Here is a 458,546-nt window from a genome sequence, read left to right as displayed (position 1 = left end):
GCTGCTGCAGATGCGGCAGTACCCGTTGATGGCGGGCGGCCGCTTGGCAGGCGTAGCCCAGCAGGTAGCTGATTTCGGTACGCCGTGCGTTGGCCACGTCCTGGTACATAGAGGAATAGTTGGCCGCAGTGGCCTGGATCACCCGTTGCACTTCACTGTGCAAATCCTGCGCGGCCGCAGGCTGGCCGCAGCATTCCAGTAATTCGCTCAATTCAGCGCACAGGGTGGCGACTTCACATTGATGGGCCTGCAGGCCGCCGTTGCGGCACTGGTAGAGCACGGTCAACGGGTTGATCGCGCAATTGAGCGCCAGCTTGCGCCACAGCCGCGTGAGGATATCGGTGCTCCATTGATGGGGGATGGCGGCGGCCCGCAAGTCATCCAGCCACAGCGGCGCGGTAGGGTGAGCCGCATCCCCCAGCCAGGTGTAGCCATGGCCGGCAAACACCACGCGCCATTCGCCCTCGCGAAACGCGCCTTCGGTGCTGGAGGCAAAGATGCAACGCGCCTGTGGCAACTGGGCGGCCACCGCATCCTGGCTGCCGAGGCCGTTTTGCAGCAGGATCAGTTCCGCGTCCGGCGCCAGGCGATGCTGTAACTGTGCGACGGCACTTTGGGCATCGTAGGCTTTGCACGCCACTAACAGGCGCTGGATCGGCTCCGGGCTGTCGGATGTTTCGCCTATCACCGGGTAGGTGTGCGCAATACCTTGCTCAACCAGGGTCAGGCCGTTGCCCGACGCATAGCTGGCCAGGCGCGCCTGATCGCGCAGGATCAGCCGCACCGGCACGCCCGCGCGCGCCAGCCGCGTGGCCCAGAGGGTGCCCAGGCTACCGGCGCCGAGAATATGCCAGGTGGTCGACATCAGTGTGTGCTCCGTAAGGTCGCCAGCGGTGAACGCGGCGAAAGAACCGCTATAATGCCCCGGCATTTTAGCTCGGGCGCGCTCCATCTCTACTGAGCCCGCCCCTTATATTGGAGAAATGACATGCCTTCGTTCGACGTGGTATCCGAACTGGACAAACACGAAGTCACCAACGCCGTCGAGAACGCCGTCAAGGAACTGGACCGTCGCTATGACTTGAAAGGCAAGGGCAGCTTCGAATTCAAGGAAAAGGAACTGACCGTCAACCTGACCGCTGAAGCCGATTTCCAGCTGGAAGCGATGATCGAGATCCTCAAGCTGGCCCTGGTCAAGCGCAAGATCGACGTGCAGTGCCTTGAAGTCAAGGACGCCTACGCTTCCGGCAAACTGATGAAGCAGGAAGCCGTGCTCAAGGAAGGCATCGACAAGGAACTGGCGAAGAAGATCGTCGCGCACATCAAGGATGCCAAGCTGAAAGTCCAGGCGGCCATCCAGGGTGAACAGGTGCGTGTTACCGGCAAGAAGCGTGATGACCTGCAAGAGGCCATCGCGGCCCTGCGCGCCAAGACCTTCGACATGCCGCTGCAGTTCAACAACTTCCGCGACTGATGGCACCTCGCGGAACCTGTGGCCGTTTTCGACGTCCCACGCCGCAGCAACAATGCCTACAATTGAGCCCTACGGGGCTCATTTGCGTTTTCAGGCAGTCAATGAAGCCGCATTTCCGCACAACAGGAGAAGATAGATGGATTTGAACGCTGAAGTGGATCACTTGATCAAGACCTCGCAGTCCTGGATCCCGATGATCATGGAATACGGCAGCCGGGTACTGCTGGCCGTTATCACCCTGGCCATCGGTTGGTGGCTGATCAACGTCTTTACCCACCGAGTAGGGCGCTTGCTGGCCCTGCGTAACGCCGACCTGGCGCTGCAGCACTTCATCACCAGCCTTGCGAACATTGCGCTGAAAGTCATGTTGATCGTCAGCGTGGCCTCGATGATCGGCGTGGCAACCACCTCGTTCGTCGCCGCCATCGGTGCCGCTACTCTGGCGATCGGCCTGGCCTTGCAAGGCAGCCTGGCCAATTTCGCCGGCGGCGTGCTGATCCTGTTGTTCCGTCCGTTTCGCATCGGTGACTGGATCGAAGCCCAGGGCACCTCGGGTACCGTCGACAGTATCCAGATTTTCCACACGGTGCTGCGTACCGGCGACAACAAGACGGTGATCGTACCGAACGGCATCCTGTCCAACGGCATCATCACCAATACCAACCGCCAGCCGACCCGCAAGGTGGTGTTTGATGTGGGCGTGGATTACGAGGCGGACCTGCAGAAAGCCCGTGAAGTATTGCTGGAACTGGCCAAGGACCCGCGCGTGCTGGCCGACCCGGCGCCCGTCGCAGTGGTATCGACCCTGGGCGACAGCTCCATCACCGTGTCCCTGCGTTGCTGGACCAATACAGCGGATTATTGGGATGTGGTGTTCATGCTCAATGAACTGGCGCGCGACCGTTTGAAAGGGGCGGGGATTGATATTCCGTTCCCGCAGCGGGTTATTCGCGTGATGCAGGAAGCTCCGGCGAAGGCATGAAACAGTGTCGCGTTTAAGTTGGCCGAAAGGTCAGGTTAAATGCGACAGTTGTATATAGTTACTTAGCTTACTAGTTATATTGCTTTTGAAATGTAACTGAAATAAAAAAAGCCGCTCCCTTGCAAACAGGGGAGCGGCTTTTTATTCAAGGTCGAAACCTTAACTCATCGTTGTAATTACTCGCGTGATTACAAGATGTTCAGCGGGTAGTTCGCGATCAGACGCAGTTCGTCGATCGAAGGCGAACCGTAGTAAACGCCATCACCGGAACGATAAGTCGCTTGACGCAGACGCAGGCTGAGGTTTTTAGCCGGGCCGCTCTGAACCACGTACTTGGCTTCGATGTCGCGTTCCCACTCTTTACCGTTGCTGGTGGTGCCCGTGTTGGCGCCGCTACCGGTCACGTAACGCGTCATGAAGCTCAGACCAGGAACGCCGAAGGTCGCCATGTTGATGTCGTAACGCGCCTGGTACGACTTCTCGCCTTCGGCGTTGAAGTCGGAACGGGCGATGGAGTTGGCCAGGAATACAGTGCCGCCGCCATCTACGCCGTAGCCGTAGTCGCCGTCACCGGTAACCTTTTGGGCAGCCAGGGTGAAGGTGTGAGCGCCGACGGTGTACGCGCCCTGCAAGCTGAATGCGCGGTTGTCGAGCTTGGTCACGCCATCTTTCTCAGCGCGCTGCAGGCCGGCGCCTTCGCTCTTGGTGTCGTAGATGTTGAAGTCCAGCGCGAAGGACTGGTCATCGCTCAGGGCGTGGGTCCAGTTCAGGTTGCTGTAGTACTTGCGGAAGTAGTCTTCGGTTTTCGCGTAGTACAGGCTGCCGGTGACTTCCGGGGTGAAGGCATAGACGCCGCCGACGAAGTCGGTCTTCGTCAGGCCCAGGCTGTCGTGGTAGGTCTGGTTCTGCGCGACGCTGGAAGTGAAGTGGCCGCCTTCGAGCTTCAGGCCCTTGATCTCGTTGCTGGTGATCGAGATACCTTGTGGCAGTTCTGGGAGCAAACGGCTGTCATCGGAGGCGAATACAGGCGCTGTGGTGTATTGGTCACCGACTTTCAGCACGGTATTGGAAATGCGGAACTTAACCGCGCCGCCGCCTTTTGAGTACTCGTCTTGCGAACGACCGTCGGAACCGGTAGGGAACAGACCGGTGCCGGCACGGCCCTTGCCGCTGTCGAGCTTGAGGCCCATCAGGCCGATCACGTCAACGCCGACACCGATGGTGCCTTGGGTGAAGCCCGACTCGTACAAGGCGTTGAAGCCCAGGCCGCTTTCTTCCGCACGGCTCTTGGAGCCCGGGCCCGACGGGTTGTTGCGGAAGTCGCGGCTGAAGTACAAAGCGCGAGTGTTGATGCTGAAAGTGCTGTCTTCAACAAAGCCCTTGGAATCGTCTTGGGCGGACGCCATTGCGAACTGCGAGGTGCCTGCTGAAACAGCCAGGGCGATCATGCTCCACTTCATCACGCGCATCGTGATTTGCTCCTTTGGTTTTAGAAGAGTACTGCCGTCCCACCTGTATTTTTATCTGGGCGGCTCTTTCTTTATGTGTGTCGGCGCAAAGTTATCTCACACCGGCGCTGTTGACGATACTTGCCAAACTATCCTTTCAGCTTCTTTACGAGGCTGTCGTAAATTGCTAGCTCCGTGTCGCAAATCACAGCCCGACGGTAACCAGGCTGACAACTTCAATGTTCTTTTCAAACGCCTTCAAAGTTCGAAATCGTCCCTGGCACACATTGAAACGCTATTGTTTCTTATCGCGAAACCCTGGCATCCATCCAGGTGTCGTTGCCGACGATAGCGAGGTGAATGCAACAAGCGTGCACAAAGCGCCAGCCGAATGTCATTTTTTCGTGAAAAACGTTACGGCAGTGTAAAAACCGCATAAACACGGGCCTCTCGGGCAGTTTGGTTCAGGCTCGACATTCAGGTGTTACCGTCGTGCGGTGGTGCGCAAAACCTGCGCTTGAGCAAAACGTTACCGATTGACCCTCAAAAGTGGGTAGCGGCCGACTCCCTTTGAAGCACAAGTGGGTCATTTTGGTGCATCCCTTCGAAGCCCGAGTTAGCGTGGTTCACACATCCGACTGCCTCTAAAGGGTGCATCCATGGAATGGGTTTGCCTCAGGCTGCTCGCGCATTCGCCGTGAAGCCTCGCGCATTCGGCGGTATGCTGGGCGCCTGTAATTGACCTGCCGAACGGAGTGCCCACGTGTTCGCTTTAGATCAACGCCTGCAACAAGACACATTGGCCATTGGGGACTTCCCGCTCTGTCGCCTGCTGCTGTCCAATGATTCGAATTATCCCTGGTTCATCTTGGTACCGCGCATTGACGGTATCAGCGAAGTGTTTCAACTGGATGTCGCCGAGCAACAGACGTTGTGGCAGGAAACGACCGCCCTCGCACAGCTGCTGAACGAAGGCCTGGCCGCCGATAAGATGAACATCGGCGCGCTGGGTAACGTGGTCAGCCAGTTGCATGTGCATGTCATCGTGCGCAAGCGCGATGACGTGGCATGGCCGGCGCCGGTGTGGGGCAAGCATCCGGCCCGTCCATACAGCGCAGAGCAGGTGGCGGCGATTCGCAGCCGATTGCGTGAATTACTGCCTGCCGACTTCATTTTTACCCAGGACTGAACCATGGACCTGCAAGATCGCGTCACCGACCTGGAAAGCCGCCTGGCGTTCCAGGACGACACCATCGAAACCCTCAATGACATTCTGGTCGCCCAGCAGCAAGCGGTGGAGCGCCTGCAATTGCAGATGATCGCCTTGCTCAAGCGTCAGGAAGAGATGGGCGGCCAGTTCGAAACCTCGGAAGAAGAAGCCCCGCCGCCGCACTATTAAATGAGCGTGCAATAAAAAACCGCGATCCAGCCTACGCCGGATCGCGGTTTTTTTTGCAGCGCAGGCTGGAATCAGCGACGCGGCAGGGCAGCGATGACATCTTCAGCTTGCAGGCCTTTGTCGCGGTTCATCACCGAGAACTCCACGCGCTGGCCTTCGACCAGGACGCGGTGGCCTTCACCGCGGATAGCTCGGAAGTGGACGAAGATATCGTCACCCGAGTCGCGCGAAATAAAGCCGAAGCCTTTGGAGGTGTTGAACCACTTGACGGTCCCGGTATCCCGGTTGGTCATGTCGTAGTTTTGCGACGCGGCCGCTGGGGACGAACGGTAGAAGCTGATGGCCAGGTGAAGAACGATGGCGACCACAGCGATTACCAGGCTGAGCAGGATGGCCGGGTGGCCGCCCACTTCAGGCATGGGTGCCAGCAGGGTAAGGGTTTGAACGACGACGGTCAGTACCAGCAGCGCGCTGACCAGGTTTTGCAGTTGATGACGCGTGCCTTTGTTCCAGTAGGGAATTACCGGTGCCAGGGTCAGGTTGAGAAGGCCGAACAAGGCCAGATATAGAGCGTCGTGTTGTTGCAGGTAGGGCAGGCTTTCAGGCTGCAGGCTCGGGATAAAGGACAGCAGCAAAGCTGCAACGCCCGTTAGCAGGTGGACGATTTTCAACATTTTGATTAACTCACGTTAAGACGGATCACAAGGAAGAGCTGACTGGCACGGTTCGCTTCTGAACAATGGGAGGCGTTGGGCACGTGCGCGGGTAGCAGCCTATGTGACGTGCCGCAGAAATGAACGGCAGCCACACGCCGCCTATTTAACAGCAAAGGCTGTGCCTACTCAAATCAAGCATTTCGGGGTGTTGCAATCGAGGTGGCATTTTTGCGTCGAAGGCTTGTCCTAGACAGGTGCAGGTAATTTGAGCGGCCTTTCGAGCGTTTTTCTTACAGGATGACCGGCTCTTCGGCCGCTGCCCTCGCAAGCGGTGCAGGGCAATTTGCCGCACATTGCCTGGGTGCATCGGGCTGCACGCGGCCATCACTCTTGCTAGAGTGATCCTGCACCTGATCAATGAATGCTCGTCAATTGAAGGGGAAAAACATGGCAATCGATATTGGTATCAGTGAAGAAGATCGTAAATCCATCGTCGACGGACTTTCACGGCTGCTGTCCGATACCTATGTGCTGTACCTGAAGACCCACAACTTCCACTGGAACGTCACGGGCCCCATGTTTCGTACGCTGCACTTGATGTTCGAAGAGCAGTACAACGAGCTGGCGCTGGCGGTGGATTCCATCGCCGAGCGTATCCGTGCCCTCGGCTTCCCGGCACCGGGTGCCTATTCGATCTACGCCCGCCTGTCTTCGATCAAGGAAGAAGAGGGTGTGCCGAGCGCCGAAGAGATGATCAAGCAACTGGTAGCGGGCCAGGAGGCTGTCACCCGTACCGCGCGTGGCATTTTCCCGTTGCTCGACAAGGTCAGCGATGAGCCGACAGCGGACCTGTTGACCCAACGGATGCAAGTTCACGAAAAAACCGCGTGGATGCTGCGTTCGCTGCTCGAAAACCAATAACCGTCGAACCCGCGCGGCGTCTTCGGGACGCCGCTCACTGGTTTCTCTGCGCTTGCTGGCGTTGTCCTACGACGCCCAGCGCCCGCGTCTTCTGGCTGCTCGTCGCTTCCTGCGGTTTTATAGGCTGACCGTCCAATGGGAGAAACCCATGGACTGCTGTTTTGGCAAGGGAGTGTCAGGTGTATGTCATGTGGTAAGGGCGTGGAAACCGGTGGTTTTCACAAGATAAAGGTCGATCCCTTCGCGAAAGGGTTCGACATGGGGCTCGCCAAGCCATTATCGCGGTCGGTGCGGCTCAACGGGTTTTCCACCTGCCTGCGGCTGGAGCAGATCTATTGGAATATCCTCACGGAAATGGCCAGGATCAATACCTGCTCGGTCAGTGCGTTGTTGTCCTATGTCGATCGGGAAGTGCATTTGCGCTATGGCGGTGTGAAGAACTTCAGCGGGCTGGTGCGGGTGGTGTGTGTCGTTCACCTGTTGAAAGACCGCCTTAGCGCCTCTGGCCCCTTCTGATGGAGGCTGCAGGGCGCGGCCCTTCCTTCCGGCGGGCCGCGCCTCGGGCAGAAAGCCGGCTGCGCTGCCTCGATTTACCAGATATAATCCCGCGCTTTGCTGCGCATGCCGGGCTTTATGCACATCGGCAGGGCGTAGCGCAGTAACGATCTGATCGCCGAGACAACTCCATGCCCATGTACGACTATCAATGTGCTTCCTGTGGTCATCAGTTGGAAGCCATTCAGAAGATCAGCGCCGCGCCGCTGGTCGATTGCCCAGCCTGCCAGGCACCTGAGTTGAAAAAGATGTTGTCCATGCCGGGCTTCCGCCTGAGCGGCAGCGGCTGGTACGAGACCGATTTCAAGACCGGCGCCAAGAAGAACCTGGCGGGCGGCGACAAAGCAGACTGAGTTGAACTCTACGCGCAGGCTCCTGCATTATCCGTCCCCTGCTTTAATGTACGGTGACGAGGCACGCCTGCCACCGAATTTCGAATTACGAGAAGTGAAACCACGACCATGATGCGCAGCCACTATTGCGGCCAACTGAACGAGACCCTGGAAGGTCAGGAAATCACCCTTTGCGGATGGGTTCACCGTCGCCGCGACCACGGCGGGGTGATCTTCCTCGATATCCGTGATCGTGATGGTCTGGCCCAGGTAGTGTTCGACCCGGATCGCGCCGAGAGCTTCGCCGCCGCCGACCGCGTGCGCAGCGAATACGTCGTGAAGATCACCGGCAAGGTGCGCCTGCGCCCGGCCGGTGCCGTGAACAAGAACATGGCGTCCGGCGGCATTGAAGTGCTGGGCTATGAGCTGGAAGTGCTGAACGAGTCGGAAACCCCGCCGTTCCCACTGAACGAATATTCCGACGTTGGCGAGGAAACTCGCCTGCGCTATCGCTTCCTGGACCTGCGTCGTCCGGAAATGGCCGAGAAGCTGCGTCTGCGTTCGCGCATGACCACCAGCATCCGCCGCTTCCTCGACGAGAACGGCTTCCTCGACGTGGAAACGCCGATTCTCACCCGCGCCACGCCGGAAGGCGCACGCGACTACCTGGTACCGAGCCGTACCCACCCGGGTAGCTTCTTCGCCTTGCCGCAATCGCCGCAGCTGTTCAAGCAGCTGCTGATGGTGGCCGGCTTCGACCGTTACTACCAGATCGCCAAGTGCTTCCGCGACGAAGACCTGCGCGCCGACCGCCAGCCGGAATTCACCCAGATCGACATCGAGACCAGCTTCCTCGATGAAAAAGAGATCATGGGTCTCACCGAACAAATGATCCGCAACCTGTTCAAGGAAGTGCTGGACCTGGAGTTCGGCGAATTCCCGCACATGACCTTCGAAGAGGCCATGCGTCGCTACGGTTCCGACAAGCCAGACCTGCGTAACCCGCTGGAACTGGTCGACGTGGCCGACCAGCTCAAGGACGTCGACTTCAAGGTGTTCAGCGGCCCGGCCAACGACCCGAAATGCCGCATCGCCGCCCTGCGCGTGCCTGGCGGCGCGAGCATGCCGCGCAAGCAGATCGACGACTACACCAAGTTCGTCGGCATCTACGGTGCCAAGGGCCTGGCGTACATCAAGGTCAACGAGCGCGCCAATGGCGTTGACGGCCTGCAGTCGCCGATCGTGAAGAACATCCCCGAAGCCAACCTGAACACGATCCTTGATCGCGTTGGTGCGGTCGATGGCGATATCGTGTTCTTCGGTGCCGACAAGGCCAAGATCGTCAGCGAAGCCCTGGGCGCACTGCGTATCAAGCTGGGTCACGACCTGAACCTGCTGACCTGCGAGTGGGCGCCGATGTGGGTGGTCGACTTCCCGATGTTCGAAGAGAACGACGACGGCAGCTTCAGCGCCTTGCACCACCCGTTCACCGCGCCGAAGTGCTCCCCGGCCGAGCTGGAAGCCAACCCGGCCGGCGCGTTGTCCCGTGCCTACGACATGGTGCTCAACGGCACTGAGTTGGGTGGCGGTTCGATCCGTATTCACCGCAAAGAGATGCAGCAAGCGGTGTTCCGTCTGCTGGGCATCAACGAAGCGGAACAGGAAGAGAAGTTCGGCTTCCTGCTCGACGCGCTCAAGTACGGTGCGCCGCCGCACGGTGGCCTGGCCTTCGGCCTGGACCGTCTGGTGATGCTGATGACCGGCGCCCAGTCGATCCGTGAAGTGATTGCGTTCCCGAAAACCCAGAGTGCTGCGGACGTCATGACCCAGGCGCCGGGCGTCGTGGATGCCAAGGCGCTGCGCGAATTGCACATCCGTCTGCGCGAGACGCCGAAGGCTGAGTAAGGCTGCTGCGTGAAAGCGCACTGAGGTTTACGCAGTCTTAAAGGCGCATCTTCGGATGCGCCTTTGCGTTACAAAGGCCGCACTTAAAAAGAGAAGTCCGCCCGGAGCGGGATAGATAAGGTTTCTATAGAATTTCGGAGTTGTGTTATGGCTGGCCATTCCAAGTGGGCGAACATCAAGCACCGCAAAGAGCGTCAGGATGCCAAGAAAGGCAAGATATTCACCAAGTGGATCCGCGAGCTGACCGTCGCCGCCCGCCAGGGTGGCGGTGACCCGGGCTCCAACCCGCGCCTGCGCCTGGCGCTGGACAAGGCGCTCGGCGCCAACATGAGCCGTGACATCATCGACCGCGCCGTGGCCCGTGGCGCCGGCGCCGCCGACACCGACGACATGGTCGAGCTGACCTACGAAGGCTATGGGCCAGGCGGCGTGGCGGTGATGGTCGAATGCATGACCGATAACCGTAACCGTACTGCAGCTGCGGTGCGTCATGCGTTCAGCAAGTGCGGCGGCAACCTGGGTACCGACGGTTCGGTGGCCTACCTGTTCGAGCGCAAGGGGCAGATTACCTTTGCGGCCGGTACGGATGAAGATGCGCTGATGGAAGCCGCGATGGAGGCGGATGCCGACGACGTGGTCACAAACGAAGATGGCTCCATCGACGTGTTCACCTCGTTCGCCAGCTTCTACGCGGTGCGCAACGCCCTGGAGGCCGCGGGTTTCAAAGGTACCGACGCGGAAATCGTGATGTTGCCGACCACCAGTGCGGAACTGGACCTGGACGGTGCGCAGAAGGTGTTGAAGCTGCTGGATATGCTTGAAGACCTGGATGATGTGCAAAACGTGTATTCGAATGCCGACATTCCGGAATCCGTGGCCGAACAGCTAAGCTGAAGAACTACATAGATCCAAATGTGGGAGGGGGCTTGCCCCCGATAGCGGTGGGTCAGCCAAAAATATTCTGACTGATCCACTGCCATCGGGGGTATACACAGCTTTGGCACGGCCCTGAACCTGTGGCGGCTCAGGAGCCGAAGCCTCTCTAACTGATGCCCCGCGACCAAAATGTGGGAGGGGGCTTGCCCCCGATGGCGGCCTGACAGCCGACCAGGATGTGGATCAGAGCGAGTACATATCCGTTGCTGCGGTAACGGCGGCTGGTGGTTCCGCTCTTACAGCGGGTCACTTTTGGAAGGACCCAAAAGTAACCAAAAGGTCCTCGCCCCACCACTCGGCACCTCGCTTAGGCTCGGTGTGCCCGAACGCAGGTTTGAATTCGTGGGCCGCCGCCATGCGCCATCCATGGCGCAGGGCGGCTAACCCGGCGTCCTGCCGGGTTACCCACGGATTCAAACCTGCGTTCGGCCAGCGTGGTTAACGGGGCGACTGAGATCAAGATCAAAAGCAAGAGCGGCTCGCTTCGCATCGTGGTTACCGTTGGCTGCTACAAAGTTGTGTAGATATCCATGGCCATCGGGGGCAAGCCCCCTCCCACATTTGAACTTCGGCGTATCACAAAATGTGTTTATTTAACCTGCAGGCGTTATGACTTTAATCCTAGGTATCGACCCCGGTTCGCGCATTACCGGTTTTGGCGTGGTGCAACACACGCCGCGTGGCTGCGTTTATGTGGCCTCGGGCTGTATTCGCACCGGCGCGGGAGAACTGGCCGAGCGCCTGCAGATCGTCTATCGCGGCGTGCGTGAAGTCATCCAGACCTACGGCCCGGTGACCATGGGCATCGAAAAAGTCTTCATGGCCAAGAATGCTGACTCGGCGTTGAAGCTCGGCCAGGCCCGTGGTGCGGCCATTGTGGCGGGGGCCGAGGAGGGCATGGAAATCGCCGAATACACCGCGACCCAGGTCAAGCAGGCGGTCGTCGGTACGGGTGGGGCGAATAAGGAGCAGGTGCAAATGATGGTCATGCACATGCTCAAACTCACCTCTAAACCACAAATCGACGCCTCCGACGCCCTGGCCATTGCCATTTGCCACGCCCACACCCGCTCCAGCCTGCTGCCTCATGGCCTGGGCGCGGCACGCAGTCGTGGCGGACGCCTGCGTCTCTGATAGCATCAGCGCAATCGTTATTTCCGGTCAGGCCTGTTCTGACCCCCAAGCTTTAAGGATCTGAACCGTGATTGGACGCTTGCGCGGCACCCTGGCTGAGAAACAGCCGCCGCACCTGATTCTGGATGTGAATGGATTGGGGTATGAGCTTGAAGTGCCCATGACCACCTTGTACCGCTTGCCGTCGGTCGGCGAGCCGATAACTTTGCACACGCATTTAGTCGTGCGAGAGGACGCGCAACTGCTCTATGGTTTCATTGGCAAGCGCGACCGTGACTTCTTTCGCGAGCTGATTCGCCTCAACGGCGTAGGGCCCAAGCTGGCCCTGGCGTTGATGTCGAGCCTGGAAGTGGATGAGCTGGTGCGTGCCGTTTCGGCCCAGGACACCTCGGCGCTGACCAAGGTGCCCGGTGTCGGCAAGAAAACCGCCGAGCGCCTGCTGGTGGAACTCAAGGACCGCTTCAAGGCCTGGGAAGTGGTGCCGAGCATGTTCGCCCTGGTGCCCAATCAACCGGATATGCCGGCGACTCAGGTTGCCAGTGCCGAAAGCGATGCTGTGAGTGCGTTGATCTCCCTGGGCTACAAGCCGCAGGAGGCCAGCAAAGCGGTGTCGGCCATTAAAGACAAGAACCTGAGCAGCGAAGACATGATCCGCCGAGCCCTGAAGGGAATGATTTAAGTGATTGAAGCTGATCGTCTGATCGCGGCCACCGGCCCGCGCGACCGTGAAGAAGTCCAGGACCGCGCCATCCGCCCCTTGAGCCTGGCCGACTACATCGGCCAGCCCACCGTGCGCGAGCAGATGGAACTGTTCATCCAGGCCGCGCGCGGGCGCAGCGAGTCGCTGGATCACACACTGATCTTCGGCCCGCCGGGCCTGGGTAAAACCACCCTGGCCAATATCATCGCCCAGGAAATGGGCGTGTCGATCAAGTCCACGTCCGGCCCGGTGCTGGAGCGCCCCGGCGACCTGGCCGCGCTGCTGACCAATCTCGAGCCTCACGACGTGCTGTTTATCGACGAGATCCACCGGCTGTCGCCCATCGTCGAGGAAGTGCTGTACCCGGCGATGGAGGACTTCCAGCTCGACATCATGATCGGCGAAGGCCCGGCGGCCCGTTCGATCAAACTCGACCTGCCACCGTTCACCCTGGTCGGCGCGACCACCCGTGCCGGCATGCTGACCAACCCGCTGCGAGACCGTTTCGGTATCGTTCAACGTCTTGAGTTCTATAGCACCGCCGACCTTGCGACTATCGTCAGCCGTTCGGCGAGTATCCTCGGCTTGCCGCTGGACCCTGAAGGCGCATTCGAAATCGCCCGACGCGCGCGGGGTACGCCACGGATCGCCAACCGTTTGCTGCGCCGCGTACGCGATTTTGCCGAGGTACGGGCCAAGGGGCATATCACCAAGGCGGTCGCGGACCTGGCGTTGAACCTGCTGGATGTGGATGAGCATGGCTTCGATCATCAGGATCGACGCCTGCTGCTGACCATGATCGAGAAATTCGACGGTGGCCCGGTGGGCGTGGACAGCCTGGCCGCCGCCATCAGTGAAGAGCGGCATACCATCGAGGATGTGCTGGAGCCCTACCTGATCCAGCAGGGCTACATCATGCGCACGCCACGGGGCAGGGTGGTAACGCGCCACGCCTATCTGCACTTCGGGCTAAACATTCCGTCACGATTGGGAGAGATGCCCGTGGTAGACGAATTTCTCGATGCAGTGGACGATTAAAAAATTGCAGGAGCGAGCTTGCTCGCGAAAAACCTCGGCGATGACGCAGTGTGTCTGGTTGTACGCGGCGCGCTCAGGGGCTTTGCAAGCAAGCTCGCTCCTGCAGGGTATTTGTCATGTGGGGTGATTTATCTGAAGTTTGTGCTGTCCCAGTGTCTGGCGTCGTCATTCAGGCAATGGAAATGTGTTCAGGTATTGAAAAAACAGTTGTCCAGCCGGATTGGCAACCTGAGGAGTAAGCACTAGAGTATGCGCGCGCAAAACGGGGATCAGTCGTTCGCACATCGCTGTCGCGTTTATTACGAGGACACTGATGCCGGCGGCATCGTTTATTACGTCAATTACCTGAAATTCATGGAGCGGGCTCGAACCGAGCGGCTACGGGAGCTGGGCTTTGCCCAATCCTTGCTGGCAGGGGAGGACCTGTTATTCGTCGTGCATTCCAGCGAGGCGCGTTACCACGCACCGGCGCGACTGGACGATGAACTGCTGGTCAGCGCTGAAGTCATCGAATTGAACCGTGCCAGCCTGCGCTTCAAACAGCAGGTCAGGCGGGCTACGGATGCAACGCTGCTCTGTGAGGGGCAGTTCCTGGTGGCGTGTGTACGCACCAACAGTTTGAAACCTCGGGCCATTCCCGAAACTCTACGTGCGGCCTTTGCCGCCGTGAGCGGCGCGGGTAAACAATCAAAGCAGGAGATTTAGCGTGGAACCTACCGTCGTCGACCATTCCTCCATGTGGAGCCTGGTCAGCAATGCCAGTGTCGTGGTGCAACTGGTCATGCTGACCCTGGTAGCCGCATCGGTTACCTCATGGGTCATGATTTTTCAGCGCAGCAACCTGCTGCGTGCCGGTCGACGTGCCCTGGAGAGCTTCGAAGAGCGCTTCTGGTCGGGTATCGACCTGTCCAAACTATATCGCCAGGCTGGCAGCAATCCGGACCCGGATTCGGGCGTCGAGCAAATCTTCCGCGCCGGCTTCAAGGAGTTCTCGCGCCTGCGCCAGCAACCGGGCGTTGACCCGGAAGCGGTGATGGAAGGTGTGGCCCGGGCCATGCGCGTCGCCATCTCCCGCGAAGAAGAGAAACTGGAGCAGAGCCTGCCGTTCCTGGCGACTGTGGGGTCCGTCAGCCCGTACATCGGCCTGTTCGGTACCGTATGGGGCATCATGAACTCCTTCCGTGGTCTGGCCCAGGCCCAGCAAGCGACCCTGGCCACCGTGGCCCCGGGCATCGCCGAAGCCCTGATCGCCACCGCGATCGGCCTGTTCGCCGCTATCCCCGCAGTAATCGCCTACAACCGTTTTGCCGCCACCAGCGAAACGTTGATCAGCCGTTACTACACCTTCGCCGATGAATTCCAGGCGATCCTGCACCGTAAAGTGCACACCAGCGAAGAATAAGCAGGTAATTCCCAATGGCTTTAATCGCTCGAGCTCGCAAAAAGCGCAAGCCGGTCGCCGAGATGAACGTAGTGCCCTACATCGACGTGATGCTGGTGCTGCTGGTGATCTTCATGGTGACCGCGCCGATGCTCAACCAGGGCGTGAAGGTTGATCTGCCCAAGGTTTCCAGTGAAGCCCTGCCGCAAGACAACAACACTCAGGTCCTGACCATTTCGATCAAGGCTGACAAGACCTACTACTGGAACCTTGGCAGCGAAGTCGACACGCAGAAGCAGCAGGACAAGGCCCTGACCTTGCCGGCGATGACTGACGCAGTGACCAAGATCATTCGCTCCGGCAACGAAGGCGGCAAGCACACCCAGGTGTTCATTCGCGGTGACAAGTCGGTCGACTATGGCTCCGTCATGGGCGCCATGGGCGGGCTGCAGAAGGCCGGCGTCGGTAACGTTGGCTTGATTACCGAGGCGCCCTGATGCAGCAACAGCGAGAGCCGTCCGCCTCGGAAAGCTACTTCTGGCCTGGCGTGTGGGCAATTGCCCTGCACATCCTGGTGTTCGGCATGCTGTTCGTCAGCTTTGCCATGACCCCGGACCTGCCGCCAGCCAAGCCGATCGTGCAGGCGACCCTGTATCAGCTGAAATCGAAAAGTCAGGCCACCACCCAGACCAATCAGAAGATTGCGGGTGAGGCCCAGAAGTCGGCTGCGCGCCAGACCGAAGTCGAGCAGATGGAACAGAAGAAGGTCGAGCAGGAAGCGGTGAAGGCTGCTGCGGAACAAAAGAAAGAAGAGGCGGCTCAAAAGGCCGAGGAATCGAAAAAGGCTGACGAAGCCAAGAAAGCTGACGAGGCGAAAAAGGCTGATGAAGCCAAGAAGTCCGAGAAAGCTGCCGAAGCCAAAAAGGCCGAAGAGAAACAATTGGCTGATATAGCCAAGAAGAAATCCGAAGAAGAAGCCAAGAAAGCTGCCGAGGAAGAGGCCAAGAAAAAGGCCGCTGAAGAAGCCAAGAAAAAGATCGTCGAAGACGCGAAGAAGAAAGCCGCCGAAGACGCCAAGAAAAAAGCTGAAGCAGACGAGGCGAAAAAGAAAGTCGCCGACGAAGCGAAGAAGAAAGCTGCCGCCGACGCCTCCAAGAAAAAGGCCCAGGAAGCAGCCCGTAAATCCGCCGAAGAGAAAAAGGCCCAGGCCCTGGCAGATTTGCTTTCCGACACGCCGCAGCGTCAGCAAGCCTTGGCCGATGAGCGTGGCGATGAAGTCGCGGGCAGTTTCGACGACCTGATCCGGGCCCGGGCAGCGGAAGGCTGGACACGTCCACCTTCGGCACGTAAAGGCATGACAGTAGTGCTGCAGATCGGCATGTTGCCGGACGGCACGGTGACTTCGGTCAGCGTGGCCAAGTCCAGTGGTGACGGTTCGTTCGACAGTTCGGCGGTTGCCGCAGTCAAGAATATTGGCCGGTTGACCGAGATGCAGGGAATGAAACCAAGCGACTTCGCTCCCTATCGTTCATTCAAGATGACATTCACACCTGAGGATCTAGCCTTGTGAGAAACCTTCTTCGAGGAATGCTTGTCGTTATTTGCTGCATGGCAGGGATAGCGGCGGCGGATGAAAAGAACATCCTGGTTACCAGCGGCAGCGACCGGGCCACCCCGATCGCGGTAGTGCCGTTCGGCTGGCAGGGCGGCAGCGTGCTGCCGGACGACATGGCCCAGATCGTCAGCGACGACCTGCGCAACTCCGGCTACTACGCACCGATTCCGAAAGGCAACATGATCAGCCAGCCGACCCAGGCCAGCGAAGTCATCTTCCGCGACTGGAAGGCCGTGGGCGCGCAGTACCTGATGGTCGGCAGCATCACACCGGCCGGCGGTCGCCTGCAGATCCAGTACACGTTGTTCAACGTGGCCACCGAACAGCAGGTCCTGACCGGCAACGTTTCGGGCACCGCCGAGCAACTGCGTGACATGGCCCACTACATTTCGGACCAGTCGTTTGAAAAGCTCACCGGTATCAAGGGTGCGTTCTCGACACGCATGCTGTACGTCACCGCCGAGCGTTTCTCCGTAGACAACACGCGTTACACCCTGCAGCGCTCCGACTATGACGGCGCACGCGCCGTGACCCTGCTGCAATCGCGCGAGCCAATCCTGTCGCCGCGTTTTGCGCCGGACGGCAAGCGTATTGCCTATGTGTCGTTCGAACAGAAGCGTCCGCGTATCTTCGTCCAGCATATCGACACTGGGCGTCGTGAGCAGATCACCAACTTCGAAGGCCTCAATGGTGCGCCAGCCTGGTCGCCGGATGGTTCGCGCCTGGCATTCGTGCTGTCCAAGGACGGTAACCCGGACATCTACGTGATGAACATGGCTTCGCGCCAGCTCACTCGCGTGACCAGCGGCCCTGGCATCAATACCGAACCGTTCTGGGGTAAGGATGGCTCGACCATCTACTTCACCTCCGACCGTGGCGGCAAGCCTCAAATCTATAAAGCCAGCGTGGGTGGTGGTGGCGCGGAACGTGTAACCTTTATCGGTAACTACAACGCCAACCCTAAGCTTTCGGCCGATGAAAAGACGTTGGTAATGATTCACCGTCAGGATGGTTTCACTAATTTCCGGGTTGCGGCCCAGGATTTGCAGCGCGGAACCGTAAAAATCCTTACAGATACCAACCTTGATGAGTCAGCCACTGTTGCGCCCAACGGCACCATGGTAATCTACGCCACCCGCCAGCAGGGCCGGGGAGTCTTGATGCTCGTGTCCATTAATGGACGCGTAAGGCTCCCGCTTCCTACCGCACAAGGCGAAGTCAGAGAACCATCCTGGTCCCCTTACCTGAACTGACGCGGCGCTACAAAAAGAAGTACTTAACACACTGGGGTTCATTAGGAGTTTCACGATGGAAATGCTGAAGTTTGGTAAGTTTGCTGCTCTGGCTCTGGCTCTGTCCGTAGCCGTTGGTTGCTCCTCTAAAGGCGGCGACAATGCCGGTGAAGGCGCAGCTGTTGATCCAAACGCTGGTTACGGCGCTAACACTGGTGCAGTCGACGGCTCCCTGAGCGAAGAAGCTGCTCTGCGCGCGATCACCACTTTCTACTTCGAATACGACAGTTCGGACCTGAAGCCAGAAGCCATGCGCGCTCTGGACGTTCACGCCAAGGACCTGAAAGCTAACGGCGCTCGCGTTGTTCTGGAAGGTAACACTGACGCCCGTGGTACTCGTGAGTACAACATGGCACTGGGCGAGCGTCGTGCGAAAGCCGTTCAGCGCTACCTGGTACTGCAAGGTGTTGCTCCAGGCCAACTGGAACTGGTTTCCTACGGTAAAGAGCGTCCAGTTGCAACTGGCAACGACGAACAGTCGTGGGCTCAGAACCGTCGCGTCGAACTGCGTAAGTAATTCGTCATGCGAACGTGCCGTCGTGCTCTAACTGTATTGGCTTTCAGCCTCACACCGCTTGCGGTGTGGGCTGCGGTTCCTGTAACGGATAGCAACTCTGGCTATAACAATAGTGGCAGCAGTTATCCGCCAGCGGGTTATGGCACGAACGGCGCCTATGCTGGGGGGGCGGCTACGGCCGCGCCTTCGGCACAGGGCGAACTGTTCAACCAGCTGCAACGCATGCAGGATCAATTGGCCCAGCAACAAGGCGCCATCGAAGTTCTGCAGAATCAAGTGAACCAGCTGAAGCAAGAAGGCCTGGAACGTTACCAGGATCTTGATCGACGTATTGGAGCCGGTGTTGCACCTGCCGCTACTCCTGATAATTCTTCTGCCGGTGGCACGCCCAGTGCTGCCGCCGGTGGCGCAGCAGCGGGGGCCGCGGCAGCCAGCCAGGCCCCGGCCGCCAGCAGTGAACCGGGTGATCCGGCGAAGGAAAAACTGTATTACGATGCAGCCTTCGACCTGATCAAGGCCAAGGACTTCGATAAGGCCAGCCAGGCGTTTACCGCATTTCTGCGCAAGTACCCCAACAGCCAATACGCGGGCAATGCCCAGTACTGGTTGGGTGAGGTCAACCTGGCAAAGGGTGATTTGCAGGGGGCAGGCCAGGCGTTTGCCAAGGTCAGCCAGCTGTACCCCAAGCACGCCAAGGTACCGGACTCGCTGTACAAACTCGCTGACGTGGAACGCCGTCTTGGCCATGCCGACAAGGTCAAAGGCATTCTGCAGCAGGTCGTCGCCCAGTATCCGGGGACTTCCGCTGCGCAGTTGGCTCAACGGGATCTGCAGCGCTTGTAAGCAATGCAGCCCGTTTAGAAGAAACCCGCGCCTGGCGCGGGTTTTTTCGTTAGAATCCACGCCCTTTTATGACACACGCTTCCTGGGGTCGACGCGTTGGCGCGATCCCTTGAAGTGCCTGACGGAGGCGGACAGCCTGTTTAGCTGTTACGCCCGTGGCGACTATGCAAGACACATTACGTATTACCGAAGTTTTTTACTCATTACAGGGTGAAACGCGCACTGCAGGGCTGCCTACCGTATTCGTACGGCTCACCGGCTGCCCCTTGCGTTGCCAATACTGTGACAGCGCTTATGCCTTCAGCGGCGGCACTGTGCGCACCCTGGACGACATCCTGGAGCAGGTTGCCGGCTACCGACCGCGCTACGTCTGTGTAACAGGCGGCGAGCCATTGGCGCAACCCAATGCCATCCCCTTGCTCAAGCAGCTATGTGACGCCGGATACGAGGTTTCGCTGGAAACCAGCGGCGCCTTGGACATCGCCGCGGTAGACCCGCGTGTGAGCCGAGTGGTCGACCTCAAGACCCCCGACTCCAAGGAAGCTCACCGCAACCGCTACGAGAACATCGACTTGCTGACGGCCAACGATCAGGTCAAGTTCGTCATCTGTTCTCGAGACGATTATGACTGGGCGACGTCCAAGCTGATCCAGTATGGCCTCGAGCGTCGTGCAGGCGAGGTGCTGTTCTCCCCAAGCCATCACGACCTGAACGCCCGTGAGCTGGCGGATTGGGTGGTCGCGGACAACCTGCCGGTGCGCCTGCAATTGCAGTTGCACAAATACCTGTGGAACGACGAGCCGGGGCGTTGATACGCCTGATCAAGCGGTGATGCGCGGCGTTCAACCGGCCGAATTATGGCCCCTGCGTATAATTTTGAATTATTTTCAAATAAGGTGTTGAATAATCCTTAGAAATCAGTATTATACGCGCCACCACACAGCGGGTCGTTAGCTCAGTTGGTAGAGCAGTTGGCTTTTAACCAATTGGTCGTAGGTTCGAATCCCACACGACCCACCATTTTTGGCGGTTTAGAAAATCCGGAAGGCCCACGCAAGTGAGGATTTCCGGGTTTTTTTTTGCCTGAAATTTGCTGAACAGACGCTCTATGCGCTACGAACATCAGTCGCGACATCTTTAGCGAGCGGCTCGATCGCCATTACCTATTCTCCTTAAGTAGCTTTTTTGCCATTTTCCGCGCCCCGTCGCGCTCAATTTAGATCATCGTCTAAACCCTGCTCTTAAAGGGTTTATTGCCCTATAAATTCGTATATTGAAAGAAATCACCACTATTTTTTCAATTTCTGATTTTTTATGTAATTTCTTTCACGTTGTCGCGCCAAATACGCAATTCATGTCAAGCTCTCTATGTTTAGTATTGGATCCAATGTCGAATGCGTACAGCAAGGCTGTCTGCGCTACCGACGATCAGTTCTAAAAAGGAGAAGCGACATGATGCTCAAGGACCCTTCCAGCAAATACCGCCATTTCACTACCGTGGACCTCCCGGACCGCCAATGGCCAAGTGTCGTGCAGGCTGCAGCGCCAACCTGGTGCAGTGTCGACATGCGTGACGGCAACCAGGCATTGATCGAACCCATGAATGCCGAGCGCAAGCGCCGTTTCTTCGAGCTGCTGGTCAAGGTGGGGTTCAAGGAGATCGAGGTAGGCTTTCCTGCCGCTTCCCAGACCGATTTCGATTACGTGCGTGAATTGATCGACAGTGGCGCGATTCCCGACGATGTGACTATCCAAGTGATGACGCAGGCGCGCAGCCATTTGATCGAGCGCACGTTTGAAGCCTTGAAAGGCGCTCCGCGCGCGATCGTGCATGTGTACAACGCCACCGCGCCGGTGTTCCGGGAGGTGGTGTTCGGCGTGGACCGGGCCGGTTGCATCGACATTGCCACCCAGGCAACGCGTGAGATCAAGCGCCACATGGACAACAATCCAGATACGCAGTGGACGTTCCAGTATTCCCCTGAAACCTTCTGCTTCACCGAACTGGACTTTGCGTTGGAGGTCTGCGAAGCGGTGACCGATGCTTTCGGCCCGACCCCGTCGAACAAAATGATCCTGAATCTGCCCACCACGGTGGAGGTCTCCACGGCCAATGTCTTCGCCGATCAGATCGAGTGGTTCTGCCGCCATTTCAGCCGGCGCGACAGCGTAGTCATCAGTGTCCACCCGCATAATGATCGCGGTACCGGGGTCGCTACCGCCGAACAGGCTTGCCTGGCCGGAGCCGAGCGGGTCGAGGGCACGTTGTTCGGCAACGGTGAGCGAACCGGCAATGTGGATATCCTGACGCTGGCAATGAACCTCTACACCAGCGGCATCGACCCGCAACTGGATTTCTCGGACATCATCCACGTGCAGCGTGAAGTCGAGTTCTGCAACCAACTGCCCACGCACCCGCGCCATCCCTACGCCGGGGAGCTGGTGTTCACGGCGTTTTCGGGCTCGCACCAGGATGCGATCAAAAAAGGCTTCGCGGCCCGCCAGGCCAATCCCGATGGGCTGTGGGAAGTGCCCTACTTGCCGATCGATCCCGCCGACATGGGGCGCAGCTATGAAGCGGTGATTCGCGTCAACAGCCAGTCGGGCAAAGGTGGCGTGGCGTATCTGCTGGAACAACATGGCATCGTGATGCCGCGGCGCCTGCAGATGGAATTCAGCAGCCTGGTGCAGCAGGAAGCCGATGCCTCCGGTCAGGAAGTCAGTGGCGAGATGATCCTGGCCTGCTTTACCCGGCACTACCTTGACCAAGGCAAGCCTTACACCTTGTTGCAGCCAAAACTGGTCAGCGAGGGCAACGTGACTTATCTGGAAGGCACGCTGATCGGCGGCGCGAGCCCCCTTGAACTGAGCGGTGAAGGTAACGGCCCGCTGGCGGCGCTGGTCGACGCATTCGCGCAACGTGGCATCCACTTCGACATCGCCGATTACCACGAACATGCCACCCGTGACGGTGCCCAGGCTGAAGCACTGGCTTATGTGGAGATCCGCGTGAACAACCAGTTGCTGTTCGGTGCCGCCCGCGATGGCAGCATCTTGCTGGCGTCCCTCAAGGCGGTGACGAGTGCCGTCAATCGCGCATCGCGTCTGGGCCTGCTCAGCGTGGCGAGTGCTGCGGTGCCTTCCTGAGATGAATGCCCATACCGCATTGGCGGCGCTTACCGGTAACTATGGTCACGGCGATATCGTTGCCTCGCATCGACACGACGAAGGCCAGTTGGTCTACGCCATCAACGGCGTCATGCTGGTATCGGTCGTCGGCACCACTTGGGTGGTGCCTTCCGGGCACGCGCTGTGGGTCCCCTCCGGGCAGGAGCACCAGATCCGCATGACGGGCGAGGTGCGCATGCGCACGTTGCTGATCAGCCCCGGCGCCCACCGCGCCTTGACGGAGGAGTGCCACGTCATCCGTGTGTCGCCACTGCTGCGTGAGTTGATCATCGCCGCCGCCGAAACACCTGACAGCGAGCCGGCGGTGGTGCGTCACAGGCAGATTGTCGACCTGATCTTCTCTGAACTCGACAGGGCACAGAAAGTATTGGCGCATGTGCCGATTCCAGACGAGCCGCGGCTCAAGTCGCTGTGTGCCGACTTTATCGACAACCCGTCCCAGGAATCGAAACTGGAGAGCTGGGCGGTGCAACTCAATATGAGTTCGCGCACCCTGGCTCGGCTGTTCCAGAAAGAGTTGGGCATGAGTTATGGCGAGTGGCGCAAGCGCACGCGACTGCTGCTGAGCATGCAGCGCCTGGCCTGCGGCGTGTCCATTCTGGAAGTGGCGCTTGAGCATGGCTACCAAAGCCCCAGCGCTTTCACGGCAATGTTCAAACGCACTATGGGCTACACACCCAGCAACTGCCGTTTGGTCTGATCGACCCCGCGCTACCCCCACCCACTGGACATGGCCCGCTTCTGCGCAGGGCCATGCGTGCGTGCGCCTGGACGGCGGGCGCTCTGGATCCGGCTGCGCAGCCAAGTTGTCCCAATCGAAACGATGGTTGTCTGGAACTCGGGAGATGCGCAGCACGGTGCTCTCTTAACCTGCGTCTCTACTCAGCACTCTGGATTTCTGCGATGGGTTCGCCTTCATTTTCCACGCGGCACTGCCGTCTTTCGCTGCTGGGCGTGGCTGTCGTCTGGTTGGCAGGATGTTCTTCCTGGGTCACCCATGTGCCGGCGCAACCGCACCCTTCGCGCATCGATGCCTTGAGCCGCCTGCCGCAGGGTGTGTCGGCCCAGGCCTTGCCCGACCGTTGGTGGCAGTTGTACAACGACCCCAAGCTCGACGCGCTGGTGCAGCAAGCGCTGGAACACAACCGCGACCTGGCGGCGGCGCAGGCCCATGTGCAGTCGATGCTGGCCGGCATCATGCAGGCCGACGCCGAGCGTTGGCCGTCCACTCAGGCGTCACTGGGCGCCGTCTACGGCAAGACTGCCGACGATCAGACCCTGGCCAAGGCCACCGACAGCCACGCACCGTCGCAGTGGGCCTTCAACCCTGGTTTCGAATTGGCTTACCAAGTGGATGTGTGGGGCCAGGTCCAGCGCAGCATCGAACGGGCGCAGGTTCAGGCGGCGGCGGCTCAGGATGCCGAAGACTTGCTGCGCATCACCGTCGCCGCGCAAACCACCCGCGCCTACGTGAATGCCTGCGCCCTGGGCGCGCGCGCCAAAGTGCAGCGCCATTCACTGGAAGTGGTCGGGCGCAGCCTGGCGCTGACCGATCGCCAGCGTCAGGCCGGCGTGGTGACAGACCTTGAATACAGCCGCATGCAGGCCCTGCAGGGCGAAACCCTGGCCCTGTTGCCGATGCTGGAGGCGCGCCGCGAGTCGGCGTTGTATGAACTGGCGATGCTGACCGGCGTGGCTGACCTGGAGCAGGATTCAGGCGCGGCGACGTGCGAAGTGGTACCGCAACTCAGTGCCGCGCTGCCGGTGGGCGATGGCTGGCAATTACTGGCGCGCCGCCCTGATATCCGTCAGGCCGAGCGAGCATTGCGAGCCGCCACCTTGCAAGTGGATATCGTCCAGGCCGACCTGTATCCGAAGGTGACTTTTGGCGCCTCCGTGTCTTCCTCGGCCAGCAAACCCCATGAACTGGGGGACAGCAGCGCGGTGATGTTTGGCATCGGTCCGCTGATTACCTGGCAGTTCCCCAACTGGCGTGCCAACCGTGCGCGGGTCAACCAGGCGCGCGCGCTCGAGCAGGTGGAAGTCGCGCAATTCGAAAACAGCGTGCTCAGGGCCCTCAAGGACGTACGCCAGGCCCTGGCGCTGTACGACGGCGAGCGCCAGCGCCATGCCGCCTTGAGTCAGGCACTGGATAGCAGTCGGCATGCCTACAAGCTGGCGCAGTTCAACTACAACGCCGGCTCCATCGACTTTCTCGATGTGCTCGACAGCGAGCGTGAGCTGATCCGCCTGCAAGCCACGCGCGCCGATGCCGATGGCCAATTGCTGCAGCGCCAGATCAGCCTGTTTCGCGCCCTGGGGGGCGGTTGGCAATCCGCTTCCGCCCAGGCTCCGGCCGCTGCACTCACCCACGCTTCCGCCCATTTTTCCGGTACCCAGCCATGAATATCGCTGTTGATGAAAAAACCGCTGTGCAGGATGAGCAGGAGCATGTGCTCGAGCAGCTCATGCACGCCCGCAAGCAACGCCGCAAACGCAACCTGATCCTGCTCGGTGCTGCTGCGTTGTTGATCGCAGCAGTGGCGTTCGGCGTGTATTGGATGACCGTCGGGCGTTACCTGGAACAGACTGACGACGCCTACGTGCGTGCCGACTGGATTCCCATCAGCCCAAGGGTGTCCGGGTACGTAGCCCAGGTGTTGGTGGAGGATGACCAGCCCGTCAAGGCCGGGGATGTGCTGGTGCGCATCGAGGACCGTGACTACCAGGCGCGTTTGGCCCAAGCCCGTGCGGAGTTGGCGCAAGCACAAGCCTCGATTGCCGCCGAGCAGGCCAACCTGCACGTTACCGACAGCCTGATCGCACAGCAAAAGGCCGGCGTCGCCCAGGCCGAGGCGCATACCCGCAGCGTGGGGGCGGAGTTGCGCCGCGCCAGTCTGGATCAACATCGCTATGAAGGCCTGGTCCGCGAGCATGCCGCCAGCGCCCAGCGCCTGGAGAGCGCCGCGGCCAGTTACACCCAGGCCAGCGCCGCGGTGGACATTGCCCGGGCGATGCAGCGCCAACAGGAAACCCGGCTGAATGTCGCCACTACCCGCCGCCAATTGGCCGATGCCTCGCTGCAGCAACAGATAGCCCGGCGCGACCAGGCCGAGGCCCAGTTGAAACTGGCGACCCATGCGCTCGAAGACACCTTGATCCGCTCGCCGATCGACGGGGTAGTGGGGCAGCGCAAGGTGCGCACCCGCCAATATGTCGCGCCGGGCCTGCCGCTGCTGGCCGTGGTGCCCTTGCAGCAGGCCTACGTGGTGGCCAACTACAAGGAAACCCAATTGCGTGACATGCGCGCCGGGCAAACGGTGGATATCAGCGTCGACAGCTATTCAGGGCGCAAGCTCCAGGGCCATGTGGTGAGTTTTTCGCCCGGTTCGGGTGCGGTATTTGCGCTGCTGCCGTCGGACAACGCCACCGGCAACTTCACCAAGATCGTGCAGCGTTTTCCGGTGAAGATTGTGATCGATCAGCACGATGACGGCGGCCCCATCCTGCCGGGCATGTCGGTGATCACGACGGTGGATACCCGTCCTATTGCCCAGGGCGCCGCGCATGACTGAGATTGGCGAGAAAACCGTCTCCTTTCGCGCCTGGGTGGCCGTGATCGGCGGGCTGTTCGGCTGTTTCATGGCCGGCATGAACGTGCACGTGACCAGCGCCGCGCTGCCGGAAATCGAAGGCTCGCTGGGGGCGACCTTTGAAGAAGGCTCGTGGATTTCCACGGCGTATCTGGTTGCGGAAATCGTCATGATCCCGCTGACCGCCTGGCTGGTGCAGGTGTTCTCCCTGCGCCGGGTGATGCTGGTGGGCTCGTTTGTATTTCTAGTGGCTTCCATTGCCTGCTCCTGGGCACCCAACCTGGAAGTGATGATCATCATTCGGGTGATCCAGGGCGCCGCCGGCGCGGTGCTGATCCCGTTGTCATTCCAACTGATCATCACGGAACTGCCGCCCAGCAAGATCGCCATGGGCATGGCCCTGTTCGCCCTGTCCAACAGCGTGGCCCAGGCCGCCGGTCCGTCCATCGGCGGCTGGCTGACCGATGCGTATTCCTGGCGCTGGATTTTCTACCTGCAACTGGCCCCCGGCATTCTCCTGCTGCTGGCGGTGGCGTGGTCCATTGATGCCAAACCCATGCAGTTGAGCCTGCTCAAGCGCGGCGACTGGGGCGGCATCCTGGCCATGATTGTCGGCCTCGGCGGGTTGCAGATCGTGCTTGAAGAAGGCGGGCGCAAGGACTGGTTCGGCTCCGATTTCATCGTATGGATGTCGCTCACCGCCGGCGTCGCCCTGGTGTATTTCGTGCTGTCACAGCTCTACGGCAGCCGCTCATTCATCAACCTGCGCCTGCTCAAGAGCTACAACTTCGGCGTGGCGAGCGCAGCGATGTTCATTTTTGGCGGGGCCACGTTCGGCCTGGTCTTTCTGGTGCCCAATTACCTGTCCCAACTGCAGGGCTACAACGCCCGGGAAATCGGGATCAGCCTGATTGCCTACGGCATGGTGCAACTGGTACTGGCGCCGTTCATGCCGCGCCTGATGAAGTGGCTCAACCCGAAACTGATGGTTGCCAGCGGCTTTTTCATCATGGCCCTGGGCTGCTATCTCGGCGCGCATCTGGACATGGACAGCGCCGCCAACGTGATCATCCCGTCCACTGTGGTACGGGGCATCGGGCAACCGTTGATCATGGTGGCGCTTTCGGTGCTGGCCGTGTCCGGGTTGGCCAAGGATGAAGCCGGTTCTGCCTCTGCCCTGTTTTCCATGCTGCGCAACCTGGGCGGCGCCGTGGGCACTGCCGGGTTGACGCAGATTGTCGCCATGCGCGAGCGCTTTCATTCAGAGCGAGTCGGCGAGTCGATCACCTTGTTTTCCCCGTCATTCCAGGAGCGCCTGCGCGCCGGCATGGCAGACAGCGAAGCCTTCGTCTTCAACCAACTGCTGCCCGCCCAGCAGCAAGTCCTCGAGGGCTTGATGCGCACCGTGCGCCGCGAGGCCTACCTGATGGCCTACAGCGATGCGTTCTACGTGTCCTGTATCGCCTTGATCCTGTGTGGTGTGGCGGCATTGGCATTACGTCAGCAAGCGAAGAATTGAATGCACATAGCCGGCAAATGATGCGCGGCGCTTCTCAACAAACAAGAGGGAACTTGAATGGAAAAAAGGCGACAGGCCTGTTGACGGTTTAGTGGATTGCTAACTTAGCAATGACATGCAGTTTGCTAATGCTCGCGAAAAGCGAGTAGGTAAACTATCGCCCGACAAAGTTGATATTTAAAACTTTGCTCGGGCTTCTGTTGTTGTGTGTTTTGTGGTTTGGAAATATTTAGTATTATTTTTCCAGAAAACACTTGCCGATCATTATGAACTTCCTCTAAGTTTCGTCTTGCTTCGGCGGGTGACCGCTCGGTCTGCCGAAGATTCACCGTGTAACTTAATTAACATATATACCGTGCTGGCCGGTAATGGCGAGATAAGCCTGCTCATGCCTGAAAAAAGGCAGGTCGGTATATGTCGCGTGGCCTGAACGCAACTAAGCCTGATAAGGAAAGCACCATGGAAGATAAAAAGTCGCTATTGAACGCAAAGAAAACGGAACTGGGCAATCATCGGATTTTTGCTGAAATCAATTCATTGCCTGTCCTGCGCGCCTTTATGGAAACCCATGTCTTTGCCGTGTGGGATTTCATGTCCCTGGCCAAGCGCCTGCAACAGGATCTGACGTGTACTCGCCTGCCTTGGCTCCCACCACTGGACCCGGCGGCAGCTCACCTGATCAACGAAATCATCCTCGGCGAAGAGTCCGACCAGAACCTGCAGGGCGGTCACTACAGCCACTTCGAACTCTACCTGCATGCCATGCGTGAAGTTGGCGCCAGCACCGACAAGATCGAATTCTTCGTCAAGCTGATGCGTGAAGGCGTCGATCTGCAGACCGCGTTGGACCGTTGTGGAGCAGGCCTGGCGGCTTCCGCGTTTGTGACCGATACCATCGAAACCGCAATCAATGCGTCGACGCACAGTGTCGCCGCCGCTTTCCTGCATGGTCGCGAGAGCGTGATTCCCGAGATGTTCCAGCGCATTCTCGATGACTGGGACATCACTACCGACGATGCCCCGACGTTCCGCTACTACCTGCAACGCCATATTGAAGTCGACTCCGAAGATCACGGCCCGGCGGCGGAAAGCCTGCTCGCGCGCCTGGTCAACGGTGATGCGCAACGCCAGGAAGAAGTGTATGAGTCGGCCATCGCTGCCGTGCAAAGTCGTCTGGCCTTGTGGGACAACTTGCGTGTCGCCATGCGTGAAAATGTCAGTGAGTGCGTGGCATGAACGTAGCAGTTATCGAAGCTGACCAGGCCAAATGGGTCGAGGTGACGTCCGAGCGCGGTATTACCCTGACGGTATTCAAGGACACCTTGGACCCTATCAATAAAACCGGTATTCGCACGCGATTGGTGCGTTTTCATCCGGGCGGTGGCACCCGTGAGATTTATACGCACGATTATCACGAAGAAGTGTATTTGATTGAAGGCGACCAGACAGAGTCAGCCAGTAAAGATCGCCCCGAGAAAACCTATCGCGATGGCGGTTACTTCTTCAGGGCGGCGCACACCGAACACGGGCCGTTCCATTCCGAAGACGGCTGTTTGTTGTTTGAAGTGCACTACTACTGATCATCATGAACAAAGGGAACGCTTCATGAGAGCTGAAGAATATCAATCATTTTCCGAGGCGTGGGAGGAGCGGGCGACGATTCGCACGCGACCGAGGCGTCGTTTGGAAGATGATGAAAAGTTAATATTCCCGATCAGTCGCCAACCGCTGGTAATGGGGGCAACGTTTATTCGCGAGTGTGCTCACTTGCAGCACTTCGTGCTCGTTCAAAGCTTGTACAAGTTCATTAACGATGTAGTGATTTTCGAAACGGAAATTGTCGACAGAACGGCCAGAAGCATTGCGAAAGATAACTTCGCCATCCGCTTTCCGTTTGCGTGTCGGTATGACGCGATGACGGTGGTAGTCGATGAGGACTACCACGCATTGGTGGCGATGGACTACATGCAACAAACCATCGAACTGACCGGGATCGAGCCCATTACCTTGCCTGCGGAAATCGAACTCAGCCGGTCGATTCCCAAAGCCCTGGCAATGGCGCCCGAGCACCTCAAGGCAGCGGTTGAGCTGATCTGCGTTGCGGTTGCCGAAAATACCCTGACCAATGATGTCGCGGCATTTGCCCGGGACGATTCGGTCAAGGCATCGGTCAAGGGGCTGATGGCAGACCATCTGGCGGACGAGGGGCGGCACTCCGGCTTCTGGGCCAAGTTGACGCGCATTTACTGGAGCACAGCGAGCGAGGAGGACAAGCGCGCGCTGGCCGCGATCATGCCGGTGTTCCTCGCTGAGTACCTGACCAACGACATCCAGCAGGGGTTCGATTTCGCCTTGATCGAGCAGTTGCCGGTGAGCCCTACGGTCAAGGCGGCGTTGCGTGAGGAGGTCGAAGGCATGAGTTTTCCGATCACCCCGACGCATCCGCTGGTGGGCAACATCGTCCGATTCTTCAAACACAGCGCCATGCTCGACGCTCCCTGCATGCAGGAAGCGCTCGCCGATTATCTGCGCTAGAGGAGAACTGCCATGAGACACCTTGATATCGTTCTGTGCGGGCGCAGCCATGCGCTCGCCCGCCTTACGCAAGAGCTGGAGCAGATGGGCCATACGACGCATCTGCTGCCCACTGATAATGCTAATGAGCACTGCCGGTTACCGTCGCCGGACTTGCTGATCGATGATGCCAGCACGACAGGGGTCCCTCACTATCCGGCGTGTCACCGTCTATCGTTACGGATGCAGTCTGACGATGCCGGCGATGTGTCCGCGCCGTTGCACCTCGAATGCCTGTGGCGTGCGGGGGAGGGCGATTGGATGACGCTGGGGCGCCGTGAAGTCGGCGCCGATACGGCCGGCAACGGTGCTGACCAGGCGCACGAAGCCATCGTGCAAATGGTGGAAATGGCCAGCGTGCACATTGGCCGCTACTCGCGCAGTGCCGACTACCTCGAGGCGCCGCGCGAACCAGTGAAGGCGCTCGACCGCTTGCTGAGCCTGACCCGGCTTGATCAATTGGCCTGGCAGCATCGCCACAATGCCACTGCCGCCATCGGGGTGCTGCAGGAAGCCCGGCAACCCTTCGTACAGCGCCTGGCCGACAGTCTGCTGGCCAATGCCGAGCGCACTGCCTTGAAAGTCGATGGGCAAGGCATGTCGTATGCGCAACTGCACGCCTACAGCGTGGCCATCCAGGAGCGCCTGCAGCCTTTGCTTCAATCCCAGGCCGGGGAGTTGACCGTGATCGGCATCTCCTTACCCAAAGGAACGGCGCTGTATGCCGCGATTCTCGCAGTGATTGGCTGTGGGGCCGTGTACCTGCCGCTGGACCCGAACCATCCCGAAGAGCGCCGCGGGGCGATCCTCAAGCATGCCAAAGCCAGCTTGCTGATCCAGGACACCGACGCTGGCAACCCGCTCCCGGGCCTGGCGATCCTGGACATCAGCCACCTGGATTTCTTCCACCATGGCGCCAAAGGTTACAGCCGCGTGGCCCTGGCTCCGCATCAAAGCCTGCTGCGAGTGCCGCTGGCAGGGGCGGCGCCTTGTGTGGCGATCTACACCTCAGGCACCACCGGGCAACCCAAGGGCGTATTACTGACGGTCGACAACCTGAGCCACTTTTGCGCATGGTATGCCCGTTATGTGGAACTGGATCGCCACAGCCGCGCCTTGCAGTTTTCCACGATCAATTTCGATGCCTCGTTGCTGGACATCTTCCCGACGCTGATCCAGGGCGCGGAGTTGATCGTACCCACCGAGGATCAGCGCCGTGATCCTGTAGCGCTGGCCGAATTGATTCAGCAGGAGCACGTGACGCATGCCTTCCTGCCACCGGCCTTGCTCAGCATCCTTGCGCTCGAATCGCTGTACGGCGTGCAGCATCTGGTGACGGGCGGCGATGTGTGCGAGCCCCATGTCATCGAGCAACTGGCGGGGCAGTGCCAATTGCATAACATCTACGGGCCCACCGAGACGACCGTGCTTGCCACATGCCGCACTTTCCTGCCCGGCGACAACAATCGCAACCTTGGCGTGCCGATCGCCAATACCGCGATTTACCTGCTCGATGAGCAGGGCCAGCCGGTAGGGCAAAGTGGCAGCGGCGAGATCCACATCGCCGGGCCAGGGGTGGGCCTGGGTTATCTGGACGCCGTGCAAATGACTGCCGAGCGTTACCGCCTGCACGAATTGCCCGATGGTCAGCTGTTGCGTTTGTACCGCACCGGCGACCTGGCGCGCTGGACGTCAGACGGCATCCAGATCATCGGGCGCCTGGATAACCAGGTGAAGATTCGCGGTTTTCGTGTCGAGCCGGAAGAAATCGAACACTTGCTGCAATCGAGCCAGTTGTTTCGCCAATTGGCGGTGGTGATCGATCAGCAGCGGCGCATCCTGGCGTTTTTCTCCCAGCCCCACGGCGGTGACGGACACGCGGCCAGCGAACAGTTGCAGGCTTACGCACTCAAGCACTTGCCCGATTACATGCGCCCCAGCGCCTACTGCCTGCTGGACCGCCTGCCGGCCACGGCCAACGGCAAAGTCGACCGCAAGGCCTTGAAGAATCTTCCCGTCAATTACAAAACCCAGGGGCCACGCCAAGCGCCGCAGAACCTTACCCAGGAAACGTTGCTCGGGTTGTGGGCCACACTGCTCGACATGCCCGGTGCCGACATCTCGGTGGATGACAGCTTCTTCAACCTCGGCGGCCACTCGATCCTGTTGTCGCAAATGCTCATGGGCATTCGCGAGACGTTCGGCAAGGGCGTTTCGATCAACCGTTTTATCGAACAGCCGACCCTGATCAACCTCGCCAAGCTCATCGACCAGGACGTGGAGGCCACGGCCACGGTCAGCCCTCAGGCCTTGCGTGACGCGATGCTGCGACCTGAGCTGGACGTGTTGCCGATCAGCCGCCTGGGCAACCTGCACAAGGTCATCGTCACCGGCTCCAATGGGTTTCTGGGGGTGCACATCGTCGAAGCGCTGCTGGAGCTGGGCAGCACCGAAGTGGCGTGCCTGGTGCGCGAATCAGCAGGAATGAGCGCCCAGCAGCGTTTCGAGCAGGCCTTGATTCAGAACCGTCTGGAGCACCTGGACTTGAGCCGCGTAAGGGTGCTGGCGGCGGATATCAGCCAGCCTCGACTGGGGCTGTCGCAGGCTGATTATGAGTGGCTGGACCGTGAATACGGCGTGTTGATCTATAACGCGGCCAACGTCAACCATGTGCTCGACTATGAGTCGCTGGTCAAGGACAACGTCACCCCCGTGCTGGAATGCCTGCAGCTGTGTGAAGGGCGCAGCAAGAAGGTGTTCAATTTCATTTCCACCTTGTCGGCTTCCAGCACGGTGGATGCGCAGGGGCGCGTGTTGGAAGAACCGCCGGCGTTCACGCCGCCGATCTACATTCGCAATGGCTACAACCTTTCCAAGTGGGTGGCTGAGCGCATCTTGTGGAACGCCAGTGAGTCGGGGGTGTGGGTCAACCTCTATCGTCCGGGCAACATTGCCTTCAATACGCGGACCGGTGTGTGCCAGCCCCATCAGAACCGGTTGATGCTGATGCTCAAAGGCTCATTGCAGCTTAAGGAAGTGCCTGAGCTGGCGCTGAACTTCGACCTGATGCCAGTGGACTTTCTCGCTCGGTTCATTGCGTTTCATGCCAGCCGGCACAACCGCTCCAAGGCGGTCTTCAACTTGCACAACCCGTTGCCCCTGAGCTGGGCGCACTACCTGGAGGCGTTTCGCGCCGCTGGTCACGATTTCCAGATGGTCCCGGTGACACAATGGCAGCAGCGCCTGTCGGCGATCGACAGTGACAACGCGTTATTCGGTGTAGTCGGCTTTTACCTCAATGGGTTTGAGGAAGACATCGGCGATATCTCGATGATCGAATACCGCAATGCGCTCTCAGGCATCCGTAGCATGGGTGAAGACTACCCGGCCAAGAACAGTGCGCTGCTGCAAAAAGGCTGCGACTACCTCAAGCAAATCGATTTCATCTAAAGCAAAAACAAGGAGCTGTCTCATGCAACATTTTGAACCCGATACCCTGGTGCGCAACCCCGTGGGCAACCCTGTGGTCGCCAGCGTCAGCGTCAATGGCGACGCGCGCAGCGTGTGGAATATCGTCGGTGACTTTTCCGGTTTCGCAAAATTCATTCCGGCGCTGTCCCACATTGAAATGACCGGGGAGGGCGTGCGCTCGGTACGCAAGAAGCTGTTCAAGGACGGCAACGTGGTGATCGAGCAACTCAACAGTCATGACGACGACGGCATGACCATGACCTGGTCGCTGATTTACACCTCACTGAATATCGGCAACCTGTGGGCCGTCATGGAAGTGGTGCCCCAAGGCCCGAATCAAAGCCTGGCGACCTGGACCATCCTCGGTGAGCCCTACACCGGTGGCCCGGAGGACGTGCCGGCGTTCGAAGCGTTCCTGCAAGGGTTCGCCGATGATGCGATGAGCAATGTCCAGAAGCTGTTTGCCTGACCACTTGCACCACCCCGCGAATACCTGTGTATTCGCGGGGCACCAATCCCGCCGTCATCCCCCCCGCAAAATGCCCCGTGCAAGGCCAGATTAGGCTTTTGAATCCATTCGATATTCTGTAGCCTTGCGCAGCTTCAGCTTTACCCGTGCTTGATGACTACACACTTCGTCCGGCGGCGCCCGAAGGGCTCCTGAGCCGGTGGTACACTCGACTTTCGCGCTACTGCGCCTGCAGGTCTTGCGAACATGACGCACATTTCCGAACGCCTACTGGTTCAAGCCCACCTCGACGCCAAGCAGCCCAAGGCCCTCAGCGCCGATGAAGAGGCGAGCCTGCGGGCCGCCATCGCCGCCGAGCTTAAAGCGCAGGACGCGGTGCTGGTCGCCCACTTCTACTGTGACCCGGTGATTCAGGCCTTGGCCGAACAAACCGGTGGCTGCGTTTCCGACTCCCTGGAAATGGCGCGCTTCGGCGCTGCTCACCCGGCCAAGACCGTGCTGGTGGCGGGGGTGCGGTTCATGGGCGAAACCGCGAAAATTCTGACCCCTGAAAAACGTATCCTGATGCCGACCCTGGAAGCCACCTGCTCCCTGGACCTTGGGTGCCCGGTGGAGGAGTTTTCCGCCTTCTGCGATCAACACCCCGAGCGCACGGTGGTGGTCTACGCCAACACCTCGGCGGCGGTCAAAGCCCGCGCCGATTGGGTGGTGACCTCCAGTTGCGCGCTGGAGATCGTCGAAAGCCTGATGGATAACGGCGAGACGATTATCTGGGGCCCGGACAAACACCTGGGCACCTACATCCAGCGCCAGACCGGTGCCGACATGCTGCTGTGGGACGGTGCGTGCATCGTCCACGAAGAGTTCAAGTCCAAGCAGCTGGAAGACATGAAGGCGCTGTACCCGGATGCCGCGATCCTGGTGCACCCGGAGTCGCCGACAGCGGTTATCGAATTGGCGGACGCCGTCGGTTCCACCAGCCAGCTGATTGCCGCGGCACAACGGTTGCCGAACAAGACGTTCATCGTCGCCACTGACCGCGGCATCTTCTACAAGATGCAGCAGCTGTGCCCGGACAAGGTCTTCATCGAAGCGCCTACCGCCGGTAACGGCGCCGCATGCCGCAGTTGCGCGCACTGCCCGTGGATGGCGATGAATACCCTGGAACGCACGCTGCAATGTCTGCGCGAGGGCAGTAACGAGATATTCGTCGAGCCGTCAGTGATTCCCCATGCCGTGAGGCCGCTCAAGCGCATGCTCGATTTCACCCAGGCTGCGCGCCTGAGGCTGGCCGGTAACGCCTGATCTGAGACTGGCTCGGTCAAAAATGTGGGAGGGGGCTTGCCCCCGATGGCGGTATATCAGTGACATATAAAGTCCTGACACACTGCTATCGGGAGCAAGCCCCCTCCCACATTTGATTTGCACCAGGCAGGGAGTTATTTCTTCTGCTTCGGGATACGCACCAGCTGCGTGTCCGAATAGATGTCATGCCAGCTGCGCTTGTGCTTATCGAATAGCGACCAGATAAATCCCAGCCCTACGCACAGCCACGAGGCGATCGACACCACAAAGCGCAACAGCGCCTGCCACAGACTGATGCGCGAGCCATCGGCGTTCTGCACGCGCACGCCCCACACCTGCATGCCCAGGGTCTGCCCCGAATGGGTCCAGAATTTGGCGAAGAAACCGAACAATACAAACAACAGAAGGGTCGATAGCAGCGGGTCACCGTCCAGGGCGCCGGATTCGGTAAGGGTGCGCATCTTCGTTTCGCCGACGAAGGCGATCCATACCAGCTTGTAGATAAACGCGGTGACGATCAGCAGCGCGGTGCATAAAAGAAAATCATAGAACATCGCTGCCAGGCGACGGCCCAGGCCAACTGCGGGGAACTCGCCTTGGGGGCTCAACAGGGCTTTGGGCATGGCAGGGCTCTCTGGGAAAACTGCAGTTTACGCAATGGCGCCCATAAAAAAGCCCCTGATGTCATATCAGGGGCTTTTTGTCGCAGGAAGGATCAGCCTTCTGCTTGTACTTCGTCAGCTTGCATGCCTTTCTGGCCTTGCACGGCCTTGAAGGTGACCTTCTGGCCTTCTTTCAGGCTCTTGAAGCCGTTGCCCTGAATAGCGCGGAAATGCACGAACAGATCCGGACCGCTTTCTGGGGTGATAAAACCAAACCCTTTTTCGTCGTTAAACCACTTGACGATACCGCTCTGACGATCAGACATTTTCTTCTTTCCTTTGACGCTAAAAATTAATGACAGCCCCTTTCACATGAAAGAGTACTGGGCTGGGTTGCAGGAAAGTAAGAGACGTCGAACGGGTTGTAGCACTACTACTTCAGCTACTGCCCAGGTCCAGGTTCCAAGCGACCCATGCAAACACAGTGGAGAAACTCTACGCCAACTAATATGAAAAAAACAAGCCCTGCCAAACAGCCCGGGATTGCTCGGGCTGATGACAGTTTTGTTGAAGTTGCACAGCTGTCTTATTCGATAGATTCGATCACTTGTTATAGGGAAAAACCCCTAGCAATTACTATCACGCGTGCACTGTTATATGGCGCTTGCGTTACAGTTTAGTGCACGGCATGCAAGCGCGTTACTTATTGAAACAAACATTCAGCCGCGGAAGTAACGCTGCGGCACGAATGGCATTTTACTTACACGCAATGGCACCTTTTTCCCACGCACCAACGCAGAGACTTCGGTATCCAGTGTGACAAATGCACTGTCCAGGTACCCCATCGCCAGCGGGCTGCCCAAGCTTGGGCCAAAGCCTCCGCTGCACACGCTGCCGATCACCGTGCCCTGTTCATCAACGATTTGTGCACCTTCACGCACCGGGGTGCGCTCCTGGGGCAGCAAGCCTACGCGTTTGCGGCCTACGCCCGTTTGCTGCTGGGTGAAGATCCGGTCTGCGCCCGGGAAGCCGCCGGCACGCGCGCCATCGGCACGGCGGGCCTTGGAGATGGCCCACAACAGGCTGGCTTCAATCGGGGTGGTGTCGGTGTTCATGTCATGGCCGTACAGGCACAAGCCCGCTTCCAGGCGCAGGGAGTCACGAGCGCCCAGGCCGATCGCCTGTACTTCGGCCTCGGCCAGCAGGCTGCGGGCCAGGCTTTCGGCGTTTTCAGCCGGTACGGAGATTTCAAAACCGTCTTCCCCGGTGTAGCCCGAACGGCTGACGTAGCAGTCCACGCCCAGCAGCCGCAGGGAGGCGAACTGCATGAATGTCATCTTGGTGACTTGCGGTGCCAGGCGCGCCAGCACCTTCACCGCCGCCGGGCCTTGCAGGGCCAGCAGCGCGCGTTCTTCGAACAGCGGTTCGATGCTGCACTGGTCGCCGATGTGCGCGCGCAGGTGTGCCAGGTCCTGATCCTTGCAGGCGGCGTTGACCACCAGGAACAGTTCGTCGTTGCCCAGGTTGGCCACCATCAGGTCGTCGAGAATGCCGCCCTGGTCATTGGTGAACATCGCGTAGCGCTGCATGCCCACCGGCAGGTCGATGATGTCGACCGGTACCAGGGTTTCCAGGGCCTTGGCGGCGTTGGCGCCGGTCAGGCGGATCTGGCCCATGTGCGACACATCGAACAACCCGGCCTGTTCACGGGTGTGCAAGTGTTCCTTCATTACGCCCAACGGGTATTGCACCGGCATGTCGTAGCCGGCGAAGGGCACCATGCGCGCGCCCAGCTCGATGTGCAGGGCGTGCAACGGGGTTTTCAACAAGGTTTCGGTGGACATGTTCAGCTCCTGAAAAACGTGCCGGCGCGGTCAGGCGTCAGCACTCGATAATGTTAACCGCCAAACCGCCACGGGCGGTTTCCTTGTATTTACTCTTCATGTCGGCGCCGGTCTGGCGCATGGTGCGGATCACTTTGTCGAGGGACACAAAGTGTTGCCCATCGCCGCGCAAGGCCATGCGCACGGCGTTGATCGCCTTGACCGAGCCCATGGCATTGCGCTCGATGCAGGGCACCTGCACCAGCCCGCCAATCGGGTCGCAGGTCAGGCCGAGGTTGTGTTCCATGCCGATCTCGGCGGCGTTTTCCACCTGTGACACGCTGCCGCCCAGCACTTCGCAGAGTGCGCCGGCGGCCATGGAACAGGCCACGCCGACCTCGCCCTGGCAACCGACTTCGGCGCCGGAGATCGAGGCGCTTTCGGTAGTCAGCATCACCTGGCTGATGGACAGCCCGTAGGTGGCGCAATGGTCGAGCAAGTCCTTGGCATGTTTGAAAGGGAAGGTCAGTGGGGTGGCATCCTCGACAATTCGGTCGGCGCCGGCCGCGTCTTCATCCACCACGAAACCGCCGCCGACCGAGTAGTACTCGCGGCTGCGCACCTGGATGCCGGCGGCATCGAAGGCGCGAAAAATCATGCCGTTGGGATGGTAGGCGAGGGGTTTGCGAATCATCGCCAGGTGGGCCTTCTCGTTGAACGCAATGCTGTGTTCGCCGAGCAGGTTGAGGCGCCCGTCACCACGCATCTGCGCCAGGCGTGCGGCCACGGTTTCGGTATTCACGGTGTCCGGGTGCTCGCCTTCCAGGCCGAGCAGCACGGCTTTGTCGCTGCCGTGGCCTTTGCCGGTGGCGCCGAGCGAGCCATAGAGTTCCACCTTGATGCTGTGGGTGGCGCTCAGCAGGTTGTCACGCTTGAGCCCTTCGACGAAACGAGCGGCGGCGCGCATCGGGCCGACGGTGTGGGAACTGGAAGGGCCGATGCCAATCTTGAACAGGTCGAACACGCTTAAAGACATGAGTTGTTCTCCGGTTTCTTATTATGTATCGGGTGTACTCGGTCAGTGTGGGAGGGGGCTTGCTCCCGATGGCGGTTGTACATTCAACCTATCTGTTGACTGACACTCCGTCATCGGGAGCAAGCCCCCTCCCACCTTTTAAGCGAGTACACCCCCGAAGTTACGCGTAGCTTTCAATCGATGGACATGCGCAAACGAGGTTGCGATCGCCGAACACGTTGTCGACCCGGCCCACCGGCGGCCAGTACTTGCCTTCGATCAGCGACGCAACCGGGTACACCGCCTGCTCGCGGCTGTACGGGTGGCTCCACTCGCCCACCAGTTCCGCCGCAGTGTGCGGAGCGTTCTTGAGTGGGTTGTCGTCCTTGTCCAGCGTGCCGTTTTCCACCGCGCGGATTTCTTCGCGGATGGCAATCATGGCATCGCAGAAGCGGTCCAGTTCTTCCTTGGATTCACTTTCGGTCGGCTCGATCATCAAGGTGCCGGCCACCGGGAACGACATGGTCGGCGCATGGAAGCCGAAGTCGATCAGGCGCTTGGCCACGTCATCCACGCTGATGCCGCTGCTGTCTTTCAATGGGCGCAGGTCGAGGATGCATTCATGCGCCACCAGGCCATTGCTGCCGGTGTACAGCACGGGATAGTGCTCTTCCAGGCGACGGGAAATGTAGTTGGCATTCAGGATCGCCAACTGCGAGGCGCGCTTGAGGCCGGCGCCGCCCATCATGCTGATGTACATCCAGGTGATCGGCAGGATGCTTGCGCTGCCGAAAGGCGCTGCGCACACGGCGCCTTCCTTGCGTTCCATGGCCGCGTGACCGGGCAGGAACGGCGTGAGGTGCGACTTGACGCCAATCGGGCCAACGCCCGGGCCGCCACCGCCGTGGGGGATGCAGAAGGTTTTGTGCAGGTTCAGGTGGGACACATCGCCGCCGAACTTGCCCGGCGCGCAGAGGCCGACCATCGCGTTCATGTTGGCGCCGTCGATATACACCTGGCCGCCGTTGTCGTGAATGATCGCGCAGATGTCGCGGATGCCTTCTTCGAACACGCCGTGGGTGGACGGGTAGGTGATCATCAGCGCGGCGAGGTGCTCGCGGTGTTCGATGGCCTTGGCGCGCAGGTCCTCGATGTCCACGTTGCCACGCGCGTCGCAGGCGGTGACCACCACGCGCATGCCAGCCATGTTGGCGGTCGCCGGGTTGGTGCCGTGGGCCGACGAGGGGATCAGGCAGATGTCGCGACGCGCTTCGCCACGGCTCTGGTGATAGGCGCGGATGGCCAGCAGGCCGGCGTATTCACCCTGGGAGCCGGCGTTCGGCTGCAGGGAAATCGCGTCGTAGCCGGTGGCCGCGCAGAGCATGGCTTCCAGGTCCGAGGTCAGTTGCAGGTAGCCGGCGCTTTGTTCGGTCGGGGCGAACGGGTGCAGGGCGCCGAATTCGGCCCAGGTCACCGGGATCATTTCGCTGGCGGCGTTGAGCTTCATGGTGCACGAGCCCAGCGGGATCATGGTGCGGTCCAGCGCCAGGTCCTTGTCGGCCAGCTTGCGCAGGTAGCGCATCAGCTCGGTTTCCGAATGGTAGCGGTTGAACACCGGGTGGCTGAGGATCGGCGACTGGCGCAGCAAGGCGCTCGGCAGGGTGCTTTCGGTGGCGGCGAAGGTGGGCAGCGCCTTGCCGTCGGCGAAGATCGCCCACAAGGCTTGGATATCCGCCTGGGTCGTGGTTTCGTCGACCGACAGGCCGACACGCTCGGTGTCCACCACGCGCAGGTTGATGCGCTGGGCACGGGCCTTGTCGTGCAGGGCGGCGGTGTTGGCGCCGGTATTGAGGGTGAGCGTGTCGAAGAAGTGTTGCTGCTCGACCTTCAAGCCCAGGGCGGTCAGGCCCTTGGCCAGGATCGCGGTCAGCTGGTGAATGCGCTGGGCGATCTGGGTCAGGCCCTTGGGGCCGTGGTACACGGCGTACATGCTGGCGATGTTGGCCAGCAGCACTTGGGCGGTGCAGATGTTGCTGGTGGCTTTCTCGCGACGGATGTGTTGTTCGCGGGTCTGCATGGCCAGGCGCAGGGCCGGCTTGCCGAAGCGGTCTACCGAGACACCGACCAGACGGCCCGGCATGTCGCGCTTGAACGCGTCCTTGGTGGAGAAGTACGCCGCATGCGGGCCGCCAAAGCCCAGCGGCACACCGAAGCGTTGCGCGCTGCCGATGGCCACATCGGCGCCGAACTCGCCCGGCGGGGTCAGCAGGGTCAGGGCCAGCAAGTCGGCGGCCACGGCGACCAGCGCATTGGCGGCGTGGAAACGCTCGGTCAGTTCGCGGTAATCAAACACGTCACCATTGCTGGCCGGGTATTGCAGCAGGGCACCGAAGAACGGGCTGACGTCGCTCAGTTCGCGCTCATCGCCCACTACTACGTCGATGCCCAACGGCTCGGCACGGGTGCGCAGCACGTCGAGGGTTTGCGGGTGGCTGTGGATCGAGGCGAAGAAGGCGTTGCTGCCCTTGTTCTTGCTCAGGCGCTTGCAGAAGGTCATGGCTTCGGCGGCGGCGGTGGCTTCGTCGAGCAGGGAAGCGTTGGCGATCGGCAGGCCGGTGAGGTCGCTGATCAGGGTCTGGAAATTCAACAGCGCTTCCAGGCGGCCCTGGGAAATCTCTGGCTGGTACGGGGTGTAGGCGGTGTACCAGGCCGGGTTTTCCAGCAGGTTGCGCAGGATCGGCGACGGCGTATGGCAGTTGTAGTAGCCCTGGCCGATGTAGGTCTTGAACAGTTGGTTCTGGCTGGCGATGGCTTTGATTTTGGCCAGGGCCTCGGCTTCGCTCAGGCCGTCTTCCAGGCCGAGCACGCTGGTGCCCTTGATGCTTTCCGGGATCACGCTGGCGCTCAGGGCTTCCAGGGAATCGAAGCCCAGGCTCGCGAGCATCTGCTGCTCATCTTCCTGGCGCGGGCCGATGTGACGGGCGATGAATTCGTTGGCGGTGCTCAAGTTGATCGTCATGGCGCGCTCCTCAGGCTTCGGCGTTGGCTTTGATCAGGCGGTCGTACGCATCCTGATCCAGCAGTTTAGCGACCGCTGCGGCATCGGCCGGTTTAAAACGGAAGAACCAACCTTCGCCCATCGGGTCTTCGTTGACCAGTTCCGGGCTGCCATCGAGTTTGTCGTTCACTTCGAGGACTTCACCGTCCAAGGGCATGTACACACCGCTGGCGGCTTTTACCGACTCCACGGTGGAGGCTTCAGCGCCCTTGGCGTAGGCCTGCAACTCCGGCAGTTGCACGAAAACCACATCACCCAGCGCGTTCTGCGCGAAAGCGGTGATACCCACGGTGACGCTGCCATCGGCTTCGGCGCGCAGCCATTCGTGATCTTCAGTGAAACGCAACTCGCTCATGGAAACTCCTCAGGGCCAGATTCGTCTGGTGGGTGGGATTGGAATAATGAGGAGTTGCTTAGCAATATTGCGGCCAATGTCATTAAGTCATTACAAAACAGGCATTTAGTGAAATTGGTTCTGAGCTTATGCGCTGAGGCTGTAGCGATTTCGCTACAGTCGAGGCTGCGAAAAAAAGCCTTTGCGGATCAAAGCCTTGCATGGCGCCTAAAAAACAGGGTTGTATCGATATCGTTCCACTGTAGCGCTTTCAGTACACTGGATGTCGTTCCCAGACCAAAATCTGAAATGCATTCCAAATGTGGGAGGGGGCTTGCTCCCGATGGCGGAGTGTCAGTTGATAGATCTGGTAGCTGACACACCGCTATCGGGAGCAAGCCCCCTCCCACAGGGGTTTTGTATTCCAACTTGAATCAGGGTTTGTTGGGGATGCCGTACTTGCGCAATCGGTGTGCGATAGCCGTGTGCGAGGTTTGCAAACGGTTGGCCAGTTGGCGCGTCGAGGGATAACTGGTGTAGAGCGTTTCCAGCAGGCCGCGCTCGAAGTCTTCCACCGCCTGTTCCAGGCTGTCGACTTCGCCATCGCTCTGGCGAGCGACGGAGGTGCCGGCAATGTCCAGGTCGCCGATATCCACCAGGCTGCTTTCGCAGATGGCGGCGGCACGGAAGATCACGTTCTGCAATTGGCGCACGTTGCCTGGCCAGCGGTTGCCCAACAGCGCCGGGTAGGTCCCCGGCGCCAGGCGGCACACCGGGCGCTGGATCTGTGCGCACGCTTGCTGCATGAAATAGCGGGCTAGCAGCAGGATGTCCTGGCCGCGCTCGCGCAACGGCGGCACTTCAACGTTGAGTACGTTGAGGCGGTAGAACAGGTCTTCGCGAAAGGTGCCTTCGCTGACCATCTTTTCCAGGTCGCGGTGGGTGGCGCTGAGGATGCGCACATTGACCTTCACTTCGCGGTCGCCGCCCACCCGGCGAAAGCTGCCGTCATTCAAAAAGCGCAGCAACTTGGCCTGCAGGTACGGCGACATTTCGCCGATCTCGTCGAGAAATACCGTGCCTTGGTTGGCCAGCTCCATCAGCCCCGGCTTGCCCCCGCGTTGAGCGCCGGTAAAAGCACCGGGGGCGTAACCGAACAATTCACTTTCGGCGAGATTTTCCGGCAGCGCGGCACAGTTCAAGGCCAGAAAGGGTGCACTGTGACGCGCGCTGATCGCATGACAGGCGCGTGCCACCAACTCTTTGCCGGTGCCCGTTTCACCCTGGATCAACAGCGGCGCATCCAGTGCGGCCACCCGTTGCGCACGCGCCTTGAGGGTGCGGATCGCCGGTGATTCGCCTAACAGCGCATCAAAACCTTCGGCATGGTCGTGGTGCAGCGCCGAGAGTTGTTCACCGATGCGGTTCGGCTGGTAAAGCGTGAGCAGGGCGCCGGCATCGGTGATCGGCGTAGCGTCCAGCAACAGGGTCTGGCCGTTCACGCTGATCTCGCGCAATGGCAGGCGAAAGCCATGCTCCAGCAAGGTGTCGAGCAGCCCGGGGTCGTTGAACAGCTCGGCGATGCTTTCCCCGGCCGGTTCGCGCCCGTAAAGCGCGATCAGCGCCGGGTTGGCCAGCAGAATCTTGCCCGCGCTGTCCAGGGCCAGCACCGGGTCGGTCATGGCCGCCAACAGCGCGTCGAGTTGCAGGTGGCGGCGTTGGCCGGGGAGGATGTCGACCACGGTCACCGCCTGCACGCCCTGCACGCTGAACAACGCATCGCGCAGTTCCTCGAGCACCTCGGCGCTCAAGGTCGGCGCGTCGATATAGACGTTGGGCGGCACCATCTCCACCGCATCCAGGTTGAGATTGCGCCCACCGAGCAAGGCCAGGACTTCCTGGGTGATGCCGACGCGGTCGATGAAGCTGACGTGGATACGCATGGGGCGGATCTTGATTCTGGAGTGCGGAGGGGGGCCAGTATGCCTTGGAGCTGGAGTAGATCAAAATGTGGGAGGGGGCTTGCCCCCGATAGCGGTGTGTCAGCCAAAAATTTATCAACTGATCCACCGCTATCGGGAGCAAGCCCCCTCCCACATTTTTGAACAGTGTTGTGTCAGTGCGACCTGACTATGCCAGGTGTTCAGGCTTTATCGGGTCGCCCGATTTCACATCCAGCTGGTGCCGCACATCTTCGAACATCAAGTCGTACTGCTTGTGCATCGAGCCATTCAACACGGCCACTTTCGGCATGCCGTATTTCTGCGCGATATTCATCGCATGCCGCGCAAAGTCGAAGGCCTGGTCCTTGGGCAGGAAAAACTCCTCCTTGAGGTCCTTGCCCTGCACCGAACCGTGCAGTTTGAACAGCATGCCCTTGCCTTCCTTGGGGTCCTGGCTGACTTCATAGTCGATGCACAGGTTGTAGCTGTAGTCGTCTTTGTTCAGCGCGTGACGTTCGACGTGCAAGTGTCCCGGTTCAAAGGTAGCCATAGGCAAATCTCCTCTACTTCACAGATAGCTGATGCCAGGGGTTGCCGTGCTGATGCGGGTGCCGGCGCTGCCCTGGACGATGGCTTCGATGTCCGAGAGTGAACCGATCACCGCGGTTTTGCCAGTCTGGCGGGCGAACTCGCAGGCCGCTTGCACCTTGGGGCCCATGGAACCGGCGGCGAAGCCGAGTTGTTCCATGGCGTCGGGGTGAGCCTGGCCGATGGCCTTCTGGGTGGGCTTGCCGAAGTCAATGAACGCCGCGTTGACGTCGGTGGCAATCACCAGCAAATCGGCGTCCAGTTGCGCGGCCAGCAGCGATGAGCAGAGGTCTTTGTCGATCACCGCTTCAATGCCTTTGAGCTTGCCGTCTTCGCCATACATCGTGGGAATACCACCGCCGCCGGCGCAGATCACAATGGCTTTCTTCTCCAGCAGCCATTTGATCGGGCGGATTTCGAAGATGCGTTTCGGGCGCGGACTGGCGACCACGCGGCGGTATTTGTCGCCGTCGGGGGCGATGGCCCAGCCTTTTTCGGCGGCAAGTTTTTCCGCTTCGGCCTTGGCGTACACCGGGCCGATTGGCTTGGTCGGGTTCTGGAACGCGGGGTCGTTGGCGTCGACTTCCACTTGCGTGAGCAGGGTGGCGAAGGGCACTTCGAAGTCCAGCAGATTGCCCAGTTCCTGTTCGATGATGTAGCCGATCATGCCTTCGGTCTCGGCCCCGAGTACGTCCAGCGGGTACGGCGAAACGCTGGTGTAGGCCGCGGCCTGCAACGACAGCAGGCCGACCTGCGGGCCGTTGCCGTGGGCGATCACCAGCTCGTTGCCGGGGTGGATCTTGGCGATCTGTTCGGTGGCGATGCGGATATTGGCGCGTTGGTTGTCTGCGGTCATGGGTTCACCACGGCGCAGAAGGGCGTTGCCGCCCAGGGCTACGACGATGCGCATAATGCAAATCCTTCTAGATGTGTGAACACCGGCCCAATGTGGGAGGGGGCTTGCTCCCGATGGCAGTGTGTCAGTCAACTGATCTGTAACTGAGCCACCGCTATCGGGAGCAAGCCCCCTCCCACATTGACTGTGTTCCAGCCTTAAAAAGTTAGATATCCGCCAACGCCGACACCAGGATCGCCTTGATGGTATGCATGCGGTTCTCCGCCTGCTCGAAGGCAATGTTGGCCGGCGATTCAAAGACTTCCTCGGTGACTTCCACGCCACCGGCCAGGTGCGGGTAGCGCGCGGCGATGTCTTTGCCGACCTTGGTTTCGCTATTGTGGAACGCCGGCAGGCAGTGCATGAACTTCACGCGCGGGTTGCCCGAGGCTTTCATCATCTTGCTGTTGACCTGGTACGGCAGCAGTTGCTCGATGCGCTCGTCCCACGCTTCTACCGGTTCGCCCATGGACACCCAGATATCGGTGTGGATGAAGTCCACGCCCTTGACCGCCTCGGCTGGGTCTTCGGTGATGGTGATGCGTGCGCCGCTTTCTTCGGCAAAAGCCTGGCACTGCTTGATGAAATCGTCGTGGGGCCACAGGGCTTTCGGCGCGCCGATGCGCACGTCCATGCCGAGCTTGGCGCCGATCATCAGCAGCGAGTTGCCCATGTTGTAGCGCGCATCGCCCAGGTAGGCGTAGCTGATGTCATGCAGCGGCTTGTCGCTGTGTTCGCGCATGGTCAGGGTGTCGGCGATCATTTGCGTGGGGTGAAATTCGGCGGTGAGGCCGTTGAACACCGGCACGCCGGCGAACTTGGCCAGCTCTTCGACGATTTCCTGCTCAAAGCCCCGGTACTCGATGGCGTCGAACATGCGCCCAAGCACGCGGGCGGTGTCTTTCATGCTTTCCTTGTGGCCGATCTGCGACGACACCGGGTCGATGTAGGTGACGTGCGCGCCCTGGTCGTGGGCCGCCACTTCGAACGCGCAGCGGGTGCGGGTCGAGGTCTTTTCGAAGATCAGCGCAATGTTCTTGCCTTTGAGGTGCGGACGCTCGGTGCCGGTGTATTTGGCGCGCTTGAGGTCGCGGGACAGGTCCAGCAGATAGTGCAGCTCGCGGGTGGTGTGGTGCATCAGCGACAGCAGGCTGCGGTTGCGCATATTGAAAGCCATGATGGAGTCTCCTTAATAGTCGATAGGGTCGCGGATGATCGGGCAGGTCATGCAGTGGCCGCCGCCACGGCCCCGGCCGAGTTCACCGGCGCTGATGGTGATGACTTCCACCCCGGCCTTGCGCAGCAGGGTGTTGGTGTAGGTGTTGCGGTCGTAGCCGATCACCACGCCCGGCTCCACGGCCACCACGTTGTTGCCGTCATCCCATTGCTCGCGCTCGGCGGCGAAGCTGTTGCCGCCGGTCTCGACCACGCGCAGCGCCTTGAGGTTGAGCGCTGCGGCGACGGTGTCGAGGAAGTTGGTGGTCTCCCGTTGGATATTGATACCGTGGGGTTTGCTGTCGTCAGGGCGCAGGGTGAAGGGCACGATCTGGTTGACCACTTCAGGGAAGATGGTGACCAAGTCGCGGTCGCAGAAACTGAACACCGTGTCCAGGTGCATCGCCGCGCGGGACTTGGGCAGGCCGGCTACGATCACGCGTTCCACGGCGTTGTTCTTGAACAGGTTGCGCGCCAGCTGGCCGATGGCCTGGTGCGACGAACGCTCGCCCATGCCGATCAAGACCACGCCGTTGCCAATCGGCATCACGTCGCCACCTTCCAGCGTGGCGGCGCCATGGTCCTGGTCGGGGTCGCCGTACCAGATCTGGAATTCAGCGTTGGTGAATTCGGGGTGGAATTTGTAGATGGCGCTGGTCAGCAGGGTTTCCTGGCGTCGCGCCGGCCAGTACATCGGGTTGAGCGTCACGCCGCCGTAGATCCAGCAGGTGGTGTCGCGGGTGAACTGGGTATTGGGCAACGGCGGCAGGATGAAACTGGCGTGGCCGAGAAAGTCGCGGAACATCTCGATGGTCCGGCCGCCGAAGCTGCTCGGCAAGTCATCGGCCGACACGCCGCCGATCAGGAACTCGGTGATCTTGCGCGGCTCCAGGCTGCGCAGCCAGGAACCGACTTCGTCAACCAGGCCCAGGCCGACGGTATTGGCGGTGATCTTGCGCTGCAGAATCCAGTCCAGCGCTTCGGGGATAGCGACGATGTCGGTCAGCAGGTTGTGCATTTCCAGCACATCAATGTCCCGCTCGCGCATCTTGGTCACGAAGTCGAAATGGTCGCGCTTGGCCTGGGCGACCCACAGCACGTCATCGAACAGCAGTTCGTCGCAGTTGTTGGGGGTCAGCCGCTGGTGGGCCAAGCCTGGGGAGCACACCATGACTTTGCGCAGTTTGCCGGCTTCGGAATGAACGCCGTACTTCACTTTTTCCGTGGTCATTTCAGATCCTCCAGTGGACATGCAATTACAGCGTCAGGAAGCCGTCGTAGAGGCCATAGGCAGCCACCAGGGCGCCAACGATCACTGCGGCGAAAATCAGCTTCTCGACGTTGGTGAATATCGGTTTGCCCAGTTCACGCTTGGCCTTGGCGAACAGGATCGCGCCGGGGGCGTAGAGCAGGGCGGAGAGCAGCAGGTATTTGGTGCCGCCGGCGTAGAGCAGCCAGATCGCGTAGATCAGGGCGACGGCGCCGATGAACAGGTCTTTCTTGCGCTCTTTGAGGGCGTTTTCGTAAGTCTCGCCACGCACCGCCAGCAACAGCGCATACGCCGCCGACCATAGGTACGGCACCAGAATCATCGAGGTGGCGAGGTAGATCAGCGACAGGTAGGTGCTGGCGGAAAACAGCGTGATCACCAGGAACACTTGCACCATTGCGTTGGTCAGCCACAGGGCGTTGACCGGCACGTGGTTGGCGTTTTCCTTGCGCAGGAAGGCCGGCATGGTGTGGTCCTTGGCGGCGGCGAACATGATCTCCGCGCACAGCAACACCCACGACAGCAGTGCCCCCAGCAGCGAAATGATCAAGCCGACACTGATCAGCACCGCGCCCCAGTGGCCCACCACATGCTCCAGCACCGCGGCCATCGACGGGTTCTGCAGCTTGGCCAGTTCCGGCTGGGTCATGATCCCCAGGGACAGCACGTTCACCAGCATCAAAAACAGCAGCACGGTAATAAAGCCAATCACCGTGGCCTTGCCCACATCCGAGCGTTTCTCCGCCCGGGACGAGAAGATGCTCGCGCCTTCGATACCGATGAACACCCACACGGTGACCAGCATCATGTTGCGCACCTGGTTCATCACGCTGCCCAGGTCCGGGTTTTTCACGCCCCAGATGTCAGCGGTGAAGATGTCCAGCTTGAACGCGAACAGCGCGATCAATACGAACAGCACCAGTGGCACCACTTTGGCGACGGTGGTCACTAGGTTGATGAACGCCGCTTCCTTGATCCCGCGCAGCACCAGAAAATGCACGGCCCACAGCAACACCGAGGCGCCAATCACTGCGGCCGGGGTGTTGCCCTCGCCAAAGACCGGGAAAAAATAGCCGAGGGTGCTGAACAGCAGCACGAAATAACCGACGTTGCCCAGCCAGGCACTGATCCAGTATCCCCAGGCCGACGAGAAACCCATGTAGTCACCGAAACCGGCCTTGGCGTAGGCGTAGACACCGCCGTCGAGGTCCGGCTTGCGGTTGGCGAGGGTCTGGAACACGAACGCGAGGGTCAGCATGCCGACAGCGGTAATCACCCAGCCAATCAACACCGCGCCCACGTCGGCACTGGCGGCCATGTTTTGTGGCAGGGAGAAGATGCCACCGCCAATCATTGAGCCTACGACCAGCGCAACCAACGCGCCAAGCCTAAGTTTTCCGGGTGAATCAGACATTGTGTGACTCCAATGCAGGAGAGAGAGATCACAGAATAATTCCGTGGGCTAATCAAACAGCTGACTTAGATCACATCATCTGCACATTTCATTATGAATTAATGACTTGAGGGTGAAGGTTCGCAGGCGATGAGAAGCCCGAGGAGGCGCTTTGCAGAGCGCTTCCTCCCTCCTGATTAATCATTTGGTGGTGCATGGATGTATGACGCTAGTTGGTATTTACCAATGTGCAAACTTTTTGAATAAGGTTTGACGAATGGTTTATGCTGCACTTATTTAAATTCTAAATACGCCTAAACTTCCTGTTATTACATGCCCTTATGTTATGAAGGCTATGTTCATTAAACTGAATTAGTTGAGTGCGCAGCTGTCAGCTGAAAAATTTAATTCGAGGAATCGTCATGTCCCACCCCGCACAGAAACTTCGGCTCAGTGCCCTGATCGCCCTGGTGGTGGGTTCGATGATTGGCGGTGGGATTTTTTCCCTGCCCCAGAACATGGCTGCACGCGCTGGCGCGGGCGCGGTGCTGATCGGCTGGGGAATCACGGCGGTCGGCATGCTGACCCTGGCCTTCGTGTTCCAGACCCTGGCCAACCGCAAGCCCGAGCTGGACTCCGGCGTGTATGCCTACGCCAAGGCCGGGTTTGGCGACTACATGGGGTTCTCCTCCGCCTGGGGTTACTGGATCAGTGCGTGGATGGGCAACGTCGGTTACTTCGTGCTGCTGTTCAGCACTCTCGGCTACTTTTTTCCGGCGTTCGGCGAGGGCAATACGCCGCTGGCCATTGGTTGTGCGTCGCTGTTGCTGTGGGCTGTGCATTTTCTGGTGATGCGCGGGATCAAGGAAGCGGCGTTCATCAACTTGGTGACCACCGTGGCGAAGATCGTGCCGCTGCTGATGTTTATCGTGATTGCCGCCGTGGCGTTCAAGGCGGATATCTTCAGCCGCGATATCTGGGGCCTGGGCAACCCGCAAATGGGCAGTGTGGCGGACCAGGTGCGCCACATGATGCTGGTCACGGTGTTTGTATTTATCGGCATCGAGGGTGCCAGCGTTTACTCGGCGCGGGCCGAGAAGCGTGCGGACGTGGGCCGGGCCACCGTGATCGGTTTTCTCGGCGTGCTCGCGCTGCTGGTGCTGGTGAATGTGCTGTCCCTGGGGATCATGAGCCAGCCGGAACTGGCGCAATTGCAAAACCCGTCCCTGGCCGGGGTAATGGAACATATCGTCGGGCGCTGGGGCGCGATATTGATCAGCCTCGGCCTGGCGGTGTCGCTGCTGGGGGCGCTGTTGTCCTGGGCCTTGCTGTGTGCGGAAATCCTTTACGCGACCGCCCAGGACAAAACCATGCCGGCATTCCTGAAGAAGGAAAACGCCAACCAGGTGCCGGCCAACGCCCTGTGGCTGACCAACCTGATGATCCAGGCGTTCCTAGTGATCACGCTGTTTTCCGCCAGCACCTACACCACGCTGATTTACCTGGCGTCATCGATGATTCTGGTGCCCTACCTGTGGTCGGCGGCCTATGCGGTGCTGTTGAGTGGGCGTGGCGAAACCTACGAAGGCGCCCCGCGTCGGCGCCTGAAGGACTTGCTGGTGGGCCTGATTGCCCTGGTTTACGCCGTATGGCTGCTGTATGCGGGCGGCCTGAAATACCTGCTGCTGTCGGCGCTGTTATACGCACCTGGGGTGATCCTGTTCGCCCAGGCCAAGCGCGAACAGGGCCAGCCGTTGTTCACCGTTGTGGAAAAAGGCATTTTCGGCTGCGTGGTTGCAGGGGCCGGCCTGGCGGCCTATGGGCTGTATAGCGGGGTGTTGTCGTTGTGAGGGCAGTCTGTGCGGGCCTTATCGGGGGCAAGCCCCCTCCCACACTTTGAATTGTGAATACCGTCAAATGTGGGAGGGGGCTTGCCCCCGATGGCGCTCTTCCAGTCACCACTGAGGCCGATGCGCCCCCAGCTCTCCGGCGGGCAAATCCCACTGCAGTGGCGCGCCGCTGATACTCAGCGGCGCCAACAAGCGATGCGCCTGGCCCCAGGCAGTCTGCTCAACCACCAGGCCTTGATCACGCGTATCTTCGGCCCGCAGCGGCGGTTGCTCCGGCACTTGCCCTGCCTCTACCAGCAATTTCGCCGTGCGTGCCAACGACAGGCGTGCCGACCCACCCCGGCCGCAGGCCAGGCGCTCGGTCAAGGCCCGGATCGCACTGGCGGCCATCAGGTACCCGGTGGCGTGATCCAGCGCCTGCACCGGCAACGGCAGCGGTTTATCCGCCTGCTTCCAGGCCATGCCCGCATCGGCAATGCCGCTGCTCATCTGCACCAGGCTGTCGAAGCCGCGACGGTTACGCCACGGGCCACTCCAGCCATAGGCGTTGAGGCTGACGTCGATAAGGCCCGGCGCGATGTGTTGCAGGGCGTCGACCGAATAGCCCAACTGCTCTAACGCATCGGCGCGGTAACCGTGGAACACCATATCGGCGTCCTTGAGCAACGCTTCGAATACCTGCCGGCCTTCGGGGCTTTTCAGATCCAGCCGCGCGCAGCGCTTGCCCAGGGTCATTTCCGGCACCACGCCGGGCTCGTCCCAGGTGGGTGAGTCGATGCGCAGTACATCGGCACCCAAACCCGCGAGAAAACGACTGGCGACGGGGCCGGCCAATACGCGGGTCAAATCCAGCACCTTGATACCGGCCAGTGGGCGGGCCGCTGTGCCGAGCCAAGGTGTGTCACGGGTGGTTTCGCAGGCCTGACGCTGTACCAGCCGCTCGGCATTCACCGCTAAGCCTTGAGGGTGGCTCTGCCAGGCGTGCCACGAACGCATCTGCGCCGCGCAACCGCCCGCGTCGACAATCGCCTGTTCCAGTTCAGCGGCGTTCCATTTGGCGACGTGACGCGCCATTTGCGCACGCTCAGTGACCCTGCCCAGCACCCGTTCGGCCGCCGCGCGGTGATGGGGCGCATTGGTGTGCAAGCGAATCCAGCCGTCGGCGCTGGCGTAGTCACCGGCTATCGGGTCCCACAGCGGGGGCACCTGCCAACCCAGCGGGCGAATCGATGAGGCAAACCAGAATGAGGCGAGGCGACGGTCCACGCTGACGCTGGGCAAGCGCGCGGTCTGCTGCCGGATAAGCTCGGCGACAGCCTGGCCGGCGGCGCCGATGCTGGCAGCGGCCAGGTCAGTTACGGCGAAGGCCGAGGGCAGGGCGCCGGGTTCGCTCAGGGGCAGCGGGGTGTGCGGTAGATCGAGTGCCGCTTGGATGGGTGTCAGCAGGTCAGTCATCTAAGGCCCTCCGTGAGAGAAGGGCCACTATAGAAGATCGTCAGGCCGGTGTGACAACCCCCGGCACCAACGGCAACTCGATACTGGCGACAAAGCCGCCGTCGGCATGATTGGACAGGATCAGGTTGCCGCCATGGCGTTCGGCGGCGCGACGGGCGATCGCCAGGCCCAGGCCGTGACCTTGCGCTGTCTGGCCGGGAGCGCGGTAGAACGGCTCACCCAGTTGGCTCAGGTGCTCGGCTTCAACGCCGGGGCCATGGTCGCGCACGCTGATCAAAATACGCTCGCCGCGCTGCTGTGCCTGCAGCTCGATGGGTCGGCCGGCCGGGTTGAAACGCTGGGCATTGCGCAGCAGGTTATCCACGGCGCGTTCGATCATGGTCGGCCAGCCTTTGAGGCGCAGGTCGGGTTCAGTGGTCAGTTGCACGGCTTGCTCGGGCGCGCTGAGCTGGGCGTCCTTTTGCAGCGTCTGGAGCAACAGGTTGAGGTCGACCTCTTCGGCGCTGGCGTTGTCGGCATCCACCCGGGCCAGTACCAGGATCTCACTGATCAGGGCTTCCAGACGGTCGCATTCGCGGGTCAGGCGCGGCCACAGTTTTTCCCGTTCTTCGGGGCTGGCGCGCTCGGCCAGGGCCAGGGCGATACGCAAGCGGGCCAGGGGCGAACGCAGTTCGTGGGAAACGTCGCGCAGCAGTTGGCGCTGGCTGGCGATCAGGCTTTGCAGGCGTGCGCCCATGCGGTTGAAATCGGTGGCCAGCACGCCGAATTCATCGCGGCGGTTGGCCAATTGCGCCAGGCTGTTCTGCTGGTACGTGGCTTGGCCCAGGTCATGCACCGCGCCGCGCAGTCGGCTCAGCGGGCGGGTGATGGACAATGTCACCAACAGGCTGAACAGGGTCAGCACCACCAGGGCAATGGCCAGGGCGCTGAACGGCCACAGCAGGCTGCTGCGGTGCCAGGCATCGAGTTCCGGGTGCGGAATGCGGTAAATCAGCAGGTAAGTGTCGCCGGTTTTTTCGCTGGTGTACTCGGCGGTCAGGCGCCGCCAGGGCAGGTGGCCGTCCTGGCTGTCATTCTGTCGGGCTTCGAAGGCCGCGGCGCGACGCGGGAAGGTGCCGCGTACCACCGGCTCGCCGCCTTCGTTCAGCACTTGCACGTCAATGTGATACTGGCGCTTGCGTTGCTGCAGCAACTCCTGGGCGGCGTCTTCGCCCTGGGCTTCGTAGAGTTGCGTCCACTCTTGCGCCAGGTTGTTGAGACCGGGGTGACGGCTGAGAATCCAGGCGTCCTGGTTCAGCATATGCCCAAGCAGGATCGACAATCCGGCAACCAGGGCGATGGCCAGCCAGAAACTCGCCAGGATGCGCCAGAACAATGAACGCACGGGAAACCCTCAAATAGGAAAAGCCCAGTGGCGGGGCCACTGGGCTGGGAGCATTAACGCGAGGGCATTATTGCGCTTTTTGCGGTTGTTGCGCTTTCCAGGCCTGGAATTCTTTCCATTCGGCACGACGCTGCTCTTGCTGCTTGACGATCTCGTCGAACTTCTTCTGCTGGTCGGGTTTGAGCACGGCGCGGATGTCGGCCTGGGTTTTCTGCTTGCCGGCGGCGATCTCGTCCTGCATGGCTTTCTGGTCAGCGGCTGGCAGTTTGGCCAAGTACTTTTGGGTCAGGTCTTTGCGAGCGTGCCATTGGTCACCCATCAGCTTGCGGATCTGCTCGCGTTGTTCCTTGCTCAAATCCAACTGGCTGAACGGGCCACCTTTACCACGCGGGCCATGTTCACCGTGGCCTGGGCCACCCATCATATGGCCTTCCGGGCCGCCCATCGGGCCTGGACCTTCGGGCATGGCGGCCATGGCGACGGTAGGCAGTGCGGCGGCGAACATCAAAGCGATAAGGGTCTTGCGCATGGGGATTCTCCTGTCTCTATTCCGGTGAGTCCGGATGTGAGTAGATTACCCAGGACAAGGTCAGCGGCCGTCAGGGGAGGGTAAAGGTTTGGTAAGGGTGAGGCGGCGGCCCCGATCGTTCCCACGCTCTGCGTGGGAATGCATCCCGTGACGCTCCGCGTCACCCAAGCGCAAGGCGGGACGCAGAGCGTCCGGGCGGCGTTCCCACGCGGAGCATGGGAACGATTATTCAAGGGGCGTAGTAGTAACCACGGCTGCGCAGCGCCACGATCCGCGGACGGCCGTCCGGGTGTGGGCCGATTTTCTTGCGCAGGTTGCTGACGTGCATGTCCAGGCTGCGATCGTACAGGGTCAACTTGCGGCCCAGGGCGATTTGCGCCAGCTCCTGTTTATCCAGCGGTTCGCCGGGCTGGCGCAGCAAGGCTTCGAGCAGGCGGCTTTCGGAGACGGTCAGGGTAAATTCCTGTGCGTCGATGCTGACCACGCCGCGCACCGGGCTGAAGCACAAGTCGCCCAGTTCGAGTTGGGTCGACACGGCTGCCGGATGACTGCGGCGCAGCACGGCACGCAAGCGAGCGGTGAGTTCGCGCGGATCGCAGGGTTTGGCCAGGTAATCGTCGGCGCCCAGCTCCAGGCCGAGGATGCGGTCCAGGGGTTCGCCCCGGGCCGAGAGCATCAGCACCGGCAACTCCGGGTGGTCGTTGCGCAGTTGCTTGAGCAACTCCAGGCCGCTGCCGTCGGGCAGCATCACGTCGAGCACCACCGCCGCCGGGGCGGTTTCGGCCAGGGCCTTGCGGGCACTGGAGCCGTCATGGCAGGCGCGCACCTGGAAACCTTCCTGGCTCAGCCAACTGGTCAGCAGCTCACAGAGCTCCTGGTCATCATCTATCAGTAACAGCTCGCTCATGACTCACTCAATTTAGCCATTGTCGACGACGACGGTGCCCACCGCTGGCAAAGATGCCGCACAGCAAGGCGATCAGGGCGACGCCCGCGCCGGTGACAAACCATTGCTGCTGCTCGGTCAGCCATCGGGTCAAGGCACCGCCTTGTGTCTCTTTGAGTTGCTGGGCCAGGCGTTGGTTCTCCTGGCGCAAACGACTCAGTTGCGCGCTTTCACGGGTAGCCTGCGTGCTTTGCAGTTGCTTGCTCAGCGCTTCGCGTAGCCCTTCGCTTTCTTTCAAGCGTTGCTGCAATTCGGTGATCTGGCTGCCGGCACTCAAGGACAGAGGCGTGGAACTGCCGCTGCTCGAGGACTCTTCAGCGTGGGCCGTCGCCCCGATCGTAAACACTGCCAACAGACACAACTGACGTAAGCGCATCGGAACTCCTGATTCCACACGGATATTCAGAACGTTGTCGGCAGGTTACCGGGAATGATGAGCCAGCGGGTTGGCGCCGAACCGTTTGGGTTCGGCGCCACCGGGGTCACGGCAGGACTTGCTTGAACGGCTTGATCACGACATCAGCGTAGACGCCCGCCGCCACATAAGGATCAGCCTTGGCCCACGCCTGGGCATCGGCCAGGGAAGCGAACTCGGCAACGATCAGGCTGCCAGTGAAACCCGCTTCGCCCGGCTCGTTGCTGTCGGTGGCCGGGTGCGGGCCGGCCAGTACGATGCGGCCTTCGGTTTGCAGCTGCTTGAGGCGCTCGACGTGGGCCGGGCGCACGCTCAGGCGTTTTTCCAGCGAGTTGGCAACATCGGTGGCAATGATGGCGTAGAGCATGTCAGTCCTCGGTTTTCGGCGTGGTGGCGGCAGTGTCATGCAGGTGGCGCGACAGGTAGATACCTTGGCCGACCAGGAACAGCAGGGTCATGGCCAGGCTGCCGAACACCTTGAAGTCGACCCAGTATTCCTGAAAGGTAAAGGCCACGAACAGGTTGGCGGCACCGCAAAAGATGAAAAACACGATCCAGGCCACGTTCAGGCGCACCCAGATCGGGTCCGGCAGGGTCAGCGCGTGGCCCATGATCCGCTTGATCAGCAGGCGATCACCAATGAAGTGGCTGCCGATGAACACCAGGGCGAACAGCCAGTTGACCACCGGGGCTTTCCATTTGAGGAAGGTTTCGCTGTGGAAGGCCAGGGTCAGGCCGCCAAACACCAGGCAGGCGATGAGGGTCAGCCATTGGCTTTTTTCCAGCTTGCGCTGGGAGATGAAGATGGCGCCGTACACCACGATGGAGCTGATGATCAGCACGGCGGTGGCGCTGTAGATGCCGCCGAACGAGAGTTCGTGACCGGCGATGTCGATGACCCTGGGGTCGAGTTTGGTAACGATGAAAAACAGCAACAGCGGGATGAAGTCGATGAATTGTTTCACAGTAAGAGCCAGAAGCTGGATGTGGCGGCATAATAACAAACATCCTTGGTTGCGATAGCGCCAGCTGACTTGAGGTTACACACCCCCGTGAATGTTGATTTGCACTGCCACAGCACGGCCTCCGACGGCGCCCTGGCGCCTGCGGTACTGGTTGCGCGTGCGTTTGAAAAAGGCGTGCGAGTCCTCGCGTTGACCGACCACGACACCCTCGAAGGCCTCGATGAGGCCCGCGCGGCGGCCCAGGCCTTGGGCATGCAGCTGGTCAACGGCGTGGAATTGTCCTGCACCTGGGGCGGCGCCACCATTCATGTGCTCGGCTACGGTTTCGAGCAAAACGCCCCGGCCCTGGTGGCGGCCATCGCCCGATTGCACGATGGCCGCTGGCTGCGGTCCGAAGAAATAAGCCGCAAGCTCAGCCTCAAAGGCATGCCTGGCGCCCTCGACGGCGCTCGGGCTATCCAGCAGGCGTTGGGCGACAGCGGTAATGCACCGGCCCGTCCGCACTTCGCCGACTGGATGGTGCAAGCAGGTTTCGTCAAGGACCGCGCCGAAGCCTTCCGTAAATGGTTGGGCGCGGGCAAGTTGGGCGATGTGAAGCAACATTGGCCGACCCTGGAGGACACCGTGCAGACCCTGCGGGCCGCCGGGGCCTGGGTCAGCCTGGCGCATCCCTGGCATTACGATTTCACCCGCAGCAAGCGCCGCAAGCTGATCAGTGACTATATTGGAGCGGGCGGCCACGCGATCGAAGTGGTCAACGGGCATCAACCCGCCGAGCAGGTCGGCAGCCTGGCGATCCTTGCCCGCGAATTTGGTCTGCTGGTCAGTGCCGGCAGTGATTTTCATGGCCCAGGCGGCTGGTCCGAGATCGGCGAGTATCGCCAGGTTCCGCAAGACCTGCCGCTGTTGTGGGGGCGATTCAAGCATGACCCCATTATTGCCACCGTCTGAACAGGTAGAGCTCGTGAGTCAATTCTTCCAGATTCATCCGGAAAACCCCCAGGCGCGCCTGATCAAACAGGCCGTGGAAATCATTCGCGCCGGCGGCGTGGTGATCTATCCAACTGATTCGTCCTACGCCATCGGTTGCCAGATCGGCGACAAGGGTGCGGTCGAGCGCGTAAGACGTCTGCGCCAACTGGATGACAAGCACAACTTTGCGCTGATCTGCAGCGACTTGTCCCAGCTCGGGCTGTTCGCCAAGGTCGACACCGGCACCTTCCGCTTGCTCAAGGCCCATACGCCAGGGCCGTACACCTTCATTCTCAACGCCACCCGCGAAGTGCCGCGCCTGTTGCTGCACCCGAAAAAACGCACCATCGGCCTGCGTGTGCCGGAACACCCGATCGCCCTGGCACTGCTGGCCGAGCTGGGCGAGCCTTTGATGAGCGTGTCGCTGATTTTGCCCGGCGAAACCGAGCCGCTGTATGACCCTTACGAAATGCGCCGGCTGTTGGAGAAACATGTCGACTTGATCATCGACGGTGGCTACGGCGGCAACAAAGCCTCCACCGTGATCAACCTGGCCGATGGCGAGCCGCAAGTAGTGCGTGTAGGGTGCGGCGACCCGACGCCGTTCATGGTCGAGGCCTGAATGTCGGTCGTGGAAACCGTCGATTCCCAGGCGGGGGCCCAGCAGGAACTGCCCTTCGCGATGGTCTATGGCCAGGCGGTCCTGGAAATGCCCCTGGACCTGTACATCCCGCCGGACGCCCTGGAAGTCTTCCTTGAAGCCTTCGAAGGCCCGCTGGACCTGCTGCTGTACCTGATCCGCAAACAGAACATCAACATCCTCGATATTCCCGTGGCGGAAATCACCCGGCAGTACATGGGCTATGTCGAATTGATGCAGTCGGTGCGCCTGGAGCTGGCCGCCGAATACCTGGTGATGGCCGCCATGCTCGCCGAGATCAAGTCGCGCATGCTGCTGCCGCGCGCGGAGACGGTCGAGGCCGAAGAAGATGACCCGCGCGCCGAACTGATCCGCCGCCTGCAGGAATACGAGCGCTTCAAGGCGGCCGCCGAAGGTATCGACGGTTTGAGCCGCGTAGGCCGCGATGTGGTGGTGCCCAAGCTGGATGCCCCGGAAGCCCGCGCGCGCAAACTGTTGCCCGACGTGAGCCTGGAAGAATTGCTGATGTCCATGGCCGAGGTGCTGCGCCGTGGCGATATGTTCGAAAGCCACCAGGTCAGCCGCGAAGCCCTGTCCACCCGCGAGCGCATGAGCGATGTGCTGGAGCGTCTCAAGGGCGGCGGGTTTGTGCCGTTTGTCGAGCTGTTCACCGCAGAGGAAGGGCGCCTGGGCGTGGTGGTGACCTTCATGGCGATCCTGGAGCTGGTCAAGGAGTCCTTGGTCGAGCTGGTCCAGAATGAGCCGTTTGCGGCTATCCATGTGCGGGCGCGAGCCGAATAACGAGCTGAATCGATGAATCTGACTGAACCCCGCGAACTGGCACCCTTGCTGGAAGCCTTTCTCCTGGCCTCGGGCAAGCCGCAATCTTTGGAGCGCCTGTTCGAACTCTTTGAAGAGGCCGAACGTCCCGAACCGCCGGTGTTCAAGAAGGCGTTGGAGATCCTGCGCAAATCTTGTGACGGTCGCGCCTTTGAATTGCGTGAAGTGGCGTCGGGTTATCGGCTGCAGATCCGCGAGAAATTTTCCCCTTGGGTGGGGCGCTTGTGGGAAGAACGCCCGCAGCGTTATTCACGGGCGATGCTGGAGACCATGGCGTTGATCGCCTATCGCCAGCCGATCACTCGGGGCGAGATCGAAGATGTGCGGGGCGTGGCGGTCAACAGCCATATCGTCAAGACGTTGCTGGAGCGCGAGTGGATCCGCATCGTCGGCTACCGTGACGTGCCGGGCAAACCGGCGATGTTCGCCACCACCAAGGTGTTCCTCGACCACTTCAACCTGAAGAACCTCGACGACCTGCCACCGCTGGCCGAACTGCGCGAGATGGAAGCCGAACCGGTGCTCGACTTCGACGACGCGCCGGTGCCGGCCAGCTTGCAGGAACTGGCCGACGCCAGCGCCGAGCCGGAAGAGCCGAAAGACGAAACCAGTTTCCATACATTGCTGTTGGAACTGGACGACATGGAGCAGGGCATCAAGACCGATTTTGATGATGTGCTGCGCGATGGCGCCGTCGAGCCTGAAACCCAGGTGAACGTTGAGCCCGAGCCTGACGTCGAAGAAGACATCCTCGGTGTTGCCGATGCCCGGGAAAAACTGCTGGCCGCCGTCGCCGCCCTCGAACAGCCGCCGTTGAGCGACGAGGAAGATGAAGCCCGGGCGCTGGCCGAAGCCATCGAAAACGAACGCCGCCAGTTGGAAGACTGACGGGGATCAAATGTGGGAGGGGGCTTGCCCCCGATAGCCATAGGTATCTACACAACTTTTGGCGTGGCCTGAACCTGTGACGGCTCGGGAGCCGAAGCCTCTCTAACTGATGCTCCGCGACCTAAATGTGGGAGGGGGCTTGCTCCCGATGGCGGCCTGACAGCCGACTAGGATGTTGGATCAAGGCGAGTACATATCCGTTGCTGCGGTAACGGCGGCTTAGGGTTCCGCCCTTACGGCGTCTCACTTTTGAAAAGCGCAAAAGTAAGCAAAACGCTCTTGCCCCACCACTCGGCACCTCGCCTAGGCTCGGTGTGCCCGTAATCCGACATTGATTTGGGGGGCCGCCGCCACGCGCCATCCATGGCGCGGGGCGGCTAAACCGGCATCCCTGCCGGTTTACCCCCCAAATCACTGTCGAATTCCGGCCAGCGTGGTTTAACGGGGCGCCTAAGATCAAAAGCAAGATCAAGAGCGGCTCGCTTCGCATCGTGGTTACTTAGGCTGCTACAGAGTTGTGTAGATACCTATGCCCCGATAGCGGTGTGTCAGCCAGCCTATGCATCAACTGACCCACTGCCATCGGGGGCAAGCCCCCTCCCACATTGGATTTGCATCGCTTGGGAGAAAGCATGAGCTCAACCAAAGACCCCTGCATCAGCATCTGCAAGTTCAGCGATGACATCTGCGTCGGCTGTGGCCGCAGCAAGCGCGAAATCCGTGCCTGGAAGAAACTCGACAAAGTCGACAAGCGCACGGTGCTGGCCGAAGCCGAGCTGCGCCTGCTGGCCCTGGGGGCCACCGGCCGGCGGAAAAGCAAATGATTGTGCCAGGATCGGCTAGTCTCTGATGCGCAACGCGCGGCATGCGCGTATGATTCGCGACCCTTTGCCGAGCTATTCGGCCAAAGCCCCGCTTTCAACACTCTTCAGGCCACGCCTGAATCGACCCACCGGGAGGTGCTTAAGATGAACGACAAAGACCAGAACGACAGCCAGGAAATCGGCCCAGCAGGCGAAAAACTGCAAAAGGTGCTGGCGCGTATCGGCGTGGGCTCGCGCCGCGACGTCGAAGCCTGGATCACCCAGAAGCGCATCAAGGTCAACGGCGTCGAGGCTACCCTTGGCCAGCGCGTCGACCTGCACGATGCAATCACCATCGATGGCAAAGTCATCAAGCGTGAAGAGGCGGCCGAATCGGTACGCCGCGTGATCATGTACAACAAGCCCGATGGCGAGATCTGCACCCGTGACGACCCGGAAGGCCGTCCGACCGTGTTCGACAAGATGCCCAAGCCCAAAGAGGGCCGCTGGATCAACATCGGTCGCCTCGACATCAACACCACGGGCTTGCTGATGTTCACCACCGACGGTGAGTTGGCCAACCGCCTGATGCACCCGTCCTACGAGATGGACCGTGAATACGCCGTGCGTGTACGCGGTGAAGTCGATGACGAGATGATCGAACGCCTCAAGGCCGGCGTAGTGCTGGAAGACGGCCCGGCCAAGTTCACCGACATCAAGCAGGCGCCAGGTGGCGAAGGGTTCAACCACTGGTACCACTGCGTGGTGATGGAAGGCCGTAACCGCGAAGTGCGCCGGCTGTGGGAATCCCAGGGTCTGGTGGTCAGCCGCCTCAAGCGCGTGCGTTTCGGCCCAGTGTTCCTGAACTCCGACCTGCCGATGGGCCGCTGGCGCGAAATGAGCCAGTACGAAGTCGACATTCTCAGTGCCGAAGTTGGCCTGACGCCAGTGGCCATGCCGCAGATGAACGCCAAGAGCAAAGACAAGCTTGAGCGTATGCAGCGTAAGTCGTCGCGCCCGGTGGCCCGTACCGAACGCGTTGCGCGCACCGTGCGCCCGGCGTTGAACGCTCCGGCCACTGGTGGTCGCATCTCGCGTGAGCCGCAGATCGAAGGTGAGCGTCGTCCAACCGCGCCATCGCGTCAGGAAGGTGACCGCGCGCCACGTACGCCGCGCCCAGCCCCAACCGGTGGTCGCAGCAACCGTGGTGAAGCGGAGCGCCCCGCTGACAACGCCAGCACCAAGCGTCCAGCCAAGCCAGCGGCTAACAAGCGCCCTGGGCCGAAACTGGTAGCGGACGAGCCGTCGGGCAAGCGCCGTGGCGCGCCGGCCGGTTCCGGTCAGCGTCCTGGTTTTGGTCGCAAGAAGCCGCAGTGATGTTTTAAGCGCTGCACAAAAAACGCCAACCTTCGGGTTGGCGTTTTTTTTGATTTAAATTTGAAATACAGTCAACTGTGGGAGGGGGCTTGCTCCCGATAGCGGTGTATCAGCTTGCATAAGTATCGGCTGAACCACCGCAATCGGGAGCAAGCCCCTCCCACATTTGGGTCTCCAGTGTTTTCGAGACCGGTGTTCAGAACGCAAACGTCCCATCAAACACCGGCTTGTCATCCAGCGCCAACACCCCGCTGGCAAAGATCAAGTCCAGGTGATGGCTGCCTTTCTGCCCGCCACCCAACCCCAGGTGCAAGCCGCAATGGCGCTCTTCAAAGCCTGCGTTGCGCGCATACAAATCCTTCACGCCTTCATTGGTGCCAATCCCCAACTCCTCCACACGGCGGTTGGACGGGTTGGCATTCAGGTACTTGTTGAAGTCATCCGCCAGCCCCGGCACGTCGCTGGCCACGCTGCAGATGGTGGAGTTCTCGATCCACAGTTCCAGGGGTGACTCCAGCACGCCGTATTTGCGCGCAAAGGGGATGGTGCTGAGAAACGTGCCGACAAACCGCACTTGCCCGTTGATGGCTTCGCTGTGGGTAGCGATCTCGCCAGGGGCCAGGTCGTGGTTGCCGACGCCGTTGATATTGGTCCACTTTTTGATGCTGCTCATCGGTGCTTCAAGGCGTGAGCCGTGCTTGTCGGTGAAGCTCAGCACGCTGGCCTCGGACATGCGCCGGATCAACGTGGCGTTGAGGTCGGCGATACGCTGCGGTTCGACGCTGAAGGTATCGTAGAAGTAGTCGCCGTAGTCCTTGAACAGCAGCGACTTTTTCCAATGTTCGGCCATGACGCCGTGCAACGCTCGGATGAAGTCCGGGCCTTCGGCACGCGGGTTGGGCAGGGTCGAGGAATCGTAGAGAAACAGGTACAGGTCGCAGGCTTCGATGGCCTGGGCCAGGGTTTCGCTGGCGCTCAGGTCCAGGCGCTGCACCTGGAAATTGAAACGGGCGGCGCTGCCTTGGGTGATTGCCTGGGCGATGGCGTCGTAGCGTTCGGTATGGCCCAGCAGCACGGTAGGGCGGTTCACGCCCTGAAGGGCCGGGTGGTGAGCGAGGTAGTAGAGAAAATGTTCGACAGCGCGGGCCTTGTCCATGACGAGTGTCCTTCTGTGCCTTGGGTAAGGGGGCAGGTGCCGTGCACGGCACCTGCCGGATGCCTGCCGGGTATTAGAAAGGCCACATCGCGGTGCCAAATGGCACAACGGCATCAGCTTGCATCATTTCAACGGCGGCCTCATGGGTCGGCGCTTCAAACCAATCGTCAAGTTGCAGTTCAGTTTCCAGGTCTTTTTCCAGTGCTTGCATGGTGTATCTCCTAGAGGACGTTGTTTGAGAACGGCTTGCCAGCGGCTCGCAGGCAAGTGAAGAGAACCTAGGAGAGAGTGTTTCAAAATGCAAAATATTTATTGACACGGTTTCATTTGGATTTTTTCTTCGGTTTTTTTGACGCTATTTTTTATTCAGGTAAAACAGCGGATTGGCTGAACCGATTCTTCAGACGAGTCTGACTGACAATTTTCCGTAAACCGTCATTTGAGCCTGACCGTAAAGCCAATTTTCCGCTGCGTAACGTTAAGTTTACGTGGTCGGCCTTCGCGCTTTGGGTGCAAATCCCCTGTAAGGAATACCTGACAGATTGTCGGGTGCACGTTCGTGGTGCGTGCCGAAGCTGTCGAGCGGTGTACAATGCGCCGCGTTTTACTGTGACCCCCTCTTGCGTATCCACGCAAAGGCCAAGACCCAGGGTGTATCCGCCCTGATCACTCCGTCCGGCCACGAGCCAGACGGGTTCGATTTCGTCACAGATAAAAACAAACAGGTGACGCATGACCGCTAGAAAGACGCTGTACTCCTGGTGCCTGCGCTGGGGTTTGAGCGGCGCTGCTTGAGTCGGTAATTCAAGGCAGCAACCTGCATTCAACCTCTTCAAACCTTGCGTGAGACCTTTTTCATGAGTGGACCCCATTCCTCTTCAGGCGAGCTGAAACGCGGCCTGAAAAATCGGCATATCCAGTTGATCGCCCTCGGTGGCGCCATCGGCACCGGCCTGTTCCTCGGCTCGGCCGGGGTACTCAAGTCTGCCGGCCCATCGATGATCCTGGGCTATGCCATCTGCGGCTTTATCGCCTTCATGATCATGCGCCAGCTCGGCGAAATGATCGTCGAAGAGCCGGTCGCCGGTTCCTTCAGCCATTTTGCCCACAAGTATTGGGGCGGTTTCGCCGGTTTCCTGTCGGGCTGGAACTGCTGGATCCTGTACATCCTGGTGGGGATGTCGGAGCTGACCGCAGTCGGCAAATACGTGCACTACTGGTGGCCGGAGATTCCGACCTGGGTCTCGGCGGCGGCGTTCTTCGTGCTGATCAACCTGATCAACCTGGCCAACGTCAAAGTCTTCGGTGAAGCCGAGTTCTGGTTCGCGATCATCAAGGTAGTGGCCATCGTCGGCATGATTGCCCTGGGCAGCTACCTGCTGGTCAGTGGCAGCGGTGGTCCGCAAGCTTCGGTGAGCAACCTGTGGGACCACGGCGGCTTCTTCCCCCATGGCGTGGGCGGGTTGGTGATGGCCATGGCGATCATCATGTTTTCCTTCGGTGGCCTGGAAATGCTCGGGTTTACCGCCGCCGAAGCGGACCAGCCACGCACCGTGATCCCCAAGGCGATCAATCAGGTGATCTACCGCATCCTGATTTTCTACATCGGCGCGTTGGTGGTGCTGTTGTCGCTGACGCCGTGGGACAGCCTGCTGGCCACCCTTAATGCGTCGGGCGATGCCTACAGCGGCAGCCCTTTCGTGCAAGTGTTCTCAATGCTGGGCAGCAACACCGCCGCGCATATTCTCAACTTCGTGGTATTGACGGCGGCGCTGTCGGTTTACAACAGCGGCACCTACTGCAACAGCCGCATGCTGTTGGGCATGGCCGAGCAGGGTGACGCGCCGAAAGCGCTGGCCAAGATCGACAAGCGTGGGGTGCCGGTGCGTTCGATCCTGGCGTCGGCGGCCGTTACGCTGGTAGCGGTGTTGATGAACTACTTCATCCCGCAACACGCGCTGGAGTTGCTGATGTCGCTGGTAGTGGCCACGTTGGTGATCAACTGGGCGATGATCAGCTTCTCCCACATCAAATTCCGTCAGCACATGGACCGCACTGGCCAGGTGCCGCTGTTCAAGGCGCTGTGGTACCCATATGGCAACTGCGTCTGCCTGGCGTTCGTGGTGTTTATCCTGGTGATCATGCTGATGATTCCGGGTATCCAGGTGTCGGTGTATGCGATCCCGGTGTGGGTGGCGTTTATGGCTCTGTGCTATTGGTTGAAAAACAAGCGTAAGGCGCACGCTGCCCACGCTGCCTTGGCTACGCCGCAGACGGTACTGGAGTAGGCCCATTGCCTTGAATAAAGAACCCGGCTTATCGCCGGGTTTTTTGGTGTCCGGTAAACCGGATGAATTAACGCTTGTTACAGACAAAGGCAAACAGTTGCATAAAGAATTATTGGCGCCGAGCAACGATCCCAGCAATGTCCTGCTGGCGGGCCAGTGCCAGACGCGCATCTGGCACCCCCTTGCCTGAGTCTTGCGTTCGATCGTGATGGGGCAGGGGCGTGCTTAGCGTCTTCCTTGGAGTCCAAACATTCCTGCGGGAACGATTACTCAGATAGCACTCACTCAGCGTTGAGATTCATCTGTTCGCGACGGGGAGTTCACCATGTTCGATATGTCACGTTTTACCCCACAGGTCATAAACCCAACCGTGTCTTTGCCGCTGGCCCACCAGAGCCATACCCTCACCGAAAACGCTCAGGTGGAAGCCAATTTAGGGCGGTTCGCGAGTGAGAGCACAGCCGCTCACAAAACGATTGATAGGTTACTGGCCAGCCTCATCAGGCTATTTACTTTGGTTGAGGGCAGTGAGCTGAAGGCCACTGCCAAAATGTTCAGCAGCTACTCCTCTGACGTCCCAAACTTTGGAGTGATCGGCCAGTTGGCGGCGGGTGGTTTCAACCGTATCCTCGATGAGGCACGTCAGGGTAGCCCTCGCATGCACTGTGCGGATGAAGAACCGCTGACATTGCGAGAAAAGGCTACCGCGTTTTTTAACCTGAGCAATTCAGCGTATTTCAGGGAAACCTTGGAGCGCATCCACGGCTCAAGTGAACTGAAAAGTCAGGTTGCCGATATTATCGATGTGCCTTATCTGGAGTCCAAGGCGTTCGGACCGGCTCGTGGTAGTACCCAGGAGCATCCGCTACCCGAACAGCTGATGCTTTATACCTTCAGCAATGAAAACACTGAGGATGCGTCACGCAATCCGCACCTTTATGAATCCATCAAGGAAGTAAACGGTCGCACGGTCGTGAGTAACCCGGCAAAAGCCGGTGGCAGCTTGACCAAAGTGCAGAACGACTTCCGTGAAGCGGCGCCGCTGGCGAATAAAGTCTGGGCGACAGCCGCCGACCTTAAAGCCGACAACCGCCTGAGCTCGCGTGAACTTGATTTTGCCCGTCTGAACCCGCGCAACCGCGTAGACCGAGATGACGGGCAATTTGGTTACCAGGGGCCAGTTAAAAGCCAGGCGACCCTGCCGTTGGCGCACCTTGTCGTTCCTCGGGGCAACGGCTTCGCGGTCTGGCGGGTCAAGCAAGACAGCGGCTTTGCCAAAGACGCGGCTTTGCAGGACAAACCGATCGTGGCGGGGCCCTCCGGAACCACCGACCGTTTCATGACCGCCGCTCGCTTGCTGGGCAATGGGCTGCTCAATGGACTGGGGCTCAACCAGCCGAAGGCCGGCGAGTCCAGTGAACAGACCGAGGTGAGAGCGCAACGGGAAATGAAGGAGTTGGTGCGGTGGATGGCCACCGGGTATCTGGTGGATGACAACCATCACTCCATGATTGAGGTCAATCTTGGGGCAGCGAACCACGGTTTACCGGTGCAATGGGGTCCGTCGCTGTATCGCGAGCCTTTCAGCGCCCCGATCCAGACCCCTCAGTTCAGTATTTCCAGCTCGCAGGTCATCAGCGGCCTCAGCAGGCGGCCGCAAGTGAACGTTCACTATGAAAGATATCGCCATGATTTGCAGGGTAGTCAGCGAGCTAAGGTAACGCCGGATGGACGGGTGATTTGAGTTCAGCGATGCGCAGACTGATAGTTGCTTTAGAGGCTGATCGCCTGACAAACGCTGTTTACAACGAGGGGCGGGTATTGATCGAGTATGCTGGTCGATCTGAACCAAGGACCTGTTCCAATGCTGGTAATTTCCAACAACGTGCACCTGCCCGACGCCGAAATCGAGCTGACCGCCATTCGCGCCCAGGGCGCCGGGGGGCAGAACGTCAACAAGGTTTCCAGCGCGGTGCACCTGCGTTTTGATATTCCCGCATCGTCGCTGCCGGAATTCTACAAGGAGCGGCTGTTGGCATTACGCGACAGCCGTATCACCAGTGATGGCGTGCTGGTGCTCAAGGCCCAGCAATATCGCACCCAGGAACAGAATCGCGCCGATGCGCTGGAGCGCCTGGTGGAGTTGATCCTCAGCGCAACCAAAGTCGAGAAGAAACGCCGCCCGACCAAGCCGACCCTGGGCTCGAAAAAGCGTCGCCTCGAATCCAAGACCAAGCGCGGCAGCATCAAGGCCGGGCGCGGCAAGGTCGACTTCTAGGCCTCGCGTGCTTCGCGGGCCTTGGGCGCCTGGCGGTACAGGTACACACTCAGCAGCAAGCCACCCAGGGCGGCGAGGGCGGCGAACAGGAAGATCGATGCAAAGCCGAAGCCTGCCGCCACAGCCCCGGCCAATGGCCCGGTGATACCCAGCGATAAGTCGATGAACAACGAATAAGCCCCCACCGCCGAACCGCGACTTGAGGCGGGCACCAGGTTGACCGCTTCCACCCCCAGCGCCGGAAATACCAGGGAAAAGCCAAACCCGCTCAACGCCGCGCCCGCCAGGGCCAGGTTGGCGTCCGGCGCCAGCCACAGCAACAACAGCCCAAGGATCTCCACCGACAGGCAGGCAATCGCCACGCGAAACCCGCCGATACGGTTGATCAGGTTGCCGAACAGCAGGCGCGCACCGATAAAGCTGGCGCCAAACAAGCTCAAGGCCCACACCGCGTTATCCCAATGCTGGGTGGTGTAATACAAGGTGATAAAGGTCGCGATGGTGCCAAAGCCGATGGAGCCCAACGCCAGCGCGCAGCCGTGCGGTAACACCCGCCCTAGCACGTTCATGAACGGCAGACGCACGCCGGTTACGATGGGCGCGGCGACCTTGTTCCAGGCCAGCAACAGGCCGATTGCCGCCAGCAGGAGGATGCTGACGCCCATGCTCCACAGTCCGAAATTTCTTACCAGTAATACGCCCAACGGCGCACCGACCGCCAAGGCGCCATAACTGGCGATGCCATTCCAGGAGATGACCTTGGCGGTGTTCGCCGCACCGACCCGGCCGATGCCCCACCCGATGGCGCCCGAGCCCACCAGGCTTTCAGCACTGCCCAACACCAGGCGACCGATCAGCAGGCTGGCGAGGCTCAAGGCCGGCAGGCTTGAACACCACGCCGCGAGCAGCATGAACACACCGCTCAAGCCACACCCCGCCAGGCCGATCAACACCGCGCGCTTGCTGCCCAGGTTGTCGATGATTTTGCCCGCGTACGGGCGGCTCAGCAGGGTGGCCAGGTACTGCACGCTGATCACCAGGCCGGCAATCACCGCGCCATAGCCCAGTTCGCTATGCACATAGCCCGGCAAAACGGCCAGGGGGATGCCGATATTCAGGTAACCGATAAAGGTGAACAGCACGATGGAAACGACTTGCAGCGTGACCGCCATGGGGCGCTGGGTATCTGGCATGGGAGAGGTCCACTGTCGCAGCAGGTAAAGATAGGCTGCTAATGATACCGGTGGTTTGGCTCGCGTAGGGCGTTAAAGCGCAAAAACCTCAGATCGGGAAGACCTCAGGTTTGCGCAGGGGCCAGCAGTTGGGTGGTGACCAGGGCGGCCAAGGCGTTTTCCTGGGTACCGAAGCGCTTGAGCAACGTGGCTTGTTTGTCCGCGCTGAGGCGGTTCCACACCTCGACCATTTGCAAGGCGGCGTCGAGGACGGCGGTGTCCGGGGAATCGGGAAGGGTGTCGGTCATGGCGGGTATCCCAGGGTTCAGGCAGTGTGGAAAACGCTTGAAGTGGCGCTTTCCACACGGTCTGGTACGGCGTCAGTCCTGGCGTTTGCTGTCGACTGGTTTGGCTTGTTTGGCCTCAGGCTGCTTTGGGCTGGCCTGCTGCGGTGTTGGCTGCTCTGTTGGGTGCAGGCTTGGGAAGGGGAGATTAGGTATCTCGTGCATCGTCGTCGCTCCTCGCAAGGTCTGTTTTAAATCGCGGGTGATTGCGCGCTCTCAAAAAGCCTTGGCAGGATACAGCACTGTAAATGACAAATAGACTTTTATATCCACGAAAACTAGAACGGCACCTTGCCCAGAATCATGTCGCGGTACATCACAAAATCACCCAGCAGGCTGTAAAACGGGTGCTGAAAGGTCGCCGGGCGGTTTTTTTCAAAGAAGAAGTGGCCGATCCAGGCAAAGCTGTAGCCGGCAATCGGCACGGCCAGCAGCAGGCCCAGCGAGCCTCGACCCACGGCATACGCCAGAATGCCGATCACGAGGGTGGTGCCGATAAAGTGCAGGCGTCGGCAGGTGCTGTTGCCATGCTCTGCCAGGTAATACGGGTAAAACTCGGCGAAGCTGTTGAATCGCTTGAGATTTTCCACTGTGGCCGGCCCTTTGATTGTTATGCCGCCCAACAGATGTTCGGCGGGGAGCTTATTGGAGTCTAGAGTGATCGATGGTTACAGCCAGTGACAATAGATGCCACTTTAGTATCCTTGCCTTCCTGGCCTGCCATTCAGGCCCGCTTTATTCAAGAAGACGCCATGAGCGAACGAACAACTTCTGCAAGCTGGGCGATGGGGATAGTCAAGGCCTTGGAAATGGACGGCCTGGATTGCCGGGCCCTGTTCCAACAACTGGGGCTGGACTACGCCGCCCTCAGTGATCCCGACGCACGGTTTGCGCAAGACGCCATGACCCGTTTGTGGCAGCGCGCGGTGGAGGTGTCGGGCAACCCGGCAATTGGCCTGAACATGGGGAAAGTGGTGCGCCCGGCATCGTTTCATGTGGCCGGTTATGCCTTGATGTCCAGCAACACCCTGGCCGAAGGCTTCGGACGCCTGGTGCGTTACCAGCGCATCATCGCCGAAAGCGCCGACTTGAGCTTCCGCTTGTTACCCGAGGGGTATGCGCTGATTCTGACAGTGCACGGCGACCATCTGCCGCCCACCCGGCAAAGCGCCGAAGCCTCGCTGGCCAGCGCGTTGGCGCTGTGCGGCTGGCTCACCGGGCGCACCCTGCAACCGCGTAAAGTACTGTTGCAAGGCGCTCAGCCGGTCGACCTGGCGCCCTATAAACAGGTGTTCCATGCGCCGCTGGAATTCAATGCGCCCTATGACGCGCTGATTTTCGAACAGGCTGACATGGATGCCCCGCTGCCCACGGCCAACGAGGCCATGGCGCTGCTGCATGATCGTTTTGCCGGAGAATACCTGGCGCGCTTTTCCGAAAGCCGCGTGACCCACAAGGCACGGCAAGTGCTGTGCCGCCTGCTGCCCCAGGGCGAACCCAAGCGCGAAGTGGTGGCGCAGACGTTGCACCTGTCCCAGCGTACCTTGCAGCGGCGTTTGCAGGAGGAGGGCACCAGCTTCCAGACGCTGCTCGATGACACCCGCCGCGAGCTGGCCGAGCAATACCTGGCGCAGCCGAGCATGACCTTGCTGGAAATTGCCTACCTGTTGGGGTTCGCCGACCCGAGCAACTTCTTTCGCGCGTTTCGCCGCTGGTTCGACGCCACGCCCGGCGAATACCGGGCGCGGTTGCTGCAAGCGTCGAGCGTCAGTGACGCCAGAACGCCGGAATACAAAGCACAAACACCGTAATAATTTCCAGCCGCCCCAGCAGCATGCCCAGCGACAGAATCCACTTGGCCGCATCCGGCAGGCTGGCGAAGTTGCCGGCCGGGCCGATGGTTTCACCCAGGCCGGGGCCGACGCCGGATACGGTGCTGGCCGCGCCGGTCAACGCGGTCATCCAGTCCAGCCCCAGCAGTGACAGGGCCAGCGCGATGGCGCAGATGGTGATGGCGAAGAAAAACGAAAAGGTCAGGATCGAGCGTACGATTTCTTCGTCGAGACGATGGCCGTTGTACTTCTGTTTGATCACCGCGCGTGGGTGAATCAGCTGGTTAAGGTTGGCCTTGAGCAGGATATAGGCAACCTGGAAGCGGAAGATCTTGATCCCGCCGGCGGTAGAGCCCGAACAGCCGCCGATAAAGCCCAGGTAAAAGAACAGCATCAGTGAGAAATTGCCCCAGAGGCTGTAGTCCCCCAGCGCGAAACCGGTGGTGGTCACCACCGAGGTGACGTTCAACGCCACATGGCGCAGGGCGTCCAGCCAGTGCAGGTTGGTGGTCCACCAATACCAGGTGCCAAGCACCAGCCAGGTCACCAGCAGCAGGCCGAGCAAACCCTGCACCTGCTGGTCTTTGATCAGCGCCTGGCGGTTGCCGCGCAATGTCGCCACATACAGGGTGAACGGCAAGCTGCCGAGGATCATCACCACTACCGCCACCCAGTGCACCGCCGGTTGCTTCCAGTGCGCCAGGGATTCATCGGAGGTGGAAAACCCACCGGTGGAAATCGCCGACATGGCGTGGTTGATCGCATCGAACAACCCCATCCCGGCCCACCAGAACGCCAGGCTGCCAAGGATGGTGATGCCCACATACGCCGCAACGATCAGCCGCGCCACCATATGGGAGCGCGGCATGACCTTTTCCGAACGGTCCGAAGATTCGGTCTGGAACAGGCGCATGCCGCCGATGCGCAGCAGGGGCAGGATCGCCACCGCCATGCCGATAAAGCCGATGCCGCCGAGCCAGTGCAACAGCGAGCGCCACATCAGGATGCCCGGCGACATGCTGTCCAGTCCACTCAACACCGTGGACCCGGTGGCCGTGATGCCGGACATGCTTTCAAAAAACGAGTCGGTGTAGCTGATGTGCTGGGTCAGCAAAAACGGCAGCGCCGCGAACACGCACACCACCACCCAGCTTGTCACCGTCAGCAGGTACATGTCCCGCGGGCGCAGGTGCACATGCTCGGGGCGACCGGGAATGACCAGGGCCAGGCCGGCGATAAAGGTGATCATGCTGGCCCACAGGAAAGACGGCAGGTCGCCGGTGCGTTCGAAGATCACCAGGGTGGCCATGGGCACGACCATGGCGATCGCAAGCGTGATCAGGAAGATGCCGATGATGAAACCGATGATGCGCAGGGTCGGCAACGCCATGAAGTTCGCTCTGAAGATTGGGCAGAGGCGCCATTCTACCTGCGGTGCCGGTCTTGTAAACCGAGGGTTTGGAAGCGACATAGAGCAAATTGTGGGAGGGGGCTTGCTCCCGATGGCGGCGGGTCAGCAAATACATTTGTCACTGACACACCGCTATCGGGAGCAAGCCCCCTCCCACATAGGTTTTGTGGTGAAGATGGCGCAAAAAAGGCGACCCAAAGGTCGCCTCATTCAACTGCGCCTCGATCAGAACTCGTGATCAGCGCTGTCCGGGTTCAGGTCGCTGATGCCCAGTTTGCCCGCAGCGGCTTCGATTGAACCGGTCTGCTTGACCAGCGCAGCGATTGCGTCACGCACGATCTGGTTACCCGCATCGTTACCGGCTGCGATCAACTGGTCGTAGTGCTCGCCCTTGGCGGCGTGGTCAACCATCACTTGGATCTTCGCTTCGGTCGCCGCCAGGTCAGCCTTGAGGGCTGCATCGGCCGCCGGGTCGGCTTTCGCGACCAGGGACGACAGGCTCGGGCCGGTCAGCTTGTTGCCGTCGACGCGGGTGTACTCGCCCAGGTAGACGTTGCGGATGCCCTTGGCGTCATAGAAGTGCGAGTTATGCGTGTTGTCGCTGAAGCAGTCCTGCTCGTCTTCCGGCGAGTTGGCCTCCAGGGACACCTTCATGCGTTCGCCAGCCAGCTCGCCGAGGGACAGGCTGCCCATGCCGAACAACATTTTGCGCAGGCCGTCGGTAGCCGGTTCCGACTCCAGGGTGGCGCGGTAGTTGTCTTCGACGTTGGGCTTCCAGTTGCCGACCATTTCCTGCAGGTCGCTGACCAGCAGTTGGGTCACGGCGCGCAGGTAGGTACGACGACGCTCGTTGTGGCCGCCGGTGGCACCGTCACCGGTCATGTAGTCCGAGGCCGGACGGTTGCCGGCGCCTGGACCGGTACCGTTGAGGTCCTGGCCCCAGAGCAGGAATTCGATGGCGTGATAGCCGGTGGCGACGTTGGCTTCGGAACCGCCCAGCTCATTGAGGCTGGCGAGTTTTTCCGGGGTGATCTCCTTGACGTCGACCTTGTCTTCGCCGACCTGGACCTCGGTGTTGGCGATGATGTTGGCGTTGGCGCCTGGGTTGCCCAGTGCGTGTTCGTAGGATTTGTCGACATAGTCGATCAGCCCCTCGTCCAGGGGCCAGGCGTTCACCTGGCCTTCCCAGTCGTCGATGATGGTGTTGCCGAAGCGGAACACTTCACTCTGCAGGTAAGGTACGCGCGCAGCGATCCAGGCGGTACGGGCCGCTTTGAGCGTGTCGTCGTTCGGGTTGGCCAGGAAGGTGTCGATGGCGGTCTGCAGGGTTTTCGCGGTGGACTCGGCGTCGCTGTACACCGCAAATACCATGTCTGCGTAATGCGCGACCACGGCCTTGGCGGCAGCCTCGTCGACCTGGCCTGCAGGCGCGGCTGGCGCTGGGGCGGTAGTGCTGGCAGCGGCAGGCGCCTGAGGCGCGGCGGCCTTGTCTTTACCTTCGCCGCAACCGGCGAGAGAAATAGCGATAGCCAGCAGACTGGCGGTGGCCAGGGGCATACGAATCATGGCGAACATCCTGCTTCGGTTGTTGATAGGGCGCGCGCGCGGGCGCAAAAGCTGCGACATAATGCGAAAGATTTGCATTTTGTGTAAAGGCTTATACGCGTGAAATATTTGGAATCGTTCGCCCCGCTCAAAGAATCGCCGCGTTATTGCGTTCCGATTGCTTCAAGTAAGCCGCCAACTCCCGGGCCGGCAGCGGTTTGCTGTAGTAGTAACCCTGGCCTTCATGGCAGCCCTCGGAAATGATGTAGGCCTCCTGTTCGGCGGTCTCCACACCTTCGGCAATCACCTGCATGCCCAGGCTTTTGCCCAGTTGGATAATCGCCCGCACGATGGTCGCATCGTCGTCTACGTCCAGCAGGTCCTGGACGAAGCTCTTGTCGATCTTGATCTTGTCCAGCGGCAGGCTTTTGAGGTAACTGAGGGATGAATAACCGGTGCCGAAGTCATCGATGGCGATCAGCGCCCCCGAACGACGCAGGCTCAGCAGGTGTTGGGCGGCGGTGCTGATGTCTTCCATCAGGCCCGTTTCGGTGACTTCCAGCTCCAGGCTGCGCGGCGGCAGGCGATAAATCTGCATCAGGTTGTTGACCACCCGCGGCAACTCGGTGTGGTGCAACTGCACGGTGGACAGGTTGACCGCCATGCGCAGCTCGGTGAAGCCCTGGTCATGCCATTCGCGCAGTTGGCGGCACGCCTGGTCAAGCACCCATTCGCCGATGGGAATGATGGTGCCATTCTGTTCCGCCAGCGGGATGAACAGGTCCGGCGGAACCAGGCCGTGTTCCGGGTGCTGCCAGCGAATCAACGCCTCTACACCGACCACGCGCAGGTCGCGATAGCTGATCTGCGGTTGGTACACCAAGTGGAACTGGTCGCGGCTCAAGGCATCGCGCAGGTCTTTTTCCAGCTCACGGCGCCGACGCATTTCGCTGTCGACGCTGGCGATATAGAACTGATAACGGTTGCGCGAGCGGCTTTTGGCCAGGGTCATGGTCTGTTCGGCTTTCTGCAGCAATTTCTCCGTGCTGTCGCCGTCTTCCGGGAACAAGGTGATGCCGATGGTGGCGCGCAAACGAATCTGGTCCTGGTCGAGGGCGAATTCCGCTTCCAGGTCATCCAGGATGCTTTGCGCCAGCTCGGCGGCTTCGTAGGGCTGGTCGATATCGGCTTGCACCAGGGCGAACTGGTCGCCCCCCAGGCGTGCGAGCGCGCCGAGGCGACCGCTATGGGCGCGCAAACGATCGGCCAGCGCCAGCAGCAGTTTGTCGCCGTTCTGGTAGGTGAATTGTTCGTTGACGCTCTTGAAGTCATCCAGCCCCACACACAATACCGCCACCCGGCGCTGACGACGGCCGGCATCGGTCAGGATCCTGTCCAGTTGCTCCTGCAGCTTCTGGCGGTTCGGCAGGCCGGTGAGAAAGTCATACTGGGCCATGCGCAACAGGCTGGACTCGGCCGCGTGGCGCAGGTGGGTGTTGCGTTCGATGGATTCGAGCAACTGGTTGGCGGTGTTTATCCACAGGCCCAGCTCGTTGCGCTCATGCCCCTTGAGCTGCGGGATCTTGTGCTCGCTGGGCCGGTCCGGGTTGATCGACGTCAGGTGTTCGATAATCCGCGACAGCGGTTTGGTCAGCAGCCAGTGATACACCAGGTACAGCACCAGGCCCATGGCCAGGGCGCGCAGCACGCCGGAAATAAAGATGATCACTGAGCTGACAATAAAGCCTTCGCCGTAGGTGGCGGTGTCGAGGGTGATGCTCAGGTCGCCGTAATACTCGCTGTAGGGGCCCTTGCCGACCAGTGCGGTGGTAAAAGTGCGCTCCTGCCCGAGAATCAGGTCGGTCAACCAGCGGCTGGAAGAATGCTGCAAGGCACGGCTTTTTTCCGCGAGCATGGTTTCGTTGGGGTGACCGATGGACGCGACACGCACGGCGTCATCCTGAAACAGCCCTTCGATCACCTGCATGCCCATTTCGCGGTCCAGGCTATACACGGCCTGGGTCGAGGGGTCGCGAAACATGTCGAGAATACGTTGGGCATCACCGGCCACGGCCTGGCGCGTCTTGTAGGCATCGAACACGATCTGCGCCACGCTCAGCGCTACGCCCACGATCAATGCCGAGAGCAAGACAACCCGTAGCAACTTCACCGACAAGCTGTTTTTGAGTTCCAGCTTCAAAGGGGCATTCCTTGTCTCATGCGGGTGGCCTTCAATATGCCATGAGTATTGGCAATCGGGCGATGGCAGTCAAAGGAACATTGGCGCGCAAGGCGACTTCACACCTGACAGAAAGGAAAAAACCAGAAAAACGGCGGATTCGTTCCGCCGTCTGACTGTTTGACTAACGCGCTGCATGCCAACGGTAGCTTGGCATTTCAACCGCATTGATTAACTGACTGAAAAATCAATCTTCGGCGGTGGCGGTGGCATGTTGTCCTCACCGGGACGCTCTGGTGCTTTCGCGCCACCTTCATCGCCGCCGCCACCTGCACCACCGGCAAGGCCTTTCATCAGGCCGCTGATGAGTTGCATCGCCATCTGCCCGCCTGCTTTTCCGATTTCTTCCATCTTTTTTCTCCAGAAGAGCGCGAGAGGGTTATTCCTCTCACTCAGTGCGTGGCAAATTCCCTTCGGCGAGTTCCACGATTCCAACCAACTCGCTACTTTCCAGCGCCCATGAAAAAGCCCGGCAATCGCCGGGCTCTGTCTACTGCAAGCGTTGCTTAGGCAGTGAAGGTCTTGCCTTCGAACTGCTCGGCCACGAACTTCCAGTTGACCAGGTTCCAGAACGCTTCTACATACTTCGGACGCACGTTGCGGTAGTCGATGTAGTAGGCGTGTTCCCAGACATCGCAGGTCAGCAGCGGGGTGTCGCCGTTGGTCAGCGGGTTGCCTGCGCCGATGGTGCTGGCCAGGGCCAGGGAACCGTCAGCCTTCTTCACCAGCCAGCCCCAACCGGAACCGAAGGTGCCGATGGACGTCTTGCTGAACTCTTCCTTGAACTTGTCGAACGAACCGAACGCAGCGTTGATGGCTTCAGCCAGTGCGCCGGTAGGTTGGCCGCCGGCGTTTGGCGCCAGGCAGTTCCAGTAGAACGTGTGGTTCCAGACCTGAGCGGCGTTGTTGAAGATACCGCCCGAGGAAGACTTGACGATTTCTTCCAGGGTCTTGCCTTCGAACTCGGTGCCTGGCACCAGGTTGTTCAGGTTCACGACATAGGTGTTGTGGTGCTTGTCGTGGTGATACTCCAGGGTTTCCTTGGAGATGTGCGGCTGCAGGGCATCGTGTGCGTAGGGCAGCGGCGGCAATTCGAAAGCCATGATGATTCTCCTAATCAGGTCAGTTGCGGTGAGCGCAAGGCCGATCACGGGCGGCCAAACAAGCGCCGGCGAGTCTGTACTCTTTGCGGCGCAAGTTCGGGATCATAGCACCGGGGGTGCGGCAAAACCACGCAACAACTGTGTGGGATAGAGGTTCCAGAGCCTTTTGGAATAAGTTCATGGCGCACTGATTAATTGGTAGGTCACGCTGAACATCATCACGGCCACCAGCAGGTCCAGCAGGCGCCAGGTGGCCGGGCGTGCCAGCCAGGGCGCCAACCACGCCGCGCCGAGGGCCAGCGTTGCGAACCACAGCAACGAAGCGCTGGCGGCGCCTGCTACATACGCGCCCGGTTCGGTTTGTTGCGCGCCCAGTGAGCCGATCAACAGCACGGTGTCCAGGTAAACATGGGGGTTGAGCAGGGTCACCGCCAGGGCGCTGAGCAACACCGCGCGCAATGAGCGCATCTTGAGGTGTGCGCCTTGCTCCAGGCTCTGTTTCGAAAACGCTCGACGCAACGCCAGGGTGCCGTACCACAGCAGGAACGCCGCGCCGCCCCAACGGGCAATGCCCAGCAGCAGCGGGCTTTGCGCCAGTACCGTCGCCAGGCCGAATACGCCGGCTGCCACCAGCAATGCATCGCACACCACGCACAACGCGGCCACCGGCAGGTGATGTTCACGGCGCAGGCTTTGCGCCAAGACAAAGGCGTTTTGGCTGCCGATCGCCATGATCAGACCGAGGGACACCAACAGCCCATTCAGATAGCTTTGCCACATAAGGTTTACTCCGCGTCCGCCGCCAACTGGTGCAACACCTGCATGGCGCGCTCGGCATCCGTGCGACCGACAAACAGGTGGTCGTGGTAATAACCGGCGATCACGTTGCAACTGATACCTGCCTTTCCCAGCGCGCCGGCGAACGCGGCGGTCAGGCCCACCGCTTCGAGGGCTGAATGCACATTCAAGGTGATCCATGCCGCCACATAGTCGAAGGCCAGGCCGGCCTGCTCGGCGTGCCGGCGCTCCAGGATCAGCGTCAGGCCTTCCTGCTCGCGAAAGCTGCCGATCACCTCGCAACTGGCTGGGATACGGTGATCGGGCAGGGTGCAGAACACGTAGTCACCGTCATTGAGCTGAGGGCTCATGCTGCGCAACAGGGTTGCCAGGGCAGTTTCGCCAACCATGGGAGTTCCTTATAAAGAGAGAAGCGATGCTGGCTATTCTCTGGGTACAGGCTGTATAAGAAAAATCAATATTGCTGATCGCTCATTAGAGAAACTGATGTTCGACTATAAATTGCTTTCCGCGTTGGCGGCCGTAGTGGAACAGGCGGGCTTCGAGCGCGGCGCGCAGGTGCTGGGGCTGTCGCAGTCGGCCGTGTCCCAGCGCATCAAGCTGCTGGAAGCGCGCGTCGGCCAACCGGTACTGGTACGGGCAACGCCGCCGACCCCCACCGATATCGGCCGGCGCTTGCTCAACCATGTGCAACAGGTGCGGCTGCTGGAGCGCGACCTGCAAAGCCAGGTGCCTGCGTTGGACGAAGAAGGCATGCCCGAGCGCTTGCGCATCGCGCTGAACGCCGACAGCCTCGCCACCTGGTGGGCGCTGGCGGTGAGTGATTTCTGCGCCGAACAGCACTTGCTGCTGGACCTGGTGGTAGAGGACCAGACTGTCGGCCTCAAGCGCATGCGCGCCGGTGAAGTGGCGGCCTGCATCTGCGCCAGCGAGCGCCCGGTGGCCGGCGCCCGCAGCCTGGCGCTTGGCGCCATGCGTTATCGCGCATTGGCCAGCCCCGCGTTTATCGCGCGACACTTCCCCGCTGGCGTGCAGGCCGACCAACTGGCCAGTACTCCGGCCCTGGTGTTCGGACCGGATGATTTCCTGCAACACCGTTACCTGGCTTCGCTCGGGGTGAACGGTGGTTTCGAGCACCATTTATGCCCGTCGTCCGAAGGCTTTATCCGCCTGACGGAAGCCGGCCTGGGCTGGGGCCTGGTACCCGAACTGCAGGTACGCGACCAACTGCAAAACGGCCTGTTGGTCGAATTGCTGCCAGATAAGCCCATCGACGTGCCGCTGTACTGGCATCATTGGCGCAGCGGCGGGCAACTGTTGGGCCTGTTGACCGAGCATCTGGCACAGGTCTGTGGGCAATGGTTGGTGCCGTTGAAGTGATGGCGGGCGTCAAGGCAACAGCGATGAAAAACGAAAGAACATGGGGTAATGCATGAAGATTCTGGTCACCGGCGCAAGCGGCTTCATCGGCGGGCGCTTTGCGCGTTTCGCCCTGGAGCAGGGCTTGGACGTGCGGGTCAACGGGCGACGTGCCGAGGGTGTGGAACATCTGGTGCGGCGCGGGGCCGAGTTTATCCAGGGTGATCTGAACGATGCCGACCTGGTGCGCGCGCTGTGCCGTGACGTCGAGGCCGTGGTGCATTGCGCCGGTGCCGTCGGGCTGTGGGGCAAGTATCAGGATTTCCATCAGGGCAATGTGCTGGTCACCGAGAACGTCGTCGAAGCATGCCTCAAGCAGCGGGTCGGGCGGTTGGTGCATCTGTCCTCGCCCTCAATCTATTTCGATGGGCGCGACCACTTGGGGCTGACCGAAGAGCAAGTGCCCAAGCGCTTCAAGCATCCTTATGCGGCGACCAAATACCTGGCGGAGCAGAAGGTCTTCGGGGCCCAGGAATTCGGTCTGGAAGTGCTGGCCCTACGCCCGCGTTTCGTCACCGGTGCCGGTGACATGAGCCTATTCCCGCGTCTGTTGAAGATGCAGCGCAAGAACCGCCTGGCCATCGTCGGTGACGGCCTCAACAAGGTCGATTTCACCAGCGTGCACAACCTTAACGAGGCGCTGCTCAGCAGTTTGCTGGCGCCTGGTTCGGCGTTGGGCAAGGCCTACAACATCAGCAATGGCACGCCGGTGCCGGTGTGGGATGTGGTCAACTACGTGATGCGACAAATGGACCTGCCGCAGGTCACCCGCTATCGCTCCTATGGTTTGTCCTACAGCATGGCGGCTTTGAATGAGGCGTTCTGCGCAATGTGGCCGGGGCGGCCGGAGCCGTCGTTGTCGCGCCTGGGCATGCAGGTCATGAACAAAGATTTCACCCTCGACATCAGCCGGGCGCGGCATTATCTCGACTATGAGCCCAAGGTCAGCCTGTGGAGCGCCCTCGACGAGTTCTGTACCTGGTGGAAGGCCCAGGCCCCGGGCCACGCTTAAGCTCACAACAACATCGGGAACCGTATTGAGGGTTGCGTGTCGACCCATGCGCCGAGCGTAGGGTTTATACTCGCGCCGCTCGGCTTTCCAGCCGGCCATCTCATTGATTCAGGATAGATTCATGCGTAACGATGCTAAAGACGACTTCGACAACGTTCCCAGCCTGCGGGCTGATCTCGGGGACGATGATGATTTCGTGCCGACTGCCGCCACCTCGGTGCGCTCGCGGACGACGCCTGTGGTCAAGGTTAAACGGGCGAACACCGGCCCGTTGTGGGCGTTGGTCGGCGCATTGCTGATCGCCTTTGCCGGCCTTGCCTGGTGGAGCTTCCAGCAGATTTCCCTGATGGGCCAGCAACTGGTCGCCACCCAGGAAAGCTTTGCGCGTATCAGCGAAGAAGCGGCGGGGCGCCTGCAGGATATTTCCGGCAAGGTCGTGGCCAGCGAAGCCAATGTGAACAACGGCAGCGAAGCCCTGAAATTGCAGATCAAACAGTTGGAAGCCCAGTTGCTCGAGCAGGGCAAGCAACAAGTGGGCGTGGCCGGCCAAGCCACCGCGCTGGACCAGCGCCTGGCACAGATGAGCGCCAGCACCACTGAGCTTGCGAATGCGAATGCCAAATTGCAGGGCCAGGTGCAGGCCCTGACCGATGCGGTCGCCAGCCTCAAGGCGGCACAGGTTGAGACCAAGGACCTGGCTAACGACGTGGCGGCCTTGAAGAAGCAAGGCAATCCGACGGCGGCCATCGCCCGTCTTGAGCAGGACGTGCTGGTCCTCAAGAGCGCGCAGGAGAATCAGCCCGTCACCACTGATGCGCCGACCAACAAGGAATTCGACGTGTTCCGCATCCAGACCACGCGCAATATCACGACCTTGCAAAGCCAGGTGCAGAACCTGAATCAACGTCTCAATGCGCCGGCGGCGGTCACGCCGCTAGGTCAATGACTCGTTCTGTGGACTGTGAATGAGGCCAAACTGTGGGAGGGGGCTTGCCCCCTCCCACATTTGAATCTGTATTAGTTAAGTAAATCTCTGTCGTGCTCAAATTTGTCACCGTTCGGTGACATTTATCTTCGCCTTCGTTACTTGCCGCTTTCATGCCCTTGTTTAGACTCCGGTCACCCATAAAAAATAACAAGGGCTACCCATGACCATGCAACCACTGCCTGCCAGCAGTTGGCTGAACGCACCTGCCCATCACGCCTGGCTCGCGGCCGAAGGCCAGCGCCTGCTGTCATTTGCCAAGGCTTCGCGCCTGCCGCACGGCTTTGGCAACCTCGACGAGCGAGGCCAGCTGCCGGCCGATGCCCATGCCGAAACCATGAACACTGCCCGTATGACCCACAGCTTCGCCATGGCCCACGCCATGGGGCTGCCCGGTTACGCCGAGCTGGTAGCCCACGGCGTCGCGGCCCTCAGCGGCCCGTTGCACGATAGCGAACACGGTGGCTGGTTCGCCGCGCCCGATGCCATCGATGGCAATACCGGCAAGGCCGCTTACCTGCATGCGTTCGTCGCCCTGGCCGCCAGCTCTGCGGTGGTGGCCGGTGCACCCGGTGCACACACCCTGTTTAACGATGCGGTCCATATCATCGACCAGTTCTTCTGGAGCGAAGAGGAGGGCGTGATGCTCGAATCTTTCGCCCGCGATTGGAGCGGCGTCGAAGCCTATCGCGGCGCCAACAGCAACATGCACGCCACCGAAGCGTTCCTCGCCCTGGCCGATGTCACCGGTGACACGCGCTGGCTGGACCGCGCATTACGTATCGTCGAGCGCGTCATCCATACCCATGCCGCCGGTAGCCACTTTATGGTGATCGAGCACTTCGACGCCCAGTGGAAGCCTTTGCCCGCTTACAACGAAGACAACCCCGCCGACGGTTTCCGTCCCTATGGCATCACCCCCGGCCATGGCTTCGAATGGGCGCGGCTGGTACTGCATCTGGAAGCCGCGCGCCTGCAAGCCGGGCTGCCCACGCCGGACTGGTTGGTGAGCGATGCCCAAGGGCTGTTTGCCAGCGCCTGCGACTATGCCTGGGCCGTGGATGGTGCGCCGGGCATTGTCTACACCCTGGACTGGAACAACCGCCCGGTCGTTCGCGAACGCCTGCACTGGACCCATGCCGAAGCCAGCGCCGCGGCCCAGGCGCTGCTCAAGCGTACCGGTGAGTTGCATTATGAAATCTGGTACCGGCGGTTCTGGGAGTTTTGCGAAACCCATTTCATCGACCGGCTCCATGGCAGCTGGCACCACGAACTCAGCCCGCACAACCAGCCCAGCAGCAAAATCTGGGCGGGCAAACCGGACCTGTACCATGCCTGGCAAGCCGTCGTGTTGCCGGCGCTACCCTTGGCACCCAGCCTGGCCAGTGCATTGGGCAGTGGACGCTATGTCACCAAGTGGTGACATTTGTACGTCCCTTTGTTACCTGCGCCCGGAAAATCCCTGTTTAAACTCCGTGCAGCGCAAGCTCTAGACTTGCATGCATAACAACAAGAAAAGGTATTCAGATGAACGCGATTAATCGCCTCGCCGTAGCTATTTCCGTTGCCTCGTTGTTTCCCCTCAGTGCATTTGCCGCCGACTCGAAAGGGACGGTTGAAGTGGTGCATTGGTGGACCTCGGGCGGTGAAAAAGCGGCTGTCGATGTCTTGAAGGCCCAAGTCGAGAAAGACGGCTTCACCTGGAAAGACGGCGCTGTTGCAGGTGGCGGCGGTGCCACTGCAATGACTGTGCTGAAAAGCCGTGCGGTCGCCGGCAACCCACCTGGCGTCGCCCAGATCAAAGGCCCCGACATCCAGGAATGGGCGTCCACCGGCCTGCTCGACACCGACGTGCTCAAAGACGTCGCCAAAGAAGAAAAATGGGACTCCCTGCTCGACAAGAAAGTCTCCGATACCGTGAAGTACGACGGTGACTACGTCGCCGTACCGGTCAACATCCACCGCGTGAACTGGCTGTGGATCAACCCGGAAGTCTTCAAGAAAGCCGGCATCACCAAGAACCCCACCACCCTCGAAGAATTCTATGCCGCCGGCGACAAACTGAAAGCGGCGGGCTTCATTGCGCTCGCTCACGGCGGCCAGCCTTGGCAGGACAGCACCGTGTTCGAGGCGGTGGTGCTCTCGGTGATGGGTGCCGATGGCTACAAGAAAGCCCTGGTCGACCTGGATAACGGCGCACTGACCGGCCCGGAAATGGTCAAGTCGCTGACCGAGCTGAAGAAAGTCGCGACCTATATGGACGTTGACGGCAAAGGCCAGGACTGGAACCTCGAAGCCGGTAAAGTCATCAACGGCAAGGCCGGCATGCAGATCATGGGTGACTGGGCCAAGTCCGAATGGACCGCCGCCAAGAAAGTCGCCGGCAAAGACTACGAGTGCGTAGCGTTCCCGGGCACCGACAAAGCCTTCACCTACAACATCGACTCCCTGGCGGTGTTCAAGCAGAAAGACAAAGGCACTGCCGCTGGCCAGCAGGACATCGCCAAAGTCGTGCTGGGTGAAAACTTCCAGAAAGTGTTCAGCATCAACAAGGGTTCGATCCCTGTGCGCAACGACATGCTGAACAAAATGGATTCGTACGGTTTCGACTCCTGCGCCCAGACGGCGGCCAAGGACTTCCTGACCGATGCCAAGACCGGTGGCCTGCAGCCAAGCATGGCGCACAACATGGCCACCACCCTGGCGGTACAAGGTGCGTTCTTTGACGTGGTCACCAACTACATCAACGATCCGAAAGCCGACCCGGCCGACACCGCCAAGAAATTGGGCGCTGCGATCAAGTCTGCGAAGTAGGTTTTAAGCTGCAAGTTTCAAGCTACAAGCTACAAGCTGGTGCGTTGTTGTCTTGACGCTTGCAGCTTGTAGCTTGCAGCCATCTTTACCTTTTTCTTGGATTTTCCCATGAGTTCTGTTGCTGTGTTCAGCAAGGCCTCGCCGTTCGATGCACTGCAGCGCTGGCTCCCTAAACTGGTGCTGGCGCCGAGCATGTTCATCGTGCTGGTGGGCTTTTATGGCTACATCCTGTGGACGTTCGTGCTGTCGTTCACCACCTCCACCTTCCTGCCCAGCTACAAGTGGGCTGGCCTGGCGCAATACGAGCGGTTGTTCGACAACGATCGTTGGTGGGTAGCGAGCAAAAACCTCGCCGTGTTCGGCGGGATGTTCATCGGTATCACCCTGGTGATCGGCGTGCTGCTGGCGATTTTCCTCGACCAGAAAATCCGTCGCGAAGGTTTCATTCGCACCATTTACCTGTACCCGATGGCGCTCTCGATGATCGTCACCGGTACCGCCTGGAAATGGCTGCTCAACCCGGGCATGGGCCTGGACAAATTATTGCGCGATTGGGGTTGGGAAGGCTTCCGTCTCGACTGGCTGATCGACCCCGACCGCGTGGTCTACTGCCTGGTGATCGCCGCCGTGTGGCAAGCCTCGGGCTTCATCATGGCGATGTTCCTGGCGGGCCTGCGGGGCGTCGATCAGTCGATCATCCGCGCCGCGCAGATCGACGGCGCGAGCCTGCCACGCATCTACTGGAGCGTGGTGCTGCCAAGCCTGCGTCCGGTGTTCTTCAGTGCGGTGATGATCCTGGCGCACATTGCGATCAAGAGCTTCGACCTGGTGGCGGCGATGACCGCTGGCGGCCCGGGCTATTCCTCCGACCTGCCGGCCATGTTCATGTACTCGTTCACCTTCAGTCGCGGCCAGATGGGCATGGGCTCGGCCAGTGCAATCCTGATGCTCGGTGCGATCCTCGCGATCATCGTGCCGTACCTGTATTCCGAGCTGAGGACCAAGCGCAATGACTAGTCTCGCCGCTAAACCTGCCATCAGCCTGAGTCGCATCGCGATCTACGCGGTGCTGATCCTTGCGGTGCTGCTGTACCTGGTGCCGCTGGTGGTGATGCTGCTCACCAGTTTCAAGACGCCTGAAGACATCAGCACCGGCAACCTGCTGAGCTGGCCGACCGTGGTCAGCGGCATTGGCTGGGTCAAGGCCTGGGCCACCGTGGACGGCTACTTCTGGAACTCGATCAAGATCACCGTGCCCGCTGTGCTGATCTCCACGGCCATCGGTGCGTTGAACGGCTACGTGCTGTCGTTCTGGCGCTTTCGCGGTTCGCAGCTGTTCTTCGGCCTGTTGCTGTTCGGCTGCTTCCTGCCGTTCCAGACCGTGCTGCTGCCGGCGTCGTTCACCCTCGGCAAGATGGGCCTGGCCAGCACCACCACCGGCCTGGTGTTCGTGCATGTGGTCTACGGCCTGGCGTTCACCACGCTGTTCTTCCGTAACTACTACGTGAGCATTCCGGATGCGTTGATCAAGGCGGCCCGCCTGGACGGTGCCGGTTTCTTCACCATCTTCCGTCAGATCATTCTGCCGATGTCGACGCCGATCATCATGGTCTGCCTGATCTGGCAGTTCACCCAGATCTGGAACGACTTCCTGTTCGGTGTGGTGTTCTCCAGCGGCGACTCGCAGCCCATCACGGTGGCGCTGAACAACCTGGTCAACACCAGCACCGGGGCCAAGGAATATAACGTGGATATGGCGGCGGCGATGATTGCCGGGCTGCCGACCCTGCTGGTCTATGTGATCGCAGGCAAGTATTTCGTGCGCGGCCTGACGGCCGGCGCGGTCAAGGGGTAATCATGGCTACGCTTGAACTTCGCAATGTAAACAAGACCTATGGCGCCGGCCTGCCCGACACCTTGAAGAACATCGAACTGTCGATCAAGGAAGGTGAGTTCCTGATCCTGGTCGGCCCTTCGGGGTGCGGTAAGTCCACGTTGATGAACTGCATCGCCGGCCTTGAGACCATCTCCGGCGGCGCGATCATGATCGGTGATCAGGACGTGAGCGGCATGAGCCCCAAGGACCGTGACATCGCCATGGTGTTCCAGTCCTACGCGCTGTACCCGACCATGAGCGTGCGCGAGAACATCGAATTCGGCCTGAAGATCCGCAAGATGCCCCAGGCCGACATCGACGCCGAAGTCGCGCGCGTGGCCAAGCTGCTGCAGATCGAACACCTGCTCAACCGCAAGCCGGGCCAACTGTCCGGTGGCCAGCAACAGCGCGTGGCGATGGGCCGGGCCTTGGCGCGTCGGCCGAAGATCTACCTGTTCGACGAACCGTTGTCGAACCTTGACGCCAAGCTGCGCGTCGAGATGCGCACCGAAATGAAGCTGATGCACCAGCGGCTGAAGACCACCACCGTCTACGTGACCCACGACCAGATCGAAGCAATGACCCTGGGCGACAAAGTGGCGGTGATGAAGGACGGCATCATCCAACAATTTGGTACGCCGAAAGAAATTTACAACGACCCGGCCAACTTGTTTGTGGCAAGCTTTATCGGTTCACCTCCCATGAACTTCGTACCTTTGCGTCTGCAACGCAAGGACGGTCGCCTGGTGGCGCTGCTCGACAGCGGCCAGGCCCGTTGCGAGCTGCCGCTGAGTATGAATGACGCTGGGTTGGAAGACCGCGATGTGATCCTGGGCCTGCGCCCGGAGCAGATCGTGCTGGCGGCGGGCGAGGGCAATGGTTCTTCGAGCATTCGTGCCGAAGTCCAGGTAACCGAGCCTACCGGCCCGGACACTCTGGTGTTCGTGCAGCTCAATGACACCAAGGTCTGCTGCCGTCTGGCGCCGGACGTGGCACCGCAGGTCGGCGAGACCCTGACCCTGCAGTTCGACCCGGCCAAGGTATTGCTGTTCGATGCCGCGACCGGTGAGCGATTGGGCACCGTTGCTGCATTGCCGGCACAGGGGCATGCCGACAATGTGACTCAGTTCAAAGGTCGTTAATCGAGATAACTGGTTGTTTTAATTAAAAAATGTAACCCGCGTTAGATAAAAACAGTTTAATAACAATAAAGACGAGGATGTAGGGATGAAAAAGCAACACAACAACACTCGGCTGTTCTGCCAACTGTCAGCAGCAGCAGCCCTTGTATTGTCCGCCAATGCGATGGCGGCCGATGCGTTCAGCGCCGATTCCAAGTGGATGACCGGCGATTGGGGCGGCGAGCGTACCAAGCTGATCGAGCAAGGTATCGACATCAAGGCCGACTACGTAGGTGAGATGGGCTACAACGCCCACGGTGGCTACAACAACGACAAGACCGGTCGTTACGCTGACCAGTTCGGTCTGGGCGTGGCGCTGGACCTGCAAAAACTGTGGGGCTGGGATAACACCCAGGCCAAGATCCAGTTCACCAACCGTAATGGCCAGAACATCTCCAATGACCGTATTGGCGACCCGCGCGCCGGCACCTTGAGTTCGTCTCAGGAAGTGTATGGCCGTGGCCACATGGTGCGTCTGACCCAGTTCTGGGTTCAGCACCAGATGTTCGACAACAAGCTGGACGTGAAGCTCGGCTACTTCGGTGAAGGCGAAGACTTCAACACCTTCCCGTGCGACTTCCAGAACCTGTCGTTCTGCGGCTCCCAGGTCGGTAACTACGTAAACACCTGGTACAACTGGCCGGTCGCCCAGGCCGCTATCCGCGTGAAGTACAACATCACGCCTGAGCTGTATGCGCAGATTGGTGCCTACAACCAGAACCCGTCGCAACTGGAGCACGGCAACGGCTTCAAACTCAGCGGCAGCGGTACCAAAGGCACCGTGATTCCGGTGGAGTTGGTCTGGTCGCCGAAGGTCAACAACCTGCCTGGCGAATACCGTGTGGGTTACTACAAAAGCGCTGCCGATGCGTCTGACGTACGCGAAGACGTCAACGGCAACGATGCCGCCACTACTGGCGCCGCCTACCGTACCCACAGCAGCAAGAAAGGCTACTGGTTCGTTGCGCAACAGCAACTTACCACGCATAACGGCGACGCTACCCGTGGCCTGAACATCGCCGCCAACGCGACCTTCCATGACAAGGAAACCAACCTGGTCGACAACTACCAGTCGTTGATGCTGGTGTACAAAGGCCCCTTCGACGCGCGTCCAAAAGATGACGTCGGCATTGGCGTCGCTCGCCTGCATGTCAACGATGACGTGAAGAAGAACTCTCAACTGCTTAACGCCGCCAATGGTGTGAGCGACTATGACAATCCGTTCTACACGCCGATTCGTGAGACTGAGTACAACGTCGAACTCAACTACGGTTTCCACGTCACCAACTGGCTGACCGTGCGTCCGAACCTGCAATACGTTGTCCAGCCTGGTGGCGTGGACAAAGTCGACAACGCGTTGGTAGCGGGCCTGAAAATCCAGTCTACGTTCTAACGCTGTTGCGATAAGCTCCTTCTCTCTGTGCGCATTTTGCGGATAGCCATGGCTATCCGCTTTTTTTTGGGTTGCACTGTGATATTCGGGACCGTGGCACATGCATGAGCAACCGCTGCAACGTTTTTTCAAATCCTTGCGCGAGCGTCCGGTGTTCGCCTGGGAGCGCTTCCAGATGCGTGACGTGTTGGTGATCGACCATCCGCTGTGCCAGGCGGTGTTCAGTCGCCAGGGCGCGCAATTGCTGCACTTTCAGCCCACCGGCCAGAAACCCTGGCTGTGGTGCGCCGCCAAGTGGCCGCAAGTCGGTGCCATCCGGGGTGGCGTGCCGGTGTGTTGGCCTTGGTATGGCCGCCACCCCAGCGAAAACGCGTGGCCTTCCCACGGTTGGGCGCGCTTGATCGATTGGAAACTGCTCGACAGCAGCACCGAAGATGATGGCGTGCGTCTGCACTGGCAGCTGCAGCTGTGCGACTGGCAGGTGGACCTGCACGCGCATTTGGGTGAAACCCTGGAATTGCGCCTGAGCACCGAGCATCAGGATGAGCTGCCGTGCCAGTTGAGCCATGCTTTGCACGCCTACTGGCGTATCGGTCACGTTGACGAGGTAGCGCTGTCTGGGCTCGACGGGGCGCAAGGTTACGACCAGCTCAACCGCCAGGCTTGCCAGCAGGAAGGCGAACTGCGGGTGGATGGCGGCTGCCAGCGAGTGTTCCAGCATGAGGGTGAGTTGCACCTCAAGGACCATGCGTGGCAGCGGGAACTGTGTATCGACACCGGCGACAGCGCTGACACCGTGGTGTGGCATCCCGGCAGCCGGCCGTTGCTGGGTGTGAGCTTCAACGAGGCGTCGGGGTTTGTGTGCGTGGAGTCGGCGATGGCCGGGGCCAGCCTGGCGCCGGGGGAGAGGGCGCATCTGAGTTTGCAGGCTCGGGCTGGGATTTAGTGGTGCTGCTGTGATCGTTCCCACGCTGCGCGTGGGAAAGCAGCCCTTGACGCTCCGCGTCTGCTCTTGATGCCGTGACGCGGAGCGTCACAAGAGGCATTCCCACGCGGAGCGTGGGAACGATCAGGCTCAGTTGAACTCATCCCCCACCGGATACCGGCTGTCATTCAAGCTCTCTTTGATCTTGCGCAAATGCGGCTGGAAATCCACTCCGCGGCGTAATGTCATCCCGGTCGCCAGCACATCCAGCACCGTCAGCTGAATGATCCGCGAGGTCATCGGCATGTAGATATCGGTGTCTTCCGGCAGCGGAATGTTCAGGCTCACCGTGCTGGCCTTGGCCAACGGTGAGTTCTCGGCCGTTACGCCCAGCACCGACGCGCCGTTTTCCCGTGCGATACGCGCCACTTCCACCAGCTCACGGGTACGCCCGGTGTAGGAAATGATCACGAACAACTCACCGGTATGCGCCACTGAGGCGATCATGCGTTGCATCAGCACGTCGGCGTGGGCGGTCACCGCCAGGTTGAAACGGAAGAACTTGTGCAACGCGTCCATGGCCACCGGGGCCGAGGCGCCCAGGCCGAAGAAGTGAATCTGCCGCGCCTGGATCAACAGATCCACGGCCTTGCTGATCAGGGCCGGGTCGAGGGCCTGGCAGGCACTGTCCAGGGACGCGATGGCGCTGCCGAAGATCTTCTGGGTGTAGGCCTCCGGGTTATCATCGGCTTCCACGGCGCGGCTGACATACGCCGCGCCACTGGCCAGGCTTTGCGCCAACTGCAATTTAAGTTCAGGGTAACCACTGACGCCGAACGAACGGCAAAAGCGGTTGACCGTCGGTTCACTGACCGAAGCGGCTTGGGCGAGGGCAGCGATCGAGAAGCGGGTGGCCTGCTGCGGGTTGAGCAGGATGACCTCGGCGACTTTTTTCTCGGCCTTGTTCAATTCTTCGAGGCGGTTCCGGATCTGTTCCAGAAGATTTCGCACGCGGTCCATTCAGTCTTTCCTTCGGGCGACGATGCAAATAAAAAGGCGGTAACCAATCGATGAGTGGCTTTTCGCGGTGGCCTATCCTACTGAGGGTAGCCGAACACCACCACTCGCAATGCGTATTTGCGGAAAATGTTGTGGTTATTACTACATTTTTCCTTGAGTGATGCCTTGAAAAAAGGTATTTGTAGCTTAACTTGATAAAAGAACAAACATCATGCCTTTGATAACCGTAGAACCCTGCACCTTTGCCCTGTTTGGCGCCTTGGGTGATCTGGCGCTGCGCAAGTTATTTCCTGCCCTCTATCAACTCGATGGCGCCGGCTTGCTGCACGATGACACGCGCATCCTGGCCCTGGCCCGCGAAGCCGGTTCCGAGCAGCAGCACCTGGCCCATATCGAAACAGAACTGCGCAAATACGTCGGCAAGGAGCTGGACGAAGCCGTGGCCCAGCGTTTCCTGGCGCGCCTGGCGTATGTGCATGTCGACTTCATGAAGGCCGACGACTACGTCGCCCTTGCCGAAAAGGTCGGTAGCGAACAGCGCCTGATCGCTTACTTCGCCACCCCGGCCGCCGTGTATGGCGCGATCTGCGAAAACCTGTCCAAGGCCGGCCTGGCGGAAAATACCCGCGTCGTGCTGGAAAAGCCGATTGGTTCGGACCTGGAATCCTCGCGCAAGGTCAACGACGCCGTCGCGCAGTTTTTCCCGGAAAACCGCACCTACCGTATCGACCACTACCTGGGCAAAGAAACCGTCCAGAACCTGATCGCCTTGCGTTTCGCCAACAGCCTGTTCGAAACCCAATGGAACCAGAACTACATTTCCCACGTGGAAATCACCGTGGCCGAGCAGGTTGGCATCGAGGGCCGTTGGGGCTACTTCGACAAGGCTGGCCAACTGCGCGACATGATCCAGAACCACCTGTTGCAGCTGCTGTGCCTGATCGCCATGGACCCGCCGGCCGATCTGTCCGCCGACAGCATTCGCGACGAGAAGGTCAAGGTGCTCAAGGCCCTGGCGCCGATCAGCCCGGAAGGCCTGACCACCCAGGTGGTGCGCGGCCAGTACATTGCCGGCTACAGCGCCGGTAAAGCCGTGCCGGGATACCTGGAAGAAGAGAATTCCAACACCCAGAGCGACACCGAGACCTTCGTCGCCCTGCGGGCCGATATTCGTAACTGGCGTTGGGCCGGGGTGCCGTTCTACCTGCGTACCGGCAAGCGCATGCCGCAAAAGCTGTCGCAGATCGTCATCCACTTCAAGGAACCGTCCCACTATATCTTCGCCCCCGAGCAGCGCTTGCAGATCAGCAACAAGTTGATCATCCGCCTGCAGCCGGACGAAGGTATTTCCTTGCGCGTGATGACCAAGGAGCAGGGCCTGGACAAGGGCATGCAACTGCGCAGCGGGCCGCTGCAACTGAATTTTTCCGACACTTATCGCAGCGCACGGATTCCCGATGCCTACGAGCGGTTGTTGCTGGAAGTGATGCGCGGCAATCAGAACCTGTTTGTTCGCAAAGATGAAATTGAAGCCGCGTGGAAGTGGTGTGACCAGTTGATCGCCGGGTGGAAAAAATCCGGTGATGCGCCCAAGCCGTACGCGGCGGGGTCCTGGGGGCCGATGAGCTCGATTGCACTGATCACGCGGGATGGGAGGTCGTGGTATGGCGATATCTGAATTGAAACTGCCTCAGGGCGTCACTGCCCATGAGTACCGTACGCCCGTGCTGTTGGCGGACGGCCTGGCCAATGACGTGGCCGAACAATTGCGCGTGGCCATCAGCGCCCGTGGCGCGGCCACCCTGGTGGTGTCCGGTGGCCGCAGCCCGGTGGCGTTCTTCCAGAACCTGGCCAGGCAAGCCCTGGACTGGTCCAAGGTCACGGTCACCCTGGCCGACGAGCGTTGGGTGCCGGTGGAACATGCCGACAGCAATGCCGGCTTGTTAAAGCAGCACCTGCTGCAGGGCCCGGCGGCCAAGGCGAAATTCTTGAGCCTGTACAGCGCTGCCGCCAACCTTGAAGAGGCGGCCGAGCAGGCTGATCGCCTGCTGGCCGAACTGCCGGCGATCGATGTGCTGGTGCTGGGCATGGGCGATGACGGCCACACCGCATCGCTGTTTCCCAACAGCCCGAACCTCGCCCAGGCGTTGCAGGCCGACGGCACCCGCCGTTGCTGGCCAATGCTGGCGCCGACCGTGCCGCACCAGCGCCTGACCATGAGTCGTGCATTGCTGGCCACGGCCCACTACACCGTGCTGTCGATTTCCGGCAGTTCGAAGTTGACTACCTTGAGCGCCGCGCTGGCCGGTGACGATGTCGCCGCCATGCCGATTCGCGCGTTTTTGCAACCTACTTTAGAGATTTACTGGTGCCCATGAGCCAAGGATCAGCCGCTATGAAAAGCCCTCAACCGACCGTGTCCATGGCGGATAAAGTTGCCCTGATCGACAGCCTCTGCGCCAAGGCGCGGATCCTGCCGGTGATCACCATCGCCCGCGAGCAGGACATCCTGCCCCTGGCCGATGCCCTGGCTGCCGGTGGCCTGACCGCCCTGGAAGTGACCCTGCGTTCCGAGTTCGGCCTCAAGGCCATCCAGGTGTTGCGCGAACAGCGCCCTGAGCTGTGCACCGGTGCCGGCACTGTGCTGGACCGTCATATGCTCGAAGCGGCAGAAGTGGCCGGCTCGCAGTTCATTGTCACCCCCGGCATCACCCGCGACCTGCTGGAAGCCTCGGTGCACAGCCCGATCCCGCTGCTGCCTGGCATCAGCAATGCCTCCGGCATCATGGAAGGCTATGGCCTGGGCTACCGCCGCTTCAAGCTGTTCCCGGCCGAAGTCAGCGGCGGCGTGGCGGCGATCAAGGCCTTGGGTGGCCCGTTCGGCGAAGTGAAATTCTGCCCGACCGGCGGCGTCGGCCCGGCCAACATCAAAAGCTACATGGCGTTGAAAAACGTGATGTGCGTGGGCGGTAGCTGGATGCTTGATCCTGAATGGGTAAAGAACGGCGATTGGGCGCGTATCCAGGAAGTCACCGCCGAGGCGCTGGCGCTGCTGGATTGATCTGATTTATCGAATCGTTGTTGCTGTGCTTAACGGCATTTTTGCGGTGCACTTGGTCGGTGTACCGCTTTTTTTTGCCTGTAGAAAACCTGGAGAACGCCACAAAACCAATGTGGGAGGGGGCTTGCTCCCGATAGCAGTGGTTCAGTCAATACATGTAGTGACTGATTCACCGCTATCGGGAGCAAGCCCCCTCCCACATTTAATCTTCGCTCAGCTCGGTAATGGCGTTGACCAGCGTGCCGATGTCTTGTGCTGACGTCACCAATCCCGGTGTCACCCGAATACACGTGCCAAACGCCGAACCCGTGCGGGTGGTGGTGAACAGCCCGTAATCGTTGAGCAACCGATCCACCATCACTTGCTGATCGCGCCCAACGAACTTGAACGCGGTAATCCCGCAATACAGCCTCGGATCATCCGGCGTCAGCACTTCGATTCCCGGCACAGTCCGCACCTGGTTCACCCAACGATTGCGCAGGTAATTGACCCGTGCGCCCTTGGCCGCCGCGCCGCCCAATTGCCGGTGTTCTTCAAACACCAACGGCATGCTCATCAGTGCCGGAAAGTTAGGCGTGCTGTAGGACGTACGCGCGCGTACATCCGTGGCGGGGTAGTGGAATTCACCCATGTCCGGGTCGATATCCGCCAAGCGCTCGGGGGCGATGTAGAGAAAGCCCAGGGTCAGCGGGGCGCCGATCCATTTGTGCAAGTTGAAGCCGGCGAACTGAATGCCCAACTCGGCCAGGTTGAAATCGATCTGGCCCAGAGCGTGGGCGCCGTCGAGGATTACATCAATATCCTGCTCACGCGCAGCCTTGGCAATCGCCGCCACCGGCATCACCAGGCCGGTGCGGTGCGTGACATGGGTCAGCGCCATCAGCTTCAAGCGCGGGTACTGAATGAAGGTATCGCGATAGATCTGCACGAGGCTGTCGAAACTGGCCGGGTGAGCGTGGGAAATCTCGATCACTTCGACACCGCGCACGCCGGCCAGCCAGCGCATCGCGCCTTTGACCGTGTCGTACTCCAGGTCACTGATCAGCACTTGGTCGCCGGGTTGCAGGCGGTTGTAGTTGCGGATCAGCGACTGCAAGGCTTCAGTGGCGTTGCGGGTGAAGGCCACCGAGTCCGGGTCTGCATCGATCAAAGCGGCCAGTTGGCGACGAATCTCGAGATTTTCCCCTTGCTCGAAGCGCTGACGCACGTACACCGAGTTGCTGCGATTGATGAAGGCAACGTGTTCCAGGTACTGGGCCTGGACTGCACGGCTCATGCGCCCGAAGTAGCCGTTTTCCAGATTGATCGGGCCCGGCTCCAGCTCATAGCGCTGGGCGATGGCCTGCCAGTGACTTTCGTTGTTTGCATTCCTTGGCATGGCGAGGCTCTTAATTAATGGCGAGGGGCGGGTTTACCGTGTTTAACGCGCAGCGGTTCAAGCAATTCGGCCAAACCGTTGTGGTCGATTTCCTGCATCAGTGCCAGCAAGCCACCCAGTTCCCCGTGGGGAAAACCTTCACGGGCGAACCAGTTCAGGTAGGGGCCGGGCAAGTCGGCGATGATCCGCCCTTTGTATTTGCCGAAGGGCATTTCGCGGGTGATCAGCAATTCGAGTTTTTCGGGGTTCATGGGCTTCAGCGTTTGATTCGATAGCGGGGAAAATACAGGCATTCTGCATGAAGGCCAAATGACAGATCATGCAAATAACGTCGATACAGATGGTTCAATAATTCGTAAGTCATTGAAATACAACAAATAAGTAATTTTTCAAAACCTGGCACGAGCGCTGCAATCATTAAGACAACTTTCTCAACCCACATAAGGAATTGAAAAATGACTGACATCAATAAAGAATCCATCTCCGTACTGAACGACCTGATCGAAACCAGCATCGACGGCCAAAAGGGTTTCCAGGAGTGCGCTGAAGACATTAAGCACCCTGAACTCAAAGCCCTGTTCGTCAAGCGCTCCGCCGATTGCGCCACTGCTGCCACCGAGCTGAAAACTGCCGTGCGTGCCCTGGGTGGCGAGCCGAAAGAATCCGGCAGCGTGGCCGGTGCTATGCATCGCGGTTGGGTTGACGTGAAATCGATGGTGACCGGTAAGGACGAAGAGTCCGTGCTGAACGAAGCCGAGCGCGGTGAAGACCACGCACTGAAGGCTTACAAGGAAGCGATCGAGAAGATCAACAAGCACAACCTGCTGGGTATTCGTGATCTGGTTGAACGTCAGTACCACGGCGTGCAGCGCAACCACGACCAGGTTAAAGCTCTGCGTAACCAGGCTCGCGCTCAGTCGTAAGCCCTGGGTTGTAGATGCTGTAAAAAGTGTGGGAGGGGGCTTGCTCCCGATAGCGGTGGATCAGTCGATAGGTTTATTGACTGAATCACCGCCATCGGGGGCAAGCCCCCTCCCACATTTGTATTGCGTCATTTTCAGCCAATGCTGATCGGCGGCAGCTCGGTCAACGTCACTACCTGCTGTTTGCGCGGGGCAAGAATCTCCGCTTCGCCATCCACTACCAACTCATCGCGCTGGTTGAACACTCGCGTGGCAATGCGTACACGGAACTTGGGCAGCTTCTCCAGGATTTCCAGGCGCACGGTGAGGGTGTCGCCGATCTTGACCGGCTTTTGAAAGCTCATCTGCTGGCCGATATAAATCGTGCCCGGGCCGGGCAGTTCACAGGCTACCGCCGCGCTGATCAACGCACCACTGAACATGCCATGGGCGATGCGTTCTTTGAACATGGTCGCCTTGGCATACTCGGCATCCAGGTGCACCGGGTTGTGATCGCCAGACATGGCGGCGAACAACTGGATATCGCGCTCTTCGACGGTCTTGCTGAAGCTGGCGGTCTGGCCGACTTCAAGGGCCTCGTAGGGGGTGTTGGTTACCTGGGTCATCTAAAGGTGCATCCTGTGGCTAATCGATAATTTAATTGGCTGATTTTAAACGAAAAATTATTCGCAGCGGGTAGGCCTGCGCACTGTCAGGGCGTGCTCGAGCCACGTCAGCACATCCGCGGTGACGTCGTCGCGGTTGGTTTCATTGAACACTTCATGACGTGCCTGCGGGTAGAGCGTCAATTGCAGGTGCTGGCAGCCCGCATCGCGCAGGGCATGGGCCAGGCTTTTGAGACGCTTGCCTTCACTCACCGGATCACATTCGCCGCCGATTATCAGAATTGGCAGGCCCGGATCTATCTGCGCGAGATTGGACGCTTTGCTGATTTGCTGCAAGCCGCCGAGCAGGTCGACCCACAGCTGGTTGGTGCAGCGGAAACCGCAAAGCGGGTCATGGATGTATTGGTCGACTTCAACCGGGTCGCGGCTGAGCCAGTCGAAGGCGGTGCGATTGGGTTTGAACGCTTTGTTGAAGGAGCCGAACGACAGAAAGTCAATCAATGCACTGCGCCCGCGCATACCCTGGCGCGCGCGCTCGATACGGGCAATCGCCCGCGCCGCGCGATACAACGCCACCGGCTGGAAATTCGAACCGCTGAGTATCGCCCCATGCAGGCTGGCGCTGTGATGCAGCAGATAGGCCTGGGCGATATAGCTGCCCATGCTGTGGCCGAGCAAAATAATCGGCAGCCCCGGTTGCTGCTGGCCGATGTGCTGGTTAAGGCTGGCCAGGTCGCCCACCACTTTGTTCCAGCCATCCTCTTCGGCGTACAGCCCCAAGGTGCCTTCGTCGGCGGTACGGCCATGCCCACGTTGGTCCAGCGCATACACACCATAGCCGGCGCCGCACAACGCCTGCGCCAGGCGCCCATAGCGGCCGCTGTGCTCGGCCATGCCATGGGACAGCATCACCAGGGCCCTGGGAGGCTCGGCGGGCATCCATTGATTGACGTACAGGCGGCTGTGGTCGTTCGCGGTCAGCCAGAAAGTGCTGTGGTTCATGGCGGTTCCTTTGCGCAGGGTCGTTGCAGTGTATAGCTCATCGGGTGGGGGGCGGGGTATCTGCCTGCGCCTCAGCGACAAGATTCATACAATCAATGACACAGTTGAGTGTATTGCCTGTTTGGCCATTACTGCTAACGTCCTCAAAGCTCCGCTCTTTGTAGCTGCATAGAAAAGCGGCCGGACACACTCAGGTAAAGAGGACAAGAATAATGCAACCTGATTTTTGGAATGACAAACGCGCGGCGGGTGTGCCTAACACCATCGACCTGACTGCCTATCAATCAGTGATCGAAGTCTTCGAGCGTTCCTGCAAGACCTTTGCCGACCGTCCGGCGTTCAGCAACATGGGCATTACCCTGACCTACGCCGAGCTTGAGCGCCAGAGTGCGGCGTTCGCCGGTTACCTGCAGCAGCACACCGACCTCAAGCCCGGCGAGCGCATCGCAGTCCAGATGCCCAACGTGTTGCATTACCCGATTGCGGTTTTTGGCGCACTGCGCGCCGGGCTGATCGTGGTGAATACCAACCCGTTGTACACCCCGCGTGAAATGCGCCACCAGTTCAAGGACGCCGGCGTGCGTGCGCTGGTCTACCTCAACCTGTTCGGTTCGCGGGTACAGGAGGTGTGTACCGACACCGAGATCGACTACCTGATCGAAGCCAAAATGGGCGATTTCATGCCCGCCGCCAAAGGCTGGCTGGTCAACACCGTGGTCGACAAAGTCAAGAAGATGGTCCCGGCCTACCACCTGCCGCGTGCGGTGTCGTTCAAGCGCGCCTTGCGCATGGGCGCGGGCCTGGGCGTGACGCGACATCCGGTGAGCCTCGAGGACATCGCCGTGCTGCAATACACCGGTGGCACCACCGGCCAGGCCAAGGGCGCGATGCTCACCCACGGCAATCTGGTAGCGAATATGCAGCAGGCGCGGGCGTGCATGTCGCAACTGGGGGATGACGGCCATCCGCTGATCAAGGAAGGGCAGGAGGTGATGATTGCGCCGCTGCCGCTGTACCACATCTATGCATTCACCGCGAATTGCATGTGCATGATGGTGTCCGGCAACCACAACGTGCTGATCACCAACCCCCGCGACATCGGCGGGTTCATCAAGGAACTGAAAAAGTGGCACTTCACCGGGCTGCTGGGGCTCAACACGTTGTTTGTGGCGCTGATGGAGCATCCGGACTTCAAGAGCCTGGACTTCTCTCATCTCAAGTTGACCAATTCCGGCGGCACGGCGCTTATCAAGGCCACCGCCGAGCGTTGGCAGCAGATCACCGGGTGTGCAATCGGCGAGGGCTACGGCCTGACCGAAACTTCACCAGTAGCCAGCACCAACCCCTATGGCAATCAATCGCGACTGGGCACGGTAGGCATTCCGGTGCCGGCCACGGCCATGAAGGTGGTCGATGACGACGGCGCTGAGTTGCCGTTGGGCGAACGCGGCGAACTGTGCATCAAGGGCCCGCAGGTGATGAAGGGCTATTGGCAGCAACCGGCGGCCACGGCCGAGGCACTGGATGCCGAGGGATGGCTCAAGACCGGCGATATCGCCGTGATCGATACCGACGGCTTTATACGCATCGTTGACCGCAAGAAAGACCTGATCATCGTCTCGGGCTTCAACGTCTACCCCAATGAGATCGAAGACGTGGTGATGGCCCACCCGGCCGTGGCCAACTGCGCGGTGATCGGCGTGCCGGATGAGCGCACGGGGGAAGCGGTGAAGCTGTTTGTGGTCGCGCGTGCCGAAGGTGTGAGCCTTGAGGAGTTGAAGGCGTATTGCAAGACCAACTTCACCGGGTACAAAGTGCCCAAGCACATCGTGCTCAGGGATTCGCTGCCTATGACGCCGGTGGGGAAAATCCTGCGGCGGGAGCTGCGCGACATCGCCTGAAGTGAATAGCTAAAAATGTGGGAGGGGGCTTGCCCCCGATGAGGTTGGAACAGTCACCGCTGCATCGACTGATCCGCCGCCATCGGGAGCAAGCCCCCTCCCACATTGTTTTGTATTGCCCGCTAAGCCCTGTTCCAGAGCCTTTCAGTGGGTTATTTTGCCTGCGTTAAAAGTGTGACCAATTATTGTAGGACAGTCGTGTTAGTGACCGTAGGGCCCTCTTTTGGCTCTAGTCGGCCCTTGGCAAAGCTGCTACTCTCGGCGCGCTTTGTGACGTCTAGGCCTGCTTGAAGCGCCAGATTCACCTTAAAAAAACATACACCAATAATAATCGCATCAAATGCGATGATGAATTCGCGTCGCTGAGGAGTGGGCTTCCATGAACGAAGACTTTTGGAAGGATAAGTACCCCGCCGGGATTGCTGCACAAATCAATCCAGACGAGTATCCGAATATTCAGGCGGTACTGAAGCAGTCCTGCCAGCGCTTCGCCAACAAACCGGCTTTCAGCAACCTGGGCAAGACCATCACCTACGGTGAACTGTACGAATTGTCCGGCGCGTTCGCCGCCTACCTGCAACAGCACACCGACTTGAAGCCTGGCGACCGAATCGCCGTGCAACTGCCCAATGTCCTGCAATACCCGGTCGCCGTATTCGGCGCCATCCGTGCCGGGCTGATCGTGGTCAACACCAACCCGCTGTACACCGCGCGGGAAATGGAACACCAATTCAATGACTCCGGGGCCAAGGCCCTGGTTTGCCTGGCCAACATGGCGCACCTGGCTGAAAAAGTCGTGCCCAAGACCGCCGTCAAACACGTGATCGTGACCGAAGTCGCCGACCTGCTGTCGCCGTTCAAGCGCCTGTTGATCAACAGCGTGATCAAGTACGTGAAGAAAATGGTCCCGGCCTATCATTTGCCGCAAGCGATCAAGTTCAATGACGTGCTGGCCAAGGGGCAGGGCCAGGCGGTCAGCGATGCCAACCCGGCCAGCGGTGATGTGGCGGTGCTGCAATACACCGGCGGCACCACCGGCGTGGCCAAGGGCGCGATGCTCACCCATCGCAACCTGGTCGCCAACATGCTGCAATGCAAGGCGCTGATGGGCTCCAACCTCAATGAAGGCTGCGAGATCCTGATCACGCCGCTGCCGCTGTACCACATCTATGCGTTTACCTTTCATTGCATGGCGATGATGCTGATCGGCAACCACAATATCCTGATCAGCAACCCGCGCGACCTGCCGGCGATGGTCAAGGAGCTCTCGAAGTGGAAGTTCAGCGGCTTTGTCGGCCTCAATACCCTGTTCGTGGCGCTGTGCAACAACGAAGGTTTCCGCAAGCTGGATTTCTCCGCGCTGAAGGTCACCCTTTCAGGCGGCATGGCGCTGCAGCTGGCGGCCGCCGAACGCTGGAAAGCCGTAACCGGTTGTGGCATCTGCGAAGGCTACGGCATGACCGAGACCAGCCCGGTGGCCACGGTGAACCCGATCCAGCATATCCAGATCGGCACCATTGGCATCCCGGTGCCATCCACCGTGTGTAAAGTGATCGCCGACGACGGCACCGAGCTGCCGCTGGGCGAAACCGGCGAGCTGTGCGTGAAGGGCCCCCAGGTCATGAAGGGCTACTGGCAGCGCCAGGACGCAACCGACGAGATGCTCGACAGCGAAGGCTGGCTGAAGACCGGCGACATCGCGATCATCCAGCCCGACGGCTACATGCGTATTGTCGACCGCAAGAAAGACATGATCCTGGTCTCGGGTTTCAACGTGTATCCCAACGAACTGGAAGACGTGCTGGCAGGCCTGCCGGGCGTGTTGCAGTGCGCAGCCATCGGCGTGCCGGATGAAAAGTCCGGGGAGCACATCAAGCTGTTCATCGTGGTCAAGCCAGGGGCGACCCTGACCAAGGAACAGGTGATGGAACACATGCGCGCCAACGTCACCGGCTACAAGGTGCCCAAGGCCGTTGAATTTCGCGATGCGCTGCCGACCACCAATGTGGGCAAGATTCTGCGGCGTGAATTGCGCGATGAAGAACTCAAGAAGCTCGGTCTCAAAAAGTAACGCACTTCAAATGTGGGAGGGGGCTTGCTCCCGATAGCGGTGGGCCAGTCACAGATAATGTGACTGACACTTAGCTATCGGGAGCAAGCCCCCTCCCACATTTATGACTGCGTTATTACAGGGAGAACTGCGCAAAGCTGATCCCCGCACCGGCAGGGCGCACGTCCTTGAGGAACGAGTCCTTGTCGGCGCTCAGTTCCAGGGTGATTTCCGGCTTGCGCTTGCCGGCATTGCGCACCACCAACCCTTCGAGGTTCTCACGCAGGAACGCCGTTGGCACTTTCAGGTGCAGCAGTTGGTCAGTCTCGGCGTTGTGCATCAACAGATGGATCCACTCGTACTGGCCCACGCCAATCCGCGCCACTGGCAAGTCGAACCACCAGATATTGCGTTTGGGGTCCAGGTCGGTGAAATGGCAGTTGTTGACGCCGAGTACGGCACCGCCCAGTTCCTGGTTTCTGCGGGCGATGGCCTGTGCTTTATTGAGTTTCATAACCTTCCTACGGGATCTGTTATTCAGCGTTCGAGCCTGAATCTGCCGGGCATTCTCGTGGGTTGGCCGCAAAACATAAAGGCAAACCTGCCCCTTTCGATGAAATGCGCACTGAAAAATAATTGAAACTCTGTCGCTTGGCTTCGAGTCAACCGCTACGTAGTGACCTAAAACCATTTGATAGTTATCAGGAGTAATACCATGGGCAGCACTTCCGATAAGGTAAAAGGCGTAGCTAATGAAGCCGTCGGTAACGTCAAGCAAGGTGTCGGCAAGGCGACGGACAACGACAAAATGCGTGCTGAAGGCGTGATCCAGGAAAAGAAAGGCGAAGCTCAGCAGGCAGTGGGCAAGACCAAGGACGCAGTGAAAAAAGCGACCGAGTAAGACGGTCCCGCTGGCTCATCCCAGCAGCCCGACGGCCATCTACGGATGGCCGTTTTTGTATCCAAGGCTGCAACTAAAGTTTAGAAATTGTTTCAAAGTCGCCAAATGGGCTACTTTGATGTAGAAAACGGCCCCTGAGTCGCCCGCGACCTCACCCTCTTTGCGGCGAAAGGAGACGCTATGATTTTTCCGGTACTCGATGGTCTCAAGCTGCACAAGGTGCTGGTGCGCACCGTTAGGGAATTCGTCGACGACGAGATGCCCACCTACGCCTCGGCTCTGGCCTACCAGATGCTGTTCTCGTTGTTTCCTTTCCTGTTGTTCCTGATTGCCCTGATCGGTTTCCTGCATCTGCCAGATTTCTTCACTTGGCTGCGCCTGCAGTCGGAGCTGGTATTGCCGCCCCAGGCACTGGAGCAGGTCAACCCGGTGATCGACCAGTTGCAGCAATCCAAGGGCGGGCTGCTTTCGGTGGGTATCGTGATCGCCCTGTGGACCGCCTCCGCTGGCGTGCGCCTGATGATGAGCGCGATGAACGCGGCCTATGACGTGGTGGAGGGGCGGCCGATCTGGAAGCGTTTCCCGCTGTCGATTTTCTACACCATCGGCATCGCCGGCATGCTGCTCGCCGCCGCCGCGCTGATGGTGCTCGGCCCGCAGGTGATGGAATGGCTGGCGGGGCAGATCGGTATGCAGGAGTTCGTCGTCACGCTGTGGACCCTCGTGCGCTGGCCGCTGATCGTGATCCTGCTGATGTTTGCCGTGGCGCTCATGTACTACGTGATGCCGGATGTCGAACAGGAGTTTCGCTTTATCACCCCCGGTTCCGTATTGGCGGTGGTGGTCTGGATCGTCGCTTCCCTCGGCTTTGGCTACTACGTCAAAACCTTCGCCGACTACAACGCCATGTACGGCAGTATCGGCGCGATCATTGTGTTGCTCTTGTACTTCTATATTTCCGCCGCTGTGCTGTTGCTCGGCGCGGAAATGAACGCCGTGATCGAACACATGTCCGCCGAAGGCAAGGACCCCGGCGAAAAAGAAATCGACGAACCGGGCCATGCCGGTGAAAAACAACATGTCTCAGGCCTGGGCCGGGACCATTCCAAGCCTCTTACCGTTGAGCCTGATCAATGATCCGTGAAATCCTGAAAATGGGCGATGAACGTCTGCTGCGCATCGCCCCGCCAGTGCCGCCGGAAATGTTCGACAGCCCCGAGCTGTGGCAACTGATCGACGACATGTTCCAGACCATGGAGCACGTCGGCGGCGTCGGCCTGGCTGCGCCGCAGATCGGTGTGGACCTGCAATTGGTGATCTTTGGTTTCGAGGCCAGCGAACGCTACCCGGAGGCCCCACCGGTACCGCAGACCATCCTGATCAACCCGTTGATCACACCGCTCAGCCCGGTGCTGGAAGAGGGGTATGAGGGCTGCCTGTCCGTGCCCGGCCTGCGCGGCGCCGTGGACCGCTATCAGCAGATCCGCTACGAAGGCTTCGACCCCAAGGGCGAGCCGATCGTACGCTTCGCCGACGGCTTCCATGCACGGGTGGTGCAGCATGAGTGCGATCACCTGATCGGGCGGTTGTACCCGTCGCGGATTACTGACTTCAGCAAGTTCGGGTTTATCGAAGTGCTGTTCCCGGAAATGGACCCAACCGCCGACGAATGACCGGCAAACTGCAACAGGTCTAAATGTGGGAGGGGGCTTGCTCCCGATAGCAGTAGATCAGTCAATATTTTTCATTGGCTGACACACCGCTATCGGGAGCAAGCCCCCTCCCACATGGGTTGTGTGTCATCAAGTTATTTGAAGGCCCATCGCGATCATCGGCTTGTTGCGCTTGTAGCGAACCAGTCGTTCACTGAGCGATTGCGGCAGCACGGTGTCCTGTGAAAAACCCATACGCTGATACATCCCTTCAAGGTCCGGGTGGCAAAACAGCCATACGTTATCGTCCACTTCAGCCACTGCCAGGTGGATCAACCGCGCCGCCAGCCCCTGGCCGCGATAAGCCGGGTCAACGAACACGCCGGTCAGCCATTGCCCACCGACCACGGGGGTCAGGCATAACCCGGCAACGATCTGCGTGTCCCTCGCCACCCACAACTGCCCGTCCTTTAGCGCCTTCATCGACGAGTTGTGGCTACGGTAAAACTTGTTCAGCAGCGGCCATAGCGGCGCTGCCAAGCGTTCGATGTGCATGTTCAAACCAATGAAAGGACAAGCGGGCATTGTAGCCGTTGCCGGCAGGGCGCAAACATCGGCCTGCGAGTCCGCATATAAAGTTATAAATAGATGACTTTTTAATATTATTAATGAATAAGAGAGCTTGCTAGGATCGCTGCTTCGAAGCACCCGACATACCGGGCCCAACCGCACCCGCCGTCAAGGTCAAGGAAGCGCTCTTATGCTGAAAATAATTGCTGCCGCCGTTTTTTCGCTGGTCGCCGCCAAGGCACTGGCCGCCGATCCAGCCACGTTGCGCATTGGCTATCAGAAAAGCTCGGTGAGCATGGTCCTCGCCCGTGAACACAAGCTGTTCGAAGCCGCGCTGCCCGGCACCCAGGTGCAGTGGACCGAGTTTCTCGGTGGCCCGCCGCTGATCGAGGCGCTGAACGCCGGCAGCCTGGACATCGGCAATATCGGCGACATCCCACCCATTTTCGCCCAGGCCGCCGGTATCGAGTTGCAGTACATCGCCGTCGAGCCCAATGAGGGCAAAACCGAAGCCGTTCTCGTGCCTGCAACCAGCCCCATTCAGAGTGTGGCCGAACTCAAGGGCAAGCGCGTGGCGCTGCTCAAGGGTTCCAGTGCGCACAACCTGTTCCTCAAGAGCCTGCTGCGCGCCGGTTTGCAGTGGAAAGATGTGAACGTGGTGTACCTGTCGCCTTCCGACGGACGCGCCGCGTTCGAGCAAGGCAAGGTGGACGCCTGGGTGGTGTGGGACCCTTACTACTCGGCCGCCGTGGTTGACGGTGCCGCCCGCGTGTTGGGCACCGGCGAGGGCCTCAATCCGGCCGGCAGCTTCTTCGTGACCAGCAGCGCGTTTGCCCGGCAAAATCCCCAGGCCATTGCCACCATCCTGCAAACCCTCGGCAAGGCGCAGCGTCTGTCCCTGGACCAACCCGAAGACAGCATCGCGCTGATGGCCAAGACCCTGGGCCTGCAACCGGCGGTGGTCAAACGCTACTTCGAACACCGCTCGCCCGAGCCGATCCGGCCGCTGCAGGCGGTCGACATCGCCAATCAGCAACGCACCGCCGATTTGTTTTTCGCCAATGGCTTGATCCCGAAAAAGGTCGATGTGCAGCAGGTTGTGTTCAAAGGTCCATAAGCCCTGGGGCGAGGGAGCGGCTCCCTCGCTACCGAGTACCTCCGACGTATTCAGCTCATGGGTTTCAGCTGCCAGGGCCGCAATGACAGTGGGCCGCTCACCCACCCGTTGCTGAAACGCCGCCAACACCGACCAGTCATTCAGCTCAACCCAGGACCCGAGCGCAACCCCACGCTACTGGGGCAGGACACTTGGCTGGCGCGCTGCTGGCAATGCTGGCTGATAACTGAAAACGCCGCTGACCTGATGTGAAAGAGATTCGAAATGTGGGAGGGGGCTTGCTCCCGATGGCGGTGGATCAGTCAATGAATCGGTGGCTGATACGCTGCTATCGGGGGCAAGCCCCAATGCCAGTCAGTTAAGAAGTAGAAAGGGTAAAAAGTAACCTGTGGCGAGGGAGCTTGCTCCCGCTGGACTGCGCAGCAGTCCCATTTCTGGGGCCGCTTCGCGGCCCAGCGGGAGCAAGCTCCCTCGCCACAGGTACAGTGTTCGCCCTTAACTGACTGGCATTGGGGCAAGCCCCCTCCCACATTTTTTGTTCAGCTGTGTGGCTTAGATTGCTGCCAGGGTGTCTTTCACTGCCTGGGCCTGTGGAGCAGCCGCCTTCGCCGCTACCTGCTGCTGTTGCTGCTCCTTTAAACGCTCCGCCACTTGCCTGGCAATGGCGTCCTGTTGTTGCTGCGGCAGGGCCTGCACTTGCTCTTCTGTCATCCCCTGATCCTTGAGCAACTGCTCGCGGATACGCTCGGCCGGCGATTTGCTCATGTACTCGCTGAGTTCAGCCCGCGCCCCGGAGGTCGTCGCTGTGGCTTGCAACTGCACGCGGGTCTTGGCGAAGGCCTCGTCGATGCGATCGCTCGCCTTGTCCAGGTCCTTCTGGGCGGCCGGCACCGTCACGCTTTGCTGCGCCGTTTGCAGGGCGCCGCTGTACAGCGCGCTGGCAGCGGCGTTGGCCGGGTCCATGTCGGAGCGCTTGAGCTGTTGGACGGTCGACGCGGCTTGGGTGTCGTTGTTAACCAGCATGATCGGTCACCTGGGGGAATGTTCGGTGTGACAGCTGGAGCAATTAGCATGCCGGGCACGACGTGCCCGTTTTTATTGGGCGCCAAGCCGCCGTCGCGGCAAACACTGGCCCGTCGACGGCCAACTCTTGCCGTCAGTGGGCGATATTCTCCAGTGCCAGGTTACGCGTTCGCGGCCCGAACCAACTGATGGTAATCATCACAATCAACATGCTGCTTGCGATAAACGCCAGCACGCCCGGTGTGCCCAAGTGTTCGAGGATAAAACCGATCAGCAGGCTGCTGAACACCGTGGACAAGCGGCTGAACGAGTAGCAGAACCCTACCGCCCGCGCACGGATATTAGTGGGGAACAATTCGCTCTGATACGAGTGATAGCTGAAGCTCAGCCAGGCGTTGCAGAAGGTGATCATCACCCCACAGAAGATCAGCCCCGCCGCCGTGGTTTGCAAGGCGAACAGGCTGCCGAAGATCACCGCGCCCAAGGCCGAGCCGACAATCTGCCACTTGTTCTCAAAACGGTTGGCGACCTTCACGAACAGCAGCGGGCCCAGCGGATAGGCGAGCGTGATGATAAACGCGTAGAGCAGACTGTGGGTTACGCTGACGCCCTGGCCCGACAGCAAGGCGGGCAACCAGTTGCCAAAGCCGAAGAAACCGATGGCCTGGAACACATGGAACACGATCAGCATCAAGGCGCGACGGCGGTAGGGCGGTTGCCAGATATCGGCGAAACGGCCGCTGCCCTGCACGCTGACAGCCTCGGGTTCCGGCGCATCCAGAGGCTTGCCGTGATCCTTCAGGCAGCGCGCTTCAAGGGTGTCCATGATCGTGCCGGCTTCCTCGAAACGACCTTTCTGCGCCAGCCAGCGCGGTGATTCCGGCAGGCGCTTGCGCAGTTGCCAGATAAACAACGCAAAGACTGCACTGCTGAGCACCACCCAGCGCCAACCGGAGATCCCGAACGGCGCCTGGGGCACCAGCCACCATGACATCAGCGCCACCGCAGGCACCGACAGGAACTGGATGAAAAACGCAAAGGCAAACGCCGAACTGCGCATGCGCTTGGGCACCAGTTCCGACAGATAGGCGTCGATCGTCACCAGTTCAATACCCAGTCCGATCCCCACCAGAAAGCGCATGCAGATAATGCCCAGGGCGGACGTCTGGATGCCCATCAGCACCGTGGCGACGGTGTACCAGATCAGCGCAAAGGTGAAGATCGCCCGGCGCCCGAAACGATCGGCGATGGGGCTCAGCAGGCTGGCGCCGAGGAACAGGCCGAGGAAGGTGGCCGAGGCGAACGCGGCCTGGTCGGAGAAGCCAAATACGCCCTCGTTGCCCGTGTGGAAAATCCCGTCGCTGATCAGGCCTGGGCTGATATAGGCCGTCTGGAACAGGTCATACAGCTCGAAAAAACCGCCGATCGACAGCAATGCCACCAGGCGCCAGATGCTGGCGACGGCGGGCAGGCGGTCGATACGTGCGCTGATGTGGGCGGCGCGGGTCGGGTCGATGCCGTCAGTGGTAGAGCGTGCAGGCATGGGTCAGAACACTCAGTAAGTGATGGGGATTTCAAAGACCTGGAACGCATCATCCACCGGTTGGTAACCCAACACACGTGTGGTTTCGCTCAGGTCCAGGCGCTTGAAGCGATTATTGGAAATGCCATGGGCGACCAGGTGTTTCACATCGCGGGTGTCCACCGCGCACTGCAGCAGTTGCACCGCATCGCGCGGGCTGAGCCACGCGCTGAGGTCGCGGGCGTTGTTCAGGTCCGCGTGCTGGGGAAACTCAAACGCGCCAATGCGCACGGCGATGGTGGAGAGCGGGGTTTTGGCCGCGTAATAGCCACACAGCGCCTCACCGTAGCATTTGGTCACGCCATACAGGTTGGCCGGCATCACTTGCATGTCGGGGGTGATCTCACGGTCTACCGGATAACCTTCGACAGCTTGCGCGCTGCTGGCATATACCAGGCGCTGCACGCCGGCGGCCACGGCGGCCTCGAACAGGTAGGTGGTGGCGAGGATATTATTGGGCAGCAGCTCCTCGAACGACGCATCGGGGTCCGGGATACCCGAGAGGTGTACAACCACCTCGATGTTTTCGAGCAGGCTGGCGAGGACGGATTTGTCGCTCAGGTCAGCGTGCACGAAGCGGTGTTCGCCGAGCGCGAAGTCCGGCTCGACACGGTCGGTCAAGGTGAAGCGGTAGCGGTCTTTCGACGCCTCGAAAAAGGTCTTGCCGATTTTGCCGCAGGCGCCGGTCAGCAGTACGTTGAGTCCGTTCATGGTGTGTCCTTGTTTAATTATGGCCGTCGAGCGCGAAGGTCTTGAAGCCTGCATGCTGTCCGCCGAGTCGTTGATAATACGCCGCGATGGCGGGGTAGGGCGGACGCTCCATGGGCGTCACCTGCCAGCGGTGCACCGAGAGGCCGATCAGGATATCGGCGAGGGTGAATTCATCGCCGGCTACGTAAGCGCCAGTCTTGGCCAACTGTTGTTCCAGAATGCCCATCACGCTGTTCCAGCGTTGCACGGCGGCGGCAATCTGTGTTGCGTCCAGGCCGTCGGGATTGTTACGCACCAGCGCGGTGAACGCATCGCCCCAGGCACGGTTGAGTTCGACCGCTTGCCAGTCGATCCATTGTTCGACGCGGGCCCGTGGCGCGGGCTCGACGGGCAGCAGGTCAGTGCGTTGATAGAGGCCGACCAGGTAGCGGCAGATGGTATTGGATTCCCACAGCACGCCATGGTCGTCGATCAGCACCGGCACCTGGGCATTGGGGTTCAAGGCGAGAAATTCGGGGGATTGGGTGGGCTTGAAGCCGATGCCCCAGTCTTCACGCACGTAGTCGATACCCAGTTCCTGGCAGGTCCACAGTACTTTTCGTACGTTAATGGAGGAGGCGCGGCCCAAGATTTTCAGTGAATGTCCCATGGTGCTTCCTTGGCGATGACAAGGAGTTCAATTTAGCAGAGGCATGGGGTGGGGGGGCGAGGTTCTTGTCAGGCGTTGGCGTTAAGAGCTCTCTGGCGAGCGAAGGGCCCTTAGCGCGTCAAATGAATAAAAAATACTTCTTCAATGTGAAGGGCCAGTCAGATTAACAACACCGTTCGTTATCTTCATTTCCGGTTCACCTTTTTCCATGCCTGGCGCGTTGAAGTTAAACGTCCCCTCCAATAGCGAGTTGGCGAAATCAACACGGGATAGCGTGAAGGTTCCACTATCCGCATAGTAGTTCCATCCAAATTCCGTGTAACTATGATAATAATAGGCAAACACTTTCTTGCCTTGCCCAATGTCGAAAGTTCCACAGGAGATATCTTTATCCAGGTAGATGTATACAGCTCGACCCCTTGATCTGTCGTGGCCAACGATTAAGAATCGGGTAGCGCCCGCGTCTTGAAGAGTCACTGACTCTGAGGTGAATGGGTGGGGGGGAATCGATATATTGCAGCCGATCACACCTTTGACGAATAGCGTTTTATTGGAGGTGGGCGAGTACATGGCAAGATCCTTTTCAGTGAGAATCAAGTGTCAGGAGATATCCTTGACGATGTACTTATAAGGCGCCCACCGGCGCTTGCCTACTGTCAAAGTTGACAGGTAGGGGGCGGAAAAACAGCCATGTTTAGCATGGGGGGGCAGCCCCCTCCCACATTTGACCGAGTAGGGACTTAAGCGCGTGGTGTGTGTTGGTCCATGGCCTTGCCCACCAGCAAGACGCTCAGCTCGCTCAATTGGTGGATGGCCAGGGCTACGTGAGTCAGCCGCTTCCTACAGCCTTCCTACGTGCCCGTGATCGTTCCTACGCCTTGCTTGGTACAGATCATGTGAACGCTTTACGAACAACGACATCCGGGCGTAGAAAATCAATGTGATAGCCATTAGTACGATCTAGGTTTGTAGGTGATATTTGTAGGTAGAGTCTGAAAACATAGTTTTTCAAGTTCTAGCTGTTGCTCTAGTAAAATTCCAAGGCGTAGTTTTTGTACTTCTGGCTTTTACGGTGCAGGAGATGCAGATATGTATCCAAGCAGAAAAGTTATAAGTGCCGCCGAACTGAAACGAGCCCTGACATTAGAGGATCTAACCGACCTCAACCTCGAGCCGCACGCAGTGCGACTATTGCTTGATCAAATTCTCCAAGGCCTGACCTCACGTCATTGGCCTGACCCTCAGTGGCTGGAAGGGCCGCGTGTGGTTTCGGCCCACGATAACTACGGCCTGCTCGGCTACGACACCCGCGAAATTACCCTGGGCAGTGCCCACACCCGGTGGGTTGATGACATCAGCCTGCTGCGAACTCAAACCACCAGTTTGATTCCGGCAGCGTTACAGCGGGCCAGTGAAAACCGCCAGCCTGGGCAGATGAGGCTGTTGGCGGCGCCCGGCATGACATTTCGACGTGATAGCCGTGATCGCTGGCATTGCGCGGAACCGCATCAGATGGACCTGTGGGTATTGGGCGAGCCGCAGCTTGCTGAGCGGGACCAGCTACTGCGCCTGGTGGGAGACATCCTGGACATTGCGGTGCCCGCCATGGAATGGGTGTTCTCGGACAGCCCCCACCATTACACCGAAGGTGGTATCGAGGTGAACTTGATCCTTGATGGAGAACCGATCGAGGTGTTGGAGTGCGGGTGCATCGCCCGGTCGTTACTTGAACGCTTGAATATCGATCCGCACCACCACGGCGGCCTGGCTTTGGGGATGGGCCTGGATCGTTTGACCATGCTGCGCAAGGGCATTCCGGATATTCGACTCCTGCGTGATACCCATCCCCGCGTCAGGGCGCAAATGTTCGACTTGAAGCCGTGGCAGCCGATTTCTCGATTGCCTTCGATTACCCGAGACATTTCTCTTGCGGTGACGCCGGGGCAAAGCGAAGAAGTTATCACTGAGAAGATGCTGCTCGCCGCAGGTGAGGACGCAGCGTGGGTGGAAGAAATGCAGATCAAGGGGCGCTGGTCTCGAGATGAGTTGCCAGCGCAAGCAATCGCTCGCCTGGGGTTGTTGCCTGGGCAAGAGAACATCCTGCTTCGTATCGTGTTACGCGATTGCTCGCGATCCATCGGTTCGCGGGAGGCCAACGCGCTATACGAGCGTATCCAGGCAGCGTTGCACGAAGGCGCAGAGGGCGGCGGCTACAGGCTCCCTCCGTCCGACTAAGCGCGAGCCTTCACGTACTCTCCCGCACCTGCAATTCAAACCCCATATCCACCACCGGCTTGGCGATCCTGTTACCCGCCATGATCGTCAGCAAGTGCTCCGCCGCGCGCCGGCCGATGGCTTCGCGGGGCGTGCTGATGCTGCTCAGGCGCGGCACCATGAAGGAAGAGGCGGGCAAGTCGTTAAAGCCCAGCACCGCTACACGCTGCGGTACGTTGATGCCATGGCGCATGGCTTCGAGCAGGGCGCCCTGGGCCAGGTCGTCGTTGCCGAAGAAGATCGCATCCACATCCGGATGGGCTGCGAGCAGCTGTAAAAACAGTTCGCCACCCAGGCCGACCGACGAAGGGCGCGGGGTCAGCAATTCCAGCGCCGGGTCGTACAGGCCGGCGTTTTGCAGTGCTCGGCGGAACCCCTCACCCCGCAGCAACGTGCGTTGATCCAGTTGCGCGCCGATGTAAGCCAAGCGTTTGTACCCACGGGACAGCAGGTGCGCCGCCGCCGTCTCACCCGCCGCCAACTGCGAGAAACCCACGCAGTTCACGCCGGCATTCGGGTCCAGGTCCATCATATATACGCAGGGCACGTTGCTGGCCTCGACCATCCGTCGCGCGCTTTCGGTGCGGTCGAACCCGGTCAGCAGCAAACCTCGAGGCTGGTAGGCCATGTAGTTGCGCAGCAGGTTTTCTTCTTCGTCACGGGAATAGTGGAAGTTACCGATCAGTACTTCAAAACCCTTGGGCCGCAGCACCTGGTGAATGGCTTCCAATGTTTCGATAAACAGCAGGTTGGACAAAGACGGCACCAGCACCACTACCGAATGGCTCTGGGCCGACGCCAGCGCACGGGCAGCGGGGTTGACCACGTAGTTGAGTTCGGCGGCGGCTTGCTGGACTTTTTCCACCAGTTCGGCGGCGACGGTGCTGATACCGCGCAGGGCGCGGGAGGCGGTGATCGGGCTGACGCCGGCCAGACGGGCAACTTCATTCAATGTGGGGCGACCGGTGGTACGGGTATTTTTATCGTTCTTAGAGGTCATCAGGCGGCTTGCCAAACAAAAATCGAGGCACTAAGGTAGCGCTGTCTCCAAACGGCTGCAAATGCTTGAACGTTGGGTTGCCTGATCCCGTTCAAATGATTGGAGCGGATGCACGCGTCACTCCATAAAAAAAGACAAGACGGCGCGGGAAAAGCCTGTTTTTGCACTAGCCTTACGCTGTGCAAAGGTAGCGCTATCTGCGTCCTGAGGTGTTTATGAGTCAACCTGTTACTGCCCTGGTCATCATGGGTGTTGCCGGCTGTGGCAAAACCAGCGTCAGCGAGGCCCTGTGCCGTCTGAACGGCGCCACCGCCATTGAAGGCGACAGCTTTCACCCCGCCGCGAACATCGAAAAGATGAGCGCCGGCCACCCCCTCAACGACGACGACCGCGCCGGCTGGCTCGACATCCTCTGCGATGAACTGCGCCGTTCGCTCAAGGCCGGGGAGCATCCGGTGCTCACCTGTTCGGCCCTGAAAAAGAAATACCGCGATCACCTGCGCGAAGCCGCGCCGGGGCTGGGCTTTGTATTCCTGGAGCTGACCCGTGAAGTGGCTGCCGACCGCGTGTCCCATCGCCCGGGCCATTTCATGCCGGCCAGCCTGATCGACAGCCAGTTCGCCACCCTTGAATCACCCAAGGGCGAGCCGCTGACCCTGGCTCTCAACGCCAGCGAAGACAGCGTCGAGGAGCTGGCCGAGCAGACCAACACTTGGTGGCTCAAGCACGGCTTTGAACCTAATCACTAATTTTTTGCCGGAAAGATAGCGCTATCCCCGGCAGGAAGTTCAACACCCGCTTTAATAACAACAACAAACAGGAGAGACCCCCCATGTTTGGCATGTCCCACGAGTCATACCTGCTGCTAGACGCAGTAGTCACTATCATCGGGTTGATCATTCTGATCACCAAGTTCAAGGTGCACCCGTTCATTGCACTGATCATCGCGGCCGGTTTCCTCGGCCTGACCTCGGGCATGCCCGTGGACAAGATCATCAAGGCGTTCCAGGACGGTTTCGGCGGGGTGCTCGGCTTTGTCGGCATCATCCTCGCGCTGGGTACCATGCTCGGCAAGATGATGGCCGAGTCCGGCGGCGCCGATCAGATCGCCCAGACGTTGATCCGCGCCTTCGGCAAGGACAAGGTCCAGTGGGCCATGATGTTCGCCGCGTTCCTGGTGGGCATCCCGCTGTTCTTCGAGATTGGCTTTGTGCTGCTGATCCCGCTGGTGTTTATCGTTGCGCGGCGTACCGGTGTGTCGCTGATCAAGATCGGTATTCCGCTGCTCGCCGGCCTCTCGGCAGTGCACGGCCTGGTGCCGCCGCACCCGGGCCCGCTGCTGGCCATCGGCGTGTTTGGCGCGGATATCGGCAAGACCATCCTGTATGGCCTGATCGTCGCACTGCCAACCGCCATCATTGCCGGCCCGATCTTCGGTACGTTCATCGCCAAGTACATTCCGGGCAACCCGTCTCAGGAACTGGTGGATCAACTGGCCCGCGAGACCGATAACAAATCGCTGCCAAGCTTCGGCATCACCCTGGTCACCGTGCTGCTGCCGGTGTTTTTGATGCTGCTCAAAACCTTCGCCGACATCGCGTTCGCCGAAGGCAACGTGGTGCGCAACTGGATGGACATGATCGGTCACCCGATCACCGCGCTGTTGCTGGCGTTGCTGCTGTCGTTGTACACCTTCGGCCATCGCCAGGGCATCCATTCCAAGCAGATCCTCAAACTGCTCGACGCCAGCCTTGCACCTACCGCCGCGATCATCCTGATCATTGGTGCCGGTGGCGGCTTCAAGCAGATGCTGGTGACCAGCGGCGTGGGCGACGTGATTGGCCACATGGCGGTGAATGCGCAGATCAACCCGATCCTGCTGGCGTGGCTGGTGGCCGCGGTGATTCGTGTGGCCACAGGCTCCGCAACCGTGGCAACCATTACCGGCGCGGGCATCGTGGTGCCGGTGGTGGGCATGATCCCAGGGGTTAACCGCGAGCTGCTGGTGCTGGCGACGGGGGCGGGTTCGTTGATCCTGTCGCACGTCAACGACGCGGGGTTCTGGTTGGTGAAGCAGTACTTCAACATGACCGTGGCCGAGACATTCAAGACCTGGACGGCGATGGAAACCATTCTGTCGGTGGTGGCGCTGATCTTCATCATGCTGCTGTCGTTGGTGGTGTAAGCCACACCACTCAACCAATGTGGGAGGGGGCTTGCCCCCGATAGCAGGGTGTCAGCCACTGCATGTGGTGGCTGAGTCACCGCCATCGGGAGCAAGCCCCCTCCCACAATTTTGACCGAGTCGGGCGCTGATCTTTGTCATGCTGCTGTCGTTGGCGGTCTAAGCCACACCCCGCAACAAAAGCTGGAAACCCAATCCATTGTGGGAGGTGGCTTGCTCCCGATAGCAGAGTGTCAGCCACTGCATGTGGTGGCTGATTCACCGCTATCGGGAGCAAGCCCCCTCCCACTTTTTGACCGAGTCAGACCCCGGGTTTTGCTACCAGCCCGTCCGCCCGGAACATCCCGCGAATTCCCCGCACCGCCTGGCGAATCCGGTCCTGGTTCTCGATCAGCGCGAAGCGCACGTGATCGTCACCATACTCACCAAAGCCAATCCCCGGCGATACACATACCTTCGCCTCCAGCAGCAGTTTCTTGGCAAACTCCAGCGAGCCCATGGCGGCATACTGCTCGGGAATCTTGGCCCAGACATACATCGACGCCTTCGGATTTTCCACCATCCAGCCCAGCTCATGCAGACCCTTTACCAGCACGTTACGGCGCTGACGATACTGCTCGGCAATGTCTTTCACACACTGCTGGTCACCTTCCAGCGCCGCAATCGCCGCCACTTGCAGCGGCGTGAAGGTACCGTAGTCGTGGTAACTCTTGATCCGCGCCAGGGCGTTGACCAGTTCCGGGTTGCCCACCATGAAGCCGATACGCCAGCCGGCCATGTTGTAGCTCTTGGACAGGGTGAAAAACTCCACCGCAATGTCCTTGGCGCCGGGCACTTGCATGATCGACGGGGCTTTCCAGCCGTCGTAGACGATGTCGGCGTAGGCCAAATCATGCACCACCAGCACGTCGTATTGCTTGGCCAGGGCGATCACGCGCTCGAAGAAATCCAGCTCCACGCACTGCGCGGTGGGGTTGGACGGGAAGCCGAGGATCATCATTTTCGGCTTGGGGATCGAGCCGCGAATCGCCCGCTCAAGCTCAGCGAAGAAGTCCACGCCGGGCACCAGCGGCACCGAGCGCACTTGGGCGCCGGCAATCACGGCGCCGTAGATGTGAATCGGGTAGCTGGGGTTGGGCACCAGCACGGTGTCGCCCTGGTCCAGGGTGGCCAGCATCAAGTGCGCCAGGCCTTCTTTGGAACCGATGGTGACGATGGCTTCCGACTCGGGGTCGATGTCCACCTCATAACGATCTTTGTACCAACGCGAAATCGCCCGGCGCAGGCGCGGAATGCCTTTGGACGTGGAGTAGCCGTGGGTGTCTTCACGCTGGGCGACGGTGACCATTTTCTCCACGATGTGCGGGGGCGTGGCGCCGTCGGGGTTACCCATGCTCAAGTCGATGATGTCTTCGCCGCGCCGACGCGCAGCCATCTTCAGCTCGGCAGTGATATTGAACACGTAGGGGGGGAGTCGATCTATGCGCGCAAAGCGGCGCGGCGAACCTTGGTCTGCCATTGTTGCCTCGAGGTACGTAAGCGCCCGGAACCGTCCGAGCGACGTCGGCCACTGCGGTGGCATGCGGGCAGACAATACGGTCGATGATGGCCAGTTGTCCAGATGCGTAGGAAAAATTTCCACATGGAGCGCGACTCGGATATGCCCCTATACTCGATGCGGGTTTGTTCCCTCATAAGAAGGAGACTGTTCGTATGGATCAGCAGACAAAACAACCGCTGGAGCCACGCATGGAAGCCGGCAAGGCCATGGTGATCGCCGGCGTTCAAGGGCGCTATTCGAAGGCTACCGTAGGCGATATCCCCAATCTGTGGGAGTTGTTCGACACGTGCATCAAGGACATCAAAAAGCGCGTCGGCGGCGTGACGTATGGTGTTTGCCATAACCCCAAGCACGGCGAATTCGACTACATGGCCGGTGTTGAAGTCCCGACCAAGGGCGATGTGCCGAGCAATTTCCAGTTCATCGAAATTGCGCCGCTCAATTACGCCGTGTTCACGCATTACGGGCCTGTGCGGGCGCTCGAACAGACGTACGAGCGCATCATGTTCGAATGGCTGCCGCATTCGGGCTACAAGGTGATGGGCGCGGATTTCGAGCGCTACAGTGCGGACTTTGACGGGAAAAAGGGCACCGGGACGGTGGAAATCTGGCTACCGGTTGGACAGAAAGCCTGAGAGCCAAAACCGGGGGCGACTCAGCCCCCGAAGCTATTTTGATAACCTTGAGCGGATTGACGTATGGCGCTCGCCACCTCAGGTGCCAACCGGCAGTAGTCATCTTCGCGCTTGAGCACCATTTCAAGGGTCTGCAGCAGCGCCTGGATACGCTCCTCGGGATGTTCGACTTCGCAGGTCCTGGCAAATTCGAGGATGCCCAGGCGCGAGGCGAATAACGATTTATTTCCGCCCAGGTCCAATGCCAGTGAGTCTTCCGGGATGTAAGCGGTGGTGTTCACGATGTCGTAGGCCGGTGCCAACCGCGTATCTGATTTCACCGGATTGCTATAGAGCACGCCGAAATTCTTCAGATGGGCATCGCCATTACCCACGATGCAACTCAGCGCTACGCTATCGAACAATTGGTCCAGCGAACTGCGTTGATGCGCCGGGGCGCAGAACACGCGTACAGCCTTGGCTATGGCGGCGTAACTCTTGGTGTACTTTTGCTCGGCGGACAGGCCCATCAGCGCGGTCATGTCTTCGAAGCCCAGTGGGTTGAGCTGTGCGTCCCGATCGAAGCGCCGCATGATAAACAGCTTATGGTTGCGGGACAGATAAAACGGCGGTACGGGCAGGCCCGCGTCTCGGGCAATGGACATGCACAGGTATTCATTGATGGCCAACCCCGGAAACTCGTCGCGCCCGCTTTTAATGATCAGATCGTCGGTTTTCGAGGTGAATTTCTGTTCGGGCGTTTGTGGTTTTTCCGGCACCAATACTTTGGGTTGCACACCGGAAATACCTGCTCGCAGGATGTAGCGATCCACCAGCTCGACGAACAGATCTTCCGCGCCGTCCCACGCAAGAATTTCGTCGAGGTTTTCTCCGGTTGTGTGGGGGCTGTTACGATGGATCAGCTCGTTCACCTGTTCAGAAGATACGAAAACCCGACCGATTGGCGCGCTGCTTCCCGAGAGCGCCAACAGCAACATCGGGTCGACCTTCACCGTTTTGGCGAGGCGATTACGCAGTTGCTCCAGCACGTAGCCTTCGGGCAAATTCATCTGAAAGATAGGGTGCAGGTCCCGGCGACGGTATTCTTCCGCGCGGACGGGCATCGACAGGCTGATTGCGCTGTCGGCTTTTGCGTTATCGCTATACCGGAACAAATAGTCTTGAGCACCGACCAGCACGCTGCCGCTGTCCCCTTGAGGCGTATGAACGCGTAGCGTGGGGCTATTCATTGAACAAGTCCTCCAGTTCCTCCAGGGTCGGCAAGGTCACAGGCACCAATTTGAATTCGCTGCCCAAGGCGGCAACCACCCGAGCATAGGCATTCATCGAGACCGAGAGGCTGCCTTTTTCGATTTCGATCAGCTTTTGCCGGGTAATTCCGGCCAACTTCGCCAGATCCACCTGCTTATATCCGCGATTCAAGCGCATGGTGCGCAGCTGGACGCCGAGTCGTTGAGTAATTACAGAAGTGTCCATGTCGCGTATACATTACTTTGCTGTTATTAAGTTATGTATACGTTACATTTTGGCGTTGTCAACACCGGGCTGACTAAACACCCATCTCAACCTGCGCTCATACCCAATCCTTCCCCTGTAAGCCTCACCGCTATCCACCCAACCGGCTGCCAGATACAACCCCATCGCCGCTTCATTGTCCGCATCCACCGACAATTCCAGTGCCCTGATCTGCGGCCACGCCTGTAGCGCCACCTCGGGCAGCGCCTGCAAACAGGCTTTGCCAAACCCACGACCCTGCTGATGCCGATCGACCTGCAACGCATGCAGCGTCGCACTGTGTTCGTCGGCCCAATGGGGCAGGCAAGGTGGGCGTTTGAGGAGCAGGAAGGCTACCGGCCGCTCGTCGGCGAGCAGGGCGAAGCCTTTGATAGCGTCGGGGTTGGGGTTGACCAGCAGGCTGTTCAGCGCGCAATAGATATCACCGGAATATGCCAGTTGTTCTGGATTGACTTCCAGGCCGTCGAGCTGCTGTTTTTGTACAGCATTCAGCGCCTGATAGGGGACGAGGCGGGTGTCCATGTGCGGCATATCCGAAATCCTACAAAGAGGGGCGGATTCTAGCGTTTTTGCCGGAGGCGACATTATTTTTGTGCGGACTGTCGATTTGCCTGCAGCGCGTTCGACTAAGGGTGTCTTCCGTATTTTCCAACCCCAAGGAGTCATCGCCATGAGCACTGCCATCAACAGCCTGATCGAGCAATGGAAGCACGCCGTCGTCAGCCGTGATGTCGATAAGATTGTCAGCTTTTACGCCGACGATATCGTCTCGTTCGACGCCGTGACCGCACTGCAATTCAAGGGCAAGGCGGCCTACCGCGCGCACTGGGAGGCGTGCATGGAGCATTGCCCCGGCCCGGGTATTTTCGAGTTTCATGAGTTGCACATCGTGGAGGCGCAAGAGACCGCGTTTGCCCATTGGCTCGCCCACTGTGGCGGCGCCGGGCCGGATGGCGAGGTGAAGGCCTGCTGGATGCGCGTCACTGCCGGCTATCAGCGTATCGACGGTCAGTGGAAGGTGGTGCATGAACACTGGTCGGCACCTTTCGATATGCAAAGCGGCGCTGCGCTGTTCGACCTCAAGCCTTGAGCGTTGCGGACTATAGTCAGTCATCCGAACACGGAGAACGCCATGAAATACCTGTGCCTGATCTACAGCAACGAACAGGTGTTGCACACCTCGCCCGACAGCCCGGCTGACACCGAGTGTTTCGCTTACGCCGAGGCGATACAAAAAAGCGGCCGAATGCTCGCCGCCGAGCCGCTGGAGTCGGTCAGCACCGCCACCACCGTGCGCATGCGCAATGGCAAGCTTTCGATCACCGACGGCCCCTTTGCCGAAACCAAGGAACAGCTCGCCGGGTTCTACCTGATCGAGGCCAAGGATTTGAATGAAGCCATCCAGGTGGCGGGTGGCATTCCGGCAGCGCGGGTCGGCAGTGTGGAAGTGCGTCCCGTGCGTGAATTGAACCTGGCGTGATGACGCATAACCTGCAGGTCGAGCGTATTTACCGCAGCGAATCACGCCGCGTACTCGCGACGCTGATTCGCCTGCTCGGTGATTTCGACCTGGCCGAGGAGGCCTTGCACGAGGCATTTTTCGTCGCCGTGCAACGCTGGCCCCACGACGGCATACCGGATAATCCACGGGCCTGGCTGGTGTCGACCGGACGCTTCAAGGCCATTGACCGCTTGCGTCGCCAGGCGCGGTTTACCCCGTTGTTGCAGGAGCAGGCGGATGCGCTGGAGGCGGCTGACTGGAGTGCTGAAGACGTGGAAGACGACCGCTTGCGCCTGATCTTCACCTGTTGCCACCCGGCCCTGGCGGCCGACGCCCAGGCGGCGCTGACCTTGCGCGAAATCTGCGACCTGAGCACCGAAGAAATCGCCCGCGCGTTTCTCGCCACGCCGGTCACCATCGCGCAACGCATCGTGCGGGCAAAGCACAAGATCCGTGACGCGAAAATTCCCTATCAAGTGCCGTCCCTGGCCGAGTTGCCAGAGCGCCTCGACAGCGTGCTGCGCGTGATTTACCTGGTGTTCAACGAGGGCTATTCGGCCTCCACCGGCGCCGACCTCACGCGCGAAGACTTGACCCGCGAAGCCATTCGCCTCGGCCGTTTGCTGATGGAGCTGTTGCCGGAGCCCGAAGTCATGGGCCTGCTGGCGTTGATGCTGCTGCATGAATCGCGTCGGCCGGCGCGCACTTCGGCGAGCGGTGAACTGGTGTTGCTGAATGAACAGGACCGCTCGCTGTGGGACGCGTCCTTGATTGCTGAAGGTTGCGCATTGGTGGAACACGCGCTGACGACACCGCGCTTCGGGCCGTATTGCCTGCAGGCGGCGATTGCCGCCGTACATGCTGAGGCGCCGAATGCAAAGGCAACCGACTGGCCACAGATAGTCGGGCTCTACGATGTCTTGCTTCGGGCCGTGCCGTCGCCGGTGATCGAGCTGAACCGGGCAGTGGCAGTGGCGATGGGGCAGGGGCCGTTAGCGGGCCTGGCGCTGGTAGATGGCATTCTGCAGCGCGGTGAGTTACAGGATTACCACTTGGCGCATTCGGCGCGGGGTGAATTCTGCCGACAGTTGGGGCGGGTTGATGAAGCGCGCGCCGCCTATGCGCGGGCGCTGACGTTGACCCGGCAAACCCCTGAGCAGCGCTTCCTCGAACAGCGGCTGGCCGAACTCCAAGCCCATCAACAGTGACTCACTCGAGCATCTTGCCCAGCAACCAACTGCCCGCCGGCCCCGGTGGGTTCTGTCGCGACCACACCGCATCCACCGCCACCGAGCGGGGCCAACTGCGCACCTTGAGTTCGACCAATTGCCCACCGCCAAAACGCTCCACCAGCCAGCGCGGAATCGGGGCCCAGCCGAAGCCCAGTTGCGCCATCTCCATCAACATCAGGTAACTGGGGGCCGACCATACGCGCTGGGTGCCGCGGTTTTCATTGGGATTGATGATGCTCGCCAAGCGCAACTCCCGGTGCAGCTGCAGCGTCTGCGGGTGAACCTTGGCCAGGCTTGCCAACGGGTGTTTACGCGCGACGAACAGCGCGATTTCGGTACGTTCTTCAACGGGGGCAAACGTCAGGTCCGGCGGGTAAACCTCCTGCTGTTCGATAAATGCGATGTGTGTGCGGCCACTTTGCACCAAGGCGATCAAGTCTTCGCATTCAGCGATCAGGCATTCCAACTCAAGGTCCGGGTAGCGTTGTTCAAAGGCGCTGAGGGCAACCTCGAAGTGGTCGGACTGGTAGGTATCGGACATGGCGATACTCAGCTTCGGCTCCAGCCCCTGGGCCAGTTGGCTCGCCGCCAACTCCAGCCGGCTGCTGGCCTCCAGCACCTGCTCCGCGCGCTGCAACAACACCTGGCCGGCCGGGGTCAGCGTCGGTTTGCGGCTGCTGCGATCGAACAGCACCACGTCCAGATCAATCTCCAGGCTCGCCACCGCCGCGCTGATGGTGGATTGGCTCTTGCCCAGCTTGCGTGCCGCCGCAGAAAACGAGCCTTGGGTCGCCGCCTGGACAAACGCCTGGAGCACTTCATGGGACGCCATGCGTATCGCCTTGATCGATGGTTATTCGTTATGAAGTATCGGCTCAAGGGGTAATCATGGCAACCATCGTCCTTCACGGAGCCGGGTCATGAACCCTACCAAATCGATGACTGAACGCGTTCTGCAAGCCCTGGGTTTTGAGGGTTTGGCTTTGTTGATCTGTACGCCCTTGCTGGTCTGGGTGACCGGCCGGCCGGCCCTGGAAATGGGCGCGGTGACCCTGGGCATCAGCTTGCTGGCGCTGAGCTGGAACGTCATTTTCAACAGCGTCTTCGACCGCCTTAAAGTGCGCCTGCAACTGCCCGGCGGCGGCTGGACGCGGGTGCTGCACGCGCTGCTGTTCGAAGGTGGCCTGATCCTGCTGGCGGTGCCCTTGATTGCCGCCTTGATGAAGATCAGCCTGTTGGACGCCTTCATCCTCGACATCGGGGTGCTGCTGTTCTTCCTGCCGTACACCTACGTCTATCACTGGGGCTATGACGTGATACGCGAAAGGATTGCCAGCAAGACCCCGATTTCCCTGTGAGCGCCAGGCGCCTACAGGAACATGCCGCCGGAAGCCTCAATGCGCTGGCCGGTGATCCAATGACTGCCATCGGCCAGCAGCAGCGCGATGGCGCCGCCAATGTCGTCGGGTAAACCGGCGCGGCCCAGGGCGGTGTTGTTGGCGACCATGGCATTGATGTCAGCGTTGTCGCGCACCGCACCACCGCCGAAGTCGGTTTCAATCGCGCCGGGGGCTAGGATATTGACGCTGATGCCACGCGCGCCCAGTTCCTTGGCCTGGTAGCGGGTCAGCACTTCCATCGCGCCTTTCATGGCCGCGTAGGCGGCGTAGCCCGGCAGGCTGAAACGCGCCAGGCCGCTGGACACATTGAGAATGCGCCCACCGTCGCGAATCAACGGCAACAGCTTCTGTGTGAGAAAAAACGGTCCCTTGAAATGAATCGCCACCAGTTGGTCGAACTGGGCTTCGGTGGTTTCGGCAAAGCTTGCATGCAGGCCGATACCGGCATTGTTGATCAGAAAATCAAAGCGGTCCTGTGCGAAAACATCCTTGAGCGCGCCGGTAACTTCAGTGACGAAACCTGCGAACGTCGCGCTCTGGCTCACGTCCAGTTGCAACATGGCGGCGCGGCCGCCCAGTTGTTCGATCTGCGCCACTAACGCCTGGGCCTCGTCGGCCTTGCTGTGGTAGGTGCCGATGATATCGACGCCCTGGGCGGCCAGGTGCAGTGCAGCGCTTTTGCCCAAGCCGCGGCTGGCGCCGGTGATCAGTGCGATTTTACGTGTGGTCATGCTGCAGTCCTCTGAAGTGATGGTGGGACTGAGTGTATTTGTCCGGTCATGACGTGATAAACAGAGCGATACCGGAATCACTGGCCGGATAAGGCGAACAATCCCATGAATAAACTGGAGCTGCTGCGCACGTTCGTGCGTGTCACCGAACTGTCGAGTTTCACCCAGGCTGGCGAGAGCCTTGGCTTGCCGCGCTCCACCGTGTCCGAGCAGGTGCGGGCCCTGGAGGAACTGCTCGGTGCGCGCCTGTTGCAACGCACCACGCGCAGGGTGCAGGCCACCCAGGACGGCCGGGTGTTGTATGAGCGCAGCAAGGATTTGCTGGCGCATATGGAGGAACTGGAAGGGCTGTTCCGACAGGACGAAACCCAATTGGCTGGCAGCATCCGGGTGGACATGCCCAACGCGATGGCGCGCACCTTGATCGTGCCCAACTTGCCCCCGTTCATGGAGCGGCATCCGCTGATCGACATGCAGATCAGCAGCTCGGACCGCCAGGTGGACCTGATCGCCGAAGGCTTCGACTGTGTCGTGCGCGTGGGCGCCCAGCCCGATCAAAGCGTGGTGGCGCGGCGGGTGTGCAGCCTGCCCATGGTCAACTGTGTGAGCGCGGCGTATGTGCAGCGCTACGGCAGGCCCGAAACCCTGGCTGACCTTGAGCACCATCAACTGGTGCATTACGTACGCCCGCTGGGCGCACGCTCGGCGGGGTTCGAATACGTGGAGGGCGGTAAGGTGCAGCGGCTGCCGATGGCCGGGCGCGTGACCGTCAACAGCACCGATGCGTATCAAGCGGCGTGCCTGGGGGGCTTTGGCATCATTCAAGTGCCACGCCTGGGCATCTGCGAATTGTTGGGCAGCGGCGAGCTGGTGGCGGTGCTGCCGGATTACCCCGCGCCGCCGCTGGACGTGTCATTGCTCTACGCCGGCCAGCGGCATTTGCCCTTGCGCGTGCGGGTGTTCATGGAGTGGCTGGCGGCCACGCTGCACGCGCATCTCTAGAGGCGAACGTGGCTCAGAACAGTTGCGTGAACAGCCAGTAAAGGCTGCCCGACAACACAATCGCCGCCGGCAACGTCAGCACCCAGGCCATCAACAAATTGCGGATGGTGCGCATCTGCAAGCCGCCGCCGTTAGCTACCATGGTTCCCGCCACACCCGATGACAATACGTGGGTGGTCGACACCGGCAGACCGAACATGTCGGCCGCGCCGATGGTCAGCATCGCCACGGTTTCGGCCGAGGCGCCTTGGGCGTAGGTCAGATGGGTCTTGCCGATCTTCTCGCCCACCGTCACCACGATGCGCTTCCAGCCAACCATGGTGCCAAGCCCCAGGGCAATGGCCACCGCGATCTTGACCCACAGCGGGATGAAGCGCGTGGCGCTGTCGATCTGTTGCTTGAACAGCTGCAGCTTGTCTTGGGTGTCGGCGTCGAAACCGCCGACCTTGCCCTTGTCCATCAAGCGAATGGTTTCGCTGGTCAGGTACATGTCGTTACGCACGTTGCCCACCGCTTCAGCCGGTACTGCGGCCAGGGAGCCATAGCCTTTGACCTCGGCACCGATATGGCCGGTGATGGCGGCGAGGGCGGGCACCAGTTCCGGTGTGGCTTCCTTGGTACGTACATAGGTCGACAAGGTTGCGCGGGAGTCGGCGGGTGCCGGCTGCGGTACCGCCTTCACCAATGCGGCCTGGGTTACCTCGGCGACCGCCGCGAATTGCAGCGACTGATCGGCGGGCATGGTGCGGTTCAGCGCGTAAGCCATCGGCAGGGTGCCCACCAGGATCAGCATGATCAGGCCCATGCCTTTTTGCCCATCGTTGGAGCCGTGGGCGAACGACACACCGGTGCAGGTCACGATCAGCATGCCGCGAATCCACCATGGCGGCGGCGTATCGCCTTGGGGCGCTTTATACAGCGAGCGGTTTTTCACGAAGGCGCGCAGGGCCAGCAACAGCAAGGCGGCAAATGCGAAGCCGATCAGCGGCGACAACAGCAAGGCGTAGCCGATTTTGGTGGCCTGGCTCCAGTCGACACCGCTGGTGCCGTCGCGGCCATGCATCAAGGCATTCGCCACGCCCACGCCAATGATCGAACCGATCAGGGTGTGGGACGACGACGCCGGTAAACCCAGCCACCAGGTGCCGAGGTTCCACAGGATCGCGGCGATCAGCAGGGCGAAGATCATGGCGAAGCCGGCCGATGAACCCACCTGCAGGATCAGCTCGACCGGCAGCAGCGCGATGATGCCGAACGCCACCGCACCGCTGGAAAGCAGCACGCCGAGAAAGTTGAAAAAGCCCGACCACACCACCGCGAAATGCGGCGGCAGCGAGTTGGTGTAGATCACCGTCGCCACCGCGTTGGCGGTGTCGTGAAAGCCGTTGACGAATTCGAAGCCCAGGGCGATCAACAGCGCCACGCCGAGCAGCAGGAACGGTGTCCAGGTGGTAACCACCGTGCCCAGTTCGTGCATGTCATGCATCAGGCTATAGGCGGTGAACAACAGGCCCATGGCGAGTACGGCGAAGAACATGATCACCGTCACCAGGCCGGGTTTGGTGTCCAGGCGGGGTGCGGAGGCGGTGGGTGAGGCGTGGGGCGAGGCAGTCAGGGAAGGGGTGGCCATGCCGGAGCATCCAGTGTAGTGAGGATGTCGCCTATGATCATTGCAGAATGTTACAAAGATGCTGCGGCAGGTCAGTGTTTAAGGGATATGCGGGTGCCGCTGGTCTATGATCGTTCCCACGCTTTGCGTGGGAATGCCTCCTGGGACGCTCCGCGTCACGACGCAGAGCGTCACGGGCTGAATTCCCACGCGGGAGCGTGGGAACGATCGTCATTCAGTAATCCTTGCGCTTCCTGAATGCCCAGCGCCCGGCGATCAAGGTAAAGGTCGCCACCAACGCTACCAGGATCCAGAAGCCCTCCGGGTCGGTGGACAGCGGTACCCCACCCACATTCATGCCAAAAAAACCGGCGATGATATTGATCGGCAGCGCCAGCACCGTCACCACCGTGAGGGTGAACAGGGTGCGGTTGCTCTGTTCGTTGAGGTTGGCGGCGATCTCTTCCTGCAACAATTTGATGCGCTCGCCCAGGGCCGTCAGGTCGTTGATGATCAGCGCGAACTCTTCGGTGGATTTGCGCAACTCCTTCACGTCTTCCTTTTGCAGCCATTGCGGCGGCCGGTTGAGCAGGCGCAACAGCGAGCCCGGTTCCAGCGCCAGCAGGCGTTGCAAACGCACCAGCACGCGGCGTGCGGCACCGAGTTCGGCGCGGTTGGTGGACAGGCGCGAGGACAGCAACTGGTCTTCGATCTGGTCGACGCTGAGGCTGGTCTTGCGCACGATTTGCGTCAGCACTTCGCCCTGGTCGCGCAGCAGGTGCACCAGCAATTCCAGCGGCGAGCGGAAGCGCTCGCCGGCCTTCACCGACGAGCGCAATTTATCCACCGAATGCAGCGGTTGCAGGCGCGCACTGATCAGCAGGCGACTGCGCGCGCACACCCATAACGTGGAAATATCCGACGACACCATGCTGCTGAAGTTGAATACCACGTCGTTGACCACCGCCAACAGGGCGGAATCGACGTGCTCGATGCGCGTGGAGCGCGAGCCTTCGTGCAATGCTTCGAAAAACTCTTCGGGCAATTCCAGATGGGCCTGCATCCAGCGCTCACAGGCGGCGTGGGCCAGGTTCAGGTGCAGCCAGAGAAATGCTTGCGGATCGCCGGGTTGTTGCAAGTACGCAAGCGCGGTGGCCGAGTCAATCTGCTCGCCCTTTTCGCCGGGCAGAAAGCGGAAACCGTAAAGCAGGCCAAACAGATCGGGATCCTGATGGGCGTGATCGATGCTGTGGTTCATGGAGGCTCGCAGACAAAGCGCCTGTAGGACGTTTCACAGGTTCGCATGCGCGAATCATTGCAAGGCGCGATGACGGTTATGTGACGGTTTGGCGAGCGCCCATAAAAAAACGCGCCACCTGCAGGTGGCGCGTTTTTTGAGTTTTAACTCAGGTGTCTTGCTTGTCTTCCAGTACGGCGCCTGTTTTGGCGTCGAGCTTCACGTCCCACTTCTTGCCGGTGGTGTCGGTCAGGTCCACTTCGTAGACCAGCTTGCCGGCTTCGTGATCCAGTTCGGTGTCGTTGATGGTGGCGCCGGCATGCTTGGCGACGGCGGCAGCGTTGAGTTTTTCAAACGCCATCACGTCACCGGATTTGAGCAGGCCTGGAATCTGGTCCGGGCGAACATCAGCCTGTGCCAAACCCGCAGTCAGAGTCAGGGCAGTGGCGGCGAACAAAGTGGTCAAGGTTTTCATGGTGTGTGTCCTTCTGGTTGAACTGTTTAAGTGGCGCCAGATTAACCGGCGCAACTTAACTCATGCTTAATGGCTGACTGCCACAAACGCCTCAATACTTATGGTCGTTCAGCAGGTCCTGCACGCTGGACGACGGCCAGCGCTTGTAGAACTTCAGCAGTTCGGCAGCGCGGTTGGTAAAGATGCCATCGACGCCGGCCTTCATCACCTTGTCGAAATCAACCGGTTCATCCACGGTGTACACATGCACCAGCAGGCCCTTGTCGTGGGTCAGCTGGTTCATTTCAGGCTTGACCAGGTCGGTGTAGCTTTGGTCGCCGTGGTCGGTCAGCTCCGCCGAAGGGCCAGTGCCGATGGCGCCCAGGCTCTTGGCCTGGTCGACCCATTTTTCGAACTCGGCCGCATCCTTTGGTTCCTGCTTGGCGTAATAGGCGGCTTTGGTCGGCTCGCCGGACTCGGCAAAGGGCACTTTGGACTTCGGTTCGATGCTGCCTTCACCGACCCACAACAGCAGGATCTTCGGCGTGTTGGGCATTTCTTTCTGCAGTTCTTTCAGGCTGGCCACCTCGAAGGTTTGCAGCACCACGCGGCCCTTGCCTTGGCCGACACCGGTGTTGCTCTTGCCCAGCTTGGAGCCGGCGGAACTCAACCAGCCCTTGTCCAGCAGCTTGTTTTTCAGGTCGGCCTCGATGCCCGGAAATTGCTTGGGCTCCTTGGTCTCGATGTACAGGCCGGGTTTGTGTTGCGGATTACCTTCGGCGATTTTGATGATGTCATCCAGGCTCTGGATTTTCAGGCCGACGAAACCAGGGCGTGCGCGGTCCGGGTAGGCGGCGTTGAACCAGCTGCCGGCGTCGAGGGTTTGCAGCTCTTTCCAGGTGAATTCGTTGGCCGGCGCGTCTTTGCGCTCGGGGAACTTGGTCGCCACGTCGGTGGTGCGTTGCAGGTTGTTGTCGTGCAGGGCGAACAATACGCCGTCCTTGCTGCGCTGCAGGTCCAGCTCCAGGTAGTCGGCGCCCAGGTCGCGCGCGACCTTGTAAGCGGCGGCGGTGGACTCGGGGGCGTCATAGGAAGCGCCACGGTGGGCGATCACGGCAGGGTAGGGAATGCCTTCGTTTGTCGCCAATTCAGCCGGGCTGATGGGGTCGGCAGCCTGTGCAGGGCCAAGGCCGAGCATCAGCGCCAGCAGCAAGGTACTCCCTAGCGTGGCGTGCACCGGGCCTTTGGTTAACGTGACAGGCATAAGCGAAGTCCTTTCGTGTAGGTGACTTTGAGAAGGTGTCCTTTTTAGCAATTGATTGCGAAAGGCGCTATCACCAAACCGACATTAACGTGCGCGCGGGCCAATTTTGTGAATTTTTTTGTGACGCATTGCAGTACCCTTAGCCGAAGCTGCCCCGTTAGAGGACGGTATTTTCTGCCACGCGTGTAAACCATCTTTCCAGTCCCAGTAGGACTTTTCAGTGAGGTTTACCATGCGCATCACTTCCGAACTTATCTGCCAGGCCGCCGACCAACTCCACGGTTTTGTCGGTCTGAACCGCAAGACGGGCCAGTACATCGTGCGTTTCAGCGAAGATGCCTTCGGCATGGACGTGGCCGATGACGGCATCATCCCCACAGCCGAGTTCGTCTGGGAACCGGCTGCCGACCACAGCATGATCCTGTCCCGCGCGCGCATTCAGTTGCTGCTCGCACAAAACATTGACGATCGCATCAACATCAGCGAACCGCTGCGGGTGTATATGCGCCGGGTTGAAATCCCGCAGATCAGTGCGTTGCGTAGTTTGGTCAGTTAAGCGCAGGCCATTTGCAGCGTAGGTATCTACACAACTTTGGCGTAGTCCTGAACCTGTGGCGGCTCGGGAGTCGACGCTTCTCTAACTGAGGCCCCGCGTTCCAAATGTGGGAGGGGGCTTGCTCCCGATGGCGGCCTGACAGCCGACCAGGATGCTGGATCAGGGCGAGTACATATCCGTTGCTGCGGTAACGGCTGCTATGGGTTCCGCCCTTACGGCGTCTCACTTTTGAAAAGCGCAAAAGTAAGCAAAACGCTCTTGCCCCACCACTCGGCACCTCGCTTAGGCTCGGTGTGCCCGTAATCCGACATTGATTTGGGGGGCCGCCGCCACGCGCCATCCATGGCGCGGGGCGGCTAAACCGGCATCCCTGCCGGTTTACCCCCCAAATCACTGTCGAATTCCGGCCAGCGTGGTTTAACGGGGCGCTTAAGATCAAGAGCAAGAGCAAGAGCAAGAGCAAGAGCAAGAGCGGCTCGCTTCGCATCGTGGTTACCGGAGGCTGCTACACACTTGTGTAGATACCTATGCATTTTGCAGACGCGCGATCATTCAGCGTGGAAGCTATAGGCCCGCTCCACCTTGCATACGCGGGTATGAAACGCGGTGTACCAGAGGGAGCGCCCTTGCTCGCGCACCTGCTGATGTTCGGCCTGCTGTTTCCAGGCCAGGATCGCCGCTTCGCTGCTCCAATAAGACACGGTAATCCCCAGGCCTTCTTCCCGCGCCGATTCCACGCCCAGAAATCCCGGCTGTTCATGCGCCAGTTCCAGCATGCGCGCGGCGGCCTGACCGTAGCCCTGGTCGCCAGCGGTGCGCAGTGAGCTGAAGATTACCGCGTAGTAGGGCGCCGCCGGTGTCTTGGCGATCATGCCGAGGCCTCCTGGCACGCCGTGAGCAGGGCAATCGCCAGCGGCGGCGTGATGCCTTTGAGGGCGGTGCGTTCGGGTTGGAACAGGGTGGCGACGAAAAAGGGGTGGTTCAGCAGCTCCACCGCTCGAAGGTCGTTTGCAGCGTCGTGACCGCTGGCAATCATTGCTCCTTCAAGCAGTGCATGAGCGAACTCGGGGTTGATGCCGTAGCGGCACCGATAACCTTCGTGGATGTCCAGGCTGCCATAGGCTTGCGCGATACGGGTGTAGGGCTCCAGGCGCACGGTGTCGTCGGCCTCCACCAGCGCACAACTCAACGGCGTGATGACGGCACGTTTAGCGCCCGGTACCAACTCGCCGTGTTCGGCGTCCGCCCAGCCCAGCACGTTGCGGGCATATTCCAGCACCGCATGCTGAAAACCACCGCAAGTGCCGAGGAAAGGTCGCCGCTGTTCGCGGGCGAACCGGATGGCTCGCAGTGCGCCTTCGGTGTCGCGGTACGGGCTGGCGGGCACGCACCAGAAACCGTCGAACCCATGCAGCGAGGCCGTGGCGGTGATGGTGTCGGTGTCGAGCCATTGCACCTTTACGCTCAGCTTCAAGACTTGGGCTGCTTGTTGCAGCGCCACGGGAATGGCCTGGTGCGCAATCACGTCAGGGTTGTAATCGCCGATCAGAGCGAGGTGCAGCGGGGCGTCTTTCATCGTGTGATCCCATGGCTTGTGGTGTCCTGAGGGGCACTATAGATTGGCGCTCACGCAATCAATATTGGCATTTGCCCACATGCTCAATGCAGCCGTGCACTATCAAGTCGACTATAACGATCTGTCGCTGGTCCTCGCCCTGGTTCGTGGCGGCACCCTGGCGCGGGCCGCCGGGCTGCTGCGGGTGGATGTGTCCACCGTGTTCCGGGCGGTGCGGCGCCTGGAAGCTGCTCTTGGCCAGACGTTGTTTGAAAAAAACCGTGCTGGTTATCTGCCCACCGAGTTGGCCACCCACTTGGCGCAACAGGCCGAGCGCGCAGAACTTGCCCTGGAGGCCGCGCGCATCGGTGTGGAGCAGGGCGGGGAAGTGATCAGCGGCACGGTGCGCCTGACCTGCACCGACGCTGTGCTGCAAGGTCTGCTGCTGCCGGCCCTGGCCAGGTTTATGGCGAATTATCCGGCGTTGATCCTGGAGCTGAGCACCTCCAATGATTTCGCCAACCTCAGCCGCCGCGATGCCGATATCGCGCTGCGCCTGACCAGCAAGCCGCCGGAGCATCTTGTCGGACGTTGCCTGGGGACGGTGACGTATCAGGTGTGCGCCAGCGCCGACTATGCGCGTCGGCATGCAGGCCAGGAGCTGGCTGACCTGGCCTGGATCACGCCGGACGACTTTTTACCTGACCATCCCACGGTGGCCTGGCGCCGTGAGTATCTGCCGGGCGTGCGTCCCGGTTATCGTTGCAACAGCATGCAGTCGGTGACCGAGTTGGTGCGCGCCGGGCTGGGGGTGGCGGCGCTGCCGGATTTTCTGATAGGCGATGGCTTGCAACCACTGGGCCCCGCACTGGCAGGGCATGACACTGCACTATGGCTGTTGACGCGCCCTGATTGCCGGGCGTTGCGTTCAGTGGTGACCCTGTTTGATGAGCTGGGGCGACATGTAAGCGGGTTGCGCAATTAGGTTTTGCGCACAAATTGCTCATGTATTTCGCACGTCAGGGTTTCGATACGTTCGGTCAGCTGTTTAGTCATTTCCGTCAGCCGCGTGTTCTGTTCCAGTAGTTCCAGCAACTGTTTGGTGGTTTGTGCGGCCTGGGCCTGGCGGGCGGTGTTGGCGGTGGCCAGGGCTTCGCGGTGTTGTGCGTCGGCGTCGGACTGGGCTTTGTCGCGTGCAGCCTGGCGCGTCTGGGCCAGCAGGATCAACGGCGCGGCGTAAGCGGATTGCAGGCTGAAGGCCAGGTTGAGCAGGATGAATGGGTATACATCGAAGTGGGTGATGCCGGTCGCGTTCAGCACCACCCACAGCACCACAATGGCGGTTTGCGCGCCGAGGAAGGTCGGTGTGCCAAAGAACCGCGCAAAGGCTTCGGCCTTGAGGGCAAAGGTATCGTTGCCGAAGGTTGGCGCCAGATGGGCGTGGTGTCGGTGGAAGCGCAAGGGGTCGACAGGGGTAGGGTCAGGTTTATCGGTCATGGCGGGCTCGAGTCGGTGGCGTGAGGCATCACGCACTATAGACCCAGCCCTCGGCCCGCACATGAAGAAGCCGTCAGCGGTTGCCCCGCTCGTTGGCAAACGCGCTCACCGCCTGTACCGCCTCGCTGGTGCCTTCACGGATCTGCAGGATTACCGTACCGGCCTGGTTGGCCAGTTCCACGCCCTGGGCCGCACGGTCGCGGGTGGCGTCCATGCTGTCGATAGCCTGGCGGGTTTCGTCCTGGATCATGGCGATCATGCCGGAAATTTCCGCCGTGGAGCCGCTGGTACGCGCCGCCAATTGGCGTACTTCATCGGCCACCACGGCAAAGCCGCGGCCTTGCTCGCCCGCGCGGGCCGCTTCGATGGCGGCGTTGAGGGCCAGCAGGTTGGTCTGGTCGGCGATGCCGCGAATGGTGTTGACGATGGTGGTGATCTGTTGCGACCGCTCGCCCAGCTTGGCGATCAGTTGCGAAGAGGCGTCGATATCAACGGCGATGTCGCGCATGCCGGTGGCGGTTTTCTGAATCACCTCGGCGCCTTTTTCGGCCATGTCCTGGGTGTTCAGCGACAGGTGATAAGCCTGCGCAGCGCTTTGCGCGTCGGCCGCATGCTGTTGCACACGGGCCGTAACGTCCGAAGCGAACTTCACCACTTTGCACAGGCGCCCGCTGGCGTCGTACACCGGGTTGTAGTTGGCCTCCAGCCACAGCGTATTGCCGTGCTTGTCCACCCGCTCGAACTGGCCGCTGAACAGTTCACCCTGGTTCAGGCGCTTCCAGAACTCGCTATAGGCTGGACTGCTGGCCAGCGCCGGGGCGCAGAACAGGCGGTGATGCTTGCCCTGGATCTGCGCCAGGCTGTAACCCATGCGCTGCAGAAAGTTGGCATTGGCGGTGATGATGGTGCCATCGAGGTTGAATTCGATCATCGCCATGGCGCGGTCGATGGCTTGCAGCTTGGCATTGGCTTCACTTTCGGCTTGCAGGCGGGGGGTGACGTCCATGGCGTACTTCACCACTTTGACCACGCGACCGGCTTCATCGCGTACCGGGTTGTAGCTGGCTTCCAGCCACACCGATGCGCCGTTGGCGCCTACCCGTTCAAAGGTGCCGGACTGGAATTGGCCGTTGCGCAGATGTGTCCACAGCTGGTTGTAGTCGGCGCTGCGCGCAAACGCCGGTGTGCAGAACATCCGGTGGGGCTGGCCCAGGATCTGGTCGGCGCGGTAGCCCAGGGTCTTGAAGAAATTGTCATTGGCGCGCAGCACGGTGCCCTGCACATCGAATTCGATAACCGCCATCGAGCGCTCGATGGCGTCCAGCAGGCTGGCCTGTTGCGCAGTGGTGTGTTGCAAGGCGGAGATGGTTTTTTTGTGAGCGTTGAATAGCATGATCGGAAGCTCGAGCAGGCATGCGTATGAGGGATCCATGTAAATGCGCCTGACCCCGTAGGGCACCTGGGCCTCACGGTTGACTTGCTCATTGCCAGCTCCTTGTGCTGACAGAGGGGGGTGGAACAACGGGTTCAGAGTGATCGGCCTGCCAGGAAGTTCGCCTTCGGGGCGGCACATTTCTAGCGAGGCGACCAATGGCGGCATTGTGCTACTGCGGCGGACTGACCTCATAGCCTGCAAGGAACAGATCAATCGCCGATTCGATCACATGAGCCTGGGACGTTGCGTCGAGGGTAGGCTGGCCAAGGGTGATCTGCGGCCAGAACGCAAAGGCTTTGAGCAGGCTTTGTATCTGGTGAGCCGCGAACGCCGGGTCTTTGCAACTCAGGCGGCCATCTTCCTGGGCGGCGCGAACCCACTGGGTAAAGCCTTCTTCGCGCTCGCTCAAGCGGTTGACCATGTCTTGGGCCCGTTCAGGCGAATGAATAGTGGCCGCGATGGCCACGCGTGCCAGGTCGAGGAAGTTGGCATCCGCCATCATCTTCATTTTCGCTTCCAGCAACCCGCGCAGTTGATTGCGCAGTGGTTGGTCGCGGCTGTACGCCACATCCAGTTGCGCGGCGCTGCTGGCCCACAATTGGTGGAGTATTTCGGCGAACAGCTCTTCTTTACTGGGGAAGTGGTTGTAGACCGTGCGCTTGGAAACCCCGGCCGTGGCGGCGATCCTGTCCATGCTGGTGACCTCGAAGCCATTCTCGCGAAATTCGGCGATGGCCGCCGCCACGATGGCTTCGCGTTTACGGTCGGTGAGGCGTTGGGAGGCAGTCATGGAAGGCGTTCGGCTCAAAAATGAAATTACACTCGGCAGTTTACTTGCTTAGGGTTTTGTTGCAATGTAGAAACTACACTGTGCAGTGTAATTTATGAGCGGACGCAGGAGTCACTCTGTAATGGCTACGATTTCAACCCGTGTTGGCCCGACATCCACTGCGCCCAGGCCTGCCGAGCGCGACCAGGGGCATTTCACCAACGACGCGCCGGTGCCCCACGGTGGCTTTGGCAAGACCTTGCGTATTTTTTGGAACATGTTGTTTAACAAGCCGCGCACCACAAGGCCTGTGGGCAACATCCCGGTACAACCCCTGACCCGCGAGCACTTGGTGGCAGCCCCTGATCACAGCGTGTTCCGCCTGGGCCATTCAACCGTGTTGTTGAAAATGCGCGGTAAATTCTGGATCACCGACCCCGTGTTCGCCGAACGCGCCTCACCGTTCAGTTGGGCCGGCCCCAAGCGCTTTCACCAACCCCCGATCAGCCTGGAGGAGTTGCCGCCGTTGGAAGCGGTGATCCTTTCCCACAATCACTACGACCACCTCGACCGCACGGCTGTGATCCAATTGGCCGCCAAGACGCGGTACTTTCTTGCGCCCTTAGGCGTGGGAGACACCCTGGTCAAATGGGGGGTGGACGCCGCCAAGGTGCGGCAACTGGATTGGTGGCAGGGCACCGAGGTCGATGGCATTCGTTTTGTTGCCACGCCGGCGCAGCATTTTTCCGGGCGTGGCCTGTTTGACGGCAACCAGACCCTGTGGTGTTCCTGGGTGATGATCGATGACGCGCGGCGGATCTTTTTCAGCGGCGACACGGGTTATTTCGACGGCTTCAAGCGGATCGGCGAGCAATACGGACCGTTTGACCTGACCCTGATGGAAACCGGCGCCTATAACGTCGACTGGCCTCATGTGCATATGCAACCGGAGCAAACATTGCAGGCGCATATCGACCTCAGGGGCCGCTGGTTGCTACCGATTCACAACGGTACGTTCGACTTGGCGTTTCACGCCTGGCACGAGCCGTTCGACCGCATCATGGCGCTGGCCTGGGAGCGCAACGTGTCGATTACTACGCCGGCGATGGGGCAAGCGTTCCGGCTCAACCAGCCCGAACGAGGGCATGCGTGGTGGTTGGAGGTAGAGACTCAGGACGTGAAAGAACAGGCTGCGGGTTAGCTAAAGAGCCTGTGAAAAAGGTGTTTTTCAGGGTGTTTCGACTCTGCGACAAACGTCAGAAGAGAGTGCGATGATCCGTCGGAAAGTTAATTTCGAGGGGCGTTGCAATGAACGAGGACTGCAAGAAACTCTGGCGATTGGGCATGCCGTGCCTCTCGGCATCGTCGCTCGCCGTATCAGGCGAGCATGCCGATCCTGGTTCTTCAACCGTCACCCAGGCGCGAACCGATAACGCCAGCCCCGGTGCTATCGTTTTCGGTGCAGGACGCGCTGAGGGGACGGTACTCATACCCGGCTATAACGCCTTGCCTCCAATGATCAAGCCCACGCGAGACCCCGCGTTATCACTGGTTGCCCTCAGTGGTGTCGACCCCACTGGGCCGGTGATGGTTGAAGTGCCCCTGGTGCAAAACAACAGCGCTTTTACTGCCTCCCCTGTGCTGGCGGGGTGGCGCATCGGCTATGCCATCCGCTATGTACGCGGTGGGCATTTTGAACCCACGGACCAGCATGCAACCTTGCACCGTGCCTTCGTTATCCTCGGTCAAGCGGGTGTGCAATTAGTCGCAGTGGACGCGCCGCGTACGGACGACCCTCTCGAATCCGGTACGGCCATCGATGCGCTCGTGGCCAGCCATCGTTTGGATGCCCTGGTGTCAGACGCTCAGAGTGCGGCGTTTCATGCGGCGCGCAGAAGTGGATACCCCAGCGCCTGTCAGGCGCTGGAGGATGGCACCCAACTCTGGTTTTACGGGGCCCGCTGGGCGGCTGATCGCGTGCAGGTCCTGCTGCAAACTTACCGCCAGCTGCTATCAACTGTCGCGCCTACGACGGGTACGGAATGATCATACCGGGCAGCAGGATTCGCCTGGATAGCGACGCCGGAACAGCCTCTTAGACTCGTGTTGGGTTATCGGCCGATAGCTCTCTTTCAGTCAATTAGGGGGATTTCCATGATCGGACCAGTTTCGGCAGGTGGGTGGGCGACAGGCCTGTTGCAAGCGCTTTCAAATCCGCCGCAGGGCTTCAAGGGCGCCTGTCAAATGGCTGTGGAGATGTCCAGCCGCGGCGGGGTCACCTCAGAATCGCTGGTGAAAGACACGTTCCGACAAATTGCCAATATTGATCATGGGCTGCAGGGCGGTAACGCGTTCATAGAAACCAACCCGGACGCGCTCCAGCAAGCCAGGGCGCTGGACCTTGAACGTGAAAAAGGCCAGGTGCGCGGGTATTTGCACGGCGTTCCGATCGCGCTCAAGGATGTATTCGAAACCAAGGACCGGATGCAGACAAGCGCCGGTTCCAAGGCTCTGGTGGGCAAGGCCGCCACTCAAAATGCCAAGGTCGTGGACAACTTGCTGAAAGCCGGCGTGGTGGTTGTAGGTAAAACCAACATGAGCGAGCTGTCGAACTTCCGCTCTGAATTACCGGTAGATGGTTGGAGTTCCCGAGGCGGCCAGACGCTGAACCCGCATCGCCTGGGCGGGACGGTAGCGGGTTCGAGCTCAGGTTCTGCCGTAGCGGTTGCCCAAGGGCATGTACCGCTGGCGTTAGGGGTGGAAACCAACGGATCGATCACTACTCCCGCGGCCTACAACGGCGTTTTTGGCTTGAAAACCTCCGTGGGCTTGCTGAGTACCGAGGGTGTCATGACCAGTTCACGCATGGATACGATTGGCACGTTCACGCGCAATGTCTGCGATGCGGCAGAAGCGCTCAACGCCATGACCGAGACCACGCTTTACACCGAGGGACTGCGCTCCGATGCCTTGAAAGGCAAGCGAATTGGCTACACACCTGTGCCTGAATTGTCCGTAGAGGAGGCCAAAGACCCCGCGAAGCGGGCGGACCGTAAGCATTACGCGGATGCGCTTGAGGTGTTGAAGTCTCAAGGTGCGATCCTGGTGCCCGTGGGAACGCTGGAGGATGGCGTCGCTGAGCAAACCTACGCCGATTACAACGAAGCATTATTTTCAGACGTCAAGCACCAACTGGAAGAGTATCTCGCCGGGCGCGAGGGTTTGCCTGTCAAATCGCTTTCGGAGCTGATTGCTTTCAATAAGCGTCACCAGCAGCCCGGTGAGCCCGACCAGAAAGTGTTGGAGCTTATCAATGGCCTGGTGAGCACTCAGGACCAGCGCGATAAGCTGTGGGCGGCCGTCATTCCGGTTTTCCAGAAAACCATCGATGATCCGATGAAAAAGCACAGGCTCGATGCGATGGTGTCGAACTTCCTCTCAAACAACTATTTTTTCAGCGCTGCGGCAGGTTACCCGGGAATGTCCATTCCGTCCGGCCTTGATGATGAGGGGATGCCAACGGCGCTTTACCTTTACGGGTCGGCTAACAACGATGCCACAGTGCTGTCGGCGGCCTATGTTTATGAGCAAGCCACACGGGCGATTAAACAGCCGGCATTCCGCCCTGGCACTCCCTTTACGCCAGCACCCGTAATGGCAGATAACGCGGTTGAGGGGCCTGCAGGCAACGTCTGAATGTGATTCAGCCTCTGCGTGAAAGCAGCATGAAAGCGGGTTAATCCATCGCGTTGCCGCTGATCAGACTGGACTCTACGCACCATTCGGTTGGGGAGTGGGGGACTCATTTGATGCAGCGGGTGAGCCCAGCAATCGAGAGAGGAGGCCTGGCGCCGCCGGTTCGGCCGATATGCTGTCGAACCGGCGTTTACTCATCCCCCACCCCGGTGCGAACCCCGGGAAAAACACCAGCCCTTGCGCTTCCAGGCAAAATGCCAGGGCTAATCGAGTGTCATCATCCACGTCGCCGTGGCTTTCCAATTGTTGAATGGCTTGCACCGCCACGCCGGCCTCGCGGGCCAGCTCTTCGCGGCTCCAGCCCAATATGATGCGCGCCTGGGCGCAGTGTTTGGCGGTGAATTGATGAAGGACGATCTGCTGTTCTACGTAAGAGCTCATTGCCAGAGAGGACATGGGGATTTCTCCAGGTTCGACAGGGGAGGCACAACTATACTGTGTTTTTATACAGTTGTTTGTACCGCTCATCAACTCAGGGCAATGGGTGGTGTTTTCAGTGTGCGTTTACTCCATCCCCGGCGCCTCCCGGATGATCAGATGATCCAGGTTTTCAATATTCGCGCTGAATACCCCAAACGTCTGCTCGGGGTTCTTCTGGCTCGGTACCTGCTTGAGCTGCGGCGTCACGCCATAGAAAAAGCAATACAACGGTCGTTCGCTGCCCGCCGCAGCCTTGATCTGCGCCAGGAATGCCGTGCGCTTGCGGTAGCTATCGAGCAGTTTCTTGCTCAGGTAGACGTTGACGGAGTAGGGCTTCTTGTCGAGCCATACCTTCTTTTCGAAATCGATGCGAACACTGTTGGTGTAGTCCTTGATGGCTTTGATCTTGCCCCAATAGATCAGGCCTTGGTTGTCTTGCAGGTATTCGATTTTCTTGAAAAACGTCCAGTACGTCGCCGTGTGCTCGCCGATTTTCAACGGCATTGATTTGAGCTTGTCCTTGTCGTCGATATTCGACACGTAGCATTCCACCGGGTGGGCGAATACGCTGGTTTTATCCGGGGTGGTGTCGTTATTGGCGTGGGGTGTGGAGACACGATTCGCGGGGGCTTTCACCGGGTCTTGCAGGGCGACGTTCTCGGCGCCTGTCAGAAGGCTCCTACGTGTGTATTGACGTCGTGTGAGCACAAACTCTGATGGGAAATTTTCCTCGCGCTCGTCATCGCTTTCACCGGTTGCGCTCTTATGGGTGCTGGCGTAGCGGCAACCGTCGATATGCCGGGTGCTGGTCTTGTTCTTGAAATGGGGCGTACGCTGGTAGTTGACGTTTTTCGCGTTGAAGGTGCTCAGCGTATTGCCCGTATCAAATGCCGCACGGCACACATCGTTGGGGCAGAGAAAGCGCTCCCTGTCAGAATCGAAATCGGCGGTTTCGTCGAAATTCAGGTCTCGTACGTCATAGATTGACAGTTTGTCATCGAGACTCAGGCTGTAGGCCGTGTCGAATTTCATCGGGCTCGGGTCCGTGAGAGGTTTAGCTATTAATAGCGAGAACCTGCGCAAATATCAGCAAGAACCTGCAACCCGTCGCCCACTCAGGAAGCACAGTGTTCCCCCGGCTGCGGTCAATGCCGCCAGCACATAAAACATGCTGGCCGGCGGCGCATTGATCAGCAGGTACCCGCAAATCACCGGGCTCATCGCCCCGCCAAATGCCGCTAGGTTCTGCGCCCCGTAGTAACTGCCGCGCAATGCATCGGGGGCGATGGTATCGATAAACAGGAACTCCGCAGGGTAGATGATCATCTCGCCCAAGGTGAACACGAACATCGCCAGGCACCAGCCGGCCAGACTGTCCGCCAGGCTGAACCCCGTCAGCCCGAGGATAAACAGCACAGTACCCAGCACGATCCAGTGGCGTAACTGCTCTCGCTTGAGAAAGCGGCCGATCTGGTACTGCAGCACAATCACGGTGATGGCATTGCAGGCCAGCACTGCGGAGAGGATTTTCAATGCGGCTGCGGGCTTGTAGGCCACCAGCAAGAACTGCGACAGATACAGGGTGTAGCGCCCGTGGACAATGGTGCTCAACAAGCTGCCGCTGGTGAACAGGATCAGCGTGCGGTCGCCGCGCAGGGTCTGCAACGTGCTGAAAAAACTTTGCGGTTTATGGCTGGCGTCCCGTGCGGTCGGCGCAATGCCGATCATCAGGAACAGGCTGCCAAAGGCAATGGCACTGGCGATCAAAAACGGTGCCCAGGGCAGTTGCCCGGCGATCACCACGCCAAGCATGGGGCCGGTGGCGTAGCCGACATTGGTCAGCGTGTAGCGCAGGGAAAACACTTTGGCGCGCTCGCTCACCGGCAGATTTTCGCTGATGATCGCCTTGGAACCGATCAAGAACAGCGCCGAGGCTGCTTCAGTGATCACCAGGGTCAGGGTGGTGAGGTAGAGGTTGCTGGCAAACGTCAGTAACAGAAAACCTATGGAGCTGGAAAGCATGGCCAGGATCAGCAGCTTGCGCTTTTCCAGGCGGTCGATGATGTAGCCAGAAAGAGCCCACGCCTACTGCGCCGTAGGACACCCGCTTTTCGCCATGAGCGACATCACGCCCGAGGTGCTGCGCCAATACGAAGTGGTCAACCATCGCTACGCGATCCACCGCGACAAGCCCAACTTCGTCCACTACGACAGCCAGTCCGCGTCGGCTTCCCAAGTCGAAGCCGTCGCCATCCTGATCCTCACCGGCCGCTTCTTAGGCTTCCTGCCGGAGCACTACGCCGCGCCATTGGTAAGGGAAGGGCGCCTGCGCACGTTGTGCCCGGAGCAGGTTCACCTGAACGCCGCGTTCAACCTGATCCTGCGCCACAATGCGCCAAGAAGCCCGATGGTAAAGGCCTTCGCTACTGCGCTGGGCGTAGACCTGAAAGCCCCAATCTAAGCCCACCACCATTCAAATGTGAGAGCTGTCGAGCTTCGGCAAGGCTGCGAAGGGGTCGACTCGGTTTCCGGCTGCGTGCTTATATCTGCATCGATGGGTTATTCAGACCGCAATCTCATATGAAGTTACGGGCGGGCTTGTAAAGCCGCATGAGGTATATAGGCAAGAATGAAATAACAAACACAGACAGTGATAGTGCAGGGATCACCCACCCCATTGATTCACCATCTATGATAGGCCCGTAGACCAAGCTAAATCTATTCATTACAAATATGTGCACGCAGTAGATGCCCAGCGTGCAGCCGGAAAGCATGGAAATAGGCTTCGCGTATTTGTTTAAGTGTGAGCCAGCGGCCACTAATATATTGAAGGCTGAAAAAGCTGAGATGAACACAAGCGGCGATAGATAAGAGTAAAACAGTTGGTTTGGCGTTCCTTCTGAAAGGCTCAGCACATAGGTCAATATGGCTGTTGCAATACTGCTTGCTAAAAACGCGGCACAATTCACAGGTATAGAAATATTGACATCCTGGCGTAACACCCGCTCGAACGCATAAGCGCCAACGAATACGTAGCCAATCAACCCTGAGAACCATTGCAACGTGTAAACCGAATCCAAACCGGAGAGCTCAGGTATGAAGTACGACAGCAGGGGCATCAGACCTGCAATCAACAGCCATATCAATATATATGATTTCTTCTCGGTATCAGAACATTTAGCATATATCTTGGCAATAAAAGGAATCGCTACGTATATACCAACGATTGCATAAAGATACCAAAGGTGGAAATAAACGGGACCTTTCAGGGCGGCAATTATAGAATCAATCACGCTACCGTAACCAATGCCCATGTGGCCTTTCCAAGCAGCGTAGAATACACTCCAGAACAGCAGTGGCGGAAATATTCTGATAAATCTTTTTTTATAGAATTCCAGGGCAGGCTGTTCTTTTCTAACAAGAAGCGCACCTGAAATCATTAGAAATAGTGGAACGCAGGATCTAACTAAAGAATCGAACGCGTTAGAGTATTTCCAGTTGTCGTCAAAAACCATGATACTAGTGGCAGAAACATGGAGAACGACAACCATGAAGCAAGCCACTATTCTTGTAAAATCAAGCCCGACGCTCGAATCCTTCAGCAACATAGTCAACTTCCTGGTTACGAATCTTCTTATAGTTGTATGAGCGCCCGCTTCAGGCAGGCGTTCTACCACACCTTAGTCTCTCAGGGCTGGACAGCTTTGTAGAGACGGAACAGTCTTGCAGCGTACATCGCGTGCCCCAAATCATTAGGGTGCCAGCGAACCCCGTCAGACCCTCCCCATCCATGTGCCTCGGGAATCTGCGCTAGATCCCGGACGGAGAGATATTCAAGCGATTCCTGAATCGCGACGTTGTACATCTCTCGGTCTACAGCTGCAGCGCCGGGGTCAGAATACTCACCCTTTTCATTCAAAGGAACGAGAGCCCAAGGGCCAACGGCGATCACCTTTGGCTTGGTACTCATGGCTCGCGCAGTTCTGATAAGGGTTGCGTACTGTCGGTGGAAAAGTAACGGGTTGGCCAGCGCGTCGTCATGTTCGCCAAGCTGAACCACTACAAGATCTGGCTTGGTATCGGCAACCTGATCCATAGCCGCCATACGACTTGGCACAGAACCGCCGCTACCATAGGTGTGAAAGCAAGCAACTACTTTCTGCTTTCGCTCTTTTGATATTTTTGAGACCAGAAGACTTACAAAATCAGTCTTGGGTGAGGATGCAGCCATTCCAGAAACATGCGTCCAGTTCAAATCTTTTATCGTTCCAGGATTCACCGCGTGACGGGTAATACTGTCGCCAATAAACAAAATGCGATAGGTGTCCTTAACTGCCTTTGGACAATAGACAGATTCGTCCAACTGACTTTTATCGGCAAGCGCCGATGAGGACATTAACAAGGCCAGTACTAAAAATAATCCGCGCATTAAACTCTCCATTTTCAATGCGCGAATTGTACACCCCTAGCCCAGATGACCTCCATCACTTAGGTGACACCTGCACTGGCGTAACCGAAGAAGATCACAAGGCCCTGCTGGGGCACAAAAACGGCAGCATCACCAACCATTACTCGGGCGCTGAGCTCGGGCATCTGATCGAAGCTGCCAACATGGCCCAATGACCCACATCACCGCTGCAACCGAGCCCGCCTTTTCTTCTTCGCATGAAAATGCCGAAAATGCGCGTCCTGCGCCGCCGCCAGCAACTCCCGATCCCCGCGCGTATCACCCCAGGCCCTAAGCCGATACTCCCCCAGGTCCCCATACACCGCCTCAAGTCGCAGCACCTTGTTCTCACAGCGGCAGTTATTCCCGGTGAGCTTGCCGGTCAACACCCCGTCTACCACCTCAAGCTCAGTCCCGATCAAGCGGATCCCCAGGCGATCGGCAAACGGCTGCAACACCAGCGCCGGCGACGCCGAACACAACGTCACCACCGCCCCCGAGCCCAACTCCTGCTCCACCGACAACACGCCCGCCGGGCGCATCAACCGCGCCCAATTGCGCTGGCAATACTCCTCGGCCTTCTGCTGCACCCACACCTTCTCCACCCCGGTCATAAAGGTGCGAATCAACTGCGCCTTCAACTCATCCCGGCTGATCTGCCGCACCAAAAAACGCAGCCCCGGCACCGCCAGCTTCACCATCCGGCCGTAAAACGCGCCAGTGCCAAAGGCAAACTTGAGGAAGGGCACGAAACTGTCGTGGTGGGTGAGGGTGCCGTCGAAGTCAAAGACGGAAAGTACTTTGGCGTCAGCGGGGCCGGCTTCGAGCATGTCTGGATTCACGGATTGGCCTCGGTCCTATCTAGTATTTTTTGAATGTGCATCAGGTGTGACAGCAGGAGTCTACTCCCGTGCCAATCTACCGATGTTGGCGTAAAGCCTTTCGGTGAACGCCTCCCGGTCACTCGACCGGTGACAACGCTGATGGCAATTGGGGCACAAGGCTACAGCATTGGTGATGCGATCCGAACCCTTCTGGGCGAGGTGCTTGACGTGATGTACTTCAAGAAATGGCTGGCCGGCGACCTCGAAGCTTCCTTCACAACCCATTAGGCATAAAAAAGCCCCGAACAAGTCAGGGCTCTTGGGTGTCGCTTGGCTTATGAATCAATCCCAGCTCAACGCCCCACCCGTCTGATACTCGATCACACGCGTCTCAAAGAAATTCTTCTCTTTCTTCAAGTCCATGATCTCGCTCATCCACGGGAACGGATTCGTCGTCCCTGGGTACTCTTCCTTCAAGCCAATCTGCGACAGGCGACGGTTAGCGATGAACTTGAGGTAGTCCTCCATCATCGCCGCGTTCATGCCGAGAACACCACGAGGCATGGTGTCGCGAGCGTACTCGATCTCCAGCTGCGTCCCCTGCAGAATCATCTGGGTCGCTTCTTCCTTCATCTCGGCATCCCACAAATGCGGGTTTTCGATTTTGATCTGGTTGATCACATCGATACCGAAGTTCAGGTGCATCGACTCGTCGCGCAGGATGTACTGGAACTGCTCGGCCACGCCGGTCATTTTGTTGCGGCGGCCCATGGAGAGGATCTGGGTGAAGCCGCAATAGAAGAAGATGCCTTCCAGCACGCAGTAGTAGGCGACCAGGTTGCGCAGCAGTTCCTTGTCGGTGTCGACGGTGCCGGTTTCGAACTTCGGATCGGAGATCGAGCGGGTGTATTTCAGGCCCCAAGCCGCTTTCTTCGCCACCGATGGAATCTCGTGGTACATGTTGAAGATCTCGCCTTCATCCATGGCCAGGGATTCGATGCAGTACTGGTAAGCGTGGGTGTGGATCGCTTCTTCGAAGGCCTGGCGCAGGATGTACTGGCGGCACTCCGGGTTGGTGATCAGGCGGTATACGGCCAGCACCAGGTTGTTCGCAACCAGGGAGTCGGCGGTGGAGAAGAAGCCGAGGTTACGCATGACGATGCGGCGCTCGTCGTCGGTCAGGCCTTCGGGGTCTTTCCACAGGGCGATGTCGGCGGTCATGTTGACCTCTTGCGGCATCCAGTGGTTGGCGCAGCCGTCGAGGTACTTCTGCCAGGCCCAGTCGTACTTGAAGGGCACGAGTTGGTTGAGGTCGGCGCGGCAGTTGATCATGCGTTTTTCGTCAACGGCGACGCGGGCGGAGGCGCCTTCGAGTTCGGCGAGGCCTTCGGCGACGTCGAGTTTGTCCAGGGCGGCCTTGGCGCGCACGATGGCGGCGGAGTCATTGGCGGTGACGGCGCGGGCTTCGATGGCGGCAGCAGCGCCGGCACCGTCGAGGCGGTCCATGTTGGCTTCGGTGGCGTGGCCGGCGTTGGCGCCTTTGGTGGCTACTTCGCCTTCTTCTTCTTTGTCGAATTCGTCCCAGCTCAGCATGACGTGTCGTCTCCTGCGTGAGGGCTCAAAGGTGCCCGTGTGAAACCGGATGGTTGGGTGTTCACACGGCCCCAGGGCCGCGGTGGATCTTAAGGAATCGTTTGTTGCAGCAGCTAGCGCAGGCATTAAACGCAATTGGGTTACGGGTTCTGCATGAGGCTTGAGGTGCGGAGCGGCGGGGCTTGCTCCAGCGGAGGCCTCAGGTCTGGCTCTTCGTCCCTGTGTAAAGGGATATTGCAGGCCCGATTTACCCGCGCATTATAGGGAAAAATTCGGGTTTGTGTTGTGGCGGATTGTCCCGGTGAGCGGACAAAAAGGCTGCTATTTGGGCCAGGGCGAGGGTTTGCAGGGGGTTGGCGGGGTAGGAAGTTTTTGACGGGCGGTGGGATGTTTTTTTGTGGAGGGGAGTGCGGTGAATTAAGGACCGGCTCTTTGCCGCAAGAACGATTTCTTGCGGCGAACAAGAATCCACTAACCAATAATCAGCCGTTAGAGCAACCATTACCCATTACATGATAATTAAGAATATGACGCTGACCTTGGGAATCTTCATATTCCATCTTCGCCGGTACAACTTCGCATACTTCCGGGATGTTGCTCATGGAGACTACTTTAGCGACGTCCAAGTGGGTGCTGTAGGTATAGTCCTCAACAATCGGGGCGTTCTGGCCAGCCAGCTCGGTCGGGGCTTCGTCGGCCAGGGCGGCGGTGGCGCACAGGCTGCTGAGGGCTAAAACTAATAACGCTTTCATTTCTCTGTTTACCTTCTTCAGGGCGAAAGGGGTCACGGGGCCCTTGTGAGGCCGCGTGTGTAACTTGAGAGTTGGGAAGTTCGGATTAACGTTGCCTTCGCGGGGGCTGTTGCGGTGTTAATCTCGGTGTCGTGTTGACGGGGTTGATTCTAGGCCTGCGGCTTATATTCATATACCCGTGGTTTTGATAAACACTTTTGGCAGTTTTTGTAACAATCCCCTGATGAAGGTTTTTTCAGAAACCCGCGAAGCGCCACGGGGCGCGGGCCAGAGCGGCAGCCGGGCATAGCTGGGTAATTTGTAGGGTCTTGTTACTACCATCGTCGAATGGTTCTATAGGCCCACCCCGGCTACAACAGGGGCCATACAACAACAACTATGTCACCGAGGTAAGAAAGATGAGTGCGGCTTCCCTGTACCCCGTCCGGCCCGAAGTAGCAGCCAACACGCTGACCGACGAGGCGACCTACAAGGCGATGTACCAGCAATCGGTGGTCAATCCCGATGGTTTCTGGCGCGAGCAAGCCAAGCGTCTTGACTGGATCAAGCCTTTCACCACGGTGAAGCAGACGTCGTTCGACGATCACCATGTCGACATCAAGTGGTTCGCCGATGGCACCCTGAACGTTTCCTACAACTGCCTGGACCGTCACCTCGCCGAGCGTGGCGACCAGATCGCGATCATCTGGGAGGGCGATGACCCGGCCGAGAGCCGCAACATCACGTACCGCGAGCTGCATGAACAAGTCTGCAAGTTCGCCAACGCCCTGCGCGGCCAGGATGTGCATCGCGGCGACGTAGTGACTATCTATATGCCGATGATCCCCGAAGCCGTGGTCGCCATGCTGGCCTGTACCCGCATCGGTGCGATTCATTCCGTGGTGTTCGGCGGTTTCTCGCCGGAAGCCCTGGCCGGTCGCATCATCGACTGTAAGTCGAAGGTGGTGATCACTGCCGACGAAGGCATTCGCGCCGGTAAGAAGATTCCGCTGAAGGCCAACGTCGATGACGCACTGACCAATCCGGAAACCAGCAGCATCCAGAAGGTCATCGTGTGCAAGCGCACCAATGGCACGATCAAGTGGAACCAGCATCGTGACATCTGGTACGAAGACCTGATGAAAGTGGCGGGCACCGTGTGTGCGCCCAAAGAGATGGGCGCCGAAGAAGCGCTGTTCATCCTCTATACCTCCGGGTCCACCGGCAAGCCCAAGGGCGTGCAACACACCACCGGCGGTTACCTGCTGTATGCAGCCCTGACCCATGAGCGGGTGTTCGACTACCGCCCGGGCGAAATCTACTGGTGCACCGCCGACGTGGGCTGGGTCACCGGCCACACTTATATCGTCTACGGCCCGCTGGCGAATGGCGCGACCACCTTGTTGTTTGAAGGTGTGCCGAACTATCCGGACATCACCCGGGTGGCGAAGATCGTCGACAAGCACAAGGTCAATATCCTCTACACCGCACCCACCGCGATCCGCGCCATGATGGCATCGGGCACCGCCGCCGTTGAAGGCGCCGATGGCAGCAGCCTGCGCCTGTTGGGCTCGGTAGGCGAGCCGATCAACCCGGAAGCCTGGGACTGGTACTACAAGAATGTCGGCCAATCCCGTTGCCCGATTGTCGACACCTGGTGGCAGACCGAAACCGGCGGCAACATGATGAGCCCGCTGCCGGGCGCCCATGCGCTCAAGCCGGGTTCGGCGGCGCGGCCGTTCTTCGGTGTGGTGCCGGCGCTGGTGGACAACCTCGGTAACCTGATCGAAGGCGCGGCCGAAGGCAATCTGGTGATCCTCGATTCGTGGCCGGGCCAGGCGCGTACGCTGTTTGGCGACCATGACCGTTTTGTGGACACCTACTTCAAGACCTTCCGCGGCATGTACTTCACCGGCGACGGTGCGCGGCGCGATGAGGACGGCTACTACTGGATCACCGGGCGTGTGGATGACGTGTTGAACGTGTCCGGCCACCGCATGGGCACGGCCGAGATCGAAAGCGCCATGGTGGCACACCCGAAAGTCGCGGAAGCGGCGGTGGTCGGCGTGCCGCATGACATCAAGGGGCAGGGCATTTATGTCTATGTCACTTTGATCGGTGGCGAAGAGCCGACCGAACAATTGCGCCTGGAGCTGAAAAACTGGGTGCGCAAGGAAATCGGCCCGATTGCCTCACCGGACGTGATCCAGTGGGCGCCAGGCTTGCCGAAGACGCGTTCGGGGAAAATCATGCGGCGGATTCTGCGCAAGATTGCCACGGCTGAGTATGACGGGTTGGGCGACATCTCCACCCTGGCCGACCCAGGGGTGGTGGCGCATTTGATCGAGACGCACAAGACCATGAACGTCGCGTAAGGCGGAGTGGGTGGGAAAGAGCCCCATTCGGCGTAGGCCGGGTGGGGCTTTTTAATACGCTCTCGAGACCACTGAAGCTCTATTGTGGGAGGGGGCTTGCTCCCGATAGCGTTGGGTCAGTTGATACAGCTGTCACTGACCTGCCGCTATCGGGAGCAAGCCCCCTCCCACATTTGGATTGCATTTCAAGGCCTGTACAGCTGCTGCCTGCATAGCCAGCTGACAAATAAATATCGGTTTTCACAGTAGGACGTTTCTGAATGTTACCGGTTAACGCAAATGTGTAACCCCGCGCCCAGGCATGAGGCAAACGGCTACGCTCGCGCCCAGGAAAACCGCGTTTTAGACACCCTTTGAAATAAGATTAAACGCCACACTTGCCGTGCTAGAAGGGTTTGCGAATAATAGGCCCGCAATTTGCAGCATCAGCTGGTTTAATATCTTTTGTCTCTGCATAAAATTCAGAGGCTGTCAATGAGTTGGAACCGCTTTCTCGGTGCTTCTGTAAATTGTTGTCGCATTGAGGAAATATCGGCTTCCAGCCTGTCGTTAGAATGCCGATCACTCGCTCGTCGTCGCTGGCACGCACTGGCGCAGGACGCTGCACCGCTTTCGGTTTCACCTTCGCCGCATCGTGGGCCATGGCTCATACTGCTGTTTTGCCCTATACCGATGGAGTCCCAAGATGAAGAAACTCGTGCTGTTGGGCGCCCTGGCGCTGTCCGTGCTGTCCATGCAGGCTTTCGCTGAAGGCAAACCGCTGAAAATTGGTATCGAAGCCGCTTACCCTCCGTTTGCCTCGAAGGCGCCGGATGGCAGCATCGTCGGTTTTGACTACGACATCGGCAACGCCCTGTGCAAGCAGATGGACGTGAAGTGCACGTGGGTTGAGCAGGAATTCGACGGTCTGATCCCTGCGCTGAAAGTGCGCAAGATCGACGCGATCCTGTCATCCATGTCCATTACTGAAGACCGCAAGAAGTCCGTGGACTTCACCACCCGCTACTACCTGACCCCAGCTCGCCTGGTGATGAAGGAAGGCACTGCCGTGAGCGACAGCCTGGATGAATTGAAAGGCAAGAAGATCGGCGTGCAGCGCGGTTCGATCCATGACCGTTTCGCCAAGGAAGTCCTGGCACCGAAGGGCGCCACCATCGTTCCTTACGGCACCCAGAACGAAATCTACCTGGACGTGCAAGCCGGTCGCCTCGACGGCACCGTGGCCGACGCCACCCTGCTGCAGGACGGTTTCCTGAAAACCGACGCCGGCAAAGGCTACGCGTTCACAGGTCCCGCGTTCACCGACGCCAAATACTTCGGCGACGGCATAGGCATCGCGGTTCGCAAAGGCGACAAGGAAAACCTGGAGCGCATCAACGCCGCTATTGCCGCGATCCGCGCCAACGGCGAATACAAGAAGATCCAGGACAAGTACTTCGACTTCGATATTTACGGCGCTGATACCAAGTAAATAGTCGCAGCTGTCTGTCCGAAATGGCGCAAGCAACAGAACACTCTGAAGTTTGCGCCATTTTTTCATCCCCCTTTTCGAGGACCTGAATCATGTTGAAAGGCTACGGGGCCGTCATCCTCGATGGCGCATGGTTGACGCTTCAGCTCGCCTTGTCGTCCATGGCCCTGGCCATTGTTCTGGGTCTGATCGGGGTCGCGTTGCGCCTGTCGCCGGTGCGCTGGCTGGCGTGGCTGGGCGACCTGTACTCCACGGTGATCCGCGGGATCCCCGACCTGGTGCTGATCCTGCTGATTTTCTACGGTGGCCAGGACTTGCTTAACCGCGTCGCGCCGATGCTCGGCTTTGACGACTATATTGACCTGAACCCCCTGGCCGCCGGTATCGGCACCCTGGGTTTCATCTTTGGCGCCTACCTGTCGGAAACCTTCCGCGGCGCCTTCATGGCCATTCCCAAGGGCCAGGCCGAGGCCGGCCTGGCGTATGGCATGAGCAGCTTCCAGGTGTTTTTCCGGGTGATGGTGCCGCAGATGATTCGGCTGGCAATCCCCGGGTTTACCAACAACTGGCTGGTACTCACCAAGGCCACCGCGCTGATTTCAGTGGTGGGCCTGCAAGACATGATGTTCAAGGCCAAGCAGGCGGCCGACGCCACCCGCGAGCCTTTTACCTTCTTCCTCGCAGTGGCGGCGATGTACCTGGTGATCACCAGCGTGTCGTTGCTGGCCCTGCGCTATCTTGAGAAGCGCTACTCGGTAGGCGTAAGGGCGGCTGATCTATGATCTTCGACTACAACGTCATCTGGGAGGCCATGCCGCTGTACCTTGGCGGCTTGCTGACCACCCTGAAACTGCTCGCCATTTCGCTGTTCTTCGGCTTGCTCGCCGCCTTGCCCCTGGGCTTGATGCGCGTGTCCAAGCAGCCGATCGTCAACGGCGTGGCATGGCTCTACACCTATGTGATCCGCGGCACACCGATGCTGGTGCAGCTGTTCCTGATCTACTACGGCCTGGCCCAGTTCGAGGCCGTGCGCGAAAGCTTCCTGTGGCCGTTGCTGTCCAGCGCCACGTTTTGCGCGTGCCTGGCGTTCGCGATCAACACCAGCGCCTACACCGCCGAGATCATCGCCGGCAGCCTCAAGGCCACGCCCAATGGCGAGATCGAAGCGGCCAAGGCCATGGGCATGTCGCGCTACAAGCTGTACCGTCGCATCCTGCTGCCCTCGGCCCTGCGCCGCGCGCTGCCGCAGTACAGCAACGAAGTGATCATGATGCTGCAGACCACCAGCCTGGCCTCCATCGTCACCTTGATCGACATCACCGGTGCCGCGCGCACGGTGAATGCCCAGTACTACCTGCCGTTTGAAGCCTATATCACCGCTGGCGCGTTCTACCTGTGCCTGACGTTCATCCTGGTGCGCCTGTTCAAGTTGGCCGAGCGCCGCTGGCTGAGCTACCTGGCGCCACGGAAGCATTGATATGGAACGTATCGATCACCTGTTGCCCTGGGGCCACCTGGGTTGTGAGCGCCAGCTGAGTGTGTTCCGTTTCGGCAGTGGCGAGCGCAAGGCCTATATCCAGGCCAGCCTGCACGCCGATGAGTTACCCGGCATGCGCGCCGCCTGGGAGTTGAAAAAACGCCTTACCGACCTGGAACGCCAAGGGGCGCTCAATGGCGTGATCGAGCTGGTGCCCGTGGCCAATCCGATGGGCCTGGGCCAGCTGCTGCAAGGCAGCCACCAGGGGCGTTTCGAGGTCGGCAGCGGCAAGAATTTCAACCGCGATTTCGTCGAGTTGAGCGCGCCCGTCGCCGAGCGTCTGCACGGCAAGCTGGGCGATGACCCCCACGCCAATGTGCGCCTGATCCGCCAGGCCATGAGCGATGTGCTCAACGCCTTGCCGCCGCCGACCAGCCAGTTGCAAGGCATGCAGCGCATTCTGCTGGGCCATGCCTGCACCGCCGACATCGTCCTCGACCTGCATTGCGACGCCGAAGCCGCGCTGCACATGTATGCGCTGCCCCAGCACTGGCCGCAGTGGCGTTCGCTGTCGGCGCATTTGAATGTGAAGGTCGGCCTGCTGGCGGAAGATTCCGGCGGCAGTTCGTTTGACGAAGCGTGTTCGTTGCCATGGTTGCGTTTGTCCCGGGCATTCCCCGAGGCACAGATTGCGCTGGCCTGTCTGGCGACAACCCTGGAGTTGGGCGGCCAGGCCGACACCGGCCGCGACGAGGCGATCTTCCACGCCGAGGGCATCCTGGCGTTCCTCGCCGAGCAAGGCTTGATCAAGGGCGAATGGCCCGCACCGCAGCACGAGGCGTGTGAAGGCATGCCCTTCGAAGGCACCGAGCTGCTGTTCGCCCCCCACGCCGGGGTGATCAGTTACCTGCGTAAAGCCGGTGACTGGGTTGAAACCGGCGAACCGATTTTTGAAGTGATTGATCCTCTGACCGACCGCGTCAGCATCGTCTGCGCGGGCACGTCCGGGGTGTTGTTCGCCGTTGAACGGCTGCGTTATGCCCAAGCGGGTTTCTGGCTGGCCAAGGTGGCGGGGCGCGAAGCGCTGCGTCACGGGCGCTTGCTCAACGACTGACCACCTGTTTTTGTGAGAACCGACCGCATGTACAAACTTGAAGTCCAAGACCTGCATAAACGCTATGGCAGTCATGAAGTGCTCAAAGGCGTGTCCCTGGCCGCCGCTGCCGGTGATGTGATCAGCATCATCGGCTCCAGTGGTTCGGGCAAAAGTACCTTTTTGCGCTGCATCAACCTGCTCGAGCAACCTCACGCCGGCAAGATTCTGCTCAATAACGAAGAGCTGAAACTGGTCGCGAACAAAGATGGCGCCATGAAGGCCGCCGACCCTAAACAACTGCAACGCATGCGTTCGCGCCTGTCCATGGTGTTCCAGCATTTCAACCTGTGGTCGCACATGACCGCGCTGGAAAACGTGATGGAAGCGCCGGTGCACGTGCTTGGCATGTCGAAAAAAGACGCCCGTGAGAAGGCCGAGCATTATCTGGCCAAGGTCGGCGTGGGCCATCGCAAGGATGCGTTCCCCGGCCACATGTCCGGCGGCGAGCAGCAGCGCGTGGCGATCGCCCGTGCCCTGGCGATGGAGCCGGAGGTGATGCTGTTCGACGAGCCCACCTCGGCCCTCGACCCGGAGCTGGTCGGCGAAGTGCTCAAGGTGATGCAGGATTTGGCTCTGGAAGGCCGCACCATGGTGGTGGTGACCCACGAAATGGGCTTTGCCCGTGAGGTGTCGAACCAGTTGGTGTTTTTGCACAAAGGTATCGTCGAAGAGCGCGGCAATCCGCGTGAAGTGCTGGTGAATCCGCAGTCTGTGCGCCTTCAGCAGTTCCTCTCCGGCAGCTTGAAATAACCCACTTCACTGGAGACGCTGCACCCTGTGGGAGGGGGCTTGCCCCCGATAGCGGTACATCAGATACACATTTGCTGACTGATCCGCCGCTATCGGGAGCAAGCCCCCTCCCACATTGGGATCTTCATCGTTTTGAGATTTCTATTCACTTACGGGCTAGCATTGGCCTTTGTCTTCATTACCGTTACTCGCTTCGGATAGCCTTCCATGACCGCCCATAAAATTGGTTTCCTGATTTGGCCCAGCACAAAAGCCCTCACGCTTGCGCTGGCTGAGGAGGCCTTGCGCGTTGCTCAGCGGGTGCATCCGGACGTGGTCTACGAGCTGTCGTTTTTGCTCGCAGAGCCGGCCACCGAAGGCGCGTGGCAACTGCCGGGCGAACCGTGGGCCGGTAAGCTGGAAGGCTTCCAGAAACTGTTCCTGCTGGCCGACGAGCCGCCCACCGTTATCGCTTCGCAACTGAGCTCCGCCCTCAAGCAACTGGTGCGCGCCGGTTGTGTGATCGGTGGCCTGTCGGCCGGTGTGTACCCGTTGGCCCAGCTCGGCCTGCTCGACGGCTACCGCGCCGCCGTGCACTGGCGTTGGCAGGATGATTTTGCCGAGCGTTTCCCCAAGGTCATCGCCACCAGCCATCTGTTCGACTGGGATCGCGACCGCCTGACCGCCTGCGGTGGCATGTCGGTACTCGACCTGCTGCTGGCGGTATTGGCCCGTGATCACGGCGCCGAACTGGCCGGTGCGGTCTCCGAAGAACTGGTGGTCGAGCGCATCCGCGAAGGCGGCGAGCGCCAGCGCATTCCGCTGCAAAACCGCCTGGGCTCCAGCCATCCGAAGCTGACCCAGGCGGTGTTGCTGATGGAAGCCAATATCGAGGAGCCGCTGACCACCGATGAAATCGCCCAGCACGTGTGTGTGTCGCGACGACAACTGGAGCGGATCTTCAAGCAGTACCTCAATCGCGTCCCCAGCCAGTACTACCTGGAGCTGCGCCTGAACAAGGCGCGCCAGATGCTCATGCAGACCAGCAAGTCGATCATCCAGATCGGCCTGTCGTGCGGCTTCTCCTCGGGGCCGCATTTTTCCAGCGCCTACCGCAACTTCTTCGGCGCCACCCCGCGTGAAGACCGCAACCAGCGGCGCAGCAGCAGCCCGTTCGAACTGTCGTCGGTGCCGTCCGAGCGCGGTTGAGTCGCGCCGTTATTCCTCCATCGGCTGGGGCGTGCCGGGCGCCGACAGGGGAACGCCGGCGCCGTCGAACATCGCGTCTTCCACGCCTAATTCGTAGCCCGTCTGGCGGTAGTAACTGCGCAGCAGTTCCAGGCTTTGCGCAGACAACGGATTGCCGCTCAAATCAGAGTCGTCATCCAGCGGCATGGGCATTTCCAGCAGGTCGCTGGGCAGCTCCATGATCTGGTTGTCGCTCAGGTCCACGACCCGCAGGCGGCGCAGGCTGAAGATCCCTTCCGGTACGTTTGTCAGCTCACAGCTGTGCAGGTAAACCGATACCAATCGCCCGAAATGACGCAGGTCAGGCGTCAGGGTCAGGGGGTTGTTGCTCAGGTCCAGGTATTCCAGCTGGACCAGGCCCGACAGCAGCTCATTGCTGGCGGGCGTCAAGCGGATGTGGTTTTGCGCCAGCTTCAGGTAGCGCAGGCGTCCCAGGTGCACCAACGAGGCGGGCAGGTCGCCCAGCGTGTGGCTCTCGATGGTCAGGTTGATCAGGTTGGGAAAACACCTGAGCAACCCGTCGACCTGTTGATTGGTGCCGTCGCCGATGATTTCCAGCAGGGTGACGTGGTCGAAGCGCGCCGTCAGCGTCGGCATGTCCCCCAACAGTTGCCCGTCGAACACCAGCTTGAAGCTGCGTCGGATAAACACGCCGGAGTCGTCCAGTTCGCCCTCCCGGCGCCAGCAACGTTCGAGCAGGCTTTTGAAGGCCAGTCGGCGCAGTTGTTCACGTGCGCGGGTGTCTTCGTCCAGCACCGTGTCGAGCAGCGGATCCCGTTGCGGGATGTCCGCGGCCCAGGCCAGCAACTGACGTTCCAATTGGCGGTATTCGACGCCCCGGCGCGTGATTTCAGGCGCGGCGGCGTCCAGGTCGCCGGGCAACTGAAAATACAGGCGATTGATTTCGCGGGCGCCCAGGCTTGGGTACAGTGCCTGGAGCTGCTGCACGTGCACCGGGGGCGCCTCGACGTTCCAGTGTTCGCCGCTGGCCTGGCAGTAAGTCTTGATACGCGCCAATGTTTGCCGCGACAACGGGTTGCCCGCCAGGTCGAACGACGCGCCGAAGACGGCGGGCAATGCAAACCCCTGATCGGAAATGTCCTCGATGACGTTGTGGCTCAGGTCGACCCGTGTTCGATAAACACTGCCGGAGAGCAGCGCCGGCGGAATTTCGCGCAGGCCTGTGTTACTGAGCGACAGGCTGGCGAGGTTGCTCAGGCGGTTGAAGTCCGGCAGCCAGCTCAGGCGGTTGTTCGCCAGGTCCAGGTGTTTGAGGTGAACCATGCCGGACAGCACCTGGGTACTGACGGGGTTGAGAGTGAGGCCGCAGTCGTCCAGGCGCAGGTGGGTCAATCGCAGCAAGTGCGGCAAGGTCTTGGGAAAGTGATTGAGGGCATAGTGCTCAACGGACAGCCGTTCCAGGTTGGGAAAACTGCGCAGGAACGCCCCCAACAGCAGGTCGGAACCATCGCCGCTCAGCAGCAGGGATGAGACCTGCTTGAGTGGCCGGCTCAGGGCGGGAAGCTCGCCGCTGACGGGGTGCGTCAGCCTGAGTGTGAAGCATGGCTGATCGCCCTGGGCCTGTTCATCCTGCTCGGCTTCCCGGCGCCAGACAGCCTCGAGGGTGTCCACCAACCGTGCGCGGGCGGCGCGCGCCTGGACCGAGGCCAGCGGGTCTTCGGCCCAGGGACTCAGGTCCTGGCGAATGCTGCGGTAATCGGCGCCAAGCTGCTCCAGCTCGGCCTGGGTGGCGTCGAGGTCACCTGGAAAATCAAAAATGAGCTGATTGATGTCATCGTCGCTCAGGGTCGGGAACAGGCGTTTGGCCTGCTCGATGTCCGCACTGGGCGCATCGATATCCCAGCGGCCTGTGGTCCTTTGGTAGTAAGCCTTGACGCGCTGCAGGGTCGCCCGCGAAAGCGGGTTGGCGCTGAGGTCGAACTTACGGCTGGTGGCCACCGGCAAATCGAAGAGCGCTGCCGGTAGCTCGCTGATCTGGTTGTTCGACAGCACCGCCAGTCCCAGCTCCGGGCGGTCGAGCATGCCCGGCGGCAGCTCGCGAATGCCGGTATAGCTTAAATCCAGGTGCTGCAGCCGGGGCATATTGGCGACGCTGGGGGTCAGGCCCAGCGGGTTGTTGTATAGGTCCAGGGTCACCAGGCGGGTCATGCCGCCGAAGGCTGCGCGGCTTTCTTCGCTCAAGATAATGTTGCAGTCGCTCAGGATCAGGGTGTTGAGGTCGGGCAGTCGGGCGATGCTCGGCGCAAGGCGGCCGAGGGAAAATTTGCTGATGTTCAAGTGACGCAGGCGTTGAAACATTTGCACAAACCTGTCCACCTCCAGCGGGGTGTGCGCACCGCTCAACTCCAGCAGGGTGATGTGCTCGAAACGAGCGGTGAGCACCGGCAGTTCGCCGTAGATGGGCATCGTCAATTGCAGCTTATGGCCGTTGAGAGCCGGCTGTTCGTGAACCTCATCAATCTCGGTTTCCTGACGCCAGCTACGCCTGATTTCTTCGGCCCACAGCCCGCGATCGCGGCGGGCGTATTGATACTCCTGGGTCGTCAGTGGTGCCTCGGTAATGGGGTGGAACGGCGGCGTCGCGTGCTCCCACACGGCAAGGTCGGTGTCCATTTTGTCGTACTCGGCCTGCAGCGTGATCAGGCTGGGCAGGGCGCCGCCCGGTCGGTCTTCCAGGGTTTGCACCAGTTCGCTGATCTGCTCGCGGTTGAGCCGAGGCAACAGGTGGTGGGCGCGCTGCTCGAGGGAGAGCTGCGCCTGTGACGGTCCGGCGGCCTGGTAGCCTTCCATGCCGCCACGCAGGCGCATCACTTCGGGATCATACGTGGGTTCGCGATAGGTGTCCTTGCCGAGCAGGGCGCGCAATTGCTCGCGGTCCAGTACATGTTCGGCAACCGCCTGGCGCAGGCGTTCGCCCTGGCCGATATGGATGTCCAGGGCGTCGCGCTGGCTGTCCGGGATAGCCTGGAGGATGGCGGTGTAGAAATCGGTGTCGGCGAACACCGGCCCCGTTTCATCGACCGGGGTGTAGTGGCCCGTTTCGGTGCGTACCAGGGTCCTCTTGAGTGTGGCGCCTTCGGCGCCGATGGCTTGCAGCAGTGGGCCGTTGGCGTGGTACTCGCGCAGTTCCAGGCGCAGGTCGGTCGACCATCCGGGCAGGCGCTCCAGGGACTGCAGGACCAGCAGATAGGTGTCCGGGTTGTCGACGGCGTCCAGGTACAACCCTTCGTAGGCACGGGTGGTGCGCACCTCCAACTGGGCCGAGGCGGCCTGCTCGACGATACGGGCGGGCACCTTGCCGAGGTCAATGGCCCGCCACTCCGCGCCGCTGGCACTGGCCAGCAGTTCCTCGGCCACGCTGGTGGGCAGCCCGCGTTCCGGGGCGGCATCAATGATTTTTTGCAGCGAGGCAATGGGGCTGCGTTCTTCGCTGCGGTAGCGGGAGTCGAACAGGTTGAAGCGTTTGTCGTGGGCAAGCCGGGCGATTTTTTTGCGCAGGGCGCCGGCGCGCAGGTGAGTGTGCGCGGCGGGCAGGTCGGCGGGTTCCTCCAGCAGCAGCTTGCGCTCGGGTTCATCCAGGCTGTCGATCAGGATGCGCAGCAATTCACCGTTTTTCAGCTGGCTTTCGCGCACCTGCACCACGTGCGCACCGGATTGCCCGGCGAACTCCCACTGGGTATTGCCGCTGGAGTCGACAAGACGCAGTGTCCTGGATACCGGCCATAGGCCGTTGCTGGTCAGTACCTGCAACTGAGTCTGGATATCGGCCTGCCGGTAAATTGCGGGGTCATCGCTGTTCATTTGCGTGATGAAGTCTTGCAGCGCCTGGTCAATCTTGAAGCGCTTGAGGGTGTCGGCCAGCAGCGGGGGGAGCGTTTGCTGGCGCATGTGCATCTTGCGCAAGGCATTGTCGTGGGTGCCGCTGACGCTATGTGCCTGGCGCAGGCGGGCGTCGCTGAGCCCGTCCGCCCGGTAGCCGAGGCGACGCATCAGGGTGGCATTGTCCCAGTTCAGCGGGCGCTCCATTTCGGTGATCCAGGCGCCCTGGCCGTTGTTCAGTAACCGTGGAGCGTAGGCGGCTGGGCGGCTGGGATGGCGTAGGGAATAGCGCAGGCTGGCGGGGTCTTGTTGCAGGCTGTAGTAATCGCCATCCAAGGGCAGCAGGATGTTGCCATTATAGCGGTACAGGCCTTGTGGGTCGGGGCGTACTGTCTTGGGCGGTGTGAACTTGACACGATAGGGCGCAAGGTCGGGTTTCCATAGGCGCTGACCGCCCTCGGCTGTGGTCACGGGTGTCAGGCCGTTGAGAAAACCCAGGCACTCGCCGGGCAGTACCTTGCGCAACAGGCCTTGGGCGATAGGGATTCCGGTGGCAAACAAGCCCAGTTGCACCAGTTGCTCGACAAACCCCATGGTGTGCCCGAACGCTTCCCGCGTCAGGCCTTCAGCCCAGTCGATAACGCCCTCGAAGGCCTCGTCCAGCAGTTGGTAGGCGGTGTAGCCCAGCATCAGCAGCCCAAGCGGTGGAACAAAAGGGCTGGCAATCAGGGCTGCCACTTGCAGCAGCGCCGAGCCGATTTTCTGCAGCAGATCCCAGCGCTCCCAACGGGCCTTGCGGTTGACGGCGGCGGTGGACACCGCCTGGCTGCTCGCGTCATCGCGCAACTTGCTCAACTTCATCTGGTACAGGTGCTGGAACAGGGGTTGCTTGATGGGCAGGCCACGAAACTCCAGCTTCGGCCGGTCCACCTCGGTCTCGCGCCAGCTCGGCAGCGGGTCGCCCGGCGTATGGGGGTGCCAGGTCACTTCGCTCAGGCGGCGGTTGAGGTCGGCGAAGAAGCTGCCGATATCGGCATGGCTGACAAAACGGCTGAAAAAGTGTTGAAAGTCCGTCGAACGCAGCCGTGCCGCGAGCGCCTGCATAAACGCCTGCGCGCTGGGGTATTGCTTGATCGGGTGCTGCGGGTCGTCGGGGATATAGGCGATGACCGGCGCCACCGCGCGGCTTGAGTCCAGGTGCGGCGAAAACACCACAATCCCGACCAGGCGACTGGACATGATGACCAGCTCATGGGCGATCAATGCCGGGCGCCGGCTGCTGTGGCTGATCAGGCTGTGCACCGCGTCATACCCGGCCTGCGGGATGTCGCCCTTGAGCAGCGCCATGTACAGCGACAGCTTGAGCGCGCTGGCCTGGCTTTGCTCGACGCGGGCCTGAAGCACCGCTTCGGCCACGGGGTTGCCCAGCCCCAGGTAATCCTCGAGATAACGCTGGTAGCGCCCGCCGATATCGAGTTCGCGGCACAGGGTGGCGAATTGCGCGACGCTGATGCGCGCTGCAATCGCCGGCAAGCTCTGGAAGTGTCCGGCGGCATTGGGTTGGGTGCTGAAGCCGGAGTTCTGCTCGTAGGCATCGGGCTCGGCTTCAGCCGGCTCGAAGTTGTGCAGGGCGGCCTTCAGCAGCGATACGCTCCAGGTGCGCGAAGCCCCGGCCCTGACGCGAACCCCGGCGAGGGTCAAGGGCACGTAGAGTTGCAGCCAGGTGCTGCGCACATCCAGGTCCAGTGCATATTGGCGCTTGAGCGCCGCTTGCAGCAACTCGGCGCCAAACGTCTCCGGGCTCTTGAGCTCGGCCAGGGCTTTGTCCACTTGGTTCTGCCGGGTCCAGGCTTCGCCGTTCAGGCGCTTGAGTTCTGCGTGTTGGGCGTCGCAGGCGTGCTTGTACCAGTCGGGAATACTCGGCGCGTGTTCGCCAAGGGCCGAACGCCTGGCGGGCGCGGCATCCCCCAGCCAGTGGGGGATGGCCTGCGTGAGGATTGCGTGGTGGGTGTCGGGTGCGACGGGGACGGGGCGTTGGCGCATTGGATCGGTCCTTGAGGCTACAGGTGTTAATCCAGCAGACCAGTCCACGCCCGATCGACGGCGGTAAATACGTGGGGCGCCACGCCCGCGCCGATTTGCGAAGATCCCCTGCGCACGGAGCGGGCGCACGGTTTAAACTGCGCCATTGCGACGCTATTTGTCGCATTGGCGTAAACCCGCGTAAAACGCGGGTTGGCGCTATAAGAAGTTGTCGCTTGGCGGCAAGGCCGCACTGAAAACTGTCCTTACAATCCCTGCATCGCCCGCCAGTTCCAGGCAGGCGTTCCTCTTCAGGAGACTCCGATGTCCGTTGAGCAAGCCCCGGTGCAACGTGCCGATTTCGACCAGGTCATGGTGCCCAACTACGCACCTGCCGCCTTCATTCCCGTGCGTGGCGCAGGTTCGCGCGTGTGGGACCAGGCGGGTCGCGAGCTGATCGACTTTGCCGGCGGTATCGCGGTCAACGTATTGGGCCACGCCCACCCGGCGCTGATCGGCGCACTGACCGAGCAGGCCAACAAGCTGTGGCATGTCTCCAACGTGTTCACCAATGAGCCGGCGCTGCGCCTGGCGCACAAGCTGATCGACGCCACGTTTGCCGAGCGTGTGTTCTTCTGCAACTCCGGCGCCGAAGCCAACGAGGCCGCCTTCAAGCTGGCCCGTCGCGTGGCGTTCGACCGTTTCGGCAGCGAGAAGTACGAGATCATCGCCGCGCTGAACAGCTTCCACGGCCGGACCCTGTTCACCGTCAACGTCGGTGGTCAGTCGAAGTACTCCGATGGTTTCGGGCCTAAAATCACCGGCATCACCCACGTTCCTTATAACGACCTGGACGCTTTGAAAGCCGCCGTGTCGGACAAGACCTGCGCCGTGGTGCTGGAGCCGATTCAGGGCGAAGGCGGCGTACTGCCGGCCGAGCTGGCTTATTTGCAAGGCGCCCGCGAACTGTGCGACGCGAACAACGCGCTGCTGGTGTTCGACGAAGTGCAAACCGGCATGGGCCGCAGCGGCCACCTGTTTGCTTACCAACACTACGGCGTGGTGCCGGACATCCTCACCAGCGCCAAGAGCCTGGGTGGCGGTTTCCCGATTGCCGCGATGCTCACCCGCGAAGACTTGGCCAAGCACCTGGTGGTCGGCACCCACGGCACCACCTACGGCGGTAACCCGCTGGCGTGCGCAGTGGCTGAAGCGGTGATCGACGTGGTCAACACTCCCGAGGTGCTGGCCGGCGTGAATGCCAAGCACGACCTGTTCAAGGCGCGCCTGGAGCAGATCGGCGAGCAGTACGGCATCTTCACCCAAGTGCGTGGCATGGGCCTGCTGATCGGTTGCGTATTGAGCGATGCGTTCAAGGGCAAGGCCAAGGACGTGTTCAACGCCGCCGAGAAAGAAAACCTGATGATCCTGCAAGCCGGCCCGGACGTGGTGCGTTTCGCGCCGAGCCTGGTGGTGGAAGAGGCGGACATCAACGAAGGTCTGGATCGCTTCGAACGTGCCGTAAAAACGCTGACCCAAGCCTGATACACATCTTTCTGCCGGACCGGATCAAATGTGGGAGGGGGCTTGCTCCCGATAGCGGACGGTCAGTTGATGCAACTGGTACTGAACCACCGCCATCGGGAGCAAGCCCCCTCCCACATTGGATATGGGTTGTGCCTGACGTGTCCGGTATTTTTTCCCTATGATTTTTTCGAGTTAAGGAGTGACACCATGCTGGTGATGCGCCCCGCGCAAATGGCTGATCTGGGCGAGGTACAGCGTCTGGCTGCGGACAGCCCGATTGGTGTCACCTCCTTGCCGGATGATGTGGAACGCCTGAGCGACAAGATCGCGGCCAGCGAAGCGTCCTTCGCGGCCGAGGTGAGTTTCAACGGTGAAGAAAGCTATTTCTTCGTGCTCGAAGACACCGAGACGGGCAAGCTCGCGGGCTGCTCGGCCATCGTCGCGTCGGCCGGCTACTCGGAACCCTTCTACAGTTTCCGTAACGAAACCTTCGTGCACGCCTCCCGCGAGCTGAAGATCCACAACAAGATCCATGTGTTGTCCCAGTGTCACGACCTCACCGGTAACAGCCTGCTCACCAGTTTCTACGTGGTGCCTGAGCTGGTCGGTTCGCCGTGGTCGGAGCTCAACTCCCGTGGCCGCCTGTTGTTCGTCGCCAGCCACCCCGAGCGCTTTGCCGATTCAGTGGTGACCGAGATCGTCGGCTACAGCGACGAGAACGGTGATTCGCCGTTCTGGGACGCCATCGGTCGCAACTTCTTCGACCTCAATTACGCCGCCGCCGAGCGCCTGTGCGGGCTGAAAAGCCGTACGTTCCTCGCCGAGCTGATGCCGCATTACCCGATCTACGTGCCGCTGCTGCCGGACGAAGCCCAGGAAGCCATGGGCCAGGTGCACCCGCGTGCGCAGATCACCTTCGATATCCTCATGCGCGAGGGCTTCGAAACCGACCATTACATCGACATCTTCGACGGCGGCCCGACGCTGCACGCGCGGGTTTCGGGTATCCGCTCGATCGCCCAGAGCCGCGTGGTGCCAGTGAAGATCGGCGAGATGCTCAAGGGTGTCGGCCGCCAATACCTGGTGAGCAACGCGCAGTTGCAGGATTACCGTGCGGTGATGCTGGAGCTGGACTACGCGCCCGGCAAACCGGTGACCCTGGACCTCGCCGCCGCCGAAGCCCTGGGCGTTGGCGAAGGCGCGAGCGTGCGTCTTGTTGCAGTGTGAGAGCCGGTATAAAACAGAGTTTCGCGGGTGGCTGCAAAGCGGCCCGTTCGAGGAGATAGCATGATCGTTCGTCCCGTACGCAGCAGCGATTTACCGGCCCTGATTGATCTGGCGCGCAGCACCGGCACCGGCCTCACCACCTTGCCGGCCAACGAAGAGCGCCTGACCCACCGCGTGGGCTGGGCCGAGAAAACCTTTCGCGGCGAAGCCGGGCGCGGCGATGCCGACTACCTCTTCGTGCTGGAGAACGACGAAGGCCGCGTGGTGGGCATTTCGGCCATCGCCGGCGCCGTCGGCCTGCGCGAGCCGTGGTACAACTTCCGGGTCGGCCTGACGGTCAGCGCCTCCCAGGAATTGAACATCTACCGCGAAATTCCGACGCTGTTCCTGGCCAACGACCTCACCGGCAACTCCGAGCTGTGTTCGTTGTTCCTGCACGCCGATTACCGCAACGGCCTCAACGGCCGCATGCTGGCCAAGGCGCGCATGCTGTTCATTGCCGAATTCCCGCAACTGTTCGGCAACAAGATCATCGCCGAGATGCGCGGCGTGTCCAACGAAGCGGGGCGCTCGCCGTTCTGGGAAAGCCTGGGCCGGCACTTCTTCAAAATGGAATTCAGCCAGGCCGACTACCTCACCGGTGTCGGCAACAAAGCGTTTATCGCTGAGTTGATGCCCAAGTTTCCGCTGTACAGCTGCTTTCTTTCCGAAGACGCGCGCAACGTGATCGGCAAGGTCCATCCGGATACCGAGCCGGCGCTGAGCATGCTCAAGAGCGAAGGCTTCAGCTACCAGGGCTATGTGGATATTTTCGACGCCGGCCCGGCGGTGGAGTGTGAAACCAGCAAGATCCGTGCGGTGCGCGACAGCCAGGCGCTGGTGCTGGCCATCGGCACGCCGGGGGACGACGCCACGCCGTTCCTGATCCATAACCGCAAACGCGAAGACTGCCGCATCACTGCTGCCCCGGCTCGCTTGGCGGCGGGCACGTTGGTGGTCGATCCGTTGACCGCCAAGCGTCTGCAGCTTGTGGTCGGTGATCAAGTGCGTGCCGTACCGTTGTCCGCAGCCCGGGAGGCGAAATAATGAATTCGTTGTATATCGCAGGTAGCTGGCTGGCCGGCCAGGGTGAACTGTTTGAATCGCGTAACCCGGTGACCCAGCAGGTGCTGTGGAGCGGCAACGGTGCGACGGCCGAGCAGGTCGAGTCCGCCGTGCAGGCCGCACGCCAGGCATTTCCAGGCTGGGCCCGGCGTTCGTTGGAAGAGCGCATCAGTGTGCTCGAAACCTTCGCCAGTACCCTGAAAAGCCGCGCCGATGAAATCGCCCGCTGCATCGGTGAGGAAACTGGTAAGCCGCTGTGGGAATCGGCCACCGAAGTCACCAGCATGGCCAACAAGATCGCGATCTCGGTGCAAAGTTATCGCGAGCGTACCGGCGAGAAGAGCGGCCCCCTGGGCGACGCCACCGCTGTGCTGCGTCACAAGCCCCACGGCGTGGTGGCGGTGTTCGGCCCTTACAACTTTCCTGGCCACTTGCCGAACGGGCATATCGTCCCGGCGCTGCTGGCGGGCAATACCGTACTGTTCAAGCCGAGCGAGCTCACGCCGAAAGTTGCCGAGTTGACCGTGCAGTGCTGGGTCGAAGCGGGTTTACCGGCGGGCGTGTTGAACCTGCTGCAAGGTGCGCGGGAAACCGGCATCGCGTTGGCCGCCAACCCAGGCATCGACGGGTTGTTCTTCACCGGTTCCAGCCGCACCGGCAACCATCTGCACGAGCAGTTTTCCGGGCGCCCGGACAAGATCCTGGCCCTGGAGATGGGCGGCAACAACCCGCTGGTAGTGGACGAAGTGGCCGACATGGATGCGGCGGTGTACACCATCATCCAGTCGGCGTTTATCTCCGCCGGCCAACGCTGCACCTGCGCCCGTCGCTTGCTGGTGCCGCAAGGCGCCTGGGGTGATGTGTTGCTGGCGCGTCTGGTGGCGGTCAGCGCGGCCATTGAAGTGGGCGCGTTCGACCAGCAACCGGCGCCGTTCATGGGCTCGGTGATTTCCCTGGCGGCCGCCAAAGCCTTGATGGACGCCCAGGAACTGATGTTGGCCAATGGCGCCGTGGCCCTGCTGGAAATGACCCAACCGCGAGATCAGGCCGCCTTGCTGACCCCAGGTATCATCGACGTGACGGCGGTGGCCGAGCGCGAAGACGAAGAACTGTTCGGCCCGCTGTTGCAAGTGATTCGCTACGCGGATTTTGCTGCGGCAATCGCTGAGGCCAATAACACCCAGTACGGCTTGGCCGCTGGTTTGCTCTCGGATTCCGAGGAGCGTTACCAGCAGTTCTGGCTGGAAAGCCGTGCCGGCATCGTCAACTGGAACAAACAGCTGACCGGCGCCGCCAGCACCGCACCGTTCGGCGGGGTAGGGGCTTCGGGCAACCACCGCGCCAGTGCGTATTACGCGGCGGATTATTGCGCGTATCCGGTGGCGTCGCTGGAAACCCCGAGCCTGGTGGTTCCAGCCACTCTGACCCCGGGCATAACACTGGTCTAAATGTGGGAAGGGGCTTCCCCCCGATAGCGGTGTGTCAGTCACCTGATTTATCAACAGACAGACTGCTATCGGGAGCAAGCCCCCTCCCACACTGAATCTGTGATGTGTTGAAGATTGCTTATAAAAACAGATGTTCGTGGAGCCTCGCCGATGAAATCCTATGAAGTCAATTTTGACGGTCTAGTGGGGCCGACCCATAACTACGGCGGTTTGTCCTTCGGCAACGTCGCGTCCCAGAGCAACAGCCAGCAACACTCCAACCCCAAGGAAGCGGCGTTGCAGGGGCTGCAGAAAATGAAAGCGCTGATGGACATGGGCTTTGTGCAAGGCGTGCTTGCACCCCAGGAACGTCCGGACGTGGCCGCCTTGCGCAGCCTCGGTTTCAGCGGCACCGACGCGCAGGTCATTCAGCAGGCGGCCAAGCAGGCCATGCCATTGCTGGTGGCGAGTTGCTCGGCGTCGAGCATGTGGGTGGCCAACGCGGCCACGGTCAGCCCCAGCGCCGATACGGCGGACGGCCGCGTGCACTTCACCGCTGCCAACCTCAACTGCAAATACCATCGCAGCATCGAACACCCGACCACCAGCCGCGTGCTGGGGGCGATGTTTGCCGATCAGCAGCACTTCGCGCACCACGCCGCGTTGCCGGCGGTGGCGCAGTTCGGTGATGAAGGCGCGGCGAACCACACGCGTTTCTGCCGTGACTATGGCGAGGCGGGCGTAGAGTTCTTTGTATTCGGCCGCAGTGCGTTCGACGCTCGTTATCCAGCGCCGCAGAAATACCCGGCACGCCAGACGCTCGAGGCGTCCCAGGCGGTTGCGCGTTTGCACGGCCTGAAGGATGAAGGCGTGGTCTACGCCCAGCAGAACCCGGGGGTGATCGATGCCGGTGTGTTCCACAACGACGTGATCGCGGTAGGCAACGGCGAAGTGCTGTTCTACCACGAGGACGCGTTCCTCCATACCGAACAGATGCTCGCTGAGTTGCAGGGCAAACTGGGCAAGTTGGGCGGCACTTTCCAGTCGGTCTGCGTGCCGCGTGCCCAGGTCAGTGTGGAGGACGCGGTGCGCTCCTACCTGTTCAACAGCCAGTTGCTGACCCGTCCTGACGGCTCGATGCTGCTGATCGTGCCGGAAGAATGCCGCGCCAACGAGCGCGTCTGGCAGTACCTGCAACAGCTCACGGCCTCCGGCGGCTTGATCCGCGAAGTGAACGTATTCGACCTCAAGCAAAGCATGCAGAACGGCGGCGGCCCGGCATGCCTGCGGTTGCGTGTGGCGCTGAACGAAACCGAACTGGCGGCGGTGAATCCAGGCGTTATCATGACCGCGCCGCTGTACGACACGCTGACCCAGTGGGTCAACAAGCACTACCGCGACAGCCTGCGCGAAACCGACCTGGCTGACCCGCAACTGCTGCTTGAGTGCCGGACGGCACTGGATGAACTGACGCAAATCCTTAAACTGGGCTCGGTTTATCCTTTCCAGACCCATTAACGCCCTACGGCTGAGATATTTTATTTATGACCGACACCCTTAAGCTGATCCTTGAAGACACTGACGGCACCCAGCTGGAAACCTCCTGCACCCGCGTTGCCGTGGTCTGGCAGGGCAAGGAGATCTGGATTCAGCACGACGGCCGTGGCCAACTGCTGATCGGTGTGGATGTGGAGGAGGGTGACGCCGAGTACGCCAACCTGCTGATGCGCCCATTGGCGACCAACCTGATGAGCCTGCAACTGGAAATGGAACCGGCCGAGGTTGAAGGCGACGACGATCACGTCCATGGCCCTGGCTGCAACCACTAAGGAAGCTGCTTATGCTCGCCCTCGGCAAACTGCTTGAACTGACCCTCGCCGGTCGCGAACCGGCGCAAAAAATTCAACTGACTGTCGACGGCGTGCAGATGCGCTGGCTCAGTGAGGGCGCGCTTGAAGTGCGTCCTCCTGAGGCACGGGACAATGGCAGCGACCTGCTGTTGTCGTCCGGCATCCATGGCAACGAAACCGCGCCGATCGAGTTGCTCGACCGTCTGTTGCATGGCATCGCCCGGGGGGAAATCAAACCCCGCACCCGTATTCTGTTCCTGTTCGGCAACCCCGAGGCCATGCGTCGCGGCGAGCGTTACCTTGAACTGGACGTCAACCGGCTGTTCAAAGGCCGGCATGAAAGCAACATCGGCCCCGAAGCCATGCGCGCCGCCGAACTGGAACAGCTGGCCCGCAGCTTTTTCAGCCAGCCTGGCCGTTCGCGCCTGCATTACGACCTGCACACCGCGATTCGTGGCTCGAAGATCGAGCAGTTTGCGTTGTACCCGTGGAAGGAAGGGCGCCAGCATTCACGCCACGAACTGGCCCGCCTTTGCGCTGCCGGCATGCAGGCCGTGCTGCTCCAAAACAAAACTTCGATCACCTTCACTGCGTTCACCTACGAGCAACTGGGCGCCGAAGCCTTCACCCTGGAATTGGGCAAGGCGCGGCCGTTCGGGCATAACGAGGGCGTGGATGTTTCACGCCTGGAGCTGCGCCTCAAGCAGATCATCGAAGGCACCGAGCCTGCTACGGACAGCCTCGACGGTATGCAGCTGTTCGCCGTTGCGCGTGAAGTGATCAAGCACAGTGACGCCTTCCTGCTGCACCTGCCGGCGGATGTGGAAAACTTTTCGGAGTTGGAAAAAGGCTACCTGCTGGCCGAAGACGTAGCCAAGACCCGCTGGGTGATCGAGGAAGAGGGCGCACGCATCATCTTCCCCAACCCTAAGGTGAAGAATGGTTTGCGCGCTGGGATATTGATCGTGCCGACCACGGACGCGGACCTGGTGTAGTTTTCAAGGCCTGACCCTATGCAAATGTGGGAGGGGGCTTGCTCCCGATAGCGGTGTATCAGCCAGCTCATCTGTAGCTGACCCACCGCCATCGGGAGCAAGCCCCCTCCCACATTGTTTTTGCGGTGTTGCTTATACCGCTACGGCACGAGGCTCACTACGACGGATCGCCCGTACTTTGTGCAGGGTATCGGCGCAGGTGCGTGCCGCTTCCTGACCCTTGTGCACGAAGTGCTCGTAGAAGAACGTGGTGTGTTCGCTGCCGCCGTGGAAGTGGTGTGGGGTCAGCGACACCGAAAATACCGGCACTTCGGTTTCGAGCTGCACCTGCATCAGGCCGCTGACCACTGATTGGGCGACGAATTCGTGACGGTAGATGCCGCCATCCACCACCAGCGCGGCGGCGACGATACCGGCGTAACGGCCGGTCTTGGCCAGCAGCTTGGCGTGCAGAGGCATTTCAAAGGCGCCGCCGACTTCGAAGAAGTCGATATCCGATTCCTGGTAGCCCTGGGCGATCATTTCGGCGAGGAAACCTTTACGCGACTGATCGACAATATCCTTGTGCCAGCAGGTCTGGATAAATGCGACGCGCTCGCCGTGGTGGTTTTTGCTTTTGCTGTCGATTGCGGTGGGTTGCATGTTCTGACTCCTGTTTAAGAAAAAAACAGGGCGTTATGAATCGAATGGGATTTAAGGGTATGCACCGCTGTTTTCATGCAGGCATGAATTCAACGCGCGGCCCTTAGGTGCCAATCCCGTTCTCTCTTCATCCGGACTATGACCGTCGGCCCCGGGATCACACCGGGTCTGCTGACCTTGTCGCCGTCCTGCCTGAGCAGTTTGAGGCGCCAAGCGCTCGCGGGCTATGCACATTGCGCGCAATTACCGCCGGTGGGGAGTTGCACCCCGCCCTGAGAACGTTGCCACCAGAACGCTGGCGGCGGAGAGTTTTTAACATGCTTTTTCAAAAACTGCACGGTTGCCGTATCGATAAGCTATATCGGTTTGTTTGGTGGGTATTCGATTGAATGCAGCGGGGACTTGATATTGCGTGGCTTTGCCCGCAGTAATCACTCACAAAAGGACTTATCCATTCCGTTAGAGGGCCCCTTCATGACCGTGATCGACCTGCGCAGCGACACCGTGACCCAACCCACCCCCGGTATGCTCGATGCGATGGCCAGCGCCGTCAGCGGTGATGACGTTTACGGCGAAGACCCCAGCGTCAACCGACTGGAGGCTGAGTTGGCCAGGCGCCTGGGCTTCCCGGCCGCGCTGTTCGTGCCCACTGGCACCATGAGTAATCTGCTGGCGTTGATGGCCCACTGTGAGCGCGGCGAGGAATACATCGTCGGGCAACAGGCCCACACCTACAAATACGAAGGGGGCGGGGCGGCCGTGCTGGGTTCGATCCAGCCGCAGCCGCTGGAGGTGCAGCCAGACGGCTCCCTGGACCTCGACCAGGTGCTGGCGGCGATCAAACCCGATGATTTCCACTTCGCCCGCACACGCTTGCTGGCGCTTGAAAACACCATGCAAGGCAAAGTGCTGCCATTGGCATACCTGGCCAGGGCGCGGTCGTTTACCCGCGAACACGGCCTGGCGTTGCATCTGGACGGCGCGCGGCTCTACAACGCAGCGGTCAAGCTGGGCGTGGACGCGCGTGAAATTGCCGGGCATTTCGATTCGGTGTCGGTGTGCCTGTCCAAGGGGCTCGGTGCGCCGGTCGGCTCGGTGCTGTGCGGTTCCACGGCATTGATCGCCAAGGCGCGGCGTCTACGCAAGATGGTCGGCGGTGGCATGCGTCAGGCCGGTTCACTGGCGGCGGCAGGCCTGTATGCGCTGGATCACCAGGTGCAGCGTTTGGCCGATGACCACGCCAATGCGCAGTGGCTGGGGGATGAGTTGCGCCAGGCGGGTTATACGGTGGAGCCGGTACAGACCAACATGGTCTATGTGCAGATCGGTGACCGGGCCCAGGCGTTGAAAGCGTTTGCCGCCGAGCGCGGGATCAAGTTGAGCGCCGCTCCGCGCCTGCGCATGGTGACGCACCTGGACGTCAGCCGGGCGCAGATTGAGCAAGTCGTGCAGACATTCGTCGCATTTTCGCAGAAATGACAGTGCAGGCCGTCTAATTGACTGCTTCTATCACATAAACACGCTGTACCACCGGCAAAGGGCCGATATAATGCGGCCCTTTGCCGTCGCTTCGTCTGATGATGTTGCGCACTGGCCTTTGGCCGCAGCCTCCGTGGAAGAACCTAATGAAAAGCGCAGAAATCCGTGAAGCCTTCCTTCGCTTCTTCGAAGAGCAAGGCCACACCCGTGTAGCCTCAAGCTCCTTGATCCCAGGCAATGACCCCACCCTGCTGTTCACTAACGCGGGGATGAACCAGTTCAAGGACTGTTTCCTGGGCCAGGAAAAACGCGCCTACACCCGCGCCACCAGCAGTCAGAAGTGCGTACGCGCCGGCGGCAAGAACAGTGACTTGGAAAACGTGGGTTACACCGCGCGCCACCACACCTTCTTCGAAATGCTGGGTAATTTCAGTTTCGGCGATTATTTCAAGAAAGATGCGATCACCTTCGCCTGGACCTTCCTGACCGGCGTGCTGAAACTGCCCAAGGAAAAGCTCTGGGTAACCGTCTATGCCACGGATGACGAAGCGTATGACATCTGGACCCAGCAAATCGGCGTGCCCGCCGAGCGCATGATCCGCATCGGCGACAACAAAGGCGCGCCGTACGCCTCCGATAACTTCTGGACCATGGGCGACACCGGCCCTTGCGGCCCCTGCACCGAGATTTTCTACGATCACGGCGCCGACATCTGGGGTGGCCCGCCGGGTTCGCCGGATGAAGACGGCGACCGCTACATCGAAATCTGGAACAACGTGTTCATGCAGTTCAACCGCACCGCTGATGGCGTGTTGCATCCGTTGCCGGCACCGTCGGTGGACACCGGCATGGGGCTGGAACGGATCAGTGCGGTCATGCAGCACGTTCATTCCAACTATGAAATCGACCTGTTCACCAATCTGTTGAGCGCATCGGCTGCGGCCATTGGCTGCGCCAATGAAGGCCAGTCTTCGCTCAAGGTCGTATCGGACCACATTCGCTCCTGCGGCTTCCTGATTGCCGACGGGGTGCTACCGTCCAACGAAGGCCGTGGCTATGTGCTGCGCCGCATCATCCGTCGCGCCTGCCGTCACGGTAACAAACTGGGCGCTACCGGCAGCTTCTTCTACAAGATCGTGGCTGCCCTGGTGGCCGAGATGGGCGATGCCTTCCCGGAACTGAAGCAGCAACAAGCCAATATCGAGCGGGTGCTCAAGGCTGAGGAAGAGCAGTTCTCCAAGACCCTGGAGCACGGCCTGAAAATTCTCGAGCAGGACCTGGCTGAACTCAAAGGCACCGTGGTGCCGGGCGATGTGGTGTTCAAGCTCTACGACACCTATGGCTTCCCGATGGACCTGACCGCCGACATCGCCCGTGAGCGTGAGCTGACCGTCGATGAGGCCGGTTTCGAGCGTGAGATGGAAGCCCAGCGTGTGCGTGCGCGTTCCGCCAGCTCGTTTGGCCTGGACTACAACACCCTGGTCAAGGTTGATGTGCCTACCGAGTTCATCGGCTACAAGGCTACCGCCGGCGCGGCCAAAATCGTTGCCATTTATAAAGACGGCAAGTCAGTCGATGTGCTGAACGAGGGCGATGAAGCGGTGGTGGTCCTGGATCAGACGCCTTTCTACGCGGAGTCGGGCGGGCAAATCGGTGACTGTGGTTTCCTCAGTTCGACGTCCGGTCGTTTCGACGTGCGCGACACTACCAAGACCGGTGGCGCGTTCCTGCACCATGGTGTGTTGGTGCTGGGCAACCTGGTCGTCGGCGCGCCAGTCGACACGCAAGTTGATGCCGACGTAAGGCATGCAACAGCGCTGAATCACTCGGCCACTCACTTGCTGCACGCTGCGTTGCGTCAGGTGCTGGGCGAGCATGTGCAGCAGAAGGGCTCGTTGGTCGACAGCCAGCGCCTGCGTTTCGACTTCAGCCACTTCGAAGCGATCAAGCCTGATCAGATCAAGGCGCTGGAAGATATCGTCAACGCCGAAATCCGTAAGAACACCCCGGTTGAAACCGAGGAAACGGATATCGAAACCGCCAGGAACAAGGGCGCCATGGCGCTGTTTGGCGAGAAGTATGGCGATGAAGTGCGCGTACTGAGCATGGGCGGCAGTTTCTCGGTGGAGCTGTGTGGCGGTATCCACGCCAACCGCACCGGTGACATCGGCCTGTTGAAAATCATCAGCGAAGGCGGTGTGGCCTCCGGTGTGCGTCGTATCGAGGCCGTCACCGGTGCCGCGGCGCTGGCCTACCTCAATGCAGCCGAAGAACAACTCAAGGAAGCGGCCGGCCTGGTCAAGGGTAGCCGCGACAATCTGATCGACAAGCTGTCCGCCGTGCTTGAGCGCAACCGTGCGCTGGAGAAACAGCTGGAGCAGTTGCAAGCCAAGGCGGCCAGTGCTGCGGGCGACGATCTGTCGGCCTCGGCGGTTGACGTCAAGGACGTAAAAGTCCTGGCGGCGCGCCTGGACGGTCAGGACGGCAAGGCGTTACTGGCCTTGGTCGATCAGTTGAAGAACAAGCTCGGCCGCGCAGTGATCCTGCTCGGCAGTGTCCATGAGGATAAGGTCGTGCTGGTTGCCGGTGTAACCAAGGACCTGACTGGCCAACTCAAAGCCGGTGATTTGATGAAGCAAGCCGCTGCGGCAGTGGGCGGCAAGGGCGGTGGTCGTCCGGACATGGCGCAAGGTGGCGGTGTAGATGCCGGCGCCCTGGACGCGGCCCTGGCCTTGACCGTGCCGTTTGTCGAGGCAGGTATTTAAGGCGCTGTTAATGAGCCCATGGTCTAGTCGTGGGCTCGCTCGGTTGCTGGAAGATTCGTTTATTGGGCGCCCCTTTACGGGCTGAGGCGGCTTAGAAATGGCTTTGATCGTACAGAAATTCGGAGGCACCTCGGTCGGTTCTGTCGAAAGAATCGAGCAGGTGGCCGACAAGGTTAAGAAGTTCCGTGATGCCGGCGACGACCTGGTGGTGGTGCTGTCGGCCATGAGCGGCGAGACCAATCGCCTGATCGACCTGGCCAAGGCCATCAGCGGTGATCAACAACCGCTCCCGCGTGAGCTGGACGTGATTGTGTCCACTGGTGAGCAGGTAACCATTGCGCTGCTGGCCATGGCCCTGAACAAGCGTGGTGTTCCAGCGGTGTCCTACACTGGGAGTCAGGTGCGCATTCTTACCGACAGCGCACATACCAAGGCGCGCATCCTGCAGATCGACGATCAGAAGATTCGAGCTGATCTGAAGGAGGGGCGCGTGGTTGTGGTAGCGGGTTTCCAGGGTGTTGACGAGCAGGGCAATATCACCACGCTTGGGCGTGGCGGCTCGGACACCACGGGCGTGGCGCTGGCAGCAGCTCTCAAGGCTGACGAGTGCCAGATCTATACCGATGTGGATGGCGTCTACACCACCGACCCGCGCGTCGTGTCCGTGGCCCAGCGCCTGGACAAGATCACCTTTGAAGAGATGCTGGAAATGGCCAGCCTCGGTTCCAAGGTGCTGCAGATTCGTGCGGTGGAATTCGCCGGCAAGTACAACGTTCCGCTGCGCGTATTGCACAGCTTCAAAGAGGGTCCGGGCACCCTCATTACTATTGATGAAGAGGAATCCATGGAACAGCCGATCATTTCCGGCATCGCTTTCAACCGCGATGAAGCCAAGCTGACGATCCGTGGCGTGCCAGACACCCCGGGTGTGGCCTTCAAGATCCTCGGTCCTATCAGCGGCGCGAATATCGAAGTCGACATGATCGTGCAGAACGTTTCGCACGATAACACCACCGATTTCACCTTCACCGTGCACCGCAACGAGTACGATGCGGCCGAGCGTATCCTGCAGAACACTGCAAGCGAGATCGGCGCCCGTGAAGTGATCGGCGATACCAAGATTGCCAAGGTGTCGATCGTGGGTGTGGGCATGCGCTCCCATGCCGGTGTTGCCAGTCGTATGTTCGAAGCGCTGGCCAAGGAAAGCATCAACATCCAGATGATCTCCACGTCGGAAATCAAAGTCTCGGTAGTGATTGAAGAAAAATACCTGGAACTGGCCGTGCGCGCGCTGCATACCGCTTTTGAGCTGGACGCTCCGGCCCGACAGGGCGAGTGATGCGATGCCAGGAAGGCGCGGCTTACCGCGCCTTTCATTTTTTTGTAGGGCGCATGTTCTTTTGCGTGGGCTCGACAATACTTAGGCGGTAGGGCTACGGCCTTTTGGTTGTAGGTCGAATGCCTTTTTTTTGCAGACTGTTGTTCCTGAAATGAATTGCGTGAGGTGAAAGGTATGTTGATTCTGACTCGTCGTTGCGCAGAAAGCCTGATTATCGGTGATGGCGAAATCACCGTGACCGTGCTCGGCGTCAAAGGCAATCAAGTGCGTATCGGGGTTAACGCTCCGAAAGAGGTAGCGGTCCATCGCGAGGAAATCTACCTGCGGATCAAGAAAGAGAAGGACGAAGAACCAAGCCTTTAATTTTTATCGTTTTTTATGTTTGCAAACGGGGAGGAACGTGGTTAATATACGCCCCGTGTTGCGGAGAGCTGGCCGAGTGGCCGAAGGCGCTCCCCTGCTAAGGGAGTACACCTCAAAAGGGTGTCGGGGGTTCGAATCCCCCGTTCTCCGCCATTATTTGCTTAGTACGTTGCAATCTGGTTTTTTCGGTAAGTTGTTGAAATTGATCGAAAAAATAGCTTTACATAGAGATTGAACGGCCTATAATGCGCGGCAACAAATGCACTCGTAGCTCAGCTGGATAGAGTACTCGGCTACGAACCGAGCGGTCACAGGTTCGAATCCTGTCGAGTGCACCATTTAAGAGTCAGTTGCAGCAATGCAGATGGCTTGGTTTCAACCAGTTGTGATCTGGTCTAAAAAACACACTCTGCACTCGTAGCTCAGCTGGATAGAGTACTCGGCTACGAACCGAGCGGTCACAGGTTCGAATCCTGTCGAGTGCACCATACAAACAAAAAGCCCGCCTAGTGCGGGCTTTTTGCCGTCTGGGGTTTGTGTAGGTTTTATCCTGGCGTACGTCTTTTTCTGTTTCCTGTGTGTTTTCCCTTCCCGCTGCGTCGTCGCAGTTCATAGATGTAGCCAACACTCAGCTTTGGCTTGCAAGCGCTTGTTCTTTCCAGTTTTTTTTGACGTTAAAAGCGGCCGAGCGGTGTATCATGCGCCGGTCAGCCCCGCCGGGGCTTGTGGAATGCCTCCATGGACTTACCCAGTAGTTACTCAGTATCCCGCTTTACCAATCATGAATTGACTGATTGATCCTTCCGGCGCGCTCCGCTGCTGGGAGTGGAGTTCGCCTATGACCGAAGTAGAAGTAAAGAAAACACAAGAAAGCCTGCAGGATCGCCTGGCTCAAGTTATCGAGCTGCTGCAGCGCCAGCGCGTGGTCGAAGACCTCACGCACCGCCAGGAAGGTCCGCACCACGACCGCGTCGAAAACCTGGTTCACCGGCAAAATCTCGTCGAGCTGCAACGCAAGCTCGATGACCTGCACTCCGCCGACGTTGCTTATATTCTCGAAGCCTTGCCGCTGGATGATCGCCTGACGCTCTGGCAGTTGGTCAAGGCTGATCGCGACGGCGACATTCTCCTCGAAGTATCTGATTCGGTCCGTGAAACCCTGATCGCCGACATGGACGATCATGAGCTCCTGGCTGCGGCCAAGGAGATGGATGCGGACGAGCTGGCCGACCTGGCGCCTGAATTGCCGCGCGATGTTGTTCATGAGCTGATGGAGGCGTTGGACACCCAGCAGCGTGAGCGTGTGCGTTCCGCACTGTCTTATGATGAAGACCAGGTCGGCGCGCTGATGGACTTCGAGATGGTCACCATCCGCGAAGATGTCAGCCTGGAAGTGGTGCTGCGCTACCTGCGTCGTCTCAAAGAGCTGCCGGGGCATACCGACAAGCTGTTTGTGGTCGACTATGAAGGCATTCTCAAGGGCGTATTGCCCATCAAGCGCCTGCTGGTAAATGATCCGGAGAAGAGAGTTGCTGACCTGATGGCCAGCGATACCGTGAGCTTTCACCCGGATGAAGATGCCTACGACGCAGCCCAGGCTTTTGAGCGTTACGACTTGATCTCTGCCCCGGTGGTGGACAAGAACGGCAAGCTGATCGGCCGCCTGACGATTGACGAAATCGTCGACCTTATTCGCGAAGAGAGTGAAACCGAAGTTCTCAACATGGCGGGTTTGCGTGAAGAGGAAGATATTTTTGCGTCAGTCTGGCGTTCGCTGCACAACCGTTGGGCTTGGTTGGCCGTTAACCTGATTACTGCATTTATCGCCTCCCGCGTGATCGGGCTGTTCGAGGGCTCCATCGAAAAGTTGGTGGCCCTGGCGGCGTTGATGCCGATTGTGGCCGGCATCGGCGGTAACTCCGGTAACCAGACCATCACCATGATCGTACGCGCCATGGCGCTGGATCAGGTCAGTACCGCCAACTCTTCGCGCCTGCTGCGCAAGGAGCTGGCTGTGGGTCTCATCAATGGCCTGGTGTGGGGAGGCGTAATCGGCGTGGTGGCTTACTTGCTATATGGCAGTTGGTCGCTGGGTGTGGTGATGACCGCTGCAATGACCCTCAATTTGCTTCTGGCTGCCCTGATGGGGGTTTTGATTCCTATGACCCTGGCGCGTCTGGGGCGCGATCCTGCCATGGGGGCCAGCGTGATGATCACGGCCATGACTGACAGTGGTGGCTTTTTCATCTTCCTGGGCTTGGCTACGATCTTCCTGCTCTGACCTTTCCTGCGGGGGCAAATCTGCCCTCGCATTGCTTTCTTGCTCAAATCCCACGCAAAAAAAAGCCAGCACATGGCTGGCTTCGGCTTTCAGCTGCAGATCAATTGGCTTCTGCGGCCGCCTCTACGTCATGTGCGATCAGAGAGACGAGAGCATTTTGCTGGCGGTGGGAAAGCTGACGAAAACGCTGCAGCAGTTCGCGTTCGTGCAGTGACAGCTCTGGACTGTCCAGGCGCATGCTCAACTCTTCACCCAAGGCACCTTCCTGAATAAGGCTCTGTTCCAGGCGAGCGATGATTTCGGAGTTCATGCTGCGATGATGATTGCGAGCCACCTCGGCAATGCGTTCCCGCATTCCGTCTGGCAGACGTACGACGAACTTGTCAGCCGTACGGCTGGAATAAATTGCCTGTTTCAATGGGCGCATATATTTAACCGGTTAGTTCAGGGGAGCGGTTTTTGGAATTGGCCGCAAGATGAGTGTTAAGACAAGGCTCACGACCAAAGTTCAACCCGAATTGCAAAGAGGCCGCATCATGCCTCAGATTTGACATTTCCTTGGCGTCAATTCTGTGACAAATATTGAACCGCCTAAAGGCTTTATGCCAGCACTGATTTGCATTTTTGCGGACTGGTTGGAAAAGTTTTCGCGTTGGATCGGGTATTCCTGATCTTCGCGCAAGCCTTATCCGAAGTCGGGGTGAAGAGCGCACGCCTTAAGCAATATGGCCTTTTGCCCTCATCTGTAAGGGTAGTGGCAGTTTGCTGATTTGCTAGCGCTAAGCGACATAAGGTCGGGCTGGAGGGGGATTAGCGCAGTATGGGGTCGAATTTTATCCGCCGCCCAAGGACGAGGGTCACGACCAGGAGGCATCCAAAAACAGCACTGGCGATGAACGCCAGCGTGCGAGTGTCTTGCATAGCATTACTTAAGCCCAGTAAGGCGGTTGCGAGCGTCAGGCACAAAAAAAGCCATGCAGGTTTGGACATGAGAAGCGCTCTCAGAAAACCCAGTGTTCGGATGTTGGGGTGGCTTGGGTGCCTTGGGTTAAACGAACAGGGGATTGAGGGTCGGCTGTCATCACCGCCAGCTGTGGCCGTTGCTGCAGGTGGTGCGGTACGGCCTGGGTGATTTGGGCTGGGTCTTGCAATTTGGCTGGGAAGAAGTGAAAAGTTACCAGCGCAGCCAGTGCCATTGTATTGAGGGCGAGTAGTAGGGCGCTGTTCATAGTCTTCTTCTCCGTATGCCTTGGCCAAATGGGGTTGTGGGAGAAGTATTGCAGGTCGCGTGCCAACTGATTTATTCAATATAATCAATGATTTATCTTGTTTTAGGGGGTGTCGTGTAGTGCAATTTGCAATGATGGCACTTTGGGGGAGTGCATTTTGCACGACGGCCTCGGCCGCCCGGATTGTATTGGGCTGCGCTACCGCATGCTTGCAAGCATTGGCTTACGATCAAAAAGCCAAGGGATGACATGACAAAAACTACCTTGCCCGTTAACATGCACGCCGTCCGTCGTTGAGCCTTTGGCTTGTCGATTGCGATTTGTCCCAGTAGCTCAATTGGATAGAGCATCCCCCTCCTAAGGGGAAGGTTGGCCGTTCGAACCGGCCCTGGGACACCATATATTCCGGGCCTCTCCAGCCATACTCCTGACAGTTAAGTTTTTCTGTGACAGCAGGGTGGCAGCAGCAGGAAAAAGTAAGCCCCGCCGGGCAATGCTCAGGCGGGGCTTTTTTATGTCAAACGCTTGTGGGCGAAAATTACCCCTCAACCAGCATGATGGAGGCCGTGGTTACATCACGTGATCAAGAGAGCGCATCTCTTGGCCGAGGCTCGTCTAGCCTGGAGAGGGGGGGTCACGCTTTTCGATATAGCGCCAGAAACCCTGCCAACGACACCATTGCGGCTCCACAACATTTGTTCAGCCGTCGCATTCCCGTCTCAGTGAGAATTTTTGCCGCTTGCACTCCGCCTGCAGCATACAAAGCCATCACTGCTACATCGACTCCGGCCGAAATAAGCGCCAGTACAGCGTACTGCGGGAGAGTGGGCTCACTGGGATCAACAAACTGCGGCAAAAATGCAGTGAAGAACAGCAGTACTTTAGGGTTCGTCATCGCCACCGAAAAACTGCGCCAGAACACTTCGCCCGTACCGGCACTGGTATCTGCCTTCGACGCACAGAGCCCTTTCGGATTGCTGCGCCAGAGTTGAACACCCAGCCACGCCAAGTAACAGACGCCTATCCATTTCAGAGCCAAAAATAGGTCTTGCGAGGCCAGCAGCATCGCGCCTAGCCCAAGTCCGACGGCCGCAATAACCAATACGTCCGATAGGGCTGCACCAGCCATTCCGACCGCGACCTTGCGCGTGCTTCGAGAAGAACCATTAGCCATTGCTAACAGAGAGGTAGGGCCAGGAATAAGCGCGCCAATAAAGCAGCTTGATGTGTAGAGGAGAAGCGTTGCGGAGTTCATTCGGGAGCTCTCGGGTGTAGTTGGCGTAATGCTGGAAGTGGTGATATTGCCTAGTTACCGGATTTTTATAAAGCCACCGTCGGCAGTACGTGCTTTCAGGCGGTGGCCAGGTCCCTGATCCTCAGCACGGTGGTAGTGGAGCAGTTGGCGTGCCGGGCCGTCGCGCGAATCCCCAGGCCGGCGCCGAGCAACTCGGTCACGCGCTTGTGCAGATCGGCGTCCACCGGGCGCCCCTGGTACTTGCCGGCGGCCTTGGCCTTCTCGATGCCCTGGGCCTGCCGGTCGCGGCGCTGCTCGTAATCCTTGCGCGCGATCGCGGCCATCATTTCCACCAGCATTGAGTTGATGGCGCCCAGCATCCGCCCGGTGAACTCGTCGCCCTTGGTGTCCTGCATTCCCTGGTGGCTGGTCGGAAGGTCGAGCGCGACGATGCGCAGGCCCTTGGAGTCGATCGCGGCCTTGAGCTTTTGCCGGTCCTCCACCGGCAGGCGGGAGAGACGGTCTATCGATTCCACCAGCAGCACGTCACCCTTGCGCGCATCTTTCAGCAGGCGCAGCAGCTCGGGCCGGTCGGCGGTGGCGCCGCTGGCGTTCTCCAGGTACACGCTGGCGATGACCTTATTATGGTCGCTGGCGAACTGCTCAAGCGAGGCGCGGGCGCGGCCGGCGTCTTGCTCTTCGGTGGATGCTCGGAGGTATGCGCGGATGAACATGATGGGGGCCTGTATCAGTTAGGGCGTTCTACTAATACTGTTGCACTTTGGGTGTTACTTATCAAGCGAAAAGCCCGAGAAAGGCAAAATAAGCCTGTATCTGGATAGGCATATTCGGGTGTAACACCTGAGGTCCTGTAACACCCACTTCTAAATCAGGGTAGAGAACGTGTAACGAATAAAAAACCTTTATATTCAATTGGTTATGTTTTTTGTAACGCGCGTGACATCAGTAACACGACTTGTAAGTCCCGTCCCCTTGCCCCTCTTACAGAGGTTCCTGCAGCGAGAGTGACTTCCCTCGTGATGCAGCATTGAATACCTGGCTGTGTTGGCCGGATCCGATTAGGCACCGATGTTGCTATCGGCCTGTACGACGCTTTGTCGCTAAGCGTCTGGGCATGTTTGATGTGCTGCTCTCAGGGATTGGGCAGGCGTGATGCGCTGAGTCCATGTCACACGTGGTCCGTAGTGCGACGTTTCAAATGGTGCGTTGAAAAGTCGCCGGGGACCCTGACGACATCCTAGCGACACGGGGCATGAAACCCGCGGGATCGTGGTAGAGGCAGCCGCACCAGCTTACTGAAATTTCAACGTTGAAATTGAAAGGATCTTGAAGAGAAAAGGGCATCCTTACCGGATCTGTAACGGTCATGGGTTTCGTTCAGGATAGTGAACGATTGGCCCGGTCAACTCGGTCAACCAGTCAACTAACTTTGGAGCCCAGCCACTAACGAGCTCCGGCGGGTTCTATGCCCCGTACCTTTAAGAATGCTCCAGGGTCCCCACAATCGAACCAAAGCCAAGAGCCTGACCCGCCTCGCTTCGCTGGAGGAGCAATACTAAATGGGGCTAGGGGAATACCCTGATAAAATCGTGTTACGGGTGTTACGCGTGTTACTTAATTAGGTAAGTATATGATTTTAAATGATTTGTATGGCGTTACACAGCTGTGACTGGTTTGACGATATGCGTGTTACATGGCAAATAGGTGTTACATCAATGAATGCTCTGGGAGGAGCGGTTTGTGATGATTAAGGCGGATCTTATCAAATTAGGGGCTTTCGCTTAGAGGGCCGCTACCGCCGCTACCGCCGCTACCGCCGCTGCCCGTCGGCACCAGGGAATAAAGAGATTGATCATGTGGCTCAAAAATGTAGCATTTGCGCTGTTGATTTGCCCCCACGTCACCGCTAGCTTTAGCAAACCATTCCAGCCCCCCACGGCCGATGCCGACTTGTGGGAGAAACCCGGCGCCAGTCATCAGGATGTGGTTGCGTCCATGTTGGCGTGTGGTGAGAAGAATGGCTCCGGCGTTGATCCCAAGGCTAGCTTCCAAGAGATGGCCCAGCGATTTGTATGTATGAAGCGTGCGGGCTATACCCGGCGTGACGGTTTCGACATCTGTGCATTGCACCCCAAGGAGCCGTTGAAGGCCTGTGAGTCGGCGCAATGAAGCCATAAAGGCATCGCACGGTATTAAAACTCGTTAGGGCGAGTTGCCCCAGGTATCTATAGGTACATCCAGCTGACTGATTCCGGCCAGAAGCGGCCATTCTCCTCGAAATCGGCGGCATCTCGATCTACGCTAAACAAGGCAGTAATGCCGTCGTATCTATTAAGTCGCGATCGGCAACAATTCATTTTTTTGCGCCAGCGAACTTGATAAGCGCTCTAACCATCGATGTTATTTAGTGCCTGGACTAACTAAAAATCATGCTTTTCATCAAATAGCTTGCTCATAAAGCTTTCAGGGTTAGCAAAGTAACTTTTCATAATTAGGTAGTTTTCAGTTTCTGAATATTCCTTCTCTTCCAATCCACTATTGGTAAACTCCCAAATTCTGGCGCCCGGGTAAGCAATTAAAATTGGTGAGTGAGTTGCAATTATGAACTGCGAATTTTGTTTTGCGAGTTCCGCTATACGTACCAGCAGAGATAATTGGCGTTGGGGAGATAGCGCAGATTCAGGCTCGTCTAGTAAATACAATCCGTTTCCTCCGAACCGATGTAAAATCAGATCCATAAAAGCCTCCCCATGAGACCTCGTATGAAGATCGTTCCCCCCGTATGAGTCCTTAATAGCTGGCCCGCCAGGTCCGCAATCCAACTTATTCATCTCTGTAATTACATTATAAAAACTTTCTGCGCGATAAAAATAGCCATCTCGAGGTCGCTTTGCGGTGCGTGACAAGCGCAATGCCTTGGACAGTAGGGATTTTTCATCGCTGGAAGAAAACTTGAAATTCTTACTGCCTCCCTCATGATTAAAGCCACATGAAACTGCAATAGCCTCTAAGAGGGTTGACTTACCGCTACCGTTTTCTCCAACGAAAAAATTTATCACGGGGTGAAGCTCGATTTTGCTAATTGATTGAATTGAAGGCAAATAGAAGGGGAAATTATTCTCTTCTCTATAGTTCTCTAAGATTTCAATTCTCTTAATGTAAGGCATTAACTTCCTAGCTGTAGTTATCTTATTTAATGGTTATAGTTATATGTATGATAGTTAAGGTAATTATAAATGGTCTTTCTGTGGTTTGACTCTTTTTTATAAGCACTAGATATGTCTGACATAAAAGTAAACCATTCTTGGCTCGCGCCGCAGTTGCGCCGCTGTTTCGGTCAAACTCCTAATCTCCAATTTATCGTCTATTGACTGCGTTTGCTCAACGGTCTCCGTATATTTTATTCAATTTCAGATTGTGGTTCTTATTGCAGAGTTCGGCTTTAGCGATCCAATGATTGATGCTCCAGTTTTACGCTGCGTTCGGGGAAATTATCGAGTCAGGTGGGCACCAATCCGTTCGGCTAGCATGATAGTAGTAAGATTTGTCGCCACCGATGGGATATCCGGGATGATAGAGGCATCCACAACACGCAGTGCCGCTATACCTCGCACCGCGCCCCAATTGTTGACTACGGCGGCCTTGTCACCGTCCGCGCCCATCGGCACGCTCGACGTGGGGTGCTGATAGCCGGCGACATTGTTTACGATGTTTTGTCGCAAAGCCTTGCCTTCAAGTACGCTGCTACCCGGTGTCATTTCATGGTCAACCAAGTCAGCAAACGGTGCACTGCGGCCAATCTTGCGAGACAGTTCTACAGCTTCGACCATGCGATCCAAGTCATTTTCCTGTTCAAAAAAGTTGTACCGGATGTTCGGCGCAACTCGGGGGTCACGGCTGGTCAAGCGTACGCTACCGTTGGATTTAGGTAATGTGACGGCGCATGCCAGCACTATCGCACCGCCGGTAGGGCTTGCCTTTGGGTCGATCAGGTGTGTACCGGAGATATGTAAGTCCAGATCGTCCGGTGCGGCGTGTTGCGAACGAGTCCAGGCGATGGCGCCGCCGGCTGGGGTCATAGCAATTGCGGAGGTCTTCAGCGCGTAGACGTTGAAGAAAAACGGATGTTCTTGCAACCGTTCACCTACCGGTAGATCAGCGACGGTGGCGATTCCCATCTCGCGAAGATGGCCTTGTGGGCCGATACCGGAGCGTAGCAGGATAGCGGGGCTGCCTATGGCACCGGCCGACAAGATCACTTCGCCGGCTGGAACTATCTCGCCGTCTACTAGCAATACACCTATGGCGCGTTCTCGTTCTATCAGGACGCGGTCGGCTTCAGCGTGGCCGCGGATAGTGAGGTTGGCGCGAGCCCGCACGTCTGCACTTAGGTAAGCCATGCCGGTATTGATTCGGGTGCCGTTGATGACATTCAACGGGTAGGGACCTACGCCGTGCTGGCGCGCGCCGTTGAAGTCATCCACGAGCGGCAGTCCAACTGACTCGGCAGCCGCCACGAAAGCACGCATTGAGATAGTATTCTGCGCAGCAGTGCGCTGACGCACTGGAAATGGGCCGGTACGTCCATGCCATGCATCTTCGCCAGTGGGCGTGTTTTCCATCGCTCGGTAGGCGGACAGCACTTCCGGCCAAGCCCAACCTTCGATTCCGCGTCCGGCCCAGCGCGCAAAGTCGGCAGGACGCGCACGCATCGCCACAGCAGCATTGACCGCGGAGCTACCACCGATCACTCGGCCGCGTGGGATGGCTATGTCGTGACCTATCCGAGCTGAGTCGTCACTATGGTAATGCCAGTCGTATTCGGGAGAGGCGGCAACTAGGTCGGCGTTCGTCAGCACTGCTGGATACCGATCGGGCGCAAAGTCGGGACCTGCGTCGAGCAGCAGCACACTGCGCAGCGGGTCGGCACTGAGACGTGCTGCAAGGACGGCACCTGCAGATCCACCACCGACGATCACCACGTCAAACTGCTTGCCAGTCCGAGTGGTCTCTTTAGTTTTACTGGAGCTGCGCGTTGCACCAGAGGCAAACGTAGCAGCGCCTGCCGTCATTGCAACCAGCACTGCCTGTGCTCCCAAAGCTATCGCGCCGCGTCGTGTGATTGTCAAAGTCATAGATTCCAGATCAGGTATCGTTTGTGCCGTCGAGGATGAGAGGCAAGAAACCATGGTAGGAATGCGTACCTGACCCAGCAAGACGGGGTTTCTGGAATCTGTGTCCGGTGGTATGGACGTCGAGAACTCCCCCTATCTTCGGCGCCTACCCGCTCGGTAGTGCCGCCGTAGTTGCTGTATTCGGTAAAAAAATGTGCTGTATTCATGGAGAAGCCGCTGCAACGATTTGCCCAGCGTATTAAGGATGGCTTTACAGCTAGAGGATCTTGGGAAACTCCGAAGCCAAGTGATCCAAGAAAACACGTACTGACGGCAGCAATCCTTTGCGGGAAGGTACCAGTGCAGTGATCCTGGCATCGCCAGCTATCCATTCGGGCAGAACTCGATGAAGCTCACCACGCGCAACGGCCGCCCGCGCGATGTAACTCGGCAGGGCCACAATCCCAAGCCCGCTGATAGCTGCATGTTGCAGGCTGAGCATGTCTTCGCTTTGCAGCCGCGGCATGATGGGCACAGCAATTTCTTCGATCGATAGAGTGACATGGCGCAACCGCCAGTTCATGGGGGCATTAGCTCGCGCAAAGAAAATCGAGGCGTGGCTGCTTAGCTCCGCTGGCGTGGCCGGTGCGCCATGTTCGGCCAGATAGCTTGATCCGGCGAACAGAAACCAGGGAGCGACCCCGAGCATGCGCTGGACAAGATCGGAGTCCGGCAATGGAGCCTCATGCGCCCGGATGGCGACGTCGTAATTTTCGCCAACAATATCGATGGTTCGATCGGCCGCATGAGCGACCATATTGATCTTGGGATAGACACGAAGGAAGTCAGCGATCATGCCCGCCATGGCGAAATTCATGGTCGCGACTCCAGCGGTACACCGGATGGTCCCGACGGGTTCCAACAACCGCTGACGCACTGACATTTCTGCCATCTCCGCTTCTCGCAGCGCGGCCAGCGCGTGCTGGTAGAACTCTTCTCCTGCCTCGGTCATACCGAAGCGACGCGACGTTCGGCTGAGCAAACGCACACCTAATTCGCCCTCCAATTGTTGCATGCGGTGGCTAAGCGTTGACTTGGGCATACCGGTACTTGCAACTGCGGCAGTAAACCCACCGCGATCGACCACATTGACAAAAATAAACAGATCGTTCAGGTCCAGCCGATTCACGTATGGCCCAATCATAGGAAGGCAATTTTTAATCTTGAAGATTTCCAAGGGTACCGTCTAGAACTATGTGGTTATTTGGCAATGTTTCGCTGGGAAGGAGCGTCCAATGAGCGGGAAGTTGAATCTGGACAAACCGGCTTGTCGGGGGGAGGCCCAATACCTAACATCCGGTGAATAGCCAAACCCCGGAGCAGAGAATGAAATCAATAAATGGCAAAGTCGTCCTCGTTACTGGTGCCTCATCGGGATTGGGGCGCGAGTTAGTGCATCAACTGCTGGAAAAAGGTGCGCTAGTCGCAGCCACCTTTCGCAAGCAAGAAGAAGTGGATTTCTATAACGGTAAACATGCTGCGCAGGGCATGGGCGTTTTGGTAGACGTGACAGACGATGTGGCGGTCAAAACGGGTGTGGCCCAGGTGCTGGATCACTTTGGCCGTATCGACATTGTCGCCAACTGTGCGGGTGCTGGCACAGTGGGTGCAGTTGAAGAAATGACGGATCGAGAAGCGCGGCGTGTATTCGATCTGAATTTCTTTGGCGGCCTGAACATCATTCGCGCTGTAACCCCTGCGATGCGCAAGCAGCGCAGCGGGCACATCGTTCAATTCTCTGCAATCGGTGGCTTCATTGGCTACCCGGGCATGGGCGTGTACTCGGCCGCGAAGGGCGCTACTGACATCCTGGGGGAAGCACTGGCAGGTGAACTTGCACCCTTTAACATCGCCACGACTGTGTTGACCATCGGTGTATTCGAGACCCAATTTGCGGGTCGCTCACTGGCTTACGTCGAGCAAAAAATCGATGACTATGAAGGCACACCCGTCGGTAAGTTCCGTGTAGCTATAGGTGGTCTGCAAGGTAAGCAGCCGAATGTTCCAGGAAAAGGGGCGTTGGCGATTATCAACCTGATGGAGTCGGATCATCCACCCGTACACGCGGCCTTGGGTGCCGATGCGATGGGCGGAATGCGTGCAAAAATGGCCAAAGTCGAGCAGGAACTTGTCCAGTGGCAGGGCAACGCAACCTCTACAGAACGCAGCATCAACGGAATCTGATCATGCGAATGACCAACAAAGTTGTACTGATTACCGGCGCATCGCGCGGGCTCGGATTATCACTGGCACGTCGTTTTGCCAGAGAGGGGGCTTCCGTTGCGTTGACGTACAACACTGACGCTGCCGCAGCCGACCGAAATGTCGAGGCGCTCGTTGCTGAGGGCGCTCAAGCAATGGCCATCGGGGGAGACATCAGCGACCCGGACGCTGTCAAAGCCATATTCGCAGCAGTGCTGGCTCGATTTGGGCGCATCGATATTGTCGTGGCCAATGCTGGGCGGGAGCTTATCGACACACCGATTACGGAAATCGATAACGCGATGTTCGAGGCTGTCACCAAAACCAATGTGTTTGGCACCTTCTATACGCTTCGCGAAAGTGCGCGCCATGTTACCGATGGTGGACGCATCATCGTGATTTCGTCCACTACGACGATCGTACCGAACGCAGGCTTCACCGCGTATGCCGGAAGCAAAGCCGCCGGCCGGCTTTACGTTGAATGTCTCGCGCAGGAAATGGGCAAGCGTAACGTCACGGTGAACGGTGTGGTACCGGGGCCGCTACGTGACGCCGGTGTCATCGCTAACCTTCAGGAAAATGACTATCAGGCATTGGCACAGTTGTCGCCATTTGCGCGCTTGGGCTCTGTCTCCGATGTCGAAGGCGCCGTGCTTTTCCTGGCAAGTGACGATGCAGCTTGGATTTCCGGTCATCACCTGGTTGTCAACGGCGCCGCCAAAGTATAGGGCAGACCCGCATGACCAGGCGGTGGGGCAGTCCTCATCGTTCGGCCACCGTTCGACGTCCGTTTTTTTGTTCTTTTCAAATTGATTACCCCCTTTAAAGCCACTTAAATCAAGGTCCCATCATGTCGCCTAAAAAGATTGCCGTCATTGTCGGCAGCCTGCGCAAAGAGTCGTTGAACCGCCTATTTGCTCAAGAAGTAATCGCGCTTGCGCCACCGAGCCTTTTATTAGAAATAGTCGAGATCAATGAACTGAATCTGTTTAACCAAGACTTGGAAGAAAACGGTAAGAGTGCCCCTGAAGCCTGGACTCGTTTTCGCCAAAATATGGCGTCGAAAGATGGAGTACTGTTTTTCACTCCCGAATACAACAGGTCAGTTCCTGGTGTATTGAAGAACGCCATTGATATTGGTTCTCGCCCTTACGGCGAGTCTGTGTGGGCAGGCAAACCTGCAGCTATCGTAAGCGTATCGCCCGGTGCCAGCGGCGGCTTCGGTGCTAACCATCATTTACGTCAGTCTATGGTATTTCTGGACATGCCACTTTTGCAGCAGCCGGAAGCGTATATCGGTGGGGCGACAAGGCTACTGGGGCCAGGCGGAAATTTGAATGACGACGGAACTACTCAGTTCTTGAAAAAATTCATTGACGCCTTTGCTGCATGGGTCGAAATCAATACCGCCAAGTCAACGGGTTTAATCTAGGGCGCTAGAAACTCTCTGCTTTGGCTGATCTAAGGCGTTGTATGAGTCGTCTCAGGTTTCACGTACGGCCTTAGTGTCCGCTAATGGCCGAAAGCGGTCCTAAGTTCACAGCCGCCAAAGATCAGAAGCCGAAAAATCTAGAGGCTTTTTTCGTAATGGGAGGATCTAGAGAAGCGGAGGCTGTTTAGGCTTCCGCCTCTTCTTTATCCGGCCTTTCTTTTGAGCTGAAGGTCAATGAAGTGGAGCTCCGCCTTGATTGCATCAATCGTGAGCGTCTCAACTTTAGTTTCTTTGATTCCTATTGCGTTGAGCTTTTTCATTCTGGTTATGCCGACAATTATCCCGTCCAAATGCAGCTTTCGGGACTTTAGGTAATCCGGCATCTGAGCACTGTTCTGTAGTGTTTTGTTCATGGTTATACCGATGGTAGGCCCGAATCAACCGGCCCTCGCCGGTTGCTTCGGGGGGGTTAGGTTAGGCCGCCAACAGGTCAAGCAGATTGTGTTGGTGTGAGCGTTCTGCAAGCTCTCGGAAGGTCCAGCTTCCTAAGTTTTCACCTTGCTCAGGGATGTCTAGATTCAGCAGAGCAACCGGATCACGATTAATCAGTTTGCGAGCAGCCCACAACTTGCCGCCGGTCTCTAACAGTGCTTTGGCGGCCTCATTCCATTGTTCTTCCAGAACAGTATTCGCCAGGTGAGCCGCTTTGTTCTCGATCTTGGTGCGTTCTTTTTGTGCCTCCGTGATGTGCAGGTCAATCGTCACCAACTCCTGCTCCAGAGCCGTGATGAGCAGCTGTTGGCGGCGGTGATGCTCAACCGCAGCAGTAAGGTTTTTTGCTGCTTTTTGAGCTTCAGCGTTTGCCGCTTTCTCGCCCTCCACATCGCCCCAGGCCACAGCCTGCGCATAAGCGGTAGCGGCGTCCGTTTCGGCTTGTCGCGCCTTTGCCATGTCTTCCTGATCGCTCTGGCGGACCTGTTGCAACCGGGTCTCGATGCTGTTGCGCTTTTCGTTGAGCTCCATCTCGTCGGCCTTCCAAGTCGCCATCGCGCTGATGTAGCCCGCAGCCAAGCTCTCACGGTTAGCAAGTGCCTCGAGGCGATCGATCTTTTGATTCAGGCGGTGGATCTCAAAGCTTCGCGAGTCGATGCGTCTTTTGTGATCGTTGATTTCATCCTGCACGGCTCGTTGACGGCCCTGCTGGATAACCTCCGGGCTTTCCAGCGTCTCTTCGAAGGGAGCCAGGTCACCCTGAATGCTCTCCACTTCGAGGGTCAGTTGGTCGCGACGGTCTTTCAATTCTTGGATAGTGTTCATCTGTATTGTCTCTGGGTACTGCGGTTAATAGGGATGGTTGTCGAATGGCTGGCAAGGCCGGGAATAAGCCGGCGCTACCTCGATCAGCAGGCTCGCCGTCAGGCGGCCTTGGCCTCGCCTTCGTCCGTTCCTGGAACGGTCTTCACCACGTAGCAGCGTTGGGGCCCTAACCCGGGCAGACGGATCAAGCTGTAGGCCTTGCCGTCACTACCCGGCTCAAGCACGCCGCGTTGCAGCAACTCCTTGTTCACCGCGCTGATGTTCATGCCTTTGAAGATCTCGGTCCTCCAGGCTTCAGGCAGTACGTAATAGGTGTTGGTGGTGTGCAGGGCGTCGCCCATGCCGTGTTCCAGCGTCTTGCGAAAGCCCAACCGATCAATCGTGCGCGGCCCGTGCTCATCGAGCTTGGCGGCGGCGGATTCCCAGCGGGTAAAGCGGCTTTCTCCAAACCGCTCGATGACCTGGCGCAGCCGCGCCAAGATCGCATCGCCCTCGAAGTTTCCGGCGCCGCCGCGTTCGGCCAGCCACGCATGCAGGCAAACCCGTGCAGCAGTCGTGGCCGTACCATCAGGCCAACCGGTGACGCCAAAGGCGGTAGCCAACTCTCCGGCGGCGGCGGCGAGGCCGAAGCGAAGGGCGGCACGCTGCGCCTGACCACTGGCCGAGGGTGGTAGGTTCTGGGTGATGAACTGTTCCACCGTGCGGCGCACGATCACTGTCCATCTGAGCATTTCCCCAGGCGCGCACAGTGCGTACAGGAAAGCGGTGAGGGGCGTGCCGTAATATTTGGCTACTCGGGCCTTGAGCGCATCGGAGAGGGCGGCAGCGTCCTCAAAACCATTCAGCACATCGAACATGCCGAGGCCTTTGCTGGCATCCGCTGGCACGGCGAGCATGCGCACCTCCATACCGGCTTTCAGCTCCTTGTTTGCATCCGCCATGTGCTGCGCCAACGTCTTCTCGCCGGTCGAGAGAAACAGCAAGCGCCACTCCTGCACCTGTCGGCCCGCTTGTCCTCGATCATTCGCCCGGGCTTTGCCGGTGCCATTGCCGAGCATGTACACCGTTTCCCCAATGATTCGTGGGTCACACATGCCGATTTCATCCAGCACCAGGAGACCGTCTGAGTGGGCGGCGGCGATGGACTCCAAGGCGTTATCCGTGGAACGCCACGAACGCACCAGGCGCGGCCCGCCATAAACCGAGGCAGCGACTTGCAGGTGAGTGGTCTTGCCGCCGGAGCTGTCGCCGTACAAGTGGAAGCCGCCCGACTCATGTCCCAGCAGGTTGAGCAACGGTCCTGCAAAGGCCACAGAGACGACAAACGCCAAGCGATGGTTGCCGACGCAGAGCGCGCCGATTTGCTGCTGCCATTGCTCCAGAGAGCCCGCCTCGCTGATCGGTGGCAACTGTGCACCTGCCTCATAAAAATGCAGGTGTTCGGCGTGCGAGCCAATTTGTTGTTCGGGCAAAAGGAACGCGTTGTCATGCCAACCCAGGCGCGTTACCAAGCGTGCGCGCTGGGCGCTATCGAAGCCGCCGAGATAGCTCTGCAGATCATTGCGTGCGTTACGCCCGGATCGACTTCCTGCAAGACGCAAACCCATATCTACCAGTGGACCGAGTACGTCCTTGCCGAAGTCACCGGTCATGGTTCGGGCTGGAATGTTCCAGCGCTTTTTGGCGCCGTCTGGGTCATCGAACTCGACCAACAAACCCCAGTTGTGGCCCTTCTCGTCGCGAGTGCGAGCGATGATTTCAAGAGGCGAACACACGGGGCGTGCCTCACCATCATCGCCGGAATAGAAAACCCCTTCAGGCGTTAGGCGAAAGCCGCCCGGCAACAGATCATTTTTCGATTTCGCGGGGCGTTTGGCGGGCGCCTTGGCGCTCAGTTGTTGAGGTTCAGTTGGCTTAGCGGCACTACCGAAAAACTCACCGCTGCGCACCAGCTCGGCGACGTGGGCAGCGTTCCAGCCTTTGGCTAACGCATCCGCTGCATCGTCGCCGTCTGCCCATTTTCCACCTTTGACGAATGTCGGTTTGCCGCCTTTGCTGCTGGGCTTGAGCTTGAACACGTCGAGCGAGATTCGTTGCACTGAAGCTGCGCCCAGCTCAATCACCTTGGGCTCGATGGCGTCCATGCAGGCCTTGCCGCTGGCATCGTTATCCGGCCACAGCACAACGCTTCGCCCTTTGAGTGGCGTCAGATCGGCCTTGTGCCAGGAGTTGGAGCCGTTCGGCCAGCAGGTGGCTACGTGGTCGGGCATGAGTTCAGCAGCGGCGTCAGCGGCCTTTTCGCCTTCACACAACACCACAGGCGCGTCGGTGCGCTGTGCCAGTTCATCCAGGCGTAGCAGAGGCCGAGGCTCGGGCAATCCTTGCCAGCGCCATTGTGTGGTTTGTCCATCGGAGCGCTTGCACCAGGTCAACGGCGCAAAGACCTTTCGTGGTTTGCCGTCTTCATCGGGGCCCAAGTCGAAGCGATACAACGCCATGACCGGTTGGCCCTGCGCATCGCGATAGATCCACACCTTGGACGGGGCGCCGTGTTGCCGGTGTTTGGCCGGGCACTTGTTCATGGCCTCGGCCGGGATCGGTTGAATCGCGATCCACTCTGGTGTTGCGCACTTGGCCGGTGCGGTTTTGGCGGTCGCGGAGCCAGCGGAAACACTGAGCAGATCCGCCAGCTTTTTGCAGGCATCAACGTCCGTGCCGCCGTCGATGTAGCGCACCAAATCGATCAGGTCACCGCCCTTATCGCCGGTGGCAAAATCCGCCCAGGTGCCTTTGCTCAAATTGACCTTGAGTGAGCCTGCTCGTTTGTCTGTGCGCGTCGGGTTCGGTGCGGTGTATTCCTTGCCGCCGTCTACGCGTTTGCCGTTCGGCAGCCAGTGAGTAAGGACGCGGTCGATGTTCTTCAGGGCAGCGCTTTTTACGTCAGCGAAGCTTGGGCGTTTTGAGGTGTTGCCTGTGCGCTGAGTCATGGTGCGCTCCTCGATTCAAGCAACGCCTCGTTCACGTCGTCGATCAGTGCCTTAGCCATCTCGCCGAGGTAGAACGCAGGCCAACTAAAACGCTCGCCTGCATCGCTGATGGCGGCGTCGAGGATCAGTTGATTGGCGTGGTGCAGAATCTGAGAGACTGCTTCAAGTGCGTCCTCTAGCGGGATACCGGCATTCACCCGAAACAGGTTTTGGCCGTTACCGTTGGCGGGGGAAAACTCGGAGCGTCCAAGCGTGCTGGAGTGGGTCACAGCGCACCGCCTTTCTGGTCCATCGGCACAGAGGAGGCGTCACCGTACATGGTGAGTGTTTTGATCAAACCCAAGGTGCCGCGCACGTCCCAAATAACAGACGACAGCACGCGGTTGGAAAGCAACGGTTTATCGCCGTCTAAGTGATCTTCCAACAGCATGAGAACTGAATCGGCACGGTCGAGCGCACAGGTGATGGCGTCGATAGGCAGACCGGCTTCGGCGTCGTGGCTAACGCAGAGTAAGTCCTCGGGTAGTGCAAAGCCTGGGAGCATGCTCATTGGGCACCTCCTGAGGTTCCCAAGTCTTCATGTTTTTTTTGGGGCGCGTAGGTGTGCGTCCATTCAAAGGAGTAACTATCTGGCTTATTGCGAATGGTGCGTGGCACTTGAACTCTACAGGCGCCATGAGTACGAAGAGTTTCAAGATCAACCACACGTGTTGTGTTCAACATATTGCACTGGCCAAGAATTACGCCCATGCGGTCTACCAAATGGATGGTGATATGCTTAAGGGGTTGCATTGCGGTCTGCTCAGATTTGCTTTGTGACAGTCGGGTCAGTGGTACGAACACTGACTCGACACCTCTTCCTGCTGAGGCCGGTTCTAGGACCAGTCTTCTAGGGGACATTCCAGCAAAATTTCCCCCCTCGACTGTTACCGCGTTCACCGGGAGCCTTCCTTTGCCGCGCGTTCAATCCAAGCCTTGAGTTCAGCCATCAAAATCAGACGGCGCCGCCCGAGTTTGAAAGCCTTAAGGTCACCAGAAGCTATGAGTTCATAAACTCCTGATCTTGAGTAGCCAACCACGCGTGCTGCGTCCTCCACGCTAACTGCAAGAGGTGCGATGTGTTCGGGGTTGTTCATTAGCTTGTCCTTGATCGATGGGGCGGACTGTACGATACTGGTCCGGACGTAAACATCCTATTTGTAAGTAACATGATCTGAAAGCAAAACATTTGTAGACATCTAGAGGCGTGTAAATGGCAAATCGTTCGAAGAAGGTTGTTTTATCGGCTAGGGTCGACCCCTACCTTAAAGCTGCGCTTGAATTGCTGGCGGCATCACGCAACGAGAAAATCGTGAAGATCCTGGAGTCATGCCTTGAGAATGGGATGAATGACAGGACCATTACTAACCCGTTTAACGCTCCGCGTAAGGATTTGGGAACAATCAGTTTTATGGTCGCGTTCACTTCGATCTGGTCGGAGAATGAAACTCTCTACAAGCTGCGCGCCGGAACGCTTGGGCCCGATTTCGCCGGGGAGGAGTTATCGATGGTCGCTATGGTTATCAATGACGATAAATATTTCGATGGGGAGTTCGATGTTTTCGGGGATTTGAACGGTTCGACAGAGAAGTTTGGGTTCACACCGAGAATGCAGCCTCGGGTGGACCTTGCATTGGTAGAGAAGGAGTGGCCAATTGTTGAGGAATATGTGAGGTTTCTGGCAAACAACAAGCCGCTTCAGCCGGGCTATGCCGATTACAAAAATATGCGAGCTCAATCTCTAGCTAAATGAGTTCAACCGCAGCGGCTTTTGTACCCGGAGCCAAGTGGGCATACCGGAGTGTCATCTTGATATCGGCGTGCCCTAGCAGATCCCGTACCGTGTTGAGCGGTACGCCGGCCATTACCAGGCGTGAAGCGAAGTCGTGCCGCATATCGTGCCAGCGGAATCCGTCGATCTGCGCCCGCTCAAGCAACTTGAGCCAGGCGCTTTTGACGTCCTCAAAGCGACCGCCGCCCTGACCTGGGAACACATACGGCGACTTGCTTACCTGCTTCTTCCAGGCTTGCAGTACACCAATAGTCTCCTTGTTCATTGGTATGTGGCGCGTATCGCTTGTCTTGGTTGTGGCCCCGGCGACTGTGATTGTCTTCGTGTCGAAGTTCACCGCTGACCATTTCAGGTCGAACAGCTCTCCGCGCCTCATGCCGGTATTCAACGATACCAATACCATTGGCTTCAGGTGATCGGTGAAGGGCAGTTGCAGCAGGCTTGGCATCGGCTCTTTGTGGCGGTCGGTCCGCCAAGTGTTCGCACTCTCACGCTCGACCCTCATTTCATCCTGTCGAGCGTCCAAGGCCTCGCGTAGGCGCTTGGTCTCGTCGGCAGCCAGGTAGCGAATTACCCCCTTTGAGTCGACTTTGAGCTGTTTCAGCTTGGCCAGAGGATGCTCGTCGAGGTAACTCGACCGCCCGGCTGAATACTCCGCTGATAGAGCCCATTTTGCGGTTGACCGTGGAGGGCTTGTTGCCGGCATGCATCCATCCAGTGCGGATCTGCTCCAGGTCTCGCCCGGTGATCGCGTCCAGGCGCTGGGGCAGAATTGGGTCGAAGTTATTGCTGAGGGTGTGCTGAGTCTTCTCATGGCCTTTGTGATGAGCCTTGAACCACGGCATATACGTGTCGTCGATAAAATCGCGCAGCGAGGGCAGGGCTGACCCCTTGCGGCCCTGGGCGATGGCTAGGGGCTCGCCGTGGGCGTGCGCATCGGCTAGGTACTGAGCGGCCTCGGTTCGGGCTTGGTCAAGAGTAATCACGCCGACACGCCCAAGGGTGGCGTTCTTGTTTCGGCCCCAAGTGACCATGTAGGACTTGTGACCGCTGGGCAGTACGCGAATGAAAAAACCGGGTTGCACGGTGTCATGCACGCGGTATGCTTTCGCCTCGGCGGCTAGGCTGCCAATTAGCTTCTGAGTGATTTTGGATTTCAAGGGTTCGTCCGTGACAGCAGGGTGGCAGCAAAACGCACTATACCGCTCGATGTTCACGGACTCAATGGGACTAAAAGGCCCAGTAATACTGGGCTTGTGGCTGTATCTGCTGGGTCTAAATTAACCCTCCTAAGGGGAAGGTTGGCCGTTCGAACCGGCCCTGGGACACCATCCCTCAGTTGTTGTCTTGTTGCGTTCGTCAATATCAAATCAATCGCTTAGCTTCCTGACTGTAGCCGTGAGAAGTGCGGCGGTATTCAGTTGCTGGTCGGTGGGCAATCGAATCGCTATGGTCCCTGGGTCGTCCTTTTGTTTCCTCTATATAGAAGGGCGGTGGGATGGAAAAGAATTCCCGGGTTTTCGATTTAACTGCTTGACGCCCCTGCGTAAAGCTGTAGAATTCGCCTCCCGCTTACGAGAGATCGCAAGCGCAAGTGGTTGAAGTTGTTGAAGAAATCTTCGAAAACTTCTGAAAATAACCGCTTGACAGCAAATGAGGCTGCTGTAGAATGCGCGCCTCGGTTGAGACGAATAGCTCTTAACCAACCGCTCTTTAACAACTGAATCAAGCAATTCGTGTGGGTGCTTGTGGAGTCAGACTGATAGTCAACAAGATTATCAGCATCACAAGTTACTCCGCGAGAAATCAAAGATGTAACCAACGATTGCTGAGCCAAGTTTAGGGTTTCTTAAAAACCCAAAGATGTTTGAACTGAAGAGTTTGATCATGGCTCAGATTGAACGCTGGCGGCAGGCCTAACACATGCAAGTCGAGCGGTAGAGAGAAGCTTGCTTCTCTTGAGAGCGGCGGACGGGTGAGTAATGCCTAGGAATCTGCCTGGTAGTGGGGGATAACGTTCGGAAACGGACGCTAATACCGCATACGTCCTACGGGAGAAAGCAGGGGACCTTCGGGCCTTGCGCTATCAGATGAGCCTAGGTCGGATTAGCTAGTTGGTGAGGTAATGGCTCACCAAGGCGACGATCCGTAACTGGTCTGAGAGGATGATCAGTCACACTGGAACTGAGACACGGTCCAGACTCCTACGGGAGGCAGCAGTGGGGAATATTGGACAATGGGCGAAAGCCTGATCCAGCCATGCCGCGTGTGTGAAGAAGGTCTTCGGATTGTAAAGCACTTTAAGTTGGGAGGAAGGGCAGTTACCTAATACGTGATTGTTTTGACGTTACCGACAGAATAAGCACCGGCTAACTCTGTGCCAGCAGCCGCGGTAATACAGAGGGTGCAAGCGTTAATCGGAATTACTGGGCGTAAAGCGCGCGTAGGTGGTTTGTTAAGTTGGATGTGAAATCCCCGGGCTCAACCTGGGAACTGCATTCAAAACTGACTGACTAGAGTGTGGTAGAGGGTGGTGGAATTTCCTGTGTAGCGGTGAAATGCGTAGATATAGGAAGGAACACCAGTGGCGAAGGCGACCACCTGGACCAACACTGACACTGAGGTGCGAAAGCGTGGGGAGCAAACAGGATTAGATACCCTGGTAGTCCACGCCGTAAACGATGTCAACTAGCCGTTGGGAGCCTTGAGCTCTTAGTGGCGCAGCTAACGCATTAAGTTGACCGCCTGGGGAGTACGGCCGCAAGGTTAAAACTCAAATGAATTGACGGGGGCCCGCACAAGCGGTGGAGCATGTGGTTTAATTCGAAGCAACGCGAAGAACCTTACCAGGCCTTGACATCCAATGAACTTTCCAGAGATGGATTGGTGCCTTCGGGAACATTGAGACAGGTGCTGCATGGCTGTCGTCAGCTCGTGTCGTGAGATGTTGGGTTAAGTCCCGTAACGAGCGCAACCCTTGTCCTTAGTTACCAGCACGTTATGGTGGGCACTCTAAGGAGACTGCCGGTGACAAACCGGAGGAAGGTGGGGATGACGTCAAGTCATCATGGCCCTTACGGCCTGGGCTACACACGTGCTACAATGGTCGGTACAGAGGGTTGCCAAGCCGCGAGGTGGAGCTAATCCCAGAAAACCGATCGTAGTCCGGATCGCAGTCTGCAACTCGACTGCGTGAAGTCGGAATCGCTAGTAATCGCGAATCAGAATGTCGCGGTGAATACGTTCCCGGGCCTTGTACACACCGCCCGTCACACCATGGGAGTGGGTTGCACCAGAAGTAGCTAGTCTAACCTTCGGGAGGACGGTTACCACGGTGTGATTCATGACTGGGGTGAAGTCGTAACAAGGTAGCCGTAGGGGAACCTGCGGCTGGATCACCTCCTTAATCGACGACATCAGCTGCTCCATAAGTTCCCACACGAATTGCTTGATTCATTGAAGAAGACGATAGAAGCAGCTTTAAGCTCCAAGCTGATAGCTCTTAGCTAATCAGTTGCGCTCGAAATTGGGTCTGTAGCTCAGTTGGTTAGAGCGCACCCCTGATAAGGGTGAGGTCGGCAGTTCGAATCTGCCCAGACCCACCAATTTTGTTATGGGGCCATAGCTCAGCTGGGAGAGCGCCTGCCTTGCACGCAGGAGGTCAACGGTTCGATCCCGTTTGGCTCCACCATTAACTGTTTCTGCTGTTAGAGTTTAGAAATGAGTATTCCGCTGTGAATATTGATTTCTAGTCTTTGATTAGATCGTTCTTTAAAAATTTGGGTATGTGATAGAAAGATAGACTGGACGTTACTTTCACTGGTAACGGCTCAGGCTAAGGTAAAATTTGTGAGTCGCTCTTAATTGAGTATGATCGAATTTTCGGCGAATGTTGTCTTCACAGTATAACCAGATTGCTTGGGGTTATATGGTCAAGTGAAGAAGCGCATACGGTGGATGCCTTGGCAGTCAGAGGCGATGAAAGACGTGGTAGCCTGCGAAAAGCTTCGGGGAGTCGGCAAACAGACTTTGATCCGGAGATGTCTGAATGGGGGAACCCAGCCATCATAAGATGGTTACCTTACACTGAATACATAGGTGTATGGAGCGAACCAGGGGAACTGAAACATCTAAGTACCCTGAGGAAAAGAAATCAACCGAGATTCCCTTAGTAGTGGCGAGCGAACGGGGACTAGCCCTTAAGTGGCTTTGAGATTAGCGGAACGCTCTGGAAAGTGCGGCCATAGTGGGTGATAGCCCTGTACGCGAAAATCTCTTAGTCATGAAATCGAGTAGGACGGAGCACGAGAAACTTTGTCTGAATATGGGGGGACCATCCTCCAAGGCTAAATACTACTGACTGACCGATAGTGAACTAGTACCGTGAGGGAAAGGCGAAAAGAACCCCGGAGAGGGGAGTGAAATAGATCCTGAAACCGTATGCGTACAAGCAGTGGGAGCCTACTTTGTTAGGTGACTGCGTACCTTTTGTATAATGGGTCAGCGACTTATTTTCAGTGGCGAGCTTAACCGAATAGGGGAGGCGTAGCGAAAGCGAGTCTTAATAGGGCGTCTAGTCGCTGGGAATAGACCCGAAACCGGGCGATCTATCCATGGGCAGGTTGAAGGTTGGGTAACACTAACTGGAGGACCGAACCGACTACCGTTGAAAAGTTAGCGGATGACCTGTGGATCGGAGTGAAAGGCTAATCAAGCTCGGAGATAGCTGGTTCTCCTCGAAAGCTATTTAGGTAGCGCCTCATGTATCACTGTAGGGGGTAGAGCACTGTTTCGGCTAGGGGGTCATCCCGACTTACCAAACCGATGCAAACTCCGAATACCTACAAGTGCCGAGCATGGGAGACACACGGCGGGTGCTAACGTCCGTCGTGAAAAGGGAAACAACCCAGACCGTCAGCTAAGGTCCCAAAGTTATGGTTAAGTGGGAAACGATGTGGGAAGGCTTAGACAGCTAGGAGGTTGGCTTAGAAGCAGCCACCCTTTAAAGAAAGCGTAATAGCTCACTAGTCGAGTCGGCCTGCGCGGAAGATGTAACGGGGCTCAAACCATACACCGAAGCTACGGGTATCACGTAAGTGATGCGGTAGAGGAGCGTTCTGTAAGCCTGTGAAGGTGAGTTGAGAAGCTTGCTGGAGGTATCAGAAGTGCGAATGCTGACATGAGTAACGACAATGGGTGTGAAAAACACCCACGCCGAAAGACCAAGGTTTCCTGCGCAACGTTAATCGACGCAGGGTTAGTCGGTCCCTAAGGCGAGGCTGAAAAGCGTAGTCGATGGAAAACAGGTTAATATTCCTGTACTTCTGGTTATTGCGATGGAGGGACGGAGAAGGCTAGGCCAGCTTGGCGTTGGTTGTCCAAGTTTAAGGTGGTAGGCTGAGATCTTAGGTAAATCCGGGATCTTAAGGCCGAGAGCTGATGACGAGTTGTCTTTTAGACGACGAAGTGGTTGATGCCATGCTTCCAAGAAAAGCTTCTAAGCTTCAGGTAACCAGGAACCGTACCCCAAACCGACACAGGTGGTTGGGTAGAGAATACCAAGGCGCTTGAGAGAACTCGGGTGAAGGAACTAGGCAAAATGGCACCGTAACTTCGGGAGAAGGTGCGCCGGTGAGGGTGAAGGACTTGCTCCGTAAGCTCATGCCGGTCGAAGATACCAGGCCGCTGCGACTGTTTATTAAAAACACAGCACTCTGCAAACACGAAAGTGGACGTATAGGGTGTGACGCCTGCCCGGTGCCGGAAGGTTAATTGATGGGGTTAGCTAACGCGAAGCTCTTGATCGAAGCCCCGGTAAACGGCGGCCGTAACTATAACGGTCCTAAGGTAGCGAAATTCCTTGTCGGGTAAGTTCCGACCTGCACGAATGGCGTAACGATGGCGGCGCTGTCTCCACCCGAGACTCAGTGAAATTGAAATCGCTGTGAAGATGCAGTGTATCCGCGGCTAGACGGAAAGACCCCGTGAACCTTTACTATAGCTTTGCACTGGACTTTGAATTTGCTTGTGTAGGATAGGTGGGAGGCTTTGAAGCGTGGACGCCAGTTCGCGTGGAGCCAACCTTGAAATACCACCCTGGCAACTTTGAGGTTCTAACTCAGGTCCGTTATCCGGATCGAGGACAGTGTATGGTGGGTAGTTTGACTGGGGCGGTCTCCTCCTAAAGAGTAACGGAGGAGTACGAAGGTGCGCTCAGACCGGTCGGAAATCGGTCGTAGAGTATAAAGGCAAAAGCGCGCTTGACTGCGAGACAGACACGTCGAGCAGGTACGAAAGTAGGTCTTAGTGATCCGGTGGTTCTGTATGGAAGGGCCATCGCTCAACGGATAAAAGGTACTCCGGGGATAACAGGCTGATACCGCCCAAGAGTTCATATCGACGGCGGTGTTTGGCACCTCGATGTCGGCTCATCACATCCTGGGGCTGAAGCCGGTCCCAAGGGTATGGCTGTTCGCCATTTAAAGTGGTACGCGAGCTGGGTTTAGAACGTCGTGAGACAGTTCGGTCCCTATCTGCCGTGGACGTTTGAGATTTGAGAGGGGCTGCTCCTAGTACGAGAGGACCGGAGTGGACGAACCTCTGGTGTTCCGGTTGTCACGCCAGTGGCATTGCCGGGTAGCTATGTTCGGAATAGATAACCGCTGAAAGCATCTAAGCGGGAAACTAGCCTCAAGATGAGATCTCACTGGGACCTTGAGTCCCCTGAAGGGCCGTCGAAGACTACGACGTTGATAGGTTGGGTGTGTAAGCGCTGTGAGGCGTTGAGCTAACCAATACTAATTGCCCGTGAGGCTTGACCATATAACACCCAAGCAATTTGCGTCGGCTCTTTAATCCAGAGCAACCAGATTGCGGTGTGTGAAGACGCAATGAACCGAAAGTTCGATACTCACAAAACACCGACTTCTATCCCATACCCAATTTGCTGAAGCGAGGCCACATGGCCACGACTCAGTACCCGAATTTCTTGACGACCATAGAGCATTGGAACCACCTGATCCCATCCCGAACTCAGTAGTGAAACGATGCATCGCCGATGGTAGTGTGGGGTTTCCCCATGTGAGAGTAGGTCATCGTCAAGATTAAATTCCGAAACCCCATTTGCGAAAGCAGATGGGGTTTTGTTTTGGGCGGTCGAAACCCTCACACCTCTTGCAAACGCAAGCCTGCTCGCGAGATCGCCGACGCCAATGCGAACGTGCCGGTAAGGCTCTATATCCTATAGAACGCTCTATTCTGGCCTTTTATGGCAGATACCCAAAGACCAGTCGAACCTTGGCTATGATCAAGGTTCACAGATGGTGCGTTGTATATTTATCTCCACTTCATGTACCTCGCAGACGCGCATACAGCGTCTGAACGGTTAAGCAAAATAATCCCGGAAACGGCTCATGCCGTCTGTCCCGACCCGACCACTGCGGACTATCATGCCGATAGCCCTGTCCCCTCACTGCAAGGAGCCGCTCGGAACGCCGATGCGCCAAATCTGGAAATCTTTTCGAGCCCTCTATTTCGCTTCCCTGATGATGCTGATCGGCTCCGGTCTGCTCAGTACTTATCTGGCCTTGCGTTTGGCGGCGGATAACGCCGATAGCCTGTGGGTCGGTGCGCTGATGGCGGCCAACTACTTTGGCCTGGTGCTGGGCGGCAAGATCGGGCACCGTTTGATTGCGCGTGTCGGGCATATACGCGCCTACGCGACCTGCGCCGGTATCGTCGGTGCGGCCGTGCTGGGTCATGGCTTGATCGATTGGCTACCGGCGTGGATCGTACTGCGGGTGATTGTGGGCCTGGGAATGATGTGCCAGTACATGGTCATCGAAAGCTGGCTCAACGAGCAGGCCGATGCCAAGCAGCGCGGCGTAGTGTTCAGCGGCTACATGATCGCCTCCTACCTCGGTCTGGTGCTGGGCCAGCTGATCCTGGTCATGCATCCCCACCTGGGTCTTGAACTGCTGATGCTGGTGGCGCTGTGCTTCGCCCTCTGTCTGGTGCCGGTGGCCATGACCCGCCGCATTCACCCGGCGCCGTTGCACCCGGCGCCGATGGAGCCGCGTTTCTTTATCAAGCGTGTGCCCCAGTCGCTCAGCACAGTGCTGGGCGCAGGGCTGATCGTCGGCTCGTTCTACGGCTTGGCACCACTCTATGCCTCGCAGCAGGGGTTGACGACCGAACAGGTCGGTTTGTTCATGGGCTCCTGTATTTTCGCGGGACTGCTCGTGCAGTGGCCGCTGGGCTGGTTGTCGGACCGCTATGACCGCGCACTGCTGATTCGCTGCTTTGCCTTGTGTTTGGCAGTGGCGGCTTTGCCTCTGGCGATCATGACCCAGGTCCCTCTGGAAATGCTGTTCGTGGCGGGCTTCCTATGTTCACTCGTGCAGTTTTGTCTTTACCCGTTGGCAGTGGCGTTTTCCAACGACCATGTGGAAGGTGATCGCAGGGTGTCGCTGACCGCTATGTTGCTGGTGACTTACGGCATTGGGGCCAGTATCGGGCCGCTTCTGGCGGGCGTGCTGATGAAGCTGTTCGGCAGCCAGATGCTGTACGCCTTCTTCAGTTTGTGTGCGTTGATCCTGGTATGGCGTATTCGGCCGAAGGCGGTGACTAACCTGCACCAGGTAGACGATGCGCCGCTGCATCACGTGGCGATGCCTGACAGCATGTCCAGTTCGCCGTTGGTGGCCGCCCTTGATCCACGGGTAGATGAGCAGGTGGTACAGGAGCAGATGCAGGCCACTGTTCCTGAGCCAGAGCCCGAACCCACGGTGGACGAGCCGGCTGCGCAGACGCCGCCGGAGTCAACGGACCCGGACGATCATCCCCATGATTTGAGCAGGGCACGCCCCTGAACGAAAAAACGGGCAGATCCCATCAGGATCTGCCCGTTTTTTTACAGCTGCGTCCAAGGCTTAAAAATCGTCATCCTTGTCGAAGCGTCGAGCTTCGCGCTGCAGTTGATACACAAAACGCTCCACCTGGCGCTGCACCAGGCCGCTCATGTTATGGAAGCGCACACCCGCGAAGGTGGTGTTGATCTTGTCTTCGAAATGCAGGTAACGCAGCTCGACAGCGGTGGTCATGTTGCCGAACGGCAGCGCGGCGACAAAGCGGTCATAGACTTGGCCCAGCTGTAAGCGGTCGGAAATGTCGCCTTCAAAGCGCAATTTGCATCCGGTGGCCGAGATATCCAGCAGCTTGCCATTGAACGGTGCCTTGAGCTTCTCGCCGCCCAGTTCGATGTTCACCAATTGCGCCAGCTTCAATGCAGCGCGGAACGCGTTACGACGTTGATGGTAGACCACCTCGCCGGGCATGCTGCCAGTGTAGATACGGTGGCCATCTTTTTCGCTGATGCTCAGCGTGCCGTTACTTTCCCAGGCGACCCGCACGCCATCATGGAAACCCTCGATGCGGAAGGGCTCGCCATTTTCCAGGTAACGTTCACCATCGCGCGGGATCATTTCGTCCAGTGCCAGCGTCTTGTTATCCCGATCGATATCCACCAGATAGCTTTGGAAGCGTTGGCTGCGTTCGTGGAAAGTGATGATCAATGGATCATGGCTTTCCTGGAGCATTCGCAAAGTGCTGGCGATTTCCAGAGGCGTGGTGAGGACCTTCGGTGGCTGCGGTGCATCTTCCGCATTAAGGGCGTTGAACACAGTTGTTCCATCTCCAGGCAAAATACGACTACACGCAAGAACCGGCATTTTGCCAGTATGTAGCGCACCTTGGATAGCTCGCGCTGTAAACCGGCGTCAGGCTTGGCTGCGGGTGCTTGGCTTGACCAGGCGTGAAGTGGAACCTTGGGCGTTATACAGGGCCGGTGGCTCGCCGCCGTGAAGGATGCGTAACTGGTTGGCGGTGGTGGCTTGCTGGAGCTGGATCGACTGGCCGTTGAGCAGATTGGCTTCCTGGCACTGGGCGAGCAACTGATTGAGTTCTTTGCTTTGCGCCAGCAATTGATCGCCGACCGAAGAATGACTCGCCAGCTGTGCCAGGCCGTCGTGATCGGCGGGCAGGCCCAGGCTGGTGAGGATTTCGCTGCGCTTCTTGCCGTGCTGTTCGAGCAGCACAATCAGCGACTGTTTGCGCGCCAGTATTTCTTCGAGCAAAGGCATATCCCGGCCATACAGGGCCAGGGATTCCTCTTTGAGCAGCTCGAGCAATTGCTGCGTCGGCGCCAGATCATCAATGATCAGTTGAAGCAAATGTTCGTCGTGGTGCATGGCTGGCCTTGGGTTTTAAGCGTCCAGAAGCCCAGCGCAGGCCTTTGCCTAGCGCTCGGCTTCGAAGTTAAGCAGCTTGCTGGCTACACGGTTGCTGTCGACCGTATAAGTGCCATCGGCGATTGCCTGTTTCAACTCGGCCACACGGGCTTTATTGACAATCGGTTGATCGCGCAGCGAGTCAGTGACCTTCTGCAACTGTTGAGCCTCATTGCTCAGGTGTACCGATTCCCCACTCTGGCTCGCGCTTGCTTGCTCTGCCTTGGCGGGCAAGGGCTGGGACTTGGCTTCTACGCTGTCCTTGGTACCGTTGGTGCGCGTGTTGCCTGGTAAGGGCTGAGTGCTGTTCAAACGATTGAAATCAATGACCATGATAAAAAAACCTCTGGGTAGTGGACGCTTGCCATGTTTTCGGCCATACCCAAACAAACTTTAGGCTTTAGTGACAATAAACCTGTACGGCGCGGCATCCAACCCACAGTGTAGGAAAAGCGGGCAATTGATTCCAGTCTCTATAGCGCCACCTCGACTTGGCCGGGGGCCGTCACCCGTGCCTTGATCACACGGTTGGAGTTGAGGTTCTTGACCCGGATCTGTTCGCTCATACCACCATTGGACAGCGCTTCCCCCGGCATTCTTACGTTCAACCCGCCGCTGCTGGCGGAAATCACCACTTGGTCACCCTTGCGAATCACTTCCGCCTGCTCCAGATGCACCAGCGTGATCACCTGATCGGTGACCATTGGTCGGGTGAGTCGCTGCCCGATAGCCTGGTCCAGGGAGGTCAAGTAACCCTGGTTGATCAGGCTGATATCCCGCTCACGCAGCACAACATCGTCATAGCCAATAATGCCGGTGCGCTTCAACGGGCGCGCTACCACCACCACGTCGCGGAACAATTTGACCTGGGCCGGCACAAACACCGTCCAGGGGGAGGCGCTCTCACAGCGGACTTTAACGGTTACCCGACCGATAGGCTGGGCGGGGCTTTCCAGGGTGGCTGTCAATTCCTTGTCACACATTGGCAGGCGCAGACGCGGGTCCAATGGGTTGACCTGGATTTCATAGCGCCCCGGAGTCTGGGTGGTCGCCAGATAATCTTCTACAGTGAATTCAAGAAAGCCCTGGGTGACGCCGATAAGTAGATCAGGCAGGGTGACGTTGTCGGCACGAGCCGTAACGCCCACGCCCCAGACAAGCAGCGCCATCGCGGCGCAGAGCAGTCTGCGGTACTTTGGGCGGCTTGGACGTCGGGAAACTGTCATTTTAATATCCATAGCCAAGCAAATTGCAAAGCTCGTGCCGTTTAGTGTTGGGTACGCATCGTACCTCTGGGATTTAGGAGTCTGGGCATGGCAGGAGTAATGGATTCAGTAAACCAGCGCACACAGCTGGTAGGGCAGAATCGCCTGGAGTTGTTGCTATTTCGCCTGGACGGCAAGCAGCTGTACGGCATTAACGTGTTCAAAGTGCGGGAAGTGTTGCAGTGTCCCAAGCTGACGATCATGCCTAAATCCAGTCCGGTGGTATGCGGCGTAGCCAATATCCGTGGCGCAACCATTCCGATTCTTGATTTGGCAATGGCTACCGGCTCCGCTGGTTTGCAGGACCGTCAGAGCCCGTTCGTCATCATTACCGAATACAACACCAAGACCCAGGGGTTCCTGGTGCGCTCGGTGGAACGTATCGTCAATATGAACTGGGAAGAGATCCATCCGCCGCCCAAGGGCACCGGGCGCGATCATTACCTGACGGCCGTGACGCGGGTTGATAACCAGTTGGTGGAAATCATCGACGTAGAGAAAATTCTCGCCGAAGTGGCGCCCACGTCGGAGACCATCTCGGTCGGTGTGGTGGATGCCGAGACAGCGCACAAGGCGGTGTCCCTGCGCGTGTTGACCGTGGACGACTCCTCTGTCGCCCGCAAGCAGGTCACGCGTTGCCTGCAAACCATCGGCGTCGATGTGGTGGCCCTCAATGACGGGCGCCAAGCCTTGGATTACCTGCGCAAGTTGGTCGATGAGGGCAAGAAGCCGGAAGAAGAATTTCTGATGATGATCTCCGACATTGAAATGCCGGAAATGGACGGCTATACCCTTACAGCTGAAATACGCAACGATCCACGCATGCAAAAATTACATATCATCCTGCATACTTCGTTGTCGGGGGTATTCAATCAGGCAATGGTCAAGAAGGTCGGCGCAGATGACTTCCTGGCTAAATTCCGGCCTGATGACCTCGCATCCCGGGTAGTCGACCGGATCAAGGCAGCAGATCACGGCTAGGGGATTTCCCCTGGCGGTCACACGATTTAAGAGGCGGTATCATTGTCTACGGGTAATTTGGATTTCGAACAGTTCCGGGTCTTCCTGGAAAAAGCCTGTGGCATATTGCTCGGTGAAAACAAGCAATACCTGGTATCCAGCCGTCTCAACAAACTGATGGAACAGCAGGGCATCAAGTCCCTGGGTGAGTTGGTCCAGCGGATCCAGGGGCAGCCGCGCAGCGGGCTCAAGGAGATGGTGGTCGATGCCATGACCACTAACGAAACCCTGTGGTTTCGCGATACCTACCCGTTTGAGGTGCTCAAGAACAAAGTGCTGCCGGCGGCCATCAAGGCCAGCCCGGGCCAGCGCCTGCGTATCTGGTCGGCGGCGTGCTCTTCCGGACAGGAACCGTATTCGATCTCAATGTCCATCGACGAGTTCGAACGGACCAACATGGGCCAGTTGAAGGCCGGCGCGCAAATCGTCGCGACCGACTTGTCCGGCACCATGCTCACCAACTGCAAGACGGGTGAATACGATAGCCTGGCCCTGGGCCGGGGTTTGTCCCCGGAGCGTCTGCAGCGCTACTTTGATCCGAAAGGGGCAGGGCGCTGGGCGATCAAGGCGCCGATCAAGAATCGCGTGGAGTTCCGCTCGTTCAACCTGCTCGACAGCTACGCCAGCCTGGGCAAGTTCGACATGGTGTTCTGCCGCAACGTGCTGATTTATTTCTCGGCCGAAGTGAAGAAAGACATCCTGTTGCGCATCCATGGCACGCTCAAGCGTGGCGGGTATCTGTTCCTCGGCGCTTCGGAAGCCTTGAACGGATTGCCGGATCACTACCAGATGGTGCAGTGCAGCCCGGGAATCATCTACCAGGCCAAATAAGCAGTACGCAGTCAAAATGTGGGAGGGGGCTTGCCCCCGATAGCGGTGGTTCAGTTGATATCTTTATCACTGATACACCGCCATCGGGAGCAAGCCCCCTCCCACATTTGTTTTGCCACCATCCCACCGGAAGCGGCAAGTCGTATTGCCGCTTTACTGACGCCACGCGGAAAGTACTTGCCGCTTTTCTGGCATTGCCACCGGCAACCTCCCCGCCAGCCCTTGATATATGGGCCCCCCGCAGATTGGCATGCACCTTGCTATAGCCCTGTTAACGAATAGCAGGTCAGCCTAAAGGTTTCCGCCATGAGCATCAGCTTCGATAAAGCGCTCGGTATCCACGAACAAGCCCTGGGCTTCCGCGCCCAGCGTGCCGAAGTCCTGGCCAACAACATTGCCAACGCCGATACCCCGAACTACAAGGCTCGGGATCTGGACTTCTCCGCCGTGCTCGCCGCGCAGCAGGACAAGACCAAGAACGGCACCTTCGCCTTGAACATGACCAACAGCCGTCATATCGAAGCGCAAGGCCTGAGCAGTGGTGACGAGTCGCTGCTGTATCGCACGCCAATGCAGCCATCGATCGACCAGAACACCGTCGATGCCCAGCTGGAACAATCGAACTACGCCGAAAACTCGGTGAATTTCCAGGCCAGCTTTACCCTGCTCAACAGCAAATTCAAAGGGCTGATGTCAGCCCTGCGTGGAGAATAAGCCATGTCCCTGTCCAGTGTTTTCAATATTGCCGGCAGTGGCATGAGCGCGCAGACCACGCGTTTGAACACCGTCGCCAGTAACATCGCCAACGCCGAGACCGTGTCTTCGAGCATCGACCAGACTTACCGTGCCCGGCATCCAGTGTTCGCCACCATGTTCCAGGGCGGCCAGAGCGGCGGCAGTGATTCGCTGTTCCAGAACCAGGATGCCGCCGGTCAAGGCGTGCAGGTGCTGGGTGTGGTCGAAGACCAGAGCAACCTCGAAGCGCGTTACGAGCCCAACCATCCGGCGGCGAACGAAAAGGGTTACGTCTATTACCCCAACGTCAACGTGGTCGAGGAAATGGCCGACATGATTTCCGCCAGTCGCTCGTTCCAGACCAACGCGGAAATGATGAACACCGCCAAAACCATGATGCAGAAGGTCCTGACCCTGGGTCAGTGATAAGGGGCGCCAAATAATGGCCATCGTTGATACGTCGAACAATACGGCAGTCCAGGACCTCTTCAATTCCAAGGTCAAGGACGCTTCAAACAATGTAGCGAATGTTTCCAAGGCCGCCACAGGCGACCAGGCCCTGGGCAAGGATGCATTCCTGCAACTGCTGGTGACCCAGCTGAAAAACCAGAACCCCTTGTCGCCACAGGATAACGGTGCGTTCGTGGCTCAGCTGGCGCAGTTCAGCAGCCTGGAAGGCATCAACACCCTGAATGACTCGGTGAATAACATCTCGAGCAACTTCAGCTCATCCCAGGCGCTGCAGGCTTCGTCGCTGGTCGGACGTTCGATCATCACCCAGACCGACAAGGCGCTGGTCGATACCAGCAAGAGCATGACCGGTTCGGTGGCGGTGACAGCGGCGACGGGCAACGTCTCGGTCAAGATCACCGATAAAGACGGCAACGTGGTGCGCACCCTCGATCTGGGCGCTCAGAGCGCAGGGGTTTCGGACTTTATCTGGGATGGCAAGAACGAAGCGGGTGAGGTGGCCCCAGCCGGTACTTACACCTTCGCGGCCTCGACCAAGAATGACAAGGGCGACGCGGTTGCCCTGGCCACTTCGCTGCCGGCAACTGTCACCAGCGTGACGCTGAGCAAGACCGGCGGCGAGATGCTGCTGAACCTGGCAGGCGGCATGGGCAGCGTCAAGCTGTCGCAAATTCAGACTATCGGTACATAGAGCCGGCTAAATACGGCAGAGGGAGAGAAACATGTCTTTTAATATCGGCCTTAGCGGCCTCTATGCGGCCAACAAACAACTGGACGTGACCGGCAACAACATCGCCAACGTCGCGACCACGGGTTTCAAGTCGTCTCGTGCAGAGTTCGCGGATATCTACGCGGCGTCCAAACTGGGCACCGGCCAGAACAGCATCGGCAATGGTGTGAACCTGGCGGCGGTATCCCAGCAATTCACCCAGGGTGACGTTAACGGCAGCGGCGGTATCCTGGACATGGCGATCCAGGGCGGTGGCTTCTTCGTACAGAAGGGCAGCGACGGTTCGCTGGAGTACACCCGCAGCGGTGCCTTCCGTGCCGACAAAGACGGCTTCATCACCAACAACACGGGTACCTCGCGCCTGCAGGGTTACGCGGCGGATGATGACGGCAAGATCATCAAGGGCGGGCTCACCGACCTGCAACTGAACCTGACTAACCTGCCGCCCAAGGCGTCCACCAAGGTGGACTCCACCAGTAACCTGAACTCCTCGGAGCCGGTAATCGACCAAACGGCCAAGCCGTTCGACCCGACCAAGACCGATACCTTCACCACTCAATACAGCACCACTTTGTACGACTCCCAGGGCAACGCGCACCCAATGGTGCAGTACCTGGTGAAAACCGACGGCAACAAGTGGAATGCCTATACCCTGATCGACGGTCGCAATCCTGATGGTTCGGCACCGACGGGCACCCCGTCGACCCCGCCTGTAGCGTCGACATTGACCTTCGATGGCGCGGGCAAACTCACCAGCGTGGTGACCGGTGGTGTGTCCGATAAGACGCTCACCGTTGCAGGCTGGGTGCCGGGCACAGTGACTAATGGTGTGTGGAAGGCTAACGGCGCGAACGCCAACCCGGGCGGGATTGCCGTCAACATGGCCAACATTACCCAATACAATTCGGCCACCTACCGTAACCCTCCGGTCACCGATGGCTATGCCACCGGCCAGATCACCGGCCTGAAGATCGACGGCAACGGCGTAATGTTCGCCACCTTCAGCAATCAGCAGAGCAAGGCCATCGGCCAGATCTCGCTGGCCAGCTTCAATAACGAACAAGGCCTGCAACCCGGCGGCAGCACCACCTGGAAAGAGACCTTCGCTTCGGGCCAGCCTGGGTACGACACTCCGCAAGCCGGCACACTGGGTTCGATCGTGGCCAACTCTCTGGAGAACTCCAACGTCAACCTGACCAACGAGCTGGTGGACCTGATCAAGGCCCAGAGCAACTACCAGGCGAACGCCAAGACCATCTCCACCCAGAGCACCATCATGCAGACCATCATTCAGATGACCTGATGCGGTAGCGCTCGACAAGAAGCCCCTCTTAGGAGGGGCTTTTTTGTGGGCGTAAGAAAATAGCCTGCGGCACATCGGGTAACGCCCGGAAATGCTTGAGAAGGAACGCTTCAATCCTGGCGCACCACTGATCGGGCAACGGCCCTGAGGGGCTCAAGAATCAGTGAGGAGGGCTTGGAATGTGGAGCTCAGGAATATCTGCGCCAGGTGCTGGGCGCATAAATCATGTACCGGTCATTGCGCGTAGGGAGTCAGCTTTCCCCGAACCTGCTGGTGAAGTGTCCGCGGTCAAGACATTACTCAACCAGTTGTTCGATGCCGAACAAGGCTCCAAGACCCAGACGGCTCAGGATTTGCGCGACAAGTTGAATGAGCTGCGCCAGAAACTGGGTGATGAGAAATTCAAGGAAGTGCTTAACAAGCTGATCCAGGAAGCGGATGACAAATTCCTTGAGTTCCTCAAACGGATGCTGGAGGAATGGTTTCCCAATGATGATGTAGCACCGCCTGCCCCGCCGCCGCCGGGAGGTCGCGGTGGTGGAGGAGGTGGCGGCGGTAGAGTGAGCCCGGAGGGATTTGGTCCTGTCGAGTCCATGAGCAACAAGCCGATTACCGAAGGCTCAAAGCATTTCAATTACAAGCCTGATAACAGTAATCCGGGGAAAAAGCCGGACAATATCTGGAGTGGCTTCAGCCAGGGGCCTGATGGCAATTGCGTTACCGTTTCTGCAATAAAGGCCGCCATGATGCATTTCGGCCAGAAACCGACAGACATCTACAAAAGTGTGAAAGAGACCGCCAATGGTTACGAGGTGGTCATGAGGGACAGCGACAAGGTCTACAAGTTAACCAAGGACGAATTGCAACAAGCGGCAACCTATGCACGATTTAAGGGTGATGATCCACAAATGATGACGGATGCCAACTTCATGTTTGCGATGAGTGCCAAGCGGGCACAAATGGAGAACAACGATGGCACGGCTGGGAAGGGTTTTATTGAAGCGATGAAAAGTGTGAATGATGGTGAGTACTCTCGTGAAGGGTTAGACCGTTTGGGGCTCAGGAATCATTACAGGCAGGCTACGGATGCCGACTTGCGAAGCAGCAAGGTGGGTACAGTCGCGTACGGGGGGCATTCCATGGCGGTGATCAACGGGCGGATTGAGTTGTGGGGCCGTCGAGGCGGTGTGCCTCAGGCGGGTATCGCAACCGTATTGTTTTAGCCGCGCACGAACGTTTCACCAGGCAAAAGAAAGCCCCCGATACACCAGAGGCCTATCGGGGGCTTTTCAGCCTTGGGGTCAAACCCAGGGCGTGCTCAGCTTATTGGCAAGCCTCACAATCCGGCTCGTCAATCGCACAAGCCTTCGGCACCGGTGCCGGGCCGGCTGGCGCAGCGAGTACCGAATCGTCACCGTGGTTGCCGCTGGAAACAGCGTTCAGCTTACCGGTGTTGATGGTCGACTTCTCGGTGCTGGTCGCGGCCAGGGCACGGAGGTAGTAAGTGGTTTTCAAGCCACGGTACCAGGCCATGCGGTAGGTCACGTCGAGTTTCTTGCCCGAAGCACCGGCAATGTAGAGGTTCAGGGACTGCGCCTGGTCGATCCACTTCTGACGACGGCTGGCGGCGTCAACGATCCACTTGGTGTCCACTTCGAACGCAGTGGCGTAGAGCTCTTTGAGTTCTTGCGGGATGCGCTCGATCTGCTGCACCGAACCGTCGTAGTACTTCAGGTCGTTGATCATCACCGAGTCCCACAGGCCGCGGGCTTTCAGGTCGCGAACCAGATACGGGTTGATCACGGTGAATTCGCCCGACAGGTTCGATTTCACATACAGGTTCTGGTAGGTCGGTTCGATCGACTGCGAAACGCCAGTGATGTTGGCGATGGTCGCGGTCGGTGCGATGGCCATGATGTTGGAGTTACGAATACCTTTCTGCACACGGGCACGTACTGGCGCCCAGTCCAGGGATTCTTCCAGGTCAACATCGATGTACTTCTGGCCACGTTGCTCGATCAGGATCTGTTGCGAATCCAGCGGCAGGATGCCCTTGGACCACAGCGAACCCTGGAACGTCTCGTAGGCGCCGCGCTCGTCGGCCAGGTCGCAGGACGCCTGGATCGCGTAGTAGCTGACCGCTTCCATGGACTTGTCGGCGAACTCGACGGCGGCATCGGAACCGTAAGGAATGTGCTGCAGGTACAAGGCGTCCTGGAAGCCCATGATGCCCAGGCCGACCGGACGGTGTTTGAAGTTGGAGTTCTGCGCCTGTGGCACCGAGTAGTAGTTGATGTCGATCACGTTATCGAGCATGCGTACGGCGGTGTTGACGGTGCGTTCCAGCTTGGCGGTGTCCAGCTTGCCGTTGACGATGTGGTTCGGCAGGTTGATCGAGCCCAGGTTGCAAACGGCGATCTCGTCCTTGTTGGTGTTCAAGGTGATCTCGGTGCACAGGTTCGAGCTGTGCACCACGCCGACGTGCTGCTGCGGGCTGCGCAGGTTGCACGGGTCTTTGAAGGTCAGCCATGGGTGGCCGGTTTCGAACAGCATGGACAGCATTTTGCGCCACAGGTCTTTGGCCTGGATGGTCTTGAACAGCTTGACCTTGCCTGGGTACTCGGTGAGGGCTTCGTAGTACTCGTAGCGCTCTTCGAAGGCCTTGCCGGTCAGGTCGTGCAGGTCCGGAACTTCGGATGGCGAGAACAGGGTCCACTTGCCGTCATCGAAGACACGCTTCATGAACAGGTCAGGGATCCAGTTGGCGGTGTTCATGTCGTGGGTACGACGACGATCATCACCGGTGTTCTTGCGCAGCTCGATGAACTCTTCAATGTCCATGTGCCAGGTTTCCAGGTAGGCACACACAGCGCCTTTGCGCTTGCCGCCCTGGTTTACGGCTACGGCGGTATCGTTCACTACTTTGAGGAACGGCACGACGCCCTGGGATTTACCATTGGTGCCCTTGATGTACGAACCCAGTGCACGAACCGGCGTCCAGTCGTTACCCAGGCCACCGGCGAATTTGGACAGCATGGCGTTGTCGTGGATCGCGTGGTAGATGCCCGACAGATCATCCGGCACGGTGGTCAGGTAGCAGCTCGACAGCTGTGGACGCAGGGTACCGGCGTTGAACAGGGTCGGCGTGGACGACATGTAGTCGAAGGACGACAACAGGTTGTAGAACTCGATCGCACGGTCTTCTTTGTGCTTCTCTTCGATCGCCAGGCCCATGGCCACGCGCATGAAGAACACTTGCGGCAGTTCGAAACGGATACCGTCCTTGTGGATGAAGTAACGGTCGTACAGGGTTTGCAGGCCCAGGTAGGTGAACTGCTGGTCGCGCTCGTGGTTGATCGCCTTGCCGAGTTTTTCCAGGTCGAAGGTGGCCAGGATCGGGTTCAGCAATTCGAATTCGATACCCTTGGCGATGTAGGCGGGCAGCGCCTTGGCGTACAGGTCAGCCATCTCGTGGTGGGTGGCGCTGTCGGCCACGCCCAGGAAACCCAGGCCTTCGGCGCGCAGGGTGTCCATCAGCAGGCGCGCGGTGACGAACGAGTAGTTCGGCTCACGCTCGACCAGGGTACGGGCAGTCATCACCAGGGCGGTGTTGACGTCGGTCAGGGCCACGCCGTCGTACAGGTTCTTCAGGGTTTCGCGCTGGATCAGGTCACCATCGACTTCTTCCAGGCCTTCGCAGGCCTCGGTGATGATGGTGTTGAGGCGGCCCAGGTCCAGCGGCGCAAAGCTGCCATCGGCCAGGGTGATGCGGATCGAAGGATGCGCCTGGACGGATTCGGCGGCCGGCGCGTGCACGGCGCGTTCCTTGGCGCGGGAATCACGGTAGATCACGTAGTCACGGGCAACTTTCTGCTCGCCGGCACGCATCAGGGCCAGTTCGACCTGGTCCTGGATTTCTTCGATGTGGATAGTGCCGCCCGATGGCATGCGGCGCTTGAAGGTCGCGGTCACTTGTTCGGTCAGGCGTGCAACAGTGTCGTGGATGCGCGACGAGGCGGCAGCGGTGCCGCCTTCAACTGCAAGAAACGCTTTGGTGATGGCGACGGTGATTTTGTCATCGGTGTAAGGAACGACAGTGCCGTTACGCTTGATCACGCGCAATTGGCCAGGTGCAGTGGCGGCCAGATCCATATTCGAATCAGCGGCCTGCGGCACGGAGCCCTGCGGGTTCTCGCGAGTTGTGTCGGTTTGCATGGGGGGTTGTCTCCACGTTCTATATTTGATTGCGAGTGTCAGGCTTTCCTGCAACACCCGTACCGTTTTCCATGACTTGGATGAAAAACAGCTGCCATCCGCGTGAGCGGTTTGGTCTACTGATAATCGGTTGGTTCCACGCTGTGCCAGCAATAAAACGCTTGAATTTCGAGCTGCTTATGTGGTTGGGCGCTTATTTCCAAAACCCTACATGTAGGGTCTCTGGAAGTGCCGAGGTACAAGATAATGCGTTTTGGGGGGCTTAGCAACGCACTACCTGTGGATAACGCTGTGGGTAAAATGTGTATGAATCATGGAACGCCCGTGTAGGCCGCAGTACTGCTGGATTACGCCGCCTGTCACCGAATATTTCCAGGCAAAAACTGTCGGTTGGATTTTTGAGGGCGCGAACCCTATCACAAAAAAACGCCATGACCGAATGGATTTCCAGGCTTGTGTTCAGGGGTTGGCCCGTGGCTACAATCGACCCTCGTTATGCCCTCAATACATGACAACCAGGGTATGCCTCGACCGTGTCGACCATCAGCATTTCTTATAACAATGAGGACACCGCGTGGAGCAAGAACCCTGGCAGATATTGATTGTCGAGGACGATGAGCGGCTGGCCGAGCTGACCCGCGAATACCTGGAGAGCAACGGCCTGCGGGTGTCGGTGGAGAACGACGGCGCCCAGGCCGCGGCGCGCATCATCGCCGAACAACCGGACCTGGTGATCCTCGACCTGATGCTGCCGGGCGAAGACGGCCTGAGCATCTGCCGCAAGGTGCGCGAGCGCTATGACGGCGTGATCCTGATGCTGACGGCGCGTACCGATGAGATGGACCAGGTGCTCGGCCTGGACCTGGGCGCCGACGACTACGTGTGCAAACCTGTGCGCCCGCGCTTGTTGCTGGCACGCATCCAGGCCCTGCTGCGGCGCAGCGAGCCGGCGTTACCGGTTGTGGCGGAAAACCAGCGCCGCCTGCAATTCGGCCCGCTGGTGGTGGACAACGCCTTGCGCGAGGCCTGGTTGCACGAAAAGGGTATCGAATTGACCAGTGCCGAGTTCGACCTGCTGTGGCTGTTGGTGGCGAATGCCGGGCGCATTCTCTCGCGCGAAGAAATCTTCATTGCCCTGCGTGGCGTTGGCTACGACGGCCAGGATCGCTCGATTGATGTGCGCATCTCACGTATTCGCCCGAAGATCGGCGATGACCCGATCCACCCGCGCCTGATCAAGACCATCCGCAGCAAAGGCTACCTGTTCGTGCCTGAAGCCGCCGCCGATATGCCCCTGTGAACTCGATCTTCCTGCGCATCTACGGCGGCATGTGCGCCGCGCTGATCCTGGTTGCGCTGCTGGGCGTGCTGGCGCTGCACTTGCTCAACGATGTGCGCAGCGACCAATACCGCGAGCGCCTGGCACACGGCACCTTTGCGCTGATGGGCGACGACCTGCAGCCCATGAGCGCCCTCGAGCGCCAGCGTGCATTGGCGGTGTGGGAACGATTGCTGGGAATTCCGCTGCAGTTGCGCACCTTCGCTGATGCACAGCTGGACCTGAGCCAGCGCAAGCGTCTGCAACGTGGCCAGGTCTTGGTGGAACAGACCGGGCCTCATGCCGCGCGCGTAGTGCGCCTGGTCAGCGAACCGGAGCAATTGGTGCTCACCGGCGAAGTGCAGCAGATCAGCGAGCAATTGGCCCGCGCCACGATCTACCTGCTGGCCGACGAACTGGTGCGGTTCCCGGTGGCCGAGCAGCCGCAACGTTTGGCTGACCTCAAGCAGGCCAAGGGCTTTGGTTTCGAGATGCATCTGATGGCCCTCGACCAGGCCGATATGGACGACGACCAGCGCCGTCGTGTGGCGGAAGGCGATACGGTGATGGCCCTGGGCAAGGGCGGTGATTCGATCCGCGTGTTCGCCGGCATGGTCGGCACGCCGTGGGTGCTGGAGATCGGCCCGCTGTATCAAATGAATCCGTACCCCGCGCAATGGCTGATCCTGATCGCCCTGATCGGCCTGACCCTGATCGGTTTGATCGTCTACCTGTTGGTGCGTCAGCTCGAGCGCCGGCTCAAGGGGCTGGAGGCAGCGGCCACGCGGATCGCCAAGGGCAATCTGGAAGTTCGCGTACCGGCCCGTGGCGCCGATTCGGTGGGGCGGCTCGCGTCCGCGTTCAATGGCATGGCCGAGCACCTGCAACAATTGCTGGCGATTCAGCGTGAACTGGTGCGTGCGGTGTCCCACGAGCTGCGCACGCCGGTAGCGCGCCTGCGCTTCGGCTTGGAGATGCTTGGCGATGCCACCACGGCCGAGGCGCGGCGCAAATACCTGGAGGGCATGGACGGGGATATCCAGGACCTCGATGGCCTGGTGGATGAAATGCTCACTTATGCGCGCCTGGAGCAGGGCGCGCCGGCGTTGAACTTCCAGCGCGTCGACCTCGATGCATTGCTCGATCAGGTGATCGGCGAATTGTCGCCACTGCGCCCGCAGGTCAGCGTCAGCCGGGGTACCTGCCTGTCATCGGCGCATTGGCAGGATGCCTGGGTCGATGCCGAACCCCGCTACCTGCATCGCGCGCTGCAGAACCTGGTGAGTAACGCCATGCGCCACGCCAAGGGCCAGGTGCTGATCAGTTATCAAGTAGGGCAGGTGCGTTGCCGTATCGACGTGGAAGACGATGGCCCCGGCGTGCCGGAAAGCGCCTGGGAACGCATCTTCACACCCTTCCTGCGCCTGGACGACAGCCGCACCCGCGCCTCGGGCGGGCATGGCCTGGGCCTGTCGATTGTGCGGCGGATTATCCATTGGCATGGCGGGCGGGCGCTGATCAGCAAGAGCAATAACCTGGGCGGCGCGTGTTTCAGCCTGAGCTGGCCCAGGGATCAGGAGAAACGCTGATATTGCCATCGGGGGCAAGCCCCCTCCCACATTTGGAATGCATTCCCCTGTGGGAGGGGGCTTGCCCCCGATGACTGTCTATCAAGCGCCGACAGCCACCAGGCTCAACAACTGCTCCCCCTCCACCGCAAACTGCCCAACCAGCTCCTTGCCATGGCACCACTCACTGGACAGGTCCGTCAGCAACCGCAGCCGCACCTGCCCCGCCAGTGACCACTCCACCACCTCGGCATGCTCAAAATAGAAGCGCTTCTGCACGATCGGGTAGAGCGCCTTGAACAGACTCTCCTTGGCCGAAAACGTGAGTGTCACCAGCAAGGCGATTTGCTCACGGGGCAGGGCCGCCATGCGCTGCAGTTCATCCACGGTGAGAATTTCGCCCGCCAGGCGTTCCGCCCGTTCCAGCGCCAGCATGTTCTCCAGGTCCATCCCCAGCCCGCGCCACTGCGCCTTATGCCCGACAATTGCTGCGGCGTGCCCGGTGCTGTGGGTAATGGAGCCGCTGATATGCCCTGGCCAGATCGGCGCGCGGTCTTCACCGATGGCCGGGATGCAATCGAGATTATCCAGTCGTTGCAACGCTTCACGGGCGCACAGGCGGCCGGCGAGGAATTCCGCCTGGCGCTTGGCCACCGAGCGCTGGATGCTCGCCGGTGGCGGCACGGCGCTGCGCTGAAAATCCTCAGGGTTCAATAAGGCCGGGTCGAAACGCGTGCTCAAAAACACAGTGCCCGGCAAGGGAGCAGGCAGCGGCCAATGGGCATCGAGTGGGGTACAACAGGCGGGTAGGGGCATCATGCGCGACATTTTGCCGAGTTGGCGCGCCAGTGCATAGCCCGTTGCGGTCAAGGCCAGGTTCAAAGCCTGTTCAGGGGGAGTTCAGGGGCGCTTGCGTAGTCTGGACGTCACAGCCTAAACGCGTACGAGGTAACGACCATGACTGCGATCAAGAAGCTGATGTTGGCGTTGACCATGCTCAGTGCCACCGCCGGCGTGCAAGCCAGCGATAGCAGCTTTGCCGGCTTTGGCCGCGAGAAGAGCAGGAAATCCAGCAACCTGATCCAGCGTGTCAGCTTCGAAGAGGTGAGCATTCAGGCCGCCCCGTGGGGCCAGTCGCTGAGCGCTGGCGCCCCAAAACCGGGCTACCGCACCGGCTACGCGCTTGAGTCGGGCCACTACAATGGCATTAAACTGCGCCCGCAAGACGTACAGGGCCGCTATGATATCCCTCGGTCGGACTGTTGAATTGCCTTGGAGAGCCTTATGAAATTGCTGGTGGTGGAAGATGAGGCGCTGTTGCGTCATCACCTGTTTACCCGCCTGACCGACAGCGGTCACGTCGTCGAGGCTGTGGCCAATGCCGAGGAAGCCCTATACCAGACCGGCCAATTCAACCATGACCTGGCGATCATCGACCTGGGCCTGCCCGGCATGGGCGGCCTGGACCTGATCCGGCAACTGCGCACCCAGGCCAAGACCTTTCCGATCCTCATTCTTACCGCCCGTGGCAACTGGCAGGACAAAGTCGAAGGCCTGGCTGCCGGTGCCGACGACTACGTGCTCAAACCGTTCCAGTTCGAAGAGCTGGAGGCGCGGATGAACGCCTTGCTGCGCCGCTCCAGCGGCTTTACCCAATCCACCATCGTTGCCGGCCCGCTGCTGCTGGACCTCAATCGCAAGCAAGCCTCGCTGGATGAGCAGCCGCTGGCGCTGACCGCCTATGAGTACCGGATCCTCGAGTACCTGATGCGCCATCATCAACAGGTGGTGGCCAAGGACCGCTTGATGGAGCAGCTGTATCCCGATGACGACGAGCGCGACCCGAACGTCATCGAAGTGCTGGTCGGTCGCCTGCGCCGCAAGCTGGAAGGGCCGGCCGGGTTCAAGCCGATCGACACCGTGCGGGGCCTGGGCTACCTGTTCAATGAGCGCTGCCGTTGATTCGCTCGCTACGCGTGCGCCTGATGCTGGCCGCCGCCACCCTGGCGGTGCTGTTCATGCTGGGCTTGTTGCCCGCCATGCAAGGCGCGTTCAGCCTGGCGTTGCAGGATTCCATCGAGCAACGCCTGGCGTCAGATGTAACCACCCTGATCTCTGCGGCACGCGTGGAAAATAACCGGCTGCTGATGCCGGCGCAGTTGCCCGATGAGCGCTTCAACCTGACCGACAGCCGCCTGCTCGGCTATATCTACGACCGTGAAGGCCACCTGGTGTGGCGTTCGCGGGCGACCCAGGAAGAAAACATCAACTACAAGCCGCGCTACGATGGGCGCGGCAACGAATTTGCGCGCATTCGCGAGGCCAACGGCCAGGAATTTTTTGTCTACGACGTCGAGGTCCGGTTGCTGGGCGGCAAAAGTGCGGCCTTCAGCATCGTCGCCCTGCAACCGGTGCGCGAGTACCAATTGACCCTCGAAGGCCTGCGCGAGAATCTCTACCTGGGGTTCGGCGCGGCGTTGCTGGTGCTGCTGACGTTGCTGTGGCTTGGCCTGACCTGGGGCCTGCAGGCCTTGCGGCGGCTGAGCCAGGAACTGGACCAGATCGAAGGCGGCACCCGCGAAAGCCTCAGCGAAGAACATCCCCGGGAACTGCTGCGCCTCACCGGTTCCCTCAACCGTTTGCTGCACAGCGAACGCGAGCAGCGTGCGCGCTATCGCGACTCTCTGGATGACCTGGCCCACAGCCTGAAAACCCCGCTGGCGGTATTGCAGGGGGTGAGTGAAGACATGGCCCAGCGCCCCGAAGAACGCAGCCAGGCCTGGGTGCTGCAATCGCAGATCGAGCGCATGAGCCAGCAGATCGGCTATCAATTGCAGCGCGCCAGCCTGCGCAAGAGCGGCCTGGTACGCCACCAGGTCCGCCTGGAACCGGTGCTGCAAAGCCTGTGCGACACGTTGGACAAGGTTTACCGGGACAAACGCGTCACCGTCTCCCTCGAGCTGCCCGACGAGTGCGACGTGCCCATCGAGAAAGGCGCCCTGCTCGAAATGCTCGGCAACCTGCTGGAAAACGCCTATCGCCTATGCCTGAGCGAAGTGCGCATCAGCCTGGTGGAAAACCTTGAAGGCATTGAGTTGTGCATCGAAGACGACGGCCCCGGCGTGCCACCGGATCAGCGCGCGCGGATTCTGCAGCGGGGCGAGCGGCTCGACCGTCAGCATCCAGGGCAGGGGATCGGGCTGGCGGTGGTCAAGGACATCATTGAAAGCTATCACGCACGACTGACCCTGGGTGATTCGGCGCTGGGTGGCGCGGCGTTCAGGATTCATTTTCCGGCCGTGTGATCGGTAATGACTGGGCTGGCGCTATCGGGGGCAAGCCCCCTCCCACAGTTTGAATGTATTCACAAATCAAACTGTGTGAACCCAGTCAAATGTGGGAGGGGGCTTGCCCCCGATGAGGCCCTCTGCCACAACACTCTTCTAACTCTCCTGCGCCCGATAAGCCCCCGGCGTCAGCCCCGTCCACTTTTTGAATGCCCGATGAAACGCCGACGGCTCGGAGAAGCCCAGTTGTTCGGCGATCTCTTTTAATGACAAATCCGCTCGCCCCAAATGGTAGATGGCGATGTCCCGCCGCAGCTCATCCTTGAGTGCCTGAAAACTGCTGCCTTCTTCGCGCAAATGCCGACGCAGGGTCTGTGGGCTGATATGCAAGTGCTGTGCAACGGCTTCCAGGTCTGGCCAGGGCGTGCGGTCGCGGCTCAACAGGCGGCGCAACTGGCTGCTCAAGCTGTCGCCTTCATCCGGGCGTGACAACAGGTCGGCGGGGGAGCGCTCGAGAAAGTGCTTGAGGGTGCGCTCGTCCTGCAACAGCGGCAGGCTCAAGTAGCGGGCGGGGAACACCAGGCTGCTGTTCGGTGCACCGAATACCAGGGGGCAGGGGAACAACAGGTCATATTCATTGGCGTGTGGCGGCATCGGGTAGCTGAACGTGGTCTGGTGCAACCGGATGCGCTGGCCGATCAGCCAACTGCCCAGGCGATGCCAGATCACCAGCAGGCATTCGCTGAGAAAGTGGTGCGGGTCCCAGAGTTGCGAGTCGTCCAGGCTCAAGCGGGCCATGTCGCCTTCCCGTGTCAGCTGCCAGCGCGGGCCGTGTGGGAATAGGCTATAAAACAATAAGCCGCGTTCCAGCGCCTTCTCCAGCGTGCGGCAATGAATCAGCGCATGGCACATCATGGCAAAGGTGCCGCGCTTGCTGGGCCCGTCGGCGAAACCCAGGTATTCGTCATCCAGCGCCAGCCAGAGCAGTTGCAGCAACCGGGTAAATTGCTCCGGAGCGATACGCGCACGGGGTTCGCTCAGCAGGTCGGGGGTGATGCCCGCCTGCTGCAACAGGCCCGAGTAGTCGTAACCGCCCCGACGCGCGCCCTCCAGGGCGGCGCGGGCGAAGTGACTGGCGATGGTGCGTTCACGCATGACAGGGCCTCGTCCATGGGAGTGGCGATGGTAGTCATCACCCGCCGAGGCGACAAGGCGGATATCCGCCAAATTGTAGGACGCGATTGGGCAGCTAGGCGGAAATCCGCCACCTGGTTCGTGTCCCGAGCAGGCCCCGGTAAACCTTCGGGCCTGATGCCTAAAGGCCTTCAGGGTGTTTAGCGCAAAGTGGCGCGCCGTTTGCAGTAAGGATGACAGCGCAGGCTTGTTCCTACAGGTCTCGCAAACAACAAATCCCTCCAGTGCAGGAGGGTTCGCAATTCAAGTGTCGTGGGCAATGGCGGATATTTGCCACACGGGACGATTGAGGAACTTTGCAATGACGACTCGTCAGCCAATCTACAAATCCCTGTATTTCCAGGTGATCGTTGCAATCGTTATCGGTATTTTGCTTGGTCACTTCTACCCGCAGACCGGCGTGGCCCTCAAGCCACTGGGTGACGGCTTCATCAAGCTGATCAAAATGGTCATCGCCCCGATCATTTTCTGCACCGTGGTCAGCGGCATCGCTGGCATGCAAAGCATGAAATCGGTCGGCAAGACCGGCGGCTATGCGTTGCTGTACTTCGAAGTGGTTTCCACCATCGCGTTGCTGATCGGTCTGATCGTGGTCAACGTCGTGCAACCGGGCGCCGGCATGCACATCGACGTGGCAACCCTGGACGCTTCCAAAGTCGCCGCCTACGTGACGGCCGGTAAAGACCAGAGCATCGTCGGCTTTATCCTCAATGTGATCCCTAACACCATCGTCGGCGCCTTCGCCAACGGCGACATCCTGCAAGTGCTGATGTTCTCGGTGATCTTCGGTTTCGCCCTGCACCGCCTGGGTGCCTACGGCAAGCCGGTACTGGACTTCATCGATCGCTTCGCCCACGTGATGTTCAACATCATCAACATGATCATGAAGCTCGCGCCAATCGGTGCCCTGGGCGCGATGGCATTCACCATCGGCGCCTACGGTGTGGGTTCCCTGGTGCAGTTGGGCCAGTTGATGATCTGCTTCTATATCACCTGCCTGCTGTTCGTGCTGGTGGTGCTCGGCGCTATCTGCCGCGCCCACGGTTTCAGCGTGATCAAGCTGATCCGCTACATCCGTGAAGAGCTGCTGATCGTGCTGGGCACTTCGTCCTCCGAATCCGCACTGCCACGCATGCTGATCAAGATGGAGCGTCTGGGCGCGAAGAAATCCGTGGTCGGCCTGGTGATCCCAACCGGTTACTCGTTCAACCTTGACGGTACCTCGATCTACCTGACCATGGCCGCCGTGTTCATCGCCCAGGCGACCGACACGCACATGGACATCACCCACCAGATCACCCTGCTGCTGGTGCTGCTGCTGTCCTCCAAGGGCGCTGCGGGCGTGACGGGCAGTGGTTTCATCGTACTGGCTGCCACCCTGTCGGCCGTAGGCCACTTGCCGGTTGCCGGCCTGGCGCTGATCCTGGGTATCGACCGCTTCATGTCCGAAGCCCGTGCGCTGACCAACCTGGTGGGTAACGCAGTGGCCACCCTCGTTGTGGCCAAGTGGGTCAAGGAACTGGACACCGACAAGCTGCAAAGCGAACTGGCGTCCGGCGGTACCGGTATCTCCGACACCCGCCAGGAAGACGACCTGGGCGTGGCCGAAGGCCCTGCACCTGTCATCAAGTAAGCCACTGATGGCGTAAACCTGCGCCGCTCGGTTATCCGCAAACGCCCCGACCCGTTCGGGGCGTTTGCGTTTGTGCGCGGTGACTTTCGAGCTTTTTGGTTTACATTACGTGGATGCTCCACCAAAGGCCCGGTGAAGACCTGTCTTCACAAGAGAGCCTCCTCAGCCTGAGCCAATCTGTGCGCACCGAACCGCGTGACCTCTTGCAACAGATTGCTCGCCCCTAACCATGCAATGAACAGGCGGGCGTGCCCATGATTACCCTGAAACTCAACGGCCAAGACCATCAACTGGACGTCACCGAAGATATGCCGCTGTTGTGGGCGATTCGGGACGTGGCGGGCTACAACGGCACCAAGTTCGGTTGCGGCATGGGCCTGTGCGGCGCCTGCACCATTCACATCGACGGTTCGCCCGCGCGCAGTTGCATCACCCCGATCGGCGCGGTCAAAGGCCAAGCCATCAGCACCATCGACAACCTGCACACCGATCCTGTCGGCCAGGTGGTGCAGCAAGCCTGGCTCGACACCGCCGTGGCCCAATGCGGCTATTGCCAGGGCGGGCAGATCATGTCGGCCACCGCGCTGCTGAAAACCAACCCCAACCCCAGTGATGAACAGATCGAAGAGGCCATGGTCGGCAACATCTGCCGCTGCGGCACCTACAACCGGATCAAGACCGCGATCCGTCAGGCGGCCACGCACCTGGGGTCCAAGGCATGAGCCGGTTACCCGCTGATTTCGTGCTGAATAACCTCAGTCGTCGCGGCTTTCTCAAAGGCGCGGGCGCCACCGGTGTGCTGGTGATCGCCGCCAGCTGGGGCCTGCCTGACGCTTTCGCAGCTGATGCGGTCAAGCAATATGGCGGCGATGCAATGCCCCATGGGCTGATCGACGACCCCAAGGTCTACGTCAGCATCGCCACCGACGGTACGGTGACCGTGGTCTGCAACCGTTCGGAGATGGGCCAGGGCGTGCGCACCAGCCTCAGCCTGGTGGTGGCCGACGAGCTGGAGGCCGATTGGGCCAAGGTGAAGGTCCAGCAAGCGCCGGGCGATGAGGTGCGTTATGGCAACCAGGACACCGACGGCTCGCGCAGCATGCGCCATTGGTACGAGCCGATGCGGCGTTGCGGCGCCAGTGTGCGGGCGATGCTGGAGCAGGCCGCTGCCGAGCAGTGGAAGGTACCGGTGAGCGAGTGCCGTGCGCAATTGCACAAGGTGATCCACCAACCGAGCGGTCGTGAGCTGGGCTATGGCGAGTTGGCCACTGCGGCCGGTGCGCTGGCCGTTCCCGCCCGCGACAGCCTGCGGCTCAAGCAGCCGACGGAATTTCGCTATATCGGCAAAGAAGGCGTCAAGGCCATTGATGGCGTCGACATCGTCAACGGCAGCGCCGTCTACGGTGCCGACGTGCATTTCGACGGCATGCTCTACGCCACCATCGCACGGCCGAAGGTATATGGCGGCAAGGTTAAATCCTTCGATGCCAGTGCCGCGATGAAAGTCCCTGGCGTGATCAAGGTGCTGGAAATCGAAAGCCGGCCGATCCCCTCCGAATTCCAGCCCCTCGGTGGCGTGGCCGTGGTGGCCAGCAATACCTGGGCGGCGATCAAGGGTCGTGACGCGCTGAACATCGTGTGGGACGACGGCGTCAACGCCGGCTACAACTCCGTCGATTACCGCAAGGAGCTGGAGGCCGCCGCCCGCCAGCCCGGCAAAGTGGTGCGCAACACCGGCACCCTCGACCAGGCCATGGGCGATGCCGACAGCACCTTGGAGGCCGCCTACTACCTGCCGCACCTGGCGCAGTCGCCGATGGAGCCGATGGTCGCCGTCGCCCGTTTCGACAAGGGCCAGTGCGAAGCCTGGGCGCCGAGCCAGGCACCGCAAGTCACTCGCGAGCGTATCGCTGAGCGCCTGGGCGTGCCCTTCGATAACGTCACGGTGCACGTGACCTTGCTGGGCGGTGGCTTCGGGCGCAAATCCAAGCCGGACTTCATCATCGAAGCCGCCGTGCTGGCCAAACAATTTCCGGGCAAAGCCGTGCGCGTACAGTGGACCCGTGAAGACGATATCCACAATTCCTACTTTCATACCGTGTCCGCCGAATACCTCAAAGCCGGCCTGAATAAAGACGGCCTGCCTGCCGCCTGGCTGCACCGCACGGTAGCGCCGAGCATTACCGCGCTGTTCGCGCCGGGCATGAACCACGAAGCGGCATTCGAACTGGGCATGGGCTTTACCAATATGGCCTACGCCATCCCCAACGTGCGCCTGGAAAACCCTGAAGCGGCGGCGCATACCCGTGTGGGTTGGTACCGTTCGGTGTCAAACATTCCCCACGGTTTTGCCATCCAGAGTTTTGTCGATGAGCTGGCGCACAAGGCCGGCCAGGACCCGTTGCAGTACCAGCTCAAGTTGCTCGGCCCGGACCGTCAGATCGATCCGAAAACCTTGAGCGACGAGTGGAACTACGGCGAATCCCCCGAGCGTTACCCGATCGACACCGCGCGCCTGCGTGGCGTACTGGAAACTGCCGCCAAAGCCGCCGGCTGGGGGCGCAAGCTACCCAAGGGGCGTGGGCTGGGGCTGGCGGTGCACTACAGTTTCGTCACCTATGTGGCAGCGGTGATCGAGGTGGAAGTCAAAGACGACGGTACGCTGATTGTGCACAAGGCCGATATCGCCGTGGACTGCGGCCCGCAGATCAACCCGGAACGCATCCGCTCGCAGTTCGAGGGCGCGTGTGTGATGGGCCTGGGCAACGCGGTGCTGGGCGAGATCAGCTTCAAGGACGGTAAGGTCCAGCAGGACAATTTTCATATGTACGAAGTGGCGCGCATGTCCCTGGCGCCCAAGCAGATCGCCGTGCACCTGGTGACTCCGACCGGCGAGGTGCCGTTGGGCGGTGTCGGCGAGCCCGGCGTACCACCGATTGCGCCGGCGTTGTGCAACGCGATCTTCGCGGCGACCGGCCAGCGCATCCGTAACCTGCCGGTACGCTATCAATTGCAGGGTTGGCAGGAGGCGAAGGCCTGATGGACAGTGTGGATCTGAATGTCTTGCGCAGCGTGCTGCAATGGCGCCGCGCCGGGCAACGCGTGGTGTTGTACAGCGTGGTGCAGACGTGGGGCAGCGCGCCGCGCCCACCGGGGGCGATGTTGGCCTTGCGCGGCGACGGGGTGGTGATCGGTTCGGTGTCCGGCGGCTGCATCGAGGACGACTTGATCGCGCGCTTGCAGGATGGCCGTTTGCCTGACGATGGCCCGCCTGTGCAGCTGGTGACCTACGGCGTTACTCGCGATGAAGCGGCACGTTTCGGCCTGCCCTGCGGCGGCACCCTGCGCCTGACCGAAGAACGGGTGGAAGAGTGGGCCTGGGTGGAGCAATTGCTGGCGCGCTGCGAGGATCATCAGATTGTCGCGCGGGAGCTGAACCTGGCCACCGGCAAAGTGACCCTCAGCCCTGCGAGCAAGACCGATGTGGTGACCTTTGACGGCCAGTGCCTGCGCGCCATCTATGGGCCGCGCTGGCGCCTGCTGCTGATCGGCGCTGGGCAACTGTCGCGCTACGTCGCGGAAATGGCGCGCCTGCTCGACTTCGAAGTGCTGATCTGCGACCCGCGCGAAGAGTTTGTCTATGGCTGGGAGGAACAACACGGCCGCTTCGTGCCGGGCATGCCCGATGAAGCGGTGTTGAATATCCAGACCGACGAACGCACGGCGATTGTCTGCCTGACCCACGATCCGCGCCTGGATGACATGGCGCTGCTCACGGCGTTGAATTCCAGCGCGTTCTACATTGGCGCCCTGGGCTCGCGGGTCAATACGCTGAAACGTCGGGAAAACCTGGCGGCGCTGGGCTTGTCGGCGGAGGCGATTGCGCGTTTGCATGGCCCCATCGGTTTGCACATCGGCAGCCATACGCCGGCGGAAATCGCACTGTCGCTCATGGCGGAAATCGTCGCGATCAAGAACGGCGTGGCGCCCCTGCAGAAAAAGCCGCTGCCGGTGGCTGCCCAGTGACAGTGACGGCAATAGTGCTGGCGGCGGGGCAGGGCAGTCGCTTCCGTGCTGAGGCCGGCGCCGACCGGGATAAATTGCTGGCCGATTGCGTCGGCCTGGACGGCGTGACACGAGCGGTTATCGAGCAGGTGTTGGTGAACCTTCCGGCGACGCTTGTTGAGCGTTGGGTGGTGACTTCACCGGAACGCCTTGAGGTGATTCAGTTGGCAGAGGCACATGGTTGTAAGGTCCTGCTGCTGGAATCAGCCGGTATGGGCGATAGCATTGCCGCCGCTGTCACGGCCAGTGCTTCGGCAGAGGGCTGGCTAGTGGTACTGGGGGATATGCCGTTTATTCGTTCCGCGACGATCGAGCGTGTACTGGCCGATCCGGGAAGCATCACTGTGCCGGTGCATGCCGGACAGTATGGGCATCCAGTCGCTTTCGGCCGTGTATTTGGGCCTGCATTGATGGCATTGGCCGGCGACCGTGGCGCGAAGGCTTTGTTTGCACTGGCACAGGTGCGAGGCGTGCCGGTGGATGATCCGGGCGTGCTATGGGATGTGGATGTGCCGCAACAGTTGAGTTTCAGCGCCGACTGACTGTGGGAGGGGGCTTGCTCCCGATAGCGGTATGTCAGCTCATGGAGGTATTGGCTGATCCACCGCTATCGGGAGCAAGCCCCCTCCCACCTTTGAACAGCCGTGTGTTCGATTTATTTGCAATAAAAAGCCCCGCCTGATTGCTCAGGCGGGGCTTTTTATTGGCTGATGGAATCAGACGAGGGGTTTAGGCTCGTGCTCTTCTTCCTGGGCGTTTTGCTCTAACGCGGCAGCAGCGGCGGCAGCCTCGGCTTCCTTGCGGCGACGACGCACTTCACGTGGGTCGTTCGGTGCACGGCCGTTTTCAGTCAGGGCGCTTGCCGGTGCAGCTTCAACCACCGGAGCAGCGACTTCGGCCACTACCGGCGCTTCAACCACGGGGGCATGCTCAACGACTGGGGCGGGCTCAACCACGGGGGCAGTTTCGACCTCTGGGGTCGGCTCGGCCACTACGACATCTGCAACCGGAGCGGGTGCCTCTTCTACCACGGGGGCAGGAGCGGGCGCTTCAACCGGAGCGGCAGATTCGGCAGTCCATTGGAAGGCGGTCTGTTCTTCGCGAACTTCACGCACCACTGGAGCAGCTTCTTCAGCAACCGGTGCTTGCTCGGGCGCTTGAACCACTGGCTCAGGCTCGACGACCGGGGCGACTTCAACGGCAACCACCTCGGTCACGGGTTGAGCGTCGCGAACCGGTGCTACTTCCACTTCCGGAACCACTGGGGTTTCGATTGGGGTAGTGGCTTCCACCACAGGTGCTTCAACCACTGGAGTCTCGGCAACAGGCGCTTCTACCGTAGCGGTCTCTTCGAAAGCAGCAGTCTCTTCGACAGCGGCGGTAGCGCGTTCAGCCTGCTCATGAGCCTGGGCTTCAGCCGGTGCGCTGATGACCGAGCTGGCCACGGCGGCAGTCACGGCCAGGCCGGCAGCCAGTTCGTCACCGGTCGGTTCGTGGTTGCCAGTTTCTGCGTGCTCGCCGGCTTCTTCCGGACCTTCGATCACGTTGCCGTTGGCATCACGTTGACGCTCACGACGGTTGCTGCGACGACGCTGACCACGGGAGCGGCGGCGTGGACGATCGCCTTCGGCGTTGTCCTGGCCCTCTTCCTGCAGTTGCTCTTCGCCGGTCAGCACTTCTTCTTCGCTGGCGGCAGCGGCTTGTTCGGCGCGCGGTTGACGCTCTTCACGCGGAGCACGTGGTTGACGTTCCTCACGTGGCGCGCGCTCTTCACGCGGCTGACGAGCCGGGCGTTCTTCGGTGGTTGCGGCTGCGGCGGCGGCAACGGCAGGTGCCGCGTCCAGAGGCTCGCGCAGTTCGCGCACACGTTCTTCACGCTCGCCACGCGGCTTGCGGTCTTCACGTGGAGCACGTGGAGTGCGCGGTGCGCGCTCTTCGCGAGGTGCGCGTTCTTCACGGGCTACGGTCGGGGTTTCTTCACGGGCTTCGCGAGGTGCACGCTCTTCACGGGGCGCGCGTTCTTCACGCGGAGCACGTTCTTCGCGCGGCTTGCGCTCTTCGTCGCGGCGACCGTTGCGGTTACGGCTCTGCTGACGACCGTTGCGACGTTCTTCGTTGCGCGCAGGGCGTTCGGCGGCGGTTTTTTCAACCACAACCGGCGCGGCGGGCTCTTCCTTGGTGGCGAACAGGCTGACCAGGGATTTCACCAGGCCTTTGAACAGGCTTGGCTCAGGCAGGGCGGCCGGTGCGGCAACCGGAGCGGCGGCTTCAACCGGAACCGGTGCGTTGGCACGGGCCGGTGCGGTCTTCACCGCAGCTTCCTGGCGAACCAGGGTGCGGGTCGCAGCGGCTGGCTGGACTTCTTCCACTTCGGCAGCGGCAGCGGCGATTTCGTAGCTGGACTGGCCGCTGTGGGCTTCCGGGCTGTCATCGCGCAGGCGCTGCACTTCGAAGTGCGGCGTCTCGAGGTGATCGTTCGGCAGGATGACGATACGGGCACGGGTGCGCAGTTCGATCTTGGTGATCGAGTTGCGTTTTTCGTTGAGCAGGAAGGCGGCAACCGGAATCGGCACTTGTGCGCGAACTTCGGCGGTGCGGTCTTTCAGGGCTTCTTCTTCGATCAGGCGCAGGATCGCGAGCGACAGCGATTCAACGTCACGGATGATGCCGGTGCCGTTGCAACGCGGGCAGACGATGCCGCTGCTTTCACCCAGGGACGGGCGCAGGCGCTGACGGGACATTTCCAGCAGGCCGAAGCGCGAGATGCGGCCGACCTGCACGCGGGCACGGTCAGCTTCCAGGCATTCGCGGACTTTCTCTTCCACGGCGCGCTGGTTCTTGGCCGGGGTCATGTCGATGAAGTCGATCACGATCAGGCCGCCGATATCACGCAGGCGCAGCTGGCGGGCGATTTCTTCAGCCGCTTCCAGGTTGGTCTGCAGGGCGGTTTCTTCGATGTCGCTACCCTTCGTGGCGCGCGCCGAGTTGATGTCGATGGACACCAGGGCTTCGGTCGGGTCGATCACGATGGAGCCACCGGAAGGCAGTTCGACTACGCGCTGGAAAGCGGTCTCGATCTGGCTTTCGATCTGGAAACGGTTGAACAGCGGAACGCTGTCTTCGTACAGCTTGATCTTGCTGGCGTACTGCGGCATCACCTGGCGGATGAAGGTCAGGGCTTCGTCCTGGGCTTCAACGCTGTCGATCAGCACTTCGCCGATGTCCTGGCGCAGGTAATCGCGGATGGCGCGGATGATCACGTTGCTTTCCTGGTAGATCAGGAAGGGCGCGGAGCGATCCAGGGAGGCTTCTTTGATGGCGGTCCAGAGTTGCAGCAGGTAGTCGAGGTCCCACTGCATTTCTTCGCTGCTGCGGCCCAGGCCTGCAGTGCGCACGATCAGGCCCATGTCGGCCGGAGCGATCAGGCCGTTGAGCGCTTCACGCAGTTCGTTGCGCTCTTCGCCTTCGATGCGACGGGAAATACCGCCGGCACGCGGGTTATTCGGCATCAGCACCAGGTAACGGCCAGCCAGGCTGATGAAGGTGGTCAGGGCGGCGCCCTTGTTGCCACGTTCTTCTTTCTCGACCTGAACGATGACTTCCTGGCCTTCGCTCAGGACGTCCTTGATGTTCACCCGGCCTTCGGGGGCCTTCTTGAAGTATTCGCGGGAGATTTCTTTGAGGGGCAGGAAGCCGTGGCGCTCGGAGCCGAAATCGACAAAGGCAGCCTCAAGGCTAGGTTCGATGCGAGTAATACGGCCTTTATAGATGTTGGCCTTCTTTTGCTCGCGGGCACCGGATTCGATATCCAGGTCGTAGAGGCGTTGGCCATCTACCAGTGCAACACGCAACTCTTCGGGTTGGGTTGCGTTAATCAGCATTCTTTTCATGTTGTACCGTCGGTTTCCGGGCTGCCGGAAACGGCGTTCGGCACACACGACTTCTCACGGTCGGTGTCAGGTGCGTCAAGAGTGGTTGGCCACTCCAGTGTCCAGCAAAACCTGCCAATTGGGCGGGTATCGCGACGGACGCGTCCTGCTTGTTAGCGGTGGTGACAAAGGCACCACTTCAACAAAAGCTAAGGTCAGGAGGAGGAATCAACCGGCGACTGTGGACGAGATGAAGCGTCTAAATATAAGCCTAGTGCTACACGGTCCGACGGTTGTGCATCTCCACCCTACACGTATCCCTGATAATTCGGGTGCTGCCGCGCGCAGAATCCGCAGCGGGTTGGCATTTACCGTGTTCTCCAATGGGGAGTCCACGCTCATGGCTAAACAAGACTAGGTGTGGGCGACTGCGCTCGCACTCAGCTCTTAACAGGCGTTGTTTCCGAAGCATTCGCCATGGTCTGGCCCGAGACTGACTGCACTTTGTGAACTGGCCGTAAATATCGGCGCGCAAGGCGAGTATTCACTCTGCTTTGCGCACTCGCTTCAGGCCTCATGTCACCTGCGCTTGTTACAATCTCAAGCCTTCCAAGGTGGCGAACGCCCCGTAGGACGGCCTCGCGTCCTGATGAATTGCGATGGTCAGGGCCGGCAGTTTGCCGCAAGTCCTCTGTCCAGGCCGCTTTTGGCGGCGTTCGCGACTATAGCAGCAATGATTAAGTGCTTCAATTCCATAAAAAATTGTTATCATCGCCGCCATGACGACTACCGCCCCCCAGACCCCCAGCGTCCAGCTGCTCGAGGTCTCGCCGGAATATGCCGGCCAACGCATCGATAATTTTCTCCTGGCCAGGCTCAAAGGCGTGCCCAAGACCTTGATTTACCGCATCTTGCGCAAAGGCGAGGTGCGCGTGAACAAAGGTCGGATCAAGCCCGAGTACAAGTTGCAGGCGGGCGATATCGTCCGGGTGCCGCCAGTGCGTGTGCCCGAGCGCGACGAGCCGGTGCCGCTGGCCCAGGGCCTGCTGCAGCGCCTGGAAGCCTCGATCGTGTTCGAAGATAACAAACTCATCGTGATCAACAAACCCTGCGGCATTGCCGTTCACGGCGGCAGCGGCCTGACGTTCGGCGTGATCGAAGCCTTTCGTCAGCTGCGCCCGGATGCCAAGGAGCTGGAGCTGGTCCACCGACTGGACCGCGACACCTCCGGCCTGTTGATGATCGCCAAGAAGCGTAGCATGTTGCGCCACCTGCACACCGCCCTGCGTGGCGATGGCGTGGACAAACGCTACATGGCGCTGGTGCGAGGCAACTGGGCCAGTTCGATCAAGAGCGTGCGAGCGCCGTTGCAGAAAAGCAACCTGCGCTCCGGTGAACGTATGGTGGAAGTGGACGAGGAGGGCAAAGAGGCCCTGACCCTGTTCAAGGTGCTGCGCCGCTTCGGCGACTTCGCCACCCTGGTCGAGGCCAAGCCGGTGACCGGGCGTACCCACCAGATTCGCGTGCACACCCTGCACGCTGGCCATTGCATTGCCGGTGATACCAAATACGGTGACGAGGATTTCTCCAGGGAAATTCGCGACCTCGGCGGCAAGCGCCTGTTCCTGCACGCCTATATGCTGACCGTGCCGCTGCCCGATGGCGGTGAGTTGAAGTTGCAGGCGCCAGTCGATGAAATGTGGGCCAAGACCGTGGAGCGTTTGAGTGTCGCGCCTTGATTACAAGCTGCTGATCTTCGACTGGGATGGAACGCTGGCCAACTCCATAGGGCGGATTGTCGAATCGATGCACATGGCCTCGACCCGTTCCGGCTTCGAGCCGTGCAGCGACCTGGCGGTCAAGGGCATCATTGGCCTGGGCCTGCCTGAGGCCATCCGCACGCTGTACCCGCAGATCGACGACTCGCAACTGATCGCGTTTCGACAGCACTACGCGGATCACTACATCGCTCTGGAAGCCGAGCCTTCACCGCTGTTCGACGGTGTGAGGCAGTCCCTGGAAGCGTTCCGTGCCCAGGGCTATTACCTCGCCGTGGCCACCGGCAAGGCCCGGCGCGGGCTCGACCGCGTGCTCAAGGCGCATGGCTGGGACGATTATTTCGACATCACCCGTGCCGCGGATGAAACCGCCAGCAAACCCCACCCTCTGATGCTGGAGCAGATCCTGGCTCACTGCGGTGTAGCGCCGCGCCAGGCACTGATGGTGGGGGATGCGTCCTTCGACCTGATGATGGCGCGCAATGCGGGCATGGACAGCGTGGCGGTCAGCTACGGCGCCCAGGCGGCCGAAGCCTTGCAGCAATATGAGCCCAGGCTGAAGATCGATCATTTTTCTGAACTGCAGGCCTGGCTCGGTCGGGCTCAATAAGTCTTTGCTGGGGTTAATGGCATGAGTGACGAGTGGAAAGCGCCTGAAAAGGCCGATAGCAGCGACGACAAAAGCTGGAAGTTGCTGGAAAAGACCTTGTTGGCCAGCGTGCAGGAGCAGCGTCGCTCGCGGCGTTGGGGGATTTTCTTCAAGCTGCTGACCTTCGTGTACCTGCTGGGCATGCTGGCGTTGTTCAGTCCGCTGATGGACATGGAAAAAAGCGCCACCCGGAGCAGCCACTACACCGCCTTGATCGAAGTGCGCGGGGTGATCGCCGACAAGGAGCCCGCCAGCGCCGACAATATCGTCAGCAGCCTGCGCGCCGCGTTCGAAGACCCCAAGGTCAAAGGCGTGGTCCTGCGCATCAATAGCCCCGGTGGCAGCCCGGTGCAGTCGGGTTATGTGTATGACGAGATCCGCCGTCTGCGCGCCCTGCATCCAGATACCAAGCTTTATGCGGTGATCTCGGACCTCGGGGCCTCGGGTGCCTATTACATCGCCAGCGCCGCCGACCAGATCTATGCGGACAAGGCCAGCCTGGTCGGCTCCATTGGCGTGACGGCAGCCGGCTACGGTTTTGTCGGCACCATGGAGAAGCTGGGCGTAGAGCGTCGCACCTACACGTCGGGGGAGCATAAGGCGTTCCTCGACCCGTTCCAGCCGCAAAAGGCCGACGAAACGCAGTTCTGGCAGGGCGTGCTCGATACCACCCATCGTCAGTTCATTGCCAGCGTCAAGCAAGGGCGTGGCGATCGGCTCAGGGACAAGGACCATCCAGAGCTGTTCTCCGGCCTCGTGTGGTCGGGTGAGCAAGCGCTGCCGCTGGGCTTGATCGACGGCCTGGGCAGTGCCAGTTCGGTGGCGCGGGATGTGATTGGCGAGAAGGAGTTGGTGGATTTCACGGTTGAGGAATCGCCGTTTGACCGCTTCTCCAAAAAGCTCGGTGCCAGTGTGGCTGAGAAGCTGGCCCTGTACATGGGCTTCCAGGGCCCGACCCTGCGCTGATCTCTCAAAGTAAATGCAGGACAAAATGTGGGAGGGGGCTTGCCCCCGATAGCGGATTATCAGTCAGTACATCTTTGACTGGACAATCGCCATCGGGGGCAAGCCCCCTCCCACATTTGAATCTGCAGTGCTCTCAGGGGATTTGCACACCTTCCGCCAGCAGCATATCTACCAGGCGAATCAGCGGCAGGCCCACAAGGCTGGTCGCATCCGGCCCTTCGGTGCTCTGGAACAGGCTCACGCCCAGGCCTTCGGCCTTGAAGCTGCCCGCGCAGTCATACGGCTGCTCGATCCGCAGGTAGCGTTCGATGCGTTCAACGCTCAGTTCGCGCATGTGCACGGTAAAAGGGATGCAGTCCACCTGGCAGTGCCCGGTATCGCTATTGAGCAGCGCCAATCCGGTGAGGAAGCTCACACGCTTGCCGCTGGCTGCCAGCAATTGTTCGCGGGCGTTTTCGAAGGTGTGCGGCTTGCCGATAATCCGTCCATCAAGCGCAGCCACCTGATCCGAGCCGATGATCAGGTGTGCTGGATGACTGGCGGCGAGGGCGCGCGCTTTCTCTTCGGCCAAGCGCTTGACCAGCTCAATAGCGGATTCATCCGGGCGATGGCTTTCATCGATATCCGGCGCGCCGCAGGTGAACGGCAAGTGCAGGCGGCTCAGTAATTCCCGGCGATAAACCGAGCTGGACGCAAGTAATAAAGGCAGCATGGACGTCTCCTCAAGGCAGCCGCAGATTCTAGCGGCGTGACCGGCTGACGCACAGGACTGAATTTCCTTTGACATGGCTGGGTGCATCCCTATAATGCTGCGCCTATGTTGAATGACCCGATTCCACCTCACGTTGACCCGCGCAAATTGGCTGATCGTGGCACTTCCCTTCAAGGTGAATTGCCGCTGGCCGATTTGGAGAGACTCTGCGACTCGCTTTCCGACACTGTCGGTGCGGTCCAGGCCAAATTCGTTTTTGAACGAGATGAACGTAAGTCTGTGGTAATCCACAGTTTTATCGACACCGAAGTCAAGATGGTTTGCCAGCGTTGTCTTGAGCTGGTCACCCTGCCGATCCACAGCGAATGCAGTTATGCCGTGGTGAAGGAGGGTGCGAATACCCAGTCGTTGCCGAAAGGTTATGACGTGCTGGAACTGGGCGAAGATCCTTTGGATCTGCATGCACTGATCGAGGAGGAGCTTTTGCTCGCCTTGCCCATTGTGCCTGCTCATCATCCGGAAGAATGCCAGCAGCCGGCGGGTCTCGATGACGAGCCCGAACCGAGCGAGGACGAGGTAACGCGGTCCAACCCGTTCAGTGTATTGGCGCAGTTAAAGCGTGACCCAAACGTTTAGGAGTTAATCAATTATGGCTGTTCAGCAGAACAAAAAATCCCGCTCTGCCCGTGACATGCGTCGTTCGCACGATGCCCTGACGGCAAGCACTCTGTCTGTAGAAAAAACCACCGGTGAAATTCACCTGCGTCACCACGTATCGCCAGAAGGCGTATACCGTGGCCGTAAAGTGATCGACAAGGGCGCTGACGAGTAATCACTTGTCTGCTCAAGTCATCGCGATTGACGCAATGGGCGGGGACTTCGGTCCCCGCAGCATTGTTCAGGCCTGCATTGCCAGCCTGTCTGCAACGCCCTCGCTGCACCTGACCCTTGTCGGTCAACCCTCCCTTCTTGAAGAACTGATTGCCAGCCATCCGGCGGTGGATCGTGCGCGCCTGACGGTTACAGCGGCCAGCGAAGCCATCACCATGGACGAAAAGCCGGCAGCGGCCCTGCGCGGCAAGCCCGACTCGTCCATGCGCGTGGCGTTGCAATTGCTGCGCGACGGCAAGGTGCAGGCCTGTGTCAGCGCCGGCAATACGGGCGCGCTGATGGCCTTGTCGCGGCATGTGCTCAAGACGCTGCCGGGCATCGACCGGCCGGCGATGGTGGCGGCGATTCCGACGCAGAAAGGTTATTGCCAGTTGCTGGACCTGGGGGCGAACGTCGACTGCAGTGCCGAGCACCTGTTCCAGTTCGCCGTGATGGGCTCGGTGGCGGCCGAAGCGCTGGGCGTGGTACGGCCACGCGTAGCCTTGCTGAACATCGGCACCGAAGACATCAAGGGCAACCAGCAGGTCAAGCTCGCCGCTGCATTGCTGCAGGGTGCGCGAGGCTTGAACTACATCGGTTTTGTCGAGGGTGACGGTTTGTACCGTGGTGAGGCGGATGTGGTGGTGTGCGACGGGTTCGTCGGCAATATCCTGCTCAAATCCAGCGAGGGCCTGGCGACCATGATCGCCACGCGCATCGAAGCACTGTTCAAACAGAACATGGTGTCGCGTGCTGTTGGCGCCCTGGCGCTGCCATTGATGCGCCGTCTGCAGGCCGACCTGGCCCCGGCCAGGCACAATGGCGCGAGTTTTCTGGGTTTGCAGGGCATTGTGGTGAAAAGCCACGGTTCGGCCGGTGTGGAAGGCTTTCAAAGTGCCATTGCGCGGGCCGTGATCGAGATTCAGGAAAACCTGCCGCAACGTTTGCACGGCCGTCTCGAGGATCTGTTGCCTTAGGCGAATTGGCCCGGGAGTGCTTAAATGTGACCGGCCAGTTCAATTGACCATCCAATCTGTCAGTTTCGTGCGCTCCCACCGTAGGGGCGCCTCTTTCCGACGACAAGATCATTAGGGGCTTGTTACATGTCTACATCCCTCGCATTCGTCTTTCCAGGGCAGGGTTCGCAGTCCCTCGGCATGTTGGCCGAGCTGGGCGCGCAATACCCGCTGATCCTGGACACCTTCAAGGAAGCTTCCGACGCACTGGGTTATGACCTGTGGGCGTTGACCCAGCAGGGGCCGGAAGAGCAACTCAATCAAACCGATAAAACCCAGCCGGCCATTTTGACCGCTTCGATCGCCCTGTGGCGTTTGTGGCTGGCCGAAGGCGGCGCGCGCCCGGCGTTCGTTGCCGGCCACAGCCTGGGCGAATACAGCGCGCTGGTCGCGGCGGGCAGCCTGACCCTCGCTGAAGCGGTCAAACTGGTCGAGCGTCGTGGCCAATTGATGCAGGAAGCCGTTCCGGCCGGACAGGGCGGCATGGCCGCTATCCTGGGCCTGGACGACGTCGTGGTGATCGAAGCCTGTGCCGAAGCGGCCCAGGGCGAAGTGGTCAGCGCGGTCAACTTCAACTCCCCTGGCCAAGTGGTTATCGCCGGTGCCAAGGCGGCGGTCGAACGCGCCATCGAAGGCTGCAAGGCCCGTGGCGCCAAGCGTGCGCTGCCGTTGCCGGTCAGCGTGCCGTCGCACTGCGAACTGATGCGCCCGGCCGCCGAGCGTTTTGCCGAGTCTATCGCTGCCATCAACTGGCAGGCGCCGCAGATCCCGCTGGTGCAGAACGTTAGCGCGGCGGTTGCCCCTGACCTCGACACCCTCAAGCGCGACCTGCTGGAGCAGCTCTACAAGCCAGTACGCTGGGTGGAATCGGTGCAGACCCTGGCCGCCAACGGCGCCACCGAGCTGGTCGAGTGCGGTCCGGGCAAAGTCCTGGCCGGCCTGAACAAGCGCTGCGCCGACGGTGTGTCGACTGCCAACCTCAATACCCCTGAAGCCTTCGCTGCCGCTCGCGGCACTGGCCTGAACGCTTAATCCCGATTTTGTACTTAGGAGAAGCCTGCATGAGTCTGCAAGGTAAAGTTGCACTGGTTACCGGCGCAAGCCGTGGCATCGGCCAGGCCATCGCCCTGGAGCTGGGCCGTCAGGGCGCCGTTGTGATCGGCACCGCCACTTCCGCTTCGGGCGCCGAGCGTATCGCCGCGACCCTCAAGGAAAACGGCGTGCAGGGCACGGGCCTCGAGCTGAATGTGACCAGTGATGCGTCCGTGGCGGCCGTGCTGGCTGAGATCACCGCTCAGTTCGGTGCGCCGGCGATTCTGGTGAACAATGCCGGTATCACCCGCGATAACCTGATGATGCGCATGAAAGACGACGAATGGTACGACGTGGTCGATACCAACCTGAACAGTCTGTTCCGCCTGTCCAAGGGCGTTTTGCGCGGCATGACCAAGGCGCGTTGGGGCCGAATTATCAATATTGGCTCCGTAGTGGGTGCCATGGGCAACGCCGGCCAAGTAAACTACGCCTCCGCCAAGGCCGGTCTGGAAGGTTTCAGCCGTGCACTGGCGCGTGAAGTCGGTTCGCGGTCGATTACGGTAAACTCGGTGGCCCCAGGGTTCATCGACACCGATATGACCCGCGAACTGCCGGAAGCACAGCGTGAAGCCTTGCTGACGCAGATTCCGCTGGGCCGTCTGGGCCAGGCTCAAGAGATCGCGAATGTGGTCACTTTCCTGGCATCCGACGGTGCGGCATACGTGACTGGGGCTACAATTCCAGTGAACGGCGGGATGTACATGAGTTAAATTGTGACGGATCGCTTCAAAAATATGTCATACGAGCTGTCTAAAATCCGTTATAAAGCTGCAACTTAATTTATAGGCAGGTGGCAGAGCGGGTACAGGGTGAAGCTTTCAGTTGAAAAGCTGAAATGGCTTTCTATACACTTACCCACTGGCCAGCTGCCTGAATTTGTCCATTAGGAGTTAAACAAGGTATGAGCACCATCGAAGAGCGCGTCAAGAAAATCGTTGCCGAGCAACTGGGCGTCAAAGAAGAAGAAGTGACCAACACTGCTTCCTTCGTAGAAGACCTGGGTGCCGATTCCCTTGACACCGTTGAGCTGGTGATGGCTCTGGAAGAGGAATTCGAGACCGAAATCCCGGACGAAGAAGCTGAAAAAATCACTACTGTTCAAGCTGCTATCGACTACGTTACTGCCCACCAGGCGTAATAGTTTGTAGTCGTCGCTTGCTGTCAGGGAAAAACCGCACTGCTGTAACGGCGTGCGGTTTTTTCTTTAAGCGGTGACGAAAAGTACGCTGCGAAGCAGAGTGTCGTCATTAGAAAAAGGAGAGTGCTGTGTCGCGTAGACGCGTCGTAGTCACCGGTATGGGTATGTTGTCGCCACTGGGCACGGATGTGCCAAGCAGTTGGCAGGGCATTCTGGCTGGCCACAGTGGTATCGGTCTGATCGAACACACGGACCTTTCTGCCTATTCCACCCGTTTTGGCGGCTCGGTAAAGGGTTTCAATGTCGAGGAATACCTCTCGATCAAGGAATCCCGCAAGCTCGACCTGTTCATTCAGTACGGCCTGGCAGCCGGTTTTCAGGCTGTGCGCAATGCCGGCCTGGAGGTCACCGACGCCAACCGTGAGCGCATCGGCGTGGCCATGGGTTCGGGTATTGGTGGCCTGACCAATATCGAAGAAACCAGCCGCACGCTGCACGATTCCGGCCCCCGTCGAATTTCACCGTTCTTCGTGCCGGGCTCGATCATCAATATGATTTCCGGTTTCCTGTCGATCCACCTGGGCGCACAGGGGCCTAACTATGCCATCGCAACGGCGTGCACCACGGGCACCCACTGCATCGGCATGGCGGCGCGCAATATCGCCTACGATGAAGCCGACGTGATGATCGCCGGCGGCGCCGAGATGGCCGCCTGCGGCCTGGGCATGGGCGGCTTCGGCGCGTCCCGTGCGCTGTCGACCCGCAACGACGAACCGACCCGTGCCAGCCGTCCGTGGGACAAAGGCCGCGACGGTTTCGTACTGTCCGACGGTGCCGGCGCCCTGGTGCTGGAGGAGTTGGAGCATGCCAAGGCGCGCGGTGCCACCATCTATGCCGAGCTGATCGGCTTTGGCATGAGCGGCGACGCCTATCACATGACCTCGCCACCGGCCGACGGTGCCGGTGCCGCGCGTTGCATCACCAACGCCTTGCGCGATGCGAAGGTCAACGCGGACCAGGTGCAGTACATCAATGCCCATGGCACTTCGACGCCGACCGGCGACCTGGCGGAAGCCGAGGCCATCAAGTCGGTGTTCGGCGAGCATGCCTATAAGCTGGCCGTCAGCTCCACCAAGTCCATGACCGGCCATCTGCTGGGCGCGGCGGGCGCGGTCGAGGCGATCTTCAGTGTCATGGCCATCAAGGACCAGGTCGCTCCGCCGACCATCAACCTCGATGAGCCGGACGAAGGTTGCGACCTGAACTTCGTGCCTCACGAAGCGCAACCGATGCCGATCGACGTGGTGATCTCCAACTCGTTCGGTTTTGGTGGCACTAACGGATCGCTGGTGTTCCGCCGGTTCGCCGAGTGATGCACAGCTGGGTCGACGGTCAGCCAGCGGACAGCGTGCCCCTGAAAGATCGCGGCCTGGCGTATGGCGATGGGGTGTTTGAAACCATCGCGGTCAAGGCCGGGCAGCCGGTGCTGCTTGACCGTCATCTGCAGCGCCTCCAGGAGGGCTGCAGGCGCCTTGGGTTAGCCGCAGATCACGGGCTGGTCCGTAGCGAGGTGCTGGCCTATGCCACAGCCCTTGGCGATGGCGTGCTCAAGTTGATCCTGACCCGTGGCGACAGCCAACGCGGTTATGGCATCGACCCCAAGGCCGCTGCGCGCCGTATCTTGCAGGGCAGTCCGCCTGCCGCTTATCCCGAAACCCATGGAACCGACGGCATTCGCCTGTTTGCGTGTGTCACCCGCTTGGCCGAACAACCGCTGCTGGCCGGGCTCAAACACCTCAACCGCCTTGAGCAGGTGATCGCCCGCGCCGAATGGCAGGATGCCGAGCATGCCGAAGGCTTGATGCTGGATACGTCCGGTCGTGTCATCGAAGGTGTGTTCAGCAACCTGTTCCTGGTGCGCAACGGCTTGTTACTAACCGCTGATCTGAAGCGTTGCGGCGTTGCTGGCGTGATGCGCGCCGAGATCCTGGCCCAGGCGCAAGTGCTGGGCGTCCCGGTGGCTGTGGCCGACATCAGCCTCGAACAGTTGCAGCAGGCCGACGAAGTCTTTGTGTGCAACAGCGTTTATGGCATCTGGCCGGTATGCGAGTGCGCTGGGATGAGCTGGTCGGTTGGCCCGCTCACCCGTAAACTGCAGGGCATTGTTCGCGCGCTATTGGATATTTGAGTGATACGAAAACTGGTTGTACTGCTGCTGATCGGTGTGTGCTCGGCGGCTTTGCTGGCGGGCTTTTGCGCCTGGAAATACAACGCTGCCTTGAAACAGCCGTTGCATTTGACCCAGGAGCAATTGCTCGATGTGCCGACAGGGGCGACGCCCACTGGCACCTTCAATCGTCTGGAAGCCGATGGCGTGCTCGACGGTGCCTTCTGGCTGCGTCTTTATTGGCGTTTCAACCTCGAGGGCCAGCCGCTGCACAGCGGCGAATACCGGATGACCCCAGGCATGACCGCCGAAGGCCTGATCGGCCTGTGGCAGCGTGGGGAAGTGGTGCAATACAGCCTGACCCTGGTGGAGGGGTGGAACTTTCGCCAGGTACGCTCGGCCCTGGCTAAGCATGACAAGATCGTGCAGAGCCTCTCGGGCCTGAGTGACAGCGAAGTGATGGACAAGCTCGGCCATCCTGGCGTGTTCCCTGAAGGCCGCTTCTTTCCCGACACCTACCGTTTCGTGCGCGGCATGACCGATGTCGAATTCCTGAAGAAGGCCTACAACCGCCTCGATGATGTACTGGCCCAGGAGTGGAGCAAGCGCGCGCCTGATGCGCCTTACACTGAGCCTTATCAAGCGCTGATCATGGCCTCTCTTGTAGAAAAGGAGACCGGTGTGCCCGAAGAGCGCGGGCAAATTGCCGGTGTGTTCGTGCGTCGCCTGAAGATGGGCATGATGTTGCAGACCGATCCCACGGTGATCTACGGCCTGGGTGAGCGCTACAACGGCAAGTTGACCCGCGCCCATCTCAAGGAAGCCAACCCCTACAACACCTACATGATCGCCGGCCTGCCGCCGACACCCATCGCCATGGTCGGCCGCGAGGCGATTCATGCCGCACTGAACCCGGTGCCGGGCAGCAGCCTGTATTTCGTCGCCCGTGGCGATGGCAGCCATATTTTCTCGGATGACCTGGATGCGCATAATGCCGCCGTGCGTGAATTTCAACTCAAGCGCCGCGCCGATTACCGTTCCAGCCCGGCACCGGCAGCCAAGCCGCTGGACGACGCGGTGCCACCGGTTGACGGACCGGCAGAGCCTGCGCCGGACACCAGCGCCCCGCAAAGCCCGCAATGACTCTGACTAAGGACTGCCTGTGACTGGCTTGTTTATAACCCTCGAAGGCCCGGAAGGCGCCGGCAAAAGCACCAACCGCGACTACCTCGCCGAGCGCCTGCGTGCTGCCGGCATCGAAGTGGTGTTGACCCGTGAGCCCGGCGGTACGCCGCTGGCCGAGCGCATCCGTGAAGTATTGCTGGCGCCGGGTGATGAGCCGATGAATCCGGACACCGAGCTGCTGCTGGTGTTCGCCGCCCGTGCCCAGCATTTGGCCGAGGTCATCCGACCGGCGCTGGCACGCGGCGCCGTGGTGATCTGCGACCGTTTCACTGACTCCACCTACGCCTACCAGGGCGGTGGTCGTGGGTTGTGCCTGGAGCGTATCGCTACCCTGGAAACCTTCGTGCAGGGCGCTCTGCGTCCAGACCTGACCCTGCTGTTCGACCTGCCGGTGGAAGTGGGGATGGCCCGCGCCAGTGCACGCGGCCGCCTGGATCGTTTCGAACTGGAAGGCCAGGGGTTTTTCGACGCTGTGCGCGCTGCGTTCCTCGCGCGTGCCAAGGCGGAGCCTGCGCGTTATCACCTGCTCGATGCGGCTCAGCCGCTGGCGCAGGTGCAGCACGCCATCGATGCGCTGTTGCCCACCCTGCTGGAGCGCGCTCGTGGCTGATGCCTATCCGTGGCAGGACGGCCTCTGGCAACAATTGGCCGGCCGTGCCCAGCACGCCCACGCCTATTTGCTGCACGGCCCGACAGGCATCGGCAAGCGCGCCCTTGCCGAACGCTTGATGGCCAGCCTGTTGTGCCAGCGCCCGGTCGGCCTGGAAGCCTGCGGCGCATGCAAATCCTGCCTGCTGCTGAAGGCGGGTAGCCACCCTGACAACTATGTGTTGGAACCTGAGGAAGCGGACAAAGCGATCAAGGTCGACCAGGTCCGTGACCTCGTCAGTTTCGTGGTGCAGACCGCGCAGATGGGCGGGCGCAAGGTGGTGCTGATCGAGCCGGTGGAGGCGATGAACATCAATGCCGCCAATGCCCTGCTCAAAAGTCTTGAAGAACCGTCCGGCGACACCGTGCTATTGCTGGTGAGCCATCAGTCCAGCCGCTTGTTGCCGACTATCCGCAGCCGTTGCGTGCAGCAGGCGTGCCCGTTGCCGAGCGAGGCCATGAGCCTGCAATGGCTGGCGCAGGCGCTGCCGGACTGCTCGGAGGAAGAACGCGTCGAATTGCTGACCCTGGCCGCAGGCTCCCCACTGGCTGCGGTGAAGCTGCAGGCCCAGGGCGTGCGCGAGCAGCGTGCACTGGTGGTGGACGGGGTGAAGAAGCTGATCAAGCAGGAACTGTCCGCCACGCAATTGGCCGAAACTGCGTGGAAGGACATTCCCCTGTTGCTGTTGTTCGACTGGTTCTGCGACTGGTCCAGCCTGATCCTGCGCTACCAGCTGACCCAGGACGAAAACGGCCTGGGCCTGCCGGACATGCGCAAGGTGGTGCAATACCTGGCGCAGAAAAGTGCCCAGGACAAGGTGTTGAGCATTCAGGACTGGATCCTCGCCCAGCGCCAGAAGGTGCTCGGCAAGGCCAACCTCAACCGCGTGCTCTTGCTCGAAGCGCTGCTGGTGCAGTGGGTCGGTCTGCTCGGCCGGCGTTAATTTCCGTGGCCAGCGGGTGTATCGTTGGCTAGACACGTTCCGTAACTCAAGTTGTAGAGACCCATGCTCGTAGATTCCCACTGTCACCTTGATCGACTCGACCTCGCTCAGCACGGCGGCTCCCTTGACGCCGCCCTTGAAGCTGCGCGCCAGCGCGGGGTAGGGCACTTCCTGTGCATCGGCGTCAGCGCCGAAAACGCCGCCGACGTCAAAGCCCTCGCCGATCGCTACGCCGACGTGGATTGTTCGGTGGGTATCCACCCGCTGGATCTCAAACCCGGCGAAGCACCGGCCCTGGACTGGCTGTTGGGCGAACTCAATCACCCGCGCGTCGTCGCCATTGGCGAAACCGGTCTGGATTACCACTACGAACCCGAAGCCGCCGACCTGCAGCAGGCCTCGTTCCGCCTGCACCTGCAGGCCGCGCAACAGACCGGCAAACCGGTGATCGTCCACACCCGTGGCGCTCGCGCCGATACCCTGGCGCTGTTGCGTGAAGCCGCGCTGCCCCAGGCGGGTGTATTGCATTGTTTTACCGAGGATTGGGAGATGGCCAAGGCCGCTCTGGACCTGGGCTTCTATATTTCCCTGTCGGGCATCGTTACCTTTCGCAATGCCGACGCGCTGCGTGATGTCGCCCGCCAGGTGCCTGCCGACCGGCTGCTGGTGGAAACCGACTCGCCGTACCTGGCGCCGATCCCCCATCGCGGCAAGCCGAACCTGCCCGAGTATGTGCGTGACGTGGCGGATTATCTGGCAATGCTGCGCGGTGAGTCCTACGAGCGCTTCGCCGAGCAGACCACTGAGAACTTCAGGCGTTTGTTTCCACTGGCCCATGTGGCTTGCTGATCGCGCTCAAATCGCGGGCAAAAAAAACCCGGGTTCTGGGGGGTGAATCCGGGCTAAGACCATTAGGAGTAAAACAAGGGCACACAGTCCGTCGGTACCCAGGTCGACGCGTCACTTGGGGGAGATGTCACGCCGACACTTGAAGTATTGATCACTATCCGATTCAGTCCAGTGTCGATTGGTCGTTTTTTAAACAGATTTGGAATACGCACTCTTCGCTTGAGTTCTCATTGCGCAGGATGCTCGGGTCGAGTGGTGCGTATTGTTTCTGACTGATATCGCCAAAATCGTTGGCGTATTGAAAGTTAAGTGCATAACGGGTTCACATAGGCGTTGCCCAACGACCGTTCAGTCGGGATAATCCCTCGCATCGGGTAAATCGTATCGCCACGTATCAATGGCGCGCGAAACCCTCCCTATTCCGACCTTTGCAGACCTCTTCCTCATGCATAAAGAACCCCGTAAGGTCCGTGAGTTTCGCCGCCGTGAGCAGGAAATTCTCGACACCGCACTCAAATTGTTCCTCGAACAAGGCGAAGACAGCGTCACCGTCGAGATGATCGCGGATGCCGTGGGTATCGGCAAAGGCACTATCTACAAGCACTTCAAGTCCAAGGCCGAGATTTACCTGCGCCTGATGCTCGACTACGAGCGCGACTTGAACGAGCTGCTGCATTCGGCCGATGTCGACAAGGACAAAGAAGCCTTGTCCCGAGCCTATTTCGAGTTCCGCATGCGCGACCCGCAGCGCTACCGCCTGTTTGACCGCCTGGAGGAAAAGGTCGTCAAGGGCCATCAAGTGCCGGAAATGGTCGAGGAACTGCACAAGATCCGCGCCTCGAACTTTGAACGCCTGACCTTGCTGATCAAGGGTCGTATCAGTGAAGGCAAGCTCGAAGACGTGCCGCCGTACTTCCACTACTGCGCCGCCTGGGCGCTGGTGCATGGCGCTGTCGCGCTGTACCACTCACCATTCTGGAGCAATGTGCTGGAAGACCAGGAAGGCTTCTTTCAGTTCCTGATGGACATCGGCGTGCGCATGGGCAACAAGCGCAAGCACAGCGCTGACTTGCCTGGCCCTGAAAAAGCTGGCGAAGCACCCACTGCCTGAGTCATTCATCACGCTGATGGCTCAATGATTTACTGCCAGGCGCAGTACCCTAGGAATATACTCAGGCAAGGATCTTGCTAAAAGCTGATTTATAAGTCAGCTTCTAGCACGCCCGAAATATCCTCTGCCGGAGTGGTTCATGATCGTTGATCGTCAAGGCAGGCGGTTTCGCAATTTGCGGATCAGCCTGACCTCAGCCTGCAATTACGCATGTACCTACTGCGTGCCCAACGGCAAGCGGCTGGTCGCTGCGCAGGACGAACTCTCGGCCCAGGCGATGGCGCGAGGCGTGGCTTATCTGATCGAAGCGGCGGGCATCGACCGCTTGCGCATTACCGGTGGTGAGCCGCTGGTAAGTCCCAAGCTGGAAGCCTTCATGGACGCCGTGGGGCAGATGGGGCTCAGCGATATCAGCCTGACCACCAACGGCCAGTTGCTGGCGCGCAAACTGCCGCTGCTGGTAGACGCGGGTATCCGGCGCATCAACGTTTCCCTCGACACCCTGGATGCCGACGCTTTCCGCAGTATCGCCCGCGGTGGCGACCTGGCCACGGTGCTCGACGGTATGGACCAGGCCCGCGCGGCCGGGATCAAGATCAAGGTCAATATGGTGCCCTTGCGTGGCCAGAACCTGGACCAGGTGATGCCCTTGCTCGATTACTGCCTGGAGCGGGGCTACGAGCTGCGCTTTATCGAGTTGATGCGCATGGGGCACTTGGCGAAGGACTCCAACGCGTTCCTGCAGCAATTCGTCAGCCTGCAACAATTGCTCAGCCTGATCGGCGAACACCACGAATACCTGCAAGCCAATGCGCCCGTCGACGCCACGGCCGTGCGCTATGAAGTGCCGGGCAAGGGCTTCTTTGGCGTGATTGCCAATGAAAGCGTGCCGTTCTGCCGTACCTGCTCGCGCTTGCGTCTGTCCTCCACGGGCTGGTTGCACGGCTGCCTGTCGTCGAGCAACCGTCACTACGTCGGCGACCTGCTGGACAAGCCGCGCCACCAGGCATTGCCGGCGTTGCAGGGGCTGTTGATGAAGGCCCTGGGCGACAAGCAGGAAGTAGCGTTCTCGGGCGGCGCGACGGTGATGAAGATCATCGGCGGCTGATTTGCTCGAATGCCAGTCAGTCAGCGCAGATCCCCCTCCCACATTTGATTCAAGCTGGCGCAGATTCTGCATCTCACGCCCATTCGCCGGTTTTCCGTCACCGGCTTCTGGAGGAATAGGATGCGTAGTCTGGTTTTGTTGCTGGCGTCGTTGGCGCTGAGTGGTTGCATGACCGTCAGCGATATGGCCGAAGGCACCCGCTATCAGATGAGCGACGCCGGCTTGCTCGACCACAGCGATACGCGCCGCACCGCCTCGGTCCGTGTGCAGCCGGATTCCTTTATCTTTATCGCCCAGGGCGCTTTCGTGCCGCCCGGTAGCGCGTATCCGCGACCGAACGTGGTAGCCGAAGAAGCCTTCAACGGCTTCGTCGAATATTTCCCCATGGTGCGTCGCGCCCGTCAGCCCGAAGGCCTTGAACAGGCCATGGCCGAAGCGCGCGCGGCCGGGGCTCATTACTTGCTGTATTGCCGTTTTGCGGCAGCCGACGACCGTATCGGCAACGCCGATGAGTGGACCGACCAGCAAGCCCTGGACCGCCTTGGCCTGGACAGCGGCGTGATCCAAATCATGTTGATCGAGACCAGTACCCAGTATTTGATTGATACTGCACGTATTCGCAGTCGTGGCGGTTTACTGACGTTCCACGACAACTCGCCACAAGATCTGATCGCCCGACCCCTGGCCCAGTACGCCCGGAACTTGCTGGGCATGAGTGATCAGTAAGCCTGAGGAGACCCCCATGACCGATACCGCCAAGGCCAACGACCTGTTGGCGCAACTGCCCAAAGGTAAAGGGCCGGCGCCGGTGCATCTGTGGAACCCGGATTTCTGCGGCCATATCGACATGCGCATCGCCCGTGATGGCACCTGGTTCTATCAGGGCACGCCTATCGGGCGCAAACCCATGGTCAAGTTGTTCTCCAACATCATCCGCCGCGATGGCGATGATTATTTCCTGGTGACGCCCGTGGAGAAGGTCGGCATCCGCGTCGATGACGCGCCCTTCGTCGCCGTCACGCTCGAGGTGCAAGGGCAGGGCGAGAGCCAGGTGCTTACGTTTACCACCAATGTCGACGAACAGATCGACGCCGGCCCTGAACACCCGCTGCGTGTGGTGATCGATCCGCTCACCGAGGAACCGGCGCCTTACCTGCGGGTGCGCAGCAACCTCGAGGCCCTGGTGCACCGCAACGCGTTCTACCAATTGGTCGAGCTGGCCGTGAGTCGCCCGATCAATGGTCAAAACTGGCTTGGCGTCTGGAGCAGCGGGGAGTTTTACCCGATTGGCCTGGAGCCGTGAGATCGGTATTCCGAGCGTCCTGTAATAATTCGCTTGCTGGGAACGCCGGCTTTCAGGTATCAATTTGTACATGATTAGACATGTTCGATTCGATAAGAAAAAACGCGTCGTCGACGAACTCATCCGCCGTATCGAGGGTGGGGTGATCGCTGACGGTTTCCTGTTACCTGGTGAGCATCAACTGGCCGAAGAGTTTGCGGTCAGTCGTGGCACGCTTCGCGAAGCGCTGGCTGAGCTCAAGCGCCGCAACTACATCGCCACCCAAAGCGGTGTCGGCTCCATCGTCACGTTTGACGGTATGGGGCTCGACCAACGCCACGGTTGGGCCCAGGCCCTGGCGGATACCGGCGCGCAGGTGAGCACCGAGGTGTTGCGCTTCGAAGCGGTGACGCGCCCTGACTTGGCCAGCCGTTTCGGCAGCGAACACTTCATTGCCCTCGACCGCCTGAGACGCACGGCCGACGGTACGGCGGTGTCCCTGGAACGCTCGCTGATGCCTGCCACCGGCGACCTGGAAAGCCTGCCCCGCATCGGCCTGATCGACAATTCCCTGACCATCACCCTGGCAGCCTATGGCTATGTAGGCGCCGCAGGCGACCAATGGCTCGGCGCCGAGGCCCTGAGCGATGACGACGCGCTGTTGCTCGGGCGCCCGGCCGGCACGGTATTTCTCAAGGCCTCGCGCACAACCTATGACCGTCGTGAGCGTTTCATGGAGCATGTTGAAAGCTTGCTCGACCCGCTGCACTTTCGTTTGCACCTGCAATTCGGGGCTTCCAAATGACTGCTGAAATTCGCGCGCTTGGCGCTTTCTATGGCCTGGCCCTGGGCGATGCGCTGGGCATGCCCACCCAATCCTTGAGCCGTGAGCAAGTCCGGCAGCGTTTCGGTGCGATCACCGCCCTGCAAGACGCTGGCCCCGATCAACCCATCGCACCGAACATGCCCGCCGGTTCCATCACCGATGACACCGAACAGGCGATCCTGGTCGGTGAGTTGTTAGTGGAAGGCCACGGCACCATCGAACCCAGTGTGCTCGCCCAACGCCTGATCGACTGGGAAGCGGCCATGCGCGCCAAGGGCTCCCAGGATTTGCTCGGGCCGTCCACCAAGCGTGCGATCGACATGATTCTCGCCGGGCACACTCCCGAAGAATCCGGGCGCTACGGCACCACCAATGGCGCGGCCATGCGCATCACGCCGGTCGGCATCGCCGCCGATGTCAGTGACCCGGCGCGGTTCATCCAGGCGGTGATCCAGGCCTGCCAGGTCACCCATAACACCAGCCTGGGCATTGCCAGCGCGGCAGCGGTCGCGGCGGTGGTCTCGGCCGGCATCAACGGCGTCGACCTGGGCGAAGCGCTCAACATCGGCACTCAGGCTGCGCAGCAGGCCGAACACCACGGCCACTGGATGGCCGGCGGACGCATCGCCACCCGCATCAGCTGGGCGCGCACCCTGAGCGTCGGCAGCGGCGACAACGCGCTGTTCGCCGACTTGCTCTATGAATTGATCGGCACCTCCGTCGCCTCCCAGGAATCGGTGGTGGTGTCATTCGCCCTCGCGCAGCAAGTGGCGTCGGGTGACATGAACGCCTTCGAGGCGCTGTGCCTGGCCGCGAGCCTGGGGGGCGACACCGACACCATCGCCGCAATCCTCGGCGCCATGCTCGGTGCCTGTCTGGGCATGCAGTGCTGGCCGCACGCGATGGTCGAGCAGGTCAAACGCGTGAATGGCCTGGACCTGCAACCGCTGGTGCAAAGTCTGCTCGCGTTGCGTTGAGTCATTGACGCGTTGCCACAACCACAACAATAAAGCATCAGGAGCCCCCACATGAGCAGCCCTTCTTCCGGTCAAGGCGCCGGGCAATTGGAAACGCGCGGCATCGAACCTGTCCCGGAAGGCGAGTGCAACGGGCATCCGCTGCAGCTGTTCTGGGTATGGTTCGCGGCCAATATCAGCATCCTCGGCTTGCCGCTCGGCGCCACGCTGGTGGCGTTTCGTGGCCTGGCCATCTGGCAGGCGATCATCGTCGCGGTCCTCGGCGCTGCCGGTTCTTTTGCAGTGGTGGGCATCATTTCCATCGCCGGTCGTCGTGGCCGTGCGCCCAGCCTGACCTTGTCCCGCGCCATCTTCGGCGTACGCGGCAATATCGGGCCGACCCTGGTGTCGCTGATGTCGCGCCTGGGCTGGGAAACGGTCAACACCACCACGGCCGCCTTTGTGTTGCTGTCGCTGTGCTCGATCCTGTTCGGTTCCCCGGTGGAAGCGAAAAGCGCGCCGTTGCTTACCCTGATCTTCATCGGCCTCTTCGTGCTGCTGACCCTGGCCGTTTCCGGCCTGGGCCATGCCACCTTACTGGTGATCCAGAAATGGGCGACCTACGTGTTCGGCGCCCTGAATATCCTGGTGGGCGGCTTCCTCTGCGCCACCATCGACTGGAGCGCGGTGTTCAACGCCACCCCGGCGCCGCTGAGCGCCATGATCATCGGCGTCGGCACCATGGCGGCCGGCACCGGTATCGGCTGGGCCAACGCCGGTGCCGACATGTCGCGTTACCAGCATCGCAGCGTCAAGGCGGTGCGCCTGGTGGCCTCCGCCGCGTTCGGCGCGGGCATTCCGCTGGTGTTACTGATCACCCTTGGTGGCCTGCTGTCGGTGGGTAACAACGACCTGGCGTCGGCCACGGACCCGATCATTGCGATCCGCGACATGCTGCCGACCTGGATGGCGGTGCCCTACCTGATCACCGCGTTCGGCGGGCTGCTGTTGTCGAACAACCTGTCGGTGTATTCCGCCGGCCTCACCACCCTGACCCTGGGCTTGAAGGTCAAGCGTGTGCATGCGGTGATCGTCGACATCGTGGCGATTTTTGCCGGCTCCATTTATTTCATGCTGATCGCCGACAGCTTCTACGGTCCGTTCATTACCTTCATCTCGTTGCTGGCGGTGCCGATCACCGCCTGGGTGGGGATTTTCGTGGTCGACCTGATTCACCGTCACTACTACAGCCCCACGGATTTGCTGGATGTCAGCTCGAGCAGCGCCTACTGGTATCGCGGCGGTGTGGAGTGGCGCGCGTTTGGCGCGTGGGCGTTGGCCATCGTGCTCGGGTTCAGCTTCACCACCATCGGCACCACCGCCGACAACATCTGGTTTGCCGGGCCGCTGTCCGACTCCTGGCTCGGCCATAACGGCCTCGGCTGGGTCGTCACCTTTCTGGTAGCCGGCGGGGTGTACGCAGTATTGGGCGGCGCGGCCGATCGGCGTGCGGCGTTAGTTGAGAGCCCTAATGTCTAGATTGCTGCACACCGGGCAGGTCATCGTCGACCTGGTCATGGCCCTGGATAGGTTACCGGCGAGCGGTGGCGACGTGCTGGCCAGTTCTGCCAGTTTCGAAGCCGGTGGCGGCTTTAACGTCATGGCTGCGGCGCGGCGCAATGGCCTGCCGGTGGTTTACCTGGGGCGGCACGGCAGCGGTCGGTTTGGTGACCTGGCCCGCGCTGCGATGCAGGCCGAAGGGATCGAGATGGCACTGCCGACGAGCGGCGGCAAGGACACTGGCCTGTGCGTGGCCCTGACCGAAGCCACCACGGAGCGCACGTTCATTTCCCATCTCGGTGCCGAGGGTGAACTCAGTGCCGAAGACCTAGCCGGCATCGTCCCGCGTGCCGACGATTACGTGTATGTCAGTGGTTACAGCCTGCTGCTTGAAGGCAAGGCGCAGCCACTGATCGACTGGTTGCTGGCGCTGCCGCGCAAGGTGATGGTGGTGTTCGATCCGGGCCCGCTGGTCAAGGCGCCGGACTCGGCTTTGATGCGCGCGTTGTTGCCGCGTATCGATATATGGACCAGCAACGGCCTCGAAGCCCTGGCATTCACCGGGGCCAGGGATATCGCCGCCGCGTTGCCCGAACTGAGTCGACACCTGCCGGCCGAGACGCTGTTGGTGGTGCGCGATGGGCCGAATGGGTGCTGGGTGGGGCAGGTGGGCGATATCAAGCATGTGCCGGGTTTCAAGGTGCAGGCGGTGGACAGCAATGGTGCGGGGGATGCGCATGCGGGGGTGTTCATTGCCGGGTTGGCAAAGGGCTTGAAACCGGTTGAGGCGGCGCGTCGAGCGAATGCGGCAGCGGCGTTGGCGGTGACGCGCTGGGGGCCGGCAACTTCCCCTGGCACCGCCGAAGTCGACGCATTAGTTTCTGAATAAACACACATCAAAATGTGGGAGGGGGCTTGCCCCCGATTGCAGTGGGTCAGCTATAGATGAACTGGCTGACACTCCGCTATCGGGGGCAAGCCCCCTCTCACATTTGAATCTGCGTTCAACCGGCTTTTTTCAGCGCTTCGATCAACTCATCCTTACGCATGGTCGAACGCCCAGGAATATCCTTGGCCCGCGCTTCTTTCATCAGGCTTTCCTTGGTTTGCGTGCCCAGCGACGCGCGACTGCTGCGAGGCTGCCCCTCACGGCTGGCTGCTGCGCGCTTCGCCGAATCCTGGCGATCCTGGGCCTTCTTCGCCGGTGCTTTGCGTTTGCCGGATCCAGCCTTTTCGCCGCCGCCAGACTGCTTGTTGACGGTGGCCCAGGCACGGGCTTCGGCTTCTTCCTTGGACAGTCCCTTGTGCTCATAACTGTCTTCAATATGAGCGGCCTTGCGTTTCTGTTCGGTGGTGTATTTGGCTTTGCTTCCACGAGGCATCGCTAAAACTCCTTCTGGCCCCAACCGCGGGGCCAGACCAGAAATGAATCACTGAACGGATGGTTCTTCGAACTTGCGCGCTTCTTCTACACCCGACGCGGTCAACTTGATCGGCAGGTTCAACGAATATTCACCGGCGTCGTCGGTGGTCACATGCCCATCCCTGATCAGCCCGCGGTCCTGCAAGTGCGCCAAGACACTGGCGACTTCTTTTTCGCCGCGGTAGTTGTCCAGCACCTCCTTGCCCAAGCCTTGCGGGTGGGCGTGCAGCAGGCGGGTGAGGACTTCTTTTTCAAGGTTTGTATCGACGTTCATGTGTACCTCTTCACTGGGAAATGATCGGGTGTCCGTCTTGCCGTGGATCTATCAAGGCGCTGGTTGCTTCGGTGCGCCCGGCAGATTCGAGTCGTCGCCTTTATTGATCTTCGGCTCGTTGACCGAAGGGCCCATTTTGCCGTTACCGACGGCGGCAGGTGCCTGACGCTGGGTATCGTGACCCTGGGTGCGAGGGTCGGCGCCGTTGGTGTTGTCGATGATCGCGCCGCCATTGGTGTCCAGGCCTGTGCCCATGGAATCCTGGGATTCCTGGGTGGCAGGGCTTGGTGGGGAGCCGACCGGGTCCGTCGTACCGGTGGACGAAGTCGCGGCAATGGCGCTCAGCGACGCTGCAGACAACAGGCCGGTGAGAGCGAGGGCAGCCAATTTGGAATTTTTCATGAGGGTGTCTCCATATGATTGATGTCCTTACCCTGTATTGGTCAGCCCCTATTTGCGGTTCGTGCCTTGATGGCGACGAACGGTCTTGCGTGACCTGTAAGATTTTGTGTGCCCACCACATGGAAAATGCGCTGCAATCGGTCATCAAAGCGTCTTAGTATGTGGGCTTTGAACTTGCCCAAGGCGCACCCATGACCATCGAGATTCGCCCCGCCGTACCCAGCGATGCTGCGCAGATCCTGACCTTCATCACGGAACTGGCCGAGTATGAAAAAGCCCGGCACGAAGTGATCGCCAGCGTGGTGGATATAGAGCGCAGCCTGTTCAGCGAGGGCGCCACCGCCCACGGCCTGATCTGTTTGCGCGACGGCTTGCCGATTGGCTTTGCGGTGTTCTTTTTCAGCTATTCCACTTGGCTGGGCAGCAACTGTCTGTACCTGGAAGACCTTTATATCAACCCGGAACAACGTGGCGGCGGGGCGGGCAAGAAGTTGCTGCGCCACCTCGCCAAGATCGCCTGCGACAACGGCTGTGGCCGCTTCGAATGGAGCGTGCTGGACTGGAACGAGCCGGCGATTGCCTTCTACAAATCCATTGGCGCGCAGCCCCAGGAAGAATGGGTGCGCTATCGCATGGAAGGCGATGCGCTGAGGGATTTCGCCCAAGGCTGACAGGTGCCCCGGAGCCGGCCATTCATGGCCGGTTTTTTAATGTGTTTACTCACATTGTGGGACGTAAATTTATATATTGAGATATTTCAAGGTCTGGGTTTATAGTCGCCTGCATCAGCACTCACTGCCAAAAATAAAACAGGTGAAGCGATGCAGGCACAACCGTTGTCCTTACCCGCCGTGCCCGAGCCGACTTACGGCGAGCGCCTCAAGCACAAGGTGGTGATCATCACCGGCGCCGCACAAGGCATTGGCGAGGCAATCGTCGCCTGCTTCCAGGCGCAGCAGGCGCGGTTGGTGATCGCGGATATCCAGGCGGACAAAGTCGAAAAAGTCGCGGCCCATTGGCGCGAGCGTGGCGCCGAGATTATCGCGCAGGCCGTCGATATCACCTCCAAAGAGCAATGGCAGACGCTGGTCAATGTGGCCATCGAGCGCTTCGGCCGTGTGGACGTGCTGGTCAACTGCGCCGGGGTCAATGTGTTTCGCGACCCGCTGGAAATGACCGACGAGGACTGGCGCCGCTGCTTCGCCATTGACCTTGACGGCGCCTGGTACGGTTGCCGCTCGGTGCTGCCGCACATGATCGAGCAGGGCATCGGCAACATCATCAATATCGCCTCCACCCATTCCAGCCACATCATTCCCGGCTGCTTTCCCTACCCTGTCGCCAAGCACGGCCTGCTCGGCCTTACCCGTGCCCTTGGCATCGAATACGCGCCCAAGGGTATTCGCGTGAATGCCATTGCGCCGGGCTATATCGAAACCCAGCTCAACGTCGACTACTGGAACGGGTTCCCTGACCCCTCTGCGGAGCGTCAGCGTGCGTTCGACCTGCACCCGCCCAAGCGCATCGGCCAGCCCATCGAGGTGGCGATGACCGCGCTGTTTCTGGCGACCGACGAGGCGCCCTTTATCAATGCCACCTGCCTGATGATCGATGGCGGGCGGTCGGTGATGTACCACGACTAAAGCGTTTTCCAATAACAACAATGAGGTGGTCCATGTTCAAGAAAACACTCGGCGCTGTGGCGCTTGCGATGGCGTTCAGTGGGTTCGTATCCGCTGAGGAAGTGAAGATCGGTTTTCTGGTCAAGCAGGCCGAAGAACCCTGGTTCCAGACTGAATGGGCCTTCGCCGAAAAAGCCGGCAAAGAGCACGGTTTTACCGTGATCAAGATCGCCGTGCCCGACGGTGAAAAAACCCTTTCGGCCATCGACAGCCTGGCCGCCAACGGCGCCAAAGGCTTTGTGATCTGCCCGCCGGACGTGTCCCTGGGCCCGGCCATCGTCGCCAAGGCCAAGGTCAACGGCTTGAAGGTGATGGCCGTGGACGACCGCTTCGTCGATGCCAAGGGCAACTTTATGGAGGACGTGCCGTACCTGGGCATGGCCGCCTTCGAAGTGGGCCAGAAGCAGGGCGCCGCCATGGCTGCCGAAGCGAAAAAACGCGGTTGGGACTGGAAGGACACCTACGCGGTGATCAACACCTATAACGAACTCGACACCGGCAAGAAACGCACCGACGGCTCGATCAAATCCCTGCAAGAAGCCGGCATTCCCAAGGACCATATCCTGACCGCCGCGCTGAAAACCCTCGACGTGCCAGGCAGCATGGACGCCACCAACTCGGCGCTGGTCAAGCTGCCCAGCGGCGCGAAAAACCTGATCATCGGCGGTATGAACGACAACACCGTGCTGGGCGGCGTACGTGCTACCGAAAGCGCCGGCTTCAAGGCCGCCAACGTGATCGGTATCGGCATCAATGGCACCGACGCCATCGGCGAATTGAAGAAAGCCGACAGCGGCTTCTTCGGCTCGATGCTGCCCAGCCCGCATATCGAGGGCTACAACACCGCGTTGGCGATGTACGAGTGGGTCACCACCGGCAAGGAGCCGGCGAAATACACGGCCATGGACGAAGTGACCTTGATCACCCGCGCCAACTTCCAGGAAGAACTGACCAAAATCGGCCTCTGGAAATGACCGGCGCGGCCTTGCGTTTCAACGGCATCGGCAAGGAGTTTCCCGGTGTGAAAGCCCTGGCGCAGATCAGCTTTGAAGCGCGGCCGCACTCGGTGCATGCGCTGATGGGCGAGAACGGCGCGGGCAAGTCGACGCTGCTAAAGATCCTCGGCGGCGCCTATATCCCCAGCAGTGGCACGCTGCAGATCGGCGAGCAGACCATGGCGTTCAAGAGCGCCGCCGACAGCATTGCCAGCGGCGTTGCGGTGATCCACCAGGAATTGCACCTGGTGCCGGAAATGACTGTGGCCGAGAACCTCTTCCTCGGGCATTTGCCGTCGCGCTTTGGTGTGGTCAACGGTGGTTTGCTGCGCCAGCAGGCGCTGGCGTGTCTCAAGGGCCTGGCCGATGAAATCGACCCCCAGGAGAAGCTGGGGCGCCTGTCCCTGGGCCAGCGCCAACTGGTGGAGATCGCCAAAGCGCTGTCCCGTGGCGCCCATGTGATCGCCTTCGACGAGCCGACCAGTAGTTTGTCTGCCCGCGAAATCGATCGGTTGATGGCGATCATCACGCGCCTGCGCGATGAAGGCAAAGTGGTGCTCTACGTGTCGCACCGCATGGAAGAAGTGTTCCGCATTTGCGACGCGGTAACGGTGTTCAAGGATGGCCGCTTTGTGCGCACCTTCGACGACATGGGCACATTGACCCACGACCAGTTGGTGACCTGCATGGTCGGCCGCGATATCCAGGACATCTACGACTACCGGCCACGGCAGCAGGGCGACGTCGCGCTCAAGGTCGACGGCCTGCTCGGGCCGGGCTTGCGTGAACCGGTGAGTTTCCAGGTGCACAAGGGCGAGATTCTCGGCCTGTTTGGCTTGGTCGGCGCAGGGCGTACCGAACTGCTGCGCCTGCTCAGCGGCCTTGAACGCAAGACGGCGGGGCAGCTGGAACTCTGCGGAGAAAACCTGCACCTGCGCTCCCCGCGCGATGCCATCGCCGGTGGTGTACTGCTGTGCCCTGAGGACCGCAAAAAGGAGGGCATTATTCCGCTGGCCAGCGTCGCCGAGAACATCAACATCAGTGCGCGTGGCGCCCACGCGGCATTTGGCTGGCTGTTGCGCGATCACTGGGAGAAGGGCAACGCCGACACGCAGATCAAGGCGCTCAGGGTGAAAACGCCGAACGCCGAGCAGAAAATCATGTACCTGTCCGGCGGCAACCAACAAAAGGCCATTCTCGGCCGCTGGTTGTCGATGCCGATGAAAGTGCTGCTGCTGGACGAGCCCACTCGCGGTATCGACATCGGCGCCAAGTCGGAGATCTATCAGATCATTCACAACCTCGCGGCGCAGGGCATTGCGGTGATCGTGGTGTCCAGCGACCTGATGGAAGTCATGGGCATCTCCGACCGCATCCTGGTGATGAGCGAAGGCACCCTCACCGGCGAGCTACCCCGCGAACAGGCGGATGAAGCACGGCTGTTGCAACTGGCACTCCCGCGTACGCGGGCTTGAAGAATACGAGGGTACGGGTATGTCTGAGGTAAAAACTGCAAAGGGCTTCTGGCCGGGTTTCAACCAGCGCAAATTCCTGGATGACTGGGTGATGCTATTGGCGGCGCTGGGCATTTTCGTGCTCAGCGCGCTGTTTATCGACAACTTCCTGTCGCCGCTGAACATGCGCGGGCTGGGCCTGGCGATTTCGACCGTGGGCATCGCCGCGTGCACCATGCTGTTCTGCCTGGCGTCGGGGCACTTCGACTTGTCGGTGGGCTCGGTAATCGCCTGCGCCGGGGTGGTGGCGGGGATCGTGATTCGAGATACCGACAGCGTAGTGCTCGGCGTGTCGGCGGCCTTGGCCATGGGCCTGCTGGTGGGGCTGATCAACGGCATTGTCATCGCCAAGCTGCGCATCAACGCGCTGATCACCACCCTGGCGACCATGCAGATTGTGCGCGGCCTGGCCTACATCTTCTCCAACGGCAAGGCGGTGGGGGTGATGGACGAGCGCTTTTTTGTGTTCGGCAACGGCCAACTGATGGGCGTGCCGGTGCCGATCATCATTACCGTGTTGTGCTTCGTGTTCTTTGGCTGGCTGCTCAACTACACCACCTATGGGCGCAACACCATGGCGATTGGCGGCAACCAGGAAGCGGCGCTGCTGGCTGGGGTCAACGTTGACCGTACCAAGATCATCATTTTTGCCGTGCACGGTCTGATCGGCGCACTGGCCGGGGTGATCCTGGCCTCTCGCATGACCTCGGGCCAGCCGATGATCGGCCAAGGCTTTGAGCTGACGGTGATATCGGCGTGCGTGCTGGGCGGAGTTTCGCTTAGCGGCGGTATCGGCATGATCCGCCATGTGATTGCCGGGGTGTTGATCCTGGCGATCATCGAGAATGCGATGAACCTGAAAAACATCGACACGTTTTACCAGTATGTGATTCGGGGTTCGATTTTGCTGCTGGCGGTGATCATCGACCGCATGAAGCAACGCTGATCAAAAGTCGGATGAGGACTAAATGTGGGAGGGGGCTTGCTCCCGATAGCGGTGTGCCATTCAGCACATTTGCTTCTGAAGCACCGCCATCGGGAGCAAGCCCCCTCCCACATTTTGATCTCCACTGTATTGAAGATCGGTATTTGCCATAATGTCCCCGCTTTCATACCTATAGGCCCGATATGCTGGAAAACCCCCACACCCCCGTCAAAGACACCGCCCCCACCGGCACCCAGACCCTGCTGCGCGGACTGGGCGTGGTGCAAGCGGTGGCGGCGGGCGCGCGGGATCTCAAGGAGATCGCCCGGCGCATCGGCACCACCCGCAGCACCACGCACCGCCTGGCCAGTTGCCTGGTGGAGGAGCGTTACCTGCGCGTGGTGCCGCAAGTCGGTTACCTGCTGGGGCCGAAGCTGATCGAGTTGGGCTTCCAGGCCCGCGAAGAACTGCCCTTGGTCAACCTGGCGGTGCCTTACCTCGACGAGTTGTCAGCCCTCACCGGCGACACCATCCACCTGGCGATTCGCGAATACGACGAGGTGCTCTACCTGCACAAGAACCCCGGTCGTAACGGACCGGAAATGCGCTCGCGGGTGGGCCATCGCATGCCACTGGCGCGCACCGGCATCGGCAAGGCGCTGATGTTGGATGACGGTGTGGAAGAGTGGCAGCGCCTGTACCAAGTCAGCCTGCCGGCGGGGGGCAAGAACCTGCAGTGGCCGAAGCACCCCGAGCAATCCTGGGCGCAGTTCGAGCAGCGCATGCATGAATACGTGGTGGGCGGTTATGCGTTCGATCTGGAAGACAACGAACCGTCGATCCGTTGCGTCGCGGCACCGGTGCGCGATGCCAGCCGGCGAATCGTCGCCGGCATCAGCATCGCCAGTACCGTGCCCTACATGCCGCTGGAGAAAATGGCCGAGCTGATCCCTGTGATCAAACAGGTCGCGGCTCGGCTCTCGGCGGAACTGGGCGCGAAGGCCTGATCAGGCCTTCAGGGTCGCCATGTCGATGACGAAGCGATACTTCACATCACCGGCGATCATCCGCGTGTAAGCCTCGTTGATCTGGCGGATGTCGAGCATCTCGATGTCGCAGGTGATCCCATGCTCGGCGCAGAAATCCAGGACTTCCTGGGTTTCGGCAATGCCGCCGATCAGCGAGCCGGCCAGCACTTTACGGCCCAATACCAGTTTGGCGGCATTGACGGGCGGGTCCACCGGCTCGATCAAGCCGACCAGGATATGCACGCCGTCAAAGCGCAGTACATCCAGGTAGGGGTTCAGGTCGTGCTGCACCGGGATGGTGTCGAGCAGGAAGTCGAAATGCCCGGCGGCGGCTTTCATCTGCTCGGCATCGGTGGACACGATCACATGGTCGGCGCCCTGGCGACGGCCTTCTTCGGCTTTGCTCGCCGAGCGTGTGAACAGTGTCACTTCGGCGCCCATGGCCTTGGCGAACTTGATGCCCATATGGCCCAGGCCGCCCATGCCGAGGATCCCGACCTTATCGCCGGCCTTCACGCCGTAGTGCTTGAGCGGCGAGTAAGTGGTGATGCCCGCGCAGAGAATCGGCGCAGCGCTGGCCAGGTCGAGCTTGGCCGGGATCTTCACCACGAAGTGCTCGCTGACCACGATGCTGTCGGAGTAACCGCCCATGGTGTTGCTGCCGTCCACGCGGTCCGGCGTGGCGTAGGTCATGGTCGGGCCTTCGAGGCAGTATTGCTCGAGGTCCGATTGGCAGGCTTCGCAGTGGCGGCATGAGTCGACCATGCAACCCACGCCGACCAGATCACCGACCTTGTGCGCGGTAACACTGGCGCCGACGGCGGTGACTTTGCCGACGATCTCGTGGCCGGGCATCAATGGGTAAACGGCAATGCCCCATTCGTTGCGCGCCTGGTGGATATCGGAGTGGCACACGCCGCAGTAGAGAATCTCGATAGCCACGTCATCGGCACGCGGGCTGCGGCGCTCGAACGACATGGGGGCGAGGGGAGTAGTGGCCGACTGGGCGGCGTAACCGATGGCGGTGTACATGGAGAAACCTCGCAAAAAGCAATGAACAGTGAGGCGGGCCATTCTCCCAGTCGACCGAATCAGCGGCCATGGCGATTGCTCCGAGTCTCATGCCTATTCGTCCGGGAGTGCCCAGTGTTTGGATGCATCCGCAGCCAGACCTGCGATGATGTTCTCATCCCTTTTTCGCGAAGTTTTTTGCCATGCTGCTGACCCGCCACGTCGACGCCAACGCCACGCTGGTTTCCTTGATTGAGGGGCTTGCGTCCCGCGACGGTTTTTCCCCAACCCATCTGCCTGGCGTGCAAGTGCTGCGCGCCAGTTGCGATGTGGCGCGCGGGCCGCAGATTTACGAGCCGAGCCTGATGTTCGTGGCCCAAGGCAGCAAGGTCGCCTACCTGGGCCCGCGTACCCTGGAATATGGCGCCGGGCATTACCTGATCCAGGCGATGCCCGTGCCGTTCGAATGCGAGACCTTCGCCATGGCGCCCGGTGCGCCGCTGTTGGGCGTCACAGTGGGTATCGATCGGGTGGTGTTGGGTGAGTTGGTGATGGCCATGGGCATGCAGTCCGGGCCACCGCCGGCTGCGCAGACGTTGGAGTCGATGAGTTCGGTGGTGCTCGATGACGCCATGCGCGGGTGCGTCGAACGGCTGTTGCAGTGCCTGCACGATCCGCTGGAGAGCCGGATCATGGGCCCGGCGCGGGTGCGCGAATTATTGTTCACGGCGTTGCGTGGGCCCCAGGCCGATGTGTTGCGTGCATTGGTGGAACAGCAGGGGCAGTTTTCGCGAATTGCCACGTCCTTGAACCACCTGCATGTCCATTACGCCGAGCCGTTGAACATTGAGACGTTGGCCGGTTATGCGCACATGAGCGCATCGACCTTTCACGAACACTTCAAGCGCTGCACGCTGTTGTCGCCGGTGCAGTATCTCAAGCGCCTGCGGCTGCTGAAGGCGCAGCAGTTGTTGTTGGTCGAGGGCATGGGCGTGGCGCAGGCGGCGCACAGCGTGGGTTATCAGAGCACCTCGCAGTTCAGTCGCGAGTACAAACGCTACTTCCTGCGCAACCCCGGCGAAGAGCGCGCTGCCTGATTCTCCCTGGCTCAACGGGATCCAAATGTGGGAGGGGGCTTGCCCCCGATAGCGGTGCATCAGTCAGCCAATTTGTGACTGACCCACCGCCATCGGGAGCAAGCCCCCTCCCACATTTTTAATTGATGTCGGCCATAAAAAAGGCTCCCACTTGGGGGAGCCTCGTTTTGGCTTACATATTCGGGTAAGTCGGCCCACCTGCACCTTCCGGTGTCACCCAGGTGATGTTCTGCGAAGGGTCCTTGATGTCACAGGTCTTGCAGTGCACGCAGTTCTGGGCGTTGATCTGAAAGCGTTTCTCGCCGTCTTCTTTAGTCACCACTTCATACACGCCGGCCGGGCAGTAGCGCTGCGCCGGTTCATCGTAGAGCGGCAGGTTGGTGCCGATCGGGATGCTCGGGTCCTTGAGCTTCAAGTGGCACGGCTGTTCTTCTTCGTGGTTGGTACCGGAGATGAACACCGAGCTCAGCTTGTCGAAGCTCAACTTGCCGTCGGGTTTGGGGTAGTCGATCTTCTGGCTGTCTTTGGCCAGCTTGAGGCAGGCGTAGTCCGGCTTGGTATCGTGCAGCGTGAACGGGATTTTGCCGCCAAAAATATTCTGGTCGAGCCAGTTGAACCCGCCGCCGACGATGGCGCCGAACTTGTGCACGGCCGGGCCGAAGTTGCGGCTGGCGAACAGTTCTTCGTACAGCCAGCTGGCTTTGAAGCTGTCGACATACCCGGTGAGTTCATCACCGCCTTCGGATTCGGCAAACAGGCGGTCGGCCACGGCGTCGGCGGCGAGCATGCCGGACTTCATCGCAGTGTGGCTGCCTTTGATCTTGGCGAAATTCAGGGTGCCGAGGTCGCAGCCAATCAGCGCGCCGCCCTTGAAGATCATCTTCGGCAGCGAATTCAGGCCGCCTTTGGCGATAGCGCGGGCGCCGTAGCTGACGCGCTTGCCGCCTTCCAGGTATTGGGCCAGCACCGGATGATGCTTGAGGCGCTGGAATTCATCGAACGGCGACAGGAAGGTGTTGCTGTAGGACAGGTCGACGATCAGGCCGACCACCACCTGGTTGTTTTCCAGGTGATAAAGGAACGAGCCACCGGTGTTCTCGTTGCCCATGATATCCAGCGGCCAACCGGCGGTGTGCACCACCAGGCCTGGCTGATGTTTGGCCGGGTCGATGTCCCAGATTTCCTTGAGACCGATGCCGTAATGCTGGGCGTCGGCGTCGCTGTCCAGGTTGAAACGCTGGATCAGTTGCTTGCCGATATGCCCGCGGCAGCCTTCGGCGAACAGCGTGTACTTGCCGCGCAATTCCATGCCCGGCGTGTAGAGGCCTTCCTTGGGCTTGCCTTCGCGGTCGACGCCGAGGTCGCCGGTGATGATGCCACGCACCACGCCGTTTTCATCGAACAGCGCTTCCTGGGCGGCAAAGCCCGGGTAGATTTCCACGCCGAGGTTCTCGGCCTGCTGGGCGAGCCAGCGGCACAGGTTGCCCAGGGAAATGATGTAGTTGCCTTCGTTGTGCATGGTCTTGGGCACAAAGAAGTCCGGAACCTTGGTGGAGGCCTCGCTGCTGCGCAATACATAGATGTCGTCACGCACTACAGGGGTGTTGAGCGGGGCGCCGAGGGCTTTCCAGTCCGGGAACAGTTCGTTCAGCGCGCGCGGTTCGAAGACCGCGCCAGAGAGGATGTGTGCGCCCACTTCGGAGCCTTTCTCGACCACGCAGACGCTGATTTCCTTACCGGCTTCGGCGGCCTTCTGCTTCAGTCGGCAGGCGGCGGACAGGCCAGCCGGGCCGGCGCCGACGATGACCACGTCGAATTCCATGTATTCGCGTTCCACAGGCTATCTCCTACTCAAGGCTCAACAGGCTTTTTTTCTAATGGGTGGAGGTTCGGTGACGCCCTGCTGCAACGGCAAGACCCACCTTTCTCTCTGGGTGGCGCATTATATCTACACCACTGGCAGCGTCCAATACAAACGTTTGTTTGAATTGCCCGCAGCCTAGGTAAATCAAAGCAACGCGGCTTATGACTGACCATTTTGCCGTATTGACCAGAATAGGCGTTCCGGTCAATATACGGTCGGTTTTGCGCTTACCGTAGGCAGAGTGCAGGTTTCAAGAGCACGTCCAAAAGCACCACAGGTGACGCGCGCCGTATGCTGGCGCGCAGTTTACACACTGCGATAAAGAATGACTTCTCAGTCACCCCTGACGAACGGTCATCATTTTCCCATCGCCGAGTCATCCGCTGACGTTTTTGGAGGTGCCCTTGTGTGCCGATGAGCATCAACCGCCAGGCTTGCCTAGGCGACTTTCTTTTCACCGGAGAGTAACGAGGAATCCATGAAGGTTCTTGTAGCTGTCAAACGCGTTGTCGATTACAACGTGAAAGTTCGCGTCAAGGCGGACAATTCCGGCGTCGACCTGGCTAACGTCAAGATGTCGATGAACCCATTCTGTGAAATCGCCGTGGAAGAAGCCGTACGCCTGAAAGAGAAAGGCGTGGCGACCGAGATCGTCGTGGTTTCCATCGGCCCGACCACTGCCCAGGAACAGTTGCGTACCGCCCTGGCACTGGGCGCCGACCGCGCCATCCTGGTCGAGTCCGCTGAAGAGCTGACCTCCCTGGCCGTGGCCAAGTTGCTCAAGGCCGTTGTCGACAAGGAACAGCCTCAGTTGGTGATCCTTGGCAAACAAGCTATCGACAGCGACAACAACCAGACCGGCCAGATGCTGGCTGCACTGACCGGTTACGGCCAGGGCACCTTCGCTTCCAAAGTGGAAGTGAGCGGCGACAAGGTTGCCGTGACCCGTGAAATCGACGGCGGCGCGCAGACAGTTTCCCTGAACCTGCCGGCCATCGTCACCACCGACCTGCGTTTGAACGAGCCGCGCTATGCGTCTCTGCCAAACATCATGAAAGCCAAGAAGAAGCCTCTTGAAGTGCTGACTCCAGACGCTTTGGGCGTTTCCACCGCCTCTACCAACAAGACCATCAAGGTTGAAGCACCGGCTGCACGCAGCGCGGGCATCAAGGTCAAGTCGGTGGCTGAACTGGTCGAGAAACTGAAAAACGAAGCGAAGGTAATCTAACCATGACTATCTTGGTAATCGCAGAACACGACAACAAAGTGCTGGCTCCGGCCACCCTGAACACCGTGGCCGCAGCCGTTAAAATCGGTGGCGACATCCACGTACTGGTAGCAGGTCAGGGCGCTGGCGCCGTGGCTGAAGCCGCTGCGAAAATCGCCGGTGTGAGCAAAGTCCTGAACGCTGACAACGCCGCCTACGCGCATCAGCTACCGGAAAACGTTGCCCCTCTGGTTGCAGAGCTGGGCGCTGGCTACAGCCACATCCTGGCCGCCGCCACGTCCAACGGCAAAAACATCCTGCCACGCGTTGCCGCGCAGCTGGACGTTGACCAGATCTCCGAGATCATCTCGGTTGAGAGCGCCGACACCTTCAAGCGCCCGATCTACGCCGGTAACGCCATCGCTACCGTACAGTCCAACGCTGCGATCAAAGTCATCACCGTACGTGCTACCGGTTTCGATCCGGTTGCCGCTGAAGGTGGTTCGGCATCGGTTGAAGCGGTTGCCGCAGCCCACGACGCTGGCACTTCCAGCTTTGTCGGCGAAGAGCTGGCCAAGTCGGATCGCCCAGAGTTGACGGCTGCCAAGATCGTCGTTTCCGGCGGTCGTGGCATGCAGAACGGTGATAACTTCAAGCACCTGTACGCCCTGGCCGACAAGCTGGGTGCAGCGGTCGGCGCCTCGCGTGCGGCCGTCGACGCAGGCTTCGTACCCAACGACATGCAGGTCGGCCAGACCGGCAAGATCGTGGCACCCCAGCTGTACATCGCCGTCGGTATCTCCGGCGCGATCCAGCATTTGGCTGGTATGAAAGACTCCAAGGTGATCGTTGCGATCAACAAGGACGAAGAAGCACCGATCTTCCAGGTGGCTGATTACGGCCTGGTGGCGGACTTGTTCGAAGCCATCCCCGAGTTGGAGAAGCTGGTCTAATCCAGTCGCTTCACTTATAAAGAGCCCGGTCTTGTGACCGGGTTTTTTTTTGACGTGTGGGAGCACCTCGCCATGCAATTGCGTCCTTTGATCCTGCTGGGCCTTGTGCTGCTGCCGACGTTGTCGCTGGCGGCGGGCAAATGCGAGCGCCTGGTGATCACCGGCAGCCCGGATGCACCGCCGTTGCTGTGGCGCGACCCGCAGGACCCGACCCACCTGATCGGCGCCACCGCCGATGTGCTGCAACAGGTGGCCACGGACCTCGGCCTGAAAATCGACCTGCTTTACGGCGGCAAGCGCTCCCTGGCTCTGGATGAAGTGCGCAGCGGACGCATGGATATGCTCGCCGATGCGCCGTTGAACCTCGGCGAGTTGCAAACCCTCGACTACATACACCCGGCCTTGATGCAGATCGATTACCTGGTCTGGACGCGCAAGGACTCGTCTTTGGTCTATAGCACCGCTGCCGACTTGCAGGGCCACAAAGGGGCCGTATCGGAGCGCGCACGCTTGAGTGCCGGGTTCGAAACCCTTGCCAGCCAGCAATTGACCCTGCAGCGTCTGCCTGGCCTGACGCCGGCGTTCCAGAAACTGTTGCTGGGGGAGGTGGACTACGTGCTCGCCAGCCGCTATTCCGGCATGGCCATGGCCCAGAGCCTGGGCATGAGCGATGACCTGGTGGCGCGCGACATACCGATCGATCAGCCCGGCCTGTACCTGGCGATTTCCCACAATTCCGCCTGCAATGATCCGTGGCTGCGCGGACAGCTGGCCAAAAAGATGACAGAATTGCCCGCGTCCGGTGTGGCGGAAACCGCGTTGCAGCGCAATCTCGCGCGCTGGAAGGCGCAATTGCAACAAGCCGTCGGCACCCCAACAAAGTAGGGATTTTCAGTGACTCTTCGACCTCTTTTCGCGGCCCTTGCCGTTGTCGCTCTGGCGGGATGCGCCACCGATCCTGCGCCGATCGAACAAATGCGCCTGACCCAGCAAGCCCTGGAGCAAGCCAGCGCAGTCGGCGCCAATGCCGATGAATCGACCGAGCTGAAACAAGCCGAAGACAAATTTGCCAGAGCCAGGGCCGACATGGCCGACCAGTCCTACAAACACGCGCGCATGCGGGCCGAGCAGGCTGAGCTGGATGCGCGCCTGGCCGAGGCCAAGGTGCTGACCGGCAAGAGCCAGGAGCAATTGAACGTGGTCAACACCCGCATCGCCCGCCTGCGCAAGCAGTTGCAGCTGGGAGAAGCCCAATGAGCCCGACGATGCGTGGTTTGAGCGCTGTATTGCTGCTGAGCAGCGTAGCGTTGGGCGGTTGCGCCAGCCAGCCCACTGGCGAGCAGGCACTGCAACAGGCCAGCAGTGACTTTCAGCGGGTCAAGGAAGACGCCAATGTATTGCGTTTCGCGCCCAAGGATGTAATCCGCGCCGGTGAGTCCCTGGCGCGTGCCGATCGCCTGTCCAGCTACTGGGGCAGCGGCGCCGACGTGGTGCATTACGCGTACTTGAGCCAGCGCTACAGTGCCATTGCCCGTGAACATACCGAGCAGGGACTTAACGCCGAGCGCCTGGCCAAACTCGAGTTGGAGCGCCAACGCCTGCAACTGGCCTTGCGTGAGAGCAAGCTGGCCAGCGTGCAGCAGCAGGGCAAGTGGGTCGAACAGCAAATCGCCAGCCTGACCACCCAGACCGACCGTGGCTTGGTGATGACCCTGGGCGACGTACTGTTCGATACCGGCGAAGCCGAGCTGCAGAACTCGGCCAACCGCACGGTGTTGAAGATCGTGCAGTTCCTGCAACTGAACCCCAGGCGCACGGTGCGCATCGAGGGCTACACCGACAACACTGGTGGCGAGCACGACAACCTGACCCTGTCCCATGACCGCGCGCAATCGGTGGCGGATGTGCTGATTGACCTGGGCATCGACGAAAAACGCATTCAGGTCGAAGGGTATGGCGACAAATACCCCGTGGAGGCCAATGCGTCCGAACGTGGCCGCGCGCAGAACCGTCGCGTGGAAATTGTGTTCTCCGACGAAAAAGGCCAACTGGGCGCCGCTCGCTGAAGTCCTGGCGCCGTTCAAAATGTGGGAGGGGGCTTGCCCCCGATAGCGGTGGTTCAGTCAACATTTTCGGTGACTGACACTCCGCCATCGGGGCATAGGTATCTACACAATTTTGTAGCAGCCTACTGTAACCACGATGCGAAGCGAGCCGCTCTTGATCTTGCTCTTGATCTTAAGCGCCCCGTTAAACCACGCTGGCCGGAATTCGATAGTGATTTGGGGGGTAAACCGGCAGGGATGCCGGTTTAGCCGCCCCGCGCCATGGATGGCGCGTGGCGGCGGCCCCCCAAATCGCTGTCGGATTACGGGCACACCGAGCCTGGGCGAGGTGCCGAGTGGTGGGGCAAGAGCGTTTTGCTTACTTTTGCGCTTTTCAAAAGTGAGACGCCGTAAGGGCGGAACCCTAAGCCGCCGTTACCGCAGCAACGGATATGTACTCGCTCTGATCCAACATCCTGGTCGGCTGTCAGGCCGCCATCGGGGGCAAGTCGAATCGTCGCACCGCCCCTCCCACATTTGGATCGCGCGGCATCAGTCAGATAGCTATAGGCCGCCAGGTCGCCACGGGAGCAAGCTCCCTCGCCACAGGTTCAGGGCTACGCCAAAGTTGTGTAGATACCTATGGCTATCGGGGGCAAGCCCCCTCCCACATTTTTCTGTATACACCTGAAAACTCTGTTCACAACCCTTACAGTTTTTTCTGTCACTCCCGCCCGCGCTCGACTATTGTGGCAACTGTCCCCGTACACTTCTAAACTGTGCCGGTATGTTTCACACAAAAATAAAATACCCGTGAAATCGAGTGCTGCGTCATGACCAATCTGTTGCTCTACCAACGTATCGCCCAGCAACTGGCTGAGGACATCCGGCGTGGTGTTTATCAGCCGGGGGAGCGTGTGCCTTCGGTGCGCAAGATGAGCTCTCAGCTCAACGTGAGCCATGCCACGGTGCTGCAGGCCTACGCCAATCTGGAAGACCAGGGGCTGATCCGGGCGCGGCCGCAGTCGGGCTATTACGTGCACCAGACGCCGGCACTCACGGCGCCAACCCCAGACATTGCGCGGGTTGAGCGCCCAGGGTTGGTCACCCGCAGCAGCATCATCCAGCAAGTGCTGGTCGAGTCGCGCCGTGAAGGTGTATTCCCTCTGGGGGCAGCGGTGCCGAGCGTGGATTACCTGCCGGTCCGGGCGTTGCATCAGCAGTTGGCCAAGGTCACGCGCTTCCAGAGCCCGCGCGCCTTCAGCTACATGTTCAGTCCCGGTTTCGAGCCGCTGCGCCGCCAGGTGGCGATTCGCATGCGCGATGCCGGCGTGGTGGTGGACCCGTCCGAAGTGGTGATTACCCACGGCTGCGTCGACGCGTTGCAGATGTCGCTGCGCGTACTGACGCGCCCCGGCGACCTGATCGCCGCTGAGTCACCGACCTACTACGGCTTGCTGCAACTGGCCGACCTGCTCGGCCTCAAGGTCATCGAGATTCCCAGCGACCCGGCCACCGGCATGAGCCTGGAGGCCTTGCAACTGGCCGCCAACCAGTGGTCGATCAAGGCGCTGGTATTGACCACGCGCCTGAGCAACCCCTTGGGCGGCACCATGCCCGAAGAGCGGCAGAAACAGTTGCTGCGCCTGGCCTCGGATTTCGATATTCAAATCGTCGAGGATGATATCTACGGCGAGCTGATGTTCGAACTGGGCCGCACCAAGGCTTTGAAAGCCTATGACCGTCTTGACCGGGTCATCTATTGCTCGAGTTTTTCCAAGACCTTATCCCCCGGCGTGCGCATCGGCTGGATGATCGCCGGTAAGTACCAGCAGGAAATCCAGCGTTTGCAGATGTTCAGTACCCACTCTGCGTGCAGCGTCACACAGATGGGCGTTGCGGCGTACCTGGAGAACGGTGGTTACGACCGGCACCTGCGTTACATTCGCCAGGAATACCGCAAAAACCTCAGCGCTTTCCAACTGGCGGTGCAGCAATATTTCCCCGAAGGCACTCAGATGACCCGTCCGACCGGCGGCTTCATTTTGTGGGTCAGTTTGCCGGGACGGGTCAATACCCAGGAACTGCATGTGCGTGCCCTGCAACAGGGCATCAGTATCGCGCCGGGGCTGATCTTCAGTAATACGGAACAGTTCAACCACTGTATCCGTCTCAATTGCGGCACCCCGTGGAACCGCGAGGCAGAGCGTGCGCTGATGACCCTGGGGATGCTTGCCAGCCAGTTATGCCAGGAGACGGCGGCGGGCCTTTGAGGGGCATAAAGGGGGACAAGATTGATCTCCGTGCTTGTCATGCCACGCACAACAAGCGAGCATATGGCCTTCTGCCGTTAATGCTGTTGGCGATATGACCTCTATTTTTCGCGCTGTGTGGATGGTTGGCTGGTTAAGTCTTTGCAACGTCGGCACTGCGCTGGCGGCTGCGCCTGTGACAGACACCAAGCCTGCTGCAAGCACCGAACAAAAGACCGCTGCGAAAAAGCCGGCAGCGCAGGCGAAGAAAAAAGCCGCCAAGGTAAAGAAGCGCGCACCGATTGCGAGCAAGTCCAAGTCTGCCCACGAAGTCGCCCAGACCAAGCTGCCACCGGCACAGTTGGACCTGTCCCTGCCCTCGGACATGGTCAGGCTGTTGCAACCCATCGGCACCATGCCCAAACCCAAGAGCGTGCCGTTATTGCCGCCGATGTTCAGTGAAAAACCGTCCGACAACAGCGCGTTCCAGATTAACGGCCGCTTGCTCAGCAACGAGATGAAGCTGCAGTTGCGCAACGAAGAACGACGTGACGTGGAAGGCGCCGCGCTGGATTTTGAATTCAAGCAATAAACCCACGATCATCCGTGAGCCGCTCCACTGACCACCGGTCGTAGACTGTTCGGTCACTTCTGTTTTGTACGAAAAACCCCTGTTGGACCATTTTAAAACGGCTGTTTAAGGGCGTACTCTAGCCCGGCCATCCCATTGAGTCGTCGAGGACCTGTTGGTCATGAAATGCCGTGAAGGCTGTGGCGCTTGCTGCATTGCCCCCTCCATCAGTTCGCCCCTACCGGGAATGCCCCATGGCAAGCCTGCGGGCGAACGCTGCCTGCACTTGTCGGTCGAACAGCTATGCCAACTGTTTGGCCAACCGGAGCGGCCAGCGGTGTGCCGTGATTTCAAGGCAGATATCGAGGTCTGCGGCAACGACCAGGCCGACGCGATCCGCCTGATCGGTTGGTGGGAGCAGATGACGGCGGCTTGATGGGCTTTACTATCGGAACTTCAACAACAAGGAATACAACGATGGGTTCGCTGAAACGAATGGCTGTGGTATGCGGTTTTACGATGATGTTCGCTGGCGCTGCCCAGGCTGAGGATTGGCAAGAAGCCAAGAACGAGGACGGCATCAAGGTGTCCCTGAGCGAAGTGGCCGGCTCCAAGTACAAGGCCTATCGCGGTGTGGCTCTGATCAAGGCGCCCGTGGCGAAGATCCAGGCCCTGCAGGAAGATGTCGCCGGCGCCTGCGCGTGGATCCATGAGTGCAAATCCCAGAAACTGGTCGACAAGAAAGGCGATGAGGCCTGGACCTACACCCAGTTCAAGGCACCGTTCCCTGTGACGGATCGCGACTCGTATATCCACGTCACCACCACCAAGGCCGCTGACGGTACCGTTACCCGCACGTTGCAAGGGGTACCGACGTACAAGCCGGAAGCAAAAGGCTATGTCCGGGTCGCCCAGGTGGAAGGTTTCTGGAAGCTGGTGCCCAAAGGCGCCAACGAGACCGAAGTGACCTACCAGGTGCACACCGAGCCCGGCGGCAGCGTGCCGTCGTGGTTGGCCAACAAGTTCGTGGTAGAAGCACCGTTCAACACGCTCAAAGCGCTGAAGGAACACGCCGAGAAGTAAACGCGCCTGATCCGGTGCCTCCTGCCTTGAGTGGAACGTTTGGTGAAGCCTCAAGGTCCAGATAGATGTGAGCCCACACATGGGTTTTATCGAGGAGGCACCGATGCCGAAGTGGAACATTTCTTTCATCAATGACCGTGGCGAACCGGTAGTCGAGCAGTTTGACTGCGATCATGAGCCGACGCTGGAAGAAGCTGCACAGCTGGTGCGCGTGCGTGTGTCGCCGGTATTGGAAAAGTTGGACCTCAACGATCTTGCCGATCGTGTCCCTGATCCCACGGTCAAGAGCTTGCACGATCAAAATGGTATCAAAGACCTCAAGGTCGAACCCTGCGCCTGAATATTCCCTGTAAGCGATCCATGCACCTCTGGTAGAGGTGATAGCTTCGCGTTACTCTGCAATCGAGATCAGCGAATGAATCGCTAAGGTCTGGTCTTGTCAGCTACATGCTTGTTTTCCTGCGGTGTCGTTATTGCCGTGGTGCCCGCGCCAGCAGCGCGCGGGTTTCAGGAAGCACGGAAAGTCTATCCATCAGTCTGAGGAGGACGTTTCATGAGCACAGCCTATCAAGAAGACATCAGCACCAACGTTCTGCGCCGCATGAAAGAAGGCGGCTTTGACTTTTCACGTTTTCACCCCATCGAGTTCTACGCGATTTTCCCGGATGAAGAACGGGCGCGCAGGGCTGCGGGTCGATTTCGCGGAGAATCCCTGAACGCCCAGGTCAGCGCCCGCGACGATGGAGCCTGGTACCTGGAGCTGAGCAAAATCATGTCTGCAACGTACGACGGCATAGGAGACTTCGAGCAGGACTTTGAGGCGGTGGTAGAGCCGTTGGGCGGAATTATCGAAGGCTGGGGCGTCAAGCAGGAGGTGCGTGGGTTACCCATGTAGCATTTATGAGCAACACAGCGTATCGGCTGACCTTTTGGGTCGGCCGATTTTGTTTGGGCTCGGTAAAAATGTCCGGAATTTGCACTTTCCTGCACGCAAAAAAAAACCACCCGAAAGGGTGGCTGAAGGGGAAGATCGAGGAGCCGATCACACGAGCCGGCACGTTACTGGTTGTGCAAAGGGTTTAGCTGTAGGACATGTCCTGTTCAGCTGATGAGCGCAATTATCCGCAGAAGTGCGCGGGCAATGAAATCAACGCTGACTATGCTGTTGATAGTCCAACGCCGCATTGCGATGAGGCGTGTGGCAGGGCTGCTGTCATTTCGCGCACCAGGACGGTGCGAGGGGAATTTGGGGTTTATCCAATCCTTTGATTTGAAAGTGTTTATGCCGCTGGCACGGGCCTTGCGAAGGGTCTGTCGTCCGGGTGACAAGGAGTACGGCATGATCCGCACTTATTACGATGAAATGTACGATGGGGCAGGGCAGGTTCGTCCCCATTACCGCGAGTTCGCCCGTTGGCTGGCTGACACCCCTGCCGAACTGCTGGCCCAGCGTCGACGCGAGGCCGATTTGCTGTTCCACCGTGCCGGGATCACCTTCACGCTGTATGGCGACGAGCAAGGGACTGAGCGCTTGATCCCCTTCGACACCATCCCCCGCAGCATCCCGGCGAGCGAGTGGCACATGGTCGAGCGCGGCTGCATCCAGCGGGTCAAGGCGTTGAACATGTTCCTCGCCGACCTTTACCACGAACAACGCATCATCAAGGCCGGGATCATCCCCGCCGAACAGGTACTGGCCAACGAGCAATACCAGTTGGCAATGCAGGGCCTGGACCTGCACCGTGACCTGTATTCCCACGTTTCCGGGGTAGACCTCGTACGCGATGGCGACGGCACTTACTACGTGCTGGAGGACAACTTGCGCACGCCGAGCGGCGTCAGCTACATGCTTGAAGACCGCAAGATGATGATGCGCCTGTTTCCCGAGCTGTTCGCGGCCCAGCGTATCGCGCCGATTGACCATTACCCCAACCTGTTGCTCGACACCTTGAAGAGTTCCAGCCCCCTGGATAACCCCAGCGTGGTAGTGCTGACCCCTGGGCGTTTCAATAGTGCGTTCTTTGAACATGCCTTCCTCGCCCGGGAAATGGGCGTGGAGTTGGTGGAAGGCGCCGATTTGTTTGTGCGTGATGACCGCGTGTTCATGCGCACCACCGACGGCCCCAAAGCGGTGGACGTGATTTATCGCCGTCTCGACGACGCGTTTCTCGACCCGCTGGCTTTCAATCCGGCGTCGATGCTCGGCGTACCGGGCCTGCTTGCCGCCTACCGCTCGGGCAACGTCGTGCTGGCCAATGCCATCGGCACCGGGGTGGCGGATGACAAGTCTGTGTACCCATTCGTTACCGAGATGATCCGTTTTTACCTGGATGAAGAACCGATCCTGCAGAACGTTCCGACGTTTCAATGCCGTAAGCCCGACGAATTGTCCCACGTACTGGCCAACCTGCCGGAGTTGGTGGTCAAGGAAACCCAAGGCTCCGGCGGCTACGGCATGCTAGTGGGCCCGGCGTCCACGGCGGCGGAAATCGAAGCCTTCCGCGCACGCATCAAGGCCAAGCCCCACGCCTACATCGCCCAGCCAACCCTGTGTTTGTCCACCTGCCCGACGTTCGTCGAAAACGGCATCGCCCCACGGCATATCGACCTGCGCCCGTTCGTGCTGTCCGGCAAGGAAACCCGCGTGGTGCCCGGTGGCCTGACCCGGGTGGCGCTGCGCGAAGGTTCGCTGGTGGTCAACTCGTCCCAGGGCGGCGGCACCAAAGACACCTGGGTGGTCGAGGATTGACAGATGTTGAGTAGAACTGCCTCGGATTTGTATTGGATGTCGCGCTACCTGGAGCGCGCGGAAAACCTCGCGCGCATGCTCGATGTCAGTTATTCGCTGTCGCTGATGCCTCAGGACGGGCGCGGCGACGGCCTGCACGAATTGGCCATGCCGCTGTTGATCACCGGCACCCTGGAGGACTACCACGAGCGCCACGGTGAACTGCATGCCGAACGCCTGCTGCACTTTTTCGCCCTGGACGCTGCCAACCCGGCCAGCATCTACAGCTGCCTTGGCGCCGCACGGGCCAGCGCCCATGCAGTACGTGGGCGAATTACCGCCGACATGTGGGAAAACATCAACGCTACCTGGCTGGATATTCGCGATATCGCCCAACAAGGCTTGAGCCGCTACGGCATGAGCCGGTTTTGCGAATGGGTCAAGGAGCGCTCGCACCTGTTCCGCGGCGCCACCTACGGCACCATCATGCGTAACGATGCGTTTCGCTTTATCCGCCTGGGCACCTTCATCGAGCGCGCCGACAACACCCTGCGCCTGCTGGACGCGCGTTATGAAATGGCCGGCGATCAGGCTGCAACGGTCAGCGATGGCACGGCCCACGCCTACTATCAATGGAGTGCGTTGCTGCGGGCATTGTCGTCGTTCGAGGCCTATACAGAGATCTATCGGGATGCGCCGGGCGCCCGACAAGTCGCCGAACTGTTGCTCCTGCGCGCTGATGTTCCGCGCTCGCTACGGGCTTGCAGCGAAGAGATCGACCAGATCCTCGCCAGCCTGCCGGGCCTCAACGGTCGCCCGGCCCAGCGCTTGGCTGCCGAGATGGACGCGCGCCTGCGCTTTACCGCCATCGATGAAATCCTCGAGGAAGGCCTGCACGCCTGGCTGACCGACTTTATCCCCTTGGTCCGCCAGTTGGGCGACGCCATCTACAGCTCCTACCTGGAGGCGGCATGAGACTCTCCATCAGCCACGAAACCACCTACCACTACGAAGACCAAGTGCGGGCCAGCATCCAATATCTGCGCCTGACGCCCCACGACAGCGAGCGTCAGCGTGTGTTGAGCTGGCAGCTTGACCTACCGCGCCCCGTGCGGGCGCAAGTGGACCCATTCGGCAACATCCTGCATGTGCTGACCCTGGACGAACCTCACGACGCCATCATCATCGGCGCCCGTGGCCAGGTGGATATCGATGAATTGAGTGAGGCTGAACACGAGAGCCAGTCGGCCTTTCCGTTCCTGCGCGGCACGCGCCTGACCGAGCCCGACGAAGCCCTGCGCGGTTTTGCCCAGCAACACTGCCACCAGCGTCGCGACCGCACGGCACTGATCGACCTGATGCAGGCGCTGAACCAATCGATGGCCTACACGCCGGGCGCCACGGACGTCGACACCTGCGCTGCCGAGGCCTTCGCCGGCCGCGCGGGCGTGTGCCAGGACCATACCCACGCGTTCCTGGCCTGTGCGCGCAGCCTGGGGATTCCGGCGCGATACGTCTCAGGGTATCTGTACACCGAAGACAGCACGCACCTGGCCAGCCACGCCTGGGCCGAAGCCTGGCTGGATAACGCCTGGTACAGTTTTGACGTGACCAACCAATTGGCCCGGCCGGAGCGGCACCTGAAACTCGCCGTGGGCCTGGACTACCTGGACGCCTGCCCGGTGCGGGGCATGCGCCGTGGGGGAGGGCATGAGCAGATGCATGCCAAGGTGTTTGTCGCGCCGACCCCGGTGGTTTCCGTACAGCAGCAATAATCTTAACTACAACTCACACCCAGTGTGGGAGGCAGGCTGTGTTGTTTCAGGAGGTTTTGCAATGCGGCATGGCCGTGCGCCGGGCCGACTAACTGTACTCAATCCAAAATGTGGGAGGGGGCTTGCTCCCGATGGCGGTGTGTCAGTTACCGATAAGCTGACTGACACACTGCTATCGGGAGCAAGCCCCCTCCCACTTCTGATCTGCGCGAGCCTCAGGGCTGCTGTTTGCGCCCCGCCATATGCTGCAAATACCCCACCAGCAAATCCAACTCATGGTCCGGCAAAACACTGGCCGAGAACGCCGGCATCTTCGCCTGCGGCCAACGTCGCAGGCTCTGCGGGTCACGAATGTAACGCTTGAGAAAATCACCACCGAAATACTCGGTAGGGCTGTACGGGATATTCAAGTCTGGCCCCATCTGCGCATCGCCCGCCCCGTTTAGGCGGTGGCAGGCCAGGCAATTTTTCTGGAACACCGCGAAGCCTTGGTTGATCGGGCTATTTGCGGCCAGTTTCGGATCAGGCAGCAGCGCCGGAAAGCGCTCGGCAACGGTCTGCAGCTGCTTGATGCTGGATATCTGAAACGGCCACTGTTCCGGACTGATATGCCCGGCCTGCGGGTGGGTCCACACCAGGTAGAACGGCCCCGCGCTCGGTTTGCCGTCTCCCAGCGCAGGCCATGGATGGGCCGGGTCTTCCACCGCCAGCCAGGCGCGAGCGCCGGTGTTTTCCAACAGTGGCGCGACGGCGAGTTCGGCGGCAAAACCGTCGAGGGCCACCGCTTGCACATGGCTCGCAGGTTTCAGGCCCGGTAGGAGACTCGCCAAGGGCACTGCGCGGTAGGTCATGGTGCGTTTGTAGGAAACGTCATCGACGATCTGCACCGTCCGCGCATCCGGGTGCTTGAGTAGCTCCGCCGTCTGCCAAGTCTTGCTGGCGTGGTCCAGTTCGATGGTCAGTTGCGCCGCCGAAGCGGGCAGGGTCAGCAACAGCGCGAGCAAGGCGAGGATCGATTTCAAAGGGCAGGCCGTTTCGAGGGGACGGGAGAACTACGATAGCGCAAATCCGCGCGCAAAAAGACAGCCCCTGCAACAGGACGGCTATACGCAATGCCCCGGCAGGTGCTGCCAAACGCTGTAATCCCGATGCTGTGTGCGCACGGAATAATTAGGTCGAGTCGTCACCCGATAACCTTGGTTAAATTGGGCAAGATCAGAATCAGTGTGGTGGCGAACAGAATAAGTCCCGCCTGACGTACTTTCGAATGTTTGAACATGGCTGACTGCCTTTTGTTGTTATTCCTGAACGTCAAATGCGTACCGGTTGATCCAGTATCGCGACCTGGCGTGAAACTTTTCTTACAACCGCTCCAGCAAAACCCGGCAGCAGCTTCTTACAGATTCAACCTTAGAGCCGTCGTTCTTCGGCGCATAGATCCATTTCATATCAGCTAAGCACTTTATCCGCTTAAAACGGCATGAGGCGTAGTGCCATCTTGGCGCCAACCCCGAAGCTAGACAGCTAAAACGATTAACCCAGGGTTTCCCGTAGCTGCCTACCGTTCGTCCGAGCGAGGGGGTCAAAGGCAATGAGCGCATCCGTCATTGAAACCGTGTCAATCGGGCTTAAGGTAGGGGCCTACACCACTGTGGTTCGAGGCCATCATGACCCAAGCTTTGATCTTTGATGCGATACGCACGCCCCGAGGCAAAGGCAAGGCCGACGGCGCCCTGTACAGCGTTAAGCCGGTCAATCTGGTCGCCGGTTTGCTCAGGGCGCTGGCGCAACGCAGCGACCTCGACACCCGTCAGGTGGATGACATCGTGCTCGGGTGCGTCACCCCAGTGGGCGACCAGGGCGCCGATATCGCCAAGACCGCCGCACTGGTAGCGGACTGGGACATCAGCGTTGCCGGCGTGCAGGTTAACCGCTTCTGCGCCTCGGGCCTGGAGGCCGTCAACCTCGGGGCGATGAAAGTGCGTTCCGGCTTTGAGGACCTGGTGGTGGTTGGCGGCGTCGAGTCCATGTCCCGCGTGCCAATGGGCAGCGACGGTGGCGCCTGGGTTCTCGACCCGCAAACCAACCTGCATAGCCACTTCACGCCGCAGGGCATTGGGGCCGACCTGATCGCTACCCTGGAAGGCTTCACCCGCCAGGACGTGGACACCTTTGCCCTACAGTCCCAGCAGAAAGCCGCCAGGGCACGAGCAGACGGATCCTTCAACAAGTCGCTGATCGCGGTGCAGGACCAGAACGGCATTGTGCTGCTCGACCATGACGAATTTATCCGTGGCGACTCCACCCTCGAAGGCCTCGGCAAGCTCAAGCCGAGTTTCGAAATGATCGGCCAGATGGGCTTCGACGCCACCGCGTTGCGGGTCTACAGCCAAGTGGAACGCATCCAGCATGTGCACACACCGGGCAACAGCTCCGGGATTGTCGACGGCGCTGCCTTGATGTTGATTGGCTCCGAGGCCAAAGGGCGCGAGCTCGGCTTGCAGCCGCGCGCGCGGATTGTCGCCACGGCGTTGACCAGCACCGATCCCACCATCATGCTCACCGGTCCTGCACCGGCCACGCGCAAGGCGTTGGCCAAGGCCGGCCTGCGCGTCGAGGACATCGACCTGTTCGAGGTCAATGAGGCGTTCGCTTCGGTCGTGCTCAAATTCATCAAGGACATGGGCATCGACGCCGCCCGGGTCAATGTCAATGGCGGCTCCATCGCTCTGGGCCACCCGCTGGGCGCCACCGGCTGCGCGATCCTCGGCACCTTGCTCGATGAGCTGGAAGTGCGTCAGCAGCGCTACGGCCTGGCCACCCTGTGTGTCGGCGGTGGCATGGGCATCGCCACTATCATCGAACGCCTCTGAGCCTTAGGGAAACTGTCATGACCGACGCCATTCGTTACGAAAAAGGCCAGGACCAGATCGTGGTGCTGACCCTCGACATGCCCGGCCAAAGCGCCAACACCATGAACGCCGCGTACCGTGCGGCCATGGCGGCCACCATTGCGCGCCTGGAGGCAGAAAAAGCCGACCTGGCCGGGGTGATCATTACCTCGGCCAAGAACACGTTTTTTGCCGGCGGTGACCTCAATGAGCTGATCCAGGTCGACACCGCCCACGCCAAGCAATTCTATGACGACGTCGGCGTGCTCAAGGCGCAACTGCGCAGCCTGGAAACCCTCGGCAAACCGGTGGTGGCCGCGATCAACGGTGCGGCCCTTGGCGGTGGCTGGGAGATTTGCCTGGCCTGCCATCACCGGGTCGCGCTGGACGACAAGTCGGTGCAGCTCGGCTTGCCGGAAGTCACCCTGGGCCTGTTGCCGGGCGGCGGCGGGGTGGTGCGCATGGTGCGCCTGTTGGGTCTGGAAAAAGCCCTGCCGTATCTGCTGGAAGGCAAGAAAGTGCGGCCGGCGCAGGCATTGCAGGCGGGCTTGATCGACGACGTGGCGGCAGACCGCGATGAGCTGCTGGCCAAATCCCGCGCCTGGATTCTCGCCCATCCCGAGGCCCGGCAGCCGTGGGACAACAAGGGCTATCAGATTCCTGGGGGCACGCCGTCGAACCCGAAAGTCGCGCAGATGCTCGCCATCTCACCGTCGATTCTGCGCAGCAAGACCCAGGGCTGTTTCCCGGCGCCGGAGAAAATCCTCTGCGCTGCCGTGGAAGGCGCCCAAGTGGATTTCGACACTGCGCACTTGATCGAAACCCGCTATTTCACCGAGCTGGTGACCGGGCAGGTGGCGAAAAACATGATCGGCACATTCTGGTTTCAGCTCAATGAAATCAACGCCGGCCGTTCGCGACCACAGGGTTTTGCACCTTTTGTGACGCGCAAGCTCGGTGTGCTCGGCGCCGGCATGATGGGGGCGGGCATTGCGTATGCCAGCGCCTGTGCAGGGATCGACGTGGTGCTCAAAGACGTCACCCTGGCGGCGGCCGAAAAGGGCAAGGCCCATTCAGCCGCGTTGCTCGAAAAGAACGTCAACCGTGGGCAATTGACCGCCGAGCAGCGCGAAGCCACCTTGGCACGGATTCGCCCTACACAGGATGACGCCGACCTGGCCGGCTGTGACCTGGTGATCGAAGCGGTGTTCGAAGACCGCGAACTCAAGGCCAGGGTAGCGTCCGCCGCGCAACGCGTAGTCGGGGCGGACGCCGTGATCGCTTCCAATACCTCGACCTTGCCCATCAGCGGTTTGGCGACTGCGGTGCCGGACCCGGGCAAATTCATCGGCCTGCATTTCTTCAGCCCGGTGGACAAGATGCCCCTGGTGGAGATCATCAAGGGCGCTCACACCAGCGACGAAACCCTGGCTCGAGGTTTTGACTTCGTACTGCAAATCAAGAAAACCCCGATTGTGGTCAACGACAGCCGCGGGTTCTTCACCTCGCGGGTGTTCGGCACGTTCACCAACGAAGGCATCGCCATGCTCGGGGAAGGTGTGGCCGCGCCGATGATCGAGACCGAAGCGCGCAAGGCCGGTATGCCGGTCGGGCCACTGGCGGTGTCGGATGAAGTATCCCTGAGCCTCATGAGCCATATCCGACAGCAAACCGCCAATGACCTGCAAGCCCAAGGCGAGGTGCCGAAGGCCCACCCTGCGACGGCGGTGATCGACCTGCTGGTCAACGAATACAAACGCACGGGCAAGGCCGCCGGTGGCGGTTTTTATGACTATCCAGCAGGCGCCCGGAAGCACCTGTGGCCAGAACTCAAGGCGCGGTTCGAACAGCCCGGTAAACAGATTTCGCCCCAGGACGTGCGCGACCGCTTGCTGTTTATCCAAGCCATCGAAACCGTGCGTTGCGTGGAGGAGGGCGTGTTGATGTCCACGGCCGACGCCAATATCGGCTCGGTCTTCGGCATTGGCTTTGCCGCCTGGAGTGGCGGTGCGTTGCAGTTTATCAACCAGTACGGCCTGAACGACTTCATCGCCCGGGCGCGCTACCTGGCCGACGCGTATGGCGAGCGGTTTGCGCCGCCGGCGCTGCTGCTGGAGAAAGCCGCACAGGGCGAAACGTTCCGCTGATCAGGCGGTGGAGGGCTTGCTTTGAACAGGTGTTTCAAGGCACGCTCTGGGGTGTTCAATATTCCCATCGCCGTGTCAGGTATTTTTTATGTCGCTACGCGTCTGCATCCTGGAAACCGATATCCTGCGTCCAGGCCTGATCGATCAGTACCAAGGTTACGGGCAGATGTTCAAGCGCCTGTTTGCCAAGCAGCCGATTGCCGCAGAGTTTGTGGTTTACAACGTGGTGCAGGGTGAATACCCGCCGGATGACGAAGCCTTTGACGCGTACCTGATCACCGGCAGCAAAGCCGACTCGTTCGGCACCGACCCGTGGATCCAGACCCTCAAGACCTACGTGCTCCAGCGCTACGAGCGCGGCGACAAGTTATTGGGTATCTGCTTCGGCCACCAGTTGCTGGCGTTGCTGCTCGGCGGCAAGACCGAACGCGCCAGCCAAGGCTGGGGCATGGGCATTCACGACTACACCATCGATGCCAAGGCACCCTGGATGAGCCCGCAAGTGCCGGAACTGACGCTATTGATCAGCCACCAGGACCAGGTCACGACCCTGCCGGAAAATGCCACGGTCATTGCCTCGAGCGAGTTTTGCCCCATCGCGGCGTATCACATCGGTGACCAGGTGTTGTGCTTCCAGGGCCATCCGGAATTTGTTCACGACTATTCCCGCGAACTGCTCGAGATTCTTCAGACAACCCTGGGCGAAAAGGTCTACACCAACGGCGTGGCCAGCCTGGAGCGGGACCACCACGGCGCGACCGTGGCGGAATGGATGATGCGCTTTGTAGCGCACAATGCTAAAGCCAACCCGACCGTTTGAAGCTCGCCCACAGGCTGGTGCAGCCCACCGCAATCAACCCGAGCACTGCAAAATAGCCGTAGTGCCATTGCAGCTCGGGCATGTTCTGGAAATTCATCCCATAAATCCCCGCGACCGCCGTGGGGAACGCGAGGATCGCCGCCCAAGCGGCGAACTTGCGCTGCACCACGCTCTGGCGCGAGGCCTCCAGCAATACGCCGATCTCGATGGTCTGGCTGGCGATATCGCGCAGGGTCGTCAGGTCTTCCATCTGCCGCGTGACGTGGATCTGCACGTCACGGAAATACGGGCGCATGTTCTTGTCGATAAACGGGAAGCTCAACTTCTGCAGTTCCTGGCTGATCTCCACCATCGGCGCCACATAGCGCTTGAGCCGCAACACGTCGCGGCGCAGGCCGTGAAGGTTCTGGATGTCGCGCTCGCTCAGGGAGCTGCACAGCACGTTGCGCTCCAGTTCATCGATCTCGGCGTGGATCGCCTCGCTGACTGGCTGGTAGTTTTCGGTGACGAAATCCAGCAAGGCATAGAGTACGAAATCTTCGCCATGCTCCAGCAACAGCGGACGCGCCTCACAGCGCTGGCGTACAAAACCGTAGGAAGCTGAGTGTCCATTACGGGCGGTGATGATGTAGCCATTGCCGGCGAAGATATGGGTTTCGATAAACTCCAGCTTGCCGTTCTCGCGCACCGGTGAATAGGTGACGATAAACAGCGCGTCGCCGAAGGTTTCCAGCTTCGGGCGGCTGTGCTTTTCCATGGCGTCTTCGATCGCCAGTTCGTGCAGGTTGAACTGGCGTTGCAGGTTGTTCAGCTCCTGGGCACTGGGCTCTTCCAGGCCGATCCACACAAAGTGGCCGGGTTTGGCGGCCCAGGCCGCGCCTTCGTCGAGGGTGATATCAGTGACTTTCTTTCCGGCGCTGTAGACGGCGGCCGCAACGACTCTACCCATGGTGCTGATCACTTCTTATCAAGAGGACAAATGTTGGGCAGCTTAGCCTGAATGGCGTTCCGTAGAGTGATCGTTCCCACGCTCTGCGTGGGAATGCCCCCCGTGACGCTCCGCGTCGCCCTGCGCGCTCCTCAGACCACGCTGCAGGCGTTCAAGCGCTTTGCAGCTCGCGATCCATCTGTGCAATGCACTCATCCATCTGCGCCTGACACGCTTGCATCAACGCCGGAACGTCATCCGCAGTCATTCCGGTAGTAGCAATCGGCGCCAACGAGCGTATGAGCACATCCCCACTGTTCCAGCGATTAAGTCGCATATGCGTGACGTAATGACTGACACAGACCTGCACGATCGGCACACCGGCCGCAATCGCCATATGGAACGCGCCTTTTTTGAACGGCAACAAACCTTTGCCCAGGTTGCGCGTGCCTTCTGGAAACACCCAGATAGACGTGTCTTCGTGTTGCAAGGTGCGGGTAACGGTGAGCATGGCCCGGCGCGCCTTGTGCGCATTGCCGCGGTCGATCAACACATTGCCGGCCAGCCAGAACAACTGGCCGAACAACGGCACCCATTTCAGGCTCTTCTTGGCGATGCATACCGTGCGGTGGGGCACCACGGTGCCGAGCACAAACAGATCGTAGTTGGACTGGTGGTTGGCGATCACCACGCAAGTGCCGGGCTTGTTACGCAGGGAGTCGACATCGGCTTTCACGTTCAGGCGCAGGATCCACATCGCTGGCAGCGCGTAAAGGCGTGCACACAGGCGGCTGTTGTCCGGATTGAACGGCCGGCAGATCCCCAACAGCACGCCCAGTACACCGGCGACTATAAAGTGCAGGCCCATCAACAACATACGTAACAGAAAAAGCATCGACGCGGCTCACCGGGACAAAAGGTGGCGCAGTGTACGGATGTGCACTGTATTCGGCAATTGCCCCAGCAGAGGTAGGAGATAGGCGATGTTTAAGCGCATGTTTCGACGTGCGCCGATAACGCTTGTCTAGAGCGGCCCGGGTTATTTCGGTTTGGATTGTAAGAAAAAGCCCGACTCAAGGTCGGGCTTCGGTACCGCAAGTGTGGGACGTTAAATCAGGTTATGGCCTTGGTCCTGGATGATTGCATCATCCAACGCATCCAGCAGTGCCTTGCGCACTTTCAACTTGGTGTGTTTGTGCGCGTTCATATTGATCTTCTTCAACTGCCGCGCCGCTTCCAGTGCCGCCGCGTGCAACTCTTCCGGCGCTACCACCTTGTCGAGGAAGCCCGCTTGCAGAGCGCCTTGCGGGTCAAACATCTCGGCGTTGATCACCGACCGATGAAACGCCGACTTGCGCAGACGATCCCGCGCCAGCTCGATACCGGCGTGGTGCATGGTCATGCCAATCGCCACTTCATTCAGGCCAATGCTGAACGGGCCTTCCACACCAATCCGGTAATCCGCCGACAGCAGCAGGAACGCACCCTTGGCCACCGCATGCCCAGGGCACGCCACAATCACCGGGAACGGATGCGCCAACAGCCGACGCGCCAGCGTCGAGCCCGACGTGACCAGGCCGATGGCCTCTTTAGGGCCGGCCGTCATCACCTTCAAATCATAACCCGCCGACAGAATCCCCGGCGTGCCCGTGATCACCACCACCGCCCGATCCTTCTCCGCCTGGTCCAGCGCCGCATTGAACGCACTGACCACTGCGGGAGAAATGGCATTTACCTTGCCGTTGCTCAGGGTCAGGGTCGCGATACCGTCTTCGAGGTGGTAGGCAATCAACTCACTCATGACGCGGTTCCTTGTAGGACTTGTTATAGAAGATGCAGCAGACGTTACCCACCACGCCCGCGCGGGTAAAGCGCCGTGACTGACTGCCCAGTCAGGCTTTCGCTCCACACCCGACAGCAGAGCGCCTGGGGCAGGGCACCACAGCCAGCGTAGACCATCCCGAGCCATGCCCGAGATTGGCACAATCACCACCGCGCACAGGCCGTGTTCCGGCATACCCGTCTAACCGCATGAAAATTCTGAAAAAAACCTTTGCCATCAGAAAGGCTTTCGACTACATTAGCGCGCCTCGACAGACTGAACTGGTTTGACGAGATACGGTGAAGTGTCCGAGTGGCTTAAGGAGCACGCCTGGAAAGTGTGTATACAAGAAATTGTATCGAGAGTTCGAATCTCTCCTTCACCGCCACATTCTTAAAACGCAAACCCCTGATTTTCCTAGAGAAAGTCGGGGGTTTGTGGTTTTTGGTACCCGAAAAATGGACCCATGGGACCGCCATGGGACTGGTGCGCTTTTTGGGTGCGTAAGTGGTGGCTGGTTGGCCTGCTACGAGGAGTGAAGTCTAATGTGGTCGGCGGCGCTGATAGGGCCGACGCTTGTCGAGTCCATTGACTCGGGATCTGATTGCTGTGGGTACGCTCCACCTAGATTCATGAGTTATGGAAAATTCACAGGAAGATTCAGCACTCCAAGCTAAGATGAGCTCAATGAAAACGATAACGCTCGTGTCCGGTCGATTAACACCTAAAGCCCTCTCTGTGGGCTTGATAGCGTTTATCTTCCTGGCCTGTGTCATGCTAGTGACCGCAATTGCTTGGCAGTTAAAACAATCGGCGGACGAACGACTGGCAAATGCGAAGATTGCTGCGCATAACATTGTTCGCGCTTCCGAGCAGCAAGCTCAAGACACAATACGTCAGGCTGAAAACATACTCGATAACCTTGTTGAGCGGTTTGAAAACGACAGGCTTGACGCCGAACACATGGCCCGCTTATCCAAAGTGATGGCCAGCAATGTTCAAGCAACCGACGGAATTCAAGGGTTGTTCATATACGACGAACATGGGGACTGGGTAGCGAATTCCTTTTCTTCAAAGCCGGTTGCCAAGAACAATAGTGATCGATCTTATTTTATCTACCACAAGAATCATCCTGGCACGGCCGTCCGTATAGGCGAGGTAATTTTGAGCCGAACCACGGGCGATATGATCATCCCTGTAAGCCGGCGCACCGAGCACAGTGATGGCAGCTTCAGTGGCGTCGTTTTGGCAACGTTGCCAGTTGCATATTTCCAGAGTTTCTTTAACCGGTTGGATGTCGACAAACGAGGAGTAATACTTCTCGCACTCAGTAATGGCGATTTGCTTGCGCGCCGACCAATGATTGACGCGTTAATGACAACTAATATCTCAAAGGGAGACCTGTTTAGTCGGTATTTGATACACAACGACGAGGGCACAGCGACCCTCACCTCTGTCGTGGACGGGGTTGAGCGAGTCTATGCCTACAGCCGTATACAAGGCCTACCCCTGGTCACTGCAGCCGGTTTATCGTTAGATTCAGTATTCGCCACCTGGTGGACGTACGTCTATCAAGCATCGGTTATGGTGGTGCTTATAATTTTTGTGCTGACTAGCCTGGGGTTCCTTTTTTACCGGCAAATTCAACGCGTGTTGGTGGCAGAGGAAGAACTGCGTCTTGCGCATTGCGATTTAGAACATATTGCTAAGACTGATAGCCTTACCGGTTTACCTAACCGTAGGTGCTTCGACTCTACACTCGAAAAAGAATGGTCAAGAGCATGTCGCACTGGGAATAGCGTAGCGCTCATACTTATCGATATTGATTGGTTCAAGCAGTACAACGACCATTATGGTCACGTTCTCGGTGACGAATGCCTGCGGCGAATTGCAGAGCTAATAGGTAAAAACATAAACCGTCCAGCCGACCTCGCTGCACGATATGGTGGGGAAGAATTTGTAATACTGCTTCCAGAAACAGAGCTTTCAGGAGCAGTCAAGATTGCTGAAGAAGTGCGTTCAGCTATAGAGGCTGAAAAAATTGCACATCAGGGGAGTCCGGTTGGCTTTGTCACCATCAGCGCAGGTGTAAGTTCCAACCATCAGCGTGGTGTGAATGCAGCGACTGATTTGCTAGAAAAGGCTGATGGTTTTCTTTATGGCGCGAAGAAAAGAGGGCGCAATCGGGTAGAGCACCAGTCACAGGACGTCTTGGAAACATGAGACATTGGGACGAGAGCTTGAGTGCACGCTGATACTTTAATCGACTGTCCATGTTGCGAGAGCGTTGCTCACTGACATAGCTGGCTCGATTCTCTCAAACGTTGAAGCCTCCAAGAAACCCATGCCGGTTCACTGGATTAATTTGATAGCAACAAACCGGAGGCTCCCATGGATTGCCTGCGGTATGTTGACAATCATGCAATCCACAAGGGAATGGCAATGGTCGATAGGGCATTGGAAACAAGGCTCGCTTGCGAAAACTGGAGTGAGCATCTGCATCGCGTAAACGCCAGCGGCTTTACCGTCATCGAGAACCTGCTCGACCCAGACGTCTGCCAGCGTCTTATCGATAGCTACTGCGAGCCGGACATCTTCAGGTCGTGTATCAATATGAGCAGGCACGGCTTCGGTTCAGGCCAATATAAATATTTTGCCTACCCGCTGCCGTCGATTATCGCCACATTGAGATCCTGTGTTTACCCGCAGATGGTCCCACTGGCCAACTATTGGAACACTAAACTTGGCCTCGAACCTCCCTATCCCGAACGCCACGAAGACTTTCTAAGCCAGTGCCACGACGCCCGGCAAGAGCGTCCCACCCCACTGCTGCTGCGCTACGGTGCAGGAGACTACAATTGCCTGCACCGCGACCTGTATGGAGACATTCTGTTTCCCGTGCAGATGGCTATCCTCCTGTCTGAGCCCAATGACGACTTTAGCGGCGGCGAATTCGTGCTTACCGAACAGCGGCCACGAATGCAGTCCAGGGTCAACGTAGTGCCGCTACGCAAGGGCGATGCAGTGATTTTTGCCGTCAACCGCAGGCCCGTGCAGGGGGCGCGAGGCTTCTACTCCGTATTTACGCGCCACGGCGTGAGCGAGGTCAGAGCGGGGGAGCGGTTTACCCTTGGCATAATATTCCATGATGCGCAGTGATGGAACGGCCAGACGTTCGAATATGAAAGCAAGACTCGGAGTTTTAACGCGGCTCAATAGCGATAGGCTTGTGCAAATTGCGAAGATGGGGGCATTGCCATGGAATGCGTTAAAGACCAAACCACCCAGCCCGTGCTGAGGGCCGAGGACGATCCGCGCTGGAATATTCTCGTCAGCCGCCAGGCTGATGCAAACCTCGATTTCGTCTACGGCGTGCTGACCACCGGGGTTTACTGCAAACCCTTCAGTCCGACCAAGCTGCCTCGGCCGGAAAATATCGTGTTTTTTGACACCGCAGCTGAAGCCGAAAGGGCGGGTTTTCGCCCCTCCAAGCGCGACAGCAGCAACCCAGCGGCCGTCGCCCAGAAGCATGCGGCAGCTGTTGCCGAAGCCTGCCGGCTTATCGACGCATCGGGCGTGGTTCCCAACCTGGGTGATCTGGCCGAACAGGTGGGCATGAGCAGCTTCCACTTCCATCGAGTCTTCAAGAAACTCACGGGCCTCACGCCTAAAGCCTACAGCGTCGCTTCGTTGCGTTCGCGCGTCAGAGACCAGCTTTCGCTCAGTGGCACTATCACCGACGCTCTTTATGAGGCGGGCTATAACTCCAATAGCCGATTCTATGAGGCGTCGCAAAATATCCTCGGCATGAAACCCACCGAGTACCGCGCAGGGGGGGCCAATGTGGATATCAAATTCGCACTGGGCGAAAGCGCGCTGGGCTCGATCCTGGTGGCCAGAAGCGCGCGCGGCATTTGCGCGATTTTATTGGGCGATGACCCCAATGTGCTGGTGGAGAGCTTTCAGGACCAGTTCCCCAACGCCAACCTGATTGGCGGCGACGCCGAGTTCGAGGCGCTGGTGGCCACCGTCGTCGGCTTTGTCGAATCGCCGGGCACCGGTTTTGCGCTGCCGTTGGACATCCGTGGCACCGTATTTCAGGAACGGGTTTGGCAGGCGCTGAGGGATATTCCTGCAGGAACGACCGAGACATACGCCCAGGTCGCCGCGCGGATAGGTATGCCCAGTGCCACCCGTGCAGTGGCTAACGCATGCGGGGCCAATAAACTCGCGGTGGCGATTCCATGCCATCGCGTGGTGCGCAGTGATGGATCTTTGTCTGGCTACCGTTGGGGAGTGGAGCGTAAGCGCAAGTTGATCGAGCGCGAGAAGAGCATGCACGCTGCACACGTTGTCGGATGACTGCACCGGACGGGGGAGGGTGCGTAATGAGGCGATGGAAAGTCTTGGATTCCCACGGCAAACCCGCGCTCAGTTCCAAGCCGGGTCAGTTTGGCGGGCATAAAGGAAGCAAGATCTACGGGCGCCTGGACTGCCCGGCTGCACTACGGGCATTGAGCAAAGGCGGGTATGTGAAGGATCGTGTGTTTTTTATCGATGAACAGACCGCACGATTGGCAGGCTATCGCCCCTGCTTTCGATGCATGCCCGCCAGTTACCGTGAGTGGAAGCTGACAATTGAAGGGCACATAAGGGGGCGTGTGATAACGGAAAATGTGAACCTTAGACTATCGGTGTATCCGCGTTTTCAACTTGATCAAACACGCAACTTAGCAGGCCAGTACTGTTAAGTAACAGGACAGCCACGATTACGTAAATACTACTGAGGTTCATGGGCCATCCCCTGAAGTCAGGCCCATGAAACGTCGCTTGCCAGGCTCTGCGCCCGGCAACTTACTTATTGCGCGGTTTTCAACTTGACCACATCACCGGAAATCTTGGTGGTGTAGCCGTTCAGTACCCAGGCCCAGAACCATTTTTCCTGCACTTGGGTGTTGATCATGGCGTCGCCGCCTTTGGCCTTGATGGCTGCATCCTGGGCGCGGACGAAGCGGCTGTTCTGGCCGATCGGGATAATACCCAGCAGCATGATGCCGGTGGCGCTGGCTTCGCTGTGGCCGAGCACGGTGTATTGGCTGGCGTCGTATTGCTGGGTTTTCATGGCGGTGCCGGTGCAACCTGCCAGGGTGAAACCAAGAACGGCTGCTGCAACTACTTTACTGATGTACTTCACGCGTAACTCCATGGGCTGAATATCGAGATTCAATTCTCGAGGCGCGACACTTTAATCGCTCAGAGGGCGGATTGAAATCAGCGCGCCAAGGTTTCATTTTATGTGGCGACAGTCAGGCCGCCTCCCACAGTTGCCCGCGCTCGGTCAGAGATGCAGCCAGGCCAGGCTACCCAGCACCACGGCCACACCGCCGGCCGAATACGCCATGCGCTTGAGCCATTCCTTGCGCGTGAGCAAGGTGATCGCCGCCAGTGAGATCGCGATCTGAATCGCCGTCATCGCCTGGGCCCAACGATGGTGCTGGTGCAGCGCTTCTTCGGATTTGCGGTCCCATTCCAGGGAGGTGGCTTCAAGCTTCTCGGCCTGTTTGCGCACCTCTTCCTTCTGGCTTTTATAGCGCTGGATTTCGTCGTTGTAGTGGCCGGCATCCACGCCGGGAATGTGCGTGGCCAGTTCCGCCAGATTCTGGCGGCTGGATTTGGCCTGATAGTAATTCCATTGGTTGGCGGCTTCGGTCTTGATGATGGCCGCGTTGTTCTTGTCCATCGCCGCCTCGCTTTCGCTGGAGCCGGCCTGGTAGCTGAGCATGGCGCCAACGGTGGCCATGATCGCGGTCATCACCGCGATGCGGCTGGCGAAGGTGTCGCCACGGCCGTGGGCATGTTCGGTGGTGTGTTCGAGGTGTTTTTCGTGGGGGCTGGGGACTTCGAAGGCTTCGGACATGGCGGCGTCTATGAAGGAGCAGAGGGAGCTTGATTCTTCACCAATGCGGCTGTCTCAAACCTGTCGATAACGTCGGATCAAGTGCACGTACACCGCGATATTGATCAACAGCACCAACGCGCCCAGGCCCAGCTGGATCTGCGGCGTGAGCCCGGCCGGATAGATCAGCCTGAGCAGGTAATGTTCGATGAAGCCTGCGCCATAACCGTCCTGCCCGGCCAGGTGGCGCAACAGGTTTTCCCAGCGCGTGAGCGGGCAGGGCAGGTGAAACACCTCGACGGCAACGCCCCAGGCGGCCGCCGGCAGATGCAGCCAGATGAGCGCACGCCATTTGAGTGCCAGCAGCCCGCCGAACAGTACGAACAGGATGAAGCACAGATGAAACAGCACCAGGCTGTCGGCGGCTATACGAAAGAGCATTGCAGGCACTTCTAAGGGAAAGCGGGCAGTGTAAGGGGTTGCCCGCAAGCAAGTAGGGCCGTTATTGTGCTGAATCCTTTTAGTCCTTCCTCCAGGGTTCTGTTGTGATGAATGCACCGCGTACCGCTGTCCCGATCAAGGCTGTGATTTTCGATATGGACGGGTTGTTGCTGGACACCGAAGGCATCTACACCGAAGTTACGCAGATCATCGCCGAACGCTATGGCCGCACCTATGACTGGAGCATCAAGCAGCACATTATTGGGCGCGGTGCCCAGGACTTGGCGGACTATGTGGTCAAGGCGCTGGACTTGCCGATTACGCCGGCTGAGTTTCTGCAGATTCGCGAACCGCTGATGAGCGAGCGTTTCCCCAAAGCCCTGGGTATGCCCGGCGCCGAGGCGTTGGTGCGGCATTTGAAGGCGCATAACATCCCGATTGCGGTGGGCACCAGTTCGTCGCGCAACTCGTTCGGCCACAAGACCACCTTGCACCGCGAGTGGTTTGGCCTGTTCGACACCATCGTGACCGCCGACGACCCGGAAGTCGGTGCCGCCAAGCCTGCGCCGGACATCTTTCTCACTGCCGCGCGCCGCCTGGGTGTGGCGCCCGAGGATTGCCTGGTGTTCGAGGACTCGCCGTTCGGCGTGACGGCAGCGAAAGCGGCGCACATGACCGCCATCGCCGTGCCCGATGAGGCCATGGCCGACAGCAAGTATCAGCATGCCGACCAGATCATCCGCAAACTTGCGGATTTCGACCTGGCTGCTTACGGCCTGCCGCCCATGACTTGATTCAACCCAGAAAAATGTGGGAGGGGGCTTGCCCCCGATAGCGGTGTATCAGCCGACTTATCACTTGCTGACCCACCTCAATCGGGGGCAAGCCCCCTCCCACATGGGTTGTGCCGTGTTGCTAAATCTCAAGCGCTGAAGCCTCCGTCGATGGTCAAGCTGGCGCCTGTGATGTACCCGGCTTCCGGCCCGGCAAGGTACGCCACGAAGCTGGCAATTTCCTCCACATGCCCATACCGACCCACCGCCATCAGCCCAATCAAGCTCTCGGCAAAATCACTGTTCGCCGGGTTCATGTCCGTATCCACCGGCCCTGGCTGCACGTTATTGATGGTGATACCTCGTGGCCCCAGGTCGCGCGCCAAGCCTTTGGTCAAACCGACCAACGCCGCCTTGCTCATCGCGTACGGACCACCACCGCCAAACGGCATGCGCTCGGCGTTGGTGCTGCCGATATTGATCACCCGGCCGCCTTCGCCCATGTGCTTGGCGGCCTCCTGAGTGGCGATAAAGACGCTGCGCACGTTGATTGCCAGGGTCTGATCGAAGTCTTCCAGCTTGAACGCTTCCAGCGGCGCGATGGCCAGCACTCCTGCATTGTTCACCAAAATATCCAGGCGCCCGAAGGTGTCGACTGTGACATTGACTGCGTTGCGAATCGCCGTGGCATCGGCGCTGTCGGCCTGAATCGCCAGGGCTTTGCCGCCTGCGCTGATCACGCTGTTCTGCAAGGCTTCAGCCTTGGCGGCCGAGTTGATGTAGGTAAAGGCAACGGCGGCGCCTTGCGCGGCGAGGCGCTTGACGATGGCTGCGCCGATGCCGCGGGAACCGCCTTGAACCAAGGCGACTTTGCCAGTGAGGGTAGATGGGGTCATGTCGATCTCCAAGTAGTTGATGAGCCGAGTATCGACCTCGCCCACCGATACCGGTAGAGCGTGATTGCTATAGTCTGTGTAAACCAAAAGTTTAGAGTGGGCGATATGGAAAGCTTTGGCAGTATCGAATGCTTTGTGCGCAGCGCCGAAGGCGGTAGCTTCGCGGAGGCTGCGCGGCACCTGAGCCTGACGCCGGCAGCGGTCGGCAAAAGCGTGGCCAAGCTGGAAGCGCGCCTGGGCGTCAGGCTGTTTCAGCGCAGTACCCGCCGCCTGACCTTGACCGAAGCCGGCAAGCTGTTCCTCGGCGAAGTCAGCGGCAGCCTCACCACGATTCAAAACGCCGTGGCTAACCTGGCCAGCGCCGAAGGGCGGCCGGTGGGCACGCTGAAGGTCAGCATGGGCACCGTATTTGGCAATCGGTATGTGGTGCCGTTGCTGGGTGAGTTCATGCGACGCTTCCCGGCTATCAGCCCGGATTGGCATTTCGATAACCGCCAGGTCGACTTGATCGGCCAGGGCTTTGACGCTGCGATTGGCGGTGGCTTTGAACTGCCCCAAGGCGTGGTGGCGCGCAAGTTGACGCCGGCGCACCGGGTGCTGGTGGCTTCACCGGCTTACCTGGCGCAACGCCCTGCGGTACATGCGCCCGAGGATTTATCGCGCTGCCATGGCATCCTGATCCGCTCACCGCAAACCGGCCGGGTGCGCTCATGGCAACTGACCCACCGCGAGCGTGAGCACAGCCCACTGGTGCTCAAACCCGCGATGACCATGAGCGATTCTGAAGCCGCCTGCTGCGCCAGCGCCCAAGGGCTGGGCATTGCGTTGGTCAGCATGCCGATGGCTGTGCCGTTCCTCGACAGCGGTGCGGTGGTGCGGGTGTTGCCGGACTGGTATGTGGACGACGGCAATATCTCCATCTACTACGCCGAGCACAAACTGCTGCCGGGCAAGACCCGGGCGTTTGTGGATTTTGTGATCGAGCAATTTGCCGAGCGACGGTTGGGGCAGCGATTCAGTGCGATCTAGCTGCCCTGCAGTGAACAAAATGTGGGAGGGGGCTTGCTCCCGATAGCGGTGGGTCAGCTATAGATAAGCTGGCTGATACACCGCAATCGGGAGCAAGCCCCCTCCCACAGTTGATCCTCAGTGCCCGAACTTGCCGGGCCAACCGATGACTTTCTTTGACCTGGGCGTTGCATAGGTCCTGATCTTCGACGTCGACAACCCCAACCGCACCAGCGACTCGGCGATGGTCACCGCTGCCGTCACCCCATCTACCACCGGCACCCCGGTGCGCTGGCGAATCTGCTCGTCCAGCCCGGCCATGCCGCCGCATCCCAGGCAGATCACTTCTGCCTTGTCGTCAAGGATGGCCAGTTCCGCCTGGCGCACGATGGCTTGCATGGCAGCCAGTGGGTCTGCTTCCAACTCCAGCACCGCCATGCCACTGGCGCGCACTGAGGCGCAGCGCTGGTACAGGCCGGCGAGTTTCAGCCGGTCTTCGATCAACGGCACTGTGCGGTCCAGGGTGGTCACCACCGAATAGGCGTGGCCCAGGAACATCGCCATGCTGGCCGCGGCCTCGGTGATATCCACCACCGGCACGTTGAGCAATTCCTGCAGGCCTTCGCGGCCATGCTCGCCGTAGCCGGCCTGGATCACCGCATCGAATGGCTGGTCGTAGGCCATTACGCGATCCATTACCGCGATGGCGGCCAGGTAGCTTTCAAAGTTGCCCTCCACCGATTCGGCGCCGAAGTAGGGGGTGAGCCCGACAATCTCGGTGCCCGGCGAAGCCACACTGCGCGCCTGCTGAGCGATGGTTTGTGTGATGGATTCAGTGGTGTTGACGTTGACCACGAGGATGCGCATGGAAGGTCCTTGTTTAATGACTGACATTATCGACTGCAATGCTTTCGCCGCTGACATCGGCGTAGAACGGCTGGCGCTTGGCGATCAGCAGGTACAGCAACCCTGCAATACCGGCGCCAAACAGCCAGGAGAACGGCGAGACGCTGGCAAACCCAGGCAACAATGCCAACAGGATGGCGATCACCGCTGCCGGAACGAACGCCGCCACCGCGCGCAGATTCACGCCGCGGCTGTAGTAATAAACGCCCTGCGCGTCTTCGCTATACAGCTGCGGCACATCCACCTGGCTTTTGCGGATCAGCCAGTAGTCAACCATGATCACCCCATACAACGGCCCCAGCAGTGCGCCCAGCCCGGAAAGGAAATACACGATCACCAGCGGGCTGTTGTAGAGGTTCCACGGCAGGATCAGCACCGCCACGGTGGCGCTGATCAGGCCCGCGCGGCGGAAGTTCAGGTACTTGGGCGCCAGGTTGCTCAGCACAAACGCCGGGGCGACGAAGTTGGCCATGATATTCACCGCCACGGTAACGATCAGGAAGGCCAGGCAACCGAGCACGAGGAAGAAGGTATTGGGAATGGCGGCGATGATTTCAGTCGGACTTTCGATCACCCGGCCATTGAGCTGGAACTGCCCGCCGCACAGCAGCACGGTGATGGCGGCGAACACCAGGATATTCACCGGCAGGCCCCAGAAATTACCCACCAGGATCGTCCTGCGGCAGGGCGAGGAGCGGGCGAAGTCGCAGAAGTTAAGGATCAGCGTGCCGTAGATCGCCAACCACAGCGCACCTCCGGCAAAGATATTGCGCCACATCTCGCCGCCGCTCAGCGGTTCGCGGATCGACCAGGCAATGTTGCCGCCTGCCTGGAAGTACATCCAGCCGGCCAACGAGGCCACGGTGAGCAGAATCACCGGTCCGGCAAACCCTTCATAGCGACGTACCATTTCCATGCCATAGGCCAGGATCACCAATTGCACCAGCCAGATCGCCACGAAACACGCCCAGCCGAGCGATGACAGGCCGAGGATCGCGTTGTGATCATAGTCGGCAAACCCTGGATGAACCGCCGTCAACAACACACGGAAAACCACCGAAGCCAGGTAGGTCTGGATACCGAACCAGGCAATCGCAATCACGGCGCGGATCAACGCCGGAATCTGTGCTCCATGAATACCGAAGCTGATACGGCTGATCACGGGAAACGGCACGCCGGTCTTCTGGCCCATGTACCCCGACAAATTCATGAAAAAGTACACCAGTGCCGCACCGATCCCCAGGGACAACAGGATCTGCCAGCCGCCCAGGCCCAATGCATACAAACCGATGGCAAATGAATAGTTGGCGATGTTGTGCACGTCATTGGTCCACAGCGCAAAGATGCTGTAGCGCCCCCAGCGACGGCCTTCGATCTTGGTCGGGGCGAGGTCCTTGTTGTGCAGGCGTGAGCTGAGTACCAGCGGGCCGGGGCTTGCCGCGTCGGGATTCAGGGCGGAGGAGGGCAGATCCAGTGCGATGTCATTCGAGAGGCTTGTACGCATTCCGGCAGGCTCCAGCGCATCCGCAGCAAAGCGGCAGATGGCAAAGTGTATGTAGGTTTTGTATTTATTGTATACAAAGCGTATCTCACCTTAAGCCACATGCGTGCCAGTTTTCGGACTATCAACACTCCGGTAAATCTTGTTTTTATCGATGATTGAAATAACTGTCTGAATTAAAAGCGATATAAATTGACCGTTCGAACAGCTATTTATTTTTATGAGGAAAGAGGCAGACTCAGGAGGGCAAAAATAGGCAGGAAAGAAGTGTTACGTTTTGGTGCGATTCATACTGGATTGCACACATAAATGGCACCGATGGTTACAACTATGTGTACATTTTCATAGCCAATACAGAACAAATGTGGGAGGGGGCTTGCCCCCGATAGCGCCGGGTCAGTCACCCCATACAGTGCCTGACACTATGCCATCGGGGGCAAGCCCCCTCCCACAGGTCAAGTGTGTCAGGCCTTCGTCTTGCTGATGATATTCCCCGCATGCAGCCCGCATTCCTTCTGCGTGGCTTCTTCCCACCACCAGCGGCCTTCACGCTCGTGCTGGTTCGGCAATACCGGTCGAGTGCAGGGCTCGCAGCCGATGCTGATAAAACCGCGTTCATGCAGGCTGTTATAGGGCAGCTCCAGCATGCGGATATAACCCCAGATCTCCTCGCTGGTCATTTGCGCCAGCGGATTGAATTTGTACAAGGTACGTTCCGGGGTAGAAAACGCCGTATCGATTTCCAGCGCGGCCACCTGGCTGCGGGTGCCCGGACTCTGGTCGCGGCGCTGGCCGGTGGCCCAGGCGCGCACGCCTGCGAGCTTGCGGCGCAGCGGTTCGATCTTGCGTATGCCACAGCACTCGCCATGACCGTCCTTATAGAAGCTGAACAGGCCCTTCTCTTTGACGAAGGGTTCCAGCTTGCTCTGGTCCGGCGAGATCAGTTCGATGTCGATCTTGTAGAACTCACGCACCTGTTCGATGAACCGGTAGGTTTCCGGGTGCAGGCGACCGGTGTCGAGGCTGAACACCTTGACGTTCTTGTTCAGCTTCCAGGCCATGTCCACCAGCACCACATCCTCGGCTCCGCTGAAGGAAATCCACAGGTCATCGCCGAACTGGCTGAACGCCAGCTTGAGGATGTCCTGGGCGGACTTGTTGGCATAGGTCGTGGCGAGTTCAACGACGTCGAAGGCTTGGTTCATCAGGACGGTTCCTACAGGTCAGTGGCGCTGAGCGCTCTATAGGGGGCGATGGTATCAAAATCTACCCTGCGTTGCGGCGGCGTGCTTGAGTCGCTAGAGTTCGGCAGTCCTTTTGCTCGCTCAACTTGAATAATACGAACGGAGTGTCCTGTGGAAATTGCCTGTCTCGACCTGGAAGGGGTACTGGTTCCGGAAATCTGGATCGCCTTCGCCGAAAAAACCGGTATCCAATCCCTGCGCGCCACCACCCGTGACATTCCCGACTACGACGTGTTGATGCAGCAGCGCCTGCGTATCCTCGATGAGCACGGGCTCAAGCTTGCCGATATCCAGGCAGTGATCGCCACCCTCAAGCCACTGGACGGCGCCATCGAGTTCGTCAACTGGCTGCGCGAGCGCTTCCAGGTGGTGATCCTCTCCGATACCTTTTACGAATTCTCCCAGCCGCTGATGCGCCAGCTGGGCTTTCCGACCTTGCTTTGCCATCGCCTGATCACGGATGAAAACGACCGGGTGGTCAGCTACCAACTGCGTCAGAAAGATCCCAAGCGCCAGTCGGTATTGGCGTTCAAGACGCTGTACTACCGAGTGATTGCGGCGGGGGATTCCTATAACGACACCACCATGCTGGGCGAGGCAGACCGAGGGATTCTATTCCACGCGCCGGAGAATGTGATTCGCGAGTTCCCGCAGTTTCCGGCGGTGCATACGTTCGAGGCATTGAAGAAGGCATTCATCGAGGCGTCGAATCGGCCGTTGAGCCTCTGACTCACACAGTGAAGAGGATGGCCTCCTTGCCGGCAGCCTGCGCCTAAATGCCCGCCAGCAACCGCTCATAAGGGATACACAATCCCTCATGCAGGCGTTTGATCATCGCCAGGCTCAGCTTGCGCTTGCCGTTCAACACTTCTGAAACTCGCCCGCTGGGGCCGATGAATGGCTCCAGATCGCGGGCAGTCAAGCCCATTTGTTCCATGCGGAATTTGATCGCTTCCACTGGGTCCGAAGGCGGCATCGGAAAGTGTTCCGCCTCGTACTTCTCAATCAGAACAGCGAGAATTTCCAGCTCGTCACCTTCGGCACTGCCGATGGCCGCTCCCCAAATCTGCTCGACGCGCGCGAGCGCAGCGGTCAGGTCTTCTTGAGAGTGAATAGGTTTGATGTTCATTACACGGTCTCCGCATTGATTGTGTCGTACTGCGCGTGGGTGCCGACAAAGCGGATGAAGCCAAGCTGTCGCTCATAATCGATCGACATGACCACCCGGTACTTGTTGCCACCCACGTTGAATACAACCCTGCCGCTTTTAAGGATGCTTGCAGTCCTGAGCTCGGCCTTGAGTGCCTGTGGTGTTGGGTAAAGGGTCTTTTCCATATGGCGATACCACTCGACCAAGGGCGTTTTTGCATCGGCAGAAGCCGGGTGGCTTTCCCAGAACCTTCGTAAGGTTGAGAGGGCGATTATTCGCATCGCTCTTTCCTCCCATATTGGGAGATAATAGGCCCGAGTGGGTGAGCATGCAATCCCTGAAACAAGCTCTGACGATTGAGTGGCATATGTGATCCTTCACAGACGGCGGTGGGCGGCGGAAGTCGGACGCTATCGCGCCGCTCACTGTTGGTCCATTACCGTTCTGATTCAGGTTTTTTCGTGCCGAAGTCGCTGCCCTCAGCGGCAGGAGTGGCTTAGGGCTAGAGGCCTTCCAACGTGTGTAACAACACCTGTACCTTGGTCAGCGACTCCTGATATTCCGCCTCCCACTGCGAGTCCGCCACGATCCCGCCGCCGCCCCAGCAGCACACCTGCGCGTCCTTGACCAGCAAACTGCGGATGGCGATAGAGCTGTCCATTTCGCCGCGCACGTCCAGGTACATCAGCGAACCGCAGTACAGGCCGCGTCGGGTCGGTTCCAGTTCGTCGATGATCTGCATCGCGCGGATCTTCGGCGCACCAGTGATAGAACCGCCTGGGAAGCTGCCGGCGATGAGGTCGAGGGCATCTTTATCGTCGGCCAATGTGCCGGTGACGCTGCTCACCAGGTGGTGCACGTTGGGGTAGCTTTCCAGGCTGAACAATTCGGGTACTTTTACCGAGCCGATACGGCAACTGCGGCCGAGGTCGTTGCGCAGCAGGTCGACGATCATCAGGTTTTCTGCGCGATCCTTGGGGCTGGCCAAGAGTTCGGCGGCGTGTGCCGCATCTTCTTGCGGCGTCGGGCCGCGGGGGCGGGTGCCTTTGATCGGGCGGGTTTCAACCTGGCGCTGGCTGACCTTGACGAAGCGTTCCGGTGACAGGCTGAGCACCGCGCCACCCTCCGGCAGGCTTTGGAACCCGGAAAACGGCGTCGGGCAGGCCTCGCGCAGCGCGCAATAAGCGGCCCATGGATCACCGATGCAGGGCGCGCGAAAGCGCTGGGCGAAGTTGACCTGGTAGCAATCGCCGGCCTCGATATAGTCCTGTATACGCACGATCGCCTGCCGATAGGCCTCGGCCGTCAGGTCCGGTGCCATGGGACCTTGCAACTTGAACGCCGCAGACGTGTCGACGACGGCGGCGCTGAACAGGCTGATCAGGCGTTGCCGTTCGCTGTCTGCAAGACTGGGGTGGAACACCAGTTGGCTGGACTGCGCAGCGTGATCGCTGATCAGCGCCCAGGCATACAGTCCGAAGCGTGCGTCCGGCAGGTGCAAGTCGTCTACCGCCAGGTGCGGCATCTGTTCCAGGTGTCGGCCGAAATCGTAACTCAGATAGCCGATTAAGCCTCCGGCAAACGGCAGCTCCAAGCCAGCGGGCAATGCCGCTTCGCCCAAGTGCGTCAGGCTTTTGCGCAAACGTTGCAGGAAATCGCCGCCGCTTTCTTCAGCCTCAACCGCCAAGGTCGCCTCAGGCCAGGCGCTGAGCAGGTCATAACGGCCACGCTCGGCCGCCGGACGGCCGCTGTCGAGCAGCACCGCGCCGGGCGCATGGCGAATCGCCGCAAAATACTCGGCGGGGTTGGCCCGATAGGGCAACGGGTAAACGGAACAGGTCGACATGCGGGGGTGGATCAGCCAGTGGCGCGGGGGAGGGGATTGTAGTCCCCTGTAGGATTTGCTCCTAGAGGGGATGTCGGGGATAGACAGTTCGAAGGCCGGATCAGCCTTCCACGGGCGGTATATGGCCAAACATCTCTTGCACGAACTTCACCCGTTCTTCCGGCGTTTCGCTCACGCCAGCGGCTTTCAGTTCTTCCAGTCGCGCCTCCACCGCATGGGTGCGCAGAGTCAGGCCGCAGTCGTTGGCGATCTGGATATTCAGCCCCGGCCGCGCGTTCAGCTCGAGGATCAGCGGGCCTTTTTCCTGGTCCAGCACCATGTCCACACCGATATAGCCCAGGCCGCACAGTTCATAGCAGCCGGCCGCCAGCTTCATGAAACCGTCCCAGTTGGGCAGTTGTACGCCGTCCACCGCATTGGTAGTATCGGGGTGCTTGGTGATGATGTTGTTCAGCCAGGTGCCACGCAAGGTCAGGCCGGTGGCGAGGTCTACACCCACGCCAATCGCGCCTTGGTGCAGGTTGGCCTTGCCACCGGACTGGCGCGTCGGCAAGCGCAGCATCGCCATCACCGGGTAGCCCATCAGCACGATGATGCGGATATCCGGCACGCCTTCGTAGCTGATGCTCTTGAAGATCTGGTCGGGTACCACGCGGTATTCGATCAAGGCGCGATCGCGGTGGCCGCCGAGGGAGTACAGGCCGGTGAGAATGCTGGAAATCTGGTGCTCGATTTCTTCATGGCTGATGATCTTGCCGGACACCGTGCGATAGCGCCCCTCAAAGCGGTCCGCCACCACCAGGATGCCGTCGCCGCCGGCGCCCTGGGCGGGCTTGATCACGAAGTCGCTGCGCCCACCGATGATTTCGTCGAGCTTGTCGATTTCCTTCTCGGTGGAGATGACTCCATACATTTCAGGTACGTGAATACCGGCCGCCATGGCCCGTTCCTTGGTGATGATCTTGTCATCCACGATCGGGTACAGGCTGCGCTTGTTGTACTTGAGCACGTAGTCGGCGTTCCGCCGGTTGATGCCCATGATCCCGCGCGCTTCCAGGGCCTTCCAGGTCTTCCAGAAGCCGAACATTAGGAGTCAGCCTTCAGGAATGCCTTGAAACGTACCAGTTCGGTCAGGCGGTAGCCGCGATAACGACCCATGGCCAGCATGAAACCCACCAGGATCAGCAGGATCGCCGGGAAGGTGAACACGAAGTAGATCAGCTCCGGCACGCTCATGATGATGTGCGCCAGGGATGCCGCGAACAGCGTGCCGATTGCCACTTTCAGCGCATGGTTGGCCCCGCGCTCTTCCCAGGTGATCGACAGGCGTTCGATGGTCATGGTCAGGATCACCATCGGGAACAGCGCCACCGACAGGCCCCGCTCCAGGCCCAGCTTGTGGCTGAACAGGCTGATGGCGGCAATCAGCACCACCACGAAGGTCAGCACCACCGACAGCCTCGGCAGCATCTGCAGCTTCAGGTGTTCCAGGTAGGACCTGAGCGACAGCCCCAGCGCGGTGATGATTGTAAACAGCACAATCCCGAAACCCAGTTGCGTCTCGCGGAAGGCCAGGGCGATCAGCACCGGGGTAAAGGTGCCGAGGGTCTGCAGGCCGATCAGGTTGCGCAGGATCAGGATCACCAGCACGCCAATCGGGATCATCACCATGATCATGAACGTCTGCTGGGTTTGCAGCGGCAGGCCGTACAGCGAGTATTCGAGGAAGTTGGCGTCGGTGTTTTCGTCGGTCAGCTTGGCCAGGCGAATCGCGTTCATTTCGCTGTTGTTCAGGCTGAAGGTCACCATGGCTTTCTTGCCGCCATCGACCGTGATCAGGTTTTCATCGCCGGTCCACCACAGCAGGCGGTCGGCAGGCAGGCCTTGCTCACCGGTTTCCGGGTTGAAGTACAGCCAGTCATTCCCGTTGAAACTGCGCAGCCACAGTTCCGGAGATTGCGGCTGGTCGGCGACGAGGCGAATGGTGTGGACTTTTTCCACCGGTACGTGGGCGATGGACAGCAGCAATTCAACGATCTTGGCCTTGTGCGACGTCGACGGGTCGCCCGCCAGCAGCAGTTTCACATTGTCGTCGTTGAGGTTGTTGGTGCGCTTGATGGCTTCGGTAATAAAGGTCTCGACGTCTGCCGAGTGCTGGCGAATCGGCGCGAGCAAGGCTTCGGCGGCGATTTTTTCCGGGCCTTCCACGGCGATGCTGTCGCGGAACGTCGGGCCCTTGATCTTGACCTTTTCACCGCTGTAGCGCTTGGTCAGCACCAGGCGGTAATACAGGGTCTGGTTGCCCTTGGCGCGGCGCGCCGACCAGGTGACCTTGCGGTTGCCGTCGGCGCGGTTGACGCTCACCCCGTAGTTGTTCGAAATAAAGCTCTCATTGAGGCTGACGAAGTCGCGGCTCAACGGCGGCACGAACATCGAAACCTTGACCGGGTCCTTGGGGTTGGCGACGAACTCGACCTTCGCGTCGATGTTCCACAAGTCATCGGTGGCGTCCTCGGTGACAGGGATGCCCAGCACGAAGATCTGGTAGGCGGTGACCGAAATACCCAGCACCACCAAAATGGTGATCAGGATTTTCAGGTGCAGGGTCAGAGAGCGCATTCGGTTTACTCGGCGGTATGAGCGTCGGCGGCGCAGGCAGGTTTGCCTGCTGCATATTTTAGGCTGGGGTCGATCAGCGCATCAAAGCGCTTGAGCGCTTCGGAGCCGATCAGCAGCGGGTATTGGAAGGTGCTGCGGTCAGTCAAGTTCACTTCGATGCTGCGTAAAGCGCTGCCCATGCAGATATCCAGGGCAATCACCGGACGAGCGGTGTACTGCTTATCCTCATCGGGGTCGTAATCATCGGCACGGCGCTTGATCTTGCTGACGCGGGCCAGTGGACGTTCGATGGGGTGGGAATGGGCGGCATCGATGGCCAGGTAGAAGCGTACCCAGGATTCCCCGTTGCGCTTGAAGCGTTTGATATCGCGCGCACTCAGCGAGGCGGTCTTGGCGCCCGTGTCGAGTTTGGCCGCGACTTCCAGGTCGATGCCCGCCAGCTTGGCGTATTCATTCAGGCCATACACGGTCTTCTCGGCGGCAACGCCAAGGCTCGGCAGGGACAGTAGGCATAACAGTAGGGGGAAGGGCTTGAGTCTCATAATTCCTGAGGCGATGCAGTGCGAAATTCAAGGCGACTGGCATTACTGCGCAAGCTCCCTCGTGCGCCATTTCATCTAGCGATGTCAGGCAAATGCGGCGGGCATTCTAACATGATGCTTTTTTGGCGCCAGCGCTGGCAGGCGGCCATGCTCTTGGATCCACGCCGGAGGTTATTAGACGATTGTCGACAATGTTGATTTATTCTTTGACTAAGTGGGGGTAATTGACTAGTTTTTGCAGCATTGCTTTTAAAGGTGTCGACAATATGCTGGATCAAACGGAATCTCCGCCGGCGCTGTCGGACGAATCCCAAACTATGTCGGAAAACGTCTTCCGGCGAATCCAGGCCGCCATCGTCAAGGGCGAGATCGCCCCGGGCTCCAAGATTTCCGAACCGGAGCTGGCGCGCACCTATGGCATCAGCCGTGGCCCGCTGCGCGAGGCGATTCACCGCCTGGAAGGCCAGCGCCTGCTGGTGCGGGTGCCCCACGTCGGCGCCCGCGTGGTGTCGTTGAGCCACGCCGAGCTGGTCGAGCTTTATGAAATCCGCGAATCATTGGAGGGCATGGCGTGCCGGCTGGCGGCCGAGCGCATGACCGACGCGGAAATCGAAGAGCTGCGCCAGGTATTGCACACCCATGAACGGGATGCTGCGTTTCAGGCCGGTGTCGGCTATTACCAGCAGGAAGGCGACTTCGATTTTCATTACCGGATCATCCAGGGCGCCGGCAACCGCACCCTGACCCAGATGCTCTGCGGCGAGCTATACCAATTGGTGCGCATGTACCGCATCCAGTTTTCCGCTACCCCCAATCGTCCACGCCAGGCCTTTGCCGAGCATCACCGCATTCTTGACGCGATAGCCGATCGCGACGGTGAACTGGCCGAACTGTTGATGCGCCGGCATATCGGCGCTTCCAAACGCAACATCGCCCGTCACTTTCCGGACGGCGCTCCCCAATAAATAGAGGTGAGTCATGAGTTCCACGAACAACAGCACCCCAGGCCAGCGTTTCCGTGACGCGGTCGCCAGTGAGCAGCCGTTGCAGGTGGTCGGCGCAATCAACGCCAACCACGCCTTGCTGGCCAAACGCGCCGGCTTCAAGGCGATTTACCTGTCCGGTGGCGGCGTGGCTGCAGGCTCCCTGGGTGTTCCGGACCTGGGCATCACCGGCCTGGATGACGTGCTGACCGACGTACGCCGCATCACTGACGTATGCGACCTGCCGCTCCTGGTGGACGTGGACACCGGTTTCGGTTCCTCGGCGTTCAACGTCGCGCGCACCGTCAAGTCGATGATCAAGTTCGGCGCGGCGGCCATCCACATCGAAGACCAGGTCGGCGCCAAGCGCTGCGGCCATCGGCCCAACAAGGAGATCGTGTCCCTGCAGGAAATGGTCGACCGTATCAAGGCCGCCGTGGACGCGCGCACCGATGACAGCTTCGTGATCATGGCCCGCACCGATGCCCTGGCCGTGGAAGGTTTGGAATCCGCCCTGGAGCGTGCCGCTGCGTGCATCGAGGCCGGTGCCGACATGGTGTTCCCGGAAGCCATCACTGAACTTGAGATGTACAAGCTGTTCGCCTCGCGGGTGAAAGCGCCGATCCTGGCCAACATCACCGAATTCGGCGCGACCCCGCTGTTCACCACCGAACAGTTGAAATCTGCCGATGTTTCCATCGTGCTGTACCCGCTCTCGGCCTTCCGCGCCATGAACAAGGCTGCCGAGAACGTCTACACCGCGATCCGCCGCGACGGTACGCAACAGAACGTGATCGACACCATGCAAACCCGCATGGAGCTTTACGATCGTATCGACTACCACACCTTCGAGCAGAAGCTCGACGCGCTGTTTGCCGCGAAGAAGTAGCAAGCGCGCCTCCTTGAATAACGACAAAATTGGAGAAGAACCATGGCTGAAGCAAAAGTATTGAGTGGTGCCGGCCTGCGTGGCCAGGTGGCCGGGCAGACCGCACTGTCGACCGTCGGCCAGGCCGGCGCCGGCTTGACCTATCGCGGCTATGACGTGCGTGAACTGGCCGCCGATGCGCAATTTGAAGAAGTCGCCTACCTGCTGCTGTACGGCGAACTGCCGACCAGCGCCGAACTGGCCGCCTACAGCGCCAGGCTGAGCCAGCTGCGCGACTTGCCGCAAGCGTTGAAGGAAGTGCTGGAACGCATCCCCGCCGACGCCCACCCGATGGACGTGATGCGCACCGGTTGCTCGTTCCTGGGCAATATCGAGCCGGAAAAAGACTTCAGCGTGCAGCGTGACGTCACCGACCGTCTGCTCGCGGCGTTCCCGGCGATCATGTGCTACTGGTACCGCTTCAGCCACGACGGCAAGCGCATCGACTGCGTCACCGACGAGCCAACCATCGGTGGGCACTTCCTGCACCTGCTGCATGGCAAGAAGCCGAGCGATCTGCACGTCAAAGTGATGAACGTGTCGTTGATCCTCTACGCCGAGCACGAATTCAACGCCTCGACCTTCACCGCCCGGGTGTGTGCGTCGACCTTGTCCGACCTGTATTCCTGCGTCACCGCCGCCATCGGTTCCCTGCGCGGCCCGCTGCACGGCGGTGCCAACGAAGCGGCGATGGAGATGATCGAGCGTTTCGGTTCGGCCGAAGAAGCCGTCGAAGGCACCCTCGGCATGCTGGCGCGCAAGGACAAGATCATGGGCTTTGGCCACGCCATCTACAAAGACAACGACCCACGCAATGAAGTGATCAAGGGCTGGTCGAAAAAACTCGCTGACGAAGTGGGCGACACGGTGCTGTTTGCGGTTTCCGAAGCCATCGACAAGACCATGTGGGAGCAGAAGAAGCTGTTCCCCAACGCCGATTTCTACCATGCCTCGGCGTACCACTTCATGGGCATTCCGACCAAGCTGTTCACGCCGATCTTCGTCTGTTCGCGGCTTACCGGCTGGGCGGCGCACGTGTTCGAGCAGCGCGCCAATAACCGCATCATCCGTCCAAGCGCCGAGTACACCGGCGTTGAGCAGCGCAAGTTCGTGCCAATCGAACGTCGCTGAAGACCGACGATCCTGAAGTGGTAACCCAATCAAATGTGGGAGGGGGCTTGCCCCCGATAGCAATCTGTCAGTTGGTACAGCCGGCACTGAACCACCGCTATCGGGGGCAAGCCCCCTCCCACAGGTTGATCGTATTTCATTCCGGATCCGCGCAGGTCTTCCTTTTGCAATCACCGTAACCGAGTCCTGACGATGAACACTGAATTTCGCAAACCGCTTCCCGGCAGCCGCCTGGATTACTTCGACGCCCGCGCGGCTGTCGAGGCAATCACTCCCGGCGCCTACGCCACCTTGCCGTATACCTCCCGCGTACTCGCGGAAAACCTGGTGCGTCGTTGCGACCCGGCCAGCCTCAATGCCTCCCTGAGCCAGTTGATCGAGCGCAAGCGTGACCTCGATTTCCCATGGTTCCCGGCCCGCGTGGTGTGCCATGACATCCTCGGCCAGACCGCCCTGGTAGACCTCGCCGGCCTGCGCGACGCCATCGCCCTGCAAGGCGGCGATCCGGCGCAGGTCAACCCGGTGGTGCCGACCCAGTTGATCGTCGACCACTCCCTGGCTGTTGAAGCCGGTGGCGCCGACCCGCAGGCGTTCGAAAAGAACCGCGCCATCGAAGACCGCCGCAACGAAGATCGCTTCCATTTTATCGAGTGGACCAAGAAGGCCTTCAAGAACGTCGACGTGATCCCGCCCGGCAACGGCATCATGCACCAGATCAACCTGGAGAAAATGTCACCGGTGATTCAGGTGCGCGACGGTGTGGCCTTCCCGGACACCTGCGTCGGCACTGACAGCCACACCCCGCATGTGGATGCCCTGGGCGTGATCGCCATCGGTGTCGGCGGCCTTGAAGCCGAAAGCGTGATGCTCGGGCGTGCCTCATGGATGCGCCTGCCGGAAATCGTCGGGGTGGAGCTGACCGGCAAGCTGCAGCCGGGCATCACCGCCACCGATATGGTGCTGGCGCTGACCGAGTTCCTGCGCCAACAGAAAGTCGTCGGTGCGTGGTTGGAGTTCTTCGGTGAAGGCGCTTCGGCCCTGACCTTGGGCGACCGCGCGACCATCTCCAACATGGCCCCGGAATACGGCGCCACCGCAGCGATGTTCTACATCGACCAGCAGACGATTGCCTACCTGAAGCTCACCGGTCGCGAAGAGGAACAGGTCGCCCTGGTGGAACAGTACGCACGCCACACCGGGCTGTGGGCTGACGAGCTGAAAGGCGCGCAATACGAGCGCGGCCTGAGGTTCGACCTGTCCAGCGTGGTGCGCAACATGGCGGGCCCGAGCAACCCGCACGCCCGTGTCGCCACGCGTGACCTGGCGGCCAAAGGCATCAGCGGCCAGTGGGACGACGTGCCGGGGCAAATGCCTGACGGCGCCGTGATCATTGCCGCCATCACCAGTTGCACCAACACCAGCAACCCGCGCAACGTGATTGCCGCCGGCCTGCTGGCGCGCAACGCCAACCGGCTCGGGCTGACGCGCAAGCCGTGGGTCAAGTCGTCCCTGGCGCCGGGCTCGAAAACCGTGGCCATGTACCTGGAGGAAGCCGGCCTGGGGCATGAGCTGGAAAAACTCGGTTTCGGCGTGGTGGCCTTCGCTTGCACGACCTGCAACGGCATGTCCGGCGCGCTCGACCCGGTGATCCAGCAGGAAATCATCGACCGCGACCTCTACGCCACCGCTGTGCTGTCCGGTAACCGCAACTTCGATGGGCGTATTCATCCGTACGCCAAGCAGGCCTTCCTCGCTTCGCCGCCGCTGGTAGTGGCCTATGCGATTGCCGGCACCATCCGTTTCGATATCGAGAAAGACGTGCTCGGGCTCGACGCCGACGGCAAGGAAATCCGCCTGCAGGACATCTGGCCGAGCGATGAAGAGATCGACGCAGTGGTCAAGGCCTCGGTCAAGCCGGAACAGTTTCGCGCCGTGTATATCCCGATGTTCGCGATTCACGAAGACACCGGCCCTAAAGTCACCCCGCTGTACGACTGGCGCCCGCAAAGCACCTATATTCGCCGCCCGCCGTATTGGGAAGGCGCCTTGGCCGGCGCCCGTCCGCTCAAGGGCATGCGCCCGCTGGCCGTGCTGCCGGACAACATCACCACCGACCACCTGTCGCCCTCCAACGCGATCATGCCGGGCAGCGCCGCCGGCGAGTACCTGGCGAAAATGGGCTTGCCGGAAGTTGACTTCAACTCCTACGCGACCCACAGGGGCGACCACCTGACCGCGCAGCGCGCCACCTTCGCCAACCCGAAACTGTTCAACGAAATGGTGCAGGAAAACGGCAAGGTCAAGCAGGGCTCCCTGGCGCGTATCGAACCGGAAGGCACGGTCACGCGCATGTGGGAAGCCATCGAAACCTACATGGAGCGCAAGCAGCCGCTGATCATTATCGCGGGCGCCGACTACGGCCAGGGTTCGTCCCGCGACTGGGCGGCCAAGGGCGTGCGCCTGGCCGGTGTGGAAGCGATCGCCGCCGAAGGTTTCGAGCGCATCCACCGCACCAACCTGGTCGGCATGGGCGTGTTGCCCCTGGAATTCTTGCCGGGCACCGACCGCCACACCCTCAAGATCGACGGCAGCGAAACCTATGACGTGGTCGGCGAACGCACGCCGCGCGCGCAATTGACCCTGGTGATCAACCGCAGGAATGGCGAGCGTGTCGAAGTGCCGGTGACCTGCCGCCTGGACACCGCTGAAGAAGTGTCGATCTACGAGGCGGGCGGCGTATTGCAACGGTTTGCCCAGGACTTTCTGGAATCGGCGGCGACGGCCTGAGGGGTTAACCATGGCACACGTAGCGCAAATCAAGATCCCCGCCACCTATATGCGGGGCGGCACCAGCAAGGGGGTTTTCTTCAGCCTCCAGGACCTGCCGCCCTCGGCGCAGGTACCGGGCGCTGCCCGCGACGCCTTGCTGTTGCGGGTGATCGGCAGCCCCGACCCCTATGACAAGCAAATCGATGGCATGGGCGGCGCCACATCCAGCACCAGCAAAACCGTGATCCTGGCCAAGAGCACGCGTGCCGGGCACGACGTGGATTACCTGTTCGGCCAGGTGTCCATCGACAAGCCGTTTGTCGATTGGAGTGGCAACTGCGGCAACCTCTCGGCGGCGGTTGGTTCTTTCGCGATCAGCGCCGGCCTGGTCGACCCGGGCCGCGTGCCCCACAACGGCGTGGCCGTGGTGCGCATATGGCAAGCCAATATCGGCAAGACCATCATCGCCCATGTGCCGATCACCGACGGCGCTGTGCAGGAAACCGGTGATTTTGAACTGGATGGCGTGACCTTTCCGGCCGCCGAAGTGCAGCTGGAATTCATCGACCCGGCGGCGGAAGAAGAGGGCGGTGGTGGCTCGATGTTCCCTACCGGCAACCTGATCGATGAGCTGGAAGTGCCTGGCGTCGGCACCTTCAAGGCCACCCTGATCAACGCCGGCATCCCGACGATTTTTATCAATGCTCAAGATTTAGGCTACACCGGCACTGAGTTGCAAGGCGCGATCAATGGCGACCCGAAAGCCCTGGCGATGTTCGAGACCGTGCGTGCCTATGGCGCGTTGCGCATGGGCCTGATCAAGCACCTGGACGAAGCAGCCCTGCGCCAGCACACGCCGAAGCTGGCGTTTGTGGCCAAGCCTGCGGATTACGTGGCGTCCAGTGGCAAGGCGATCAAGGCCGGCGATGTGGATTTGCTGGTGCGGGCGTTGTCCATGGGCAAATTGCACCACGCAATGATGGGCACGGCGGCGGTGGCGATCGGCACGGCGGCGGCGATTTCCGGCACCCTGGTCAACCGGGCGGCCGGTGGCGTGGAACGCAATGCCGTGCGCTTCGGGCATCCGTCGGGCACCTTGCGCGTGGGTGCCGAGGCGACGCAAGTGAACGGTGAATGGGTGGTGAAGAAAGCCATCATGAGCCGCAGTGCGCGGGTGTTGATGGAGGGGTTTGTGCGTATTCCCGGTGACTCATTCTAAAACTCGGCACTGAGCTTTATGTGGGAGGGGGCTTGCTCCCGATAGCGGTGTGCCAGTCGACACATTCATCAACTGACCCACCCCCATCGGGAGCAAGCCCCCTCCCACAAGGGATCTCTATTCCAAGGCAGGCATCCAAGATCTGTCTTCAATAACCGTAAGCCGAGGACTGACCCCAACCCCTTTTTGGAGAACTGCCATGAGCGCCAACGTCGACCAGAACAATCGCCCCGACTACGATCAGGTCCTGCAGGACATTGCCGACTATGTCCTCACCTACCGGATCGAGTCCGAGGCCGCACTGGACACCGCCCGCAACTGCCTGATGGACACCCTCGGTTGCGGCCTGCTGGCCTTGCGCTTCCCTGAGTGCACCAAGCACCTGGGGCCGCTCGTCGAGGGCACGGTGGTACCGTTCGGGGCACGGGTGCCGGGCACTTCGTTGCGGTTGGACCCGGTCAAGGCTGCCTGGGACATCGGCTGCATCGTGCGCTGGCTCGACTACAACGACACTTGGCTCGCGGCTGAATGGGGCCACCCTTCGGACAACCTGGGCGGCATCCTCGCCGTGGCCGATCACCTGTCGCAAAAACGCGTGGCCCATGGCGATGCACCGCTGAGCGTGCGCGCGGTGCTGGAAGCCATGATCATGGCCCACGAAATCCAGGGCGTGATTGCCCTGGAAAACGCCTTCAATCGCGTCGGCCTCGACCATGTGCTGCTGGTGAAAGTCGCCTCGACGGCAGTCACCGCCAAGCTGATGGGCGCCAACCGTGAGCAATTGCTCGCGGCGTTATCCCATGCGTTCGTCGATGGGCAGGCGTTGCGCACTTACCGCCATGCGCCGAACGCCGGTTCGCGCAAATCCTGGGCGGCGGGCGATGCGTCGAGTCGCGGGGTGCGCCTGGCCGACATCGCGCTGCGCGGCGAGATGGGCATCCCCGGTGTGTTGAGCGCGCCACAGTGGGGGTTCTACGACGTACTGTTCAGCCATACCAACAAGGATCTGGCCCTCAAACCTGAAGAGCAACGCAGGTTCAGCCTGTCCCAGCCCTACGGCACCTACGTGATGGAAAACGTGCTGTTCAAGATCAGCTTTCCCGCTGAATTCCATGCGCAGACGGCCTGCGAAGCGGCGGTGACCTTGCATCCATTGGTGAAGAACCGCCTGCATGCAATCGAGCGCATCGTGATCACCACCCACGAGTCGGCGATTCGCATCATTTCCAAAGTCGGCCCCTTGGCTAACGCGGCGGACCGCGACCATTGCCTGCAATACATGACCGCCGTGCCGTTGGCCTTCGGCGACTTGGTGGCCGAGCACTATGAGGATCAATTCCATGCCGCCCACCCGATCATCGATGAGCTGCGCGGGAAAATGGTGATCGTCGAAGACCCCCGTTACAGCCGCGAATATCTGCAGGCCGACAAGCGCTCCATCGCCAATGCGGTGCAGGTGTTCTTCACCGACGGCACCTGCACCGAGCAGGTGGCGGTGGAATATCCGATTGGCCATCGTCGTCGGCGGGAGGATGGAATCCCGCTGCTGGAAGACAAGTTCAAAGCCAACCTGGCGACGCGGTTTACCGCGCAGCGCAGTGCTGAAATCTTTGCGTTGTGCAAGGACCAGGCACGGCTGGAAGCGACCCCCGTCAACCGCTTCATGGACCTGTTCATGATCTGAAAAACACCACACAACCCAATGTGGGAGGGGGCTTGCTCCCGATAGCGGTGGATCAGCCAATGAACCTGTTGACTGACACTCTGCTATCGGGAGCAAGCCCCCTCCCACATTGTTTTTGCATTGTTGCAACTGTCGAGTCAGGCTCAGTTATGACTCGAACCTGAGGATCACCCGGCGGTTGTGCTTGCTCTTCTTCTCGATTTTCTCGCAGAACACCCGGCCGATTTCCTCGGTGTTGAGCACATGGGTGCCACCGCACGGCTGGATGTCGATGCCGGGAATTTCAATTACGCGTACCGAGCCTTGGATCACCGGCGGTGCTACCGCCTGGGTGCGGGTGATCTGCAGCAGAGTCGAGTACTCAGAGGCAGGCATCGACAGGGTTTTCACCGCGTGGGCCTGTTCGATCAAGGCGTTAAGGTCGCGGGTAATGGTGTCTTTATCCAGGGTCATTTCCGGCAGGTCGAAATCCAGGCGTCCCTTGTCCGCGCTGATGCTGCAGCCCGTTACGGGCGCGTCGATGATCGAGCACAGCAAGTGCAGGCAAGTATGCATCTTCATATGCTGGTAGCGCCGCTCCCAATCCAGGCCGGCGTCCACTTGGACGCCGGCGGTCAGGTGCGCGGGGCACTGTTCCACCTGATGCCAGATGATCGAGCGCAGCACCGGGTCGCGTACCGTGCCGGTGACCTCCACGCGGGTGCCATCGGCCAGGGTGAGGTGGCCAGTGTCACCCGGTTGCCCACCGCCGGTGGGGTAGAACAGCGTGTGCTCCAGGGCGACGCCATGCTCGCTGACCGCAATCACCCGGGCGCTGAAGGCGTTTTGATAAGGTGCGCTGTCGAACAGCGCCAGGGTTTCCATGGTATGCACGGACATGTTCAACCTCCGACGATCAGTGGGCTGGCTTGCAACAGGTGACGCACCATTGCACTCAAGCCAGGGGGTGAGAGCAGGGTGATTTCAAACGCCGGCCCGCAGACTTTCAGGTTCAGCGGCAGGCGCGGCAGTTGCTCGCCTGTATCGAGGCGGCGCAGGCGAAACTGCAGGTGATGACGCTCTTTCACCGTGGGTTCGAGCATCAGCCCTGGCAGCGGATGGAAGTCGGCGTCCAGCACCGTGACCTTATGGCCGGCATCCACCTCGCCGACGACATGCAGGCGCTCATCCAGGGCGAACGCGCCTAGGTAGCTGCTGTGATCCGATTCATCGTTTTTCTGCAGCTGGATCTGGTTGACCACCTTGACCTTGGTGCCCGCCGGCACGTCCTGGGTAATGACACAGGAGGGGCTGATAAATACGTTGTCGCCGATCTGCACATAGCCCAGCACCCGTGCCCCGGCGCCGACCTCGACATTGTTGCCCAGGCGTGGATGGCGCTTGCCGTCCGGGTTGTTGGCGATACCGCGCGCGCCCAGGGTCACGCCACACAGGATGTAGCAGTCGTTACCGATCTCGCAGGTTTCGCCGATGACCGTGCCGTAGCCATGGTCCAGCACAAAGCGGCGGCCAATGCGCGCGGCCGGGTGAATCTCGGCCCCGGAGAGGATTTTGCCCTGGTTGCTGAGCTTGAGGGCGATGCGGGTAAAGACGCCGTGGACGGGCTCCGGGAAATTCCACACCAGGTGCGCAAGCCGGTAGAACAACACCGCCTTGAACGAGGCGTAGGATTCCAGGATCAACTCGCCGCGCCCGCGCGAGGCCGGGTCGCGATAGGCGTAGGCGATCAAGTCCTCGGCCACCGCCTGGGCGGCGGTCTGGATCAGCGGCGCCAGGTGCGGTTCCAGTTGCTTCATCTGCGCAGGCGTCAGGGTTTGGATGAGGTGGGTCAGCAACTCATCGTGCAGCTGTTGCATGTCGATAAAGCCTCCCATGGAGGCACCCCCGCATTCTGGTTGGTTGGGTAACCGGTTATTCGAAACTGGGCAGGTAGCTGTCGGCATTGTCGTAGACCATGGTCAGCACCACCGTTTCGGGCGGCAGTTCCGGGGCGAGTTGGGCGATAGCGACCATGTTGGCGGCCGAAGACAGCCCCAGGCTGATGGCGTCGGTGCGCATGATGCGTTTGATCATCTCCAGGCACGCCGAGTGCGACACCTTGAGCATGCCGTCCAGTACGTCCAGGTTGAGAATGCTCGGGATCAGGCCAATCGACAGGCCCTGGATGGCGTGCGAGGCGTGCTGGTCCTTGAGCAGGTCGCATTCCTCCGGCTCCACGCCCATCACGCGGATCGCCGGCCAGGCGGCCTTGAGGGTTTCGCCGATACCGGTGATATGCCCACCGGTGCCGATGCCGCTGACGAAGTAGTCCACACGCCGCTCACCGAAGGCGCGGATGATTTCCGGCGCAGTGGTGTCACGGTGGGTTTGCGGGTTGGCACCGTTGCGTTGCTGGTTGAGCATCACGTAGTTGGGGTTTTCCAACTGCAGCTCCATGCACTTTTCGCCGTGGGAATTGTTACCGAGGCGGCTGTCCGACAGTACAACCCTGGCGCCGTACAGGCGCAGCAGCTTCTGTTTTTCGGGGCTGTAGTTGTCCGGAATCACCAGCACCACTTTGTAGCCAAGCACATTGCCCGCCATCACCAGGCCGATGCCGGTATTGCCACCGCTGGGTTCGATGATGGTCTGCCCTGAGTCGCGCATCAGCACGCCACGGCGTTCGGCGTCGAGGATCATGCCCAGGGCGATACGTGCCTTGTGGCTGCCGCCTGGGTTGAGGGATTCCAGCTTGGCGTAGACCTCGATGCCGAGGTCTTCGGAAAACTGCGCCAGACGTACGATCGGGGTGTGGCCGATCACCTCGAGAATGGAGTTATGCAGCATCAGTCGGCCCCCGATCAGTACAGCGGCATGTCGGGTTCGACGTCGCGCACCCAATGTTTCATGCCGCCCTGCAGCACCTTGGTATTGGCGAAGCCTGCGGCCAGCAAGGTACTGGCGGCCTGCTCGGCACGCGTCCCGGCATAGCAGATCAGGTAATGGGTGTTGTCGCGGCTCAGGCTGTCGAGCTGTTCATCCAGCTCTGCCAGGGGGATGTGCACCACCCCCGGCAATTTGCACACTTCCAGTTCGCTGGCGTCGCGCACGTCGAGCAACACGTCAGCGCTGCGGTGGTTGTCGATCACTTGCTTGAGCACGCGGGGCTTGATGTAGCGTTCCTCGGCGAGGGACGGTTGGCTCGGCACCGCATCCGCGCACAGCGTCGGTGCGACGGCTTCGCTGTGGCGCCGTTCCGAGCAGCAGGGGCAGTCGGCACGGCGCTTGAAGCGGATCTCGCTGAATTTCATCGCCAGCGCATCGAAGCGCATCAAGCGGCCGGACAAGGGTTCACCAATACCGATGAGCAATTTGATCGCCTCGGTCGCCTGGATCATCCCGACCACCCCCGGCAGGACGCCGATTACCCCACCGGCGTTGCAATTGGGCGCCAGTTCCGCAGGCGGTGCACTGGGAAACAGGCAGCGGTAGCAAGGCCCACCTTTATAGTTGAGTACGCTGATTTGCCCGTCGAAACGGTAGATGGCGCCGTACACCAAGGGTTTGCCCAACTGTACACAGGCGTCATTGACCAGGTAGCGGGTCTCGAAATTGTCCGTGCCGTCGATCACCAGGTCATAGGCGCCCACCAGCTCCAGGGCGTTGTCGGCAGTTAGCGCGGTGTTGTGCGCGTTGATCTGGATGTGGCGGTTGAGGTCTTGCAGGCGTTGCTTGGCGGATTCCACCTTGGGCAGGCCCAGGGTGCTGTTGCCATGCACGATCTGGCGTTGCAGGTTGCTGCTTTCCACCACGTCGAAGTCTACCAGCCCCAGGGTGCCGATGCCGGCCGCCGCCAGGTAAAGACTGATGGGCGAGCCCAGGCCACCGGTGCCGATGATCAGCACCTTGGCTTTTTTCAGGTTCAACTGACCTTCACGGCCGACGCCGGGCAGGGTGATATGGCGGACGTAGCGTTGCACTTCTTCATTGCTCAGGGTCTCGACGTCGATGCCGCCGGAGGTGGCGAGCAGCACTTCGATCCGGGCCTTTGCCGGCAAGCTTTCGTCAGCGTCGATCAGCTCCTCCTCGGCGGTGAACAGGAAGTGTTCCTTGAGCTGGTTGTTCTTCTCGTGAAACAGGTGCTGGCGCAACTGTGGGTGGCTGTCGCAGAGGTTTTCAATGACTTCGCGCAATGTCGATCCGGCGCCCTCGAGGGTCGATTCCGGCAGCTTGGCCACGCGAACCAGAATGTCAGGGAAAGAGACAGCGTTCATGGACAACTCCGTGTGCAGGTCGTTGAAAGGTTGAAGGGCGAAATGCTTGCCATCCCAGGCAAACAGCTTTGACCCCAGGGCCTGGCCTTGGCGAACATCCACCACCAGGTAACTGACGGGATAGATCGGCTCGCCGAGAAACAGCGCCTTGTCCTGGTCTTCCTCGCTGAAATAAGCACCGACATCCGGGTGCGAGTGGTAGATCACCACCACCGGGTTGTCGCTGCGAAACGCCTTGTTCATCAACAAGGTGTCGGCGACTGAAAAGGTGTAGCCGCTGGCCGCGCTGCGTGGGTACATCTGCGGATTCTTGCGGTGCAACTCGTTCTGGATATTGCTGCCCAGGTACACGCTGCCATCGGCGAAGATGAAGCCACAGCATTCCTCGGGATAGCTGCGGCTTGCGTGGGCGTAGATCTGTTCCAGGGCTTCGGGGCGCAGGACGTCCATGTTTCTCTCGCGTCGCTGGGTGGGGGGTGGGGTGCTCAATTTTTCTTGGCCAGCAGTTTTTCGATCGGCAACTTGGTGATCGCAAAACCGGCCAGCAGGATCGCCGAGTACAGCATCAGGTCACGGGAAATTTCCACGCCTTCGTACCAGGCGCCGATGATCACCGCGAACACCGGAAAAATGATGAACACGAAGGACAAGATGATCGGGCTCAGGCGCTTGAGCAGCATGAAATACACAATGAAGCCGCCCACCGACGCCACCAGCCCGAGGTAGAACAGCGCGCTCCAGGAGCGCAGGGTGATGTCGTCGAAGGTCGGGGTCTCGAACCACAGGCCGGCCACGAACAGCATCAGCCCGGCAATGCCGATGGGCAGGGTGTTGTAGGTGATGACACTGATGGCGCTGCCTTTTTGCTTGGTAATCACGTAGCACAACGCGTGCATGATCGCGGCGGTCAGAATCGCCAATACGCCGAAAAACTCGGCGTGGTCCAGGTGCAGGCCCTGGCTCTTGATGATCATGTAGAGGCTGGCGAACCCGATGCCGATGCCGACCACCTGGGAGAGGTAGATGCGCTCACGCAGGAACAGCGCGGAGAAGATCAGGATGAACACCGGCATGCAGCTGAACAGCAGGGCGGTCAGGCCGGACGAGACATGCATCTCGCCGTAGTTGAGCAGGTAATAGGGAATGCTGAAGTAGGACAGGGTCACGAACACGAAGAACCAGCGGCTTTCTCGCGGAAACAGAATCGGCTCGCGGCGCACCATGGCAAAACACAGGAACAACGGGAAGGCGATCAGGAAGCGCAGGCCCGCAGAGGTCAGTGGCGGCACGCTTTCCACTGCGATCTTGATGCCCAGCCAGGTGGTGCCCCAGCTCAGGCACACGATCAGGAACATGACGCTCGTGATCAGGCCGGCCAGCCACTGTTTCTGGGTTTTGGTTTTTGCGGTGTTTTCAAGAACGGCGGACATTGGCATCGTTTATTGCTTCCCTGAGCCGGAATTGAACTCTATATTGAACTTGTTATAAGTGATTCAATCCGGTGATTGAACCCGCAAAAGCACACTATTAGGGCGAATGATGACTGTCAAAACAAATATTGACATGGTGTCAATTATGCGTGAGGGGTTGTCCAACGGTCAGGGCGTGAAGTACAAGCGCCTGTCCGATGTCATGGAAAGGGGCATCCTTGAAGGCACGATTGAACCGGGAAGAAAACTGCCGCCCCATCGGGTGCTTTCCGACAATCTGGGTGTCACCATCGGCACCATCAGCCGGGCCTACGGTGAGCTGGAGCGGTTAGGGTTGGTGGTGGCGCGTGTGGGTGACGGCACATTCGTGCGCAAGCGTGGGATGGAGCGCCAGCGTGATGAGGGCTTTCGCAATTTCAGCGAGGAGCCACGCCAGTACTTCGATATGAGCCGCAACATGCACATTCCCGGGCAGGAAACGGTGTTTCTCGCCCAGAGCTTCCAGACCCTGTCGACCAACGGCAAATTCCTCCAGGACATCAGCGCCTACACCCCGGACGCAGGCCTGCCGCGCTACCGTGAGGCCGGTGCGCAATGGCTGGTGCAACGCGACTTCCATCCGATTCCCGAGCAGGTCATCTGCGTCAATGGCGGCCAGCACGGCCTGCTCTGCGCGATGATGGCGTTGCTGCGCGCCGGCGACACGGTGGTCACCGAGCAACTGACTTACCCAGGGCTGATCACTGCGGCGCGTATGCTGGGTGTGCGGCTGATCGGGCTGGAAATGGACGAAGAAGGTGTGTTGCCGGGCGCACTGGATGAAGTCTGTCGTAATCACCGGGTTTCGGCGCTGTACTGCACACCGACCATCCAGAATCCTACGACGGCGGTGTTATCGGTGGCGCGCCGGGAGGCCTTGGTCAAAGTCTGTCGCGAACACAATCTGCTGATTCTCGAGGACGAGGCCCATGGCGTTTTGGTGGAAGACCGCCCGCCACCGTTGAGCGCCTTTGCGCCCGAGCGGACGATTTTGATCAGCAGCCTGAGCAAAGCGGTGTCGGCCGGTCTGCGAGTCGGCTACGTGCATGCGCCACCGGCGCTGGTCAGTCGGGTTTCGGCGGCGTTGCGTTCGACCTGCTGGATGGCCACCCCGGTGACCCTGGAGTTGGCGACCCAGTGGATCGAAAACGGCACGGCCGAATACCTGCTGCGCCAGCAGATCAACGAGATCAGCCGGCGCAAGGCGTTGGTCGAAGGCTTATTGAATGGGCTGGCCTACCGCACTCACCTCAACAGCCCACACTTCTGGATCGAAGTGCCTGAACCCTGGCGCGCGTCGGAAATCGAGGCGGAGCTCAAACAGAACAATTACCTGATCGCGACCGCCGAGGCGTTTGCGGTGGGGCAGACCGCGGTGCCGCAGTTCATCCGCGCGAGTATCTGTAATACGTCGGGAGATGATCAGTTGTTGCGCGAGGGCTTTGATGCGCTGGCGACCGCGCTGGGCCAGGGTGGCGGCAGGTTCCACCTGTAGACCTGATGGATACCGGCCAAATGTGGGAGGGGGCTTGCCCCCGATGGCGCTGGATCAGCCGGTTAATTCGCCAACTGACACACCTCCGTCAGGAACAAACCTCCCAAAGGCTACTTGAACCGCCGCTCCACACCTTTCTCCACCAGAATCTTCGCGGAAATCTCTTCCACCGAAAAATGCGTGGAATTGATGTGCGCAATATTCTCGCGCCGGAACAGATTTTCCACTTCGCGCACTTCAAATTCGCATTGGGCGTAGCTGGAATAGCGGCTGTTGGGCTTGCGTTCGTTGCGGATGGCGGTCAGCCGGTCCGGGTCGATGGTCAGGCCGAACAGCTTGTGGGAATGCGCGCGCAGGGCGGCTGGCAGCGTCAGGTGTTCCATGTCGTCTTCGGTCAGCGGGTAGTTGGCCGCGCGGATACCGAATTGCATGGCCATGTACAGGCAGGTGGGTGTCTTGCCGCAGCGCGATACGCCGACCAGGATCAGGTCGGCCTTGTCGTAGTAATGCGTGCGGGCGCCGTCATCGTTGTCGAGGGCAAAGTTCACCGCCTCGATCCGCTCCATATAATTGGAGTTATGCCCAATGGAATGGGACTTTCCGACGGAGTAAGAGGAATGTTCGCTCAGCTCCTGTTCCAATGGCGCCAGGAACGTGGAGAAAATGTCGATCATGAAACCATTCGACGTTGCGAGAATCTCACGAATGTCTTGATTGACGATGGTGTCGAAAATGATCGGGCGAAAACCGTCTTTTTCAGCCGCCAGATTGATTTGTTGTACCATGGCCCGCGCTTTGTCCACGCTGTCTATATAAGGCCGTGTGAATTTGGCGAAGGTAATGTTTTCGAACTGCGCGAGCAGGCTCTGGCCCAGTGTTTCGGCCGTGATGCCGGTGCCATCGGAAATAAAGAAAGCAGATCGTTTCATTTGAGCCCTGGGCCTTAAGCTGATGGCGAATCTTGGATATGATAGGCGCGATTTTGCCGTCCCGCAGTTGGCCGCATTCTCACTTATTTTCCAGGTCCAGGCCACAAGCGCTGGCGTTCGCTCCTACTGAGCAAGCCGCGTCCTGAGCTTTTCCAACACAGAAAGTGGAGAGATCACCTTGGTAGAGTACGTAGTTTCCCTCGATAAGCTCGGCGTCCATGATGTAGAGCATGTGGGGGGCAAGAACGCATCCCTCGGCGAGATGATCAGTAATCTTGCAGGCGCCGGTGTCTCGGTGCCGGGTGGTTTTGCCACCACGGCCCAGGCTTACCGTGATTTCCTCGAGCTGAGCGGCCTCAACGCCCAGATCCACGCCGCGCTGGACGCCCTGGACGTCGATGACGTCAACGCCCTGGCCAAAACCGGCAGCCAGATCCGCCAATGGATCATGGACGCCGAGTTCCCCGAGAAGCTCAACGAAGAGATCCGCACCGCCTTCGCCACCTTGTCCGCCGGTAACCCGGATATGGCCGTCGCCGTGCGCTCCTCGGCCACCGCCGAAGACTTGCCGGACGCCTCGTTCGCCGGTCAGCAGGAGACCTTCCTCAACATCCGCGGCGTGGAGAACGTGATCCGCGCGGCCAAGGAAGTGTTTGCCTCGCTGTTCAACGACCGCGCCATTTCCTACCGCGTGCACCAGGGTTTCGACCACAAGCTGGTGGCCTTGTCTGCCGGTGTGCAGCGCATGGTGCGTTCCGAAACCGGTACCGCCGGCGTGATGTTCACCCTCGATACCGAATCGGGCTTCCGTGACGTGGTATTCATCACCGGCGCCTACGGCCTGGGCGAAACCGTCGTACAAGGCGCGGTGAACCCGGATGAATTCTACGTGCACAAGCACACCCTTGAGGCCGGCCGCCCGGCCATCCTGCGCCGCAACCTGGGCAGCAAGGCGATCAAGATGATCTACGGCGACGAGGCCAAGGCCGGTCGTTCCGTTAAAACCGTGGACGTCGACAAGGCCGAGCGCGCGCGTTTCTGCCTCTCCGACGCTGAAGTCAGCGAATTGGCCAAGCAAGCGATGATCATCGAGAAGCACTATAAGTGCCCGATGGACATCGAATGGGCCAAGGACGGTGACGACGGCAAGCTGTACATCGTGCAGGCCCGTCCCGAGACCGTTAAGAGCCGCACGTCGGCTAACGTCATGGAACGTTACCTGCTGAAAGAAACCGGCACCGTGCTGGTGGAAGGCCGCGCGATTGGCCAGCGAATCGGCGCCGGCAAGGTACGCATCATCAAGGACGTGTCCGAGATGGACAAAGTCCAGCCGGGTGACGTGCTGGTCTCCGACATGACCGACCCGGACTGGGAACCGGTAATGAAACGCGCCAGCGCCATCGTCACCAACCGTGGCGGGCGCACGTGCCACGCGGCGATCATCGCCCGTGAGCTGGGCATTCCTGCGGTCGTCGGTTGCGGCAACGCCACCCAGCTGTTGAAAGATGGCCAGGGTGTGACCGTGTCCTGCGCCGAAGGCGACACCGGTTTCATCTTCGAAGGCGAGCTGGGCTTCGACATCAAGCAGAACTCCATCGACGCCATGCCGGACCTGCCGTTCAAGATCATGATGAACGTCGGCAACCCGGACCGCGCCTTTGACTTCGCGCAGTTGCCGAACGCCGGTGTGGGCCTGGCCCGCCTGGAGTTCATCATCAACCGCATGATCGGCGTGCACCCAAAGGCCCTGTTGAACTACGACGGCCTGCCGCTGGACATCAAGGAAAGCGTCGACAAGCGCATCGCCGGCTACAACGACCCGGTGGGCTTCTATGTCGAGAAGCTGGTGGAAGGCATCAGCACCCTGGCGGCAGCGTTCTATCCGAAAAAGGTCATCGTGCGCCTGTCGGACTTCAAGTCCAACGAATACGCGAACCTGATCGGCGGCAAGCTCTACGAGCCAGAAGAAGAAAACCCGATGCTGGGCTTCCGTGGCGCGTCGCGTTATATCAGCGAAACGTTCCGTGACTGCTTCGAACTCGAATGCCGCGCCCTCAAGCGTGTGCGCAACGAAATGGGGCTGACCAACGTCGAAATCATGGTGCCGTTCGTGCGCACCCTGGGCGAGGCGAGCCAGGTGGTCGACCTGCTGGCTGAAAACGGTTTGACACGCGGCGAGAACGGCCTGCGGGTCATCATGATGTGCGAGCTGCCGTCCAACGCCATCCTGGCCGAGGAATTCCTGGAATTCTTCGACGGTTTCTCCATCGGCTCCAACGACCTGACCCAGCTGACCCTGGGCCTGGACCGCGACTCCGGGATCATCGCTCACCTGTTCGACGAGCGAAATCCTGCGGTCAAGAAGCTGCTGGCCAACGCCATCCAGGCGTGTAACAAGGCCGGCAAGTACATCGGTATCTGCGGCCAGGGCCCTTCCGATCACCCTGACCTGGCCAAGTGGCTGATGGAACAGGGCATCGAAAGCGTCTCGCTGAACCCCGACTCCGTGCTGGAAACCTGGTTCTTCCTCGCCGAAGGCCAAGCGCCCGCTTAACATCGCTACGTCAAAAGTGCCGGTCACCCGTTGAGGGTGACCGGCATTCTTATCTGTACAGGGCGGAACTCCTACCGGACGCCGCCCTTTTTTGTGCAAGAAGATTATGCAAAGCAGCAGCAACCTGTTTCCCGTCGCCTTGATCAGCGCTGAACGTCGTGGCGACCTGAGTGAAGATGTGTACCGCCTCAAACCCGGTAACAGTCCCGACGGTACCGTCGAGCTGGCGGTTACCCGTCTGGGCCTGGCCGATGTCCCGGAAAACCGGGGCACGCCGGTTATTTTCTTGCATGGCAGTTTTTCCAATCGGCGCTTCTGGTATTCGCCCAAGGGCATCGGCCTGGGAGCTCACCTGGCACGCCAGGGGTTTGATGTATGGATCCCGGAAATGCGCGGCCATGGCCTGTCCAAGCGCAACCACGACTACGCCCGCAACCGTGTCGCCGATTACGCGCGTTACGATTTGCCGGCCATTGGTGCGTTCGTGCACGAGCAAAGCGGGCAGGCTGCGCACTGGATCGGGCATTCCCTCGGCGCCACCACGTTGGTTGCCGCGCTGGGCGGGCAATACCTGAGCGCGCAGTGGGTGGCTTCGGTGGCGATCTTTGGCTGCCAGGTCAGCCGCACCCATTGGCCGTTGAAAATTCCCCCGGTGGAATGGGGCGGCCGATTTATCTTGAAGCGTCTTGCCCAGGTGTCCGGCCCGCGATTCAAGCGCGGGCCCGAGGACGAGCCGGCCGGCGTGATGATCGAAGCCATGCGATGGAATGGCCTGTTCGGCCGCTTTGGCGACGCCGAGCGTGACTGGTGGAAAGGCCTGGCAGAAGTCGACGTGCCGCTGTTGGCAGTCAGCGCGGCAGGCGACCGGCAAGATCCGGACTGGGCGTGTCGCAAGCTGTTCGAGCAAGTCGGCAGCGAGCATCGCCAATACCTGTGCCTGGGGCGTCGGCAGGGTTTCAGCGAGGATTTCGGGCATGTACAAATGCTGGTCAGCAAAGCCGCACAAGCCGAAGTGTGGCCGTTGGTGGAACGTTGGTTGAAAGACCCGTTGACACCTTTGTTCGGCTCCCGGCCCGAGGTGGCTGTTGCGGTTTAACGAAGCGCTCTACCGGGGGCGTTTCACTCTTGAGTGGTTGCGGCTAAGATATGACGCCTCAGGCGCTTCTGGTCATATTCAGTCGCGTAACAGCCATTGCGTTACGCGCAGGTGAGTCTGATCATGGCCGCCATTACCGGCCAAGCCCTTAAAGAATGCCTGTTGCAAGACGTTTTTCTGATGTACACCGTGGGATGTCCGACTTCATTTTTGACGACAGGAGTTTCTCGATGAACCATTACGTGACCCCCGACCTGTGCGACGCGTACCCGGAGCTGGTACAGGTGGTCGAGCCGATGTTCAGCAACTTCGGTGGCCGAGATTCCTTCGGCGGCGAAATTGTCACCATCAAGTGCTTCGAAGATAACTCCCTGGTCAAGGAACAGGCCGAGCAGCCGGGTACCGGCAAGGTATTGGTAGTCGATGGCGGTGGTTCGCTGCGGCGTGCGTTGCTGGGTGACCTGATCGCCGAGAAAGCCGCGAAAAACGGCTGGGAAGGCATGGTGATCTACGGGTGCATCCGCGACGTCGATGTGATTGCCCAGACCGATCTGGGCGTGCAGGCCCTGGCTTCCCATCCGATGAAAACCGACAAGCGCGGCCTTGGCGACCTGAACGTGGTGGTGACCTTTGCGGGCGTGACGTTCCGCCCAGGCGAATACGTGTATGCCGATAACAACGGTGTGATCGTCTCGCCCAGCCCACTGAAAATGCCTGAATAAACGCAGTAGCCGAAAGGGATGAGGATGTTCGAGGAAGAAAACGCGCAATGGGGGCTGGTGCATGCCCTGGTGCTGGACGGTAAAGGCGGTGCGCGTTCGATTGCCCGGACTGAGCTTGACGCGTTGCAACTGCAGCCTCAGGAAAGCCTGTGGCTGCATTGGGACCGCAGCCACCCTCAAACCCAGACCTGGCTGCGCAAATCCAGCGGTTTGAGCGAATTTGCGTGTGACCTCCTGCTGGAAGAAAACACCCGTCCGCGGCTGCTGCCGTTACCGGATGCCGAACTGCTGCTGTTTTTGCGTGGGATCAATCTCAACCCCGGCGCGGAACCGGAGGACATGGTTTCGGTACGTATCTTCGCAGCGGCCAGTCGTGTGATTTCCCTGCGTTTGCGCCCGCTACGCGCCACCGATGAGCTGCTGGTGCAACTGGCCGAGGGTAAGGGGCCAAGAACTGCGTCTGAACTCATCCTTTATATGGCGCAGTACCTGACCAACAAAGTGCAGGATCTGGTCACCGGGCTGTCCGAAATTGTCGATGCCGAGGAAGAAAAACTCGATGCCGACGAACGGTATACCCCGGAGCACGGCAGCGTCTTGCAGATCCGTCGGCGAGCGGCCGGGCTCAAGCGTTTTCTGGCGCCGCAACGGGATATTTTCGCGCAGCTGACGCGGATCAAACTGGCGTGGTTCTGTGAAGACGACGCCGACTATTGGAACGAATTGCACAACAGCCTGACCCGTTACCTGGAAGAGCTCGAATTGGCCAGGGAGCGCGTGGGGCTTGTGCTTGAGGCCGAAGACCGGCGCTTGAGCCTGCGCATGAACCGCACGATGTACCGTTTCGGAATCATCACCGGCATCTTCTTGCCGATGAGTTTTTTGACCGGCCTGCTGGGCATCAATGTGGGGGGGATACCGTTTTCCAGCAGCCCCTACGGATTCATGATTGCCTGCCTGCTGATGGTCTGCGTGGCCCTGGGGCAATGGTGGTTGTTTCGACGATTGCGCTGGGTTTGAGCTGAATATGAGCTGAACGTAGGAAAGGGCCGATGTGACCCGATGAATTTTACCCTCGTCTTTTAAATCACTTGCGAGAGGTCTCTATGCACGATCCGTTCGAACAGTCTTTGCGTGACATGCTCAATGCTTCGCCATCCAACCGTGATGACGACGCTTGCCTGGGTCGCGTACTGAAAACCGCCAACCGTCAGGTAGGGGCGGGTGACCTGTTCGGTCTGCTCGGGCGCTGGGTGCCGGCATTGATGATGGCCCTGAACAACGGTTCGGCCCATGTGTCACCGGTTTCCCGTAGTAAACCTCTTGCTCGCACTGCTGATAAGGCTGACTGAATATGGAACTTGATCTCTGGACCCAGAGCCTGGTCACCGCGATGACCGCATTGTGGACCAAGGTGGCGAATTTCATTCCCAACCTGTTTGGTGCCCTGGTCCTGGTATTGCTGGGCTTTGTCGTGGCCAAGTTGCTCGACACCCTGCTGTCCAAATTGCTCGCCAAACTCGGGCTGGATCGCCTGATGGCCGGCACCGGCCTGACCAAGCTGCTGGGCCGCGCCGGGCTGCAAGTGCCGATCTCTACGCTGATCGGCAAGATCGTTTATTGGTTCGTTCTACTGATTTTCCTGGTTTCTGCGGCTCAGTCCCTTGGACTTGAGCGAGTTTCAGCTACGCTCGACATGCTGGCACTGTATTTGCCGAAAGTTTTCGGCGGCGCGCTGGTGTTGCTGGTCGGTGTTTTGCTCGCGCAACTGGCCAATGGCCTGGTGCGCGGAGCCGCTGAAGGCGTCGGGCTGGACTACGCGGCAGGCCTGGGGCGAATTGCCCAGGGGCTGGTGATCATCATCAGCATTTCCGTCGCGATCAGCCAATTGGAGGTCAAGACTGACCTGCTGAACCACGTTATTGTGATCGTTTTGATTACCGTTGGTCTGGCCGTTGCGCTGGCCATGGGGTTGGGAAGCCGGGAAATTGCCGGTCAGATTCTTGCGGGAATCTATGTGCGTGAGCTATATCAAGTTGGGCAACAGGTGCGTGTGGGCGAGGTTGAAGGGCAAATCGAGGAGATCGGCACAGTCAAGACGACCGTGCTGACCGATGACGGAGAACTGGTGTCGCTGTCCAACCGGATTCTCCTGGAGCAGCAGGTCAGTAGCCGCTAAACCGGCAAACCCTGCTAATGTACGCCGCCGCAAACCCGGCTGACCGGGTTGCAGCGGACATTGACCTGACTGCCGGCACGACTTGTTTTGAATAAAGCCCAAACGCTGTCCACGCGCTATGACCCCCGTGAGCTCTCTGATGAGGAGTTGGTCGCGCGTTCGCACACGGAGCTGTTTCACGTTACACGCGCGTACGAAGAATTGATGCGCAGGTATCAACGCACTCTGTTCAACGTTTGTTCAAGGTATTTGGGGAACGATAGAGATGCCGATGATGTCTGTCAGGAAGTGATGCTCAAGGTGCTGTACGGCCTGAAGAACTTCGAGGGCAAATCGAAGTTCAAGACCTGGCTCTACAGCATCACCTACAACGAGTGCATCACGCAGTATCGGAAGGAACGGCGAAAGCGTCGCTTGATGGACGCTTTGAGTCTGGACCCCCTTGAGGAGGCGTCTGAAGAAAAGGCGCCGGCACCCGAGGAAAAGGGCGGACTTGATCGCTGGCTGGTGCATGTGAACCCGATTGACCGTGAAATTCTGGTGCTACGTTTCGTCGCAGAATTGGAATTTCAGGAAATCGCTGACATCATGCACATGGGTTTGAGTGCTACAAAAATGCGTTACAAACGTGCTCTTGATAAATTACGTGAGAAATTTGCGGGCGAGACTGAAACTTAGTGCGTAGCAAATATCTCTTACGTGTAGGCAAGTTCTGTTAGACTTGTCGCCGAGTTGTCCCCCGGTTTGTGGGACTGCTTTACAATCACCAGATGGGGATTTAACGGATGAAACTGAAAAACACCTTGGGCTTGGCCATTGGTTCTCTTATTGCCGCTACTTCTTTCGGCGTTCTGGCACAAGGCCAAGGCGCAGTTGAAGGCGAGCTGTTCTACAAGAAGCAGTACAACGATAGCGTCAAGCACATCGAAGACGGCTTCAATCCTGGCGCTCGCATCGGTTACTTCTTGACCGACGACCTGTCCTTGAACCTGTCCTACGACAAGACTAACCACACCCGTTCGAACGACGGTACTGGTAGCCAGAAGATCAAAGGTGATACCGGCAGCCTGGTTGCCCAATATCACTTCGGTCAAGCTGGCGTTGACAGCCTGCGTCCATACGTTGAAGGCGGTTTCGGCCACCAGAGCCGTGGCAACGTAAAAGCTGACGGCCACAGCGGTCGCGACCAGACCACTTTCGCTACCATCGGTACCGGCGTGAAGTACTACTTCACCAACAACCTGTACGCTCGTGCTGGTGTTGAAGCTGACTACGGTCTGGACAACGGCAAGTGGGACTACTCCGCACTGGTTGGCCTGGGCGTGAACTTCGGCGGTAACGCTGGCGCAGCAGCTCCAGCTCCTACCCCAGCACCAGCTCCAGAGCCAGTTCCAGAGCCAGAAGCTCCGGTTGCTCAGGTTGTTCGTGTTGAGCTGGACGTTAAGTTCGACTTCGACAAGTCGGTTGTTAAGCCTAACAGCTACGGCGACGTCAAAAACCTGGCCGACTTCATGGCTCAGTACCCAGACACCAACGTAGAAGTTGCTGGTCACACTGACTCCGTAGGTCCAGACGCTTACAACCAGAAGCTGTCCCAGCGTCGTGCTGACGCTGTTAAGCAAGTCCTGGTTAAAGATGGCGTAGCTCCTAGCCGCATCACCTCCGTAGGTTACGGCGAATCCCGCCCAGTTGCTGACAACGCAACTGAAGCTGGTCGCGCTGTAAACCGTCGCGTAGAAGCAGCGGTTGAAGCTCAAGCTAAGTAATTAGCCGAGTTTCACAAAAAGCCCGGCTTAGGCCGGGCTTTTTTTTGCCTGTGATTTGCCTCAGGCGCTGGCGGCTGCTGCGGCGCAAGCCATCTGGGCTGCGCTGGCAACACGGCCAATCACCAGGATCGCCGGGCTCTTCAGCGCAAACGCCTGCGCGTCTTCATGCATGGCGGCGAGGTCGCTACGGCATTCGCGCTGCTCGGGCAACGACGCATTTTCGATCATCGCCACCGGCATATCCGCAGCCATGCCACCTTCCAGCAACTGTTGCCGAATCTCTTCCAGCTTGGCGACGCCCATATACACCACCAGCGTCGTGCCCCCCTCGGCCAGTGCGCGCCAATTCAGGCTGCTGTCGTCCTGGGTATGCGCCGTGACCAGCGTCACGCCACGGCTTACACCGCGCAACGTCAACGGGATATCGCAATTCGTCGCTCCGGCCAGCCCTGAGGTGATGCCGTTGACTAACTCCACCTCGACTCCACGTTCGCGCAGCCAGGTTGCCTCTTCGCCACCCCGGCCGAAAATGCACGGGTCGCCACCTTTAAGCCGCACCACGCACTTACCCTGGCGCGCGTAACGCAGCATCAGGCGGTGAATAAAATCCTGCGGCGTGGAACGACAGCCGCCACGCTTGCCGACGGTGATCACGCGCGCATCGGCGCAGTGCTCCAGCACGGCCGCGTTGACCAGATCGTCGATCAACACCACGTCGGCTTCATGCAGGGCCCTTACCGCTTTGAGGGTGAGCAATTCCGGATCACCGGGCCCGGCGCCTACCAGCCAAACTTTTGCGCTCATGTTGTTACCTCACAGACTGATTGCGATTGGCTGCGGGCTGGCGGCCAAAAGACGTTTGATTTCCGGCACGCAGGAGCCGCACTGCGTGCCGCACCCCAGTTCTTGTTTGAGCCCATTCAGGTCCAGGCCACGGGCGATCCCGGCGCAAACTGTGTTTTCGCTGACATTTATGCAGTTGCACAGGACCTTGCTGCTGGCTGCGGCACCCCCCGGTGGCGCGCTTAACGGCGCCAATAGCCAGCGGCGTAATTGATCGTCGGCGCGGCCTTCCAGCCAGAGGCTCTGCAGCCAATGGCGGGCGAGGGTTTCGCCGGCCAGGCGCAACGCGGTAATGCGGCCTTTTTCGATTTTCACCCGTTTACCGATGGAACGGCGCGGGTCGTCATACGCCATCACCGGGCCGTCATTGAGCCCCAGTAACTGATCAATGCGGTTCAGCAACTGCAGGTCTGGCGCCTCGGTATGGGCTGCACGCACCAGCAACGCGGGACGCTCACGTCCGGACAGGCTCAGGCTGACGTAGGCAAAACCCTCACAGAGCGGGCGCAGGGCTTCGAAATGTCGCTGCACATCGCCCTCAATCAGCGCAAACAGCTGCCACGGCAGTTGCACCGCTTCCAGGCGCACACCGCTGTGTTTGAGTTCCGGCTGTTTCGACAACGGGTCGCACGCCGGCTGGGTCAGCACGTTGACGCCGCCTTTGAGAAAACGGTCGCCCCAATGCATGGGCAGGAACGCCTGGCCGGGGCGCACGCTGTCATCGCTGGTGACCGCGACGATGACATTGCCTCGACGGCTTTTCAGGCTGACCAGGTCGCCTTCTTTGAAGCGGTGACGGCGCAACTCGTCCGGGTGCAGGCTCAACAGCGCTTCGCTGACATGCCCGAACAACTGCGCTGCCGTGCCGGTACGGCTCATGCCGTGCCATTGGTCGCGCAGGCGGCCGGTGATCAGGGTCAAGGGGAAGCGTGCGTCACGCTGCTCCTTGGCGGCGCGGTAAGGGTCGGCGACAAACTGCGCACGGCCATTAGCGGTGGGGAAAATGCCATCCACGTAGAGGCGCGGCGTTCCGGCTTGTGCACCCCTGGGAAACGGCCACTGTTGCGGACCGAGCCGGTCAAGCAGGGCATGGCTGATGCCTGACAAATCCAGGTCGCGGTCCTGCGTCAGCAGCTTGAACTCGTCAAAAATCTGCGCCGGTTGCTCAAAGGCAAACAGGCTGCTCAGGCCCGGCCGCAGACGACGCTCCAGGCGTCGGGCGAAATCCACCGTAATCGCCCAATCCGGCCACGCTTCTCCCGGTGCGCTGATGGCGCGTCGCACGTGGGAAATACGCCGTTCGGAGTTGGTCACCGTGCCTTCTTTTTCACCCCAGCTGGCGGCGGGCAACAGCAGGTCGGCGTAGGCGGCGGTCTCGGTGGTTCGAAACGCTTCCTGCAATACCACAAACGGACATGTCGCCAAGGCTGCACGCACGGCATTCTGGTCCGGCAATGATTGGGCGGGGTTGGTGCAGGCGATCCACAACGCTTTGATCTTGCCCGCCTGCACCTGCTCGAACAGTTCGATGGCCGTGAGGCCGGTGCTAGCGGGCAGTTGATCGACGCCCCAATAAGCGGCGACTTCTGCGCGATGTTCGGGGTTGGCGGCGTCGCGATGCCCAGGCAGCAAATTCGACAAGCTGCCGGTCTCGCGCCCGCCCATGGCATTGGGTTGGCCGGTCAGGGAAAACGGCCCGCAGCCTGGCCGGCCAATCGTACCGGTGGCCAGGTGCAGGTTGATCAGCGCGCTGTTTTTTGCACTGCCCGCAGTGGATTGGTTCAACCCCATGCACCACAGCGACAAAAAGCTACTGGAGGTGCCCACCCACTGTGCGCACAGGCGCAACTGTTCGACGCTGATTCCGCACAGTTGCGTGACCATCTGCGGCGTGTAGTCATGCACCAGGCGTTTCAGCTCGACCAGGCCGTCGGTATGCGCCTGGATAAAATCGCGGTCGATCCAGTCTTCCCACAGCAGCAGATGCAAAATCCCATGGAACAGCGCGACGTCGGTCCCCGGCAGGATCGCCAGGTGCAGGTCAGCCAGTTCGCACGTGTCTGTGCGCCGTGGGTCGATCACCACGACTTTCATCTGTGGGCGGCGCGCCTTGGCTTCTTCCAAACGTCGGAACAACACTGGATGAGCGTAGGCCATGTTACTGCCGACGATCATCACGCAGTCGCTGGTGTCCAGGTCTTCATAGCTGCAGGGCGGGGCATCGGCGCCCAGGCTGCGCTTGTATCCAACGACGGCCGAGGACATGCACAGCCGCGAGTTGCTGTCGATATTGTTGGTGCCGACCAGGGCACGCGCCAGTTTGTTGAAGCTGTAGTAGTCCTCGGTCAGCAATTGCCCGGAGATGTAGAAGGCCACGCTGTCCGGACCGTGCGCGGCGATGGTCTCGGCAAATACCGTGGCCGCATGTTCCAGGGCGGTATCCCAATCGGTACGGGCGCGGGCCAGGTCTTTGCCCAAGCGCAACTCCGGGTACAAGGCGCGGGCGTCGAGGTCACCGGTCAGATGCAGGCTGGCGCCCTTGCTGCACAGCTTGCCGAAGTTGGCCGGGTGGTCCGGATCGCCTTGCACGCCGAGGATCCGGGTGCCGTCATGCTCAATCAGCACGCCGCAGCCCACCCCGCAATAACAGCAGGTGGACGCGGTGACCTGGCGGTTCATCACCCTGCATCCCGCAGGGCCAGCATCACTCGGCCGTTTTCCACGCGGGCGAGGTGATGATGGGCACAACCGATATCCGGCGCCTGGGCTTCGCCGGACGCCAGGTCGATCTGCCAATTGTGCAGCGGGCAGGCCACGCGCTTGCCATAGATCAAACCTTGGGACAGCGGCCCGCCTTTGTGCGGACAACGGTCATCGAGTGCGAAGACTTCATCGTCGCTGGTGCGAAAAATCGCAATGTCGCCCTTGGGCCCGTTGATGATGCGCGAGCCCAATGCGTTGATTTCTTCCAGAGCGCAGATATCCAGCCAGTTCATGCTGGCACCTCCAATTGCTTGACCGGGATGACGTCGAATTCCTTTTTCAGCAGCGGCTGTTCCAGGCGTTCTTTCCAGGGGTCTTGCTCGAATGACAGCGAAAACTGCAGGCGCTCGTTGAGGGTCTGACGCCGGGCCGGGTCTTCGAGCACGGCTTTCTTGATGTGCTCCATGCCCACCCGTTGCAGGTAATGCACGGTGCGCTCCAGGTAGAAGGCTTCTTCGCGGTACAACTGCAGGAATGCGCCGTTGTATTCGCGCACTTCTTCGGCGGTCTTGAGCTTGACGAAAAACTCCGCGACTTCGGTTTTGATCCCGCCGTTGCCGCCGATGTACATCTCCCAGCCCGAGTCCACACCGATGATTCCCACGTCCTTGATGCCTGCTTCCGAGCAATTGCGTGGGCAACCGGACACCGCCAGCTTGACCTTGTGCGGCGACCACATATTGAACAGGTCGTGCTCCAGCTCGATGCCCAGTTGCGTGGAGTTTTGCGTACCGAAGCGGCAGAACTCGCTGCCCACGCAGGTCTTCACGGTACGGATGGATTTGCCGTAGGCATGCCCGGACGGCATGTCGAGGTCTTTCCAGACGCCGGGCAAGTCCTGCTTCTTGATGCCAAGCAAGTCGATGCGCTGGCCGCCGGTCACCTTGACCATGGGCACGTTGTACTTGTCGGCCACATCGGCGATACGGCGCAGCTCCGACGGATTGGTCACGCCGCCCCACATGCGTGGGACGACGGAATAGGTGCCGTCTTTCTGGATGTTGGCGTGGGCGCGCTCGTTGATCAGGCGCGACTGCGGGTCGTCCTTGGCTTCGCCCGGCCAGGTGGAAATCAGGTAGTAGTTCAGCGCCGGGCGGCAGGTGGCGCAACCGTTGGGCGTGCGCCAGTTCAGGTAGCTCATGGTGCCGGCGATGGTCAGCAGGTGCTGGTCGCGAATGGCCTGGCGGATTTGCCCGTGGTTGAGGTCGCTGCAACCGCAGATGGCTTTTTCGCTCTTGGGTTTGACGTCGGCGGCGCCGCCCACGGTGTTGATCAGGATCTGCTCCACCAGCCCCGCGCAAGATCCGCACGAGCTGGCGGCCTTGGTGTGCTTTTTCACCTCATCGACGCTGAACAGCCCTTGTTCCTGGATCGCCTTGACGATGGTGCCCTTGCACACGCCATTGCAGCCGCAGACCTCGGCATTGTCGGCCATGCTCATGGCTTTGTCCTGGCCCTGATGGCCTACATCGCCCAGTGCATTTTCGCCAAACATCAGATGGTCGCGGATCTCACCAATCGCGTGGTTCTCACGGATCTGGCGGAAATACCAACCTCCATCGGCGGTATCGCCGTACAGGCAGGCGCCGACCAGGATGTCGTCCTTGATCACCAGTTTTTTGTACACGCCGCCGATGGGGTCGGAGAGGGTGATGGTTTCAGTGCCTTCGCCGCCCATGAAGTCTCCGGCGGAGAACAGGTCGATGCCGGTGACTTTCAGCTTGGTGGAGGTGACCGAACCTTTGTAGGTGGCGAAACCCAGCTGGGCGAGATGGTTGGCGCAGACCTTGGCCTGTTCGAACAGCGGCGCCACCAGGCCGTAGGCAATCCCACGGTGGCTGGCGCATTCGCCGATGGCATAGATGCGCGGGTCGTAGGTTTGCATCGTATCGTTGACCAGAATCCCACGGTTGCAGGGGATGCCGGACTTTTCCGCAAGTTCGGTGTTGGGGCGGATACCAGCGGCCATCACCACCAGGTCGGCGGGAATGATATCGCCATTTTTGAACTGCACCGAGCCGACCCGGCCGTTGCCGGCATCGTGCAAGGCCTGGGTCTGTTCGCACAGGCGGAACACCAGGCCGCGGCTTTCCAGCTCGGTTTGCAGCAGTTGGCCGCTGGTTTTGTCCAGCTGCCGTTCCAGCAGCCATTCACCGATGTGCACCACGGTCACCTGCATGCCGCGCAGCATCAAGCCGTTGGCGGCCTCAAGGCCCAGCAGCCCACCACCGATGACCACGGCGTGCTTGTGGGTCTTGGCGGTGTCGATCATGGCCTGGGTGTCGGCAATATCGCGGTAGCCGATCACGCCCTGCAAGGTATTACCGGGAATGGGCAGGATAAACGGGGTGGAACCGGTGGCGATCAGTAGGCGATCGTACTCGGCTTCGGTACCGTCTTCGGCGATGACCCGGCGCTTGATCCGGTCGATCTGCACCACCTTGCGGTTGAGCAGCAGCTTGACGTTGTTATCGAGGTACCAGTCCAGGTCGTTGAGCACGATCTCTTCGAAGGTCTGCTCGCCGGCCAGCACCGGCGACAGTAGGATGCGGTTGTAGTTGGTGTGGGGCTCGGCGCCGAACACGGTGATGTCATAGATGTCGCTGCTGAGCTTGAGCAGTTCTTCCAGGGTGCGAACCCCGGCCATGCCGTTGCCGATCATCACCAGTTTGAGTTTTTTCATGTCGCTCTCCGACCAATCACGCGCCAAACAAAAAAAGGCGTCCCCGCTAGTTACCTAGCGAGGACGCCTTTGTCCTGGTCCCGTTCTCTCGGGAAGCTCGGCCCTTCGACGTTGAAGGAGCGGCTATATGTGGGTTGTTGGGATAGCTAATGCAGCAGCTGTGCCAACTGCCGATGCCCCCAGTTTTATTGGGCATTTAGCGCGAATGCCGCAGGGTTTTGCCCGTTAGTGGTGCAAGAGCCAGTAGAGCAGCACCAGATTGATCAGCAGCGAAGCCATCGCCAGGGTTTGCCAGACCTTCAGCGGTTCACGCTCCAGCAGGGGGCGCGCGCGCACGCTCAGCTCACGGCGGTCGGCCTGTTCCAGCACCAGCAGCCATTCTTCGGCGGTTTCATAACGTTGCTGCGGTTGCGCGGCCACGGCCCGTTCGAGGCTCGCGGGCAACCAGTCGGGCAAGTCAGGACGGTAGCGGCTGGCGCTGACCGCCTGAGTGAAGCGCGGGCGTTGGAAAGCTTCGATTTCACCGTAGGGATAGTGGCCGGTCAGCAGGTAATAGAGCGTGACGCCGACACTGTACAAATCCTGTTGCGGCGTAGGCCGCTCGCCGCTGAACGACTCCGGCGCGATAAAGCTCGGGGTGCCGGGCAGCACATGCGCGCGGTCTTCGGACAGCCCTGGGCAGTAGGCCAGGCCGAAATCCAGCACGCGCAGTTCACCGTCATCCCCCAGCAACAGGTTTTCCGGCTTGATATCGCGGTGCAGAATCTGCCGCCGGTGCAGCAGGCCCACCGCGCGCAGCAAACGCTCGGCGATGGACTGCCATTGAGCCAGGGGCAATGGGCCCTGGCGCTTGAACAGTTCGGCCAGGGTTTGCCCCGGATATTCACGCATCACGTAGTACAAATGCTGACGCCCGCTGGCGGCATGCACTTCAGGGAATGCGCGGCCGGCGACCCGGCGCAGAAACCATTCTTCCGAGAGCAGGGCCTGGGCGGCGTCCGTATCGGCTTCGCGATTGAGCGGCAAGGTTTTCAGCAACCAGGGCCGCTGTTGATCATCCTGCACCCGATACAGCAATGACTGTCGGCTCTGCGCCAACAGGCTGTGCACCTGCCAACCTTCGAAACGTTGCCCGGCCTTGAGCAGCGGCGGCAGCGGCCACTGCTGCAACTGCACCAGCGCGTCGCCCAGCGTGGCGGCGCCGAGGGCATCGATGCGCACCAGCAAGGCGCTGGCATTGTCCTGGCTTCCCGCCAAGTGCGCGGCATTCACCAGGGTGTTGACCGCCAGGTCCAAGTCGCTTTGCTCGCGCAGAATCGCGCGGATGCTGTGGTCGCCCAACGTGGCCCAGACCCCGTCACTGAGCAGCAGGAAACACTCGCCGGCGCGCAGTTCTCCGTCGAGAAAATCCAGCACCAAATGTTGGTCCAGGCCGAGGGCACGCTTGAGCACATGCTGCATGCCCGGTTGCTCCCACACATGGTCTTCGCTGATGCGCTGCAGCTCGCCGTCCAGCCAGCGATAGGCGCGGCAATCGCCGACGTGGGCCAGGGTGAAACGCTGGCCGCGAAACACCAGGGCACTGAGGGTGGTCAGCAGCGGCTGGCCGCCGCCATTGGCTTGCAGCCAGCGATTCTGCGCGACCAGTAAACGCTCCAGCGCCTGGGCCACGCCCCAGGTCTGCGGCGTGGCGTAGTAGTCCAGGGCCAGCGCCTGCAAGGTCGAGCGTGCGGCCAGGCCGCCATCGGCGCATTGGCTGACACCGTCGGCCAATGCGCACAGGTAGCCTTTGCTCGCGGCCAGTTCCGCCATGGGCGTGACCACCCGCAGCGCGTCCTGGTTTTCTGCCCGTGGGCCGATCGCACTGGCCTGGGCGACGCTCAGTTGCAGGCTCATCAGACGCGCGCAGCGGTCACGGCAGCCGAGCCCCAGGTGGTTCTCCAGCGACGCTTGACGCCGTGCAGGCCAAACCAGGCCAGCACGCCGAGGCTGGCGAACAGCCACAGGGCCACCTGGTAACTGCCGGTACTCTGCTTGATCGCACCCATGCCGGCCGCCAGCACAAAGCCGCCAATGCCGCCGGCCATGCCGATCAAACCGGTCATCACGCCGATCTCACTGCGAAAACGCTGTGGCACCAGTTGGAATACCGCACCATTCCCGGCGCCAAGGCCGAGCATGGTGCAGACGAAAAGCGCCAACGCGGCGTAGGAACTGGGCAGATTGAAACCCACCGCCGCAATGCAGATCACCGCCACGCTGTACATGCCGAGCAGGGTCTTGATCCCGCCGAAACGGTCCGCCAGGGCACCGCCCAAGGGGCGCATCAGGCTGCCACCGAAGACACAGGCCGCGGTGTAGTAGCCAGCGGTCACCGGGCTCAGGCCGTACTGGTCGTTGAAGTAGCCGGGCAGGGCGCTGGCCAGGCCGATGAAGCCGCCAAAGGTCACGCTGTAGAAGAACATGAACCACCAACTGTCGCGATCACCCAGGGCTTTGAAGTAGTCGGCCATCGACTTGGCTTTCGGGCGTTGCGGGGCATTGCGGGCGAGCCAGGCGAACACGATCAGGGTGAGAATCAGCGGAATCAACGCGAAGCCGAACACATTGCTCCAGCCAAAGGCCGCCGCCAGTACCGGGGCCAGTAAGGCAGCAAACACGGTGCCGGAGTTGCCGGCGCCGGCGATGCCCATGGCTTTGCCTTGGTGCTCGGCCGGGTACCATTGCGAGGCCAGCGGCAGGGCGACGGCAAACGAGGCGCCGGCCATGCCGAGGAACAGGCCCAGCAGCAGGGCTTGCTCGTAGCTGTGAATGCCCAGCTTCCAGGCGCAGAACAACGCGACGATCACGATCACCTGGCCGATCAGCCCGGCGGTCTTGGGCGACAGCTTGTCGGCCAGCATGCCCATGAGAAAGCGCAACACCGCGCCCGCCAGAATCGGCGTGGCGACCACCAGGCCGCGCTGTTGAGTGGTCAGGTGCAGGTCGGCGGCAATCTGTACCGCCAGCGGGCCCAGCAGGTACCAGACCATGAAGCTCAGGTCGAAATACAGGAACGCGGCAAACAGGGTCGGGGTGTGCCCGGATTTCCAGAAGCTTGATTTCATCACGCACCTCAACGGTTGGGTCTAAAACGAAAAAACGCCGCCACCGGGTTCGCGAGGGCAAACCGGGTGTGCGACGTCTTTGTCGTGGATTGGGCAACCGCCGTTGGCTACCTGTAGAGGTTCTTTAGCAAGAGCCGCGCCAGATCACCCGAGCAATTCGCTCATGGCAATAATCTGTTCGGCGACCTGGATCAGTTTCTGCTGGCGGCTCATGGCCTGGCGGCGCATGAGGGTGTAGGCCTCTTCCTCATTGCAGTCCTTCATTTTCATCAGCAGACCTTTGGCCAGCTCGATGCGCTTGCGCTCCGCCAACTGTTGATCGCGGGCGTGAAGCTGGGCGCGCAGGGCCTGGTCGCTTTCGAAGCGTGCCATGGCCACATCAAGGATCGGTTGCAGGCGCTGGGCCTGGATGCCTTCGACGATGTAGGCACTGACCCCGGACTTGATCGCCTGGCGCATGACATTCGGGTCGTGCTCATCGGTAAACATCACGATAGGACGGGGTTGATCGCGGCTGACCAGCACCACCTGCTCCATCACATCGCGGCCGGGTGACTCGGTATCGATCAGGATCACGTCGGGGCGCACCGTTTCGACGCGCGCGGGCAAGTCGATGGTCAGGCCGGATTCATCGATCACCTCAAAACCGGCCTCGGTCAACGCGGCCTTGAGCCGGCCGACTTTGCGCGGGGTGTCGTTGATCAACAGGATTCGCAGCATGGTCGTGCTCCTGTCAGCGCAGCGCTTGGCGGCTGGTGTCGTCCGCCATGGCGTGCAGACGGAAGCTGCGGGCATAGCCGGCGGGGTCGGAGCCGTCCCAGACCTTGCCGTCGATCAACTGGCTGCTGCGCATGTCTTCGTCATGGGGCGGGACGCCGACGGCGCTGGCGGCTTGACGGTACACATCCAGTTGTTGCACCTGGCGGGCAACCTCAAGGTAATCCGGGTCTTCGCGCAACAGGCCCCAGCGGCGGAACTGGGTCATGAACCACATGCCGTCGCAGAGGTAGGGCAGGTTTACCGCACCATCGGCGAAAAAACGCAGCGCATACGGGTCCTGCCACTGGTTGCCCAGGCCATCTTCGTAATTGCCCAGCAGGCGCGGTTCGATACAGTCCAGCGGTGCGTCGAGGTACTCGCGGGCGCTGAGCAGCTGGGCGGTGGAGCGACGGTTTTGCGTGCTCGCTTCGATAAAGCGGCTGGCTTCAAGAATCGCCATCACCAGCACACGGGCGGTATTGGGGTATTGGTCGACGAAGGCCTGGGTACAGCCCAGGACTTTTTCCGGATGATTCGGCCAGATCGACTGGCTGGTCGCCAGGGTGAAGCCCTGGTTCTGCTTGACGGCGCTGGCGCACCAGGGTTCACCGACGCACAGGCCGTCGATACGACCGGCTTGCAGGTGCGCAACCATTTGCGGCGGGGGGACCACCACGCTGTCCACGTCCCGCAGCGGGTGGATGCCCTGGCTCGCCAGCCAGTAATACAGCCACATGGCGTGGGTGCCGGTGGGAAAAGTCTGGGCGAAGGTGAGTTTTGTACGGCTTTGGTGCACGTGACGCTCCAATGCCTCAGGAGTGACCACGCCTTGCTGCTGCAGCCCACGGGACAGGTTGATGCTCTGCCCGTTCTGGTTCAGCCCCATCAGCACCGCCATCGGGCTCGGAGCAACGCCGCCGATGCCCAGGTGCACGGCATAGATCAGCCCGTACAGGCTATGGGCGGCGTCCAGCTCACCGCTGACCAGTTTGTCGCGCAGGTTGGCCCAGGACGTTTGACGCTTGAGGTTGAGCGTGAGGCCGTAGGGTTGCGCAAACCCCTGGGTGGCGGCGACCACCAGCGAGGCGCAATCAGTCAAGGCCATGAACCCCAGGTCGAGACTGCTCTTTTCCGGCGCGTCACTGCCGTTTACCCAGGCCAGCGCCGGGGTCACCGGGCTGTTGCCGACCGAATCGTTCATCCACACCTACCTTTTCTCTCAAAAAAAAGCGTCGCTTCCTCGGATGGCGATACCAGCCATTACAGGGAAACGACGCCTTTGTCCGTAGGCCCGCTCCGTCGTTGGCGCGCGCCCTGATAGAGAGTGCATAGCAAGGCACATGCCACGGGGCAGCCGTCAGCTTTCCATCATGATTGAACCTCGCCTGCCTCTCAGTATGGCCGCTCTTTCGCGCTCTACCGCCCAGGACAACCAAGGTGCATGCTGATTCTCCCATTCCAACGAACCGCCACTGCCTCGGTAGCACGCTGCTGTGGGTGGTGCTGTTGCTGCTCAGCCGGGTTGCCTGGGGCGAGCCGTATCAGGCCAGCGATGAAAGCCTGGCCAGTTTTTTCGCTGCATTGTCAGTGCCCCTGGGCCTGCCTGTGGTGGTCAGTCGGGAAGCGGCGCCCAGGCGTGTCAGCGGGACCTTCGATTTCGAGGCGCCCCAACAGGTCCTCGAGGCGCTGGCCCGGCGTGAAGGCCTGATCTGGCACAGCGACGGGCAATCGGTGCACATCTACAACGCGACCGAAGCGAGAACCTCCGTGGTGGCGTTGCGGTACATCTCGGTCAACCGACTGCGCGGCATCCTGCGCCGAACGGGGCTGGATGAATCGCGCTATCCCTTGCGCGACAGCGGGGTACGTACCTTCTACGTGTCCGGGCCACCCAGCTATGTCAACCAGGTGCTGCGGCTGGCGCAATTGACGGACCGCCAACGCAGTGAACTGCGCGTGGGCACGCACGCCTTCGGGGTGGTGCAGGTGTTCAATACCCACGTCGAGGATCGGCAGTATGGCAGCGGCGCGAGCAAGGTCAGCGTGCCGGGGATGGCCTCCGTCATTCAAGGCCTGCTGGCCAGTGAGCAGAAGGGCCCGCTGGCGGACAAGAACCTGACGCTGATCGCCTATGCGGACACCAACAGCCTCTTGATCAAAGGCAAACCGGCCCAGGTAAGCCTGATCGAGAAGCTGGTAGATGAACTGGATGTACCCAGGCAACTGAATGAAGTCTCGTCATGGCGGGTGGATGTGGGCCGTGACGAATCGAAGCCTCCGGCCGGGCCGCCGCCGTTGACGGCTGCGCAATATGAACGTGTGCAACGTGCGTTCGTAAGGCCGGGCCGCGAGCGTTCCCCCTGAATAAAAGGCGTTTGTCCATGTACCTGGAAATACTGCTGCAGGAGCAATTGATCAGCCGTAAGCGTCTGGCTGCGTTTGCGCCGGGGAAAGTGTTGCCTTTGGCGCCTGAGGTCATCCACTGCGTGGAGGTGCGGGTCAACGGGCAGTTGATGGCTGTGGGTGAGTTGGTGCAGCTGGAGGACCGGTTAGGCGTTGAATTGCATGAGGTGTATCAGGAATGGCTACCTCGTTCGGGTTGAGTGGTGAACTGTCTTACAACGAGACGCTGAAAAACGCTGACTGAATAGGGTTTTTCCTAGCGTGATACGCGAGACAGGTTTTTATAGTCATGGCATCGGGCGAGTGAGCCGTCACAGCAAGAAGGATTTGAATGTCAGCAGTCGAATGTGCAGGACGCCTTATGGACATCGGGATTGAAGAATCGACAAATTCCCTGGTTTTCGCTCACTGGACCTTGCATGAAGATGGTCGGCTCACGGGTAGGGAAACCGATATTCAACTGCCGCCCAAAGAGGGGAGCGTGCTCCGACTGTTGCTGGTTTCCGGCGGTTCGTTGATGACCAAGGACCGCTTGTTGGCGCTTGCCTGGCCCCGGGGCGAGGTGGCTGATGAGTCATTGACACGTTGCATCTACGCCTTGCGCAGACACTTGAAGTCCGACAAAGGGTTTATCAAGACCGTGTATGGCAAGGGCTACCGTTTTACCTGCCCTGTGCAGGTCCGGAACGCCGAGCCCAAGCACGTCATGCACGTGTGTTCGGCGTGCGGGCAGATCAGCAGTGTTTAAAGTGTGGGGCAGGGGCCTGATGCTGGGCTTGCTGATGGGCAGCAACCAGGCCCTGGCCTACTGCTGGGATGAAGTGGCGCGTCGTTACGACTTCGAGCCGGAGTTGCTGCAGGCCATCGCAGCGGTAGAGTCGGGGTACCGCGCAGAAGCGATCAACTATGCCAACGCTAATGGCACGCATGATATCGGCTTGATGCAAATCAACAGCAGTCACCTGCCTCGCCTGCTCAAGCTGGGCATTACCGAAGAGCGGCTGTTGAGCGAGCCGTGTTTGTCGGTGGAGGTCGGTGCCTCGATTCTTGCCGGGTTCGTTCAGCGTTTCGGCTATAACTGGACGGCGGTGGGTTCCTACAATGTGGGAGCGGGCGCCGGGGCGGAGCGTGACGCGTTGCGCATGCGCTACGCCGAAAAAGTCTGGGCGCGTTATGCGGCACTGATGGCCCATCGTAATTGACGATTGGGCGGCACGCCTCGCATGCAGCGTGTGTCCCCGGCTATAATCGCGCCACCTTTCGCCGCCATCCGAGTCTAGCCCGCCCATGTATACCCTGGCCCGCCAGCTGTTGTTCAAACTCTCCCCGGAAACCTCCCACGATCTGTCCCTGGACCTGATCGGTGCCGGTGGCCGCCTGGGGCTCAATGGCCTGGTATGCAAGGCTGCGGCGAAAGTACCGGTGTCGGTGATGGGCCTTGAGTTCCCCAATCCGGTCGGGCTGGCGGCCGGCCTGGACAAGAACGGTGCGGCAATCGACGGGTTTGCGCAGTTGGGTTTCGGTTTCGTCGAAATCGGCACCGTGACGCCTCGGCCGCAACCGGGCAACCCCAAGCCCCGGATCTTCCGCCTGCCGGAAGCCGAGGCGATCATCAACCGCATGGGCTTCAACAATCTGGGTGTGGACCATTTGTTGTCACGGGTTCAGGCGGCAAAGTACAAGGGCATCCTCGGTATCAACATCGGCAAGAATTTCGACACGCCGGTAGAGCGTGCGGTGGACGATTACCTGATCTGCCTGGACAAGGTCTACGCCCACGCCAGCTACGTCACCGTCAACGTCAGCTCGCCCAACACCCCGGGCTTGCGCAGCCTGCAGTTCGGCGACTCCCTCAAGCAATTGCTCGAAGCATTGCGCCAGCGCCAGGAAGACCTGGCAGTGCGCCACGGCAAGCGAGTGCCATTGGCGATCAAGATCGCTCCCGATATGAGCGATGAAGAAACCGTGCTGGTGGCTCAGGCCCTGATGAACGCGGGCATGGATGCGGTGATCGCGACCAACACCACCCTCAGCCGTGTGGGCGTCGAAGGCCTCGCTCACGGTGACGAGGCGGGCGGTCTGTCCGGCGCGCCGGTACGGGACAAAAGCACCCATATCGTCAAGGTGCTGGCGGCCGAACTGGCGGGGCGCCTGCCGATCATCGCCGTGGGGGGGATCACCGAAGGCAAACACGCGGCTGAAAAGATCGCGGCGGGCGCAAGCCTGGTGCAGCTGTACTCCGGTTTCATCTACAAAGGCCCCGCGCTGATTCGCGAAGCGGTGGACGCGATCGCCGCCCTGCGCTGAAGGCGCTTGTGTGGACACAGGCAATAAAAAGGGCTCCATAAAGGAGCCCCTGGGCCGAAGCCCGCCGCCCGGATAGGACGTGCGTGGTTAAGTCGCTACATATTCAAGTTGATGTGTCGGAATTAAGTGCCCTGATTAGCCGACGGCGTGAAGTTCGTTGAGTCTGTGGATACCCGCAGTGCCAGTCATACCGTCCCAGTTGTCGCCTCGTCCTTCTCGCCAGCCATTGATCCAGGCTTGGCGCACCGACGGTAGAGTAAATGGGCAAAGCTCACGGGATTTTCCATGAACGCCATATTGATATCCGCGTAAAAATGCTCTTTCCAACGGATCACGCTTAAGTCTTCTCATAGGGTGTTTCCCTCACTTGTTGACTGTCTAGATATCCTTCGGCCTCGTGTGAGGCCGGGCAGAGTTTTTCTGCCGTTGGTGGGCTCGCTGCCGGCGTGGCGAGCCGATGTGTCGGCGTCGTTACGGCGCCAACCTGTGTTGAGTTCTAACCAATAGGTCACATGGATTCAATGATCGTTTTGTCATAAGCACGTAACGATAACGATGCTATAGCCATAAGCTGGGATGGCTTTTCGCCCCTTTTCCTAGGCAAAGCCAGCTATGATGTGCCCTGCGAAGAGAATGTGTTTAATCCTTTGGTGAGAATGCCCACCTGTTGCAGTCGGTTATTATTCGACGAAGGGTCGGAATATTTCTTTTTGTTGCTTCAAATTCTTCTTCTGCCCCGTCACTAAAGGCCCAAAGGCCCGTCAGACGAGGTGGAACGGCACATTCGTGCCACGCGAGCACTCTTCAAGAAAAGTGCTTGATTGAAAACCGAACCGGCGATGCGTCGCCCGTTCATTGATTGCTGAAAAGCCTGGAATGCCCCATGTCGGACCGTTTTGAACTCTTCCTCACCTGCCCCAAGGGCCTCGAAGGCCTGCTGATCGAGGAAGCCGTCGGGCTTGGCCTTGAGGACGCCCGCGAGCACACCTCGGCCGTGCGCGGCATGGCCGACATGGAAACCGCCTACCGCCTGTGCCTGTGGTCGCGTCTGGCCAACCGGGTGTTGCTGGTGCTCAAGCGCTTCCCGATGAAGGACGCCGAAGACCTCTACCACGGCGTGCTGGATATCGAATGGGCCGACCACATGGTCAGCGACGGTACGCTGGCGGTGGAGTTCAGCGGTCACGGCTCGGGCATCGACAACACCCACTTCGGCGCGCTGAAGGTCAAGGATGCAATCGTCGACAAGCTGCGCACCCCGACTGGCGAACGTCCGTCCATCGACAAGATCAACCCGGACCTGCGCATCCACCTGCGCCTGGACCGTGGCGAAGCCATCCTGTCCCTGGACCTGTCCGGCCACAGCCTGCACCAGCGCGGCTACCGCCTGCAGCAGGGTGCCGCGCCGTTGAAGGAAAACCTGGCGGCCGCGATCCTGATCCGCGCCGGCTGGCCGCGCATCGCTGCCGAAGGCGGCGCATTGACCGATCCGATGTGCGGCGTCGGCACCTTCCTGGTCGAAGGCGCAATGATCGCCGCCGACATGGCGCCCAACCTCAATCGCGAACTGTGGGGCTTCACCACGTGGCTCGGACACGTCCCGGCGTTGTGGAAGAAGCTGCACGCCGAGGCCACCGAACGTGCCGCTATCGGCATGAACAAAAACCCGCTGTGGGTGCGTGGCTATGAAGCCGATCCGCGCCTGATCCAGCCGGCCCGCAACAACATTGAGCGCGCCGGCCTGAGCCACTGGATCAAGGTGTACCAGGGCGAAGTCGGCACGTTCGAGCCGCGCCCGGACCAGAACCAGAAAGGCCTGGTGATCTGCAACCCGCCGTACGGCGAGCGTTTGGGTGACGAGGCCAGCCTGTTGTACCTTTACCAGAACCTTGGCGAGCGTCTGCGCCAGGCTTGCATGGGCTGGGAAGCCGCAGTGTTCACCGGCGCGCCGGACCTGGGCAAGCGCATGGGCATCCGCAGCCACAAACAGTATTCGTTCTGGAACGGCGCGTTGCCGTGCAAATTGTTGCTGATCAAGGTCAATCCGGATCAGTTCGTCACCGGCGAGCGTCGTACCCCCGAACAGCGCCAGGCTGAACGTGAGCAAGCGGTTTACGACCAGGCCCCGACCGAACCGGTTGAGCGTCAGTACAACAAGAACGGCAACCCGATCAAGCCAGCCCCGGCCCCGGTGGTCGAGCAGGCCCGCTTGAGCGAAGGCGGGCAGATGTTTGCCAACCGTCTGCAGAAGAACCTCAAGCTGCTGGGCAAGTGGGCCAAGCGTGAGGGCGTGGATTGTTACCGCGTGTACGACGCCGATATGCCGGAGTACTCCATGGCTATCGACCTGTATCACGATTGGGTGCATGTGCAGGAATACGCCGCGCCGAAGTCCATCGACCCGGAAAAAGCCTCGGCGCGCATGTTTGACGCGCTCGCGGCGATTCCCCAGGCACTGAACGTCGACAAAAGTCGCGTGGTGGTCAAGCGTCGCGAGCGTCAGAGCGGCACCAAGCAATACGAGCGTCAGAGCGCCCAGGGCAAGTTCACCGAGGTCAGCGAAGGTGGCGTGAAGCTGCTGGTCAACCTCACCGACTACCTGGACACCGGCCTGTTCCTCGACCACCGCCCGATGCGCCTGCGCATTCAGAAGGAAGCGGCGGGCAAGCGTTTCCTCAACCTGTATTGCTACACCGCCACCGCCAGCGTGCACGCGGCCAAGGGTGGCGCGCGCAGCACCACCAGTGTCGATTTGTCCAAGACCTACCTGGACTGGGCGCGTCGCAACTTCTCCCTCAACGGCTTTTCCGACAAGAACCGCCTGGAACAAGGCGATGTAATGGCGTGGCTGGAAGCCAGTCGCGATGAGTTCGACATGATTTTCATCGACCCGCCGACCTTCTCCAATTCCAAGCGCATGGAAGGCATTTTCGACGTGCAGCGTGACCACGTGCAATTGCTCGACCTGGCCATGGCGCGCCTGGCGCCGGGCGGCGTGCTGTACTTCTCGAACAACTTCCGCAAGTTCCAGCTGGAAGACAACCTCAGCCAACGCTATGCGGTCGAGGAGATCAGCGACAAGACCATCGACCCGGATTTCGCGCGTAACGCCAAGATCCACCGCGCCTGGAAAATTACCGCACGCTGATGCGTGTGGCGAGGGAGCAAGCTCCCTCGTCACAGCCGGTATTTACGCTGGTCAAACCCCCCACCGATGGCTATAACTTAACGTCCAGCCAAAAGTGACACCCCGCACGCTGGCGTTGTGAGTATCGCCTATGCCAATGCAAGCCGTACGCCCGAAGATCCTTGGTTTTATCAGTGAACAGGCATCGGCTTGGCTGGTGGCATTGGTGGTTTTGGCAATCGGTAGCGCGCTGACCCTGGTCATCGCGTGGGCCGCTGCCGACCTCAATCAACAGCAGGTGCGCCAGCGCTTCCAGTTGCTGGTCAATGAGCGCTACAGCCGGATTCAGGAGCGCTTCGAAGACCAGGAGCTGCGCCTGGATAGCCTGCGCCGCTTCTTCGTCAATTCCGGCGAGGTGTCTCGCAGCGAGTTTGACGGCTTCGCCCAGCCTTTGTTGTTGCATGCGCGTGCCTATGCCTGGGCGCCGCGTGTGCCTCGGGATCAGCGCAGCCGGTTTGAACAGGACATCTCGCGCCAGCGCGGCGTACCTTTCAACATCCGTGAACTGAATTCGGCAGGTGAGCTGGCGCCCGCTGCCGAGCGCGATGAATATGTACCGGTGTTATACAGCCAGACCCAAAGTCTGTTGGGCTCGCCGCTGGGTTTTGATCTGCTGGCCCAACCCCTGCGGCGCGCTGTGCTGGAGCGTGCGCAAAAAAGCGGCAAGGTGGCGGTGTCCCAGCCCATGCAATTGGTGGGCGTGGAACCGGCCTATGCCGCAGGGGTACTGTTGGTGGCGCCGGTCAGCAAGTCCGTCGATGCCCAGCCGTACGGTTACGTCATGGCGGTGATCAGCCTGCGCCAACTGGTGGCCGATGGGTTGCCCAAGGCAAACCGGGATAACCTGGCGATGCAGATCGTCGACACCTCCGACACTGAGCAGCGTGTGCTGTATGCGTCCAGCAATGCGCCGGGCGGCAGCGACCTTGTCGCCGCCCGACGTCTTACCCTCGGTGACCACGTCTACGCGCTGAGCCTGCGTGCCAGTGAGGTATTCGACAAGGCCAACCATTCCTCGACCAACACCATACTGATCATGGGCGTGCTGTTGAGTGTGCTGCTCAGTGCCTTGCTTTATGTGTTGGTCAGCCAACGCCAGCGGGCGTTGACCCTGGTGGAGCAGCGTACCGCTCAGTTGCGCATGCGTGAACAGGAGCTACGGGGCGCGCATGGTCAATTGCGCAGCGTGCTGAATGCGGCGACGCACGTCGCAATCATTGCCACGGACTTGCGCGGTGTCATCAACATGTTCAATGCCGGGGCCGAGCGGATGCTGGGGTTCAAGGGCGAGCACGTGGTGGGCCGCCTGACGTTGGAGCGCCTGCACCTGGCCGCCGAGCTCGAGACCCGCGCCATGCGTTTGAGTGTGGCGCTGGGCAAGCGTATCGCGCCGAGCCAGGCGATGCTGGTGGAAAGTCCCGACGGTCAACAGGATGCCCGCGAATGGACGCTGGTGCGCGAGGACGGCAGCTCGTTGACCGTAAACATGCTGGTCACGGTGTTGCTGGATGACCATGGCCTGTGGGTCGGGCATTTGGCGATTTACCTGGATGTCACTGAGCAGAAGCGCGCCTATGAAGCGTTGGCCGCGCGCGATCGCTTGCTGAAAAAGCTCAGTGCCCATGTGCCTGGCGGCATCTTCCAGTTCACCCTGGAGCCCCACAACAGCTGGCGCTTCATTTACGCCAGCGAAGGCATGCGCGATATCTATGAGATCGAGCTTGGCGTGTTGCAGCAGGATGCGGGCAAGCTCCTGGAACGCATTCACCCCCTGGACCTTGAGCGGGTACGCGCGTCGATACGCTTGTCGGCGCTGCAACTGAGCCATTGGCGCGAAGAGTATCGCGTGCAGTTGCCCCAGCGCGGCCTGCGCTGGATTCGTGGCGAGGCCACGCCGGAGGAATTACCCGGCGGCGGTACGTTGTGGCACGGTTATGTGTCGGATATTTCTGACCTCAAGCGCGTGGAAGAAGAGTTGCGCACGCTGTCCATCACTGACTCCCTGACGGGCATCCACAATCGCCGCTATTTCCAGGACCGCATGAAAGCCGAACTGCTGCGCCACACCCGTACGTCTGGGGCGCTGTCGGTGATCATGCTGGATGTCGACCACTTCAAGCGGGTCAACGACCAGTACGGGCACGGCGCCGGGGACGGTGTGTTGCAGGAGCTGTGCAGGCGAATCAGCCAACGCTTGCGCCGCACCGATGTGTTCTGTCGGTTGGGTGGGGAAGAATTCGTGGTGCTATGCCCGCACACCGATGGCGCCCAGGCTTACCACTTGGCGACGCAGTTGTGGCAGTCGTTGCGCAGCACGCCGATGGCGCCGGCGGGCATCGTCACCGCCAGCTTTGGGGTGGCCAGCTGGCGTGTCGATGAAGGCATTGACGGGTTGCTGTTGCGCGCGGACTCGGCGGTGTATACCGCCAAGCAGACGGGCAGGGACCGGGTGGAACTCTGTGGCAGCGGCGTTGAATAGTGCTAGAGCACTGGCGCGGCTGCAACCGCCTTCGGCTGGCGATACAGGTCCAGCAGCACTTGGTCCAGCACCGACGACGCGCCCCACGGCTTGGAGTCGTTAAGAATCGCCACCACCGCCCAGGTGTTGCCGTTGTTGTCACGGCTGAACCCGGCGATGGCGCGCACGGTGTTCAAGGTTCCGGTCTTCACATGGGCTTCGCCGCGCATGGCGGTGGTCTTCAGGCGTTTACGCATGGTGCCGTCGGTGCCGGCAATCGGCAGCGAGCTGATGTACTCGGCGGCGTAGGGGCTTTTCCAGGCCGCTTGCAGCATGGCCGCCATTTCGCGGGCGCTGATCCGTTCGGCGCGGGACAGGCCGGAACCGTTCTCCATCACCAGGTGTGGCGCGGTAATGCCTTTTTTCGCCAGCCACTGACGTACTACGCGTTGCGCGGCCTTGGCATCGTCGCCATCGGCATCGTTGCGAAACTGCGCGCCCAGGCTCAGGAACAGTTGCTGGGCCATGGTGTTGTTACTGTATTTATTGATGTCGCGGATGATTTCCGCCAGGTCCGGCGAGAATGCCCGGGCCAGGACCTTGGCATCCTTGGGCACTGGCGCCTGGATATCGCGGCCCTGGATGGTGCCGCCCAATTCCTTCCAGATCGCACGCACGGCGCCGGCGGTGTAGGTGGCATGGTCGAGCAGCGACAGGTAGGTCTGTGAACTGCAGCCGTCCGCCAACTGGCCACTGACGGTCACGGTCATACTGCCATCGGCGGCGGTCATCGGGCTGTAGCGCACGTCACCGGTGCACTGTTTGGCGTTGGAGACTTTCACCTGGTTGTCGATGCGAATGCTCGCAATCGGCGGCTCGACCGACACGATCACCCGCCCGGCATCGTTGCGTGTCACGAAGCGCAGGGCTTTGAGGTTGACCAGCAGCGCATCGGGCTTGACCAGGAACGGCTTGTTCTCGTCATTGCCGTCGTCATTGAACTCCGGCAATTGCGGCTGTTGGAAGAAGTTGCGGTCCAGCACCAGGTCGCCGGTGACCTGCTGTACGCCGTTGGCGCGCAGGTCGCGCATCAACAGCCAGAGTTTTTCCATATTCAGCTTGGGATCGCCGCCGCCCTTGAGGTACAGGTTGCCGCGCAACACGCCGCCGCTGAGTACGCCGTCGGTGTAGAACTCGGTTTTCCACTGATGGTTGGGGCCGAGCATCTCCAGGGCCGCGTAGGTCGTCACCAGTTTCATGGTGGAGGCCGGGTTCACCGACACGTCGGCATTGAATACGGTCGGCGTACCGGGGCCGTTCAAGGGCAGCATCACCAGGGACAACGCGGTATTTTGCAGTTTTGCCTTCTGGAGGGCCTGTGCGACGCTGGGGGGCAGGGTGGTATTGATGGGGGCGGCGGTGGCGCAAACGGCCAGTGGCAGGAGAACACCAGCGAGGAAAACAGAACGTAAAGATTTGATCATAGAAATAAAACCCTACTGCTGAGAAGGGTGGAAAAAGGCGAGGGGTGTGTAAGAAAATCCCTCATTGGTCATGAAAGTGTCGGCATTATGCCCCAAGCGGAGCTTACGTGTAGCTGAACGATAGCGGGGAATCGGGGTTTTTTTATCGCTTAAGCGCCGCCCGTCCCAGAGAGTCGGGCAATTGCCGCCTTAAACTGCTAAAGTGCCGCCCGTTATTACTTATGAGGATTGTTCCAATGGCGACTAACCGTTCCCAGCGTCTGCGCAAAAAACTGTGCGTTGATGAATTTCAAGAGCTGGGTTTCGAACTGAACCTGGACTTCAAAGAAGGCCTGAGTGAAGAAGCTATCGACGCTTTCCTCGAAGCATTCATCAAAGAAGCCATGGAAGCCAACGGTCTGGGCTATGTCGGCGGCGATGACTACGGTCTGGTTTGCCTGCAGAAGCGCGGCTCGGTCTCCGAAGAGCAGCGTGCTGCTGTCGAAGCCTGGCTGAAAACCCGTTCCGAGCTGACCAAGGCTGAAGTCAGCCCGTTGCTGGACGTGTGGTATCCGGAAAAGCCGATCAACGCGGCTAAGTGATACTGAAAAAAACGGCGACCTGAGGGTCGCCGTTTTTTTTATGCCTTGCGTCCGTTCAGGATCAGCAGCGTCAACACCCCCGCCACAATTCCCCAGAACGCCGAACCGATGGAAAACAGCGTCAAGCCTGACGCGGTGACCATGAAGGTAATCAGCGCCGCTTCCCGTTCCTTCGGCTCATTCATGGCGATGCTCAGGCCATTGATGATTGAGCCAAACAATGCCAGGGCCGCGATCGACAGCACCAGTTCCTTGGGCAACGCTGCGAACAATGCCGCCAAGGTGGCGCCGAACACCCCGGCAATCCCGTAGAACACCCCGCACCATACGGCGGCGGTGTAGCGCTTGTTGCGGTCTTCATGGGCGTGCGGCCCGGTGCAGATCGCCGCGCTGATCGCCGCCAGGTTGATGCCGTGGGAGCCAAAGGGCGCCAACACCAGTGAGGCGAGGCCGGTGGTGGTGATCAATGGCGAGGCCGGCACGCTGTAGCCGTCGGCGCGCAGCACGGCGATACCCGGCATGTTTTGCGAGGTCATCGCCACCACGAACAGCGGGATGCCGATACTGATGGTCGCCGCCAGTGAGAAGTGCGGCGTGGTCCACACCGGTGCCGCGACTTCCAGGTGAAAGCCACTGAAGTCCAGCAGCCCCATCAAGCCCGACAGCAGGGTGCCGATCACCAGTGCAGCCAGCACGGCATAACGCGGCGACAGGCGCTTGATGACCAGGTATGTGAAAAACATCCCCAGCACCAGGCCGGTGCGATGCTGCGCGGCGACGAAAATTTCGCTGCCGATCTTGAACAGAATCCCCGCCAGCAACGCCGCCGCCAGTGAGGCGGGGATGCGCTTGACCAGTTTTTCAAAGCTGCCGGTCAGCCCGCAGAGGGTCACCAGCACCGCGCAGGTGATGTAGGCGCCGATGGCCTCGCCGTAGGTGACCCCACCCAGGCTGGTGATCAGCAGCGCCGCGCCGGGTGTGGACCAGGCAATGGTGATTGGCGTGCGATAGCGCAGGGACAGGCCAATGCTGCACACCGCCATGCCGATGGAAAGCGCCCAGATCCACGACGAAATCTGCGCCGTGGTCAAACCGGCGGCCTGGCCGGCCTGGAACATCAGCACCAGCGAACTGGTGTAGCCGGTCATCATGGCGATGAAACCGGCGACGATGGCCGAAGGCGAAGTGTCGGCCAGCGGGCGCAAGGGCGCTTGGGTGGCGTCGGTCATGGAAAGATGATCCTTGTGCAAGAGAAGTTGCGGATTCAAGCCTAAACTCAAACGCAACGACTCATTGCAATACAGCCGACGCCGCAAACAGCCGTACAGTGTGTTGGCGCAGTGGGTTGTGTACAATGTGCCCTGTTTTCAGGTGATACTTGCCAGCGACCCGCTGTTGCCGTATTACCGTTAATTCGCCGCCGTTCTCCAAACCCGAGTGCCCATGAACGAACAGTTGCAACCTCTCAAGAAACAACCGCGAGCCGGCAAGGCCGGTCGCAGCGGAACCCAGGACGATATCGTCTATGCGCATATCTTCGAGGCGATCCTCGAACAACGCCTGGCACCCGGCACCAAATTGAGTGAAGAGGCACTGGGCGAAATCTTCGGCGTGAGCCGCACCATCATTCGCCGCGCGTTGTCGCGCCTGGCCCATGAAGGCGTGGTACTGCTGCGGCCCAACCGTGGCGCGGTCGTCGCCAGCCCGAGCGTCGACGAGGCCCGCCAAGTGTTCATGGCGCGGCGCCTGGTGGAGCGGGCGATCACCGAGCTGGCGGTGCAGCACGCTACCGCTGAGCAACTGGCCCAGTTGCGCCAGATGGTCAACGACGAACGCGACAGTTTCTCCCGTGGCGACCGTGGCGCCGGCATCCGCCTCTCCGGCGAATTCCACTTGAAGCTGGCTGAAGCGGCGAAGAATGCGCCGCTGATCAGCTTCCAGCGCAGCCTGGTGTCCCAGACCTCCTTGATCATCGCCCAGTACGAAAGCGGCAACCGCTCGCACTGTTCCTACGATGAACACACCCAACTGATCGACGCGATCGAAGCCCGGGATGCGGTACTGGCGGTGGATTTGATGATGCATCACATGGACCACATCGACAGCAAGCTCAACCTCGATGAGGAGAGCGCGTCGGATGATCTGCATGCGGTGTTCTCGCATTTGTTGCAGACCAAGAAGCCAGGGCGCTCGTCGGTAAAACTGTAACTTCCCTGACTCACCTGGGATAAAAATGTGGGAGGGGGCTTGCTCCCGATTGCGGTGTATCAGACAACATATTTGTTACTGACCGACCGCTATCGGGAGCAAGCCCCCTCCCACATTTGTTTTGTGTTGCGGCTGAAATTAGCGTTGGTGCACCAACTGCCCCGCTGCATACGTCCGCAACACCGTCCGGTCATCCCCCAGGGTCATCAACACAAACAACGTCTCGGCAATGTTATTCGCCTGCTTCAAGCGATAGCTCAGCAACGGCGTAGCGTTGTAGTCCAACACTAAAAAGTCCGCATCCGTCCCCTGTTGCAAGGTGCCGATCTTGTCTTCCAGGCGCAGCGCGCGCGCACCGCCCAGGGTCGCCAGGTACAGCGACTTGAATGGGCTCAACCGCGCGCCCTGCAACTGCATGACCTTGTAGGCTTCGTTCAAGGTTTGCAGGAGCGAGAAACTGGTGCCGCCGCCCACGTCGGTGCCCAGGCCTACATTCAGTTTGTGCTTCTCGGCCATCGGCAGGTTGAACAGGCCACTGCCGAGGAACAGGTTCGAGGTCGGGCAGAACGCCACGGCCGAGCCGGTTTCTGCCAGCCGTGCGCATTCGTCGTCGCACAGGTGCACGCCATGGGCAAACACCGAGCGTTCGCCGAGCAGTTTGTAGTGGTCGTACACGTCCAGATAGCCGTTGCGCTCTGGAAACAACGCCTTCACCCATTCGACTTCCTGCTTGTTCTCACTGATGTGGGTCTGCATATACAGGTCCGGATACTCCCCCAGCAGTTGCCCGGCCAATGCCAGTTGCTCCGGCGTGCTGGTGGGGGCGAAACGTGGCGTCACCGCATAATGCAGGCGGCCCTTGCCGTGCCAGCGCTCGATCAGTGCCTTGCTTTCCTGGTAGCCGGATTCCGGCGTGTCGGTCAGATAATCCGGCGCATTGCGATCCATCATCACCTTGCCGGCGATCATGCGCAGGTCGAGTTTTTCGGCGGCTTCAAAGAACGCGTTCACCGATTGCGGGTGCACGCTGCCGAACACCAGCGCGGTGGTGGTGCCGTTGCGCAGCAGTTCCCTGATGAAAATATCCGCCACTTCGTCAGCGTGCGCCTTGTCGGCGAACTGGCTTTCACACGGGAAGGTGTAGGTGTTGAGCCAGTCCAGCAACTGCTCGCCATAGGCGCCGACCATGCCGGTCTGCGGCAGGTGGATATGGGTGTCGATCAGGCCGGGGGTGATCAGCGCATCCTGATAGTGCGTGACGTCGATATCGGCGGGCAGGGTCGGCAGCAGGTCGCTGGCGTGGCCAAGCGCGCTGATCCGGCCGTTGTCGATCACCAGCAGGCCGTCTTCGAAATACTCATAGGACGCGTCGATGCCAACCTCGGCGGGGTCGGCGATGCTGTGCAGGATGGCGGCACGGTAGGCTTTGCGGGTCAAAGGCATGCTGATCTCAATTCTTGGCTTGGCTGCGGCGAGATACCGGCAGCAGTTTGGCAATGGGTTCGGCGCTGGCGGTGTGCTGGCCGAAATGGGCGTTGTAGGTGGCGATGATTTCGCCGGCGATGGAAATGGCGATCTCTACTGGCAATTTGCCTTTCACTTCGCTGAGGCCCATCGGGCAGCGCAGGCGTTGCAGGTGCGCGGTGTCGAAGCCGCGATCGCGCAGGCGATGTTCGAACTTGACCCGTTTGGTTTTGGAGCCGATCAGGCCGAAGTAGGCAAAGTCATTGCGCTTGAGCAGAGCGGCGGTCAGCTCCAGGTCCAGTGCATGGTTGTGGGTCATGACGATGCAGTAGCTGCCCGCCGGCAAGTCGGCGATTTCGTCGACCGGCTCTTCGCTGACGATTTTACGCACGCCCTGGGGGATGTGTGACGGAAACTCCTGCTCGCGCGAGTCGATCCAGCGCACCCGGCACGGCAGGCTCGCCAGCAACGGCACCAGCGCACGTCCCACATGGCCGGCGCCGAACACCGCAATTTGCGCCTGCACCTGGCCCATGGGTTCGAACAGCAGCACCGTCACGCCGCCGCAGCACTGTCCCAGGCTCGCGCCGAGGCTGAAACGCTCCAGATGGGTGTTCTGCTGGCCACGGGCAAGCATGTCGCGGGCGATGTGCGTCGCCTTGTATTCCAGGTGCCCGCCGCCGATGGTGTCGAAGGTGTGGGCGGCGCTGATCACCATCTTCGAGCCGGCGTTGCGCGGCGTGGAGCCAAGCTCTTCGATGATGGTGACGAGCACGCAGGGTTCGCCTTGGTTCTGCAGGTCGGCGAGGGCGCTGATCCAGTTGTTCATGGTCACCTCAGTTAGATCGTTCCCACGCTCCGCGTGGGCATGCATACCGTGACGCTCTGCGTCACAAGAGCGGACGCAGAGCGTCCAGGCCGACATTCCCACGCAGAGCGTGGGAACGATCAAGCCAGCTCGGTTGCAGCTTGAGTGGCGTTTGTTTGCAACTGCCGCATCTGCTCACACCCCCACAACACCCGCTCCGGCGTAGCCGGCGCATCGATCCTGGGTTGATGCCGATAGTCACCCAGGCTCGCCACCGCATCCTTGATCGCGCACCACGAGGCAATCCCGAGCATGAACGGCGGTTCACCCACGGCTTTGGAATGGAACACCGTGTCCTCCGGGTTCTTGCGGTTTTCCACCAGCTTGACCCGCAGGTCCAGCGGCATGTCCGCCACGGCCGGGATCTTGTAGCTGACCGGGCCGTTGGTGAGCAGCTTGCCCTTGTTGTTCCACACCAGCTCTTCCATGGTCAGCCAGCCCATGCCCTGGATAAACCCGCCTTCCACCTGGCCGATGTCGATGGCCGGGTTCAGCGAGGCGCCGACGTCGTGGAGGATGTCGGTGCGCAGCATCTTGTATTCGCCGGTCAGGGTGTCGACGATCACTTCACAGCACGCCGCGCCAAAGGCGAAGTAGTAGAACGGCCGCCCGCGTGACTGGCTGCGGTCGTAGAAGATCTTCGGGGTTTTGTAGAAGCCGGTGCTCGACAGCGAGACCTGAGCGAAATACGCCTGCTGGATCAGCGCCTCGAAGCTCAGGATCTGTTCACGCACGCGCACATGACCGTTGCGAAATTCCACGTCCGCCTCGCTGACGTCGTACTTGCGCGCGGCAAATTCCACCAGGCGCTGCTTGATGGTTTCGGCGGCATTCTGCGCGGCCTTGCCGTTCAGGTCGGCGCCGCTGGAGGCCGCCGTCGGCGAGGTGTTGGGCACCTTGTCGGTATTGGTGGCGGTGATCTGCACGCGGTCGATGTCGACCTGGAACACTTCGGCCACCACCTGGGCGACCTTGGTATTCAGGCCTTGGCCCATTTCGGTACCGCCATGGTTCAGGTGAATGCTGCCGTCGGTGTAGATGTGGATCAGCGCACCGGCCTGGTTGAGAAAGCTGGCGGTAAACGAGATGCCGAATTTGACCGGCGTCAGCGCCAGGCCTTTTTTCAGGATCGGGCTGTGGGCGTTGTACAGGCGGACCGCTTCGCGGCGCTCGGCATATTGGCTGCTGGCCTCAAGCTCGGCGGTCATCTCTTCGAGCATGTTGTGCTCGACGGTCTGGTAGTAGTGGGTGACGTTGCGTTCGGTCTTGCCATAGTAATTGGCCTTGCGCACCGCCAGCGGGTCCAGCGCCAGGTGGCGGGCGATGGCGTCCATTACTTCCTCAATGGCGACCATGCCTTGCGGGCCACCGAAGCCGCGATAGGCGGTGTTGGAGGCGGTGTTGGTCTTGCAGCGATGGCCGTTCACCGTCGCGTCGCCCAGGTAATAAGCGTTATCGGCATGGAACATCGCGCGGTCGACAATCGAGTTGGACAAGTCTGGCGAACAGCCGCAGTTGCCGGCCAGGTCCAGGTTGATGCCGTGCAAACGGCCGGCGGCGTCGAAGCCCACGTCGTATTCGATATAGAAGGGGTGGCGCTTGCCGGTCATCAGCATGTCTTCGACCCGCGGCAGGCGCATCTTGGTCGGCTGGCCGGTGAGGCGCGCCACCACCGCGCACAGGCAGGCGGGGCTGGCGGCCTGGGTTTCCTTGCCGCCGAAGCCACCGCCCATGCGGCGCATGTCAACGACGATCTTGTTCATCGACACGTCGAGCACTTCGGCGACAAGCTTCTGCACTTCGGTGGGGTTCTGCGTGGAGCAGTAGACGATCATCCCGCCGTCTTCGGTGGGCATCACCGAGGAAATCTGGGTCTCCAGGTAGAAATGTTCCTGGCCGCCGATGTGCAGCGTGCCCTGGATGCGGTGTTTCGCCGCTGCCAAAGCGCCGGCTGAATCACCGCGTTGATGGGTGTGGCTGTCGAGCACGAAGTGTTTGTTGCGAAACGCCTCGACCACGTCCAGTACCGGCTCCAGGTCTTGGTATTCGATCACCGCCGCCATGGCCGCTTTGCGGGCGGTCTCAAGATCACGGGCGGCCACGGCCAGTACCACCTGGCCGACGAACTGCACGGTGTCGATGGCCAGCAGCGGATCGCCGGGCATCAGCGGGCCGATGTCTTTCAGGCCCGGTACGTCTTCGTGAGTGATCACGATGCGCACGCCGTCGAAGGCGTAGCAGGGCGCGGTGTCGATGCTGAGGATTTTCGCGTGGGCGCGGTCGGACATGCGCGCATACAGGTGCAACTGGTTGGGAAACTCGAGGCGGTCGTCGATGTATTGCGCCTCACCGCTGACATGCTTGGCGGCGCTGTCATGCTTGACGCTGCGGCCGACCCCGGAGGTCAGGTCGCGGGCGAACAGTTCGGCCAGTTCGGCCTGGGTTTTTTCCACGGCGTGATGGTTAGACATAAGCGGTCACCCGAGTCTCGATGTGCGGCGTTTGCAGTTCGATGAAGTATTTGCGCAGCAGGTTCTGCGCACTGAGCAGGCGGTATTCCTTGCTGGCGCGGAAGTCCGAGAGCGGGGTGAAATCCTCGGCCAGGGCGGCGCAGGCTTTCTCCACGGTGGCGGCGTTCCAGGTGGCACCCGTCAGCTGCGTCTCGCAGTGCCTGGCGCGCTTGGGGATGGCGGCCATGCCGCCGAAGGCGACGCGGGCCTCGCTGACCACACCGTTGTCGAGCTTGAGGTTGAAGGCGGCGCACACGGCAGAAATATCATCGTCCAGGCGCTTGGAGACCTTGTACGCGCGAAACAGTGAGTGGCCCTTGGGTACGATGATTTTCTCGATGAATTCGCTGTCCTGGCGAGCGGTCACGCGGTAGTCGATGAAGTAGTCTTCCAGCGCCAGGGTGCGCCGGGTATTGCCCTTGCACAGCACAATCTGTGCTCCAAGAGCGATCAGCAACGGCGGCGAATCACCAATCGGCGAGGCGTTGCCGATATTGCCGCCGAGGGTGCCCTGGTTGCGGATCTGCAGCGAGGCGAAGCGATGCAGTAATTCGCCGAAGTCGGGGTATTCGTGGTGCAGCGCGGCGTAGCAGTCGGAGAGGGCGGTGGCGGCGCCGATTTCCAGGCGGTCGTCGAAGGATTCGATGCGCTTCATTTCTTCAATATTGCCGACGTAGATCATCACCGGCAGGGTGCGATGGAACTGGGTGACTTCCAGCGCCAGGTCGGTGCCGCCGGCCAGCAGGCGGGCTTGTGGATAGGCGTCGTAGAGGTCGGCCAGGTCGGCGACGGTCAGCGGCACCAGGCAGCGTTTGTCACCACTGTTGAGTTCACCGGTTTGCGTCGGCGCAATGGCCTTGAGCTGCGCGATGGTCTGGGCGGCGCGGCTGTCGAACTGGTCCTGAGGCTTGTTGCAGCAGGCCTGTGCGGCGGCGGCCAGAATCGGGCGATAGCCGGTGCAGCGGCACAGATTGCCGGCCAGGGCTTCGTGGGCTCTCTGGCTGTCGGGGGCGTCGCTGTTCTTTTGCAGGGCAAACAATGACATCACGAAACCCGGGGTGCAGAAGCCGCACTGTGAACCGTGGCACTCGACCATCGCCTGCTGCACGCTGTGCAGTTGGCCCTGGTGCTTGAGGTCTTCGACACTGATCAGTTGCTTGCCGTGCAGCGACGAGACAAAGGTCAGGCACGAATTGAGGCTGCGATAACGAATCTGCTCGACGCCTTGATCGTTGCGGTGCAACTCGCCGACCACCACGGTGCATGCACCACAGTCGCCGCTGGCGCAGCCTTCCTTGGTGCCGGATTTGCCCACATGCTCACGCAAATAGTTGAGCACGGTCAGGTTGGGGTCCAGGGCGTGCTCGCTACGGAGTTCCTGGTTAAGTAAAAACTGGATCACGGAAGGCCTCGCAGATTCATTATTGTTGTTAACCGCTTTGCGCCGAATCTAGTCATGTCTGACTTTTCGGTCAATGATTTTCTGACCTAAGGGTCAAGAAACTGCGGTCACAACCTATTCAATTATGGTTCAGTCTTCTGGAACCGGTGTTTTCAGGGGCTTGTGGCTTTCCAGGCTTGCGTGTTTCATGCCAAATTCGCCACCGTGGGCGTAGCGCCATCAGCGGGCCAATGCGCTACACTGCCGCGCTTGTACCGATAGCAGATTTTGAAGGGAAAACATGACGTTCAAGGCGCCGGACAGTCTCGCCGAGCAAATCGCTCACCACCTCGCCGAACGTATCATTCGCGGCGATCTCAAGCCTGGGGAGCGGATCCAGGAACAGAAAGTCACGCTGGCGCTGAATGTCAGCCGTGGTTCCGTGCGCGAAGCCCTGCTGATCCTCGAGCGTCGGCACCTGATCGCGATCCTGCCGCGCCGTGGCGCCCACGTCACCGAACTCAGCGCGCACAAGGTGCAGAGCCTGTGCACGTTGATGGGCGAGATGTACATCCTGCTCGGCAATGCGGTTGCCGAAGGCTGGCAGAGCCAGGCCGACATGGCGCCCTTCCTGCAAATCCAGCAGCGCCTGATGGCCAGCTATGAGCGCCAGGACATCCGCGCCTTCGTCGAAGAAAGCTTCAATGTGATGCGCGCCGCGTACCCCTTCGCCAACAACCCGTATCTGCAGGAAACCGTCGAGAACCTGCAGCCGGCAATGAACCGCGCCTATTATTTGGCCCTGGAGCAGCGCAAGGCGGAAATGAGCGAGTACCTGACGCTGTTCGAACAGTTGCTCGCTGCCGTGCTGGCCCGTGACCTGGCGCAGATCCGCCTGGTATTGTCGGCCTACTGCCAGCGCAGCAGCTCGCTGGTGATCGCAGCGTTGGCGGACGCCTAAGCGTGCGGCTCAAGTGCATCAAATTGGCGGGGTTCAAATCCTTCGTCGACCCGACCACGGTGAACTTCCCCAGTAATATGGCGGCGGTGGTCGGGCCCAATGGCTGCGGCAAGTCGAACATCATCGACGCCGTCCGTTGGGTGATGGGCGAGAGCTCGGCGAAAAACCTGCGCGGCGAGTCGATGACCGACGTCATCTTCAACGGCTCCACCAGCCGCAAACCGGTGAGCCAGGCCAGCATCGAACTGGTGTTCGACAACTCCGACGGTACCCTGGTCGGCGAGTACGCGGCCTACGCCGAAATCTCCATCCGCCGTAAAGTCACGCGCGACAGCCAGAACAGTTACTTCCTCAACGGCACCAAATGCCGTCGACGCGACATCACCGATATCTTCCTCGGCACAGGCCTGGGCCCGCGCAGCTACTCGATCATCGAGCAGGGCATGATCTCCAAGCTGATCGAAGCCAAGCCCGAAGACCTGCGCAATTTCATCGAGGAAGCGGCCGGCATCTCCAAATACAAGGAGCGCCGCCGCGAGACCGAAAACCGCATCCGCCGCACCCATGAAAACCTCGCCCGCCTGACCGACCTGCGCGAAGAACTGGAACGCCAGCTGGAGCGCCTGCATCGCCAGGCCCAGGCCGCCGAGAAATACCAGGAATACAAGGGCGAAGAGCGCCAGCTCAAGGCCCAACTGTCGGCCCTGCGCTGGCAGGCGTTGAACGATCAGGTCGGCCAGCGCGAGGCGATCATCGGCACCCAGGAAGTCAGCTTCGAAGCGCTGGTGGCCGAGCAGCGCAACGCCGACGCCAGTATCGAACGCCTGCGGGACGGGCACCATGAGCTGTCCGAACGCTTCAATCTGGTGCAGGGGCGTTTCTATTCGGTGGGCGGCGACATTGCCCGGGTCGAACAGAGCATCCAGCACGGCCAGCAGCGTCTGCGCCAGTTGCAGGACGATCTGAAGGAAGCCGAACGCGCACGCCTGGAGACCGAATCGCACCTGGGCCACGACCGTACCTTGCTGCTGACCCTGGGCGAAGAGCTGGACATGCTCACCCCCGAGCAGGAAATCACCAGCGCCGCCGCCGAAGAAGCAGCGGCGGCGCTGGAAGAGGCCGAAACCAGCATGCACGGCTGGCAGGAGCAGTGGGACACGTTCAATCTCAAATCCGCCGAACCGCGGCGCCAGGCCGAGGTGCAGCAGTCGCGTATCCAGCAACTGGAAACCAGCATGGAGCGTTTGGCCGAGCGTCAGCGCCGTCTGCAGGAAGAGCGCGTGTTGCTCGCCGCCGACCCGGAAGACGCGGCGATCCTGCAGTTGAGCGAGCAACTGGCCGAAAGCGAAATGACCCTGGAAGAGCTCGAGGCCAGCGAAGCGCAGCAAGTGGAACGCCTGGAGCAATTGCGCCAGCAACTGCACACCGCAACCCAGGCGCAGCAGCAGGCCCAGGGCGATTTGCAGCGGCTCAACGGGCGGCTGGCATCGCTCGAAGCCTTGCAGCAAGCCGCGCTGGACCCTGGCACCGGCACCGCCGAATGGCTGCGCGACCAGCACCTGGCCGAACGCCCGCGCCTGGCCGAGGGTTTGAAAGTAGAAGCCGGTTGGGAGCTGGCGGTGGAAACCGTGTTGGGCGCCGACCTGCAAGCGGTGCTGGTGGATGATTTTGGCGGCTTAGACCTGGCCGGTTTCGCCCAGGGTGACTTGCGCCTGCTCAGCCCAGCCGCCGATGGCACGCGCGTGCCGGGCAGCCTGCTGGACAAGGTCGAGGCGGCGATTGACCTGTCGCCGTGGCTGGGCCAGGTCAAACCTGTGGAAACCCTTGAGCAGGCTTTGGCCCAGCGCGGCCAGTTAGCGGCCGGCGAAAGCCTGATCAGCCGTGACGGTTACTGGGTCGGCCGGCACTTCCTGCGCGTGCGGCGTGCCAGCGAAGCTGAAAGCGGCGTATTGGCCCGTGGCCAGGAAATCGTCAACCTGAGCGCCGAACGTGAAGAGCGCGAAGCCACCTTGGAAAGCCTGGAAACCGAACTGCAAACCCTGCGCGCTACCCAGCGCCAGCAAGAGACCGGCCGCGAACACCTGCGCCGCCTGTTGCAGGACGAGGCGCGCCAGCAAGGCGAACTCAAAGCCCAGCTGTCGGCGAGCAAGGCCAAGGTCGAACAGCTGACCCTGCGCCGCACCCGCCTTGACGAAGAAGTCGCCGAGATGGGCGAACAGCGCGCCCTGGAGCATGAACAGGTCGGCGAAGCGCGCCTGCACCTGCAGGAAGCCCTCGACAGCATGGCCCTGGACACCGAGCAGCGCGAACTGCTGCTGGCCCAGCGTGACAGTTTGCGCGAGCGCCTCGACCGCGTGCGCCAGGAAGCCCGTCAGCACAAGGACCACGCCCACCAGTTGGCGGTGCGCCTGGGCTCGTTGCGTGCCCAACATGATTCCACGCGCCAGGCCCTCGAGCGCCTGGAGATGCAATCGGAACGTCTCACCGAAAAGCGCGAGCAACTGAGCCTCAACCTGGAGGAGGGCGAAGCGCCCCTTGAAGAGCTGCGCCTCAAGCTTGAAGAACTGCTCGACAAACGCATGAGCGTCGACGAAGAACTCAAGACCGCGCAGATCGCCCTGGAAGACGCCGACCGCGAACTGCGCGACGCCGAAAAGCGCCGCACCGTGGCCGAGCAGCAGTCCCAGTTGATTCGCGGCCAGCTCGAACAACAGCGCATGGAATGGCAAGCCCTGACCGTGCGCCGCAAGACCTTGCAGGATCAACTGCTCGAAGACGGTTATGACCTGCACGGCGTGCTCAACACACTGACCGCCCAGGCCAACGAAAAAGACGCCGAAGAAGAACTTGAGCGGATTGCCGCGCGTATCCAGCGACTCGGTGCGATCAACCTCGCGGCCATCGATGAGTACCAGCAGCAATCCGAGCGCAAGCGTTATCTGGATGCCCAGGACGCCGACCTGGTCGAAGCCCTCGACACCCTGGAAAATGTGATCCGCAAGATCGACAAGGAGACCCGCAACCGCTTCAAGGATACCTTTGATCAGATTAATGGCGGTTTACAGGCGTTATTCCCAAAAGTTTTCGGTGGTGGCAGCGCCTACTTGGAACTGACGGGCGAAGATCTACTCGATACAGGGGTAACGATCATGGCGCGGCCTCCGGGCAAGAAGAACAGCACCATCCATTTGTTGTCCGGCGGCGAAAAGGCCCTGACGGCGCTGGCGCTGGTATTTGCCATTTTCAAGCTGAACCCGGCACCGTTCTGCATGCTCGACGAAGTTGACGCACCGCTGGATGACGCTAACGTTGGACGCTACGCTCGGCTGGTCAAGGAGATGTCCCAGACCGTGCAGTTCATCTATATCACCCACAACAAGATCGCCATGGAAATGGCCGATCAGTTGATGGGCGTGACGATGCACGAGCCAGGCTGTTCGCGTTTGGTGGCGGTGGATGTAGAAGAAGCGATGAAGATGGTGGAATCCTGAGGTAAGGCAGGAAGGAATTTTTACGGCACGCCGTAGGGCGATTTACCGGTTTGGCAAAAGTGGCAAATGGACATATTTGTTCAAGGCATTTTGACAGACGGTGTAAAGTTATCTTTGGTCGTGCTAGTTTAATGTCAATTTTTCGTATGCGTGGGCAAAACGTCAGTCAGAACATAGAGTTGGCGCCACGTTTTAAAGCGGTTTGCACGGTGCTAAACCCCTTATTTTTCAGCATTTTTTATAGAGGCACGGGATTACATGGAAATCGGTCTGCGCGAGTGGCTGATCGTCATCGGCATCATTGTCATTGCCGGTATTCTTTTTGATGGCTGGCGCCGCATGCGCGGTGGCAAGGGCAAGCTTAAATTCCGCCTGGACCGAAACCTGTCCAACTTGCCGGACGACGACGGCAACGCCGAGTTGCTGGGGCCTCCCCGTGTGTTGGATACCCACAAGGAACCGCAACTGGACGAGCACGACCTGCCGTCGATGAGCGCGCCGGTGCGTGAGGCCCGTGAGCCGTCGTCCAAGCGCGGCAAGCGCGGCAGTGCTGGCGTGGCCGAGCCGCATCAGGGCGACTTGAACCTCGATGTCGACGAAGGCCCGAGCTTCAGCAGCCGCGACGATGACTTCCCGGATGAAAACGCCGGCAAGAACGCCCCGCGCCAGTCGGTCAACGATCAGCCGGCCGCCGAAGAAGTGCTGGTGATCAGTGTGATCTGCCGCGATGCCGGTGGCTTCAAAGGCCCGGCGCTGTTGCAGAATATCCTTGAAAGTGGCCTGCGCTTTGGCGAGATGGATATTTTCCACCGTCACGAAAGCATGGCGGGTAACGGCGAAGTGCTGTTCTCCATGGCCAACGCGGTCAAGCCGGGCACGTTCGACCTGGACGATATCGACCTGTTCAGCACCCCGGCGGTCAGTTTCTTCCTCGGCCTGCCAGGCCCGCGTCACCCGAAACAAGCGTTCGATGTGATGGTGGCTGCAGCGCGCAAGCTGTCCCAGGAACTGAACGGCGAGCTCAAGGACGACCAGCGCAGCGTGCTCACCGCCCAGACTATCGAGCATTACCGTCAGCGCATCGTCGAGTTCGAGCGTCGCGCCCTGACACAGAAACGCTGAGGATTGCGCTTCGGCGTTGTCAGTAGAATAAGCGCACTAACATATTGAGCAGCTTCGGCTGCTCTTTTGCTTTATGAGAGAACACCCATGACCGCCGCCCATACCCGCATCCTTGAACTGCGCGCTGAACTGGATCAGCACAACTACCGCTACCACGTCCTCGACGAACCGAGCATTCCGGACGTCGAGTACGACCGCTTGTTCCATGAGCTCAAGGCCCTGGAGGCCGAGCATCCGGAACTGGTGACGCGTGATTCGCCGACGCAGCGGGTCGGCAGTGCGGCGCTGTCGGCGTTCACCCAAGTCAGGCATGAAATCCCCATGCTCAGCCTGGGCAACGCCTTCGATGAAGCGACCATGCTCGAATTCGATCGGCGGGTGACCGAGGGGCTGGACCTGCCGGCCGGTGACCTGTTCGCCAGCGTCGAATACAGCTGCGAGCCGAAGCTGGACGGCCTGGCGGTCAGCCTGCTGTATCAGGACGGCGAGCTGGTACGCGGCGCGACCCGAGGCGATGGCACCACCGGCGAAGACATCAGCGTCAACGTGCGCACCGTGCGTAACATCCCGTTGAAGCTGCACGGCAGCGGCTGGCCGGCCACCTTGGAGGTGCGCGGTGAAGTGTTCATGTCCAAGGCCGGGTTCGAACGCCTGAACGCCTCGCAACTGGAGGTTGGCGGCAAAACCTTCGCCAACCCGCGCAATGCGGCCGCCGGCAGCCTGCGCCAACTGGATTCGAAGATCACCGCCAGCCGCCCGCTGGAATTCTGCTGCTATGGCATCGGCCAGGTGACGGCGGATATCAGTGACACCCATATCGGTAACCTCAAGCAGTTGCAGAAGTGGGGCATGCCGATCAGTCATGAGCTGAAACTGGCCAAGGGCATTCAGGAATGCCTGGACTACTACCGCGACATCGGCGCGCGGCGTAACAGCCTGTCGTATGAAATCGACGGCGTGGTGTTCAAGGTCAACAGCATCGCCTCCCAGCGTGAACTGGGCTTCCGCGCCCGCGAGCCGCGCTGGGCCATTGCGCATAAATTCCCGGCCATGGAAGAGCTTACCGAGTTGCTCGACGTGGAATTCCAGGTCGGCCGCACCGGCGCCGTCACGCCCGTGGCGCGTTTGAAGCCGGTCAAGGTCGCGGGCGTGACCGTGTCCAACGCCACCCTGCACAACATGGACGAAGTGGCGCGCCTGGGCCTGATGATCGGCGACACGGTGATCATCCGCCGCGCCGGGGATGTGATCCCGCAGGTGGTGTCGGTGGTGGCCGAGCGTCGCCCGGAGCACGCCCGCGCCGTGCAGATCCCCGAGCACTGCCCGGTATGCGGCTCCCATGTGGAGCGCACGCAGCTGGTCAAGCGCAGCAAGGGCAAGGAAACCGTCAGCGAGGGCGCGGTGTACCGCTGCGTCGGGCGCCTGGCCTGTGGCGCGCAGCTCAAGCAGGCGATCATTCATTTCGTCTCGCGCCGCGCCATGGACATCGACGGCCTGGGCGACAAGACCATCGAGCAACTGGTGGATGAAAAACTCATCGGCTCGCCCGCCGACCTCTACAAGCTCAAGTACGAGCAGATCATCGACCTGGAGGGTTTCGCCGATGTTTCCAGCAAGAAGCTGATCGCCGCCATCGAAAACAGCAAGACCCCGACCCTGGCGCGGTTTATCTACGCCCTGGGTATTCCCGATGTGGGCGAGGAGACCGCCAAGGTGCTGGCGCGCTCCCTGGCCTCCCTTGAGCGTGTGCAGAAGGCCTTGCCGGAGGTGCTGACATACTTGCCGGACGTGGGCCTGGAAGTGGCGCACGAGATCCATAGCTTCTTTGAAGACAGCCATAACCAGGACGTGATCGGCGCGCTGCTCTCGCCCGATGAATGCGCCCTGCAATTGCAGGAGCAGGGCGACCTGAGCGCCGAATTCGCCGCCAGCACCACCCTGGGCGGCCTGCTCGACAAGCTGCACGTGCCCTCCGTGGGGCCGGGCGCGGCGCAAAAGCTGGCGGACAAGTTCGGCAGCCTCGAAGGCGTGATCAAGGCCGACTGGCTGGACATGCGCCAGGCCCTGCCCGAGAAACAGGCCAAGGCCGTGCGTGAGTTCTTCGACAATCCGGACAACGCCCGCCATGCCCTGGCCATCGAGCAGCAGCTCAAAGACTTCGGCATGCACTGGCAGAGCGAGAAGAAGGTCGTCGAAGGCCTGCCGGAAGCCGGGCACACCTGGGTGCTCACCGGCTCCCTGGAGTTGATGAGCCGCGACGTGGCCAAGGACAAGCTGGAAAGCCTCGGCGCCAAGGTGGCCGGTTCCGTTTCGGCCAAGACCCATTGCGTGGTGGCCGGGCCCGGCGCTGGTTCCAAGTTGGCCAAAGCCAGCGAACTGGGGCTTAAAGTGCTGGACGAGGAGGCCTTCGTCGCGTTCCTGGCCAAACACAACATACCCGTATGACGATCGTTCCCACGCTCCGCGTGGGAATGCCACCCCGGACGCTCCGCGTCTGCTCTTCCAAGGCATGACGCAGAGCGTCACCGTATGCATTCCCACGCTGAGCGTGGGAACGATCCTGCCAGGGAAATGATCTAGTCTCAGTCAGCCCCCAGGGAAAGATCGCATGTTCCGCTACTTCGACCAGCTCAGCTCGCGCATCGCTGCACCGTTCATGGCCGGATCTTCGCGTAACAGCAAGGTATGGCAATGCCGCTGCGGCCAGTCGTTGTTCTTTCGCAACAGCCAGTGCCTGGCCTGCTCGGCTCTGCTGGGCTATCACCCCTGGCAAAGCCGCCTGTCCTCACTGCAGCCCGGCCCCGCCGTCGGCACCTGGCTGATGGACGACAACCTCGACGCCGGCGCCTTTCGCCGGTGCGCCAACCTCGAGACCCCGGCCGCCTGCAACTGGCTGATCCCGGCGCACAGCACCTTTCCCTTGTGCGTGGCCTGCAGCCTCAACCGCACCATTCCCGACTTGTCCGTGCCGGAAAACCCCGAGCGCTGGCGCAAGGTGGAAACCGCCAAGCGTCGACTGGTGGCGCAACTGATCAGCCTGGGCCTGCAGGTGGTGCCCAAGCGCGTCGACGAAGACACCGGCCTGGCGTTCGATTTCGTCGGCGTCGACCTGCAAGGCAATGCGCCCACTACCGGACACGCCAACGGCCTGATCACCCTCGATATCAAGGAAGCCGACGACGCCCATCGTGAAAAGATTCGCGTGCAGATGCGCGAGCCCTACCGAACGTTGCTCGGGCATTTTCGCCATGAGGTCGGCCACTATTACTGGGATCGCCTGATCGCAGGCAGCCACTGGCTTGAGCCGTTTCGCAGGCTGTTCGGCGACGAGCGCGCCAGTTACGCCGACGCGCTCGACCAGCACTACCAGAACGGGCCCCGCCAGGACTGGCAGCAAAACTGCGTCAGCGCCTACGCGACCATGCACCCTTGGGAAGATTGGGCCGAAACCTGGGCGCATTACCTGCACATGATGGACGCGGTCGACACCGCCTTGGGCTTCGGCATGAGCGCCCGCGAGATGGACCTGGATTACCAGCCGTTCCCCCTGACCACGCTGTACGACCCTGAGCACCCTGGCGGTGCGGCGTTCCTCTCCTTCGTCAACGCCTGGATCGAACTGGCCGGTATGCTCAACGAATTGTCGCGCAGCATGGGCCAGCCGGACTTTTACCCCTTCGTGCTGCCGCCAGCGGTGATCGCCAAGCTGCACTTCATCCACCTGGTGATCCAGGAAGAGGGCGGCCGGGCCGATGAGGTCCTACAGGCACAATGATAAAAAAATGTGGGAGGGGGCTTGCCCCCGATGACGGAGTGTCAGTCTACTCATCAGTGGCTGACCCACCGCCATCGGGAGCAAGCCCCCTCCCACATTGGATAGCGTCATTGTTGAAGGCCATGGCAAGTACTTGAAGCTTCTCATTTTTTACGGTTGTAACTTCCGATGAGATCGGTACAATGGCCCCGCTTGCCGAGAGGCGAGCGTCGTTATGGTGACCCCATCGGTCCCCCCGCAACGATTACCCGTGAACCTGGTCAGAGCCGGAAGGCAGCAGCCACAGCGGGAACATTGTGTGCCGGGGTGTGGCTGGTGGGGTTGCCTCCATAACGCTCCTTCCTGTAGTACCCTTCTCTGAATCCATATCCCCAGCCAATCATCTGTGACGCTTGTTGCACAGTTCATGACGGCTATTTCACCGCGAGTGGCATACTCCCAAGCGTTTCTCCCCTGGCTATGAGGCTGTATGCATTCGGAACATTTTGATCTATCCAGCCCTGTATTCCTGCCGATCACGGACGAAACCTGTGCGGGTTTGTTGGGCGCCGACGCTGCCAATGCGCTCGTAGCCCTGAGCGAGCCAGAGCTGGCAGCGGTGCTGGTGATCCAGAATCTTGCGCAAATGCCGGAAAACGAATTGAGCGCGGTGGGCGCTGAACGGGTGCTGGCCAAGCTCATTGGCTGGGCGGTGGATGCCAGGCATTCAGCTGCCGTGAGCTTGCTGTCGGAAGCGCAGCGGCTGTTTGACCCACGCAAGCTGTACTTCGGCCTGAATGTGGTCAAGAGCCTGAAGTTGCGTTTTCTGCTGGCCGATGAAGTCCTGGCGCGAACCTACCTGTTGCCCGACGGAAAATGGGACGTCGAATACAAAGTTCGTCACCTCAAGGCCAACAACCCGTTCCGCCAGCAGATGGTCACGCCCAGGCACCGCGAGCGCTGGTTGAGTGCCGAGCAGGACAAACTGGTCAGGACCTTTCGCGCCAACCTGAACGAAGACCTGCACGTCCAGGGGTACGCCGGCATTGGCAAGAGTCACCTGCTGGTGGCGCTGATGGAGCACTTGCGCCCCGAAAAGACCCTGCTGCTGGCACGTACGCCGGCCAAGCTCGAGACCCTGCGCGCACGCATGGTGGGCACGCGGGAGCGAAAGGCCGGGCACACCTTCCAGGCGTTCGCGCATGCCTTGTTGCATGGCCCCAGGCCGCAGCCGGTGAATACGCAAGTGCGCGTCCCGAGCAAACAGGCACTGGCCCAGCAATTGAACATCTTCGGTTTTCGTCGCCTGGAAGGGCAGGCGGTGCTGGATGTGTGCCTCAAGGTGCTTGAAAGCTACTGCCGCTCCTGGGATTACAGCCTGTCGGCCAAGCATCTGCCGCATTTCAAGCAACCGTTGTCCTCTGTCGATGCCCAGGCGTTGGTCGAATATTCCAGCCGGTTATGGGGCTACCTGGAGGCGAATGCGGCCTGGAGCAGCCACACCGGGTTCGAAGCCCTGTTGATGATCAAGCGCGCAAACCTGACGGGTAGTGTGGTGCCTGACCGCTATACCCATGTGCTGATTGACGAGAGCCAGGACATTCCGGCGCCCTTGCTGCAAATCATCGAACGCGGTCGCCAGGTGCTGATTACCCTGGGCGATGAGTATCAGCAGGCCAGCGGGGTGATGGTCAGGCGTGCCCGTGAGGTTCGCCACACGCAGGTGAGCTACTCCGTGCGTTCCGGGCGCAGTGTCGAGCGCCTGGTCAATCCGCTGATCAGCCAGCATTCGGAGAAAAGCAAGGTGCTCTTTGAGGGGGCGCGGGACGCTGACGTCGGTATCGAGCTGTATCCCCAGGGCTTCGTACCGCCACCCGGCTGCGTGGTGCTGACCGCGTCCCACTGGGACACCATGAAATGGCTCATCCAACTGAGCGAAGAGCGTTGTGCCTGTGCCTTTCCCAGCAATGAAGCGCAGCAGGACCTCAAGCACTTCATGGACACCGTCATCGCGCTGTTCAAGCCAGAGTTTTATGGCAGCGAGCACAGTGACCGCGGGCCCCATCCGTTTTTCAGCGATCTGGCCGACTGGCAGCAAGTGCGCGACGCGTGCCGGTTCGATGAGGCATTCCTGTGGGTCGAGGCCGAGCTGGAAAAAGGCTTCAACGTTGCCGACGTGACCCGCTTGAACAGGCTCAGCGGCCATCCGGGCGAGCGCTGTTTACTGATGCTGGCCCAGGACGCTGGCGGCATGGAATTCGATCAGGTGTTGCTCACGCCTGAGCTGTTGACCAATGTGAAATTCAAGGACGCCTATGCGTTCGATCAGCGCCTGTGCGCGGTGTATATCGCCATTTCCCGGGCCACAACGCAGCTTTATCTGCCCTATGACGTGGTCGAGTGGATTGACTACCACCAGTACCAGAAGACCCGTGACGTGCATGGCTACTGAGTGATTTATCCTGGCTGATTCACAACTTTCCAAACCCCCTCTGGACAACCCCAAACCACCTTGTTAGCGTGCGCCGGCTGCTTGTTTCGGCGTATGCCAACGGCGCGGATCGATATTGAAGTGCTCTCACTTCTTTAACTCACAAGGATGTCTGTCATGAAAAGCCTGCAAGGGTTGCCTCGTCTTATCAGTGCCTCGGTCGGCGCGCCCGGTAAAGCTCGCAACTTGCCTGCCGATGTTCAGTGCATCCAGTATTTATTCAACCTGATCATCCCCAAAATGGGTTTCCCCCTGCCCGAAAACGGCAAATGCGACGGCCAGTTGGTGCAGTGCATCAGCCAGTACCAGTTCCGTCATCTCAAATATGCCCACCCCGATGGCGTCATCGACCCCACCGGGCGCACGTTCAACAGCTTGATCGAAGAGGCGGTGAAGGTGCCGGTGCAGGCCTTCCCGACCACGCGTATTCCGAGCTTTCTCAACGCGTTCGGCAATAACAATGCCGATGCGGTGCAGGCCACGGTCAATGTCTACCTCAACCAGGTGCGCGCGGTGATCGAGGCCGAACGGCGTAACCGGCAGCTGATGATGCAGGCCACCTGCGACGGCGGCACGACGCTGAGCGAAACGGACTTCCAGAACGCTGCCAAGCAGCTGGGCAATGGGATCTCGGTGAATGTCATCAAGGCATTCGCCACCGTGGAGTCGGGCGGGAAGGTGGGCTTCGGGCCGGCCAAGTTGCCGATCATCGCCTTCGAAGGCCATCAATTTCGCAAATACACCAAGCACATCTACGACCAGGCGCATCCGCTGCTGTCGTACATCTACAAGAAAAAAGCCGGCCCGCAGTGGCAGGCCAACAACAAGGATCAGGTCAAAGCCTGGGAAACCATGGCCACTGCGTTTGCGCTGGACCAGGAAGCAGCGTTGATGTCGGCCTCGTGGGGCATGTTCCAGATCATGGGGTTCAATTTTGCGTCGTGCGGGTTCAAGACGGTATTTGAGTTCGTGGCGTCAATGAAAGTGAATGCCGGCAATCAGCTCAAGGCCTACCTGGCCCTTTGCGGTAAAAATACCGCATTGATGAGTGCGATGAAAAACAAGGACTTTACCGCCATGGCCCGTAACTATAACGGTGAGGACTATGGCAACTACGACGTGCTGATGAAGCAGGCCTACGACGTACTGGAAGGGAAGAAATAAGATGATTCGTTTTCTGGCGGTAGGTGTGTTGTCGCTGTGCGCCGTGGTGCCGGCCCTGGCAGGCTCGGCCGCGTTGCATTCAGGTAAGTACGAAGGGCTGATGCTGGCGGTGACGCCGCAGCAGCAGGTCGAAGGGTTTTACTCGGAAAGCCTGGGCGAGGGCGTGACGCGGGGCTGCAGGTTTTTTCTGCAGGGCACGCCCGAGGCGCTGACCACCTGGCTCGATGTGGCGTATCCCGGCAGCGTGGCGGCAGCGTCCGACGGCGTGCGCCTGACCGTTGAGCAAGGCCGCCAGCATCCTGGTTGCATCAATGTGTTGATGCCAGAGATTGCGACGGGCCTGGAGTTGAGCCAGACCGCCAGGAAAAAATGGATCGGCCTGGTGACGGTGTCGGCCGACAAGGCTTACCTGTTGAAAGCCCCGGGTGCCAAAGCCGCCAAGCGATCCTACATCGTCAAGAATGATGTGGTGGGCGTGCTGGCCTTCAAGGACGGCTGGGCGCAGGTCGAGTTCATCAATGCCGATGACCGTTCGTTCACGGGCTGGATCAGCCAGGAGCAGTACGCACGCTTGGTGGCGCCGAAGATTTAAACCGGCGGGAGGCGACTTTATGAGCGTGCCGGATGCAATTTCCCCCCTGCTCCGCTAGCATTACCGGCTTCCGCTTCCCAGTTGCGACGGTTTTCGATGAGTTATCAGGTTCTTGCACGTAAATGGCGCCCGCGCTCGTTCCGCGAAATGGTCGGCCAGACCCATGTGCTCAAGGCTCTGATCAATGCCTTGGACAGCCAGCGGCTGCACCACGCCTACCTGTTCACCGGTACCCGCGGGGTGGGCAAGACCACCATTGCGCGCATCATCGCCAAATGCCTGAATTGTGAAACCGGTATCACATCGACCCCTTGCGGCACCTGTTCGGTGTGCCGCGAGATCGACGAAGGGCGTTTCGTCGACCTGATCGAGATCGACGCCGCCAGCCGCACCAAGGTCGAAGACACCCGCGAGCTGCTCGACAACGTGCAGTACGCGCCGAGCCGTGGCCGCTTCAAGGTCTACCTGATCGACGAAGTGCACATGCTGTCCAGCCATTCCTTCAACGCGCTGTTGAAAACCCTGGAAGAGCCGCCGCCCTACGTCAAATTCATCCTGGCCACCACCGACCCGCAGAAACTTCCTGCGACGATTTTGTCGCGGTGCCTGCAGTTCTCCCTGAAGAACATGACCCCTGAGCGGGTGGTCGAGCATTTGACCCACGTGCTGGGCGTCGAGAACGTACCGTTCGAAGACGACGCGCTGTGGCTGCTTGGCCGCGCTGCCGATGGCTCGATGCGTGATGCCATGAGCCTCACCGACCAGGCCATCGCCTTCGGAGAAGGCAAGGTCCTGGCCGCCGATGTGCGCGCCATGCTCGGCACGCTGGACCACGGCCAGGTGTTCGACGTGCTGCACGCGCTGATCGAGGGCGACGCCAAGGCGTTGCTCGAAGCCGTGCGCCACTTGTCCGAGCAAGGCCCGGACTGGAACGGCGTGCTCTCGGAAATCCTCAATGTGCTGCACCGCGTCGCGATCGCCCAGGCATTGCCTGAGGGTGTCGACAACGGCCATGGCGACCGCGACCGCGTGTTGGCGCTGGCCCAGGCGCTGCCGGCCGAAGATGTGCAGTTCTATTACCAGATGGGCCTGATCGGCCGCCGGGACCTGCCCCTGGCGCCGGACCCGCGCGGTGGCTTCGAGATGGTGCTGCTGCGGATGCTGGCCTTCCGGCCCGCTGACTCGGCGGATGCGCCGAGACAGCCGCTAAAGCCAGTGGGGATCAGCCAGGCCACAGTTGATTCCGCCAAACCAGTGGCTGGCGCGGCGGTGGTTGCGCCAGTGGTGGCTGCGCCCGCAGCGCCTGTGGTTGCCGCCCCGGTGGCCGCGCCTGAAGCGGTTATCGAGCCAGAACCGGAGCCGGAGCCGCAAGTCGCCCCGGTGGTCGATCTGCCCTGGAATGCCCCGGTTGAAGCGCCCGTCGAGCCCGAGCAACAGCCCGCCGTGGAGCCGGTGCTGGACACCACTGGTGAGCAGCCGGAATTGACGCCTATGCCCACGCCGACCCCGGACAGCGTGGTGCCGGATGCGCCGGAGTGGGTATCCGCGCCTGTGCCCGAGCCGACTGTCGCCCAGGTTGAGGCGGCCACCCCCGGCATCGACCTCGACGACGAACCGCCGCTGGACGAAGACTACATCGAGCCGGACATGGATTCGGCCTATAGCTACCTGGACGAACTTGCCAGCGAACACACCGCCGAGCCGGCCCCCGAGCCGGAGGTGGAGCCTGCCGCCGCCCCGGCCACCGGCCTGGCCCTGCAATGGCTGGAATTGTTTCCAAAATTGCCGATCTCCGGCATGACTGCCAGTATCGCCGCCAACTGCACGTTGATTACCATCGACGGCGACCACTGGCTGCTGCACCTGGACCCGGCCCACAGTGCCTTGTTCAATGCCACTCAGCAGCGCCGGCTCAACGACGCGCTCAACCAGTACCATGGGCGCACGCTGACCATCGCCATCGAGTTGATCAAGCCCGAGCAGGAAACCCCGGCCCAGGCTGCGACGCGCCGGCGCTTGAACCGCCAGCGCGACGCCGAGGCGTCGATCCAGGCTGACCCGCTTATCCAACAAATGATGCAACAGTTCGGTGCGGTCGTCCGTCACGATACTATTGAACCTGTCGAAGCCCCGGCGCCCCAGGCGTCATGAACCGGGCGACTAATTTGATCCACGTACTTTTGAGGTGATTCCCATGATGAAAGGTGGCATGGCCGGCCTGATGAAGCAGGCGCAGCAGATGCAGGAAAAGATGGCCAAGGTGCAGGAAGAACTGGCCAACGCCGAAGTCACCGGTAAAGCCGGTGGCGATATGGTCAGCGTGGTGATGACCGGTCGTCACGACATCAAGCGCGTCAGCATCGACCCCAGCCTGCTCGAGGGCGTCAGCGATGACGACCGCGAAGTGCTGGAAGACTTGTTCGCCGCTGCCGTCAACGACGCCGTGCGCAAGATCGAAGCCAACAGCCAGGAAAAAATGGGCGGCGTGACCGCTGGCATGCAACTGCCACCGGGTATGAAGCTGCCGTTCTGATTGACCGGCTTTGCGCTGCACCCGAATGCCAGGCCTCGTGCCTAGCATTTTTTGTATGTGCCTATTGGATCTGAACCCTGGCGCAACAATCAGGGTCTGCACCCTATACGCATGCATTCGCTAAGGAGCCCCTGATGCCTCAAGAACCGACGCTCAACCAACGCATCGTCCTGGTTTCACGCCCTCAAGGCGCGCCAACCCCGGAAAATTTCCGCCTCGAACGGGTAACCCTGCCAGAGCTGGAGGACGGTCAGGTACTGCTCAAGACACTCTACCTGTCCCTGGACCCCTACATGCGCGGCCGCATGAGCGACGCGCCGTCCTACGCCGCGCCGGTGGAAATCGACGAGGTGATGACCGGTGGCGCTGTCAGCCGCATCGAGCAATCACGCCATCCGAAATTTGAAGTCGGCGACCTGGTCGTGGGCTCCACCGGCTGGCAAAGCCACAGCATCAGCGATGGTCGCAACCTGATGCCGGTGCCCAACGGCTTGGCGAGCCCGTCGATGGCCCTGGGTGTGCTGGGCATGCCAGGCATGACTGCCTACATGGGCCTGATGGACATCGGCCAGCCCAAGGCCGGTGAAACCCTGGTCGTGGCGGCTGCCTCCGGTGCGGTGGGCTCGGTGGTGGGCCAGGTCGCCAAGCTCAAGGGCCTGCGCGTGGTGGGGGTGGCGGGTGGTGCCGAGAAATGCCGCTACGTGGTGGATGAGCTGGGTTTCGATGCCTGTATCGACCACAAGGGCGCGGATTTCGCCAACGAGCTGGCGCAGGCCTGTTCCAACGGCGTGGACATTTACTATGAAAATGTCGGTGGCAAGGTGTTCGATGCCGTGCTGCCGCTGCTCAACCCCAAGGCGCGGATTCCGCTCTGCGGGCTGATCGCCGGGTATAACGCCCATGAAGCACCAAGCGGCCCGGATCGCCTGCCGGCGCTGCAGCGCACCTTGCTGACCAAGCGTGTGCGCATCCAGGGCTTTATCGTGTTTGACGACTACGGTGATCGCCAACCCGAGTTCCTGAGCGCCATGGCGCCCTGGGTGCGCGATGGCAAGATCAAGTTCCGCGAAGACGTGGTCGACGGCCTGGAGCAGGCACCTGAAGCCTTTATCGGTTTGCTCGAGGGACGCAACTTCGGCAAGTTGGTGGTGCGCGTCGCACAGGATTGAGCATTTGACGCTAATCCGAGGCGCGGGTATAAACCGCGTCTCGTTGTTTTGTCGGACCCTTCGCCCATGAGCTTCAGCCCCCTGATTCGCCAACTGATCGACGCCCTGCGTACCTTGCCGGGCGTCGGCCAGAAAACCGCCCAGCGCATGGCGCTGCAACTGCTGGAGCGCGATCGCAGCGGCGGCACCCGTTTGGCCCAGGCCTTGAGCCAGGCCATGGAAGGCGTAGGCCACTGTCGCCAATGCCGCACCCTGACCGAAGAAGAACTCTGCCCGCAATGCGCCGACCCACGTCGCGACGACACGCTGCTGTGCGTAGTGGAAGGGCCGATGGATGTGTACGCGGTGGAGCAAACCGGTTACCGCGGGCGCTATTTCGTGCTCAAAGGCCATTTGTCGCCGCTCGATGGCCTGGGGCCGGAAGCCATCGGCATCCCGCAACTGGTGGCGCGGATTGAAGAGCAGGGCACCTTCAGCGAAATCATCCTGGCGACCAACCCGACGGTGGAGGGCGAAGCCACGGCGCATTACATCGCCCAATTGCTGAGCAACAAAGGGTTGATCACCTCGCGTATCGCCCATGGTGTGCCCCTGGGTGGCGAACTTGAACTGGTCGACGGCGGCACCTTGGCGCACTCCTTCGCAGGTCGTAAGCCGATCGCGCTCTAACGACCACTGCAAATACCCAATGTGGGAGGGGGCTTGCTCCCGATAGCGGTGTATCAGCCAATGAATCTGTTGACTGACACATAGCCATCGGGAGCAAGCCCCCTCCCACAGTTTGGATTTGTGAACACAGTCAAAAGTGCGGGAGGGGGCTTGCCCTAATGCCAGTCAGTTAAGGCTTTTTGTAGGAGCGAGGCGGGCGGCTAGCCCTTGCTCGCGAAAAACTCACAGGCACCGCGTTTATTCAGGAAGCGGGCGTTATCGTTGACGTTTTTCGCGAGCAAGCTCGCTCCTACAGACGGTGGTGTACGCTTAACTGACTGGCATTAGGGCTTGCCCCCGATAGCCATAGGTATCTACACAACTTTGTAGCAGCCTACGGTAACCACGATGCGAAGCGAGCCGCTCTTGATCTTGCTTTTGATCTAGGCGCCCCGTTAAACCACGCTGGCCGGAATTCGATAGTGATTTGGGGGGTAAACCGGCAGGGATGCCGGTTTAGCCGCCCCGCGCCATGGATGGCGCGTGGCGGCGGCCCCCCAAATCAATGTCGGATTACGGGCACACCGAGCCTGGGCGAGGTGCCGAGTGGTGGGGCAAGAGCGTTTTGCTTACTTTTGCGCTTTTCAAAAGTGAGACGCCGTAAGGGCGGAACCCTAAGCCGCCGTTACCGCAGCAACGGATATGTACTCGCCCTGATCCAGCATCCTGGTCGGCTGTCAGGCCGCCATCGGGGGCAAGTCGAATCGTCGCACCGCCCCTCCCACATTTTGGTCGCGGGGCATCAGTTAGAGAGGCTTCGGCTCCTGGGCCGCCACAGGTTCAGGGCTACGCCAAAGTTGTGTAGATACCCATGCCCCGATGGGGCCAGTCAGGGCGCTGCTTATCGCTCGGTTAGGGCAAACTGCGTCAGGCAAAACGTCGGGATGCCCATGTCTTCCAAGCGCTGCGACCCACCCAGCTCCGGCAAATCGATGATCGCCGCCGCTTCAAAGATTTTTGCGCCCATGCGCCGCACCAGATTCGCCGCAGCAATCAGGGTGCCGCCCGTGGCGATCAAGTCATCGAACATCAGCACCGAGTCACCTTCGCACAGGCTGTCGGCGTGCACTTCAAGGAAGGCTTCGCCATATTCGGTCTGGTAACCCTCGGCCAGGACGTCGGCCGGCAGCTTGCCTTGCTTGCGGAACAGGATCAGTGGCTTGTTGAGCTGGTAGGCGATGATCGAGCCGATCAGGAAACCGCGCGCATCCATCGCGCCGATATGGCTGAAATCGGCTTCGACATAGCGTTGGGCAAAGCTGTCGGCGACCAGGCGCAGGGCACGGGGTGATTGGAACAATGGCGTGATGTCACGGAAGATTACCCCAGGCTTGGGGAAGTCGATGACGGGGCGGATCAGGGATTTGATGTCGAACGAATCGAAGGTCATCGTCGAAGAGTCCTGGGCGGAAAACGGACTCGAAGTATACCTGCGGCCTCGCGGGTTCGCTTGGCCGCAGACCCTGGATCACATTTCCAGGGAACCGCCGGCCAGTGCGCACAGCTGGATGGGGTCGAGGATATGCACTTCCTTGCCCTCGGCGGCAATCAGCGCATTTTGCTGGAAGCGGGTAAACACGCGGGACACGGTTTCCACCGCGAGGCCCAGGTAATTGCCGATTTCATTGCGCGACATGCTCAGGCGGAACTGGTTGGCGGAAAACCCACGGGCGCGGAAACGCGCCGACAGGTTGACCAGGAACGTCGCGATGCGCTCGTCGGCGGTTTTTTTCGACAACAGCAGCATCATCTGTTGATCGTCACGAATCTCGCGGCTCATCACGCGCATTAACTGACGGCGCAGTTGCGGCAGCTGCAAGGCCAATTCATCCAGGCGCTCGAAGGGGATTTCACACACCGACGTAGTCTCCAACGCCTGGGCCGACACCGGATGAATCTCGGTGTCCATCCCCGACAGCCCGACCAGTTCGCTGGGCAAGTGGAAACCGGTGATTTGCTCTTCGCCACCGTCGCTGAGGCTGAACGTCTTCAACGCCCCTGAGCGTACTGCGTAGACCGAGTCGAACTTGTCGCCCTGGCGAAACAGAAACTCGCCTTTTTTCAGTGGGCGGCCGCGTTTAACGATGTCGTCCAGCGCATCCATGTCTTCCAGATTCAATGAAAGTGGCAGGCAGAGGGGGGCCAGGCTGCAATCCTTGCAGTGGGCCTGGCCGTGAGCGCGCTGTTTGACTGGCTCGGACATTTCTTAAATCCTTGTGGGAAAACACACATAAGACGTAAGGGTAACGCACTGGAGGGCAACGAGGCCAGCGCCAACGAGAAACCGCCGGCGGTCTAAAGATTCTGCGCGTGAGGTCGATACAGGGGCACATCCATTAGACGGAACTCGGATCATGTCTGTTATCAGTGCCTACAACCCTGCTGTGCGCGTCCCGTTTGTGCCTGATGCAAAGGCGGCGAGCGAGGCCGACGAAAAGGTACCGGCGATTGAAGAAAAAACCACGCCAACCAAAGTGGTTGAAGGTGTGACCGTGACTATTTCCGCTGCTGCCTTCCAGGCTGCAGGCGCGGCCAAGAGCAGCAATTCGGACATCGATGACAGCGGCCTGGACGACAACGTCAAGCAGGTACTGAAAATGATCCGCCAGTTGAAGCAACAGATTGCCGAAAAACAAGCCGAGCTGGCGGCGGTAGCCGCCGCCAATAACCTTTCCCCTGAGGAGGCTCGCGCCCGTACCAGCGCGCTGCAGAGCGAGATCAGTTCGCTGCAGGCGGGCCTGATGTCCGCTCAGACATCGCTGGCCAAGTCGATGAAGGGCATGAGTGCCGAAGACTCGATGAAAGCCGCCTCGCTGTCGATGTAATCAGATCACCCGCGAGAACCGCTGCCGGTTCTGGTGCTCGAGGTATGCATCGAACACCATGCACACCGAGCGCACCAGCAGGCGCCCGGCCGGCAGCACGCGGATGCCCCGGGCATCCAGCTCGATCAAGCCGTCTGCGGCCATTATCTGTAACTGCGGCCACAGCTCAGCGAAATAGCCGCGAAAATCGATATTGAACCTCTGCTCGATGCCCGCGAATTCCAGGCTGAAATGGCAGATCAACTGCTGGATCACGTCCCGCCGCAGACGGTCGTCGGTGGTACAGATCAGGCCGCGACTGGTGGCCAGTTGCGCACCGGCCAAGGCGTTCTGGTACTGGTTGAGGTCGCTGCTGTTCTGGCAATACAGGTCGCCGATCTGGCTGATCGCTGAAACCCCCAGTCCAATCAAATCGCAATGCCCGTGGGTGGTGTAGCCCTGGAAATTGCGTTGCAGCGTGCCTTCTTCCTGGGCGATGGCCAGTTCGTCATCCGGCAGCGCAAAGTGATCCATGCCGATGTAGCGATAACCCGCCTGGGTCAACTGCTCGATGGTGGTTTGCAGCATCAGTAATTTTTCTGCCGGCGAGGGCAGGTCTTCGGTATGGATCCGCCGCTGCGGCATGAAGCGTTCCGGCAAATGCGCGTAGTTGAACACCGACAGACGATCCGGTTGCAGGCCGATGACTTCCTCCACGGTGCGCGCAAAATTGAGTGGCGACTGCTTGGGCAGGCCGTAGATCAGGTCGATATTGATCGAGCGAAATTGCAGGGTACGCGCCGCGTCGATCACCGCGCGGGTTTCTTCCAGGCTCTGCAGGCGATTGACCGCCCGTTGCACCTCGGGGTCGAGGTCTTGCAGGCCGACGCTGACGCGGTTGAAGCCCAGTTCACGGAGCAGGCCCATGGTTGCCCAATCGGCTTCGCGAGGGTCGATTTCGATGCCGTAGTCGCCCGAATCGTCCTCCAGCAGATTGAAGTGCTGGCGCAGGTGGGTCATCACCTGGCGCAGCTCGTCATGGCTGAGAAAGGTCGGCGTGCCGCCCCCCAGATGCAGTTGCTCCACCGGCTGTTTCGGGTCGAGGTGGCAGGCCACCTGCTGGATCTCTTGCATCAGGCGTTGCAGGTAGGCCTGGGCGCGACCACGGTCCTTGGTGATCACCTTGTTGCAGGCGCAGTAGTAGCAAATGTTGGCGCAGAACGGCACGTGCACATACAGCGATAACGGCCGTATGGCCTTGCGACTGTCGCGCAGCGCATGGAGCAGGTCGAAGGAGCCGACCTGGCTGTCGAATTGTACGGCGGTGGGGTAGGACGTGTAGCGCGGCCCCGCCAAGTCGTAGCGGTGAATCAGATCTGTGTCCCAACGAATGGCGTCGAGCATGCGCGCGGTCCCCCGGATTGGCTAGTCGGCCGAGTCTAGGGGCAGGGTGGGGAGGGCATGTTGATTTGCATCAACGGGGAGCGGCGCTATGCCACAGGCGTGTGTCAGTGCCCCATCAGCCAGTGCTGGTGTGGCCCAGGCAAGGTCCAGAGGCCGAACAACACCACCAGCACACCACCGGCCATGCGCACGCTGCGCTTGCGCAATAGCGCGGTGACACGTTCGGCGGCCAGCCCGGTCGCCAGCAACACCGGCCAGGTGCCCAGGCCGAACGCCAGCATCAGCAACGCGCTGTCCAGCGCATTCCCCTGGCTCGCGGCCCACAGCAGGGTGCTGTAGACCAACCCGCACGGCAACCAGCCCCACAGCGCGCCCAGCAGTAATGCGCGAGGCAGGCTTGAGACCGGCAGCAAGCGGTTGGCAACTGGCTGGATATGCCGCCACAGGCCGCGACCGAGGCGTTCGATGCGGGTCAGGCCGCTCCACCAGCCGGCCAGGTACAGGCCCATACTGATCAGCAGCAACCCTGCGAGCACGCGCAGGAACATTGCCCCCGGGCTGTTGGCCACGGCCCAGCCGGCAAGGCCGATCAGCAACCCCGCCGCGGCATAACTGAGGATGCGCCCCAGGTTGTACGCCAGCAGCAGGCGAAACCTTCGGCTGCGCTGCTCCGGGGGGATGGCCAGGGTCAGCGCGCCCATCAAGCCGCCGCACATGCCCAGGCAATGGCCTCCGCCGAGCAGGCCGAGGATCAGCGCAGAAACCAGCAAAGGCGCCAGCTCAAGCATGGGGCGGCTCTTTGGGCGGCTGCTCGGTGCGGTTGGCTTCGTCGACGGCGGCCAGGTGATTCGGGTCCTGGTCGTCGAACAGCACGCTGTGGGCCGGGCCGTCGAGGTCTTCGTACTGGCCGCTGTCCACCGCCCAGAAAAAGATGTAGATGGCCACGCCCACTAACAGCAGCGCCGCCGGAATCATCACGTATAGAGCTGGCATCTGCACTCCATGCCCGCGCGGCTCAAGCCGGCAGCGGGCGGTTTATCAAAGGGGCACTGGCGGCCGGCGCGCTGGGCAGGCGAGTCAGGCGCAGGGCATTGAGCACCACCGTCAATGAGCTGAGGGACATGCCGATGGCCGCCCAGATGGGGGTGATCCACCCCAGGGCCGCGAACGGCAGCATCAGGCCATTGTACAACCCGGCCCACAGCAGGTTTTCGATGATCACCCGGCGCGTGCGTCGCGCCAAGGTAAAAGCCTGCACCAACGCCTCCAGGCGGTTGGACAACAGCACCGCGTCGGCGCTGGTTTTGGCCAGGTCCGTGGCCGAGCCCATCGCCACGCTGATATCCGCAGCGGCCAGTACCGGCACATCGTTGACACCGTCGCCGAGCATCAGCACCTTGCGCCCTTCCCGGTGCAGGCGTTGCAGCACTTGCAGCTTGTCGTCGGGGCGCAGGCCGCCGTGGGCTTCATCGATGCCCAGCTCAGACGCGACACTGGCGACCATCGGCGAGCTGTCCCCCGACAGCAGCAACGTGCGCCAGCCGCGCGCCTTGCACGCGGCAAGCAGGGCTGGCGCATCGCTGCGCAGGCGGTCGTCGAGCACGAACCAGGCGAGCGCGCCGCGCTGATCCCCCAACAGCAGCCATTGTCCGGCTTCGTCTGGTGAGGTTGGGATGGGGGCGCCACTGAGTTCACAGACAAAAGCGGCTTGGCCGATGCGCATCAGGCGTTCGCCCACGCGGCCTTCCAGGCCCAGGCCGGGGCTGCTCAAGACCTCATCGGCAGCCAGGGGGGCACGGCCAAAGGCGCGGGCAATCGGGTGTTCGGAGCGGTTTTCCAGCGCGGCGGCGAGGCCCAGGCACTGCTCGCTGTCCAGTTCGCCCAGGGGCCGGATGGCTCTTAACGCGAGGCGCCCTTCGGTGAGCGTGCCGGTCTTGTCGAAAATCACCGTGTCGATCTGGTTGAGCCCTTCCAGCACATGGCCACGGGTCAGCAGCAAGCCAAGGGTGTGCAGCGTGCCGGTGGCGGCGGTGAGGGCGGTGGGGGTGGCCAGGGACAACGCGCACGGGCAGGTCGCGACCAGCATGGCCAATACAATCCAGAACGCCCTGGAGGCATCGAGCTCCCACCACACCAGGCCGATTACCGCAGCCGCCAGCAGGGAGCCCAGCAGAAACCACTGTGCGGCGCGGTCGGCGATTTGCGCCAGGTGCGGTTTTTCGGCCTGGGCACGCTCCAGCAGGCGCACGATGGCAGACAGGCGTGTGTCGTGGCCCAAGGCGCGCACCTGCACGGTCAGCGCGCCTTCGACGTTGAGCGTGCCGGCGGTAACGGCATCGCCGACCTGGCGGGGCTGCGGCAGGTATTCGCCGGTAAGCAGGGATTCGTCGACGCTGGATTGGCCTTCGAGAATCACGCCATCCGCTGGCAGCACCGCGCCAGGGTGGACCAGCACCCGATCGTCCAAGGTCAGTTCGCCGAGCAGGATGCGTTCGCTCTGCCCGTCTGCGGTCAGGCGCAGGCACGAGGCGGGCAGCAGGTTGACCAACTGCGCGGTGGCGGCAGCGGTGCGTTCGCGGGCACGTCGCTCCAGGTAGCGGCCGGCCAGCAGGAACAGCGCGAACATGCCGACCGCATCGAAGTACAACTCGCCCACACCGGTGATCGCGGTCCAGATGCCCGCCAGATAAGCCCCGCCAATGGCCAGGGACACCGACACGTCCATGGTCAGGTGGCGCGTGCGCAGGTCGCGCAGCGCCCCTTTGAAAAACGGCGCACAGCTGTAGAACACGATGGGGGTCGTCAGAAACATCGCGACCCAGCGCAGGATGACATGCAACTCGGGGCTGAGGTCGATATTGAATTCAGGCCAGGTGGCCATGGTCGCCATCATGGCCTGGAACCACAGTAACCCGGCAACGCCCAGTTGGCGCAGGGCCAGGCGATTCTCGCCGGCCAGTTGTTCGGCGGCACGGTCCGCTTGGTAGGGATGGGCGGCATAGCCGATATGGCGCAGCTCACTGAGCACCTGGCTCAACGGTAACTGCCCGTCGGCCCAGCGCACGTGCAGGCGGTGGTTGGACAGGTTCAGCCGCGCTTCGGCCACGGCGGGCAGGCTGCGAAGGTGTTTCTCGATCAACCAGCCACACGCCGCGCAGCTGATGCCTTCCATGAGCAGGGTGGCTTCGGCGAATTCGCCGGTGTGGCGTACGAAAGGCTTTTGCACATCGGCGCGATCGTACAGCGCCAGTTCATCGACCAGTTGCACCGGCAGCGCTTCGGGGTTGGCCGAGGCTTCGCTGCGGTGCCGGTAATAGCTTTCCAGCCCGCCTGCCACAATCGCCTCCGCCACCGCCTGGCAACCCGGGCAACAGAGCTCGCGGCGCTCGCCGAGGATTTGTGTGGTGAACCGGCTGCCGGAGGGGACGGGCAGGGCGCAGTGGTAGCAGGGGGTGATCATGGTTCGGGATCTCAGATCGTTCCCACGCTCTGCGTGGTAACGCCTCGCTGGACGCTCTGCGTCCGCTTTTATGGCGCTGAGCGCCACGGGCTGCATTCCCACGCGGAGCGTGGGAATGATCAGTTACTTTTTCAGGTCTTCGGCACCCTGCAACGGCTCATCGCCGAGCAACAAGTCTGTGTCGTGGCTGACCTCTTCTTCTTCGAACAGGCGCCAGGTCTTGTCGCCTTCCACACCGAGCAGTTCCACGAAGCGGCGCCCTTCGACCTTGTCGGTGACCTGGCCGATGTAGCGGCCCGGTTCGCTGGCGCTGCGGGTCAGGTTGATCTTGCGATCCTTCGCCGGCTGGGTCGGGGAGATCAGGTTCAGCTCCAGGGTGTTCGGGTTGCTGTAGCCGGTGAGGTGCAGATCGACTTCACCGGTCAGCGCGTCCAGGTGCAGCTTGCCGCGCAGTTGCAGGGTCTGGGCCAGGCGTTCGCGGTCCAGGGAGCGGTTGATGCCTTTGCCGGCCTCGTAATAGTTGTCGTTGACCAGGTTGTCCGGGTGGTTCACCGCGATGGTCACCATGGACAAGGTCAGGGTCACTGAGCAGGCGAGGATCGCGATGATGATCCAGGGCCAGAGGTGCTTGTACCAGGGGCTTGCGGCAGTGGTTACGGGCATTCTCGTGTTCCCTGTCTAACGAACTTGTGGGCCGATGAATCGGCTCTTGGCTTCAATGTGAACGCTGCGGTCGTCGGCGTCCTCGAGGATGAACGTCACCTCGTTGGTGCTGGACGGCAACTGCTCGGGCGCACTCGACAACTCTACCGGCATGCTGACGATATCGCCGGCGGCTACCTTGATTTCGCGTCGGCCTTGCAGTTTGAGGTCGGGCAGGCCGGCGGCGTCGAGCACGTAGGTGTGGTCGCGCTGGTCCTTGTTCATGATTTTCAGGCTGTAGACGTTCTCGATGCGCCCTTCGGCGTTTTCGCGGTACAGCACACGGTCCTTGCTCACGTCGAAGCCCACCAGCGAACGCATGAAGAACGCGGCCACCAGCAGGCTGATCATCGCCAGCAACACCAAGGCGTAACCGATCAGGCGCGGGCGCAACTTATGGGTTTTCTGTCCGGACAGATTGTGCTCGGTGGTGTAGCTGATCAGGCCGCGTGGGTACTCCATCTTGTCCATGATGTTGTCGCAGGCGTCGATGCAGGCAGCGCAGCCGATGCACTCGATCTGCAGGCCGTCGCGGATGTCGATGCCGGTGGGGCATACCTGCACGCACATCGTGCAGTCGATGCAATCGCCCAGGCCCTGAGCCTTGTAGTCGACCCCCTTTTTGCGCGGACCACGCACTTCGCCCCGGCGGGGGTCGTAGGAAACGATCAGCGTGTCCTTGTCGAACATCACGCTCTGGAACCGCGCATAGGGGCACATGTAGATGCACACCTGTTCGCGCAGCCAGCCGGCGTTGCCGTAGGTGGCGAGGGTGAAGAAACCTACCCAGAAATACGACCAGCCGTCGGCCTGGCCGGTGAAAAAGTCCAATACCAGTTCGCGGATCGGCGAGAAGTAGCCGACAAAGGTCAGGCCGGTGACAAAACCGATCAGCAGCCACAGCGTGTGCTTGCTGAATTTGCGCAGGAACTTGTTGGCGCCCATGGGCGCCTTGTCCAGCTTGATGCGCTGGTTGCGATCGCCTTCGGTAACCTTTTCGCACCACATGAAGATCCACGTCCACACGCTTTGCGGGCAGGTATAGCCGCACCAGACGCGACCGGCGTAGACCGTGATGAAGAACAGGCCAAACGCCGCAACGATGAGAATGCCCGACAGCAGGATGAAATCCTGAGGCCAGAAGGTTGCGCCAAAAATAAAGAATTTACGCTCCGGCAGGTTCCACCACACCGCCTGGTGACCGCCCCAGTTCAGCCACACCGTGCCGAAGTACAGCAGGAACAGGCCGGCACCGCCGAGCATGCGCAGATTGCGAAACAGCCCGGTGAAGGCGCGGGTGTAGATTTTCTCTCGTGACGCATAGAGATCGACGGTTTTGGCAGGCGGGGTAACGTCGTGTACCGGTATCTGGTTGCTCATCATTGCATCCCACGGCGGTGGACATTTGCCTCGGCCAGTACGTGCCAACCGGGGTCAAATTAAGGATGTTGCAGTGGCCTAATGATACGCCCCCGGTGGTACGTGAAGGGTGCGACCTTTGGTCGCGTTGGGGGAAATCAATTGATGGTGTACGTGATCTGGATCAATTGACTTGTGAAGTATGGATGGTTTTGTGGGTAGGCAGGTCATTCCTCCCATGGATTAATCAGCGCAACACCACTGGATTTGAAGTCGCTGACGTTGCGCGTGACGACGGTAAGCCCATGAACCAGAGCGGTTGCGGCGATCAACGAGTCACTCTCGTTGGCCCGGTCTGGAACATGCAAGTGCGCACAACGCAACGCGACCGCCGCATCAACGGGCAGGATTCGGGCATCAAAGGCGGGCATCACATGGCGCTTGAGCCAGGCCCTCAACACCTTCCCCTGAGTCGGGTCTCGCCGCTCAACGCGCAGCACTCCGGTTTCCAGTTCCTTGAGCGTGATCGCGGAAATGAACATGCGTGGCGCTATCACGCTTTTTGCCCAGGCAACGACGTTTGCATCAGCCTGAGGTTTACGAAGTTCGGAGATAACATTGGTGTCGAGTAGATACATCAGGGAAGGTCCACGGGTCGATGAATGATCACGGCGCGCTCGGTTTCGAAGTCGATATCCGCCGCTTCCGGCATCACCAGCAGGTCAACGATGTCGGCATTCAGACCTGTCAATTTCTGGTAGTCCTCAATGCTTAGCAGTACATGGGCGGGCTTGCCGCGATCAGTGATAAAAACAGGCCCTTGGCGTGCGGCTTTTTTGGCACCACTTGTGTCTTGGTTGAATTCGCGGCTGGAAATGGTGGTGATGGTCATGGGGCGGCCCCCCTTTGTCGGATGTGATGTAGTTACGTTACTACTTGTGGTTGTGTGCGGCAAGTCCGAGGCCGCGAGTGGTAGTCCATGCCTGTTTGACAGATTCTGAGCGCCAGAAACAAAAAGCCCCGCCAGTTTTTGCTGCGCGGGGCTTTGTTGTATTCGACGAATTACTGCTCCTCAGCCTTCTTATCCCCATGGGACAAGCTGTACACATACGCCGCCAACAAGTGCACCTTGTCATTGCCCTGCAGTTGTTCCTGCGCTGGCATCTGGCCCTGGCGGCCATAGCGAATGGTCTGCTGCAGTTGGGCGAAGCTCGAACCGTAGATGAACGCACCCGGATGAGTCAGGTCCGGTGCGCCCATGGCCGGGGTGCCTTTACCGGCCGGGCCGTGGCAGGCCACGCAGTTGGCGGCGAAGAGTTTCGCGCCGTTGGCGACGTCGGCCTTGGCGCCTTCCGGCAGCTTGCGGCCGTCGAGGTTGGTCACCACGAACGCCGCTACGTCGGCCACGCCTTGCTCGCCGATCACTTCGGCCCAGCCTGGCATCACCGCATGGCGGCCCTGCATGATGGTTTGCTTGATGGTCGCCGCGTCGCCGCCCCAGCGCCAGTCGGCGTCGGTCAGGTTGGGAAAACCGTAGGCGCCCTTGGCGTCGGAACCGTGGCACACCGAGCAGTTGGAGGCGAACAGACGGCCGCCCATCTTCAGAGCCTGTGGGTCCTTGGCCACTTCTTCAATCGGCATCGAGGCGAATTTGGCGAAGATCGGCCCGAATTTGGCCTCCGACCTGGCCATTTCCTTTTCCCATTCGTGCACGCCGGTCCAGCCGGTCTGGCCGTTGGCGAACGCGGTTTGCTTGTCGTTGTCGAGGTAGTTGTAACCCGGCAGCAGGCCTTTCCAGTTGCCCAGGCCAGGGTACAGCGCCAGGTAGCCAAGGGCGAAGATGATGGTTCCGACGAACAGCATGAACCACCATTTGGGCAGCGGGTTGTCGTATTCTTCGATGCCGTCGAACGAGTGGCCGACGGTCTCGTCCGTCTGTTCGGCGCGCTGGCCCTTGCGGGTCGACAGCAGCAGCCAGGTCAGGGCGAAGATGGTACCCAGACTGAGGACTGTGACGTACAGGCTCCAGAACGTAGTCATTCTTTGTTACTCCTAGACGCTTGCTCGACGTGCTTGATGGCTTCCGGGTCATCCGCAAAAGGCAGCATGGTCGCGTCGTCGAATTCCGATTTGCGCCGTGGGCTGAACACCCACAGCGCCAGGCCGATAAAGGCCACCATCACCACGACGGTGCCCAGGCCACGAATCATTCCGATATCCATGCCGGTCACCGTTTGCTTTTGATGAGGGTGCCAAGGCCCTGCAGGTAGGCCACCAATGCGTCCATTTCGGTCTTGCCTTTGACGGCGGCTGCCGCACCGGCGATGTCTTCGTCGGTGTAGGGCACGCCCAGGGTGCGCAGGACTTCCATTTTTTTCGCGGTGTCCTTGCCGTCGAGCTTGTTTTCCACCAGGAACGGGTATGCCGGCATTTTCGACTCCGGCACCACGTTGCGCGGGTTGTACAAGTGCGCACGGTGCCAGTCATCGGAGTAACGCCCGCCAACGCGCGCCAGGTCCGGGCCAGTGCGCTTGGAACCCCACAGGAACGGGTGGTCCCACACGCTTTCACCGGCGACCGAGTAGTGGCCATAGCGTTCGGTTTCGGCGCGGAACGGGCGGATCATCTGTGAGTGGCAGCCCACGCAACCGTTGGCGATATAGACGTCGCGGCCTTCCAGTTCGAGGGCGGTGCGCGGCTTCATGCCTTCGACCGGCTTGTTGGTCACGTCCTGGAAGAACAGCGGGACGATCTGGGTCAGGCCGCCGATGCTCACGGCGATGACCATGAAGAAGGCCAGCAGGCCGATATTCTTCTCGACTACTTCATGCTTCATCAGTGGGCTCCCACGACGGCGATCTTGGCGGCGGCTTCAGCTTGCTCAGGGTCGGAGGCACGCACGGTGCGCCAGACGTTGTAGGCCATGAACAGCATGCCGGTGGCGAAGAACGCACCGCCCAGGGCGCGCACGATATAGCCTGGGTGGCTGGCTTGCAGCGCTTCGACGAACGAGTAGGTGAGGGTGCCGTCGTCGTTGATCGCACGCCACATCAGGCCCTGGGTAATGCCGTTGACCCACATCGAGGCGATGTAGAGCACGGTGCCGATAGTGGCCAGCCAGAAGTGCGTGTTGATCAGCCCGACACTGTGCATCTGCGCACGCCCGAACAGCTTGGGGATCATGTGGTACAGCGCGCCGATGGAGATCATCGCCACCCAGCCCAGGGCACCGGCGTGGACGTGGCCGATGGTCCAGTCGGTGTAGTGGGAGAGCGAGTTGACGGTCTTGATCGCCATCATCGGGCCTTCGAAGGTCGACATGCCGTAGAACGCCAGCGAAACCACCAGAAAGCGCAGGATCGGGTCGGTGCGCAGCTTATGCCAGGCGCCCGAGAGCGTCATCATGCCGTTGATCATGCCGCCCCAGCTCGGCGCCAGCAGGATGATCGACATCGCCATGCCCAACGACTGCGCCCAGTCCGGCAGCGCGGTGTAGTGCAGGTGGTGCGGGCCGGCCCAGATGTACAGGGTGATCAGCGCCCAGAAGTGCACGATGGACAGGCGGTAGGAGTAGATGGGACGTTCGGCCTGCTTGGGCACGAAGTAGTACATCATCCCAAGGAAGCCGGTGGTGAGGAAAAAGCCCACGGCATTATGCCCGTACCACCACTGGATCATCGCATCCGTCGCGCCGGCATAGGCCGAGTAGGATTTGAACAGGCTGACCGGCAGGGACGCGTGGTTGACGATGTGCAGCATCGCCGTGACCAGGATGAAGGCCCCGTAGAACCAGTTGCCGACATAGATGTGCTTGGTCTTGCGCTTGACGATGGTGCCGAAGAACACCACGGCGTACGTCACCCACACAATGGCGAGCAAAATGGCGATCGGCCATTCCAGCTCGGCGTATTCCTTGGTGGTGGTGTAGCCCAGGGGCAGGCTGATGATGGCGCCGACGATGACCGCCTGCCAGCCCCAGAAGGTAAAGGCGGCAAGGCCATCGGAAATCAGTCGTGTCTGGCAGGTGCGTTGCACAACGTAGTAGGAGGTGGCGAACAGCGCACAGCCACCGAAGGCAAAGATCACCAGGTTGGTGTGCAGCGGGCGCAGGCGGCCGAAGGTCGTCCAGGGCAGGTCGAAATTCAATTGTGGCCAAACCAGTTGCGAGGCGATGAACACCCCGAGCCCCATGCCAAGGATCCCCCAGACCACCGTCATGATGGCGAACTGGCGAACGACCTTATAGTTATAAGCAGTCGGACTGATTGCTGTGCTCATTCTAAGGTTCCACGGTTTAGGTATTTTTATAGGTAAAATCGGCCGCAAGTATGTAGAAAGCGAGGGGCCATTGCAACGCAATGACTGACCTGTATCAATGCGTTCCACGCCAGATTCTGCGCCCTTTCCATGTTTGATGTAAGGATAAAATAGAAATAGAAAGCTGATCGAGTGGACAAGAAAATTTCGGAGCCTCGACAGCGGTTGTCGCGTACGCCGAAATCGCTTCGCTTGAAAGCAAGCGTAGACCCGAATCTGAGGTGGGGAAAGTTGGTCTTGGGAAGGGTGCGACACTTAGTCGCGCAAGCAGTGGCGAACCGTGGCGAGGGAGCAAGCTCCCTCGCCACAGCTAATGGTTACTGAGGTTGGCTTTCCGGCGTTGCACCGTCAGCGTTATGGGAAAGGCTATAAACATAAGCCGCCAGCAGATGCACCTTGTCATTGCCTTGCAGCACTTCCTGCGCAGGCATCTGGCCTTGGCGACCATGACGGATGGTCTGTTGCAGCTGCGCCAGGCTGGTGCCGTAGATAAACCCTGCAGGCTCGGTCAGGTTTGGCGCGCCCATGGCTTCCACACCGTGGCCCTGCGGCCCGTGGCAGGCAACACAGGTGGTGTTGAATGCGGCCTGGCCCGCCGCCAGGTCGGCCGTGCTGTCGGCCGGTAAGGGCAACTTGGCCAGGTCGTGGCGTACATACGCGGCAACATTCTTCACCCCATCGTCGCCCAGCACTTCACCCCAGGCCGGCATCGCCGCGTGGCGACCGCCCAGGATGGTGGCCTTGATCGCTGCGGCCGAACCGCCCCAGCGCCAGTGGCTGTCCGCCAGGTTGGGGAAGCCGTACGCGCCCTTGGCATCCGAGCCGTGGCACACCGCGCAGTTGGAGGCGAACAGGCGACCGCCCATCTTCAAGGCTTGCGGGTCCTTGGCCACTTCTTCCACCGGCATCGCTGCGAATTTGGCGTAGATCGGCCCGAACCTGGCGTCGGCCTTGGTCATCTCCTTGTCCCATTCCTTGGTCGATGTCCAGCCGTCTTCATAACCCGGCAACACGCCTTTCCAGTTACCCAGGCCCGGGTAGAGGACCAGGTAGCCGACGGCAAACACCAGCGTGCCGACGAACAGCATGAACCACCACTGGGGCAGCGGGTTGTCGTATTCCTCGATGCCGTCGAAGGCGTGGCCCATGGTCTGGTCGACGCTGCCGTGGGTTTCGCCCTTGCGGGTGCCGATCAACAGCCAGGTCAGGCCGATCAGGCTGCCGAGGGTCAGTACGCAGATCCATGTACTCCAGAAGGTAGTCATGGCCGAGTGCTCCTTGGTGCGGGCGCTTCTTGAGCGTCGGAGGGAGAAGGTTCATCGGCGAACGGCAGCAGGCGCGCCTGCTCGAAGTCCGCGTTGCGGCGGTTGTTGAACACCCACAGCGACAAGCCGATGAAAGCGATGGCGACCACCAGCGTGCCGAGGCCGCGGATAGTGCCCGCGTCGAATTCAAATCCCATGGCTCACCTCTTGCTCTTGATGGCAGTGCCGAGCACTTGCAGGTAGGAAACCAGCGCGTCCATTTCGGTCTTGCCCTTGAGGCTGGCGACCGCACCACGAATGTCGTCGTCGGTGTAAGGCACGCCCAGGGTGCGCATGACGTTCAGTTTGGTCTCGGTGTGGCTGCTGTCGACCGGGGCCGTCACCAGCCATGGGTAGGCCGGCATTTTCGACTCGGGCACCACGTTGCGCGGGTTGTACAGGTGCGCGCGGTGCCAGTCGTCCGAGTAGCGTGCGCCCACGCGGGCCAGGTCCGGCCCGGTGCGCTTGGAGCCCCACAGGAACGGGTGGTCCCACACGCTTTCGCCGGCCACCGAGTAATGGCCGTAGCGTTCGGTCTCGGCGCGGAACGGGCGGATCATCTGCGAGTGACACTGCACGCAGCCTTCACGGATGTAGATGTCGCGGCCCTCCAGCTGCAGCGCGGTGTAGGGTTTCATGCCTTCGACCGGCTTGTTGGTCACGTCCTGGAAGAACAGCGGGACGATCTGGGTCAGGCCGCCGATGCTCACGGCGAGCACCATCAGCAGCATCAGCAGGCCGACGTTTTTTTCAATGACTTCGTGTTTCATCACAACCTCCTCAGGCCAGTTGCGCGACAGGCATGGCGTCGGCGGGCTGCACCGCGCGCACGGTGCGCCATGTGTTGTAAGCCATCAGGAACATGCCGCTGAGGAACACCGCACCGCCCACCAGCCGCACGATGTAGCCCGGGTGGCTGGCCACCAGGGTTTCGACGAAGGAGTAGGTCAGGGTGCCGTCCTCATTGATCGCACGCCACATCAGGCCCTGGGCGATGCCGTTGACCCACATCGAAGCGATGTAGAGCACGGTGCCGATAGTGGCCAGCCAGAAGTGCGCGTTGATCAGGCCGAGGCTGTACATCTGCTCACGCCCGAAGACCTTGGGGATCATGTGGTACAGCGCGCCGATGGAAATCATCGCCACCCAACCGAGTGCGCCGGCGTGGACGTGGCCGATGGTCCAGTCGGTGTAGTGGGAGAGGGCGTTGACGGTCTTGATCGCCATCATCGGGCCCTCGAAAGTGGACATGCCGTAGAACGCCAGGGACACCACGAGGAAGCGCAGGATCGGGTCGCTACGCAACTTATGCCAGGCGCCCGAGAGCGTCATCATGCCGTTGATCATGCCGCCCCAGCTCGGTGCCAGCAGCACCAGCGACATCACCATGCCCAACGACTGTGCCCAATCCGGCAACGCGGTGTAGTGCAGGTGGTGGGGGCCGGCCCAGATATACAGGGTGATCAGCGCCCAGAAGTGCACGATGGACAAACGATACGAATACACCGGGCGTTCGGCCTGCTTGGGCACGAAGTAGTACATCATCCCGAGGAAGCCGGCAGTGAGGAAAAAGCCTACAGCGTTATGCCCGTACCACCACTGCACCATGGCATCCGTCGCACCGCCGTACAGCGAGTAGGACTTGGTCAGGCTGACCGGGATTTCCAGGTTGTTGACGATATGCAGGATCGCCACGGTGATGATGAATGCGCCGAAAAACCAGTTACCCACATAGATGTGCTTGGTGTTGCGCTTCATGATCGTGCCGAAGAACACGATGGCGTAGGCCACCCAGACGATGGTGATCAGGATGTCGATCGGCCATTCCAGCTCGGCGTATTCCTTGGAACTGGTGTAGCCCAGCGGCAGGCTGATCGCGGCCAACAGGATGACGAGCTGCCAGCCCCAGAAGCAGAACGCGGCGATTTTCGGTGCGAATAGCTGTGTCTGGCAGGTGCGCTGCACCGAATAGAAGGAGCTGGCGAACAGTGCGCAGCCACCGAAGGCAAAGATCACGGCGTTGGTGTGCAGCGGGCGCAGGCGACCGAAGCTGGTCCAGGGCAAATCGAAGTTGAGCGCAGGCCAAACCAATTGGGCCGCGAGAAAAACCCCGAGGCCCATGCCGACGATGCCCCACACCACCGTCATAATGGCGAATTGGCGGACCACCTTGTAGTTATAGGCGGTACTTAAAGTAGTGTTCATGGTTCCCCATCCACGGTTCAACCCAAGCCGGAGCGGCACTTGGGCTGGAGTTATAGGCAGACTAAATAGCGAGGCAAGCATGGGCAAAGAGCACAAGGCCAGTATTGACGGGGATCAATGGGCGCAGTGTGTGCGTGAACGCGGCTGGTTATGGGATGTCGCAGCGCAGGCGGTTTCAGGCGAGCCCGTCACCTTGATCCTGGCCCACGGCGCCGGTGCGCCGATGGACTCGGCGTTCATGAACGACATGGCTGCGCGCCTTGCCGGGCATGGCGTCAACGTCGTGCGCTTCGAGTTTCCCTACATGGCCCAGCGCCGATTGGAGGGCGGCAAGCGCCCACCGAACCCGGCGCCGAAACTGCTGGAGGCGTGGCGGGAGGTGTATGCCCTGGTGCGGCGTCATGTCGCGGGCAAGGTGGCGATAGGCGGCAAATCCATGGGCGGGCGGATGGCCAGTTTATTGGCCGATGAACTGGACGACGCTGGGTTGGTGTGCCTGGGCTATCCGTTCTATGCGGTGGGCAAGCCGGAAAAACCTCGGGTAGAGCATTTGGCTGCGCTTAAGACGCCGACGCTGATTGTGCAGGGCGAGCGTGATGCACTGGGTAATCGGGCGGCGGTGGAGGGGTATGAGCTGTCGCCGGGCATCGAGGTGATGTGGCTGGTGGCGGGGGATCATGATTTGAAGCCGTTGAAGGCTTCGGGGTTTAGTCATGAGCAGCATCTGGAGGCTGCGGCGGTGAAGGTGGCTGGGTTTCTTGGTGCCTGTTAGGGACCTATCGGGGGCAAGCCCCCTCCCACATTTGACCGAGTTCCAAATTTGGAATGTGGTCAAAATGTGGGAGGGGGCTTGCCCCCGATAGCGGTCTACCGGTTAAACCGCTCCACCAGCGAGTACTGGGTATTGGCGGTATGCGTCAACTCTTCACTCAATTGCGCCGAGCTCATCGCCTGCTCCGAGGTCTGGTCCGCCAGCAGCGCAATGGTGCTGATATTGCGGCTGATCTCCTCGGCCACCGAGCTCTGCTCCTCGGTCGCCGCAGCGATTTGGGCCGTCATGTCGGTAATATTCGCCACCGCCTCACTGATGCCGACCAGCGCCTGATCCGCTTCCATCACCCGTGCCACGCCCTCTTCAGCCTGGCGATGCCCGGCGTCCATGGTTTGCACGGCGGCGGCGGCCGTCTGCTGCAGCTTGGCGATCAGGGTATGGATCTGCCCGGTCGATTCGGCGGTGCGTTGCGCCAACTGGCGTACTTCATCCGCCACCACCGCAAACCCACGGCCCATCTCACCGGCGCGCGCCGCCTCGATAGCGGCGTTCAAGGCCAGCAGGTTGGTCTGGTCGGCAATGCCTTTGATCACATCCACCACGCCGCCGATTTCATCGCTGTCCTTGGCCAATTGCGTGACGGTGATACCGGTTTCGCCCACGGCCACCGACAAGCGCTGAATCGCCTCACGGGTTTCCCCTGCGATATCGCGGCCGCGACCGGTCAGGCGATTGGCTTCCTGGGTGGCATCTGCCGTGCGCTGCACGTGGCTGGCGACTTCCTGGGTGGTCGCCGCCATCTGGTTGACCGCAGTGGCCACCTGTTCCGTCTCCACGCGCTGGCGTTCCAGGCCGCTGGAGCTGTTGTGCGCCAGGGTGTTGGACTGCGCGGCTTGGTCGTTGAGGTGTTCGGCAGTGTCCTGCAGGCGGGTGAGGCAGGTCTTCAGACGTGCTTCCTGGCTGAGGATCGACATTTCCAGCCGCGCCTGGGCGCCGCGGCTGTCGGTGTACATCTGCGCGATCAACGGGTCGGAGGTGGTCTGCTCGGCCAGGCGCAGCAAACGCTTGAGGCCGCGCTGTTGCCAGCTCAGGCCCAACAGGCCCAACGGCACCGACAGCGCTGCCGCCAAGGCGAAACCCCACTGGGACGTGAGGGTGGCACCGATCATGAAGCTCAATTGGCTGACCAGGATAAACGGCAGCCAGTCTTGCAGCACCGGTAGCCACTTGTCCCGCTGGGGAACGGCCGACTTGCCCTGGTTGATGCGTTGATAGAGCGCTTCGGCCCGGCGGATCTGCTCGGCGGTGGGCTTGATGCGCACCGATTCGTAGCCGATCACCTGGTTGCCGTCGAAGACCGGTGTCACATAGGCGTTAACCCAGTAGTGGTCACCGGTCTTGCAGCGATTCTTGACAATGCCCATCCATGGCAAGCCTTGTTTGAGCGTCGACCACATGTGCGCGAACACCGCCGCCGGAACGTCCGGGTGACGCACCAGATTGTGCGGGGCACGGGTCAGTTCGTCGCGGGTGAACCCACTGATTTCGACAAAGGCGTCGTTGCAGTAGGTGATCACACCCTTGGCGTCTGTGGTGGAGATCAACCGTTGCTGAGCGGGGAAGGTACGTTCGCGCTGGGTAACGGGTTGGTTATTACGCATGATTGTTCAATCCGCAAGGCTTTCAGGGGTTATCGGCCATGCAGGGCATTTATTTAACTTATTTTTGCAACAATCCGCTGGCAATGTCGCGCGCAAACCGCCGAGCCCTCACTGTGAGGCTGACAGCGCATCCTCGACCCGAGCTTTTTGTGGCCGCAACACCAGCCACAACGCGCCGGCGATCAACACCCCGCCATATACGTGGGCCATCGACAGCGGCTCATCCAGCAGCAGCGCGCCCCACAGCACGCCGAACGGCGGGATCATGAAGGTCACGGTCATCGACTTGACCGGGCCGATGGAGGACAGCAGGCGAAAATACAGGATGTAGGCGAACGCCGTGCACACCAGCCCCAACCCCAGCAGCGACGCCCATACCTGCCAGCCTCCCCAACTCGCCGGCGGCTGACTGATGGCGCTGTAGGCAAACAACGGCAGCAAGAACAATGTAGCGCCCAGCATGCTGCCCAAGGCCGACAGGCGGCTGTCCAACCCGCCGCGCTGATCCAGCCAGCGCCGCGCCAGAAAACCGGCAAAGCCATAGCAGGTGGTCGCCAGCAGGCACGCCAGTGCGCCCATCAACAATTCCAGATCAAAGGCCACCGGTCCCGCACGCGTGAGCACGGCCACGCCAAACAGCCCCAGGGCTACACCCGCGATTTTCGACGGTGTCAGGCGTTCGCTGAAGAACAACCCGCCAATCAGTACGCCCATCAGCGGCGTGGTGGCATTGAAGATCGCCGAATAACCCGCGGGCAATACCTGCGCCGCCACCGAGTACATGGTCGCCGGGATCCCTGAGTTGATTACGCCCAGCAGCAGCACCGCCTTGAACTTACCCTGGAAATCCCAGCTCACGCGCATCAACGCCAGGATCACCAACAAGCCTGCGGCGGCAATCGATACGCGGAAAAACGCAGTCGGCACGCTGCCGATTTCCGGCGCGATGATGCGCATGAAAAGGAAGCTCGCGCCCCAGATGGCGGCTAGTCCCAGCAAGTACAGGGTGTCGACAGGTTTCACGGAAAACTCCTACACGATCAGGCCGGGGAGTGTTGCCCAGCGTTCCGGTCGACACAATCGCTAAGTACGGCGGCCGGTGAAAAATCCTCCTTCTCCTGCCGGGGTTCACTGGCTAAGCTCAGGGCTTCCCGATACCCGTTCGAGGTTTCCCGCATGTCGCAGCCCGCCCTCGCTATCGCCCGGATGATCCTCGACGGTTTCGACGACTACCGTGAGCACTTTCGCCAGATCACCGATGGCGCTCGCGAGCGTTTCGAAAAGGCCCAATGGCAGCAAGGGCAAGCGGCTTCGGCGGCGCGTATCAGCCTGTATGAAGATAAAGTGGGTGAGGTCACGGCGCGTCTGCGGGCTGCTTTCGAGGCGGGCGTGTTGCAGGACATCGAGCTGTGGCCCCAGGTGAAAAGCGCCTACATCGGCCTGATCGACCTGCGCTTTGACGATGAGCTGTCCGAAACTTGGTACAACTCGGTGTTTTGCAGCCTGTTCAGCCATGACCTGATCAGCGACGGCTGCATGTTTATCCACACCACGCGCCCCACACAGCGTCTGGCGCGGGCGGCGCAGACCCGCATCTACACGCCTGCAGGCAACATGGCGCAGATGCTTGCGCAGATTTTTGCGGACTACAGCTTCAGTGAACCCTACGCCGACTTGCCTGCCGACCTGCAACGCCTGGAAGCCCAACTGCGCGAAAACTTGCCGGACTGGGTGTGCAAAGACCCGGACCTGAACGTCGAGCTGTTTTCCTCGGTGCTCTACCGCAATAAAGGCGCCTACCTGGTGGGGCGTATTTACACCCGCGACGAACAATGGCCGCTGGTGATCCCATTGCTGCACCGCGAAGGGCGGGGTATTCAGATCGATGCGTTGATCACCGACGAAGCTGAGGTGTCGATCATCTTTTCCTTTACGCGCTCCTATTTCATGGTCGACGTGCCCGTGCCTGCCGAGTTCATCGACTTTCTCAAGCGCATCCTGCCCGGCAAGCATATCGCCGAGCTGTACACGTCCATTGGCTTCTATAAACACGGCAAGTCGGAGTTCTACCGCGCCCTGATCAATCACCTGGCCACCACCGATGACCAGTTCATCATGGCGCCGGGCGTGCGTGGCATGGTCATGAGCGTGTTTACCCTGCCGGGCTTCAACACCGTGTTCAAGATCATCAAGGACCGTTTCTCACCGTCGAAAAACGTCAACCGCGCCACGGTGATCGAGAAGTATCGCCTGGTCAAAAGTGTCGACCGCGTGGGGCGCATGGCCGATACCCAGGAGTTCGCCGACTTCCGCTTTCCCTTGAGCAAGTTCGAGCCCGACTGCCTCGCCGAGTTGTTGGAAGTGGCCGCCGGCACCGTCGAAGTGGAAGGTGACACCGTGCTGATCCGGCACTGCTGGACCGAACGGCGCATGACCCCGCTCAACCTCTACCTGGAAAACGCCAATCCCGCCCAGGTGCGCGAAGCCCTGGAAGACTACGGGCTGGCGATCAAGCAGTTGGCGGCGGCGAATATCTTTCCCGGTGACATGCTGCTGAAGAACTTCGGCGTCACCCGTCACGGCCGGGTGGTGTTCTACGACTACGATGAAATCTGCTTTCTCACCGAAGCCAACTTCCGCCACATCCCCGCGCCGCGTACCCCAGAGGATGAAATGGCCTCTGAACCGTGGTACTCCATTGGCCCGCTGGATGTGTTTCCTGAGGAATTCCCGCCTTTTCTGTTCGCCGACGCCGGCCAGCGCAAGCTGTTCGATGAGCTGCATGGTGAGCTGTATAACGCGGACTATTGGAAAGGGCTGCAGGAGGCCATTCGCGGGGGGAAGGTGATTGACGTGTTTCCGTATCGGCGCAAGGACCCGCGTGATGAAGAGGGGCTGGCGAGTTGAAGAGGTAAGCGTGGCCCAGTGGCCGACTGCGATGTGCAATCAGCCACTGGGCGCCTGTTTTTGAAGCGCGTGGTCGAGCTCTTTTGGCCGGGCTGGGTTGAAGCTGGTGTACGGTTGTTTAAATCGCTATGCGTTACGGTTGCGTAGCGGTCAAGCGATGAAGGGCCAGCGTGTTTGTCAGATCGGTGTAGATAGTGCGCAAATCGGTGTTCAGTTCAGCGACCAGCGCTCGCTGTTTATTGCGTTCTTTAAGTTGACTGATCGCCGCATGTTTGACGTGCATGTTGTTTGCGGAATCAATCACTGCCTTGAACTGCGCACGTTCCTCGGCAATGCCAGCCTGTTCCGTACGGGGCACTGTGTTCAGTTGTACAAAGGCCTTTTCGATGACGGCCAATTCCAGTTTGATTCGGCGGTTGTTTGGCGGGGTCAGCAGCAGCGCAGGGTTCATTCCCTCGAACGAGCTGCCATCAAGTTTGCCGTTGCTCCAGGCGTCGCGCAAATTCACCAAGACGTCCCGTGCGGCATTGACCGCCTGGGCCGAGAGTTTCTCCCCCAGGCCGTTGCGCTGCACGGTCTCGACTGTGCGTTCCAGTCGGTGGAGTGTCAGTTCCACCGGTGCCAGTTGCTTGTGCCTCTCCAGACTCTGCTCCAGGCGTTTACGCTCCGGGGCCAGGCCAACGGAGGATTTGAATTGGCTGCTGCCTTTCAAACGGCCCGTTGCCCATGCATTGCGAGACTCGGTCATGGCGTTGCGTTGCCTGAGAAAGATCTCTTCCTCGGCGTGAGACAGAGGCTGCGGCTCTTGCCTGATGTGGTTGTCCAGCAGGGCAATCTCCTTCTCCAGAGCGTTGATATGTTTGACCGCCTGTTCCAGAGTGTGCCCACTCAGCTGGTTGCTCTGGGGTGCAGGCGGCAGGACGGCAACCGTTATCGGGTCCAGCTCGCAGGACGGTGGCGCGATGGCGGCGGCCCACGCTGCGCGTCGACCCAGCAGGGCATCGCGGCGTTCCACGCGAGCGGTCAGTTGCTCGTAGCGTTGCTGGAGGGCGTGCAGGCTCGTTTTGTCATCCGGCTGCACGGCGAAGTGTTTGTGGCTTTCCTGGTCTAAGGCTGCAAGCGCTTCATCAATCCTTGAACTGTGCATCCAGGCCTGAAGCTGATGGCCTTTTTCCTGCGCGGCACGGTCGGGCATTCGACTGATAGGGCCAAACAATGCGTGTTCAAGGCGCCGGCATTTATCGAGCATGTGCCGCTGGCCTTGCCCTACCAGGCTTTCAACCACCGCTTCATGGATGGCGTAGGTTTGCTGGAACAGCCTGCCCACGGCGCCGCCGGGTTGGTAGGCGGGCAATGGTTTTGATCCGAACATAATGGTTTCTCCGATACGGTGGGCATGAGGTTTTTCCTTGGCGAGCCGCGTGGGGTGGGTGTGCGGGTGGGGGCGCGTGCCGCAGTAAATCGCGCCGGATCGTCACCAGGCCAGATGCGCGTTCTGATAGCCCTGCGTGAAAAGTCGAATGAGAGAGTAGGTGGCACGACCCCGTCGAGCTAAAAATAGCCGGCTCACGCGTATGAAGCGGCCGTGTTGCCGTGAAGAAAGGGCTTGGCTCGTTTACAAGGACAGAAATCTGCGACAATTGCCGTCTACGATCATGTCACCGCAGGCTTACCTGCCTCATTAAAAGACCTTTGCGTACCTGATGACCGACCAAGCGCCCACCATCGACCAACTGCTTAAAACCCTCGATCACGCCATGCTTGCCGACCGCAACCGCTTGCGGCGCCAGTTGCTTGAGCTGCGCAAGAAGCCCGATGAGCAGAAGCTGGCGCAGTGGGTATCGCGTATGCAGGCGTCCTGCGCCCAGGTCACGGCGCGGCGGGACAGCCTGCCGGTGATTCGTTACGACGACAGCCTGCCGATTGCCGCCAAGCGCGATGAAATCAAGGCTGCGCTGAACAAGCACCAGGTGCTGATCATCGCCGGTGAGACCGGTTCGGGTAAAACTACCCAGTTGCCGAAGATTTGCCTGGAGATTGGCCGCGGCCAGTTCGGCCTGATCGGCCACACCCAGCCACGCCGGATTGCCGCGCGCAGCGTTGCCAGCCGGGTTGCCGAAGAGCTGGCCACGCCGCTCGGCGCGCTGGTCGGCTATCAGGTGCGCTTCGAGGACCAGAGCGACTCCAACACCCTGATCAAACTGATGACCGACGGTATCCTGCTGGCGGAAACCCAGAACGATCGCTACCTGGAACGCTACGACACGATCATCGTCGACGAAGCCCATGAGCGCAGCCTGAACATCGACTTCCTGCTGGGCTACCTCAAGACCCTGCTGCCGCGTCGCCCGGACCTGAAAGTCATCATCACCTCCGCGACCATCGACCTGGAGCGTTTCTCCAAGCATTTCGACGATGCGCCCATCGTGGAGGTGTCAGGCCGTACCTTCCCGGTGGACACCTGGTACCGCCCGCTGACCCTGGAGCAGGACGAGGAGGGCAACCGCGTCGAGGATGACTTGACCGTCGACCAGGCAATCCTCGCCACCCTCGACGAAATCGCCGCCTACGAGCGCAGCGAACGCCGCAGCCCCGGTGATGTACTGGTGTTTCTGCCCGGCGAACGCGAAATTCGCGACGCCGCCGAGATACTGCGCAAGGCGCAGCTCAAGCACACTGAGATCCTGCCGCTGTATGCGCGCCTGTCACCGGCCGAGCAACAGCGCATTTTCCAATCACACCCAGGCCGGCGCGTGGTACTGGCGACCAACGTCGCGGAAACCTCGCTGACCGTGCCGGGCATTCGTTATGTGATCGACAGCGGCACCGCACGCATCAGCCGCTACAGCTACCGCGCCAAGGTGCAACGCCTGCCGATCGAGGCGATTTCCCAGGCCAGCGCCAACCAGCGCAAAGGCCGTTGCGGCCGGGTCGAGCCGGGCATCTGCATTCGCTTGTACAGCGAAGAGGACTTTATCGGGCGCCCGGAATTTACCGACCCTGAGATCCTGCGCACCAACCTTGCCGCCGTGATCCTGCAGATGCTGCACCTGCGCCTGGGTGAAATCACCGACTTTCCGTTTATCGAACCGCCGGATGGCAAGGCCATCAGCGACGGTTTCAACCTGCTGCAAGAGCTGTCGGCGGTAGACCGTAACAGCCAGCTCACACCATTGGGCCGCCAACTGGCGCGCCTGCCGGTGGACCCGCGCATGGGCCGCATGCTGCTCGAAGCCGCCAAGCTCGGCAGCTTGCAGGAAGTGCTGATCGTGGCCAGCGCCATGTCGATCCAGGACCCCCGCGAGCGCCCGCCGGAACGCCAGCAGGCCGCCGACCAGGCCCATGCGCAGTGGAAAGACCCGGATTCGGACTTCGCCGGGTTGGTCAACCTTTGGCGCGGCTTTGAAGAACAGCGCCAGGCACTGACCGCCAGCCCGCTGCGCAATTGGTGTCGCAAAAACTTCCTCAACTACCTGCGCCTGCGCGAGTGGCGCGATTCCCATCGCCAGTTGAGCCTGATCTGCCGCGACATGCAGCTGACGATCAACAAGGAACCGGCGGACTTCCCGAAATTGCACAAGGCGGTGCTGTCCGGCTTGCTCAGCCAGATCGGCCAGAAGACCGAGGACGGCGACTACCTCGGTGCCCGGCAGCGGCGTTTCTGGATTCATCCTTCCTCGGGCATTGGCAAGAAGCGCCCGCAATGGCTGATGACCGCCGAACTGGTGGAAACCACCAAGCTGTATGCGCGCATGGTGGCCAAGATCGACGCCGACTGGATCGAACCGCTGGCCGGCCACCTGATCAAGAAAAACCACTTCGAACCCCATTGGGAGAAAAAGCGCGGCCAGGTGGTGGCGTTTGAACAGATCACGCTGTTTGGGCTGATCGTCGTCGGACGCCGGCCGGTGCATTACGGGCCGATCGACCCGGTGGTGTCCCGCGAGCTGTTCATTCGCGAAGGCCTGGTGCGTGGAGAGATCCAGTCCCGAGCCAAGTGCCTCACGGCCAACCAGCAACTGCTGGAGCAACTCGACGAACTGGAAGCCAAGGCGCGCCGTCGCGACATCCTGGCCGACGAGGAAACCCTCTACGCCTTTTACGATGCGCGTTTGCCGGCAGAGATCCACCAGACGGCGACCTTCGACAGCTGGTACAAGGTCAACAGCCAGAAAGACCCGCAACTGCTGATCATGCGCGAGGAAGACGTGCTGGCCCGCGAAGCCAGTGAAGTCACCGCGGCGCATTACCCGGACACCTTGCACCTGGGCGACCTGGCCCTGGCCTTGAGTTACCACTTCGAACCCAACCACCCGCGCGACGGCGTGACCCTGCGCGTGCCGGCGCCGCTGTTGCCGGCGTTGCCCGCCGAGCGCCTGGAATGGCTGGTGCCGGGAGTGATCGAAGCCAAGTGCATCGCCCTGGTGCGTAACCTGCCCAAGGCGCTGCGCAAAAACTTCGTGCCGGTGCCGGATTTCGTCAAGGCGGCGCTGCAGCGCATCGAGTTTGGCCAGGGTTCACTGCCCCAGGCGTTGGGCCGCGAATTGCTGCGCATGACCGGTGCGCGGGTCAGCGATGAAGCCTGGGCGGAGGCCGCGCAGCAGGTGGAGAACCATCTGAAGATGAACCTGGAAGTGGTCGATGGCGAGGGCAAATTCCTCGGCGAAGGCCGTGACCTGGCACAGCTGACCGCGCGTTTCGCCGAAGCCAGCCAGGCCGCCCTGGCGGTGCCGCAAACCGCGAAGAGCCAGCAGCCGGTGCACGCCAAGGTGTTTGCACCGGTGGCCGAAAAAACCCAGCAAAACATCGCCGGCCTGTCGATGACGGTGTACCCCGCGCTGGTGGAAGAAAACGGCACGGTCAAGGAAGGGCGTTTCTCCACCGCCGCCGAGGCCGAGTTCCAGCATCGGCGTGCCTTGCAGCGCCTGCTGATGCAGCAACTGGCGGAACCGGCGAAATTTCTGCGCGGCAAATTGCCGGGCCTGACTGAATTGGGCCTGATGTACCGCGAACTGGGGCGTGTCGAGGCGCTGGTGGAAGATATCCTGCTGGCCAGCCTCGATACCTGCGTATTGGACGGCGAAGCCACATTGCCGCGCGATGGCGCTGGGCTGGCCGCGCTGGCCGAGCGCAAACGTGGCGGTTGGGCCGAACAGGCCGAGCGTCTGGCGCGCCTGACCCTGGACGTGCTGAAACTCTGGCACGGCCTGCAAAAACGCTTCAAAGGCAAGATCGACCTCGCCCAGGCGGTGGCCTTGAACGATATCAAGCAGCAGTTGAGCAACCTGGTGTACCCAGGGTTTGTGCGCGAGACCCCGGCCCAATGGTTCAAGGAGTTGCCGCGTTTCCTCAAGGCCATCGAGCTGCGCCTGGAAAAACTGCCGAGCCAGGTGCAGAAGGACCGTGTGTGGAGCGCCGAGTTGAGTGGCCTGTGGGCGCAATACCAGAATCGCCTGAATAAACACGCCCAGGAAGGCAAGCGTGATCCGCAGCTGGAGCTCTATCGCTGGTGGCTGGAAGAATACCGGGTGTCGTTGTTTGCCCAGCAACTGGGAACCAAGGTGCCGATTTCCGATAAGCGCTTGAGCAAACAATGGAGCCAGGTCGAGCCCTGAAGCATTCCCGGTTTCCTGAACTGAACAGGGTCAAATGTGGGAGGGGGGGCAAGCCCTAATGCCAGTCAGTCAAGGCTTTTTGTAGGAGCGAGGCGGGCGGCTAGCCCTTGCTCGCGAAAAACTCACAGGCACCGCGTTTATTCAGTAAACACGCGTTATCGTTGACGTTTTTCGCGAGCAAGCTCGCTCCTACAGACGGTGGTGTACGCTTAACTGACTGGCATTAGGGCTTGCCCCCGATAGCCATAGGTATCTACACAACTTTGTAGCAGCCAACAGTAACCACGATGCGAAGCGAGCCGCTCTTGATCTTGCTCTTGATCTTAAGCGCCCCGTTAAACCACGCTGGCCGGAATTCGGCAGTGATTTGGGGGGTAAACCGGCAGGGATGCCGGTTTAGCCGCCCCGCGCCATGGATGGCGCGTGGCGGCGACCCCCCAAATCGCTGTCGGATTACGGGCACACCGAGCCTAAGCGAGGTGCCGAGTGGTGGGGCAAGAGCGTTTTGCTTACTTTTGCGCTTTTCAAAAGTGAGACGCCGTAAGGGCGGAACCCATAGCAGCCGTTACCGCAGCAACGGATATGTACTCGCCCTGATCCAGCATCCTGGTCGGCTGCCAGGCCGCCATCGGGAGCAAGTCGAATCGTCGCACCGCCCCTCCCACATTTGGATCGCGCGGCATCAGTCAGATAGCTATAGGCCGCCAGGTCGCCACGGGAGCAAGCTCCCTCGCCACAGGTTCAGGGCTACGCCAAAGTTGTGTAGATATCTATGCCGCGATAGCGGTGTGTCAGCTACAGATCAGGGGCTGGTACCCCGCTATCGGGGGCAAGCCCCCTCCCACAATGAGATGTTTGTCTGGCATATGGCGCCAAATCACCGGCGTTGTGGCAAACTTCGCGGTTACAAGATGAATAAAGCGTTGCCAGTTTGATGCCCGCTGGACGGAATCGAACGACTTACAGTTTGGTACGACGGTACCAATATCTTCTGCCTGACAGATTTAGAGGAACGACCGTGCATAACGTCGTCATCAGCGGCACTGGCCTGTACACCCCGGCCAACAGCATCTCCAACGAAGAGCTGGTGCAGTCTTTCAATGCCTATGTGCAGCAGTTCAACCGCGAAAACGCCGCTGCCATCGAGCGCGGTGACGTGCAGGCGCTGACTGAGTCCAGTGCGGCGTTCATCGAAAAAGCCTCGGGCATCAAGAGCCGTTTCGTGATGGACAAGGACGGCATCCTCGACCCTCAGCGCATGGCCCCACGCCTGCCCGAGCGCAGTAACGACGAATGGTCGGTGCTCTGCCAGATGGCCGTCGGCGCCGCCGAACAGGCCCTGCAGCGCGCGGGCAAGACCGCCGCTGATATCGATGGAGTGATCGTCGCCTGTTCCAACCTGCAGCGCGCCTACCCGGCCATTGCCATCGAGGTGCAGGAAGCCTTGGGTATCCAGGGCTTCGGTTTCGATATGAACGTGGCGTGTTCCTCGGCCACGTTTGGTATCCAGAATGCCGCCAACAGCATCCAGCTGGGCCAGGCCCGGGCGATCCTGATGGTCAATCCGGAAGTCTGCACCGGCCACCTGAATTTCCGTGACCGCGACAGCCACTTCATCTTTGGTGATGCCGCCACGGCGGTGATCCTCGAGCGGGCTGACCTGGCGACGTCCGAGCATCAGTTCGATGTGGTGAGCACCAAGCTGCTGACCCAGTTCTCCAACAACATCCGCAATAACTTTGGCTTTCTCAACCGCACGGCGGAAGAGGGCATCGGCGCGCCGGACAAATTGTTCGTGCAGGAAGGCCGCAAGGTGTTCCGCGATGTGTGCCCGATGGTGGCCGAGCTGATCGCTACGCACCTGGCGGAAAACCAGCTGGGCGTCAACGATGTGAAGCGCTTCTGGCTGCACCAGGCCAACCTGAGCATGAACCACCTGATCGTGAAAAAACTGCTCGGCCGCGAGGCCTCGGTGGAAGAAGCACCGGTAATCCTCGACACCTACGCCAATACCAGCTCGGCGGGTTCGGTGATTGCGTTTCACACCTATCAGGACGACTTGCCCAAGGGCTCCGTGGCGGTGCTCAGCTCGTTCGGTGCGGGCTATTCCATCGGCAGTGTGATCCTGCGCAAACGCTGATGCGCGCGTTTACATCGAGGTGTTGAATGGCCGCAGCGGACGACGCGCACCTGCTTGAACGCCTGCTCAAGGGCGAACAGCGGGCCTACAAGGAACTGGTCACCACTTACCAGAGTGCGATGCGGGCGGTGGCCTATGCCATCGTCGGGCAGCGGCATGCCGACGAGGTGGTGCAGGATGCCTGGTTGTCGGTGGTTCGTAACCTCGCCCGGTTCGAAGGGCGTTCCAGTTTGAAGACCTGGCTGCTGACCATCACGGCGAACGCCGCCAAGGGCCGCTACAAGCAAAATCGTCGCGAGGTGTTACTCGACGACCTGCCTTCCCCCCATGGCACCATCGGTGATGAACGCTTCACCCCGGACGATGGCCACTGGGCTGTCGCCCCTTATGCCTGGCACCAGGACACGCCGGAAGCCTTGCTGACCGAGGAGGAATTGCGCCAATGCCTGGAGCATACGATTCTGAGCTTGTCCGAGTTGCAGGGCAGCGTGCTGGTGCTGCGCGAGCGCCAGGGCCTGGAGCTGGAAGAAATCTGTAATCTTCTGACGCTCTCACTCTCCAATGTGCGCGTGCTGTTGCATCGAGCACGGCTTAAAGTCTTCGCAAGCGTGGAGCATTTTGAGGAAACGGGCGAATGTTGACGTGTAAAGAGCAAGTGGCACGTTCCAGTGACTACCTCGATGGGCAGTTGACCTTTCGTGAGCGTCTGCTGGTGCGTCATCACTTGATGTTCTGCCCGAACTGCCGGCGTTTCATTCGTCAGATGCGCCTGATGCAGGCGACGTTGCGGATCATGCCGGACGAACCGGTGAAGGACGTGGATGCGCTGGCCGAACGGCTCGCGGCCGAACGACGTAAAGACGTGTAGGAGCGAGCAAGAACTAGGCGTCCCCCTCGCTCCTACAGGGGTGAGGTTAGAACTTGGCTTCAGCATCCAGCTGCAGCGTGTTGGTGTTGGCGTCACGCTGAGTACGGCTGGCGTAGTCAGCCTTGGTCAGGAAGTAGGTGGCGCCCAGGGCGAAGTTCTTGTCGATGTCGTAGCTGACCTTCATCTTGTGACCGCGCGAACCGGTGGTGCCGTTGGCGAAGTCCGAATCGGTGAAGGCGCCCACGACCGCGTCGCGTTGTGTATCGCGGTAGTTGTAGTCGAGGTTGAAACCGAACACCTTGGACTTGGCACCCACCAACCAGGCGGTGTCCTGATCGGTCACGGCATCGTTGTTTTTCACGTACTGGCCGTAGAAGGCCAACGGCACTGCCAGGCCGCCGATGTCCGCCTGGGCAAAACCTTCATACAGGCGGAATTCATTATTGGCCGAGTTGCCGTTGACCGCCAGTGCGCAAGGCGTGGTGGTGGTCGTGCAGCGGCTGTCCTTGTCGTTCTGGTAAGCGTAGACGCTGCCGCCCAGGGTCATTTTCAGGTTGTCGGTGAGTGAGAAGCGCGTGCCCAACTGGCCGGAGGTCAGGCGCAGGTCGTGGCGAAATTGCACGCCGTCGCCGTCGACGTTGTCCTTGAGGTTGTAGTTACCCAGGCTGCCGAACAGTTCGGCACTGGCGCCCAACGGGTATTTGTAGGTGACTGCCAGGCCTTCGGGGTTGATGTCGCTGTCCCAGATCACATCGCCCATGCTCACCCACGGTTGCAGCATCTTGCCGCCGATCACGTGCAGGTTCTTGATCTGGTCCGGGTGGTAGTCGATGTAGCCGAGGTCCAGCCAGATCGATTTTTTATCGAAGTAACCATCCTGGTCCTGGTTGGTGGAGCGCGCATCGTCACCGCCGCCCGTGGCGATACGGATACCGGTGTCCACTTGCGGGTTGATTTCAGTGTAGGCACCCAGACGAGCCCGGATACGTTGACGGTCCTTGTCACGCCCACCGTTGTTGGGCTCGCCATCGATCTTGATGGTTTCCTGGCGAAAGCGCACATCGCCCTTGAACTGAGTCTTGGCGGCCCAGGCCAGCTTCTGGTCGAAGCTGCTCAGCTCGTTGGTTTTTTTCGCGGTGGCCGCGATCTGTTCGTTGGTTTCTTGTTGAGCTTGCCGGGCGATCTGCTGTTCTTTCTGGTCTTTGGCCAACTCGTTTTGCAATTCGGTGTACTGCGAAGCGGTGATCTGGCCGTTGGCCTTGAGCATGTCGAGCAACTTAGCGTCGACTGCAGCGCTGGCCGGAACGCTGAGGGCCAGCATCAGGCCGCCACACAGGGCCGCCGCAGTTTTAGTGGAAGCAAGACGCATATCAATCTCCGAAAGTGAGGAGGGATACAACCCCTCCAGGACACAACCGACCGATGACGGACGGAAAAAAATGCCACCCGGCAACCCGGGTGCTCTGAAAACAGGCGTCAGTATCGCGGCGGTTTATGACGGAGTAGTGGCTAAGTGATTTCATCTGCATGACAAATTGTTTGCCGATGGAACTATCGGTTTAGAGCTGTGTCCGGCCATTTTTGGTGATGTGCATAGGGCTGTGATAGGCGATACTCGCCAGGCTTTCACGTCAGAAACAGAGAGGATGCCGATGCCGTTGCAACGCCTGCACAGCCTGTCCGAAATCACCCCGCAGGCCTGGGATGCCCTGGTGCCGCAGGCCCAACCGTTCGTGCGGCATGCCTTCCTGAGCGCGCTGGAAGACAGTGCCAGCCTGGGCCCCCAGTCGGGCTGGCAGCCGGAGCATTTGCTGCATTGGGAAGGTGACCGGCTGGTGGCGGCATTGCCCGGTTATCGCAAGTGGCATTCCTACGGCGAGTACGTGTTCGATCACGGTTGGGCCGACGCCTGCGCGCGCGCCGGCATCGACTACTACCCCAAGCTGCTCACGGCCGTACCGTTCAGTCCGGTCAGCGGCCCGCGGCTGTTGGCCGCCAATGCCGAAGATGGCTTCGAGCTGTTGAACAGCCTGCCCGGTTACCTGGAAATCGAAGGGCTCTCCAGCGCCCACATCAACTTCACCGACACGTTGGCCGACGACGCACTGGCCCGGCAACCCGGCTGGCTGCAGCGCCTGGGCTGCCAATTCCACTGGCAGAACCGTGGCTACCGCGACTTCCAGGACTTTCTCGACGCACTGAGTTCACGCAAGCGCAAACAGATGCGCAAAGAACGCGAGCAGGTGGCGGGGCAGGGCATTGAGTTCGAGTGGCTGCAGGGGCATGAGCTGAGCGAAGCCCAGTGGGATTTCGTCTACGCCTGCTACGCCAACACCTACGCGGTACGTCGCCAGTCGCCCTATCTGACCCGGGCGTTTTTCAGCCTGCTGGCCGAGCGCATGCCCGAGGCGATCCGCGTAGTACTGGCCAAACAGGGCTCACGCCCGGTGGCCATGGCGTTCAGCCTGATCGGTGGCGACAGTTTCTACGGCCGCTACTGGGGCTGCCTGGCCGAATTCGACCGGTTGCATTTCGAAACCTGTTTCTACCAGGGCATGGACTACGCCATCGCCCACGGCCTGCAACGCTTCGACGCGGGCGCCCAGGGTGAGCACAAATTGATTCGCGGGTTTGAACCGGTGATCACCCGCTCGTGGCATTACCTGCGCCATCCGGGGTTGAAAAACGCCGTGGAGGATTTCCTCGAGCGCGAGCGAGTGGGGGTTCTGGCGTATGCCGAAGAGGCGAGGGAGGCCCTGCCTTATCGGCAGGGCTGACTGCCCCTTGCCCTAATGCCAGTCAGTTAAGAAGTAGAAAGGGTAAAAAGTAACCTGTGGCGAGGGAGCTTGCTCCCGCTGGACTGCGCAGCAGTCCCATTTTTGGGGCCGCTTCGCGGCCCAGCGGGAGCAAGCTCCCTCGCCACAGGTACAGTGTTCGTCCTTAACTGACTGGCATTACCCCTTGCCCTGGGTTTCGATGCCTTCAATCGATCCCGACAAACCCACCCGTCTGATGCTGCCACAACCGCGCATACAGCCCGCCGTGTGCCAGCAACTGGGCATGGCTGCCGCTTTCGGCGATCTGGCCGTTCTCCAGCACCACCAGGCGGTCCATTCGCGCAATGGTCGACAGGCGGTGCGCAATCGCAATCACGGTCTTGCCCTGCATCAGGGTTTCCAGGCTCTCCTGGATCGCCGCTTCCACTTCCGAGTCCAGCGCTGAGGTAGCCTCGTCCATGATCAGGATCGGCGCGTCCTTGAGCAGCACACGGGCAATCGCGATTCGTTGGCGTTGCCCGCCGGAGAGTTTCACGCCGCGTTCGCCCACGTGGGCATCCAGGCCGGTGCGACCTTCGGCGTCCGACAGCAGCGGGATAAACTCGTCGGCGCGGGCCTTGTGCACGGCGGCCCAGAGTTCGTCGTCGGTTGCATCCGGTTTGCCATACAGCAGGTTGTCGCGGATCGAGCGGTGCAGCAGCGAAGTGTCCTGGGTAATCATGCCGATCTGCGCGCGCAGGCTTTCCTGGGCGACTTCGGCGATGTTCTGGTCGTCGATCAGGATGCGCCCGCCTTGCAGGTCGTAGAGGCGCAGCAGCAGGTTGACCAGGGTCGACTTGCCCGCGCCGGACGGGCCGATCAGGCCGATCTTTTCCCCTGCCTTGATTTCAAGGTTGAGGCCGCCAATGATCCCGCTCTGCTTGCCATAGTGAAAATCCACCTGCTCGAAGCGCACTTGACCATGGGGCACGCTCAGGCGCGGGGCGTTGTCGCGGTCTGTCACCGCCAGCGGCTGGGCGATGGTTTTCAGGCCATCCTGCACCATGCCGATATTTTCGAAAATGCCATTGACCACCCACATGATCCAGCCGGACATGTTGACGATACGAATCACCAGGCCGGTGGCCAGGGCAATCGCGCCCACGGAAATCAGCGACTGGGTCCACAACCACAGGGCCAAGCCGGTGGTGGTGACGATCAACAGGCCGTTCAGGAGGGTGATCACCGTGTCCATGCCGGTCAGCACGCGGGCGGCCAGCTGGGCTTTTTCGGTTTGCTCGATGATCGCTTCCTTGGCGTATTCCTGCTCATTCTGCGTATGGGCGAACAGCTTCAACGTGGTGATGTTGGTGTAGCCATCAACGATGCGGCCCATCAACTTGGAACGCGCCTCGGAGGAAATCACCGAGCGCTCTTTGACCCGTGGTACGAAGTAGCGCAGTGCCAGGCTGTAGCAGATGATCCAGGTGATCAGCGGCACCATCAGCCGCCAGTCTGCCTCGGCAAATAACACCAGGGAACTGATCGCATAGATCGACACGTGCCAGATGGCCTCCGCCGTCGCCACGGCCGAATCGCGCAGGGAGTTGCCGGTTTGCATGATGCGCTGGGCGATGCGCCCGGCGAAATCGTTCTGGAAGAAGTTCAGGCTCTGCTTGAGCACGTAGCTGTGGTTCTGCCAGCGAATCAGGCTGGTCATGCCGGGGTTGATGGTCTGGTGCACCAGCAAATCGTGCAGGCCGTTGAAGATCGGGCGCAACAGTAGCGCGACCACGGCCATCCAGATCAGCTCCGCGCTGTGGACCTGGAAGAAATCCGCCGGCGGCGTGCCCTGGGCCAGGTCGATGATGCGACTCAGGTAGCTGAACAGCGCGACTTCGATGAGCGCACCGACCAGTCCCACCACCAGCAATGCGGCGAAGCAGGGCCACACCTGGCGCAGGTAATAGAGATAGAAGGGCAGGACTTTTTCGGGAGGGGCCGCGCTGGGAGCATCGCGGAAGATGTCGATCAGTTGTTCAAAACGACGATAGAGCATTAGGCTTGACGCCCGCCGTGCGGGCTCTCCTTTCAAATGCGCACGCTGCCTTGTGGGCAACGTGCGGAGCTACTTGCAGGTCTACCCGCAGACCTCAGTCGATGCGCTTGGCCGACTTGATCAAGACGGGATCGATTGGCACGTTCTGCATGCCTTGCTTGGTGGTGGTCTGGGAATTGACGATGACATCGACCACGTCCATGCCCTTGACCACTTTGGCGAATACGGCGTAACCGGCATCGCGACCCGGGTCGAGGAAGGCATTGTCGGCCACGTTGATGAAGAATTGGCTGGTGGCCGAGTCGGGATTAGACGTACGAGCCATGGACAGCGTACCGCGAACGTTATGCAGGCCGTTGCTGGCTTCGTTCTTGATCGGTGCGTCGGTCGGCTTCTGCGACATCTGCTGGGTGAACCCGCCGCCCTGGACCATGAAGCCTGGGATCACACGGTGAAAAATCGTGTTGGTGTAGAAGCCTTTGTCGACATAGGCAAGAAAATTCTTGGTACTGATCGGCGCCTTGACCGGGTCCAGTTCGATTTCAATGTCGCCATTGGTGGTGGAGATCAAGACGTGGGGCGCCTTGGCTGGCTCGGCCGCCATCAGGTTGGCAGCGAACAGAACGGAACCGGCAAAGAAGGCGATTTTTTTCAGCATGGGTCAGTGATCCTGGGTAGTGGCATCGACGGAGTTTAGAAAGTCGAGCAGGGTAGCGTTAAAGACTTCGGGTTGGTCCAGGGGCGTGGCATGGCGGGAATCTTCAATCACCACCAATCGCGCGTTGGGCAGCAGTTTTACATAGATTTCTTTGTGCGCCACGGGCGTGTAGTCGTGGTCGGCGTTGATGACCTGGGTTGGACAGGTGATTCTGGAGCGTTGTTCCTGCCGCCACAGCGCACTATCGCGTCGAGCTTGCACAATTGAAAGCAGGCCATGGGTGAACTCCGTCTCAGGCTTGCCGAGGGGCCGCGAAGGGCGCGTCCAGCGGAGCGGTATCAAAGGTGCGCAACAATTCCACGAGGATCTGCGTCGCCGGGCCCAAGGGTTTGTCCTTGTTCGAATACAAATAGAACGTCGGATGGCGGCTGCCGCCCTGTTCCAGGGGCAGTTGCTTGAGCACGCCTTCGGCAAGTTCGCGCTCGATCATGTGCCGGGGCAACCAGGCAAAACCCAGGCCGCTGCCCACAAACGCGGCGGCGGTGGCCAGGCTGCCGACGGTCCAGCGCTGTTCGGCACCGAGCCACCCCACATCGCGCGGTTGCTGGCGGCCGGAGTCACGGATGACCACCTGCATCTGGCTTTCCAGGTCCTGGAAGCTCAACTCACGGTTCATGCGGTGCAACGCATGCTCGGGGTGGGCCACGGCGACGAATTCCACATCGCTCATTTCCGTGCCCAGGTAACCGGCGATGCTGAACCCGCAAATCGCCAGGTCGGCCACGCCTTCTATCAGCAGCTCTTCGACGCCGGAGAGCACCTCCTCACGCAAGCGCACCCGGCACCCTCGGCTCTGCGGCATGAATGCGGTCAGGGCGCGCACCAGGCGCGCATTGGGGTAGGCCGCATCCACGACCAGCCGCACCTCGGCTTCCCAGCCTTGTTCCATGTGATGGGCGAGGTCTTCCAGTTGACTGGCGTTTTTCACCAGTTGCCGCGAGCGGCGCAGCAGCACTTCACCGGCATCGGTGAGCACCGCCTTGCGCCCGTCGATGCGCAGCAGCGGCACGCCGAGCTGGTCCTGCATGCGCGCCACGGTGTAGCTCACTGAGGACTGCGAACGGTGCAGCGCTTCGGCCGCCTGGGCGAAGCCGCCATGGTCGACCACGGCTTGCAACGTGCGCCATTGATCGAGGGTAACGCGGGGCGCTTTCAAGATGAGCTCCTCTTGTCCTAAGCTGGCGGTCCTTATTGGAGACTGCCGAATGAGAAAATTCTGTTGTGTGTTGCTGGCGCTGCTGCCGATGAGCGCGTTTGCCTATCCCATCGACGTGACGAAAAAGATCGAGGGTGTAAGCATCGATTACACCGCGTCCGATGTGGACGGCGATATCAGTTCGATTCAGCTCAACAACTACGGCACGACAGCGGCTGTGTGTTCGGTGGTCTTCACCAATGGCCCTGAAGCGCCGCGGCGTCGTACCGTCACCGTACCGGCGGGCAAAAGCACCAACACCACGGTCAGGTTCAACCGCGCGATCATCAAGATGCGCATTGCCCTGAGCTGCGCGCCGAAATAAAGCAAAAGCGGAGCATGCCCAAGGGAATACTCCGCTTATAAACAAATTTCTAGATGGGTTATAGCAGTTTTTTGTGCTTTTTAATCGAACGGGCCCTGGTTAATCTTTTCTCCATCGACTTACAGCATTTACCGATGGAGCCTACATAGCCATGTCCAACGTTCTGATCATCGAAAGCAGCGCTCGCCAGCAGGATTCGATTTCCCGCCAACTGGCCCAGCAGTTCATCAACCAGTGGCAGGCGACTCATCCTGGCGATCGGATCACCGTGCGCGACGTGGCGCTCAACCCGGTGCCCCACCTCGATGCCAACCTGCTGGGCGGCTGGATGAAGCCCGCCGAACAGCGCAGCCCGATCGAGCAGGCATCCCTGGACCGCTCCAACGCATTGACCGACGAGCTGCTCGCCGCCGACGTTCTGGTGATGGCGGCGCCGATGTACAACTTCGCCATCCCCAGCACCCTCAAGGCCTGGCTGGACCATGTGCTGCGCGCCGGGGTGACCTTCAAGTACACCGCCACCGGGCCGCAAGGTTTGCTGACCGGCAAGCGCGCCATCGTGCTCACCGCCCGTGGCGGCATTCACACCGGCGCTGCATCGGACCATCAGGAACCGTACCTGCGCCAGGTCATGGCCTTTATCGGGATTCACGACGTCACCTTCATCCATGCCGAAGGCGTGAACCTGAGCGGTGACTTCCAGGAAAAAGGCCTCAACCATGCAAAGGCGCTGCTTGCCCAAGTGGCTTGATCCTTTAATCGCCAGATAATCCCCTGGTGTTTATCTAGGGCCACGCAATCCCTTCAAGTACGCGTACCGAACCTCCCTTTGCACTTGTGCTCCTGAGTGCTCCTGCCCGACTGCCGCTTTAGCGAGGTCGGGTTTTTTTTGCCTCGAGTTTCTTCAAACATCGAAAAGCTTTAATGTCGCGCCCATTCGAAACGAGGCGCACATGGGCTATCTACTGGTTGTTACCCTGATTCAGGCATTTTCCTTCAGTTTGATCGGCGAATACCTCGCCGGTCACGTCGACAGCTATTTCGCGGTACTGGTGCGCGTGGTCCTGGCCGGATTGATCTTCATACCGCTGACCCGCTGGCGCGCGGTGGAACCGGCGTTCATGCGCAGCATGCTGATCATTGGTGCGCTGCAATTCGGCGTGACCTACGTGTGCCTCTACCTGAGCTTTCGGGTACTCACGGTGCCGGAGGTGTTGCTGTTCACTGTCCTCACACCGTTGCACGTGACCCTGATCGAAGACGCGCTCAACCGGCGCTTCAATCCCTGGGCACTGGTCGCCGCGCTGGTGGCGGTGGCGGGCGCGGCAGTAATCCGCTTCGACCAGATCACCCCGCACTTCCTGATGGGCTTCCTGCTGCTGCAACTGGCCAACTTCACCTACGCCGCCGGGCAAGTCATGTACAAGCACCTGGTGGCGCGCTATCCAAGTGATCAGCCGCACTACCGGCGTTTCGGCTATTTCTACCTGGGCGCCTTGGTGGTGGTGTTACCTGCGTTCCTGCTGTTCGGCAAGGCGGACTTCCTGCCCCAGGCCCCGCTGCAATGGGGCGTGCTGGTGTTTCTCGGGCTGGTCAGCACCGCACTGGGCATGTACTGGTGGAACAAGGGGGCCTGCCTGGTCAATGGCGGCACCCTTGCAGTGGTGAACAACCTGCATGTGCCGGTGGGGCTGCTGCTGAACCTGCTGATCTGGAACCAGCATGAGCCGCTGGGACGACTGGCCCTCGGCGGCCTGGTGATTCTGGCGGCGGTGTGGGTCAGTCGGTTGGGGATCAAGCGGGCGTCGCTTACATAGCAGCGAGAGACTTGTGCCAGGCCGAATAGGGCGTGTTTTTCACCTGACATTGATTGAAGTCGGGTGAACCGTCATCCCACCAGACCGGCCCGCGCTCGCCCAGATCAACCTTGGCCTTTTGAACCTTCGCCCTCGCGCTTTTCAGCTGGCCCTCATCACCTGACGCTTTGGCGGTTTTTACTTCACGACGCGCATCCATAAGCTGGTTAACCAAACGCTGCCGAACGTCTGAGGATAGTAAAGGATTACTGCACCGCCAGAGTTTGCCATTGACTAGGAAATAGCGGCCATCGGGCGTTGTTGGATACATCAATGGGCGTCTCCTACTCTTATACTCAATGACCTTGTTCCGTTACCTGGGATTCAATTTATTAATAGGGGGTACGCTTACAGTTCTATCAGCTCATGCTCGGGTCTTTTTTGGTGTAACGTAACAACACATCTAGAAGAGGTTTCCAAAATGTCTAAACTCGCAGAATTCCGTCAGCTCGAAAAACACCTCGCCGAACAGCTTCAGGCCCTTGAAGCTTTGAAGGGTGATGCCGGCCTCAAGAAAGAAATTGAATTCGAAACGAAGCTGCGCGATTTACTCGCAAAATACAGCTACAGCCTGAAGGACGTTATCAACTTGCTTGATCCACAAGCAGGGCGTCGCGCTCCAGCCGTCGAATTCAAAGTCGGCAGCCGCAAGCCACGCCAGTTGAAAGTTTATAAAAACCCTCATACCGGTGAAGTCGTCGAAACCAAGGGCGGCAATCACAAAACGCTAAAGGCTTGGAAAGCAGAACATGGCTCCGCGACTGTTGAGTCCTGGCTGGCGAAGTGACGACCTAAGGTATCAAGCGCATATCGCGTAGTTTGTCGAACACGTCGAAAAATGCTTGATCGCTCGCCTGGTAGGCGGTAAAGCCCATGGCACGGCTTTTCGACATATCCGTGACAACTTCAATGGGGCGCCCAAGGTCTGCATCCGTGTGCCATGGGGAGACCAGGCGACCTATATCGGGTTCTTTCAGGCCGTGTTCCGCGACCATTTGCGCCCATACGGCTTGGTCGTCAGCCATCTGCTTTTCAAGGGGTGAGAGTGACGCGGGATAATCGGCCGCAGGCAAGGCGAAATAGTCGGCAATTCGGCCCCACATCCATTTCCAACGGAATACATCGCCATTGGTGACGTTGAGTGCCTGATTGGCCGCAGCCGGCGTGGTGGCCGCCCACAGTTGTTGTTTGGCCAACTGCCGTGCGTCCGTCATATCGGTGAGGCTGTCCCACTGCACTCTTGAGCCGGGAAACACAAAAGGGCGATGGGTTTGTTTGCAAATCGAAGCATAGACGGCGAGGGTGGTTGCCATATTCATCGCATTGCCTACCGCAACCCCGGTGACGGTATGCGGGCGATGAACGCTCCACGTGAAGCCGTCCTTTTCAGCGGCGGCGAATAGTTCGTCTTCTTGGGCGTAGTAGAAATTTTCGATATCCAGACGGCCCTGTTCTTCGCGAAACGGTGTTTGCGGAAGGCTGCCCTTACCATACGCTTCGAACGGGCCGAGGTAATGTTTCAGGCCAGTAACCAGGGCCACGTGCTCAACGCTCTTGGCTGGACGAATGGCGGTGAGCACATTGCGTACCATGGCGGCATTAACGCGAATGTTCTCGGCCTCCGTGGCTTGCCGTGACCAAGTAGTAATGAATACATGAGTGGGTTTCAAATCCGCCAGCGCATGTTGCAGCGAAGCTGGATCCTGAAGGTCTGCCGCGACAGGGATAACACCTTGCGCTTGCGACGGGTGCCTCGACAGCGCGGCGACCTGCCAATTGTTCTCGATTAGTAACTGAGTGATGGCGCTGCCGACGATTCCGCTGGCGCCCACGACTAAAGCTGTCTGGCTCATACGTTTCTCCTGGATTTAGGTTTGGGAGTGCGCCTGAGCAACAGAGGTTCAACCTGAACCTGAACCGGATCCGCATTGAGCGGCACAAGGTAGAACTGGCCCAACCATTCGCTGAGCCGGCACGGAACTACGGCCTCGGCACCCCCGGAACATCCATATTGATCTTGCGCCAGAAGGCTTCAGAGAAGCTGTAAGCCGAGAACGCAATCAGCCCCAAGGCCATCACCATCAATATCAGCCATCCAGCTGGAAGATTCTGCAGCGCGTTCAGGGCTTCTTTCATGCCCGGTGGATTCATGGCTTGATAAGTGGAACCGCTGATTGCCAGCAACAACGCGATCTCTATAAAAACTACTCCACGGGCAATCAGACCGAACCGCGACACTGGGCGGACGTACTGCATGACGTCTTCGTCGGCCTCAAAATATTTCTCGAACGAGGCTTTCCAGCCCTTGATGATATGAGCAATACCCACACCCAGCGGAACGAGTGCGATCAGGTACACCAACACATTCGAGTGATCCCATGACAAGAGATGCGCCAGCCAGTCTTTGGTCTGCCCGCTGGAGTTACCCGAGCTTTTAATGCCGCTAATAAGCAGGCCCAACGCAAAGAGCGCGAGAGCGCCGTTAACCATACCTCCCGCTAACAGACCCGCGCGAATCACCAAGCCTTTAAGTTCCTTGCCATGATGGTCGACATCACGCGTAGCTTGCAGAACGCGCCAAGCCGCAAATGCGAGTAGACCTGCCACCACAAGCCCAACTAAAAAATAGCCGAAGGGTTGGCTTAGCAATGCTTCCAGGCTCTTGTGGCTGTCTTTCGGCTTTGTCGAATCTTGTGCTGCCAGCAGTGCGAAGATGCCGATGATCAAATACAGCACGCCCCGAGCGGCGTAGCCTCCCCGAGCGAGTATTACCAGGCCTTGTTGTGCGGACATTCGATGTATTCCCGAGCTTTGATACAAGAGCAGACCCTTCTCGCTGGGTGGGGTTCTATTAACAACAAGCGTCCGTCAGACTCCGGGCTGAATTTCGGAGCCAAGACATGAACCTTGCCAAGCGTGACTTCACCAAACAACTTCTTATTGATGCTGGGATACGTGAGGGGATGCGTGTTCTGGATGTCGGCTGCGGAACGGGGGACGTTTCCTTCCTGCTAAGCACACTGGTCGGCAAGACGGGCGAAGTCGTCGGGGTTGATCACGATGATAATGCGCTTGCTACAGCGCGCAAACGCGAGGCGTCCGCTAAGTACCCTGCGCCCACTTTCATTCAAAGCGGGTTACTCGACCTGCCTGAATCTATCGGCATGTTCGACGCCATCGTGGGCAGACGAGTGCTCATGTACCAAGCAGATACCGTGGCCACCGTCAGCGCACTGGCCAAGCATCTTCATCCAGGCGGGGTAATGGTGTTCCAGGAGCATGATACGACGATGGCCCCAGCCAGCATTGATGCCTTCACCCTGCACAGAACGGCGCAAGGCTGGATACAGCAGATGATCGCGCGCGAAGGCGCCGACTTGCATATCGGCTTTAACCTGCACGGTATCTTCACCGCTGCCGGATTGCGTGTTGCGGATGTGCGTGCCGAATGCGTCGTACAAACCCCTGATACACCTTACGGCCTGGGCTACATCGTACGTGCCTGCTTGCCACGCATAGTCGCGCTGGGGGTTGCGACACCAGACGAGGTCAACATTGAAACGCTGGAACAACGTCTGATTGATGAGCGAAGCCAGTCAGGCGGAATATACGTCGGGGACGTAATGTTCGGGGCGTGGGCCTATAAGCCGGGGCAGTCTTGATCCCAGACACCTCGGTATGGAGAAAAATGCTGACAAAAAAACAGCTGATTAGCCCTGTTCGCGTAAAGAAACTCGGTTTGGACGCCCGAAACCGGTACCCTATGCAGCTGATATTTTGTATTTCTTCGAGGTAGCACCCGTGTTTTCCCAATTCGCCCTGCACGAACGCCTGCTCAAAGCCGTGGCCGAGCTTAAATTTGTCGAGCCTACGCCTGTGCAAGCAGCGGCCATCCCGCTCGCGCTCCAAGGGCGTGACCTGCGGGTGACGGCGCAAACCGGTAGCGGCAAGACCGCTGCGTTCGTCCTGCCGATTCTCAACCGCCTGATCGGCCCGGCCAAAGTTCGCGTCAGCATCAAGACCCTGATCCTGCTGCCGACCCGCGAGCTGGCCCAGCAGACCTTGAAGGAAGTGGAGCGCTTTTCGCAGTTCACCTTCATCAAGTCCGGCCTGATCACCGGCGGTGAAGACTTCAAGGTCCAGGCCGCCATGCTGCGCAAGGTGCCGGATATCCTGATCGGCACCCCAGGGCGCATGATCGAGCAACTCAATGCCGGCAATCTCGACCTCAAGGAAGTCGAAGTGCTGGTGCTTGACGAAGCCGACCGCATGCTCGACATGGGCTTTGCCGACGACGTGCAACGCCTGGTGGCCGAATGCGTCAACCGCCAGCAGACCATGTTGTTCTCCGCCACCACTGGCGGCTCGACCCTGCGCGAGATGGTCGCCAAGGTCCTGAACGATCCCGAGCACCTGCAGGTCAACAACGTCAGCGATCTGAACGCGACCACACGTCAGCAGATCGTCACCGCTGACCACAACGTGCACAAGGAACAGATCCTCAACTGGCTGCTGGCCAACGAGACCTACCAGAAGGCGATCGTGTTCACCAATACCCGGGCCGCTGCCGACCGCATCTACGGCCGCCTGGTGGCGCAGGAATACAAGGCGTTCGTGCTGCACGGCGAAAAGGACCAGAAGGATCGCAAGCTGGCCATCGACCGCCTCAAGGCCGGTGGCGTGAAGATCCTGGTCGCCACCGACGTCGCCGCGCGCGGCCTTGACGTGGATGGCCTGGACCTGGTGATCAACTTCGACATGCCGCGCAGTGGCGACGAATACGTTCACCGTATCGGCCGTACCGGGCGTGCTGGCAACGATGGCCTGGCCATCTCGCTGATCTGCCACGGCGACTGGAACCTGATGTCGAGCATCGAGCGCTATCTGAAGCAATCGTTCGAGCGCCGCACCATCAAGGAAGTCAAAGGCACCTACACCGGGCCGAAGAAGGTCAAGGCGTCGGGCAAGGCCGTCGGCGTGAAGAAGAAAAAGACTGACGCCAAGGGCGACAAGAAGAAAGCCGGCGCCAAGTCGCCGACCAAGCGCAAGATCGCCAACCGGCCGAAGACCGACAACCTGTCGCTCGTCAGCAAGGACGGCATGGCCCCGCTCAAGCGCCGCAAGCCGGAAGCACCCGCTGCCGAGTAAGGCCTGAGTTAGACGAAAAAAACCGGACATTGTCCGGTTTTTTTATGCGCTCAGTTTGATCGCTCCCATGCTCCGCGTGGGAGCGCAGCCAGTGGCGCTCCGCGCCGCTCTTCATTCATTCAGTCTTGGCAGCGGCTTCCTTCAACTCTTTGAGCCGGGCATCGATCAACTGGCATTTGTCGGGAAATTGCGCGCTTTCGGTGTCCAGATCCATCTTCTGCAACTGGTCATTCATCTCCTTGGCTTTGGCGGGGTTCTGCTCAGTGAGCCGGCTCACTTCCTTGGCCAGCGCCTCACGCTTGGCCGTGGCCTCTTCGGGCGTGCAGGCCCAGGCGGGCAGGGCGCCCAGCAGCGTGGCGGCAATGGCCAGGTTCATCAGGGTTTTCATGGTTCGGACCTCCTTGGCGATGATGTTCGGTTGAGGGGGCAAACGCCTGGAAAGTTCAGGGAAATGACGCCCCGTCCATCCAGCTGAACGGCCAGCGCGCGGGCGGGTCACTAGTTTTGACAGGCTAATTTTTCTACGCCTGCAGGAGGAATCAGGATGACGACTTACAACTGGGATCTGATCGAGCGGCTGTTGCATGAAGTGCAAAACGGCGAGGGCAGTTTTGCTCCCCGCAAATACGCTGAGCAGGAAGCCGCCGAGAAGGCCACGGCGGGTGAGCCCACCGGCAATCTGGATGCGTTGAAGAAGACCGCCGCCGATTATGAAGCGCTGTTGTTCAAGCGCGGGTTTATTGAGTCGCGTCCGGAGGAAGAGGGCGGCAATGGTGAGAATTTCATTCTGACTCCGCGAGGTGCAAGCCTGCTCTCGCTGATCGATAGCTCAATCCCGGGGGAGAATCACCCGCGTCATGTGTTGGACCAGCAGGACGACGCGCTGGATGAACAAACCTTTGATCGTGTCGCGTCCGAGGCGGCTATTGCCGGTGGTGCGATTTAGGGTTTACGCGCGAGTGGTAGCGGGTGTGCCCGCTTCCACGTTTATTGGGATGGAGTGGCCTTCAGGCACTTCAGCGCCTTGAAGTCGCTGCGCACGGCGTCGATTTTCTGGGTCAGCTTCAAGCGTTGCTGCGCGGTGCTTTCAGCCATCAGGTCAACGATCAGGCTGCGCGCCGCGGCTTCGGTCTGTGCGTAGGCGCTGCGGTACGCCGGGGTCCACAGGCTCTCACGGTCGACCAGCAGTTGCTGCATCCTGCGCGGGAAGTCGACGCTTTGACGCTGCTGCACGGCGTCGATGAATTGAGCCTGCCAGCGGGCGCGATTGCCGATCCATTCGGTGTTCTGATCGCCCAACGCGACGGACCATGCCATCACCCGGCTTTGCTGGCGTGTACTGAGCGGGCCGATCCAGGCGTCCAGGCGCTTGCTCATGCGTTCGGCACGTTCCTTGATCTGCTGGGGCAGTGGCGGCTTGAGGTATTCGTCCTGGCGTTTGCGCAGGTCTTTGGCCAAGGCGTCGTTCATCTCCTTGACCTGTTGGTCATCCAGACCTTGCAGCAATTGCACCGCAGTCGGGGTGATTTCACGCGCAATCTCGCCGATGGCCTGCTTGGCTTCCACGGTACGGGTTTGTAAGGCCGCGTCCGTGACCTGATTGCTGTCGACCATCGTTTGCAAGCGGTCCAGCCAATCCAGGTAACCCGGCAATTGCGTGGTGCAGTGCCATGCCAGGTGCTGCTTGAGGCTGTCATTGAACCAGCTCTTTTGCCCGGCGTTCATGTCCAGGTAGTCGTTGAGGGTCCAGGGGATGATCACATCGAGATTGCGGTAGGCCAGGCCTACGCGGTTGCAGCCGGCGAGCGCCAGGCTCAGGGTCAGCAATAACGCCAGAAATTTTAGCCGACGCAGCATGGGCGGATCCTTGCACGGATGGAGGTTAATGCATGTGAACCTGCGGCGGGGGCGACAGTTCAGCCCATCAATAAAACGATCGCACGGCCTTCAAGGTCAACAGCCCATCACATTGCGAATTGTGTCCGGAGTAGGCCGAACAGTCCCCACCACTGAGGCTGGAGTCGCTGTAGATCAAATCCAGGTCAACGCCTTTCCATTCTCGGGAGAACTGTACCGACCAGTCGCTGAACGTGCGGATGGAGCCATTTTCCACCGAAACCGGGGTGCCCAGCTGATGGGTGGTGTACTTCATGCTGACCCCGATACCGAAAGGCTGGGTACCGCCAAGGTCGGCAAACAGGGTGCTGTCCTGACGGTCGGGGTCGTTGCTGAAGGAGGCGCCGAAGCGGTTGCCCAACAGGTTCAGGCCACCGTAGAACTCCTGGCTGTCCAGAGGGCTGAGCTTGGGATAGCTATAGTGGATCAGGCCGACTTCGTAGCCCAGGGTCTGGTCGAAAGGGTGTTTGAAACCCATGTAGGAATCGATTTCGAGCGTGCTCTTGGAGGACAGGTCCATATTCGGCGAGAACTGCCCGAAATACACGCCGCTGTCGTGGCTCAAGTCCAGGCCGCCGTGGAACGAGTCGCTGCCGGGCGCGGTGGGCTTGACCAGACCCTGGGCCATGCTGCGGCTGGGCGTGGTGCCCAATTTAAGGTCAAAGTCGCCCAATTCGCGCTGGAAGATCTGCGCTTGGGCGAGCGGACTGGCAATTAACGCAACGATCAGAAACGTGCAGGGTTTGAACATGCTTCACTCCATGAAAAGCGAGGAGCAGTAACGAAAAATCAGGCGGATGCCCGTGCTAGACGTGTGCAAGGATACCGGCGAATGCGCGCAGATGAGGCCCGTTCGTCGTTTTTGCGCAATAAAGGGTGAAGCAGAGGGTGTTTCGGGGCTCTAGTCCTAGCGCCTTGAAGGCAAGACGCTTAGGGACCAGGTGCGTTGCGCAGGTGTTACTTCTTGCCCAGGCTGATCTGCTTGGACGGGCCGAAAGTCTGGCCGCTTACGCCCTTGGCAATTTGCTGGATTTCGCCACCGGACTTAAGAAACGCAGCAATCTGGCTGTTGATCGATTCGCTGGTTTCAACGGCGGGAGCTGGCTTTGCTTTGCTGTTGGATGCTTTTACACGCATGGCGGCCACTAACCTGTAGAAAATTAACTTGGCCAGGCATCGTACAGGAAATACTTGACAATTGCTTGGCAAATATCCCTCAGACATTACGTAGCGTCTGGAAACGTGCCGAACTTGATCGATAATTTAATCGGCTAACTTACTGTTTTAACTCAAAAGCTTGTAATGACGGGGCGTTGGCGACCGGTAAAATTTGTAGGAATGATCAGACGAGCGGGGCGGTGCCACTGTAGCGCCACGTCAGCCTGCGGATTTTTCAGGCGCGCGGGCGTGCCTGACACAAACCGGGTAGAATACCGCCCACGCAATGAGGGTATCTGGAAATGGCTTTAGTCGGGCGCTACAACAGCTTGCAAGTGGTTAAACACACTAACTTTGGTTTGTACCTGGATGGTGCGCAGGACGGTGAAATCCTCTTGCCTAATCGGTATATCCCCAAAGATATTCCCAGTGAAGATGAAGACTGGCTTAACGTTTTCATTTATCTGGACAGCGATGACAAACTTATCGCCACCACTGAAAAACCCAAGGTTCAAGTGGGCGAGTTTGCCAGTTTGAAAGTGGTGGAAGTCAACAGTATCGGCGTTTTCCTCGATTGGGGGCTGCCAAAAGACCTGTTGCTGCCCTACTCAGAAGAAAAGCGTCAGTTGAGCGCCGGTGAGTATTGCGTAGTGCATGTCTACCTCGACAAGCACACCAGGCGCATCACCGCTACCGCGCGCCTTGACCGCTACCTGGACAAAACGCCGGCCAATTACCAGGTGGGCCAGGAAGTCGACCTGTTGGTGGCCGAAGCCACGGACATGGGTTTCAAGGCGATCATCAACAACAAGCACTGGGGCCTGATCCACAAGAACGAGGTGTTCAAGTTCCTGCGCCCAGGCAAGGAAGAGAAAGGCTTTATCAAGGAGATCCGCGCCGATGGCAACATCAGCCTGAGCCTGCAGCCGGTTGGCCAGGAAGCGGCGTCCAGCCTCAACTCGAAGATTCTTGCCAAGTTGCGTGACAACAACGGCACCTTGCCGGTCAGTGATAAAAGCGATCCTGCTGTGATCAGCAACTTGTTTGGCGTGAGCAAAGGCAACTTTAAAAAGGCCATTGGTGCGCTCTACAAGCAGGGGCAGATTGTGATTCATGCGGACCGCATTGAACTAAGCTGAGTGCGGTTTGCTCTGCTGTAGGAGCAAACTCGCTCCTGCAGTGGACCGGTCAAATGTCGAAGAAAACGCTGTTTGCCTATCTTGGCACCCTGTTCGCCTTCCTGGTGCTCGACGGCCTTTGGCTCGGCGTCCTCATGGGGCCCACCTATAAAAGCCTGCTCGGCTCGCTGATGCTCGACCAGCCGCGTCTGTTGCCGGCGGTTGTATTTTATCTGCTCTACGTCCTCGGTTGCGTGGTGTTCGTGGTATTGCCCAGCGCCAGCTGGCAACGCGCTGCGCGTCTGGGCGCCTTGCTCGGGTTGGTCGCCTATGGCACTTACGACCTGAGCAATTGGGCCACGCTGCAAGGCTGGTCTGCGGGCCTGGCGGTGATGGACATGGCGTGGGGCACGGTTCTAACAGCGATCTGTTGCACCGTCGGCTACCTGTGTGCACAACGGGTGCGCCAGTGATTGTGTACAGGATTGTCGTGCACCGTTGCTGCGCATTTCCCCTGATAGCTAAAGCTTGATAATCCCTTTGGAGCGTCGTTCCACGGGGATTGTGTGCCATTGGCACGCATCCTGCTGAATGCCTCGTATACAACCCATGTAGCCGACCGTATGCATACCGCTACGCCAGCGCAGGGCGATATTTCGAGGAGTCCGGCGATGACTGAACAATTGCCCAAAGGCTACAGCCCACGGCTGTACAACCAGGACCTGGGCCCACTGCCGCAAAAGTGGACCTGGTACAACATCTTCGCCTTCTGGATGAGCGATGTGCACAGCGTCGGCGGCTATGTCTTCGCCGCCAGCCTGTTTGCCCTGGGGCTGGCGAGTTGGCAAGTATTGATCGCCTTGCTCGCGGGTATCTGCATTGTGCAACTGATCGCCAACCTGGTGGCCAAACCCAGTCAGCAAGCGGCGGTGCCTTACCCCGTGATCTGCCGGCTGGCATTTGGTGTGTTTGGCGCGAATATTCCTGCGGTGATCCGAGGCCTGATCGCGGTAGCGTGGTACGGGATTCAGACGTACCTGGCGTCGAGTGCCTTGATCATCGTGGTGCTGCGCTTCTTCCCGTCGATGGCCGTATATGCCGAGCCGCATTTTGCGGGTTTGTCCTACTTGGGCTGGTTCGGCTTTCTCAGCCTGTGGGTATTGCAGGCCGCGGTGTTCTGGGCTGGCATGGAGTCCATTCGCCGTTTTATCGACTGGGCCGGCCCGGTGGTGTACGCGGTGATGTTTGCCCTGGCCGGCTGGATTGTCTGGAAGGCCGGCTGGGCGAATATCAGCTTTACCCTGGCGGAAAAATCACTGTCGGGCTGGCAGGCGTTCGGCCAGGTAATCGTGGCGACGGCGCTGGTGGTGTCGTACTTCTCCGGGCCGACCTTGAATTTTGGTGATTTCAGCCGCTACTGCCGCAGCATGCAGGACGTGCGCCGTGGCAATTTCTGGGGGCTGCCGGTGAATTTCCTGGCGTTCTCTCTCATCACCGTGGTGATTGTCTCGGGCACCCTGCCGGTGTTTGGCGAAATGCTGCATGACCCGATTGCCACCGTGTCGCGTATCGACAACAGCATGGCCGTCCTGTTGGGCGCCTTTGCGTTTGTCACCGCCACCATCGGTATCAATATCGTCGCCAACTTTGTCTCGCCCGCGTTCGACTTCGCCAACATTGCCCCAAGCAAAATCAGTTGGCGCGCAGGGGGGATGATCGCGGCGGTAGCATCGATCTTTATCACCCCATGGAACCTGTTCAATAACCCGCTGATGATCCATTACACCCTGGATATCCTCGCCGCATTTATCGGACCGCTGTTTGGCATCCTGCTGGTGGATTTCTACCTGGTCAAAAAGCAGCGCATCGACGTGGATGCGCTGTTCGATGACACTCCGAGCGGGCGCTATTACTTCGATGGCGGTGTGAACTGGACGGCGGTCAAGGCCCTGGTGCCGGCGACGTTGATGGGCGTGGCGATCACCTTCACGCCGGCGTTGCAGGGCATGGCCAATTTCGCCTGGTTTACCGGATGCTTGCTGGGCGGGCTGTTTTTTCTGGTGCTGACGCGGCGCGAGCAGGTCCGCGTACCGACCCCTGTGGTCGCCGGCTGATCAATACGCTGCCCGCCACCAACAGGCCGCAACCGGCAATCACCAACGCCGGTTGCAGGCTGCCGCTCCAGTGGCTGCTCACGGAAGCCAGCAGCGGGCCGCTCAATTGGCCGATCGCAAAGCTGGCGGTCAACAGGCCGGTGTTGCGTTGATAGCCATTGGGCGCTACCTCGCGCAAGCGTGCCATGACCAACTGCATGCAGGCCAGAAACGGCGCTCCGCACAGTAACACCCCCAGCGCCAGCCCCCAGCCATTGCCCAGCAGGCAAGTGAACACGCCAGCGGCTTGCAGCCACAGCGTGGTCATCAGCCAGCGTCGGGTGGTGTTCGGGTCCTTGCGGCGCAGGCTGGCAATCACCACGCCCGTTGCGGCGGCCAGGCCGAAACAAGGCCAGAACAAGTCGGCCTGCCAGGCGCCTTTGAACTGCGCGCTGGCCATCTGCGACAGGAAGGTGGCCGGAATGATGTAGCCCAGGCCGTACAGGAAGTAGATCCAGCCTAAGTGCGCAATGCTGCTGTTATTGCCGGTGCTGGGGGCGGGTGCAACCGACGCGCTCGGCTTCGGCAAGAAGGGCAGGATGGCCAGTAGCATCACCAGTGCCACTGCCCCATACACCAACCACAGCGTCGCGGAGCTTTGCCCCAACAGGTTGGAGCCCAGCGCCAGCAAACCCGTCAGCAAAATACCCACCCCCGGCCCCGCAAATACCAGTGCTCCCAGGCGCGGCCTGCCAGCGGCAATCGCCAGTGGCTGGCTCAGGCTGGTGATCATCACCAGGGCCCAGGCGCTGGCGACGCCGGTGCCGAAACGCAGCAACAGGTGCGGCCAGAACCCGTGGGCCCAGTATGACGCCAGGGTCAGCAGCACGCAGAGCCACAGGCCACCATACAAGCGCCCCTTAATATGATGATGACTGCGAGCGAATATCGAGTCCACGGCACCCACGAAGTAACCCAGGTAATTGGCGGCCGCGATTAGCCCCGCGCCGGTCAGGTCGATCTGGCCTTCGCTGAGCAGATGCGGCATCTGCGGGGTGAGGGCAAAGCGGCCGATGCCCATGGCCATCATCAGGGCGACAAAGCTGGCGGTTAAGCGAATCAGCGGTGACATGTTCAGGTGTCCTGCAATAAAGCGAAGACCGTCAGGCTAAAGCGGATTGACTTTCTGTAAAAATGAATAATAGTGATGAACTTGTTCAGTTTTGGAGAAAGGTATGGAGTTCAGTCAACTGCGCATCTTCCGGGCGGTGGCGGAGGAGGGCTCCATTACCCGCGCCGCCGAGCGCCTGCACCGCGTGCCGTCGAACCTGTCGACCCGGCTCAAGCAGATGGAAGAACAGCTCGGCATCGAACTGTTTGTGCGTGAACGCCAGCGTTTGCAGCTGTCTCCTGCGGGTAAAGTGCTGTTGGACTACAGCATCCGCCTACTGGCGCTGCACGACGAAGCCCACGGCGCCGTGCAGGGCGGGCAACCGGCCGGTGATTTTGTACTCGGCAGCATGTACAGCACGGCAGCGATTCACTTGCCGAAACTGTTGGCGCGTTATCACAAGGCCTACCCGAGGGTGAACCTGCAGGTGCAATCTGCGCCGAGCGGCGAGCTGCTGGAAGGCTTGATCACCGGACGGCTGGATGCGGCGCTGGTGGATGGCCCGCTGGCCCTGGCCACGCTGGACGGCGTGCCGCTGTGCGAAGAGCGCCTGGTGATCATTTGCGAAGCCGACCACCCGCCAGTACGCGGGCCCCAAGACGTCGCCGGCCGCTCGGTATTCACGTTCCGCCGCAGCTGCGCCTATCGCGCCCGCCTGGAAAGCTGGTTTTCCCACGATCGCGTGGCCATGGGCCGGGCCATCGAGATCGAGTCTTACCAAGGTATGCTCGCGTGTGTCATCGCCGGTTCCGGCGTGGCGTTGATGTCCGAACCCATGCTCGACAGCTTGCCAGGCAAGGACAGCGTGTCCGTTCATCTGCTGACTGGGCCTTTTGCCACTGCCACCACCTGGTTGATGTGGCGAAAGGGTATGCTCGGCGCTAACCTCAATGCATGGATCGAGCTGCAGCAGTCGGACCGGGCAGAGTGCTTGCCAGACAGGCGTGAAATTGCTTGAACGATCCGACAGGATTCAGATCCATTCAGTAATAGTTCGTTGTGCTTTCGCACAAGCAATACGTAAGACTTAGCGCTACTATCAATGTAGGAAACGGCGACAGAACAGGCGCCTACTCGCATTACCCTCAAAGGGGGCAAATCATGAAAGAGAAAATTCAAACCTGGCTCCATGACCTTGGCGTTGCGCTGGGCTTGATCGAGCCTCCGCTGCAGCCGGTACCGATTCGTACCGATGATGAGCAACGCCGCCCTCGTCGGCGCTGATCCCAAGCCAACCCAGGATTCGTGTGGGAGCGGGCTTGCTCGCGATGCGGTGAGTCAGTCGATAGATAGTTGACTGGTTTACCGCATTCGCGAGCGAGTCCGCTCCCACATTTGTTTGTGTCAGGTATGAAAAGCGGTTACGCCACCTGGCTCCTTCACTTTCAACTGTCGGAATTGGACCACTCGTTCGTCAGAATTGACTGGCTTACTCATTTTTTAGGATGAGCGTAGGTTGAATTCCGTTACGGAGCCATGCTCATGGTTCATGGGCTGTTGCAACGCTTATGGAACGACCCATAAAGCTATCGGAATAGAAAAGCGGCTGCTTCCGTAACTCCAAACTTTAGAAAGCCTCTCTGCGAGGCGTGACTAAGTCAGAGTTATTGGAGACAACGCTATGACGCGCTCTTCCGTTCCGCCAGTCGCCGCATCCCTGATCGCCACACTTGAAAGCATTTTGCATATCGCGCCGGTGTCCAGAGCCTGGAAGGCTAACGCTCCCAGCAACATCGTGTTTCTCCCCCGACAATAAACAAACAGGCATTGCTCACACAGATCGGGCTTTTGCGTCCATCAACGATCGTTGCTGGGGACCAGGCCATGGATGCAGACGTCATAGACCTGTGGCGTACAGCCCACCCATTCGGAAACCTCCATCTGATACGCAGAGGTACGAGTCTGGATAAGGTGCAACTGGATCTGTGCGCATCCAGCGGCATTCAAGTGGTCAACACGCCTGGGGTCAACGCGCCGCACGTCGCGGCTTATATGGTGCGCTGGCTGACACTCGCCGACGGTTCGCTACCCCGTGACATCTGCGTACTGGGATATGGCAATGTCGGTCAGGAACTCGTCAAGTTACTGCTTGATCGAGATCCCGAAGTTCGAATCAAGGTATTGAGCCGATACCGTCTGGCGCCTGACAGGAACGCAGTACAAAGCAGTCGAGTGTCATTTGTGGTGGATTGGTTGGAGGCGATGAGAGGGGCCAGCGCAGTCGCCCTCTGCTTGTCTTTGACGAATGACTCTACTCATCGCATTGACCGCGCTCTTATTCACTGTATGCACCCGCAGGCCCGCCTGGTTTGCGTCGCCAAACCGCACGTCTTCAGCGATGACGCTTTGCAGGCCCTGGCGCAAGCCGAGGGCATCCAGCTTGTATTGGACTATGGGCCGGTAACACTGGACTCGTTTCGAGTGCGCACGCAAAAGCTCGGTTGCAGTGTCTCCACATGGCGCAACCCGGCGATGCTGACTGCGCAGGCGGCCACTACCGAAGGCTGCCAGTGCGATCTGGACTATGCGGTCTCCATTCAACTGAGCTTGACGGCCTTGCACGGCGTCGTCAGGCGCAGACTTGCGCAGCCATTGACGATCCCCTCTCAACAGATAGACCCCCAGGCGCCACGCGTATCGATCATCGGTAGAGGGATTAACGGCCTGTTCCAAGCCGTGATGTTTCGCCTGGCGAATTATCAGGTCGACGTATACGGCGGCAACCGGCAGAGCGACGGCGCCAGTCACAAGCAGGTGAACATGCGTCATCTGTCAGCGACGGAGACAACGGCAAAACCGCTGCATAACCCGTTCCTGCTGTCAGGAAACCAGCATTTGGCCGTTGAGTGCAATCGAGCAGGCATTGAACTGTTTGAAAAGCTTTTGGCCGATAACCCGTCGCTGGCACCCTGTGCACGCGCGCGGATTGTAAGAGCCTATAGGGACGATGCCACTGACGTAGAGGACGCGATCCGCGAGCAACGCGATATCCAAGCAAGGCCTTGGCCGAGCGGTAAACCGGGAGGTGAAGTCGCAGAGATCAGCCAACGGCAATTCCAGGCAAGTTATGGCGTCCCTGGCGTCGGTCGGGCCGTGGAAGTATCGGGTTATGAGGTAGGGTTTAATGATCTGACGCGGGAGTTAGAGCGGCTGTTGCAGCGTTCGGGGGTTCAATTTCGGCCCCAATATCTTAACCCGGTACAAATTGCCGAGCTGAGTAAAGATCACTTTGTCGTCACTGCCATGGGCGTAGAGGAACCCAATGTCATCGCGGTCATTGGCTGGTTTTTCAAACTGTGCGCCAAAGATAATGAAGGGGCCGAAATGTGCGGACTCAAGCTGCAGTACGATTTACCTATCGGGGTCATGAATTGCCGCCTGGACGGGGATCACATTCTGATCTCCGGCGGGCAGGTTGCGCCTGGGTCGACATTGGAGCACAAGGAACACGTACTCGAGGCGTGCCTTGCCGCGGTATCTCGGCACTTTCCACGGTCCTACCGCAATGCGGTCGAAAAGGACGACCTGCAAATAATCGAATGTGCCAGGCCGGGCACCTCAGATGGACTGTCGATAGTGCATTGGTCCGCCCACCATCAAATCGCGGCCGGGGGAACCTATGCAGGGGGCACCACACAGGGATTGGTGTGGGCCTCTTTGGTTCAGGAAACGATTCAGGCCAGAGCGCATGAACGGTGAATGATAAAAAACCGGTGCGACATCCGCTGTCGCACCCGCTGAGGGAGCCGCTATAAAGCTGTTTACCTCAAACCGCCCCCGCCGCCACCGCCCCCGGTTTACGCGACAACACACTCACCAGCACAAAACTCACCAACGCCACCGCGAGGCTGTAGTAAATCGGGGTGTTTGCGTCCAGCCCATCCTTGAACATGAATACCAACGCGGTCACGAAGCCCAGCGTCATCGAGGTGATCGCCCCGGAGGTGGTTGCACGCTTCCAGAAAATCGCGCCGATCAGCGGGATCAGCATGCCGCCTACCAACAGGTTGTAGGCCAGGGTCAGAGCGCTGATCACATCGTTCACCACCAGTGCGATACCCAGCACCGCTATTCCGGTCAGCAGGGTGAACAGGCGGTTAACGCCCAGGCTCGACTGTTTGCCACCGCGCAAGCGTGGCAGTAAGTCCTCGGTTAGTACGGTGGAGGCGGCGAGCAGCCCGGCGCTGGCGGTTGACATCATTGCCGCCAGGGCAGCGGCAATCACCAAGCCACGAATGCCGTCCGGCAGGGAGGCTTTGACGATGGCGGCGAACGCGTTGTTGACGTTATCCAGGTCCGGGATCAGCACATGCGCGGCCATGCCGATCAATGCGCACGCCAGGCCGTAAAGAATGCAGTAGAAGCCGGCGAACGTGCCTGCGTACTGGGCGACTTTTTCGTCACGGGCAGTGAATACGCGCTGCCAGATGTCCTGGCCGATCAGGATGCCGAAGAAGTAGATCATGAAGTAGGTGATGATCGTGTCCCAGCCGATCGCGGTGAAGCTGAAACTCGAGGCCGGCAGCCTGGCCACCAGTTCGTCCCAGCCGCCGACACGGTATAGGCAGATCGGCAGCAGGATGAACATCAGTCCGACGGTCTTGATCACGAACTGCACGATATCGGTCAGGGTCAGCGACCACATGCCGCCAATCGTCGAATACACCACGACCACGCCACCGCCCAGCAGCACCGAGATCCAGAACGGCAGGCCGAACAGCACCTGCAGGACGGTGCCGATGGCCAGGATCGAGGTCACCACGACCATCAGCGCGTAGGTCAGCATGATCACCGCGCTGGCTTGGCGCGCCATGGGGTTGTAGCGTTTTTCCAGGACCTGGGTGACGGTGAAGATTTTCAGTTTCAACAGCGGCTTGGCCAGGAACAGGTTCAGCGCAATGATCCCCGTGCCCAGCGCGGCGCACAGCCAAAAACCGGAAATGCCGTGCACATATCCCAGGCGCACGGTGCCAACGGTAGAGGCACCACCCAGCACCGTGGCGGCCATGGTGCCCATATAGAGAGACGGGCCGAGGTTGCGCCCGGCGACCAAGTAGTCTTCGTGGGTCTTGGCGCGGCGCATGCCGTAGTAGCCGAGCACGAGCATGCCGGCGGCGTAGATGAGTACGACGAATAAATCCAAGGCCATGACGGCGAGTCTCCGATTATTTTTTATTGTGCAGAAGGCGCTTGCTGTGGCGAGGGAGCTTGCTCCCGTTCGACAGCGAAGCTGAAGCCGGCTTTTTTAGGACCGCTTCGCAGTCCAGCGGGAGCAAGCTCCCTCGCCACAAACGTCGGTCCATAGACGGCAGCCGGTTCCGGAAACAGCCGCAGCAGGCTCAGGTACACCACCGAGGCCAGGCCCAGCGTTACCGGCAAGCTGATGTCGATGCCCTCGGCCAGGTTGCCCAGCGGCCCGACGAACTGCCCCGGCAGGTTGACGAAGCACAGGCCCACCAGCGCGCTCGGGATCCAGGCCCCCAGCCCGCGCCAGTTCCAGCCATGGCTGAACCAGTAGCGGCCGCCGGTTTCGCCACGGGTGAACACCTGCAGGTCATCCGGGCAATAAAAGCCTCGGCGTACGATCAGGCCGATGATCATCATCACCATCCATGGGGTGGTGCAGGTGATGATCAGCACGGCGAAGGTCGACACGCTCTGCACCAGGTTGGCGGCGAAACGTCCGATAAAGATGAAGGCAATCGACATTACCCCGATCAGCAGCGTGGCCTTGACCCGTGACAGCAGGCGTGGAAACACGCTGGACATGTCCAGCCCGGTGCCATACAGCGAGGTGGTGCCGGTGGACATGCCGCCGATCACCGCAATCAGGCACACCGGCAGGAAGAACCAGCTCGGTGCCACCGCGAGCAAGCCGCCCACATAGTTGTTGCTGGCGATATAGTCCGGTGCCTTGACCGCCACGATGGTCGCGGTAGCCAGGCCGAACAGGAACGGAATCAAAGTGGCAACCTGAGCCAGGACCACCGCCAGCATGATCCGGCGCTTCGGGGTGTGGCGCGGGATGTAGCGCGACCAGTCGCCGAGGAACGCGCCGAAGGAAATCGGGTTGCTCATCGCCACCAGCGCGGCGCCGATAAACGCCGCCCAGAAGCCGCTCTGACCGAGGGCGACGCTGCCGGCGAAGTGGCTGTCGAAGGCCGGCGCAAAGGCGAAGATACCCAGCAGGAACAAGACGCTCGCGGCCCACACCGCAATCCGGTTGACCCACAGCATGAAGCGAAACCCGTAGATGCACACCGTCAGCACCAGAAGGGCGAAGACGCCGTAGGCCAGGCCCAGGGTCAGGTCGGATTCCGGCAGGCCGATCAGACGTTTCGCACCACCCACCAGCGCATCGCCTGAACTCCACACCGAGAGTGATAAGAAGGCAATCGCCGTCAGCAACGACAGAAACGAGCCGACAATCCGCCCATGCACGCCGAAATGCGCGCCGGAAGACACAGCGTTGTTGGTACCGTTGATCGGCCCGAACAGGCCCATGGGCGCCAGGATCACTGCGCCCACCAGCACGCCCAGCACAATCGCCCAGACCCCGGCCTGGAACGACAGGCCGAACAGCACCGGGAACGCGCCCAGCACGGCGGTGGCAAAGGTATTTGCACCGCCGAAGATCAGCCGGAACAGATCCTTAGGGGCGGCGGTGCGTTCGTGGTCGGGGATCTGTTCGACCCCGTTGGTTTCTATGGTGCGAATACTGTTTTGGTTGTTTTTATTATTCATGATCAGCTCCGATCACATTGGCTAAGGGGGCGGCAGCCCTTCCGGCATAGCGGACAAATGTTCGTGACAGGCCAGCCACAGGCCTTGTTGTTGTTCTGTGCGCGACCCTTGCCGTGTGAAGACGATGGTCTCGCGTTCCTGGCTGAAGTGATGCTCCCCGTTCATGCGCAGCTCGGTGGCCACGTCATGCATGAAAATCGCCACGTCACCCTGCAGGCTGACAACGGCGTTGCTCGAGGTGCACGACAGCACCTCGAACCCCTCGTCCCGGCGCCAGCTGTCCCACAACGCCTGGTAGGCATCGCGGCTGAGCAGTGGCTGGGGGAGGGTATGGAACACAAAACTCGCATCGGCCGTGAACGCGCCGAAGTAAGCGGCGCGGTCGTTGCGAGCGAAGGCCGAGACCAGCGCGGCCGCCGCCTTGAGCACCGCTGGCACGCTCATCAGCGATGTGCCACGCCAGGCAGCACGCAGAGCATCTCGTACAGCAGGTTGGCGCCGAGCAGTGAGGTATTGCCGGTGGTGTCGTAGGGCGGCGAAACTTCCACCAGGTCACAACCAATCAAATCCAGGCCCTGGCAGCCACGGATGATCTCGATCGCCTGAATGGTGGTCAGCCCGCCGATTTCCGGGGTGCCGGTGCCAGGCGCCCAGGCCGGGTCGATGCCGTCGATGTCAAAGCTCAGGTACACCGGGCCGCCGCCGACTTTTTCGCGCACTTCGGCCATCAAGGGCGCGAGGGAGTGGTGCCAGCATTCTTCGGCCTGGACCACGCGAAAGCCCTGTTTGCGGCTCCAGTTGAAGTCTTCGGCGGTGTAGCCCTGGGCGCGCAGGCCGATCTGCACCACGCGGTCGCAATCGAGCAAACCCTCTTCCACGGCGCGGCGGAAGGTGGTGCCGTGGGCGATTTTTTCGCCGAACATATGGTCGTTGACGTCGGCGTGGGCATCGATGTGCACCAGCCCGACCTTGCCGTGTTTCTTGTGGATGGCCCGCAGGATCGGCAGGGTGATGGTGTGGTCGCCGCCCAGGGTCAGGGGGATGACGTCGTGTTCGAGGATTTCATCGTAAGCCTCTTCGATGATGCGCACGGCGTCGAGCAGGTTGAAGGTGTTGATCGCCACATCGCCGATATCGGCAACCGAGAGCGAATCGAACGGCGCCGCACCGGTGGCCATGTTGTACGGGCGGATCATCACCGATTCGGCGCGGATTTCACGCGGGCCGAAGCGGGTGCCAGCGCGCAGCGAGGTGCCGATGTCCAGGGGCACGCCGACAAACGCGGCGTCCAGGCCCTTGGCCGTTTGCAGGTGGGGCAGGCGCATCATGGTGGCGATGCCGGCGAAGCGCGGCATTTCGTTGCCGCCCAGTGGTTGGTGGAAAATCTTGTCCACGGGATTGCCTCATCGTTGTTGTGGTTATCTGGGGGGCGATTCTGCGAAATACATGGAAACGAAAGAATCGCCACGGGCAAATACTTAGTTCAGATTTTTCTAAACTAAAGCCTGGGGTAGACTGCGCTGCTTGAGCTGAATCCGGAGAACCCATGGCCAACGCCTTGCCCGACCTGAAACTCCTGCGCATCTTCGTCAGCGTCGTGCGCCACCAGGGGTTCGCCAATGCCCAGCACGAACTCAACCTGTCGACGTCAGCCATCAGCACCTATATGAGCCAGCTGGAATCGGCGCTGGGCCTGGTGCTGTGCCACCGCGGGCGGGGCGGCTTCAGCCTGACCAGCAAGGGCGAGCTGTTTCATCAGGAAACCTTGCGTTTATTGGCCGAGCTGGAAGGCTTCGAGCAATATGCCGCCGCGTTGAAGGGCGAGTTGCGCGGCACCCTCAAGCTCGGTGTGCTCGACTCCACCGTCAGCGATAAAGCCCTGCCGTTCGCCGAGGTGATTGGCGCCTACAGCCTCGAACATCCGGCGGTACATTTGCATCTGTCGGTGTTGAGCCCTTATGAACTGCAACTGGGGGTGCAGGACAATCGCCTGGACCTGGCCATCGGCGCATTCTCCAACCGCATGAGCGGGCTGATCTATATGCCGTTGTACCGCGAGCAGCACTGGCTGTATTGCAGCACCCGGCATCCGTTGTTCAACGAGCGGCGCATCCCCGAGCAGGTCATCACCCAGCAACGCATGGTCGGGCGCGGCTACTGGAGCCAGGCCGAACTGGCGCGCCATGGCTTCAAGCACAGTGCCGCGACGGTAGAAAGCATGGAGGCGCAGCTGATCCTGGTGCTGTCGGGCGCCTACATCGGCTATTTACCCGAGCACTACGCGCAAGCCTGGGCCGACAAGGGCGACCTGCGCGTGCTGCTGCCGGCGACCTTTGGCTACCAAGCGCCGTTTTCGATGATCATGCGTCGGGGGCGCAGCCGCGAGCCGCTGATCCAGACCTTCCGCGATTTACTCAAAGCCCAGCTCAACCAGGCCTGAAAACCATGTCCAGACCCCAGTGTTCCCGTTGCCTCAGACCACTCAGCCACTGTTTGTGTTCGCTGATCCCCAGCCTCGACAGTCGCACCCGCGTGCTGCTGTTGCAGCATCCGAGCGAGGTCAACCATGCGCTCAATACTGCGCGATTGGCGGCGTTGGGGCTGAACAATGCGCAGTTGGTGGTGGGGGAGGTGTTTAACGACCTGGCGACGTTGTTGAACCCGCCCGGCTATCAGGCGCGCCTGCTGTTCCCGGCCGATGATGCGCAGCCTTTGCAAGCCTATACGCCTGGTGATCAGCCGCTGCTGCTGGTGGTGCCCGATGGCACTTGGCGCAAGGCGCGCAAGTTGTTGCACCTCAACCCTTTGCTGGCAGCGTTGCCTCGGGTGACGCTGGCCAACGGCGGCGTTTCCCAGTATCGCTTGCGCAAGGCGCCAGGGCCTGGAGCCTTGTCGACGGTCGAAGCGATCGTGCAAGCGTTGCAGGTACTGGAAGCGCCGACATCCTTTGAGCCGCTGTTGAAACCCTTTGAAGCATTGATCGAGGGGCAGATTGCGGCGATGGGGGAAGAGGTTTTTCAGAGAAATCATGGCGGTGGGGATTAGAGCCCGGCTGGTTATCGAGGTGCGGCCATCGGGGGCAAGCCCCCTCCCACATTCGACCGCATTCTCATGTTGGAACGCGATCAACTGTGGGAGGGGGCTTGCCCCCGAGGGCGCCCTCATCGGCACCACACCTCTGCCTTATTCCTATAAGCCATAAGCACCGCACTTTGCGTGATATGGCGCGCCGACCTTTCCCGGTATGATGTGCGCCCCGCAGTCTGGATTGCGAATACGCCATGACCTTGCAGTACCCTACAATCGCCGATTGCGTCGGCAATACCCCTCTGGTCCGCTTGCAACGCATGGCGGGTGAAACCAGCAATACCTTGTTGCTCAAGCTTGAAGGCAACAACCCCGCCGGTTCCGTCAAGGACCGCCCGGCGTTGTCGATGATCACCCGCGCCGAACTGCGCGGGCAGATCAAGCCGGGCGACACGCTGATCGAAGCCACCTCGGGTAATACCGGGATCGCCCTGGCCATGGCCGCCGCGATCAAGGGTTACAAGATGGTGCTGATCATGCCCGACAACGGCAGCGCCGAGCGCAAGGCGGCGATGACCGCCTATGGCGCCGAACTGGTGCTGGTCACCCAGGAAGAAGGCATGGAAGGCGCCCGCGACCTCGCCGAACGCATGGCCGCCGAAGGCCGTGGCGTGGTGCTGGACCAGTTCGCCAACGGGGATAACCCCGAAGCGCACTACACCAGCACCGGCCCGGAAATCTGGCGCCAGACCCAGGGCACCATCACCCATTTCGTCAGTTCCATGGGCACCACCGGCACCATCATGGGCAATTCGCGCTACCTCAAGGAGCAGAACCCGGCGATTCAGATCGTCGGCCTGCAACCGATGGAAGGCGCGGCCATCCCCGGTATCCGGCGCTGGCCCGAAGAGTACTTGCCGAAGATCTACAACGCCGCGCGCGTGGACCGCATCATCGACATGGCCCAGCGCGAAGCCGAGGACACCACCCGGCGCCTGGCGCGTGAAGAAGGCATCTTCTGCGGCGTGTCGTCCGGCGGCGCCGTGGCCGGTATGTTGCGCTTGTCCAGGGAAGTCGAAAACGCGGTGATCGTCGCGATCATCTGTGACCGAGGCGACCGCTACCTGTCGACCGGCATCTTCGACGAACCCAACTGATGGCCAAGCACGAGAGAGGCCTGCGCTTCCAACCGACGGGCGGCAGCCGGGCCCCGCAAATCCCCGTGGGCAAGAAGCAGCGCCTGACCATCGAGCGCCTGGCCAACGACGGTCGCGGCATTGTGTTCTTCGAAGGCCGCACCTGGTTCGTCAACGGTGCGCTGGCCGGCGAAGAGGTGGAAGCGCGGGTGCTCGGCGCCCACGGCAAGGTGGTCGAGGCGCGCACCGAGCGGGTGTTCAAGGCCAGCGAACTGCGCCGCCCGGCTCCCTGCGCGCACTTTGGCCGCTGTGGCGGCTGCAGCGTGCAGCATTTGCCTCACGACGAACAACTTGCCCTGAAACAGCGCATGCTCGCCGAGCAATTGTCGCGCGTGGCCGGTGTCGAACCGCAAGAGTGGGCCGCGCCCCTGAGCGGGCCGGAATTCGGCTACCGCCGTCGTGCCCGCGTGGCCGTGCGCTGGGATGCCAAGGCCAAAAAGCTCGAGGTGGGTTTCCGCGCGGTGGCCAGCCAGGACATCGTCGCCATCGATGATTGCCCGGTACTGGTACAGGCCTTGCAACCGATCATGCAGCGTCTGCCGAACATGCTGCGCCGCTTGAGTAAACCGCAGGCTTTAGGGCATGTGGAGCTGTTCAGCGGCTCGTCCATCGCCGTGTTGCTTCGACATATGGCACCGCTGTCTGACGCGGACATGCAGGTACTGCAGGAATTTTGCACCTTCCATGACGCCCAGTTGTGGCTGCAGGGCGAGGGGCCGCCGCAACCGGTCGAGCCGGGCAGGGCGCTCGGTTTCCGCCTTGAGGCGTGGGATTTGGAGCTGGCTTACCGGCCGGGAGATTTTGTGCAGGTCAACGCCGGGGTCAACGAGGCGATGGTCGCCCAGGCCCTGCAATGGTTGGCGCCGCAACCCGATGAGCGGGTGCTGGACCTGTTTTGCGGGCTGGGCAATTTTGCCCTGCCACTGGCCCGGCAGGTACGCGAAGTCGTTGCGGTGGAAGGCGTTCAGGCTATGGTGGAGCGCGCTGCAGAGAATGCCATCAGCAATAATTTGCATAATGTGCAGTTTTTTCAGGCCGATTTGTCCCAGCCCCTGACCGACGCGGAATGGGCCAAACAGGGCTTTTCTGCGGTACTCTTGGACCCACCCCGCGATGGTGCCCAGGAGGTTGTGCGCAAACTGGCCGCCCTGGGAGCCAAGCGCCTGGTGTATGTGTCCTGCAACCCCGCCACGCTGGCGCGGGACACGGTTGAGTTGGTCAAGCAAGGTTACCGGCTAAAGCGTGCCGGGATCCTCGACATGTTTCCGCAGACAGCGCATGTCGAGGCCATGGCGTTATTTGAAGCGGGCTAGGATGCCCGTTTAATCCGACTGGCCTGCAGTCTCCAGGGCCGTGAACGGCCAGGGAGCCTGCAGCAAGGTCGGCGATGATTTTTGGCGCATCCAAGGTGCGTCGTAGGGAAGGTAAGCAAGATGGTACAGGTGAGAGCACACCAGCCGATCAACACCGACGGCAGTATCAATCTCGAGGCATGGCTGGATCATGCCGTCAGTGTCGACCCGGCACTGGACCGTGAAGCCTTGAAAGCAGCCTGCGAGTTCGCTCGTGAGTCTGAACAACAGGACAATGCGGCCAAGAACCTGTGGGCGGAAGGCACGTCGAGCTTTCGTACCGGGTTGGAAATCGCCGAGATCCTTGCCGATCTCAAGCTGGACCAGGATTCGCTGATCGCCGCCGTGCTCTATCGCGGTGTGCGTGAAGGGCATATCCCGTTGCCGACCGTCGGCCAGCGTTTCGGCGCCGTGGTGGCCAAGCTGATCGACGGCGTGCTGCGCATGGCGGCCATCAGTGCCAGCCTCAGCCCGCGCCAATCGATGGTGCTGGGCACCCAGGGCCAGGTGGAAAACCTGCGCAAAATGCTGGTAGCGATGGTCGACGACGTGCGCGTCGCGCTGATCAAGCTGGCCGAACGTACCTGCGCGATCCGTGCGGTGAAAACCGCCGATGACGAGAAGCGCAACCGCGTCGCCCGCGAGGTCTTCGACATCTACGCGCCGCTGGCGCACCGCCTGGGTATCGGTCATATCAAATGGGAGCTGGAGGACCTGTCCTTCCGCTACCTCGAACCCGATCAATACAAACAGATCGCCACGCTGCTGCACGAGCGGCGGCTCGACCGCGAGCGCTTTATCAGCGACGTGATGGGCCAGTTGCGCGCCGAGTTGCAGGCCACCGGCGTTGATGCCGACATCAGCGGCCGCGCCAAGCACATCTATTCGATCTGGCGCAAAATGCAGCGCAAGGGCCTGGCGTTCAGCCAGATCTACGACGTACGCGCCGTGCGTGTGCTGGTGCCGGAAATGCGCGATTGCTACACCGCGCTGGGTATCGTGCATACCCTGTGGCGGCATATTCCCAAAGAGTTCGACGACTACATCGCCAACCCCAAGGAAAACGGCTACCGCTCGCTGCACACGGCGGTGATCGGCCCTGAAGGCAAGGTGTTGGAAGTGCAGATCCGCACCCACGCCATGCACGAAGAGGCGGAGTTGGGCGTTTGCGCGCACTGGCGTTACAAGGGCACCGACGTCAAGGCCGGTTCCAACCAGTACGAAGAGAAAATCTCCTGGTTGCGCCAGGTGCTGGAATGGCACGAAGAGCTCGGCGACATCGGCGGTCTGGCCGAACAGTTGCGCGTGGATATCGAACCGGACCGGGTCTACATCTTCACCCCCGACGGCCACGCCATCGATTTGCCCAAGGGCGCCACGCCACTGGACTTCGCTTACCGCGTGCACACCGAAATCGGCCACAACTGCCGGGGCGCCAAGATCAACGGGCGCATCGTGCCGCTCAACTACAGCCTGCAAACCGGTGAGCAGGTCGAGATCATCACCAGCAAGCACGGCACGCCGAGCCGCGACTGGCTGAACCCGAACCTGGGTTACATCACCACCTCGCGGGCGCGGGCGAAGATCGTGCACTGGTTCAAACTGCAGGCCCGCGACCAGAACGTCGCCGCCGGCAAGACCTTGCTCGAACGCGAACTGGCGCGCCTGGGCCTGCCCCAGGTGGACTTCGACAAGCTGGCCGAAAAGGCCAACATGAAGATCGCCGAAGACATGTTCGCCGCCCTCGGTGCGGGCGATTTGCGCCTGGCCCAGCTGGTCAACCTGGCCCAGCAACTGGTGGAGCCGGAGCGCGGCAACGAACAGCTGGAACTGATCCCCCGCAAGGCCACCGGCTACAAGCCCGGCAAACGTGGCGATATTCAGATCCAGGGCGTGGGCAACCTGATGACGCAAATGGCCGGCTGCTGCCAGCCGTTGCCGGGCGATGCCATCGTCGGCTACATCACCCAGGGACGCGGGGTGAGCATTCACCGCCAGGACTGCGCCTCGGTGCTGCAGTTGGGCGGGCGCGAGCCGGAGCGGATCATCCAGGTCAGCTGGGGCCCGGTGCCGGTGCTCACGTACCCGGTGGACATCATCATCCGTGCCTACGACCGCTCCGGGTTGCTGCGCGACGTCTCGCAGGTGCTGCTCAATGAGCGGATCAACGTGCTGGCGGTCAACACCCGCTCGAATAAAGAGGACAACACCGCGTTGATGTCCCTGACCATCGAGATTCCGGGGCTGGACGCGCTGGGGCGGTTGCTGGGGCGGATATCGCAGTTGCCGAACATCATTGAGACGCGGCGTAATCGCACTCCATGAACGCGGTTTAAAATGTGGGAGGGGGCTTGCCCCCGATGAGGGAGGGTCAGCTGGCACCTTTATTGACTGACCCATTGCAATCGGGGGCAAGCCCCCTCCCACATTGGATCGGCGGTGTTCATACCTGATTGGAAATACGATGATGTATTCACTTGAAGACCTGCTGCACCTCATGAGCCGCCTGCGCGATCCGCAATACGGCTGCCCATGGGACATCAAGCAAACCTACGCCACTATCGTGCCGCATACCCTGGAAGAGGCCTACGAAGTGGCCGACGCCATCGAGCGTGGCGACTTCGATCATCTGCAAGGCGAGTTGGGCGATCTGTTGTTCCAGGTGGTGTATTACAGCCAGCTGGCGCGGGAAGAAGGGCGCTTCGAATTTGCCGGAGTGATCGACAGCATCACCCGCAAGCTGATCCGCCGTCACCCCCATGTGTTCCCGACCGGCGACCTGTATGCACCGCTGGATATTCCTCAACTGAGCGAAGAGCAGGTCAAGCAGCGCTGGGAGCAGATCAAGGCCGAGGAGCGCGCGGAAAAATCCGACGCACCCGAGCAATTGTCCCTGCTCGATGACGTGCCCACTGCCTTGCCGTCCCTGTCCCGTGCCGCCAAGCTGCAGAAGCGCGCCAGCCAGGTGGGTTTCGACTGGCCGTCGGCGTTGCCGGTGGTGGATAACGTGCGCGAAGAGCTGGATGAAGTGCTCGAAGCCATGGCCGATAACGACTCGGCAGCCATTGCCGATGAAGTCGGTGACCTGCTGTTTGCCGCGGTCAACCTGGCCCGTCACCTCAAGGTCGACCCGGAAACCGCGTTGCGTGGCGCCAATGCCAAGTTCGAGCGGCGTTTCCGATTTATCGAACAGGCATTGCGCGAGACGCATCAACCCATAGAAGATTGCACCCTCGAAACGTTGGACGCCCTGTGGGGCGAAGCCAAACGCCAGGAAAAGAATGTTTCCAGCTGCGGTTGAGCAGTTGCCTAAGTGAGTACGCACCATGAGCCTTTCCCTTCGCGACCAGTTGCTCAAAGCAGGTCTGGTCAACCAAAAGCAGGCCAAACAGGTCGGCAAAGAGAAGCAGAAACAACAGCGGCTGGTCCACAAGGGGCAGGCCGAGGTCGATGACACCCAGGCGCGCCTGGCGGCCGAGGCGCACGCCGAGAAGGTCAAGCGCGACCAGGAGCTGAACCGTCAGCAGCAGGAAAAAGCCGAGGCCAAGGCCCGCACGGCCCAGGTCAAGCAATTGATCGAAACCTCGCGCCTGCCCAAGCTGACCACCGAGGACTACTACAACTTCGTGGATGACAAGAAGGTCAAGCGCCTGTCGGTCAACACGCTGATGCGTAACAAGCTGAGCAACGGCTCCCTGGCCATCGTGCATCACGGCGGCGGCTACGAGGTGATCCCGCGCGAAGCCGCGCTGAAGATCCAGGAGCGCGCGCCGGAGCGTATCGTGCAGCTCAATATCCTGACGGAAAGCCAGGTGCCGGATGAGGATGATCCGTACGCCGCCTACCAGATCCCGGATGACCTGATGTGGTAAGCCGCTGAAAACAACAAACCCCGCCAAAAGGCGGGGTTTGTGTTTTTACCGTGCCGCGCCAGCCTGTTACCAATCCACCGCGTAGCTCAGGCTGAAGGTACGGCCTTCGGCATTCGGGTACGGCGCACGGGCGTTGGCCTGGGCGAACATGTTCTGGTAGTTGCGGTTGGTGAGGTTGTACACCGCACCTTCGAGGCGACCCACCGGCAGCCTTACCGAGCCCAGCAGGTCTACCAGCGTGTAGCCCTGGATATCGCGCCCGTTGTTGTCCTTGAACGCGGCGTCATAGTTGGCCAGGCGCATGCCCTGCAGGCGCAGGCTGTAGTCGCCACGGTCGTAGCCGACGAACGCGGTGGTCTTGGCCGGGGAGATACGGGTGGCGGGCAGGTCGATCCACTTGCCGTTCTGCTGGGTCTCGCCTTTGGAATAGGCGTACGTGCCGCCGACCGACCATTGGTCGGTGACGTTATACGTCAGGCTGGTTTCGATACCGCGCACGCGTTCTTTCTGGTTGATCAGACGCAGCACGCGATCATTGGCATCATAGAACTGCGTCACATCCGAGGTGTTTTCATACGCGGTGACATTGGCCAGCCACTTGTCCCAGTTGCCACGCCAGCCCAGTTCATAGCTGTTGACCTTCAACGCCTGGGCATTGAGGTCCTGAATGTTGTACGTGCTGTTGACGTCACGCAGGAAGCGCTGGATATCCGGCAGGGAAAAGCCCTGGCTGAAGTTGGCGAACACATCCTGGTTTTCACTCAGGTGGTACACCGCGCCGAGGTTGTAGAGGGTGTCGTCATACTTGAGGGTGCCGCCCGGCAGTGTCGCGCGGTTGCCGGTCTGAACGATTTCGCCATAGGCGATGCTGTCGTCGACCTTGCTCTCGATCCATTCACGGCGCACGCCACCGCGCAGGGTCCAGTCGCCGATGTCATAGGACAGTTGGCCGAAGATCGCCTTGGTGGTGGTCTGGATGTCCGGGCCCAGCTCGAAGGTGGTACCGGTCTTGGTGTAGGTCAGGCCGTTGACGCGGTACTGGTCGCCGCGTTGGCGCGAGGTTTCATGATCATAGTCGGCCCCCCAGACCAGGTTGCCGGTCGCCGGGCCGATGTCCGGCATTTGCGTGTCAATGGCGGCGCGCAGGCCATACACATCTTGCACGCTGTTGTTGTCCGACACCCCGGCTCGGCCCCGGGACAAGTCCGGGAAGAACAGCGCATCGGCGCGGCGCCAGTAACTTTCGACCTGCAAGCCCTGGCCGTAGAAGTCCTTGTCGGCGTAATTGAGGTTGACCGCCTGGTTGTGGGTGGACGGCTGGTCGTCCAGGTCCAGGCCTTTCACCGCGACGGCCTCGCTGGTGATGCGTGGGTTCTTGGTGTAGCGGGTGTCTTGTTCGTCTTTGTAGTCTTGCAGCGACAGGCTGAGCTTTTTGTCGTCATCCAGCTCGTAGCCGAAGCGACCTTGCAGGTCGTAGGTGTCGGTGTCCATGTTGCTGCCCTGGGACGTGTCCTGGGGAATGCGCTTGCCGTTGCCGTCGAACTGGTCGTTGCGTTGCACGGCGTTGCCCGACACATACCAGTCCAGCGGGCCCTGGCGGCCTGTCGCGCTCTGGAATGCCTGGTAGGAAAAGCCTTTGTGGCTGAGGTTGTCACCGGCGGTCATGCCGATCTTGCTGCTGAAGGCCAGGTCTTCACCTTTGTTGCGCTTGGTGATGATGTTGATGATGCCGCCCGATGCGCCGGCGCCGTAGACGCTGCTGGCGCCGGAAATCACTTCGATGCGCTCGATGCTTTCCGGTGCCACGCTGTTGAGCTGGCGGAAGTTGTCACGCGTGGCGTTCTGGGAAACCCCGTCGATCAGGATCAGCGTATTGCGCCCGCGAAGCGTCTGGCCGAAGTTGCTCATGCCGCCGCTGGAGGGCGCGATGCCGGGGACCAGTTGCCCGAGAATATCGGCAACCCGGCGTCCTGCCGAGGTCTGCTGGCGGATCTGTTCTTCATTGATGACCTGCACCGAGCCCGGGATCGCCGCAATGCTGGTCTCACTGCGCGTGGCCGAGACCACCGTGGCCTGTAGTTGCAGGCTGGTCGCCGGCGTTTCTTCAGTTTGATCGGCCCAGACGGGCGCACTGATCGACCCGAGCAGGGGCAGCAGAACGGCCCATTGTGATGTGTTCATGACCTTGCCTTTGAGTTATTAGAAGTAGTGACAGAAAAACCGGACGTCTCAGGTGTGCGGGTGAGCGAACGAATGGCGCGGATGCCCAGTGCAGCCAGGGCATACGTCAGCGCGACCAGCCAGAAGCTGTGCGCCAGGCCCACCATGGCCATGCCGATGCCACCCAGCAGCGCGCCGCACAACGCGCCGGCCTTGGCGGCGCTGTTGCCCAGGCCCAGGGCGAACCCCTGCTGGCTGGGTGCAACGGTGTTGGCGATCAGCGTGTAGGCCACCGGCAACAGCGCGCCTTGCCACACGCCCCACAGCAGCCGGCTGGCGAGGAAGCCAAACCATTCATTCGCCAATGCCGTGAAGGCCAGTGTGAAGGCGCAGGCCCAGGTGACCCACTCAATGATGCGCAGCGTGTGTGCAGGTTGGTGTCGATCAAACAGGCGGCCCCACAACGGCGCGGACAGTGCCAGGGTCAATGCGCTGGCGGCATAGCTGGCGCCGATCAGCCACGCGGGCGCATGCAGAACATCGGCAACATATAAGGCGTAGAACGGTTGCGGCATCATCTTGGCTGCTTGGATCAAGACGATGATCCCCAGCATCGCGCCGAGCCAGCCTTTGGGGAGTGCGGCGGGCGTCGAGGTGCGCGCGGGTCTCGATCGTGGTGAGTCGTTGGGTAAGAAGGCGCTGATTATTGCGCACAACAGGCAGACTGCGGTGGCGCTGTAGCACAGCAATGCGAAACCGGATATGTCCATCAGCCAGCCGCCCAACACCGGCCCGGCCAGGGAGCCCACGGCGGTGGCGGATTGCAGCCGCGCCAGGATATGCCCGCGACCGCCATCGCCGCAGTAGGCCAGCGCATAGGCCTGCGCGGCCGCAATAAAGCCGGCCAGCGCACCCTGCGCTACCCGGATCGCCACCAGCAGCCAGGGATCATAGGTGATGGCGGCCAGCGCCTGGCACACCGCCAGCGCCAGCAGCGCGCGGATGATCATCGGCTTGTGCCCGGTACGATCACCCAGGCGCCCCCACATGGGCGTGAGCACCATCGCCGCCATCATCGGCCCGGCATACACCAGCGCAGACAGCAGGCCGGTGTACTGGGCGTTGGCGGCGCCAAGCAATTTCTGGATTTGCAATGGCCAGAAAGGGCCACTCATTTCCATGGCGCCCATCGACACCAGCTGAATCACCACCAGCAAGCGCAGCGCCGTGCTGTTAGCCGACATTGGCGGCGCTACTCAGCGGGTTGGGCAGGCGCCCGACGATATCGGCATGGCTTTCCATCAGTCGCATGCGCATGAACGACTTGGCCGGCCAGTCCTGTTCCAGCAGCGCGGCACGTTCGGTCAGCCAGCGCTGAGGGTCGACCTCGCTGCGCACATCATCGAAGCACTGGCTGACCTGCGCTGACAGTTCATCCCACAACAGCGCCTGGGGAACCTCGAAGTGGCGCGCGCCGAGCAATACCAGCTCGCCCAAGTGGCACATGAACACTGTGTGCAGCAACTTGTCGCGCACGAAACCGGCATCGTCGTACAAGGTCATTTGCGGATCATGCAATTCGATATCCAGACCTTGGGCGTGCAAGGTTTTGCGGTCGATCCGGATATCGCCGAAATCGCGCAACAACAGGCGGCTGACTTGCCCGTCCGCGCCCATGACCATAAAGGAATTCTGCTGATGGGCCTCGAAGGCTACGCCATAGCGCAGGTACATGCCCAGCAGGGCCGGCACGGCAATGGATGCGTAGTCTTTGAAAAATGCACAGAGGGCCTGCGCATCGTCAGCGCCTTGGCTCAGGCGGACCCACTGCCTCAGCAACGGCTGCCCATGCTGGTCGGTGGCAAACAGGCTGCCCACCGGGACGGCCATTTCCCCGGTTTGGAGCAGGCTCTGCGGGTTGTCGCGATAAAGCACCGCCAGGTGGCGGGAGTGCTCGTCATTCACCGGCTGTGGCTTGAAATGCACGCCCAGGCTTTCGGGGACGATGCTGAGGATGTTCTGCAGCCCGGGCTCACGGGCCAGGATGGTCTGCAGTAGATGGCTGATCCGCGGCCCCATACGCGCCGAGCGTGGCGACACCGTGCGCTGCACGCTGGTCAGGCGCAGCGAAACCGGAAGCTTGACCATGGGCGCATCGCTGCGGCCCTCAGGCAAAACGGTGCGGAACGACATGGTCGGGTGGGCCGTGAATGCAACGATATCGGTGAGCACCAACAGCTGGTCGCCGATTTCATTGGCGAACAGCTGCGGTAGCTCCTGGCGAGCTTGCCAAGGGTGGGCAGGCAGCGGCAGATAATCGCGGGCCTCAAGGCCCTGTGCGGTCAGGTGCGCCGTCAATTGGCGGGCAGCTTGGGGGAAGTGCCCTTGCCACCACTGCCAGTAATCCGCCGTGCCGGCCAGGCTTTCGACATGGGCGTACTGGCGGTGCAGCGCACACAGCAATACCGGGAAACGCGCTTCGAACTCAGGCGAGAATTCGATCACCTGGTCTGTCGCCAAACCCAGCTTGGTCTTGTAGTTGGGGTGCCAGGGATGGCCGAGCGTGCCCCATTGCTCAAGCACTGACGTCGGGTTGCCAGCCTCTGGGTCGTGCTTGAGGTAGCTGAGCAGGTTGTGCTGATGCACGGGGTCCATCGAGGCGTGCAGCTCGAGCGTCCATTGCTCGTGGAAGGCCAGGCACAGGGTATCGTTGATGAAGCTGTCGTCGATCTCTGTGTTGAGGCGGTCCAGGACCTCTGGGGCGGCAGGCGATTCGAGGCGGGTATTCAGTAAGGTCAGCAACTGCGACGGGAACTGGATGGTCTGTTCAGGCTGCCCAACCCGCAGGACGCTGACCTTGCCTCGCAAATCCCAGCTGGCCATGCGGCCGGGGCGCAGGTGCTCAAAGCGCAGGCGGCTCTGGTCGGGCAGCACCAGCCAGCAGTGGTCGTGTTCGTCATAACTGAGGGTGTTGGGATCGAGCAGGCCTTCACGAAATAGGGCCTGGATCAGGCGTTGAAAACTTCGTTCGCAGGCGGGCGCCAAGGTGGCGACCAGTGTCTGAAGGGTGATGTGCCTGGCCTGGAATTGACGCGTGGCCAGCGCTTCACCCCAACGGCCAAGCAGCGATTGTTCCGGTGTGGTGAGGTGTCCATGCATGAGGTCAAACTCCGTTTTCGTGGGGCCGAGTGAAAAGCGGAGCGATACTATCGAGAATCATTACCAATTGTCTATTTGTTGTTACGTTTTTATACCGTCGTAAGGATGCAGAGGAAAACGGGCACTTTATAAAACGAAAAACCCCGCTCAAAAAGGCGGGGTTTCTGTGTGTAGGCGACCTGGCTGCGTGGGCCGGGCCGTCTACGCGATGTCAGGGTTTCAGGAGCCTTCTGCCTGGCGTCTCATTTCAAGCGATTCAAGTTCGTTTTTATAATTGTGGGCATCGCTCTCGTTGTGGAACATGCCGACCAGCAAATCTTGTTGATGTACGTCCCAGATGTGAATCCCGTGGCCTATCGCTTCATGGGACATATGTTCATCGTCGCGTTCAGTTACTTTTACAGTCATCTGCTTGCTCCAATCTCTGGTTGATCTGCGGCAAGTCGTCGCAGGCCTTTGTTATATGGTTTGTTAGCTTGCTAAGTAAACTGGTTTTGCGCGCAACAATTTATTGCGGGAAACGCAACATTCCTGCAGGCCGCGTAAACCGTGGCATTGGGTCGCAGTGGTGGGGGTTTTATGACAAAAGTTTCATGTTGTGGCAGGGCTTTGGAGGTTGTGTTGCCCCCGCCAATGCCATCGGGAGCAAGCCCCCTCCCACATTTTGAAATGCATTCCAAGTGTGGGAGGGGGCTTGCTCCCGATAGCGGTGGAGGCTTCAAAGCAGAACCTGCAGGCAAAAAAAAGCCCCGCATTCAGCGAGGCTCTTTTTAACTCATCAGGGCAATCAGCTCCCTTTGACAGCCTTACCGTCAACGGTGCCATCCTGCAGCATGATGTTGTATTCCTTGCCATCTGTCTCAACCTGGCGCAAGGCAACCAGAATGCCGCCCTGGTCCTTGGCAAACCACATCTGCGTGATGCGCTTGCTCTGGGATGGATCACGCACGCGTTCAACCTTGATCGCGTCGATGGAGCCTACCTTGGTCTGGACCTTTTCCGGGCCCATGACGCGGAAGTCATAGGTATCCACATCCGTACCTTCGGCCACTCGGTAGCTCATGCTTTTCTTGCCGGCAGCCACATCGCGCTGAAGGGCGAGTTGATAGGTGGACTTGTCGAGCATGCCGCTTTCGAGGGTGACGTTAACCGGGTCCTTGTTTTCAAAGCCGGTGATCTTCTTGGTCGCCTGGTCGAAATCCAGGTTGATCTTCTTCGCCTTGCCCAAACCGCCGCGCTCGAAGCTGTAGCTCTTGGGTTGCAGGGTGTCCTTGTCGAACAGGATCACGCTGGTTTCGGTCAGGCTGGCAATCATCATCGAGGCCTTGAAGTTCAAGGTCCAGGTGCCGTCGCCGTTCTTGGTCAGGCTGCGTTCAGCCGAACCACTCATGGGCAGTTGTTTCCAGTCGGCGGTGTAGCTGACGGAGAAGGGGTGTAGGTCCGCCGCTTGCACGGCAGGCAGAGCGAACAGCGCAAAAGCGAAGAGCAGGGCGCGACGCATAAAATCTCCTAGGTTCGAATCAAGTGGCCGCTGGCCGCGAGTAACTGACCATCCAATAATGCACCCTGTTCACCAAGAATCAACCGACCCTCGGCAAACCAGCGAACAGCCAACGGGTAAATCCTGTGTTCCTGGGTATGAACCCGTTGCGCAAGCGTCTGCGCCGAGTCATCCGACTCTACCGGAACCACTGCCTGTACGACCAGAGGCCCGCCATCGAGTTCCTCGGTGACAAAGTGCACGCTGCAGCCATGCTCGCGGTCGCCGGCATCGAGGGCGCGCTGATGGGTATGCAGGCCTTTGTACTTGGGCAGCAGGGAAGGGTGGATATTGAGCAGGCGCCCTTCGTAATGCCGCACGAAATCAGCGCTGAGGATGCGCATGAAGCCGGCAAGTACGACGAGCTTGGGGTTGAAGGCGTCGATCAGTTCGATCAAGGCGCGGTCGAAGGCCTCGCGACCGTCGAATGCCTTGTGATCCAGCGAGCGGGTCTCGATACCCGCGTCCCTGGCGCGTTGCAGGCCGTAGGCATCGCTGCGGTTGGAAATCACCGCAGCGATGCGCACCGGGCTGTCGCCGGTGTGCGTGCTGTCGATCAGGGCCTGCAAATTACTGCCGGTGCCGGAAAGCAGCACCACGACATCACAGGTGACAGGCATCAATGCGCCTTAAGGTTCTTCAGTTCAACCTGGGCCGCGCCTTCGGCAGCGCTGGCGATCTGGCCGATGACCCAAGGCTGCTCGCCGGCTTCACGCAGTACGTTCAGCGCGGTTTCAACGTGCTCCTGCGCCACGCAGATGACCATGCCCACGCCGCAGTTCAGCACGCGGTGCATCTCGGTTTCGTTGACGTTGCCTTTCTCTTGCAGCCAGTCGAAGACCGCAGGGCGCTGCCAGCTGGCCACGTCGACAATCGCCTGGGCGCCTTTTGGCAGCACGCGCGGGATGTTGTCCAGCAGGCCGCCGCCGGTGATGTGGGCCATGGCCTTGACGGCGCCGGTGTCCTTGATCAGCTTGAGCAGCGGCTTGACGTAGATGCGCGTCGGAGCCATCAGCAGGTCGGTCAGTGGCTTGCCGTCGAGCTGGATGTTCTCGATATCGGCGCCGGACACTTCGATGATCTTGCGGATCAGCGAGTAGCCGTTGGAGTGCGGGCC

418 protein-coding genes, 8 tRNA genes, 3 rRNA genes, 1 other RNA gene, 7 pseudogenes and 1 riboswitch (2 of these 438 cut by a window edge) are annotated in these 458,546 nt (G+C 60.1%); of the genes and pseudogenes, 251 read left to right on the top strand and 186 right to left on the bottom strand.

The genetic code is table 11. The annotated features are described in order from the left end of the window. Positions 1-865: the 5' portion of a putative 2-dehydropantoate 2-reductase gene (locus C4J86_RS20780; RefSeq protein WP_124371701.1), read on the bottom strand. It extends 53 nt beyond the left edge of the window; 865 of the gene's 918 nt are visible here — the first part of the coding sequence; it begins with the start codon at positions 863-865; the stop codon falls past the left edge of the window. Between the two features lie 123 nt (positions 866-988). Between C4J86_RS20780 and C4J86_RS20775 the strand changes: the two genes are divergently transcribed. Both C4J86_RS20775 and C4J86_RS20770 read left to right on the top strand, forming a co-directional pair. Continuing rightward, positions 989-1,474, top strand: a complete 486-nt coding sequence (locus C4J86_RS20775; RefSeq protein WP_003193880.1) for a YajQ family cyclic di-GMP-binding protein — start codon at positions 989-991, stop codon at positions 1,472-1,474. A 136-nt stretch (positions 1,475-1,610) separates the two neighbouring features. Further along, positions 1,611-2,456 carry a mechanosensitive ion channel family protein gene (locus C4J86_RS20770; RefSeq protein WP_124371700.1) on the top strand — a complete coding sequence of 282 codons (846 nt, stop codon included), beginning with the start codon at positions 1,611-1,613 and terminating at the stop codon, positions 2,454-2,456. A gap of 188 nt (positions 2,457-2,644) precedes the next feature. Here the strand turns inward: C4J86_RS20770 and C4J86_RS20765 are convergent, their stop codons facing one another. Further along, a complete protein-coding gene (locus C4J86_RS20765) occupies positions 2,645-3,925 on the bottom strand; it encodes an OprD family porin (RefSeq protein ID WP_124364189.1) in 1,281 nt (426 codons plus the stop codon). Between the two features lie 742 nt (positions 3,926-4,667). Here C4J86_RS20765 and C4J86_RS20760 point away from each other — a divergent pair. After that, positions 4,668-5,093, top strand: coding sequence for an HIT domain-containing protein (locus C4J86_RS20760; RefSeq protein WP_124364188.1), 426 nt, complete (start codon positions 4,668-4,670; stop codon positions 5,091-5,093). 3 nt (positions 5,094-5,096) lie between these two features. After that, a complete protein-coding gene (locus C4J86_RS20755) occupies positions 5,097-5,303 on the top strand; it encodes a SlyX family protein (protein ID WP_124364187.1) in 207 nt (68 codons plus the stop codon). A 71-nt stretch (positions 5,304-5,374) separates the two neighbouring features. On the opposite strand, the gene C4J86_RS27265 is transcribed toward C4J86_RS20755, so the two are convergent. Then, entirely contained in the window at positions 5,375-5,977 is a 603-nt protein-coding gene (locus C4J86_RS27265; protein WP_005790922.1) for a cold-shock protein, read from the bottom strand. Positions 5,978-6,406: 429 nt separating this feature from the next. Here C4J86_RS27265 and C4J86_RS20745 point away from each other — a divergent pair, with 429 nt between their 5' ends. From C4J86_RS20745 to nadA, 28 genes are all read left to right on the top strand, one after another. Continuing rightward, on the top strand, positions 6,407-6,880 hold the full coding sequence (locus C4J86_RS20745; RefSeq protein WP_003193874.1) for a Dps family protein: 474 nt from the start codon (positions 6,407-6,409) through the stop codon (positions 6,878-6,880). Between the two features lie 183 nt (positions 6,881-7,063). Next, the gene (locus tag C4J86_RS20740; RefSeq protein ID WP_124371699.1) at positions 7,064-7,396 is read left to right on the top strand and encodes a ribbon-helix-helix domain-containing protein; all 333 of its coding nucleotides are present in this window, start codon (positions 7,064-7,066) and stop codon (positions 7,394-7,396) included. A gap of 170 nt (positions 7,397-7,566) precedes the next feature. After that, positions 7,567-7,788 carry an FmdB family zinc ribbon protein gene (locus tag C4J86_RS20735; protein ID WP_003193872.1) on the top strand — a complete coding sequence of 74 codons (222 nt, stop codon included), beginning with the start codon at positions 7,567-7,569 and terminating at the stop codon, positions 7,786-7,788. 108 nt (positions 7,789-7,896) lie between these two features. Beyond that, a complete protein-coding gene (gene aspS, locus C4J86_RS20730; RefSeq protein WP_057013724.1) occupies positions 7,897-9,672 on the top strand; it encodes an aspartate--tRNA ligase in 1,776 nt (591 codons plus the stop codon). 147 nt (positions 9,673-9,819) lie between these two features. Next, the gene (locus C4J86_RS20725) at positions 9,820-10,566 is read left to right on the top strand and encodes a YebC/PmpR family DNA-binding transcriptional regulator (protein WP_124364185.1); all 747 of its coding nucleotides are present in this window, start codon (positions 9,820-9,822) and stop codon (positions 10,564-10,566) included. Between the two features lie 651 nt (positions 10,567-11,217). Beyond that, positions 11,218-11,742 carry a crossover junction endodeoxyribonuclease RuvC gene (ruvC, locus tag C4J86_RS20720; RefSeq protein ID WP_057723842.1) on the top strand — a complete coding sequence of 175 codons (525 nt, stop codon included), beginning with the start codon at positions 11,218-11,220 and terminating at the stop codon, positions 11,740-11,742. A gap of 67 nt (positions 11,743-11,809) precedes the next feature. Beyond that, positions 11,810-12,421 carry a Holliday junction branch migration protein RuvA gene (ruvA, locus tag C4J86_RS20715; protein WP_124364184.1) on the top strand — a complete coding sequence of 204 codons (612 nt, stop codon included), beginning with the start codon at positions 11,810-11,812 and terminating at the stop codon, positions 12,419-12,421. Then, entirely contained in the window at positions 12,422-13,480 is a 1,059-nt protein-coding gene (ruvB, locus tag C4J86_RS20710) for a Holliday junction branch migration DNA helicase RuvB (RefSeq protein WP_003175801.1), read from the top strand. A 249-nt stretch (positions 13,481-13,729) separates the two neighbouring features. Then, entirely contained in the window at positions 13,730-14,185 is a 456-nt protein-coding gene (gene ybgC / locus C4J86_RS20700; RefSeq protein ID WP_124364183.1) for a tol-pal system-associated acyl-CoA thioesterase, read from the top strand. Between the two features lies 1 nt (position 14,186). Continuing rightward, positions 14,187-14,882, top strand: coding sequence for a protein TolQ (tolQ, locus tag C4J86_RS20695; RefSeq protein ID WP_053135845.1), 696 nt, complete (start codon positions 14,187-14,189; stop codon positions 14,880-14,882). A 23-nt stretch (positions 14,883-14,905) separates the two neighbouring features. Next, positions 14,906-15,358, top strand: a complete 453-nt coding sequence (tolR, locus tag C4J86_RS20690) for a protein TolR (RefSeq protein WP_161793227.1) — start codon at positions 14,906-14,908, stop codon at positions 15,356-15,358. After that, entirely contained in the window at positions 15,358-16,431 is a 1,074-nt protein-coding gene (gene tolA / locus C4J86_RS20685; protein ID WP_124364182.1) for a cell envelope integrity protein TolA, read from the top strand. The genes tolR and tolA overlap by 1 nt, the downstream gene beginning before the upstream one ends. A 17-nt stretch (positions 16,432-16,448) precedes the next feature. After that, positions 16,449-17,729, top strand: coding sequence for a Tol-Pal system beta propeller repeat protein TolB (gene tolB, locus C4J86_RS20680; protein WP_177412755.1), 1,281 nt, complete (start codon positions 16,449-16,451; stop codon positions 17,727-17,729). A gap of 55 nt (positions 17,730-17,784) precedes the next feature. Beyond that, complete coding sequence (gene pal, locus C4J86_RS20675) at positions 17,785-18,285, top strand: peptidoglycan-associated lipoprotein Pal (protein ID WP_003193861.1); 501 nt, start codon at positions 17,785-17,787, stop codon at positions 18,283-18,285. A 6-nt stretch (positions 18,286-18,291) separates the two neighbouring features. Beyond that, the gene (gene ybgF / locus C4J86_RS20670; RefSeq protein ID WP_124364180.1) at positions 18,292-19,128 is read left to right on the top strand and encodes a tol-pal system protein YbgF; all 837 of its coding nucleotides are present in this window, start codon (positions 18,292-18,294) and stop codon (positions 19,126-19,128) included. A 164-nt stretch (positions 19,129-19,292) separates the two neighbouring features. Beyond that, positions 19,293-19,940 carry a 7-carboxy-7-deazaguanine synthase QueE gene (gene queE, locus C4J86_RS20665; RefSeq protein WP_124371697.1) on the top strand — a complete coding sequence of 216 codons (648 nt, stop codon included), beginning with the start codon at positions 19,293-19,295 and terminating at the stop codon, positions 19,938-19,940. 132 nt (positions 19,941-20,072) lie between these two features. Continuing rightward, positions 20,073-20,148 (top strand) — tRNA-Lys (locus C4J86_RS20660). A 432-nt stretch (positions 20,149-20,580) separates the two neighbouring features. Further along, positions 20,581-22,275, top strand: coding sequence for a 2-isopropylmalate synthase (gene leuA, locus C4J86_RS20655; RefSeq protein ID WP_124364178.1), 1,695 nt, complete (start codon positions 20,581-20,583; stop codon positions 22,273-22,275). 1 nt (position 22,276) lies between these two features. Then, entirely contained in the window at positions 22,277-23,017 is a 741-nt protein-coding gene (locus C4J86_RS20650) for a helix-turn-helix domain-containing protein (protein ID WP_124364177.1), read from the top strand. A 203-nt stretch (positions 23,018-23,220) separates the two neighbouring features. Continuing rightward, positions 23,221-24,723 (top strand): TolC family protein, encoded by a 1,503-nt coding sequence (locus tag C4J86_RS20645; RefSeq protein ID WP_124371696.1) that lies wholly within the window; start codon positions 23,221-23,223, stop codon positions 24,721-24,723. Further along, positions 24,720-25,892, top strand: a complete 1,173-nt coding sequence (locus C4J86_RS20640; RefSeq protein ID WP_124371695.1) for an HlyD family secretion protein — start codon at positions 24,720-24,722, stop codon at positions 25,890-25,892. The genes C4J86_RS20645 and C4J86_RS20640 overlap by 4 nt, the downstream gene beginning before the upstream one ends. Further along, positions 25,885-27,429: a DHA2 family efflux MFS transporter permease subunit gene (locus tag C4J86_RS20635; protein WP_124371694.1), complete on the top strand. Its 1,545-nt coding sequence runs from the start codon at positions 25,885-25,887 to the stop codon at positions 27,427-27,429. The genes C4J86_RS20640 and C4J86_RS20635 overlap by 8 nt, the downstream gene beginning before the upstream one ends. A gap of 459 nt (positions 27,430-27,888) precedes the next feature. Continuing rightward, on the top strand, positions 27,889-28,665 hold the full coding sequence (locus C4J86_RS20630; RefSeq protein ID WP_124371693.1) for a DUF3050 domain-containing protein: 777 nt from the start codon (positions 27,889-27,891) through the stop codon (positions 28,663-28,665). Then, positions 28,662-29,009, top strand: a complete 348-nt coding sequence (locus C4J86_RS20625; RefSeq protein WP_124371692.1) for a DUF4437 domain-containing protein — start codon at positions 28,662-28,664, stop codon at positions 29,007-29,009. Before C4J86_RS20630 ends, C4J86_RS20625 begins: the two co-directional genes overlap by 4 nt. Before the next feature lie 25 nt (positions 29,010-29,034). Next, the gene (locus tag C4J86_RS20620; protein WP_124364171.1) at positions 29,035-29,964 is read left to right on the top strand and encodes a diiron oxygenase; all 930 of its coding nucleotides are present in this window, start codon (positions 29,035-29,037) and stop codon (positions 29,962-29,964) included. Positions 29,965-29,976: 12 nt separating this feature from the next. Continuing rightward, the gene (locus tag C4J86_RS20615; protein WP_124371691.1) at positions 29,977-33,453 is read left to right on the top strand and encodes an amino acid adenylation domain-containing protein; all 3,477 of its coding nucleotides are present in this window, start codon (positions 29,977-29,979) and stop codon (positions 33,451-33,453) included. Positions 33,454-33,475: 22 nt separating this feature from the next. Continuing rightward, a complete protein-coding gene (locus C4J86_RS20610; protein ID WP_124371690.1) occupies positions 33,476-33,943 on the top strand; it encodes an SRPBCC family protein in 468 nt (155 codons plus the stop codon). Positions 33,944-34,189: 246 nt separating this feature from the next. Next, the gene (gene nadA, locus C4J86_RS20605; protein ID WP_124371689.1) at positions 34,190-35,248 is read left to right on the top strand and encodes a quinolinate synthase NadA; all 1,059 of its coding nucleotides are present in this window, start codon (positions 34,190-34,192) and stop codon (positions 35,246-35,248) included. Between the two features lie 134 nt (positions 35,249-35,382). Here nadA and C4J86_RS20600 read toward each other — a convergent pair whose 3' ends face one another. From C4J86_RS20600 to arcD (C4J86_RS20545), 12 genes are all read right to left on the bottom strand, one after another. Further along, positions 35,383-35,871, bottom strand: a complete 489-nt coding sequence (locus tag C4J86_RS20600; protein ID WP_124371688.1) for an RDD family protein — start codon at positions 35,869-35,871, stop codon at positions 35,383-35,385. Between the two features lie 92 nt (positions 35,872-35,963). Then, a complete protein-coding gene (locus C4J86_RS20595) occupies positions 35,964-36,176 on the bottom strand; it encodes a cold-shock protein (RefSeq protein ID WP_124371687.1) in 213 nt (70 codons plus the stop codon). Positions 36,177-36,569: 393 nt separating this feature from the next. Continuing rightward, positions 36,570-37,694, bottom strand: a complete 1,125-nt coding sequence (gcvT, locus tag C4J86_RS20590) for a glycine cleavage system aminomethyltransferase GcvT (RefSeq protein WP_124371686.1) — start codon at positions 37,692-37,694, stop codon at positions 36,570-36,572. A gap of 37 nt (positions 37,695-37,731) precedes the next feature. Next, entirely contained in the window at positions 37,732-38,709 is a 978-nt protein-coding gene (locus C4J86_RS20585; protein WP_124371685.1) for a serine dehydratase beta chain, read from the bottom strand. Between the two features lie 160 nt (positions 38,710-38,869). Further along, entirely contained in the window at positions 38,870-41,707 is a 2,838-nt protein-coding gene (gene gcvP, locus C4J86_RS20580) for an aminomethyl-transferring glycine dehydrogenase (protein ID WP_124371684.1), read from the bottom strand. Between the two features lie 10 nt (positions 41,708-41,717). Continuing rightward, complete coding sequence (gene gcvH, locus C4J86_RS20575) at positions 41,718-42,101, bottom strand: glycine cleavage system protein GcvH (RefSeq protein WP_124371683.1); 384 nt, start codon at positions 42,099-42,101, stop codon at positions 41,718-41,720. A gap of 413 nt (positions 42,102-42,514) precedes the next feature. Continuing rightward, on the bottom strand, positions 42,515-44,023 hold the full coding sequence (locus C4J86_RS20570; protein WP_124371682.1) for a sigma-54-dependent transcriptional regulator: 1,509 nt from the start codon (positions 44,021-44,023) through the stop codon (positions 42,515-42,517). Between the two features lie 187 nt (positions 44,024-44,210). After that, positions 44,211-44,573, bottom strand: a complete 363-nt coding sequence (locus C4J86_RS20565; RefSeq protein WP_124364161.1) for a DUF5064 family protein — start codon at positions 44,571-44,573, stop codon at positions 44,211-44,213. 18 nt (positions 44,574-44,591) lie between these two features. Then, entirely contained in the window at positions 44,592-45,521 is a 930-nt protein-coding gene (gene arcC / locus C4J86_RS20560) for a carbamate kinase (protein ID WP_124371681.1), read from the bottom strand. Between the two features lie 151 nt (positions 45,522-45,672). Continuing rightward, positions 45,673-46,683, bottom strand: coding sequence for an ornithine carbamoyltransferase (locus C4J86_RS20555; RefSeq protein WP_124371680.1), 1,011 nt, complete (start codon positions 46,681-46,683; stop codon positions 45,673-45,675). 12 nt (positions 46,684-46,695) lie between these two features. Next, a complete protein-coding gene (arcA, locus tag C4J86_RS20550; protein WP_124371679.1) occupies positions 46,696-47,952 on the bottom strand; it encodes an arginine deiminase in 1,257 nt (418 codons plus the stop codon). Between the two features lie 25 nt (positions 47,953-47,977). Then, positions 47,978-49,405, bottom strand: coding sequence for an arginine-ornithine antiporter (arcD, locus tag C4J86_RS20545; RefSeq protein ID WP_124371678.1), 1,428 nt, complete (start codon positions 49,403-49,405; stop codon positions 47,978-47,980). Positions 49,406-49,806: 401 nt separating this feature from the next. Between arcD (C4J86_RS20545) and arcD (C4J86_RS20540) the strand changes: the two genes are divergently transcribed. After that, entirely contained in the window at positions 49,807-51,234 is a 1,428-nt protein-coding gene (gene arcD, locus C4J86_RS20540; protein WP_124371677.1) for an arginine-ornithine antiporter, read from the top strand. Positions 51,235-51,339: 105 nt separating this feature from the next. On the opposite strand, the gene C4J86_RS20535 is transcribed toward arcD (C4J86_RS20540), so the two are convergent. From C4J86_RS20535 to C4J86_RS20505, 7 genes are all read right to left on the bottom strand, one after another. Then, a complete protein-coding gene (locus C4J86_RS20535; protein WP_124371676.1) occupies positions 51,340-52,689 on the bottom strand; it encodes a CoA transferase in 1,350 nt (449 codons plus the stop codon). Positions 52,690-52,729: 40 nt separating this feature from the next. Beyond that, complete coding sequence (locus C4J86_RS20530) at positions 52,730-54,073, bottom strand: HAMP domain-containing sensor histidine kinase (protein WP_124371675.1); 1,344 nt, start codon at positions 54,071-54,073, stop codon at positions 52,730-52,732. Between the two features lie 67 nt (positions 54,074-54,140). Beyond that, positions 54,141-54,602 (bottom strand): LTXXQ domain protein, encoded by a 462-nt coding sequence (locus C4J86_RS20525; RefSeq protein WP_124371674.1) that lies wholly within the window; start codon positions 54,600-54,602, stop codon positions 54,141-54,143. 229 nt (positions 54,603-54,831) lie between these two features. Continuing rightward, positions 54,832-55,509 (bottom strand): response regulator transcription factor, encoded by a 678-nt coding sequence (locus tag C4J86_RS20520; RefSeq protein ID WP_124364152.1) that lies wholly within the window; start codon positions 55,507-55,509, stop codon positions 54,832-54,834. Positions 55,510-55,516: 7 nt separating this feature from the next. Continuing rightward, positions 55,517-55,924, bottom strand: coding sequence for a translation initiation factor 2 (locus tag C4J86_RS20515; RefSeq protein ID WP_124368139.1), 408 nt, complete (start codon positions 55,922-55,924; stop codon positions 55,517-55,519). A 106-nt stretch (positions 55,925-56,030) separates the two neighbouring features. Next, positions 56,031-56,330: a YciI family protein gene (locus C4J86_RS20510; protein ID WP_124364150.1), complete on the bottom strand. Its 300-nt coding sequence runs from the start codon at positions 56,328-56,330 to the stop codon at positions 56,031-56,033. Between the two features lies 1 nt (position 56,331). Further along, the gene (locus C4J86_RS20505) at positions 56,332-56,928 is read right to left on the bottom strand and encodes a septation protein A (RefSeq protein WP_124371673.1); all 597 of its coding nucleotides are present in this window, start codon (positions 56,926-56,928) and stop codon (positions 56,332-56,334) included. 87 nt (positions 56,929-57,015) lie between these two features. Between C4J86_RS20505 and C4J86_RS20500 the strand changes: the two genes are divergently transcribed. From C4J86_RS20500 to rluB, 6 genes are all read left to right on the top strand, one after another. Beyond that, complete coding sequence (locus C4J86_RS20500; protein ID WP_124371672.1) at positions 57,016-57,879, top strand: PHP domain-containing protein; 864 nt, start codon at positions 57,016-57,018, stop codon at positions 57,877-57,879. 13 nt (positions 57,880-57,892) lie between these two features. Continuing rightward, positions 57,893-58,522 (top strand): L-threonylcarbamoyladenylate synthase, encoded by a 630-nt coding sequence (locus C4J86_RS20495; RefSeq protein WP_124364147.1) that lies wholly within the window; start codon positions 57,893-57,895, stop codon positions 58,520-58,522. 120 nt (positions 58,523-58,642) lie between these two features. Continuing rightward, positions 58,643-59,341, top strand: coding sequence for a ScpA family protein (locus C4J86_RS20490; RefSeq protein ID WP_177412781.1), 699 nt, complete (start codon positions 58,643-58,645; stop codon positions 59,339-59,341). 12 nt (positions 59,342-59,353) lie between these two features. Next, positions 59,354-60,268, top strand: a complete 915-nt coding sequence (gene scpB, locus C4J86_RS20485; RefSeq protein WP_124371671.1) for an SMC-Scp complex subunit ScpB — start codon at positions 59,354-59,356, stop codon at positions 60,266-60,268. 632 nt (positions 60,269-60,900) lie between these two features. Further along, positions 60,901-61,092 (top strand): DUF1289 domain-containing protein, encoded by a 192-nt coding sequence (locus tag C4J86_RS20480; protein WP_005790815.1) that lies wholly within the window; start codon positions 60,901-60,903, stop codon positions 61,090-61,092. Between the two features lie 144 nt (positions 61,093-61,236). After that, on the top strand, positions 61,237-62,448 hold the full coding sequence (rluB, locus tag C4J86_RS20475) for a 23S rRNA pseudouridine(2605) synthase RluB (RefSeq protein ID WP_124368135.1): 1,212 nt from the start codon (positions 61,237-61,239) through the stop codon (positions 62,446-62,448). Between the two features lie 196 nt (positions 62,449-62,644). Here the strand turns inward: rluB and C4J86_RS20470 are convergent, their stop codons facing one another. Further along, positions 62,645-63,604 carry a leucyl aminopeptidase gene (locus C4J86_RS20470; protein WP_124368134.1) on the bottom strand — a complete coding sequence of 320 codons (960 nt, stop codon included), beginning with the start codon at positions 63,602-63,604 and terminating at the stop codon, positions 62,645-62,647. Positions 63,605-63,677: 73 nt separating this feature from the next. Then, positions 63,678-63,815 carry a hypothetical protein gene (locus tag C4J86_RS26895; RefSeq protein WP_003237751.1) on the bottom strand — a complete coding sequence of 46 codons (138 nt, stop codon included), beginning with the start codon at positions 63,813-63,815 and terminating at the stop codon, positions 63,678-63,680. A 646-nt stretch (positions 63,816-64,461) separates the two neighbouring features. On the opposite strand from C4J86_RS26895, the gene C4J86_RS20465 reads away from it, so the two are divergent. The 4 genes from C4J86_RS20465 to arfB all read left to right on the top strand — a co-directional run bounded on the left by C4J86_RS20465 (position 64,462) and on the right by arfB (position 68,170). Beyond that, the gene (locus C4J86_RS20465; RefSeq protein ID WP_124371670.1) at positions 64,462-65,892 is read left to right on the top strand and encodes an amino acid permease; all 1,431 of its coding nucleotides are present in this window, start codon (positions 64,462-64,464) and stop codon (positions 65,890-65,892) included. Positions 65,893-65,902: 10 nt separating this feature from the next. Further along, a complete protein-coding gene (locus C4J86_RS20460; protein WP_124371669.1) occupies positions 65,903-66,082 on the top strand; it encodes a hypothetical protein in 180 nt (59 codons plus the stop codon). A 135-nt stretch (positions 66,083-66,217) separates the two neighbouring features. Next, the gene (locus tag C4J86_RS20455; RefSeq protein ID WP_124371668.1) at positions 66,218-67,636 is read left to right on the top strand and encodes a type III effector; all 1,419 of its coding nucleotides are present in this window, start codon (positions 66,218-66,220) and stop codon (positions 67,634-67,636) included. A gap of 120 nt (positions 67,637-67,756) precedes the next feature. Then, positions 67,757-68,170: an alternative ribosome rescue aminoacyl-tRNA hydrolase ArfB gene (arfB, locus tag C4J86_RS20450; protein ID WP_017847165.1), complete on the top strand. Its 414-nt coding sequence runs from the start codon at positions 67,757-67,759 to the stop codon at positions 68,168-68,170. Here arfB and C4J86_RS20445 read toward each other — a convergent pair. The 3 genes from C4J86_RS20445 to C4J86_RS20435 form a co-directional block, all read right to left on the bottom strand. Then, positions 68,167-69,363, bottom strand: coding sequence for an MFS transporter (locus tag C4J86_RS20445; RefSeq protein ID WP_124371667.1), 1,197 nt, complete (start codon positions 69,361-69,363; stop codon positions 68,167-68,169). The two genes, arfB and C4J86_RS20445, sit on opposite strands and share 4 nt — an antisense overlap. A 104-nt stretch (positions 69,364-69,467) precedes the next feature. After that, positions 69,468-69,650 carry a hypothetical protein gene (locus tag C4J86_RS20440; RefSeq protein ID WP_124371666.1) on the bottom strand — a complete coding sequence of 61 codons (183 nt, stop codon included), beginning with the start codon at positions 69,648-69,650 and terminating at the stop codon, positions 69,468-69,470. Between the two features lie 314 nt (positions 69,651-69,964). After that, entirely contained in the window at positions 69,965-70,276 is a 312-nt protein-coding gene (locus C4J86_RS20435) for a DUF962 domain-containing protein (protein WP_124368130.1), read from the bottom strand. Positions 70,277-70,438: 162 nt separating this feature from the next. Between C4J86_RS20435 and C4J86_RS20430 the strand changes: the two genes are divergently transcribed. Further along, positions 70,439-71,497, top strand: a complete 1,059-nt coding sequence (locus C4J86_RS20430; RefSeq protein WP_124364135.1) for an AraC family transcriptional regulator — start codon at positions 70,439-70,441, stop codon at positions 71,495-71,497. On the opposite strand, the gene C4J86_RS20425 is transcribed toward C4J86_RS20430, so the two are convergent. The 7 genes from C4J86_RS20425 to C4J86_RS20395 all read right to left on the bottom strand — a co-directional run bounded on the left by C4J86_RS20425 (position 71,454) and on the right by C4J86_RS20395 (position 79,003). Continuing rightward, the gene (locus C4J86_RS20425) at positions 71,454-72,908 is read right to left on the bottom strand and encodes a TrkH family potassium uptake protein (RefSeq protein WP_124364134.1); all 1,455 of its coding nucleotides are present in this window, start codon (positions 72,906-72,908) and stop codon (positions 71,454-71,456) included. The genes C4J86_RS20430 and C4J86_RS20425 overlap by 44 nt on opposite strands. Before the next feature lie 246 nt (positions 72,909-73,154). Then, positions 73,155-74,495, bottom strand: coding sequence for an imelysin family protein (locus C4J86_RS20420; RefSeq protein WP_124364132.1), 1,341 nt, complete (start codon positions 74,493-74,495; stop codon positions 73,155-73,157). 127 nt (positions 74,496-74,622) lie between these two features. Beyond that, positions 74,623-76,674: a bifunctional diguanylate cyclase/phosphodiesterase gene (locus C4J86_RS20415; RefSeq protein ID WP_124364131.1), complete on the bottom strand. Its 2,052-nt coding sequence runs from the start codon at positions 76,672-76,674 to the stop codon at positions 74,623-74,625. Positions 76,675-76,884: 210 nt separating this feature from the next. Continuing rightward, positions 76,885-77,064, bottom strand: a complete 180-nt coding sequence (locus C4J86_RS20410; protein WP_104504514.1) for a hypothetical protein — start codon at positions 77,062-77,064, stop codon at positions 76,885-76,887. A 155-nt stretch (positions 77,065-77,219) separates the two neighbouring features. After that, positions 77,220-77,816 carry a superoxide dismutase gene (locus tag C4J86_RS20405; protein WP_065949384.1) on the bottom strand — a complete coding sequence of 199 codons (597 nt, stop codon included), beginning with the start codon at positions 77,814-77,816 and terminating at the stop codon, positions 77,220-77,222. Between the two features lie 177 nt (positions 77,817-77,993). Further along, positions 77,994-78,596: a LysE/ArgO family amino acid transporter gene (locus C4J86_RS20400; protein ID WP_124371665.1), complete on the bottom strand. Its 603-nt coding sequence runs from the start codon at positions 78,594-78,596 to the stop codon at positions 77,994-77,996. A 5-nt stretch (positions 78,597-78,601) separates the two neighbouring features. Beyond that, entirely contained in the window at positions 78,602-79,003 is a 402-nt protein-coding gene (locus C4J86_RS20395) for an ACT domain-containing protein (RefSeq protein WP_124371664.1), read from the bottom strand. Positions 79,004-79,100: 97 nt separating this feature from the next. On the opposite strand from C4J86_RS20395, the gene C4J86_RS20390 reads away from it, so the two are divergent. From C4J86_RS20390 to C4J86_RS20345, 10 genes are all read left to right on the top strand, one after another. Further along, the gene (locus C4J86_RS20390) at positions 79,101-79,994 is read left to right on the top strand and encodes a LysR family transcriptional regulator ArgP (protein ID WP_124371663.1); all 894 of its coding nucleotides are present in this window, start codon (positions 79,101-79,103) and stop codon (positions 79,992-79,994) included. Positions 79,995-80,046: 52 nt separating this feature from the next. Continuing rightward, complete coding sequence (locus C4J86_RS20385) at positions 80,047-81,045, top strand: NAD(P)-dependent oxidoreductase (protein WP_124368122.1); 999 nt, start codon at positions 80,047-80,049, stop codon at positions 81,043-81,045. Between the two features lie 121 nt (positions 81,046-81,166). Further along, positions 81,167-81,991, top strand: a complete 825-nt coding sequence (locus tag C4J86_RS20380) for an ATPase (protein WP_124371662.1) — start codon at positions 81,167-81,169, stop codon at positions 81,989-81,991. Between the two features lie 202 nt (positions 81,992-82,193). Then, positions 82,194-83,453, top strand: coding sequence for an AGE family epimerase/isomerase (locus C4J86_RS20375; RefSeq protein ID WP_124371661.1), 1,260 nt, complete (start codon positions 82,194-82,196; stop codon positions 83,451-83,453). Between the two features lie 104 nt (positions 83,454-83,557). After that, the gene (locus tag C4J86_RS20370; protein ID WP_124368119.1) at positions 83,558-84,844 is read left to right on the top strand and encodes an ABC transporter substrate-binding protein; all 1,287 of its coding nucleotides are present in this window, start codon (positions 83,558-83,560) and stop codon (positions 84,842-84,844) included. A gap of 108 nt (positions 84,845-84,952) precedes the next feature. After that, the gene (locus C4J86_RS20365) at positions 84,953-85,861 is read left to right on the top strand and encodes a carbohydrate ABC transporter permease (protein WP_124364123.1); all 909 of its coding nucleotides are present in this window, start codon (positions 84,953-84,955) and stop codon (positions 85,859-85,861) included. Then, positions 85,854-86,699: a carbohydrate ABC transporter permease gene (locus C4J86_RS20360; protein WP_034115702.1), complete on the top strand. Its 846-nt coding sequence runs from the start codon at positions 85,854-85,856 to the stop codon at positions 86,697-86,699. Before C4J86_RS20365 ends, C4J86_RS20360 begins: the two co-directional genes overlap by 8 nt. Before the next feature lie 2 nt (positions 86,700-86,701). After that, a complete protein-coding gene (locus C4J86_RS20355) occupies positions 86,702-87,862 on the top strand; it encodes an ABC transporter ATP-binding protein (protein WP_124371660.1) in 1,161 nt (386 codons plus the stop codon). Positions 87,863-87,947: 85 nt separating this feature from the next. Further along, positions 87,948-89,294, top strand: coding sequence for a carbohydrate porin (locus tag C4J86_RS20350; RefSeq protein WP_124371659.1), 1,347 nt, complete (start codon positions 87,948-87,950; stop codon positions 89,292-89,294). Between the two features lie 100 nt (positions 89,295-89,394). Continuing rightward, entirely contained in the window at positions 89,395-90,240 is an 846-nt protein-coding gene (locus tag C4J86_RS20345) for a D-hexose-6-phosphate mutarotase (RefSeq protein ID WP_124368116.1), read from the top strand. Between the two features lie 129 nt (positions 90,241-90,369). On the opposite strand, the gene C4J86_RS20340 is transcribed toward C4J86_RS20345, so the two are convergent. Beyond that, positions 90,370-91,230 (bottom strand): MurR/RpiR family transcriptional regulator, encoded by an 861-nt coding sequence (locus C4J86_RS20340; protein WP_170039859.1) that lies wholly within the window; start codon positions 91,228-91,230, stop codon positions 90,370-90,372. A 220-nt stretch (positions 91,231-91,450) separates the two neighbouring features. Between C4J86_RS20340 and zwf the strand changes: the two genes are divergently transcribed. Genes zwf through C4J86_RS20325 form a run of 3 tightly spaced genes read left to right on the top strand, consistent with a single transcriptional unit; the run spans position 91,451 to position 94,300 of the window. Continuing rightward, positions 91,451-92,917: a glucose-6-phosphate dehydrogenase gene (gene zwf, locus C4J86_RS20335; RefSeq protein ID WP_124371658.1), complete on the top strand. Its 1,467-nt coding sequence runs from the start codon at positions 91,451-91,453 to the stop codon at positions 92,915-92,917. Then, positions 92,904-93,617: a 6-phosphogluconolactonase gene (gene pgl, locus C4J86_RS20330; protein WP_124368115.1), complete on the top strand. Its 714-nt coding sequence runs from the start codon at positions 92,904-92,906 to the stop codon at positions 93,615-93,617. The genes zwf and pgl overlap by 14 nt, the downstream gene beginning before the upstream one ends. 17 nt (positions 93,618-93,634) lie before the next feature. After that, on the top strand, positions 93,635-94,300 hold the full coding sequence (locus tag C4J86_RS20325; RefSeq protein WP_069076884.1) for a bifunctional 4-hydroxy-2-oxoglutarate aldolase/2-dehydro-3-deoxy-phosphogluconate aldolase: 666 nt from the start codon (positions 93,635-93,637) through the stop codon (positions 94,298-94,300). Between the two features lie 202 nt (positions 94,301-94,502). On the opposite strand, the gene C4J86_RS20320 is transcribed toward C4J86_RS20325, so the two are convergent. Beyond that, entirely contained in the window at positions 94,503-95,678 is a 1,176-nt protein-coding gene (locus C4J86_RS20320; RefSeq protein WP_124371657.1) for an aminotransferase class V-fold PLP-dependent enzyme, read from the bottom strand. 14 nt (positions 95,679-95,692) lie between these two features. Next, positions 95,693-95,929, bottom strand: a complete 237-nt coding sequence (locus C4J86_RS20315; RefSeq protein WP_104505342.1) for a DUF3820 family protein — start codon at positions 95,927-95,929, stop codon at positions 95,693-95,695. Positions 95,930-96,133: 204 nt separating this feature from the next. Here C4J86_RS20315 and C4J86_RS20310 point away from each other — a divergent pair, with 204 nt between their 5' ends. Next, positions 96,134-96,601, top strand: coding sequence for a PA2169 family four-helix-bundle protein (locus tag C4J86_RS20310; RefSeq protein ID WP_124371656.1), 468 nt, complete (start codon positions 96,134-96,136; stop codon positions 96,599-96,601). 134 nt (positions 96,602-96,735) lie between these two features. Here C4J86_RS20310 and C4J86_RS20305 read toward each other — a convergent pair whose 3' ends face one another. Further along, positions 96,736-97,206: a MaoC family dehydratase gene (locus tag C4J86_RS20305; RefSeq protein ID WP_034115694.1), complete on the bottom strand. Its 471-nt coding sequence runs from the start codon at positions 97,204-97,206 to the stop codon at positions 96,736-96,738. Positions 97,207-97,263: 57 nt separating this feature from the next. After that, a complete protein-coding gene (locus tag C4J86_RS20300) occupies positions 97,264-98,208 on the bottom strand; it encodes an alpha/beta hydrolase (protein ID WP_124371655.1) in 945 nt (314 codons plus the stop codon). A gap of 212 nt (positions 98,209-98,420) precedes the next feature. Between C4J86_RS20300 and fadD2 the strand changes: the two genes are divergently transcribed. Both fadD2 and fadD1 read left to right on the top strand, forming a co-directional pair. Beyond that, the gene (gene fadD2 / locus C4J86_RS20295; protein WP_124371654.1) at positions 98,421-100,109 is read left to right on the top strand and encodes a long-chain-fatty-acid--CoA ligase FadD2; all 1,689 of its coding nucleotides are present in this window, start codon (positions 98,421-98,423) and stop codon (positions 100,107-100,109) included. Positions 100,110-100,488: 379 nt separating this feature from the next. After that, complete coding sequence (gene fadD1, locus C4J86_RS20290) at positions 100,489-102,180, top strand: long-chain-fatty-acid--CoA ligase FadD1 (RefSeq protein WP_124371653.1); 1,692 nt, start codon at positions 100,489-100,491, stop codon at positions 102,178-102,180. A 115-nt stretch (positions 102,181-102,295) separates the two neighbouring features. On the opposite strand, the gene C4J86_RS20285 is transcribed toward fadD1, so the two are convergent. Then, positions 102,296-102,673 carry a hypothetical protein gene (locus C4J86_RS20285; RefSeq protein WP_124371652.1) on the bottom strand — a complete coding sequence of 126 codons (378 nt, stop codon included), beginning with the start codon at positions 102,671-102,673 and terminating at the stop codon, positions 102,296-102,298. 201 nt (positions 102,674-102,874) lie between these two features. Here C4J86_RS20285 and C4J86_RS20280 point away from each other — a divergent pair, with 201 nt between their 5' ends. The 3 genes from C4J86_RS20280 (at position 102,875) to def (ending at position 104,733) form a co-directional block, all read left to right on the top strand. Beyond that, complete coding sequence (locus tag C4J86_RS20280) at positions 102,875-103,060, top strand: CsbD family protein (protein WP_124371651.1); 186 nt, start codon at positions 102,875-102,877, stop codon at positions 103,058-103,060. 180 nt (positions 103,061-103,240) lie between these two features. After that, a complete protein-coding gene (locus C4J86_RS20275; RefSeq protein ID WP_124371650.1) occupies positions 103,241-104,197 on the top strand; it encodes a YihY/virulence factor BrkB family protein in 957 nt (318 codons plus the stop codon). Then, the gene (gene def / locus C4J86_RS20270) at positions 104,194-104,733 is read left to right on the top strand and encodes a peptide deformylase (protein WP_124371649.1); all 540 of its coding nucleotides are present in this window, start codon (positions 104,194-104,196) and stop codon (positions 104,731-104,733) included. Before C4J86_RS20275 ends, def begins: the two co-directional genes overlap by 4 nt. 129 nt (positions 104,734-104,862) lie before the next feature. Here the strand turns inward: def and C4J86_RS20265 are convergent, their stop codons facing one another. Beyond that, a complete protein-coding gene (locus C4J86_RS20265) occupies positions 104,863-105,267 on the bottom strand; it encodes a GNAT family N-acetyltransferase (protein WP_124371648.1) in 405 nt (134 codons plus the stop codon). Between the two features lie 205 nt (positions 105,268-105,472). On the opposite strand from C4J86_RS20265, the gene C4J86_RS20260 reads away from it, so the two are divergent. Continuing rightward, positions 105,473-106,399 carry an aliphatic sulfonate ABC transporter substrate-binding protein gene (locus C4J86_RS20260; RefSeq protein WP_124371647.1) on the top strand — a complete coding sequence of 309 codons (927 nt, stop codon included), beginning with the start codon at positions 105,473-105,475 and terminating at the stop codon, positions 106,397-106,399. 552 nt (positions 106,400-106,951) lie between these two features. Here the strand turns inward: C4J86_RS20260 and C4J86_RS20250 are convergent. The 6 genes and pseudogenes from C4J86_RS20250 to C4J86_RS27130 form a co-directional block, all read right to left on the bottom strand. Beyond that, on the bottom strand, positions 106,952-107,422 hold the full coding sequence (locus C4J86_RS20250) for a hypothetical protein (RefSeq protein ID WP_124371646.1): 471 nt from the start codon (positions 107,420-107,422) through the stop codon (positions 106,952-106,954). 133 nt (positions 107,423-107,555) lie between these two features. Beyond that, positions 107,556-108,965, bottom strand: coding sequence for an MFS transporter (locus C4J86_RS20245; RefSeq protein ID WP_124371645.1), 1,410 nt, complete (start codon positions 108,963-108,965; stop codon positions 107,556-107,558). A 12-nt stretch (positions 108,966-108,977) separates the two neighbouring features. Beyond that, positions 108,978-109,715: an NAD(P)-dependent oxidoreductase gene (locus C4J86_RS20240; protein ID WP_124371644.1), complete on the bottom strand. Its 738-nt coding sequence runs from the start codon at positions 109,713-109,715 to the stop codon at positions 108,978-108,980. 13 nt (positions 109,716-109,728) lie between these two features. Next, entirely contained in the window at positions 109,729-110,364 is a 636-nt protein-coding gene (locus C4J86_RS20235) for a glutathione S-transferase family protein (RefSeq protein WP_124364099.1), read from the bottom strand. Between the two features lie 141 nt (positions 110,365-110,505). Next, positions 110,506-110,934 carry a DUF6252 family protein gene (locus tag C4J86_RS20230; RefSeq protein ID WP_124371643.1) on the bottom strand — a complete coding sequence of 143 codons (429 nt, stop codon included), beginning with the start codon at positions 110,932-110,934 and terminating at the stop codon, positions 110,506-110,508. Positions 110,935-111,104: 170 nt separating this feature from the next. Beyond that, positions 111,105-111,188 (bottom strand): annotated as a pseudogene (locus C4J86_RS27130) (DUF6124 family protein); the annotation flags it as partial. Between the two features lie 265 nt (positions 111,189-111,453). Between C4J86_RS27130 and C4J86_RS20225 the strand changes: the two are divergent. Next, positions 111,454-112,599: a hypothetical protein gene (locus C4J86_RS20225; RefSeq protein ID WP_124371642.1), complete on the top strand. Its 1,146-nt coding sequence runs from the start codon at positions 111,454-111,456 to the stop codon at positions 112,597-112,599. A 10-nt stretch (positions 112,600-112,609) separates the two neighbouring features. Here the strand turns inward: C4J86_RS20225 and C4J86_RS20220 are convergent, their stop codons facing one another. Next, entirely contained in the window at positions 112,610-113,641 is a 1,032-nt protein-coding gene (locus C4J86_RS20220) for a LacI family DNA-binding transcriptional regulator (protein ID WP_164487801.1), read from the bottom strand. Positions 113,642-113,853: 212 nt separating this feature from the next. On the opposite strand from C4J86_RS20220, the gene C4J86_RS20215 reads away from it, so the two are divergent. Continuing rightward, positions 113,854-114,387 carry a gluconokinase gene (locus tag C4J86_RS20215; protein ID WP_124371640.1) on the top strand — a complete coding sequence of 178 codons (534 nt, stop codon included), beginning with the start codon at positions 113,854-113,856 and terminating at the stop codon, positions 114,385-114,387. A gap of 83 nt (positions 114,388-114,470) precedes the next feature. Next, the gene (locus C4J86_RS20210) at positions 114,471-115,823 is read left to right on the top strand and encodes a GntP family permease (RefSeq protein ID WP_124364092.1); all 1,353 of its coding nucleotides are present in this window, start codon (positions 114,471-114,473) and stop codon (positions 115,821-115,823) included. A 301-nt stretch (positions 115,824-116,124) separates the two neighbouring features. Here C4J86_RS20210 and alaC read toward each other — a convergent pair whose 3' ends face one another. After that, positions 116,125-117,342, bottom strand: a complete 1,218-nt coding sequence (alaC, locus tag C4J86_RS20205; RefSeq protein ID WP_124364091.1) for an alanine transaminase — start codon at positions 117,340-117,342, stop codon at positions 116,125-116,127. Positions 117,343-117,536: 194 nt separating this feature from the next. On the opposite strand from alaC, the gene C4J86_RS20200 reads away from it, so the two are divergent. Then, positions 117,537-118,019 carry a GyrI-like domain-containing protein gene (locus tag C4J86_RS20200; protein WP_124364090.1) on the top strand — a complete coding sequence of 161 codons (483 nt, stop codon included), beginning with the start codon at positions 117,537-117,539 and terminating at the stop codon, positions 118,017-118,019. Positions 118,020-118,039: 20 nt separating this feature from the next. Here C4J86_RS20200 and C4J86_RS20195 read toward each other — a convergent pair whose 3' ends face one another. The 3 genes from C4J86_RS20195 to C4J86_RS20185 are packed head-to-tail and all read right to left on the bottom strand — an operon-like array spanning position 118,040 to position 120,056. Beyond that, on the bottom strand, positions 118,040-119,248 hold the full coding sequence (locus tag C4J86_RS20195; RefSeq protein WP_124371639.1) for a type II toxin-antitoxin system HipA family toxin: 1,209 nt from the start codon (positions 119,246-119,248) through the stop codon (positions 118,040-118,042). Beyond that, positions 119,241-119,495 carry a helix-turn-helix domain-containing protein gene (locus C4J86_RS20190; RefSeq protein ID WP_124364088.1) on the bottom strand — a complete coding sequence of 85 codons (255 nt, stop codon included), beginning with the start codon at positions 119,493-119,495 and terminating at the stop codon, positions 119,241-119,243. The genes C4J86_RS20195 and C4J86_RS20190 overlap by 8 nt, the downstream gene beginning before the upstream one ends. A gap of 42 nt (positions 119,496-119,537) precedes the next feature. After that, a complete protein-coding gene (locus tag C4J86_RS20185) occupies positions 119,538-120,056 on the bottom strand; it encodes an N-acetyltransferase (protein WP_124371638.1) in 519 nt (172 codons plus the stop codon). Positions 120,057-120,204: 148 nt separating this feature from the next. On the opposite strand from C4J86_RS20185, the gene C4J86_RS20180 reads away from it, so the two are divergent. Genes C4J86_RS20180 through C4J86_RS20170 form a run of 3 tightly spaced genes read left to right on the top strand, consistent with a single transcriptional unit; the run spans position 120,205 to position 122,243 of the window. Next, positions 120,205-120,624 (top strand): nuclear transport factor 2 family protein, encoded by a 420-nt coding sequence (locus C4J86_RS20180; protein ID WP_124371637.1) that lies wholly within the window; start codon positions 120,205-120,207, stop codon positions 120,622-120,624. 42 nt (positions 120,625-120,666) lie between these two features. Beyond that, positions 120,667-121,014: a YciI family protein gene (locus C4J86_RS20175; RefSeq protein ID WP_124371636.1), complete on the top strand. Its 348-nt coding sequence runs from the start codon at positions 120,667-120,669 to the stop codon at positions 121,012-121,014. Beyond that, complete coding sequence (locus C4J86_RS20170; RefSeq protein WP_124371635.1) at positions 121,014-122,243, top strand: RNA polymerase sigma factor; 1,230 nt, start codon at positions 121,014-121,016, stop codon at positions 122,241-122,243. The genes C4J86_RS20175 and C4J86_RS20170 overlap by 1 nt, the downstream gene beginning before the upstream one ends. Position 122,244: 1 nt before the next feature. Here C4J86_RS20170 and C4J86_RS20165 read toward each other — a convergent pair whose 3' ends face one another. Next, positions 122,245-123,099, bottom strand: a complete 855-nt coding sequence (locus C4J86_RS20165) for a LysR family transcriptional regulator (protein WP_124371634.1) — start codon at positions 123,097-123,099, stop codon at positions 122,245-122,247. Between the two features lie 88 nt (positions 123,100-123,187). Here C4J86_RS20165 and C4J86_RS20160 point away from each other — a divergent pair, with 88 nt between their 5' ends. Further along, positions 123,188-123,625: a multidrug/biocide efflux PACE transporter gene (locus tag C4J86_RS20160; RefSeq protein WP_124371633.1), complete on the top strand. Its 438-nt coding sequence runs from the start codon at positions 123,188-123,190 to the stop codon at positions 123,623-123,625. A gap of 11 nt (positions 123,626-123,636) precedes the next feature. On the opposite strand, the gene C4J86_RS20155 is transcribed toward C4J86_RS20160, so the two are convergent. Next, positions 123,637-124,398, bottom strand: coding sequence for an SDR family NAD(P)-dependent oxidoreductase (locus C4J86_RS20155; RefSeq protein WP_124371632.1), 762 nt, complete (start codon positions 124,396-124,398; stop codon positions 123,637-123,639). Between the two features lie 105 nt (positions 124,399-124,503). Between C4J86_RS20155 and C4J86_RS20150 the strand changes: the two genes are divergently transcribed. Beyond that, positions 124,504-125,400, top strand: coding sequence for a LysR family transcriptional regulator (locus C4J86_RS20150; RefSeq protein ID WP_124371631.1), 897 nt, complete (start codon positions 124,504-124,506; stop codon positions 125,398-125,400). A 13-nt stretch (positions 125,401-125,413) separates the two neighbouring features. Here C4J86_RS20150 and C4J86_RS20145 read toward each other — a convergent pair whose 3' ends face one another. The 4 genes from C4J86_RS20145 to C4J86_RS20130 form a co-directional block, all read right to left on the bottom strand. Then, entirely contained in the window at positions 125,414-127,030 is a 1,617-nt protein-coding gene (locus C4J86_RS20145) for an inorganic phosphate transporter (protein ID WP_124371630.1), read from the bottom strand. 214 nt (positions 127,031-127,244) lie between these two features. Beyond that, on the bottom strand, positions 127,245-128,267 hold the full coding sequence (locus tag C4J86_RS20140; protein WP_124364081.1) for a transporter: 1,023 nt from the start codon (positions 128,265-128,267) through the stop codon (positions 127,245-127,247). 148 nt (positions 128,268-128,415) lie between these two features. Continuing rightward, the gene (locus tag C4J86_RS20135) at positions 128,416-128,721 is read right to left on the bottom strand and encodes a PepSY domain-containing protein (protein ID WP_124371629.1); all 306 of its coding nucleotides are present in this window, start codon (positions 128,719-128,721) and stop codon (positions 128,416-128,418) included. A gap of 91 nt (positions 128,722-128,812) precedes the next feature. After that, the gene (locus tag C4J86_RS20130) at positions 128,813-129,964 is read right to left on the bottom strand and encodes a glycerophosphodiester phosphodiesterase family protein (RefSeq protein WP_124371628.1); all 1,152 of its coding nucleotides are present in this window, start codon (positions 129,962-129,964) and stop codon (positions 128,813-128,815) included. Between the two features lie 232 nt (positions 129,965-130,196). Between C4J86_RS20130 and C4J86_RS20125 the strand changes: the two genes are divergently transcribed. Beyond that, on the top strand, positions 130,197-130,520 hold the full coding sequence (locus C4J86_RS20125; RefSeq protein WP_124371627.1) for a DUF2025 family protein: 324 nt from the start codon (positions 130,197-130,199) through the stop codon (positions 130,518-130,520). Positions 130,521-131,068: 548 nt separating this feature from the next. On the opposite strand, the gene C4J86_RS20120 is transcribed toward C4J86_RS20125, so the two are convergent. Together C4J86_RS20120 and C4J86_RS20115 are read right to left on the bottom strand one after the other, a co-directional pair. Then, positions 131,069-131,392 (bottom strand): antibiotic biosynthesis monooxygenase, encoded by a 324-nt coding sequence (locus C4J86_RS20120; protein WP_124371626.1) that lies wholly within the window; start codon positions 131,390-131,392, stop codon positions 131,069-131,071. Beyond that, on the bottom strand, positions 131,389-132,096 hold the full coding sequence (locus C4J86_RS20115; protein ID WP_124371625.1) for a CTP synthase: 708 nt from the start codon (positions 132,094-132,096) through the stop codon (positions 131,389-131,391). The genes C4J86_RS20120 and C4J86_RS20115 overlap by 4 nt, the downstream gene beginning before the upstream one ends. A gap of 79 nt (positions 132,097-132,175) precedes the next feature. Between C4J86_RS20115 and C4J86_RS20110 the strand changes: the two genes are divergently transcribed. Further along, on the top strand, positions 132,176-133,060 hold the full coding sequence (locus C4J86_RS20110; RefSeq protein ID WP_124371624.1) for a LysR family transcriptional regulator: 885 nt from the start codon (positions 132,176-132,178) through the stop codon (positions 133,058-133,060). Here C4J86_RS20110 and C4J86_RS20105 read toward each other — a convergent pair. The 3 genes from C4J86_RS20105 to C4J86_RS20095 all read right to left on the bottom strand — a co-directional run bounded on the left by C4J86_RS20105 (position 133,057) and on the right by C4J86_RS20095 (position 135,797). Further along, the gene (locus C4J86_RS20105; protein WP_124371623.1) at positions 133,057-133,572 is read right to left on the bottom strand and encodes a DUF1003 domain-containing protein; all 516 of its coding nucleotides are present in this window, start codon (positions 133,570-133,572) and stop codon (positions 133,057-133,059) included. The genes C4J86_RS20110 and C4J86_RS20105 overlap by 4 nt on opposite strands. A 73-nt stretch (positions 133,573-133,645) precedes the next feature. Further along, entirely contained in the window at positions 133,646-134,965 is a 1,320-nt protein-coding gene (locus C4J86_RS20100) for a PAS domain-containing methyl-accepting chemotaxis protein (RefSeq protein WP_124371622.1), read from the bottom strand. A gap of 211 nt (positions 134,966-135,176) precedes the next feature. Beyond that, on the bottom strand, positions 135,177-135,797 hold the full coding sequence (locus C4J86_RS20095) for a TetR/AcrR family transcriptional regulator (RefSeq protein ID WP_124371621.1): 621 nt from the start codon (positions 135,795-135,797) through the stop codon (positions 135,177-135,179). 121 nt (positions 135,798-135,918) lie between these two features. Between C4J86_RS20095 and C4J86_RS20090 the strand changes: the two genes are divergently transcribed. From C4J86_RS20090 to C4J86_RS20080, 3 genes are all read left to right on the top strand, one after another. After that, positions 135,919-136,977: an MBL fold metallo-hydrolase gene (locus C4J86_RS20090; protein WP_124368072.1), complete on the top strand. Its 1,059-nt coding sequence runs from the start codon at positions 135,919-135,921 to the stop codon at positions 136,975-136,977. Between the two features lie 107 nt (positions 136,978-137,084). After that, positions 137,085-137,822, top strand: coding sequence for a hypothetical protein (locus C4J86_RS20085; RefSeq protein ID WP_177413163.1), 738 nt, complete (start codon positions 137,085-137,087; stop codon positions 137,820-137,822). Positions 137,823-138,020: 198 nt separating this feature from the next. Then, on the top strand, positions 138,021-139,472 hold the full coding sequence (locus C4J86_RS20080) for an amidase family protein (protein ID WP_124372464.1): 1,452 nt from the start codon (positions 138,021-138,023) through the stop codon (positions 139,470-139,472). Positions 139,473-139,547: 75 nt separating this feature from the next. Here C4J86_RS20080 and C4J86_RS20075 read toward each other — a convergent pair whose 3' ends face one another. From C4J86_RS20075 to C4J86_RS20065, 3 genes and pseudogenes are all read right to left on the bottom strand, one after another. Further along, the gene (locus tag C4J86_RS20075) at positions 139,548-139,928 is read right to left on the bottom strand and encodes a helix-turn-helix transcriptional regulator (protein ID WP_124371620.1); all 381 of its coding nucleotides are present in this window, start codon (positions 139,926-139,928) and stop codon (positions 139,548-139,550) included. A gap of 108 nt (positions 139,929-140,036) precedes the next feature. Next, positions 140,037-140,984, bottom strand: a complete 948-nt coding sequence (locus C4J86_RS20070) for a hypothetical protein (RefSeq protein WP_124371619.1) — start codon at positions 140,982-140,984, stop codon at positions 140,037-140,039. 54 nt (positions 140,985-141,038) lie between these two features. After that, a pseudogene (locus C4J86_RS20065) lies at positions 141,039-142,022 on the bottom strand (MFS transporter); the annotation flags it as partial. A gap of 1 nt (position 142,023) precedes the next feature. Here C4J86_RS20065 and C4J86_RS20060 point away from each other — a divergent pair. Further along, a pseudogene (locus tag C4J86_RS20060) lies at positions 142,024-142,413 on the top strand (LysR substrate-binding domain-containing protein); the annotation flags it as partial. A gap of 115 nt (positions 142,414-142,528) precedes the next feature. Here the strand turns inward: C4J86_RS20060 and C4J86_RS20055 are convergent. The 6 genes and pseudogenes from C4J86_RS20055 to C4J86_RS20030 all read right to left on the bottom strand — a co-directional run bounded on the left by C4J86_RS20055 (position 142,529) and on the right by C4J86_RS20030 (position 147,568). Next, positions 142,529-143,560 carry an acyltransferase gene (locus tag C4J86_RS20055; RefSeq protein WP_124371618.1) on the bottom strand — a complete coding sequence of 344 codons (1,032 nt, stop codon included), beginning with the start codon at positions 143,558-143,560 and terminating at the stop codon, positions 142,529-142,531. An 80-nt stretch (positions 143,561-143,640) separates the two neighbouring features. After that, positions 143,641-144,381 carry an SGNH/GDSL hydrolase family protein gene (locus C4J86_RS20050; RefSeq protein WP_164487785.1) on the bottom strand — a complete coding sequence of 247 codons (741 nt, stop codon included), beginning with the start codon at positions 144,379-144,381 and terminating at the stop codon, positions 143,641-143,643. Between the two features lie 200 nt (positions 144,382-144,581). Then, positions 144,582-145,229 carry an HAD-IB family hydrolase gene (locus C4J86_RS20045; protein ID WP_124371616.1) on the bottom strand — a complete coding sequence of 216 codons (648 nt, stop codon included), beginning with the start codon at positions 145,227-145,229 and terminating at the stop codon, positions 144,582-144,584. A 72-nt stretch (positions 145,230-145,301) separates the two neighbouring features. Continuing rightward, positions 145,302-145,505, bottom strand: a pseudogene (locus C4J86_RS20040) (HNH endonuclease); the annotation flags it as partial. Positions 145,506-145,565: 60 nt separating this feature from the next. Continuing rightward, on the bottom strand, positions 145,566-146,816 hold the full coding sequence (locus tag C4J86_RS20035) for a ribonucleotide-diphosphate reductase subunit beta (RefSeq protein WP_124364060.1): 1,251 nt from the start codon (positions 146,814-146,816) through the stop codon (positions 145,566-145,568). A 482-nt stretch (positions 146,817-147,298) separates the two neighbouring features. Further along, positions 147,299-147,568, bottom strand: a complete 270-nt coding sequence (locus tag C4J86_RS20030) for a DUF2790 domain-containing protein (RefSeq protein ID WP_124364059.1) — start codon at positions 147,566-147,568, stop codon at positions 147,299-147,301. 398 nt (positions 147,569-147,966) lie between these two features. On the opposite strand from C4J86_RS20030, the gene acs reads away from it, so the two are divergent. Further along, positions 147,967-149,922, top strand: a complete 1,956-nt coding sequence (gene acs, locus C4J86_RS20025) for an acetate--CoA ligase (RefSeq protein WP_124368069.1) — start codon at positions 147,967-147,969, stop codon at positions 149,920-149,922. Between the two features lie 385 nt (positions 149,923-150,307). On the opposite strand, the gene C4J86_RS20020 is transcribed toward acs, so the two are convergent. After that, on the bottom strand, positions 150,308-150,565 hold the full coding sequence (locus C4J86_RS20020) for a hypothetical protein (protein ID WP_124364057.1): 258 nt from the start codon (positions 150,563-150,565) through the stop codon (positions 150,308-150,310). 42 nt (positions 150,566-150,607) lie between these two features. Between C4J86_RS20020 and C4J86_RS20015 the strand changes: the two genes are divergently transcribed. The 6 genes from C4J86_RS20015 (at position 150,608) to argR (ending at position 155,964) form a co-directional block, all read left to right on the top strand. Next, complete coding sequence (locus C4J86_RS20015) at positions 150,608-151,393, top strand: ABC transporter substrate-binding protein (protein ID WP_124371615.1); 786 nt, start codon at positions 150,608-150,610, stop codon at positions 151,391-151,393. A gap of 92 nt (positions 151,394-151,485) precedes the next feature. Further along, positions 151,486-152,175, top strand: a complete 690-nt coding sequence (locus C4J86_RS20010; protein ID WP_078738713.1) for an ABC transporter permease — start codon at positions 151,486-151,488, stop codon at positions 152,173-152,175. After that, positions 152,172-152,870 (top strand): ABC transporter permease, encoded by a 699-nt coding sequence (locus tag C4J86_RS20005; RefSeq protein WP_124371614.1) that lies wholly within the window; start codon positions 152,172-152,174, stop codon positions 152,868-152,870. Before C4J86_RS20010 ends, C4J86_RS20005 begins: the two co-directional genes overlap by 4 nt. A 1-nt stretch (position 152,871) precedes the next feature. Beyond that, on the top strand, positions 152,872-153,984 hold the full coding sequence (locus C4J86_RS20000) for a succinylglutamate desuccinylase/aspartoacylase family protein (RefSeq protein ID WP_124371613.1): 1,113 nt from the start codon (positions 152,872-152,874) through the stop codon (positions 153,982-153,984). Positions 153,985-154,011: 27 nt separating this feature from the next. Next, complete coding sequence (locus C4J86_RS19995; protein ID WP_124371612.1) at positions 154,012-154,776, top strand: ABC transporter ATP-binding protein; 765 nt, start codon at positions 154,012-154,014, stop codon at positions 154,774-154,776. A 207-nt stretch (positions 154,777-154,983) separates the two neighbouring features. Beyond that, positions 154,984-155,964 carry a transcriptional regulator ArgR gene (gene argR, locus C4J86_RS19990; protein WP_124371611.1) on the top strand — a complete coding sequence of 327 codons (981 nt, stop codon included), beginning with the start codon at positions 154,984-154,986 and terminating at the stop codon, positions 155,962-155,964. 9 nt (positions 155,965-155,973) lie between these two features. Here argR and C4J86_RS19985 read toward each other — a convergent pair whose 3' ends face one another. Continuing rightward, positions 155,974-161,886 (bottom strand): leucine-rich repeat domain-containing protein, encoded by a 5,913-nt coding sequence (locus tag C4J86_RS19985; RefSeq protein WP_124371610.1) that lies wholly within the window; start codon positions 161,884-161,886, stop codon positions 155,974-155,976. Between the two features lie 303 nt (positions 161,887-162,189). Here C4J86_RS19985 and C4J86_RS19980 point away from each other — a divergent pair, with 303 nt between their 5' ends. The 7 genes from C4J86_RS19980 (at position 162,190) to astE (ending at position 169,995) form a co-directional block, all read left to right on the top strand. Then, on the top strand, positions 162,190-163,410 hold the full coding sequence (locus tag C4J86_RS19980) for an aspartate aminotransferase family protein (protein ID WP_124371609.1): 1,221 nt from the start codon (positions 162,190-162,192) through the stop codon (positions 163,408-163,410). A 189-nt stretch (positions 163,411-163,599) separates the two neighbouring features. Continuing rightward, complete coding sequence (gene aruF / locus C4J86_RS19975) at positions 163,600-164,619, top strand: arginine/ornithine succinyltransferase subunit alpha (RefSeq protein WP_124364050.1); 1,020 nt, start codon at positions 163,600-163,602, stop codon at positions 164,617-164,619. Positions 164,620-164,679: 60 nt separating this feature from the next. Then, a complete protein-coding gene (gene astA, locus C4J86_RS19970) occupies positions 164,680-165,705 on the top strand; it encodes an arginine N-succinyltransferase (RefSeq protein ID WP_124371608.1) in 1,026 nt (341 codons plus the stop codon). Continuing rightward, complete coding sequence (astD, locus tag C4J86_RS19965; RefSeq protein ID WP_164487799.1) at positions 165,702-167,171, top strand: succinylglutamate-semialdehyde dehydrogenase; 1,470 nt, start codon at positions 165,702-165,704, stop codon at positions 167,169-167,171. Before astA ends, astD begins: the two co-directional genes overlap by 4 nt. A gap of 150 nt (positions 167,172-167,321) precedes the next feature. Next, positions 167,322-168,668: an N-succinylarginine dihydrolase gene (gene astB / locus C4J86_RS19960; RefSeq protein ID WP_124371606.1), complete on the top strand. Its 1,347-nt coding sequence runs from the start codon at positions 167,322-167,324 to the stop codon at positions 168,666-168,668. A gap of 26 nt (positions 168,669-168,694) precedes the next feature. After that, positions 168,695-168,979, top strand: coding sequence for a topoisomerase II (locus tag C4J86_RS19955; protein ID WP_124364046.1), 285 nt, complete (start codon positions 168,695-168,697; stop codon positions 168,977-168,979). Positions 168,980-168,990: 11 nt separating this feature from the next. After that, positions 168,991-169,995: a succinylglutamate desuccinylase gene (astE, locus tag C4J86_RS19950; protein WP_124371605.1), complete on the top strand. Its 1,005-nt coding sequence runs from the start codon at positions 168,991-168,993 to the stop codon at positions 169,993-169,995. Between the two features lie 132 nt (positions 169,996-170,127). Here astE and C4J86_RS19945 read toward each other — a convergent pair whose 3' ends face one another. Then, on the bottom strand, positions 170,128-170,637 hold the full coding sequence (locus tag C4J86_RS19945) for a 6,7-dimethyl-8-ribityllumazine synthase (RefSeq protein WP_124371604.1): 510 nt from the start codon (positions 170,635-170,637) through the stop codon (positions 170,128-170,130). Between the two features lie 114 nt (positions 170,638-170,751). Then, a riboswitch (FMN riboswitch) is annotated at positions 170,752-170,921 on the bottom strand. A 190-nt stretch (positions 170,922-171,111) separates the two neighbouring features. Between C4J86_RS19945 and ltaE the strand changes: the two genes are divergently transcribed. The 8 genes from ltaE (at position 171,112) to mgtE (ending at position 178,864) form a co-directional block, all read left to right on the top strand. Then, positions 171,112-172,116, top strand: coding sequence for a low-specificity L-threonine aldolase (gene ltaE / locus C4J86_RS19940; protein WP_124371603.1), 1,005 nt, complete (start codon positions 171,112-171,114; stop codon positions 172,114-172,116). A 146-nt stretch (positions 172,117-172,262) separates the two neighbouring features. Next, complete coding sequence (gene alaS, locus C4J86_RS19935; protein ID WP_124371602.1) at positions 172,263-174,881, top strand: alanine--tRNA ligase; 2,619 nt, start codon at positions 172,263-172,265, stop codon at positions 174,879-174,881. A gap of 97 nt (positions 174,882-174,978) precedes the next feature. Next, positions 174,979-176,220: an aspartate kinase gene (locus tag C4J86_RS19930; RefSeq protein ID WP_124371601.1), complete on the top strand. Its 1,242-nt coding sequence runs from the start codon at positions 174,979-174,981 to the stop codon at positions 176,218-176,220. A gap of 174 nt (positions 176,221-176,394) precedes the next feature. Further along, the gene (gene csrA / locus C4J86_RS19925) at positions 176,395-176,583 is read left to right on the top strand and encodes a carbon storage regulator CsrA (protein WP_003175645.1); all 189 of its coding nucleotides are present in this window, start codon (positions 176,395-176,397) and stop codon (positions 176,581-176,583) included. Positions 176,584-176,645: 62 nt separating this feature from the next. Next, a tRNA-Ser gene (locus tag C4J86_RS19920) sits at positions 176,646-176,736 on the top strand. Positions 176,737-176,844: 108 nt separating this feature from the next. After that, positions 176,845-176,921, top strand: a tRNA-Arg gene (locus C4J86_RS19915). A 73-nt stretch (positions 176,922-176,994) separates the two neighbouring features. Then, positions 176,995-177,071, top strand: a tRNA-Arg gene (locus C4J86_RS19910). Between the two features lie 350 nt (positions 177,072-177,421). After that, positions 177,422-178,864: a magnesium transporter gene (gene mgtE / locus C4J86_RS19905; protein WP_065892684.1), complete on the top strand. Its 1,443-nt coding sequence runs from the start codon at positions 177,422-177,424 to the stop codon at positions 178,862-178,864. A 100-nt stretch (positions 178,865-178,964) separates the two neighbouring features. Here the strand turns inward: mgtE and C4J86_RS19900 are convergent, their stop codons facing one another. The 3 genes from C4J86_RS19900 to C4J86_RS27120 all read right to left on the bottom strand — a co-directional run bounded on the left by C4J86_RS19900 (position 178,965) and on the right by C4J86_RS27120 (position 180,093). Further along, complete coding sequence (locus tag C4J86_RS19900) at positions 178,965-179,291, bottom strand: Arc family DNA-binding protein (protein WP_003193592.1); 327 nt, start codon at positions 179,289-179,291, stop codon at positions 178,965-178,967. 383 nt (positions 179,292-179,674) lie between these two features. Beyond that, a complete protein-coding gene (locus C4J86_RS27125; RefSeq protein WP_124371600.1) occupies positions 179,675-179,854 on the bottom strand; it encodes a PA3371 family protein in 180 nt (59 codons plus the stop codon). Between the two features lie 11 nt (positions 179,855-179,865). Then, complete coding sequence (locus C4J86_RS27120) at positions 179,866-180,093, bottom strand: hypothetical protein (protein ID WP_124371599.1); 228 nt, start codon at positions 180,091-180,093, stop codon at positions 179,866-179,868. Between the two features lie 322 nt (positions 180,094-180,415). Here C4J86_RS27120 and C4J86_RS19885 point away from each other — a divergent pair. Continuing rightward, positions 180,416-180,492, top strand: a tRNA-Arg gene (locus C4J86_RS19885). 235 nt (positions 180,493-180,727) lie between these two features. Here C4J86_RS19885 and C4J86_RS19880 read toward each other — a convergent pair. Both C4J86_RS19880 and C4J86_RS19875 read right to left on the bottom strand, forming a co-directional pair. After that, entirely contained in the window at positions 180,728-181,348 is a 621-nt protein-coding gene (locus C4J86_RS19880) for a LysE family translocator (protein ID WP_124371598.1), read from the bottom strand. A 95-nt stretch (positions 181,349-181,443) separates the two neighbouring features. Beyond that, positions 181,444-182,061 (bottom strand): recombinase family protein, encoded by a 618-nt coding sequence (locus C4J86_RS19875; RefSeq protein ID WP_124371597.1) that lies wholly within the window; start codon positions 182,059-182,061, stop codon positions 181,444-181,446. 1,141 nt (positions 182,062-183,202) lie between these two features. On the opposite strand from C4J86_RS19875, the gene C4J86_RS19870 reads away from it, so the two are divergent. Beyond that, positions 183,203-183,517: a hypothetical protein gene (locus tag C4J86_RS19870; RefSeq protein ID WP_124371596.1), complete on the top strand. Its 315-nt coding sequence runs from the start codon at positions 183,203-183,205 to the stop codon at positions 183,515-183,517. A 251-nt stretch (positions 183,518-183,768) separates the two neighbouring features. Here the strand turns inward: C4J86_RS19870 and C4J86_RS19865 are convergent, their stop codons facing one another. The 3 genes from C4J86_RS19865 to C4J86_RS19855 form a co-directional block, all read right to left on the bottom strand. Beyond that, positions 183,769-184,515, bottom strand: coding sequence for an AAA family ATPase (locus C4J86_RS19865; RefSeq protein WP_124371595.1), 747 nt, complete (start codon positions 184,513-184,515; stop codon positions 183,769-183,771). 324 nt (positions 184,516-184,839) lie between these two features. Beyond that, complete coding sequence (locus C4J86_RS19860) at positions 184,840-186,483, bottom strand: GMC family oxidoreductase (RefSeq protein WP_124367215.1); 1,644 nt, start codon at positions 186,481-186,483, stop codon at positions 184,840-184,842. A gap of 256 nt (positions 186,484-186,739) precedes the next feature. Further along, positions 186,740-187,699, bottom strand: coding sequence for a LysR substrate-binding domain-containing protein (locus C4J86_RS19855; RefSeq protein ID WP_256657781.1), 960 nt, complete (start codon positions 187,697-187,699; stop codon positions 186,740-186,742). A 149-nt stretch (positions 187,700-187,848) separates the two neighbouring features. Between C4J86_RS19855 and C4J86_RS19850 the strand changes: the two genes are divergently transcribed. The 3 genes from C4J86_RS19850 (at position 187,849) to C4J86_RS19840 (ending at position 190,156) form a co-directional block, all read left to right on the top strand. Then, positions 187,849-188,706 carry an SDR family NAD(P)-dependent oxidoreductase gene (locus tag C4J86_RS19850; protein WP_124371594.1) on the top strand — a complete coding sequence of 286 codons (858 nt, stop codon included), beginning with the start codon at positions 187,849-187,851 and terminating at the stop codon, positions 188,704-188,706. Between the two features lie 2 nt (positions 188,707-188,708). Then, positions 188,709-189,452 (top strand): SDR family NAD(P)-dependent oxidoreductase, encoded by a 744-nt coding sequence (locus C4J86_RS19845; protein ID WP_124367217.1) that lies wholly within the window; start codon positions 188,709-188,711, stop codon positions 189,450-189,452. 122 nt (positions 189,453-189,574) lie between these two features. Next, positions 189,575-190,156, top strand: a complete 582-nt coding sequence (locus C4J86_RS19840) for an NADPH-dependent FMN reductase (protein ID WP_065883890.1) — start codon at positions 189,575-189,577, stop codon at positions 190,154-190,156. Between the two features lie 474 nt (positions 190,157-190,630). Here C4J86_RS19840 and C4J86_RS19830 read toward each other — a convergent pair whose 3' ends face one another. From C4J86_RS19830 to C4J86_RS19810, 5 genes are all read right to left on the bottom strand, one after another. After that, positions 190,631-191,473 (bottom strand): chromosome segregation protein SMC, encoded by an 843-nt coding sequence (locus C4J86_RS19830; protein WP_124371593.1) that lies wholly within the window; start codon positions 191,471-191,473, stop codon positions 190,631-190,633. 98 nt (positions 191,474-191,571) lie between these two features. Next, positions 191,572-194,460, bottom strand: coding sequence for a DUF927 domain-containing protein (locus C4J86_RS19825; RefSeq protein WP_124371592.1), 2,889 nt, complete (start codon positions 194,458-194,460; stop codon positions 191,572-191,574). Then, a complete protein-coding gene (locus C4J86_RS19820; protein ID WP_124371591.1) occupies positions 194,457-194,729 on the bottom strand; it encodes a DUF3077 domain-containing protein in 273 nt (90 codons plus the stop codon). Before C4J86_RS19820 ends, C4J86_RS19825 begins: the two co-directional genes overlap by 4 nt. Continuing rightward, a complete protein-coding gene (locus C4J86_RS19815; RefSeq protein WP_124371590.1) occupies positions 194,726-195,010 on the bottom strand; it encodes a hypothetical protein in 285 nt (94 codons plus the stop codon). The genes C4J86_RS19820 and C4J86_RS19815 overlap by 4 nt, the downstream gene beginning before the upstream one ends. Positions 195,011-195,395: 385 nt before the next feature. Next, entirely contained in the window at positions 195,396-195,596 is a 201-nt protein-coding gene (locus C4J86_RS19810; RefSeq protein ID WP_065929339.1) for a helix-turn-helix domain-containing protein, read from the bottom strand. Positions 195,597-195,712: 116 nt separating this feature from the next. Here C4J86_RS19810 and C4J86_RS19805 point away from each other — a divergent pair, with 116 nt between their 5' ends. Then, positions 195,713-196,252: a hypothetical protein gene (locus C4J86_RS19805; RefSeq protein WP_124371589.1), complete on the top strand. Its 540-nt coding sequence runs from the start codon at positions 195,713-195,715 to the stop codon at positions 196,250-196,252. On the opposite strand, the pseudogene C4J86_RS19800 reads toward C4J86_RS19805, so the two are convergent. Further along, positions 196,245-197,451, bottom strand: a pseudogene (locus C4J86_RS19800) (tyrosine-type recombinase/integrase). The gene C4J86_RS19805 and the pseudogene C4J86_RS19800 sit on opposite strands and share 8 nt — an antisense overlap. 709 nt (positions 197,452-198,160) lie before the next feature. Between C4J86_RS19800 and C4J86_RS19790 the strand changes: the two are divergent. The 6 genes from C4J86_RS19790 (at position 198,161) to C4J86_RS19765 (ending at position 205,161) form a co-directional block, all read left to right on the top strand. Beyond that, positions 198,161-199,697 (top strand): 16S ribosomal RNA (locus C4J86_RS19790). 122 nt (positions 199,698-199,819) lie between these two features. Further along, positions 199,820-199,896, top strand: a tRNA-Ile gene (locus C4J86_RS19785). A 10-nt stretch (positions 199,897-199,906) separates the two neighbouring features. Then, a tRNA-Ala gene (locus C4J86_RS19780) sits at positions 199,907-199,982 on the top strand. A 239-nt stretch (positions 199,983-200,221) separates the two neighbouring features. Further along, positions 200,222-203,113: ribosomal RNA gene (locus C4J86_RS19775) — 23S ribosomal RNA — on the top strand. 165 nt (positions 203,114-203,278) lie between these two features. Beyond that, positions 203,279-203,394 (top strand): 5S ribosomal RNA (rrf, locus tag C4J86_RS19770). Together the 16S, 23S and 5S rRNA genes with 2 tRNA genes alongside form the textbook arrangement of a ribosomal RNA operon. Before the next feature lie 393 nt (positions 203,395-203,787). Further along, on the top strand, positions 203,788-205,161 hold the full coding sequence (locus C4J86_RS19765) for an MFS transporter (RefSeq protein WP_124371588.1): 1,374 nt from the start codon (positions 203,788-203,790) through the stop codon (positions 205,159-205,161). Positions 205,162-205,221: 60 nt separating this feature from the next. Here the strand turns inward: C4J86_RS19765 and C4J86_RS19760 are convergent, their stop codons facing one another. From C4J86_RS19760 to flgA, 4 genes are all read right to left on the bottom strand, one after another. Next, positions 205,222-205,971 carry a flagellar brake protein gene (locus C4J86_RS19760; RefSeq protein ID WP_124368050.1) on the bottom strand — a complete coding sequence of 250 codons (750 nt, stop codon included), beginning with the start codon at positions 205,969-205,971 and terminating at the stop codon, positions 205,222-205,224. Positions 205,972-206,067: 96 nt separating this feature from the next. Continuing rightward, the gene (locus C4J86_RS19755) at positions 206,068-206,538 is read right to left on the bottom strand and encodes a flagella synthesis protein FlgN (protein ID WP_124368049.1); all 471 of its coding nucleotides are present in this window, start codon (positions 206,536-206,538) and stop codon (positions 206,068-206,070) included. Between the two features lie 48 nt (positions 206,539-206,586). Beyond that, on the bottom strand, positions 206,587-206,910 hold the full coding sequence (gene flgM, locus C4J86_RS19750; protein WP_124368048.1) for a flagellar biosynthesis anti-sigma factor FlgM: 324 nt from the start codon (positions 206,908-206,910) through the stop codon (positions 206,587-206,589). Between the two features lie 140 nt (positions 206,911-207,050). Then, positions 207,051-207,815 carry a flagellar basal body P-ring formation chaperone FlgA gene (gene flgA, locus C4J86_RS19745; RefSeq protein WP_124368047.1) on the bottom strand — a complete coding sequence of 255 codons (765 nt, stop codon included), beginning with the start codon at positions 207,813-207,815 and terminating at the stop codon, positions 207,051-207,053. 75 nt (positions 207,816-207,890) lie between these two features. On the opposite strand from flgA, the gene C4J86_RS19740 reads away from it, so the two are divergent. The 7 genes from C4J86_RS19740 (at position 207,891) to C4J86_RS19710 (ending at position 214,155) form a co-directional block, all read left to right on the top strand. Then, positions 207,891-208,823: a chemotaxis protein CheV gene (locus tag C4J86_RS19740; protein ID WP_124368046.1), complete on the top strand. Its 933-nt coding sequence runs from the start codon at positions 207,891-207,893 to the stop codon at positions 208,821-208,823. Positions 208,824-208,865: 42 nt separating this feature from the next. Next, on the top strand, positions 208,866-209,693 hold the full coding sequence (gene cheR, locus C4J86_RS19735) for a protein-glutamate O-methyltransferase CheR (protein WP_124364034.1): 828 nt from the start codon (positions 208,866-208,868) through the stop codon (positions 209,691-209,693). A 306-nt stretch (positions 209,694-209,999) separates the two neighbouring features. Continuing rightward, the gene (gene flgB, locus C4J86_RS19730; RefSeq protein ID WP_057726450.1) at positions 210,000-210,407 is read left to right on the top strand and encodes a flagellar basal body rod protein FlgB; all 408 of its coding nucleotides are present in this window, start codon (positions 210,000-210,002) and stop codon (positions 210,405-210,407) included. Between the two features lie 3 nt (positions 210,408-210,410). Further along, positions 210,411-210,854 carry a flagellar basal body rod protein FlgC gene (gene flgC, locus C4J86_RS19725; RefSeq protein WP_024076985.1) on the top strand — a complete coding sequence of 148 codons (444 nt, stop codon included), beginning with the start codon at positions 210,411-210,413 and terminating at the stop codon, positions 210,852-210,854. A 16-nt stretch (positions 210,855-210,870) separates the two neighbouring features. Next, positions 210,871-211,590 carry a flagellar hook assembly protein FlgD gene (gene flgD / locus C4J86_RS19720; protein ID WP_124371587.1) on the top strand — a complete coding sequence of 240 codons (720 nt, stop codon included), beginning with the start codon at positions 210,871-210,873 and terminating at the stop codon, positions 211,588-211,590. A gap of 31 nt (positions 211,591-211,621) precedes the next feature. Next, positions 211,622-212,932 (top strand): flagellar hook protein FlgE, encoded by a 1,311-nt coding sequence (gene flgE, locus C4J86_RS19715; protein ID WP_124364032.1) that lies wholly within the window; start codon positions 211,622-211,624, stop codon positions 212,930-212,932. 179 nt (positions 212,933-213,111) lie between these two features. Next, positions 213,112-214,155, top strand: a complete 1,044-nt coding sequence (locus C4J86_RS19710) for a hypothetical protein (protein ID WP_124371586.1) — start codon at positions 213,112-213,114, stop codon at positions 214,153-214,155. Positions 214,156-214,255: 100 nt separating this feature from the next. On the opposite strand, the gene C4J86_RS19705 is transcribed toward C4J86_RS19710, so the two are convergent. After that, the gene (locus C4J86_RS19705) at positions 214,256-217,147 is read right to left on the bottom strand and encodes a ribonucleoside-diphosphate reductase subunit alpha (RefSeq protein WP_124364030.1); all 2,892 of its coding nucleotides are present in this window, start codon (positions 217,145-217,147) and stop codon (positions 214,256-214,258) included. A gap of 574 nt (positions 217,148-217,721) precedes the next feature. Here C4J86_RS19705 and C4J86_RS19700 point away from each other — a divergent pair. Both C4J86_RS19700 and C4J86_RS19695 read left to right on the top strand, forming a co-directional pair. After that, on the top strand, positions 217,722-218,447 hold the full coding sequence (locus C4J86_RS19700) for a response regulator (RefSeq protein WP_124371585.1): 726 nt from the start codon (positions 217,722-217,724) through the stop codon (positions 218,445-218,447). Next, the gene (locus C4J86_RS19695; protein ID WP_124371584.1) at positions 218,444-220,054 is read left to right on the top strand and encodes an ATP-binding protein; all 1,611 of its coding nucleotides are present in this window, start codon (positions 218,444-218,446) and stop codon (positions 220,052-220,054) included. Before C4J86_RS19700 ends, C4J86_RS19695 begins: the two co-directional genes overlap by 4 nt. An 81-nt stretch (positions 220,055-220,135) precedes the next feature. Here C4J86_RS19695 and C4J86_RS19690 read toward each other — a convergent pair whose 3' ends face one another. Continuing rightward, positions 220,136-220,852, bottom strand: a complete 717-nt coding sequence (locus C4J86_RS19690; protein WP_124372462.1) for a 4'-phosphopantetheinyl transferase — start codon at positions 220,850-220,852, stop codon at positions 220,136-220,138. A 138-nt stretch (positions 220,853-220,990) separates the two neighbouring features. On the opposite strand from C4J86_RS19690, the gene C4J86_RS19685 reads away from it, so the two are divergent. Genes C4J86_RS19685 through C4J86_RS19675 form a run of 3 tightly spaced genes read left to right on the top strand, consistent with a single transcriptional unit; the run spans position 220,991 to position 223,338 of the window. Continuing rightward, positions 220,991-221,299: a hypothetical protein gene (locus C4J86_RS19685; protein ID WP_124371583.1), complete on the top strand. Its 309-nt coding sequence runs from the start codon at positions 220,991-220,993 to the stop codon at positions 221,297-221,299. 18 nt (positions 221,300-221,317) lie between these two features. After that, positions 221,318-221,995: a response regulator gene (locus C4J86_RS19680; protein WP_124371582.1), complete on the top strand. Its 678-nt coding sequence runs from the start codon at positions 221,318-221,320 to the stop codon at positions 221,993-221,995. Beyond that, entirely contained in the window at positions 221,992-223,338 is a 1,347-nt protein-coding gene (locus C4J86_RS19675; protein WP_124368038.1) for an ATP-binding protein, read from the top strand. Before C4J86_RS19680 ends, C4J86_RS19675 begins: the two co-directional genes overlap by 4 nt. Before the next feature lie 138 nt (positions 223,339-223,476). Here the strand turns inward: C4J86_RS19675 and C4J86_RS19670 are convergent, their stop codons facing one another. Beyond that, on the bottom strand, positions 223,477-224,475 hold the full coding sequence (locus tag C4J86_RS19670; RefSeq protein WP_124371581.1) for an AraC family transcriptional regulator: 999 nt from the start codon (positions 224,473-224,475) through the stop codon (positions 223,477-223,479). Between the two features lie 340 nt (positions 224,476-224,815). On the opposite strand from C4J86_RS19670, the gene C4J86_RS19665 reads away from it, so the two are divergent. The 5 genes from C4J86_RS19665 to C4J86_RS19645 all read left to right on the top strand — a co-directional run bounded on the left by C4J86_RS19665 (position 224,816) and on the right by C4J86_RS19645 (position 230,754). After that, complete coding sequence (locus C4J86_RS19665; RefSeq protein WP_124364023.1) at positions 224,816-226,147, top strand: dicarboxylate/amino acid:cation symporter; 1,332 nt, start codon at positions 224,816-224,818, stop codon at positions 226,145-226,147. Positions 226,148-226,401: 254 nt separating this feature from the next. Beyond that, positions 226,402-226,869, top strand: coding sequence for a (2Fe-2S)-binding protein (locus C4J86_RS19660; RefSeq protein WP_124371580.1), 468 nt, complete (start codon positions 226,402-226,404; stop codon positions 226,867-226,869). Next, on the top strand, positions 226,866-229,187 hold the full coding sequence (locus C4J86_RS19655) for a xanthine dehydrogenase family protein molybdopterin-binding subunit (RefSeq protein ID WP_124371579.1): 2,322 nt from the start codon (positions 226,866-226,868) through the stop codon (positions 229,185-229,187). Before C4J86_RS19660 ends, C4J86_RS19655 begins: the two co-directional genes overlap by 4 nt. Continuing rightward, positions 229,187-230,173 (top strand): XdhC family protein, encoded by a 987-nt coding sequence (locus tag C4J86_RS19650; RefSeq protein ID WP_124371578.1) that lies wholly within the window; start codon positions 229,187-229,189, stop codon positions 230,171-230,173. The genes C4J86_RS19655 and C4J86_RS19650 overlap by 1 nt, the downstream gene beginning before the upstream one ends. Further along, on the top strand, positions 230,170-230,754 hold the full coding sequence (locus C4J86_RS19645; protein WP_124371577.1) for an NTP transferase domain-containing protein: 585 nt from the start codon (positions 230,170-230,172) through the stop codon (positions 230,752-230,754). The genes C4J86_RS19650 and C4J86_RS19645 overlap by 4 nt, the downstream gene beginning before the upstream one ends. 174 nt (positions 230,755-230,928) lie before the next feature. Here C4J86_RS19645 and rne read toward each other — a convergent pair whose 3' ends face one another. Further along, complete coding sequence (gene rne, locus C4J86_RS19640; protein WP_372238193.1) at positions 230,929-234,102, bottom strand: ribonuclease E; 3,174 nt, start codon at positions 234,100-234,102, stop codon at positions 230,929-230,931. 758 nt (positions 234,103-234,860) lie between these two features. Here rne and rluC point away from each other — a divergent pair. The 3 genes from rluC to C4J86_RS19625 are packed head-to-tail and all read left to right on the top strand — an operon-like array spanning position 234,861 to position 237,474. Beyond that, positions 234,861-235,820 carry a 23S rRNA pseudouridine(955/2504/2580) synthase RluC gene (rluC, locus tag C4J86_RS19635; RefSeq protein ID WP_065951059.1) on the top strand — a complete coding sequence of 320 codons (960 nt, stop codon included), beginning with the start codon at positions 234,861-234,863 and terminating at the stop codon, positions 235,818-235,820. After that, entirely contained in the window at positions 235,807-236,469 is a 663-nt protein-coding gene (locus C4J86_RS19630) for an HAD-IA family hydrolase (RefSeq protein ID WP_124371575.1), read from the top strand. The genes rluC and C4J86_RS19630 overlap by 14 nt, the downstream gene beginning before the upstream one ends. A gap of 21 nt (positions 236,470-236,490) precedes the next feature. Then, positions 236,491-237,474, top strand: a complete 984-nt coding sequence (locus tag C4J86_RS19625; protein WP_124371574.1) for a S49 family peptidase — start codon at positions 236,491-236,493, stop codon at positions 237,472-237,474. Positions 237,475-237,607: 133 nt separating this feature from the next. Here the strand turns inward: C4J86_RS19625 and C4J86_RS19620 are convergent, their stop codons facing one another. Next, positions 237,608-238,186 carry a nucleoside triphosphate pyrophosphatase gene (locus C4J86_RS19620; RefSeq protein ID WP_124371573.1) on the bottom strand — a complete coding sequence of 193 codons (579 nt, stop codon included), beginning with the start codon at positions 238,184-238,186 and terminating at the stop codon, positions 237,608-237,610. A 105-nt stretch (positions 238,187-238,291) separates the two neighbouring features. Between C4J86_RS19620 and C4J86_RS19615 the strand changes: the two genes are divergently transcribed. The 20 genes from C4J86_RS19615 (at position 238,292) to C4J86_RS19520 (ending at position 255,830) form a co-directional block, all read left to right on the top strand. Then, a complete protein-coding gene (locus C4J86_RS19615) occupies positions 238,292-238,822 on the top strand; it encodes a YceD family protein (protein ID WP_124364014.1) in 531 nt (176 codons plus the stop codon). Between the two features lie 13 nt (positions 238,823-238,835). Then, the gene (gene rpmF / locus C4J86_RS19610; protein ID WP_008152339.1) at positions 238,836-239,018 is read left to right on the top strand and encodes a 50S ribosomal protein L32; all 183 of its coding nucleotides are present in this window, start codon (positions 238,836-238,838) and stop codon (positions 239,016-239,018) included. Between the two features lie 4 nt (positions 239,019-239,022). Next, entirely contained in the window at positions 239,023-240,033 is a 1,011-nt protein-coding gene (gene plsX / locus C4J86_RS19605; RefSeq protein WP_124371572.1) for a phosphate acyltransferase PlsX, read from the top strand. Between the two features lie 126 nt (positions 240,034-240,159). Further along, on the top strand, positions 240,160-241,104 hold the full coding sequence (gene fabD / locus C4J86_RS19600) for an ACP S-malonyltransferase (RefSeq protein WP_124371571.1): 945 nt from the start codon (positions 240,160-240,162) through the stop codon (positions 241,102-241,104). Between the two features lie 29 nt (positions 241,105-241,133). Next, positions 241,134-241,877, top strand: a complete 744-nt coding sequence (gene fabG, locus C4J86_RS19595; protein WP_124368026.1) for a 3-oxoacyl-ACP reductase FabG — start codon at positions 241,134-241,136, stop codon at positions 241,875-241,877. Between the two features lie 191 nt (positions 241,878-242,068). Then, positions 242,069-242,305, top strand: coding sequence for an acyl carrier protein (gene acpP, locus C4J86_RS19590; RefSeq protein WP_010566559.1), 237 nt, complete (start codon positions 242,069-242,071; stop codon positions 242,303-242,305). Between the two features lie 128 nt (positions 242,306-242,433). Continuing rightward, complete coding sequence (fabF, locus tag C4J86_RS19585) at positions 242,434-243,678, top strand: beta-ketoacyl-ACP synthase II (protein ID WP_124364010.1); 1,245 nt, start codon at positions 242,434-242,436, stop codon at positions 243,676-243,678. After that, positions 243,678-244,493, top strand: coding sequence for an aminodeoxychorismate lyase (pabC, locus tag C4J86_RS19580; protein WP_124371570.1), 816 nt, complete (start codon positions 243,678-243,680; stop codon positions 244,491-244,493). Before fabF ends, pabC begins: the two co-directional genes overlap by 1 nt. Beyond that, positions 244,494-245,615, top strand: a complete 1,122-nt coding sequence (mltG, locus tag C4J86_RS19575) for an endolytic transglycosylase MltG (RefSeq protein WP_124371569.1) — start codon at positions 244,494-244,496, stop codon at positions 245,613-245,615. 19 nt (positions 245,616-245,634) lie between these two features. Continuing rightward, positions 245,635-246,267: a dTMP kinase gene (gene tmk / locus C4J86_RS19570; RefSeq protein WP_124368023.1), complete on the top strand. Its 633-nt coding sequence runs from the start codon at positions 245,635-245,637 to the stop codon at positions 246,265-246,267. After that, positions 246,260-247,249, top strand: a complete 990-nt coding sequence (locus tag C4J86_RS19565; protein WP_124371568.1) for a DNA polymerase III subunit delta' — start codon at positions 246,260-246,262, stop codon at positions 247,247-247,249. The genes tmk and C4J86_RS19565 overlap by 8 nt, the downstream gene beginning before the upstream one ends. A gap of 63 nt (positions 247,250-247,312) precedes the next feature. Beyond that, a complete protein-coding gene (locus C4J86_RS19560; RefSeq protein ID WP_124364005.1) occupies positions 247,313-248,098 on the top strand; it encodes a TatD family hydrolase in 786 nt (261 codons plus the stop codon). A 445-nt stretch (positions 248,099-248,543) separates the two neighbouring features. Then, positions 248,544-249,209, top strand: coding sequence for a TetR/AcrR family transcriptional regulator (locus C4J86_RS19555; protein ID WP_124368021.1), 666 nt, complete (start codon positions 248,544-248,546; stop codon positions 249,207-249,209). A gap of 139 nt (positions 249,210-249,348) precedes the next feature. Then, positions 249,349-250,317, top strand: a complete 969-nt coding sequence (locus C4J86_RS19550; RefSeq protein ID WP_124371567.1) for a GTP 3',8-cyclase MoaA — start codon at positions 249,349-249,351, stop codon at positions 250,315-250,317. Between the two features lie 120 nt (positions 250,318-250,437). Continuing rightward, complete coding sequence (locus C4J86_RS19545) at positions 250,438-251,043, top strand: DUF4823 domain-containing protein (protein ID WP_124368019.1); 606 nt, start codon at positions 250,438-250,440, stop codon at positions 251,041-251,043. Between the two features lie 16 nt (positions 251,044-251,059). Continuing rightward, complete coding sequence (locus C4J86_RS19540; RefSeq protein ID WP_124364001.1) at positions 251,060-251,620, top strand: DUF1285 domain-containing protein; 561 nt, start codon at positions 251,060-251,062, stop codon at positions 251,618-251,620. Positions 251,621-251,690: 70 nt separating this feature from the next. Next, positions 251,691-252,404, top strand: coding sequence for a GntR family transcriptional regulator (locus tag C4J86_RS19535; protein WP_124368018.1), 714 nt, complete (start codon positions 251,691-251,693; stop codon positions 252,402-252,404). After that, positions 252,401-253,402, top strand: a complete 1,002-nt coding sequence (locus C4J86_RS19530; RefSeq protein ID WP_124371566.1) for an ADP-ribosylglycohydrolase family protein — start codon at positions 252,401-252,403, stop codon at positions 253,400-253,402. Before C4J86_RS19535 ends, C4J86_RS19530 begins: the two co-directional genes overlap by 4 nt. Positions 253,403-253,453: 51 nt before the next feature. Beyond that, positions 253,454-254,920, top strand: a complete 1,467-nt coding sequence (locus tag C4J86_RS19525) for a cytosine permease (RefSeq protein ID WP_124368016.1) — start codon at positions 253,454-253,456, stop codon at positions 254,918-254,920. Next, positions 254,913-255,830 carry a PfkB family carbohydrate kinase gene (locus C4J86_RS19520; RefSeq protein WP_124371565.1) on the top strand — a complete coding sequence of 306 codons (918 nt, stop codon included), beginning with the start codon at positions 254,913-254,915 and terminating at the stop codon, positions 255,828-255,830. Before C4J86_RS19525 ends, C4J86_RS19520 begins: the two co-directional genes overlap by 8 nt. A 115-nt stretch (positions 255,831-255,945) precedes the next feature. On the opposite strand, the gene C4J86_RS19515 is transcribed toward C4J86_RS19520, so the two are convergent. Genes C4J86_RS19515 through C4J86_RS19505 form a run of 3 tightly spaced genes read right to left on the bottom strand, consistent with a single transcriptional unit; the run spans position 255,946 to position 257,040 of the window. Continuing rightward, a complete protein-coding gene (locus C4J86_RS19515; protein WP_124371564.1) occupies positions 255,946-256,323 on the bottom strand; it encodes a Rho termination factor N-terminal domain-containing protein in 378 nt (125 codons plus the stop codon). Positions 256,324-256,371: 48 nt separating this feature from the next. After that, a complete protein-coding gene (locus C4J86_RS19510) occupies positions 256,372-256,638 on the bottom strand; it encodes a hypothetical protein (protein ID WP_124371563.1) in 267 nt (88 codons plus the stop codon). Positions 256,639-256,689: 51 nt separating this feature from the next. Next, positions 256,690-257,040, bottom strand: a complete 351-nt coding sequence (locus C4J86_RS19505) for a hypothetical protein (RefSeq protein ID WP_124363994.1) — start codon at positions 257,038-257,040, stop codon at positions 256,690-256,692. Positions 257,041-257,231: 191 nt separating this feature from the next. Between C4J86_RS19505 and C4J86_RS19500 the strand changes: the two genes are divergently transcribed. The 6 genes from C4J86_RS19500 (at position 257,232) to C4J86_RS19475 (ending at position 263,163) form a co-directional block, all read left to right on the top strand. Next, complete coding sequence (locus C4J86_RS19500; protein WP_034128422.1) at positions 257,232-257,711, top strand: GNAT family N-acetyltransferase; 480 nt, start codon at positions 257,232-257,234, stop codon at positions 257,709-257,711. Positions 257,712-257,861: 150 nt separating this feature from the next. After that, positions 257,862-258,683 carry an SDR family oxidoreductase gene (locus C4J86_RS19495; RefSeq protein ID WP_124371562.1) on the top strand — a complete coding sequence of 274 codons (822 nt, stop codon included), beginning with the start codon at positions 257,862-257,864 and terminating at the stop codon, positions 258,681-258,683. Between the two features lie 32 nt (positions 258,684-258,715). After that, positions 258,716-259,696: a substrate-binding domain-containing protein gene (locus C4J86_RS19490; RefSeq protein ID WP_124371561.1), complete on the top strand. Its 981-nt coding sequence runs from the start codon at positions 258,716-258,718 to the stop codon at positions 259,694-259,696. Then, positions 259,693-261,192, top strand: a complete 1,500-nt coding sequence (gene araG / locus C4J86_RS19485) for an L-arabinose ABC transporter ATP-binding protein AraG (protein WP_124371560.1) — start codon at positions 259,693-259,695, stop codon at positions 261,190-261,192. The genes C4J86_RS19490 and araG overlap by 4 nt, the downstream gene beginning before the upstream one ends. A 19-nt stretch (positions 261,193-261,211) precedes the next feature. Beyond that, positions 261,212-262,177 (top strand): L-arabinose ABC transporter permease AraH, encoded by a 966-nt coding sequence (gene araH, locus C4J86_RS19480; protein WP_124363990.1) that lies wholly within the window; start codon positions 261,212-261,214, stop codon positions 262,175-262,177. Positions 262,178-262,359: 182 nt separating this feature from the next. Further along, positions 262,360-263,163, top strand: coding sequence for an IclR family transcriptional regulator (locus C4J86_RS19475; protein WP_124368007.1), 804 nt, complete (start codon positions 262,360-262,362; stop codon positions 263,161-263,163). On the opposite strand, the gene C4J86_RS19470 is transcribed toward C4J86_RS19475, so the two are convergent. Further along, on the bottom strand, positions 263,164-264,216 hold the full coding sequence (locus C4J86_RS19470) for an NAD(P)-dependent alcohol dehydrogenase (protein ID WP_124371559.1): 1,053 nt from the start codon (positions 264,214-264,216) through the stop codon (positions 263,164-263,166). A gap of 182 nt (positions 264,217-264,398) precedes the next feature. On the opposite strand from C4J86_RS19470, the gene C4J86_RS19465 reads away from it, so the two are divergent. Further along, positions 264,399-265,292, top strand: coding sequence for an AraC family transcriptional regulator (locus tag C4J86_RS19465; protein WP_124371558.1), 894 nt, complete (start codon positions 264,399-264,401; stop codon positions 265,290-265,292). A gap of 172 nt (positions 265,293-265,464) precedes the next feature. Here C4J86_RS19465 and C4J86_RS19460 read toward each other — a convergent pair whose 3' ends face one another. Beyond that, the gene (locus tag C4J86_RS19460; protein ID WP_124371557.1) at positions 265,465-267,129 is read right to left on the bottom strand and encodes an electron transfer flavoprotein-ubiquinone oxidoreductase; all 1,665 of its coding nucleotides are present in this window, start codon (positions 267,127-267,129) and stop codon (positions 265,465-265,467) included. 505 nt (positions 267,130-267,634) lie between these two features. Here C4J86_RS19460 and C4J86_RS19455 point away from each other — a divergent pair. The 14 genes from C4J86_RS19455 to C4J86_RS19390 all read left to right on the top strand — a co-directional run bounded on the left by C4J86_RS19455 (position 267,635) and on the right by C4J86_RS19390 (position 279,770). Further along, positions 267,635-268,384, top strand: a complete 750-nt coding sequence (locus C4J86_RS19455; RefSeq protein ID WP_124368003.1) for an electron transfer flavoprotein subunit beta/FixA family protein — start codon at positions 267,635-267,637, stop codon at positions 268,382-268,384. A gap of 2 nt (positions 268,385-268,386) precedes the next feature. After that, complete coding sequence (locus C4J86_RS19450) at positions 268,387-269,316, top strand: electron transfer flavoprotein subunit alpha/FixB family protein (RefSeq protein ID WP_124371556.1); 930 nt, start codon at positions 268,387-268,389, stop codon at positions 269,314-269,316. A gap of 72 nt (positions 269,317-269,388) precedes the next feature. Then, positions 269,389-270,201: an ABC transporter substrate-binding protein gene (locus C4J86_RS19445; protein WP_124371555.1), complete on the top strand. Its 813-nt coding sequence runs from the start codon at positions 269,389-269,391 to the stop codon at positions 270,199-270,201. A gap of 9 nt (positions 270,202-270,210) precedes the next feature. Further along, complete coding sequence (locus C4J86_RS19440) at positions 270,211-270,573, top strand: DUF4398 domain-containing protein (protein ID WP_124371554.1); 363 nt, start codon at positions 270,211-270,213, stop codon at positions 270,571-270,573. Then, positions 270,570-271,382 carry an OmpA family protein gene (locus C4J86_RS19435; RefSeq protein WP_124371553.1) on the top strand — a complete coding sequence of 271 codons (813 nt, stop codon included), beginning with the start codon at positions 270,570-270,572 and terminating at the stop codon, positions 271,380-271,382. Before C4J86_RS19440 ends, C4J86_RS19435 begins: the two co-directional genes overlap by 4 nt. An 812-nt stretch (positions 271,383-272,194) precedes the next feature. Beyond that, positions 272,195-273,634: a PLP-dependent aminotransferase family protein gene (locus C4J86_RS19430; RefSeq protein ID WP_124363981.1), complete on the top strand. Its 1,440-nt coding sequence runs from the start codon at positions 272,195-272,197 to the stop codon at positions 273,632-273,634. A 94-nt stretch (positions 273,635-273,728) separates the two neighbouring features. Then, positions 273,729-274,205: a translation initiation factor 2 gene (locus tag C4J86_RS19425; RefSeq protein ID WP_124371552.1), complete on the top strand. Its 477-nt coding sequence runs from the start codon at positions 273,729-273,731 to the stop codon at positions 274,203-274,205. 160 nt (positions 274,206-274,365) lie between these two features. Further along, positions 274,366-274,620: a YkgJ family cysteine cluster protein gene (locus tag C4J86_RS19420; RefSeq protein ID WP_124371551.1), complete on the top strand. Its 255-nt coding sequence runs from the start codon at positions 274,366-274,368 to the stop codon at positions 274,618-274,620. A gap of 41 nt (positions 274,621-274,661) precedes the next feature. After that, positions 274,662-275,267, top strand: coding sequence for an START domain-containing protein (locus C4J86_RS19415; RefSeq protein ID WP_124371550.1), 606 nt, complete (start codon positions 274,662-274,664; stop codon positions 275,265-275,267). A 79-nt stretch (positions 275,268-275,346) separates the two neighbouring features. Then, entirely contained in the window at positions 275,347-275,607 is a 261-nt protein-coding gene (locus tag C4J86_RS19410) for a hypothetical protein (protein ID WP_124363977.1), read from the top strand. 213 nt (positions 275,608-275,820) lie between these two features. Further along, entirely contained in the window at positions 275,821-276,162 is a 342-nt protein-coding gene (locus C4J86_RS19405) for a ribonuclease E inhibitor RraB (RefSeq protein ID WP_057721151.1), read from the top strand. A 444-nt stretch (positions 276,163-276,606) separates the two neighbouring features. Further along, positions 276,607-278,016, top strand: coding sequence for a circularly permuted type 2 ATP-grasp protein (locus tag C4J86_RS19400; RefSeq protein WP_124367993.1), 1,410 nt, complete (start codon positions 276,607-276,609; stop codon positions 278,014-278,016). 3 nt (positions 278,017-278,019) lie between these two features. Further along, positions 278,020-278,970, top strand: coding sequence for an alpha-E domain-containing protein (locus tag C4J86_RS19395; RefSeq protein WP_124363975.1), 951 nt, complete (start codon positions 278,020-278,022; stop codon positions 278,968-278,970). Beyond that, positions 278,967-279,770 (top strand): transglutaminase family protein, encoded by an 804-nt coding sequence (locus C4J86_RS19390; RefSeq protein WP_124363974.1) that lies wholly within the window; start codon positions 278,967-278,969, stop codon positions 279,768-279,770. Before C4J86_RS19395 ends, C4J86_RS19390 begins: the two co-directional genes overlap by 4 nt. A 215-nt stretch (positions 279,771-279,985) precedes the next feature. On the opposite strand, the gene C4J86_RS19385 is transcribed toward C4J86_RS19390, so the two are convergent. Then, positions 279,986-280,792 (bottom strand): cytochrome c, encoded by an 807-nt coding sequence (locus C4J86_RS19385; protein ID WP_124371549.1) that lies wholly within the window; start codon positions 280,790-280,792, stop codon positions 279,986-279,988. Between the two features lie 645 nt (positions 280,793-281,437). On the opposite strand from C4J86_RS19385, the gene C4J86_RS19380 reads away from it, so the two are divergent. From C4J86_RS19380 to C4J86_RS19370, 3 genes are all read left to right on the top strand, one after another. Beyond that, positions 281,438-282,643: an acetyl-CoA C-acetyltransferase gene (locus tag C4J86_RS19380; RefSeq protein ID WP_124371548.1), complete on the top strand. Its 1,206-nt coding sequence runs from the start codon at positions 281,438-281,440 to the stop codon at positions 282,641-282,643. A 17-nt stretch (positions 282,644-282,660) separates the two neighbouring features. After that, the gene (locus C4J86_RS19375) at positions 282,661-284,808 is read left to right on the top strand and encodes a 3-hydroxyacyl-CoA dehydrogenase NAD-binding domain-containing protein (protein ID WP_124371547.1); all 2,148 of its coding nucleotides are present in this window, start codon (positions 282,661-282,663) and stop codon (positions 284,806-284,808) included. Positions 284,809-284,896: 88 nt separating this feature from the next. After that, positions 284,897-285,628, top strand: coding sequence for an amidotransferase (locus C4J86_RS19370; protein ID WP_124371546.1), 732 nt, complete (start codon positions 284,897-284,899; stop codon positions 285,626-285,628). On the opposite strand, the gene C4J86_RS19365 is transcribed toward C4J86_RS19370, so the two are convergent. From C4J86_RS19365 to C4J86_RS19355, 3 genes are all read right to left on the bottom strand, one after another. Next, positions 285,606-286,577 (bottom strand): magnesium and cobalt transport protein CorA, encoded by a 972-nt coding sequence (locus C4J86_RS19365; RefSeq protein ID WP_124363969.1) that lies wholly within the window; start codon positions 286,575-286,577, stop codon positions 285,606-285,608. The two genes, C4J86_RS19370 and C4J86_RS19365, sit on opposite strands and share 23 nt — an antisense overlap. A gap of 151 nt (positions 286,578-286,728) precedes the next feature. After that, positions 286,729-287,451, bottom strand: coding sequence for a 1-acyl-sn-glycerol-3-phosphate acyltransferase (locus C4J86_RS19360; RefSeq protein ID WP_124371545.1), 723 nt, complete (start codon positions 287,449-287,451; stop codon positions 286,729-286,731). A 213-nt stretch (positions 287,452-287,664) separates the two neighbouring features. Continuing rightward, positions 287,665-288,357: a crotonase/enoyl-CoA hydratase family protein gene (locus C4J86_RS19355; protein ID WP_124371544.1), complete on the bottom strand. Its 693-nt coding sequence runs from the start codon at positions 288,355-288,357 to the stop codon at positions 287,665-287,667. 319 nt (positions 288,358-288,676) lie between these two features. On the opposite strand from C4J86_RS19355, the gene C4J86_RS19350 reads away from it, so the two are divergent. The 5 genes from C4J86_RS19350 (at position 288,677) to C4J86_RS27255 (ending at position 293,129) form a co-directional block, all read left to right on the top strand. Beyond that, a tRNA-Ser gene (locus tag C4J86_RS19350) sits at positions 288,677-288,766 on the top strand. A gap of 251 nt (positions 288,767-289,017) precedes the next feature. After that, positions 289,018-290,601, top strand: a complete 1,584-nt coding sequence (locus C4J86_RS19345) for a GGDEF domain-containing protein (RefSeq protein WP_164487784.1) — start codon at positions 289,018-289,020, stop codon at positions 290,599-290,601. Between the two features lie 219 nt (positions 290,602-290,820). Beyond that, positions 290,821-291,537 (top strand): 2OG-Fe(II) oxygenase, encoded by a 717-nt coding sequence (locus C4J86_RS19340; protein ID WP_124372460.1) that lies wholly within the window; start codon positions 290,821-290,823, stop codon positions 291,535-291,537. A 99-nt stretch (positions 291,538-291,636) separates the two neighbouring features. Continuing rightward, positions 291,637-292,740, top strand: coding sequence for a bifunctional DNA-binding transcriptional regulator/O6-methylguanine-DNA methyltransferase Ada (ada, locus tag C4J86_RS19335; RefSeq protein WP_124371543.1), 1,104 nt, complete (start codon positions 291,637-291,639; stop codon positions 292,738-292,740). Beyond that, positions 292,737-293,129, top strand: a complete 393-nt coding sequence (locus C4J86_RS27255) for an Ada metal-binding domain-containing protein (RefSeq protein WP_305955287.1) — start codon at positions 292,737-292,739, stop codon at positions 293,127-293,129. The genes ada and C4J86_RS27255 overlap by 4 nt, the downstream gene beginning before the upstream one ends. A gap of 107 nt (positions 293,130-293,236) precedes the next feature. Here C4J86_RS27255 and C4J86_RS19325 read toward each other — a convergent pair whose 3' ends face one another. The 3 genes from C4J86_RS19325 to C4J86_RS19315 all read right to left on the bottom strand — a co-directional run bounded on the left by C4J86_RS19325 (position 293,237) and on the right by C4J86_RS19315 (position 294,715). Beyond that, positions 293,237-293,572 carry a hypothetical protein gene (locus C4J86_RS19325; RefSeq protein WP_124367983.1) on the bottom strand — a complete coding sequence of 112 codons (336 nt, stop codon included), beginning with the start codon at positions 293,570-293,572 and terminating at the stop codon, positions 293,237-293,239. Between the two features lie 144 nt (positions 293,573-293,716). Continuing rightward, complete coding sequence (locus C4J86_RS19320; RefSeq protein WP_124371541.1) at positions 293,717-294,295, bottom strand: DUF4337 domain-containing protein; 579 nt, start codon at positions 294,293-294,295, stop codon at positions 293,717-293,719. Between the two features lie 54 nt (positions 294,296-294,349). Continuing rightward, positions 294,350-294,715 (bottom strand): DUF2784 domain-containing protein, encoded by a 366-nt coding sequence (locus tag C4J86_RS19315; RefSeq protein WP_124371540.1) that lies wholly within the window; start codon positions 294,713-294,715, stop codon positions 294,350-294,352. A 107-nt stretch (positions 294,716-294,822) separates the two neighbouring features. Here C4J86_RS19315 and C4J86_RS19310 point away from each other — a divergent pair, with 107 nt between their 5' ends. Further along, positions 294,823-295,509 carry an HAD-IA family hydrolase gene (locus C4J86_RS19310; RefSeq protein WP_124371539.1) on the top strand — a complete coding sequence of 229 codons (687 nt, stop codon included), beginning with the start codon at positions 294,823-294,825 and terminating at the stop codon, positions 295,507-295,509. Positions 295,510-295,637: 128 nt separating this feature from the next. Here the strand turns inward: C4J86_RS19310 and C4J86_RS19305 are convergent, their stop codons facing one another. Next, a complete protein-coding gene (locus tag C4J86_RS19305; protein WP_124371538.1) occupies positions 295,638-296,384 on the bottom strand; it encodes a 3-oxoacyl-ACP reductase family protein in 747 nt (248 codons plus the stop codon). Between the two features lie 105 nt (positions 296,385-296,489). On the opposite strand from C4J86_RS19305, the gene C4J86_RS19300 reads away from it, so the two are divergent. Beyond that, complete coding sequence (locus tag C4J86_RS19300; protein ID WP_124371537.1) at positions 296,490-297,413, top strand: LysR family transcriptional regulator; 924 nt, start codon at positions 296,490-296,492, stop codon at positions 297,411-297,413. A 117-nt stretch (positions 297,414-297,530) separates the two neighbouring features. Here the strand turns inward: C4J86_RS19300 and C4J86_RS19295 are convergent, their stop codons facing one another. From C4J86_RS19295 to C4J86_RS19285, 3 genes are all read right to left on the bottom strand, one after another. Continuing rightward, complete coding sequence (locus C4J86_RS19295) at positions 297,531-298,259, bottom strand: aspartate/glutamate racemase family protein (protein WP_124371536.1); 729 nt, start codon at positions 298,257-298,259, stop codon at positions 297,531-297,533. 13 nt (positions 298,260-298,272) lie between these two features. After that, entirely contained in the window at positions 298,273-299,802 is a 1,530-nt protein-coding gene (locus C4J86_RS19290; protein WP_124371535.1) for an NCS1 family nucleobase:cation symporter-1, read from the bottom strand. Positions 299,803-300,263: 461 nt separating this feature from the next. Beyond that, on the bottom strand, positions 300,264-301,004 hold the full coding sequence (locus C4J86_RS19285; protein ID WP_124363955.1) for a phosphoadenylyl-sulfate reductase: 741 nt from the start codon (positions 301,002-301,004) through the stop codon (positions 300,264-300,266). A 150-nt stretch (positions 301,005-301,154) separates the two neighbouring features. On the opposite strand from C4J86_RS19285, the gene thrH reads away from it, so the two are divergent. Next, a complete protein-coding gene (gene thrH / locus C4J86_RS19280; protein WP_124371534.1) occupies positions 301,155-301,772 on the top strand; it encodes a bifunctional phosphoserine phosphatase/homoserine phosphotransferase ThrH in 618 nt (205 codons plus the stop codon). Between the two features lie 43 nt (positions 301,773-301,815). Here thrH and C4J86_RS19275 read toward each other — a convergent pair whose 3' ends face one another. The 6 genes from C4J86_RS19275 to C4J86_RS19250 all read right to left on the bottom strand — a co-directional run bounded on the left by C4J86_RS19275 (position 301,816) and on the right by C4J86_RS19250 (position 307,200). Next, complete coding sequence (locus tag C4J86_RS19275) at positions 301,816-302,172, bottom strand: type II toxin-antitoxin system HigA family antitoxin (protein ID WP_124371533.1); 357 nt, start codon at positions 302,170-302,172, stop codon at positions 301,816-301,818. Then, positions 302,172-302,474: a type II toxin-antitoxin system HigB family toxin gene (locus tag C4J86_RS19270; protein WP_124363952.1), complete on the bottom strand. Its 303-nt coding sequence runs from the start codon at positions 302,472-302,474 to the stop codon at positions 302,172-302,174. The genes C4J86_RS19275 and C4J86_RS19270 overlap by 1 nt, the downstream gene beginning before the upstream one ends. Positions 302,475-302,695: 221 nt before the next feature. Beyond that, positions 302,696-304,039, bottom strand: a complete 1,344-nt coding sequence (gene pabB, locus C4J86_RS19265; RefSeq protein WP_124371532.1) for an aminodeoxychorismate synthase component I — start codon at positions 304,037-304,039, stop codon at positions 302,696-302,698. A 100-nt stretch (positions 304,040-304,139) separates the two neighbouring features. Further along, complete coding sequence (locus C4J86_RS19260; protein WP_124363950.1) at positions 304,140-305,126, bottom strand: alpha-L-glutamate ligase-like protein; 987 nt, start codon at positions 305,124-305,126, stop codon at positions 304,140-304,142. Beyond that, positions 305,126-306,658 (bottom strand): inactive transglutaminase family protein, encoded by a 1,533-nt coding sequence (locus tag C4J86_RS19255; RefSeq protein WP_124363949.1) that lies wholly within the window; start codon positions 306,656-306,658, stop codon positions 305,126-305,128. Before C4J86_RS19255 ends, C4J86_RS19260 begins: the two co-directional genes overlap by 1 nt. 5 nt (positions 306,659-306,663) lie before the next feature. Continuing rightward, the gene (locus C4J86_RS19250) at positions 306,664-307,200 is read right to left on the bottom strand and encodes an ATP-dependent zinc protease (protein WP_124371531.1); all 537 of its coding nucleotides are present in this window, start codon (positions 307,198-307,200) and stop codon (positions 306,664-306,666) included. A gap of 266 nt (positions 307,201-307,466) precedes the next feature. On the opposite strand from C4J86_RS19250, the gene C4J86_RS19245 reads away from it, so the two are divergent. The 6 genes from C4J86_RS19245 to prpD all read left to right on the top strand — a co-directional run bounded on the left by C4J86_RS19245 (position 307,467) and on the right by prpD (position 315,914). Next, on the top strand, positions 307,467-308,165 hold the full coding sequence (locus tag C4J86_RS19245; protein WP_124363947.1) for a GntR family transcriptional regulator: 699 nt from the start codon (positions 307,467-307,469) through the stop codon (positions 308,163-308,165). 13 nt (positions 308,166-308,178) lie between these two features. Continuing rightward, positions 308,179-309,072 carry a methylisocitrate lyase gene (gene prpB, locus C4J86_RS19240; protein ID WP_124363946.1) on the top strand — a complete coding sequence of 298 codons (894 nt, stop codon included), beginning with the start codon at positions 308,179-308,181 and terminating at the stop codon, positions 309,070-309,072. Between the two features lie 42 nt (positions 309,073-309,114). After that, on the top strand, positions 309,115-310,242 hold the full coding sequence (gene prpC, locus C4J86_RS19235) for a 2-methylcitrate synthase (RefSeq protein WP_124371530.1): 1,128 nt from the start codon (positions 309,115-309,117) through the stop codon (positions 310,240-310,242). Between the two features lie 192 nt (positions 310,243-310,434). Next, positions 310,435-313,029 carry a Fe/S-dependent 2-methylisocitrate dehydratase AcnD gene (gene acnD / locus C4J86_RS19230; RefSeq protein ID WP_124371529.1) on the top strand — a complete coding sequence of 865 codons (2,595 nt, stop codon included), beginning with the start codon at positions 310,435-310,437 and terminating at the stop codon, positions 313,027-313,029. A 10-nt stretch (positions 313,030-313,039) separates the two neighbouring features. Beyond that, positions 313,040-314,230: a 2-methylaconitate cis-trans isomerase PrpF gene (prpF, locus tag C4J86_RS19225; RefSeq protein ID WP_124371528.1), complete on the top strand. Its 1,191-nt coding sequence runs from the start codon at positions 313,040-313,042 to the stop codon at positions 314,228-314,230. A 199-nt stretch (positions 314,231-314,429) separates the two neighbouring features. Beyond that, a complete protein-coding gene (gene prpD / locus C4J86_RS19220; protein WP_124371527.1) occupies positions 314,430-315,914 on the top strand; it encodes a 2-methylcitrate dehydratase in 1,485 nt (494 codons plus the stop codon). 147 nt (positions 315,915-316,061) lie between these two features. Here prpD and C4J86_RS19215 read toward each other — a convergent pair whose 3' ends face one another. From C4J86_RS19215 to C4J86_RS19195, 5 genes are read right to left on the bottom strand one after another with little or no spacing between them, the layout of a single operon-like run. Then, positions 316,062-316,793, bottom strand: a complete 732-nt coding sequence (locus C4J86_RS19215) for an alanyl-tRNA editing protein (RefSeq protein ID WP_124371526.1) — start codon at positions 316,791-316,793, stop codon at positions 316,062-316,064. 2 nt (positions 316,794-316,795) lie between these two features. Continuing rightward, positions 316,796-317,788, bottom strand: coding sequence for a serine O-acetyltransferase (locus C4J86_RS19210; RefSeq protein ID WP_124371525.1), 993 nt, complete (start codon positions 317,786-317,788; stop codon positions 316,796-316,798). Positions 317,789-317,825: 37 nt separating this feature from the next. Continuing rightward, a complete protein-coding gene (locus tag C4J86_RS19205; protein WP_124367964.1) occupies positions 317,826-318,740 on the bottom strand; it encodes a PLP-dependent cysteine synthase family protein in 915 nt (304 codons plus the stop codon). 14 nt (positions 318,741-318,754) lie between these two features. Beyond that, positions 318,755-320,617 carry a molybdopterin-synthase adenylyltransferase MoeB gene (gene moeB / locus C4J86_RS19200; protein ID WP_124371524.1) on the bottom strand — a complete coding sequence of 621 codons (1,863 nt, stop codon included), beginning with the start codon at positions 320,615-320,617 and terminating at the stop codon, positions 318,755-318,757. Positions 320,618-320,652: 35 nt separating this feature from the next. Further along, complete coding sequence (locus tag C4J86_RS19195; RefSeq protein ID WP_164487798.1) at positions 320,653-321,546, bottom strand: DMT family transporter; 894 nt, start codon at positions 321,544-321,546, stop codon at positions 320,653-320,655. 160 nt (positions 321,547-321,706) lie between these two features. On the opposite strand from C4J86_RS19195, the gene C4J86_RS19190 reads away from it, so the two are divergent. Further along, positions 321,707-323,131: a PLP-dependent aminotransferase family protein gene (locus C4J86_RS19190; RefSeq protein WP_124363937.1), complete on the top strand. Its 1,425-nt coding sequence runs from the start codon at positions 321,707-321,709 to the stop codon at positions 323,129-323,131. A gap of 110 nt (positions 323,132-323,241) precedes the next feature. On the opposite strand, the gene C4J86_RS19185 is transcribed toward C4J86_RS19190, so the two are convergent. Then, the gene (locus tag C4J86_RS19185) at positions 323,242-324,060 is read right to left on the bottom strand and encodes a pyruvate, water dikinase regulatory protein (RefSeq protein WP_003193298.1); all 819 of its coding nucleotides are present in this window, start codon (positions 324,058-324,060) and stop codon (positions 323,242-323,244) included. 178 nt (positions 324,061-324,238) lie between these two features. Between C4J86_RS19185 and ppsA the strand changes: the two genes are divergently transcribed. The 8 genes from ppsA (at position 324,239) to C4J86_RS19145 (ending at position 332,377) form a co-directional block, all read left to right on the top strand. After that, a complete protein-coding gene (gene ppsA, locus C4J86_RS19180) occupies positions 324,239-326,614 on the top strand; it encodes a phosphoenolpyruvate synthase (protein ID WP_124371522.1) in 2,376 nt (791 codons plus the stop codon). A gap of 106 nt (positions 326,615-326,720) precedes the next feature. Beyond that, entirely contained in the window at positions 326,721-327,710 is a 990-nt protein-coding gene (locus C4J86_RS19175; RefSeq protein ID WP_124371521.1) for an alpha/beta fold hydrolase, read from the top strand. Between the two features lie 230 nt (positions 327,711-327,940). Further along, on the top strand, positions 327,941-328,432 hold the full coding sequence (rraA, locus tag C4J86_RS19170) for a ribonuclease E activity regulator RraA (RefSeq protein ID WP_124363934.1): 492 nt from the start codon (positions 327,941-327,943) through the stop codon (positions 328,430-328,432). A 24-nt stretch (positions 328,433-328,456) separates the two neighbouring features. Then, complete coding sequence (locus C4J86_RS19165; RefSeq protein ID WP_124371520.1) at positions 328,457-329,452, top strand: zinc transporter ZntB; 996 nt, start codon at positions 328,457-328,459, stop codon at positions 329,450-329,452. 86 nt (positions 329,453-329,538) lie between these two features. Further along, the gene (locus C4J86_RS19160; RefSeq protein ID WP_124367959.1) at positions 329,539-329,784 is read left to right on the top strand and encodes a CrfX protein; all 246 of its coding nucleotides are present in this window, start codon (positions 329,539-329,541) and stop codon (positions 329,782-329,784) included. 2 nt (positions 329,785-329,786) lie between these two features. Then, a complete protein-coding gene (locus C4J86_RS19155; RefSeq protein WP_003193288.1) occupies positions 329,787-330,611 on the top strand; it encodes a mechanosensitive ion channel domain-containing protein in 825 nt (274 codons plus the stop codon). Positions 330,612-330,698: 87 nt separating this feature from the next. Next, positions 330,699-331,289 (top strand): RNA polymerase sigma factor SigX, encoded by a 591-nt coding sequence (sigX, locus tag C4J86_RS19150; RefSeq protein ID WP_003193286.1) that lies wholly within the window; start codon positions 330,699-330,701, stop codon positions 331,287-331,289. Between the two features lie 107 nt (positions 331,290-331,396). Continuing rightward, positions 331,397-332,377: an OmpA family protein gene (locus tag C4J86_RS19145; RefSeq protein ID WP_124371519.1), complete on the top strand. Its 981-nt coding sequence runs from the start codon at positions 331,397-331,399 to the stop codon at positions 332,375-332,377. A 60-nt stretch (positions 332,378-332,437) separates the two neighbouring features. Here the strand turns inward: C4J86_RS19145 and cobA are convergent, their stop codons facing one another. The 8 genes from cobA to C4J86_RS19105 all read right to left on the bottom strand — a co-directional run bounded on the left by cobA (position 332,438) and on the right by C4J86_RS19105 (position 343,733). Further along, entirely contained in the window at positions 332,438-333,181 is a 744-nt protein-coding gene (gene cobA / locus C4J86_RS19140; protein WP_124371518.1) for a uroporphyrinogen-III C-methyltransferase, read from the bottom strand. A 9-nt stretch (positions 333,182-333,190) separates the two neighbouring features. Beyond that, entirely contained in the window at positions 333,191-335,899 is a 2,709-nt protein-coding gene (locus C4J86_RS19135; RefSeq protein ID WP_124371517.1) for a nitrate reductase, read from the bottom strand. Then, positions 335,899-336,216: a nitrite reductase small subunit NirD gene (gene nirD, locus C4J86_RS19130; protein ID WP_057721197.1), complete on the bottom strand. Its 318-nt coding sequence runs from the start codon at positions 336,214-336,216 to the stop codon at positions 335,899-335,901. The genes C4J86_RS19135 and nirD overlap by 1 nt, the downstream gene beginning before the upstream one ends. Continuing rightward, on the bottom strand, positions 336,213-338,666 hold the full coding sequence (gene nirB / locus C4J86_RS19125; protein WP_124371516.1) for a nitrite reductase large subunit NirB: 2,454 nt from the start codon (positions 338,664-338,666) through the stop codon (positions 336,213-336,215). The genes nirD and nirB overlap by 4 nt, the downstream gene beginning before the upstream one ends. A 225-nt stretch (positions 338,667-338,891) precedes the next feature. After that, a complete protein-coding gene (locus C4J86_RS19120; RefSeq protein WP_124371515.1) occupies positions 338,892-340,562 on the bottom strand; it encodes a bifunctional protein-serine/threonine kinase/phosphatase in 1,671 nt (556 codons plus the stop codon). Beyond that, a complete protein-coding gene (locus C4J86_RS19115; protein WP_124367953.1) occupies positions 340,562-341,773 on the bottom strand; it encodes a NarK/NasA family nitrate transporter in 1,212 nt (403 codons plus the stop codon). Before C4J86_RS19115 ends, C4J86_RS19120 begins: the two co-directional genes overlap by 1 nt. 144 nt (positions 341,774-341,917) lie before the next feature. Next, entirely contained in the window at positions 341,918-342,493 is a 576-nt protein-coding gene (locus C4J86_RS19110) for an ANTAR domain-containing response regulator (protein WP_057721200.1), read from the bottom strand. Positions 342,494-342,506: 13 nt separating this feature from the next. Then, positions 342,507-343,733 (bottom strand): CmpA/NrtA family ABC transporter substrate-binding protein, encoded by a 1,227-nt coding sequence (locus tag C4J86_RS19105; RefSeq protein ID WP_124371514.1) that lies wholly within the window; start codon positions 343,731-343,733, stop codon positions 342,507-342,509. Positions 343,734-343,969: 236 nt separating this feature from the next. Here C4J86_RS19105 and C4J86_RS19100 point away from each other — a divergent pair. From C4J86_RS19100 to C4J86_RS19080, 5 genes and pseudogenes are all read left to right on the top strand, one after another. Next, a pseudogene (locus tag C4J86_RS19100) lies at positions 343,970-344,806 on the top strand (secretin N-terminal domain-containing protein); the annotation flags it as partial. Between the two features lie 107 nt (positions 344,807-344,913). Beyond that, positions 344,914-345,135 (top strand): FliM/FliN family flagellar motor switch protein, encoded by a 222-nt coding sequence (locus tag C4J86_RS19095; RefSeq protein WP_124371513.1) that lies wholly within the window; start codon positions 344,914-344,916, stop codon positions 345,133-345,135. A 161-nt stretch (positions 345,136-345,296) separates the two neighbouring features. Beyond that, a complete protein-coding gene (locus C4J86_RS19090) occupies positions 345,297-345,683 on the top strand; it encodes a winged helix-turn-helix domain-containing protein (protein WP_124371512.1) in 387 nt (128 codons plus the stop codon). Positions 345,684-345,702: 19 nt separating this feature from the next. Next, a complete protein-coding gene (locus C4J86_RS19085; RefSeq protein ID WP_256681707.1) occupies positions 345,703-346,137 on the top strand; it encodes a transglycosylase SLT domain-containing protein in 435 nt (144 codons plus the stop codon). Between the two features lie 85 nt (positions 346,138-346,222). After that, positions 346,223-347,242, top strand: a complete 1,020-nt coding sequence (locus C4J86_RS19080) for a quinone-dependent dihydroorotate dehydrogenase (RefSeq protein WP_124363922.1) — start codon at positions 346,223-346,225, stop codon at positions 347,240-347,242. A 135-nt stretch (positions 347,243-347,377) separates the two neighbouring features. On the opposite strand, the gene rmf is transcribed toward C4J86_RS19080, so the two are convergent. Further along, the gene (rmf, locus tag C4J86_RS19075; RefSeq protein WP_002553055.1) at positions 347,378-347,593 is read right to left on the bottom strand and encodes a ribosome modulation factor; all 216 of its coding nucleotides are present in this window, start codon (positions 347,591-347,593) and stop codon (positions 347,378-347,380) included. Between the two features lie 532 nt (positions 347,594-348,125). On the opposite strand from rmf, the gene rlmKL reads away from it, so the two are divergent. Next, entirely contained in the window at positions 348,126-350,390 is a 2,265-nt protein-coding gene (rlmKL, locus tag C4J86_RS19070; RefSeq protein WP_124371511.1) for a bifunctional 23S rRNA (guanine(2069)-N(7))-methyltransferase RlmK/23S rRNA (guanine(2445)-N(2))-methyltransferase RlmL, read from the top strand. Between the two features lie 130 nt (positions 350,391-350,520). After that, complete coding sequence (locus tag C4J86_RS19065; RefSeq protein WP_124371510.1) at positions 350,521-352,908, top strand: GGDEF domain-containing protein; 2,388 nt, start codon at positions 350,521-350,523, stop codon at positions 352,906-352,908. Positions 352,909-352,910: 2 nt separating this feature from the next. Here the strand turns inward: C4J86_RS19065 and dacB are convergent, their stop codons facing one another. Beyond that, positions 352,911-354,371, bottom strand: a complete 1,461-nt coding sequence (gene dacB / locus C4J86_RS19060; protein ID WP_124371509.1) for a D-alanyl-D-alanine carboxypeptidase/D-alanyl-D-alanine-endopeptidase — start codon at positions 354,369-354,371, stop codon at positions 352,911-352,913. Positions 354,372-354,607: 236 nt separating this feature from the next. Here dacB and C4J86_RS19055 point away from each other — a divergent pair, with 236 nt between their 5' ends. Beyond that, a complete protein-coding gene (locus C4J86_RS19055; RefSeq protein ID WP_010208515.1) occupies positions 354,608-354,952 on the top strand; it encodes a YggL family protein in 345 nt (114 codons plus the stop codon). A 38-nt stretch (positions 354,953-354,990) separates the two neighbouring features. Here the strand turns inward: C4J86_RS19055 and C4J86_RS19050 are convergent, their stop codons facing one another. After that, positions 354,991-356,181, bottom strand: coding sequence for a benzoate/H(+) symporter BenE family transporter (locus tag C4J86_RS19050; protein WP_124363918.1), 1,191 nt, complete (start codon positions 356,179-356,181; stop codon positions 354,991-354,993). Between the two features lie 214 nt (positions 356,182-356,395). Between C4J86_RS19050 and C4J86_RS19045 the strand changes: the two genes are divergently transcribed. After that, positions 356,396-357,160, top strand: coding sequence for a GntR family transcriptional regulator (locus C4J86_RS19045; protein ID WP_124363916.1), 765 nt, complete (start codon positions 356,396-356,398; stop codon positions 357,158-357,160). A 138-nt stretch (positions 357,161-357,298) separates the two neighbouring features. Here the strand turns inward: C4J86_RS19045 and guaD are convergent, their stop codons facing one another. From guaD to xdhA, 4 genes are all read right to left on the bottom strand, one after another. Continuing rightward, complete coding sequence (gene guaD, locus C4J86_RS19040; RefSeq protein ID WP_124371508.1) at positions 357,299-358,603, bottom strand: guanine deaminase; 1,305 nt, start codon at positions 358,601-358,603, stop codon at positions 357,299-357,301. A gap of 7 nt (positions 358,604-358,610) precedes the next feature. Continuing rightward, the gene (gene xdhC / locus C4J86_RS19035) at positions 358,611-359,453 is read right to left on the bottom strand and encodes a xanthine dehydrogenase accessory protein XdhC (protein WP_124367944.1); all 843 of its coding nucleotides are present in this window, start codon (positions 359,451-359,453) and stop codon (positions 358,611-358,613) included. 119 nt (positions 359,454-359,572) lie between these two features. Then, the gene (gene xdhB, locus C4J86_RS19030) at positions 359,573-361,963 is read right to left on the bottom strand and encodes a xanthine dehydrogenase molybdopterin binding subunit (RefSeq protein ID WP_124371507.1); all 2,391 of its coding nucleotides are present in this window, start codon (positions 361,961-361,963) and stop codon (positions 359,573-359,575) included. Then, positions 361,956-363,404: a xanthine dehydrogenase small subunit gene (gene xdhA, locus C4J86_RS19025; RefSeq protein WP_124371506.1), complete on the bottom strand. Its 1,449-nt coding sequence runs from the start codon at positions 363,402-363,404 to the stop codon at positions 361,956-361,958. Before xdhA ends, xdhB begins: the two co-directional genes overlap by 8 nt. A 280-nt stretch (positions 363,405-363,684) precedes the next feature. On the opposite strand from xdhA, the gene C4J86_RS19020 reads away from it, so the two are divergent. The 13 genes from C4J86_RS19020 (at position 363,685) to recR (ending at position 381,329) form a co-directional block, all read left to right on the top strand. Continuing rightward, the gene (locus C4J86_RS19020) at positions 363,685-364,344 is read left to right on the top strand and encodes a GntR family transcriptional regulator (protein WP_124371505.1); all 660 of its coding nucleotides are present in this window, start codon (positions 363,685-363,687) and stop codon (positions 364,342-364,344) included. A 2-nt stretch (positions 364,345-364,346) separates the two neighbouring features. Next, positions 364,347-367,835, top strand: coding sequence for a chromosome segregation protein SMC (gene smc / locus C4J86_RS19015; RefSeq protein ID WP_124371504.1), 3,489 nt, complete (start codon positions 364,347-364,349; stop codon positions 367,833-367,835). Positions 367,836-368,093: 258 nt separating this feature from the next. Next, positions 368,094-368,957, top strand: a complete 864-nt coding sequence (zipA, locus tag C4J86_RS19010) for a cell division protein ZipA (protein WP_124371503.1) — start codon at positions 368,094-368,096, stop codon at positions 368,955-368,957. A gap of 87 nt (positions 368,958-369,044) precedes the next feature. Further along, a complete protein-coding gene (gene ligA, locus C4J86_RS19005; protein WP_124371502.1) occupies positions 369,045-371,402 on the top strand; it encodes an NAD-dependent DNA ligase LigA in 2,358 nt (785 codons plus the stop codon). A gap of 163 nt (positions 371,403-371,565) precedes the next feature. Next, entirely contained in the window at positions 371,566-372,732 is a 1,167-nt protein-coding gene (locus tag C4J86_RS19000; protein WP_124371501.1) for a putative zinc-binding metallopeptidase, read from the top strand. Between the two features lie 224 nt (positions 372,733-372,956). After that, positions 372,957-373,053, top strand: an RNA gene (gene ffs / locus C4J86_RS18995) — signal recognition particle sRNA small type. A gap of 148 nt (positions 373,054-373,201) precedes the next feature. Further along, a complete protein-coding gene (locus tag C4J86_RS18990) occupies positions 373,202-375,163 on the top strand; it encodes an AAA family ATPase (protein WP_124371500.1) in 1,962 nt (653 codons plus the stop codon). Positions 375,164-375,319: 156 nt separating this feature from the next. Further along, complete coding sequence (locus C4J86_RS18985) at positions 375,320-376,366, top strand: N-acetylmuramidase family protein (RefSeq protein WP_124371499.1); 1,047 nt, start codon at positions 375,320-375,322, stop codon at positions 376,364-376,366. Between the two features lies 1 nt (position 376,367). Next, positions 376,368-376,958, top strand: coding sequence for a hypothetical protein (locus C4J86_RS18980; RefSeq protein WP_124371498.1), 591 nt, complete (start codon positions 376,368-376,370; stop codon positions 376,956-376,958). A gap of 96 nt (positions 376,959-377,054) precedes the next feature. After that, positions 377,055-379,109: a DNA polymerase III subunit gamma/tau gene (dnaX, locus tag C4J86_RS18975; protein ID WP_124371497.1), complete on the top strand. Its 2,055-nt coding sequence runs from the start codon at positions 377,055-377,057 to the stop codon at positions 379,107-379,109. Between the two features lie 43 nt (positions 379,110-379,152). After that, positions 379,153-379,491 carry a YbaB/EbfC family nucleoid-associated protein gene (locus C4J86_RS18970; RefSeq protein ID WP_124371496.1) on the top strand — a complete coding sequence of 113 codons (339 nt, stop codon included), beginning with the start codon at positions 379,153-379,155 and terminating at the stop codon, positions 379,489-379,491. A gap of 134 nt (positions 379,492-379,625) precedes the next feature. Next, positions 379,626-380,660 (top strand): NADP-dependent oxidoreductase, encoded by a 1,035-nt coding sequence (locus C4J86_RS18965; protein ID WP_124371495.1) that lies wholly within the window; start codon positions 379,626-379,628, stop codon positions 380,658-380,660. A gap of 66 nt (positions 380,661-380,726) precedes the next feature. Next, positions 380,727-381,329: a recombination mediator RecR gene (recR, locus tag C4J86_RS18960; protein WP_124363897.1), complete on the top strand. Its 603-nt coding sequence runs from the start codon at positions 380,727-380,729 to the stop codon at positions 381,327-381,329. Between the two features lie 880 nt (positions 381,330-382,209). Here the strand turns inward: recR and C4J86_RS18955 are convergent. Together C4J86_RS18955 and fnr are read right to left on the bottom strand one after the other, a co-directional pair. Continuing rightward, positions 382,210-382,758: an adenine phosphoribosyltransferase gene (locus C4J86_RS18955; RefSeq protein WP_124363896.1), complete on the bottom strand. Its 549-nt coding sequence runs from the start codon at positions 382,756-382,758 to the stop codon at positions 382,210-382,212. A 78-nt stretch (positions 382,759-382,836) separates the two neighbouring features. Beyond that, on the bottom strand, positions 382,837-383,571 hold the full coding sequence (fnr, locus tag C4J86_RS18950) for a fumarate/nitrate reduction transcriptional regulator Fnr (protein ID WP_124363895.1): 735 nt from the start codon (positions 383,569-383,571) through the stop codon (positions 382,837-382,839). 151 nt (positions 383,572-383,722) lie between these two features. Here fnr and C4J86_RS18945 point away from each other — a divergent pair, with 151 nt between their 5' ends. Beyond that, entirely contained in the window at positions 383,723-384,193 is a 471-nt protein-coding gene (locus C4J86_RS18945; protein ID WP_124371494.1) for a hypothetical protein, read from the top strand. Here the strand turns inward: C4J86_RS18945 and hemN are convergent, their stop codons facing one another. The 16 genes from hemN to ccoN (C4J86_RS18865) all read right to left on the bottom strand — a co-directional run bounded on the left by hemN (position 384,194) and on the right by ccoN (C4J86_RS18865) (position 398,923). Beyond that, positions 384,194-385,576, bottom strand: a complete 1,383-nt coding sequence (hemN, locus tag C4J86_RS18940; protein WP_124371493.1) for an oxygen-independent coproporphyrinogen III oxidase — start codon at positions 385,574-385,576, stop codon at positions 384,194-384,196. It abuts the gene before it with no gap. A 104-nt stretch (positions 385,577-385,680) separates the two neighbouring features. After that, complete coding sequence (locus tag C4J86_RS18935; RefSeq protein ID WP_124371492.1) at positions 385,681-386,364, bottom strand: sulfite exporter TauE/SafE family protein; 684 nt, start codon at positions 386,362-386,364, stop codon at positions 385,681-385,683. Then, positions 386,357-386,569 (bottom strand): cbb3-type cytochrome oxidase assembly protein CcoS, encoded by a 213-nt coding sequence (gene ccoS, locus C4J86_RS18930; RefSeq protein ID WP_124367928.1) that lies wholly within the window; start codon positions 386,567-386,569, stop codon positions 386,357-386,359. Before ccoS ends, C4J86_RS18935 begins: the two co-directional genes overlap by 8 nt. A 22-nt stretch (positions 386,570-386,591) precedes the next feature. Continuing rightward, a complete protein-coding gene (locus tag C4J86_RS18925; RefSeq protein ID WP_124371491.1) occupies positions 386,592-389,036 on the bottom strand; it encodes a heavy metal translocating P-type ATPase in 2,445 nt (814 codons plus the stop codon). A 123-nt stretch (positions 389,037-389,159) separates the two neighbouring features. Beyond that, on the bottom strand, positions 389,160-389,699 hold the full coding sequence (locus C4J86_RS18920) for a FixH family protein (protein WP_124371490.1): 540 nt from the start codon (positions 389,697-389,699) through the stop codon (positions 389,160-389,162). 15 nt (positions 389,700-389,714) lie between these two features. Continuing rightward, a complete protein-coding gene (ccoG, locus tag C4J86_RS18915) occupies positions 389,715-391,118 on the bottom strand; it encodes a cytochrome c oxidase accessory protein CcoG (RefSeq protein WP_124371489.1) in 1,404 nt (467 codons plus the stop codon). A gap of 206 nt (positions 391,119-391,324) precedes the next feature. After that, positions 391,325-391,735: a type II toxin-antitoxin system VapC family toxin gene (locus C4J86_RS18910; RefSeq protein ID WP_124371488.1), complete on the bottom strand. Its 411-nt coding sequence runs from the start codon at positions 391,733-391,735 to the stop codon at positions 391,325-391,327. Then, positions 391,735-391,989 carry a type II toxin-antitoxin system Phd/YefM family antitoxin gene (locus C4J86_RS18905; protein ID WP_124363887.1) on the bottom strand — a complete coding sequence of 85 codons (255 nt, stop codon included), beginning with the start codon at positions 391,987-391,989 and terminating at the stop codon, positions 391,735-391,737. The genes C4J86_RS18910 and C4J86_RS18905 overlap by 1 nt, the downstream gene beginning before the upstream one ends. A 170-nt stretch (positions 391,990-392,159) precedes the next feature. Continuing rightward, positions 392,160-393,137, bottom strand: coding sequence for a cytochrome-c oxidase, cbb3-type subunit III (gene ccoP, locus C4J86_RS18900; protein ID WP_124371487.1), 978 nt, complete (start codon positions 393,135-393,137; stop codon positions 392,160-392,162). Further along, positions 393,134-393,319 carry a CcoQ/FixQ family Cbb3-type cytochrome c oxidase assembly chaperone gene (locus C4J86_RS18895; protein WP_003193169.1) on the bottom strand — a complete coding sequence of 62 codons (186 nt, stop codon included), beginning with the start codon at positions 393,317-393,319 and terminating at the stop codon, positions 393,134-393,136. Before C4J86_RS18895 ends, ccoP (C4J86_RS18900) begins: the two co-directional genes overlap by 4 nt. Before the next feature lie 5 nt (positions 393,320-393,324). After that, positions 393,325-393,933, bottom strand: a complete 609-nt coding sequence (gene ccoO, locus C4J86_RS18890; RefSeq protein ID WP_124371486.1) for a cytochrome-c oxidase, cbb3-type subunit II — start codon at positions 393,931-393,933, stop codon at positions 393,325-393,327. Next, on the bottom strand, positions 393,933-395,375 hold the full coding sequence (gene ccoN / locus C4J86_RS18885; RefSeq protein ID WP_124363884.1) for a cytochrome-c oxidase, cbb3-type subunit I: 1,443 nt from the start codon (positions 395,373-395,375) through the stop codon (positions 393,933-393,935). The genes ccoO (C4J86_RS18890) and ccoN (C4J86_RS18885) overlap by 1 nt, the downstream gene beginning before the upstream one ends. 356 nt (positions 395,376-395,731) lie before the next feature. Continuing rightward, on the bottom strand, positions 395,732-396,679 hold the full coding sequence (ccoP, locus tag C4J86_RS18880; RefSeq protein ID WP_124371485.1) for a cytochrome-c oxidase, cbb3-type subunit III: 948 nt from the start codon (positions 396,677-396,679) through the stop codon (positions 395,732-395,734). After that, entirely contained in the window at positions 396,676-396,876 is a 201-nt protein-coding gene (locus tag C4J86_RS18875) for a cbb3-type cytochrome c oxidase subunit 3 (RefSeq protein ID WP_124363882.1), read from the bottom strand. The genes ccoP (C4J86_RS18880) and C4J86_RS18875 overlap by 4 nt, the downstream gene beginning before the upstream one ends. 3 nt (positions 396,877-396,879) lie before the next feature. Then, positions 396,880-397,488 (bottom strand): cytochrome-c oxidase, cbb3-type subunit II, encoded by a 609-nt coding sequence (gene ccoO / locus C4J86_RS18870; protein ID WP_124367922.1) that lies wholly within the window; start codon positions 397,486-397,488, stop codon positions 396,880-396,882. Positions 397,489-397,498: 10 nt separating this feature from the next. Beyond that, positions 397,499-398,923 carry a cytochrome-c oxidase, cbb3-type subunit I gene (ccoN, locus tag C4J86_RS18865; RefSeq protein WP_124371484.1) on the bottom strand — a complete coding sequence of 475 codons (1,425 nt, stop codon included), beginning with the start codon at positions 398,921-398,923 and terminating at the stop codon, positions 397,499-397,501. A 79-nt stretch (positions 398,924-399,002) separates the two neighbouring features. Here ccoN (C4J86_RS18865) and C4J86_RS18860 point away from each other — a divergent pair, with 79 nt between their 5' ends. Continuing rightward, complete coding sequence (locus C4J86_RS18860; RefSeq protein WP_124371483.1) at positions 399,003-399,695, top strand: alpha/beta family hydrolase; 693 nt, start codon at positions 399,003-399,005, stop codon at positions 399,693-399,695. Positions 399,696-399,790: 95 nt separating this feature from the next. Here the strand turns inward: C4J86_RS18860 and C4J86_RS18855 are convergent, their stop codons facing one another. Both C4J86_RS18855 and C4J86_RS18850 read right to left on the bottom strand, forming a co-directional pair. Further along, positions 399,791-401,356, bottom strand: coding sequence for a PAS domain-containing methyl-accepting chemotaxis protein (locus C4J86_RS18855; protein WP_124371482.1), 1,566 nt, complete (start codon positions 401,354-401,356; stop codon positions 399,791-399,793). Between the two features lie 108 nt (positions 401,357-401,464). Further along, positions 401,465-402,379, bottom strand: a complete 915-nt coding sequence (locus C4J86_RS18850; protein ID WP_124371481.1) for a DMT family transporter — start codon at positions 402,377-402,379, stop codon at positions 401,465-401,467. A 153-nt stretch (positions 402,380-402,532) separates the two neighbouring features. Between C4J86_RS18850 and aceK the strand changes: the two genes are divergently transcribed. After that, on the top strand, positions 402,533-404,263 hold the full coding sequence (aceK, locus tag C4J86_RS18845) for a bifunctional isocitrate dehydrogenase kinase/phosphatase (RefSeq protein WP_124371480.1): 1,731 nt from the start codon (positions 402,533-402,535) through the stop codon (positions 404,261-404,263). Positions 404,264-404,396: 133 nt separating this feature from the next. Here aceK and C4J86_RS18840 read toward each other — a convergent pair whose 3' ends face one another. Then, the gene (locus tag C4J86_RS18840; RefSeq protein ID WP_124371479.1) at positions 404,397-405,458 is read right to left on the bottom strand and encodes a hypothetical protein; all 1,062 of its coding nucleotides are present in this window, start codon (positions 405,456-405,458) and stop codon (positions 404,397-404,399) included. Between C4J86_RS18840 and C4J86_RS18835 the strand changes: the two genes are divergently transcribed. The 5 genes from C4J86_RS18835 (at position 405,426) to C4J86_RS18815 (ending at position 412,886) form a co-directional block, all read left to right on the top strand. After that, the gene (locus tag C4J86_RS18835) at positions 405,426-405,626 is read left to right on the top strand and encodes a hypothetical protein (RefSeq protein ID WP_124371478.1); all 201 of its coding nucleotides are present in this window, start codon (positions 405,426-405,428) and stop codon (positions 405,624-405,626) included. The two genes, C4J86_RS18840 and C4J86_RS18835, sit on opposite strands and share 33 nt — an antisense overlap. Before the next feature lie 340 nt (positions 405,627-405,966). Beyond that, the gene (gene hrpA / locus C4J86_RS18830; RefSeq protein ID WP_124371477.1) at positions 405,967-409,878 is read left to right on the top strand and encodes an ATP-dependent RNA helicase HrpA; all 3,912 of its coding nucleotides are present in this window, start codon (positions 405,967-405,969) and stop codon (positions 409,876-409,878) included. 1,018 nt (positions 409,879-410,896) lie between these two features. Beyond that, the gene (locus C4J86_RS18825; RefSeq protein ID WP_124363871.1) at positions 410,897-412,018 is read left to right on the top strand and encodes a beta-ketoacyl-ACP synthase III; all 1,122 of its coding nucleotides are present in this window, start codon (positions 410,897-410,899) and stop codon (positions 412,016-412,018) included. Positions 412,019-412,044: 26 nt separating this feature from the next. Further along, on the top strand, positions 412,045-412,659 hold the full coding sequence (locus tag C4J86_RS18820; RefSeq protein ID WP_124371476.1) for an RNA polymerase sigma factor: 615 nt from the start codon (positions 412,045-412,047) through the stop codon (positions 412,657-412,659). Then, positions 412,653-412,886, top strand: a complete 234-nt coding sequence (locus C4J86_RS18815; RefSeq protein ID WP_124371475.1) for an anti-sigma factor — start codon at positions 412,653-412,655, stop codon at positions 412,884-412,886. The genes C4J86_RS18820 and C4J86_RS18815 overlap by 7 nt, the downstream gene beginning before the upstream one ends. Positions 412,887-412,932: 46 nt before the next feature. On the opposite strand, the gene C4J86_RS18810 is transcribed toward C4J86_RS18815, so the two are convergent. Beyond that, positions 412,933-414,255 (bottom strand): putative porin, encoded by a 1,323-nt coding sequence (locus tag C4J86_RS18810; RefSeq protein WP_124363868.1) that lies wholly within the window; start codon positions 414,253-414,255, stop codon positions 412,933-412,935. Positions 414,256-414,538: 283 nt separating this feature from the next. Here C4J86_RS18810 and C4J86_RS18805 point away from each other — a divergent pair, with 283 nt between their 5' ends. Then, positions 414,539-415,663: a GNAT family N-acetyltransferase gene (locus C4J86_RS18805; RefSeq protein ID WP_124371474.1), complete on the top strand. Its 1,125-nt coding sequence runs from the start codon at positions 414,539-414,541 to the stop codon at positions 415,661-415,663. A gap of 205 nt (positions 415,664-415,868) precedes the next feature. Here C4J86_RS18805 and C4J86_RS18795 read toward each other — a convergent pair whose 3' ends face one another. The 4 genes and pseudogenes from C4J86_RS18795 to C4J86_RS18780 all read right to left on the bottom strand — a co-directional run bounded on the left by C4J86_RS18795 (position 415,869) and on the right by C4J86_RS18780 (position 419,575). Next, the gene (locus C4J86_RS18795; RefSeq protein ID WP_124371472.1) at positions 415,869-417,701 is read right to left on the bottom strand and encodes an ABC transporter ATP-binding protein; all 1,833 of its coding nucleotides are present in this window, start codon (positions 417,699-417,701) and stop codon (positions 415,869-415,871) included. Positions 417,702-417,795: 94 nt separating this feature from the next. Continuing rightward, a complete protein-coding gene (locus C4J86_RS18790) occupies positions 417,796-418,359 on the bottom strand; it encodes a peptidylprolyl isomerase (protein WP_124371471.1) in 564 nt (187 codons plus the stop codon). A 3-nt stretch (positions 418,360-418,362) separates the two neighbouring features. Then, positions 418,363-418,622, bottom strand: a pseudogene (locus C4J86_RS18785) (alpha/beta fold hydrolase); the annotation flags it as partial. 29 nt (positions 418,623-418,651) lie between these two features. Next, positions 418,652-419,575 carry a LysR family transcriptional regulator gene (locus C4J86_RS18780; protein WP_124363864.1) on the bottom strand — a complete coding sequence of 308 codons (924 nt, stop codon included), beginning with the start codon at positions 419,573-419,575 and terminating at the stop codon, positions 418,652-418,654. Positions 419,576-419,624: 49 nt separating this feature from the next. Here C4J86_RS18780 and C4J86_RS18775 point away from each other — a divergent pair, with 49 nt between their 5' ends. From C4J86_RS18775 to C4J86_RS18765, 3 genes are all read left to right on the top strand, one after another. After that, positions 419,625-419,939, top strand: coding sequence for a 3-phosphoglycerate kinase (locus C4J86_RS18775; protein ID WP_124367909.1), 315 nt, complete (start codon positions 419,625-419,627; stop codon positions 419,937-419,939). 151 nt (positions 419,940-420,090) lie between these two features. Then, the gene (locus C4J86_RS18770; RefSeq protein ID WP_124371470.1) at positions 420,091-420,690 is read left to right on the top strand and encodes an FMN-dependent NADH-azoreductase; all 600 of its coding nucleotides are present in this window, start codon (positions 420,091-420,093) and stop codon (positions 420,688-420,690) included. Between the two features lie 202 nt (positions 420,691-420,892). Further along, positions 420,893-421,756: a carboxylate/amino acid/amine transporter gene (locus C4J86_RS18765; protein ID WP_124363861.1), complete on the top strand. Its 864-nt coding sequence runs from the start codon at positions 420,893-420,895 to the stop codon at positions 421,754-421,756. On the opposite strand, the gene C4J86_RS18760 is transcribed toward C4J86_RS18765, so the two are convergent. Continuing rightward, on the bottom strand, positions 421,749-422,066 hold the full coding sequence (locus tag C4J86_RS18760) for a hypothetical protein (RefSeq protein ID WP_124371469.1): 318 nt from the start codon (positions 422,064-422,066) through the stop codon (positions 421,749-421,751). The genes C4J86_RS18765 and C4J86_RS18760 overlap by 8 nt on opposite strands. A 150-nt stretch (positions 422,067-422,216) precedes the next feature. Here C4J86_RS18760 and C4J86_RS18755 point away from each other — a divergent pair, with 150 nt between their 5' ends. Beyond that, entirely contained in the window at positions 422,217-422,582 is a 366-nt protein-coding gene (locus C4J86_RS18755) for a histone-like nucleoid-structuring protein, MvaT/MvaU family (protein WP_124367905.1), read from the top strand. Positions 422,583-422,586: 4 nt separating this feature from the next. Here the strand turns inward: C4J86_RS18755 and C4J86_RS18750 are convergent, their stop codons facing one another. Continuing rightward, entirely contained in the window at positions 422,587-423,648 is a 1,062-nt protein-coding gene (locus tag C4J86_RS18750; RefSeq protein WP_124371468.1) for an SDR family oxidoreductase, read from the bottom strand. Positions 423,649-423,775: 127 nt separating this feature from the next. Continuing rightward, complete coding sequence (locus C4J86_RS18745) at positions 423,776-424,588, bottom strand: DUF1206 domain-containing protein (RefSeq protein ID WP_124371467.1); 813 nt, start codon at positions 424,586-424,588, stop codon at positions 423,776-423,778. 107 nt (positions 424,589-424,695) lie between these two features. On the opposite strand from C4J86_RS18745, the gene C4J86_RS18740 reads away from it, so the two are divergent. Beyond that, a complete protein-coding gene (locus C4J86_RS18740) occupies positions 424,696-425,457 on the top strand; it encodes a methyltransferase domain-containing protein (protein WP_124371466.1) in 762 nt (253 codons plus the stop codon). 139 nt (positions 425,458-425,596) lie between these two features. Then, positions 425,597-426,943 (top strand): DEAD/DEAH box helicase, encoded by a 1,347-nt coding sequence (locus C4J86_RS18735; protein ID WP_124363855.1) that lies wholly within the window; start codon positions 425,597-425,599, stop codon positions 426,941-426,943. 115 nt (positions 426,944-427,058) lie between these two features. On the opposite strand, the gene C4J86_RS18730 is transcribed toward C4J86_RS18735, so the two are convergent. Beyond that, positions 427,059-427,331: a hypothetical protein gene (locus tag C4J86_RS18730; protein ID WP_124371465.1), complete on the bottom strand. Its 273-nt coding sequence runs from the start codon at positions 427,329-427,331 to the stop codon at positions 427,059-427,061. A 156-nt stretch (positions 427,332-427,487) separates the two neighbouring features. Here C4J86_RS18730 and C4J86_RS18725 point away from each other — a divergent pair, with 156 nt between their 5' ends. Then, entirely contained in the window at positions 427,488-427,889 is a 402-nt protein-coding gene (locus C4J86_RS18725) for a transcriptional regulator (RefSeq protein WP_124363853.1), read from the top strand. A gap of 41 nt (positions 427,890-427,930) precedes the next feature. Here the strand turns inward: C4J86_RS18725 and C4J86_RS18720 are convergent, their stop codons facing one another. The 3 genes from C4J86_RS18720 to C4J86_RS18710 form a co-directional block, all read right to left on the bottom strand. Next, on the bottom strand, positions 427,931-428,800 hold the full coding sequence (locus C4J86_RS18720; RefSeq protein WP_124371464.1) for a DUF6279 family lipoprotein: 870 nt from the start codon (positions 428,798-428,800) through the stop codon (positions 427,931-427,933). Positions 428,801-428,867: 67 nt separating this feature from the next. After that, positions 428,868-429,590: a TorF family putative porin gene (locus C4J86_RS18715; RefSeq protein ID WP_124371463.1), complete on the bottom strand. Its 723-nt coding sequence runs from the start codon at positions 429,588-429,590 to the stop codon at positions 428,868-428,870. A gap of 206 nt (positions 429,591-429,796) precedes the next feature. After that, positions 429,797-429,976 carry a hypothetical protein gene (locus C4J86_RS18710; protein ID WP_003193095.1) on the bottom strand — a complete coding sequence of 60 codons (180 nt, stop codon included), beginning with the start codon at positions 429,974-429,976 and terminating at the stop codon, positions 429,797-429,799. A gap of 323 nt (positions 429,977-430,299) precedes the next feature. Here C4J86_RS18710 and C4J86_RS18705 point away from each other — a divergent pair, with 323 nt between their 5' ends. The 3 genes from C4J86_RS18705 (at position 430,300) to C4J86_RS18695 (ending at position 433,229) form a co-directional block, all read left to right on the top strand. Further along, positions 430,300-431,136, top strand: coding sequence for a S1 RNA-binding domain-containing protein (locus tag C4J86_RS18705; RefSeq protein WP_065884480.1), 837 nt, complete (start codon positions 430,300-430,302; stop codon positions 431,134-431,136). 53 nt (positions 431,137-431,189) lie between these two features. Next, positions 431,190-431,588: a DUF2177 family protein gene (locus tag C4J86_RS18700; RefSeq protein ID WP_124363849.1), complete on the top strand. Its 399-nt coding sequence runs from the start codon at positions 431,190-431,192 to the stop codon at positions 431,586-431,588. A gap of 198 nt (positions 431,589-431,786) precedes the next feature. Next, positions 431,787-433,229 carry an NCS1 family nucleobase:cation symporter-1 gene (locus C4J86_RS18695; protein ID WP_124371462.1) on the top strand — a complete coding sequence of 481 codons (1,443 nt, stop codon included), beginning with the start codon at positions 431,787-431,789 and terminating at the stop codon, positions 433,227-433,229. Here the strand turns inward: C4J86_RS18695 and C4J86_RS18690 are convergent. Further along, the gene (locus C4J86_RS18690; protein ID WP_124371461.1) at positions 433,141-434,340 is read right to left on the bottom strand and encodes an MFS transporter; all 1,200 of its coding nucleotides are present in this window, start codon (positions 434,338-434,340) and stop codon (positions 433,141-433,143) included. The genes C4J86_RS18695 and C4J86_RS18690 overlap by 89 nt on opposite strands. A gap of 103 nt (positions 434,341-434,443) precedes the next feature. Here C4J86_RS18690 and C4J86_RS18685 point away from each other — a divergent pair, with 103 nt between their 5' ends. The 3 genes from C4J86_RS18685 to C4J86_RS18680 all read left to right on the top strand — a co-directional run bounded on the left by C4J86_RS18685 (position 434,444) and on the right by C4J86_RS18680 (position 438,078). Next, positions 434,444-435,337: a LysR family transcriptional regulator gene (locus tag C4J86_RS18685; protein ID WP_124371460.1), complete on the top strand. Its 894-nt coding sequence runs from the start codon at positions 434,444-434,446 to the stop codon at positions 435,335-435,337. A 143-nt stretch (positions 435,338-435,480) separates the two neighbouring features. Continuing rightward, entirely contained in the window at positions 435,481-435,603 is a 123-nt protein-coding gene (locus C4J86_RS27115) for a PA1414 family protein (protein WP_017737772.1), read from the top strand. A gap of 600 nt (positions 435,604-436,203) precedes the next feature. Continuing rightward, complete coding sequence (locus tag C4J86_RS18680) at positions 436,204-438,078, top strand: FAD-dependent oxidoreductase (RefSeq protein WP_256681706.1); 1,875 nt, start codon at positions 436,204-436,206, stop codon at positions 438,076-438,078. A 67-nt stretch (positions 438,079-438,145) separates the two neighbouring features. On the opposite strand, the gene C4J86_RS18675 is transcribed toward C4J86_RS18680, so the two are convergent. Genes C4J86_RS18675 through speB form a run of 4 tightly spaced genes read right to left on the bottom strand, consistent with a single transcriptional unit; the run spans position 438,146 to position 442,517 of the window. Then, entirely contained in the window at positions 438,146-439,528 is a 1,383-nt protein-coding gene (locus C4J86_RS18675) for a sodium:solute symporter (protein ID WP_124371459.1), read from the bottom strand. A gap of 23 nt (positions 439,529-439,551) precedes the next feature. Next, complete coding sequence (locus C4J86_RS18670) at positions 439,552-441,123, bottom strand: cytosine permease (RefSeq protein WP_124371458.1); 1,572 nt, start codon at positions 441,121-441,123, stop codon at positions 439,552-439,554. A 21-nt stretch (positions 441,124-441,144) separates the two neighbouring features. After that, entirely contained in the window at positions 441,145-441,567 is a 423-nt protein-coding gene (locus C4J86_RS18665; RefSeq protein WP_124371457.1) for a nuclear transport factor 2 family protein, read from the bottom strand. Next, a complete protein-coding gene (speB, locus tag C4J86_RS18660) occupies positions 441,567-442,517 on the bottom strand; it encodes an agmatinase (RefSeq protein WP_065909690.1) in 951 nt (316 codons plus the stop codon). Before speB ends, C4J86_RS18665 begins: the two co-directional genes overlap by 1 nt. Positions 442,518-442,669: 152 nt before the next feature. On the opposite strand from speB, the gene C4J86_RS18655 reads away from it, so the two are divergent. From C4J86_RS18655 to C4J86_RS18625, 7 genes are all read left to right on the top strand, one after another. Further along, a complete protein-coding gene (locus tag C4J86_RS18655) occupies positions 442,670-443,563 on the top strand; it encodes a LysR family transcriptional regulator (RefSeq protein WP_124371456.1) in 894 nt (297 codons plus the stop codon). Positions 443,564-443,568: 5 nt separating this feature from the next. After that, positions 443,569-444,168 (top strand): tRNA-uridine aminocarboxypropyltransferase, encoded by a 600-nt coding sequence (locus C4J86_RS18650; protein ID WP_124371455.1) that lies wholly within the window; start codon positions 443,569-443,571, stop codon positions 444,166-444,168. 236 nt (positions 444,169-444,404) lie between these two features. Beyond that, positions 444,405-445,307, top strand: coding sequence for a cysteine synthase CysM (cysM, locus tag C4J86_RS18645; protein ID WP_124371454.1), 903 nt, complete (start codon positions 444,405-444,407; stop codon positions 445,305-445,307). Further along, complete coding sequence (gene rlmD, locus C4J86_RS18640) at positions 445,307-446,659, top strand: 23S rRNA (uracil(1939)-C(5))-methyltransferase RlmD (RefSeq protein ID WP_124371453.1); 1,353 nt, start codon at positions 445,307-445,309, stop codon at positions 446,657-446,659. Before cysM ends, rlmD begins: the two co-directional genes overlap by 1 nt. Positions 446,660-446,779: 120 nt before the next feature. Continuing rightward, complete coding sequence (gene relA, locus C4J86_RS18635; RefSeq protein ID WP_124363838.1) at positions 446,780-449,023, top strand: GTP diphosphokinase; 2,244 nt, start codon at positions 446,780-446,782, stop codon at positions 449,021-449,023. Positions 449,024-449,165: 142 nt separating this feature from the next. After that, complete coding sequence (gene mazG, locus C4J86_RS18630; RefSeq protein ID WP_124365193.1) at positions 449,166-449,999, top strand: nucleoside triphosphate pyrophosphohydrolase; 834 nt, start codon at positions 449,166-449,168, stop codon at positions 449,997-449,999. A gap of 25 nt (positions 450,000-450,024) precedes the next feature. Beyond that, entirely contained in the window at positions 450,025-450,570 is a 546-nt protein-coding gene (locus C4J86_RS18625) for a DUF2058 domain-containing protein (RefSeq protein WP_014719402.1), read from the top strand. A gap of 66 nt (positions 450,571-450,636) precedes the next feature. On the opposite strand, the gene C4J86_RS18620 is transcribed toward C4J86_RS18625, so the two are convergent. From C4J86_RS18620 to purM, 7 genes are all read right to left on the bottom strand, one after another. Further along, entirely contained in the window at positions 450,637-452,751 is a 2,115-nt protein-coding gene (locus C4J86_RS18620; RefSeq protein WP_124371452.1) for a TonB-dependent receptor, read from the bottom strand. Then, positions 452,748-453,974 (bottom strand): MFS transporter, encoded by a 1,227-nt coding sequence (locus C4J86_RS18615; RefSeq protein ID WP_124371451.1) that lies wholly within the window; start codon positions 453,972-453,974, stop codon positions 452,748-452,750. The genes C4J86_RS18620 and C4J86_RS18615 overlap by 4 nt, the downstream gene beginning before the upstream one ends. Further along, positions 453,964-455,889, bottom strand: coding sequence for an IucA/IucC family siderophore biosynthesis protein (locus tag C4J86_RS18610; RefSeq protein WP_124371450.1), 1,926 nt, complete (start codon positions 455,887-455,889; stop codon positions 453,964-453,966). Before C4J86_RS18610 ends, C4J86_RS18615 begins: the two co-directional genes overlap by 11 nt. Before the next feature lie 219 nt (positions 455,890-456,108). After that, positions 456,109-456,297, bottom strand: coding sequence for a hypothetical protein (locus tag C4J86_RS18605; RefSeq protein WP_124367883.1), 189 nt, complete (start codon positions 456,295-456,297; stop codon positions 456,109-456,111). Between the two features lie 379 nt (positions 456,298-456,676). Next, positions 456,677-457,390: a DUF3108 domain-containing protein gene (locus tag C4J86_RS18600; protein ID WP_124363833.1), complete on the bottom strand. Its 714-nt coding sequence runs from the start codon at positions 457,388-457,390 to the stop codon at positions 456,677-456,679. Positions 457,391-457,398: 8 nt separating this feature from the next. Then, positions 457,399-458,049 (bottom strand): phosphoribosylglycinamide formyltransferase, encoded by a 651-nt coding sequence (gene purN, locus C4J86_RS18595; RefSeq protein WP_124371449.1) that lies wholly within the window; start codon positions 458,047-458,049, stop codon positions 457,399-457,401. Beyond that, positions 458,049-458,546, bottom strand: partial view of a phosphoribosylformylglycinamidine cyclo-ligase gene (gene purM / locus C4J86_RS18590; protein ID WP_124363831.1) — the 3' end only. Its footprint extends 561 nt past the window's final position; 498 of the gene's 1,059 nt are visible here — the last part of the coding sequence; its start codon lies beyond the right edge, outside the window; it ends in the stop codon at positions 458,049-458,051. Before purM ends, purN begins: the two co-directional genes overlap by 1 nt.

Origin of the sequence: Pseudomonas sp. R2-7-07, from assembly GCF_003852355.1 — a bacterium.
Lineage (GTDB): Bacteria > Pseudomonadota > Gammaproteobacteria > Pseudomonadales > Pseudomonadaceae > Aquipseudomonas.
The sequence above is the reverse complement of the archived record's forward strand: the minus strand, read 5'-3'. Positions and strand labels throughout refer to the sequence as shown.

Bases quoted from the DNA above. Each gene is read 5' to 3' on its own strand.
- C4J86_RS18945 (WP_124371494.1), top strand. From the start codon at position 383,723: ATGTCTGTTATCAGTGCCTACAACCCTGCTGTGCGCGTCCCGTTTGTG.
- C4J86_RS20385 (WP_124368122.1), top strand. From the start codon at position 80,047: ATGAAGATTCTGGTCACCGGCGCAAGCGGCTTCATCGGCGGGCGCTTT.
- C4J86_RS20235 (WP_124364099.1), bottom strand. From the start codon at position 110,364: ATGGGACATTCACTGAAAATCTTGGGCCGCGCCTCCTCCATTAACGTA.
- zipA (WP_124371503.1), top strand. From the start codon at position 368,094: ATGGAAATCGGTCTGCGCGAGTGGCTGATCGTCATCGGCATCATTGTC.
- fadD2 (WP_124371654.1), top strand. From the start codon at position 98,421: ATGCAACCTGATTTTTGGAATGACAAACGCGCGGCGGGTGTGCCTAAC.
- C4J86_RS19360 (WP_124371545.1), bottom strand. From the start codon at position 287,451: ATGCTTTTTCTGTTACGTATGTTGTTGATGGGCCTGCACTTTATAGTC.
- C4J86_RS20080 (WP_124372464.1), top strand. From the start codon at position 138,021: ATGGCTGTGGAGATGTCCAGCCGCGGCGGGGTCACCTCAGAATCGCTG.
- C4J86_RS19165 (WP_124371520.1), top strand. From the start codon at position 328,457: ATGTTCGAGGAAGAAAACGCGCAATGGGGGCTGGTGCATGCCCTGGTG.
- C4J86_RS19685 (WP_124371583.1), top strand. From the start codon at position 220,991: ATGACTGCGATCAAGAAGCTGATGTTGGCGTTGACCATGCTCAGTGCC.
- C4J86_RS19515 (WP_124371564.1), bottom strand. From the start codon at position 256,323: ATGCCTCGTGGAAGCAAAGCCAAATACACCACCGAACAGAAACGCAAG.
- C4J86_RS19995 (WP_124371612.1), top strand. From the start codon at position 154,012: ATGTACAAACTTGAAGTCCAAGACCTGCATAAACGCTATGGCAGTCAT.
- C4J86_RS18835 (WP_124371478.1), top strand. From the start codon at position 405,426: ATGGCCTTTTTCCTGCGCGGCACGGTCGGGCATTCGACTGATAGGGCC.
- C4J86_RS19490 (WP_124371561.1), top strand. From the start codon at position 258,716: ATGTTCAAGAAAACACTCGGCGCTGTGGCGCTTGCGATGGCGTTCAGT.
- rraA (WP_124363934.1), top strand. From the start codon at position 327,941: ATGAACCATTACGTGACCCCCGACCTGTGCGACGCGTACCCGGAGCTG.
- C4J86_RS18955 (WP_124363896.1), bottom strand. From the start codon at position 382,758: ATGACCTTCGATTCGTTCGACATCAAATCCCTGATCCGCCCCGTCATC.
- C4J86_RS19840 (WP_065883890.1), top strand. From the start codon at position 189,575: ATGTCGCCTAAAAAGATTGCCGTCATTGTCGGCAGCCTGCGCAAAGAG.
- rpmF (WP_008152339.1), top strand. From the start codon at position 238,836: ATGGCTGTTCAGCAGAACAAAAAATCCCGCTCTGCCCGTGACATGCGT.
- C4J86_RS20410 (WP_104504514.1), bottom strand. From the start codon at position 77,064: ATGGAAGAAATCGGAAAAGCAGGCGGGCAGATGGCGATGCAACTCATC.
- C4J86_RS19945 (WP_124371604.1), bottom strand. From the start codon at position 170,637: ATGCAACCCACCGCAATCGACAGCAAAAGCAAAAACCACCACGGCGAG.
- C4J86_RS20400 (WP_124371665.1), bottom strand. From the start codon at position 78,596: ATGTGGCAAAGCTATCTGAATGGGCTGTTGGTGTCCCTCGGTCTGATC.
- queE (WP_124371697.1), top strand. From the start codon at position 19,293: ATGCAAGACACATTACGTATTACCGAAGTTTTTTACTCATTACAGGGT.
- C4J86_RS19650 (WP_124371578.1), top strand. From the start codon at position 229,187: ATGGACAGTGTGGATCTGAATGTCTTGCGCAGCGTGCTGCAATGGCGC.
- purN (WP_124371449.1), bottom strand. From the start codon at position 458,049: ATGCCTGTCACCTGTGATGTCGTGGTGCTGCTTTCCGGCACCGGCAGT.
- C4J86_RS20170 (WP_124371635.1), top strand. From the start codon at position 121,014: ATGACGCATAACCTGCAGGTCGAGCGTATTTACCGCAGCGAATCACGC.
- C4J86_RS19870 (WP_124371596.1), top strand. From the start codon at position 183,203: ATGTGGCTCAAAAATGTAGCATTTGCGCTGTTGATTTGCCCCCACGTC.
- alaS (WP_124371602.1), top strand. From the start codon at position 172,263: ATGAAAAGCGCAGAAATCCGTGAAGCCTTCCTTCGCTTCTTCGAAGAG.
- C4J86_RS19825 (WP_124371592.1), bottom strand. From the start codon at position 194,460: ATGACTCAGCGCACAGGCAACACCTCAAAACGCCCAAGCTTCGCTGAC.
- C4J86_RS20370 (WP_124368119.1), top strand. From the start codon at position 83,558: ATGAACGCGATTAATCGCCTCGCCGTAGCTATTTCCGTTGCCTCGTTG.
- C4J86_RS19415 (WP_124371550.1), top strand. From the start codon at position 274,662: ATGGGTTCGCTGAAACGAATGGCTGTGGTATGCGGTTTTACGATGATG.
- gcvH (WP_124371683.1), bottom strand. From the start codon at position 42,101: ATGAGCGAGTTGCGTTTCACTGAAGATCACGAATGGCTGCGCGCCGAA.
- C4J86_RS20565 (WP_124364161.1), bottom strand. From the start codon at position 44,573: ATGGCTACCTTTGAACCGGGACACTTGCACGTCGAACGTCACGCGCTG.
- C4J86_RS19705 (WP_124364030.1), bottom strand. From the start codon at position 217,147: ATGCAAACCGACACAACTCGCGAGAACCCGCAGGGCTCCGTGCCGCAG.
- C4J86_RS19355 (WP_124371544.1), bottom strand. From the start codon at position 288,357: ATGAGTGAGTTGATTGCCTACCACCTCGAAGACGGTATCGCGACCCTG.
- C4J86_RS20615 (WP_124371691.1), top strand. From the start codon at position 29,977: ATGAGACACCTTGATATCGTTCTGTGCGGGCGCAGCCATGCGCTCGCC.
- C4J86_RS18650 (WP_124371455.1), top strand. From the start codon at position 443,569: ATGTCCAGACCCCAGTGTTCCCGTTGCCTCAGACCACTCAGCCACTGT.
- C4J86_RS20300 (WP_124371655.1), bottom strand. From the start codon at position 98,208: ATGAACCACAGCACTTTCTGGCTGACCGCGAACGACCACAGCCGCCTG.
- C4J86_RS19345 (WP_164487784.1), top strand. From the start codon at position 289,018: ATGGAAAATTCACAGGAAGATTCAGCACTCCAAGCTAAGATGAGCTCA.
- ada (WP_124371543.1), top strand. From the start codon at position 291,637: ATGGAATGCGTTAAAGACCAAACCACCCAGCCCGTGCTGAGGGCCGAG.
- C4J86_RS20735 (WP_003193872.1), top strand. From the start codon at position 7,567: ATGCCCATGTACGACTATCAATGTGCTTCCTGTGGTCATCAGTTGGAA.
- ccoS (WP_124367928.1), bottom strand. From the start codon at position 386,569: ATGCCAGCTCTATACGTGATGATTCCGGCGGCGCTGCTGTTAGTGGGC.
- argR (WP_124371611.1), top strand. From the start codon at position 154,984: ATGACCGCCCATAAAATTGGTTTCCTGATTTGGCCCAGCACAAAAGCC.
- C4J86_RS20470 (WP_124368134.1), bottom strand. From the start codon at position 63,604: ATGGACAAGGCCCGCGCTGTCGAACATTTTCTCTACTACCTCGCTCAC.
- alaC (WP_124364091.1), bottom strand. From the start codon at position 117,342: ATGGCAGACCAAGGTTCGCCGCGCCGCTTTGCGCGCATAGATCGACTC.
- C4J86_RS19270 (WP_124363952.1), bottom strand. From the start codon at position 302,474: ATGCGAATAATCGCCCTCTCAACCTTACGAAGGTTCTGGGAAAGCCAC.
- mazG (WP_124365193.1), top strand. From the start codon at position 449,166: ATGTATTCACTTGAAGACCTGCTGCACCTCATGAGCCGCCTGCGCGAT.
- C4J86_RS19160 (WP_124367959.1), top strand. From the start codon at position 329,539: ATGCACGATCCGTTCGAACAGTCTTTGCGTGACATGCTCAATGCTTCG.
- C4J86_RS19260 (WP_124363950.1), bottom strand. From the start codon at position 305,126: ATGTTCGGCTTCTGGAAGACCTGGAAGGCCCTGGAAGCGCGCGGGATC.
- arcD (WP_124371677.1), top strand. From the start codon at position 49,807: ATGTCCCACCCCGCACAGAAACTTCGGCTCAGTGCCCTGATCGCCCTG.
- scpB (WP_124371671.1), top strand. From the start codon at position 59,354: ATGAATCTGACTGAACCCCGCGAACTGGCACCCTTGCTGGAAGCCTTT.
- C4J86_RS19065 (WP_124371510.1), top strand. From the start codon at position 350,521: ATGCCAATGCAAGCCGTACGCCCGAAGATCCTTGGTTTTATCAGTGAA.
- C4J86_RS19520 (WP_124371565.1), top strand. From the start codon at position 254,913: ATGTCTAGATTGCTGCACACCGGGCAGGTCATCGTCGACCTGGTCATG.
- C4J86_RS19545 (WP_124368019.1), top strand. From the start codon at position 250,438: ATGCGTAGTCTGGTTTTGTTGCTGGCGTCGTTGGCGCTGAGTGGTTGC.
- C4J86_RS19050 (WP_124363918.1), bottom strand. From the start codon at position 356,181: ATGACCGACGCCACCCAAGCGCCCTTGCGCCCGCTGGCCGACACTTCG.
- ccoO (WP_124371486.1), bottom strand. From the start codon at position 393,933: ATGAAGCATGAAGTAGTCGAGAAGAATATCGGCCTGCTGGCCTTCTTC.
- C4J86_RS19365 (WP_124363969.1), bottom strand. From the start codon at position 286,577: ATGGGTAGAGTCGTTGCGGCCGCCGTCTACAGCGCCGGAAAGAAAGTC.
- C4J86_RS18755 (WP_124367905.1), top strand. From the start codon at position 422,217: ATGTCTAAACTCGCAGAATTCCGTCAGCTCGAAAAACACCTCGCCGAA.
- prpD (WP_124371527.1), top strand. From the start codon at position 314,430: ATGAGCGCCAACGTCGACCAGAACAATCGCCCCGACTACGATCAGGTC.
- C4J86_RS20030 (WP_124364059.1), bottom strand. From the start codon at position 147,568: ATGAAAGCGTTATTAGTTTTAGCCCTCAGCAGCCTGTGCGCCACCGCC.
- C4J86_RS18770 (WP_124371470.1), top strand. From the start codon at position 420,091: ATGTCCAACGTTCTGATCATCGAAAGCAGCGCTCGCCAGCAGGATTCG.
- C4J86_RS20125 (WP_124371627.1), top strand. From the start codon at position 130,197: ATGCGCATCACTTCCGAACTTATCTGCCAGGCCGCCGACCAACTCCAC.
- C4J86_RS20310 (WP_124371656.1), top strand. From the start codon at position 96,134: ATGACTGACATCAATAAAGAATCCATCTCCGTACTGAACGACCTGATC.
- C4J86_RS18655 (WP_124371456.1), top strand. From the start codon at position 442,670: ATGGCCAACGCCTTGCCCGACCTGAAACTCCTGCGCATCTTCGTCAGC.
- C4J86_RS18965 (WP_124371495.1), top strand. From the start codon at position 379,626: ATGCCTCAAGAACCGACGCTCAACCAACGCATCGTCCTGGTTTCACGC.
- C4J86_RS18795 (WP_124371472.1), bottom strand. From the start codon at position 417,701: ATGCTCTATCGTCGTTTTGAACAACTGATCGACATCTTCCGCGATGCT.
- C4J86_RS19045 (WP_124363916.1), top strand. From the start codon at position 356,396: ATGAACGAACAGTTGCAACCTCTCAAGAAACAACCGCGAGCCGGCAAG.
- C4J86_RS19080 (WP_124363922.1), top strand. From the start codon at position 346,223: ATGTATACCCTGGCCCGCCAGCTGTTGTTCAAACTCTCCCCGGAAACC.
- C4J86_RS18725 (WP_124363853.1), top strand. From the start codon at position 427,488: ATGACGACTTACAACTGGGATCTGATCGAGCGGCTGTTGCATGAAGTG.
- C4J86_RS18790 (WP_124371471.1), bottom strand. From the start codon at position 418,359: ATGCTGAAAAAAATCGCCTTCTTTGCCGGTTCCGTTCTGTTCGCTGCC.
- C4J86_RS19470 (WP_124371559.1), bottom strand. From the start codon at position 264,216: ATGTACACCGCCATCGGTTACGCCGCCCAGTCGGCCACTACTCCCCTC.
- dnaX (WP_124371497.1), top strand. From the start codon at position 377,055: ATGAGTTATCAGGTTCTTGCACGTAAATGGCGCCCGCGCTCGTTCCGC.
- acpP (WP_010566559.1), top strand. From the start codon at position 242,069: ATGAGCACCATCGAAGAGCGCGTCAAGAAAATCGTTGCCGAGCAACTG.
- C4J86_RS20185 (WP_124371638.1), bottom strand. From the start codon at position 120,056: ATGGACACCCGCCTCGTCCCCTATCAGGCGCTGAATGCTGTACAAAAA.
- C4J86_RS20265 (WP_124371648.1), bottom strand. From the start codon at position 105,267: ATGCACATCGAACGCTTGGCAGCGCCGCTATGGCCGCTGCTGAACAAG.
- C4J86_RS18625 (WP_014719402.1), top strand. From the start codon at position 450,025: ATGAGCCTTTCCCTTCGCGACCAGTTGCTCAAAGCAGGTCTGGTCAAC.
- C4J86_RS18675 (WP_124371459.1), bottom strand. From the start codon at position 439,528: ATGGCCTTGGATTTATTCGTCGTACTCATCTACGCCGCCGGCATGCTC.
- C4J86_RS19660 (WP_124371580.1), top strand. From the start codon at position 226,402: ATGATTACCCTGAAACTCAACGGCCAAGACCATCAACTGGACGTCACC.
- C4J86_RS18605 (WP_124367883.1), bottom strand. From the start codon at position 456,297: ATGACTGTAAAAGTAACTGAACGCGACGATGAACATATGTCCCATGAA.
- rlmD (WP_124371453.1), top strand. From the start codon at position 445,307: ATGGCCAAGCACGAGAGAGGCCTGCGCTTCCAACCGACGGGCGGCAGC.
- C4J86_RS18680 (WP_256681706.1), top strand. From the start codon at position 436,204: ATGGATGCAGACGTCATAGACCTGTGGCGTACAGCCCACCCATTCGGA.
- C4J86_RS19290 (WP_124371535.1), bottom strand. From the start codon at position 299,802: ATGCGTACAAGCCTCTCGAATGACATCGCACTGGATCTGCCCTCCTCC.
- C4J86_RS19105 (WP_124371514.1), bottom strand. From the start codon at position 343,733: ATGAACGATTCGGTCGGCAACAGCCCGGTGACCCCGGCGCTGGCCTGG.
- C4J86_RS19805 (WP_124371589.1), top strand. From the start codon at position 195,713: ATGGCAAATCGTTCGAAGAAGGTTGTTTTATCGGCTAGGGTCGACCCC.
- pal (WP_003193861.1), top strand. From the start codon at position 17,785: ATGGAAATGCTGAAGTTTGGTAAGTTTGCTGCTCTGGCTCTGGCTCTG.
- astB (WP_124371606.1), top strand. From the start codon at position 167,322: ATGAAATCCTATGAAGTCAATTTTGACGGTCTAGTGGGGCCGACCCAT.
- C4J86_RS19510 (WP_124371563.1), bottom strand. From the start codon at position 256,638: ATGAACGTCGATACAAACCTTGAAAAAGAAGTCCTCACCCGCCTGCTG.
- tolB (WP_177412755.1), top strand. From the start codon at position 16,449: ATGCTTGTCGTTATTTGCTGCATGGCAGGGATAGCGGCGGCGGATGAA.
- arcA (WP_124371679.1), bottom strand. From the start codon at position 47,952: ATGACCACGGAAAAAGTGAAGTACGGCGTTCATTCCGAAGCCGGCAAA.
- C4J86_RS20070 (WP_124371619.1), bottom strand. From the start codon at position 140,984: ATGAAATTCGACACGGCCTACAGCCTGAGTCTCGATGACAAACTGTCA.
- C4J86_RS19400 (WP_124367993.1), top strand. From the start codon at position 276,607: ATGATCCGCACTTATTACGATGAAATGTACGATGGGGCAGGGCAGGTT.
- C4J86_RS27265 (WP_005790922.1), bottom strand. From the start codon at position 5,977: ATGTTGAAAATCGTCCACCTGCTAACGGGCGTTGCAGCTTTGCTGCTG.
- C4J86_RS20155 (WP_124371632.1), bottom strand. From the start codon at position 124,398: ATGACCACACGTAAAATCGCACTGATCACCGGCGCCAGCCGCGGCTTG.
- C4J86_RS20610 (WP_124371690.1), top strand. From the start codon at position 33,476: ATGCAACATTTTGAACCCGATACCCTGGTGCGCAACCCCGTGGGCAAC.
- C4J86_RS18740 (WP_124371466.1), top strand. From the start codon at position 424,696: ATGAACCTTGCCAAGCGTGACTTCACCAAACAACTTCTTATTGATGCT.
- C4J86_RS20010 (WP_078738713.1), top strand. From the start codon at position 151,486: ATGTTGAAAGGCTACGGGGCCGTCATCCTCGATGGCGCATGGTTGACG.
- C4J86_RS18925 (WP_124371491.1), bottom strand. From the start codon at position 389,036: ATGATCACCCCCTGCTACCACTGCGCCCTGCCCGTCCCCTCCGGCAGC.
- C4J86_RS19000 (WP_124371501.1), top strand. From the start codon at position 371,566: ATGTTCCGCTACTTCGACCAGCTCAGCTCGCGCATCGCTGCACCGTTC.
- ybgF (WP_124364180.1), top strand. From the start codon at position 18,292: ATGCGAACGTGCCGTCGTGCTCTAACTGTATTGGCTTTCAGCCTCACA.
- C4J86_RS18750 (WP_124371468.1), bottom strand. From the start codon at position 423,648: ATGAGCCAGACAGCTTTAGTCGTGGGCGCCAGCGGAATCGTCGGCAGC.
- C4J86_RS19305 (WP_124371538.1), bottom strand. From the start codon at position 296,384: ATGACCCCATCTACCCTCACTGGCAAAGTCGCCTTGGTTCAAGGCGGT.
- C4J86_RS19815 (WP_124371590.1), bottom strand. From the start codon at position 195,010: ATGAGCATGCTCCCAGGCTTTGCACTACCCGAGGACTTACTCTGCGTT.
- C4J86_RS19135 (WP_124371517.1), bottom strand. From the start codon at position 335,899: ATGAACCGCCAGGTCACCGCGTCCACCTGCTGTTATTGCGGGGTGGGC.
- C4J86_RS18670 (WP_124371458.1), bottom strand. From the start codon at position 441,123: ATGAATAATAAAAACAACCAAAACAGTATTCGCACCATAGAAACCAAC.
- C4J86_RS19320 (WP_124371541.1), bottom strand. From the start codon at position 294,295: ATGTCCGAAGCCTTCGAAGTCCCCAGCCCCCACGAAAAACACCTCGAA.
- C4J86_RS19985 (WP_124371610.1), bottom strand. From the start codon at position 161,886: ATGCGCCAACGCCCCGTCCCCGTCGCACCCGACACCCACCACGCAATC.
- C4J86_RS19615 (WP_124364014.1), top strand. From the start codon at position 238,292: ATGTTGAATGACCCGATTCCACCTCACGTTGACCCGCGCAAATTGGCT.
- C4J86_RS18615 (WP_124371451.1), bottom strand. From the start codon at position 453,974: ATGTCGGCTAACAGCACGGCGCTGCGCTTGCTGGTGGTGATTCAGCTG.
- C4J86_RS19955 (WP_124364046.1), top strand. From the start codon at position 168,695: ATGACCGACACCCTTAAGCTGATCCTTGAAGACACTGACGGCACCCAG.
- C4J86_RS20555 (WP_124371680.1), bottom strand. From the start codon at position 46,683: ATGGCTTTCAATATGCGCAACCGCAGCCTGCTGTCGCTGATGCACCAC.
- C4J86_RS19295 (WP_124371536.1), bottom strand. From the start codon at position 298,259: ATGCGCATCCTCGTGGTCAACGTCAACACCACTGAATCCATCACACAA.
- aceK (WP_124371480.1), top strand. From the start codon at position 402,533: ATGTCGCAGCCCGCCCTCGCTATCGCCCGGATGATCCTCGACGGTTTC.
- C4J86_RS20320 (WP_124371657.1), bottom strand. From the start codon at position 95,678: ATGCCAAGGAATGCAAACAACGAAAGTCACTGGCAGGCCATCGCCCAG.
- C4J86_RS20380 (WP_124371662.1), top strand. From the start codon at position 81,167: ATGCGTAACGATGCTAAAGACGACTTCGACAACGTTCCCAGCCTGCGG.
- C4J86_RS18700 (WP_124363849.1), top strand. From the start codon at position 431,190: ATGTCGAAGAAAACGCTGTTTGCCTATCTTGGCACCCTGTTCGCCTTC.
- C4J86_RS19310 (WP_124371539.1), top strand. From the start codon at position 294,823: ATGAATGCACCGCGTACCGCTGTCCCGATCAAGGCTGTGATTTTCGAT.
- nadA (WP_124371689.1), top strand. From the start codon at position 34,190: ATGACGCACATTTCCGAACGCCTACTGGTTCAAGCCCACCTCGACGCC.
- aspS (WP_057013724.1), top strand. From the start codon at position 7,897: ATGATGCGCAGCCACTATTGCGGCCAACTGAACGAGACCCTGGAAGGT.
- ccoN (WP_124371484.1), bottom strand. From the start codon at position 398,923: ATGAACACTACTTTAAGTACCGCCTATAACTACAAGGTGGTCCGCCAA.
- C4J86_RS20365 (WP_124364123.1), top strand. From the start codon at position 84,953: ATGAGTTCTGTTGCTGTGTTCAGCAAGGCCTCGCCGTTCGATGCACTG.
- C4J86_RS20085 (WP_177413163.1), top strand. From the start codon at position 137,085: ATGAACGAGGACTGCAAGAAACTCTGGCGATTGGGCATGCCGTGCCTC.
- C4J86_RS20515 (WP_124368139.1), bottom strand. From the start codon at position 55,924: ATGCGCTTACGTCAGTTGTGTCTGTTGGCAGTGTTTACGATCGGGGCG.
- C4J86_RS19670 (WP_124371581.1), bottom strand. From the start codon at position 224,475: ATGCGTGAACGCACCATCGCCAGTCACTTCGCCCGCGCCGCCCTGGAG.
- C4J86_RS20625 (WP_124371692.1), top strand. From the start codon at position 28,662: ATGAACGTAGCAGTTATCGAAGCTGACCAGGCCAAATGGGTCGAGGTG.
- C4J86_RS19880 (WP_124371598.1), bottom strand. From the start codon at position 181,348: ATGAACTCCGCAACGCTTCTCCTCTACACATCAAGCTGCTTTATTGGC.
- C4J86_RS20245 (WP_124371645.1), bottom strand. From the start codon at position 108,965: ATGCCTGCACGCTCTACCACTGACGGCATCGACCCGACCCGCGCCGCC.
- cysM (WP_124371454.1), top strand. From the start codon at position 444,405: ATGACCTTGCAGTACCCTACAATCGCCGATTGCGTCGGCAATACCCCT.
- C4J86_RS19275 (WP_124371533.1), bottom strand. From the start codon at position 302,172: ATGAACATCAAACCTATTCACTCTCAAGAAGACCTGACCGCTGCGCTC.
- C4J86_RS19375 (WP_124371547.1), top strand. From the start codon at position 282,661: ATGACCGACGCCATTCGTTACGAAAAAGGCCAGGACCAGATCGTGGTG.
- C4J86_RS20390 (WP_124371663.1), top strand. From the start codon at position 79,101: ATGTTCGACTATAAATTGCTTTCCGCGTTGGCGGCCGTAGTGGAACAG.
- C4J86_RS20145 (WP_124371630.1), bottom strand. From the start codon at position 127,030: ATGGCCACCCCTTCCCTGACTGCCTCGCCCCACGCCTCACCCACCGCC.
- zwf (WP_124371658.1), top strand. From the start codon at position 91,451: ATGCCTTTGATAACCGTAGAACCCTGCACCTTTGCCCTGTTTGGCGCC.
- C4J86_RS18765 (WP_124363861.1), top strand. From the start codon at position 420,893: ATGGGCTATCTACTGGTTGTTACCCTGATTCAGGCATTTTCCTTCAGT.
- nirB (WP_124371516.1), bottom strand. From the start codon at position 338,666: ATGAAAAAACTCAAACTGGTGATGATCGGCAACGGCATGGCCGGGGTT.
- C4J86_RS20325 (WP_069076884.1), top strand. From the start codon at position 93,635: ATGAAAAGCCCTCAACCGACCGTGTCCATGGCGGATAAAGTTGCCCTG.
- C4J86_RS20345 (WP_124368116.1), top strand. From the start codon at position 89,395: ATGCATGAGCAACCGCTGCAACGTTTTTTCAAATCCTTGCGCGAGCGT.
- C4J86_RS20140 (WP_124364081.1), bottom strand. From the start codon at position 128,267: ATGAACCACAGCATCGATCACGCCCATCAGGATCCCGATCTGTTTGGC.
- ruvC (WP_057723842.1), top strand. From the start codon at position 11,218: ATGACTTTAATCCTAGGTATCGACCCCGGTTCGCGCATTACCGGTTTT.
- C4J86_RS19980 (WP_124371609.1), top strand. From the start codon at position 162,190: ATGTCCGTTGAGCAAGCCCCGGTGCAACGTGCCGATTTCGACCAGGTC.
- C4J86_RS19255 (WP_124363949.1), bottom strand. From the start codon at position 306,658: ATGCGCTCTCTGACCCTGCACCTGAAAATCCTGATCACCATTTTGGTG.
- C4J86_RS18665 (WP_124371457.1), bottom strand. From the start codon at position 441,567: ATGAGCGTGCCAGCGGTGCTCAAGGCGGCGGCCGCGCTGGTCTCGGCC.
- C4J86_RS20455 (WP_124371668.1), top strand. From the start codon at position 66,218: ATGTTCGATATGTCACGTTTTACCCCACAGGTCATAAACCCAACCGTG.
- C4J86_RS20405 (WP_065949384.1), bottom strand. From the start codon at position 77,816: ATGGCTTTCGAATTGCCGCCGCTGCCCTACGCACACGATGCCCTGCAG.
- C4J86_RS18775 (WP_124367909.1), top strand. From the start codon at position 419,625: ATGAGAAAATTCTGTTGTGTGTTGCTGGCGCTGCTGCCGATGAGCGCG.
- C4J86_RS19020 (WP_124371505.1), top strand. From the start codon at position 363,685: ATGACGTTCAAGGCGCCGGACAGTCTCGCCGAGCAAATCGCTCACCAC.
- C4J86_RS18875 (WP_124363882.1), bottom strand. From the start codon at position 396,876: ATGGGATTTGAATTCGACGCGGGCACTATCCGCGGCCTCGGCACGCTG.
- C4J86_RS18715 (WP_124371463.1), bottom strand. From the start codon at position 429,590: ATGTTCAAACCCTGCACGTTTCTGATCGTTGCGTTAATTGCCAGTCCG.
- C4J86_RS20630 (WP_124371693.1), top strand. From the start codon at position 27,889: ATGGAAGATAAAAAGTCGCTATTGAACGCAAAGAAAACGGAACTGGGC.
- C4J86_RS19930 (WP_124371601.1), top strand. From the start codon at position 174,979: ATGGCTTTGATCGTACAGAAATTCGGAGGCACCTCGGTCGGTTCTGTC.
- fabD (WP_124371571.1), top strand. From the start codon at position 240,160: ATGTCTACATCCCTCGCATTCGTCTTTCCAGGGCAGGGTTCGCAGTCC.
- C4J86_RS18855 (WP_124371482.1), bottom strand. From the start codon at position 401,356: ATGCGTAATAACCAACCCGTTACCCAGCGCGAACGTACCTTCCCCGCT.
- C4J86_RS20395 (WP_124371664.1), bottom strand. From the start codon at position 79,003: ATGGTTGGCGAAACTGCCCTGGCAACCCTGTTGCGCAGCATGAGCCCT.
- C4J86_RS19680 (WP_124371582.1), top strand. From the start codon at position 221,318: ATGAAATTGCTGGTGGTGGAAGATGAGGCGCTGTTGCGTCATCACCTG.
- C4J86_RS19830 (WP_124371593.1), bottom strand. From the start codon at position 191,473: ATGAACACTATCCAAGAATTGAAAGACCGTCGCGACCAACTGACCCTC.
- recR (WP_124363897.1), top strand. From the start codon at position 380,727: ATGAGCTTCAGCCCCCTGATTCGCCAACTGATCGACGCCCTGCGTACC.
- prpF (WP_124371528.1), top strand. From the start codon at position 313,040: ATGGCACACGTAGCGCAAATCAAGATCCCCGCCACCTATATGCGGGGC.
- C4J86_RS18920 (WP_124371490.1), bottom strand. From the start codon at position 389,699: ATGCCCGTAACCACTGCCGCAAGCCCCTGGTACAAGCACCTCTGGCCC.
- C4J86_RS18805 (WP_124371474.1), top strand. From the start codon at position 414,539: ATGCCGTTGCAACGCCTGCACAGCCTGTCCGAAATCACCCCGCAGGCC.
- C4J86_RS18840 (WP_124371479.1), bottom strand. From the start codon at position 405,458: ATGCCCGACCGTGCCGCGCAGGAAAAAGGCCATCAGCTTCAGGCCTGG.
- C4J86_RS20195 (WP_124371639.1), bottom strand. From the start codon at position 119,248: ATGAATAGCCCCACGCTACGCGTTCATACGCCTCAAGGGGACAGCGGC.
- C4J86_RS19665 (WP_124364023.1), top strand. From the start codon at position 224,816: ATGACGACTCGTCAGCCAATCTACAAATCCCTGTATTTCCAGGTGATC.
- C4J86_RS19850 (WP_124371594.1), top strand. From the start codon at position 187,849: ATGAAATCAATAAATGGCAAAGTCGTCCTCGTTACTGGTGCCTCATCG.
- C4J86_RS19455 (WP_124368003.1), top strand. From the start codon at position 267,635: ATGAAGGTTCTTGTAGCTGTCAAACGCGTTGTCGATTACAACGTGAAA.
- C4J86_RS18760 (WP_124371469.1), bottom strand. From the start codon at position 422,066: ATGTATCCAACAACGCCCGATGGCCGCTATTTCCTAGTCAATGGCAAA.
- C4J86_RS20585 (WP_124371685.1), bottom strand. From the start codon at position 38,709: ATGTCTTTAAGCGTGTTCGACCTGTTCAAGATTGGCATCGGCCCTTCC.
- C4J86_RS19405 (WP_057721151.1), top strand. From the start codon at position 275,821: ATGAGCACAGCCTATCAAGAAGACATCAGCACCAACGTTCTGCGCCGC.
- xdhB (WP_124371507.1), bottom strand. From the start codon at position 361,963: ATGTCTAACCATCACGCCGTGGAAAAAACCCAGGCCGAACTGGCCGAA.
- C4J86_RS19090 (WP_124371512.1), top strand. From the start codon at position 345,297: ATGGACATCGGGATTGAAGAATCGACAAATTCCCTGGTTTTCGCTCAC.
- C4J86_RS19085 (WP_256681707.1), top strand. From the start codon at position 345,703: ATGCTGGGCTTGCTGATGGGCAGCAACCAGGCCCTGGCCTACTGCTGG.
- rlmKL (WP_124371511.1), top strand. From the start codon at position 348,126: ATGTCGGACCGTTTTGAACTCTTCCTCACCTGCCCCAAGGGCCTCGAA.
- flgC (WP_024076985.1), top strand. From the start codon at position 210,411: ATGTCCCTGTCCAGTGTTTTCAATATTGCCGGCAGTGGCATGAGCGCG.
- C4J86_RS19525 (WP_124368016.1), top strand. From the start codon at position 253,454: ATGAGCAGCCCTTCTTCCGGTCAAGGCGCCGGGCAATTGGAAACGCGC.
- C4J86_RS20480 (WP_005790815.1), top strand. From the start codon at position 60,901: ATGAGCTCAACCAAAGACCCCTGCATCAGCATCTGCAAGTTCAGCGAT.
- C4J86_RS20075 (WP_124371620.1), bottom strand. From the start codon at position 139,928: ATGTCCTCTCTGGCAATGAGCTCTTACGTAGAACAGCAGATCGTCCTT.
- C4J86_RS19620 (WP_124371573.1), bottom strand. From the start codon at position 238,186: ATGCTGCCTTTATTACTTGCGTCCAGCTCGGTTTATCGCCGGGAATTA.
- C4J86_RS20635 (WP_124371694.1), top strand. From the start codon at position 25,885: ATGACTGAGATTGGCGAGAAAACCGTCTCCTTTCGCGCCTGGGTGGCC.
- C4J86_RS19210 (WP_124371525.1), bottom strand. From the start codon at position 317,788: ATGGGAGGCTTTATCGACATGCAACAGCTGCACGATGAGTTGCTGACC.
- C4J86_RS19845 (WP_124367217.1), top strand. From the start codon at position 188,709: ATGCGAATGACCAACAAAGTTGTACTGATTACCGGCGCATCGCGCGGG.
- hrpA (WP_124371477.1), top strand. From the start codon at position 405,967: ATGACCGACCAAGCGCCCACCATCGACCAACTGCTTAAAACCCTCGAT.
- ccoN (WP_124363884.1), bottom strand. From the start codon at position 395,375: ATGAGCACAGCAATCAGTCCGACTGCTTATAACTATAAGGTCGTTCGC.
- C4J86_RS20425 (WP_124364134.1), bottom strand. From the start codon at position 72,908: ATGGCGTTGCCGACCCTGCGCATCATCGGTTTCATCATCGGCATCTTC.
- C4J86_RS20130 (WP_124371628.1), bottom strand. From the start codon at position 129,964: ATGCCTGTCACGTTAACCAAAGGCCCGGTGCACGCCACGCTAGGGAGT.
- astE (WP_124371605.1), top strand. From the start codon at position 168,991: ATGCTCGCCCTCGGCAAACTGCTTGAACTGACCCTCGCCGGTCGCGAA.
- ltaE (WP_124371603.1), top strand. From the start codon at position 171,112: ATGACCGTGATCGACCTGCGCAGCGACACCGTGACCCAACCCACCCCC.
- C4J86_RS20510 (WP_124364150.1), bottom strand. From the start codon at position 56,330: ATGCTCTACGCCATCATTGCCACCGATGTTGCCAACTCGCTGGAAAAA.
- C4J86_RS19300 (WP_124371537.1), top strand. From the start codon at position 296,490: ATGGAAAGCTTTGGCAGTATCGAATGCTTTGTGCGCAGCGCCGAAGGC.
- C4J86_RS18970 (WP_124371496.1), top strand. From the start codon at position 379,153: ATGATGAAAGGTGGCATGGCCGGCCTGATGAAGCAGGCGCAGCAGATG.
- C4J86_RS20105 (WP_124371623.1), bottom strand. From the start codon at position 133,572: ATGACCGATAAACCTGACCCTACCCCTGTCGACCCCTTGCGCTTCCAC.
- C4J86_RS19175 (WP_124371521.1), top strand. From the start codon at position 326,721: ATGCAAAGCAGCAGCAACCTGTTTCCCGTCGCCTTGATCAGCGCTGAA.
- C4J86_RS19095 (WP_124371513.1), top strand. From the start codon at position 344,914: ATGTACCTGGAAATACTGCTGCAGGAGCAATTGATCAGCCGTAAGCGT.
- C4J86_RS19190 (WP_124363937.1), top strand. From the start codon at position 321,707: ATGACTGTCAAAACAAATATTGACATGGTGTCAATTATGCGTGAGGGG.
- C4J86_RS20645 (WP_124371696.1), top strand. From the start codon at position 23,221: ATGGGTTCGCCTTCATTTTCCACGCGGCACTGCCGTCTTTCGCTGCTG.
- C4J86_RS20015 (WP_124371615.1), top strand. From the start codon at position 150,608: ATGAAGAAACTCGTGCTGTTGGGCGCCCTGGCGCTGTCCGTGCTGTCC.
- C4J86_RS20230 (WP_124371643.1), bottom strand. From the start codon at position 110,934: ATGTACTCGCCCACCTCCAATAAAACGCTATTCGTCAAAGGTGTGATC.
- C4J86_RS20765 (WP_124364189.1), bottom strand. From the start codon at position 3,925: ATGCGCGTGATGAAGTGGAGCATGATCGCCCTGGCTGTTTCAGCAGGC.
- C4J86_RS19380 (WP_124371548.1), top strand. From the start codon at position 281,438: ATGACCCAAGCTTTGATCTTTGATGCGATACGCACGCCCCGAGGCAAA.
- C4J86_RS27255 (WP_305955287.1), top strand. From the start codon at position 292,737: ATGACTGCACCGGACGGGGGAGGGTGCGTAATGAGGCGATGGAAAGTC.
- C4J86_RS18610 (WP_124371450.1), bottom strand. From the start codon at position 455,889: ATGCATGGACACCTCACCACACCGGAACAATCGCTGCTTGGCCGTTGG.
- acnD (WP_124371529.1), top strand. From the start codon at position 310,435: ATGAACACTGAATTTCGCAAACCGCTTCCCGGCAGCCGCCTGGATTAC.
- arcC (WP_124371681.1), bottom strand. From the start codon at position 45,521: ATGCGCATCGTCGTAGCCCTGGGCGGCAACGCCCTTCTGCGCCGTGGT.
- gcvT (WP_124371686.1), bottom strand. From the start codon at position 37,694: ATGTCCACCGAAACCTTGTTGAAAACCCCGTTGCACGCCCTGCACATC.
- C4J86_RS20315 (WP_104505342.1), bottom strand. From the start codon at position 95,929: ATGAACCCCGAAAAACTCGAATTGCTGATCACCCGCGAAATGCCCTTC.
- C4J86_RS20520 (WP_124364152.1), bottom strand. From the start codon at position 55,509: ATGAGCGAGCTGTTACTGATAGATGATGACCAGGAGCTCTGTGAGCTG.
- C4J86_RS19245 (WP_124363947.1), top strand. From the start codon at position 307,467: ATGCTGGATCAAACGGAATCTCCGCCGGCGCTGTCGGACGAATCCCAA.
- ybgC (WP_124364183.1), top strand. From the start codon at position 13,730: ATGCGCGCGCAAAACGGGGATCAGTCGTTCGCACATCGCTGTCGCGTT.
- C4J86_RS20095 (WP_124371621.1), bottom strand. From the start codon at position 135,797: ATGACTGCCTCCCAACGCCTCACCGACCGTAAACGCGAAGCCATCGTG.
- C4J86_RS18860 (WP_124371483.1), top strand. From the start codon at position 399,003: ATGGGCAAAGAGCACAAGGCCAGTATTGACGGGGATCAATGGGCGCAG.
- C4J86_RS20305 (WP_034115694.1), bottom strand. From the start codon at position 97,206: ATGACCCAGGTAACCAACACCCCCTACGAGGCCCTTGAAGTCGGCCAG.
- fnr (WP_124363895.1), bottom strand. From the start codon at position 383,571: ATGTCCGAGCCAGTCAAACAGCGCGCTCACGGCCAGGCCCACTGCAAG.
- C4J86_RS19215 (WP_124371526.1), bottom strand. From the start codon at position 316,793: ATGTCCGTGCATACCATGGAAACCCTGGCGCTGTTCGACAGCGCACCT.
- C4J86_RS20175 (WP_124371636.1), top strand. From the start codon at position 120,667: ATGAAATACCTGTGCCTGATCTACAGCAACGAACAGGTGTTGCACACC.
- C4J86_RS20745 (WP_003193874.1), top strand. From the start codon at position 6,407: ATGGCAATCGATATTGGTATCAGTGAAGAAGATCGTAAATCCATCGTC.
- tolA (WP_124364182.1), top strand. From the start codon at position 15,358: ATGCAGCAACAGCGAGAGCCGTCCGCCTCGGAAAGCTACTTCTGGCCT.
- C4J86_RS20165 (WP_124371634.1), bottom strand. From the start codon at position 123,099: ATGGCGTCCCATGAAGTGCTCCAGGCGTTTGTCCAGGCGGCGACCCAA.
- C4J86_RS20440 (WP_124371666.1), bottom strand. From the start codon at position 69,650: ATGACCGACACCCTTCCCGATTCCCCGGACACCGCCGTCCTCGACGCC.
- C4J86_RS20000 (WP_124371613.1), top strand. From the start codon at position 152,872: ATGGAACGTATCGATCACCTGTTGCCCTGGGGCCACCTGGGTTGTGAG.
- C4J86_RS18705 (WP_065884480.1), top strand. From the start codon at position 430,300: ATGGCTTTAGTCGGGCGCTACAACAGCTTGCAAGTGGTTAAACACACT.
- C4J86_RS19625 (WP_124371574.1), top strand. From the start codon at position 236,491: ATGAGTGACGAGTGGAAAGCGCCTGAAAAGGCCGATAGCAGCGACGAC.
- ccoP (WP_124371487.1), bottom strand. From the start codon at position 393,137: ATGACTACGTTCTGGAGCCTGTACGTCACAGTCCTCAGTCTGGGTACC.
- C4J86_RS18710 (WP_003193095.1), bottom strand. From the start codon at position 429,976: ATGCGTGTAAAAGCATCCAACAGCAAAGCAAAGCCAGCTCCCGCCGTT.
- acs (WP_124368069.1), top strand. From the start codon at position 147,967: ATGAGTGCGGCTTCCCTGTACCCCGTCCGGCCCGAAGTAGCAGCCAAC.
- C4J86_RS19655 (WP_124371579.1), top strand. From the start codon at position 226,866: ATGAGCCGGTTACCCGCTGATTTCGTGCTGAATAACCTCAGTCGTCGC.
- C4J86_RS20445 (WP_124371667.1), bottom strand. From the start codon at position 69,363: ATGCCAGATACCCAGCGCCCCATGGCGGTCACGCTGCAAGTCGTTTCC.
- C4J86_RS19755 (WP_124368049.1), bottom strand. From the start codon at position 206,538: ATGCACCACGACGAACATTTGCTTCAACTGATCATTGATGATCTGGCG.
- def (WP_124371649.1), top strand. From the start codon at position 104,194: ATGATCCGTGAAATCCTGAAAATGGGCGATGAACGTCTGCTGCGCATC.
- C4J86_RS20055 (WP_124371618.1), bottom strand. From the start codon at position 143,560: ATGTTGCTGAAGGATTCGAGCGTCGGGCTTGATTTTACAAGAATAGTG.
- arcD (WP_124371678.1), bottom strand. From the start codon at position 49,405: ATGTCTGATTCACCCGGAAAACTTAGGCTTGGCGCGTTGGTTGCGCTG.
- C4J86_RS18690 (WP_124371461.1), bottom strand. From the start codon at position 434,340: ATGTCACCGCTGATTCGCTTAACCGCCAGCTTTGTCGCCCTGATGATG.
- C4J86_RS20180 (WP_124371637.1), top strand. From the start codon at position 120,205: ATGAGCACTGCCATCAACAGCCTGATCGAGCAATGGAAGCACGCCGTC.
- C4J86_RS18905 (WP_124363887.1), bottom strand. From the start codon at position 391,989: ATGACCATCACCACCATTTCCAGCCGCGAATTCAACCAAGACACAAGT.
- C4J86_RS20775 (WP_003193880.1), top strand. From the start codon at position 989: ATGCCTTCGTTCGACGTGGTATCCGAACTGGACAAACACGAAGTCACC.
- C4J86_RS20050 (WP_164487785.1), bottom strand. From the start codon at position 144,381: ATGCGCGGATTATTTTTAGTACTGGCCTTGTTAATGTCCTCATCGGCG.
- C4J86_RS19530 (WP_124371566.1), top strand. From the start codon at position 252,401: ATGACTGCTGAAATTCGCGCGCTTGGCGCTTTCTATGGCCTGGCCCTG.
- C4J86_RS18620 (WP_124371452.1), bottom strand. From the start codon at position 452,751: ATGAACACATCACAATGGGCCGTTCTGCTGCCCCTGCTCGGGTCGATC.
- leuA (WP_124364178.1), top strand. From the start codon at position 20,581: ATGATGCTCAAGGACCCTTCCAGCAAATACCGCCATTTCACTACCGTG.
- C4J86_RS20260 (WP_124371647.1), top strand. From the start codon at position 105,473: ATGCTGAAAATAATTGCTGCCGCCGTTTTTTCGCTGGTCGCCGCCAAG.
- flgD (WP_124371587.1), top strand. From the start codon at position 210,871: ATGGCCATCGTTGATACGTCGAACAATACGGCAGTCCAGGACCTCTTC.
- C4J86_RS20150 (WP_124371631.1), top strand. From the start codon at position 124,504: ATGAATAAACTGGAGCTGCTGCGCACGTTCGTGCGTGTCACCGAACTG.
- rne (WP_372238193.1), bottom strand. From the start codon at position 234,102: ATGAAAAGAATGCTGATTAACGCAACCCAACCCGAAGAGTTGCGTGTT.
- C4J86_RS19710 (WP_124371586.1), top strand. From the start codon at position 213,112: ATGTGGAGCTCAGGAATATCTGCGCCAGGTGCTGGGCGCATAAATCAT.
- rluB (WP_124368135.1), top strand. From the start codon at position 61,237: ATGAACGACAAAGACCAGAACGACAGCCAGGAAATCGGCCCAGCAGGC.
- C4J86_RS20275 (WP_124371650.1), top strand. From the start codon at position 103,241: ATGATTTTTCCGGTACTCGATGGTCTCAAGCTGCACAAGGTGCTGGTG.
- C4J86_RS20420 (WP_124364132.1), bottom strand. From the start codon at position 74,495: ATGATTCGTATGCCCCTGGCCACCGCCAGTCTGCTGGCTATCGCTATT.
- moeB (WP_124371524.1), bottom strand. From the start codon at position 320,617: ATGGACGTCCTGCGCCCCGAAGCCCTGGAACAGATCTACGCCCACGCA.
- C4J86_RS19395 (WP_124363975.1), top strand. From the start codon at position 278,020: ATGTTGAGTAGAACTGCCTCGGATTTGTATTGGATGTCGCGCTACCTG.
- pabB (WP_124371532.1), bottom strand. From the start codon at position 304,039: ATGTCGACCTGTTCCGTTTACCCGTTGCCCTATCGGGCCAACCCCGCC.
- flgM (WP_124368048.1), bottom strand. From the start codon at position 206,910: ATGGTCATTGATTTCAATCGTTTGAACAGCACTCAGCCCTTACCAGGC.
- C4J86_RS20375 (WP_124371661.1), top strand. From the start codon at position 82,194: ATGACCATGCAACCACTGCCTGCCAGCAGTTGGCTGAACGCACCTGCC.
- C4J86_RS19540 (WP_124364001.1), top strand. From the start codon at position 251,060: ATGACCGATACCGCCAAGGCCAACGACCTGTTGGCGCAACTGCCCAAA.
- ccoG (WP_124371489.1), bottom strand. From the start codon at position 391,118: ATGAGCAACCAGATACCGGTACACGACGTTACCCCGCCTGCCAAAACC.
- fadD1 (WP_124371653.1), top strand. From the start codon at position 100,489: ATGAACGAAGACTTTTGGAAGGATAAGTACCCCGCCGGGATTGCTGCA.
- araG (WP_124371560.1), top strand. From the start codon at position 259,693: ATGACCGGCGCGGCCTTGCGTTTCAACGGCATCGGCAAGGAGTTTCCC.
- C4J86_RS20525 (WP_124371674.1), bottom strand. From the start codon at position 54,602: ATGCGCAAGACCCTTATCGCTTTGATGTTCGCCGCCGCACTGCCTACC.
- prpC (WP_124371530.1), top strand. From the start codon at position 309,115: ATGGCTGAAGCAAAAGTATTGAGTGGTGCCGGCCTGCGTGGCCAGGTG.
- C4J86_RS18935 (WP_124371492.1), bottom strand. From the start codon at position 386,364: ATGCTTGAGCTGGCGCCTTTGCTGGTTTCTGCGCTGATCCTCGGCCTG.
- ccoO (WP_124367922.1), bottom strand. From the start codon at position 397,488: ATGAAACACGAAGTCATTGAAAAAAACGTCGGCCTGCTGATGCTGCTG.
- C4J86_RS19120 (WP_124371515.1), bottom strand. From the start codon at position 340,562: ATGAGCCTGCAACTGAGCGTCGCCCAGGCCAGTGCGATCGGCCCACGG.
- C4J86_RS19315 (WP_124371540.1), bottom strand. From the start codon at position 294,715: ATGCTCTTTCGTATAGCCGCCGACAGCCTGGTGCTGTTTCATCTGTGC.
- C4J86_RS20740 (WP_124371699.1), top strand. From the start codon at position 7,064: ATGTCATGTGGTAAGGGCGTGGAAACCGGTGGTTTTCACAAGATAAAG.
- C4J86_RS20570 (WP_124371682.1), bottom strand. From the start codon at position 44,023: ATGCGTATCCACGTCAGCTTCATCGACCGCGTCGGCATCACCCAGGAA.
- C4J86_RS20035 (WP_124364060.1), bottom strand. From the start codon at position 146,816: ATGCTGAGCTGGGACGAATTCGACAAAGAAGAAGAAGGCGAAGTAGCC.
- C4J86_RS20640 (WP_124371695.1), top strand. From the start codon at position 24,720: ATGAATATCGCTGTTGATGAAAAAACCGCTGTGCAGGATGAGCAGGAG.
- C4J86_RS20020 (WP_124364057.1), bottom strand. From the start codon at position 150,565: ATGGCCCACGATGCGGCGAAGGTGAAACCGAAAGCGGTGCAGCGTCCT.
- C4J86_RS20090 (WP_124368072.1), top strand. From the start codon at position 135,919: ATGGCTACGATTTCAACCCGTGTTGGCCCGACATCCACTGCGCCCAGG.
- C4J86_RS19875 (WP_124371597.1), bottom strand. From the start codon at position 182,061: ATGTTCATCCGCGCATACCTCCGAGCATCCACCGAAGAGCAAGACGCC.
- ligA (WP_124371502.1), top strand. From the start codon at position 369,045: ATGACCGCCGCCCATACCCGCATCCTTGAACTGCGCGCTGAACTGGAT.
- C4J86_RS19420 (WP_124371551.1), top strand. From the start codon at position 274,366: ATGAAATGCCGTGAAGGCTGTGGCGCTTGCTGCATTGCCCCCTCCATC.
- C4J86_RS20160 (WP_124371633.1), top strand. From the start codon at position 123,188: ATGAACCCTACCAAATCGATGACTGAACGCGTTCTGCAAGCCCTGGGT.
- C4J86_RS18695 (WP_124371462.1), top strand. From the start codon at position 431,787: ATGACTGAACAATTGCCCAAAGGCTACAGCCCACGGCTGTACAACCAG.
- C4J86_RS19810 (WP_065929339.1), bottom strand. From the start codon at position 195,596: ATGAACAACCCCGAACACATCGCACCTCTTGCAGTTAGCGTGGAGGAC.
- C4J86_RS20135 (WP_124371629.1), bottom strand. From the start codon at position 128,721: ATGAAAACCTTGACCACTTTGTTCGCCGCCACTGCCCTGACTCTGACT.
- gcvP (WP_124371684.1), bottom strand. From the start codon at position 41,707: ATGACGATCAACTTGAGCACCGCCAACGAATTCATCGCCCGTCACATC.
- C4J86_RS19370 (WP_124371546.1), top strand. From the start codon at position 284,897: ATGTCGCTACGCGTCTGCATCCTGGAAACCGATATCCTGCGTCCAGGC.
- C4J86_RS19390 (WP_124363974.1), top strand. From the start codon at position 278,967: ATGAGACTCTCCATCAGCCACGAAACCACCTACCACTACGAAGACCAA.
- C4J86_RS18980 (WP_124371498.1), top strand. From the start codon at position 376,368: ATGATTCGTTTTCTGGCGGTAGGTGTGTTGTCGCTGTGCGCCGTGGTG.
- arfB (WP_017847165.1), top strand. From the start codon at position 67,757: ATGCTGGTAATTTCCAACAACGTGCACCTGCCCGACGCCGAAATCGAG.
- C4J86_RS20595 (WP_124371687.1), bottom strand. From the start codon at position 36,176: ATGTCTGATCGTCAGAGCGGTATCGTCAAGTGGTTTAACGACGAAAAA.
- C4J86_RS19535 (WP_124368018.1), top strand. From the start codon at position 251,691: ATGATTAGACATGTTCGATTCGATAAGAAAAAACGCGTCGTCGACGAA.
- C4J86_RS18990 (WP_124371500.1), top strand. From the start codon at position 373,202: ATGCATTCGGAACATTTTGATCTATCCAGCCCTGTATTCCTGCCGATC.
- C4J86_RS20115 (WP_124371625.1), bottom strand. From the start codon at position 132,096: ATGAAAGACGCCCCGCTGCACCTCGCTCTGATCGGCGATTACAACCCT.
- C4J86_RS18985 (WP_124371499.1), top strand. From the start codon at position 375,320: ATGAAAAGCCTGCAAGGGTTGCCTCGTCTTATCAGTGCCTCGGTCGGC.
- C4J86_RS20360 (WP_034115702.1), top strand. From the start codon at position 85,854: ATGACTAGTCTCGCCGCTAAACCTGCCATCAGCCTGAGTCGCATCGCG.
- C4J86_RS18600 (WP_124363833.1), bottom strand. From the start codon at position 457,390: ATGCGTCGCGCCCTGCTCTTCGCTTTTGCGCTGTTCGCTCTGCCTGCC.
- C4J86_RS27125 (WP_124371600.1), bottom strand. From the start codon at position 179,854: ATGTCCAAACCTGCATGGCTTTTTTTGTGCCTGACGCTCGCAACCGCC.
- flgA (WP_124368047.1), bottom strand. From the start codon at position 207,815: ATGGATATTAAAATGACAGTTTCCCGACGTCCAAGCCGCCCAAAGTAC.
- C4J86_RS19435 (WP_124371553.1), top strand. From the start codon at position 270,570: ATGAGCCCGACGATGCGTGGTTTGAGCGCTGTATTGCTGCTGAGCAGC.
- C4J86_RS19285 (WP_124363955.1), bottom strand. From the start codon at position 301,004: ATGAACCAAGCCTTCGACGTCGTTGAACTCGCCACGACCTATGCCAAC.
- C4J86_RS19425 (WP_124371552.1), top strand. From the start codon at position 273,729: ATGACCTCTATTTTTCGCGCTGTGTGGATGGTTGGCTGGTTAAGTCTT.
- C4J86_RS27115 (WP_017737772.1), top strand. From the start codon at position 435,481: ATGAAAGAGAAAATTCAAACCTGGCTCCATGACCTTGGCGTTGCGCTG.
- C4J86_RS20045 (WP_124371616.1), bottom strand. From the start codon at position 145,229: ATGCTCGAAGCCGGCCCCGCTGACGCCAAAGTACTTTCCGTCTTTGAC.
- C4J86_RS20190 (WP_124364088.1), bottom strand. From the start codon at position 119,495: ATGGACACTTCTGTAATTACTCAACGACTCGGCGTCCAGCTGCGCACC.
- rluC (WP_065951059.1), top strand. From the start codon at position 234,861: ATGACGACTACCGCCCCCCAGACCCCCAGCGTCCAGCTGCTCGAGGTC.
- C4J86_RS20600 (WP_124371688.1), bottom strand. From the start codon at position 35,871: ATGCCCAAAGCCCTGTTGAGCCCCCAAGGCGAGTTCCCCGCAGTTGGC.
- csrA (WP_003175645.1), top strand. From the start codon at position 176,395: ATGTTGATTCTGACTCGTCGTTGCGCAGAAAGCCTGATTATCGGTGAT.
- xdhC (WP_124367944.1), bottom strand. From the start codon at position 359,453: ATGAACAACTGGATCAGCGCCCTCGCCGACCTGCAGAACCAAGGCGAA.
- C4J86_RS20200 (WP_124364090.1), top strand. From the start codon at position 117,537: ATGGATCAGCAGACAAAACAACCGCTGGAGCCACGCATGGAAGCCGGC.
- C4J86_RS20770 (WP_124371700.1), top strand. From the start codon at position 1,611: ATGGATTTGAACGCTGAAGTGGATCACTTGATCAAGACCTCGCAGTCC.
- C4J86_RS18685 (WP_124371460.1), top strand. From the start codon at position 434,444: ATGGAGTTCAGTCAACTGCGCATCTTCCGGGCGGTGGCGGAGGAGGGC.
- C4J86_RS19055 (WP_010208515.1), top strand. From the start codon at position 354,608: ATGGCGACTAACCGTTCCCAGCGTCTGCGCAAAAAACTGTGCGTTGAT.
- dacB (WP_124371509.1), bottom strand. From the start codon at position 354,371: ATGATCAAATCTTTACGTTCTGTTTTCCTCGCTGGTGTTCTCCTGCCA.
- aruF (WP_124364050.1), top strand. From the start codon at position 163,600: ATGCTGGTGATGCGCCCCGCGCAAATGGCTGATCTGGGCGAGGTACAG.
- flgB (WP_057726450.1), top strand. From the start codon at position 210,000: ATGAGCATCAGCTTCGATAAAGCGCTCGGTATCCACGAACAAGCCCTG.
- C4J86_RS20650 (WP_124364177.1), top strand. From the start codon at position 22,277: ATGAATGCCCATACCGCATTGGCGGCGCTTACCGGTAACTATGGTCAC.
- C4J86_RS19445 (WP_124371555.1), top strand. From the start codon at position 269,389: ATGCAATTGCGTCCTTTGATCCTGCTGGGCCTTGTGCTGCTGCCGACG.
- C4J86_RS18895 (WP_003193169.1), bottom strand. From the start codon at position 393,319: ATGGATATCGGAATGATTCGTGGCCTGGGCACCGTCGTGGTGATGGTG.
- C4J86_RS18745 (WP_124371467.1), bottom strand. From the start codon at position 424,588: ATGTCCGCACAACAAGGCCTGGTAATACTCGCTCGGGGAGGCTACGCC.
- C4J86_RS19145 (WP_124371519.1), top strand. From the start codon at position 331,397: ATGAAACTGAAAAACACCTTGGGCTTGGCCATTGGTTCTCTTATTGCC.
- C4J86_RS19495 (WP_124371562.1), top strand. From the start codon at position 257,862: ATGCAGGCACAACCGTTGTCCTTACCCGCCGTGCCCGAGCCGACTTAC.
- C4J86_RS19185 (WP_003193298.1), bottom strand. From the start codon at position 324,060: ATGAAACGATCTGCTTTCTTTATTTCCGATGGCACCGGCATCACGGCC.
- C4J86_RS20620 (WP_124364171.1), top strand. From the start codon at position 29,035: ATGAGAGCTGAAGAATATCAATCATTTTCCGAGGCGTGGGAGGAGCGG.
- C4J86_RS19560 (WP_124364005.1), top strand. From the start codon at position 247,313: ATGCTCGTAGATTCCCACTGTCACCTTGATCGACTCGACCTCGCTCAG.
- prpB (WP_124363946.1), top strand. From the start codon at position 308,179: ATGAGTTCCACGAACAACAGCACCCCAGGCCAGCGTTTCCGTGACGCG.
- C4J86_RS20120 (WP_124371626.1), bottom strand. From the start codon at position 131,392: ATGATCGCCAAGACACCGGCGGCGCCCTACTACGCGGTAATCTTCAGC.
- C4J86_RS18820 (WP_124371476.1), top strand. From the start codon at position 412,045: ATGGCCGCAGCGGACGACGCGCACCTGCTTGAACGCCTGCTCAAGGGC.
- flgE (WP_124364032.1), top strand. From the start codon at position 211,622: ATGTCTTTTAATATCGGCCTTAGCGGCCTCTATGCGGCCAACAAACAA.
- C4J86_RS19475 (WP_124368007.1), top strand. From the start codon at position 262,360: ATGCTGGAAAACCCCCACACCCCCGTCAAAGACACCGCCCCCACCGGC.
- C4J86_RS20215 (WP_124371640.1), top strand. From the start codon at position 113,854: ATGAGTCAACCTGTTACTGCCCTGGTCATCATGGGTGTTGCCGGCTGT.
- guaD (WP_124371508.1), bottom strand. From the start codon at position 358,603: ATGCCTTTGACCCGCAAAGCCTACCGTGCCGCCATCCTGCACAGCATC.
- hemN (WP_124371493.1), bottom strand. From the start codon at position 385,576: ATGCTCGACGCCATTCGTTGGGACACAGATCTGATTCACCGCTACGAC.
- araH (WP_124363990.1), top strand. From the start codon at position 261,212: ATGTCTGAGGTAAAAACTGCAAAGGGCTTCTGGCCGGGTTTCAACCAG.
- C4J86_RS19205 (WP_124367964.1), bottom strand. From the start codon at position 318,740: ATGCTGCATAACTCCATTCTCGAGGTGATCGGCCACACCCCGATCGTA.
- C4J86_RS19115 (WP_124367953.1), bottom strand. From the start codon at position 341,773: ATGAAATCAAGCTTCTGGAAATCCGGGCACACCCCGACCCTGTTTGCC.
- C4J86_RS19765 (WP_124371588.1), top strand. From the start codon at position 203,788: ATGCGCCAAATCTGGAAATCTTTTCGAGCCCTCTATTTCGCTTCCCTG.
- C4J86_RS19865 (WP_124371595.1), bottom strand. From the start codon at position 184,515: ATGCCTTACATTAAGAGAATTGAAATCTTAGAGAACTATAGAGAAGAG.
- C4J86_RS19550 (WP_124371567.1), top strand. From the start codon at position 249,349: ATGATCGTTGATCGTCAAGGCAGGCGGTTTCGCAATTTGCGGATCAGC.
- C4J86_RS19410 (WP_124363977.1), top strand. From the start codon at position 275,347: ATGGGTTTTATCGAGGAGGCACCGATGCCGAAGTGGAACATTTCTTTC.
- C4J86_RS18730 (WP_124371465.1), bottom strand. From the start codon at position 427,331: ATGAAAACCCTGATGAACCTGGCCATTGCCGCCACGCTGCTGGGCGCC.
- C4J86_RS19340 (WP_124372460.1), top strand. From the start codon at position 290,821: ATGGTCGATAGGGCATTGGAAACAAGGCTCGCTTGCGAAAACTGGAGT.
- C4J86_RS20240 (WP_124371644.1), bottom strand. From the start codon at position 109,715: ATGAACGGACTCAACGTACTGCTGACCGGCGCCTGCGGCAAAATCGGC.
- C4J86_RS20755 (WP_124364187.1), top strand. From the start codon at position 5,097: ATGGACCTGCAAGATCGCGTCACCGACCTGGAAAGCCGCCTGGCGTTC.
- C4J86_RS27120 (WP_124371599.1), bottom strand. From the start codon at position 180,093: ATGAACAGCGCCCTACTACTCGCCCTCAATACAATGGCACTGGCTGCG.
- C4J86_RS20250 (WP_124371646.1), bottom strand. From the start codon at position 107,422: ATGCTGGTTAACAACGACACCCAAGCCGCGTCGACCGTCCAACAGCTC.
- C4J86_RS19505 (WP_124363994.1), bottom strand. From the start codon at position 257,040: ATGAAAAATTCCAAATTGGCTGCCCTCGCTCTCACCGGCCTGTTGTCT.
- C4J86_RS26895 (WP_003237751.1), bottom strand. From the start codon at position 63,815: ATGCAAGCACTGGAAAAAGACCTGGAAACTGAACTGCAACTTGACGAT.
- C4J86_RS20005 (WP_124371614.1), top strand. From the start codon at position 152,172: ATGATCTTCGACTACAACGTCATCTGGGAGGCCATGCCGCTGTACCTT.
- C4J86_RS19110 (WP_057721200.1), bottom strand. From the start codon at position 342,493: ATGCTGCGAATCCTGTTGATCAACGACACCCCGCGCAAAGTCGGCCGG.
- C4J86_RS19430 (WP_124363981.1), top strand. From the start codon at position 272,195: ATGACCAATCTGTTGCTCTACCAACGTATCGCCCAGCAACTGGCTGAG.
- pgl (WP_124368115.1), top strand. From the start codon at position 92,904: ATGGCGATATCTGAATTGAAACTGCCTCAGGGCGTCACTGCCCATGAG.
- nirD (WP_057721197.1), bottom strand. From the start codon at position 336,216: ATGAACTGGCTGGATATCTGCGCTCTGGAAGAAATCAACGCATTGGGC.
- relA (WP_124363838.1), top strand. From the start codon at position 446,780: ATGGTACAGGTGAGAGCACACCAGCCGATCAACACCGACGGCAGTATC.
- C4J86_RS19465 (WP_124371558.1), top strand. From the start codon at position 264,399: ATGCTGCTGACCCGCCACGTCGACGCCAACGCCACGCTGGTTTCCTTG.
- C4J86_RS20225 (WP_124371642.1), top strand. From the start codon at position 111,454: ATGTATCCAAGCAGAAAAGTTATAAGTGCCGCCGAACTGAAACGAGCC.
- C4J86_RS20465 (WP_124371670.1), top strand. From the start codon at position 64,462: ATGAGTGGACCCCATTCCTCTTCAGGCGAGCTGAAACGCGGCCTGAAA.
- C4J86_RS19250 (WP_124371531.1), bottom strand. From the start codon at position 307,200: ATGAGACTCAAGCCCTTCCCCCTACTGTTATGCCTACTGTCCCTGCCG.
- C4J86_RS19500 (WP_034128422.1), top strand. From the start codon at position 257,232: ATGACCATCGAGATTCGCCCCGCCGTACCCAGCGATGCTGCGCAGATC.
- ccoP (WP_124371485.1), bottom strand. From the start codon at position 396,679: ATGACTACCTTCTGGAGTACATGGATCTGCGTACTGACCCTCGGCAGC.
- C4J86_RS19450 (WP_124371556.1), top strand. From the start codon at position 268,387: ATGACTATCTTGGTAATCGCAGAACACGACAACAAAGTGCTGGCTCCG.
- mgtE (WP_065892684.1), top strand. From the start codon at position 177,422: ATGACCGAAGTAGAAGTAAAGAAAACACAAGAAAGCCTGCAGGATCGC.
- astA (WP_124371608.1), top strand. From the start codon at position 164,680: ATGATCGTTCGTCCCGTACGCAGCAGCGATTTACCGGCCCTGATTGAT.
- rmf (WP_002553055.1), bottom strand. From the start codon at position 347,593: ATGAGAAGACTTAAGCGTGATCCGTTGGAAAGAGCATTTTTACGCGGA.
- C4J86_RS20430 (WP_124364135.1), top strand. From the start codon at position 70,439: ATGAGCGAACGAACAACTTCTGCAAGCTGGGCGATGGGGATAGTCAAG.
- C4J86_RS20350 (WP_124371659.1), top strand. From the start codon at position 87,948: ATGAAAAAGCAACACAACAACACTCGGCTGTTCTGCCAACTGTCAGCA.
- C4J86_RS20355 (WP_124371660.1), top strand. From the start codon at position 86,702: ATGGCTACGCTTGAACTTCGCAATGTAAACAAGACCTATGGCGCCGGC.
- C4J86_RS20100 (WP_124371622.1), bottom strand. From the start codon at position 134,965: ATGCTATTCAACGCTCACAAAAAAACCATCTCCGCCTTGCAACACACC.
- C4J86_RS18810 (WP_124363868.1), bottom strand. From the start codon at position 414,255: ATGCGTCTTGCTTCCACTAAAACTGCGGCGGCCCTGTGTGGCGGCCTG.
- C4J86_RS19740 (WP_124368046.1), top strand. From the start codon at position 207,891: ATGGCAGGAGTAATGGATTCAGTAAACCAGCGCACACAGCTGGTAGGG.
- C4J86_RS19690 (WP_124372462.1), bottom strand. From the start codon at position 220,852: ATGATGCCCCTACCCGCCTGTTGTACCCCACTCGATGCCCATTGGCCG.
- C4J86_RS20725 (WP_124364185.1), top strand. From the start codon at position 9,820: ATGGCTGGCCATTCCAAGTGGGCGAACATCAAGCACCGCAAAGAGCGT.
- C4J86_RS19555 (WP_124368021.1), top strand. From the start codon at position 248,544: ATGCATAAAGAACCCCGTAAGGTCCGTGAGTTTCGCCGCCGTGAGCAG.
- C4J86_RS18815 (WP_124371475.1), top strand. From the start codon at position 412,653: ATGTTGACGTGTAAAGAGCAAGTGGCACGTTCCAGTGACTACCTCGAT.
- pabC (WP_124371570.1), top strand. From the start codon at position 243,678: ATGCACAGCTGGGTCGACGGTCAGCCAGCGGACAGCGTGCCCCTGAAA.
- fabG (WP_124368026.1), top strand. From the start codon at position 241,134: ATGAGTCTGCAAGGTAAAGTTGCACTGGTTACCGGCGCAAGCCGTGGC.
- C4J86_RS18910 (WP_124371488.1), bottom strand. From the start codon at position 391,735: ATGTATCTACTCGACACCAATGTTATCTCCGAACTTCGTAAACCTCAG.
- C4J86_RS19900 (WP_003193592.1), bottom strand. From the start codon at position 179,291: ATGCGCCCATTGAAACAGGCAATTTATTCCAGCCGTACGGCTGACAAG.
- C4J86_RS18720 (WP_124371464.1), bottom strand. From the start codon at position 428,800: ATGCTGCGTCGGCTAAAATTTCTGGCGTTATTGCTGACCCTGAGCCTG.
- cobA (WP_124371518.1), bottom strand. From the start codon at position 333,181: ATGAGCGCAAAAGTTTGGCTGGTAGGCGCCGGGCCCGGTGATCCGGAA.
- C4J86_RS19155 (WP_003193288.1), top strand. From the start codon at position 329,787: ATGGAACTTGATCTCTGGACCCAGAGCCTGGTCACCGCGATGACCGCA.
- C4J86_RS20110 (WP_124371624.1), top strand. From the start codon at position 132,176: ATGCTCAATGCAGCCGTGCACTATCAAGTCGACTATAACGATCTGTCG.
- C4J86_RS20210 (WP_124364092.1), top strand. From the start codon at position 114,471: ATGTTTGGCATGTCCCACGAGTCATACCTGCTGCTAGACGCAGTAGTC.
- C4J86_RS20535 (WP_124371676.1), bottom strand. From the start codon at position 52,689: ATGACTGACCTGCTGACACCCATCCAAGCGGCACTCGATCTACCGCAC.
- C4J86_RS19860 (WP_124367215.1), bottom strand. From the start codon at position 186,483: ATGACTTTGACAATCACACGACGCGGCGCGATAGCTTTGGGAGCACAG.
- C4J86_RS20285 (WP_124371652.1), bottom strand. From the start codon at position 102,673: ATGAAACTCAATAAAGCACAGGCCATCGCCCGCAGAAACCAGGAACTG.
- C4J86_RS20280 (WP_124371651.1), top strand. From the start codon at position 102,875: ATGGGCAGCACTTCCGATAAGGTAAAAGGCGTAGCTAATGAAGCCGTC.